Raw genomic sequence first — 461,373 nt, forward strand, 5'->3', positions numbered from 1 at the left:
CTAATATAGTAAATATTTAATAAAATTAGCTTCGAATTGTGTTTTAAGTGAGCTAATTAGCGGTTTCTTTGGCAATTCGTAAAATAGAAGTTGATTTTTAGCAATTCAGGTGCTAATAATGTCAAATTAAGTTGTTTGTTGTTTAAAAAACATTTAATTTAGCACGACCGAAAATCAATTTATAACGTGAAGAAAATCTTAATTACTGGTGGTGCGGGCTTCATTGGTTCCCATGTAGTTCGTCGTTTTGTTAATAACTATCCTCAATACGAAATTGTCAATTTAGATAAGCTTACTTACGCAGGTAATCTGGCTAATTTAACTGATATTGAAAATAAACCGAATTATAGATTTGTAAAGGAAGATATTGCTGATGCCAATGCAATGTTCGATCTATTTAAAGCGGAAAACTTTGATGCAGTAATTCATCTTGCAGCTGAAAGTCACGTAGACCGTTCTATTTCAGATCCAACGGCCTTTGTAATTACCAATGTAATCGGTACAGTAAATTTATTAAATGCTGCCCGCGAGTACTGGAAAGGTGATTACGATAAAAAACGTTTTTACCATGTAAGTACGGATGAGGTTTATGGTGCTTTAGGCGAAGAAGGCATGTTTACTGAAACTACAGCTTACGATCCGCATAGTCCATATTCGGCATCAAAGGCTAGCTCTGATCATTTTGTAAGGGCTTATCACGATACTTATGGCATCGATTGTGTAATTTCTAACTGCTCAAACAACTACGGATCTCATCATTTTCCTGAAAAGCTGATTCCATTAGCCATTAATAATATTAAAAATAACAAACCTGTGCCGGTTTATGGTAAGGGTGAAAATGTGCGCGATTGGTTATGGGTAGAAGATCATGCACGGGCAATCGATGTAATTTTCCACAACGCTAAAACTGGCGATACGTATAATATTGGTGGACATAACGAGTGGAAAAATATTGATCTGATCAACTTGCTTTGTACAATTATGGATCAAAAATTAGGTCGCGAAGCAGGTGAATCAGCTAAATTGATTACTTATGTAACTGATCGCGCTGGCCACGATTTACGTTATGCTATTGATTCTACCAAACTGCAAAAGGAATTAGATTGGGTGCCGAGCTTACAATTTGAAGAAGGCTTGGCAAAGACAGTAGACTGGTATCTTCAAAATGAAGAGTGGTTAAACAATGTTACTTCTGGTAACTATCAATCTTATTACGAACAACAGTACAGCGGTAAATAATGGAAATTGAACAAACAGGCTTAAAAGACTGTCTGATAATAAAACCAAGGGTATTTGAAGATGCCAGAGGTTATTTCTTTGAAAGCTTTAATCAAAATACCTTTGAAGAAAAAACTGGTTTGTCAGGAAGATTTGTTCAGGATAATCAATCCTATTCTTCTTATGGCGTTATACGGGGCTTACATGCACAAACCGGTGAATTCGCGCAAGCTAAATTGGTGCGTGTAACCAAGGGTGAAGTATTGGATGTTGCTGTAGATGTGCGTCCAGGTTCGCCAACCTACGGTAAGCACGTTGCTGTGCGTTTAAGCGCAGAAAACAAATTACAGTTGTACATTCCGAGAGGATTTGTACATGGTTTTTCAGTGTTGAGCGAAACCGCCGAATTTTTATATAAATGCGATAACTTTTTCAATAAGGCTTCAGAAACCGGCGTTATTTATAACGATTCTGTCCTGAATATCGATTGGTTAATTCCTGAGGAACATCAGGCTGTTTCTGATAAAGACTTACTTTTAAAACCATTTGCTGAACTTCAACATATATGAGCAAGATATTAGTAATTGGCGCGGGTGGACAGTTGGGCCAGTGTTTAAAGGTAGTTGCAGAGCGCAGAGGGATTACAGAAATTGTTTTTCCGGCAGAGCAAGATGCAAATATCTTAAATGAAAGTGGTTTAAATGACCTTTTAGCTAAAGAACAACCGGGCTTTGTAATTAATTGTGCAGCCTATACTGCTGTTGATAAAGCAGAAGATGAAGCTGATCTTTCCAAATCAATCAATGAAATGGGTGCTGCTTATTTAGCTTCAGGCTGCTTAGCAAATGGTGCCACATTAATCCATGTTTCTACAGATTTTGTTTTTGAAGGTAATGATGTTAAGTTGCTAAAGGAAGACGATGAGGCAAAACCGATCAATGTTTATGGTGTAACTAAATTAGATGGTGAAAAAGCGGTGGCCTCAATATTACCGGCCCATTTCATCATTCGTACCAGCTGGTTATATTCTGAATATGCAAATAACTTTGTGAAAACCATGCTTAAACTTGGTGCAGAACGTGATGAACTGAATATCATTGCCGATCAGGTGGGTACGCCGACCTATGCTATCGATCTGGCCAATGCAATATATGATATCATCGAATCCGGAGAAACCAGCTATGGCATTTACCATTACAGTAATGAAGGTGTAACATCATGGTTCGACTTTGCAAAGGCTATTTTTGATGTTAGCCAAACCCAGGTCAAAGTAAATCCTATTCCTGGTTCTGCTTATCCGACCAAAGCTTTGCGACCGGCATTTTCAGTTATGGATAAAACTAAAATTAAAGAAACTTTTAATATAGAGATTCCTTATTGGAGAGATAGTTTGGTAGCGTGTATAAAACAAATTAATAAATAAAGTAATACGGATATTGAGATCAGTGCTTTCATCTCAATCTAAATTCTTAAATCTCAAATCGAATACTAATGAAAGGTATAATCTTAGCTGGTGGTAGCGGAACGCGTTTGCATCCCTTAACTTTGGCTTGTAGTAAACAAATGATGCCGGTTTATGATAAACCGATGATTTATTATCCTCTATCTACACTGATGTTAGCAGGGATAAAAGAAATCTTAATCATTTCTACACCCCATGATCTCCCAAATTTTGAGAAATTATTAGGTGATGGTGCAAATTTAGGCTGTAAATTTAGTTATGCTGTGCAGGCAGAACCAAATGGTTTAGCTCAGGCTTTTGTTATTGGTGAAGAATTTATTGGTACAGATAAAGTGGCTTTGGTTTTAGGTGACAATATTTTTCATGGTGATGGGATGGCCAAATTATTACAGGCCAGTTCTGATCCGGATGGAGGAGTGGTGTTTGCTTATCAGGTATCAGACCCTGAACGCTATGGCGTAGTAGAGTTTGATGCAAATAAAAAGGCCATATCTATCGAAGAAAAACCTGTTCAACCTAAATCTGATTATGCCGTACCTGGCTTGTATTTTTATGATAATGAGGTAGTCCAAATTGCAAAGAATGTTAAGCCTTCTCCGCGTGGTGAATATGAAATTACCGATGTGAACAAAGTTTACCTGGAGCGAGGCAAATTAAAAGTTGGCGTATTGAGCCGTGGAACGGCCTGGTTAGATACCGGAACCTTTACTTCATTAATGCAGGCAGGGCAATTTGTACAAATTATCGAAGAACGCCAGGGCTTAAAAATCGGGTGTATCGAAGAAATTGCTTATCGTATGGGTTTCATCGATGCAGAACAGCTTAGAACCATTGCTACCCCACTGGTAAAAAGCGGTTACGGAAGCTATTTGCTTAAACAGATTAAGTAGTTTATTATCTTATTATTATAATTGATCGCTGATGAATTGGAAAGCATTCATCAGCGATTTTATTTTTACTCCCATATTATCCTGAATTTTTATCAGATCAGAAATAATGTATCCCGAGCTACTATAAATGGCGCTTTCTTCCTGATGTTTTTGTTGGTTCCCGATTTTCAGCATTAATTAAGCCGCAATTAAAGCTTTCGCGATTTATCTTATCTTTGTCCCGGTCACCAAAGAAAAAATGAATATAAAAAAGCGAATTGCGATTATAGGTTTAGGTTATGTTGGGCTCCCGCTGGCTATCGAATTTGCAAAGAAATATAAAGTAGTTGGTTTTGATATTAACGAAAGTCGTGTTGAAGATCTAAAGCAACTGAAAGACCACACTCACGAAGCAAATTTAGATGATCTGAAAGCTGTACTTTCCTCATCAGAATTTGGCTTAACATTAAGTGCATGCCTGGAAGATTTGACAGCTTGTACTGTTTTTATCGTCACTGTACCAACACCTATAGATCACCTCAAACGGCCGGATCTACAGCCATTACTTGGGGCCAGTAAAATGTTGGGTAAAATTCTCAAAGAAGGTGATATTGTCATTTATGAGTCTACCGTTTACCCAGGCTGCACCGAAGAAGACTGCGTACCGGTTTTAGAAGAGCAATCAGGATTAAAATTTAATATTAATTTTTTCTGTGGTTATTCGCCAGAGCGGATAAATCCCGGTGATAAAGTCAATACCCTTACGAAGATAAAAAAAGTTACCTCAGGTTCTACCCCGGCAATTGCTGCTGAAATTGATCAGCTTTACACTTCTATCATTACTGCCGGTACGCATCTTGCGCCTAGCATTAAGGTTGCAGAAGCTTCAAAAGCCATAGAAAATGCACAACGTGATGTCAATATTTCATTTGTCAATGAACTGGCCTTGATTTTCGACCGCATGGAGATTGATACGGCTGATGTATTGGCTGCTGCTGCTACCAAATGGAATTTTCTTAACTATAAACCAGGTTTAGTGGGCGGTCATTGTATTGGTGTTGATCCCTATTATTTGGTGCATAAGTCAGAAGCGTTGGGGTATAAGCCAGAAGTAATTCTGTCCGGGCGCAGAGTAAACGACAATATGGGCATGTTTGTTGCCAACAAAGTGATTAAAATGTTAGTGGCAAGAAATAAAGTAATTAACGCAGCCAAAGCCCTCATATTAGGTTTCGCTTTTAAAGAGAATTGCCCGGATACCAGAAATACAAGGGTAATTGACATTTATAAAGAACTCAGATCTTTTAGTATGGAGGTAGATGTATATGATCCATGGGCCAATGTAGCTGAAGTGAAGACTGAGTATAATATCCAGCTGATTCAATCTGATGATTTCAGTCACTATGATGCAATTATTTTAGCTGTGGCGCACCAACAATTCCTGCAGATTGATTATGCTGCTTTAAAGGCAAAAGGATCAATTATTTTCGATACCAAATCGTTTATCAGTCGCGATTTGGTTGATGGCAGATTATAATTTGTATTTGATTGGATTATTGCCGTATAAAATAGCAATATTCTCGTCAAAAGGTAATCAAATTTACTTCTCAAAGCAGAATTACTTCCATATTTTCCGATTAATTTGATGACTGAATATGTTAACGAATTAATAAATTAACGTCCTTTTCAAATTTTCATTCAGGAATCGGATATTCTTTTTGATCTATGTCAAAAAATGTGAAAAATCACGAAAAATGTATTTTTTCTTCTACAGGTTCTGGTTAGATTTGTTTTAATCTAGACTAACAACATGGAACTAAAGAAAATTTTGGTGATTGATACAGAAATTCACATGCTAAACCTTTTAGGGGTGATTTTAAAAGGTCGTTATGATCTTTCGATGCAGTCGGGACCTGTTGAAGCCATGCAATGGTTGCATAAGGGAAACATGCCAGATATCATTATCTCAGAAATCAATATGCCGTATATGAGCGGGTCCGAACTCATCAGTAATCTTAAGATCAGTGGGCTCTACAGGCATATACCGATTATCGTTCTTTCCGGAATCAAAGATCTCTCGACGCAAATAAGCGCCATACCTTTTAAAGTTGATGCATACTTTTCCAAGCCCTTCAATCCGCTCGATCTGGAAATGGCTATGAGTAATATACTAGCAAGCCATGCAGTCAACTGATGATAAAGGAAATGGGATAGTTGTTAATGATTACACGCGCATTATTTATGCTGGGAAGGAATTTCTCACCAAACTCCTTCCAGAATTGCAACGCCATTTTAAAGTGGAAACGCATAAAGATATTGCGACTCTTGGAGAGTATATTTCAAAGCAGACCCTGCTGAGTCTTCCGGATGCGATATTGATAGAAGTGGATGAGGACGGTGAATGTTTTAGGTTTGTAGAGAAACTAAAGCTAAATACCTTGCTTAGGGAGATCGTGATTATATTTTTATCGGCCTCAGCCAGTCCAAAGTTATCCCAGATTGCTTTGAGGCTCAATGTTGGTGATCTCTATATTGCGCCAATTCCGGTTAATGATCTTTGCAACAGGATTAAATTCCTGATCAGGTTGCGTGCTTTTCAGCCCCGGGTAAGCGATTCAGCTGCAATCAGAGTAACAGCGCAATTCCCAGTAAAAAAACGGATTTTCGACCTGTGTATATCATGCTTTGTTTTTCTATTGCTGATTCCTGTATTTAGCTTAATCGCGCTTCTAATCCGCATAGAATCCAAAGGACCGATCATATACAGGAGTAAACGCGTGGGGGCGGGTTATAAAATATTCGATTTTTTTAAATTCCGCTCTATGCGTCACGAAAGTAGTAACGATTTGGCCAACCTTTCAGCACTTAACCAGTACGTACCTACTGAGGGTACTTCGCCTACTTTTATTAAGATAAAGAACGATCCGAGGGTTACAAAGGTTGGGGCCTTTTTACGCAGATACAGTTTAGATGAGTTACCCCAGCTTTTCAATGTAATCAAAGGAGATATGTCTCTTGTAGGAAACAGGCCTTTGCCGCTTTACGAAGCAAAGTCGCTGACATCTGATGAATGGGCTTTACGTTTCCTGGCGCCGGCAGGGCTTACGGGGCTATGGCAGGTGAGCAGAAGGGGGAAAGGAGAAATGTCTGAACGGGAGCGTAAAAAACTCGATAATTTTTATGCCAGAAAATATTCTTTAAGACTAGATCTGGCTATCCTTATTGCAACATTCGCTGCGATGAAGCAAAAGGAAAATGTATAAGCCCTCCAAACCGGTCACAATTGTTGTTAAACTAAAAAAGCATATCATTTCTGATATACTTTTTTAACTAATTTAATATTTACAGGTAAGCAACCTGCCTCATTTCTATCTGTCCGAACAGTTCTCCCTGGTGATATTAACGCCATTTAGAATCACGTCAAATTCTGTCCGTCTGTTAAGTTGCTGGTCTTCCTCTGAACAGTTAACGCCATCGTAACAGCGATTAACTAACCGGGTTTTTCCATAGTATTCCACCTTGATCCGATCCGATTGGATACCACGCGCAACCAGGTATTGTTTGGCCGCTTCACCACGTCTCAATGACAGGTTTCTGTTGTATTCTTCTGATGCCCTGCTATCGCAATGGCTGGAAGTTATGATCGTAATTTCAGGGTATTTTCTCATCAGTTCTACCAGTTCGTTCAACGCGCCCTTAGCATCAGGCCTTATTTCTGATCTATCTAAATCATAATATATATTTTTTACGGAGAAAACTTTTTTCAATGAATCGCAATGGTTTAGCACATACTGTTGAGCGCTTTCTGCTCTGTTCAATCTGATGTCGAGATTGATTACAGAATCCTTTTGTATCCCTACTGACGTGGTAAACTGGATATTGTTGATATAGCCAAGTTTTTGAGCTGTAACCTCATAGTCTGTCTCTGCAGGTAACTCTCTTTTAAACCGTCCCTGGTTATCTGTTTTGATGGTATCAGTGCCATCAAGGTGGTGCATAAGGATCCGGCCTCCGGCCAGGGGAATCCGGGTTCTTGCATCTGTAAGGGTTCCTTGCAAAATAATTTTGTAAGTAGATCTTCTAAACTCGTAAATATTGTCGTTTCCTTCCCGGTTAGAGCTGAAATAGCCTTTCTTGCCGTCTGGAGTTAAAATAAGTGCGAAGTCATCTTTAGATGAGTTTATAGGAGCACCCATGTTAACCGGTGCGGTTGTCGGTTTCATTTCTTTAAGCGGTACCTGGAATAGGTCCAGTCCTCCAAAACCGGCAAGTCCGGTTGATGAGAAAATCAAATTCCCGTCATGATCAAAACTCGGGAACATTTCATTCCCTTCCGTATTGATCAGCTTACCCATGTTAATGGGGCTGGTCCATTCGCCACGGCCAGATTTTACACAGTAATATAAATCTGTACCCCCAAAGCCGCCTGGACGGTCAGAAGCAAAAACAAGAATATTCCCGTCAGGAGTTAATGCCGGGTGGCCGGTAGAATACTCATTGCTATTATAAGGAAATTCTTTGGTTGCACTAAGATTAGGTCCATAAGCTGTGTAAAGCTTCAGTTTGATGGTTCCATCACTGCTCTTGGAGGTTTTTCCGTTTAAATAGTTATTACCGGTAAAAATGATGGAACCGTCAGGAAACACAGCTGCTGCCGCAGTGTGATATTTGTTATTAAATACTCCACCTAGTTTTTTGACCATTTTATGCTGACCATAAATCAGGTTTAAGGTATCTCTTTCTATCGCACTGGTATAGGCAGACAAAACGTTGTTATCATTACTGGTTTCTGGCGTGTCATCATCATTATACCTGATTTTCTGTTTATCTGCAGAACTTTGCGAATTAATTAAACTGTCCTGGTTAATTACCTTTAAATCTGAAAGTTTATTAACATAATAGAGCTTGCTAAAAGGCGTATTGTCCCATTTAAAGATATGTTTTGAAAAATTTTCCGATTGCCTGTTACTGGTAAACATAAGTCCTTCTTTGTAGAAAGTCGGAGCATATTCGGAAGCCTGCGTATTAATATTTAAAAAACCTATCTTCCAGTGATTTGAATTTTTATTGATCTTGGCCAGGTTTGTAGATGCAAAAGCCGCTGCTCTTTTATCTGCCGGTACTAATGAGAGGTATTTTCTATACCACCGTTCTGATTCTTCATACTGTTGGTTGTTGGCTAGGCTTTCGGCATAATATAACGCCCACTCATTCTTCATAGCCGGTTGTGAGGTCAACTTCCGGTATGCTTTCAACGCTCCGGGGTAATTTTTAATCATTTTGTAGCTATAGGCCAGCATGTCCAGCGCCTCTAAATTGGTTGAGTCTTTTGCCAGTACCCTTTTAACCTTATTGATTGTAGATACATATTCAAGCCCATTAAAACTCTTGCGTGCCGCATTTAAATCATTCTGGATGTTTGGATTGTTTTGCGCATATGTGGAGGTACAGAGGGCGAGAGTAAGGCCTAGGTATATTAACAACGTTACTTTAAAATCAAATTTCATAACTTAGAAAAATCTTGGTGATAATATTTTGTTTTTTTCAAACCCAAATTCGTACCTCAACATAATCTCATGACTGCCTGAATTAAAGTTTTGCAGTTCAGTGGTGCTTCTGTCATAACTATAACCAATACGTATCTGAGGACTAACCTGCACTTCGAGCAGCGCACTGATGTCTGCATTTGTCCGGTAACCGGCTCCGATAGCCAGTGTATTTTTAATCCATAGTGACGCATTAAAATCAGCTTCCACAGGGGCACCTTTTACGCCTTTAACCAAAAATGAGGGTTTCAGCTTGAAGTCTTCAGCGAGAGGAAAGACATAACCTGCGGTAACGAAAAGATGCGGCACCTGCCTGGCTTGTAAGTTGTTCCCGTTAGCGTTGCTGTTAAGGCTATTGCCCAGTAAATCCTGCACAGCCAGGCCAAGATAGAATTTATCCGAATTGTAATATACTCCTGTTCCGAAGTTAAACAGCGTTTTACTCGCATCATTCATAAATGCAGGATCGTAGCCAGGATTTGAACTTAATGAAACACTGCTAAGTCGTGCAGTGTAATGGCTAATGGAACCTTGCAGACCAAAACTCAGGCTTCCTTTTTCCATTCTTATCCGATAGGCTGCGCTTGCAGAACCACCTGTGGTTTGGGTAACACCTAGTTTATCACTAAAAACCTGCAGGCCTACACCAAATCTCTTATTTAAGACAGGAGCATCGATAGTGAATGTTCCTGTTCTGGGTGCTCCTTCTATTCCTGTCCACTGGTTACGGTAAAGTGCAGTTGCCGATACCAGGTTCCTGCTCCCGGCATACGCAGGATTTATGGCAAGCGTATTGAACATGTATTGCGTATACATAGCGTCCTGCTGGCCCCAGCTTTTAGTAAAAAGCAGGCACATGGTTAAAATTATAATATATCTTTTCATCTTATCTGTTAATTGTAATATAGCCCACACGTCTGTCCGTTCCATCAATGGTCAAAATATAATAATAGGTTCCTGCCGGAACTTCTTCTCCCACATGGACACCTTCAGTCGTTTTTCCATTCCAGTCGTTCTGATAACTTTTCGATTGGTAAATCAGATTTCCCCAGCGGTTAAAAATGCTTAAGTTGATCTTTTTTCCGTTGGTATTGCCAACTACAAAATAATCGTTAATGCCATCATTGTTTGGAGAAAAACCTCCCGGGATGAAAAGATCTTCCTTGATCAGGTTAACTACGGTTGGTTGCGATGGACTGACGTCTCCTGGGGTGATCGGGTCTGGTTTAGTTCCATCCGTAGAAACGTCTGTAGTTTTGCTGTTGTCACTTACCGAAAAGCCTTCAGCAGTAGCCGAGTTGCTAAAACTACCGTCATACTTATCTAAAGATACCTTAACTTCGATATCAATCGTGCCGGAAGCAGATTTAGCTAATGTATTGCTCCCTGTAAGCATGTTTTTGTCAGCTAAACCATTGAAACCGTTATTTGCAGAAAGACCACCTGTTGCGCTGATTTTTAATACTTCAAAAGTGTTTCCTCTAAAAGTTGCAAACAGATCGTCAGTTACAGTAATATCTCTTATCGCTATTTGGCCAAAGTTGGTGAGTACGAATGAATAGCTAACCGTATAGCTTCCGTCCTGATTTCGAACCGGTGTTGATTTTAATCGTTTTGCCAATCCGATTTTGCCAGGAATAAGTACCGTAATCGTAACCTTACCCGGAGTAGAAGGGGTACCATCTTTATCTACAATGATATAGGTAAACTCATCAGGGCCTGAATAACCCGGGTTGGGTGTGTAAATCGGCTGACCAGTAGTGGGATCAAAAGTTATTGTACCATGTTTAGGCGGATCAGTTATCGTAACCTTTCCTCCGGAAGCAATTGGAACATTGATTAATTTCGGTCCATTTACCGGGGTTTCTACGCTGATATTTGGCGCATTGATCACAATCGGCGGGTTCACGGTTACAGTTACAGCAATTGGGTCTGAATCAATGCCGTCAACAGTTCTTAAGATGTAAGTAAAAACATCCTGGCCGCTAAAGCCTGCATTAGGCGTGTAAATAGGTAGTCCGGTGGTTGTGCTTACGCTTACATTGCCATTTTTAGGGGTTGTTACCCATACCACGCTGGTGCCACTTTTGCTGGGATCATTATCCTTTACCGGCATTTCAACTGAGCGGTTAAAAGGAGTGGTATAGGCATCTGCGGAACCTAAAGGTTTTACAGAAACCGTTACACTGATGGGATCTGACGAGAGTCCGTCAACAGTTTTAAGCGTATAGGTAAAATTATCTTTTCCCGAAAAGCCCGGATTTGGGGTGTAAATCGGGTTCCCTGAGGCATCAAAACTGATACTGCCATTTGTTGGCGGAGTCTGTATAGGCGTTGTGGTACCCGTTTTAGAGGGGTCATTTTCCTTTACCGCTATAGTGATGGGAGTTCCCGTAACAGTAGAGGCCGCATCAGGATTACCCAAGGGTTTCACATTTACCGTTACCGTGATCGGATCAGACTGTAACCCGTCTTTGTTCTGTAAGATGTAAGTAAAGCTGTCTTTTCCACTAAAGCCGACATTAGGTGAATAAGTGAAAGTTCCATCAGTATTGAGTACCACAGTACCTTTCAGGGGATCAGTTTTTTTGATGACAATTGATCCTGCTTTACCAGGGTCATTATCCATCACATGTATAACTACAGGCAAATCAGTTGCGGTATTAGCAATATCTGCCGTACCAACGGGTTTGATATTTACTGCTATAGTTACGATTGCGGTATTGGATTCGGCACCATAATTATCTTTTACGGTATATACAAATGAATCATAGCCGCTATAATTTGCCGCTGGCCTGTAGTTCACAATGCCACTCACCGGATCAACAACAAGTGTTCCATGTAAAGGCTGGCTTTTAATGCTGATGGATGAGGCATTGATCGTGTAATTGCCATCGGCATCAGTGTCATTGCTAAGTATGCTTATCGGTATATTCGTATCTTTACTTGTGGTTACCGTATCATTAACGGCTACAGGTATACGGTTAACAATCAGCTGAACTTCATCTGAACGTTGACATCCTCCGGGTGAAGTAAAGGTCCATTTGAATGTGTAAATGCCACCGGTTAAGTTGTTGATAATTGCATTTGGCTGTTGTGCATTTACCAGCGATGCCCCTGCTGGTCCTGAAGACTGCGTCCATAACCCACTGTTGATACCGCTACTATTACCCTGCAGTACATATGTTGTGGTAGGAGTAGAAATATTAAGCAGCTGGTCAACTCCGGCATCTGGCTGACTTGGTGCAGCAACATAGGTTAATGAAATGGTGGCCGGATTAGATGTTTTTCCGTACGAATCCTGCACCGTATAAGAGCCGGATACCGTACCAAAAAGATTTGGTTCAGGTATGAACTGGATACTACCCTGAGAATTTACCGAAAAAGTTCCTTTTCCGGAAACGGTATAGCTGTTTTGTATCCCATTCTGGTTAGGATCAAGGTCTATTGATGATTTATTTAATACAGCACCATTGTTCGTTGTGGTGTCGTTAGCGGTTACGTCTATCACGGCCTGATTACCCTGACATAGCGTTAAGGCATCATTTTTAGCCAGGGGATTTGTCAAGCCAACCTGATTATGCACATCGATACTTACCTGTCTGATCTCGTGAAAATTAGTCAGGTCGCCTGTAGATGATGCGAATCCATAACGGAGATTATCCGGAGCAGCTTCAGCGTAATAAAAGTTATCAATCACCGTTGTCGTAATCGGCTTAGCCCCTCCACGGGTAATTTTTACTGTAACATTAAAGCCTCCGGCAGGTTGCGGTGCCAGATCCATAGAAACCCTCCTATAACCCATATTGGTTGAATCAGGCTGGCGTTGTCCGCCGTCTCCTACAAGCGGGAAATTGAATTGTTTCATTTGGGCACTGGTCAGATAGCTGTAATTACCTGAGGTCAATGCAGCACCATTTCCACGGCCCCTAAGGGTTATTGAGCCGGGCTCAAATCCTATGCCTCCCTGTCTGCCTTCAGTTGGATTGGAAAAATTTCCGTATTCATCAAGTCCGATGGCCAGGTAGCCATTACTCACTCCGGGAGAGATCGGGGTAGTTGTCGTAATCTGTGCATATCCAAGAGAACCGCCGAATCCACCGATAACAAAGGGATTTGCATTTGCATCAAAAAGAAAGAAACTGATTCCATCGGCACCTGTCCCACCATAAATATAATATTCAAAGGTAACCGTCAGGCCGTTGGCTGAAGGGAAATTGGTGGTATTGATGACGTAGCCTTTCTGGTTCTGAACATTGTTCGTCAGCCTCAGGTATCCATCTCCATTTGCATCCAGGGGGGTACCTGTATGGCTTGAGGTAGCCGTATTGTATGCACTACCGGCAGCCGTTAAAAAAGCAGATGGGGCACCGCCAAAAATTATTCCTTTTGAGGTGGAGTTACGGAAACTTTCGACATAGGGGAACTGGGCAAAGGCATTTTTAAAGATACATAGAGATAACACGACGATTATCTGAAAACGTAACATTTTTATCATAAACTTGGATTAATAGTTTGTTGATTTTTAACTTGCAAAGTTAAAGGCTAATTTCCAAACTATTATATATTTAGCTCAAATTATTGATAATTCTCAAATTAATAACACCGGCAACCTCCTGGTTTTCGGTCAGCCAGGATTTAGCGCCATCACAATAGGGCTGATAGCTTAACTTATTCTGGACCATAACCCGGTTTCGGGATGGTATTTCTTGATCACTTTTGCCGGATTACCTGCTGCCACACAAAAATCCGGAACATCTTTGGTCACCACTGCACCTGCCGCAATTACCACATGTGCGCCTATTGTCACTCCGGCTGTTATAACCGCATTGGCTGCAATCCAGCTGCCATTACCAATTTTAACTGACGATGTAACTACGGGTTGTTTAGAGATGGGCAGATCAATGTCCTGGTAGGAATGATTAAGGCCGCTGATCACTACATTTTGGGCGATAATGACATCATCACCAACATGTACCGGTCCGATAATTACGTTACTCATTCCAATCAGTGTCCTGTTGCCAATATAGACCGCGCCAACCCCGTTGTTGATTGTACAAAAATCCTCTATTATGGAGTCATCGCCCATTTCAAAACTGTTAAAGGGTAAAACATCCAGCCTTGTTCTAGACCTGATGCGGCTATTCTTACCTTTTTTATGAAAGAAAGGATTTAAAAAAAGGCTTACCCATACTCTTGGGCGGGCCTCACCGGTAGGGATCATCATCCAGTGCACAATTTTTTTTAGCTTTTCATTACCCTTTACTACTTTTAAGAGTGATTTCATTACAGATCTTAATTATGGTTATCTTTACAATATTAGCATAATTTAAATCATAACCATATATTTGATCTTTACTGCAATCGTTTTATGATTAGAAACCAACTCAAGCCGTTAATGGTGTTTTTTATCTGCACCCTGCTTAAGTTAAACAGCGCTCTCGCTCAAGAAAGTATTTTAAGCGAAGTTTCTTATTTATATATGGAGAAACTTGTTGCGGCGGCTAAAGCCAACTATCCAAGGGTGGGTGCTCTTAATAACCAGATCAATATAGCCAAAAGCGACCTTTCCGGGGCGCGACTTTCGTGGCTGGAGCCTTTGTCCTTTCAGTACGTTGCCCGCTCAAACCAGGCAACAGCCAATACCGTGGTAGATCTGCAGACTGCTGATCTGCTTACAGGATATCAGTTTGGTATTTCCATCAACCCCGGCTCTTTGTTAACCAAACCGAGCCAGATTAAAAAAGCAAAAGAACAGTTAAGAATTGCCCAGTCTAACCAGGCAGAATATTTTCTTGAGCTGGAGGCACAGGTAAAATCCAGATATGTTACACTTCTTCAGTTTCAAAAATCGCTTGCACCGGTCAACGATATGTATCTCACGGCACAGAGTAATTTTGAAAACATGAAAATCAAGTATCAAAAAGCCGAGATAACCTTTGCAGAATACAACAGTGCGTCGAATTCCTTGAGCAATGCCCTGCAGGCCAAACTGCAGATGGAAGCCAGCTACCTCAATGCAAAAATTTCACTCGAAGAATTAACGGTTAAAAAGTTGGAAGAAATAAAATAATGGCTGAAGGATATAAATTTTTGAAACTTGTCAAACGCTACCGTCTGGCATTGATATTGGTCCCTTTGATTACCATTATCATCACTACATTTTTAGTGCGCAACCTGAAGAGTTCATATATATCCCAGGCCCAGATTTCAACCGGAATTGTGGATGAAACACAGCAACAGTCAGTAATTATTGAGGCGGTCCAGGGTGAACAGGTACGTCAGCAGTTTAGCAATCTCATTGAGATGATCCGTATGAAAAGGGTACTCAATCAGGTATCCTACTTGTTAATGATACACGATCTAACCACCAATAAACCTTTTAAACCCAAAAGTGACCTGGTTGAAACGCTGAATAAAGACGCTGTTGCCCATGCCATTGAGGTATATCGTAAAAAATACGAAAATAATGAGGAACTTGATATCAACGTTCCTGATGAGGAGGGGCTTACAAGGGTGCTCAAATCAATGAATTACGATGCCGATGCCCTTAAAAGCAAAATATCTGTATTCCGTTCGGGAGAAAGCGATTTCATTACCGTACAATCTGAAGCCGAAAGCCCGGAGCTGGCAGCGTATATTGTAAATACCCTGTCTTCAGAATTCATTAAAGGTTATACTTCGCTCACCAAAGCTTCGCAGGGTAAGGCAAACAATTTTTTGAGGAATATGCTCAGGGAAAAAACGGATACCCTTGCCGCACGAATGGCCAGACTGAAGAATTATAAAATCAAAAACAAGGTCTTAAATCTCACCGAACAGTCTAAGCAGTTGTATTCTTTAATCCTGGATTATGATACCAAAAAACAGGAAGCCATTGAGAAGACTGCTGCATACGCCGGTGCGCTTAATGAGATTGATGCAAAGTTCAATCCCAAAGAACGGAGCTATATCGAATCCAGGCTCTCTAAAGTAAACCAGGGATTGGTGGAAACTAAGGCAGAACTAAGCAGCCTTTACGACCTCTACCTTAAAAACGACCTTGACGAAAGGTATAAAAACAGTTATGATTCCCTTAGAAACAAGCTGACTGAACAGATTAACAAATCTTCTGATCAGTACATCAACAATCCCCTGAGTGCTAAACAGGAACTGGTCAGTCAAAAAATCAATCTGGAAATACAGATGGATATATCCCGGTACGGAATAAATTCTCTTGAAAATAAAATTAATTCACTGACCAGGGATTTTGAGAATTTAGTTCCACAGGAAGCAGAGGTACAGACCCTGGAAATGAGTGTGGATATCGCCAGCAAGGAGTATCTGGATATCCTGAACAAATATAATCAGAGTAACCTCGAATCCGGGGTTGAATCTAAGATGAATATTGTCCAGATGGGCGTTGGCGGACTTGCACAGCCTTCGAAGAAACTTCCGCTGATGGTGCTCAGTGGTTTTGTGAGTCTTGTTTTCTGTCTTTTGGCATTATTTATCATTTTCATTACCGATAACCGAATACTTGATGCGAAAACACTGGCCGCGAAAACGTCGGTGCCTGTACTCGGTACGATACCAAAACTCCCGGCTCCGCTTGAGTCGCTGAATAGCTCATGGGAGGATCCGGCCCATCATGATTTTTGGGCCAGCATACGTTCCATCCGATATGAGCTGGAGTCGGCCATGCAGGATAAGGTGATCGTGATTTCCAGCTTTGGGCCTTCTGAAGGGAAAAGCTTTTTTGCCAGATGCCTTGCAAGGTCATGGGAAAAAACAAATAGAAAGGTATTGTTGATAGATGGGAATTTTACACATCCCTCGCTAGGTCAGGCCCGGGCTGGACAATATGTGGAGGATTTTTTACAGGGAAGAGAACAAATTGGGCAGCAGGAACCGATAGAAATGATTTCGGTGTTAAGCAACCGTGGCAAAGAAGGATCTCTTTTGGAACTTTCCAGTGCTCAGCAGATCAATCAACAGCTGGACAGGGCAAAAACAATATACGACCTGATTATTATCGATGTTGCCGCGATCAATGATAGCAGCCTCGTGAGAGAATGGCTTTCCTTTACCCATAACGCCGTAGCGGTGTTCAAATCAGGAGAATCAATCAATGAAGATAAAAAGGCATATCTTGCTATGCTTAAAGAAACCGGGATTTTTAGGGGATGGATACTTAATATGGCCGAAACGGGTTCGGGCGAACTGGAGTTTTTTAAAACAAAAGGATAATGGATGCGTTTGTGATCTGGCATTGGATATTATACATTCTGGGAATCATTATTTGCTTCCATCTTCTTTTTCCGATGGTGCTGTTTTTATGCTGGAAGTTTTCCGCCAAACCAGTAAGATCTTTAAATACGGGTACAACCAACAGGGATTATGGAATTATTTTAACGGCTTATGAGCAGGTAGATTTTGTAGCCGATGCGGTCAAATCCCTTCTGGATATGGACTATTTAAATTTTCATATTTATGTGGTTGCGGATAACTGTAAACCATCTGAAGCGCTTATTTTTACCGATGATCGTGTTGACGTTTTGTTTCCCGAGAATGTTTTAGCCAGCAATACGGCCTCTCACTTTTATGCCATTGAGCATTTCAGGCGTCAACATCAAACAATATTGATCATGGATAGCGATAACCTCGCTCATCCGCAATTGATTAATGAGTTGAACAAGTATTTCGGGCTGGGGTTCCATGCTGTACAGGGACTCAGATCAGCTAAAAACCTTGAGACTACAATTGCCTGCCTGGACGCGGCAAGGGATATTTATTACCATTTTTATGACGGGAAAGTGATCTTTGAACTTGGATCATCTGCAACACTTGCGGGCTCGGGTATGGCGTTTGATTCGCAGCTCTACATACGAATGCTAAAAGATATTGATATCAAGGGCGCCGGATTTGATAAAGTGCTTCAGGCCCGTTTGATTGCTGTTGGCGAAAGAATTGCTTTTGCCCAGGACGCCATTGTTTATGATCAGAAAACCTCCGCTCCGAAGCAGTTGGTCAGCCAACGATCGCGTTGGATCGCTACCTGGTTTAAGTACTTCAAATTTGGGTTTGGAATTCTTTATCAAGGTGTGGCAGGCGCTAATCTTAATCAGCTTATCTTTGGTACAGTGCTGCTAAGGCCGCCACTGTTTATATTCTTATCACTGGCTGTTTTGTTAATGGTCATTAGCCTGTTTACCACCCAGCTATTGGCACTGGTCATTTTCCTTTCCCTGGTTATTTATGTAATTAGCTTTTTGATTCCGGTTTTAAGCAAAACAACCGATAAAAAAATTCGCAGGGCGCTGGTTTTTATTCCTAAATTTATATTTTATCAATTTGTATCCTTAGCCAAATCTGTCTTCTCCAGCAAGCCAAATGTGGCAACCAGGCACCGCCTCAAAAATAACAGCAGATGATGTGGTCCAACCTATCATATGAGATGAAAAAAAAGCTGGTAATTCTTATTGCTATGCTATCATTTGCTGTCGGCTCAGCTTTACTCACCGTTAAGCTCGAATATTATGCCGTTTTCCTGGCATTGCTTTTTGCAGGAGGCATTGTATTTACGATTGCATTATTTTCCAATCCAAAAGTTGGTTTTCTCGTTTATCTCGTATACTGTTTCTTTATTGCCGGCCTGCTGAAAAATACGGGATTGCCTTTTGGCCCCCTAATGGAAGTTCTGCTCGGCGCTACCTGGCTTTCGCTGCTGGTTAATTATAAGAAAATCGACTGGAAAGAGATCCATAATGATCATATTATCATCGCGCTCATCTGGTTTTCAATTAACATTCTGGAATTGGTTAATCCCGAAGGGGCCAGTTTGCTGGGTTGGCTAAATGAAGTACGTTTTACAGCTTTCAACTGGTTGCTAATCGCCCCTATTGGCTTCTTATTGTTTAAGAGTAAACGCGACCTTGATGTTTTTTTTATAATGATCATCTCACTGTCTGTTTTAGGTACGCTTTATGGAATCAAACAATATTATATAGGGGTTTCTGCCGGTGAGCAACGGTGGCTTGATGAAGGAGGGGCAACCACCCATATTATTGATGGCAGGCTCAGGGTATTTTCATTTTATACCGATGCAGGCCAGTTTGGTGCTTCTCAGGCCGCAATGTCGGCAATCACAATAGTGATGGCCTTAGGCCCTTTTAAAAGGTGGAAGAAGATCTTATTATGGATTTCCGGATTAATACTCTTTTACGGAATGCTAATTTCCGGCACCAGGGGAGCATTTTTTGCATTTGTGGTGGCCAGCATCTTTGCCATGTCACTGAGTAAAAATTTTAAGGTGCTCTTTGCGGGGCTTTTCTTCGTTGTTGCCATGTTTGGCTTTCTCAAATACACCACTATCGGAAGTGGGAATTACCAGATTGTTCGGCTACGTACCGCTGTTGACCCTGAAAACGATTCCTTTAATGCCAGGCTGATCAATCAGGCCACGCTGAAAGAATTGATGAAGAACAAACCCTTCGGTGCAGGGGTGGGAAGTATCGGATTGAACGGGATTAAATTTAATTCAGAAAAATATTTATCAAATATTCCGCCAGATAGTTATTGGGTTAAGATTTGGGTAATGTACGGACCTGTGGGGCTTGTGATATGGTTTTCACTGATTATGTATATGCTTGGAAAGTGTTGCGGAACGGTGTGGAACATTCAGGATAAGGGACTCAAAGTAAAATGCATTGCGCTAACATCCGGTACCGCCGGTCTGTTTTTTTGTAGTTATGGCAATGAAGTTATGAATGGTTTTCCATCAGTAATCATTCTATACATGTCATGGTCATTTGTACTCATGGCCAATAACCTGGATGGAAAAAATGTAGCAATCTCAAAAAATAACTAATTTCAATATGCCACTAGGACTCTTGGTCATACCTGCAGCTGTATTTTTTGTATTTGGTTTTATCAAAGGATATAAGAAAAGTAAGAATAATGTATAAATTTCTGCAATCCATACCCGATAAACTGGCCAGGGTCACCTCTGGAAGGAAGCTCATCAGCGAGATTGATGGACTTAGATTTTTTGCGATCCTTCCGGTGCTTATACAGCATTTGAACGAGCGTTTTGAGCGGAACACCACGATCGATTTTATCCATCCCAAAGCAGATACATTTGCCTATTTTCTGGCTTACAGGGGGTTCTTAGGTGTTTACATTTTTTTTGTAATCAGCGGGTTTATCCTGGCGCTCCCATTTGCTTCATACCATCTGGCCAGCGGAAAGAAAATAGGTATCAGGCAATATTTCTGGAGAAGGCTTACCCGGCTTGAACCACCTTATATTTTCTGGATCAGTATTTTCTTTCTGGTTTATGTATTTCAGCGCCATGTTTCTTTTTTTGAATATCTTCCGCATTATTTTGCCAATATCACATATACCCATGCTATTTTTTATGGTGTCTGGTCTCCCTTTAATCCCCCAACCTGGACCCTCGAAATTGAAATCCAATTTTATATTCTTGCGCCATTTCTTTCCTATTTTTTCTTTAAAATACCTAAAAAAGGTATCAGACGTGGTCTGAACATTGGCTTTATTCTGGTGCTGATGTTGCTCCAGCAATATTTTAAGTGGTACCTGCCACCGTTTAGTCTTTCAATTCTAGGTCATCTTCACTATTTTCTAATCGGCTTTATGCTGGCTGATCTTTATATCTGTGATTGGGCTTCAATTAAAAAAAGCAAATTTTATGATATTGTAGCCGTACTCGCTCTTGCAGGGCTTATTGGTTTATGGAGCTGGGGTTTTGAGTTCATTAACAGACTGGCGGTGGTAATTTGTCTTTTTGTCTTTTTTATTGCTGCATTTAAAGGAAACCTGATTAACCGGCTGATTACCAACAGGTGGGTGATGGCCATCGGTGGAATGTGTTATACCATATACCTTATTCATCTTCCTTTTGCCGAGTTTTTTATCCGGTTAAGCAAATATGTAACCTTCACTCGTGATTATACCATTAATCTGCTCTTGCAGCTGGCCCTGTTTCTTCCGGTTGTACTGGCCTTAAGTGCCGTATTTTTTCTATGTTTCGAAAAGCCTTTTATGGATAAAGACTGGCCTTCCAGGGTTGCAAAATGGGTTTCATCTATTTGGAAAAGGCAATAACTTTTGCGAAGAATACATACTATGGAACTAAAGGACAAGATAATCGTAATATTGGGTGCCACCAGGTTTGATTGGAAATTTGAATCCACCAGTTATCATACCGCCAAATTTCTGGCAGAAAACAACGACGTATATTATGTTGATTTTCCCTATACGCTTAAAGATTACTTCAAAAGAAATCAACAATCAGACATTGCTTTAAGAATTCCACATTTTAAGAAAGGCGCAAAAGGAATTCTTGATACAGGATTTCCGGGTTTAAAGATTTTAATCTTGCCATTGTTACTTTCTCTTAACTTTTTGCCCGAAGGGCGTATTTATCGTTGGTTATTGCGGTGGAACGAACGCATGATTTCGGCCAGGATTAACCGGGTTATGGCAGAGAGAGGCGTTGATGAATTTATTTTTATCAATTCGTTTAATTTCCACTATCCCGGTGTTTCTAAAATGCTTTCCGGGGCAATACTGACGATCTACCATTGTGTAGACCCTATTATTACGGGTTATGATGAGCGCCATGGATTTGTATCCGAAGATTTGCTCATCAAAAACAGCGATCTTGTAATCTGCACAAGCAAAGCACTTTATCGCGACAAAATTAAAAAGAAAAAGCAGACCTTTTTTATTCCTAATGCAGCCGATTTGACGGTTTCCTCACGGGCGCTGGATCCGAACCTGCTCATCCACCCTTCCGTATCTGATATCCCCAAACCGGTTATCGGTTACTTAGGTGCAATAGAACGCCGTATCGATTTTGATCTGTTGATAAAGGTTGCCACGATGAACCCGGATAAAAGCTTTGTACTGGTTGGGCCTACCGCCCGGGAATTCGTTCCTCAGGAGTTTGAAGAAATGCATAACGTTTATTTTCGCGAAAGTGTGCGCTATGATGAGATGCCGGCAGTGGTAAAAGGATTCGATATTGCAATGGTTCCGTTTAAAAAGGATGAAGTGAGTGCAACAATCTTTCCGCTTAAATTATTTGAGTACCTGGGAACTGGTAAACCAGTGGTGTCTACAGATTTTAATATGGATCTTTTGGAGTTTACCTTTGATTCTGTGCGCTATTGCCACAATACTGATGAGTTTTCTTCAGCCATTTCTTTTTATCTTGAAAATGATAACGGGGAAGCTAAAGCATTCAGGTTGTCAATTGCTGCCGATAATACCTGGGCAAGGCGTATGTCAGAACTGGGCAGTCTGATCGCTGAGTTTTATCCCGAAAAAAAAGGTAAAAATTAACTTTTTTTAAGACAACATTTCCTTGTACAGATTGATATGTTTACTGATGGGATCACTGCGTTGGTACCACTCAAGAAGGCGCGCTCTGCAGCTGTTTAAAGTTGCCGCTTTTTCTTTTTTTGAAATAATTGCTTGTCTGATCAGTTTCCGCAGTTCAGCTACATCACCCGGATCAAATAAATAACCACTTACGCCAGGCTCAATATAATCAATCATTCCTCCTGTTGCTGATGCAATCAGCGGTGTGCCACATAGTATAGCTTCGGTGCCGGTAAGCCCAAACGTTTCCTCCAGTGAGGGATTAATGAAAAAATCCATTGCACTGTAAATCAGTGAGTGAAATCTTTTATCGTGCACAGGTTCAAAGCGGATGATATTGATGGCGCGCTCATTGTTCGTGGTAACTTTTGCCCTGATTGCCCCAAAGGTTAAAATGGTAATGAACTTTTTCTCATCGGCTTCTAAACCCCCAATAGCCTCAAGTAAAAGCCAATAACCTTTTCTGTAATTTTCAAGATCATCAGCACCCGTTCCAAGTATCAGTGAGTCTGCAGGAATATTAAGGGCTTCCCTGGAAATAGCCTTGTCAATTCGTCTGAAACCGGCAATATCAAGCACACAGGGAATCTGATCGCATTTTACGCCAGGAAGATATTGTTGGATTTTTTGTAGCGTAAGCGTACTGCTCGCAATAAACCTGATGCCGGAAGAACGAATGCTTTCATGTTTTGTTCTCTGAAGCAAATCTTCTGCATTTTTGAAATTGGGATTACGTAACACATCCTGTTCATAATGAAAACCACCTAAAATCGGGTTTAGGTCGTGAGCGGTCCAAACCATCGGTTTTTTTATGGCTTTAAAAAAGGTCGGGACATCTACAAAGTCCGATATCCAGTGAAGGTGGATAAGGTCAGCACGTTTTACCCGGTCATCCTGTTCCAATCGGTAATGCGAAAAAGGAAAGCTAAAGATTTCATACTTTCCTGTTTGTCCTTCTGTAATTCTCGTATTTCTGTCTATGCCCAGTTTCCTGGTTACCCGGTTGGTAAACGGCCTTTTTTGATCGGTCTTGTATACACCAGGTAAAAGATTTTCATTGAGGGCATGCATACAAAGCACTTCAGATTCGATGCCCTGTTCCAAAAGCGCCTGATGAAGACGCATAACAGCAATTCCTGCCCCACCGGTAATATAAGCTGTAATATGAAGTATCCTCATCCGTTATGGTTAAAATTAGGGCTGATCAAAAACGTCGCACCATATAAATTTATCTGTCATCACCCTTTTTGGATGCTCCTTCCCAATGCGGAAACCTAACCAGTTTTTTGGTGCGTATACCGTATTGTTTTTATCTGAGAGATAAGCGGCCCACCACGCAAAACTACTGTTTGAAATAATGGCGATATCAGCATTTTTTATAATCTGAAAATCAGTTATCTCATTATTTGATGAGAATATATAGTTTGGCTGTTCACCAAAGTAGGCCTTTACATACTCAATATCATCACTCACAAAATAAACGATACAGTCTTTAGTATCGCCAAGGGCATCCAGTCTGGTTTTGAAATAAGACATCGGCAGGGAGATGTCTCTTTTGCCATAGTTCAGGTAATCCGTTCGCCGGATATGGACAACAATCGTTTTATTCGTCCGGAAAACAGGTCCGAATTCCGCTTCAAAAAGATCGGTGAATTGCTTTTTAAGCTTGATGTTGAATCCTCCTGGAATATTCCTGACATAAAAATCGGTTTGGAAGAAGCCCTTGTAGATGGTGCGTTCTTTCACTTCTACCGGCCGCGGAACCTGGATACTTTCAATGTAAATCTCGTTAAATTTCAATACTTTGGGCAACATGCGGGTATATACCGAATAGAGCTTTGAAGATAAGGTCAGGTTATCGAATGTCCCCAGGTCAAAATATTTGGTCAGGTAGGCATGATGCGGATTTACAAAAAAAAACGATTTTCCTTTGTTGTTTGCTTTTAAATACTGAAAGAAAGCATATTGGAAAATCTGGTTTCCAAGCCTCCCGATAAATTTAACTCCGATCATAAATCTGCCTTTTTTAAAATATATTTATTGATGAATTCAGGGTAAAAGCGATAGGCATATACAAATGCATTGAGTGCATTTACCTTGAGTTCTCTCCACAAAATAACCTGTGATATGCTAAAACCGAAAATGTTGGCAATAAGGGTAGCATATGCCGCACCGATTACCCCGTACCGGTGGATGAGGAAATAATTCAGCGTCAGAATTACGCAGGTATTAACAATTACAATGATAAAAGTAACCCTTGTTTTTCCGATGGAATCGATAATTACCCCAAATTGTCGCCCAAACGGACCGAATATGCAATAAAGTAAGGTGATGTTGAGTATAGGAACAGTATCGGCATACTTATCTCCCGCCAGAAGCTTAATAATCAGCCCATCAAACAGATAGATGAAAATAATTGCGGGGATTACCATGGCCAGGATGGTGCCAACCGACTTCTCATACAGGTATTTAATGGCTTCCTTTCCTTCGGTTTCTATGCGTTTAGAACTTTGCGGAAACACAATAGTGGCTACAGCATTGGTAGGGATATCGATCAGATTGCCAATTCTCACTGCAATATTGAATGAGCCGGAGGCAGCCGGGGAAATAATGCCTGCAAGCATCCACTGATCTATTGTACCAGAAAGAATGGAACTAACCGAGGTAGCAAATGCATACTTGCCATAATGGAATATCCGGCTGATCCAGTTTTTACTAAACCGGTAAGAGAAGCTGATGAAGTTTTTTACATAGGCCCAGGAGATGGCGATGCTAACCAGTACAGCTAAAATCTGTACATATACCAGTGTCATCAGATTAGTCTTGATGCCAAAAAAAAGGCATACGAACAAGAATAAGCACAACACGGACTGTCTTGCCAAACCGCTGAAAAGCACACCTGTATATTTAAAGTTGGCCTGCTCAATGCAATTGAACTGGGTCAGGATTCCGGAAAAAATAAATACAATATTATACAGGTGAAACATGGGTTCAAGTTCCGGTGCTTTGAGCAATCTGGAAAGATAACCTGCGAAAATCAGGTTCAATAAAATGCAAAGAACCGTAAGGCTTCCACTAATGGTAAGGGTTGCAGAAAAGATATCTGAATGTTCTTTTTTTTCAGACCCCGACATAAATTTGATCAATGCACTCTGAATAAGTCCGTTACGGATAATTTCAAGGATCGTTACCGTTTGCAAAAATATTCCCCAAACACCATAATCATTTTTTGTAAGAAGTCTTACCAGTACGAAGAATATCGCAAGGTTAATCAGCGTGCCGGAAAAGTTCTGCAGGATGTTGATGATCCCGGATTTAATCCAATAGTTATTTTTTGTTCCGCTCATTTAAGCCTGATTTGGGGATAATGGTTTTCTTTTCAGATGTGTTGCTGCCAGTTCCAGTACGTCCTGATCACTTTTGGCATGGTATATCGCTGCATTTGAGAATTTAGGGTAGAGTTTTGTAAAACAACCAAAATAGTGTTCCGGGCCTTTTTTAGATAAAAGGATATTTACGCCGCCAAAATAGCTGGCCAATGCACCTGTTCCCCCGTGTGTGGATATAAAATGTTCCGCATTGGCATATACCATCAGCTGGAAATGGTTAAAGTTTCTCGCTTTGCCCAGGTTTTGTTTAAACATGTTTTCCATTAACAGCACTTCAGGGTGCTGCTGCTCAATCCAGTCGTATTCATTTAAATCGTAAATATCGCTGTTGTCATTCGTAATATTTTCAGGTCTGGGTCTGTTGTAAATAATCTGGTATTCAGATTTATAGCTGTTGATCAGTTCGTCTAAAAGTGCAATGCTTAAAAAACTGATCGGCGGACCATCCCATTCCATATTATAGCGGTTGGCAATAATCAGGATAGGTTTGTTATAACGATAAATGTCATTGCCATACACCTCTTTTAAGGGAACTTGTGCCCACTTACGCATGTTGTAGTTTTGGCTGTAAAGAATCCGGGGTGTTTCAAAATTATAGTTTCCCGGCGTAGTTCTGGAATCAAATGTTTCAAGGTGTTCAGGCGAAAAAAAATACAGCTCGGAGGTATATTTTGCCCCTTCGGTTTGCAATAGGGTACCGTTTTTGAAATGCCAGTAGGCAAATGGCAGTGCGAAGGCCAGATCAGGAGTAAACTCTCCGCTAAAGGATATTTTTTTATAGGGTTTTTTAATTACATAATCGCTGATCAGGTATTTCCACTGAATGACCTGGCATAGATAGGTGTCCCTGAAAAAATAGCGGTAATTCGCAGGAACGTTATAATGCCTGATTTTTGTATATAAGCCTAAAATTTTAACAATTAATTTCCTTAGCATGTCACAGGTTATTTTGTAGCTATTTTCATTTTTTATGCTGATGCCAGCCAGGGGTTTTGTGGTAATTTAGTCGTAAAGTCGCGTTAATCAAAAGCTAAGCGCTGCGTAACTTTAAAAATAATAGTTCAGGTTAAATTTTATGTGCCTGTAAAGGTGCCTGGCCACCCTGATCATCATATTGGTGGGATGCCGCTTCCAGTTCCGTTTAAAGGTACTGGGTTCTTCACTCGAGTTTCTTTGATCAAAAAGACCCTGAAAGTCTTCATAAAACAATCCTTTACCCTTACGTTTAAGAAACGACATCATCATGCTGTATTCTGCCTTTTCTACATTAACCCCTTCCTTATAATCGCCAAACTTGATTAAAAAATCACTTCTCCTCAGGTGTGGATGGTCACTGTACAGGTAGAATTTATTATAGGTACTCAGAATATCTTTAGGGTTAAAATGCATTTCAGAGAAACCTTCAGCAAATGGTTTCAGAAAAGGAAAACGCTGATAGGCATAAAACCGAACGATATCCAGGGTAGGGTCATTCTGCATAAAACCGATGGATGCAGAAAGTTTCTCCGGAAACAGTTCGAGTGGAACAAAATCTTCCTGTACATAAAGCGTAAGGGGAAGTGTTGCGTTTCGCTGTCCTTTATTAATATTATTTCCTAGTCCGGCATTTTTTGGCGTAGTAATAAGCTTAAAACCAAATTCAGGCTGGAGTTTTTTAACCAGCACCAGGTTTTCGGCTGTACTGCAATCATCAGACACAACAATTTCACCAAATTTGCAACCCAGCGACGCGAAAGAGGAAAGTAATCTGGCTAGGGAGGCAGGCCTGTTAAAATGGGTAACCAGCAAGGTTACCTCTGGAAAATTGAACGCTTTTGACTGCATGTATTGATAAATTGTTAGCTGGAAAAGATTTCCACTGCTGGTCTTAACCTTTTGGGGTACAGCTTACAGAAGCGGATCTGAACATGTATAAATTTATTATTTTATTTCAAAGCAAAAATTTTTTTGACTGTTTTTTTTACTTTGTAAAACCCTTTTCTGAAAACCCTTACATAATTGGGTACAATTTTGAAGTCTGCCCAGGGGGTCATTTTAAGATACCGGAAAAACTCGTTTTTGTAAAACTGACTGCCATTATACGATGAATAGATCGGTTTAATATCAATAAAATGCATAATAAAGGGATCTTTTACATCTACCCCGGCCTTGCAGTTCCAACGGTGGTCGAGTTCTTTCCAGCTATTGGCAAAAACTACGTTAAGGGCATATTGATCTGCTAAAAGCAGCGAATCTTTATTCTCCTCTACGCAGGTCAGTATTTTTTGAGGTATATTTTCGTTTTTCCATTTTTCAATATCGATTACCAGCAAACCTGCATTGAAATATTTCGTCTCCGGATCAAGCCCAAGTTCACGGTAATTAGGTATTCCTGCCCATTCGCAACTTACCGTTGCCGAATGGTCCTGTACGCAACCCACGGTTCTACCGTCCAGTTCCACCGACCATAACTCCGATATATCCCTGTTCACAATCATGTCTACATCCAGATAAATGACCCGTTTTGCGGCATTACCTACAATATAAGGCGCAAACATTCGCATATAGGTAATCTGTGGCATCCCAGTACCGTCAATGGGGAGGTGCATATCCTTTGGCAGAACCGATTCCATCTCATGAAAGCTGAGGGTATAATCATTACCATCAACCATTGATCGTAGCTTCTGAATGTTCAGTTTGGAAATTCCATTATCAATAATCGCGAAGGCAATCTGCTCGCCGGTTTTATGATTGGCCTGTACCGATTTGATCAGGGGGGCCAGTAAAATGGCATAGTGGTTATCCGTTGCGATAACAATATGGATAGTTTCTCTTTGTTTGGACATTCGTTTGAAATAGAGGCTTTTTGTTTCGGTAGAACATACAAATTTAGGGAATTAAAATTATTATTCATCTTTTTAAACCTTATCGATCTAAATTTGAAGTTTTGACCCGCTTACCCATTCAAATATATTGCAAACCTTAAAATTATTGAAGTATTTATTTAATATTGTGTTTTAAAACATCAGTCATGTGGCCAATCAAAGTTCCTGAACATATTAAACAGTTTATCGATAAACGGTTCACCTCCGAAGAGTTGGGCGCTAAGGCCAGGGCCTCCTATAAAACGATCTCTAATGGTGTTCCGGAAGTATCTGTAGTGATGCCGGCATTCAACGAGCAGGATAATATCATACCTACCCTCGCCTCTTTGGCTGCCAATAAAACAAAAAGAGTAGTAGAAATTATTGTGGTAAACAACAATTCTACCGATCATACTGAAGCCCTTGTTAAAAGTACTGGTGTACCATGTATCCTGGAAAGCAGGCAGGGAATTACTTTTGCCCGTAACGCCGGCCTTGCGGTTGCCCGTGGTAAATACATATTAAATGCGGATGCTGATACCATTTATCCTGCAGACTGGATCGAACAGATGACTGTACCGCTGGAGAACCCAGGCATTGCCCTTACTTATGGTAGATTCGCTTTTTTGCCTATTGCAGAAACAGGTCGCGCAACCTATTTTTTTTACGAACACCTGGCAAGGCTTTCGCGGTGGATGAATAAGGTTTTTAAGGAGGAGGCCGTAAATGTATATGGATTCAATTCAGGCTTCAGGCGCGAGCAGGGAATCGCCGTAGATGGTTTTAACCATCCACCGGGAACCAATGAAGATGGCTGGCTCGCACTAAAATTGCGAAATAAGGGCTTTGGAAAACTCCATCTGGTTACCGCCATCAGCGCGCTGACCTGGACCACCGACAGAAGAATACAGCTTGACGGCGGATTAATAAAGGGCTCTCTAAAAAGAATAAAACGGGTACTGGGGGGATAATTCCCCTAAAATCTGAGTTTGATCATCATGAAAAAAATGCTGAAACAAGCTAACATCGACAGACTCCTAAAAAAAATCGTCTTCTCGACTGTAGCGAAGCGAAATGGAGAGATCTTTAAACTAAGTTCTTGAGATCTGGTTTAAAAGATTTCTCCCCGCATATATCTGGCGAATGGCTTTAAAAGCCACATTATTTATTGAACTCAAATTAAAAGGTTAATGGATGGAGCCGAAAGCTAACAAAGATGATTACCTTGCAAAAACCGGCATCATACGCCTGGTGAAATCTTCTGCACCCTTTTGGTTGATGTGGATTTCGTTATAAAAAAAGGTTGGGTCGTGCTGATAAATATCACCAAAATTTAAATATTCAACCCCTTTATCCCTTTTCATCTGCAGGGTAAATTCAGCTATGTTCTGTTTATACTGCTCATCAATTTTAATGTCGGCCACTGGCGCGGTGAATAAAATAAGTTCGATTTTATTGGCTTTACAAAGCGAAATGATGTCATTCAGGAATTTATATTTGCCTTTCAGATCAAAAGTCAGGTCTCTCAGTTTTGCAGGCCCTTTATAGGCCACATCAGGATAAAAGAAATCACCATAACTGTCGAAATCCTGGGGCAGTATATTAAATCCATCATTAATTACCTCGTGTATTCCCCATAGGGTGTTGTATTTGGCATACCGGTAAAAAGGTATATACCTGTATGCATACCACTCATATCCAAACTGTTTGAAGTGATCAAATACCACAGGCTCTTTAAGGTATGGAAAAAATTTAGGCACGGCAAAATCAAAAATTTCTTCTGTATTAGAAGAGAAGGGATCAATCTGCAGGTATAATTTTTTGATTTTATTATTTTTCAGTATAAACAGCTTCAGCATCAGGTACTGATCGGTAATCGAACTGCCGTCTACGGAGATGTTGATCCCTTTCTTTTTTGTTTGCTCCTCAATCATTTTTAGGTCCAGCGATGTATATGCCCTTGAATTTCCATGAACGGCAAAATCAAACTTCTGGTTACTAACCTTGTCCAGCCACTGGATTTTGGTATAATTTCCTTTCTGAAATACATAGGTAAAACCTTCATCCAGCAACCAGAACAGGAGATAACAGATCAGAAGTAGTTTAAATAGCTGAATAAAAAAATTCTTCATGGCTAGAATTGAAAATAAATGAAACTGCTTTGTGATACCAGTACTCCGAATAAGGCAATAAGTAGGATTAAGGTGAGGTAGCTTAAAAAACGTACCGATTGATAGGCATAGAAATAATATTGCACCCTTTGGTTGCCCCAAAAACCTTCAAAGATGAGCAATAACAAAATCAGTGGAAAGCCTACGGCGAAGTTGTAAAGATCAGCTCCTGTAGATTGCCTGATCTCAGCAATAAAGGAATGACCATAATCAAAAAGGTTTTTGATAATCGTAAAAGAATCATGGAGGTTATTAGCCCTGAAAAAAATCCATGCAAAACATACCGCTGAGAATGTCCAGAATGTACCCAGCCATCGCGGGAGTTTAAAATTGAAAAACTTTTTTCGCTGATTTAACGATTCAAGTGAGATCAACAAACCGTGAAGCGCTCCCCAGATAATAAAATTTACACTTGCCCCGTGCCATACCCCTGATACCAGGAAAGTAATGAATAAGTTAAATATCCAGCGGCCCATTCCCACCTTGTTTCCTCCAAGCGGAATATAAAGATAATCTCTGAACCAGGTAGACAGGGAAATGTGCCATTTGCTCCAGAATTCGCGTATTGATGATGAGAAGTAAGGCTTGTTGAAATTTCTCATCAGGTCAACTCCCATCATTTTAGCTACGCCTATGGCAATATCAGAATAGCCCGAAAAATCGCAGTAAATCTGAAAAGCAAAAAATATGGTGGCACAAAGAACAGATAAGCCATGGTATGATTCGGGATTGTTGTAAACCAGGTTCACAAAAAATGCCAGCCGGTCTGCCACCACTACTTTTTTAAACAGCCCCCATAATATTCGCCTGGCGCCGATAATCAGGTTGTCAGCCTCAAGCGGCTTTAAGTTATTAACCTGTGGAAGAAGTACCTGCGGGCGGTTGATGGGGCCTGCTACCAGTTGTGGGAAAAACGACACAAAGAGCGCAAACCTGCCAAAATTCTTTTCAGCAATCATATTTCCACGGTAAACCTCTACGGTATAGCTTATGCTCTGAAAGGTATAGAAAGAAATCCCGACAGGAAGAAGAATTTTTGCACTATGCAATAAGAGTGGTGATCCAAGCCATGCAGATGTGGTATTGATACTGTCGAGAAAAAAGTTAAAATACTTAAAGTAGAAGAGAAGCCCGAGATTGGTGATGATACTGATGCAAAGGAGCATTTTTTTTCGCCGTTGCGCTACCGTTTTCTCTATCTGCCTGGCTACGAAAAAATCTATGGTTGCAGGGAAAAAGAGCAGAAAGATGTATTCCCACTTCCAGCACATGTAAAAAAACAGGCTGGCAGCCAGCAACATCATCCACACATATTTTTTTGGCAAAAAATAATAAAGTAAGAGAACCGTAGAAAAAAACAGAAAGAAACTGAGGGAATTAAAGAGCATGCAGGTCTAAATTTCGAAACATCTAAGATATAAATAGAACCCTCATAAATGCAATTTTTTATTAAATAATCAGTCCTTTTCTTTAGAATGCTCAGTTGTAAAGCGGTGTTCAGAAATCCGATTTTATAGATAACAGGAATATAGATCAGCTGCATTTGCTTAATCTGATCAGCTTTTCCTTAAATTTTAAGCCTTATTTAGTGTTATTATTATAAATTTGATCACGCATAGCAGTAGCTGGAACCGGGCCGAAACTGGGTAAACGGTTAGCTGCTACCCAAAACCTGCAGATGAAAAGCATTAAAATGGACCCACAATTTTTTAAATCCGTAAGCAACCGATGATGAATCTGACTGAAAATCTGCAGGGCAAAAAAATTTCAGTGATCAGTGTAAATTATAATCAGCCAGCGGTAACCCAACAATTACTCGACTCCATTTTTACAACAAATACTTATCCCAACATCGAGATCATTATTGTGGATAACGGCAGCAAGGAGCATTTTATTCCTGTTTGGAAGGAGCGGTATCCTCAGGTTAAATTTATTCAATCGGAGCTCAATCTCGGGTTTGCAGGAGGAAATAACCTGGGGATCGCAGCAGCAGATGGCGATTACCTTTTTCTGGTAAATAATGATACCGAGTTTACTCCCGGCCTGTTGGAAACGCTTAGTGCAACTTTTCAGGATTTTCCTGATACCGGGGTGGTCTGCCCAAAGATCAGGTATTTTGAGCATCCGCGGAAGATCCAGTACGTTGGTTTTACAGAACTTACCCCGATTACGGCCAGAAACCACTGTTTGGGTCAGTTTGAAGATGATCAGGGGCAGTACGACAACAAAGTCTTTATTACCGCTTTTGCGCATGGTGCAGCAATGATGATTTCGCGGGAAGTTTGCGGGCAGGCAGGATTAATGGCAGAGAATTTTTTCCTCTATTATGAAGAGATGGATTGGAGCCTGAACATCCGAAAAGCAGGGTTTAAGATCCGGGTGAATACGTTTGCCCAGATTTACCATAAAGAATCCGTTTCGGTCGGGGCAGATAGTCCGCTTAAAGTTTATTACATGAACAGGAACAGGATATTGCTGGTGAGAAAGCATTACGCTTTTTATAAACGGGCGCTGTTCTGCCTTTATTTTGGCCTGATTGTATTTCCGAGAAACTTCCTGAAATTCCTGATCAGAGGTAAGCTTAAACATATTAATGCCTTGTTCAAAGCGGTCTATTGGAATCTCAGCCATAATACCCAGTCATTTTAACCCCAAAAACATATACCAATACATTATTTTATGCAAGTTTTCTTCATTATCGCTATTCTGCTGGTGTTTTATACGTATATCGGCTATGGGATTTTACTATACATCTTGATTTTGGTTAAACGTGTATTTGCTCCGGCAGTTCCGAAAGTTTTTGGTGATCAGGAGCTGCCAACCTGTACACTTATTGTAGCAGCTTTCAATGAGCAGGATTTTATTGAAGAGAAGATTAATAATACGCTGGCCCTTAATTATCCTGCCGGGAAGCTTCAGCTTATTTTTGTTACAGATGGCTCAACAGACCGTACGCCAGAAATTGTTTCGCGTTATCAGCAGATTCACCTCATGCATTCTGCAGATCGTAAAGGGAAAATCGCAGCCGTGCACCGCGCCATGGAAAGTGTTGATACCGATCTTGTTGTTTTTACTGATGCAAACACCTTTCTTAATGCAGATGCCCTGTTCCATCTCTGTAAACATTATGCAGATGAACGCGTGGGTGGGGTTGCAGGCGAGAAAAAAGTATATACTGATAAACACGCCGATGCAACTGCCGGAGAAGGGATTTACTGGAAGTATGAATCGAAGCTGAAGGAATGGGATTCAGAACTACATACTGTTGTAGGTGCGGCAGGCGAATTATATAGCATCAGGAGGTCACTTTATCAGCCCGTGCCGAAAAATAGTATCCTTGACGACTTTATGATCTCGATGCGGATTGCAGAAAAGGGTTACCGCATCAAATATGAGCCCGATGCTTTCGCCCAGGAAACTTCCTCTGCAAATATCAGTGAAGAGCTCAAACGGAAGGTCAGGATTGGAGCCGGAGGTATTCAGTCGGTTATCTGGTTAAAATCGCTGATGAACCCTTTCAGGGATCCCGTACTTACCTTTCAGTACATCAGCCACCGTGTGCTGAGGTGGACACTGACGCCACTGGCGCTCATTGCTGCCTACCTCACTAATGTGTTTATTATAGCACAGTACGGCGGCAATATATATTATACCCTGTTTTTACTGCAAACGCTGTTTTACCTGATGGCACTCTGCGGTTTCTGGCTGGAAAAGCGGAAAATCAGACTTAAGATTTTATTCATTCCCTATTATTTCTGTATGATGAATTATGCGGTAGTGGCAGGTACTTTACGGTTTTTTAAAGGAAAACAATCAGCGGTATGGGAAAAGGCAATCAGGAAATAAGCTTGCTGTTATTGGCATAATATTTTAAGTCGCAATTTAGAACAGAATTTATTTCTTTCCCCATCATTCTCTCGCAGGCTGGAGCCATAACTTGCTCCGCGAAGCTAATCTTAAAGCGCCCTGCAATAGCATTAGGATTCCCAATTAAATTGGGAATGACGACGTATCAAAATATAAGTTGTTTGATGGCAGTGTAAATCTTTTTGATACAACCTTATCTTTCAAGCTACAAGAAGGCACTTATTCAGAAAAAATATTAATTATCCAAACGAGAGGGTGCTAAAAGAGAAGATATGTACCTGTGCATCTGGCGCTATAAACTTGATTTGGATTTATATTGGAATCATAGTTCGCGTTTAGCCGCTTCACCTCATGCGATCGTCATGCTGAATTTAATTCAGCATCTTTCCTTATACCCTCCCTTACTATAAAGACCCCGAAACACCCGTCTGACTAGCCGAGCAGAAGTCCAGGGTGACGACCGTTCATTCAAGGCGCCAAATAACCTAAATTACAGCCCATTGATCGAAACCAAGTTAATAATCGAGGTGGATTTATAAATATCAGTGTCAGATTTTTCTCTGGATTTTTTGTTAAATCGCCCTTCAATTAAAGCTAATTTCTTCTGCTGATGTTAAACTGGATCCCTGCAGAGAAGAGGTTGAGCAGAAACTCTGATTTTTGATAGGTATTTACCGTCCTCGAAGTTCCGTTTGCATCTGTTAAATCCTGGCGTTCATACGAATAAAAATAATCAAGACTACTTTCTGCAAATAAATTCATGTAAGGGAGTAAATTGAGCTTCACACCAATTACGGGCGATACAACCAGTCCGTTTTTTGATGACTCCGCATACCTTGCGGTAGCCGCATACATCGTATTGCTCGGATAAGTATTTCCGCTAAAACGGTTAGAGCGGTAGCCCAGGTCTATTCCGAAATAGGGTTGGATGCGGGAATAAGTAAAATTCTTTTCAAAGCCAACTTTAAAGGCAAAATCGGTCACTGTACCCACAGCTGTTTCACAGTTTGCGCAGGTATTATTAAAGGTGATGTCTTTTCTGTAAAAATTCCCCCCAACCCGGTAGCTGATCTGGTTGTCATTGAACTTCATCAATAGCGCATTCGCGTAGGTATGGCTAAAATCCTGATAATTGGTCTGGTTAAGTATTTTGGGCAGTTGCATGATGCTGTAGGCTCTTAAACCTATGGAATAATTATAGTCTGCACTTGTTTGAGAAAAAATGAGTGATGATGGTGCAAGAAGGATTAAAAGGAGTACAATTTTTTTCATTTAAGTTGGGGATATCAACATCAAAAGTAAAGATATTTATCAGAAGTAGATTATTGATAAGCATTTATATTTTAAATGCCAACAGCTTAGAGGCTCGAGAGTAGAAAATATCACTTTTTTTACATTCTTATTAATTGAACTGAGCTTGTCTGTCATTTAGCTAAAAAAAATATGTATGTTTGCTCGCTTAAAAGGTTATCAAATAAAGTATATGAAAGTTGCGCTAATAACAGGTGTTACAGGCCAGGATGGGGCTTATCTTGCAGAGTTTCTGCTCAAAAAAGGATACAAGGTTCATGGTTTGAAGAGGCGGTCGTCGTTATTTAATACCGATCGGATCGATCACCTGTACCAGGATCAGCATGAAAGCAATGTTAATTTCAAACTTCATTTTGGTGACCTTACGGATTCCACAAACCTGATCAGGATTATCCAGGAGACACAACCTGACGAAATTTATAATCTGGCAGCCATGAGCCATGTGCACGTGAGCTTTGAGATGCCTGAATACACCGCTAATGCAGATGGAATAGGTACGCTTAGGCTTTTGGAAGCCATCAGGATACTCGGCTTAACCAAAACTAAGATCTATCAGGCCTCTACTTCAGAATTATATGGCCTGGTACAAGCGGTGCCACAAAGCGAAACCACACCTTTTTATCCGCGTTCGCCTTATGCTGTGGCGAAAATGTATGCTTATTGGATTACGGTAAATTACCGTGAAGCTTATGGCATGTACGCCTGCAACGGCATTCTCTTTAACCATGAAAGCCCCTTAAGAGGAGAAACTTTTGTAACCCGTAAAATCACCCGGGCTACGGCTAAAATTGCCCTTGGTTTACAGCAATGTCTTTTTTTGGGTAACCTCTCTGCCCAGCGGGATTGGGGACATGCAAAAGATTACATTGAAGCCATGTGGCTGATTTTGCAGCAGGAAAAACCCGAAGATTATGTAATTGCAACCGGGGTGACCACAACGGTTAGGGATTTTGTACGAATGAGTTTTGCCGAACTGGGAATAGAGGTAGAATTCAGCGGAAAAGATGAATATGAAAAAGGTGTCGTAATCGGTGTTGACGAAGAAAAGATGGCCGGTTTGGGACTAAATGCAGATACTTTAAAACCAGGCCAAACGGTGATCCAGGTTGATGCCAAATACTTCAGGCCAACGGAGGTTGATCTGCTGCTTGGCGATCCTACGAAATCAAAAACCCAGTTAGGTTGGGAGCCTAAATACGATCTTCCTGCGTTAGTAAAAGAAATGGTGCATTCAGATTTGCAAGTCATGAAAAAAGACCAGTATTTAAAAGAGGGCGGGTTCAACACGCTGAACTATTTCGAATAATCAATAATTAATAGTACTTCCTATACCTAATAAAGTTGAAAAACATATTTACAACCTTACTATTTCTGATCATGCTGACTGTTTTCCAGCAGTCAATGGCTCAGACCAATTATGCAAATGTAAAGGTCGACGACCTGAATGATACGCAGATCAGACAATTGATCCAGCGTGCAGAATCTATCGGTTATAATGATGCACAGTTGGAGCAGATGGCCGCTGCACAAGGGATGAAAGCTGAGGAAATCCAAAAACTGCGGATAAGGGTAGAGAAAATCCGGAAGCAGGATGGAACAACCAGTGGTGCCGTGCAAGGCACCAACACGTCGAATATTGGTGCAGCAGAAAGTGATGAGCGGTCAAGAACAGCAGTCAGAATTAATCGTGATTCAACCAAAAGTATACAGGGAAACAATAACAATATATTCGAAGGTTTAAAGCCTAAAATCTTCGGGAAAGAACTTTTTTCCAGCAGTGGCCTTACATTCGAGCCCAATCTTAGAATGGCTACCCCTAAGGGTTATGTCATTGGGCCGGATGATGAACTTTTGATCGATTTAAGTGGCGATAACGAAGCCAGTTATAAGCTGAAGGTTAGTCCTGATGGAATTATACGCGTACAGTATGTCGGAAACATTTCTGTTGGTGGCCTTACTATTGAACAGGCGATCAGTAAAATACGAAGCAGTCTCGGCTCCACATATCCTTCATTAAAAACAGGCAGGACAAGTGTGGCGGTAAACCTGGGCAATATCCGGACAATCAAAATCACCCTGGTTGGTGAAGTAGTAAAGCCAGGTTCCTACTCCCTGTCCTCGCTTTCAACCGTATTTAATGCTTTAAATGCTTCAGGTGGGCCAAATGAGAACGGATCATTCCGTAAAATTCAGGTCATCAGAGGAAACAAGGTCGTATCCACCATTGATGTGTACGACTTTCTGCTCAATGGTGTCCAGAAAGGAAATATTCGTTTGCAGGATCAGGATGTAATTAATATCCCGGTTTACGAAAAGCGCGTTGAAATGTCTGGTGAGGTCAAAAGACCTGCCTTGTTTGAAGTGGTATCTGGCGAAAGCCTGGCTGACGTGCTGCGTTTTGCCGGGGGCTTTTCAACCGAAGCTTACAGCGCCAATATTAAAGTATTGCAAAATACCAATAGAGAACGCAAAATTGTTGATGTTCCGAACACACAATTTAATAGCTATACGCCTCAGAATGGAGATAAATTTATTGTAGATGCCATTTTAGACCGTTTTGCCAATAAGGTGGAAATCAACGGGGCTGTTTTTCGTCCCGGGATGTATTCGCTGGAAGATGGTGCTACTTTAAAAAGCCTGATTACGAAAGCCGAAGGCTTAAAAGAAGATGCCTTTTTAAACAGAGGTTATATTAACCGTTTAAATTTCGACAATACTGCCAGTTTGATTTCTTTTGATGTGGCGAAGATCATGTCTGGTGCACAAGCCGACATACCGCTTCAGCGAGAGGATAAGGTAACGATATCGTCTTTGTTTGACCTGAGAGACGAATATAAGCTGAGTATCCAGGGAGAGGTAAGGCAGCCTGGCACATTCGATTATGCAGATAACACCAGTGTTCAGGATTTAATCCAAATGGCAGGTGGATTTAAAGAAGGTGCTACGCCCAGCCGGATTGAAATCTCCAGGAGGGTTAAAAGCGCAGACACTGTAGGTAAAACTTCCCGTACAGCAGAAATATTTACCCTTTCAGTTGACCGTAACCTGAAAATTGAGGGGCCGACTTTTGTTTTGCAACCTTTTGATATTGTATCGGTAAGAAATGCTGAGGGTTATTCTGTTCAGAAACAGGTCAAACTAGAGGGCGAGGTGCTTTATCCAGGCACTTATACCATTATCAATAAAAATGAGCGTATTTCTGATGTGATCAAAAGAGCCGGCGGGCTTACTTCTTATGCTTATGCTGAAGGGGCCAGTTTAAAACGTCCGGGTGCAGAAAAAGTAAATCCAGCAGATAAGAATGCCATAAACAATAAAGAAGAGGAAGACAAAAAATACCTGAACTTAAAACGTGCTCAGGAATCTGGTACAAAAGATACTTTATCGGCTGAGATTGAGCAGAAACTCATTCAAAGTGATTTGGTTGGCATTAATCTGGAACGCATCATTGAAAAACCATTAGGCAAATATGATTTGATTGTGGAAGACGGGGATGTGATCCGTATTCCGCGTACCTTACAAACGGTTAAGATTACAGGAGAAGTACTCAATCCAAATAGTATAGTTTATCTGCCAGGAAAAAGCCTGAGGCAATATATCAATGGTGCGGGTGGTTTTACTTCGAATGCGAGAAAAGGCGGTACCTATATTAAATATGCGAACGGATCCGCAGCAGCAGTGAGTAGGTTTTTGTTTTTTAATAATTATCCTGTTGTTAAGCCTGGTGCAGAGATATTGGTTCCGAAAAGAGCAGAAAGAGAACGGTTAAGTGCCCAGAGTTGGATTGGGATTGGCACGGCTGTTGCCTCTTTAGGAGCAATTTTAGTTAGCATACTTAGGTAATTGCTTTAAGGGTAAAATATCTATCATATTAAAATTACAATGGCAGTTAGCAATCTGAAAACCGATAATGAAGATAAAGTTACTATCACTGGGATTCTTCTCAGAATTGTTGAATGGTATCAATACTTAAAGTCCAAATGGTTATTAATATTTCTTTTCGGTTTTCTGGGAGCACTCATCGGTGTGGGCTACGCGTTTCTTAAAAAACCGGTCTACACGGCAACGACAACTTTTGTGCTTGAGGAGGGCGAAAAATCCGGTGGATTTGGGGGGCTGGGAGGACTTGCGTCAATGGCTGGGATCGATCTCGGTAGTGGAGGAGGTGGGATATTTCAAGGTGAGAACATACTGGCGCTCTACAAATCTAGAACTATGCTGGAAAAAACACTGTTGAGCCGGGTCAGCATAAGCGGAAAACCACAACTGTTAGTAGAAAGATATATAGAAGCCAATAAATTAAGGGAAACATGGAAAAAAAATCCCGGGCTTTTAGCTATAGACTTCAACAGGGTGGATACATTGAGGTCCGCTTCAGAGATCAGGCTCAAAGATAGTCTAATGAGTACTATCGTTGCAGATATAAACATGGCCTATTTGACTATATTCAAACCAGATAAAAAACTCAATACCTTACAAGTTGACGTTAAGGCGAAAGATGAGGTATTTGCGAAACTCTTTAATGAACGTCTGGTTAAAAATGTAAATGATTTCTACATATCAACCATTACAAAAAAATCAGTTAGAAATATCAGTATACTTCAGCATAAAACCGACTCAGTCAGGGCTGTAATGAACGGCGCAATATTTTCGTCGGCAGCTGTAGCAGACGCCACCCCTAATTTAAATCCTACAAGGCAGATCCGCAGAGTTGTTCCCATGCAGCAGTCACAGTTTACTGCAGAAACTAACAAAGCTGTGCTAAGCACGCTATTGCAGAATCTGGAACTTGCGAAGATGTCTTTGTTAAAAGAGCAGCCCTTGATACAGGTAATTGACGAACCAATTTACCCTCTTTATAAAAAACGGACGAGTAAAACGATATTTTTGGTATTGGGTGGGATTTTGGGTGCCTTAGCTACAACAATAGTTCTAATCGGTAAAAGAGTGATCCGTAATTTGACAGCAGACGCCTGATCAATATGAAGCTAATTAAAACTTCCATATTCTCTGGGATAATCACTTTTATAAAGATTGGCTCTGGCTTTGTAGCTTCCAAGGTTATCGCAATGATTACCGGCCCCACAGGTGTCGCTATCTTGGGTCAGTTTGTCAGTTTTCTTGCAGTCATCCTCACCGTAGCTAATGGGGCGATCAGTAATGGAGTAGTAAAATATACGGCGGAATATGAAAATGATCCAGAACGGCTCAAAATCATCTTCAGTACAGCATTTAAAATTTCAGTTTATTCTGCACTTTCCTGTGGGATTATTGTCGGATTGTTTGCCACATTTTTCTCTAAATGGATTCTTTATAGTGATGACTATGCTAATGTTTTTAGGGCTCTTGCGCTTACCTTGGTTTTTTTTTCGGTAAATACCCTCATCATTTCAATACTTAATGGTAAGAAAGAGATTAGGATATATACTTTTGTAAATACCGCAGGTGCATTGTTTGGGCTGCTTGTTACTGTCGTTTTCGTTTATTTTTTTAAAATAAGCGGTGCACTTTACGCAATGGTTGTAGGCCAGACACTAGTCTTTCTCTTAAGTATATTCTTCATCCGAAAAGTAGATTGGTTTAAATTATCCTTTTTTACCGCGAGCTTTGATATGTTCTTTGCAAAGAAGCTGGCTGGTTATGGACTGATTGCCTTGGTTTCAGCGCTTACCGTACCGGTTTCGCAAATTCTCCTCCGTAACATCATAATAGATAAGCTGGGAATTGCTAGTGCTGGTTATTGGCAGGGGATGATGAGGGTTTCTGATGGCTACCTATTAATGATTACCACCTCGATCAATATCTACTACCTTCCAAAACTCTCTTCTCTCAAGACAGATGCGGAAATCAGGAAGGAGATAAAATATGGCTTCAAGATCATTGTTCCTTTCACAATGCTTGGGTGTGCTATGATATATTTCCTGCGTTTTTTTATCATTAGAACGTTATATACTCCCGAGTTTTTAGCAATGGAGCATTTGTTTTTATTTCAGTTGCTTGGCGATGTAATGAAAGTCGCCTCCTTAATGCTCGGTTACCTCTTGATTGCTAAGTCAATGTTAAAGACAGCAATGTTCACTGAAACTATTTTTTCAATATTGTGGGTTGTATTAGGATACTTTTTTATAACTTATTTCGGATTGCAAGGGATATCGATTGCATTTTTTATCAACTACGTTATTTACTTTTTGATGATGGTTTTTCTATTTAGAAAACTCTTTTTTCCGTCCTCTTAATAATTTTATAATCGAAAATGAAAAACATTTTATTAATTTTTGGAACTCGGCCAGAGGCAATTAAGATGGCGCCCCTGGTCAAGGTTTTAAAAAGCGATGGTTTAAGTTTCTGCACCAAGGTCTGCGTAACGGCCCAGCATAGGGAGATGTTAGATCAGGTACTGGATTTCTTTGAGGTCGTGCCAGACTTCGATCTGAATCTTATGAGACCAGGACAAAATCTTTTCCAGTTAACCGCTGACCTGATAACGGGGTTAAAACCTGTAATGGAAAATTTCAAGCCAGATTATGTTTTGGTACATGGGGATACCACTACATCTATGGTCTCTGCTTTAGCTGCATTCTATAGTGGAGCTAAAGTATGTCACGTAGAGGCCGGCTTACGCACGCATGATAAATGGTCGCCTTTTCCCGAAGAGATAAATCGCCAGCTTACCGGCCGCTTAGCAGATATACATTTCGCGCCTACTGAGGTTTCCCAACAAAATTTGCTTGATGAAGGATGTAAAAAAGATTCAATAAAGGTTGTGGGAAATACTGTTATTGATGCGCTCCTTTGGGCCGTTGATAAATTAAAAGACTATACGGACAATGAAATAGATTCTCTTAAGAAAATTTTATCGGTAGAGAAAAAGGTGATTTTAGTAACAGGCCATAGGCGCGAAAATTTTGGGGAAGGATTTATTAATATCTGTAAGGCAATCAAAAAATTATCGTCAAGGCCTGATGTTCAGATCATTTATCCTGTGCATCTGAATCCAAATGTACAAGGGCCGGTACATGAAATCCTCAAAGACATTCCGAACGTCAAATTGATCAGTCCGCTTGGATATCCTGCATTTGTTTGGCTAATGGAAAAAAGCTATTTGATACTCACCGACAGTGGGGGGTTCAGGAGGAAGCACCCAGTTTGGGAAAGCCCGTACTGGTAATGAGAGATAATACTGAAAGGCCAGAAGCTTTGCAGGCAGGTACGGTTAAGTTGGTGGGAACCGTCAAGGAGCAGATTACCGGGGCTGCATTTCAGCTGCTTGATGATCAGCATGAGTATTCTTTGATGAGTAAGGCACATAATCCTTATGGTGACGGCAAAAGCTCAATACGGATTTTAGAAGTATTGAAGAATGGATAGGTCAATTCTATTTATGGCAGAATACCCAAATCAGGAAACTGCCAAAGAGGGGATGTCTCAGCGTATGATTGCTGTGGATCGACAGTTTGCCGATGATAAGCGCGCTTATCTTTTTGTCTCGCACCGGCTTTATGCGAAAAAAGAACAAAAGGAGATTTTCCCAGGTGTTATACAATATAGATGTAATCTTTTTGTCCACTTTTTCTTTATTTTACGTCTTTTCAGGAGCAGCAAACTAATCTATTTTCATTCAATCCAAAATGCCCTGCCGATCCTGCCAATACTATTGATTCTTACCCAGTCAAAGTACATTCTTGATGTTCATGGCATTGTGCCTGAGGAGCACCTCTTAGCCGGTTATGCAAGCAAGTCAAAATTGTATGCCTTAACAGAACGTGTGTTGTTTAAAAGGCTTTTTTTAGCCATTTCTGTTACGGAATCCATGGCAAATCATTTTAAGAAAAAGTATCTTGGTTTGAACTACAAGAATCTGATCTACCCAATTATGCCCAACAATATCCAAAATGGTGTCAATCAGCAACCTATTGAGGAGTCAGATATGATAAATGTAGTATATAGCGGCAATCTACAGAAATGGCAAAATGTTGATCTGATGTTGGATATAATCGCTGATAATTTAAGCCCAAAAATCACGTATACCCTGCTTACGGGCAGCCCTGAAGAAATGAAAGCCAAAGCTGCTTCCAAAGGATTAGATGAGAAAAAGAATGTTTTCATCTATTCCGTAGCACCCGAGGAGCTGGTCGGATATTATAACCGCGCTAATTACGGATTTATTCTAAGAGATGATATCCCTGTCAATAATGTAGCCTGCCCGACCAAGCTCGTTGAATATATGTACTACGGGATCGTACCGATAGTTAAATCGCCGAATATAGGCGATTTTGGAGCTTATGGTTTTGAATATCTTAAGGTAAATGATTTTTCATTAAATGCGCTTAAAGCGGTCAAAAGTAAAAAAAACAAGTCAATAATATCAGAAATGCTGGTCAATAACCAGGAGACTGATATTAGGGAGTATTTAGTTAGTTTAGAACAACTGTAGCAGATGTTGATATATTATATGATCTTTTCAGTAGCTTTTACTTGCACAATCTTCGATTATGTGCAGGGTAAGCTTCTCAAATCGATTATATTTTTGCTTTTTTGTTCGATAGTGATCTGCTTCCCTGCATTTCGTACAGTTGGTGTAGATAACGATAGTATTAACTATGTCGAAATATTTAATTCAACGATAAACTATTCCTTATCAGATATCCTTGCCGGTAACTACTGGGAGAATACTGAAAGAGGGTACATGTTGCTGAACAAAGTGATTTCGATGGCCGGTGGGGACATAAATTGGGTGTTTTTTATTATGGCCGTTGCTACAGGTCTTTTCACTTATTCTTTTATCTATAAAGTAAGCCCCTTGCCCTTCACTTCAGTTTTATTTTATCTGAGTTTCTTCTATCTATATCGGGATTTTACCCAAATAAGATATGCATTAAGTGCTTCTATAGCATTTTATGCGATATATTTTTTAGCAAATAGACGATTCATACTGTTTTTGTTAAGTTTCATATTTGCCATGCTGTTCCATAATGCATCAGTGGTAATTTTATTAATTGCCCCATTTGTATTTTTGGTTAAAAACAAATATGTTTACCTGATCATGCCTGTTTTTTGTACGATTGGATTGTTTGTGAATTTTTTCCCTTTGCTTCTTTCCCTCGCAGGTGTACCTCAATACATGTCCGTATATCTGGAGGAATCAGGGGGAGCTGGGTTGGTCGTTACGGTTTTTGGTTTAGCTATTATGGCGATCTATACGCTGTTTTACAAGCGTTTGCAGGACAATGATCTTGATCTCTCATTCTATTACAGGGTTTTTGCTCTGGGAGTGTCTCTGAATATGCTTTTTTTTCAGTCTCCTATATTTCAGCGGTTTACCTATCTGTTGTTTCAGTTCGGTGTGATACTTTTACCTACTATGCTTGCGCAATTACAGAAAGGGAAAGATAAGTACTATTTTGTCCTCTTGCATTTTTTGTTTCTTTGCTTCCTTTTATATTATTCATATAAGCTGATAGACCCTCATTTGATAAGACCTTATTTTGAAATATAATGAAGAGAGTAGATATCTTAATGGCCACCTATAACGGTGCAAAATATATTGAAGAACAAATTCTATCGTTGATAAACCAGTCCTATCAAGATTGGACCCTGCTTATCCATGATGACGGTTCCCAAGATGGGACAGTCGATATTCTTGAGATGTTTGTGCAGAAGGACAATCGTATAAATTTTATCCAGGATGGTATCAGATGCGGTGGAGCTGCAAATAATTTTATTCATCTTTTCAAATATTCTACCGCCGATATGATCATTTTCTGCGATCAAGATGACATTTGGCTAGAACTCAAACTTGAAAAACTGGTTGCTCTGATTGCAGACGAGGAAATGCCCTGTGCAGGCTATTGTAATGCGTTTGCTTATCGCGAAGGTAGAGTAACGGCTGAAAAAGTGAATCTGTTTGATAGGCATGATCTGAGGGATAGTTTGTTCTTAAATAGCGGTGCACAAGGTTCTTCTTTGATTTTCAATAGGGCTCTCTTAAACGAGATTATCGATCCTCCCCAGTATGTTTTCATGCATGATCATCTTGTTACCATTGCAGCAGTAACATTCGGGAAGCTTAAGTGCTTGGATGAATCGCTAATGTTGTACAGGCAACATGATAACAATGTCACTGGTAATGTTTCGGTCAAATATACCTCGAGAATCCGGACATTTTTGGATCGAAACAATCCGGTCCTGGATAGAAAACATTATCAGGCTAACTTATCTTTTTTTGATCATTATTCGGATAAAATGCCCAAAGAATCACATAGGCTGTTCAAAGCTTATCTGGAATTTCCAAAATTGGATTTGGCAGGTAGGATCATGACAATCATTCGTAACTCCTTTAGAATAGGATCGAATAGTTGGGTTCTTTTGACCAAGACGATAATTAGAAAACCAATTTAATTGATGGTAACAATATTTACTCCTACCTATAATCGGGCGAAACTTTTGCCGCGGCTCTTTGAAAGTTTGAAGAATCAGTCAGTTTCAACCTTTGAATGGATTGTTGTGGATGACGGGAGTACGGATGAAACTCAGGCATTTTTCGAGAGTATCCAATCATCAAAACTTCCTTTTAAATTGAAGTATGAGAAGCAGGAAAATGCCGGCAAACACATTGCGATCAACAGAGGTGTTCAGCTTGCGGAGACAGATATTTTTTTTATTGTGGATAGTGACGATTTTCTGGTACCTGACACGGTGGAGGTAATTAAAAAGGAATGGCTAAGGATTGATCGGGACGATTCCTTTGCAGGAATAGCGTTCAATAGATGTTTTCCCTCTGGTGAGGCTATAGGCGCTCCACAATATGAAGAGCTTAACTGCAGTCCGTTGGAATTCCGATATAAATACAAGGAGATTGGAGATAAAGCAGAAATTATACGGACCTCACTATTTAAAAAGTATCCATTTCCGCTCACGAAAGGTGAAAAGTTCTGCCCGGAAGCACTCTTTTTTAACCGTTTGAAAGATTTCAATTTGATGTATCTCAACATGAACAAATATGTATGCGATTATCAGCCAGATGGACTAACCGCTAAAATATTTTCAATAAGAATGAAAAGCCCTGTGAATACCTGCTTATGCTATGCTGAACTCGCCTCAATGCCAATCCCTCTTTTCCAAAAGTTTCGAGCACTGGTTAATTTTTACAGGTTTAAAAGGTATACTGGAAAAAGCTTAAGTTTAGACAAAACATTGCTTTTAATGAAACCTTTCGCAAAAGTGGCAGCTTCTGTGATCTATGAACTAAAAGATAAAAAATCTGTAAATGTTGAACTTTAATTTCAGCCGAAATAAAATATACCTGCTGTTATTCTTAATACTTTATATTAGTACCGGATGTGCACAACAATCAAGTACTAAGGTTCTCAATGTTAAAGATTATGGGGCCAAGGGAGATGGTAAAAGTGAAGATTATGCAGCTATACAGAAATGCCTAACAGAGGCTAAAAAATTTTCTAAAGTAAAGGTAATTGTTCCGTTTGGAACTTATAAGATTGGAAAAATGCTTGTGATGGATTTTCTTAGAGGAGACGTGAGCATCCTGGGACGGCAAAAGGGAGGGCTAAACCCAACCTTTTTATCACAATCGCAAGATCATATGTTTGTGGTGGTTGGATATCTATTTGATGAGTCTTCAGGAAATTTCCGGATTTCCAATTTAAACCTAGTCGGTAACAATACCCCGTTTAATGCACAGCACCCCAAGATTAATCAACTTAAATGGTCTGCTGGTTTAGCAATTTTCGATAAACGAGAAGCATATATTGACAATGTTACGATCAGGGATTTTTATGGCGAGGGAATTTACATCAGTACAACAAAACAGGAGGGCATTGCTGCAACTTCATGTTTTCAACGTGTGGAGATTTCCAATTCAAAGATTATCAACGTTTGGGGTTTCAATCCCAAAACTGATAATTATGGGGATGGTATTTATGTTTCCAATGCACGCTCAGGTATAATAAAAAACAATTTTGTAGAAAATAATACCCAAAAAACGCGTCAGCTTGGCCGTGCTGGCATTGTTATTGAGTATATGTGTCGCAGTTTAACTTTACAGAATAATAAGGTAATTGAGGGATATGATCGTGCATTACATGTTGAACAGACCGATGGTGGTCACAAAATATTTAATAATACATTCAATGGTAGCGATCTGGGGATGATACTTTCTGAAGATAATGCCCGGGGTGAGTACCAATCTGTATACATTGAAGGCAACTCATTCTCAAATAAAAATTTTAAAAAAAATGTGGGTCTTAGAAAAAGCTTTGCAAAGGATAGCCCTCAAGACAGGGCACTGATGTATATCACCACCAAAAATATATCCCCTACAAAAGGGATATTTATAAATGGTAATATATTCGAGATAGACGGAAATTTCACCTATGATTCTAATGCTATAATTAACAACCGCTCAGATAATTTAACACTCTCTAACAATATCATCAAAGTTATCAATACATCAAAAAAACTTTTTCTTAAGAATTTCTCAAACATTTCGAGGGGGAATGACTGGTCTAAACCTGATTATAGATAGTTTGCTTGTGAAACATATTCGTGAATTATATTCTTAGATGATAAATAGATTACCCTTATAATGATTCCGCAATGAAAGTGCTTCACATCATAAATTCACTCTATATCGGAGGGGCAGAAAAACTCATTGTGGATGCTTTGCCCATTTTTAAAGAAAAAGGCATTGAGATTTCCCTTTTAACTATTGGGTCGAGTAGAACATTTTTGGATGAGACGGTTAATCGCTATGGCATACCTTTCCATAGTTTAAATTCCCATAATGTTTACAACCCTTTAAATGCAATAAGACTGATGCGGTATCTCAAAGACTATGATCTTATCCATGTCCACCTATTCCCGGCACAATATTGGGTTGCCATGGCGTCCTTTCTCAAACAATCAAGTGTTCCTTTAGTTTTTACAGAACATAACACTGAAAACCGCAGGTGGAACAATAGCGTGTTCAAACTTCCGGAGAAATTTGTATATAATCGCTATAATACTATCGTCTGTATAACCGAACAGGTTAAGGCTGCTCTAATTAAACATTTGCCACAGCTAAAGGGGAAAGCGATTACCATAGAGAATGGCATTGATATTTCCGTCTATACTAATGCGGATACTGCTGACCGGAAACTTTTCCCTGGGATTGAACAAAGAGATTATCTTATCTTAATGGTTGCGGCCTTTCGAGCACAAAAGGATCATGATACATTAATAAGAGCTGCAAAGATGTTGCCTAACCATGTTAAAATACTTTTTGTAGGTACAGGAGAACGGCTGAGTTTGTGTAAAGATATGGTAAGAGCGGAAGGGTTGGGAAATAGAATTTTATTTCTAGGTAATCGGAGTGATGTTCCAAGTCTCTTAAAGATGGTCGATCTTTCAGTGTTGAGTTCCCATTGGGAGGGCTTTGGTTTGTTTGCCGCAGAAAGTATGGCTGCAGGCGTACCGGTTTTAGCGTCAAAAGTCGCAGGATTGGCTGAAGTAGTAGAAGATGACAGCCTTCTATTTGATCCTGGGAATGAAGAGGAGCTGAGCAGAAAGATTTTGCAATTAATCACAAACAAGTCTTTTTTTGAGCAGGTAAAGAACCGAGCAGCACTTCGGGTAAAGGTTTACGATATTTCAAGGATGGTTGACCGCGAAATTAAATTATATGAAGAGATATTAAATAGAAAAAAGATTGGCAATGCATAAAATAGTAAGAACCTCGACGATACCAGCATCGTTAGCCGTCCTACTTAACGGCCAGTTAAAATTTCTAAACGAACATTTTGAAGTCGTTGCTTTGTCAGGAGAAGGTGCTGACTTAGAAAAAGTGCGATCAAGAGAAGGTGTTCGTGTAGTCGCAGTTAACATGGAGCGAAAAATATCGCCTTTCAAAGATTTAGTTTCTCTAATTAATTTATATCGTGTTTTACGAAAAGAAAAACCTTTGATCGTACATTCAATAACACCTAAAGCCGGTCTTTTAACTATGGCAGCAGGGTATTTTGCAAAAATCCCTATTCGAATACATACATTTACTGGTCTTATCTTCCCAACGAAAAAAGGGAGCATGCAAAAACTTCTGATTACCATGGATCGAATCCTGTGCAAATTCGCAACTCACATCTATCCGGAAGGGCAAGGGGTAATGAATGATTTGCGCAGGTTCAATATTACGACCAAGCCTTTAAGTGTAATTGGAAACGGAAATGTTAATGGAATCGATGAGAATTATTTCGATCCAGCCATGATAGGCAATGCCCAAAAGGAAGCGTTGCGCTCTAAATTGGGCATTGGATCAGATGACTTTGTTTTTGTTTTTGTAGGCCGTCTGGTTGGTGATAAAGGTATAAATGAATTGATAATTGCGTTTCAGAATTTTTCCAAGGATACGCCCAATGCCAGGCTTTTGTTAGTTGGTGAACCCGAGCCTTTGCTCGATCCGCTGCGTAAGGAAACCATTCAGGAGATCGAGATGAATCACATGATAATCAGTGTAGGATTTCAAGATGACGTTCGACCCTATTATGCTATTTCTCAGGTACTAATTCTTCCGAGCTGGCGCGAGGGATTCCCCAATGTTGTACTTCAGGGCGGAGCAATGGGCCTTCCTTGCATTGTTACCGATATTAATGGTAGTAATGAAATTATCAGCAATAATGAGAATGGACTAATTGTGGAAGTAAATGATCCGATTGGCTTGAAGAGGGCAATGGACATGTTTATAAATGATCAGAATTTTTATCAAAAAGCAGCATCAAAGGCACGGATTAACATTGTTGAAAATTACCGACGAGATTTAGTTTGGAATGCTTTATTGAATGAATATAATTTATTGATTGAAAATGTATAAAACTATAATAAAAAGGGTGTTAGATTTTTTAATTTCAGTTGTAGCTTTCGCGCTTCTTTCGCCTATTTTTTTAATTGTAACGATACTCCTTCTTTTTGCTAACAATGGTAAGCCCTTCTTTTTTCAGGTAAGGCCAGGCAAAAACGAAAAGCTGTTCAGGATTATCAAATTCAAAACAATGAACGACAGGTTAGATATCAAGGGACAACTATTACCAGACCATTTACGGCTTACTGCCGTTGGCAGATTTGTTAGAAACAGTTCTCTTGATGAGCTGCCGCAATTGCTGAATGTGATCATAGGCGATATGAGCCTAATTGGTCCCAGACCCCTTTTACCGCAATATCTACCGCTTTATAGTGAGGACCAAAAAAAAAGACATGCTGTGCGTCCGGGTATAACAGGTTGGGCGCAGGTCAACGGAAGGAATGCGATCTCTTGGAAAGAAAAATTCTTACTTGATTGCTATTATGTAGATCACATCTCTTTCGGTTTAGATTTACATATTCTTTACCTTACTTTTGTCAAGGTTTTCAAAAGGGAGGGTGTGAATGCGTCCGAGAATACCACTATGGAAGCTTTTAACGGAAATAACTGATCAATGAGAAATATTATAATTTATGGTGCCGGGGGATTTGGGCGAGAGGTACACGTACTTTTGAAGCAAATTAATTTACATGAGCCGACTTTCAATATCCTGGGGTTTGTTGATGATAATCCAGCTTTGGGAGAAGGTGAGGTTAATGGTTTGCCTGTTTTAGGAAACATTGAGTATTTAAAAGGCTATGAAAGGCAGGTGGAAGTTGTCGTAGCATTGGTTCACCTGACCAAGAACCAGCTTGTTGACAAGCTAAAGTCAAACTCCAATCTCATTTTTCCAAATGTTATTCATCCTGGTATTTACTGGGATGATACCAATCAAATCGGAGAAGGCAATATATTATGTCATGGTATGAATCTAACCTGCAATATAAAGATCGGAAATTTTAATGTGTTCAATGGAAGAGTTGGTCTCGGTCACGATGTCTCCCTTGGAAGCTATAATCTGTTCGGCCCCAATTCATTCATTGCAGGTACCGTTACTATAGGAGATTTTAATATCTTTGCAATGAACTCTTCAGTTATACAGCAGAAAAAAGTTGGAGATTTTAACAAAATAAATTTAAATTCTGTCATAATCAGAAATACTGGAAACCATGGTGTATACTTTGGTGTTCCTGCAACAAAACAATCATTTTAATAAAAAATGCACTATGGATATTAACGATTTTATAAAAAACTTTGCAGACCAATTTGATGAAACGCCGTTAGAACAATTTTCATCATCTACCAACTTTAGAGATCTTGACGAATGGGATTCATTGACTTCATTATCTATTATTGCGATGGTAGATGAGGAATATGGTGTTAAACTGACAGGTGAGGACTTCAGGAATTCAAATACAATTGAAGACATTTTCAATTTAGTGAGTTCTAGGGTATAACTATTATGGCCTGTTTTACAATACCCAATGTTAAATTAGTCGGAATCTCAGCCTGCGTTCCTGAAAAGGTGATTTCCAATCTGGATCACCCCTATTTTTCAACTGAGCAGATGACTCCTTTTGTCAATAGTACCGGAGTGAATCAAAGGTATATTGCAACAGAAGAACAAACAACTGCCGATCTGTGCTACAAAGCTGCAGAAGATCTGATAGCAAAGTTAGGTTGGGAAAAGTCTGAAATTGATTTACTGATATTGGTCACCCAAACTGCCGACTATAAACTACCTGTTACATCCGCTATACTTCAGGATCGGTTAAATTTGCCAACAACTTGTCTAGCTATGGACATTCCCCTGGGGTGTTCTGGATATGTCTATGGTGTATCTACCATTGCATCTTTAATTAATGCTGGTGCGGCACGCAAAGGGTTGCTCCTTGTTGGCGAAACGAACTCAAAAGTAGTTTCTCCGTTTGATAAAAGTACTGAGCCACTTTTTGGTGATGCAGGAACAGCATCAGCATTTGAGTTTGATGCCAATGCTGTCCCAATACCTTTTTCTTTAGGTACTGATGGTAGTGGTTATAAGGCGATTATCATCCCTGCCGGAGGAGCAAGGACTAAAACTGATGAAACATCACTAAAATTTGAGCAAGTAGAAGATGGGATAAACAGGAACCAATGTTCGCTTGTAATGGATGGAATGGATGTGTTTTCTTTCGGAATTTCAAGAGCGCCATCGGCAGTCAGGGAATTATTGGAATATACGAATAAGGAAACCGAAGAGATTGATTATTTTGTTTTTCACCAGGCTAATCTTTTTATGAATAAAAAGATCGTAAAAAAACTGAAGATACCAGAAGAAAAGGTTCCGTATACTTTAGATAAGTATGGGAATACGAGCTCAGCAACCATTCCTCTTACAATTGTCTCTGAATTGAAGGATAAACTTTCTTCCGGAAGGCATCAGACGCTTTGCTGCGGTTTCGGAGTTGGGCTATCTTGGGGTACAATGGTATTGAATACAGAAAATCTTATTGTAACAGATATTACCCAAATTTAAATTGATATGCTGAAAAAGTCATATTATTATTCTGAGGATCATCTGCAGATAGAAAATGAAAAGATATTCTCCAATACTTGGATATTTGCATGTTTAACTGAGGAAATCAAAGTAAATAGCGATTTTGTAACCTTGGAGATTGGTGGCAATCCGATAGTAATTCAAAATTTCAAGGGCGAACTCAGGGCATTCCAGAATATTTGTACGCATCGTTTCAATAAGATTCAAACACAGGAGTTTGGCCGCAGGGCTTTAACATGCGGGTATCACTGCTGGTCTTTTGATAAGGAAGGCGCTCCATCGTTTATGCCTAAAAAGGAAACTTTTAGTGCCTTTAAGGGAATACAAGCAATTCCCAGTGAATTTTGTTTAAAAAAATACCAGGTTGAAGTGTGCGGGCATTTTGTGTTTGTCCTTCTCAATGAAAACCTGACTATTGATCTTAGGTCACACCTGGGTGAATTTTATAATAAGCTGGAAGAACTTTCCGCTAATATCGGCAGCCGTACCCACATAGCTGATCTACCGCACAAAGCGAACTGGAAAATGCTAATTGAAAACGTACTCGAATGTTACCATTGCTCGGTTGTTCATAAAGAAACTATATATGGAAAATTAGGTATAGGGGGGCTCGCAATTTCTGATATTGAGCACTATCAAGCTCATTCAAGTTGCCACTTTCCAAAGACGGTAAAAAAAATAGACGCTAAAAAAAACAAAATCCTTGCTTTTTTAGAGGATAGAGCATACAAACATCAGTCTTTCTATCACTTATTTATCTTTCCCAATCTGGTTATTTCTTCCACGGAGGGAGCCAGTTTTTACGTTGGCCAGTTATTTCCGTTAACAGCTACCGAAACCAATTTAAAAATCAGATTTTTAGAGCCGAACATCAGTTATGACAGTGTTAATCCGAGCCTGAGGGCTGCATTAGCTGATGAATCCGTAAGGCTGGGCATCGAAATTCTACAAGAGGATAGACAGATACTGGAAAATATCCAAAAAGGTATTAGCCATTCAAGTAGTCCAGGTATAATAAGTGATGAGGAAGTTAGAATACAATATTTTTTTGACGCATATAACAAAGCGATAGCAGAGTAATGGAAGATATTTTTTCTTTACAAGGTTTGAGGATTCTAGTGACCGGAGGGTCTTCTGGGATAGGTTATCAAACATGTAAAACAATTGCCCAAATGGGTGCCACAGTCATTGCCTCAGGCAGAAATGAGGATAATTTAAGGAAACTTATTGGTGAGCTTAAAGCGGGTGACCATAGTTATATCCGAGCTGATATCACACAGGCTTCAGACAGAAGCAAGATTCTGGACTCTATTCCTTCAATTGATGGGTTTGTACATTCTGCCGGAGTGGTGATGCTTGCACCATTGAAGTTTATCAAAGAGGAAACCATGGATACAATCTACAATGTAAATTATAAGTCGGTCGTATTGTTACTTCAAGGTATGGTGAAAGCCAAAAAGATTAACAAAGGTGCCTCTTTGGTATTGGTTTCTTCGGTGGCAGGATTATTTGGAATGAAGGGAAACGGAATGTATGCCGGAACGAAAGGCGCATTGATTTCTGCAACAAAGGTTTTTGCAAATGAGCTTGCGGCTCAAAAGATCAGAGTAAACTGCATTGCGCCGGGAATGGTGAGAACAGCGATCACAGAAGAGACGATCAATACCCTATCTGCAGAAGTTGTTGCTATGGACGAAGCTAAATATCCGCTAGGTTATGGTGAGCCAGAGGATGTGGCAAGCCCCATCGCGTTTCTGTTATCCCCGGCAAGTAAATGGATTACAGGTCAAACCATTGTTCTTGACGGTGGCAGAACAGCCATAATTTAATATGATGAAAGCATACTTGAAGGCCATTTCCTACTATTTGCCACCTCAGGGTTTAGGTAACGAAAAAATCAATGAAATGTTTCCTGAATGGTCGGCAGACAAGATATCATCTAAGACTGGAATATATAACAGATATATAGCAGATGAAACCACCTTTTCGTCTGATTTGGGTGTTTATGCAGCCAAGAAATTATTTGCAGAACACCAGATCTCACCGGGTGAGATAGATTATATACTATTCTGTACCCAGAGTCCCGACTATTTTTTGCCTACAACGGCGTGTCTTGTTCAGGAAAGACTAGGCATTCCGATCAGCGCTGGTGCACTTGATTTTAATTTGGGATGCTCCGGATACATATACGGTTTGAGTTTAGCGAAAGGTTTGATTTCCTCAGGAGATGCATCAAATGTATTGCTTATCACCGCAGAAACATATAGCAAGTTTATTCATCCAAGGGATAAGAGTAACAGGACTATTTTTGGTGATGCCGCATCTGCTACGTTAATTTCCGCTGCTGAAGGCTTAGCTGAAATTGGAAAAACTGTTGTTGGCACCGATGGCAGTGGAGCGGAAAATCTAATTGTTAAAAGAGGAGGAATGCGGTTTCCAAAGGATACAGACGAAAAAGTATCTGTGGATGAATACGGGAATTCCCGTAACGAGAATTACTTGCTGATGAATGGATCTGAAATCTTCAATTTCACCTCTGAAATGGTGCCTGGTCTGGTAGATAATACCATTTCGAAAAATCAGCTTACAAAAGATGAAGTTGATCTGTTTGTTTTTCATCAGGCGAATAAATTTATGCTGAATCACCTGAGAAAGAAAATTTCAATTCCAGAGGAGAAGTTCTTTTACTTTTTACAGCATTGTGGAAATACCGTTTCCTCAACCATTCCGATTGCGCTTTACCATGCAATTAAGGAAAACAAGTTTTTAGGAAATATTTTATTGGCTGGTTTCGGAGTAGGTTACTCTTGGGGCGCTACTGTTTTGACTGTTACTAAATGATCTAGATAAATTGAAAAATAAGATATGGTTATCCTCTCCACACATGGGGGGACGTGAACAAAGTTATATAAATGAGGCGTTCTCTGAAAATTGGATTGCTCCCCTAGGCCCGAATGTAGATGGATTTGAGGCAGACCTGCAAGCTTATGTAGGAGTAAAGTATGCTGCGGCATTAAGCTCAGGTACAGCCGCTATACATCTTGCTTTAATCCTGCTGGGAGTAGGATATGGCGATGAAGTTATTTGTCAAAGTCTAACTTTTTCGGCCTCAGCCAATCCAATTGTTTATTGTGGAGCAGATCCTGTATTTGTAGATAGCGAGCCAGAAACCTGGAACATGAGCCCTGAGTATTTGGAAGAAGCAATAAAAGATAGAGTCGCCAAAGGAAAAACAGTAAAAGCAATTATCGTCGTTCATCTCTATGGCATGCCAGCAAAGATGTCTGAGCTAACTAAGATTGCTGACAAATATAATATTGCTATTATTGAAGATGCAGCAGAAGGCTTAGGGTCTAAATATAATGGCAAACCTCTTGGCTCTTACGGGGATTTTGGCGTTCTTTCATTCAATGGAAACAAGATCATCACCACCAGTGGAGGTGGGGCATTATTGGGTAATAATGAAAATGCCATTAAAAAAGCAAGATTCCTTGCTACCCAGGCCAGAGATGATGCACCTCATTATGAACATAGTCAGATTGGTTACAACTATAGAATGAGTAATATCGCGGCAGGTATTGGAAGAGGACAGATGGAAGTACTTGATGATAGGATCAGTCAGCGCCGGGCTAACTTTAAATATTATGTTGATCATCTCAAAGATATTCCAGCAATAAGCTTTCTGGAAGAACCTTCCGGTTTTTATTCCAACAGGTGGTTAACCTGTATTTTGATTGATCCATCTCAAGGCGTTAGTCCGGAGATGATCAGGGTAGCATTAACCAATGAAAATATTGAGTGCCGTCCCCTTTGGAAACCGATGCATATGCAGCCGGTTTTTAGTAAATATTCTTTTTATGGCAACGGGACTGCGCAAGGTCTGTTTGAAAAAGGTCTGTGCCTTCCCTCCGGATCAAATCTTTCTAAAGCAGATCTTGATAGGGTGATTACATCCATTCGTGAAGCGTTTCAAGTATAAGAAAGTTTTTGAAATAATAGCATGTATCTACTAAATATCCGGCAAGGTATTCTCATGTGTTATTAAAAACTGCTTGTCGCTGTTTTTTAAGAGATTGTAATAGATGAAAGATATGGCCTGTTCTTGAAATAGTTGGATGTTTATGTAGATTTGTAAATGAGCATAGCCATTTCAATTGTATTGTATGATAACGGTGATGAACTTATTGAGTCCATCGAATCGGTACTTGCGATAGAGGCTGATTTTCAACTATATTTAATTGATAACTCTAAAACAAACGTACTCAAAAAATATGCTGTCGATCCGCGTATTACCTACATCTTTAATGCTACAAACCTTGGCTACGGCGCCGCGCATAATATTGCCTTGAGAAAATCCATTGAGCAACGCATCAAATATCATTTAATCATGAATCCCGATGTCAGTTTTGAGAAGGGAACAATGGAGAAAATAACGGGTTTTATGGATGATCATCCGGATATCGGGGCGCTGATGCCAAAAATCTACTATCCACAAGGGCATCTTCAGCGGCTTTGTAAGTTGCTGCCCACCCCTTTTGACCTGATCGGAAGAAGGTTTTTGAATAATACTCAATGGGCTGCACATCAGAATGCAAAATACGAACTTGATCAATTCGGTTATAATAAGATACTAAACACACCCGCTTTATCCGGGTGCTTTATGCTTTTAAGAACTGCTGCACTGGAGAAAACAGGTTTGTTTGATGAGCGTTTTTTTATGTATCTTGAGGACTATGACCTGGCAAGAAGGATCAATCGGTTTTACCGGACTGTTTTTTTTCCGGGTGTCAGCATTGTGCATGGTTTTAAGAAAGGTTCCTATCAGGATCCAAAATTATTAAGGTTTCATATACAGTCTGCCGTCCGCTACTTCAATAAATGGGGCTGGTTCTTTGACCAGGAAAGACAGCGGTTAAATGACTATGTTTTAAAACAGATTTCAGCACCATATTGAGAAAACAGGCGAGCTTTATATTTGGCATCCGTGTGGTCAGACTGGCTTTTGCCATTCTGAACCTTTCTTTTTCGGCCAGGTATTTTGGGGTCAGCCTCCAGCGCGATGTCTGGCTCTTGGCCTTAAATGCTATTGTTATACTGGATATTGCCGTTTGGGCCCCGTTGAATGATACGTTCAGGGCTAAGTTTTTATTCATTAAAGCAAAGGATGGGGAAGCGAAGGCATTATTGCATACCAAGTCATTATTGTTGGTTATTAGCCTGATTACCTGTGTACTTGTTGTGTTAATTATGCTTTTTCCTGGGGTAATAGGCCAGCTTCTTGCTCCGGATTATGGAGAGCATGAGCAAATCACTTTAAAGTTTATGATCCGCATAGTAGCGCCGTCTTTTCTGATTAATCAAATCACAAAAATCCTGATCAGTATTCTCAATACCTATAATTCATTTATCATTCCAGAGATTACCGGATTCATTACACAGGTATTTACGCTGGTGGTCATCATTACCCTGGCCCCATCAATAGGTATTATTTCTTTAGCCATTTCCTATTATGCTGGTTTAATCCTTTTACTCATCATGCTGCTTGTGCAGTTGAAAAAACGAAATATAAACCTGTTCGCAGGAATTTTTTCGGCAAATCTCCGTATAGCCTTGCCCTTTTTCGCCTTTTCCCTCCCTTTTTTCTTACCTCATTTTACTTCTCAGATTAATGTGATTGCAGAGAAATCCTTAGCTACATCTGCTGCTATCGGTTCAGTTTCCATTTTAGATTATGCCCGTAAGTTTTCCGATATTCCTCTGGATGTACTCATTGGTATTCTGGTTTCACTCCTGGTGCCTGTGCTTAGCCTTAAATTTTCCACCGGAATGATGAAGGATTTTTTTGAAGCCTTCAAAAAGATTTATCAGTTTGGCTTCCTCATTCTGGCCCTGATTATCGGGTTGTTTACAGGCTGTTCAGGTGCTATTGTAGATTTTTTGTATAAGAAAGGAAATATCAGTACACTGTCGCTATCCAAAATCAGCGAATTAACAATGGGCTATAGCTGGGCGGCTTTCGGAATTTTTTTGTACCATATTTATGGTTTGTCTCTCCTCTCCTCTGGCAAAGGAAAGCTATTTGCCCTTTACGGTACGATGGCTCAGCTGGTAATGATTGGCATGAATTTTTATTTTTTTAAAGATTACAGCCTCTATATTTTTCCTTTTTCACTGGGGAGTTCACACCTGATTGCGGCCATCGTTATGGCTTTTTACTTTCCGGTCAGAAACAGCGGTTTATTAATCATTACCGTTAAATATAGTTTCGTGGTTTTAGTAACTGGTTTTTTGATGTACCTCCTGCATATTTATCTAAGTGATTTCGGAACGCCAATCTTGGTCATCATTTTTAATGTTATCGCGTTAAAACTTATCTTAGTGGCTATGATATTTATTGCCCGGTTAGAGGAACGCACTATTATTCTAAAATATCTGAAAAAAATTGTTCCCTAGCCTGTTGAATGCCTTAAACTATGGATCTTTCCTTTATTATCGTCAATTACAACACAACGGCTCTTACTTTAGCTTGTATAGGATCGGTTTACCGGTTTACAAAAGATAATACATTTGAGGTTATACTTATTGATAATGCTTCTGCCGACCGATCGATTCTTGAGGTGAAGGCTTTATATCCGGATGTGATCTTTATGGAGTTATCAAAAAATGTTGGTTTTGGAGGTGCGAATAATCTGGGGATCGCACATGCGAACGGTAAATACCTTTTTTTGCTCAATTCTGATACCCTGCTCACCAGTGATGCCGCAAGTGTCTTTTTTAAATTTATGGAAGAAGAAAGGCATAAGCAGGTGGGCTGCTGTGGTGCTGCTTTAATTGATGGCGATGGCCATGACCAGATTTCGTATGGCAACTTTCCATCCTTAAAAGAAGCTTTTTCTGCTTTAGGCTTCTTGAGGTTGTATCCCGGTTATTATAGAACAAAACTGAGCAGTGGGGTAAAGAACCACTCTGAAGAGACCAGGACTGTGGATTACATCTGTGGTGCAGATATGTTCCTGCGAAAGGCTGTTTTGGAGACAACAGGTTGTTTTGATCCGGATTTTTTTCTTTATTTTGAAGAGGTTGAACTCTCGTTGAGAATAAAAAAAGCAGGCTATCTTTCCGTAATCTTACCAAAAGTGAAAATTATACACTATGAAAGTGCTTCCTTGGGAACTAGCGTGCTGAATATTCAAAAAGCAAAATACCTGGCCAGGAGCAGGTATCTTTATTTTAAAAAAAGCCGGGGTATGCTTTCCGCTATGTTGATTAACAAAGTATATGCCTTGCAGGCACTGGTATTTTTTATAGTAAAGAAAAAACTGTCGTATCTGAAAATAGCAGGCATTCTGTTTAGAGCTTAACAACGTTACCATGGAAAAAATACTATTGGTCTGTACGGTTCCGGCGCTTGAGTCTTATAATATAGGGATCGTGAGTGCAGCCCTTGCTGATAAAAATATGGATTTTTATGCGGTTGTTTTTTTAGATGGTCAGGATAAGCGGAGCAATGCAGAATTGATGGCAGACTATGCTGTTGCTATAGATCGGCGTAACAGGATAAAATTTTACCACCTGCATAAGAATAAGGTGATCAGAATTCTTTCTGGTGGTAGATACCTGGACCTTGTTGCGGAGTTTGCCTGCAGGGAGCTCATTTCCAAAATTCATTTTATATCACAGGATGTGATGCTTTCTGCTCATCTTGCTAAATTCAAAAACTTCGAATTGTACTATACCGTCCATGATTTTATAGCACATCCGGCAAAACTCAACCTGCTTCAGCGGGCCAAACACTATTATTTCAGGATCAGGAAAGACAAATTGTTAATTAAACAGATCAATAACCTGGTTACCAATAGCCGCTCCCAGCATCAGGCTTTGCTAGCGCATTATCCGGCAAAAAAAATATCATGGCACCGAATGCCGGGTATGGTCACCAGGAAAATCCTAAATGGAAATCAGGACATTCCCGAACTTAAGGATATGAAAGACTATGTCCTTTTTTTTGGAAGGATTGAGGTGTACAAAGGGGTCGAAACTTTATATCACCTATTTTTAACCCGATCTGAATTAGGCGGAACAAATCTCGTTATTGCCGGTAAGGGGGATGTTTATTTTAAACGCAACCCGGAAAAGGAAGATCATATTATATTCCTCAACCGGTTCATTGCCGAAGAAGAGGTAGCTGCTTTATTCAGAAAAGCAAAATTCCTGGTTCTCCCCTATCTGAGTGCCACGCAATCTGCAATCAGTTCGATCAGCTATCATTTTAGAAAACCGGTTATTGCCTCCTGCGTTGAAGGCCTTGCCGAAAGCGTGGATCATGAACGGACAGGGCTTTTATATTCGATTAAAGAACCTGATCAACTATTAGCTGCTATTTTGAGGTTATGTTCTGATGTGTCATTAATTGAAAATATCTCTGAAAATTTAAATAACGGCAATCAGCTATATGATGTATGTAAGTTGCAGGAGGAGCTGGCCCTGGTTTATCAAAATAATGCGTTATGAGAGTTGCGTTTATAATTACCTCACTTGCCAATAAGGGTCCGGTGATTATGTTGCGTGCATTGGTAGGGCATCTGGTGCAGCATGCAGGCTATCATTGCAAGGTTTATTATTTTGATGACCTGATCGATCTGGAATTTGATTGTGAGGTAAAACAAATCAGTTTTTTCGATCCCATTGAATTTCACTCTTTTGATATTATCCATTCCCACCTGTTCAGGCCCGATCTATATTGTTTGTTTCACCATCAAAAAATAAAAAAATCTAATGTAAAACTGGTGTCTACAATTCACACGGCCATTTATGATGATCTGGCATTTACCTATGGAAGATTTACAGCGAATCTTCTCATCCCTGCCTGGAAGTTGGCCTGGAAAAAAATGGATCATGTGGTGGTGTTGACCCAGGCTGCAAAAGATTACTACCGCAAAACTAAATTCAAGGCGCTGAGTGTAATCAGTAATGGAATAAATATTCCCTCGCCCGCAGAAAAAATTCCCGAAGCAGATCTTGCGGAACTGCTTGCGTTTAAAAGAAATCATATCCTTTTAGGTACGGTCTGTAGTATGGATAAGAGAAAAGGGCTGGAGCAAATAATCAAATTGCTGGCCATTAAACAGGAGTATGCTTTTCTTGTTATCGGTGATGGTATGGAAAGGGCAGGTTTAATGGAACTGGCCATAGCATATAAGGTTTCTGACCGGTTTAAAATCATGGGCTTTAGAGCAGACGGCTATCGTTACATCCCCCATTTTGATATGTATGTTTTACCTTCCAGATCAGAAGGAATGCCATTGGCATTGCTCGAAGTAATGGCTTTAAACGTTCCTTTGGTTTGTTCAGCTATTCCTTCGCTGGCAGAACAGTTTGGGGAAGATTTTTTTTATTATTTTAAACTTGATGATATCGCTGAGTTAAAACTTGCATGTGAATCAGCAGAAAAAGATGCAGGGTTTAGAAGCGGGATGGCGCTTAAATTTTATAGCATTAACTTCACAAGTGAAAAAATGGGTACAAATTATTCGAATTTATACAACTCTCTGCTTAATATACCTTAATTTGCAGATAAATAGTCTTTAATGCGTTGTTTTTTTATATTCCTGAGTAGTTTTTTGGTTGTATTTACCATTATTCCCCCGCTTATCAAGGTAACAGGCAGAAGCAGATTGTTTGATGCACCTTCCGAACTGAGAAAGATTCATACCAGTGCTGTACCAAATGCAGGTGGAATCGCCATTTTTATTGGGTTCTTGTTTTCCTGTTTGATATTTATACCATTAAATCTGTTGCCTCAGGCCAATGTTTTGATGGCCTCAGCTATGCTTATTTTTATAATGGGCCTAAAAGATGATATCGATAGCCTCGAACCTTATAAAAAGTTTGTGGCCCAGTTTGCGGCAGCGCTCATGATCGTGTTTTTGGCTGATATCCGGATTACCAGTCTATACGGAACATTTGGAATCAATGAATTGTCTTATCAGGTTAGTGCGGGATTAACTGTTTTTTCATTTGTGGGGGTGGTAAATGCCTATAACCTAATTGATGGTATTGATGGTCTTGCCAGTTCCTTAGGCATATTACTCTGTACACTGTATGCCTATCTTTTTTTTCAGGTAGAACAACTTGGCTATGCTTATCTTGCAGCCTCTTTTGCAGGTGCATTAATTGGCTTTCTCTTTTTTAATTTTTCGCCGGCAAAATTATTTCTGGGCGATTCCGGTTCTTTATTACTGGGTTTTATAGCCGCCATTCTTAGTATTAAAGTATTAAATACAGATCTTGCCGGGCGTTTTGTTTCAGTAGAACCGCATATAGCGTCTATCCCTGGTTTAGTGGCCGCGATATTAATTATCCCTGTTTTCGATACATTGAGGGTTTTTACGATACGTATCCGAAAGGGATTATCGCCGTTTACAGCAGACAGTAACCATTTACATCACCGCCTGCTTTCATTAGGACTTAATCATATGCAGGCCACTGCGATTTTACTGCTAATCAATCTGCTATTTATTATTTTAGCCTTTTTGCTACAGGAATTGGGGAACAACCTGCTTATCATCGTGATTGCTCTTATCATGCTGATCATCAACAGTCTGTTGTCACTAATGATTTATCGTGCAAAAAAAAATATTTAGTGCTATGGTTTCTTGTCTATCGGTAACAAAAAATAAGTTAAAAGAATATGGGTTTTTTAAATGCCAAAACAGATCTTTTGCAATGGGCAAAAGCAAATAAGGCTGCTTATCAGCGTGCCCTTCCTTTTCCAAATATCGTTTTTACTGATTTCTTTGATGAAGAAATGCTCAATCATGTATTGCGTGAATTTCCGGATCTGGCGAAAGCAAAAGAAGTTCAGCATTACGATAATCATAACGAGAAAAAATACCAGGCAAAAGGAGAAGCTGTATTCGGCGACACCATGAGGCAACTTATGCATTATTTGAATTCACAGCCCATGCTTGAATTTTTACAAGAGCTCACCGGGATCAAAGAGGTTTTATTACCAGACCCTTATTTTGTTGGCGGCGGATGTCATGAAATCAAACCCGGCGGGCTGTTAAAAGTACATGCAGATTTTAATAAACACGAGCTTACCGGATTGGACCGGAGGATTAATTTATTGATTTATTTAAATAAAGACTGGGAAGAATCTTTTGGGGGGCATTTTGAGTTATGGAACCAGGAGATGACACAGGCGGAAAAACGTGTTTTGCCGGTTTTTAATACCGTAGCAATTTTTTCTACAACTTCCTTTGCTTACCATGGCCATCCCAATCCCTTAACATGCCCGCCCGGGCGCAGCCGCAAATCACTTGCGCTGTATTACTATACAAATGGCCGGCCAGCGGAAGAGGTAAATCCGGATATTAAAGCGCATAGCACTATTTTTGTAGGCAGAAAGGATATCGCTGATGACGTAAAAAAAATAAAAAGACCCTTTAAAACCATTTTATTAGATTATATTCCTCCAATTGTTGTTAAATTGATAAAAAAAACACGGTAACTACCTATCAGCTACGTATATTTGCCGACAAAGTCGTGTATATATGAATAAAATTTTCCTCTTTTTATCGGTCGTACTCATTTCCGCAGGAGCAAAAACCTTTGCGCAAACACTACCTGTTGGTTTGTTAGACCATATTGAAGACAACCTGAGGAGGCAACAGCTGCTGGGCAACGATACTTCTAAAAGTTCATTTATGGCTCGGCCACTAAATATTTCATCCAGAAATAACTTTCTTCTTGATGCTGCCGATGGGATTTATTTAGATAACTTCCGCAAAAAGATACTTTCCACTCCGAATAACATTTTCGCGCTATATGTTTTGCCGGTAACATGGCAGCAGCAAATTAATACCGATCACCCCTATGGCTGGAATGACGGGTCAATGGTTCAGGCCAGAGGCTACCAGACTCAGGTTTCTGCAGGTTTTTTTGCAAAACTAGGTCCTTTAAGTATCCAGCTTAAGCCAGAATATGTATACGCGCAAAATAAAGCCTTTACTGAGCTCTATCAGGCAGATAATGGCCCTGATTTTTTAAAAAAATATGCCCAGATGGCGAATTGGATTGATAATCCAGACCGTTTTGGCACAGGAACTTACTCGAAACTTACATGGGGTCAGAGTAACGTTCGCTTAACATTTGATCCGGTTTCCATAGGCCTGTCAAATGAAAATTTATGGTGGGGGCCAGGCGTTAGAAACTCTCTTTTAATGAGCAATACCGCAAGTGGATTTAAACACCTTACGCTGAATACAAAACGGCCCGTAAATACCCCTATCGGCTCATTTGAAACTCAAATTATTGCAGGGAGATTAGAAAGTTCAAAAATAATTCCAAATAATCCTCTTTTTGTTTCCAAGCCTGATGACTGGCGATATTTATCCGGAATGGTCTTTACGTATCAACCCAAATGGATTCCTAACCTGTTCCTGGGTTTCGACCGGAGTTTTATCGTGTATAGAGAAGATATGGGAAATTCTTTTGGCGATTATTTTCCGCTTTTTGCACCTGTGGAAAAAGTTAGTGTCATAAATGGAGCAAACAATGAAGACAATAGGAAACGTGATCAGTACGCGTCCTTTTTTGCCAGGTGGGTAATGCCTGAAAGCCATTCAGAGGTTTATTTGCAATACGGTAGAAATGATCATCCCTATAATCTACGCGATGCCCTGCAAGAGCCCGAACATTCACGTGCATATATTGCCGGCTTCCGGAAACTCATTCCATTGAGAAAAGATGATGAATTTGTTCAGGTGGGTATAGAACTAACTCAATTGGAAGGTGCACGTACAGGAGTGGGGCGTGAACAACCAACATGGTATGTTCATCATCAGGTAAAAGATGGTTATACCAATATGGGGCAGGTTCTTGGCGCAGGAATTGGCCCGGGCAGTAACCTGCAGTCTTTAGATGTAAGCTGGGTAAAAGGCATGAAAAGAATAGGTTTACAAATTGAAAGGCTGGTGAATAACAACGATCTCTATTACGCTGCCATCACGACAGATAATAGAAGGAAATGGATTGACCTGTCTTTTTCGGGTAAGTTTGATTGGACTTATAAAAACTTTATACTGAATTCAGAACTGGGTTATATCCGTTCACATAATTATCAATATGTAATCAAGGGTGACTCATTTGAAAGGGATAAATTCTGGAATTGGGACCAACAGGATCGGGGAAACTTAAATTTGAAGGTTGGTTTGGCCTATATTTTTCAAAATTGATTGTTGTCGACTAAATTACCTTATACAGTGCAATTTTTATATCAGCACCAGTATACAGTAAATGCTCCCTTGTAGTTTAAAGGGAGCATTTTTATATTCAGGTCAATCATCGTTTTTTCATCAGCCGGTGGTAGCCTAATGTCAGGCAAAATACCACTCCCAGTCCGGTCCAAAAAAATAGTGACAGACTTTTTCTTGTTTTTTCGGTATACTGTACCTTCGTTTTTAATGCCGTACTTTTCACCCTGGTTTTTTGTTGTGCCAGCTGATGTCCTTTTTGCTGTTGCCCCTGCAGCATGCGCCTGTGGCTGGCCTTTCCTTTAAACACCAAATTTTCAGCCATCCCCTCAAAACCTTTTTCCGCACTGTAGAAAAATTTCCCCAATGGGGCAATTTGCACCACATATTCGCTGTTACTGGTATCAAGCAAAAGGGTATTGCTTTTTGCCCAGCTTTGCTCACTGCTGCTTTCCCGGCTGTCATGTTTTACCTCAAGGTCCTGTTCATGCAACACTTTTTTGCTTTTTAGCGTTGCACATGCCGAAAGCAAGAGCGTACAGGCCGCCAGGTATTTGATCAATTCAGTTTTCATCTTCCACTCCTTTCCTTTTCGCCCAGTCGGCAAAGTATTTAACGGCTTTTAAATGCCTGCGTTTACGGTACACCCCATCTCCTTCCCTGCTTCCTGCCGGGTTGGTATTACCCTCAATGGTAACCATCCAGTCACCGGCCTGCCGTTCAACCAGGCCACAATGGGCAATGCGTTTTAAGTGGCTAAAGTAAATGCCAAACACTACCGCAGGCCTGATCTCTTTGGTGCGCTTGCTTAGCGGGAATAAGGCAGGGCTCCAGGCGGTGCGCGGTACCGGGTAACCGGCCTGGCCAAAAACCCAGCTCACAAAAGCTGCACACCAGGCACTGCCCTCCGGTACATTTACATAACTGAGGTATCCGGCAACCCGCGGTCCATCGTTTTTGCCCGAACGTTCGCGCACGCCCAGTTCCTTTTCGGCCACCTGCAATAGCCTTTTCCTATCGGCAAGCGCGGGGTCTTGCTGCAGGTTTATACTATCGCCGCCAGGCAGGCTATCGCTGCCAGCAAGAGCAAGGCAAACGATGCCCAGAAAAAACTTAACTGTTGCCATGAGGTTAACTGTTTAAATAGTGAAACCATATCTGTTAATTTATACAGGCCAAGGCTTTGCCAAAAGCGTTGCAACAGCCACCACGATAGCTGCAACAGGGCAGCATAACAGAACAGGGCCAGCAAGATCAGCTGCCATATGCCTGCATCAAGCAGGGCCGCGGTAGGCTCAATGGTTCTTAACACTTTTGGGAGGGTATGCCAGCCCAGCACCAGTATTACGGCCAGCATCAGTTTTTCGAGGATCTGCTTTTTCGGCAACAGCGCCGTTAAAGCCGGTTTTAATGTTTTCATATCTTTTTAGTTTAATAGCCCAAACCTGGCATGGCTGGGTTTGGGCTGGTTCGTATTAGTTTAAGGAATGGTATAGGTACCCAGGTATTGGCTGTTTGCAACCGCAGTGGCATCGCGGTTTACCGCAAAGGCCCAGGCGTGGAAAACATCACCGCTAAAGTTTGTACCGATTACCGCCGTGTAGGTCAGCGCAGCGCGCTGGGCTTCCTCGTACACCATATACATGTTTTTGGTGGCATTAAACAGCACAACCGTCAGCACATCATCCGCAAAGGCATTATAGCGGTTTATAATGCTCTGCCAGTTCAACAGCAGATCTGACCCCTGCAGGCTTCCGTTCAGGCCGTGCATTACCGAAAGCGAACCCTTGCTCAGCACCACCTTCGAAAAATCGATCTCAAAATCAGGGTAGTCGCCGGTAACGGCCTGGTTTAAGAAAATTTTTACCGCGGCATTGTAACCGGTAATCTTGTTCAGCTGTTTATCCTTAAAGCCGATATTTAAAATATCCTTAATGGGGCTCAGGTACCGGGCCGCAAGGGCAAACCTGGTGCGCTGTGCCAATTGAGGTTCGGTACTGGCTTTACTGCTTTTTTTAGGGAGTCCCCTCAGGTAATCTACACTGCGCCAGCTGCTGCCGATTACACTGCCTACCTTGCCCGAGAATGCGCCGTTGGCGCCTTTTGAATACGTTGCCATAATTTTTGTTTTTTAAGTGAAAAAAATGTTTAATTCATCGGATTTCTGCTATACCGGTATGCTCAAATCCATGATCAAACCTAGGCGCTTTGAAGTAATGGCACCTCATTTTGGACTCAAATGAGCTAAATTGAGCTGATTATGGGTCATAATGAGCTAAAATGAGCCACGCTAATGCCGGCCATCCAGGCAAAGGAACAACCGTAAACAACCGGCCTGCCCCCGGGCAGCATGGCCATAACCCCCGTAAATGTTTACCCCGGAAAAACCCATTGTTTACCTTTTAGGTAAGCAATGGGTAACCAATAGGTAAGCAAAAGGTAACCAACAGGTAAGCAAAGGGTAAACAACAGGTGAGCAAAGGGCAAGCCAGGGGTAAGCCTGGTACCAGCAAAGGGTAAACAACAGGTAATGAAGGGGCAAAGGGTAAACAACAGGTAATAAAGGGGTAATTGTCCTATACCGGAATAAGTTTACAGTAAAAAGTCTTATTACTGATTGGTGTTTACTATCGAATTTGTTTTTACTGTATTGGGTTTACAATGTAATGTTTTCTTTCTGATACAGTAAAAATCAGATACGGCCTTTCCGCTGGCTCTCCAGGTAGGCAGCCAACAGGTCTTTCAGGTAAAAACGATCGCCGCCGGGTAGTTTGATGGGCTTTAAGGTACCATCTTTCACTTTACGTTTGTAGGTACTTTCGCTGATGTTGAGGTAATCTTTTACCTGCTGCCGGGTGAGCTGCGTTTCAGGGTCGCCGAAGAGATCGATAAAGGTAAATTTTAACTGTTCTTTGTTCAGTACAAGGTATATGTTGTACAAGATCTGTACCAGTGCATCAAGGTTATTCATAGGGCGTAGAGTTTAAAAACAAAAACATATTGCAGCATGCTGATGGGGCATGCTGCAACCATATCCGGAAAATGTTCCTGTGCCGTTATCAGGGCGGCTAACCGATGGTGCCGGAGCGACTAAAATTGGTTAGAAAAATTTGGGTCTATCTTAAAATTTTAGCGTCAAACAGCGCCAAAAGCTGTTCAACATTCCCAATAATATGGAGGTTAATTAATCGGTATGTAGATGATCATGAATGTACAGGGCACACAATGGCCAAAGCAATGGGTCGCCACGGCTGGGGCACACCAGCCTGGGGTTAAACAGGATACAAGCCATCCTTTGAGGGCAGGTTTGCCGTGCATGTGCGAGCGTTCCATGCACCGGGGTAAATACAAAAATGATTAGGGATGACAAAGCAAACAGGTAAGGTTTTTCCATCTTCTGTAAACTTAATCAGTAAATAAATTAGTATTATGGTTACATCTTATACCCTGTATAACGACGATTTATCTCAAATCGTATATCAATTAGCATGTGCTACCTTAACCAGCAGCTTTAAATCGCCTCAGCAAAGTAAGGTTGAAAACCTCCGCGCAGACAATAAAACCGCCTGTGCAGGCAGATAAAACAATTTAGCTAAAGCCTATGTATGTGCTTCAAAATGGTCTTTCAGCGCATGGATATTGCGTAAAAAAAATTTCAATCAGGCTCAACCGGCAGGCAAAACATTTATTTTTAATGAAATATAATGATCATCCGAAAAGTGCAATGGTCATGCGCATGCAGCATCATGCTCATCAGCCCTAGTCATCACCCTTCATGATTCGGTTTTTCTGCGCCTTAACTGTCTCAATAATCAGAATCAGGTTAATATTTTTTAACATTGGCTCACATTAGCTTAACTTTAAGCACTTCATACAAAATTATTTCGGTTAATGAATGAGAATTGTCAATATTTCCTGTTAAGAAATAATTAAAAAACAGACCGGTTTAAATATTTCTGCAAAAAAACTGTTAACTTGCGGCGGATTTATTCCTTGATTTATTATTTGCATGCTTCTAGCTTAATTGATGTTCAGCTTTTTCAAAAATAAAAAACCTATCGTTAGAGATTTGAAGTGGTTGGGAGTTGATATTCACTCACATCTTTTGCCGGGAATTGATGATGGGTCACCGGATGTTGACGAGTCGATATCGCTAATTACGAAACTTACTGCATTAGGTATTGATCAGTTTATTTGTACACCCCATATCTTTATGGAGTTATATCCCAATACTGCAGAAACGATAAACAGGGCTTTGGAACACACCAAAGCAGCGCTACAAAAGGCTAATCTGCAAGTGGGGATTGCTGCAGCTGCAGAGTATATGCTCGATGAAAACTTCGAAATTAGCGATGTGATGATGTCTTTGCCCAATAAGCATATCCTTGTGGAGATGTCTTACCTGAATGAAACACCAAACATCGAGCAGATTATTTTCAATCTCCAGATTAAAGGATACACGGTTATTTTAGCCCATCCCGAAAGATATAATTTTTATCATCAGGATCATGACCGCTTTCATCGCTTTCATGATATGGGGGTATTGCTGCAATTGAATCTGCTCTCCGTAACAGGCTATTATGGCAGGGAGGTAAAAACCACCTCCGAATACCTGCTCAAAAACCGGTTGTACAGGTTGGCTGGAACGGATCTACATCATCAAAAACACTACAATGCATTAAAGTATCATGTAGAAAACGGCTATTTATTTGATAAATTAGGAAATTATCCCTTTGAAAATAGCAGTTTTTTAAATTTAATATAAATATAGCCTGAACGTATATGTTTTCAATATTTAAAATGTTAAGTTTGGCCGACCGACAAACACAATTCTTCACTTTTAAAAATTTTCTCAATCGCTTATGAAAATGCCAATATGTAAGGTAAGGTTTGCTAAATTATGCTTTTTGATAGCCATCGTCTTTTTAACTTCCTGTGTAAGTACCAAAAATGTAGCTTACTTTCAGGATATCAGTGCATTGGGGCAATCAGAACTGGCCAATACGGCTAAATTTACTGATCCCGTTATTCAGGCAGATGATATATTATCAATATCTATCTTCACCATTGATCCAACCACAAATATGGTGGTGAACCAGGCAGCTAGCCAGGCCATCAGTACCAATGTAGGGTCGGTGGCAACATTGGGGGCTACCCCGCCAACGGCTGGTTTCCTGGTGGATAAAAACGGAGAGATTGATTTATCCGTGGTTGGAAAGGTTAAAGTACTGGGATTAACTACGTTTCAAGCCAGAGATCTGATCAAAGAAAAAGCAGCCATTGTGTACACCAACCCCAATGTACAGGTGCGCTTTGCTAATTTTAAGGTAACCATTTTAGGCGAAGTAAACAGGCCCGCATCATACGTGATTCCGAATGAGAAAGTAAGTGTATTGGATGCCTTGGGGCTAGCCGGTGACCTGACCATTTTTGGGAAGCGGGAAAATGTTACCCTGATCCGTGATAATGGCGGAAAGAAAGAGTTTGCCAGGCTTGACCTGAACTCAAAGGAGATATTCAATAGTCCTTATTATTATTTGAAACAAAATGACGTATTGTACATTGAGCCAAATAAAGGAAAGGCAGCTTCCCTAAATCAATCCAGAACGCAGACTTTCGCGCTTGTAGGCTCATTGGCTTCTGTACTTATTGTATTATTTACCAGACTTTAATTTTTTCTCTAAAAATGACTGAGAATCGCACAACAGAAGATAATTTTTTTGAACAGCAAGAGGAAAGTATAGATTTTAAAAAGATAGTTTACATTGTCATTTCTAAATGGTATTGGGTAGCTGTTTCTATATTAATATGTACTTTATTAGCTTTTTTATATTTAAGGTATAAAACGCCTAACTACAACATAGCGGCACGCGTGTTGGTGAATGATGAAAAAAAGGGCGGTGGAATGTTAGGCAGTGCGGATATGTTGGGAGACTTGGGAAGCTTGCTCGGTACTAAAAGCACGGTAGATAATGAGGCCGAAATTTTAAAGACCCGTTACCTTATGGAAAAGGTCGTTAGGCAGCTTGACTTAAACATTACCTATTATCGTGCAGGTAGAATAAAAAATATTGAGCTTTACCGTTCTCCGTTTAAAGTTGAAATCGTAAAAGGAGTTGACACCATTAAGGCAACCAATGTTGGGGTTAGCTTATTAAGTTCAAATGAACTGCTTGTGAGTACACCTACCTTCGAGAAAAAAGTTCCTTTCGGCGTCATTTTCAACATTCCGAAAGTTGGGGCCCTAAAAATTACACCAACACCTGGTGTGAAGCCTAACCAAAAGGATTACATTTTTAATATTACTTCTATTGATGCAAAGGTAGCTGATTTACAGCAAGCGTTAACCGTTGAGGTGAAGAATAAGCTGATCACCATTATCGATTTAAATTTCCAGTACCCAATCCCTAGAAAAGGTGAAGATATATTGCGTGAACTGCTTAAAAAATATGTAGAAGGTAATTTGAATGACAAAAACGAAGTGGCAGACAGCACCGTTAAATTTATTCAAAACCGCCTTGCCTATATTGGCGGTGAATTAGGTGATCTGGAAGGTAATATCCAGGGCTTTAAGCAGCGAAACAGCCTGGCAGATATGTCAGAACAGTCTAAGCAACTGGTACAGGTAACCAGCGATTATGTAAAACAGCTGGCACAGGTAGAGACACAGATCTCAATTATGGAAAGTTTACAGCAGTATTTGAAAGATGCTGATAATAAACGGATCTTACCAAGTTCTTTGATCCCCGCTGATTTAGTGTTTAGTGGCGCGATAGAAAAATACAACCAGTTAACTTTAGAGCGCGCAAGAAAACTCATTGGCATGACGGAGAACAATCCCAGTATCATTCTCATTGATAAAGAAATACAAAATGCCCGCGCAGATATAGAATCAAACTTAGCCACTACACTGGATGGTTTTCTAATTACCAAAAGGAAAATCAAAGCACAGATGCAACAGGCAGAAAACCAGGTTAAAGATGTGCCGAAAATTGAACGTAGTTATTTAAACCTGGCAAGGCAACAACAGATTAAACAGGAGTTGTATATCTTCCTGATGCAAAAGGCAGAGGAAACAGCCATTTCAAAGACTTCCAATATTGCCAATTCTAAAACCATTGATCCTCCAAAATCTGAGGTTACCCCATTTTCACCCAATAGAAAATCGATAATGGGTATAGGTTTTATTATTGGACTCATTATTCCTGTTGGATTAATTTATATAAAAGAGTTGTTAAATGATAAAATTCAGTCGCAAGAGGATATTACAAATGCTACCCAGGTACCGATAATTGGTGAGATCAGCCATAATGAGGAAAGTGATAATTTAGTGGTGGCCAATAGTTCCAGGTCCGCCATTTCTGAGCAATTCAGGGCCCTGAGAACAAATCTTTCCTTTTTCTTTAATGACCAGAGTAGCCGGGTATTATTAGTTACTTCAAGTATGTCTGGTGAGGGTAAATCCTTTACAGCCATTAACCTCGGAAATATTTTGGCACTGTCGAACAAGAAAGTGCTTTTAATGGAATTAGATTTGCGGAAGCCGGGTCTTTCCACCAAACTGGGAATGAGCAATAACAATGGTTTTACCAATTATATAGTGAACAGCAATTTGGCCATAAAGGACATTGTAAAGCCGCTTAAAATCAACGATAATTTGTCATTGCTAAGTTCCGGGCCGGTTCCCCCTAATCCTGCCGAAATGTTACTAAATGAAAGAACCGGTGAGCTGATTGAAAAACTGAAAACCGAATATGATTATATTATTATAGATGCGCCACCGGTAGGGCTTGTTACCGATGCACAGCTATTATCTGGTAATGCAGACATGTGTATGTACCTGGTGCGGCAAAATTACACCTTTAAAAAGCAATTGGCCATCCCTCAGGATCTACACGAAAATGGCAAAATGAAAAAAATAGGTATTGTAGTAAATGACATTCAGGCTTCCAACGGTTACGGTTACGGCTACGGTTATGGTTATGGTTACGGTTATGGCTATGGATCGTATGGCGAAACAGCGCAGGTTAAAAAAGATAAAAAGTGGTGGCCTTTTAGTTAGCCTAAGCATTTAATAATTCATAGCTATAAGTTGAGTTTATTAGTCTTTGTAGTATGATCCAAAGATTCGTTTACTTTGATTTTACAATAGCTAACGCAATTTTGTCAATAACAAAATGAGGCAGGCCTCGGCTCAGATATTATTTGGGATGGAACTCCCATTAAATTAATAAGATATTTAGACATGAGAACTCTTTTATTCTATTTAAAAGTACCTTTTTTTATACCTCATTATCTATTTTTTATATTAAATGAAAAGCCGATTTTGGGATATGAGCTTTTACGCTGGGGAGAGGTTTTAAGAATCAATAAAAGTTCAAAACATGCTTTATTTTTTGAGCTAATCTGTAATTTAAAAGAGTATAGAAGTCTCTTTTATCACAGGCTTGGAGGTAAAGCACTCTTGGTAAGTTGGTACGCTCCTGGGATCCCCAACCTTTACTTTGACGTGCCTTCCAGCGTAATTTCAAAAGGATTAGTCATCCAGCATGGCCATTCATCCCGATTTAATCCGGAATCATGTGGTGAAAATTGTCAAATCTGGCATAATTCTACTGTTGGCAAGGGTAAGCCTGGCGGTGCCAAACCAGTTTTGGGAAACAATGTTCTGGTGACCACAGGGGCATGTGTAATAGGAGATATTAAAATTGGAAACAACGTCGTTATCGGCGCAAACGCAGTGGTGGTTAAAGATGTTCCCGATGATAGCGTAGTTGTTGGAAATCCGTCAAGAATAGTTCGTTTAAAAGGTGAAAAAGTTAATATTATGTTGTAGCACTTGACCATGGACGGTAAACGAATAGCGAAAAATACTTTTTTTCTCTCCATCAGAATGCTGGTGACAATGGGGATCTCATTATACACAAGCAGAATTGTATTGGAGATTCTAGGGGTAACCGATTTTGGAATCTACAATGTGGTTGCTGGTATTGTAGTCGTATTAGGATTCTTAAGTGGTACTTTGAGTACATCATCTTCAAGGTTTATAACGGTTGCATTAGGATCAAACGATTTTAGGGAAATGAGGCAAACATTTTCCAGTATTTTGTTTGTCAACCTGTTATTGAGCCTGGCCGTCCTGCTTATTGGAGAAACCATCGGACTATGGTTTTTGTTTCATAAGATGCAGATCCCGGCCGAACGTCTGGATATTGCCTTTTGGGTATATCAGATTTCTCTGGCCACTACGGTGATAAATATCATTAGTGTACCTTACAACGCCGTGATTATTGCCCATGAGAAAATGAAAGCCTTTGCTTATATGTCATTGTTTGATGTAGGAACTAAGTTATTATTGGTTATTCTTTTACGATACACTGAACGTTTTGACAAATTGCTTTTATATGCGGTTTCCATCTTCATCGTCCAATTGTTGGATCGTGTAATTTATGGCTATTATTGCTCGAAGAACTTTAAAGAAAGTCATTTCTCCAGAGATTTTACTAAAGCCCAGGTCGTAAAAATTTTTGGCTTCATAACCTGGTCTGCTTATGGAAGCCTGGTTTCTGTAGGCTTTACACAGGGCCTGAACATTTTATTGAATATATTTTTTGGTCCTGTGGTGAACGCCGCCCGTGGAATATCTGTCCAGGTACAAAATGCGATCGTTCAGTTCACGACTAATTTTCAGACCGCAATAAATCCACAGATTATCAAATCTTACGTAAGCAACGATTTGAATAATACTCGTTCACTTATGACTACGAGTAGTAAACTGTCGTTTTTCTTGCTTTGTATTATTGGAGCTCCGATTATAATCGAGGCCAACTTCGTTTTAACAATCTGGTTAAAGAATGTTCCAGGGTACACAGTTCACTTTGTGCAGTTAATGATTGTGATTAGCATCTGGAGTTCCCTTGCTAACCCCCTTCGGATTATTAATCAGGCTCATGGTGATATCAAAAAGTTTCAGTTGTATGAGTGTTCCTTACTTTTGTCGATTGTGCCGATCGCCTATTTTACGTTAAAAGCGACAAATGTTGCGGAGTCTGTTTTTGTTGTACATTTTATGGTCGAGTTCATCGCACAATTTATCCGTATCAAAATTGTACTGCCGAAAATAAAAATGAGCTTCAAAGATTATTTCACGGAGGTTTACCTAAGAGTTATTCCTGTTTTTATATTGCCCATTGCGATTGGCTTCTTTGCGAGTTATCATTTTGCAGCTTTGCCGGTCAGGCCTCTGCTGATTCTGATTTTAACTGAGGTAATAACCTTTTTATTAATATATTATATTGGTATTAACAAGCAAGAACGTGCTTTCCTTACTGATAAAATAGGTTCAAAAATTAATGTCCTGAGAAAGAAATGAGCAAGGTTCTAGTTATAATAGTGACTTATAATTCCATGAAATGGATCGATAGATGTTTGGGTAGTTTGTCCAAATCCTCTGTCCCTGTTGACATATTTATAGTCGATAACAATTCTTCCGACGCCTCAGTGAATCATATTAAGGAAAACCACAGATATCTTAAACTGATCGAAAGCAAAGTAAATCTCGGATTTGGCAGAGCCAATAACCTTGGAATTGAATTTGCTGTCCATAATGGATATGACTATGTATATTTATTAAATCAAGATGCCTGGGTTTTCGAAGATACCTTACAAGCGCTAATTGATGCACATAAGAATAACGATACATTTGGTGTTTTGAGCCCGGTACAAATGAATGCTGGAAGCAAAAGATTAGATATAAACTTTCTGTTATGCTGTCCTAAAGAGATTTTATCAGATTTGTATTGTAACGAGATTGGGGAGGTGTACGAGACCAGTTTTGTAATGGCTGCACACTGGCTTGTTTCCCGTGAATGTTTTGAAAGGGTTGGGGGATTCTCCATTTCTTTCCCGCACTATGGTGAAGATCATAACTATCTTCATAGAGCTATTTATCATGGATTTAAAATCGGAATAGTTCTAAAAGCTAGAGCAATACATGATAGAGAATGGCGTCTTGATTCAAAAAAAATGCAGATCAAAAAACAGTATATTGCGTCCGTCGTAGAGATAAGTAACTTAAATAACAATATTATTCTCCATCTTGCATGGCAACCATTTAGATTGATATTAAAAAGCTTAAGACTAAAGTCATTAACTTGTTTTGCTAATTCTTTTAGGTTGGTTTTAAATTATCCGAAACTAATCAAAAATAGATATAGATCAAAAACAACCGCATTTGTCGATATGAATAACACTTTATGATAGCGTTTGTATATTTATATATCTATTTAGTTGTCAATACTTTTGTGGCATCTTCTGTTAAATTGATACAGAAAAGATTGTTTATCATAACAAGTATTATAATATTATTTTTTGTCGGATTAAGAGATGTATCAGTTGGTACTGATACTCATACGTATGTTAGTTTTTTCAAGAATTCTGATTTCTTATATGATGGAGAGAAAACTGATGTTGCATTTGAAATTTTGGCGAGATCAATTAAATTTTTATCTAATAGCGAATATTTTTTTCTCTTTGTAACATCACTATTTGGCCTTTTTGGCATTCTTTTCTTAATCTACAAATTATCCGAAAATAAGATGCTTTCTCTATTACTCTATATGATAATAGGAACATCTACTATATTTTTCTTTTATATTTTTTCGATGATTAGGCAGTCTTGCGCAATAACGTTATTTATATTCGCTGTATATTTATTATTTGAATATCGTGGGATAAGAGCTTACAGTATTGAGAGTAAAAAGGTAGCTAAAAAGAAGTATTTATATTGGGGTTTATTTTTTTACATGGTTTCGATACAAATCCACGGGTCATGTGCATTTACTATTCCATTTGTAATCTTTGCGTACATGTATGATTACAAAAGTAAGCTTTCCTTGTACTGGTTTATCATCATATCTTTCATAATAGGTTCATTTAAAATATTTAGTATTTCAAATTTTATGAATTTAATTTTTTTCTATTTTGGTGGCTTAGCAAGTCGAGATTATTCGTCTTATGGTGAAATATCATTTGGAGAAATTGAAAAGGTAGGTATAGTAAATATGTATTTAATACCTTTTACTCTTATTAGCATTTTTATTTTAAGGTGCGCAACCTTGAAGCAAATTAACATTTGGTATGTAAAGTTGTTTTTAATGTCAGTTGTTTTAAACAATTTATTTTATGATAATTTAATGTGGAGTAGACTTGTATTCTATTTATCCATATTTGCAATTGTTGCAATTCCTAATATTCTAAAAGGAGTTAAGAAAACTGTTAAATTATCGTTTTACATTGTCTTTTTCACTTATTTCTGTTATAAGACCATATCGCAATTTCAGGCACAAATGTTACCAGCTGCTACAGGAAATATTATCGTGCCGTATAAATCATGGCTGAATTTATAATAAGTTGCGGAGTTTTTATAAAATGATGAAGTAGATGAATGATTAGTATTGAAGTGTTCTTAATAAATGTAAAATTATTGGTCAATATTGTAATTGTACCTGACAAAGTGATGAGATGTGCTTGCGATTTAATTTTTTGTAAAGCAGTTAATTAAAGTAAACAAAGTGAGAATATTATACCTCTTTCATACCAGTTCATTTTATCAAGGCTCAAGCAAGTCGATGCTTAACACGATAGAAAATCTTAAACGGAAAGAGATTGTGCCATACGTTTTGCTACCGCGACAGAAAGATGACAGTTTATGTGAACAATTGGATTTGAGGGGAATTCCTTACAGTTTTGTTCCGCTGAGCTGGCCTGTCTATCCTGCTTTTAGTACGCTTGCTGATCGGGTTGTTTTTCTTCCCAAACTATTTAAAACATGGTTTAGCAAGATTTTTGCCACGCTACGTATACTTTGGTTTGTTAAGCGTGAGAAGATTGACATCATACATACCAATGTAGGTATTTTAAGTGAAGGATTTTGGGCGGCTCAGATTTGCAAGTTGCCACATGTATGGCATCTGCGCGAATTTCAGGATTTGGATTTCAAGCTTAATACCTTCTATTCCTTAGCTTCATTTAGGAAGCGACTTCGAAAACCGAACAACTTTCCTATCGCCATTAGCAGGGAAATTGCCCGTCATTTTAATTTAGGTGACGATAGCGTAATTTATAACGGTATACTAAGTAAAAATGCAATCAGGTTCAATCCGGATAAAGAAAAATATATCCTGTTTGTCGGACTGCTGAGTGACGGAAAAGGCGTAGAGTCCGTGATTAATGCTTTTTCACGCCTTTATGACCAATACCCCGATTATAGATTGAAGATCGTAGGCGATACTCACGACAATGCCTACAAATTAAAATTAACCGACTTAGTGGAAAGTCTGGGAATGACTAAACACGTTGACTTCGTAGGGCATGTATCAGATGTGTCTGCTGTAATGTACAAGGCAACCCTGTTAGTTGTCCCATCCCGATACGAAGCTTTCGGCCGGGTCACTGTTGAGGCGCTCTACAACGGCTGTTTTGTTTTGGGGAGAAATACTGGTGGCACTAAGGAAATATTGCAACAAACGGGGGGCGGTATGCTGTTTAATGATGACGACAAACTTTTCGATCAGTTGGTGGAAGTGTTTGAAAAAGGTCTTCCTTATTATTATTCGGCAATTAAAGAAGCCCAACAGAAAATTGGAATCCTTTACTCAACAGAAGGAAATGCAGACCAGATGTTTGAACGTTATCGTTCTATTTTAAAAGGCCAAATCAATCAATTCATTGATTGAAATGAATGAAAACTTAACAAAAAGCCGATGTTTATGATATCTTCAACCATATCACAATCAGGAAGCAAGCGCATAATTTACAAACTAATATTTAGAAAATGTCAGGAATATCAATCGTGTTAACCTATTACAAAGGCGAGAAGTTTATTGAAAACTGTATCAACTCACTAATCGATTCTTATGAGGCTTCTTCTAAGCTACTGGCCTATGAAATAGTGATGGTAATTGATTCCATGGAAGATGCGGATCGGATAGAATCTTTGCTGAGCAAAAAGTATAAAGATCACCATCTCATCATTATTAAAAATGAGAAAAACATTGGGGTTGCCGAATCCAGGAACAGGGGGTTAAAAACAATTAAAAACACATTTTATACCATCATTGATCAGGATGATTATGTTAAAAGCAATTATTTCTCTGTACTGGAAAAGGAGTTAGATACAGATAATCACATTCACTTAATAAATGGAGTAATTCGCTATCCGAATGAGAAAATAGAGGTGCCAATTTATTACTTTAGGCCGGAATTCGAATTTAAAAGCATTATATTAAAGACTACCTTTATTTATACCCCTGGTCTCGTCATTTTTAATTCAAACCATATTCCAGGTGATGAACTGTTTATCGATACATCTGAAACTTATAAAGGTTGTGACGATTGGGCAGCCTATTTGAATTTAATCTTGAAAGCGAAAGGATCATTAAAATACAAATATATTAATTCACCGCTATTTGTTTATTGTTTACATGGAAGTAATTACTCAAATAACAAGGAGGAAATGATCCGGTCTTCTACAGCGGTTCTCGAGTTTTTATCCCATCATCCCGATGTTACAATAAAGGAGCAACGATTGATCGCAAAGTCTTTTAGTATGCAGAAATTATATTTTTCAAAGGATGTCAACAACAGCAAGGCTATCCAGCTATTTTACAGGTTTCCCCGCCAGTTCTTATTCCATTATTTTTTATCACTATTCAATTTATCTAATACAAACAAACTGATCTCTAAATTAAGCTATGTATATAAAAGGCAACTTAAAATTTCTGATTGATGGAAAATAGCTGGATTTTTATTTCACTTTCCAACTCTAATTTTCAATTATCGTTTAACGCGCCTGTTGAAATATTATTAGCTTTTATTAAAATTTTATGAAATTCTATAACAAAAATGAAAATTCTATTAACGCATAAATTTTTTAAGTATACGGGTGGTGCAGATGTGTTTTTTTTAGAAGTTGGGAGGGTTCTTGAAGAAAATGGCCATGAGGTCGCGTACTTCTCTACTATAGATGACCAAACCTTACCAACCAAATATGCTAAATATTTTATCAAGGCTCCCGAATTCAACTCATCCAACCCACTTAAAAAGCTAGCATCGATCTTCGAAATACCATATAATTTCAAAGCCAGATCGAGCTTTTCTCAATTATTGGATGATTTTAAACCCGATCTTATACATGCTTTTGGAATAGTGACTCATATCTCTCCATCTATTTTTGATGCAGCAAAGAAAAGAAATGTTCCTATCGTGTGGTCGCTAAACGATTATAAACATATTTGTCCAAACTATAAATTATTTCACCATGGAAAGTTGTGTGAAGATTGTAAAGGAAATAGATTTTATAAATGTGTAACCAATAAATGTAGTCATGATTCCATCGCTTTTAGCGTGGCAAGTGCAATCGAGTCATATGTACATTATTCATTAGATATTTTTAAGAAAAATGTTGATTTGTTTTTATTTGCAAGTGATTTTATGGCTTATAAAACAGAGGAATTTTGGGGAGCAGGGACTTTTAACTGGGGAAAGTTACTTAACCCGTTCAAAATACCTGATCGGGAACCGTCAAATGAAATTGGAAATTTTGGCTTGTACTTTGGCAGATTGATCGATGAAAAAGGTGTTGATGTTTTGATTGAAGCACTTAAACTCCTGCCTTCATTGCCATTCAAAATTGTGGGTGATGGACCAGATCTCGGGATGTTAAAAGAAATGGTTGTTGCAAATAATTTAAAAAATATTGAATTTACAGGTCCGCTCTGGGGGGATGAACTCAATGAGTTACTATACGCATCCAGAATGGTCATCGTTCCCTCAATATGGCATGAGAATTTTCCTTACGTTGTTCTCCAGGCTTTCGCCGCCGGAAAACCAGTTATAGGCTCCAATAGAGGTGGGATAACCGAAATGGTTTCTCATAACGAAAGAGGCTTTATATATGAAGCACAGGATCCAAAGATGCTGGCAACATCAATAGACAGCCTTTGGCAGGATGTTGACAGCTTGAAAAGATTTGGAAAGAATGCCAGAAGTTATGTGTTGGAGAATTTTAACGACAAAAATTTTTACAATAGTTTAATCAGTAATTATAAAAAAGTTTTAAAATGAATGTCCTTATAATTGGTGGCAATGGGTTTATCGGCTCACATTTGGTAGACCATTTCCTTGAAAAAAAATATAAAGTCAGAGTATTTGATGTTTCTTACGAGAAGTTTAGAGCTCCTTTAGCAGAAGTGGATTATCGGATATCAAAATTAGATAATATACCTGATTTATACGAGGCGATGTTGGGTATTGATATCGTTTTCCATTTAGCGAGCGCTTCTGTTCCCTCAACTTCAAATGTAGATCAAATTGCGGATATTAATAATAACTTAATACCTACGCTGAATATTCTGAATTTGATGAATCGCCTGGGAATAAAAAAAATTGTTTATTTTTCATCTGGCGGAGCCGTATATGGAAATGCAGATCAGGCAAAAATTACTGAAGATGTCCCACTAAACCCGATATCATCTTATGGTATCGTCAAATCAACCATTGAACATTATATTTATCTATATAACAGGTTATATAATCTAAATTATTTAATTATTCGTCCTTCAAATCCTTATGGCCCCCGTCAAGGGCACTTCATAGCACAGGGCGTAATCTCAACTTTTTTAAGAAAAGTTTTAGATGGAGAAAGTCTTTCCGTATTTGGTGATGGTTCGGCTACTAAGGATTATATCTATATTAAAGATTTTGTTTCCATTCTATTCAAATTAGTTGAAAGAAATGGTGAAGGGGTTTTTAACATAGGCAGTGGTGAGGGAACTTCAATAAACTCAATTATCGAGGAGGTAAATTTAGCCACCGGGCTAACAACGTCAGTTAATTACACCCCTCAAAAATCTTATGATGTTAGCAATTTTGTATTAGACATTTCGAAGGTTACAAGCGTTGTGGGAGACATCGAAATTACTCCTGTACGAACAGGAATCGAAGAAACTTGGAAATGGATTAAAACTTTAAAAAACAAGTAATGGTAATTGCTATATTAGGAACTCGAGGAATTCCGAATCACTATGGTGGTTTTGAACAATGTGCCGAATACCTTGCGCTGGGCCTTGTTAAAAAAGGCTTTGAGGTTGTTGTGTACAATAGCCATAACCACCCCTATCAGGAAAGCGAATGGAATGGCGTTAAGATTGTACATTGTTATGATCCGGAAAACAAACTGGGTACTGCCGGCCAGTTCATCTACGATTTAAACTGCATCCTCAATTTAAAAAAACATAATTTTGATATCGTACTACAGTTAGGCTATACCAGCAGTTCTGTATGGGGCTTTTTGCTTCCTAAAAATACCATTGTAACCACCAACATGGATGGCCTGGAGTGGAAACGAACCAAATACTCGGCAAAGGTCCGGAACTTTTTGCTCTGGGCTGAAAAACTGGGCGTAAAATACAGCGATCACCTCATTGCTGACTCTATCGGGATTCAGGATTATTTAAGGGAAAAATACAATAAGGCGTCTGATTTTATTCCTTACGGTGCCGATCCCTTCCTTAATCCCGACGAATCTGTACTTCAGGAATACAACATCGAAAAGTACAACTATGATTTACTCATTGCCCGCCTGGAACCCGAAAACAGTATTGAGATTATATTGGATGGTGTTGCCTCAGCCAATCAAAACCGGCCATTTCTGGTCATTGGTAAACACGAGACACACTACGGGGAATACCTCAAAAACAAGTTCAAAAACGTGACCCAAATCCGTTTTATTGGGGGTATTTATAATATCGATAAACTAAATAACGTTAGGTATTACGCCAACGTATATTTTCACGGGCATACCGTTGGCGGCACAAACCCCTCTTTGTTAGAGGCCATGGCTTCGAACAGCTTGATCTGTGCGAATGATAATCCTTTTAACAGGTATATATTGGGTGCCGATGCGTTGTATTTTAATGAAGCTGGACAGGTGGCGGATGTGTTAACAAAGGCGTATAAATCAAGTGAAAGCCATCAACTCATGTTGAAGAACAACATGACAAAAATTGAAAAAGTATATACCTGGGATATTATTGTAGAGCAATACATCGAACACTTTAAAAGAATAAGTAAAACCAAGTCAACCAGATGATGAAATTTTTTCTATTAGTTTTAGCTTGTTTAATTTCGCGTAATCTTACTGCACAAACCACTTATTATTTAAGTAGTAAAGGAAACGACAATAATGATGGAAAAACGGTTGAAACAACATGGAGAACCATCAAATCGGTAGAACCCGGATGTACTTATCTGCTAAAAAGGGGAGATACCTTCCATTTTAACTTGTGGCCAATCAAAAATCCTGAGAAAAAGCCGATTAAGATTGCCGCTTATGGTAAAGGAAATAAGCCCGTGATTGATCTTTATAAGCGGATTGTTAAAGGTGCCTGGATACAGCATGCAGCCAATATATGGAAGGTTAATCTGAAAGATACTTTGAACTATACCGGGTATATGTCGCCTAAAGATACCAATGTTGGCTTTTTGAAGGTAAACGGTAAAATAAAAGGCAATAAATTAAAACAGCTTGATGAACTCAGGATGCCGTGGGACTTTTTTTCTGATGAAACGTATCTCTATGTATTTTCAGAGGCTGACCCTGGGGCAACCAACATGATTGATGTGGTGACGAATCGAGTCATCATTATTTTAAGTGACGGCATGACCTTATCTAATTTGACGCTAAAAGGGACAGGTGCTCATGCCATTCAAGGCAGTAATGCATCAGACATTAAGTTGTTAAATCTGGATATCAGTGAAATTGGAGGTTCTTTCCTGCCCAGGTACAAAGCGGGTACAACAAGATATGGTAATGGGATTGAACTCGGAAGCGGGGCAACCAACTGCCTGATTGAATATTGCAATGTTAGCGAGGTATACGATGTGGCATTTACCATGCAGAGTATAGGTCAGAACGTAGTGTTCGATAATGTGATATTCAGAAATAATAAGGCAGACCGGAACGAACAGTCATTCGAATTCTGGACATTAGGCCCTTCCTCAAAATTTGTGAATTGCAGCTTCATCAACAATTATTGTTCAAATGCTGGTTTTGGATGGAGCCATGAGGTTCGACCAGACAAAAAGGCGGCTGTTCACATATTGAACTATTATAATGCATATTCTACCAATGACATCACGATCAGCAACAATACATTTGTTAGGGGAAAAACCGGATACATCTACATTAACCCCAATGCTGATGCTGCAAGGATGTTTAAATCTTACAATAATAAAATTTTTTTAAATAAACTTGTTCCCATCCGGACAAATGATTCTACCTATAAGCTAAATAATACCGATCAATTTAGAAAGCATTTTGGTTTGGAAAAAGGATCTGTATTTAAGATGCTCAAAAACTAGCTGTATAGTTGTAATGGACATTGATTTTTCAATTCTGTTTGAACTTTATTTATAGTGTATATTTCACACTAAGTTTTTTTAAAAAAGTTTATTTAAGGTTAAAAAAGAATTTAACTTTACATATCTATTCCAATTCAATCTAATAAACCATTAAATGAGAAAAATTACAAACATTTGTTGCATCGGTGCAGGCTATGTTGGCGGCCCTACTATGGCTGTGGTAGCAAAACAGTGTCCGGATATTAAAGTGACGATTGTAGACCTGAACGAAGCACGTATTGCGGCCTGGAACGATCCTGATGTAAATAATATCCCGGTTTACGAACCCGGCTTAAGTGATGTTGTTGCCGAAGCCAGGGGAAGGAACCTCTTTTTTTCAACGGATGTAGATCAGGCCATTGCTGAAGCGGAAATGGTATTTATCTCGGTAAACACCCCAACCAAAACCTATGGTTCTGGTAAGGGAATGGGCGCTGATTTAAAATGGATAGAGCTTTGTGCCAGACAAATCGCAAGGGTATCTACTTCCGATAAAATTATTGTAGAAAAATCAACTTTACCTGTTCGTACGGCAGAAGCCGTACGTGATATTCTTCATAATACGGGCAGTGGCGTTAAATTCCAGGTTTTATCTAACCCTGAATTTTTAGCGGAAGGTACGGCAGTAGAAGACCTGTTGAGTCCTGATCGCGTATTAATCGGCGGTGATGATTCTGAAGAAGGCCAGGAGGCCATTGCTGCGCTTGTAGATGTTTACGCCAACTGGATCCCGAGAGAACGGATCCTCACCACCAATGTGTGGTCTTCAGAGCTTTCCAAGCTGGTGGCCAATGCGTTTTTAGCCCAGAGAATATCCTCTATCAATGCCATATCCGAACTTTGTGAAAAAACGGAGGCCAATATCAATGAAGTTTCAAGGGCGATTGGTACAGATAGCCGCATCGGGCCAAAATTCTTAAAGGCGTCTGTAGGTTTTGGCGGTTCGTGTTTTCAAAAGGATATCCTCAATTTAGTCTATATTTCCAGGTCTTTCGGTTTACAGGAAGTTGCCGACTACTGGGAGCAGGTGATTATTATGAACAATCACCAGCGAAAACGTTTTGCTTTAAACATTGTAAAGAGCCTGTACAATACCGTTTCTGGTAAAAAAATCGCTTTTTTGGGCTGGGCCTTTAAAAAAGATACCAACGATACAAGGGAATCTGCTGCAATATATGTAGCCGATGAACTGTTGAATGAACAGGCGTTTATCCAGGTGTATGATCCTAAGGTGCAAACAGAGCAGATCTACCATGATCTGGAATATCTGGAAACCCGGTCAGTTGAATCAAACCGGAATGGCGTAAGTGTATATCAGGATCCTTATGAGGCCTGTGATGGCGCACATGCGATAGCCGTTTTAACCGAGTGGGATGAGTTTAAAAACTACGATTGGCAAAAAATCTACGCTAAAATGCTGAAACCGGCGAAGATTTTTGATGGTAGAAATGTGCTGGATCATAAAGCGCTTAGGGAAATCGGTTTTCAGGTAAACGGAATTGGCGTGTAGCCATTCCGTTTACCTTGAGATCAAAAATAACAGCTGGTGGTTTTTACACATCAATTTCCAGTTGCAGCGTGTGCGATTATTTACATTACAAATATCAATTACTTTTTACTTCTAATCGCGCTTAGTCCTGAAGATTTGTTTAAATTTGAGTTTGTCTAATCCCATTCCTTAAGTATGACCCCAACGCGATACTTATACCTGCTAAAGTATATTTTGCCAGTTACTGACTTAATTATGCTTAACGTGGTGTACTTTGCTGCTTATCATGTTACGCCCTTATTAGGTAAAAATGTACACAATGAAATGGATAAACACCATGTGGTGGTTTATAATTTGATCTGGCTTTTCGGTTCTGCCATATTCGGGCTCTATTCTTCTTACGGGGCACGAAAACTGGAGCGCATTTACAGGGGTACTTACCGTACCTTAGCGCTGCATTTTGTGTTATACCTCTCCTACCTGTTATTTTCCGCAGAATATGAGTTTTCAAGGACCTTTTTAATTGTTTTTTATATCGGACTGGTTAGCGCATTTATTCTGAACCGGTTTATAGGCACGTTTATTCAATACGTGGTGATCAACAAATTTAATGCTGCCAAAAAAGTGGCCGTTATGGGGTCGAATGCAACGGCCATCAGGTTATCAGACTATATCCATAAGCAAAGAAGTTTAAATTTCTTTGGATTTGTGGGCGATGATGAGGATATATACGATTCGATGGATGGCAACGACAGGATATCGGCAAAAATACAAACAGCGGTAGAGTCTGGCGTAAAAGAGATTTATGTGGCTATCGCACCGCACCGGATGAATGATGTAAGCAGATTGGTGGCTGTGGCAGACCAGCAATGTGTACGGTTAAAGTTCGTACCCGATATAGGTGGCGCTTTGGCGGCACCTTATACCATATCGTATATGGGGGGAGAATTTCCGATGATTACCCTGAGGAATGAACCCCTGGAGATCATGGGCAACCGGTTTAAAAAGCGTGCTTTTGATGTGATATTCAGTACTTTTGTAATTGTATTTGTCATGAGCTGGTTATATCCGATCATAGCGATTTTAATTAAAATTCAAAGCCCCGGACCAGTGCTGTTCAAACAGCTGCGCAGTGGCAGAAACGATGAGCCTTTTTGGTGCTGGAAGTTCAGGAGCATGAAAGTAAACAAGGACAGTGACAAAAAACAGGCCACCAAAGATGATGACCGCATCACCAAAATCGGGCACTTCCTGCGTAAAACAAGCCTGGATGAAATGCCCCAGTTTTTTAATGTTTTTTTTGGTTCCATGAGTGTGGTTGGCCCCAGGCCGCACATGCTGAAACATACTGAAGAATATAAGAAGATCATTAACCAGTTTATGGTTCGCCACTTTTTAAAACCAGGAATAACCGGCTGGGCGCAGGTTAACGGGTTCAGGGGCGAAACCAAGGAGAATGATGCCATGGAAAACAGGGTAAAATTTGATATTTTTTACCTCGAAAACTGGACAGCCATGCTTGATGTGAAAATCATTTTTATGACCATTATCAATGTGTTCAGGGGTGAAGACAATGCTTATTAAATTTTCATTTAAAAGCTAAGGGCTCAGGATATTGCTTTTAAAGACGTGCAAAAATTAATTAGCCACAGAAACACAGAAATCACGGAGGAGATTAAAATTTTTACGTGTTTTTAGCGCTTCCGTGGCAAACATAACGCTTAGGCATATGCAGAAAGAGCTGGAAATAACAGAGAAAAGTTAAAAGCGATTTCCCTTGCTAAGGGCTAATCCTGCCCTCAAATTTCAATATTTTTTCGCTTACCGGTGTTCAGCAAATCTGCCCGGTAAGCCTTTCTTTAGATTTATTTTACTTCCGGTCATCAACTTGTGGTTTTTGAGTAAGGCTTGATGGCTACCTGCCTTACACATCACAGGCTGCTTAAAATCAATGATGAGGTGGATTCAGTATTTACCGTCCGTTTATCATTTCCCTGATCCGATATCCATCGGATTTATTCCAGGGAATGTTGCACGAAGTAAAACCGTTTAACTCACGTTGGATGATACTAAAAATTGGTATTTTATCCTTACCAGTATGAATGGATAACATTTTCACTTAAAAGCTAAGGGCTCGGGGATATTGCTTTTAAAGACGTTCAAAAATTAATTAACCACAGAAACACAGAAATCACGGAAGAGATTTAAAATTTTTCCGTGTTTTTCGTGCTTCCGTGGCAAACATAACGCTGAGGCATATGCAGAAAGAGCTGGAACCAACAGAGAAAAGTTAAAAGCGATTTCCCTTGCTAAGGGCTAATCCTGCCTCAAATTTCAATATTTTTTCGCTTACCAGTGTTCAGCAAATTTGCCCGGTGAGTCTTTCTTTAGATTTATTTTACTTCCGATCATCAACTTAAGGGTTTTGAGTAAGGCTTGATGGCTACCTGCCTTACGCATCACAGGCTGCTTAAAATAAATGATGAGGTGGATTCAGTATTAACGGTCCATTGATCGTTTCCCTGATCCGATATCCATCGGATTTATTTCAGGGAATGTTGCACGAGGTCAAACCGTTTAACTCACGCTGAATAATACTAAAAATTGGTATTTTATCTTTACCAGTACTAATGGATGACGCTTAGGGTTAATTGTATCAGTTTTTTTGGCAGCGACTGAGAGGAATGATTTGACGGATGAGCGATGCGGATTGCGGAACCGGGTAAAAATCGATTCGTTAGGCTGCAGTTATTGTTTAGGTTTTACTGAAACGTTTTAGTAAATTTTAGTCAATTGATGATGGGCATTTTGATCAGGGTTGCCCGGGATGAGGTTTAACTGGTAGTTAAATGATATGAATCCTAAAAAAGCGGTTTTTTAATTTTAAGAACCGATCCTATAAAATTTTCGCTTACACCGGTAACAGATGTAATGTTTAACGGGAATGAAAGGAAGTATTTTTTTAAAAATGAAATTTCTCGGAATTCGGTTCAGCTCGCTCTTGCACTTGGGACATTGGTGCTCTTTTTTAACCACTTCTGCTATTGCCATGATGATAAGAATAGTTTTGTTTGACAAACAATTGGTAACGACATAAATATACTGCGAAGATACCAAAATTAAAGGTCTTTTTCAGGGAAATTGAAGGTTAAATAATTGTGTTTTTTATGATTTTTAAGATTCTTGATGACTTTAGTCAAGTCTTCTTTTTGAATTTTATCGGGAAATGCTTTTAATATTAAATTATTGTTAATAATTTGTTTTTTTAATCGTTAATACAGAAGAATTGCATCTTTTTTAAAGATATAAGCCCTTAAATTTGTTTAATTTGTTATTTTTGCGTTATATTTTTAAAAAAAAAGCTAAATGAATAATCTCAACCCTTCTCTGGTCATTCTTGCAGCCGGCATGGCAAGTCGTTATGGTGGCGCTAAACAAACAGAATCTTTTGGTCCGTCAGGCGAAACCATTATGGAATATTCTATTTTCGATGCCATTAAGGCCGGATTTGATAAGGTTGTTTTTATCATCAGGGAAGAGTTTGCCGAATCCTTTAAAGCGGTAATGGAGCCGAAGCTTCAGGGTAAAGTGAAAACCGAATATGTATACCAGAGCCTGGACCAATTCAGGAACGGCCGGGCTTTGCCTGTAGGCCGGGTTAAGCCTTATGGAACGCAGCATGCCCTATTGTGTTGCAAAGATGTGCTCGATGCGCCCTTTGCCGTCATTAATGCTGATGATTTTTACGGCTTTGACGCATTTAAAAAGGCATATGAATTTTTAACTGAAGCCGTTCAGGATGGTAAATACGCCTGCCTGGGTTACCAGTTAAAAAATACACTCAGTGAACACGGCGCAGTTACACGTGGTGAAATAAAAGTAGATGAAGTGGGTTATATTACAGGGATTACCGAGCGGAAAGAGATCTTTAAACGTGATGGTAAGGCGTTTAGGGTAAGTGAAGGGGATGAGTTGGAGATGGATTTACTGACACCGGTGAGTATGAATTTTTTCTGTTTTACCCCCTCGTTTGTGAGATGGAGCGAAGGTGAATACGATAAATTCCTGGATCAGCATGACGGCGATTTGAAGTCGGAATTTCTGATCCCTGAAGTGGTGGATAAACTGATCGGTGCTGGTGAAGGCGTAGTAAGCCTGGTTAAAACCGAAGCCAGGTGGTTCGGCGTAACTTTTAAAGAAGATGCTGAAATTGTGCGGGCTGAACTTGAACAATTGACCTCAGGCGGGGAGTATCCAAAAAACCTTTGGGCATAAGTTGCAGATTAACCTTACTCAAGGCCTTAAACTTTTTTAGGTGCCTTGAGCCGGTACAAACACTTGTTGATAAATGGCAGGATTATTGCTGTTGGGTGTTTATCTTTAAAATGCACACTTAGCCTATAAAAAATTGTTTACACAAATTAATATCGTTCCCCGTTGGATTATTTTTAGTCTTGATCTGACTTGTTGTTCACTGGCAATGATTTTCGCCTATATGTTAAAGTTTAATTTAAACTTAACATCTGTGGATATCTACCAATTGTCAAGTAATTTACTGCTGTTGCTGTTGATTAATTCGATAGGGTTCCTGTGTACCAAAAGCTATTCCGGTATCATCAGGTATACAAGCGCACAAGACTCCATTCGTATATTATCATCAGTTCTGATCTCCACCGGCGCATTTTTCATATTCAATTTAGCCGCCATTAGTTTTTTAAAAAAGCCGCTGATCCCCAATACGGTATTGATTATCGGAGCCTTATTCAGTTTTCTTTTCCTGATTACCTACCGGGTTTTTATCAAGTACTTTTTTATGTACATCAAAAATCTGAAACTGGACAAAAAAAAGGTCATCATTTATGGTGCAGGTGAAGCGGGTATGGCGACCAAAAGAACTTTTGACCATGATGATAAGGTTAATAAGAATATCGTTGCCTTTGTAGATGACGATCAACGTAAAATTGGTAAGGCCATTGATGGTGTAGGTATCCTTGATGCCCGAAATCTTGGGAACTTAATTGCCAAACATGAGATAGATGAAATTATTTTCGCATCTTATACCATACCTGCCGAAAAAAGAGATGCGATTGTGGACCTGTGTTTAGAACATGATATCAAAGTATTAAACATCCCTCCTGCTGATGCCTGGACCAATGGAAAATTACAGCCGGCACAGATTCAAAAATTAAATATTGAGGATTTGCTGAACAGGAAACCGATCAGGATAGATATTGAAGGGATTGGAAAGATGCTGCACAAAAAACGCATTCTGATTACCGGGGCTGCGGGTTCCATCGGTAGTGAAATCGTCAGGCAGTTATCAAAATTTGATGTTGGTCTGATCATCTTATGCGATCAGTCTGAAACCGCGCTGCACGAACTTTACCTCGAACTGGATGAAAGCGACCGCACTAAAAATTACCAGGCTTTTGTAGGCGATGTACGGGATGAACAGCGCATGGACAAACTGTTTAACATGTACAGGCCGGATTACGTTTATCATGCGGCTGCGTACAAACATGTCCCTTTGATGGAGGATAATCCTGCAGAAGCAATAAAAGCAAATGTACTGGGTACAAAAACAGTTGCCGATAAAGCCGTTAAATACGGGGTTCAGAAGTTCGTCATGATCTCAACTGATAAAGCGGTAAATCCGACCAACATTATGGGCGCATCCAAAAGAATTGCGGAGATTTATGTTCAGTCACTCAATAACTCACTCGGACAGCGGGATTTTATTTTCAGTAACGGACTCAGTTATATTAACCGGCTTGAAAAAAGACCTGTAACCAAGTTCATCACCACCAGGTTTGGCAATGTGCTCGGATCTAACGGATCGGTGATTCCGCGTTTCAGGCAACAGATCGAAAAAGGTGGCCCGGTAACGGTTACCCATCCTGATATCACAAGGTATTTTATGACCATCCCGGAAGCCTGCCGATTGGTGCTTGAAGCCGGCTGTATGGGCAATGGCGGAGAAATATTTGTTTTTGATATGGGTAAATCTGTACGGATTTTTGACCTTGCCAAAAAAATGATCAAGCTGGCGGGACTTGAGCCGAACGTAGATGTTAAAATAGAGTTTTCAGGTCTTCGTCCCGGAGAAAAACTTTATGAGGAACTGCTAAACGACAACGAAAATACAATGCCTACCCATCATGAGAAGATTATGATTGGTAAGGTGAGGGAATATGTATTTGATGAAGTGGCCAGCAATATCGCCGAACTGATCAAATCTGCTAAGCAGGATGATGATATGCAGGTGGTAACCAATATGAAGAAAATGGTACCGGAGTTTAAGAGTATGAATTCGATATTCGAAGAACTGGACCATTTGATTAATGAATAAAATGAAGAAATTTTTTGTTCTGGCTGTAATGGCCTTTTCTGTGATGCATGCATGGGGTCAATCTACTCCAAACGTTAATATCCCTTATGATTACCAGTTTTACCAGAAATTAAATCAGCAGATTTATAGTCAGGATAATAAGTTCCATTCTTCGATCAAGGGGATTTATTCAGATGGAACTGAAATTGCCACACACTACGATTCGTTAATGAAAGTTGGTGTAGATACGCTAAACAGACGATCATGGGTACATAGAAAGCTGTTCAGTGAACATTTATTAGAATTTAATGGCGAAGATTATAAAGTTTACGCCGATTTCTTGCCCGATTTTCAAGTCGGTAGGGATTTTAGTGGTAAGCGAAGTACCTGGTTGAACACCAGGGGTTTCCAGGTTGGCGGGACAGTGGGTAAACAGTTCTCGTTTTATCTGAACGGATTTGAGAACCAGGGTAAATTTGTTGATTATGTCAATAGATACATCGTCGCCAATCAGGTTGTGCCGGGCCAGGGTTCCGGCAAATTAGGAACGGATAAACAAGATTGGTCGTATGTAACGGCGTTATTATCGTATACCCCTAACGCACACCTTAACTTATCACTCGGCTACGACAAAAACTTTATTGGTGATGGTTACCGTTCCATGCTCCTTTCGGATGTATCTTCCAATTATTCGTTTTTTAGAGTAAGAGCCACACTTGGTGCTGTGCAGTACCAAACCATTTTTGCCTATATGCTTGATCCAGGGGCACCAAAACTAACTACAGACCGCACACTGGGTGACCGGGGAAAATGGATGGCCGCACATTATGTAGACTGGAATGTGACCAGGAAATTCTCTGTAGGTTTTTTTCAGGCCGTTACCTGGGCAGATGCTGAAGTAGAAGGCAAACGCGGTTTTGATTTTAATTACGTACACCCTTTTATATTTTTAAGACCGGTAGAAAGCACCAATACCACCTCACCCGATAAAATGAGGTTAGGTTTTAATGTAAAATATGAAGTTTTAAAAAATACCGCTCTTTATGGGCAGTTTATGTTTGATGAGTTTACCGCAAAGGAATTTTTTGCAGGCAACGGATACTGGGCCAACAAATATGCCGTTCAGTTGGGATTGCGCGGTTCAGATCTTTTCAAGGTTAAACGGCTTAATTATCTGGCAGAATTTAATACTGCCCGTCCTTATACATACGCCCATTTTGACAGGTTATCAAATTATGCCAACTACAACCAACCGCTTGCACACCCTTATGGCGCTAATTTCAGGGAATTTTTAGGGATTTTGAACTACAGTTACAAGCGTTTTGATGTACAGGGAGAAGCACTTTACTCAAGGTATGGTAAAGATCCTGCCGGGCTAAATTATGGTGGCGATATTTTTAAAAGTTACAATACACGCGCTTTGGACTATGGCAGTAAAATTGGCCAGGGGATCAAAACCAATCTATATTATGCCCGTGCCCAGGTTTCTTACCTTCTTAATCCAAAATACAACCTGCGCCTGGAACTGGCCGGAACGCTCCGGAGGGAAAGTAATGTTACTGCTGTTGAGAATAGTAGTTTAGTCACGTTCGGCATCAGAAGCAGTTTTAGAAATATATACCACGATTTTTAACAGACAAAATTCCTATTTTAACCTGAGTTTTGGCTCTTCACTTTGTCATTGCGAACTGAAGAAAGGACTCCGCCCGGGAGTGAAGCAATCTTTTTGATAAACTGTATCATCATTTGTATATTAACGAATGGCCATCCTTTCGACGTTAACGCGGAATCTATGCAGGCTATTTCGACTAAATATCATTGTTATAGCGTTACGATGCAATCGTTAATTTATTGATGCACGCGTTAGAAACGCGCGCAAGCGTGGACTTCGTGGTTCCCGTTTATTCTACTGATAATACAGCCTCCTGAAGCATTAATCAACCGCGTACCTTTTCTTTAATAATGGAATAAGGATTTCAATTTCCTGTTTCAGGAGTTCCACTTTGGCTTTCAGCGCGACGTGATCGGAAATATCCGGTTCCTGCATTCCGGAGCTGATTGTTGCAAGGTTGTTCAGTCCGGCTGAAGAGGCCATCCCGTATACCTTGTGTGAAAGTGAGATCATGATTTCAGGGTCTAACTGTACAATCATTTCATCTACCTGAACCAATATCTGGTTCAGCTGATTGATGGTGATGCCAATTATTTTTTTTATTCTATCGAGATCATTGTCCAGGTAGGACTCTAGTTTCCTACTGTCAAAATGAACAGGTTTTATGGTTTCAATGGCAGCTGCATTATCCTTTTTACCCTGAAGCAGCCATTTTTTTAATATGGTTTCGATATTTTCTTCTAAAACCGGCTTGGTAATAAAATCATCCATGCCTGCCTCCAGGCTTTTTTCCCGCTCACCCATCACATTTGCCGCAGTAAGGGCAACGATAGGCGTTCTTTTTCCTTGCTCAATCAGCCTGATTTCTCGGGAACATTGATACCCGTTCATTTCCGGCATCTGAATGTCCATGAAAATGAGGTCCGGTGATTCTCTTTTAAATACCTCCAGCGCTTTAACACCGTTTTCAGCTTCGAGTATTACGCTTCCGGGATGAAGTTTTTCAATCAGCGCGCGGGCCAGGAATCTGTTTACTTCATTATCCTCAACCACCATGAATTTAAATTCATTTTCAATGGTTTCAGATAAAGCCGATTGATCCGTATCATCAAATGCAACTTCAGGCGCTTTAAGCCTTGATAATACCTGGTAAAGCTCATGCATTTTGATCGGTTTTACCAACCGGTGTTCGATCTTCAGGTCTCTGCAGGCTTTGATGATTTTTTCATCATCTGAAGAACTGTGAAGAAGAATCAGCGGAAGTCTGTCCTGTTCAAGTGTAAAGCTTTCCCTGATTTTTGCCGACGTTTCCAGTCCATCCATGTATGGCATGTGGTAATCCATCAGGATGGCATCGTATATTCTTCCTTCTGCCAGAAACTGTAATGCTTCAAAGCCACTCCTGGCCTGGTCAGCCTGGATATTTTTAAGAGAGAGCATATTCACCAATATCTCCCTGTTATTGTCATTGTCATCAACCACAAGTACATTTGCGATGCTCTCTATTCCTCTCCATTCAATTGGCTCACCCTGTTCACATTTAAGGTTTACTTCGAAGAAAAAGGTACTTCCTTCTCCCGGAATGCTTTTGAGTTCGAGATGGCTCCCCATCATGTTTAATAACTTGTTGGAGATGGTTAGGCCTAAGCCGGTTCCGCCATATTTTTTGGTGGTTGAGGAATCTTCCTGAGAAAAAGCACCAAAAATCTTTTCCTGTTTGCTTTTTTCGATCCCTATACCGGTATCCCTTACGCTAAACCGGAATGAACACTGATTTTCTGCCTTACCCAGCTGCTCTATTCTAAGCTCTATTTCTCCTTTGGTTGTAAACTTAGCGGCGTTTCCTAATAAATTTATTAAAACCTGTTTTAAGCGCAGCGCATCAGTCCATACAAATCTTGGCAGATCAGGAGGGAGGTTTAACAGCATCTCCAGGCTCCTGGACTGAATTTGGTAAGTGGTGATGTCACTTGCCTGCCAGGCAATATCATACAGGTCACATTTTTCGATGTCGAGCTCAAATTTACCGGCCTCGATTTTTGAGAAATCTAAAATATCATTGATAATACTTAATAAAGCGTTTGCAGATTGGTTGACAATGGTAAGGTATTGTTTCTGCGTATCGTTCAACTGCGTTTTTAACACCAGGTCGGTGAAACCGATCACCCCGTTTAACGGGGTTCTTATTTCATGGCTCATATTGGCCAGAAATTCGGATTTGGCCGAATTGGCATGGTCGGCACGTAACCGCGCAACAGTTATTTCCTGCCGGTGTTTTACTGATGCAGAGATGTCCTGTGTGCAAATCATCATTCCGCCAATCGAGGTGTCCAGATGATACCATGGACGCATTTCCCAGGAAATATGTTGTGGCATATTCGTGCGGACATCCACATAAACGTCTTCATCTTTTTTCAGCACCTCGCCGCGGAGTACTTTTTTATGGTTATTTACACGGTCTTCTGACAGGTGCGGGAATACATCATAATACCACAGTCCTTCTATATCGTTTGTAATCTGCGTGTAGTTCTCTTTCCATTTTCTGCTGGCCGCAAGAAAGCGCATGTCCTTATCAAGCATCGCTATCGAAGCAGGTGCATTTTCGATAAAGGCGAGCAAGATGGCTTTCTCACGGGCAAGTGCTTTTTCGGTTGCTTCCTTTTGCGTAACATCCGTAGATATGCCGAGGTATCCGATAATTTTATCTTCCGAATCTCTGATGGAGGTAATGGATAGCGACACCCTTAAGCGTTTTCCGGATTTGGTGATGAAGGTAAAAAGCCGTTCTTTTTGAGGGCTGTCTGCACATTGTTTAAAAACATCAAAGCCTTTAACCGCGTAGCCCAGTGTAGCAGAAACACTGGTACAAAGTTCTTCTACTTCTGTTTTGTCATGAAGGATTTCTGGTGTTTGCTTGCCAATCATTTCTTCGGCAGTATATTCCAGCAATAGTTCTGAAGCCCGGTTGAAGACGGTAATGATTCCGTTGGTATCAGTAGCGATAATACTCACCGCTGTGGACGCTGAGAGCACATCATCCAGTAATTTTTTGGATTCAATCAGGGCCAGTTGAGCCCGTTTCTGTTCATCAATATCCTGGAATGTTCCATAGATGCGCTGCTTGGCATTTTCCGGAGATTCGGCATCGCCTTTTGCCCTAACCCAGAGTTCTTTTCCGTTAAAATCCCTGATCTCAAGCTCAAGATCCCATCCTTTTCCGGTCTGCACACATTCCTGAATGGCGTGTTGTATTTTTTCTCTGCTCTCCCCTTCTTTATAAAAATTAATTCCATTTTCCAATGATGGGACAAAATCTTTTGGCACAGCATGTATTTCTCTCGTTGTAGCCGTCCAAACAACCTTTCGCTCGTTCAGGTTAAGTTCCCATCCGCCTATTTTAGCCAGTTTACTGGTCTCCTCTAAAAGGTTTCGGGTATGGATGAGTTCATTTTCAAGCTTTTTCTGATCGGTGATATCAACGGCATTGCCCACAATGTAAGGCTTGTTATCCAGGTCTGTTTGCATGATATTAGAATACAACCAGATGGCGTGTTCTCCAGACTTCTTTTGCACCAGCATATTGCCTTTTGAATATCCATGTTTCGCGATATCAGACAGATATCTGCGCAAATTATCATGCCTTTCAACAGGAACAATATCAAAAAGACTTTTATTTTTTAACTCAGATTTTTTAAAACCGAGTATTTTCGCACCGGCGGAGTTAATGGAGATAAAGTTTCCATCCAGATCATGGGTACACATTAACCCCTGAGAGCTTTCAAAGAAAGCTTTAAACTTTTGTTCGCTAACCTTCAATGCCCTGTTTTTTTCAAATTCAGCGGTTACATCACGTCCGATGGCAAAAAAGTTTCCGTTTGCTTTTTCAGCTGTTGCGGTCCATTGAATCGTTTTGTATTGGCCATCTTTGGTGATGACGGGGTGTGTAAGCTCACCAGATGGCTGACCATTTTTTAGATTCCCCCAAATTTCACGAACCGCTTTTAAGCTTTGTGAAGGAATAAAGTCGAAGATTGATTTTTGCTTCAACTCCGTTTCATCATATCCCAGCTGTTTATTAAAGCCGGGATTTACCTTTTTAAATTTTCCATCCGGTGCCAGAATACAGATCAGATCTTCTGAATCGTTAAATAGTGTACGGAAATTTTTATATTCTTCTTTTTTGCGGCGTTCTATGATGAGTGATATGGCCTCTTCAGCAAGTAAAGAAAGGATCCGTTGCTGGCTGGCTGTTAATTTTTTGGGCGCTAAATCGGCTACACATATAGAACCCAGTGTAAATCCATTAGGATCTATTAAAGGATATCCGGCATAAAACCTTACCCTCACGCCATCTTCAGATAGCGCATGGTGCCTGAAACGGTCATCTTCAAGTGTATCCTCTACAATAAATACCTCTTTGCCAAGCAGGGGATACTCACATATTGCAATGCCCCGGGGTACCTCATCTATATCGAGGCCGGTTGTGGATTTATACCAGATCCTGTCCTTTTCTGCGAAAGAAATCAATGATATTTCGCATTCGCAGATTAATGAAGCGATCTCAGTGAGTCTGTCAAATCCCCGCTCTTTTCCGGAGTTTATGATTTCGTAATTATAAAGTGCTTCCAGACGAGCATTTTCATTTTGTTGCATTTCAATCTTTTTGTCAGGCAGAGCGTTGTTAACTAACTGATAACTTGCAATAGACACAAATTATTTTAAAGCCTGCTTTTTTTATTTTTCCACCTTTACGTTAACTGTTAACCTTATTTTGCTATCTTTTAATATTACGATTAGTTGATGAATATCAAAAACAAAATTTTAAATATGTGATTTTTACGGAGTTTTTATTCATGGTTTCATCTGATAAGTATTTTAAAAGAATAGGTTTTCTACCCGTTCAATAGCGATTAAAACAGGAATAAAATTTTGGTGGTCGGGTGGAAAGGAGCTGATAAACTAAACGCTTTCTTTTTGAAACAGGGCAGGTATTGTTTTTAAAATAAGCTTAATATCGTTCGTAAAACTTTGGTTCTTCGCGTATTCATTGTCAAGTAGCAGGCGCTCTTCTTCACTCATTTCACCTTTCCCCCTTTTTTCAACCTGCCATAATCCGGTTATTCCTGCTGGCGCGGCAAACCGCAGTACATACCGGTCTGTAGTTAGTTTTTCTGCTTCATAAATAGGCAATGGCCGGTTCCCCACAATGCTCATGTCTCCTTTAATTACATTCCATAACTGGGGAAGTTCATCTATACTCGTATTTCTGATGAAATTGCCAACCCTGGTTATCCGTGGATCATTCGCGATCTTGAAAAAAGCAGAGCCACTATTCGTAGCAAAATAACCACCATCTTTTTCGCACCACTGCACACCATCTCCGTAAAGCGGATACTGGCATTTTCCGGCCGGTAAGCAATCCTGGCAAAGAACCGAATCGGGCGTTGTTGTTTTCTGTTCCTTCTTATCTATATCATACTGGTTGAGGTGTATCAGATCCTTAACTTTTTTATCTGCATCTACATACATCGAACGGAATTTATAAAATTTAAAAACTTTAAATCCTGTTCCTGCACGCAGCGAATAGTAAAAAACAGGGCCTTTGGATTCCATCCATATCGCCAAGGCAACAATTAACAGCAGTGGGAAAAGTATAAATAAGGCCGAGCTGGCAAAGAAAATATCAAAGGCTCTTTTTGCCAGGCCGATAGGGCGTATTACATTTGGCCTGATGGAAAGGCTTTTGGTTAGTGCCTCCCAGTTTTTAACGAAAAAAATAACCCGTTTCTCTACACGTTCTATCTGCATGGGCAGCCTGAATACATCTGATATGCCCGCGGTTAGGGCGAGTATCCTTAAATTTGGATTAAAGTATTTAACAACCAGAAAAAAAGGTACGCTTGGCATCTGTATATTTTTGAGCGTTTCAATAAGCGTAAGCCCGCCGTTAGACAGGATTTCGCTGTTTGATATGATGGCTACAATTTTAAGGTGCTGTTCTGTCCATGCCTGTGAAAGCTTTAGTCCATTGTCAAAATACACAAGCCGCAACCCTTCGAAATTACAGCTTTCGAAAAAGGTACGTTCTGTATAATTCTCGAAACCGACCATGGCAATAATACCTGGTTCAACGGAGCCGTTGATCTGTTTCTCTACCATTAAAAATTGCTTTTTCCGGCACGTCTTAATACCATTTTTATTCTGGCTTCCAGTTCGGCAGGATTGAAAGGTTTAACCATAAAATCATCAGCGCCGGCTTCCAGGCATTTTATGCGTTTATTAGAACTTTCTTCTCCGGATAGAATCATAATGGGCAGGGAGCTGAAAAAGTCGCTGGTTTTTAACTGTTCGATTAACTCAAGGCCACTCATATTAGGCGTATTCAAATCTGAAATAATCAGATCCGGAATATTTCCGTTCTGTAGAAACGTGAGCGCGTCTATGCCATCAGGCCTGATATCGATGCGGTATCTCGGCTGCAATATTTCCTTCAGTATTGCCTGCATAAATTCGTCATCTTCAACAAGCAGGATATGTATTTTAGGATTATTCTGTTGATTCATTGGCGAAGAAGCGTTGATTGGGGAACTTCAAAGTGATTTTTTGTGCAATCTTTATATGAAAGTAGCTGCCAAGTATTTGAATGTACAATTGATTTTTAATGTTTATTAGGTCTGTTTAGCCGTTAATAAATCCGAAATTATTTAGAATTTAACAATAATAATTTAATTTAGTCACGGTTACATTTTAGTACAATAATAACAAAAAAAAAGGCAACTTGTTCATTATTCTTATGAGGAGTGTAAAAAAAATCTCTTAATAAGCTGGTAGGATACGTGATTAATTTTTCGCTTCAGGCAGAACTTTGATTTCTTGTTTATTGTTTCTGAAAATAAGGCGTAACTTTAATATCGGATATTAATGAGCGGCAGTACCCTAATAAAATTATTATAGTATCAAAATGATAAGCAGAAACCTTTTGTCCCTTGACAGTGCACAGCTAAACAGGCTATTCCCATTCTTCGTTATTGCTGACGCAGATATGAATATTGTGGAACTGGGGGATAAACTGAAGGAAATTTGTGGTAACAAGGTTGGTGAATCCATTTTCGATTATTTTACTGACCTGCATTTTGATGAAGACATTGAGGATGGTGGTTTAAAGAACAGCTGGATCACCCTGAAACAGCAGCCTGTACGCTTAACCGGTAAATGGGAAAAGATTGCTGCACAAAACCTGCTTTTTTTTGCCGGATACGGGCAATCCTTACTTAATGAAATTCAATTAGCTGAAAATGAGGCAGGTGTAAATCGCGATGACAGTAATAACAATTCAACGCAAAGGCAGCTATTTTCGGTGACTGAATACAGTTATCACCAGGTGATCGAAAATATGAGGATCGGTTTGGTAGAGCTTGACCTGGCCGGGCATATTGTTTATGCAAATAGCAGTTTCTGTGAAATCTGCGGCTATGAGCTTATTGGTATTAAAGGCAGATTGCTGTCAGAACTGTGGGCCGGCAGGATATTTTCGGAGGATGGTGATGCCATAGGTTACGATAACATCACATCAAAGGTAAGCGAAATACAGTTTTTAGATACAAAAGGTGAAAGGAAATGGTGGTTGGCGTGTAGCAGCTTAAGTTTTAACCATGAGCATGAACAAATCGGTTCTCTGCTGATTAATTTTGAGATTACCTATCATAAAGAACAGAAACTGGAGCTGATGGCCGCTAAATCAGAAGCTGAAAAAGCTGTCAGCAGTAAGGATATGTTTTTGGCAAATATGAGTCATGAGATCAGAACGCCCATGAATGCCATTATCACGATGGCCAACCAGCTGGCTAAAACCAATCCAACGGTTGAGCAGGATTATTGCGTTCAAACCATACAGACCGCATCGAAAAACCTGTTGGTCATCATCAATGATATCCTGGACCTTTCTAAAATTGAGGCGGGCAAAGTGAATCTCGAATCTATTGGACTCGATATTTCAAAAGTACTCAGGGAAGTGATCCAGGTGATTAAACATAAGGCGGAAAAGAAAGGCCTGATTATTGATTATTTCCAGCCTCATCATGATGAGATTGCTCCGGTATTGATAGGCGACCCCTACCGGATTAGCCAGATCGTGTTGAACCTGCTGAGCAATGCTGTAAAATTTACCGACAAAGGATCTGTATCCCTTAAGCTGAGTCTTTTGGAAAATTTTGATGATGCCCAGGAAATTGAGATTACGGTGAAGGATACCGGGATAGGAATGCAGCCTGAATTTGTTAAACGTCTTTTTGACAACTTTAGCCAGGAATATGAATCTGTATCACGCAGGTATGGTGGAACGGGATTGGGTATGAGCATATCAAAAAAGCTTGTTGCCCAGATGGGGGGATATTTTAACATTAAAAGCGAAAAAGGAAAGGGCTCTGAAATTTCGTTTGTTATCCGGCTGATGAAAGGTGTTGGCGAGGATCTTCCGGTGGAGGAAAAACTGGTGCTGAGCGACGACCTGTTTTCGGGCAAAAGGATTCTTATTGTTGATGATAACGAAATGAACAGGCTCGTTGCTTCTACGGTATTATTGAACTACGGTTGCCAGATTATGATAGCTGAGAATGGCCAGATGGCCATTGATATGGTTGATAAGGATGATTTTGACCTGATTCTTATGGATATTCAGATGCCGGTTCTGAATGGTTATGATACTACAAAGCTGTTGCGTAAAGGCGGCTTTAAAGGCCCCATCATAGCGCTAACCGCTTCAGCAATAATAGGGGAAAGGGAAAAATGTATAGCCGCCGGCATGGATGATTATATTGCAAAGCCTATAAAAGAAGACCTTTTTATTACGGTAATTGATAAATGGATGGTAAAAGGCGCTGTTGAAACCGTTCAGCCAGAGGTTGAGGTCCCGCTTTACAGCCTGGATGGTCTTTACGTAATCAGCAAAGGGCGGGAGGATTTTGTGACTAAAATGATTCAGATGTTTTGTGATCAGATGCCTTCTGCCGTTAGCGACCTGAACCAGGCTTTAGAAAATACTGATCTTCCAAAAATATCAACGCTGGCCCACAAACTTAAATCAACCATTGATCACCTGGGCATTGTTTCCATTCAGCGTGTGATCAGGGATATAGAAAGCCTGAGTGACGAAAATGCGCCTGTTTCAGAACTGATTCCTTTGATTGCACAGGTTAACCGTGTGATTGATCAGGTAGTTTCAGACCTCCAAACCGAAATTAATAGAAGGAACCAGGATTTGGCTGATTAGTCTGCATCAAAGTAGCTGAAATGATTAAATAAGTCATTTTGGGCTGCTGGTAATGCTGACAGTTCGTTTTGCAGATTAAATATTTAAATGCAAATCGTTAGCCCCTAACCAGCAGGGATATTGCTTTTAAAACATTTGCAAAAATTAATTAGGCACTGAAACACAGAAATCACGGAGGAAATTAAAATTTTTCCATGTTTTTCGTGGTTCCGTGGCATACATAACGCTTAGGCATTCGCAGAAAGATCTACAACTATTTAAATGCAAATCGTTAGCCCCTAACCAGCAGGGATATTGCTTCTAAAACATTTGCAAAAATTAATTAGCCATTGAAACACAGAAATCACGGAGGAGATTAAAATTTTTCCGTGGTAGACATAAAGCTTAGGCATTCGTAGAAAGATCTAGAACTAACAGTGAAAAGTTAAAAGCGATTTCCTGCCCTAACCAGGCATGGTATTACCATTAATGCAAAATGGATTTAGCGGGATTATCCCGCCATTTTATCTGTAACACGTTTAACCGCAACATTTTTAACTGCTTTAACGATGGCGTCTTTATCATAACCGCATTCTGCCCAAAGTTCAGGTTGTTCTCCGTGGTCAATAAATTTATCCGGAATCCCGAGTCTGACCACCTGGGCATTATAATGATTATCGGTCATAAATTCTATTACCGCCGAACCGGCACCTCCTGGTAATGAGCCGTCTTCAACCGTAATGATGTGTTTGTATTTAGCAAATACCTCGTGTAATAAAGCTTCATCTAAAGGTTTTATGAAGCGTAGATCATAATGCGCCGGATAAAAACCCTCGCTATTTAATTCTATACATGCTTCAACAGCAAAATTACCAACGTGTCCGATGGTTAATAAGGCTACATCTTCACCATCGCAGATTTTACGTCCTTTGCCAATCTCCAATGCCTTAAAAGGTCTCTTCCAGTCAGGCATTACCCCATTGCCGCGCGGGTAACGGATAACAAAGGGTCCTATATTTTCTTGTTGAGCAGTAAACATCAGGTTGCGAAGCTCTTCTTCATTCATAGGAGAAGACACGACTAAATTCGGGATACAACGCATGTAGGCAATATCATAAGCGCCGTGGTGTGTTGCTCCATCAGCACCTGCTAAACCTGCACGGTCTAAACAGAATACTACGTTCAGCTTTTGGATGGCCACATCATGGATTACCTGATCGTAGGCCCGCTGCATAAAGCTTGAATAAATATTGCAGAAAGGAACCAAGCCCTGTACGGCCAGGCCTGCTGAGAAAGTTACCGCGTGCTGTTCTGCAATGCCCACATCAAATGCGCGCTTTGGCATTGCTTTCATCATGATATTTAATGATGAGCCTGAGGGCATGGCCGGAGTGATGCCTACAATTTTATCGTTAGCCTCGGCCAGTTCAACCATCGTATGCCCAAAAACATCCTGGTATTTGGGAGGCTGTGGTTTATCAGAAATGCTTTTTTTAATTTCGCCGGTAATCTTATCAAAAAGACCGGGTGCATGCCATTTGGTTTGGTCTTTTTCTGCCAAAGCAAAGCCTTTGCCTTTAACGGTAACGCAATGCAACAGTTTCGGGCCCGGAATGGCAGCAAGATCTTTAATAACCTGTGCCAGGCGTTTTACATCATGCCCGTCAACAGGGCCAAAATACCTGAAATTTAACGCTTCAAATAAATTGCTTTGTTTGAGTAAGGTGCCTTTAATGCTCTTCTCTATTTTCTTAACATACTTGTGTGCATTAGGGCCAAGTTTAGAGAGTCCGGTGAGTACATGAGAAATATCATCGCGGAAACGGTTATATGATTTCGAGATGGTGATGCTGGTTAAATATTCTTTCAGCGCCCCAACGTTCGGATCGATAGACATGCAGTTATCATTCAGGATCACCAATACATTGCTGTTTTCAATGCCGGCATGGTTTAATCCTTCAAAAGCTAATCCGGCTGTCATAGCGCCATCGCCGATAACGGCTACGTGCTGCCTGTCGGTTTCACCCTTTAATTGCGAAGCCACCGCCATGCCCAAAGCGGCCGAAATGGAAGTAGATGAGTGGCCTACACCAAAGGTATCGTATTCGCTTTCTGAAATCTTTGGGAATCCGCTGATGCCACCGTACACCCGGTTGGTATGGAATAAATCCCTTCGGCCGGTTAATATTTTATGTCCGTATGCCTGATGGCCTACATCCCAAACCAACTTATCGTAGGGCGTATTTAACGCATAATGTAAGGCAACTGTTAGTTCTACAACACCTAAACTGGCACCAAAATGGCCGCCATTTACACTTACTACGTCAATGATATATTGTCGTAATTCCTGGCTTATTTGTTCTAAGTCAGATTCGCTATATTGCTTTAAATCAGCAGGATAGTTGATTTTAGATAATAGGGGGCCAGCTTTTACTTGCATTCGTAATTTATAGTGAAAAACAAGATACAAAGTAAGTTAAATTTGTTCTAATATAGAAGAGAAAAATAGCGCTTTATTATAGCCGGGTAAGCGGCTGGCAGTGAACGCTTAGCGTGGAGCGTTTGGCAGAGAGCGGACCGAAGATTGCGCATAGCCTTTTAAGTTAGAAGACCTGAAAATTTTCATTATGTTTGTTGCTACACATGCAGGCAGAGAATTTTGAGATAAAGCTTCCGGTATTTGAAGGTCCCTTCGATTTGTTGCTGTTCTTTATTGAACGCGATGAACTTAATATTCAGGATGTGGAGATCTCGAAAATCACCAACGATTTTTTGGCCTATATCCACCAGCTCCTGGCGCTAAATGTAGAAGTGGCGAGCGAATTTATTTTGGTTGCGGCTACCTTGATGCGTATTAAATCTAAAATGTTGCTGCCCAGGATTGAGGTAGACGAAACGGGCAGCGAAATCAACTCTGAGCAGGATCTTATTGCCAGGCTGATTGCCTACAAACAGTTTAAATCTGCAGCAGAAGAGATGAAGCGGTATGAAGAAGAGCGGTTAAAACAAAATCATAGAGGTAATATTGTATACGATCTTGCACTGGCTGCGGCATCTTCTGCCCATCAGGATGAACTCTTATCCCTTGATCTGTATAAGCTTTTAACCGTTTATCACCGCACCATGCAAAGGTATGAGTTGCGTAGTGAAGAAGTAAAGCATACGGTTGTACAATATCCCTATACGATCGAACAGCAAAAACACTTTATCGCCAACTTGCTTGATATCAATAAACAGATTGATTTTGCCCTGGTGCTTAAAAATTCGGAAAACAAAGTGCACTTCGTTTATAACTTTCTGGCCATTTTGGAAATGCTGCAACAACAAATCGTTGAGATAACCATTGGGAGTGGCTTTAACAACTTTAATGTGAAAGCATTATCTTAAACAAGCGCGAATTAAATTTGAAATCCTTACTTTTGCCAAAAAAATACAAACCTAAATATACAATGACACGCGACAACCAGATTTTCGAACTTATCGATAAAGAGTTAAACCGCCAGGAACATGGTTTAGAGCTTATTGCATCAGAAAACTTTGTAAGCAAACAAGTGATGGAAGCTGCCGGATCGGTATTGACCAACAAATATGCAGAAGGCTTACCGGGAAAACGTTACTATGGCGGTTGCCAGGTGGTAGATGTGGTAGAGCAGATTGCGATCGATAGGGCAAAAGAATTGTTTGGAGCAGCGTGGGTAAATGTTCAACCGCATTCTGGTGCGCAGGCCAATGCCGCGGTAATGCTTGCTGTTTTGCAACCAGGTGATAAAATATTAGGATTTGACCTTTCTCATGGAGGACACTTAACACATGGTTCGCCGGTTAACTTCTCGGGTAAATTATATCAGCCTTTATTCTATGGCGTAGAAAAAGAAACCGGACTAATTGATTATAAAAAATTAGAGGAAGTTGCTTTGGCTGAAAAACCGAAACTGATTATCTGCGGTGCATCTGCTTATTCACGTGAGTGGGATTATGCTTTTATCCGTGCAGTAGCCGATAAAATCGGCGCTTTGGTTTTAGCTGATATTTCCCATCCGGCTGGTTTAATCGCTAAAGGATTGCTGGCCAACCCACTTCCACATTGCCATATTGTAACCACAACAACCCACAAAACTTTGCGCGGACCACGTGGCGGTATGATTATGATGGGACAGGATTTCGAAAACCCATGGGGATTAAAAACGCCAAAAGGCGAAACCCGTTTGATGAGCAATTTGCTTGATATGGCAGTTTTCCCAGGTACGCAGGGCGGTCCGTTAGAGCATATTATTGCAGCGAAGGCAATTGCTTTTGGCGAAGCTTTAAGCGAGGAATACGGAATATATATTAAACAGGTAGCGGCTAATGCACAGGCCATGGCGAAGGCATTTGTAGCAAAAGGATATGGCATCATTTCAGGGGGTACGGATAACCACCTGATGTTGATTGACCTGCGCAATAAAAACATCACAGGTAAGGTAGCCGAAAATGCTTTGGAAAAAGCAGAAATTACGGTAAATAAAAATATGGTTCCTTTTGATGATAAATCGCCGTTTGTAACTTCTGGTATCCGCGTAGGTACGGCTGCTGTTACAACACGCGGGTTAAAAGAAGCTGAAATGGAACAGATTGTTGAATTAATTGATCGGGTTTTAACCAATCCGGAAGACGAAACGAACCTAAATACGGTAAAAGCTGAAGTGATTAAATTGGTAAGCGCATTTCCACTTTATAAATAAGCTTAACTAATTCGATTTACTAATGATATAATGAAAGCAGCTACATTTTTGTAGCTGCCTTTTTGATTTAACTAAAACATCTTTAGCGCTTAATACCTGAAACAAACGTTTGTTTTATATATTTGGCAAATAAAATATAACTAGAATTTATGTGTGGAATAGTAGGCTATATTGGCTATAGAGAAGCCTGGCCAATTGTACTTAAAGGCCTTAAAAGATTGGAATACCGCGGTTATGACAGTGCTGGTATCGCAGTAATGAATGAAAGCGGTGAACATATTTATAAAAAAGCGGGTAAAGTAGCCGTATTAGAGGAGTTTGCTCAAGATCAGGATAAGTCTGGTACGATTGCAATGGGCCATACCCGTTGGGCTACCCATGGAGTTCCCTCTGACCGCAACTCCCATCCACATACTTCAAATAATGGTAAGTTATCAATTATTCATAATGGTATTATAGAAAACTATGCTACTTTAAAAGAGGAGTTGATTAGCAGAGGTCATGAATTTAAAAGCGATACCGACACGGAGGTATTAATTCATCTGGTAGAAGAAATCCAGAAAATCGAAAATATTGATCTTCTGGAGGCTGTTCGTTTAGCCTTGAAGGAAGTAATTGGTGCTTATGCTATAGTGATTATGGACCAGGATCATCCAGATCGGCTAATTGTGGCCAGAAAGGGCAGCCCGATGGTCATTGGTGTGGGCCAGGGAGAGTACTTTATTGCTTCTGATGCTACACCGATTGTTGAATACACCAAAAATGTAATCTATCTCAATGATAATGAAATTGCGTTAATCACCAAAGATGATCTGTTGGTTAAAAGGTTGGATAATGTAGTGCAAACGCCATTGATCCAGGAGCTGCAGTTAAAGCTGGAAATGCTGGAGAAAGGTGGTTTCGATCACTTTATGCTCAAAGAAATTTATGAGCAACCGCGTTCCATTAAAGATTGTATGCGTGGCCGTATCTACCCGGAAGAGGGTAAGGTGCAGCTTGGCGGCATTAAAGAGTTTGCAGAAAAATTAAAAAATATAGATCGCATCATCATTGTGGCCTGCGGAACATCCTGGCATGCAGGTTTGGTTGGCGAATACCTGATTGAAGAATATGCCCGCATTCCTGTTGAAGTTGAATATGCATCAGAATTCAGGTACAGAAATCCGATTATCACCGAAAAGGATGTGGTGATTGCCATTTCGCAGTCTGGAGAAACAGCTGATACTATGGCGGCTATTGAGATGGCTAAAGAACGTGGTGCAACCATTTTCGGCATCTGCAATGTAGCAGGCGCTTCTATTCCACGTTTAACACATGCTGGTGTTTACACCCATGCCGGACCTGAGATCGGTGTGGCATCAACAAAAGCATTTACGGCACAGGTAACCGTTTTAACTTTAATGGCTTTTTACATGGCCCAGCAAAAGGGAACCATTACCACTTCAAAGTTAATTGAACTTTTAACCGAGCTTGACCATATTCCTGAAAAAATTCAGGTTGCTTTAGAGTCGAACAACCTGATTAAAGAGGTAGCGGAAAAGATTAAAGATTCTACCAATTGTTTGTTTTTGGGTAGAGGAAGTGGCTTCCCGGTAGCTTTAGAGGGAGCCTTAAAACTGAAGGAAATTTCTTATATCCACGCAGAAGGATATCCTGCTGCGGAAATGAAACATGGTCCGATTGCCTTAATTGATGAGGAAATGCCTGTTGTGTTTATCGCAACGCAAAACTCATCTTACGAAAAAGTAATCAGTAACATACAAGAGGTAAAAGCCAGAAAAGGAAAAGTAATTGCCATTGTGACCGAAGGGGACACCGAAGTGAAAAAAATGGCCGATTACTGCATCGAAATCCCTGATGCCAATGAAGCTTTTTTACCGCTCCTGGCAACCATACCGCTTCAGTTATTATCGTATCATATTGCGGTAATGCGTGGCTGTAACGTAGATCAGCCAAGAAACCTGGCCAAATCGGTAACAGTTGAATAATTTTACAACAAAACAGATAAACAGAGCAGTTGCATTAATTTGTAGCTGCTTTTTTGTTTATCGGCGTATTTAGATACAGACTTTGTTAAATAAGACCGATCGGATAGGTATCGGATGTACGGATGCCCTTTCTTAACAACATTTTTTATATCGATAAATTTGAACGGCAGGAGGTAAAGCGGGGCGGGTGGCCGCCATTAGCACCAGTTTTCACTTTCTAAAAAGAATAAAAGTAAAACTGATCTTTAAGAAGGCCAAAAAAGTAAAGGGCCGATATTCTTCAGAAGAAATCGACCCTTACCATCTAAATTAACGCTCTCGGATATATAAACGCAACTTCATGCGATTTGGTTTTGAGAAAATATAAAAAAAACCTATTATTTCTCGTAACTACCTAAGGTTGAGGGATAAAATCTTTCATTTTCCATTATATCTTTGTTAAGATAAATACTGAAATAAGGATCGGCAGTTAAATCAGCACCTTTTTTTCTGGCTGAACTGTTTGCAGCGGGTTCAAAATTGTACTGTTCCTGGTGAATAAAGGAAGGGTCGATGTTTAAAATGTTGCCATTCCCGTTATAAGCATTGTTGGTGGATCGGATCAGGTTATGTGATAGATTGAGCTGCAAATTGGCAGCAGTTTTTTGTTGTATATCCAATTCGTTGACTAAACTTCCCCAAATGATATTATTGGTTAAATCGACCTGAAGTTTATGGTAAACATTTGCTGATAAATAATCTGTAAAGCTCAGTGAGGCTGTTTTGCGCGGAAAGTTTAAATTGTAGCCAGCAAAGGTGTTCTGTTTCAGGTTATAATTCCCTCCTCCAACAGCGTATATCAAATAATTTCCGCAATTATACATCAGATTATTAAAGGCTAACAGTTCTGAATGATAGCCAATATAGGCTGCCACCTGCATGTTTTTAATAATACTATTACTTAAAATTAATTTTGGGTTGCTGTTTAACGATAAAGAATCGGAGATAATGCCAACAGATGCGTTTTTAATGATCGCATTTTTAATCAGCCCTTGTCCGGTTCTTTTTAAGAAAATTCCCTTCCATTGTCCGGGCTCATCATTATAAATGCTTTCAAGCCGGTCGCTGCAAAACAGTACAGGTTCGTTTAAGCTGCCGTTAACGATCAGGTTTCCCTCGATGTTTAAACCGGCATCCTTATGGAAATAGATTTTAGTTCCCGGCTGGATGGTTAATACAGTACCGCTTTTCAGGGTTAACGATCCGTTAATAATATAGGGCAGCGCTTTTGTCCAGATGGTATTTGTGCTGATGGAAGATTCATTAATGAACACCGCATTTTGCCCGTAAGCTAAAAGCTGAATGACCTGTTTATTCCCGTTTGTTTTTAAAATGATCGAATCTTGCACCAGAAAGGGCAGGCTATTGGCATTGGGGTTGATCGAAACCTTAACAAAAAGATTTATTGAATCCCGACCGTTTATGACAAGATCATTTTTATAAGTTGTTTGTTCTCCGTTAATATTGATGCCAAAAGCAGAAGTGCGTCCGCCAGCTAATTTAATTTCCGATACTTTAACCGCATCATTATTGTTGTTAATGATTTTGACTATTCTGACGGTTGAGCCTATTGAAGTAAAAATGGTATCGAATAATATTTCTTTACTGGAAAAGCTGAGCCTGGCATCTGGGTTTGTGCTAATGTTTTCATTCTTCCGGCAAGCCGAAGCAATGAATAAGATGAGTAGCAATAAACCAGTATTTAAACGCATAAATCAAACTTAAAAAATGTTTGGCTACTTGCAAGGGTATTTGCAGCGCATTCAATCATTATTCTGCGAAGGCAAGTGCTGTTATGCTTACTTTTCCTGCCTCAGCGGCAAATAGTGCATCAGCGCAGGCTTCAAGCGTTGCACCGGTGGTAATTACATCGTCAACCAATAAAATATGTTTGCCCATGATATCTTCCTGAAATTCTACCTGGAATACATCCTTCATATTTTCATAACGGTTATACCTGCTTTTTTTGGTTTGGCTTTCAGTAGAAGTATTTCTAATAAGGTGGTCCCCGCTGATGCCGGTACCCATTTGTGCTGCAATTCCTTCTGCAATGAACATGCTTTGGTTATATCCCCTCATTTTGTATTTCTTGCGGTGTAAAGGAACCGGAATCACCAGGTCAATGTCCTGGTAAAGCGTTGCTGTTCTCAGCCTTTCTCCCAACATATTACCCATCAGGACTCCAACATCAGTTCTTCCGTTATATTTTAAATTGTGGATTAAGTTCTGAACTTTCGTTCCTTTTCTAAAATACAACATGGCCATTGCCGCATTAACTGGTAAGCGGCCCCAAAACTGCCTGGCAACCCTATTGTCTGCATATTCATGATAATCGGTAAAGGGGAGGTCGTACAGGCATTTCGTGCAGATTAAATACTCGCTATGGTATAATGCTACACCGCAGGCGTTGCAGAGGTTTGGAAATAGCAAACCAATTAAATCATTACACCATTGTTTAACCTGAAGCATAAACTAATTTATGAAATTTTTATGAGGAATACACATGTTGTGAGTTTTCGGGTTTGTTTTTCTTTTTAGCAAAGCAGGGTCAGAGGTACTATATAAGCATGTTCCCGCTATTTGCTCCAAATCCTCGCTGCGCTGCGGGTTTTTCGCTGCTATCGGGTTTAGGTGGGCAGTTTCTTCCGAATTTTCAAGTGGCCGGGCGCAGGGGAAACTTTGGAAGCTTTAATGGGCTTCTCCAGCCGATCCGTCATCCTGGCTACCGGAGCTTATCAGATCCTGGAACTGTTCAGGACGGTGCTAAACAGGCAAAATACATAATTGTTTTGGCTTGGCGAAAAATATTTCCCGTTGAAAACCATGAACTTACGCTGGGATGAACAACATTTAATAAATATCCTTTGGTGTTGTAGAGAATTTTCCTACTTTTGCATCCCGCTTCGGAGGAAGGGATTTGTTGACAAGATGGCTCAGAGAGATGGAGGGCAGGATTTATTTTAAAATAAATATTGCGTAAGAGAAAAAGATTGCTACCTTTGCAGCCCGGTTCGGAAGAGCGGAAGCTGGTGAACACCGGCATATTGAAATAGGGGGAAAGAAAAAAAAGAGAGGCTGAAAAATAAAAATTATTTTATTTGGAAGTTCAAAAAAGATTCCTACCTTTGCACTCCCAACGGAAACGAAGGGAAAACAAAAAAAAGATCAGGTAGCGGATGTTACAGCGATCAACAGAAAAGATTGAAACAGACGGAAACACGTTCAAGACAAACAAGACCTGAACGAGCTGAAATCTGGAGATATATAAAGACGGGCCGCGAGGCAACAACAGTCGATAAGTTCTTAAAAGAGATGTCAATGTAGCGCAGTGAGGTAATGAAGTACGTATTCAAGTACAGAATGCCTGACTGAATTTTAAAGTCAATGTCTGACAGACATAACAAAAAAAGAAGACTATTTTTAACGATAGTTAAAACTGGTCAGTATTGAACAACACATTTTACAATGGAGAGTTTGATCCTGGCTCAGGATGAACGCTAGCGGCAGGCCTAATACATGCAAGTCGAACGATACTTTCCAGCTTGCTGGAGAGGAAAGTGGCGCACGGGTGCGTAACGCGTATGCAACCTACCTTCATCAGGGGGATAGCCCGGAGAAATCCGGATTAATACCGCATAAAATCACAGGATGGCATTATCCAATGATCAAACATTTATGGGATGGAGATGGGCATGCGTGTCATTAGCTAGTTGGCGGGGTAACGGCCCACCAAGGCGACGATGACTAGGGGATCTGAGAGGATGGCCCCCCACACTGGTACTGAGACACGGACCAGACTCCTACGGGAGGCAGCAGTAAGGAATATTGGTCAATGGAGGCAACTCTGAACCAGCCATGCCGCGTGCAGGAAGACTGCCCTATGGGTTGTAAACTGCTTTTATCCGGGAATAAACCTAAATACGTGTATTTAGCTGAATGTACCGGAAGAATAAGGATCGGCTAACTCCGTGCCAGCAGCCGCGGTAATACGGAGGATCCAAGCGTTATCCGGATTTATTGGGTTTAAAGGGTGCGTAGGCGGCCTGTTAAGTCAGGGGTGAAAGACGGTAGCTCAACTATCGCAGTGCCCTTGATACTGATGGGCTTGAATGGACTAGAGGTAGGCGGAATGAGACAAGTAGCGGTGAAATGCATAGATATGTCTCAGAACACCGATTGCGAAGGCAGCTTACTATGGTCTTATTGACGCTGAGGCACGAAAGCGTGGGGATCAAACAGGATTAGATACCCTGGTAGTCCACGCCCTAAACGATGAACACTCGCTGTTGGCGATACACAGTCAGCGGCTAAGCGAAAGCGTTAAGTGTTCCACCTGGGGAGTACGCCCGCAAGGGTGAAACTCAAAGGAATTGACGGGGGCCCGCACAAGCGGAGGAGCATGTGGTTTAATTCGATGATACGCGAGGAACCTTACCCGGGCTTGAAAGTTAGTGAATGATTTAGAGATAGATCAGTCCGCAAGGACACGAAACTAGGTGCTGCATGGCTGTCGTCAGCTCGTGCCGTGAGGTGTTGGGTTAAGTCCCGCAACGAGCGCAACCCCTATGTTTAGTTGCCAGCATGTAATGGTGGGGACTCTAAACAGACTGCCTGTGCAAACAGAGAGGAAGGAGGGGACGACGTCAAGTCATCATGGCCCTTACGTCCGGGGCTACACACGTGCTACAATGGACGGTACAGAGGGCAGCTACATAGCAATATGATGCGAATCTCACAAAGCCGTTCACAGTTCGGATTGGGGTCTGCAACTCGACCCCATGAAGTTGGATTCGCTAGTAATCGCGTATCAGCAATGACGCGGTGAATACGTTCCCGGGCCTTGTACACACCGCCCGTCAAGCCATGGAAGCTGGGGGTACCTAAAGTATGTAACCGCAAGGAGCGTCCTAGGGTAAAACCGGTAACTGGGGCTAAGTCGTAACAAGGTAGCCGTACCGGAAGGTGCGGCTGGAATACCTCCTTTCTGGAGTAGCGTTGACTACTCACTGCGCAACATGATATTTCTAAATAAGGTAGAGGGTAAAGAGGTAGAAGGTATAGGGTTCAAGGACCATATCGTTCAAGCTGATACCATATACTTTATAACAAAGAGAAAAAAAAGAAACACCCAGAAGAAAACGGTGGGCATACTATAAGGGTAAGCTTAACGGATGAAGCTGAGGTTAGCAAAGGAAAAGCGGTAGCGGTAAGATACTATATACTGCATCAGATGCTGCCCAAAGCAAAGTCCCGTAGCTCAGCCTGGTTAGAGCACTACACTGATAATGTAGGGGTCTCCAGTTCAAATCTGGACGGGACTACCATTGAAGTTTACAATTGGCGGTTTGCAGTTGACAGTTACCATAACTGAAAACCTGGAACTGAAAACTGATAACTACACTCTGGGGGATTAGCTCAGCTGGCTAGAGCGCCTGCCTTGCACGCAGGAGGTCAACGGTTCGACTCCGTTATTCTCCACCATTAAAGGTTGAGGGCTGAAAGGTAGAAGGTTTAGGGTAAGACCCATGGCACTACCGGCCACGACAGAAAACAAAAAAACGAGTTTACCTGGATCGGTAACATACATTGACATAAAGAGAGAAAAGAAGAAAACGCCACGGGGCACATACATTACAAAAAGTATGAAACGGTTCGAGACCGCAGTTTTTCACTAACAAGGTTAAGCAGAGGCTTAGGCGCAGGACAATGAAACCCTCCACCTTTATACCCTCTACCTTTAACCTCGGTAAAGTTCTTTGACATATTGGAAGAAGTTAAAAAAGAAGAGCAAACAACAATAGGCGACTGTTGTGTTTGTGCTCACCAGGCGGAGTAGCAATACGATGTTAGGTATGAGACATCATAACAAGAGCAAAAAAGCATACCATGCGGCGCAAAAGGCGCATGAGTAGAAGAAAGTAAGAAAGAGTACACGGGGGATGCCTTGGCTCTCAGAGGCGAAGAAGGACGTGATAAGCTGCGATAAGCTCCGGGGATCTGCAAATAGGAACTAGATCCGGAGATTTCCGAATGGGGCAACCCGGCATGTTGAAGACATGTCACATATAATGAGCAAACCTGCCGAACTGAAACATCTAAGTAAGCAGAGGAAGAGAAAATAACAATGATTTCCTGAGTAGTGGCGAGCGAAAGGGAAAGAGCCCAAACCTACCTTGTTACGGCAAAGTGGGGGTTGTAGGACTGCAACGTGGCATTGGTAAACAGAAGTGGAACGGGATGGGAAGCCCGGCGATACATGGTGATAGCCCAGTACACGTATAGAATACCAGTCTAGCAGTATCCTGAGTACCGCGAGGTCGGAGACGCCTTGTGGGAATCAGCCGGCACCATCCGGTAAGGCTAAATACTCCTGAGAGACCGATAGTGAACCAGTACCGTGAGGGAAAGGTGAAAAGAACCCCGAACAGGGGAGTGAAATAGAACCTGAAACCGTGTACTTACAAGCGGTCGGAGCATCCAAGTGGTGTGACGGCGTGCCTTTTGCATAATGAGCCTACGAGTTACTCTTCTCTGGCAAGGTTAAGTGCTTCAGGCACGGATCCGAAGCGAAAGCGAGTCTGAACAGGGCGTATAGTCAGAGGAGGTAGACGCGAAACCTTGTGATCTACCCATGGACAGGTTGAAGGTGCGGTAACACGTACTGGAGGACCGAACCGATAAACGTTGAAAAGTTTCCGGATGATCTGTGGGTAGGGGTGAAAGGCTAATCAAACTGGGAAATAGCTCGTACTCCCCGAAATGTTTTTAGGAACAGCGTCGGCATCGAGTTACATAGAGGTAGAGCTACTGATTGGGTGCGGGGGAGTCAAATCCTACCAAATCCAGACAAACTCCGAATGCTATGTAATATGGCCGGCAGTGAGGCGCGGGGTGCTAAGGTCACGCGCCGAGAGGGAAAGAACCCAGACCATCAGCTAAGGTCCCCAAGTTACGGTTAAGTTGAACTAACGAGGTCCGATTGCACAGACAGCTAGGATGTTGGCTTGGAAGCAGCCATTCATTTAAAGAGTGCGTAACAGCTCACTAGTCGAGCGATCGGGCATGGATAATAAACGGGCATTAAACCGTACACCGAAGCTATGGGATTGAAATATATCGGTAGGGGAGCATTCTATGTGCAGTGAAGGTATCTGGTAATGGGTGCTGGAGCGCATAGAAAAGCAAATGTAGGCATAAGTAACGATAAGGCGGGCGAGAAACCCGCCCACCGAAAGGATAAGGTTTCCTGATCAACGCTAATCGGATCAGGGTCAGTCGGGACCTAAGGAGAACCCGAAGGGGAAATTCGATGGACAACTGGTTAATATTCCAGTACTTTTTATAACTGCGATGTGGGGACGGAGTAGTGACACTGCCGCGATCTGACGGAATAGATCGTTGAAGGCTGTAGGTATATCGAACATAGGCAAATCCGTGATCGATGCTGAGCGCTGATAGTACCAAGGACCTTCGGGCGATTGGATAGTGCAGGTAATCAGACTTCCAAGAAAAACCGCTAAGCTCCAGGTTATAAAAACCCGTACCGCAAACCGACACAGGTATCCGGGAAGAGGATTCTAAGGTGCTCGAGTGAATCATGGCTAAGGAACTCGGCAAAATGGCCCTGTAACTTCGGGAGAAGGGGCGCTGACAGCAATGTCAGCCGCAGTGAAAAGGCCCAGGCGACTGTTTAACAAAAACACATGGCTTTGCAAAATCGAAAGATGAGGTATAAGGCCTGACACCTGCCCGGTGCTGGAAGGTTAAGAGGGGATGTCATCGCAAGAGAAGCATTGAATCGAAGCCCCAGTAAACGGCGGCCGTAACTATAACGGTCCTAAGGTAGCGAAATTCCTTGTCGGGTAAGTTCCGACCTGCACGAATGGTGTAACGATCTGGGCGCTGTCTCAGCCATGAGCTCGGTGAAATTGTGGTCCCGGTGAAGACGCCGGGTACCCGCAACGGGACGGAAAGACCCCATGCACCTTCACTACAATTTAACATTGACATTGGGTACAGGATGTGTAGGATAGGTGGGAGGCTATGAATCGGTGTCGCCAGGCATCGTGGAGCCAACGTTGAAATACCACCCTTTCTGTATTCGGTGTCTAATCCCGCTAAGCGGGAGACATTGTTTGATGGGTAGTTTGACTGGGGTGGTCGCCTCCAAAAAGGTAACGGAGGCTTTCAAAGGTAAGCTCAGTACGCTTGGTAACCGTACGTGGAGTGCAATAGCATAAGCTTGCTTGACTGTGAGACATACAGGTCGATCAGGGTCGAAAGACGGATATAGTGATCCGGTGGTTCTGCATGGAAGGGCCATCGCTCAAAGGATAAAAGGTACGCTGGGGATAACAGGCTGATCTCCCCCAAGAGCTCATATCGACGGGGAGGTTTGGCACCTCGATGTCGGCTCGTCACATCCTGGGGCTGGAGAAGGTCCCAAGGGTTCGGCTGTTCGCCGATTAAAGTGGCACGCGAGCTGGGTTCAGAACGTCGCGAGACAGTTCGGTCCCTATCTGTTGTGGGCGTAGGAATTTTGAGTGGGGCTGACCTTAGTACGAGAGGACCGGGTTGGACCAGCCTCTAGTGAATCTGTTGTTCCGCCAGGGGCATTGCAGAGTAGCTACGCTGGGAATAGATAAGCGCTGAAAGCATCTAAGTGCGAAACTAGCCACGAGATGAGAATTCCATATAGGACCGTAGCAGACTACTACGTTGATAGGCTACAGATGTAAAGGTGGCGACACCACAGTCGAGTAGTACTAATCATCCGAAGCTTTCAAAGCAAACAGAACTGTTGTTTGTTCTTCATGCTAACTTCTTTCAATAATATGTCATTTGAGGCCGGAAGGCGGAAGGCATAAAGGCGGAAGGTTTACCCTCTACCTTAATACCCTCCCTCCCTCAACCTTAAATAAAAATATTCAGGTGCCTATATCGGTGGTGTCCACCTCTTCCCATTCCGAACAGAGAAGTTAAGCCCACCAGAGCCGATGGTACTGCGGTAACACGTGGGAGAGTAGGTCGGTGCCAGATCTTAAAGAGAAGCCCTTCAGCAGTAATGTTGAAGGGCTTTCTTGTTTTATCAGCAAAGGGCATAGGGCATAGCGCATAGCGGTTTCCCGCAGATTACGCTGATTCCCGCAGAGGCCATTCTATCATCCGTTTTACATCTTCCGTCTTTTATGTTATGTCCTGGCTAAAATAGCCCTGATGGTAGCGGCATCCCTTTTGGCTAAGAAAATTGTTTAAAAAATAAGGTTTCCCAAAAGGATAAAGCGTACAGTAGGACGGGACCTATCCCAAATGCTCGGGACACTGCGCTCCAAAAAAACAGATACTTTTCCAATAATCAGGAATCAGGAAAAGTTAAGGTTGTGCTCCCGCAGAAAACGCTGATCTTCGCAGATACCATTCCATTACCCGTGTTACATCTTCCATATTTACTCCTATATTTTCTGTCCCGGGTTAAATAGCCCTGATGGGAGCGGCATCCCTTTTGGCTAAGAAAAATTGTTGAAAAATAAGTTTTCCCAAAAGGATAGAGCGCACAGCAGGACGGAACCCAACCTACAAGTACAGGAAACTGCGCTCCAAGACGAAAAAATTTTTTAACAATTAAGGAGTTGAGAAAAATTAAGGTTGTACTCCCGCAGAAGACGCTGATTTCCGCAGATACCATTCCATCATCCGTTTTACATCTTCCAGCTTTACCCTCAAAAAGCGGAGTAGGACGGGACCAAACCTAAAAGCACAGTAAACTGCGCTCCAAAAATAAAAGAGATTTATTGAAAATATGGTATGATCTCGCTTAGGCCTTCGCTTCTTCCTTAACCGCCAATTGCCCACAGGCAGCATCGATATCTTTACCACGGCTACGGCGGATATTGGTATTGATCCCCTGGCTTTTTAAATAATTAGAAAAAGCATCAATCTTATCGCCTTCAGCGTTGGTGAAATCAGCGAAAGATATTGGATTATATTCAATCAGGTTTACTTTACAGGGAATATGTTTACAGAATTTAGCCAAATCCATCGCATCAGAAATTTCATCGTTAAAATGATTAAAAACGATGTACTCGTAGGTTACCGGATTTTTGGTTTTGGCAAAATAATATTTTAAAGCCTCGGCAAGCGATTTTAATGAGTTGGCCTCATTAATGGGCATGATCTCATTACGCTTTTTATCATCAGCGGCATGTAGCGACAAGGCAAGGTTGAATTTTGCGCCATCATCACCTAATTTTTTGATCATCTTGGCAATGCCAGCGGTAGAAACTGTAATCCGTTTGTAGCTCATGTTTAGTCCATCGGGTGCTGTAATGCGTTCGATAGACTTTAGTACATTGGCATAATTTAACAGCGGTTCTCCCATCCCCATGTACACAATATTGGTAAGGGGATTGTTATAATTCTGCCTGGCTTGCTTATCAATCAATACTACCTGGTCATAAATCTCGTCAGCATTTAAATTACGCTTACGTTCCATATAACCGGTTGCACAAAATTTACAGGTTAGGCTGCAGCCTACCTGCGAACTTACACAAGCAGTCATGCGATCTTCCAGCGGAATTAAAACACCCTCTACGATATTGCCATCTGCTAACTTAAACGTATTTTTGATGGTATGGTCGTTACTGAACTGAGAGTTGTTAACCTGAACGGCATTAATGGCAAAAGTTTCGTCCAATGCTTTACGAAGGTCTTTGGATAGATTACTCATCTGCTCAAAACTCGTTGCCGATTTTTCCCAAAGCCACTGGTAAATTTGCTTGGCCCTAAAAGCAGGCTGTTGCATTGCAGTAAGATGTTGTTGCAATTGTGGCAGATCTAACGCACGGATATCGGTTTTTTTTGCTGTTACCATTTGTTGCAAAGGTACTTAAAAAAGGCAGAAGGTAAAAAGCTGGAAGGTATAAGAACGATAATCAGGCCAAATTTTACAAATTTTTAGCTTTATCTTCCTCTGCCTCTTGTGTTTGAATTGCCTGAAGGTTTGCCTTTTGCAGGTCGCGAATTTCGGTTTCCGCTATTGGCCTTGCCAGCAGGTTTTGAACCTGGGTGTCCAGCTGTTTTCTTAGCCGATGATTTTTGATTGGATGGTTTGGGTTTGAATACTTTTTTTGTCGGTTCTTCTTTAAGTTCCGGAATCTCTTCCCGCACGTTTGCCTTTTTCCGGACGGTGCTTTTTGTTTTAGCCTTGGCTTCTGACGACGAATTTTCTACACTTTTGGTAATGGCCTTCATCTCTTCATCAGTAAGCTCCCTAAACTCTCCTGTCGGAATACCTTTAAGGCTGATATTCATGATGCGTGTGCGCTCCAGTTTGGTTACTTCGTAGCCAAAATGCTCGCACATCCTTCTAATCTGCCGGTTTAAACCTTGAATCAAGATGATATTGAAAACAAAGGTGCTGAGCTGTCTTACTTTGCATTTACGGGTGTTTACGCCCAGGATGGGGACACCGTTACTCATTTCAAAGATAAAATCTTCGGTAATGGGTTTATTAACAGTGACGACGTATTCCTTCTCGTGCTTGTTCCCTGCACGCAGGATTTTATTAACGATATCACCATTATTGGTGAGGAAGATCAGGCCAGATGAATCTTTGTCTAGCCGGCCGATGGGAAATATTCTTTCACTGTAATTAATATAATCTACAATATTATCACGTACGGTGCCTTCAGTGGTACTGGTAATGCCAACAGGCTTATTGAAAGCAAGCAGGATAAAATTACTTTCTTCTTTGGGTTCGATATGATGGCCGTTAACCATCACTTTATCTCCTGCAAAAACCTGATCGCCTATCCTGGCTCTTTTTCCATTGATGAAAACCGTTCCCTTTTCAATATATCGGTCTGCTTCACGACGTGAACATAATCCACTTTCACTAATGAATTTATTTAAACGGGTGGCAGCATTATTGTTCATACTGCAATTTTACGGAAATAAATCGTGTTATCCATTCTCAACTGCCGCAACAAATGCTTTAACGTTAGATTTAAGTCCGGTTAAAGTTTCCTGATCTATAATTTCTGCATCAGGATTGATCTTTGCTTTTGCAAAGGAAATAAGCTTTGAAGAGATATTGGCCTCAAGTACCGTTAAAATATCTATTATAGATTGATAGGCTTTTTCACCCTGTGTAGAAGCTACAAGTGCAAAAACAGGTTTCCCTGAAAATGAGGCTGAGCTTACCGTCCAATCGAGAAGGTTTTTAAGCGATCCTGGTAAACCCATGGCGTATTCAGGTGTAGAAATGATGATACCATCTGCTTCCTGGATGGTTTTACGAAGGTCATAAACAATGTTTGGTGGATCTGCTAAATCTAGATCTGGGTTGAAATGTGGAACAACTGCAACAGTTGGGAAGATATAGACCTCAAAATCTTTTCCTAGAAGCTGGCTAATAGCCGAAATATAAAGCCCATTGGTGGATGAAGTTTTGGTGCTTCCTGAAATGGCCAATATTTTTTTCATGGCTAAATCTAACAAAGTGGAAATAGAATATCAATATGGCCTTGTAATTCGGTAGTCATTTCCAAGAATGACCATCAAAACAAACCCGGTTTCGATGGCTCATTTGGATGTCTTGTGAGCTAAAAGTTTTGATCATCTGCACTTGGTCCGTAACTGCCTGGGATAGGAATATCCAGTAATCTTAAATAAACGCCGAGCTGTGCCCTGTGATGAGTAGTTTGGCTAAGGGAGTGGCGAATGGTTTCATATTTAGAATAATCGGCCAAAACTTGTTTGCCCATCCTTAATATCCAGCGTCCATTCAAATCCTCTTCTGTTGCTTTTTTCAGTTCTGTTTTCCCTTCGTTATAATTTTCTTCCAGAATTTTTACCAGATCACCAACATTTTCTATAGGTTTTTCTACATATGGTGCTGTTTCAAAATCCAGTCCATCGGTAGTTAAGGCTAACGAAACCCAGCTCGGCAGATCAGCAATATGAACCGCTAATGATTTCAATTTCATGCTTTTTTCGTGTGGCGCCCAGTCAAATTTTTCTGCCGGAACAATCGCGAGGAATTTTTTTGTGATATTAAATTCGGCTTCTAATTCTTTCAATAATGCATTAATAATTTCCATGTTTTTCTGTTTTGTTTTTTCTGCTGCGTGTAATTCCATAAGTAGTAAATCAGCGATGCTCATGATTTTGATGTTTGTTTAAACAAAGAAAACGCCCGCCACTGACAACCCTATGACAGCCTGGAAAAAATGTTTTTAATAATTTACGGGATTAGGTGCATGTAGTCAATTAGTGACATGTGCTGTGTTTTTTGAAAGGGAAGCGTAAATTCCTAAGACAGATGATCCCGGTATTCATGCTCTGGGATCTGATAACCGGTACGTACGCTCATATCGAACTTTCTTCAATTTTTTCTACCGTAATGTATTTTCTGGAATAAAGCAGGGTTAACATTCAGAAAGATAGTCGATACGGTTCATGGTTTGTTTTTTTGGAGGTGTTTAAAATTAAAGTTTTTCAATCAATTTTTCTTGTGGTACGTTATTTGCAAAGATAAATCCATATCAAATATTTAGGTTAAACCGTTATCATAATGGATAATCTAAACAATCTAAATCAATGGCGGCTGTTATTCAGAAAAGATTCTTCCGGGCAATCAAAAGTAAAGTGATCATAGGTTTTTTGTTTGCCTGTTTTGCGCTGCTTTTGGCATGGGGTATTAGTAAATTTGCCTTTACGCGGATGCTGGATACCGTTGAAGAAATTTCTGCACCAAACGATCGGTTGAGGATTGTTAACGACCTATCGCATAGGATAGCCAGGTTAGATCAGTTGCAGCGCGATGAGGCTTTTAACAAACAGGGTACCTATAGTTTTCTTAAAGAATCGCGGAGGTTAAGGTCGGGTTTAGATACCCTGCGTAAATTATACCGGGGTGATTCTGCGCAGTTGGCAAGGATAAAATCGATTAAAATTTTACTGTCAGAACGGGATAAACAATTTGTGAACTACCTTAAGGTGAGGGAAACACTGGTGAATACCAAATCTTTTTCGGAGGAGGTCAGGAAATTGAATGACCTGGTGGCTACACGTAGCAGGCAAGCTGACAGTGCGGTATTAACCACCGAAACGACCACATCAACCACTACGGTTGCACCTGAAGAAGAACAAAAATCGAGGGGTTTCCTGAGCAAACTTTTTGGCAAGAAAAAATCTGATGTTTATAAAATTATTAATGAGGAATTTAAAGTTAAGCGTGATACTTTAAATGCAAAGGCTGAAGATAGTATCATGAAAAGCATGACGGGTTCGTTAAAAAATATCGAACTGGAACAACGTCAGAAAAGCCAGAAATTTTTAAAGCGGGAAGCCGATTTGTCGAGTGCAAGCAATGCTTTAACCGCTAAAATACTACAGATTTTAAGAGAAGTTGAAGGGCAGGCTGTAGCCCAGGTCGATTTAAATGGTATCCAGGCTAAAGAAGTGGTTAATGATGGGATTACCCAGATTACAACCATTATCATTATCTTTTTTCTGTTAACGGTTATTCTGCTGTATTTAATTATGGCCGACATTACAAAAAGTAACAGATATAGAAAAGAATTGGAACTGGCTAAAGACGAGGCTGAATACCATGGTAAAGCGAAGCAACGGTTCCTGTCAAATATGAGCCATGAGATCAGAACGCCTTTGCAGTCCATTTTAGGTTATGCCGAACTGATTACCCAGCAGGATGTACCTAATAAGAAAGATGTTGATGCCATTTATCAATCTTCCATCCACCTACTTCAGATTGTTAACGAAGTTTTGGATTATAACAGGATTACGTCGGGTGAGTTTAGCTTCAACAACCAGGTATTCAATATCAGAAAAGCTTTGGACGAAGTGGTTTCGGTAATGCGGCCATTAGCAGAACAGAAGTTGCTCCGGTTAGATACGGCATTTGATCTTGCCGGTCTGGAGTTTGTAAAGGGAGATGTTTTCAGGCTAAAGCAAATTTTATTTAACTTATTGGGTAATGCAGTAAAATTTACTTTGAAAGGTGAAATTAAGCTGGCTGTATCTTACAAAAAGCAGGGAAATGATCTGCATTTCCATTTTACAGTAAAGGATACAGGGATCGGTTTTGAGGAAAAAGATATTCCGAAGATATTTAATGAATTTGAGCAGATCGAATCTCCTGAAAAATATTTGATTAATCCTGCAGGGACCGGTTTGGGCCTGCCTATTGTTAAATCTTTGATTGAAGCGCAGGGAGGAAGAATTTACGTGAAAAGTAAACCGGGCATGGGTACCACATTTAATATTTACATCAAATATGAAAATACCACAGAGCGTGTAAACGATGCCTTAGACTTAACGCATTATGCCATCGTAAATCCGGGAAAGGTTTGGGTAATCGACGATGATAAATTGATCCTGGATTTATGTGGGATGATTTTCGAGAGAAATAAAGTGCCTTACAGGAGTTTTACACAGGTGGCAGACATTCTTCATACCGAGCCTGAAGCTGATTTGAAGTATGTTTTGATAGATATGCGCATGCCTGAAATGACGGGTTTTGAACTCTGCCACTTATTGAAAAAGAAACTGCCGCAGAATGTTAAATTTTATGCCATTACCGCACAGGTTTTACCTGAAGAGCGCGAAATGGTTTTGAGTGAGGGGTTTGACGGATTAATTATGAAACCGTTTAGGGCGGTTGATATCCTGTCTATCTTTGATAAAACAGAGATGTTGGCGAATCAACCTGAATTTGATTTTTCCTCAATCGAGAAAATGACTTTTGGTGATCAGGAATTGTTGGAAAAAATCCTTACCCGCTTCAGGCAAGATTCGATTGACGATGCAGCCGAACTAAAAAAATACCTGGATGAAAACGATCAGGATAGGAGCAGGTTATTGGTTCACCGGCTTGCTGGACGCGTGGCCCAGATGGGCTCGAAGACATTAGCCAATGCTTTTAGAACCCTGGAAATGGAAATAGTGGAAAATGGATTAACCGAAAATATTAAATCTGAGCTGTTACTACAGCTCAGTGCGTTGGATAGTTTGATCGCCTTTATCGAGAAAATCGACTATATTACTGTAGAATAGTTATTCTATCCCGTAGCGCTCCATTTTAGCATACAACGTTTTGCGGTCGATATTCAAGATTTTTGCAGCTTTTGATTTGTTATATCTTACTTTGATCAGTGTTTCGGTAATCAATGCTTTTTCATTTTGTTCGTTAACGGCTTTCAGATCGGATGAATTGCCTGGAGCTGATTGCTGATGGACAGAAACCATCATTTCATCGGGTAATGCATTGATCTGGGCAACATCGCCCTGGCTCAATAAAACCATTCGTTTGATCACATTACTAAGCTCGCGGAGATTTCCCGGCCAGTCATAACTCAACAATAATGCTTTCGCTTCAGCAGAGATACTTTTCACATTACGGCCTAAATCGCGGTTGGATAAAGTGATAAAGTGGTTGATAAATAATTCTAAATCCCCACCCCTTTCGCGTAAAGGCGGAAGCTGGATTTTAAATTCATTTAAACGATGGTACAGATCTTCTCTGAATTCTCCCTGTTGCATGCTATTGGCCAGGTCATCATTGGTAGCCGTGATGATACGCACATTAACGGGAATCTGTTTGGTACTGCCCAAAGGTTGTATCACCCTTTCCTGTAAAGCCCTGAGCAACTTAATCTGCACCTCATAGCTTAGGTTGCCCACTTCATCTAAAAACAAAGTTCCTCCATCGGCAGCCTCAAACTGGCCTTTTTTATCATTTAGTGCCCCTGTAAACGCTCCTTTAACATGTCCGAATAATTCACTGGCGGCCAAATCTTTGGATAATGCACCACAATCGATAGCAACAAACGGTTGGTTGGCACGTTTACTTTGCTGATGCAGGGTTCTGGCAGCAAATTCTTTCCCTGTGCCACTTTCGCCCTGTATGATTACCGACATGTCTGTGGGCGCGACTAAATTAATATGCTCATAGAGTTTATCGGCAATGGCACTTTTGCCCTTAATAAAATCGCTGTTTACTTCTTTTGGTTCAACACTTTTTAAGTCCTTTTTGGTTAAAGAACTTTTGATCACCATTAAAAGCTCATCTGGATTAACCGGCTTGGTAATGTAATCAAATGCACCCAATTGAATTGATTTGACTGCAGTGCGGACATCGTTAAAACTGGTCATGATGATGACCGGAATAGAAAGCCCTAAATCGCGAAGGTGGGTAAGCACTTCAAATCCGGTTCCATCCGGCAGGCGGTAATCGATTAAAAGTAAATCGAATGTATTGGTTTCAACTTGCTTAAATGATTGCTTTACTTGTGTTACGAGGGTAACCTCATGACCATTTTTTGTTAAAAAACCATCGAGTATTTGAGCAAATGTGGTATCGTCTTCTAAAATCAGGATTCTCGCCATGTAACAAAAATAAGAAAAGCCAGACATAATCTGGCTTTCTTATCATAGGTAGATGTAATTATTTGGGTTTTATTGTACAGGCTTACCGTCTTTATCGATCTTAACAGATCCGGTTTCTGCTTCTTTTTTTACGTTAATTAAATAGTACTCTTTTGTACCTTCTTTTACCGACCAGGCTTCAGTAGCGGTCCAGCCTTTGTAAGCATCAGATTTTAAGGCGGTGGTTACTGGCTCAGGAAGTTCTTCCAGTTTTACCGGCGTTTTTACTGCGCTATCTTGAACTGCAACAATTGCAGTGTTTTTGATGGTATTTACTTCACTTGCCTGTACTGCTGTGAATCCTGCAAATGCTAAAGTGGCGGCTAAAATGATCTTTTTCATAATATGATGTTTTAAATATGGTTTGTAACTATCGTTACGTTAAATACTTGTTAATTCTTGAGCGCTAACTTATATTATTTATTGAACGGGTTTACCGTCTTTGTCAATTTTAACAGATCCGGTTTCTGCTTCTTTTTTAACATTAATTAAATAATACTCTTTTGTACCTTCTTTTACCGACCAAGCTTCAGTAGCGGTCCATCCTTTGTAAGCATCAGATTTTAATGCTGTAGTTACGGGCTCAGGAAGTTCTTCCAATTTAACCGGGGTTTTTACTGCACTGTCTTGAACTGCAACAATTGCAGCGTTTTTGATGGTATTTACTTCACTTGCTTGTACTGCTGTGAATCCTGCGAATGCTAAAGTAGCGGCTAAAATGATCTTTTTCATGATATAATGTTTTATATGTTTTGTAACTATCGTTACGTTAAATACTGGTTAATTCCGGAGCGCTAACTTATTTATTTATTGAACTGGTTTACCGTCTTTATCGATTTTAACAGATCCAGTTTCTGCTTCTTTTTTCACATTGATTAAATAATACTCTTTGGTACCTTCTTTCACCGACCAGGCTTCAGTAGCGGTCCATCCTTTGTAAGCATCAGATTTCAATGCTGTAGTTACGGGCTCAGGAAGTTCTTCCAATTTAACCGGAGTTTTTACTGCGCTATCTTGAACCGCAACAATTGCAGCGTTTTTCATTGTACTTACTTCACTTGCTTTTACTGTTGAGAATCCTGCTAATGCTAATACTGTAGCTGCTAAAACGAACTTTTTCATAGTATATATTTTTAAATTTAATTTGTGTAACAATACTTGCTTATGTTTCATAATGATGCCAAATGGATTAATTTAGTTAAGTGATTGGTTTTTAGGTAATTATTTTTATGCCAAACTTTTAAGGCTGTGGAGTTTGTCTACACTTTGAGGTGAAGCACTACAAGTTTTTGTTTGTTGGTTGCTGATGGCATGCCGGTTTTAACATTGGACTACTGACCAAATGGTATTTATAAATAAATATTCAGGATGACCAGAAGCTATTCACTACCTATAGTAGAAAAAATAATTTTCAATTTTTAAAAATGAAGATTTTTTTCTATCATTGCAGCCCGATTAAGCCTCCTTAGCTCAGCTGGTAGAGCAACTGACTTGTAATCAGTAGGTCATTGGTTCGATTCCGATAGGAGGCTCTTTTTTCTTATTCTCATCTTTAGGGCAGCAATTTCCAAACTCAATCATTACCAAAATAACGCAGACCAGGGAAATATTTTATTTGCTCCGATTATTCCATTAATTTGCGGTATGTTAAAATACTTTTCAGCTGATTGGGTCTTTCCTGTTTCTTCCCCGTCAATTAAAAACGGAGTAGTAGCCGTAAATCCTGATGGCGAAATAAAAGAGGTTTTAGCCGAAGAAGATTGGGTGAACCTTGATTTGGAGATCATTAAGTATAAGGGCGCCATTGTTCCGGGCTTTGTTAATACCCATTGTCATTTAGAGTTATCACACCTGTGGGGTCAAATTCCCCGGCAAACAGGTTTGGTAGAATTTGTACAGCATATTATTAAAAGCAGACAGGCCGATGCCGGTCAGATCGATTTAGCTATGCAAAAAGCCGATCGACAGATGTTCGATAATGGAATTGTTGCTGTTGGCGATATTTCCAACCAGATTTCTTCTAAAAAGGTAAAAGAAGGCAGTAAGATTTATTATTATACTTTTATAGAAGCCTTAGGTTTTAACCCGGAACGTGCGAGTGCTATAATGGATCATTTGAGGGAAATTAAGCGCGATTTTGAACCCCTGCCAGCAGCCATAGTTCCGCATTCACCTTATACCGTTTCACCTGAGCTATTTGAATTGATTAGGAAAGAAGCAGAAAAATCAAATGCATTTATCAGCGTGCATAACCAGGAAACCGTTGATGAAAATGCTTTTTTTGAAAGTAAAACAGGCGGTTTTTTAAAGCTTTATGAGTTTTTAGGAATGGATCTCTCTTTTTTTGTTCCAACAAATAAAACTTCATTAAAATCCTGGCTGCCTTATATAAAAAAGGAAAAAACATTACTGGTACACAATACGGTTACGAATAAAGCAGATATTGATTTTGCTAAGCAAAGCAATCCCAATTTATACTGGTGCCTTTGTCCGCAAGCTAACTTATATATCGAAAATGTTTTACCTGATGTTGATCTGTTAATGGAAAAAAAGGTAAAAATCACCTTAGGAACAGATAGTTTAGCCAGTAACCATCAGCTTAATATCCTATCAGAGATGCTCACCTTGCAGAAATATAAACAGGTTACTTTTGAAAAACTGCTGAGTTGGGCTACCATAAATGGAGCAGAGTTTTTAGGGCTTGATCAGCAAATGGGAACAATAGAGGTTGGTAAAAAACCTGGTTTAAACCTTATTCAGTTAGGGGAAAATTTTGAAATTGAAAATGATCTGGTGAGGCGGTTGATTTAAAGAATTATTCATTCTTCTAATAACCTTAAAAATCATTTATTTTAAAGCATCATTATATTTTGTTTTAAGTTTTAATGTCATATAAAATCTTGTGCATTAAAAATTCTGATTTTTAATGTGAAAGGAGTTTGTTACAATGATTTTAATGTGATTCCTTATTTTAACCTTAAAAATAGAGATTTTTAAGGTTAATTTTAAATTAGCCAACGGATGAGAATTCTTGAAAAAAGAAGTTTAGGCAAAGGCCACTATTTTCTTAATTTAGAATTATATAGAATTCTTTCAGAATAAATTGATACTCAATAATTCGCCTATCATTTATAAAGTAAATTTCCTTATGAACCCCATCTGTAAACTTTTTAATATCAAATACCCGATTATCCAGGCTGGAATGGTCTGGTGCAGTGGCTGGAAACTGGCTTCGGCGGTTTCAAATGCTGGAGGATTAGGCATTATTGGTGCAGGTTCGATGTACCCTGATGTTTTAAGATCACATATTCAAAAATGCAAATTGGCCACACATCAGCCTTTTGGCGTTAATATTCCATTGCTTTACCCTAATATTCAGCAAATTATAGATGTTGTAATTGAAGAGCAGGTGAAAATTGTATTTTCTTCTGCTGGTAATCCAGCAACATGGACCAGTTTTTTAAAAGAAAGGGGTGTTACAGTCGTTCATGTTATTGCAAATACAAAATTTGCGATAAAAGCACAGGAAGCTGGTGTTGATGCCATTGTTGCCGAAGGTTTTGAAGCCGGAGGGCATAACGGGAGAGAAGAAACCACTACCATGTGTTTAATCCCGATGATTAAAGAAAAGGTTAAAATTCCGGTTATCGCGGCTGGCGGTATTGGGAGTGGAAAAGCCATGCTGGCTGCATTTGCCTTAGGTGCAGATGCTGTTCAGATCGGTTCGGCCTTTGCAGTAGCCGAGGAATCATCTGCTCATGAAGCGTTTAAATATAAGATTATTGCTGCCAATGAAGGCGATACTAAACTAGCGATGAAAAAACTCGTTCCGGTAAGGTTATTGAAAAATGAATTTGCAGATACTATTGCCCATGCTGAAGCTACAGGTGCAAGCCCGAAAGAACTGGCTGAACTTTTGGGGCATGCCAGGGCAAAACTGGGGATGTTTGAAGGCGATGTAGAAAACGGTGAACTCGAAATCGGGCAGGTTTCGGCAATACTGAAAGAGATCAAACCTGCCAGGGTTATACTTGAAGAAATATGGCATGAATTTAAGAATAAATTAGCGCAGCTTGCGCAATTACAAAACGAATTGGATAGTTAGATCGACGTGTATCTCAGAGACGCGGAATTTACTTTCGTATTTTCGATTTTAGATAACCCCAGTCCTACATTTCAATCTATCAGATAATTCTTTTCACGCCTGGAATTATCAGCACAATGGAGCCCAATAAGAAACTTCCCATCACTACAAATGGCGCCAGGACTAAAAACTTGACTGCCGGATCTGCCAACCAGCATTTAAAAATAAGAGAAACGCCTGTGATGACCAGTGGATGGAAAATATAAGTGGCAAAAGTGCATCTAGATAATTTACTTAACAATGGCGATGATCTATTCCACGAATTTTTGCCCACGCTTAATAATGCAGTGAGAATTGAAATTCCTATACATTGTTCCCAAACGGCATATAATAGAGATTGCCAGTGAAAACCACCCGAATACCATTCAATGGGCATATTAAGCTTAGCCTTGATCAGAAAGAACAAAGGAAAGAATATTAGACCTAACCAGGCAACCCGCCTGAGGCTTTTACCAACTTTTAAAGGCAAGCTATCAAACCATTGATTTTTATAGGCCAACAAACCTATAATAAACAGAATGATATATTGCGGAAAGTGACCTAACTGAAAGCCAAACGGTTTAAGCACCCAACCCACCGGAAATAAAATCCTAACAAAAAAGGTAATTACACCTAACAAAACAGCAAAAAATAAAATCTTGGCGGTACCAGGTGCCGGAATAGGATTTTTAAATTTAATGGTAACGAAACGTTTCGCGCCAACATAAATCAGTGTAAATAGCAGTAAGGCTGCAACAAACCACAGTACGCCAAAATCAATCCAGCTATGGTAACCTGAAAGATATTGCAGATAAGTAATGTGATTGCGCTCTGCGAAATAATAAACAAGGTAACTTAGTAATGGCGATAAAACGAAGGAGTAAAATAACAGTGGGATACCAAGCCTGGTGAAACGGTCTCCCAAAAACTTCCAAGTCCCTTTTCTATGGTAAGATGGTGCTGTGAAGTATCCTGCCAGTAGGAAAAAAAAGCCCATAAAAAATGATTGATTTAGGCTTACAAAAATTGTTGATGGTATAATGGCAGCCATTTGAGTTGTTTTTTCGGTATAATACCATCCACCTGGGGCGCAATACACAATAATGGTATGGTGTACTACAACTAACATTGTTAGAAGGATCTTAAGATTATCAATATAAAATAGTTTATTGGCTTTGTTTGGAGTAATTTGTTGAAGTGATATTTTGGATGACATGGCAGATACGTTTTTAATTGTTAGGCTTGATTAAACCGATACTGCCGCAAACATAAAATGGAAATCCGGTTTTTTATTGCCAATGTTACCAGCAACAAATCTTTGTGATCAATAACTAGGTGATGAACTTGGGGTAAGAAGGAGTTCTTGATAAAGCGCATTGAATGCAACAAGCTGTGCCCTTGAAACGGGTACCTGATCAGCTGTGTGGTCAAATGAAAGCATAAGGCCCTGCGACTTTCCGGTTACGTTTTTGATATAACACATGTTTACCAGGAAGGCCCTGTGACAACGGAAGAAATTACGGTTGAAAAGTAACTGAGATTCAAATTGTGTTAGGGAGATTCTTTTTAGCTCGATGTTTAGCTGATTATTATTGCAGGTTGTTATCTCGATGTAATTCCCGTCTGCTTTGGCAAAAAGTAAATCGTTTGGATCTAAAGTGAAATCGTCTTGCTTGACCTGGGTTTTAACATAAATTAAGGTATTTCCGGAATTATTCTGTGATTTAAGATCAAGTGGAGTAAACTGGAAAATTAAGGAGGTGTCTTTTTTTGATTCAAAATAGAACATTGCCATCCTCATCAAAAAATACAAAAGTATCCCTGCTACAAAACAGTTTCTCACCTCTTCCCATAAATAGTGCCATGTCCAATTATCTTGATTGAAATAAATGAAATCGCGGATCAGGAAGCTAACTATACCTGTGAAAAGAAGTGAAATGCCAACATGCGCGTATTCCGATGGCAAAGACCAGCTTTGGTTTTCAGCATACTTAGCCCTGAAATAATTTAATAGCGTAAAGTAAAAATAGATGATTACTGCAGGTAACAAGGCATGGAGACAGCATATGAAAAAATAATTAACTTTCTGTTGCGATGTATTAACTTCAAAGGGCTTCAGGAGGATTAGAAATCCGAGAATAACACCAAAAATGATTGAAACGGTTTTAAAAAGATTTTTCTTGCGGTAACGATCTGGGTAATCAATTTCTTTAAATAAGTGTTTTCTGTTGAAATAAATCTTCATTGTTAAAGTCCGTTTTCAGACTCAACAAATTTATAGAATTTTATGTAAGTTAGATTTGAGGATGGATAAAGCTTAAATTGATGGAAGGTTTTTATCTCCCAAAATGTAAACCTCGATTTTAAGGGAAATTAATGATTGGTATTTTCATGAGTCATTTGAACGACTTTCAAAAACAATAACTTTCCACTTTCCAAATTAACGGTACTGGACTTTTTCAAGCAGAGAAACAGTATGCGAAAGGTTTTGGATCATTTTATCTTTAAGTTCGATCGTTTTGTTCTTCTCACTGAGCAGGCTTTTTAATCTTTTGATTTCTTCTGCTGATGCCTGTGTTTCCTTTTTACTGAACTCGGAAAATGCCTTGCCTTTTTCGTAATAACTAAAAAAATTGTAGCCGAGTACCTCACTCACATTGGCAAGTAGAGAAACATCTAAGGTAGGACTGTTAATAATTTCCTGCGCCTTGATTTTGCTAATGCCCAACTTTTTTGCAAATATGGAAATGGGAATCTCTTTGGTTTTCATTTCCTTCCAGATCATCAATCCTATATGTACGCTCATTATTATCTCCGTTTTTAAAATTCAAATTACCTAAATGTTAAGCTATTCCCGAAAAATTAGTGCTAATGATAACCAGTCTAATTATAGGTTTGTTTAATGGATCATAACCATTTTTTGTTGTGGTTTTAATTGTTTAATACTCCTGTCATAATTCAGCCTGAAGATTATCGTTAATCAGTTATATACCTTCGGTAACAGGTGCTGAAGAATTGTGATAATTCATTTACCTTTACAGCGATATTTCAACTTTACAACATTAAATGAAACACCTCAATATAAAAGTAACAGGTAAAGTGCAGGGCGTTGGTTTTAGAGAAACCACTAAAATGATTGCCAACCAGATGATGGTAAATGGTTTTGTAAGGAACGAAAAAGACGGATCGGTTTATATCGAAGCGGAAGGCGAAGATATTTTTCTGGAAGAATTTGTGAACTGGTGCCATGAAGGTCCTGACCGATCGCGTGTTGAAAATGTAGAGGTAAGCAATGGCGAAGTAAAAAACTATCGTAATTTTGAAGTGCTAAGAAAATAAATTGCTGAATTGTTGGATTGCTTTATGGTTCCCATCATGGAGCCTATCTCAATACGCAATACTCAAATCTCAATATTGATGTCTGTATATAAAAAATTTGCTGGGCAAACGCTGATTTACGGTTTAAGTACCATCTTTTCACGTTTATTCAATTTCATCTTGACTCCAATTTACACCAGGGTTTATCCAACAAGTGTATATGGGATATTTACTAAGATGTTTAGCTACGCATCCACCATCAACCCGATTTTGGCATTTGGAATGGAAACCACATTTTTCCGTTATCTAAATAAACATGAGGATAAAAAACAGGAAGTATACAATAATAGCTTTTTAGTTATTGCTTTTATTTCTACGCTCTTTCTGATCAACGGATTGGTTTTTTCAGATTATTTAGCCAGGTTTACCTTAAACGGAAGTATCTCTGAACTGGCTAATCAGAAATTATATGTGAAATACTTTGTATGGATTTTATTTGTAGACGCAATTAGCGTAATTCCCTTTGCAAAACTTAGGGCAGATGGTAAGCCATTTCGTTATAGCCTAATTAAGTTTTTAAATATTGGCATCTTTGTAGGCTTTAACCTCTTGTTTATTTTTGTTGTTCCGTGGTTAATTAAAAATGATGGCTTTCTAAGTAATTGGCTAGCCACCTGGTATAAAAGCCAATGGATTGGTTATGTTTTTGTTTCTAACTTAATTGCAAGTATCATTACGTTTGTAATGTTATTTCCGCAGTTTTTGGAAATCCAGTTTAAGTTTAATAGCGCATTATTTAATAAGATGTTTGGTTACAGCTGGCCCGTACTTGTAGCTAATCTATCGTTTATAATTAACGAAACACTCGACAAAATTTTATTGAGTAAATATCTGCCAACTAATATTGCCGACCATGACATTGGTATATATGGGGCCGTGAGTAAACTGGCCATTTTTATCAGCATTTTTAATACTGCATTCAGGCTAGGTGCAGAACCTTTCTTTTTTAGTCATGCTAAAAATGCTAACGCCAAGCAAACCTATGCTACCATTTTATATTATTTTGTATTAGCATTATCAATACTTTTTGTTGGCTTAACCGCGAATATCGAGCTTATAAAACATTTTATTTCACCGCCTTATTGGGTAGGGCTTAGTGCCGTTCCATACTTATTGTTTGGGTATGTCTGCCTTGGTATTTATATGAACTTATCGGTTTGGTACCGTTTATCAGATCAAACTCGCTTCGGTTTATACATCTCTTCTGTTGGCGCTATTTTTACTATTGTCATGAATATCATTTTAATACCAAAATACAGTTATATGGGGTCGGCATGGGTATCCATGTTTGCATATCTTATTATTATGGTTATTTCTTACGTATTGGGGCAAAAACATTACCCAATTCCTTACAATTTAAAACGTATGATTGCTTATTTACTCGTTTCTATATTTTTCGTATATCTTTCTTTCTGGATATTTGAACGTAATATTTATATCGGAAATGGCATTTTAGCGCTATTCCTCTTAGGGGTTTTCTATTTTGAAAAGAATAATGTAGTAAAGATATTAAAGAAGTAAATCGTTAGAATCAGTCATCTAAAATCTCACGTCTCCAATCTCATATCTAAAAAATGGAAATAAAAATCATCAATACATCCGGGCATCTACTTCCACAATATGAAACTGCGCATGCGGCAGGAATGGATTTAAGAGCGGCAATAACCGAAGACATTATTTTAAAACCTTTACAACGGTTGCTGGTACCAACGGGCCTGTTTGTTGAGCTACCGGTTGGTTACGAAGCACAAATCAGACCAAGAAGTGGCCTGGCTTACAAACATGGCATCAGTATCGTAAATTCACCCGGTACTATCGATGCCGATTATCGTGGCGAAATAAAAGTTTTATTGGTAAATTTATCAGATACTGATTTTAAGATCGTTAATGGCGACAGGATTGCACAAATGGTAGTGGCCAAACACGAAACGGTGAGCTGGCAGCCGGTTACAGCACTGGGCGAAACGGCTCGCGGCGAAGGTGGTTACGGGCATACGGGAAAATAGTTTGGCGTTCTCAGTTGAGAGTTTGGAGTTAATTTTTGGATGATATGAAGTATAAGGTGCACTTTCTTATTGGGGCTACTTTGGCCGGCTTCCAGGCTTTTGGGCAGGGGACAGTTGCGCCTGCTACCAATCGCGATAGCAATATGGTAAAGCAATTGTTCTTTGCCGGTCTTCGGGAGAAAATGTCTGAAAATTATGTTCAGGCCGCTACCAATTTCAATAAAATCGTCGGGTTAGATCCTAATAACCATGCTGCTTATTTCGAACTGGCCAACGCAGACCTGCGTTTAGATAAGCTTTTGGAAGCTGAACAGCATATTAAACAGGCCATTAAAATAAATAACGGAAATTTATGGTACTGGCGTTTGTTGGGAGAGGTATATAAACGCAGCAATAATATGCCCGAACTGATCGGGGTATTTAACCAGCTCATCCGTCTCGATCCTGAAAACGATGCCTATTATTTTGATAAGGCCAATGCACAGTTTTTGGCCAATCAGCTGGATGCCGCCAAAAAGACCTATGAAGAAATTGAGAATAAATTTGGTAATTCAAGAGATTTGGCAAATGCCAGAAAGCGCCTGCAATCTAACGGAAATGCCACAGAAAGTGATATTGTGAAGTTGTTGGAAGGTAACCAGGCGGATGTAAAGAATTGTTTATACGCTGCAGGTTTGCTTTTACAAAAAGGGAACGACCCAGAAGCCTTGAAGGTGTTAACCAAAGCACAGCAACTTGAACCCAATAATTTTGAAGTAAACCTGGCTTTGGCCGATATCTACCGTAAGCAAAAAAATGATGAAGCAGCCTTTTCATCCTTAAAACTGGCTTTTCAAAGCAATGAAATGCCGCTTGCAGAAAAGGTAAAGATCATTGCCGCACTTTTTCCTAAACTTAACCAGCCTATTGTAGCTAAAAATGCAGCTGAACTGAGTAAGCTGGTTGCAGAGAAAAACCCTACAGAAGCCAAAGCATTGGCCCTTTACGGCGATGTACTCTATCAGCAGAATAACTTGAAAGAAGCATTGCTACAATATCAGGCTGCGTTGCGACTTAACGAACAGATTTACATCGTATGGGAACAGGTGATTAATATCCAAACGTTGCTTGGACATTACGATGAAGCCCTAAAAGTTGGCGAAGAAGCTTTAAGCATTTATCCTAACCAGGCCAGTTTATATTATTATATGGCTTATGCAGCTTTTAAAACCGGTAAATATGAAGCTGCCCAAAGCAATTTAAAAACCTCGTCGCAATTGGATGTAGAGAACAAAAGCCTCCAGGCGCAGATTTATGCACTTCAGGGCGATGTTTACCTCAACCAGAATAATTTTGCACAGGCTAAAACGGCTTTCGAAAAAGCGATTGCAACAGAGCCAGATAATTATCTGATCATGAATAATTATGCCTATTATTTGGCATTGAGAAATGATGACTTGACAAAGGCGGCTAAATATGCTGAAACAGCTGCACATGCCATGCCAAATAATTCTTCTGTTGCAGATACTTATGCCTTCATTCTCTTCAGACAGCAAAAATACGATCTGGCGAAGATATGGATTGAAAAGGCTTTACAAAACAATAGCAGTAAAAACGGTGTTTACCTGGAGCGATATGGAGATATACTTTTTATGAAAGGTGAAAAAGATGCTGCATTAATCCAATGGCAAAAAGCAAAAGAGGCCGGAAACGGATCAGAAGTATTAATTAAGAAGATCAATGAAAAAAAATATTTTAAATAGTGTATTCCTTTTAGGAGCGGTAATCTTTGTTTCAGCTTGTAAACCTAAAAAAGAAATTGTAGTGGCTCCTCCTACCAAAACGGAAACCAAAACAGATAATACCAAAGCAGAAGCCTTAACCCTGTTGAATAGCAAACAGCTTAAATTTAATACGCTTTCACTTAAAGCAAAAGCAACTTTGGATATTGCCGGTAATGCGAATGATGTAACCATGAATTTCAAAATGAAAGATAAGGAGACCATTTGGGTAAGCATTACGGCATTGGGTGGAATGGCAGAGGTGGCAAGAGCGTTAATTACGCCTGATAGCATCAAGATTATGAACCGGATGAAAAACGAGTACCTCAAAAAACCGTTCAGTTATGTTTACAATTTCACCAACAAACAGGTTAATTTTAACACCCTTCAGGCCATTTTAACGGGTAATGCCGTGGGCGAGTTTTTAGTTCCGGAATCGGATGTTAAACAGGAGAACGGAGTTTGGGTTGTTTCCGGAAGTAAATCTGAGCTAGATTACAGGTTGCTCTTTAATACACTTTTCAAAGTATCTGAAACCAATTTAAATGATGCTAAAAATGGGCAGGCATTGAAAGTTACGTATTCAGATTATCAAAAATTAAACGAATTTTTATTTCCTGGTGCGCTGAAGATCAAAACGCTATCTAAAGCGAAAACAATAAATATCGACCTTCAATATGTAAAAATTGACGGCAATGTTCCGGTCGATTTTCCGTTTAATGTACCAAAGAGGTTTACGGTTGTAAAATAATAGTAATTACAGTTAATTTAATAGTTTGCCAAAAAACCTGCTGCCTGCATCAGGCAATTTGGCAATCTTTATATTGGATGAAGAATATATGAAGAGGGTTCTGTAATAAGTAATTATGACGTTAGTATCTCAATTTTAGTGTTTTTTACTGTAAAAATTTTATACTTTTGGCTTAATGAAGCTACAGAAACTCCTATTTATCCTTTTTTTAAGCGTGTTAACGACCTCTGCGGTTGCACAAACGGAAAGCCAGCTCAGAAGGAAAAAAGAAGCTATACAACGTGAAATAGAACAGCTTCAAAAGAACTTGAATAAAACTGCCAATGGTAAAAAGCTTACCATACAGCAGATTAATACCATAAATGCCCAGATTAGGTTGCGCCAGGATAAAATTGGTACCATTAACTCCGAAATAAAAAATCTGGATAATCAAATCTCTCAGAACACAAATACCGTACATACGTTACAAGGTCAGTTAGGCGATCTTAAAAAGGAGTATGCAGGTATGATTCGCTTTGCGCAGCGAAATAGAAATTCGTATGATAAAATGATGTTCATTTTTGCATCAAAGGATTTTAACCAGGCTTATAAACGGATTAAATACTTGCAGCAATTCAGTCAATACCGTAAAAAACAGGCCGGATATATTGAGAGCACAAAACAAGACCTGGACGGAAAGATTAAGGTACTGGATAAAACGCTTAGGGAGAAAAGTGATCTTTTAAAAGAGCAGGAAAAAGAGCGTGAACGTTTAAGTAAAGATAAAAGTAAACAAGCTGTTGAATTAAATAAACTGAGCAAAGACGAAAAGCAGTTCAGACAGGATATTAGCAGCCGCAAAAAACAGCAGGCACAGATAGATCGGGCCATTAGTGCTGCGATTCAACGGGCAATTGAAGAGGCGAGAAGAAAGGCGGCTGAAGAGGCAAGAAGGAAGGCAGCAGAGGAAGCAAGGATTGCTGCAGCTAAAGCTAAAGCAGAAAATAAACCTGCTCCAGCAACGCCCCCTACACCAACCGCTAAAGCCAAATCGACCAGTGAACTGTTAACGGCAACTCCTGAAACGGCCAGACTATCGGCAGGCTTTGAAAATAACCGTGGAAGGTTACCATGGCCTGTAGCAACAGGAACAATAACCGAAAGATTTGGGCTACATAAGTTAGATCAGGCCAGTTATACCAACGACGGTGTGGATATTACCACAACTGATGGTGCGGCTGTCAGAGCGGTATTTGCTGGTAAGGTTGCAGCTGTACAGGTAATGATGGGCAGAACGGTGGTTCTGATCAACCATGGTGAATATTTTACCGTATATCAGAACCTAAAATCGGTTAGTGTGAGTGTAGGTAATTCTGTTGATACCAAACAAACCATAGGAGTGGTGGCTAATACCGGTGATGATGCTGTTCTAAAGTTTCAGATCAGAAGGGGGCAGGCGGCTTTGAATCCGGAAGCCTGGATCAGTAAATAAAAGAATAGTTTTTAAAATGTCTATATTTGTATAAATTATATTAGTGATGTATCAAGGCACGTTATTAGAGTTTTTAAACATGGGTGGATCGGAGATCGTGCTCATTTTGGTAGTAGTTCTGTTGTTGTTCGGTGGTAAAAAATTACCTGAACTGGCAAGAGGGCTTGGGAAAGGGATCAGGGAGTTTAAAGATGCCTCTGACGGTGTAAAGCGTGAGATTCATAGAAATATCAATGCGATGGATCTGGATAAAGAGGAAGCAGAAGAAACAGCACAAAATCACAACCAGCGCCATCATCCTACAGAAGAATCGCCTGTTGATGAGACGGTAACCCCTGGCACAGCGCATACTGAAGCCACTAAGCCAGCTGAGGAGAAAATAACAACAGACAAAGAAAAAGTTTAAACAAAAAGTTATGTTAAATACAACAATAGCAGCAATGCTTGGAACGCCAGAAATTATCATTATTGCGGTAGTGGTATTGTTATTATTTGGTGGTAAAAAAATTCCTGAACTGATGAGGGGTTTAGGTAAAGGTGTTAAAGAATTTAAAGATGGTAAAGATGGTGTTGATGGAGATCAGGTAGATCCATCTAACCGTGATAAAACTGTTTAATTGCAATAATTTTTAGTTTTGAAGAAATACAGCTCTCTGAAGGAGATTCAGACACTCATTTCGCAAAAGCAATTAACTTTACCCGATTTATTGGCTTATTATTTTAAGCAAATTAAAAATAATGAACACCTCAATGCATTTAATGAGGTGTTTTTTTTATCGGCCGAAGTTCAGGCGAAAGCGGTACAGCAAAAGATAGAAAATGGAACTGCAGGTAAACTTGCAGGGATGGTAATTGGCATTAAAGATAATATCTGTTATGAAGGCCATATCGTTACGGCATCATCAAAAATGCTTGAAGGCTTTGTATCTCCATATTCTTCTACCGTTGTGCAACGTTTATTACAGGAAGATGCCGTTATTATAGGCCGTTTAAACTGCGATGAATTTGCGATGGGCGGTTCTAATGAAACATCCTACTTTGGACCGGCTAAAAATGCAGCAAACCCCGAGCTTGTTCCGGGTGGATCTTCAGGCGGTTCGGCGGTAGCCGTTCAGGCTGATATGTGTTTAGCTGCACTGGGTACCGATACGGGTGGCTCTGTAAGACAGCCGGCTGCATTTTGCGGACAGATTGGGCTTAAACCTACATATGGCCGTATTTCGAGATATGGGGTGATTGCTTACGCTTCTTCCTTTGATCAGGTTGGCCCTATTACCTCTTCAGTAGAAGATGCAGCATTGCTTTTACAGGTTTTAGCAGGTGCAGATGATTACGATTACGATTCAACAGTTTCTCTTTTTACCGTGCCTGATTATCCTGTTTTGTTAAATGAACAGAAAAAACATAAGATAGCGGTATTAAAGGAAACGATAGAAAGCGAAGCGCTTGATCCCGAAATCAAATCGGCCATTTTAAAATCAATTGAGCAGCTCAAAGCTGATGGACATACTGTAACGTATGTTTCTTTTGATCTGCTGGATTATCTGGTGCCGGCATATTATATTTTAACAACTGCCGAAGCTTCATCAAATCTTTCGCGTTACGACGGCGTTCATTACGGACACCGTAACATGGAAGCAAAATCCCTAAATGAACTTTATAAATTATCCCGGGCCGAAGGCTTTGGCGAAGAAGTTAAACGTCGTATCCTTTTAGGTACTTTTGTTTTAAGTGCAGGGTATTACGATGCTTATTATCAAAAAGCACAGCAGGTACGTCGGCTGATCAGAGAAAAAATGGATGTTTTATTTCAGGATTATGACCTGATTCTATCTCCTGTGGCTCCAACAGCAGCTTTTAAAATAGGTGATCATCTACAGGATGCACTGGTGATGTACATGGCTGATATTTTTACAGTGCTACCATCTTTAAGCGGAAATCCGGCGATTGCTTTGCCAATAGGCAATAATGAGGCAGGTTTACCGTTAAGTATACAATTTACAGCCAAACATTTTGAGGAAGATAAGCTTCTGGCTTTTTCTCAGGCATTTTTATCATAGTTTTATTGTCATTGAAATTACGCACAATTTTTAATGCAAACAGCATTATAATCAAGTATGGCAATGACATTTTATTAACTGCTTTCCAGGTATAGTCTGGAAAGTTTGCAGTTTTCTCTTAATCTTTTTTATTGGAAAGAAGAAAGAATCTGCATAAAGGTTTTGTAGGAATGCAAGCCATGGTTAATGAAAATTTGAACCAATAGCCCATGATTAAAAAATTACTTTTTGCTTCAATTTGTGCTTGTTTAGGAATTATTTCTTCCTCTTCTGCGCAGCAAACGCTCAAGCTGGATAGCCTGCCAAAGATTCGTAACAATATCTTTATCAATACTGATACCGTAGCCGTACCGGCTGTTTCCGAAAACCCCTTGACTATGGGGCAGAACTTTATTTATAAGCTCCGGCTAGATTCTATTGCCAAAACAGTACCCCTTCCCTATAACGAATACGTTCAGCAATATATTGATATTTATGCCAAACGTAAAGACATGTTTGGTAAAATGATGGGTTTATCGAGTTACTACTTCCCCATTTTTGATAAAGCATTAAAGGATTACAATATTCCGCAGGAAATAAAATACCTTACCATAGTAGAATCGCAGATGAATCCGCACGCGATTTCGAGAGTGGGCGCTACAGGTATCTGGCAGTTTATGTTCGGCACAGGCAAGGCTTACGGCTTAAAGATGGATAATTTTGTTGATGAACGGAAAGATCCAATACAGGCCAGTTATGCTGCGGCAGCTTATTTTAGAGATGCTTTTGAGGAACTTGGCGATTGGCTGCTGGCCATTGCTGCCTATAACTGTGGAAAGGGAAATGTGAACCGGGCCATTGATAAAGCAGGATCAAGGGATTTTTGGGTAATCAGACAGTTTTTGCCCAAAGAAACCAGAAATTATGTGCCAGCCTTTATTGCTGCGGTTTATGTAATGAACTATTCTCACAAACACCAGATTACGGCACAGGCCTCGAATATGTTCCTCAAAACCGATACCGTACAAACTACCCGGTTTGTATCTCTGGCTACCTTAGCCAGGGTGCTTAATATTGAAGAATCGGCTATGATGGCTTTAAATCCATCGTATAAGAAGAAGATTGTTAACGGCACCGATGATGAACCAAAGCGTATTGTAATGCCAAAGTTGAGGGATATCGATTATGCAGGTATTTATGATGTGCTGAACAACCAGGAAGTAGAGGTTGACATGAAAGTGGTGGCTGCCGGTACCGATGATGTAAGGGATTTAAGAAAGCAAAAGAATAAAAGCGTAACTGCATCAGCTGTAGTTTTTCATAAAGTTGCCTCAGGACAAAGTTTAACCACAATTGCTGATAAATTTGGTGTAGAAGTACAAGATTTAAGGGTTTGGAATGGTTTAAAAAGCAAAACACTCGTGCCTGGCCAAAGGTTGAAGATTTATGCCAAAAACCATAGACCATTAAAAGCGCCATCATCGTTTTTCAGTTATAAAGTGAAAATGGGCGATACCTTATCGGAAATTGCAGAGCGATTTGACGGGGCAACTGTACAAAGTATCAGAAGAGATAATAATTTGTCAAAAGCAGGTTTACAAGCTGGGATGATCCTGAAAATCAGCAAAGGATAATTCACAGCCTATCTGGAATCTGATATTTATATCTAAAGGAATAGCGGTGAAATTTCTTTGGGGCAATATTGCTGTCATAACGGCGTCCATCGGTAAACGAAGTCAGGCCGCTTGCTTTTCCCATTTAATTCAGCAACTAAACTTCAATCTCTTTCCTGCCATTTACTTTTTTTGAACGGCTTTTTATTTTAAGCCTCATAAAAAGAATTGTACCTTTGCGCCGTCACTAATAAGTTACTTAATGAGTAATACGAATAGAAAGCAAGATGCGTTGGATTACCACTCGCAAGGCCGTCCGGGAAAGATACAAGTAGTACCTACTAAGCCAACAACATCACAAAGGGATTTAACCCTGGCATACTCTCCAGGAGTTGCAGAACCTTGTTTAAAGATAGCAAACAATACAGAGGATGTTTACAAATATACCGCTAAAGGTAATTTAGTTGCAGTAATCAGTAACGGAACAGCTGTTTTAGGGCTGGGCAATATCGGCCCCGAAGCGGGTAAGCCGGTAATGGAAGGCAAAGGTCTTTTATTTAAAATATTCTCCGACATTGATGTGTTTGATTTGGAGCTGGATACTGAAAATGTAGATGATTTTGTAAAAATCGTTAAAGCTTTGGAGCCAACCTTTGGAGGGATTAATCTGGAAGATATCAAGGCGCCTGAATGTTTCGAGATTGAGCGACGTTTAAAACAGGAGATGAATATCCCTGTAATGCATGATGATCAGCATGGAACGGCGATTATTTCTGGTGCAGCATTATTGAATGCCTGCGAAATCCAGAAAAAGAAAATAGATAAAATTAAGGTTGTGGTAAGTGGCGCAGGTGCTGCCGCAGTTTCCTGCTCTAAAATGTACCTGAGCTTGGGGGTTAAAAAAGAGAACCTGGTGATGTTCGATATCAATGGGTTGATTGATATCCACCGTACCGACCTGGATGATATCCGGATGGGCTTCGCTACCACAAGGAAGGATATCGCCAATATTGGAGAAGCCATGAAAGGGGCAGATGTTTTTATCGGACTTTCGGCAGCAAACGTTATATCTCCGGACATGTTGATGGGGATGGCCAAAAACCCGATCGTTTTCGCAATGGCGAATCCAAATCCTGAGATTGCCTACGATCTGGCCATCAAAACCCGTAAAGATCTGATCATGGCTACAGGCCGTTCTGATTATCCGAACCAGGTAAATAACGTGCTGGGTTTCCCTTATATTTTCCGCGGGGCGCTTGATGTTCGCGCAACCAGCATTAATGAAGCCATGAAAATTGCTGCGGTTAAGGCAATTGCCGAATTGGCTAAAAAATCAGTTCCTGAAGCCGTTAACCTGGCTTACAATGCACGAAACTTAAAATTCGGGCGCGATTATATTATTCCAAAACCTGTTGATTTTAGGTTGATTACCGAAGTATCAACGGCTGTGGCAAAAGCTGCAATTGAAAGCGGCGTAGCCAGAAAAATTATTACCGATTGGGATGCCTATAATGAAGAACTCAGGAAACGTTTAGGTTTGGATGACGCCATTATGAGGGCGGTTACAACCAAAGCGAAAATGGATCCTAAACGGGTGGTGTTTGCAGAGGCTGATAATTATAAAATTTTAAAAGCTGCCCAGATCGTCAAAGATGAAAATATTGCCATTCCGATCCTATTGGGTAACCGCGAAAAAATACAGGCGATTATTGATGAGCATGCTCTAGAACTCGGGGGCGTAGAGATCATCGATCAGATGCAGAATCCTGAAAAAACCAAACAATATGCAGAAGCACTTTTCAAAAAACGCCAGCGCAAGGGGGTTTCTTCTATGCGCGACGCGACAAAGCTATTAAGAGACCGTAACTACTATGGTGCTTCGATGGTTGAATTTGGAGAGGCTGATGCGATGATTTCGGGTTTAACTAAAAATTATGGCGCTACCATTAAACCGGCCCTTCAGGTAATCGGTGTGGAACCAGGTGTTAAACGCGTTGCCGGTATGTACATGATGATGACCAAAAAAGGTCCTGTGTTTTTTGGCGATACAACTGTAAACGTAGATCCAACGGCAGAGGAATTAGTAGATATCACTTTGCTGATCGATAAATCGGTTAAACAGTTTAACATTAAACCGCGCATTGCTTTATTATCGTATTCAAATTTTGGTTCTAACGATGGGATAACCCCCAATAAAGTTAGGGAAACCGTAAAGCTTCTTCATAAAAACTATCCCGAAATTGTAGTGGATGGAGAAATGCAAGGGAATTTTGCCATCAACAATGAATTGCTGCAGGATAATTTTCCATTTAGCACTTTGGCAGATGCCCCGGCCAATACTTTAGTGTTCCCAAATCTGGAATCCGGAAACATTGCATACAAATTGTTACAAGAGCTTGGCGGTGCCGAAGCAGTGGGTCCAATCCTGTTAGGACTGAATAAACCTGTTCATATTGTTCAATTAGGTAGTTCTGTACGCGAAATTGTTAATATGGTTACCATAGCTGTTGTAGATGTGCAGGGAAAAGAAGAAATTGCAACATCGAAACGAAAAGGTATATTTGGGAAAACAACTAAAAAGTAATATTACATGTACGCCTATATTGATGGTAGATTGACATTCAAAAACCCGGCTTATGTTGTGGTTGAGGCCGGAGGTATAGGCTATCATATAAATATCTCATTAAACACATACAGCGCTTTGGGCGATGCAGAAAGGTGCAAATTATATACCTGGCTGCATGTAAAAGAAGATGCACATACATTATACGGCTTCGCTGATGAGGGCGAACGCCGTTTATTTTTACATTTAATTTCGGTATCGGGCATCGGTCCAAACACCGGGAGGATGATTTTGTCCTCCATCACACCAATAGAGATTCAAACTGCAATTGTTAAAGCAGACTTGCCACTGATACAGCGGATAAAAGGCCTGGGTGCAAAAACCGCACAACGCCTGGTTTTAGAACTACAGGATAAATTAAAAAAAGAAGGGGCAGATTCATTAATTTCTATGCCTCAACACAATACTGTTAAAGATGAAGCGTTATCAGCATTGGTAATGCTCGGATTCGCCAAACAAACTGCCGAAAAAACTATAGACCAAATATTAAAAGTGACGGAAGGAAGTCTTTCGGTAGAGCAACTAATTAAACAAGCTTTGAAAACTTTATAGATTAACGCCTTTGAAGAGAATATCTACATTTCTTTTTCTCATTTCTCTCTTTTTAACTGCTTCTCAAACTACTTATTCTCAAGTTGTTGCAGGCAAAACGGATACGGTTAAGCCTAAAAATAACTTCAGCCTGCGTGAAAAAGAACAATTAGGGATTGGTTCGGCAGTTCATCCATTTTATCCATCTCCAAGTAATTTAAAACGGGTTGTAGAATACGACGCGAAGAATAAACGTTATGTGGTTAAGGAACTGATAGGAGAAAAATTTGTCCTTAATACCCAGTATTTAACCATTGATGAGTACCAGCGCCTGGTAAACAGCGAAATCAAAAGGGGGAACTGGCGTAGTATTTCCAATGCTGAAGTAAGCGATTATAGGACTACGGGCATAATTCCAAAAATCCAGGTAAACAGTAAAGCTTTTGAAAAACTATTTGGAGGTACAACAATTGATATTCAGCCTCGTGGCGAGGCCGAACTTACTTTTTTGGGCAGGATAAATAAAAACGAAAACCCACTTTTTAACGAAAGGCAAAGGGTACAGACCAATTTCGATTTTAACCAGAGGATCCAGATGGACCTTGTTGGAAATATCGGTACCAAGCTGAAAATTAAAAGTAATTACAATACCGAAGCACAGTTTGATTTTGAAAATCAGATCAAACTGGATTATACAGGAGGCGTAGATGATATTATTCAGAAAATAGAAGCGGGTAACGTAAGTTTGCCTTTAAATACCTCATTGATTACCGGAACACAGGCGCTTTTTGGTATAAAAACGCAACTTAAATTTGGACGTTTAAACGTAACCAGTGTTTATACTCAACAAAAATCGCAATCGAGAGAGATTAAAATTACTAATGGCGCACAGCAAAATACCACGACATTAAGCATTGATAGCTACGAAGCCAATAAACACTATTTCCTATCACAATATTTCAGAAATAACTATAACAGGAACCTGGCCAACGCACCTATTATCACTTCACCTATCCAGATTACTAAAATTGAAGTTTGGATTACCAATAAGGCAGGGAGTACAACCGACTCGAGGGATGTATTGGGCTTAATGGACCTGGGTGAAAATGTTCCTTTCAACAATGTATTAATTACAGGTGGAACTTCAGGCTTACCGGCAGGAACTACCGCTACTGGTTTTGCACAACAATCAAACAACCTGATCTCGCAGTTAAACGCTTATCAGGGCGGAGCAATCAGGCAAACAAATTCTAATGCAGCCCTTTCTTTCTTCCAAACAACCCCAGCTAACAGTAGCAATACCGATAACTTTGCCAAACTGGTTTACGCCAGAAAGTTAACAGAGCGGGAATTTACCTTTCAGCCACAGTTGGGGTATTTATCATTAAACAACCCGCTAAATGCCGATGAGGTTTTAGCTGTTGCCTACCGCTATACCTATAATGGTGTAGAATATCAGGTGGGTGAGTTTTCTACCGATGTTCCTTTTGATGCGGCTAATCCAAAAATGCTTTATGCTAAGTTGTTAAAGAACGAAACGACCAAGATACAGCTGCCAACCTGGGATCTGATGATGAAAAATATTTACTCCATTGGTGGCTACCAGATCAGCAGTCAAAATTTTAGACTTGATATTTACCGTATTGATAATGAAACAGGGGTGGATAATCCGGTCATGACCGAAGGTCAGAATACGGCTAACAAGCAGTGGATTAACCTAACTGAATTTGATCGTCTGAATCAACAGAACGAACGGAAACCTGATGGAGTTTTCGATTTTGTGGCAGCAAACAATGCTTTTGGATCTTATTCTACAGCAAGCAATGCCAATCAGGCCAGTATGTTCGGTGTAGGCAGCAACGGACAAACCTCATTGGTTACCAATACCAATGCAGGTTATATTACCATCGATCCGGCAAATGGAAGAATTATTTTTCCGGTAATTGAACCCTTTGGTAAAGATCTGGCTGCAAAGTTTTTGCCGAGTGAACAGGCGTTGATTAATAAATATACATTTACGGCATTATACGATTCAACACAAACCATTGCGAGACAACTATTCCAAAACCAGAACAGGTATACCATCAGGGTAAATTACCAATCTGACATTTCTTCTGAATTCAGCTTGAATGCCATCAACGTTCCCGAAGGCTCGGTAAAGGTTTTTGCAGGAACGATGCCACTAACAGAGGGCGTAGATTTTACAGTCGATTATCAGGGTGGCCGGGTAAGCATCATCAATCAGGCACTTCTGGTATCTGGTCAACCCATCAGGATTACCACAGAAAACAGTGAAACCTTTGGTTTGCAGCAACGGTCGCTTTTCGGAACCCGTTTAGATTATCGTGTAAATAATAAATTAAATCTCGGCGGTACAATAATGAACCTGACCGAAAAACCTTTAACCCAGAAGGTAAACATTGGAGAAGAGCCTATTTCCAATACCATTTGGGGAGCAGATATTAATTACAGTTCACCGTCAAGATTTTTAACAAAACTGGTTGATAAACTGCCGTTCATTTCAACCAAAGCACCATCAAGTGTAACATTTTATGGTGAATTCGCGCAACTGATTCCCGGTCATCCACGAGCGCTGAATTTTGCAGGCAGTAAAAACGGGGTAAGTTATCTGGATGATTTCGAAGCTTCAAGATCGGTAATCGATTTAAAGAGTGCTATTGCCTGGCAACTATCCGGTACACCACAGCTTTTTCCGGAATTTAATAAATCCAACGATTTATCATACGGTTATAACCGGGCGAGGATCGCGTTTTACAATATCGATCCAACTTTTTACAATTCAGCTGCTTCTACTACACCTGCCAATATCAGGGGCAACCGCACCGAACTTTCCAATCACTACGTAAGAGAGGTAATTGAACAGGAGGTTTTTCCATTTAAGGAAACCGCAACAGGGCAGGCTTTAAACATTACCACTTTGGATGTGGCCTTTTATCCAACTGTTAGGGGGCCATATAATTTTCGTACTACTGATTTCAGGCCAGATGGAAGTTTGTTGCAGCCCAGGAACAGTTGGGGCGGTTTTCAGCGAAAAATCGAAACCAATGATTTTGAAGCCTTAAATGTTGGCTTTATCGAATTTTGGGTAATGGATCCATTTATTTATAAACCGAATTCGGCGGGAGGTGATATTTATTTCAACCTCGGAAACATATCAGAGGATATTCTGAAAGATGGTAGAAAATCTTTGGAAAATGGTTTGCCTGCTACAAACGATCCGAGCAAATATGATGAAACCGTTTGGGGGCGTGTGCCGAAACTACAACCCGTAGTGCAGGCTTTCGATAATGATCCAAATTCGCGTAGGGCTCAGGATGTAGGTTTGGACGGATTATCAGATGCTGATGAGAAAGTAAAATTTGCTGCGGCAATTACGCAGATCAAATCGCAACTGAATGCAACAGCTTCGGCAGCAATTGATGCCGATCCATCATCAGATAACTACACCTATTTCAGGGGACCGGCATTAGATCAGATCAATGCAGGTATTCTTAAGCGTTATGAAAAATACAACGGAACAGAAGGAAACTCTAAAACATCACAGCAGTCGCAGGAAGAATTAGGCCTTGAAAATTCAGCATCCACTTCGTTACCGGACGGGGAAGACATCAACCGCGATAATAACATGACGCAAAGCGATGAGTATTTTCAATATAAGGTTTCGATGCGTCCGGGTGATTTAAATGTTGGACAGAACTTTATTACTGATAAAGTCACCTCGCAGGTGAGACTGGCCAATGGAAATACGCAGGCCGTTTCATGGTATCAATTCAGAATCCCGATCAGCCAGTATCAAGATCGTGTGGGCGGTATCCAGGATTTTAAATCTATCCGTTTCTTTAGAATGTTTATGACCAATTTTGCTGATACTGCCGTAATGCGTTTCGCGAAGTTGCAATTGATCCGTGGGGAGTGGAGGGAGTTTAATGCTGCTAACCAGGCTTCGCAAGTAATTGTAGATCCATCATTACCCGCACTTACTCCTGATAATTCTACCATTGAAGTTTCGACGGTAAACATTGAAGAGAACGGCAAACGTTCACCAATTCCGTATGTAACGCCGCCTGGTATTCTTCGCGAGCGAGACTATAGCAATTATCGTGGCGATACACGTTTAAATGAACAATCGTTATCGGTTACCGTAAAATCGTTAAGAGATGGTTACGGTAGAGCAGCATTTAAAACAGCTTACAGTGATTTTAGGTCTTATAAACATTTGGAAATGTTTATTCATGCTGAAGCGGTTAATAACCAGGTTTTGAATGATAATGATGTTGCAGCGTTCTTGCGGATTGGTACCGACAATCAAGATAACTATTATGAATATGTAATTCCGTTAAAGGTTACTAACCCTGGTACAAGAGATGCCGATGCCATTTGGCCTGAAGCCAATAGAATGGATATTAACTTAACGCTTTTTCAGAATGCTAAGTTAGCCCGTAACGTTGCCAAACAAGCGAACGGGCAGCCATGGCCTGCAAATGTTCCCTTTACCTATACCGACGGAACAAGGACAATCATTGTTAAAGGGCAGCCTGATATGAGCAAGGTTCGGGTATATATGGTGGGTGTTAAAAATCCGCTCCGCGCCGCCAATGATGAGCAGAATGATGATGGTCTTGATAAAAATGCACTGGTTTGGTTTAACGAATTAAGGTTAACCGAATTTGATGAAAGAGGCGGTTGGGCAGCCACAGGAAGACTGAACCTGAAACTGGCCGATTTTGCAGATGTAAATATTTCAGGAAGTAAATCGACCATTGGTTTTGGATCTATTGATTCGAAAGTGAGCGAGCGGAACCGTGCAGACAATGTATTACTTGATGTTTCTTCAGCTATGGAATTGGGCAAGTTCCTGCCACAGAAATCGGGTGTGAAAATACCGATGTTCGTGAATTACTCTAAACAGGTCTCTACGCCGCAATTCAATCCAAGGACACCAGATATTGAGCTCAAAAATGCATTATCACAATCTACCAAGGAGCAAAAAGATTCGATTTTAAATTTCGCACAGGATTATACCATTAGGAGGGGCATCAACTTCACCAATGTTAGGAAGGAACGTACCAATACCAGTAAACCTGCCCAACTCTGGGATATTGAAAATTTTGCTGCAAGTTATGCTTATACCCAATATAATCATCGTGATTTTATTAATCAAAACAGCATTCAGAATACCTACAGGGCATCGTTACAGTACAGTTATTCAAAAGAAGCCAAAACAATAGCCCCTTTTGAAAAGATTATAAAATCGAACATGCTGGCTTTGTTAAGGGATTTTAACTTTAGTATTTTTCCTAGTGCCATTAATTTCAGAATCGATGTAGACCGTTTATATTCAGAAAACACCTTACGGAATAACGATCCAAACAATACCATTGGGCTTTACCAGAGCGGATACGGCACTACCTTTAATAAAAACTTTACCATGAGCCGTGTTTATGGTATTGCGTGGAACCTTACACGTTCATTACAGCTGGATTTTAATGCCACAAATTATTCGATTATAGATGAACCGGATGGCAGAATTGATGGCATTAAACGTGATACCGTTTGGCAGAACCTAAAGCGCTTAGGCCGTACAACTGATTATAACCACAACTTAAACGTTACCTATAATTTACCGATTGATAAAATACCAGGACTAAACTGGGTGACCGTAAAAACCCGTTATGGAACCAACTTTAACTGGCAAACGGAGCCGCTATCTACCTTACGCGATCCGAATATAAATTTAGGTAATACGGTACAAAACAGCAGAACCGTTCAGGTGAACCCAACGTTAAACCTGACTGCCCTATACAACAAATTTGGCTTTATCAGAAATGCCGGGAATGATCAGGATGGGAGCAAAGCGAAGAACTTTTTTATCAATATCTTAACCAGCTTAAAAAATGTTAATGCCAGTTTTGTGCAGACAAAAGGTATTTTTCTTCCAGGTTATATGCCAACAACACAGTTTTTTGGTATCGACAGGGCTACAGGAGCGCCTGGTTTGGGGTTCGTTTTTGGTAGTCAGCGCGATATCCGCGAGATGGCGCTTGGCAATGGCTGGTTAACAACCGATACCTTACAGAACCAGTTATATGTTAATACACTGCGCGAAGATTTTCAGTTTACAGGCTTGGTTGAACCGTTTAAAGATTTACGGATTACTTTAAAAGCCAATAAAGCGCAAACCAGAAATTTCAGTACCAATTTCAGGTATGTGGCCAGTGCATCATCATTTGAGAATCTGAGTGCAATTACTACAGGCGATTATAGTGTATCATACATCGCTTTGGGTACGGCATTTAAAGAAAGCAACTCCACTATTGTCTCTGAATTATTCAATCAGTTTATGGCTAACCGGATAATTATTTCGAGAAGGCTGGGCGCGCAAAACCCAAATTCGGCTGGCATTAGTGGAGGGTACGCAGATGGATACGGCAAGGAAAGCCAGGATGTAATCATCTCTGCTTTTATGGCTGCTTATTCTGGCAAGGATGCCGGCAGAACAAAAATGAATGCTTTCCCTAAAATACCACTTCCAAACTGGACCCTGACGTATAGTGGTTTAACCCGTATTGCGTTTATTGCAGATCAGTTTTCATCTGTCGATATCCGTCATGGCTATCGCTCAGCTTATAATATTAATGGATTTAATACCTTGTTGCGTTATCAGGAAACGAACGGCGCCGTTAGCAGTAGAGATGTGAATAATAATTTTTTGCCTGAATACCAGTTTGCTCAGGTAACCATTTCCGAGTACTTTTCTCCATTGGTTGGTGTGGATACCAGATTTAAAAATAACCTCACTGCTTCTTTCGAATTAAACCGGTCGCGTTTGCTGGGGCTTAGCCTGGCGAACAGTCAATTGGCACAGCTGTCTGAAAATAATATGGTATTGGGTCTCGGCTATCGCACCAATAAATTCCGCTTTCCGTTCGGATGGTTTAAAAGCCTCAAAATGGATAACAATATGGATTTTAAATTGGATGTGGCCATCCGTGATAACAAAACAGTTATCTATCGTGCCGATGTCACTGAAGCCGAAGTATCTTCGGGAGCCAAGAATATTACCCTAAGGCCGAGTGTAGATTATGTGTTAAATCAGAAATTTAATATCAAGTTATTTTACGATTCGAATATTACAAAACCTTATACTTCGCAAACCTTTAATACCTCTTTCAGTAATTTTGGTTTTAGCTTAAGGTTTACATTGAATTAATGATGTTTGATATTATTAAGCAGTAAAATTCTATATCATTACCTGATGCTGGGTTTGCATCTCCTTTAAACTGCGCTGTTATACACAGATTTCTGCAAGCATTGTTGTTTTTTACAAGTTGGATGATCGCAAAGACATATTTTTTTACACACACGGTTGACTAACCCGTTTTGTATATCAACCTGAGTTCGATTAATAATATTACCTATCGGTAGCTTATATTGACTTTTTTAATTAATCGCCCGTCACCCTGAATTCATTTCAGGGTCTTTCCTGCTAAAAAGATGCTGAAACAAGTTCAGCATGACGAGTTGGTCAGGGATGGGGCGCTTATAAGACAGTATTTTAACTAAATAATTATCAGGTTCAGGTTATCAGTCAGCCTAAGGATATTAGTCTGTAATTTCTCTCCTTCTTTGTTAGGGGGCAACAGAGGATGAATAGGGGGGAGTTGCTTAGCTGGAGCGGAAATTTAAGCCGTTTCGGCATAGGAAACCCATATTCCTGAAAAGGTTTCCTATGGCTAAAGCTTTATTCTATGCTTTTTGCATATCTGGTATTCAGCCAAAATACAATGCTGGTTAATACAATAAAAACAGCCAGGATTATGGGCTTTACGATCAGCAGAACTGCCCAAAATAAGGTGAAAAAAATAATTGCAACAATAATTAGCTTACTCATAATTAGTTTTTGGTTAGGTATTGTGTATGGTTAGATTTACATAGATACGTAATTTTTCATTTAAAAGATTTGAATTCCAACAGAAAAGATATTCCTAATATGTTTGTATATATTACGGTATTTCTTAATCTGTTAGCAATCAAATAATTAATATTTTTACGGTGTGATGTTTTCTGTATGTATAAATAGGCAGGATTGGAAAAAAAATACTTATTTGCAGGATCAAGTATCTTCTTATGGTTTGAATTGTAGCGACTTTATCCTCCGGTTATAAGCCAAATGCTCTTAACTGATCATATTTTTCCTGTATAGGGCTTAGTATCGACCCTAATCTGGCGATGCGGATTTGCTGAACTACGTTTATTTTTTTTCATAAATTTGCATGTCTTTAAATAATCAGATAATGAAAAAGCAATTCACAATTGACTGGATGTTAATCTTATTATTACTTTGTGCCTTAGTGGTGATTTTAGTCGGTAAGGCAAGCCAGAGCAGGCAATTCCATAAAAATAGTCATGCCTTTAACGGTGTCTATAGCAGGTAATTTAATCGGATTGCTTGAATAATATACCGCTTCACGCTAAATAGCATTAATGCATTTTATTATCTAAAGATGCGTTTGTTCGTTAATCATAACCATAAATATGCATTATTGCGTTACACTAAGTTTTTTACTATGTTTGCATTCTAACCAAGTATTTTTTATGAGAGACCGTCCAACGGTGGACTGGCTATTGATCACTTTATTGATTTTGGCATTTATGCTAATGGTAGTCGATTTTCAGTGTCAGAAGAAACGCAATCAATTTAGGAAGAAGCAGATCATGATACTACATCGTAACTAATGGTGTAATTATTGAATGTGTTGTTATGTCCCTGAAATTTTAGTTAAGCGGGCAAACTTCCGATTGAAACCAGTATAGTCATCTTTGAAAGATTAAAATTATACTGTTGCTACTGGTATAAGTTCTGAATGTTATCTTTTTACATGTTCTCAGCGTGAATAAAACAAGCTTACCCGAGCCCCATTCGTAATTGTGTTCGTTTTGAGTTTCTAAAAACTTTTAATACAAAATAAGAGGATAAATATAGTGTAAAGCGGCCTGCTTATCTGGTAATGAGGTGTTGGAAGCAATTAATTGACCGCTTCGGAAATGTCTACAATTTAATAAACGTGTAGATTGTGATCGTAAAATGAAAAGATGAGGAAACCATTTGATAAAACATTTCGTATGTGAATATTATTAACCAAATGTTATGAGCAAATTTGACATAATCGGATCCATATTTACGCTATTATTTATTATATCATTACTGGTGTGGATAATGACTTTAGATTAAAGTACTATATGAGGAGCGTATGATTTTGAACTATTCATTATCAATTATTGATGGGTTGAATCGAATATCATAATTTAAGGTTGACTGGTTATAGTAGCAGCCACCATCATGCCATATACCTGATGTTTAATTGTTTCTATTTATTCACTGCAATTGCTGCCGTAGTATAGAATCACAAGCCGGCGTTTTAATACCCGCGCATAACATCGTCGAAACAGCAGCCTAGCAAAATAGATGTTTGTTCAATTGATAAATGTTGCAATATATTAGCGTAGTGCTGATAAATTAATATCTAAGTTAATGGATTAGGCATTGCGATATGTGAAAGTAAATTGTATTTTTGGAGTGTAAATGTCAGGAAGCTTTAAAATGTTTGCAAGCCCTGACAGAGCAACAACTTAGATAACTTATTTTCAAAATATAAAATAATGAATTTTCCATCAGAATTAAAGTACACCAAAGACCACGAGTGGGTTAGAGTTGAAGGTAATGAAGCTTATATCGGCGTAACCGATTTTGCACAACGTGAATTGGGTGATATCGTTTATGTTGATATTAACACTGTAGGTAGTGAGGTTGCTAAAGAAGAAGTTTTCGGTACCGTAGAAGCAGTTAAAACTGTATCTGATTTGTATATGCCTGTTACCGGAACGGTGTTGGAAGTTAATGCTGAATTAAATGATAATCCGGAATTGGTTAATTCTGATCCTTATGGACAAGGCTGGATGGTTAAAGTATCATTGGCGGATGCAGCTGAATTAGATAGTTTATTAACAGCAGAGGCTTACCAGGAACTGGTAGGAGCTTAATTTCTGATATTTTGTACAAAGCACTAAAACAGCAAAAATGGGCCCTTCTCTGGACGCTTGTTGTTTTGGTGTTTTGTAATATGCACATTTCCGATTCAGTTGGAAAAAGCGACTTTTTCTTTGAAGGTTTTGACAAAATGACCCATATGGGCTTCTTTTTTGTCTTATCTGTCTTGCTCTTTTTTGGTAAAATTAAATATCAGCATACCTACGCTTTCAGAACATTTACCATCTTTAAGATTTTGCTCATCAATGCCATTATCGGTGGTGGAATAGAATTGCTGCAATGGAAGGTTTTCACCTACCGCTCTGCAGAATGGTGGGATTTTGGCTGTGATATGTTAGGCGCATCAATGGCCGTTTTTAGTTATGTATTGCTCCATAAATTAAATTTCAATGAGAAGGAAAGTTAGCATTCTATGTGTAATCGTAGTGGTATGTTTAAGCGGCTGTAGTATCTTTAAAAAAGACTGTAACTGCCCAAAAGTATATTACCAGAGTTATCCTTCATCTCAAAAATAACCTTCCTTCAGACCGCTTTTTCTTCTGGCCTGAATATCTCCCCTAGGCTGTATTTAAAATGTTACCAAGCTTTTAACACACCTTAACAAACCTTTGGACTTTTCTTTAGTCTGATAGCTTAGTTTTATAATATAATACCTAACTTTTTAATGAAAAGAAACGTTCAGCGGGCAATATTCATTATGCTCCTATTTTGTGGATATCTGGCCCAGGCTCAAAATACTGGCTCAATAAGCGGTAAAGTGGTTAACGCGAAAGATAAAAAACCGGTTGACTTTGCTACCATAGCAGTTAAAAACCTGAAAGACTCGAGTGTGGTGGCTTCCGGTCAAACCAATCCTGACGGAAGTTTTACCTTTAAAGCTATAGCGCCGGGTAAGTATAGGATTTATGCTGCCTTTTTGGGTTTAAAAACAACAACCAAGGATATAGAAGTGGCCAATGCAGCGGTAAACGCGGGCGAAATAGCGATGAGCGATGATGGTGTTGATTTGAAAACCGTTAATGTTACCGCTACCATTCCTATTGTGGTGAAAAAGGACACCCTGGAGTTTGATGCCAAATCAATTAAAGTACGTGAAAACGCCGTGGTAGAAGATCTCCTGAAAAAGGTTCCGGGGGTGGAGGTAGCAAAAGACGGGAGTGTAAAGGCTCAGGGTGAAACCATTACCAAAGTAAAGGTTGATGGTAAAGAATTTTTTGGTAATGATCCCTTACTGGCAACCAAAAACCTTCCTGCCGACATGGTAGATAAGATTCAGGTAATCGACGAACTATCTGAACAGGCACAATTTACCGGCATTGATGATGGAACAAGAAACAAGATTTTGAACATCACTACAAAAAATGGTATGAAACACGGTTACTTCGGTAACAGTACAGTCGGTTATGGTTCAAACGACCGTTATGATGCGAGCCTTAACGTAAACAAATTTGACGATGACAGGCAGATTAGTTTTATCGGTCAGTTTAACAATGTAAACAAGCAGAATTTTGGACAGGGCGGAGGTGTAGGCAATGGTTTTGGGGGCTTCGGTGGCGGACGTGGTGGTTTTGGTGGCGGAAGTAATGGCGGCGGAAGCGGCGGAATTACCACTACAAACGCAGCAGGTTTAAACTTTGCCGATACCTATAAAGATGGGACCCAGTTTCAGGCCAGTTATTTCTTTAATAAGGCAAATTCAGAACTTATCCAAAACTCCAATACCCAGAACCTCGCCGGCGGTACCAACAACATTGATGAAGCGATAAATAATACCTCTGACAGGATTAACCACCGTTTCAATTTTATGGTCGATACCAAAATTAACCCATCTTTATCTGTTAAAATTCAGCCCAACCTCGCTTATACCGAAACCGATGGTAACAATTTAAACAGCTATACCAGAATACTTGATGATGGCTCTACAATCGGTTCGCAGCAGAATACTACAACTACAGCAACACCTAGCATTGGTAACAATTTATTGATCCGCAAGAGCTTTAAACGGAGAGGCCGCACGTTATCCTTAAATGTAAATACCAGCATTAACGATAATGACGGGACGAACCTTAACTATAGAAATGACAAAATTACAAAAGGAACAGTAGCAAGAGATACCATTACCAATCAGTTAAACAATACCAGCAGTCATTCCATAAACAATACCACAAGAGTGGTTTATACTGAACCGTTAAACAAGACTTTAAGTGTGGAGGTTAATTATCAGAACGGTTATTCAAATAGCGATTCGCAAAGAGATGTATTTAATTACAATCCATTAACGCTACAATTTGACCTTGTAGATAATACATTTTCCAATATCTATAATAACCGTACTTTAACCAATGCGGCAGGGTTAAGTTTAACTACAACCGAGAAAAAATACAACTGGAATATCGGCGTAGCTGCGCAACAGACCAATAGGGTAAATACCAATTTAACAACAGGTTTAAGGCGGACCCAGAATTTTATCAATATTACACCGTCAGCACAGTTCAGGTATAATTTTAGTAACCGCAAGCGTTTATTCATCAATTACCGTGGCTCAACCAATCAGCCAACTATTGATCAGATCCAACCGATACCTGACAATACAAACGCTCAAACCATTTATTTGGGTAATCCTGAATTAAAACCTGCGTTTAATAACCAGTTGAGAATTAACTTTAACAATTTTAATATTGAAACTGGTCGTTTTTTCTTTGCTGGTTTAAATCTTACGCAAACGTTTAACGCCATCGGAAACACGGTTGTACCTTTGTCAGGAGGTGTTCAGCAGGTAAGTTATATTAATGTTGACGGCGTTTATGCAGGTAATGCCAATGCCACCTGGTCTCTGCCCTTGATGGCAGAGCGTAAGCTAACGCTGAATATTTCCGGTAACGGCTCTTATAACAGAAATGTGAATTTTATTGCAGATCAGGTGAGCAACGCGCTGGTAAAGAATGTAACCAATAGTTACACCATTTCAAACGGTTATAAATTGGTTACCAATGTAGATAAATTTGATTTAACAGGAGGTATAACCGGAAGTTATACGAACTCTACATTTTCTGCCAGGCCATCATCCAATACACAGTATTATACCATCAATCCTAGTTTTGATGTCAGTTATGTATTGCCAGCTAGTATCCGGTTAGCCATTGATATCGATTACTATAGGAATTTTGGTGGCGGTGATTTGTTTAACCAGGAATACACCATTCTTAATCCTTACATCAGCCGTCAGTTTTTTAAAAATAGGGGAACATTCAAGTTTTCTATAAATGATGCACTTAACCAGAACACCGGTGTGAGCAGAACCGCTACGGGAACTTCAATTGTTGATTTAACTTCTAATGTATTAAGACGTTATTATATGTTCTCCTTCACCTACTCATTAACGCGCATTGGGGGTAGAAACATGAGCGGCGATATGCAGATGCCAGGTCAGCGTGGCGGTGGCGGTAGTGGAGGCCGCATGAGGATGTAATTAAACCTTAGCAACCATTGCCTATAAAATACAATCGTGTTGATATTAGTTGGTTTTTAAACACAAATAAAAGTTCCGGTCTGATTCGGGACTTTTATATTTTAAGAGATCTGACCATATTAAATGTACAATTGACATTTTATGTATTTCAATTGTTACTCAAAACAAAATAAACCTTTATAACAGCCCGCTGTCTTTATGCTATAAGCCAAAGTAACCGAATGAAACAAATTTTTACCCTTCTACTTATTTTATCATCTTTTTATGTATACGCCCAGAAAACGGGTTCTGTTAGCGGAAGGATTATCCAATCGACAGATAAAAAGCCAATTGATTATGCTTCTTTAGCGCTTAAAAATCTGGCAGACTCAAGTACGGTAGGTGCTGCAAATACCACAGAAGATGGGAAGTTTGTTTTTAAAAATTTAAATCCGGGTAAATACAGATTATATGCAGCGTATTTGGGTTTAAAAAATGCCACTAAAGATTTTACAATTACTGCAGATCAAGCAGATATAACCCTCGCTGATATTGTTTTGGAAGGAGGGGCGATTGATCTTCAAACGGTTGATATTAAAGCCGAAATCCCACCAATTGTAGTAAAAAAGGATACGCTTGAGTTTAATGCAAGCTCGTTTAAAGTGGTTGAGAATGCTGTAGTAGAAGATCTGTTAAAGAAATTGCCAGGATTAGAGGTCGATAAAGCCGGAACAGTGAAGGCCCAGGGCGAAACCATTACCAAGGTAAGAGTTGATGGTAAAGAATTTTTTGGCAATGATCCATTGCTGGCCACTAAAAACCTTCCCGCCGATATGATCGATAAAATTCAGATTATTGATGAACTTTCAGATCAGGCACAGTTTACCGGAATTGATGATGGTTCAAGAACCAAAATCATTAATATTACTACAAAGAAGGAGAAAAAAAATGGCTATTTCGGGAATAGCACCGGTGGTTATGGTTCTGATGACCGTTACGATGTGAATGCGAATATCAACCATTTCGATCAGGATAAGCGATTGAGTGTAGTGGCTCAGTTTAACAATGTGAACAGGCAAAATTTTGGTGGTGGCCTGGGTGGCGGGGGTGGCAATGGCGGACGTAGTGGTATTACCGATACCAAAGCCGGTGGGGTCAACTTTTCGGATGTGTATGCCGATCAAACTGAAATTAATTTTAGTTATTTCGTTAATAAATCTGATAACCTGATTTTAAGGAACAGTGTTACCCAAAATCTTTTGGGTAATGTAACCACAGTTTTCAACAACAACCAAAATAATACTGCAGACCGTTTGAACCACCGTTTAAATTTTATGGTCGATACCAAACTAGATTCGCTCACTTCCTTGCGCATACAGCCAAATTTAAGCTATACCAATAATGAAAGCGTGAACAGCAGTACTTATACCCGTGATTTTGGTACCTATACTACAGATGGCGCTCAGCGGTTAACTAACCATAATACATCGCCAGCTGTCAGCAACAATATTTTATTGCGAAAAAAGTTTATGCGCCGCGGCAGGACGTTATCGCTGAATCTTAATACCAATATCAACAATAACGACGCCGATAATTATAATTACAATCCTGAAACGCGCGAAAAAGATAATGTTAAAACAGAGAAGATTATTAACCAGCTTAATGATCAGGAAAGCGAATCTATTAACCAAAATACCCGGTTGGTATACACAGAGCCATTAAATAAAACATTAAGCATTGAGTTTAACTACCAGAACGGCTATAATCACAATACCTCTGAGCGCTTTACCTACGATTTTAATCCGGCTACACTAAATTATGATTTGCTGAATGATTCGTTAAGTAACGTTTATGAAAACACGATTTTAACTAATACGGCTGGTTTCAGTTTTAATAAAATGGCTAAAAAATACAACTGGAATGTAGGGATGGCCGTTCAGAATACCGATCGGAAAAACGATAATATTACCAGAGGATTTATACTAAAACAGAACGTATTTAACTATACCCCTTCTGCCATGTTTCGGTATAATTTCAGCAACAGCAAGCGATTGGTTTTTAATTACAGGGGCAGCACCAGTCAGCCCTCCATACAGCAATTGCAGCCTATTCCAAACAATACCAATACGCAAAGTATACCATTGGGAAACCCTGATTTGAAACCTGAGTTCAACAATACGTTGCGCATTGCCTATAACACATTTACGCCCGGTAAAAACAGATCGTTATTTATAAATATAAACCTTACCCAAACCTCGAACAAAATTGCCAATAGCAGCAGTCTGATCGAGAGTGGGGCTAACCAGGGCAAATTTGCTGTTTTGCCTGTAAACGTAAATGGCGTTTATTCAGGTTCATTATCTTCTTCATTAAGTTTACCCATCATGACAGAAAATAAACTTAATTTCCATATCAACATTAGTGGCAACTACGGCAGGGATGTAAACTTTACCAATACGTTAAAGAACATCACCAATAGCTGGTCGATTAATAATGGTTACCGTTTAGTTTCCAACTTGGATAAACTTGATCTGACCGCAGGTGTTAACGGTTCAATAAACAGGGCTACCTATTCCGTTCAATCCGGTTCCAATACACGATATTATACTTTTAGCCCCAATATTAGTGTAAGCTATTTGTTTCCAGGTGATATCCGCTGGTCAGTTGATGCAGACTATAACCAAAATACAGGCAGGGGAGAGGGTTTTGATACCCGTTTTACTTTAGTAAATTCTTACATAAGCAAGCAATTTTTCAAAAACAGGGGTACTTTAAAAGCGGCAGTGAATGATTTGCTAAATGAAAATCAAGGCGTAAGCCGCACAGCCAATAATAATACCATACGTGATGAGAGCTACAATGTATTGCGGCGTTATTTCATGTTTTCATTTACCTATTCCTTAAATCGCATGGGAGGAAAAAACATGATTAGGGCAGGCGGAGATGGTGGTAGAGGCCGTGGTAGCAATGGTGGAGGTGGCTTTGGAGGAGGAAGGCAGCGGGATTAAATCATTTTACGGTAAAGCTGTATAATTTATCGTCCCCACCGCATTATCTTATTTGGAATAAATCTAAAGAAAGGCTAACTTGCGACAAATTTAGCACATGAAACTGTCGCACCTAAAAGTTGGAGAAAAGGGAACAATCGTAGCCTTTACAGATTTGGATATGTCTGTAAAGTTAATGGAGATGGGCTGCTTACCGGGTGAGGTAGTAGAGGTGGAACGTTTTGCTCCTCTGGGCGATCCTATGGCGATCCGTGTGGCTGGTTATCAGCTTTGTTTGCGTAAAAGTGAAGCTGATGTTATTATTATTCAATAAAAAAGCTGGGTTTGGATATTAAAGTTGCATTAGTTGGTAATCCCAATACAGGTAAATCTACTTTATTTAATCGTTTAACAGGGTTAAATCAAAAAATTGGAAACTTTCCGGGTATCACTGTTGATAAGAAAACGGGTTTTACAAAACTCGAAAACGGCAAAGAAGCTGAGGTTATTGATTTACCGGGAACATATAGCTTATATCCGAAGAGTACTGATGAAAGTATCGTTTTTCAGGTACTTGCCGATAAAAAAAACAATAGTCATCCTGATGTGATTGTACTTATTGCCGATGCCTCGAATTTAAAGCGTAACATGCTTTTATATTCCCAAGTGGCAGATTTGGGTATCCCAATCATTTTGGCGCTTAACATGATCGATCTTTCCGCCAGGCAGGGGATTGAAATCAATCTGGATAAACTATCCGAAAAATTGGGTATCCAGGTAGTTTCCATTTCGGCAAGAAACAATATCGGGATTGACAGGCTGAAACAGGCTATTGCCAATACCAATAAAATTGCCACGCAGTACCAGGATATAGACGTGAACTTCCTTGCTCCGGAGGCAATAAATGCCATAAAGACGAAGCTGAATTCAGACAACGATTATTATGCACTGCAGGTGTTACATCAGCATGAACATTTAACCTTCTTCACCGAAAAAGAACAGGAAGAAATTGAACATATTGAACAGTCTCACCATTTCGAATCTTCTAAAATTCAGGCTGCAGAAACCATTGCCAGATATAAATATCTCGGCACTGTTTTATCTGATGTGGTTATTGATAAAGGCACCGAAAAGAAATTTTCTTTTAGTGATAAGCTAGACGCTGTTTTAACCCATAAAGTCTGGGGATTTGCCATTTTTATGCTCATCCTTTTTGTAATTTTCAATGCAATTTTTGCCTGGTCATCTTATCCGATGGAGTGGATCGAAACTGGTTTTGGTTTTATAACCAGCATAGGGCATGAATATTTGCCGGCAGGCATGCTTACCGATTTGTTGCTGGATGGTGTAATTGCCGGTTTGGGTGGCATTTTTGTTTTCATTCCACAAATTGCCATTCTTTTCGCATTCATATCTGTTCTGGAAGATACGGGTTATATGGCTCGTGTTACCTTTATGATGGATAAAGTTATGAGCAAGGTTGGGCTCAACGGTAAATCGGTTGTACCGATGATTGGCGGTTTAGCCTGTGCTGTACCCTCTATTATGGCTGCCCGAAATATTGAAAATTGGAAAGATAGAATGATTACCATCATGGTTACGCCACTGGTAAGTTGTTCGGCAAGACTTCCGGTATATATTTTAATCATTTCATTAATTATCCCATCTAAAACCGTTCTTGGCATTTTTAACCTGCAAGGTTTGGCGCTGATGGTTATGTATCTTGTAGGGATTATTGCTGCGGTATTGGTAGCATGGGTAATGAAATTTATCATTAAAACGAAAGAAAGGTCTTATTTTATCATGGAGCTGCCGGTTTACCGTATGCCAAGATGGAAAAACGTGTTTTACACCATGTATGAAAAATCAAAAACCTTTGTGTTCGAGGCCGGTAAGGTAATCATCGCCATTTCCATTATCCTTTGGGTAATGGCTTCTTTCGGACCGGGCAACCGCTTTGAAAACATTGATAAAAAATACGAATCGGCCCTGGCTGATACGACAAAAAATACCGATCACATTAAAACCCTGCTGGCAACCGAAAAACTGGAAAACTCCTATGTAGGTATTCTTGGACACTGGATAGAGCCTGTTATCCGTCCGTTGGGTTATGACTGGAAAATTGGCATAGGTTTAATTACTTCATTTGCCGCCCGTGAAGCGTTTGTTGGTACAATGGCTACCATTTATAGCGTTGATGGTGGTGATGAAGATACCTCAACGATAAGGGAGCGCATGTCTGCCTCGGTTAATAGCCGCACGGGCTTGCCAATTTATACTTTTGCCACTGGTATTTCGCTGATGCTTTTTTATGCTTTTGCCATGCAGTGCATGAGCACAGTTGCTATTGTTTACCGCGAAACCAAGGGTTGGAAGTGGCCGGTAATTCAGCTGGCGTATATGACGGCGATGGCATATATTGCTGCCCTGGTTGCTTACCAATTGCTGAAATAAATAAGTCCGTCCTTTCGAGCGATGATTTGTTGTGTATAAAACTTAATATAGATAATAGGAGAATTGATCGTTACAGATCTCCTGAATAAATTGTCAATATAAGAAGGCTTTTCAGTCGACGTAGCAAGCTTTATAGTAAGGTTCGTTTGCCGGGAAAGATTACTTCGTCGTTCCTTCTCTCAATGACGATATTTTTTAGTGATCTGTTTTTGATAGAGCGCAGTCAAAGGGCATTATCAAAAAAATATGATCATTATTCGGATTTGGAGAGCAGGCGCTGTGCAATTATTAAATTTTTTCCCCGCTTTTCGTTTTTTCCCGATGAAAAAATCGGGCTATTCACTCCAATCGGGTCCAGGCGGTACCTTAAGTAGTGCTATTTTGGGCTGGGTTCTTATCTGCACAAATCTTTGTTCCTAAACCCGGTAGTAGCGGCAGCTCCCGATTTTTTCATCGGGACTATAGCGGATAACGGGACTGCCGTTTCCGAAGCCATACTAAGCGTTAATTTCCAATAAGCATCAGGAAAACCCAAAGCATTACTACCATTTAAGATAGATAAGGTCTAAAGTATGTTGTTCTTAATGAAACATTTTTACTTTAGTCTATCCGCTTACCCCAATTCGATCTGCCGCTTAATACTTTCTTCCAATGATATTAAAGTTTCTGTACGTTGTATGCCGTTTACTGCCTGTATTTCTTCATTTAAAACGTGGCGTAAGTGATTGGTGTCTCTGCAGATAATTTTGGCGAACATACTATAAGCCCCGGTAGTGTAATGTAATTCTACCACCTCCTTAATTTTGCTCAGCTGTGCAACTGCATCTTTATACTGGATTCCTTTTTCGAGATAAATACCCAGAAATGCACAAATATCATACCCTGCCTTTTGCGGATCAATAATGAGATGGGAACCTTTTATAATGCCCATTTCTTGCAGTTTCTTCATCCTAACATGGATCGTTCCGCCGGAAACAATAAGATCTTTGGCAATTTCTGTATACGGTTTAGTGGCATCCTGCATCAATTGCTTCAATATATCGATATCGAGGTTGTCAATTTCTAAATTGGAATTGTCTTTTTTAAGCATATTTTTGAATTATGATAAGCGAAATTACAAATATTTATTAATATTATAAAAATAAAATTAAATGTTTAAAATATTTGCAAGGTATTGGTTGTTCCTTTACATTTGTATCAAGCAATTAGCAAAAAGGAAACGTTCTTTCAGAATTGTTAAACATAATGTAGGGTGGTGAAACAGGCAGACACACCTCCTTGTCTCGGTGGCGGAGAATAATGGGAATATACCAATTTTGGTACTAACCACTCCTTGAAGGTTCGATTCCTTCCCCTACAGCTGCTGTAGTCCTAAGTCAATAGTTTATAGTCTTTAGTGGACTTACGACTGCAGGCTTTGGACTACAGACTAAAATGTTGGGTGGTGAAATTGGCAGACACGCCTCCTTGTCTCGGTGGTGGGGAATAATGGGACAAACGCAGTTTATTGGGTTGACCACAAATTAATTTTTTGAACTGTAGCTAACTACCCCTTGAAGGTTCGACTCCTTCCCCAACAGCATTTTTTATGAATAATAAGTTAGTTAATCGAGCAATCCTGGATAGGTTGCTCTTTTTTATTTTTAGGCGATTTCATCATATCATTCTATATTTATATGATATATTGTTATATTAACCATCAAATTTTATTCGTTTTAGGCCTGTGATAAAGAAACGCATTTCAATTAAAGACATTGCTAAACAGTTAAATATCTCCATCACCACTGTTTCTTTTGTGATTAATGGGAAAGCAAGGGAAAAAAACATCAGTGAATCGCTTACTAAAAAGGTCTTAGACCTGGTGGCCGAACTAAATTATCATCCCAATGCCCTCGCAACAAGCTTAAGAACAGGCAAAACGAAAATTATAGGTTTCCTGGTTGATGATATTTCTGAACCTTTTTTTGCCGGGATAGCACGCAGGATTGATGAAATTGCTTCGAGCCTGGGATATAAAATTTTATTTAGCAGTACCAGAAACGATACTGAAAAAGCAATTGAACTGCTCCATATTTTTAAAGACAGACATGTTGACGGCTACATTATGGCTTTACCTGAAGGCTTGGAAGAAGAAGTGAAAAAACTGATCCAGACAGATGCTCCGGTAGTGTTGTTTGATCGGTATGTACAGGATGTTAAAACCGATTATGTCATTATTGATAACCAGAACAGCACCTACAATGCCATTGAACACCTTATTAAAAACGACTATAAAAAGATCGGTTTTGTAACCATTGATACCGTTCAGCAACAGATGGTTGATCGTTTGGCTGGTTACGAAAAGGCTGTAGAGAAATACAACCTGCCTGCAATTGTTAAGAAGATTAATTATGTAAACTCTGCCGAATCGATTAAGGAAATGATCGATTTTTTTAAGGCCGAGAAGCAACTTGACGCCGTGTTATTTGCCGCTAACTATATTTGCCTGGATGGTTTGAGAACGTTTAGGAAACTAGGTATTCAGATTCATCAGGACATTGCTGTTGTTTCCTTTGATGATTTTGAAATTTTGGAATTTTGTGAACCCCCGGTTACAGCGATCGCCCAACCTCTTGAAGCCATTGCAGAAAACGTAATGAAGATTCTATTGAAAAAACTTAAAAAGGGCAGTAAGTCTGCCGAAAAGATAACGCAGGTTTCATTGCCCACCATATTAAATGTTAGGGGTTCCAGCGCTAAAAAATAGGGGCATAAAAAAAGGGAATAGTTTAAGTCTATTCCCAATTCTTTATTTTTGTAAAGATTAAACGGTCATTACATCTTTTTCTTTAGCTTCGGCATGTTTATCAACTTTGATGATGTAGGCATCAGTTAATTTTTGTACCTCTCCCTCACCTGTTTTAATTTCGTCATCAGATACGCCTTCACCCTTTAATTTCTGAATTTTGGTATTGGCATCTTTGCGGATATTGCGAACGGTAATACGACCTCTTTCGGCTTCTTCTTTCACCTTTTTTACCAATTCTTTTCTGCGCTCTTCAGTTAACGGTGGAACAACCAGGCGGATCACGATACCATCATTTTGCGGGTTGATGCCAATGTTGGCTACCTGGATAGCTTTTTCAATTGCTGTTAAAAGCGATTTTTCCCATGGTTGGATGACGATGGTCCTGGCATCAGGCGTATTGATACTCGCTACCTGTGACAATGCTGTAGCTGCACCATAATAATCTACGAAAATACCGTCCAACATTCCAGCTGATGCTTTACCAGCCCTGATTTTAGTTAATTCAGATTCACAATGATCGATGGCCCTTTCCATTGCAGATTGAGCATCCATTAATTGTAATTGTATGAGGTCGTTCATAATTGTGTCTATTTCTACGAAAATAATAATTTTTATACCTTATTTAACCAGTGTTCCAATCGGTTCGCCACTAGCGATTTTCATAAAATTGCCATGTTTGTTCATATCAAACACAATAATTGGCAATTGGTTTTCTTCGCAAAGGGTGAAAGCTGTCATATCCATAACATTAAGGCCTTTATTGTAAACTTCTCTAAAAGAAATTTCTTCGTATTTAGTAGCCAATGGATCTTTTTCAGGATCTGCAGTATAAATACCGTCTACACGTGTTCCTTTTAGCACAACATCAGCTTTGATTTCTATAGCACGTAAAGCCGCAGCAGAATCTGTTGTAAAGTATGGGTTGCCGGTTCCTGCACCAAAAATAACCACACGGCCTTTCTCTAAATGCCGAACAGCTCTTCTGCGGATAAATGGTTCGCAAATCTGTTCCATTTTAATGGCAGTAAGTAAACGTGTCTTGATGCCAACTTTCTCTAAAGCATCTTGCAAGGCCATAGAGTTGATTACCGTAGCCAACATGCCCATATAATCTGCCTGTGCCCTGTCCATCCCACTTTTTTCGGCGCTTAGGCCTCGAAAAATATTTCCTCCTCCAATAACGATTGCGATTTCTAAGCCTTTATCGTGTACAGCCTTGATATCTTCAGCATATTGTTTAACGCGTTCATTATCAATTCCATATTGTTTTGTGCCCATTAGTGATTCTCCACTAAGCTTAAGTAGGATGCGTTTATATTTCATGGCCCCAAAAATATTAACATTTTTTTAATACCTGGCTATGGTTTTTAATAATTGATGTAAATATTTAAATAGAAATATTGATTTTAAAAGAAAAGGGCAATACCTTGAAATAGTGCCCCTGTTTTAATTGATTTTTAAACGCCTCCCTTGCTCGGGAAAAATTAATTTTAAGCCTTTTACATTCTCCAAAATCAATTGCTGTTTTACTTTTTCTGCAGATTGAAGTGGCGGTTTAGTATGCGTTACAATAAACGAAACTTTCTTGAATGCTTTTTCATGGGTTAGGGCTTCCAGTTTAGAAAGTTCACTAAAGAAAAGTCTCGGTGTAAGGTGCCCGAACAATTGTTTATCCGGTTGTTCATTCGGGAAAGAAACCTCCAGGAATATAGCTTTTAACTGTCTTGAGTTGACTAAGGGTGCTACTGCCTGCCACAATTTAAAGAGTTTATCCGATTGCTCAATTTCATCGGCACCGGTGTCTCCCAGATAAAGTACATAGCTATCATCGTGGCTGATGAGAAAAGCAGTACTTTTATAAGGATTACCATGGCTCAGTTCAAAAGCTTTTACCTTCATTTCGGTGCCGGCCAGCGAGTAAGTAATGCCTTCAATAAGTGGGAAATAAGTATATTTTTTTAACTGTGGTTTTTCGCCTTCGTTGGCAAAATTGGCCCAGGCATCCCAGGTAAAATATTTATCCCTTAAAATATTAAGCACTGAAGGAATGCCATAGATGTTTTTTGCGGTATCAGCTGGCGAGTTGATTATTAAACCGGCCACATGATCTAAATGTGCATGCGAAATCAAATACCCTTTAATCAGTTTACGCTGAGTTTCTTCGCTGGTGCCGTTAAGTGACCTAAGATTAATTGCCTTTTGAATACCTGCATTGATGGTGCCTGCATCAAGGCAGACATAGTTATTGCTGCCTTCTGGCGCAATCATATAGCTGGATAAATTGCTCTCATCATCGCCACCCTTTACGCCAAGCGGTATTATGGAAAAAGCGGTATTTATTTTTTGCCCCCAGGAATTAACGGCGCAAATTGACAAGAATAATAATGCCGCGGCAATTTTTTTGACCATATTGAATGCTTTATACCGTTTTACCCTGAAATATGACCTCTTTTAAATTAAAATGATCATCAATGAGTAGTAGGTTTGCCTGTTGCCCAATACTTATACATGAGGTGAGTTTGTCAATGCCAATTAATTTCGCAGGATACAGGGTTCCCATTTTTATTGCCTCATTTAAACTGATATCGCAATGTGATACACAATTTTTAACGGCTTCTAACATGGTTAGCGACGAACCCGATAATGTGCCATCGGGCATCACAAATTTGTTCCCTTTTTCGACGTGTTGATATGGTCCGGTAGAACAGGCTGTAACGGCATCGGTGATAAGAAATAAACGTTCTTTTAATATTTTCTGCACAAATTTAATCACTTCGAAATCTACGTGTTGTCCATCGGCAATAATACTGGCCATAGCCTTATCATGACTGAACACTGCTGTTGGTATGCCGGGTTCGCGATGATGGATGGGACTCATGGCATTAAACAGGTGGGTTGTGGTTTGGATGCCTTTATTATAAGCGGCTGTAGCTTCTTCAAATGTCGCGTTGCTATGCCCAAGTGAAACCACCACTCCATGATCTAGCAGGCATTGAATTACCTCATCATCCTGCAGTTCTGGTGCAATGGTCATCATTTTAATCACGCCATCCCCAAAATCGATTAATTTTTTAATCTCATCAATCGAGGCTTTCCTGACAAACGCAGGTACATGTGCACCTAAACGTTTTGGATTCAAAAATGGTCCTTCCAGATGTAACCCTAGGCAATTTTTTGCTGTTGATCGATGTGCTTTGGCTGCTTTGATGCACTCATTAAAAACTTCCTGAGAATTTGTTGCCATACAGGCTAAGAAACCGGTTGTACCTTTTTTAAGCAGGTCATCTTCCATTATGGTTAATGATTCGACAGTTGGATCGGCAGAGAATAACCTATCTCCTGCACCATAAATCTGTAAGTCAATAAAACCAGGCACAGCCAGCGAAGATTCGTTTTTTTCATTGCTGCTTTCGCTAAGGCCTGAAATGATCGTGCCATCAATTATGATGTCCTGGTTTTTTATTAAAATGTCGTCCTGAAAATAAGAGGTATTGGATATTACTTTAGGCATATTAAAATGTTTAAGTAGGTTAAGCTTATAGATTCAAAGTTAAATATTGTAGCTATATTGTGATACTTAATTGCAATGCATAAAAAAAGCCTCAATTTCTTGAGGCTTCTAAATATATTTTTATAAATGCTTATGCACCTAATTGTACGCGTTTGAAAGCAGATACGGTTAAACCTTTAGCAGTGTTATCTAAAAATTTACGCACATCCATAGAGCTATCTTTAACAAACTCCTGGTTTAATAAAGTGCTGTCTTTGTAGAATTTGTTCAATTTACCGGCAGCAATTTTTTCTACCATTTCTTCTGGTTTGCCTTCCTGACGGATAACATCTTTCGCAATCTCGATTTCGCGTTCGATAGTAGCCGGATCAACACCGTCCTTGTCAACAGCAACTGGGTTCATTGCAGCAATTTGCATCGCAACATCTTTACCAGCTTCAGTAATATCTGCGCCATTAGCACCTTCAAATACTACTAAAACACCCATTTTACCGTTAGAGTGGATATAAGAAACGATTTTTTCGCCAGAGATATTTGCATATTCCTGAATAACAATTTTCTCTCCGATTTTACCGGTTAATTCAGTAATGGTTTCAGCAACTGTACGTCCATCTTCCAAAGTAATTGCTGATAATTCTTCAGTAGTAGCAGGATTGTTTTCAACTGCGGCAGCTAAAACAGCCTGAGCTAAATTACGGAAATCTTCAACTTTAGAAACTGGTTCAGTTTCACAAGCCAAAGCAACTAATTTACCATTAGTACCATCTGCTGAAACAGCAATTGACACCAAGCCTTCAGAAGTAGCATTACCAGAACGGGCAGCAGATACTTTTTGACCTTTTTTACGTAATAAATCAACAGCAGCTTCGAAATCGCCATTAGCTTCTAATAAAGCTTTTTTGCAATCCATCATACCAGCACCAGTTTGTTGGCGTAGTTTATTTACATCTGCGGCAGTAATTTGTACTGTAGACATTTTATTTCCTCTTTTAAATTTTACAATCTTGTTATAACAATTACAGGTTACAAGTTACAAGCGCCAAGTTAAACTCATGTTAAGCCAACTTAAAACCTGAAACCAGTAACCTGCAATTAAAAAATATTACTATTCTTCTGTTTTAGTTTCTTCTGATGCTGACGCTTCAACTTCTGCCTCAGCAGCTTTTTTACGTCTAGGCTCTTTTGATTCAGGAGCATCAGCTGCTGCTTTAGCGGCTACTGCTTCTTTTTCTGCCTCATCATCTTTTTCGCGTTTACGCTCTTCCAAACCTTCTTCAATCGCTTTAATGATTACATCAGTAATTAAAGAGATAGATTTTGTAGCATCATCATTCGCCGGAATCGGGAAATCGATGTTAGAAGGGTCAGAGTTAGTATCAACCATCGCAAAAGTAGGGATGTTTAATTTTAACGCTTCAGTTACCGCGATGTGCTCTTTCTTAACGTCGATTAAGAATAAAGCTGCAGGTAAACGGTTTAAATCAGCAATACCACCTAAAAGTGATTCTAATTTAATACGCTCACGTTGAATCATTAAACGCTCTTTTTTAGATAAGATCGAATAAGTACCGTCTTTAGTCATTTTATCGATGTTAGACATCTTTTTGATTGACTTGCGAACAGTAGCAAAGTTAGTTAACATACCACCTAACCAACGCTCGGTTACGAAAGGCATGTTTACTTTTTTAGCTTGTTCAGCTACGATTCCTTTTGCTTGTTTTTTTGTTGAAACAAATAATACTTTACGTCCTGATTTTACGATTTGTTTGATCGCAGCCGCAGCCTCTTCAGTTTTAGTTAAAGTTTTATTTAAATCTATAATGTGAATGCCATTACGCTCCATGAAAATGTAAGGAGCCATTTTTGGATTCCATTTACGGGTAAGGTGACCAAAGTGTACACCTGCATCCAATAAGTCTTGATAAGTTGTTCTTGCCATTGTTGTTGCCTCCTGTGATTAACGTTTACTGAATTGGAATTTCTTACGGGCTTTAGCACGTCCTGGTTTTTTACGCTCAACCATACGCATATCACGCGTCATCAGGCCTTTAGCACGTAATGCAGGTTTTTTCTCCGCATCTAGTTCAACAATCGCTTTAGCAATAGCTAAACGAACAGCTTCTGCTTGTCCTTTTACTCCACCACCTTGTACGTTTACAGTAATATCATAACGGCCAGCAAGTTCAGCAACTTCTAAACTTTGGTTTACGATATATTGTAAAGGTAAAGTAGGGAAATATTCTTTGTGATCTTTACCGTTAACGGTAATTGCGCCAGCACCATCTTTTAAGTAGATACGTGCAACAGCTGTTTTTCTTCTTCCTGAAGTGTTAGTAACTGACATTTCTTAAAGTTTAATGGTTTTTGGAGATTGAGCCGCATGAGGGTGGTTTGCACCAGCATACACAAAAAGATTGGTGTATAATTTTTTACCCAATTTAGTTTTCGGTAACATACCACGTACCGCTTTCTCGATTACACGTTGAGGGTGTTTCGCCATTAATTCCTTAGGAGAAATAAAACGTTGACCACCTGGATAACCAGTGTAAGAAACATATTGCTTTTCGCTGAATTTGTTTCCTGTCAATTTAACCTTGTCTGCATTAATAACAATAACGTTATCACCGCAGTCTACGTGTGGGGTGTACTCAGGCTTGTTTTTACCACGGATGATCATAGCGATCTTCGATGACAAGCGCCCCAAAATCTCGCCTTCCGCATCAACAACAATCCACTGTTTGTTTACAGTTTTAGCATTGGCCGAGACAGTTTTGTAACTTAACGTATTCACTTGCTTGTATTTAATTTATTAAACAATTTATTATTCCCATTAAATTTGGGACTGCAAAGATAGATAGAATACTTTTATTATCAAATAGTTGGAAGGAAAATTTTTGATATAAAATATCTTTACTGTGAACAAAGCGGCGATATAAAAATGCAATAGTTGTTCCGCTAAAGTAAAACCACAGCCCTTCTGGTTGCTTCCATCGGGTTTACGCCAATCTTAATTTGCTGTCTGCTGAGGTTTAAAACAACTGTTCATCATTTACTGATGCTTCGTGTCTCCGAATGACATCGTGAATAAGCTAATGCAAATTACCAGGATATCGTTGCAATCGCAGTAAGCAAATATTACCGGATTATATGCCGCTATTACAGATCATCAGGCATATATCCAATTCTTTTCCTTGGCTCGATTTTCTTATCAATGAGTTTATCCAGATAGGTAAAAACCAGTTCGATGTTTTTATCCTGATTGCTTACTTTTTGCTTAATTTCTTCGATTTCAAGTTTAAGTTCACCGCTGTCAATAATAAATTGCCGTATTCGGGAGAAAATCCTGACAATCTGGATATTTACTTGGATAGCCTGCTTGCTGTTTAATACGCTTGACAGCATCAGAATGCCATGTTCGGTAAAAACAAAAGGAAGTTTTCTTCTACCGCCCCAACTTGAAGTCGCAAATTGCGACTTCAAGTTTAACCACTCTTCATCAGTCAGTTGAAACATGAAATCTTCTGGAAACCGATCAGGATTTCTACCAACCTGCTCATTGACACGTTTAGTCTCTACGCCATACAACTCCGCCAGATCACTATCCAGCATCACTTTTAGGCCTCTTAACCCGTAAATTTTATTAACTACTATATTATCAGGGATGATAGGAAGCATCTGTTTCGCTGTCATATCATTTAGGATTTAAGTTAAAGATAAAAAAATGTTTTGTAAGTCGAAGTCAGATCTATAAATCTTCAGTATTCGATATTGTTTTACTGTAACCCTTGTATTCCTTAATCCAGTTCCATAAGGCAAAGCCTGCAATAATGGTAAAGATGAAATATTCAATTCCCATAAATTTAATCCCTTTTAGGAAATAGAGATAGGTGGCAACAATATCAATTATCAGCCAGATGATCCAACATTCTACTCTTTTTTGGATCATTAGGAAAGTGGTGATTACACTCATTACAAAAATAAATGAATCAACAAAAGGGTAAGCACTGGGCAAATTAAATAATAGAGGCAGCCAATTGTGGAGCTGACCAGCCAAAGTGCCTATTAATAATGTGCCAAAAATGCCAACGGCCAATAAATACATAAATTGCCTTAGGGGCATAAAGCTGATTTTAAGCTCTTTGTTTCTATCTTCTTCTTCAGGTTTTGGATTTGTCCATCGCCACCAGCCCATTATGTTGGTTACAAAAAAGAAAACCATTAGAAACATATCAGGATAAAGCTGACTTTGATAATATAAAAAGGCGGATAAAAATACATTTATAATACCTACGGGCCAGCTCCAGACACTGGCTTTTGCTGACAGAACAACAGAAACGATTCCAGTAATTACAGCGAAAAATTCCAGATAGCTCAATTTATAGCCAAAAACTGTGAAAAATATACTGTGGGCATCAAAGAAATCCATGTTTATCTTTTGAGGATGTATAAAATGCTAATGTAGATAATTTATTTGCGGCTAATGGTTTTGTATTGACAAACAATCCAAAAATCTGGCTGTTATAAACAATGTCAAATGGCTTACCGCCACATTTATTAACCAGCAAATTTCGTTTATGCAGTATCTCGACCAGCTTTTCGGTTTCCCTATTCCTTTGTTTTTCAAGAACCTCATTATTGGTTTTATAGCGGTATTTCTTGGTATTTTAATCAGGTTTATTATTCATAAAACTTTTATCCTGCTTTCTCGCTGGTGGGATTTTATTATTATTAAATCTACAGTAAAGCATTTGAAGAGGCCTATTGCTTTTTTTATTCCTTTACTGTTCCTCAATTTTTCCTTAACGCTGATGGAGATGTCGCCAGCCTACCGCCTTCCAATAAGCAAGGCATTGGAAATCGCCCTCACAATTATTTTTGCGCTGATTTTGGTGCGGGCCATTAACGTTTTAGAAGACTATTTTTACCTGAAATATGATCTAAACAAAGAAAATAATTTAAAAGAGCGTAAGATAAGAACACAGTTGCAGTTTGTGCGAAAGTTTATTGTTTCGCTTATTGTTTTGGTTACTATTGCTATTATTCTGTTGAGTTTTGAAAGCATGCGAAAAATCGGGGCGGGGCTGCTTACAGGCGTTGGTATAGGAGGGATTATCATCGGTTTTGCAGCACAGAAATCGCTTGGTAATTTATTGGCCGGTTTTCAGATTGCCTTTACCCAGCCGATAAGAATTGATGATGTGTTGATTGTGGAAGGGGAGTGGGGTAAGGTAGAAGAAATTACATTAACCTATGTAGTCGTTAATATCTGGGACCAAAGACGTTTAATCCTGCCAATTACCTATTTTATCGAAAAGCCATTCCAAAACTGGACACGTGTTTCGGCTGATCTGCTCGGAACAGTTTTTTTATACCTTGATTATACAATTCCGATTGAACCAATGCGACAGGAATTAACAAGATTGTTGAATGAAAATCCTTTGTGGGATAAAAGGGTAAATGTTGTACAGGTTACCGACAGTATTAAAGACGGAACCATCGAGGTTCGTTTTTTGATGAGTGCTTCGAATTCGTCGAGGGCTTTTGATTTAAGGTGCTATGTAAGGGAAGCAATGATTGCTTTTATTCAGCAAAACTATCCTGATAGTTTACCTAAAAAAAGATTAGAGCTTCGGGATAAGTTTGCGGGGTTGTAGTTTCAAAATCAAACAGAACGGGTAATTATTCAATTTGCATGGCAGATTTAAACCTTTTAGCAGCTGTTGAGCATGGGTTAGTAATTGTAAATCCGTTTTTCGCAGCTGTAATTTTAGGACATTGTATGTCATAACAAACATTAAATAATAAGATATTATCGAAAAACTACCTAAAAACAGGTAGTTCCGTTTACCGGGAACATAGTATTTTATTTATAGTTATTAGTCTTGGCACTTAATTGGCACAAATGCTAAGAAAAAGACTAAAAACCTATGAAAAAAATTTCAACATTATTATCTCTTGCTCTTGTTTTTTCGCTACTGTTTTCTTGTAAAAAGGATTCAGAAACAACTCCTTCAAAAAGTGGTAAAACTGCAAAATTTACCATTACTGCAAACGGTGTGAATGCAACAGACGATTACGTTTCTTTTGTAATTGTAGGCGGTGATACTAAAGGCACTAAAACCATCTGGAAGGTAAATGGCGTAACCAGAAACAATGAGGCTGCTATTTCTTTAGGTAAAGACGATTTTACGGGAAGTACCAAAACCTATGTAATAGAGACCATATTGCCAGTTGATGTGATTAGTGCAAGTGCGCAGTGTATTAACTTTAATGCCAGTTATCAGATCAGTTATAAAGCGGAGATTGATGGCAAAGTGGTTACCAATGATGATGGGGTTACCGTTGATGTTAATAAAGATTATACCCACCAGTTCGATTATTAATTGCGCTCCAGTAATTCTCTAACTGAAGCGGCACAAGCTTACCTGTGCCGCTCAGTAACTAATTATTTGAACATCCCTTTCAGTTTTGCCAATTTTTCCTGTAAATCGCCATTAGCATCTTTTGGTTCATTACGCGGCTTGAAGTTTGGTTTGTTATTATTATTTGATTTGAAATTCTGCTTAGGCTTCTGCTCCTTCGGCTCCCGATTCCGGGCTTCTGACTTCGGATTAGCTTCAGTCTTCATTGACAACGAAATCCTTTTACGGGCTACATCAACTTCCATCACCGTAACTTCGACTTTTTGGTGCACCTTTACTACGTCATTTGGATTAGCGACAAAACGGTTTGCCAGCTGACTGGTGTGTACCAAGCCATCCTGGTGTACGCCAATATCAACAAAAGCTCCAAAATTGGTAATGTTGGTTACAATGCCTGGAAGTTTCATTCCTACTCTCAAATCAGAAATTTCATTCACCCCATCGGTAAAGTTAAAAGCCTCAAACTGTTCGCGTGGATCACGGCCGGGCTTTGCCAATTCTTTTAAAATATCTGTTAATGTTGGTAAACCGATTTCCGTTGTAACATATTGCTGTAGTTTAATCTGTTTTTGCAATTGCGTATCTTTCATTAAAGCAGACACCGTAGTGCCAAGGTCTTTAGCCATTTGATCTACTACTGCATAACGTTCAGGGTGTACGCCGCTGGTATCCAAAACATTTTCGCCATTGCGGATACGTAAGAAACCCGCTGCCTGCTCATAAGCTTTATCACCTAACCGCGGTACCTTTTTTAAACTTTCGCGGTTTTTAAAAGCACCATGGGTATTCCTATAGTCAACAATGTTTTTTGCTAAAGTTGGCCCTAAGCCGGAAACGTATGCTAAGATCTGTTTTGAAGCGGTATTTAATTCTACTCCCACCGCATTTACCGCACTGATTACGGTATCATCTAAACTTGCCTGCAATTTATTCTGATCAACATCGTGCTGATATTGGCCAACGCCGATGGATTTTGGATCAATTTTAACCAGTTCGGCCAAAGGATCCATTAAACGGCGACCAATTGAAACGGCTCCACGCACGGTGATGTCATGCGTAGGGAACTCTTCTCTGGCCACTTCTGATGCCGAATAAATTGAAGCACCACTTTCGTTAACCATCACTATGGTAATATTAGGTAGATTTAATGTTCTAACAAAAGCTTCAGTTTCCCTTCCGGCAGTGCCGTTACCAATCGCGATAGCTTCAATATTATGCTTTTCGCAAAGTTGCCGGATAGTAAATTCGGCGTTTTTCACATTTCCCTGTCCGGTATGCGGATAAATTGCTGTATTCTCTAACAACTGGCCTTGTTTATCTAAGCAAACCACCTTACAACCGGTACGGAATCCTGGATCGATAGCCATGACATTTTTTTGTCCCATCGGAGCTGCCAATAACAATTGGCGTGCATTTTCGGCAAAAACGCGGATGGCTTCCTCATCTGCTTTTTGTTTGGTAAAAACACGCAATTCTGTTTCCATGGCAGGCTCAAGTAAGCGCTTGTATCCATCTTCTAAAGCTTGCTGTACCTGTTTGGAAGCCGCATTATTGCCTGCAATAAACTGGTTTTCGAGGATAGAGATGGCCTCTTCAACCGGTGGAAGTGCATCTAGTCTTAAAATCAGCTCTTTTTCGCCCCGGCGCATGGCCAAAACACGGTGGGATGCGGCTGTTTTAACCGGCTCACTCCATTCAAAATAATCCTTATATTTAATACCCTCCTCTTCTTTACCTTTGATTACTTCTGATTTAAAAACAGCCTTTTCCTGGAAATAAGTCCGCATTTTGTTGCGAGCCTCTGCATTCTCGGCGATCATCTCGGCAATAATATCTCTTGCGCCAGCTAAAGCTTCATCAAGCGAATTCACTGCTTTTTCGGGATCGACAAATTTATTGGCTTCAGCAGCAAGGTCAAAGTTGCGCTGTTCGAGAATTTGTAAAGCCAAAGGTTCTAATCCTTTTTCTTTTGCAACCGATGCACGTGTCTTACGTTTCGGCTTATAAGGCAGGTAAATGTCTTCAAGAAGCGAAATGGTTTCCGCCTGGTTAATCTGTTCCTCAAGTTCGGGTGTTAACTTGCCTAGCTCGGTCATCGATTTTAAAATCGCTTCGCGGCGTTTGCCCAAATCACGTAATTGCAAAACCCGATCGCGGATTGCGGCCACCTCGACCTCATCTAAGCTGCCGGTCGCCTCTTTACGGTAACGGGAAATAAACGGAACAGTTGCGCCTTCATCTAATAGATTTATGGTTGCAGTTATTTGTTTTTCTGCAACTTTTAATTCGGCTGCAATTATTTTATGGTGAGTTAACATATCCTAAATTAAGGTAGCAAAGCTAATCAGGATTTGCGGGATTTTTGAGACCAATTTTTCCACGAACAGTAGTGGAAAAGTTCAGTTGTATAAAAACAGTTGAGATAGATACGATAAAGGTCCTTTAACGTGATTCAACTATTGGCACAGTATTTGTTTTTCTAAATCGGGCTAACCGAATATATAACTTTAAAAATTGATGTCTAATTTATATCCCCGATGTTGGAAATGCAACACACCATATCACTATCAAATACCTAGGCCTTGGTTAATAAAAAATTTACTTTTTTTCCTTCCTATTAAAAAATACTTTTGCCCTCATTGCGTGACTGCCAGGTATGCCTGGATAAAGGCGGAAACAGGAAAAGATTATTTAGATACTGAAAATGCTGTGAAGACTAACGAGAAGAAAAATAGGCGAAAAAAATAAAAGATATTTTTCGAGTAATCAATATTGCAATATCATGTTATGGTTGCAACGGAATATGTTAAGAATAATAATCTTAATGTGATTAATATTCTATCATGAGATCGTCATCCTGTATATATTTCAGCGCTTTAAACATTGTACCATCGTGCTAGCAGGCCGCTATCCAATTTGCTAATAAGGTAGCCTATCATTTGATGATTTTATTTTTTTACTTTTTCCAAATCTTTTTCCGCTTTAAATTTTGTGATTCTGGTAATTAAGTCTAAAGGTAAAGGCTCATTCAAAGGAAACTGAACAGCACCTTTACTCCATTTAAAGTCGGAAAATTCAGCTTTAAAGGCCTCGATTCCATCGCCGGTGGGATAAAAGCCAATATGTTTTTCATAAGCAGCGAAATATACCAAAACCTTATTTTGCTTAAAGGCAGGCATTTTGTAGCTGATTAGTTCCACGGCATCCGGTGCTGCATTTTGTATGCTTTTTCTAATCTGCTGCAACATTTCCTGCGTTTTTATTGGAAATAGCGCAATATATTCGTCGATGGTTTTTGGTTCTGTTTTCTCCATCATCCTGTAGGCGATTTTATTTAAACCCTGTTCAATTTAAAGATATGGTATCCATTTTTTATATAAATCTTCACAAACTTTAATAGCGTTCGGAGTTGGGGTTGGAGAAAAAGATTGCGTACTGTGATTTTTATCGGTCCATTCCCAATCAAATTTTGCGCGCTTTTTGTCGAAACTCGCCATGTCGGGTTCATTTCCTGATTTAATAGTCTTTCTTAATTCATCGAAAAATAGTTCCCACCTTGGTTTATAGTAAGTGGCTATTAAACCTGACCAATCTTTTGCAGCATAATCTGTAATTCCATTCCCTTCGCCACCCCAGGTTGTAATGAGTACCCTTGCACTTTTTTCGTAGTAATTTTTCTCTTCATCAGTTTTTCCAAAACCCCTGGCATCGTCTATCCATTTTCCAAGCATTAATTCGCTTTGCGTTGCCGTTAAGCTATTCACATCATCACATAGTGATAAAAAATGTTGTGTGTATTGGTTAAATAATTTTTCGTCTTTTGCATAGTATGCCTTTGCAATGGTATCTCTAAATGATAATGCTAAATTTACAAGTACCTGTTTTTCTAACATAACTAAATCACGTTCAAAGCGAGCGTTCCTATTCGACTCTTCATTCGCTTTTAGGAAAACTGGTAAAATTGAGGCTAGTGCTGAATAATCATAACTGCTTAAAGAAGAGTATGATCCATTTCTTTTTAACATCGGTTTTGATTGGATGATATTGCCCAGACCAACTCCAGATACCTGGCTGTTGTAAATCAATGGAAGTAATTTAGCCCATCCTGCTTCAATAATTTCATCTTTATTTCCGGTGCGGCTGTTTGCGTAATCTTTAATCCACTTTGTTGTATTTTCTGCATCAGCATTCCATGCATAGTCAAATAACCATTCAAACATAAAATCGTTCACTCCGAAACCTTCAAGTGTTGTTCCAATACCTGTCATCTGTCTTTTGTTTGGATCTTTTTCGGCAGCTGGAAGAAGCTTTGATACTTTCAATAATGGAGCTGCTAACTGAGTATTTCCGCCAAAATTTCCCAGATAACACCAAATATAAGGAGCATCAAAAAAGGCATCTGTTGTTCTCCATAACTCTGCTTTCTCTCCAAAATATTCTAAAATTATCATTTTGTTCTTCGGTACCGCCTTTATCATGGCTTCTAAAGTAGGGTTGTTCCAATGCTTTCGGTCATAATAAAAAGTCCAACCCATTTGGATCCAAACCGCATCTTTATCAACCGCTTTCATTCCACTATAAATGGTTCTTGCAACATTTGCTAAATAGCCTGGTTTCCAGCTTGGCGGATCCATCTCATTAAACGGATCAGCACCGTAAAAGTGGTCAGTTCCAAATAACTTCTGTTGTTCTGTCAGGTATGCTTTCTGTATCTTAATAAACAACGGATCCATCGGATCTAGAAAATAAGCATCATTTTGTTTCCCTGTATCGTACGAACCCAGGTTTGTTAACTTGATATTAGGGAACTTTTGTTTTAAGTCAAATGGAACATGGCCCGCGAAAGCAGGAAGAACTGGTTTCATTCCGAAGCTACGCTCTCTTTTCAAGATCTGTTTCTGAAGCTCAAATTGATTATTGATAAAACTTTGTGGCAATGGGCCTAACCACCTGTCCAGGTTGCCCATTCTTTGCCATGCCAAGTGAGATGGACCAGTAAAAAATGCCCTGCTTTGGGCCTCCGTCATGCCAAATTTCTTCCATACCTTCTGCCAGACATATTCTTGGCCGGTTATCGCAAGGGGCATGTTTATACCGTTCAGTGCCATCCAGTCAATTAGTCTCTCCCAATCTCTCCATTTCCACCATAAAGTAGTATAGCCGAATGTGCAATAATTTAAGAAAAACCGATTTTCGAATCTACAAACTTCGGCAACCGGACTTGAAACTATTGGGAATTGTTTTGGAATTTCGATTTTATCATTCGCATACCATGTTATTGATGTATGACAATATGTTTTAAGATAATGGTTTAAGCCCTTAGCTATCGATAAAGCATTAGTTCCTTTAATTAAAATTTTATCATCCTGACTAGCTAAATAGAAACTATCAACCCCTTTCTTATCAGCAATAGTTTCGATTAGGAAGGAGTTCGAATTACCAGGCAAAATACGTTCTATAAGGGCATAGACTTCAGAAGTTTGCGTATTGGAAAAACGATTTACTAATTTGTTATCAGCAAATAGATTTTCATTGATAGTTAGGATGAATAGGCAAAGTGCAACATAAATTTTAATAGTTTTCATTAGCGCTTTTTTGGTTACACAAATAAATCATTTTTTTTTAAACGCAAAGAATTATTCCTTAAACTGGTTAATAAGTTGGGATGATTTGATATTTTAATGTTACTGTAAAAAAAAAATCCCCCAAGTTGCTTGGAGGATTTATATCTAAATAGGTTCTTCGTTATGCTCAGAACCAATAAACTATCGGATGATATTCTACTTTTTAACGTACATTACTTCTTTTACCGCTTTAACAACACGTTCTGCATTTGGTAGACTCGCTGCAATTAAAGTTGGTGAATATGGAAGTGGAACATCTGCACAGGTAATACGTAAAACCGGAGCATCTAAATAATCGAATGCATGTTTTTGTACCATGAAGGCAATCTCGCCGGAAAGCGACGCTAATGGCCAAGCCTCTTCTACCACAACCAAACGGTTTGTTTTTTTAACCGATTCGATAATGGTTGCATAATCAATAGGACGTACCGTACGTAAATCAATCACTTCAACGTTAATTCCTTCTTTGGCTAACTCTTCTACAGCAGGATTTACCACACGTGTTAACATTTTACCAAAAGTTACAATGGTTACATCTGTGCCTTCTTTGGTTACTTTAGCTTTACCAAGTTCGATATAGTATTCTTCTGCAGGAACATCGCCTTTATCGCCATACATCACTTCCGATTCCATAAAAATAACCGGATCCGGATCAAGGATTGATTGTTTTAATAAACCTTTCGCATCGTAAGGAGTAGCCGGAACCACCACTTTTAAACCTGGTGTGTTAGCATACCAGTTCTCGAAATTTTGAGAGTGTTGCGCACCTAACTGACCTGCGTTACCGGTTGGACCACGGAAAACCATAGGGCATGAAAACTGACCACCGCTCATTGATAAGATTTTAGCCGCTCCGTTGATGATCTGATCGATCGCAACTAAAGAGAAGTTAAATGTCATGAACTCTACAATTGGAATAAGGCCAGCTGTAGCTGCACCAGTTGCAATACCTGCGAAACCTAATTCGGCAATCGGGGTATCGATAATTCGTTTTGCGCCAAATTCATCAAGCATACCCTGACTTACTTTGTATGCACCGTTATATTCTGCTACTTCTTCACCTAATAAAAAAACGCGGTCATCTTTACGCATTTCTTCGCTCATGGCTTCGCGAAGTGCTTCTCTAAATTGGATTTCTCTCATTGTAAATTTTAATAACGGTGGCAAATATAATTATTAATCGCTTTGAAACCAAAGGCTAAAATGCCTATGTTTTGTAATAATTATAAGTGTTTTGTCTAATTAGTTGATGTTTTTTTAACCGATTTTTTTACTAATTCCTGTAATGAGGAAATATTATTGGGCAATTCCGTTTTTGTTGGGCTTTTTTGTATTAATATTGGTGTTTTTTACGAAATAACTACCTCTTGCACTGCAGTTATTTGGAGCGGATTGCAATGAGGTAGCGAACCTATGAAGTGGGCAGCAAAGCTAAAGTTATTTAGCGTCCTTCATTTCAGCCATGATGACGACTACATTTATTTAGCATTAGTGGTTTGGATTCAATAATCCATAAATTTCACTATCAAGAAACCGGCCTCTGAAATAATAATCTTGTTTAAAATGTGCTTCCTTTTTAAAGCCATGTTTGATCAGCATCTGTCTGGAAGCATCGTTTTCTACATTAATATTTGCACTGATGGTGTGCAGGTTAACTTCATTAAATCCAAAATCGATGGTTCGTTTCAAGGCTTCAGAGATAATTCCCTGCCGCCAATAATCAGGATGTAGCATATAACCAATCTCTGCCCTATGGTTGGCGAAGTCGGTACGCCAATATCCGATAGAACCAATCATTTGCCCCGGCTCATCTTTTAAGGCTATTACCCAGGCCAGGTTATCCCCATTTTCGTAGCCATTTCTAAAACGGGAAATAAAATCTTTAATTTCAAAAATATCTTTTGGTCTTTCCCTGTCGATATATTTCATTACCGTTTCGTTTGTACGCATGGCAAAAAGTGCTTCGGCGTCAGCAAGATCATGTTCGCGGAGGATTAGTCGTTCGGTTTCGAGTATGGGGAAATTTGTAAAATTTAAGGTTAGCATTTTCAAATTTAAGAGATTTAACCGCAAAGCACGCAAAAGTTTTAGCAAAGTATGCAAAGTTTGTTTTACCACAGAGAACACAGAAATCATTAAGCTAATATTTCAATGCAACACGGTGTACGCTGTGCTTTTTCCTCAGTGTGCTCGATGGTTATTTTACTTTGGATTTAGCGCTCTTTGCGGTTTACTTCATTTCTTTGCGGTTGCAACTATTTCCAAAATAAAGTTTTATAAATAGAATATTTGTAGTTTTCCTCAACTTTGCTGGCCACAAAATAGGGAGCTTCGAAGAGTTCGGTCAGCTTTTTTCTTAATTCATCAAGAAATTCCGGTTTAATCTCTTCCAAATAAGCTCCTGATAGCGTTTGCCTGCCCGATTTAAACCATACGCCGTCTACACTCATGGTTTTTACCACATACAGATTTGGTTCTACAAAACTTTTGCCCGAGAACTGTTCGTAAGCATAGGTGTATAATAAGGTTTGGATCAGTGCTTTATTGATATGTTTGCCATCAGAGTTGAACAACTCGGGAATATCTTTAAACGTGAGTTTGTCGCTGCCAGTTTTATAGTCTATAATTTTCGTCACGCCATCTTTAACATCCACACGATCAATAAAGCCAAAGATTTTGATACTGGCTTCTTTTCCTCGTAACGGGAAACTGATCTCGGCCTCTACCTTTTGTTCAAGACTAATGATCATAAATGGGGTTTGTGCTTCGTCCTGATTTAAAATGATATTTACATAAGCCTCTACGATAGATAAAATAACCTTTTGCATGCCTTTGTATTCCATGATCATGTCAGGGTTTTTGAACATGACAGCATTGAATGCTTTTTGGATCAATGCTGGCACCTGTTTACGTTTCTCTTTGATATGCGCTGCAGTAATTTCAGCAGACCTTAGATCCTCGTAAAAATACTCCATCACTTTGTGCAGAATGGAACCGATTTCGTTGGCTTCTACCACTGCACTGATCTCTTTAGGTTCTTTAATACCCGCAATGTAATTGAAAAAGAAATCTATGGGATTAGAAATGTATTGGGTAAGTGCAGAAGGGGATAGCACCTTCTTTTTATCCAGGTATTTTTGAAGTGTTTCCTGAATAAAGGCGTTATTGGTTTTCTCGATTTTTACTTCCTTAAAAGGCTCGGTTTTTACTTCCAGATTAAGTTCATTATAGGTAAAATCGAAACCACTTTCGTACTCCAGTTGCTTTAAAATTCTGCTGGCTTCACCTGAAGTAGATTCGTCGGTTAAACTATTATAGACAAAATTGATATTCTTTGCGCGTTGTAATAGACGATAGACCATATAGGCTGAAATAGCATCAAGATTTTCAAGAACCGGCAGGCCATAAACACGACGTATAGAATCTGGAATAAAGCTATTGCCAATGGATGACTTAGGAATAATACCTTCATTGAAACCCAAAATCACCACCTTATCGAAATTCAGGTTCCTGGTTTCAAGCAGTCCCATTACTTGGATGCCATTTAAAGGATCGCCTGAAAGTGGTACTGCGATAGCCTGTAGTGATTTTTGTACTAGGTAAATTACAAAAGGAATTTCTTCTTTACCGATGTGGCTGCTAAAAGTATCATGCAGCCTGTTTAATTCTTGTATAGTTTTTACAAATAATTCCGCATCGATTTTTTTGAGTGTTTTTGCGTTTGATAACCGGGTTAACACATAATCCAGTACATCTAACAAATTGGTGACCACGTGCTGTGGATCATCGATTTTCTTATAAAAAGCTTCGAACAGCCCACTTTGACGTAAAAGGCGTTTATGATCGATCTCTACCTGATTTTCTTCCAATAATGCGGTTAAAATTTTATCGCGCATTTTTTGGCTAAGGCCCGTTAGTGGATGTGTTAAAAAAGCTTCTACATTTTTGTAACTTACTTTATCCCGCTGTAAAATTTCCAGCTGACTCATCAACCACAAATCAACCAAACCAAAAATACTTGAAGTTGATAACGCAAAACCCATAGTTACGTTAAGGTCAATCGCTTTTCCATTCAGGTTAGTAGGGATCGTTTGCAGTGTGGGGATCAACAGGCCTTCATCTGCTAAAACCACTACTGTTTTTCCAACCGTTTCCGCGCTGGTATAATCTTCTTCTAAAATATTATTTAGTATTTTGGCCTGCGCAGATTGCCCCTGAACCTTAAAAACATTTACCTGGTGCGGAGCAGATTTCATTAAACTTTCCTGATTGGCAAACTCATTCTTCAAGCCAAGTTGATTGATGTTTTTACGAAGAAACAAGCCTGCTTCCTGCGAAATATCATCTAAATAATACGTATCAGCATCGAAATAAAATAGCGCTTTACCTGCTTCCTGTAACTGGGTAAATATTTTAGCTTCGGCACTGCTCAAAGCGTTAAATCCAATAAAAATGATCTTGCCTTTATCGAAATTCGAGATGAATTCCTGATGACGGGTAATGTCATCAGCCAGATACCTGTAAACAGAACCATTGGTTAAATAACCTTGCTCTTTAAGTGTTGCGTGGTATTTATGGTAAAGTTTCGGCATCCTGCGCCACATCTTGATAAACAGTTCCTGCTGCTTTTTATGTTTTCCTTCGGAATAAGAAGTCCAGAATTGGGCAAGAAACTCATATTGCTCCGGGCTTAAATAATCGAAATCTTTATTGATAACTGATATATCTTCCAGATCGCGGTATAATTTTGCTGCATCAACCAAATCGGCATCAATCTGATTAAAATCGCTTAAGATAATTTTTGCCAACGGAAAAAACTTATGACTGGAAATAGTTTCCAGTTTTTCTTCTGCAAGTAGTTGATTATAGATGCGGTGTAGCGTAAAAAACTGCAGGTAAAAATCGGCTATTTTATAACTCGTAGAACTGGCAAAGAACTCCTGTATGGTAAAAAAAGACGGACTAAAAAATGGTTTGCCGATAATATCTGCAAAGTGCTTCTGCAAATAGGCCGATGGCCGTTTATTGTTGAAAACGATGGCGCAGTTCTCCAGTTGGTTTCCAAACCGGGCAACTAAATCTTCGGCAACTTCCTGTAAAAATGGTTTAATCTGCATATTATACTAATTTCAATTTGCCCTTAACTGCATAGAAAAGATAGGTTTTGATATTCTGGTAACCCATTTCAGTCAATAAAACCCTGTAATTATTTACTTGTTCGATGTGTTTGTCGCTTTCTTCAATAGTAAATTTATAATCAAGGATAATCACCTCGTCGTTGTTGATCAAAACCCGGTCAGGGCGGTGCAGTTTCCCATTGGTATCGATAATGTTTTTTTCTACAATGCTTTCGCTTGCATTACCCAAGATCTCTTTGAGCTCAGGGTGTTCCAATACTTCAAGTGCGGATGAGATTAATTTCTGTTTTTCTTCTTCTTTGATAATTCCCTGCAAAACAAGGTTGGCGGTATAATCATCAACTTCTTTCTGCGTGTTGGCACTGGCCAGGATATCGTGCAGCAAAGAACCTTTTCTTCCTGATTTTTCAATATTTACCAAATGCTTTAAGTGTTTGTCTTCAGATGGGATATAAAGTTCTGATAGGCGCGTTGTGGTTGGATAACTATTTAGGTTGATGAAATTAGCGTCTTTCATCTTATTTTCAACAACTACAGGCTCTACAATTTCGTACACGCCGTTTTCATCAAACTGCTCATCAAAAGTGAAATTGATGGCATCGCCCATATTGGATAATTTCAATTCCTTTTTAGCCATCGTAGCAATGTAAAGATAATCTTTGGATCGTGTAGTGGCTACATAAAGCATATTCAACGCATCCATGTTGTTGTAAAGCAGCTCTTCGTAATAGGCTTTCGCAATTGCCGAATCAGCCAGCGCTTCATTGTATTTTAGTGGAATGCCTTTTAGGTCCTTGTAAACCGTTTCTTCTGAAGATACCCAGAAATTGCCATTGGCTTTGCCCTTGATTTCCCAATTGCAAAAAGGTACAAAAACCGCCCTAAAAGCCAGGCCTTTCGATTTGTGGATGGTAATGATCTGTATGGCATCAGCTCCATCCGGAGAAGGCAATGATTTTTTAATGCCATCTTCTTCCCACCAGGTTAAAAATGAAAGAATACCTTTTTCACCGAGTTTTGCGGCTGAGGCGGTTAAATCTCTAAACGCAAGTAGGTAAGGTAGGTTGGTGGTGAGATTTTTTAATCCATAACTTTCAATTAAAATCTCTACCAATTCAGGCAGGGGTAGCTGTAACCAGCTTTGCCAGTTTTCGCATAAAGCAACCGGTAAAACCGTGGTAAGCGTACTTAAAGGTTTGTTGGTAAGGTTGAGGTAGTAACTGGCATCAATCTCTTTTTCATGTAGGGCATGGTAAAGTGCTATACAATTGGCTTTGTATAATGCTGTTTGTGCTTCTAAACCAATTAATACTTTTAGTGTATTGATAATGAGCTGTATGGCCGAATTGTTGGAAATCAATAAGGCATCTCCTGACAAAACAGGTAAGTTATGCTCCATTAATTTTTTAACAGTAAGTAGTGCTTCGCTGTTAGATCGAACTAAAATGGCAATATCTTTTAATGCATATTGCTGTTGGTTTTTGAGATCATTTATTTCTTCAACAATATCGTTTAATGCAATATCCCTAAAAATGGTTTCTGTGAAACGCGATTCATTCGGTGCATGGTCTTTGCCAAACTTTTTAATCTTAATTGTTCCACCTTTTAAGGTATTCGTAGCAAAGTTCTGGGTAGAGCCACTATAAATATCGGTTATAATCTGCTGGTAATTTTGTTCTTGCCACCAGTTGGGAATGCTTTCAGGTTTGGTGGCCAGATTTTCATTCAGTTCATTCTGCAGGGTTATGGGAATGGCCTTGTAAAGGAAGTTGTTAAATGTGATGATATTTTCGGCACTCCGGTAATTTTCAGCTAAACTTTCTTCCAATACATTTTCTGCACCAACATCTAATTTAGCATGTTTGTGCAAGATGTTCCAATCGCCGTTGCGCCAGCGGTAAATAGATTGTTTGGTGTCGCCAACTATCAGGTGATCGATCAGATCCTGGCTCGGTGTAGCCATAGCATTTGTCAGCAGGGATTTAAAGCTTCCCCACTGACTGGTAGAAGTATCCTGAAATTCATCAAACAAAAAATTGCGGTAGCGGTTGCCTACTTTTTCCCAGATAAAGGATGGGTTATCCCCTGCATCTTCTGTAATTCCAGAAATCAGTTTTTGCGCGTCGCTGATCAGCAGGTTATCATTTTCGGCCCTGTATTCTTTTAAAAGCATGGCAATTTCCTGCATTAACCTTAAATAATAAAGATTTTTATTAAAGGCAATCGCCAGACTGTAGTTTGGTAAATGGGTTAAATAATGCGTTTTTAACTTTTTTAGTATCGGATTTACCGTATCATAGGCTTCAGGGAAGTTTGCATTTTTCTGAAACCATTCGTCAGGCTCATCAATGAGGTTAAAAAGTGGCTCGATCTTCGAAAAATCGCCCCTGACAATAAGAATAATTTTAGCCAGCGGACTTCTCGATTTTCCCTTCAGGTGCTCAGTTTCCACCCCGATTACGTTCAGAGCTTCGTTTGCCTCTGTTGCCAGCGAAACCAATTCTTCTTCAAAGTTCTTTATCTCTGCCTTGGTAATGCTGATGTATTTTTTAAATAATTCATCAATGTTTTCCAGACCAAGCGTGTTTACCGCATCTTCAAAAATCTGGAAACGTTCGGAGAAAATTTCGCCAATCAGATTGTAAAGTTCGAATTTATAGTTCCAGCTCTTGTTATCGCTAATGCGCTCAATGGCGAGGTCGATAATCCATTGTAACAGCTGTTTGTTATGATCTAAAGCTTCATCCAGTTTGTTTACCAGGTCATCTTTTACCTTGTCATAATTCATTTCTAAATTATAATCGGCATTTAAGCCCAGCTCAAAAGCAAAACCCCTGATTACTTTTTGAACAAAACCATCAATGGTACTTACCGAGAAACGGCTATAGTCATGCAGGATTTTACGGTATATTTTATCTGCCTTGATCTGTAACTCTTGCGGACTTAATATCGGATAGGCTTGTAAAATAAGTTTCCGATAGTCATCAGTTTTTTTTGATGAGTCGCCTTTTGCCAGTCCAAGTAGCACTTCCAGTATCCTGGTTTTCATTTCTTCTGTAGCCTTATTGGTGAAGGTTACGGCCAAAATTTCCCGATATTTATTCTCGCTGCTAAAAAGCAGGGTAAGATAATGCGCGGTTAAACTGAACGTTTTACCTGAACCTGCAGAGGCTTGAAGAATTTTGAGGGGCTGGGGCATAATGTTGTATTTATTCCCCTCCTTTGGAGGGGTGCCCGAAGGGCGGGGTGGTTTAATCTCTTTTATTTAATAGTTTAGGATAGTTGAGTTCCATATTCTTTAATAATGTACTCTTCCAAACCCATCATTACAAAATTCATTTGTTTCATTACATCATCAACCGTAATCCGGTAAATCTTTAATCCTAATGAAGTTAAATATGCTTCTCTCCGTTTATCATAAACCTGTTTATCATCATGACTGCTGCCATCAATTTCAATTACTAAACCAAGATGCTTGATGTAAAAGTCGACGATGTAATTTCCAATTATACGCTGCCTGTCGAAATCTATTTTATGAAATTGCTTTTTGGTTACCTGCATCCAAAATAATACTTCAGGTAAATTTCCAGCTTGCCTAAGTGCTTTTGCCCTTTCTTTTAGTCGAGGTTGATAAGGCAACCTGGTTATTGATACTGGCTTTAGCGTTGTTCCATTAATTATAATATCTTTTTGTAACGTCTCTTTCAACACCCCGTCCTGCGGACACCCCTCTGGTAGAGGGGAATGTTGGGGGCCTAAATCGGAAGGAGTATTGTTGATATCATTCATGTTTTTGCTTCGGGTTGTTACACTATCCTAAACTACAACAATTTAAAATTTTTCCGAAATCATGATATCAACAATGTGTCCATTTACGGTTTTTTCTTCTTTTTGGCTAATGTTTTATGGCTGATCCTTGCAGGCCGTTCGGCCATTTCAATTGGGAGGCCAAGCAAATCGCGGATTACTACCGAAGCACATGCACCACCAAATGCTGCAGGCAGGTAAGAAACTGTACCATAAGCAGAGCGTTTAAAATTGCTCCCGTCAGTCATAATCATAGAATTTTTATCCATTTCTTCGGTAGAGAAAACAGCTTTTATTTTTGCCGCGTTTGCAAGTTTATTCAGGCGTTTCCGCAAATAACTGGCAAAAACACATTGATAAGTATCCGGAAGCAGTGTAATTCTTAAATGGGTAGGATCCATTTTGCCACCAGCACCCATTGAACTTACAATGGGAATATTTTTCTCCAAAGCGGTTCCTAACAATGTAATTTTAGGCATCACACTATCAATACAATCCATAATGTAATCGAAATCGGCTTCTAAAATTTCCCTGCATTTCTCTGGCGTAAGAAAGGTATTAACTACATGCAGTTTTAATTCAGGATTTATGGACAATAAACGTTCCTGCATAATGGCAGCTTTGCTTACTCCATGATTGGTAGCCAGAGCAGGTAATTGCCTGTTTCGGTTGGTGGGGTCAACCACATCACCATCAACAATCGTCATTTCTCCAATTCCGGAACGGCAGATAAATTCGGCGGCAAAAGAACCCACCCCACCTAAGCCGATTACCAGAACATGTTTTGATTGAAGTTTATCTATCCCATCATTACCTAAAAGCAAGGCAGAGCGCGAAAGCCAGCTAACATCAGACATATTTGTGTATTTAGCTGTATTCTTCGACAGGCTCAGAATGACAGCGCTATATTAAATTTAGTTTATTCCAGTCTGTAAAAATACGAGCTTTGAGTTCATCTACAGTACATTTTTTTAAAATGGCTGCTGCCCGGTAAATTTCCTCAATCGAAATATCAGCATCATCCGTTTCCAGGAAAAAATTATTGGTGGTTTGAATCAGTTTCGCTGCACCGGAGTTTTCTTTCAAGATAGTCAAACCAAAAGAAAGTATAAATCCTTTATCCAGCAGTTGCTTGCCAAGTTCCTCGTTTTTATTAAAGCCATGGATAATCATAGGTACTTTAACCTTTAAGCGGTCTGTAATCGCTATTAATTCAGCGAAACATTTAACACAATGCAAAATCAAAGGTTTTCTGATCTTTTCTGCCAATTCGATCTGTTTTTCCAGAATTATGATCTGATTCTCCAGGTTTTCGCCCCTTAATCGATCCAAACCACACTCACCAATCTGTTTTACATTGGCTTGATTGGCTACGACACTTAAGTATTTCATCTGCTGGTCAAGATGTTCAATTTTAGCAAACCATGGATGTAAACCAACCGAAATAGGTTTCGTTTTCGGCATGGCTAAAAAGAGATCGTGGGTTAATGACAGGCTTTGAATGCTGGTTATCCCGGTTTGAGTGGCAACTTTATGGGTATGTATATCTAGGAAATCCATTTCTAATGCAAAGATAGTTAAATGTAAAGTGGACGATGTAAAAGGATTAATAGAAAAATGCGAATGGTTTTAAACCTTTCCGCAACACCAGGTTCTGTTAATGACCAATGACCAATGACCAATGACCAATGACCAATGACCAATGACCAATAATGTTGCTTCTCTGTAAAGAATTTGCGAATAATCTATTAAAATATAGACTTTATTATCTTTGCTTATTATTCTAAAAATCATGAAAAAATTAGTTATTTTATTAACGACGATATTGATTTCGACCGCGGCTTTTAGCCAGGCAAAAAAGGAAAGTGTTCACATCTATAACCCGCAGGCAAATGCTAAAGCGGATATTGCTGCTGCGGTTGCAAAAGCAGCCAAAGAAAATAAACATGTTTTGTTACAGGTTGGCGGTAACTGGTGCAGCTGGTGTATCGCATTTCATAACCTGATTGATAGCACTGCAACGCTAAAAAAATACATCAACGATAATTTCGAGACGGTGCTGGTTAACTATAGTCCTGAAAATAAAAACGAAAGTGTTTTGGCTGGTTTAGGCTATCCTCAACGTTTTGGTTTTCCGGTATTCGTAATTCTTGATAGTAAAGGCAAAGTATTACACATTGAAAATTCATCTTATCTAGAAACGGAAGAAGTTGGCGCTAACGGTAAAAAGAAAGTGGGACATGATGTAAAGAAAATTACCTCATTTTTGAAAGGGTGGACAAGAGCAGCAGTCGATCCTGAAACTTATAAAGCTAAGTAGTGGTTTCAGGTTAAGGCTGAACCATAACATCGGGCCTGAATATTTAAAAAGCCTTTCGGATTTTCGCATCTGAAAGGCTTTTTGTTAAGCTTCTAGTTCATCTTCATCCACCTCATCATCTAGGTTCAACTCATAAGAGGCTCTTGAAGCTTCATCGGCTTGTTCCAGCAAATCTTTATCGTGTTCAATGCTGGTATCATCACCGCTAATTTCATTGATGTTTTCTACATCATCCTCTCTGCGTAAAGCATCGTTAGGATCGTTCGAATAATTATCGTTTTCTGGGTCTATCATAACTTTAAGATTTTATATAAGATAATCGTTTTGATAGTGAAATTGTTTTATGGAAAGTCTTAAAGAACAACAAAAACGTATTCCGTAAGTTTGCCTTTCCCTGATTAGCCTGGCGATCCTTTTTTAGATTTTTCGCTGTGGAAATCTTAAAGCGCCTGCATTAAGATTATTGATGAGTGGTTTTTTATTCAGGGGCATTCATGAGCTATTTGTGGTTCCCAATCAAGTTGGGAATGACGATCGATCGAAGGATACTACCAAATAAAATTTATCTGTCACTTATTTGATTTTTATAAAATATATTCTTTTTAAGAATAACAAAGTTTTAATCCTTTTTCTTAGGCTCTTCCAGATATCCATTAAAATAGATGGGCTGTTTATTTATACTGCTGGCCGTTAATGAAGCGTATCCGTTGGTAGAAATATTGATCGTAAACCGATAATTCTCTCTTATCACATCTTTTGTTTCAATTTGAATGGTGTACATGCCTTTTTTATTTTTGGATTCTTTATAGGTGAAATTTTTTGAAGTAAATTTAATTCCGCCTTGTGTAGGATCCATCGGAGCAGAAAAAGACCTGCCAAAATAAGGTAGATAAGCCACAATACTGTCTTTGGTAACCTTAACATCGTATTGAGATCCGGTTAGGTTTATTGAAGAACCTGCCTGACTGCCTGGCATTGCTGCCAATATTCTGTTAATGTCATTGTTGGCCATTGGAGTGGCTGTGTTAGCTATAAAGTTGTAATTTTTATCTGCTACAATTTTAATTGTGGTTTCTTTGTCGGTTTGGGCGAAAGATTGAAATCCGATCGAAAGAAATGCAAAGCTTAATATTAAATTTAAACGTTTCATCATGTGTGTTTTAAATGTGTCACAATTTAAAGATGCACAGATTTGAAAGATTCCATAATAGTGCCAAAAATAGAACGAAACTTAAATCAAATGGTTTTAGTTTTTAACTAAGGATTTATCTTTTCCGAATGATTTGATTTATATAAGGGATTATTTTTTTCGGTTTCGGAAGCCCCCATGGCCGTGAATTTATAGGTGCCTGCAGGCAGGTTATTCAGTTCTATTTCGCCATTTTCGTTTGTAATTAGGGTGATTAAATTTCCGCCAGGATTTTTACCGCCTTTAACAATAATACCGCCAATTGGTGATCCGGCTACCCGCGATCTGGGATTATTTGAAGGAACCATAATAATAAATTTATAATTCCCTGTGATGGCGTTGTTAAATTCTATTTCTCCATTTTGATTAGTTACAAGGTTAGTTGCCTCACCTGCCGGGATATTAACTGCTTTTACCACTATGCCACCAATAGGTTGCCCGGCTACAAAACTGATTTCTCCGCTTGTTACATCCAATTTGCCTTTAATGGATTTCATGATGCATGGGAAGTGCGATTCAGGATAACTCAGTTTGCAATAATCACAATAATGCCCTTCGGGTGCCTGCGCCTTTAATTGTTGTGTATTTGTTGCTTTGATTGCAGGTGATATGGCGGTTTTTTTAATTTGAGCCAGAGCAATTAATGATATAAATAGCAGAAATACCGCTAGAGCAGCTCCTTTTTTCATAAAATTTGATTAGAAAGGTAAAATTAATCAAAAAATACGGCTTAATATAAATTAGTTGTCTTGGTAAATCTTTAGGCTTTAGACTCATTATTTCTTTTTAGACGCTTTTGCAAAGGGGTTAAAATCGAGGGCAAGTTGAACCCAGAAATCAAGTTCATCATTTCTAACTAAAACATTTTCTGATACCGAAATATAACCCTTCATCGGTCTGCCACCCATTACCATTTGTTCCCAGCCATCTTTATGTGATAAGTTTTCTAAAGCATTTGGATCGATCCGGACCATCATGCCGGCTTTGGAAACACCGATGCACATTTCGCCATTTACCATAAACACTAATCCTGAAAACATCAGTTTTTCTTCTATATCAGGTATATGCATCAGTCTTTCAGCCACACGGAGGGCAAGGGTTTCGTTGTAACCTCTCATTATTCATCTGTATAGCTTCTGGAAACAAATTTGATTCCAGTTGAGGTAAAGAAATTTTTTAGCATGTTAATTTTTTCAGTACATTTTTCGCCAATATGTATTTTATTCGAGCTGAATTGCATACGCAGGTAATCGAAGCAGATTTCAATATAAGCGATTACTTTCCTCTTGTCGTTAAAGAACAAATAGCATTGTGTGGGTCGTAGCAGGACATTCTATGTTCGATCACTCCATATTTTTTAGATCTATAACCATAGTTAAACAGTAAATCAGTTAGTTTGTTGATATCTTGCTTGGACAATCTGATTTCCTCTTTTACCATTCCAGTATCTAAAACTCCTTTTTTTACCAGCAGATAGCTTGAAAATTCTGATATCGTATCTATAAAGGATATTAAAGACACAAATTCTGTCCGGTTGAAAGGATAAAACATTTTCCTTTGTGCAGAACTATATTTATCGAAGTGCATGCAATGGGAATTTTCTTACATTAATGAATCTTGCTCTTCAATTGATAAGTTCTCTAATTCTTTTGTCTGTGCAGATAATAAACTACACATGAAAACAAGGTAGATGGTATTCAAGATTTTTAACATCTCATGAGTTTGTTGTGTTCAAAACTAAATTACATCTTTATAAACCATTTTTCAATAATCGGACGTTATTCTTTAAATTTGCAACATGTTGTTAAACTGCTATCAGGAAGAATTATTAGAGGCCGGGTGTGATGAAGCGGGAAGAGGTTGCCTTGCAGGCCCTGTTTTTGCGGCTGCGGTGATATTGCCTAAGGGTTTTGTGCTGGAGGGTTTAAACGACTCCAAACAGCTGTCTCATGAACAAAGGGCGCTGTTAAGGCCAATTATCGAACAGGAAGCGCTGGCATGGGCAGTAGCCTCTTGCGATCATGAAGAAATAGACCGCATCAATATTTTAAATGCATCATTTCTGGCCATGCACAGGGCCATTGAAAAATTGCAAACGCCACCACAATACCTGGTTATTGATGGAAACCGTTTTAAGACCTATCCTCAGATTCCTCATAGCTGTATTGTTAAAGGCGATGGTAAATACCTCAATATTGCAGCGGCCTCCATATTGGCCAAAACACATCGGGATGAATATATGACCAACCTGCATGTAGGTTATCCTCATTATAATTGGCAGCAAAATAAAGGTTATCCAACCATTGCACACCGTAAAGCTGTACTCGAAATGGGCTTATCGCCTTTTCATCGCAAAACTTTTAATGTAAGCGCCCCTCAGTTGGAACTGTTTTCAAAAAACGCCTGAAATTTCGTATTTTCACCACGTTGTGAAAATTTTGTTGATTACTAAGCGGATTCCCTTTCCGCCAAACAGTGGTTATCCGATTGTGGTATACAATACCATACAAGGTTTGCTGCAACTTGGCGCAGATATTACATTGTTTAGCCTTAACCCAACAAAAGGGCGTATTGATATTGAAGATATTTATGACCCTGTTTTTGAAGAGATTAAATACCATACCTGCGATTTAGATACAGATGTAAATGTATGGTCTGCTTTTTTTAATATTTTCACTAACGAATCTTATAATGTTTCCCGGTACTACAGTGAAGACGCTGCCCGGCAGCTGGAAAATCTTTTAAGGGAAAATGCATTCGATATCATCCAGTTCGAAGGTCTCTTTGTGGTTCCCTATCTGGATGTGGTTAAGGCAAATAGTAATGCTAAGCTGATTTACCGGGCGCATAATATCGAGTTTACGTTATGGGAACGCCTTTCGCATTCAGAAAAGTTTCTTATTCGACGCAAATACCTGGCTTTCCTGGCACAACGGCTTAAAGCTTATGAAACTGATCAGATTAATCGCTTTCACCACATTTTTGCTATTTCCGAACCCGATCGCCAAAGCATATTGAGGTTTGGTTGCGAAGTCCCGATGTCGGTTTTTCCGGTAGCCATCGATTTGGAAAAATATAAGGCAGACAAGACCAAAACCAGTTTTCCTACGCTGTTTCATTTAGGGGCAATGGATTGGCGGCCCAATCAGGAAGGATTAGAGTGGTTTTTAGACGATATTTGGCCAGATATTGAGAAGTTGAATAAGGATCTCCGGTTTTACATCGCCGGGAAAAACATGCAGAAACATTTTTTTGAATACGATTCTGAGAACCTGATTGTAGAGGGGGAGGTGTTTGATGCCGTAGAGTTTATGAACTCCAAAGCCATTATGATCGTGCCACTAATTTCTGGTACCGGCATGCGGGTTAAGATTATTGAAGGTATGGCAATGAAAAAATGCATCATTGCCACAACCACGGCAGCTGAAGGAATTAACTGCAGGCACGGACATGATATCTTAATTGCTGATTCTGCGGATGAATTTTACCGTTCCATCTTGCAATGTGTCATCAATCCTAAACGGTGGGTAGAAATAGGAGAGAATGCACGGAAAACAGTTGAAAATGATCATGGCGTTCAATTAATTTCCGGTAAAATGTTAAAAATTTATGAGGAATTGGTTAGTGCATAACAAGATTTGTATCCCTTAGGTTGTTTTTTATACTGAGCAACTGAAACCATTCTATCGAATAGCTTTGATCGGATTAAGTGGTGTCTGCTTATAAATCCTGCAACCTTAAAAATGAAACGCTGTATTGGGTTTCCAGCCCCGGTTGAAGCGTTACCCTGCAGCAACGAGGTACGAGGAAGCGTAAAAGCGAAAAACGGGATGAAATTTATGGCTTTACACGGACTTTGCGCTTCAAATCAAATTTTGTATTTCTCCGCCCTTAAGCATAGCTGCACTTCGTTTGCTTATACTACATTTTATTTGTTATTATTGTCAATTGCTCTTCAGTGAAGTAATATAATTTTGTAAGCCTGAAGTTCCTCATCAAATCAGTTTTCAGTCTAAAAAACGCCTATAAAATTTACCTCAAAATTTTGTCTTTTTCTTAGTAGTTTTGCCCCGCGAAGAATAAGCATAAAATCGCCATAATTGGGGTTAAAATTGTAATCGCTTCATTATTCATAAAAAATAAAATTTACGGATGAAAAATACCGCATTAACAGAAAAACACATCGCTTTAGGCGCTAAAATGGTTCCATTTGCAGGTTATAATATGCCTGTTACTTATGAAGGTATTAATGCCGAACATGCAACAGTTCGTAATGGAGTAGGTGTTTTTGATGTGAGCCACATGGGTGAATTTATTCTTAAAGGTGAAAATGCATTAGACCTTATTCAAAGAGTAACCAGTAACGATGCCGCTAAGTTATATGACGGAAAAGTGCAGTACTCTTGCTTGCCCAATAAAGATGGTGGTATTGTTGATGATCTTTTGGTTTACAAGATAGATAATAAAACCTATATGTTGGTGGTAAATGCATCGAACATTGAAAAAGATTGGAACTGGATACAACAATTCAATACAGAAGGCGTAGAAATGCATAATATTTCTGATCAAACTTCTCTGTTAGCCATTCAAGGACCAAAGGCAGCTGATGCGTTACAAAGTTTAACCGAAGTTGATTTAGCATCAATGGAATATTATACTTTCGTAAAAGGCACTTTTGCAGGAGTTGAAAATGTGGTAATTTCTGCAACAGGCTATACCGGTGCAGGTGGATTCGAAATTTATTTCGAAAATCAATACGCGGATCAGATCTGGGATGCCATTTTTGAAGCGGGTGCGGCATACAATATTAAGCCAATTGGTTTAGGTGCCCGTGATACTTTACGTTTAGAAATGGGTTTTTGTTTATACGGAAATGATATTGATGATACAACTTCGCCAATTGAAGCCGGTTTAGGTTGGATTACTAAATTTTCTAAATCTTTCACCAATTCAGAAGCATTATTGGCGCAAAAAGAAGCTGGCGTTCAAAAGAAATTAGTTGGTTTTGAAATGATCGACCGTGGTATTCCGCGCCATGATTATCAAATTGCTGATGCTGAAGGAAATGTCATTGGTAAAGTAACTTCTGGTACCCAGGCACCTTCTTTGCAAAAGGCAATCGGTATGGGTTACGTTGCAAAAGATTTCGCTAAAGAAGGAACTGAAATTTTTATTTTGATCCGCAATACACCGATTAAAGCTAAAGTAGTTAAGTTTCCTTTTTATAAATAGGATTTGAGACAATAGATATGAGATTTGAGACGGTGTGTCGTCTCATGTCTCATGTCTCATGTCTCATGTCTCATATCTCCTCAAATGTCAAAAAAAATAGAAGTTTGTTTAACGCCGGCCTTGATCGATTTATACGATATTGAGCAGAGCATTGTGGTGGTGATCGATATTTTGAGGGCTACCTCTTCCATTACCTACGGAATAGATAACGGAGCTGAAGCAATTATTCCCGTAGCTCAGGTAGAGGATTGTTTAAATTATCGTGATAGTGGATTTTTATTGGCAGCCGAACGAAATGGAGAGGTTGTAGCAGGTTATGATTTCGGCAACTCGCCATTTTCTTATACGCGAGAAAAAGTAAATGGAAAAACGGTTGTGCTAACCACTACAAATGGCACCAAGGCTTTACATTTGGCACAGAAAAGAGCCTATCAGGTTTTAATAGGATCTTTCTTAAACTTAGATTCAATTTGTCATTATCTGAAAAGTCAGGATAAAAATGTGCTTTTGCTTTGCGCAGGTTGGAAAGATCAGTTCAATTTAGAGGATACGCTTTTTGCAGGTGCTGTAGTAAGCAATCTGCGTCAGAATTTTGAACATTTTGACGATTCCAGTGTGGCAGCTGAAGATCTGTATGCCTTAGCTAAAGGAGATTTAAGGAAATATCTCCACAAATCATCACATAGCCATCGCTTGGCCCAGTTGAATATAGAAGAAGATGTTGTTTTTTGTTTGCAGTTGAATCTGTGCAAAACAATCCCGGTACTAGTGGGCGAACGTTTAGTAGCCTTAAAAACTAATTAATATAATCCTCGTTTTCAATGAGGATTGTGGGGTATCATATTGGTAATGTGATTGCATCAGTCACAGAGAAATGTTTCCTCCCCGGCGATACAATCGCCATTCTCTTTTATCCTCATTGCAAACGAGGACAATGAGGGGATTTATCGGGTATTATAATAAATAGGCTTTATCTACACAGGGGTAAGTCTTGATATTGTTTATTCCACAGCCAATTTCTAAACCGGAAAGTTTATATAATGGGACTGCCAGATTAATATCTTCAGCTAATAACAAGGAATTTTCCTGAATAATAAATTATAGTCAGACATGAGTTATATTACTTTTTCTTAAAAATATTTATAAGATCAGTTTCTTATTTTGTAATTAATTCGGAAATCGTCGGACTGTTTTTAATGGTAATTAAGGCTTCTTCATGCGCCAGCCAATAAATGTCTTCTGCACGTTTCATGTCGAATGTGCTAATGGCTCCCAGACCTTTAGGTTCGATCAGTACATTGCAAAATTTAGCTTTTCTTTCCATATCATGATTGATTGACATGATTCCTGCGCGGCCCATCAAATTGGTAATACCGGTAATTTTATCAACTGGTTTAAGGTGGTTACAGGATGAGCCTATAATAAAATCGCAGTCATCCATTAAAGGTTCAACCGGAAAATTGTTTAAAATGCCACCATCTACATACATTTGGCCATCAATCATGATGGGTTTAAAAATACCGGGTATACAGCTTGAGGCATGGACAGCCCTGATAAGTGGCCCTTTAGTAAAGTAAACCAACCGGCCTTCACTAAAGTTTACGGCAGCAATGGTTAAAGGTATCTTTAGCTTTTCTATAGAATCTTCAGGAAAATATTCCTTCAGAATCAAAGCAGTATTTTCAATATTAATCAATCCTAGCGAACCTACCGCCGGACGTACAAAGCGCCAAAGCTTTGTTTTAAGGAAAATATTTAACCCTTCTTCTGGGTCTATGCCGGCAGCAAAAAAAGATCCCGCTATGGCGCCTGCACTTGTTCCGCTAATGTGGCTAAAAGTAATCCCTAAATTACTGAAGGCCTTCAAAACACCTAAATGCGCGATTCCCCTAATACCTCCGCCCGATAATACAATGCCGACTTTCATTTTTTCCTTAGGTTAATATTTGAACTGATTTTGATATAACTGGTTACTGCTAACGGTAAACTACCTCTGTTGCTTTGGTTTATACTTCGATTGATTTAAGATTTTCTGTACATCGTTATCAACCATTAACTGTTGCAAAGTAACATCTGGATGCGTACTCATATATTTCCTCACAATCTGCCAGCCTATCCATACGCCCAATTTTGGTGCCGATTCTCTATTTTCGCCTAAACCTGGCGTAAAAGGTCCTTCTGATAAAAATACCTGGATTTTTTGATAGTCGGTTTCGAAAAGATAATTATTCTCCAGAAAATATGCCCAAATGTCCCCTTCAAAGTTTTGCGCCCAGTCTAATTGCTGTTGGGTATATCCGATTTTGGTCGAATCACCTACATTTTCGGGTAAAACCTGATCAAGAAAGTATAAAATCTTTCCCTGAAAAATCATTTTAGATAATAAAGTCCTGTTATCATCAGGCTCCGCAAAAAGTTCTTCATGGGTATAAGTTTCGGCTACACGTGGCACAATATATTCAGGCGTGAACCTCCTCGAAAGGTAAAGAGGTACACTTTGCACAATGGCCCTGTAAAATTTGCTGTCTTTACCCAGAAACATGTCTAAACCGATGCCCAGATAATTATCTCCAACAGGCATCTGGTAAGCAAAACCTGAGACAAAAGAAATGAATTTGGGAATCTTCGCTTTTGGATAATAATATTTAATGTATTTAAAAGTCTGGTTTAATCCCTCTTCCTGTGCTTTTAAATCTGGAAAAACACTATCCACTTCCTTGCTTAAATCGGTATAGGCCTCATCATGGTATAAATTGGTCAACGATTCGGTGTTGGAAAATTTACTGTCTAAAATCCGATGGATAAAATCGTCATAAAACACCCCATACTTTGAAGCAAGTTGGTTATTTACTTCAAGTACATTTTTGTTTTTTCCATTAAAAAGTTCCTGATCAAATCTTTCAATTTTGATGTTTACCTCTATATTACTAACATCAGGCCGGTTGCTATGTTTGCAGGAAATAAATATGATGGCAAAAAGAAAAATTAGATAAATTTGCCAGTGTTTTACGTTATACATCATGTAACACAAATATATAAACACCTATAGCATGAAAAAAATATCAACCATTTTAATTTTATCTGTTTTAAGTTTCGGCGTCTGGGCACAAAATTCGCCCTTAACCAGTTACGGTTTTAGGTTAGGATTAACCGCGAGTCCAACTTTTGGCTGGATTAAACCTGAGCAGGGAAAAACTGAAGGAGTAGCCCTGGGCTTTTCATATGGATTGATTGGTGACTTTAATTTTGCTCCAAATTATAGTTTTTCTACGGCCTTAACTATTACTTCTGTTAATGGTAAAAGCACAGAGGCCAACGTTTCACCTTATTATGCAGCAAGTGGCAGTGCAGCACCAAAAGCTTACGATTTAAAATATAAGCTACAATACGTAGAGCTGCCTTTAACTGTTAAGCTTAAGACCGTGAAAACTGATGGAAAACGCTGGTATGGTCAGTTTGGATTGTCTAATTCAATTAATATTAGTGCAAAACAAAATGCGGTTACCGATGGTATGGTTGTTGGCGATAATTTAAATGTGTCTGATCACATCAAATTTTATCGCGCCGGATTAATTATTGGTGGTGGTGGGGAATTTGATATTTCGGGCAATACCAGTATAGTAGCCGGGTTAACTTTTAATAACGGTTTCACTAATATTGTAACCGATAAAACCAGAGATGTTAGAAATCACTATTTAGCACTTAATTTCGGCGTATTCTTTTAATTTGGATATCTGTCTTGATACTTGATACTTACTACTTGATACATCAACCATGAAAATAGCACTAGCACAACTTAATTACCACATCGGGAACTTTGAGGCCAACACCAGAAAAATAACTGAAAATATTCAATTGGCGAAAGACAAAGGAGCTGATCTGGTGGTTTTTGCCGAATTGGCTATTTGTGGTTACCCGCCGAGAGATTTTCTGGAGTTTGATGAATTTATTGGGTTGTGTGAAACCGCGGCTCATGAAATAGCAAAGTCCTGTACCGATATTGCATGTATTGTTGGGCTCCCTATTAAAAATGAGCTATTGCAGGGGAAAGACCTTTATAACGCAGCTTATTTCATTGAGGGTGGAAAAGTTAAGGCTGTGGCGAAAAAAGCATTGTTGCCAACTTATGATGTGTTTGATGAATATCGCTATTTTGAACCGGCCACACAATTTAACTGTATCGATTTTAAAGGTAAAAAAATTGCCTTGACCATTTGTGAAGACCTTTGGAATATTAACGATAATCCATTGTATATATCAAATCCAATGGATGAGTTGATTAAAGAGCAGCCAGATGTAATGATTAATATCGCAGCATCACCTTTCTCTTATACCCATGATGATGAACGCATTAAAGTACTGGCCGATAATGCAAAAAAGTACAGCCTGCCAGTTTTCTATGTAAACCAGGTTGGGGCGCAGACGGAGATTATTTTTGATGGCGGTTCTTTGGTTTTTGATGCTGATGGAGCCATGAAAGCAGAGATGAAATATTTTGAAGAGGATCTTCAGGTATTTGATCTTGAAGAGGTTGAAAATGTACGCAATAAGTATCCGCAATCGGAAAGATTAACAGATATTGAACAGATTCATGATGCACTGGTTTTAGGCATAAAAGATTATTTTGGGAAGTCTGGATTTAGTAAAGCCGTTTTAGGTTTGTCTGGCGGAATTGATTCGGCGGTGGTTTGTGCCCTGGCTTGTCGCGCATTAGGCCCCGGGAATGTAATGGCCGTTTTAATGCCTTCTAAATATTCATCCGACCATTCTGTTCAGGACGCTTTGGATTTGGTGAACAATATTGGTTGTATGCACGAAATTGTGCCTATTAAAGACGTTACAGAAGCTTTTGACAACATATTGGCGCCAGCGTTTAAAGGTTTGCCTTTTAACCTTACTGAAGAGAATATCCAGGCGCGGATCCGCGGCATTATCAACATGGCAATGAGCAATAAATTTGGCTATATTTTATTAAATACCTCAAACAAAAGCGAATGTGCAGTAGGTTATGGTACCTTGTATGGCGATATGTGCGGTGCAATTGGTGTGATTGGTGATGTATATAAAATGCAAGTTTTTGAACTCGCGAAGTACATCAATAAGGAAAGGGAAATTATACCGGTTAACACCATTGTTAAACCACCGTCAGCAGAATTGAGGCCTGATCAGAAAGATTCTGATTCTTTACCGGAATATGAAATCCTTGATAAAATATTATACCAGCATATTGAAAGGAAACAAGGCTCAAAAGCCATTATTGCTCAGGGCTTTGATGAGGCATTGGTTTTACGTATCTTAAAGATGGTTAATATTGCCGAATTTAAACGTTACCAAACGCCACCTATTTTAAGGGTATCGCCCAAAGCCTTCGGCATGGGCAGAAGAATGCCAATTGTAGGGAAATATATGGTTTAGGTTGTTTAATTTGTGAATTGCTGAGATTGTTAAACTGTGGATTACAAACTGAAAACTGGTAGTTGTTGAAACGGTGAATGGTAGAAAGGTCGTCTCGAGTGAAGCGTAGCGGAATGGAGAGATCTTTTGAATAGATTTCTCGACTACGTTGCACTCCGCTCGAAATGACGATTAGGGGTTCACCGTTACGTTTTAAGCTAAAGTAGCATCAACTGTGATGGTTGTATTCAATAATTTAGAGATCGGGCAGTTTTTTTCTGCATCTGCAACCAATTCATCGAATTTTTCTTTTGTTAAATCAGGAACAGAAGCTGTTAAAGTTAAATGCGATTCTACAATTTCACCTTTTGACGGATCAAGGTTGATTTCACATTTTGTTTCCAGTTTATCGGCTGTAAACCCTGCTTCAGTTAAGTTAGCAGATAGTTTCATGGTGAAACAGCCTGCATGTGCAGCAGCAATTAATTCCTCTGGATTTGTACCCACACCATCTGCAAAACGGGTATTGAAAGAGTATTGAGTGTTATTTAAAGTAGTGCTTTGTGTAGTGATGTTACCACTGCCTTCTTTGATAGAACCTTGCCATACGGCTGTTGCATTTCTTTTCATAATCGGATTTTATTTTTAGATTGTTTAACACCTAAAGATAAAAATATGTTTGTGTAAAGCTGGCAATTCTTTGTTAAGAAATCATGTGATTATCCGGCCTTATCCATTGGTTCTTCCTGAACCATCTTACCTCTTAACGATTGAAAAAGCAATATACTTATACCTATCATAATCGAAATATCGGCAAAATTAAAAACACCTGTTTGGAAGAGGTAAAAATCCATGTGCATAAAATCGGTAACCGATCCATGCAAAATCCGATCATATAAATTGCCTACACCACCGCCGATCAGAAAACACAAAGCAATTTGCATGGTCATCGGCAAGTTACGTTTGGTAAATAGAAAATATAAACCGTAGAGCAAAAATAATAGGGGTAAACCTGTTAAAATAATGAGCCTGAAAATGTAGGGCATGTTATCGCCCAGGCTCAAAAATGCCCCGGTGTTTTCTACTCTGGTTAACGTGAAATGGTCTTTTATAATGCTGATGTTTTCGTAATCGCTGATCTCGTTACGAACAATTCTTTTAGAAAACTGATCGCAGCTAAAATTTAGGGTTAATAATAAGAGTAATATCGACCAGCGGAGGTTTTCTATTTTTTGCATAATTTTATCTGATAATATCGGCATCTACCGGTGTATAGCCCAAATGCCTGCTTAGCGACATGATTTGTCCCTTGTGATGAAACTCATGCGTAATGACATGGGTGAACAACTGTAAAGGATTTACCATTAAAATCGCTCCGTTTTTGTCCAATTCCATTTTATGCAACTCATTTCCTTTAAATTTTTCTGTAAATAAAGCAATATATTCATCTGCCTGTTCAAAATAAGTTTGGCAGTTGTGTAAAGTCTGGTACCTTTCGAAAGGTAAAACTCCTGTTCAATGCCTAAGGCCCTTTCGCCAATCCATGCGCAATAGGTCTGGCAAATATGAACCAACAAATTTCTGATGGAGCCTCTGCCGAACGAACTGTTATTGGTTAAAAAATCATGTTCTGAAATTTGACCTACATAAGTTAAAAGGGTATTCCTGGAGGATAAAACGAAATCGTATTGTTGTTTAAGCATGGCCCGTTTTCCTGATCCATTTTCTATACGGAATAATCAAAGCTAAAAGAACGGCGGTAATGCTCAGTAATTTTGCAATAATATCTCCGCTTTTTACATAAAAGGTAATCTCGTCATTCAGGTTGATATTGGCCTTTAATGCAGCTCTGGTCCACCATTTGGTCTTTTGGGTTACATCGCCGCGTTGATTGATAAAGCAGGATATTCCGGTATTGGCTGAGCGTGCTACATCACGATGGGTTTCAATTGCCCTGAGTTTGGCATACATCATGTGCTGGTCTTTCCCTGAAGTATTTCCCCACCAGCCATCATTAGTGATAATCGCGATAAATTGTGCGCCATCTTTAACCTGTTCACCAATCCAATCGCCCCACAAACTTTCATAACAAACCACAGGCGCAACACCAATGCCGCTTTGCGCATATAACACACTCGGCTTATCTTGCCAGCCCCATCCGCCAACAGTCCCGCCCAACTGAGCAAAAACGCCGTCTAAAAACGAAAATACTTTTGGGAAGGGCATTTTTTCTACCCCGGGAACCAGTTTGGATTTATGGTAAAACTGAACATTGGCAGAATTTTCTACCTGCATGGCGGTGTTAAAATTATCAAAATAAATACCCCGTTGGTTATCAAATTTTGAGGTTATTGTTCTTTTATCCTGATAAATTTTAATGCTTTCTATCCCTGTAATCAATGTTCCGTTTTTATACTTTGATAAAAAGTTTTGCAGCGTGATGAAATCGTTATTGCTCCTGATCCGATCTTCATCTGCATAATTTGGAATGGCCGTTTCCGGCCAGATAAAATACTCGGTATTGGTTTGTCCGATGGAATCTGACAAGTGGGTTAATATATTGATTTGTTCGGCTGGTGGTATATTTTCCAGTTTTTGGTAAGGATCGATATTTGGCTGAACCACTACTACATTACTTGGTGTTCCTTTTTGTGTGGCAGTAAAGTATTTGGTTAATGAAATGCTGATGGGAATAATCACCACCAACGCCCAGATACCCGCTGCTCTGAACCTTAAATAGCCTGTTTGTGATCTGAATTTCTGATAAGCTTCAAAAGCCAGGATATTGCTCAATAAAATCCACAGTGAACCACCATAAACACCGGTATAATCATACCATTGGGCCAATTGGTGCATGCCTGCCAAGCCATTACCCAAGGTCATCCAGGGGAAGGCTAAATCCCAGGTTTGCTGCAGATATTCTAAGGCGATGTAAAAGGAAATCAAGCCCAGATAAGCCATCTTTTTATTTACATATTTACTTAATCTATAGTATAACCAAAAAGTAAAAGTCATTAACAATGCACCTAATCCAAATGGAATTAATGAGACCGGTAGGGCTACAAGCGGGCCATTATAAGCACTGATCGCATTATAAACCCAATAAATTGATGCTGTATTCCAGACCAAAAAAGTTAAACCTGCCGTCAGGAAAATTCTTTTACCCTGTTTCTTTCCGGAATCGCTTGAATTGGCATTTAGTGCAATGAACAATGGCACCAGACCAATTAATAACAGCGGTGTGGTAAAAGGCATTGGTGGCCAGGCCAGCCAAAGTAAGCATGCACTTAAGAGGGCTAGGAGATAGGTTTGTTTAGATTTCATATGAAAATACTTGTCATTCTGACGCAGGAAGAATCTCTATGCGATAGAAAACTGACTTTGTTTTTGCTAACGTAGTACATTAGGGGTATGTTAAAGATGCTTCGTGCCTCATCATGACAGCAGTTTTTCATCTACAAACTATCTAAAATATTTGCTTTTTTAGCCTCATATTCTTCCTGGGTAATCAGGTGTTTATCGTATAAAGTTTTTAGCTTCCGCAACTTTAACGTGGTTTCGTCTTCCGGCTCTTCTACCACCTCAGCAATTTGGATTACAGGTTGTGCAGGTTCTGGCGCGGGTTCATAAGCAGGTATTTCGGCAATAGGCTGGGCAGTTAAATTAATGGGGGAGGCTGTTGCACGGTTTTCTTCCAGTTTTTGCTGGCGCAGCATTTCTTTATACTCCTCTAGTTGCTGATTGGCAGCCTGATGTAATTTACGTGCCTGCACTTTCGGGATAAATTCGGTTACGATATTTTCGCCATGTTGCGGAACACATATAAATTTAGAACCAAAAAATTCTTCTTTAAACGAAACTTCTTTAATGCTTTTCCACGAAATATCTTTGAAATTCATCGTTAAGCCCAAATTACCAGGCTCGCAATAGAAAATCCGCTTATTGGAGATCGCAATGCTATCTGGTAACAAGTTTACCGCTGGTTTTTTCTGTACGGCTAAATATAAAAGTTCTTCGCCTGTGGTTAGCAGGTCGTTTAATTTTCCAATAACTTTTTCAACCGCTTTTGGGTCTTGTTCGTCACTCAGAAATCTATCTATACTCATCATGATATTTTTAAAATTGTATTGTGGTTTAGATTTTTGATGCTAATCTTCAGCATCTTCATATTTGTTTTTGCTTTTAATATGGGGTTTCCCCGCTATGCAAATTACAAATTCTCCTTTTAAAGTATTGTTTTCAAAGTGTGATTTTATTTCCAGCAAGGTTCCGCGAACAGTTTCTTCGAACATCTTCGTCAGCTCTCTACTTACGGATGCCTGCCTGTCGGCACCCAAATACTGCGCAAACTCCTCTAAAGTTTTTAATAAACGGTGCGGACTTTCATAAAGTATAATGGTACGTTCTTCTTCGGCCAATTTTTTAAATTTGGTTTGCCTGCCTTTTTTAACCGGCAAAAAACCTTCGAAACAAAAAGCATCAGCAGGTAAACCTGAGTTAACCAGGGCAGGAACAAAAGCTGTTGCACCTGGTAAACATTCTACCGCGATATCATTTTTCAGGGCCTCGCGTACCAGAAAAAAACCAGGATCTGAAATGGCGGGCGTACCGGCATCAGAGATAAGGGCAATTTTTTGACCTTCGTTTAGAAATCTGATGATTTCTGAAGTGGCTTTGTGTTCATTGTGCTGGTGGTGTGAGAAAACTCTTTTATCAATCCCAAAATGTTTGAGCATCGGGGCACTGGTACGGGTATCTTCAGCGAGGATCAGGTCGCATTCTTTTAATATACGGATTGCCCTAAAGGTCATATCCTCCAGATTGCCTATGGGCGTTGGTACGAGAAAGAGTTTGCCATCCATATTTTTCTGTGTTCGTCATTATAAGAAGGAACGACGAAGCAATCTTTTTGTGTAGAGATTGCCGCACTGCGTTCGCAATGACGACTTAATTATTATCTTTGCTTAAAAAATTAAATAATGCTGCAAGTTAACTATATCCGCGAAAATAGAGAGAAAGTTTTAGAACGTTTAAGTATCCGTAATTTTAAACAACCAGAACTGGTAGACGAAATCATTAAAATTGATGAAGAACGTCGTTCCACTCAAACTTCGTTGGATAGCATTTCTGCTGAAGCTAACGCAGCTGCCAAGCAGATCGGCGATTTAATGCGTACGGGTAAAAAAGAAGAAGCGGAGGCTATTAAGATACAAACGGCTTCTCACAAGGAAAATATTAAAAACCTGAGTGATCAATTGAATGAGTTGGAAACTGCTCAGCACAATTTGATTGTTCAATTGCCTAATTTACCCTATCACCTGGTAAAAAAGGGGTCTACTGCAGAAGAAAACGAGGTTGTTTTAACACATGGCGAGCCTGCTCAGTTACCAAGCAAAGCGTTACCACATTGGGAGCTTGCTGCGAAATATGATATCATCGATTTCGAATTAGGCGTAAAAATCACTGGTGCTGGTTTTCCTGTTTATAAAGGAAAAGGGGCGAGGTTACAGCGGGCGCTGATCAATTTCTTTCTAGATCATGCAACTGCTGCAGGTTACAAAGAAATGCAGGTACCGCATTTGGTTAATGCAGCTTCAGGCTTTGGTACTGGCCAGTTACCCGATAAGGAAGGGCAAATGTACCATTCAACTGTTGATGATTTATATTTAATCCCGACAGCAGAAGTTCCGGTAACCAATTTGTACCGTGATGTAATTCTTAAAGAAGAAGATTTACCGATTAAAAATACAGCTTATACGCCTTGCTTCCGTAGGGAAGCAGGCTCATACGGTGCTCATGTACGTGGTTTAAACCGTTTACACCAGTTTGATAAGGTTGAGGTGGTTCAGGTTACCCATCCGGATAAATCTTATGAAACTTTAGAAGAAATGAGCCAATATGTGCAATCTTTATTGAAAGAACTGGGATTACACTACCGCGTTTTGCGTTTATGTGGTGGTGATATGGGCTTTACTTCTGCCATGACCTACGATATGGAGGTATGGAGTGCTGCCCAGGAACGCTGGCTGGAAGTTTCTTCTGTATCAAACTTTGAAACCTACCAGAGTAACCGTTTGAAATTACGTTTTAAAGGCAAAGAGGGAAAAGCGCAGTTGGCCCACTCATTAAACGGAAGCGCACTGGCCTTGCCTCGCATCGTGGCGTCTATTTTAGAAAATTATCAAACTGAAAATGGAATTAAAATTCCGGAAGCTTTAGTGAAGTATACCGGCTTTGATAGGATTGATTAGTTTTCGATGAATCGTCACAGCAATGACGATATTTCTAATAAAAAAAGCTTTGCAACGTTGCAAAGCTTTTTGTTTTTATAGATAGATATGTTTCTTGAGATTATAAAATCAGGATCAATAACAAAATAATGATGATGATTGCGCCAACTGAAAGGTAAACACCACCAGAAATGGCCCGGGCCTGACCTTTTAATTCTTTTAACTCGCTACGTAAAGCCTTACGCTCTGCTCTGGTTAAGTTCGATTTGTCCATGTCTCTGATTTCTTCAACACGGGTTTTAATTTTTTCCAGTTTCACTGCTTGTTCTGCAGATAATTCTGTTGGGTTTTTCGCAGGTTTGTCAGCTGCCTGAGCTGAATTAAAGCTAATGCCTAAAGCAAATACCAGCGCAAGTGTGTAGATGAATTTTTTCATAATATCTAATTTTTTAGTGTTCAATCTCTAGGTAACAAAAAACCTACCAAAATGTTCTGGTAGGTTTTAAAAGCATTAATTTATTATTGAAATTCTTATTTGATCTCGAAAACCGCATTTACTGTAAAATTCAGTTTAATTTTCTTGAAATCAATTTCAGGTGCACTGGAAGCGTCGGCCATTTCAGCTTTCATTGCATAATTTCTGTAAACAGGTTGCATTACATTGTCCCCGCCATCTTGTATTTCGATCACACTACCTAATTTATCGCCTAGTGCCTCTACCATATATGCTGCTTTCTCTTTTGCGGCCAATAAGGCTTTAACTTTAAGCTCTTTTTTTAAGTTTTCGATTTTAGAATAATCGTAACTTTCAATATTCGTATTGGCAATTCCTTTAGCATCTAAAGATTCTAATATAAGGTTGAATTTGTTTAGATCGCTGACTTTTAAACGGTACTGTTTACTGGCCAGGAAATCAGGGTTTTTTTTCTTTTCCGTAGCATAATTCCAGCTGCTTAAGTTGCTAATGGTTAGATTCTCTTTTGCAATACCTGCTTTTTGTACTGCGGCATACAATTGTTTTTCTAACTCTGTAATATCAACTTTTTTCTTCCCGTTTAAATATTCTTTAAGTGAAATACCGATGTAGATGATATCGGGGGTAACTTCTGTTTCTGAGGTACCGCTTACGCTTATTTTTCTACGTAAATCTACTTGTTGGGCCATTGCTGAGGATAAACCTAAAAATGCAACCAGGGCTAGTGCTATTAACTTTTTCATAATTTGTAGTGTTTTTTAACTGTTATGAAGCTTGCATAAGCTTTTTTATATTTAGCTTTTCTGCTTATGCAGGTTTCATATCTATTTTTCTTTGTGTGTACTGTAATGATGTAAATCATGTACAAATTCCACACCGAGATTTTATTTTTTTATGATTTTTTATTGAATTAGCTATGAATATTCAGATACTGAGTTAGTAGGAGTGCCTTGGCTTGTTAATTTAATTAAAATTATTTTATTAAATTAATATTATGAAATATCAGATTCCAAATGATCAAAATGAAGTATTGCCCAATAAATTAGGATTAACAAGTTTAACAGATATCAATCTGTCAGAATTTGAAGGTTTTTTAAAGGCAGAGATTATACTGTCAGAAAGATTAACACCGAGTACAAAATTCAGCGTCTCCTATATTCTTGGTATTCATAAACTAGCATTATCTCATTTGTATAGTTTTGCAGGTAAATATCGTGACGTTAATATTTCAAAAGGAGGTTTTCCATTTGCCGCGGCGAGGTTTTTGAATGAAACAATGAAACAATTTGAACAGGAAATATTAAAAGAACTACCCAAAAAATATATAGATAGGAAACAGTTAATATCCAATATAGCAAAAGTACATGCAGAACTCCTGTTAATCCATCCATTTAGAGAAGGAAATGGCAGGACAGCAAGGATTTTAGCTAACTTAATGTGCCGAAAAGCTGGTTTCAGTTCGCTAAAATTTGAGAAGATTGGTGAAGATGAATTTAAAAATTATGTATTAGCCATACAAGTGGCTACAGACGGTGAATATCGATTGATGGAAAAGATGATAGATTCTATTTTTCCAGACTAACTTCAATTTTTTTTAAAGCAGCGGTTGCAGATTCACTAGAAATGGAAATACCTTCAATTTTGAATGATGCAAGCATTGATTGCATGATTTCAATTCTCAATGGATTAACTTTTTTTCTTTTATGATCTTGATTAAATTTCATACTCAAATATAGTTAAAATGAGTGTATGAAAAAAATTATGCGCAAGGTTTTATGCTTAAATAGACGGAATTATAAAGTGGTTATAAAACCTGGCGCAGCAGAGTTTTCTGCAAAATTTTAATCATGTTTTTGCAATTAGGAGTTGCAAAGCGAATAGCGTGTTAGCGGTTAAACTTTTGATACTTTAACTGCCGTTGGTCCTTTTTGGCCCATTTCTACTTCAAACGTAACTTTATCACCTTCTTTAATCTGGGTGATTAAACCGTTTGCATGAACGAAAATACTGTCTTGTGTTTCAGTGTTTTTAATAAAACCGTAGCCTTTGCTGTCGTTAAAGAAAGTGACTGTTCCCTTTTTTACCGGGTTTTCATCAACGATGTCTTCTTGTCTTGAAATGCCAATCTGAATATCTTCTGTATTAATAACTTTCTTTTTCTTCGGATCTGGCGGAGTAGAAGAGATGTTCCCGTTTTCATCAACGTATGCCATCATATCTTCAAGCGTTAAGCCTTTTTTAGCATTAGCCTGACGTTCTTCTTTTTTTTCTTGTTTGTCTTTTTGTTTTTTTAATCGTTTTTTTTCGTTCTCTTTTTTACTGTATGTTGCCTGAGATTTAGCCATATTTTATTTAATTGTTTTGTTTTTGAAGGGTGAGTGGAAAGGAGAATTATACAAAGATAACAATACTAAAGTACAAACACGATTTTATTCGGTGTTGCGCTCTATTTAGAGTTAACAACACAAGATTAGAGCAAGATGTTTTGCCGAACTGGCGTGAGGGTAAGTATCGTTAACTGCAGTTTCTTTTATATATTAAACGCTATGGCTAAAATATTATTGCAACGTCTCCCAGTATAGCTTGTCGATCTGGTATACGTAATTCCATTTTAGTGGCTCGCCATAATAGGCTACCTCTATTTCATCGATTTTTACACCTCCTAATTTTTCAATTGATTTTTGCGAACGAAAGTTAGTCGCACCGATATGTAATACTACTTTATCTATAAATTGAAAAGCATGATTGAACATTAAAGTTTTTAAAGCCTTATTATGTCCCTTGCCCCAAAACTCACGCGCAATAAAAGTGTAACCAACGGCAACTGAATGGTCATTTTCATCTAAATCGTAGTACCTGGAACTGCCCACAATTTTATCCGTTCCGTTTTCATAAATGATAAAGGCACCTTTTGATGCTATAGCCCCTTTAAAGAAATTTTCGAATACCGCTCTTTTGTACCGGTCTTTATTGGGGTGCTGCTCCCAAATTAAAGGATCCGAAGCTACAGCAAAAAGCGCTTCAAAATCAGATTCCTTTAATGGAACTACCTTGATCAAATCGTGTTCTAGCGTGGGCTGTAAATCGAAACTCATTTTATTTGTAATGAAAACGGCCGGCTTTTCGGCCAGCCATTTGTGATTGTGTTTTTAAAATTCGTCATTTCCATGCACCTGGAATCTTAAAGCCTAGCATTACGATTCCCAATTAGGTTGGGAATGACACATCTCTTATGAATTAGTAATTTAATTTACCAAACCTTCAATTTCTACTACTTCCTGGGCATCTTTTTGATAATCAACCTGATCAATTTCGAAACCAAATAAACTTAAGAAATCAGATCTGTAACCAGGTAAATCGCCTATTGCAGGCAAGGTTTCAGTAGTAGCTTCTTCCCAAAGTTTAGCCACTTTAGCCTGAATATCCTCACGCATTTCCCAATCGTCTATTCTGATTCTTCCTTTTTCATCGACAGGAACGGCGTTGCCTGTGTATAACCGGTCAGCATATAATCGTTGGATCTGCTCAATTGTACCTTCGTGAACGCCTTCTGCTTTCATCACTTTGTACAACAATGAAATATATAACGGAATAACCGGAATTGCAGAACTTGCCTGTGTTACCAATGCTTTATTAACCGATACATAGGCTTTGCCCTCAATATCTTTTAATTTATCAGCTATTTTAAATGCAGTTGCTTCTAAATCATCTTTGGCTCTTCCAATTGTCCCTTTTCGGTATACCGGTTCAGTTAAAGCAGGACCTATATATGAATAAGCTACGGTGGTTGCACCTTCGGCAAGCAGGTTTTCTGCTTTTAAGGCATCAATCCACATGGCCCAATCCTCGCCGCCCATTACGGCAACGGTATTGGCAATATCTTCTTCCGTAGCGGGCTCAATGGATATCTCGCTCACCTTACCGGTGTGGAAATCGACAGTCTTATTGGTATAGGTACCACCGATAGGTTTTAAGGTAGAGCGGTGTAATACTTCGGTATCAGGGTGTTTTCTTACAGGCGAAGCCAGGCTATAAATAACAAGATCCACCTGACCAAGGTCAGCTTTGATGAGCTCGATGGTTTTGTCTTTAATTTCTTTAGAGAAAGCATCGCCATTGATACTTTTGGCATACAAATCTGCAGCATGAGCTTCTTTTTCGAAGGCTGCAGTATTATACCAGCCTGGTGATGCTGTTTTACCTTCTGAAGGTGCTTTTTCAAAAAATACGCCAATGGTAGAAGCGCCAGAGCCATAAGCAGCAGTAATACGCGATGCTAAACCGAAACCAGTTGATGCGCCGATAACCAATACTTTTTTCGGGCCGTTGATCGCGCCTTTAGATTTTACATATTCAATTTGATTCTTTACGTTTTGCGCGCAACCTTCAGGATGTGCGGTTAAACAGATAAAGCCCCTCATTCTAGGTTCAATAATCATTTTTGTTCTTTTTTACGTTTTGTAATGTTAAAATAAGCGCAGTTTTAAGGTGATGTAAAATGCCTTAATGCCCAAATCTTTAACGAAGATATATTTTTAATTGTTTAACATTAAATGAATTTTAAATTAAGGCGATCAGACATCTGACGCCAGTCCCCTGACTTTCGACTTTTTTAACCGCAAAGTGAGCGGAGTTTTTCGCGAAGAACGCCAAGCTTGAGGTGTAGTTTAGGCGATTGGACTTCTGACCCCGGCCCCTTGACTTCCGACTTTCATCCCCCTTACTTCGGACTCTCATATATTTCTACTAATTTAGCGGCACACAGGTAAAACCGGTTTATCTATTATGAAAAAAATACTATTATCTGCCGTGATGGTACTCATCATGGCTTCAGGAAAGCTATATGCGCAAACCCAATATCAAAATTCTGGTTGGTTTATGTTTTTAAATAACACCAGGTTTAATGATAAATGGGGATTGCAATTTGACTTTCAGGCCCGTTCAGCCGATGATTGGGGCTATGTGCGGAATACTTTGGTAAGGCCTGCGTTGCAATATTTCATCAATAACAAAAGTAACGTTGCATTAGGATATCTGTGGCAGACCACCACAACAGAAATGACTGGAAGTGCCGATCTTACCCTTCACGAACACCGTATTTTTGAACAATACATTTACAATCATAAACTCAGTTCGGTATTTGCAAGTCATAGGTTTAGGGTTGAGCAACGTTTTATCGGCAGAACCGGAGAGGATGTATTTTCGCAGCGGTTCCGTTATTTTGTGAGGTTGATTCAACCCCTACAGAAAACGCAGCCTGCTTTTACCAAGGGGGCTTTTGTAGCTTTACAAAACGAAGTTTTTTTAAATCTTCAGAACAAAAGGAAAATCAATAACAGTGTGTTTGATCAGAACAGGTTATACCTTGCCGCAGGTTATCGTTTTTCGAAGCAACTCGATCTGGAAGCTGGTTATATGAACCAGGCTACACATGGCCTTTCAAACAATACGGTCAATAACATTATTCAGTTGGCCATATACACCAGGTTTTAATGTTTTAAAGTCATTTTTTACCTGACAAGCCCCGGCGAAGTGTTAAACCTATTGTAAATGATTCGTCTTTTTGCTCAATTTGCCACGTGAAAAAAATAACCATTCTTTTTTTGGCATTCTTGTTTGGCAAGCGGATGCAGGCACAAGAAATTCAAAGCGTTACAACAGACCGTATATCAACTTCTAAAAGTTTATTTAACCCTATGCATAGAAGAAATTTTTCGCGTAAAGGCGATTTCTTTTTCAACTGGGGTTATAATAGCTCCTGGTACGGCAAGAGCGATATCAGGTTTCAGGGGCCTAATTATGATTTTACTTTAAAAGATGTTGTTGCACACGATCGACAATCGAAATTGAGCTGGAGTTATTTAAATCCGGGTTTAATTACTGTGCCACAGTATGATATACGCGTTGGGTATTTTCTAAAAGATAATTACAGCATTTCAATAGGTTGGGATCACATGAAATATGTGATGGATATTCCGCAAACCGTTACGATTGATGGTCATATTGGTTCCAATATTTCGCCTACAAACACGCCCACCGGAAGCTTGGCTGGCGATTATAACGGGCAAAATATTAACGTGAAAGAGAATATGCTCACTTATGAGCATACTGATGGCTTTAACTATGCTAATATTGAAATTGAGCGTTATGATGATATCTGGGTTGCACCCGGAGGCAATACTTCCTTGACTTTGGAGACAGGTTTGGGTGGTGGATTAATGGTGCCACGATCAGATGTACGCCTTTTTGGCCAGGGTAGAAATAACCATTTCAGCATTTCAGGTTATGGCGTTTCGGCAAAAGTTGGACTTAAATTTTATATCTGGAGAAATGTTTACCTGCAGAATACCACAAAATTTGGTGCCACTAATTTAACGAACGTACACACCACAGGTTGGGATGAATATGACCATGCGAGTCAGAAGATTAATTATATTGAAAATATTTGGCTGTTCGGGGTCCAGTTTTAAAGATGTTTCAAATCATAAACAATAGCTAATTTTAGTTATCAAAGGCAGGGTCTGTCTAAATTAAAATTGGTATCTTAACCTAAAACTGATTATCAGTACTGAATCTCCCATTCGATTTGTTTAAAATTTAAAATGTTTTATACCGTTAGAATCTAAAATAAATGAAGCATATTGGATACTTAATGTCGTATCTGTATTTGAGTTATTTATTAATTCTGAACCATTTCCCTTAACAGTTATTACATTAGGACTAGCATCAATTTTAACCACTTTAGTAGTATAACCAATATCAATAGCTGCAGGTAGTAGTGTCAAAGTAAATGGAGCTCCAGCAGCATCTAGATATATTGTAGCCACTCCATTCGCTCCGTAATCTGATAGTTGCATTGTATAATTACTGACCTTATTAACGACAGACCCTTTAACCTCTTTAATATCCTGCCAGGATCCCAATACGGAATCAAATCTTTGAATCCTGTTCAAGGATAAGTTTTCAATCATAAGTCCCTGTGAGGGATTAACTATCGCATCCCTTTGAGTAGTATTCATCCTCGGGAAAGGTAATGATCCTTTGGTTACAGAATTAACAGAAAAAATAGATGGTAATATATCATTAGCAACATCTCCTATATGCCAATTCAGTGTTGCTCTGTAAATTCTGCTAACTATACCCAAGAGACCTCCTGCGTCATTTCTAGCTATTAGTTCATAATCGCTACCTGAGTTATTCCCGGATTCGGATGTAGAATTGACTCTTTCGATCCATCTAGGAACTCCAGATGTTCGAAAAATAAAATCTCTACTACTGCCTGATGGACCACTAACGGATAGACTATTTGGAGTAGCTGTTGCTGGAATAGTTTTACTCACCTCATACCACTTATCTGTTCTTTTCTGTAAAGTCATAGTAGTATATCTATTTATTACAGTATTTGCGTTGAACGCTAATTGGATATTGGCATTATTTTCAATGCTAATATTCAGTTCATTTCTATTATAAAGCATTACGACATCGCCAACTCTTGCGTTTATTATATCAGTTATAACTGGCACACCTGTAGCTATATCAAGTATAATATTGTTTTTGCCATTAGTATTAATCCGACCTGAATCTAGCGCCGTTATTGTATTGGATTGACTTTCGAATTGTCCTCCATTCCCTGCATTATTATAGTGTATCAGTAGTTCCCGATTTGGAATGGCTAAAGATTCATCAAAACCAAATAGGAATCCTGCGTTATCATCAGTATTATCGTGTATCGAACACCATCTTATATTAGGATGTGTCTCGATACAATAATGCGTGACTGAACTTACTAATGGCGTATTGTTTGGATCGCCTGCGGGTAATCCATTTGGGTAAGTACTTGTTCCATAGTAAAAACTTCCATTTCCTGTTGCGGTTCCTTTAATTCCATGAACAATAACTCTTTGACAACCTTCATCTAATTTAATTACTGTACCTGGGCACCTATCACATATTATTTCGGAAATTACACTCGTAGTATAATTGACATCAGTATAACCTTTTCCGGTTAATCTTATTCCGTAAGCATAGTTAACATCTCTTTGTCCGGGCCATGCTATCTGCAAACCGGTGGCTACGATATTTCTACATCTTTCAAATAAAATGCTTTCCAAGCCTGACTCAAATAAACTTTCTCCGATAATCCTGATAAAATTACATCCCACTAATCGTATGTTTTGATTTTTTATCTGACTTCTATAAAAATTAGAAGTCATAAAGTGTGTGTTTCCAGATGATAAAATACCATCTATTCCAAATCCTAAAATATTGCAAATTTTACATTCTAACGCAAAATTCCCTGTTATTTCGATATCTCCCAGAGTCATTTTTATACCCGCGTATGGAGCGACATTTATTGGATTATCTGCAAATAAAAGATAATCTGCAAAACCACTCGAAGCTTTTATACTACACCTGTTAACATGTTGAATTTTATCTAGCGGTTGTATGTACGCTATGGCTTTAGAGCCGGTATTCCATGAACCTATGGTTTTTATTTTTTCTAAGGAAAAATTTTGACAGTTTACAAATTCAAAGCAATTTTTTTTGTCTAAAGTATGATCAAAAATTAACCCTTCTGCGCTGAAGCTATAAGGGAAAACTGGTGCCGATAAATTTGAATTTCCAATAATAATTGTACCGGTGAAAATAGTACCACCTCCAATCAGGCTAATGAATTTTTTTTCTATTAAAAATGCTGTGTCAAACTTACATATACCATTATCAAAAAGTATTGAAGAGTTATCCTCTATTGTTTGAAACATATAATTGAAAGCATCCGTGTCATCGGTTATGCCGTCAAGTTTTAAACCATACCATCTTGGGTCAATGTATCCTTCATAGTCCCTCCTAGCGTATCCACTACCTAGATCGGACGATACTTTGAAGTAAATAACACTATCTACCTTTGAATCATCCATAGCGGTACCATCATACCACGTGTTTATCTTAGTCGCATTAAATGGAACTCCTGTGAATCTATCATAGTAATTTAAAATTTTTGTTCCGTCGGGTGATAATTGTGCCATGATTTAATTAAAGATGTTTGGTTAACTTTGATGGAATAATATTTTCTATTGTTAAAATTTGATCATACAACGATCCTCTAAAAGTGTGAAGATATTAGTTTTTTGGCGTGATCATATTATATGAGTGGAATTCAACTCCCACCAGGATGAATCCCACCTTGAATTGCAATGTAAAGAATTCAATTTTAAGTTATTGTTAATATATCAAATGGTTTAACCTTGTTATTTTATGAAAGAATGACGCTGTTAGCTCTGTTTTAAAATATAAATAGATTATTTTTTCTATCTCTGTCAGCATCCTTCAAAAATCTTTTAACTTATCATCAGGATCGCTGTGATTCAGGTTAGGCTGCTTATAGCTCACAACTGCTTCAATTACCTATCCAACAGCCTCCGATGGTAATTAATTTGCCCCAGGTGATAAGTTAAATGTGTGCTGAGGTGAACGAGAAAAAATTCGGTTGAGGTTTTTTCCTCTAATACTTTTGTCGGATACTCGTTATCCATCTGCGCCTGGCTTACCCGATCTAAAGTTTTGCTCACCACGGTGATGGTTGCTTCGATCATGCTGATTAATTCCTGCTTTGGCAAATCTTTTAATGAAAATTCCAGTTCGCGGTTCCTGACATAATCGGTGCCACCTAAAGTAGCGCCGATGTAAGTATTCAGGTTGCCCACGAGGTGGAGGCAGAGGTTCCCCGCGGAATTTGCAATTCCATGGCTTATCCGCCAAAGATTTTTCTCGCTTTGGTAAGCTTCAATTTCGGATTTCAGCTTGCTAAGATCCCGGTTAAAAAGTTTTTTTAGTGTTTCGGTAAGCATTTATTGCAATAAAGGGTTGATTTTTTTTGCTGGTTGAGATAATATTTCTTTTCCCGCCTTTGTAATAACTAATTGTGCGGGAGGAGTACCTTTTTCGCCCATTATAATGATAAAGCAGGTGTATATATAGTCGCCGCTTTTAAATTGGTAATTGTGGTTGCCGCCACTGCCGTCAGGCTTAAATTTCCCATTGGTTAAAATTAATTTAGGCTTATCGCTCATTTTACTTTTTATTGGCCATGAGGCATATCGGTAGTTGTCGTTGCCCAGATCATCAATCCTGATCCGGTACTGAGCAGTTTCGAAAACAAGTACCGGTTGTTCAAAATTGCCAATTGATGGATGAACACTGTTTTTCTCGACATTGATCAACCTGGCTTTCTCTTTTGATTCCAACCTCGATTGGTGATTAACCGCAATTAATTTTCCATCGGTATCAAGCCATAAATCACCACGCAGTAACATAATGCCGCGCCAACCAACATCACTCCAATCTGTTTCAGCTTTACTGGTAATTATCTTTTTGATTAAGTTGTCATCAAATACTTCTTTGTAACGCTTAATAAATTCCTGTTTGTTTTTAATCGGCGGAATAGGGTAAGCTCTGTTTAAGGGATACTTAATTTTGCTGCTCAGTTTCTCTACATCCCCACTTTTAACAGCGTTGATGAAAGAGATAACTACAGGGCGGTATTTTTTATTGAGCGTTTCTTCCTGCGAATAGGCAAGGTAAGTTATGCTGACAAATAAAAGCGCTAATGATATTTTTTTCATAGTAAGGAAGTGATAAGCGAATATAATTTTTTGAATTGAATACCACTTTGTATCAGGTGTTTTTGCATCATGATAAATGTTTTTGGTATGCCGTACCGACATTTGATTTTGTTGAAAATACAATTTTGGAAAGCATGTTCCTGTGTACATCGGTTCCGAAAGTCCTGCCATCCACTTTACTTCTCTGCGTTCGTGCCCGCTCCTGTCAGGTTTAAGTTACTTGGGCAGACCTTTCTATCCTAAACCCGACAGCAGCGGCAGCCCCTGATTCTTTACCGATGAATCGGCACTAAAGTAGCATCAGGGCTAAAGCAAATGGCTGGACTGCTGTAACCCAAGGGCTTCTGTATTTGCTTTCCACAAGAAAAAAATCTGTAAAGAATAAAAAACGCCCCAAATTTCTCCGGGGCGTTCCTTCTATGATGAATCTGATCCTATACTTTTCTTACGCTACCCGAGCCAATAACTGTTTTGTCTACAGTGGGATTACCTGTATAGTTAACGCTTCCTGATCCGCTAATGACAGCCCTGATGCTTTCGCTAACTGCAATGTTCACCGTTCCTGAGCCGCTAATGGTACTGGTTAATGTTTTTGTAGAAAAAGATTTACCAGCAAAAGTGCCAGAACTGCTGATGACTACTTTTGAGTGGTCTGCACCACCTGTAATATTGATTGATCCTGAGCCGCTGATTACACCACTATAATTATCTACATCTGCTGTTGCCTTAATATTTCCAGAACCACTAACGGTTGTTGTTAAGCTTCCTGTGCTAATTTTTCCATTTACGACTAAACTTCCATCACCGCTAACCGTTAGGCTTGCTAATTCTTTTGCTGATACATAAGCCGTTATTTTTTTTCCTTCGTATTTTCTAGACCAACTGGTGATGCTGGTTTGCGGACGGATAACTAAAATATTGCTTTTAACTTCGGTAACAATTGTGGCCAGTGCTTCCGCATCACCTTCCAAACGGCAGCTTTCGTTGTTCCCGAAAGTTACAATTACATTGATAGGGCCTGCTACAGCAACACCATTAAAATTTTTCACAACTCTTTCGTCGCTGTTATTTTTGGAAGCGTTGATGCTGATCCGATCTTTTGCAATGGCATTAAGGCTAAAGCTTAATGTTAAAGAAGCTAATAATATGGCGAATACTTTTTTCATGGTTATAGATTTTGTTTTTTTAGATAAATAATGAGCTTTTTCTATAAGACGTTGGTTTTTTCAAAAAGTTGCGTAACACGGAATTTAATTCTCTTTATCAGTAATTTCTATTGTGCCTTAAGGAAGAAGTCAAGTTTCATTTTGGAACTTGACTTCTTTGAGATTTAACCCGATTTTTTTGTATTGATATAAAACAATGGATCGTGTTTAAAATTATCTGCATTTATGCCGGCATCTACTTTAATGGTTTGCCAATCATTGGTTGGTTTAATTAAAGTATACGCACCTGCTTTTAAGGTTACATGTACGGGCATATCGAAGCCCTTAACATCAGTTAACCAACGATAGGACAGGACACCATTACTGATTTTATATTCCAGAACAGGTGGCTTGGTATGGCGAAGATACTGATCGAAAATTTTATCTAATTTTAAGCCGCTCTGTTTGGCAATGTAATTTTCAACCTGCGCAGTAGTTACTGTCTGATGATAAAAGGTTTTGTTCAACCCGCGGAGAATCTGTCTGAATTTTTCATCATTATTAATAAGCTGGCGGATGATACTTACCAGATTTGCACCTTTCGGATACATATCGCCTGAACCTTCTTTGTTTACATTATAAGGACCGATTAAAGGTATATCATTCTGAATAATTTTCTGTAGCCCGATTACATATTCGTTAGCTGCAGTTTTACTTTCGGTACATTCTGTAAACAATACTTCCGAATAATTGGTAAAACCTTCGTGGATCCACATATCGGCGATATCTTTTGCAGTAATGTTATTCCCGAACCACTCGTGGCCGCTCTCATGAATGGTGATAAAATCCCATTTCAGGCCGTGTCCGGTTCCGCTTAAATCTTTACCTAAATAACCTGGTTTAAACTGATTGCCGTAAGCAACCGCACTTTGATGTTCCATGCCTAAATGCGGTGCCTGAACCAGTTTGTAGCCATCTTTATACCATGGATAGGGACCAAACCAATATTCGAAACATTTAAGCATCGGTTTAACATCGGCGTTCCAATGAGGGCGTGCTTTGGCGCTGTCTGTTTGTAGCGCCCAATAGTCAATGCTGAGTTTCCCATTTTCGCCATCATAACTATCCTGCCAGTGGGCATATTTACCAATGTAAAACGTAACATCGTAGTTATTGATGGGGTTGGAAACAAACCAATTGTATTGTTTGTGACCATCGGGTAGATTTACCGTATTTCTTAATCTTCCGTTGGATATTTCCTGTAAAGTTTTAGGAACAGTAATGCTGATGAGCATACTGTCTACCTCATCACTCTGGTGGTCTTTATTGGGCCACCATACGCTTGCGCCTAAACCCTGGCAGGCTACAGAAACGAAAGGATTGCCAGCAGCATCTTTTTTAAAGATAAAACCACCATCCCAGGGCGGCGTTTTTGCTACTAATGGATTACCGGAATAGAAAACGGTAAATTTATCTTTGCTTCCTTTCTTTACCGGTTTAGGAAAGGTTACAAAAACAGCATTGTATTCTCGGGTAAAAGGTAAATCAGCACCCTCATACACTACTTTGTCTACTTTGAGGTTATCAAAAAGATCAAACTGCAGTTTAGTGAAATCCTGTGTAGCGGTAAATGCAAATTCGTTGCTTCCGACAATTGATTTCTGATCGATATCGATTTTTACGTCCAGGTGGTAATAGTTGATATCGTAACAAGTGCGTAAAGAAGTAAGTGTTCCACGCAGACTATCGGCCCTTGAATTGACTTGATTTTTGCCCAGCATTTGTGCCTGCACAACCGGAATGCTGAATGCCACTGCAAAAAAGATAAATAGTTTTTTCATTATTGTTGTTTGACTAATGCTTTAGGCACGTAGCGATACGAACCGAAGCAGGAAAGATTTTATTAATCGTTAAAAACGAATGGTTATTACACGCTCGTCAGAGACGAGCGTGAGCTTATTTAATGACGTCAACTTCGATAAAACTGTCGTTAAAAACAGTTTGCGTGGCTTTAATATAATCTGCTTCAGTAGCCTTATAAGGATTCTCTACAAATTTTTGCGGATTACGGGCAAATAACGGAAAAGCGGTACTTTGTACCTGAACCATAATTCTATGTCCCTTTTTAAAGGTGTGTAATACGTCCTGCAATTTAAAATTTACGTCAGTTTTTTGATTGGCCACCAAGGCTTCTGGTTTTTCAAAGCTGTTGCGGAAACGGGCGGGCATCACTTCCGAACGTACCATTTGCCAATAATTGCTCAGGGTGATATTTTTATTTGGCATATAATGATTGTTCGGCTCATCGGCCGGATATACATCGATCAGTTTTACGATAAAATCTGCATCGGTACCAGTAGTGGCTATTTTAAGGTGCGACATGATTTCGCCACCCAAAGTAATGTCGTTATCTAATATATCGGTTTGGTAAACCAGTACATCCGGTCTCCTGCCTGCGAAACGCTGGTCTTCACTCATGTAATTATGCGGCGTAAAACCTAGGGTAGTGGTTAAATCTTCCGTGTAAGGAACCGGTTTTAAAGGATCGCTGATGTAATTTACTGAGCCGGGCGATTGGGGAGCGGTCATGCTTAATTTTCCATCTGCACCTAAGTATAATTTTTGTTTGCTTGCTTTTTCTGTTGGCCATTGATCAAAGGTTTCCCATTGTTTTTTACCGGTATCGAACATATAAGCTTCTGGTAAACCGCTGTTTTTATCACCATTGCCTTTTAAGAAGTGGTTAAAAAATTTGGCTTCAATTTCTTTCTGGTAAAAAGTAGCAATGCTATCGCCAAAATATACGTTGCTATGCATGGTGTGGCCAGTTTCGCGGCTCCATCTGCCATGTCCGAATGGCCCCATCACGATGGTATTATAAGCATTTGGGTTTTTCTTTTCGATGGTTTTATATATGTTCAGAGGGCCTGATAAATCTTCCGCATCGTACCAGCCGCCCACTACCATTACTGCCGGTTTAATGGTGCCATAATGTTTTAGCAGACCACGTTTTTGCCAAAATTCATCATAGTTTGGATGGTTAACGGTTTCCTGCCAGAAGAAATTGTTTTTATAATACTTATCGGCATTAGTTAATGGGCCGAGATCCAGCGCAAATTGATAGCCATCTTTGGTTTTTGGTAAAATCATCTCGTTATTGTACCAAGGTTTTGAGGTTGTATCCGTTTTCTGTACACCAAATACTGGGAAAGTAAAGAAGTAGCTTTGTAAAAATGATCCATTATGGTGAAAATCATCAAAAAAGAAATCGGAAATGGGCGCCTGTGGTGATGATGCCTTTAACGCAGGGTGATTACTTAAAATCCCCGCTGCGGTATAAAAGCCAGGATAAGAAATACCCCATTGGCCCACTTTACCATTATTATTAGCCACATTTTTAACCAACCAATCAATGGTATCATAAGTATCAGAACCTTCATCCACATCTTTCTTCGATTTTTTATTGTCGATAACCGGCGTCATATTGGTCCAGGTGCCTTCACTTTTCCAGCGGCCGCGTACATCCTGCATCACTACAATATAACCTTCTTTCATCATCAGATCGGACGGCCCTAAACGTGCCGGGAATTTATCTTCGCCATAAGGGGCAACACTATAGCAGGTACGCTGCATAATCATCGGATACTTTTTATCCTTTGATGCATCTTTTGGCGTATAAATGGCTGTAAAAAGTTTAGTGCCATCGCGCATAGGGATATACACCTCTTTTTTGGTATAGTTTGTTTTTGGGTATCCTGTATCGCTTTGTGCGAAAGCTGTGGATGCCGAAAGCAGGATAAGGATTAGTTTTAAGTATTTCATTTTTTAAGGATAAGTAAGTTGTTTTGTGTTTCGTTTCATGGCGCACGAACCAAGGCAATGGTGATACGTAACGGCTTTATTTTAATACAGAAACGGTAAGGAAAGAACTGTTATGTACATCGTGATAAATTCTATGTGTTGCTTTTTGAAAGTCCTGTGGTTCGGCCTGATAAATATCCATAAATTTCTGCGGATTCCGATCGGCCAGAGGAAACCATGAATTTTGGATCTGGATCATAATTTTATGTCCTTTTTTAAAGGTATGCGCGATATCTGGCAGTGGATAATTTACTTTTGTAATCTGGCCGGGAACAAATGCTTCAGGTTTTTCGAAACTGTTTCGGTATTTTCCGCGCATAATTTCTCCGCGCACCAACATTTCGTAACCGCCCATAATTAAGTTTTTGGGATTCGGTACCGGGTTTGGTGCATCTTCAGGATAAACATCAATCAATTTAACAACATAGTCCGCATCGGTACCGGTAGTAGAAACCACCAGATTGGCCAGCACGGGGCCGGTTAGGGTAATATCTGCTGCTAAGGCATCAGTCTGGTAAGTTTTAACATCTGGGCGGCGGGCTGCAAAACGCTGATCGTCTATCATGTACTCCCGGGTACGTCTGGCCTGAATACCATCCTGGTAAGGAACAGGATGATTTGGATCGCTCACATATTCATCCCAGCTATCGGTTCTGCCTACTTTATCGAAACTGAGCTTTCCGTTGGGCTGTAAATACAGATTCCTGCTTTCTACTTCTTGTGGCGGCCAGGTGCTGAATTTTTTCCATTCGTTACTGCCGGTTACAAAAATATTGGCTTCTGCCGCATTAAAATCTCCCCCGCCTTTTAAATAATGTTTAAAAAAAGGTAATTCATACTGTTGTTGATAATCAATACTGGTGGCTTTGCCAAAGTTGATATCGCCCAAAAAGGAGCCATCACTACGTACCCAGCCACCATGGAACCAAGGCCCCGCGACAAGGATATTATTGGCGCCTGGGTTTTGTTTTTCAATAGCTTTGTAAGTGTCAAAAGTGCCATAAGCATCTTCGGCATCGAAAAAGCCCCCCACCACCATTACTGCAGGTTTAACCTGAGTTAAGTGAGGTGTAATTAAACGTGCTTTCCAGAAGGTATCTAAATTTGGATGTTTAAATAAATCGTTCCAGAATCTGATACTATCTGCAAAATAACGTTCTTTTAAATTTTTGACAGATCCGGCTTCTAAATAAAAGCGATAATTATCCTGAATGGGAAACTGAAAACCTTTGGGGCCTTTATCTGGTGTAATGGGTTTAGGCCTCGGCACACCAAAACCGCTCATAAAACTGAATGCATCCATCAAAAACAACGTGCCGCGGTGGTGGAAATCATCACCTATAAACCAATCGGTAACCGGTGCCTGTGGAGAAACGGCCTTTAATGCCGGATGAGCATTTGGCAATGAGGCGGTAGAATAAAAGCCAGGATACGAAATGCCGTAGATGCCAGCTTTTCCATTATTTCCTTTTACATTTTTAATCAACCAATCTATAGTATCGTAAGTGTCCGTACTCTCATCAATTGCGGTTTTAGATTTTTTACCTGTTAGTTGTGGACGGATGTCGGCAAAAGTACCCTCACTCATCCAGCGGCCCCGCACATCCTGGTAAACAAAAATAAATCCTTCGCGCATCATGGCCGGAAAATTCCCCAGGCTAAGCTTATATTTATCTTCGCCATATGGGGCAACAGTATAAGGTGTACGGTTGATCAGAAATGGGTATTTTTTGGATTGGTTTTTCGGTATGTATATGGAGGTGAATAGCTTTATCCCATCGCGCATAGGGATCTGGCGTTCTATTTTGATATAGTTTTCTCTCACGTAAGCCGAATCGGTTTGTTGAGCCGTTAATTCACTGGAAATAAACAGGCAAAATAAAAGGCTGAAAACTTTGGTAAGGTTCATTTGAGCTGGCTTTTAGGAATAAAATTTAAATATAGGTGATTAACGATTGATAAGAAAAATATAGTGCGTAAAAGGTTTGTTAGCATGGGAGAGGGAATGAGGTATGATGGAAAATGGAAGAGTCCGAAAGTAGGAAGACCAGGGGCAGAGGTATGGTATGCAAGAGAGTTTTGCATTTTTATGGTCGATAGTCTAAAATGGATGAGGCATTCTTTTGTATTGCGTATTTTTTATAGCTTAACCTTCTATTCGTCATTACTTTATCAAAATTTAGTTAAATGTGCTTCAAGGATAATCTTTTATGCGTTTTTACCGTCATATAGTTCATTGACTTAAACACAAAAAAATGAATGGGTTATTCAATAAAGTATTGGTTGTTTTCGCTGCAGCAGCGATGATAACAACCTGGAGTATCGAAAGTGTTTCTGCACAGCGGCCAAGCAGGAGCGGAGGCGGTGCTTCTTTCGGCGGCGGCAGATCCGGCTCAGTTGGCTCATCACGAGGTGGTGGATTTTCCCATCAGCCAACTTTGCGCGGACCAGGCAGAGGTGGTTTTTCTACCAGTGTCCGCTCTGGCAGATCAAGTTATAGTTATTACAGACCAGGTTATCGGATGGGCTATGGAAGGCCATATTATGGTTACAGAGTAGGTTTCGGGAGACCTTATTGCAGACCATACTACAATTATTACAGTTTTTACAGACCGTTTTTAGGTGTGAGGATTAATGTATTACCCTATGGTTATTATCCTTTCTGGTATGGGCCAACCCAATTCTATTATTCCGGTGGATTGTTTTATCAACAAAATAATGATCAATACGAAGTGGTCACACCACCAGTTGGTGCCGAAGTTCCAAATTTACCTTCGGATGCAAACCGGGTAACCATTAACGGAGTTGATTATTACGAATACAAAGGAGTTTATTACACCCAAAAGGAAAATGCTGAAGGTAAAACCGTATATGTGGTGGCTGGCAAAGATGGCGTTTTAAATACCGCAAATGGCCTGGCTAATACGCATAATATTGGCGATATTATTGACCAATTGCCTGAAGGGTGCAGAGAGGTGACCATTAAAAATGAAAAATATTTTGTCTCGCCTGATGATGTGTATTATGAAGAGGTAGTTGATGGAAATAACATTACTTACCGCGTAATCGGTAAGTTGTTTTAGCAGTTCAGAGTTGTCAACTTTCCGTCCGTCCGGATATTAAAGTTGACAACTCTTTGGTTTTGCAAGTATTTAATGTGCAGTCGGATGTTACCATCCGATTGTTTTGTTTTGAAAAGATGGCTTAATTGCAAGTTTCTATCAGTATATTGAGGTGTATCAGCTGATAACAGCTAACACCACAAAATAGATTATTCCGTACCCATCTTAGCCTCCGTGGCAAAAATTATAAATTGTTGCATCTAAAAAACATATTTTTGCAACCTAAACATTTCGATTTGAAATTCATACAGCCATACTTCATCATCTATGCTCTTTTTGCTATTATTCTCTCTTCCTGTTCGGTAACTAAGCATGTTAAAATTAAACAGGATGAGGCTAATATTTCAGCTATAAAGTTTTTGGATGAATATGTCATGCCCTTAAACCCTATTTTTCAAAATACGGTTGTTGGTGGTTTATCGGGGATTGATTATGATGTAAAACAAAACCAATATTATATGATCAGTGATGATCCGTCGCAATTTAGTCCAGCGAGGATTTACACCGCAAAGATCGATCTCAAAGAAAATAAAATCGATACCATCCGGATTACGGGAGTTAATTTTCTTTTACAGGAAAATGGGAGCCAATACCCTAAATACGGCACAGATAAAAGCGTGAAGCCAGATGGAGAAGCTGTTCGTTATAATCCGGTTGCGAAACAATTGATCTGGAGCAGTGAAGGCGAAAGATTGTTTAAAAATGGTGATACGACCATTGTTCAGCCCGGTTTAACTTTTATTTCTACAGCGGGTAAATTTTTGGATACCCTTCCATTGCCGGAAGGTTTTCATTTTACAGAAACGCAGAGTGGCCCACGGAAAAATGCTTTGTTTGAAGGCCTGACTTATGCGGATGATTACAGAACTTTATATGCCAGTTTAGAAGAACCACTTTACCAGGATGGTCCTCAGGCCGCTTTTGAGTATGATAAGGCTTTAACAAGGATTTTAAAGTTTGATATGGCGACTAAAAAGAATGTCGCGCAATATGCCTACAACCTTGGCGCTGTACCTGTTAAGCCTACTGTAGATAATGATTGGAATGTGAACGGGATTTCCGAAATACTGGCCGTTAACCATCACACGCTTCTGGTATTAGAGAGGGCCTGGGCAAAAGGCCATGACGATCATACTTTTTTAAAACTTTACCTGGTTGATCTGAATGGTGCAGAAAATGAAATTGATAATCCATCTTTCGCAAAAAATCCACCAAAGCCGCTCAGCAAAAAACTACTTTTCGATTTTGATACCTTAAATATGCACATTGATAATGTTGAAGGGGTAACTTTTGGACCGAAACTTGCAAACGGACACCGTTCTTTGATATTTTGTGTAGATGATAATTTCAGTAAAACGCAGTTGCAACAGTTTTTCCTTTTCGAGATTATCCCATAAACCAATTCAGTTAAAAATTTATAATGAGTAAAATAAAAGCCCTGCTTTTCGATTTAGATGGTACATTGATTGATTCCGAAAAGTTTCATTTTGATTGCTGGAATACCTTTTTAGAACCCTATAATGTACATATCGAATTTAAAGATTGGCTTAGTAATTATGCTGGGATTCCGCTGCCGAAAAATGCAAAAACGATTATAGATCGCTATAAAATTGATGAAGATTTAGCCAGCTTTATTGAAAGAAGAGAAAAGATAACCTTTGATGGTTTTAGAACAACCGATATAGCCTTAATGCCTTATGCATTAGAGTTTGTGCAATTTGCTTTCGATAAAAGACTTACGCTTGCAGTGGTTACGGCCAGTCCGAAGATTGATGTGGAAGCTGTTTTCGAGCGCAATGGTATGGCCAGATATTTTAGTCTGTTTATCACCCGAACAGATGTAAGCAAATCTAAACCCGATCCCGAAAGTTATAACCTTTGTGTGGAACGCCTGGGCTTAGCTAAAGAAGAATGCATCGTTTTTGAAGATACTTTAAATGGGGTTAAATCGGCCATGGCTGCCGGTATTACCTGTTATGCTATACAAAATAATGTGCGTGCACATCAAAAACTAAAAATAGCCGATGAGCTTTTTCTCAGTTTTGCGAATGCCAAAGCATTTATGTTACATAAGGAACTAATCTAGTTCTCCAAAATTAACTAGCTTAGTAATAAGCAACGGGATTTAATATGGTTAAAAAAGGGTTATGGATTTTATTTGCAACTTTCGCATTACTGATAGGATTCTATCCAACGATTTACTTCTTGATTGATAGGAAGTTTGGCCTTTTGAATTCAAAGTCTGCCGAGTTATTAAGTAATACTTTCTGGAACATTGGTTTTTATACGCATATTATTTTAGGAGGAGTAGCTTTATTGATCGGCTGGACGCAATTTAGTCCGAAAATGAGAAACAGGCGAATGGTATTGCACCGGAAATTGGGTAAAGCTTACGTGGTTTCGGTGCTGCTTAGCGCCTTGGCAGGCATTTATATAGGCTTTTTTGCAACAGGCGGGTGGGTTTCTTCCGCAGGATTTATCTGTTTAGGCGTCGTTTGGTTTTATACTACGTTAAAAGCTTATTTATATATTAAAAATAGCGAAATCGTGAAACATCAAAAAATGATGGTTTTTAGTTATGCTGTGTGTTTTGCAGCGGTAACCTTAAGGATCTGGTTGCCAATTTTGACCATTATGTTTGGTGATTTTTTTAAAGCCTACCTGGTTGTTGCCTGGTTATGCTGGATTCCGAATTTAATCGTTGCTTATCTAATCACCAATAAAGCCACTAATCCATAAATTGTCTGGTTGCTCCATCTGTTCAAATAAGTGAATTTCATATGATATCAGCTCAGGAAATTTTATCTGGCGTCGGCTCATTTTCATCCTATGATCTGCTTCTTTTTGAAGAAAAAGCCACGCGAAAGATATTCAGGAAAAACGATATGGTCTTGCGCCAAGGTGAGATTTGCCAGTCTGTTTATTTCATCCTGTCCGGATCTTTTGTTCAGTTTCAATCTGATCATGAAACCGAAACGATCATCGAGCTTCATCTACCCAAAGAATGGATGTACAATCACGCAAGTTTAATAGGTCAGAAGCCATCAGATACAACAATTAAAGCATTTGAGGATGCTGAAGTGATTGAATTGAGTTTATACCACCTGCATGAACTGATTGCCAGATCACAATCCTTTTTAAACTTCGGTCGGATTTTTGACCAGGCTAACCACAGGACTTATCTATTCGATAATGCGTTAAGTCCAGCAGAAAAGTACCAATACATTAAAAAGTCCAAGCCACTTATTGTACAGGTTTTTCCGGTTAAACTCATCGCCTCATATCTTAAGATAACGCCCGAAACCTTAAGCAGGGTTAGGGCAAACTGTTGAATTTCCTGATTTCGATCAAGTGCTGCTTTTCAGAAAATTCCTCATTTTTGAAATAAAAAAAATATGCTGACAGCAATCAATCCGAAACTTCCAATGCGTGATAAAGAAATCACCAGAGATTTTTATGTGAATAAATTAGGCTTTAAAGATATTGGGGCCGACAATTTTAAGGATTACCTTATGGTGCAAAAAGATCATGTTCAGATTCACTTTTTTTTATTTGAAGCACTTGATCCCAAAGAAAACTATGGTCAGGTTTATCTGCGCACAGATGATATCGAAGCTTTGTACCAATGGATGCTGGATACTAATCAAAGCATTCACCCTAATGGCCATTTGCAAACAAAACCTTGGGGGCAAAAGGAATTTTCTATGCTTGATCCGGATAACAATCTGCTTACTTTCGGACAAGGGGCTTAAGGTTTATTGGTCAATGGCTTATTAGTCAATAGTCCATTGGTCAATAGTTTATTAGTAAATGGTTTACTAGTGAACGGTTCATTTGTTTGTTCGTCAATAGTTCGTTGGTTATTAGGTCATAATTTAGTATTGATCTCCTGATTTTTGAATTTGTGTATAATATCTCTGGTTCATAACTGAGCCAATCAAATATTTTATAGTCTTAAAGTAAAATATTTATATGCTTATCACATTTGGATATTTGAACTTTTTGGGATTATCGTCTAATGGTCTCAGCAATGAACCTGGATTTATGATTATGGGTTGCTTAACCTATATGTTGAGGATTGTAAGTGGAAGACAATTGCCCTATTCTACTTTTAGCTTTCCGCCTTTTTTCCATACATTTGGCTAATTAAAATACTCAAGAAATTATGCAATACGATGTCGTTGTTATCGGTTCAGGGCCGGGCGGTTATGTAGGCGCAATCCGTTGTGCTCAGTTAGGTTTAAAAACTGCAGTAGTAGAAAAATATAAAACTTTTGGAGGAACTTGCTTAAACGTTGGTTGTATTCCATCTAAGGCTTTGTTAGACTCATCGGAGCATTATCACAATGCTGCTCATACATTTACTACTCACGGTATCGATTTGAAAAGCCTAAAAGTAAATATGCCGCAAATGATCGCACGTAAAGACGATGTTGTTGCGCAAAATACGGCCGGTATCACGTATCTGTTCAAAAAAAACAAAATCGATTCTTTCGAAGGTGTAGGCTCTTTTGTAGATAAAAATACCGTCCTGGTAACAAAAGCTGATGGTACTACGGAAACCCTGACTGCAAAAAATGTAATCATTGCTACGGGTTCTAAACCTACAGCTCTACCATTTTTACCGATCGATAAAAAACGGATCATCACTTCAACAGAGGCTTTAAATATTAAAGAAGTTCCAAAGTCGATGGTTGTAATTGGTGGCGGAGTGATCGGTTTGGAGTTAGGTTCTGTTTACGCCCGTTTAGGTACAAAAGTTTCAGTAATTGAGTTTTTGCCATCTATCATTGCAACAATGGATGCAAGTTTAGGTAAAGAACTTCAACGCGTATTAAAGAAAAACCTGGGCATGGAATTCTTTATGAATCATAAAGTTACCGGTGCTACAAATAATGGTAAAACAGTAACGGTTACTGCAGAAAATGCAAAGGGCGAAGCCGTAAATTTTGATGCTGATTATTGCATCGTGGCTGTTGGCCGTACTGCTTACAGCGAAGGTTTAGGTTTGGATAAAATTGGGATTACCGTTGAAGAAAGAGGTAAAAAAATTCCGGTTAATGAGCATTTAGAAACTTCGGTTGCGGGTGTTTATGCCATTGGAGATGTAATTACAGGCGCAATGTTGGCACATAAAGCGGAGGATGAAGGGATTTATGTGGCCGAAACCATTGCCGGTCAGAAACCACATATTAATTACAACTTAATTCCTGGAGTAGTTTATACCTGGCCGGAAGTGGCTTCTGTAGGTTTAACCGAAGAGCAGTTAAAGGAAAAAGGTATAAAATATAAAGCAGGTTCGTTCCCTTTCAAAGCCAGCGGACGTGCAAAAGCCAGCATGGATACCGACGGTTTCATCAAGGTTTTAGCCGATGCGGCAACTGATGAGGTTTTAGGCGTACACATGATTGGCCCACGTGCCGCAGATATGATTGCTGAAGCGGTTATCGCGATGGAATTCCGCGCATCTGCTGAGGATATTGCACGTACCTGCCATGCGCACCCAACTTATACAGAGGCATTAAAAGAGGCGGCACTTGCTGCAACTGAGAACAGAGCGATACATATTTAATTATTTATCGGTCGTCATACTGAACTTGTTTCAGTATCTGTTTTTAAAATGATTAGTAATCCCGGTATTTTTGCCGGGATTTTTTTTTTTTTTTTTTTGAGCGCTATTTCGAGCGGAGTGCAGCGATCTAGCTAGAAAATGCCTTTGATCCAGAACATTAAGTTTTGAATTTTCTACCTCCTTCACATTTTCTTAACTAAATCATAATATAGGTGGCTTAAGAAACAGCATGATTCGAATTTATTTTTGCGGTTCAGATATTAAACAAACCATGAACTGTAAAAAACTATTTGGTGCAATTTTTATTGCTTCGCTGGCATTTGCTGCCTGTAAAAAAGATTCAAAAGATGATCCGATTGTAGATCCTCCGGTAGAAGCTGTTGTTCCAGAAAAAATAGACAGCTTTAAAGAAACTGCAGCTATTGATTTAGGCGGTGAATTCGCTTCAGAAATTTCTGCCTATGATCCTTTAACCAAAAAGCTGTTTGTAGCCAGTAATGATGGAGGTGCCAAAGTTGACGTTGTGGATATGAGTAAATACCCAACAGTTACAAAAGTGCAAACCTTAACTTATGCAGCTAACGCCGGGATTAATAGCGTTGCCGTAAATAACGGTTTATTGGCAATTGCTCTAGATGGCGCCGATAAGCAGGGAAATGGCGAAGTTGTTGTACTTAAGACTTTAGATTTATCTGAAGTTAAAAAAATTACGGTGGGCGCTATGCCAGATATGGTAACTTTTAGTCCGGATGGAAATTATATTTTATCGGCAAACGAAGGCGAGCCCAATCAGGCCTACACGGTAGATCCAAAAGGAACCATTTCAATTATCAGTATCAAAGATAATTATTCGATAAGAACAATAGATTTTTCAGCTTTTGAATCGCAGAAAGCTGCATTGCTTGCTGATGGTTTTAGAATTTATGGTTACAATGCCAGTTTTACCCAGGATATTGAGCCGGAATACATTGCAGTAAGCAGTGATTCTCAAAAGGCCTATGTTACGCTTCAGGAAAATAACGGTGTTGCCGAAGTAGATATTTTAGCCGGAACCATTACGAAGATTATTCCGTTGGGTACAAGAGATATCAGCCTAACCGAAAATGCTTTTGATGTTAGTGATAAAGATGGTAAAAAAATATTGGGTACATGGCCAATAAAAGCTTATTACCTGCCAGATGCCATATCTTATTTTACATCTAACGGTGCGCCTTATTTAGCCTTGGCCAATGAAGGTGATACCCGTCAGGATTATACTCCAAAAGAATCAAAAGAAGAGGTGCGTGTAAAAGATCTTATTTTAGATCCGGTTAAATTTCCTAATGCTGCAACCTTGCAGTTAGATGCAAATCTCGGACGGCTTACCGTAACCAATACCGCTGGTTTTACCATGGTTGGTACAAATAAGGTATACCAGGAATTGTTTTCAACCGGGGGCAGAAGTGTGAGTATCCTGAATGCAAATACGGGAGCTTTGGTTGCCAACATTGGTAAAGATCTTGAGCAGCATGTAATTGATGCCGGAAAATACGACGACGTTCGTTCAGATAATAAAGGCGTAGAAGTAGAAAGTGTAACGGTTGCTCAGGTAAACGGACAAATCCTGGCATTTATCGGTATGGAACGTGCAGATGCAATTGCTATTTATGATGTGACCAATCCGGCAGCACCAAAATTTGTTCAGTTATTCTCTACCGGCGATGCGCCCGAAGGTTTGATGTTTGTTAAACCAAAAGATAGCCCCAATGGCAGAAGTTTATTAATCGTTTCAAATGAGGGGGATGGTACCGTTAGATTCTATCAACCCGATAAAATGTAGTCGCTCAATCTATTTATTAATGATGATTTTTAATCCCGGTACTGATATCGGGATTTTTGCTTTCAGAGTTGTCAACTTTAATAGGTATTTCGCTATTAAGTTGACAACTCTTCTTAACCTTCGATTAGCACAGGAAAAAGGAGGCTGAAACTAATCAAAATGCATAATATTAATCGAATCGGTTCTTATTTAATTCATTTCTATAAACAAAGAATTAAAATTAAGCCTTATATTGCATCACAAAAAAACTTTAGGGGTGCCTTCAAATAAGTTGGCTGAGAATATACCCTTTTTGAGGTTAAAGGTTGAAAGTAAAAAGGTAGAGGGTAATTTCCTTCAACCTTAAAACCCTCCAGCCATCAACCCCGAATGGACCTGATCCGGATCATGCCGGCGTAGGAAATTAGTTTGTCTGCAATATTTGCATAAAAATGCCTTCGGCATTTGAAGACTCCTGAAGTTGTACAACAAAACGAAGTCTTTAGCAATGAACTATATTCAGGTGTTAACAATAGCTGGCTCAGATAGCGGCGGTGGTGCAGGCATTCAGGCAGATTTGAAGACCTTTTCGGCCCTGGGTTGTTTTGGCACCTCTGTAATTACTGCCGTTACCGCGCAGAATACATTAGGAGTGCGTTCCGTTCACGGTATTCCCGCCACGATAATTAAAGATCAGTTACAGGCAGTACTGGATGATATCAAACCCGTGGCTATTAAAATCGGCATGATCAACCGGGCAGAAGTAGTTTATGTAATTGAAACAGAGCTTAAAAATTACGCTGCGGATGTACCTGTTATTTTAGATCCGGTAATGGTAGCTACCAGTGGACATAAATTGATCGCACCTAATACTATTGAGCAGCTGATAGGCAAATTGTTCCCATTGGTAAGCCTGGTTACCCCCAATATTGATGAAGCCGTTATTCTCGCTGATCAGCCCATTCATGATCTTGATGATATGGTTGCCGCAGGCAGGAAAATTATCGAAAAAGGTGCAAAAGCCGTTTTAATTAAAGGCGGGCATTTAATAGGCCCGGTAATTTACGATGTTTTTATTGGTGCAAGCGATGCACCGGTTATACTCGAAAGTACTTTTATTGCCTCTAAAAATCTGCATGGAACCGGTTGTACACTTTCATCAGCTATAGCCGCCGAAATGGCTAAAGGCAAAATGATGCTTGATGCCATTAGAACTGCAAAAACTTACATCAGGCAGGCTTTACAAGCTGGTAGTGAAGTAAAAACAGGAGAAGGCAACGGACCTTTAAACCACTTTTTTGAACCTTTAAAAATGATTATCCAATGAAGTGGAGCGAACAGGCATGGGAAAAGGTTGAACCCATCTATAACAAAATTTTAGCGATGCCCTTTAATACAGAGCTGAGCAATGGCACCTTACCAAAAGAAAAATTTATTTTCTATTTAGCACAGGATGCCTATTATCTTTTAGCATTCGGGCGGACGTTAAGCGCGATTAGCGCACGAATGCAAAATGCAGATTTAGTGATGGCTTTTGCCGGCTTTTCTACAGGCGCTATATTCGCCGAGCGCAGTTTGCATGAAAGTTATTTTGTAGAATTTGGTTTACCCAGCGAAGTTAAGCCCTCGCCATCTACGCTTTTATATACCAGTTATATCCTTAGCCAGGCGGCCTATGCCAATGTAGAAATGGCCGTAGCAGCTGTTTTGCCATGTTTTTGGATTTATAAGGCAGTAGGAGATCACATTTTCGCCCGGCAAAAAGGAGAAGAAAATCCTTACAAAAGGTGGGTCGATATGTATGCGGGCGTAGAATTTGCTGCTGCAGTAGAAAAGGCAATTGATATTACAGATGAACTGGCCGCACAGGCGAATGCTGCAACTCGGCAGAATATGCTGGATGCTTTTGAAATGGCAACCCGTTTAGAATGGATGTTCTGGGAAAGCGCTTATGAAACGGAAAAATGGGGAATTTAATATTCTAACCTGATAAACAGCAAAATTTTTTGATAAAATGTTAAAAACATGTCGGTATTTCCAATAGATTTAAAGAACTTTGTTGTTTTATAATTTTAGGACATTACATTGGAAGAGCGCACGCAAGAACAGGAAATTTTAATTAAACAAAATGATAAACCTGCATTAAAGCAAAGCTCTCCAAAGCAAGTACGTTTAGCCATATCTGCCTTTTACTTTATGCAAGGGGTTTGTTTTGCCAGTTGGGCCAGTAGAATTCCAACTTTTAAATCCTCCATGGGTTTAAATGATGCAGAATTGGGTTCTATACTTTTTGCATTACCTGCCGGACAGATTATAACCATGTTTTTTTCTGCAAAACTGACCACGCATTTTGGCAGTAAGAAAATGTTAAGGGCAACAGCACCGCTTTATGCCATTGCCTTAACTTTTTTAGCATTGGCTACTACTGGCTGGCAATTGGCTGCTTTTTTGGTTTTATTCGGCATTACGGGCAACCTGTGTAATATTGCCTTAAATACACAGGGTGTTGCTGGCGAAAACTATTACGGCAAACCGATTATGAGTTCTTTCCATGGCGCCTGGAGTATCGGGAATTTAACCGGTGCATTAATTGCGCTTGGATTAGTGAACTTAAAATTGGGTATGTACACCCATTTTTGGATGATTGCCTTAATATCTTTAACCAATGTATTATTTAACGCTAAAAAACTACTCAATTATAATAAGCCCGATACTGTAGTGGAAAAAACGAAGTTTTTTACCATGCCTCAAGGTATTTTGGTGTTGTTGGGTGTTATTGCGTTTTGCAGCATGGCCACCGAAGGTACGATGTTCGATTGGAGCGCTATTTATTTTGAGGATGTGGTGAAATTACCCCATAATAAAGCTATTATCGGTTATGCATCGTTCATGTTTATGATGGCCAGCGGAAGATTTATGGGCGTATATTTAATCGGTAAATTCGGGCGGAAAAATCTCTTGCAAATCAGCGGAGCCATTATATCACTAGGTATGGCACTTGCCGTCATATTTCCTTATTTAATTACTGCCATTTTTGGTTTTATGCTCATTGGTCTGGGAGTTTCAAGTATTGTACCCATGGTGTATAGCATAGCTGGAAATAATAAAAAAGTACCCGCTGGTAAAGCCATCACCATGGTTTCAAGTATCGGTTATTTTGCTTTTTTGTTTGGTCCGCCGTTAATAGGTTATGTTTCGCAGCTATCCAGCTTACGCTATTCTTTCGGAATTATTTCTGTATTTGGTTTACTGATTATTTTTTTGGTAACGAAGATTAGAGAGATCAATTAGGCTTTCCATTTCGTAAAAAAAATATATCGATTATTGAGCGCAGTGCCTGAGCGTAAAATAGCGTTTCTTCCCGCTTTTTGCTTTTACGCTTCGCTTCCTCGTACCTCGTTGCTGCAGGGTACCGCTTCAATCGGGGCTAACTGGCCAAAACAGTGTTTCTTTTTTCGGGTTGCAGGGTGCGCCGACCATTCTTCGTAAACCCGGTTCGATAGACATAGGATGCAATGAAAAGCCCGGGTCATAGCAAGGACTTGTAATGAGTGGGACTAAGAACTGCCAGGAACTGCTGAATGCTCATTTCCCCGTGTTCAACCATATGAGGAATTTAAGATGCACATAAACTTATATTTACTAAAAGATCTTATATGGTAAAATGAACTAATTTTTGTCGAAACACCTTTTTACCTGGACTGGATAAATATTTAATTAAAATAATGCGTTATAAACGACCCATCCTAACCAGTTCGTCATGCTGGACTTATTTTGTAAGTATAAAAAATATTTTACTGGCCTTTCAGCTCCTTCGTGGTTAGCATCTTTTTAGCAAGAAAGACCCTTAAATAAATTACCTTCGGTGAACTCGGTACAAGCGTGACGATGACTACAGTAAGTCTCTGTCGAATCTGCTATGCTACTCTTTCTTTATTAATCCGTGTTCTTTTAAGGCTGCTACTGCAAGCTCAATTAACCTGAAGTTTTCTTCCAGGTGTCCATGCTGTACTTCTACATTGATATAGGGGATATTATTTTGCATGGCATAAACCGAAAGCGAACCATCGTTGGTTGCGAATTTAGATTGAAGGATAACATTCACATTGGCCTTTTTTAAACTGCTGAACAACCTCGCCTCGGTAACATAAATCAGATCGTCGCCATCCATCTGGAAGTTGATGTAAACAGAATCTGCAGTACTGGATAAATCGTAACCTGGTAAATAAGAAGAGATGCCAAAACCACCATCAGCATTGTTATGAAGGGTTAAAAAATAACCCGTAGTTTTTGGATCATAAAAATCTACAATCTGTTTACCTGTGCTTAGTATAGCTTTTTCAACTTCGTTAGAGCTAAACTGGTTTTTCTTTAACCGGGTATTCACCCCCACTTCAGTATATATCGCATTGGGGTCTATGCGGTACTGGTCGTCCATATACGTGAAATAGTAATCCCTCACCGCTCCGTACTGGCTGTCTATGAGTTCGCCCCCATACCAGCGGATATAATCAAAACCAGCCTTTACCCCGGTGTCTTCATTATCATGTACCACTAGAAACTTTACGCCGTTGGGTTTATAGCTATATTTTACCAATGTGATATCCAGATCGTACAGCTTAACAAAGTTTGAATCGGTACGCATTGCAGCAAAAACAGGTGGATGTTGAGCTTTTACGAGGAGTGTAGAACAGATTAGCAACAGGCTAAAAAAGATTTTGAACATAATCAATAATATACAATGCTGATTAATATTTGTTTGGCCGCAGTATTGTAGAATGACTTAAAAACACCGTTTCGAAAAAAAAGGAACTACAGGAAGGCATTCGCGTAATTATGAAATACAGTTCATGGGTTTTTAAGATCGGATAAACTAAATGTCCCATTTTTTTAAAAAAAAATCAAAACCAAGTGTCCCATTTTAAATAGGCTTTAAAACTGATTTAAATATTTATTTTTGAAAATGGAAAACGCGAAAAACGAATTTTTAGAAGAAATTAGGCTATCCTGTGATAGCCTAATTTCTTTTTGTTTTGCCGTCTATATAATCTCATTCTCAAGGTTAACCAATATCCCATTTTTATAGGTGCTTCTAGTCCATTTATCTAATATAGAAGTCGGAGTAGGTGCATTAATCTTTACCGATACCTGCCCATTAGATGCCCTAATGGTTGTAATCGTACCGCTCCAACCTGTTTTAATTTCACCACCGTCTTTTACCTTAACAGTGTCTAATACAGTGTCCCCACTAACTTCCAATCCGTTATTAGCATTAACTTTACCGCCGTCTGCCTCCACTTCAAATTGAACCGCTCCAGTTGCCTGGTTAATCTTCCTATAAAAGCCATTAGTCAATACTCCTTTTCTTCCCATACTGGAAGCACCTGCAACTGTCGAGAAGTCACCAACCTTTACACCTGGTCCATAGTTATATTTTATCGTTGGTGGTAATGGCGGATCATTGGGCTTAAAACTGATGCTTTCTACTGCACTATCATCATCGGCATCAATCAAAACAGCATTATTGGCATCCAATACCCTAATATTATTTAATTCGCCGTTTATCTCAACGCGTTTAGTTCCTGGTGCATCAGTCGCCAAATACCTAACGCCTAAATTTTCGATATATGCCAATTGCGCCAATAACAAACCAGTTGCAACGCTTTCGAATTGACCACCGAAGGGATTGAAGTAGTCCGTGTTCGTAGGCAATCTACCTACAGGGATATTGCCAGCATCCACCCGCGTAACGTACCAATCGCCCAGGTACTGCACCGCTTCAATTCTCTTTGCATTACCAACATAGATTTTATTGTTATCGTAATTACCTCGATTAGTAAGATATGGTGCATCTTTTCCGTTCGTTCCATTACTTCCGTCAACAGCTGTGAACCTGACAGGAGTAGACCACGAACCAATTAAATTTCCAGTTCCTGACTTTAAGCCCTGAACCATCCAAAGGTATTGAGCAACCATTAAAGATGGTTGTTCCGTTGACCAACCTAATGGATCATTTATATTTTGCGGTGAATTGGGCGCTTCAGATGGGCTTCCGTTTTTTGCAAATCTAAATTCTGTATAATTTCCATCTATACCATTTGTACCATTCGTGCCGTTTGCACCTTTGATTAATGCCCATTTGTAATCCCCAACATTGGTGCTGTCTGCTAAGATAAAGTCAACGTATTGGCCAATATGGGTGCCTACATCTTCACCAGCATTAGCTGTAAAGGTTAAGCCGCCATCATTTGAGTACTTGATATGCAGATAAGATGTTTTGCCATCAATACCGTTGCTGCCCGGTATACCATCCGTTCCATCTATACCGTCAGCACCCTTTAAAAGCACCCATTTGTATTTAGCCGGATCATTCGAATTTGACTGCGTAAAATCAACGTACGTACCAATATACTTTCCTGAATTTTGATTAAAATTTAATGTGCCATCCACTGAATCAGAGTAAGCCACATGGAAAAATGTTGATGTTCCGGCAGCGCCTGGTAAACCGTCATTACCGTTTTGCCCAGCTTTGGCTACTACAGTCCAGTAAGCATTTTCAGCAGGTGTCTGGCCGTTTTTCGGCACAGAATTAATGTATGACCAGGTTGAACCTAAATAAGTAACTGTATCGCCTTGATAATATGTCGAAGCGGCATTATAAGCCCCTCTAAAAACAGGGATAGGCGCTTCGATGCCTCCAGCATTTTGGCTGACCGCGCCCCTAATGGTTAACGTATTAGGTTTTGAAACATTCCAGTCTATGCCTTTAGTGGCATTACCTGCATACAGTTTATTTTCGTTAAGGTCAAAATAAGCTTCACCGTTATTACTTTTAACGATGCCAGTCGTGATCTGTCCTCCGTTAATGTCAGTAGCCCCAGCTGTTGAGGTAATAACCCTATAACCGCCGACAACGCTATTCAATACACCAACCCAAAAATGATAGTAACCCGCAACATCTTCAACCTTTATCTGCGCTTCTGTGATTACCAGCGTACCAAACAAAGAAGCCTTATCGCACTTTGCGTAGATGTAATATGCTTTTGAAGCGGTTAGACCATTTACCGAACCAGCCGCAATAGTCCATACACCGCCATTAGCTTCAATCAGGTAATGGATCAATCGGCCTGTAGTCCAATCTATACGATTTACATCAAGTCTTGCATTGGGTTTTAGTATGTTCGTTAATTTAAAGTCCTGTGATTTCGTACCAATCGAAAGCGCCTGCGCGGTGATACTTCCAGCCTCAATAGTTTCAGGGTAAAGCTTTCCGGTTTCAGGGTTAAACATCATGTTTAACGTCTCCTTTGTAGACTTTCTATTGTTACGAGCCTTAACTATATCAGATAGCTTATTGATCTGTACAGCGCGTTCTATTGCCCTTTGCTGGCTATCAGCTATAACAGCTGGGTGAAACTGCAAAAAAGAGGAAACCTGAACGGTAGGATATTCGTAAGGGTTTTGCAGGTCGCGGGTATATCCAACGATACGGATATCATTGTCAACGTTAAATTCGGTTGACTTCAAACGGATGTATTTGCCTAAAGATAGATTTGTTGATGTTCTCGCGAAATGGAATGGATCAGTTGTCAAAAGATAGTTGAACCTACTTCCATTGACTTCATTTAATTGTTTAAGCCCCGCAGCGAGAAGTTCATTTTCAGCGTTGAATATGTAAGAATCAGGCATTTTAATGTCTAGCAAAACCCATTCATCACCAACAGATGGCCGCAAAACGTCTGAAGGCACAGTAAAAGCCTTTTCGTCTTTGTTTGCCAGGATTGTTATTGTTTTGGTTGTATGATTATAACCACCATTGGCAATTTCAAACTGATATCCCGCTAATTGACCTGTCAAAAATTTAACCTTTGCCGATGTACCAGGAATAAGCTGCAAATTAATATCAAAATCTAATGCCGTATCTGTAAAGTTGTTAATTGCGGTTGTATTCGTAACCTTACCTTTTCGGCGCGGAAAAATATCTTCGTTTATATAGGTATCCTCACGCTCACGGTATAAATCTACGTTCTTTTCAAGGTAATAGTTAGGGGCAACCGATAACGGCAATTTAAGCCTTTTAGAGCCATTCCTATAAGTTGACGGCAGGTTTTGTTCAGAACCAAATACATATAGCCTTGTTATTGGCGATTTGTTATCTAACGGCACGCGTTCAATCTTCCGCAAACCCTTTCCTTTACCTTGCTCCAACGTTGTATTTAACACTTCACCTCGCTTGGTCAAATGGATCGTTTGGCCGTCAAACCAGTATTCCGTTTGAAATTCTTCAGCTAATCTGGAAAGCACGGCCATGCAATTTTCAGAGTTAAACGAAAGCGTTTTTACATCGGTGGGATCAACATTGCCCTTTACCCAGCCTACCTGAAACCTTGACAGGTTGGTGATTATCAAGTCTAAAAATGTCTCCATATCTCCAGTAAGATCAAAAACAGGTTCTTTTAACTGGTTTTGATCATCATACATGAAAAATATGGTCCGAATTAAATCAAATGGAATAGCTTGCAAAGGAAGCGTGTAAACCCAACGTATAGACGATTCTTCTTTTACACTAGCATCAACGTTAAGCCAGTAGCGTTCGCCGTAAACATCAACATAGTCACCGATAAAAAAGTCAACGTATGAATTTAGTTCAAAATTCATATCAACTTTATTCTGTGCCATGATTAATTTATCCTGAACACCTTTAGGCGTAACGGTCGCGACTGTTACGCCTGCTCGTTTTATTTCGTAATTCATAGTATTTTAACTGATAGGGTATTCAATGAAGCTGCAAATCTTTAGGCCATTGCTTACCGTTGTGGCATCACCGTTCTGCATCCTGTAGTACATCTTAGTACCTGCCGATGTCGGATTAGCTAAATCTATGCTCCAGTTTGTGCCGGAACCGCTGATGCCTGTAACCGTATTGTTTTGAACGCTCCAGGCACCGGCTATGCTTTGGGTAATTGCGCTTTCAAAAACAAGCGCTATCGAATTTCCGGCAGCTGTAGCGCTAAGTAGTTTTGCTGGCCGTGCATCAAGTTCAGGGGTTAGAAAAACCGTTTTTTTCTTCCTTACATTAATCAGACCTGTAGCGCCATTAAACGAATAGCCATCGGCGCCAGTTACGTTGACACTGGCTATTGATCCACCGTTAATAATCAGAGATAAATCCCTGAACTGATTGAGTACCGGAATTGCATTTTGATTGATGGTGATCTTTAACGTATTTCCGGTTACCAATTCAGTTTTAACCGATTTCTTTTTAGTTTCCAGATAGTCCCAAAATTCGTGTACTGAAGGCACCCAAAGACAGTCGTTATTATCAGGGCGATTGCTCACGTATTGCGTAAACTGTTTAAAGTAATTATACTGCGATTCGATAATACCAGGGCCGTGACTAAATACAGTTATAGCCGCCTTTTGCTGACCTTTAAAACCGAAAAGTCTGTTCATTGCTAAAGGAATAGCATAATCTTGCATAGCCTGTACCCATTCATCGCCCAGATGCTCACGAACCATCATCAACCTATCGACATTGAAATTTGTAATGTTGAATTGTTTATCGTTCTGGCCATCATCGCTATTCAATCCGAACGCGCTGCCAACAGTCTTATAACCCATTGAGAACGCACTGGAGGTAAAGCCTTCCTGGGTATCTGGAATTACCAGGTGCCGTGTGCGGCAATAAACTCCGTACTGAATAAGTTCGTTAAAAAATTTAATCTCATTCATTTTTATCGTGGCCTCACGATCTTCATATTTAGTATCTGCATCTTCGCCGTAAGCATGGTTTAATAACGTCCATCCTTTTTCGTGTGCTTCCGCGTATTGCGCCCATGTAGTATAAGTCGGGTTAACGCCATTGTGCATATCATCACCATTCTGGCCAATGGTCGGCACGGCAAAAGAAGCTTTCCATTTTACCGGATTGCCACAACCATCAGTATATGTGGGCGCTGTACCTTGCGAACCGTTAAAGTTTTCGCCTTTCTCCAACCAACGGAACAAAGTTTTATAGTCCCCATCACCACCGTCATCTTTCTCCAGGATTAGGGCTAAATCTTTGTTATACTTAAAATCCGCAATCTGCGCACCAGGGGTGCCGTTAATACCGTTGAGCATTACGGTAATTACAATTTCACCGTCGTTGCCTGGTTGTTCACCGCCACCGCCATTTGCGACAACGATGAACCTTCTACCTCTTATATCGATCATTATGAGAAACCGTATTGTTTTAAGTTGCGGATTTGACTATCTACTAAACCATCGTTTGGTAATCCTGCACCAGGTTCACCATTTCGTTGTGTGAAATAAGAACCTTTGATTCTTAGCGTACCTTCATGCGGCGCGGCAGATACCTGCTGCCAAGAGGTTGTAAACGCCTCCATATAAACAGTAGCACCATCTGTTCTGAAACGAATTTTAGAAATGGTAGATACATTTAAGGATTGAACAAAAGACCCGGCCATTCTACCACCTACGCTATTTTGACCAGTAGCATAATTTACCGACAACTGAACGGACATACCAGGACTACCGATATTTGTACCCGTTGGCGGGTTTGTAGTGCCGGACTGAAGTATCAAAAATCCTGATGGTATGCCGTATTGTACATCCATTTGAACATAACCTTCCGAACCTTCCGCAATCGTGTAGCCAGCTACCATACTGGTATAATCAAAACCTGATTTTTGTTGTGTCCAGTTATCATAACCTGGTACTAATTCCGTATTGGTTAAAAAAATGTAATTGGTTACCGCTGTTGATAAATCAGGCTCACTAGATACAAACGGAACTGTGTTAAATAAGATATCCGAAGCCTGGTTAACGTTGGTTATCGCTTTGATCCTTACACCTACCTGGCCAATACCTAAATCAACATCGCCGATCACGATAGGCTTAGCAGTTACATTTTTCCAGGTTGCACCAGCATCGGTAGTATATTGATAACTAGATGTTGTACCATAACCAGCGGTATTAGTCCAATTGAATGTATTGGCCACATCATCGGTTACTGGTACGGTTGGTGCAGCTGGCTTAGGCAATACAGTTACAGTGAATGCAGGTGAATTAACAACAGGGCTTTCATTTCTTCCCGTAGCTGATTTAATTTTGAACTTCCAGTAACCCGCTGGCCTATCTACATCACCAACAGAAATAGTTCCAGGATAAGCAATGTAAGCCGCGCCGTTGACACTCATTACAATTTCAGACGCCCCCAAAGCATGCGAGGCTGATAAAGTATTATTGGTATCATTCGCTGCCAATGTTGGTGCAACTGGCGTTACGTTACCAGGTACATCGGTTGTTTTGTTATCAACGTCATAATCACTGCTTGCGAAACCGGATGCGCTTACACGCAACCGATAAAAATACTGGGTGCTGGCCGTTAATCCTATATCGGTAACAGCCGTATTGCCGCCACTGTAAACATTAACAGGATTAGCAAATGCTATTGAAGTGTCACGTTGAAGGGTATAAGTTACACCAAATGGTATAGCATCCCAACTGATCGGGATAGCATCTGAAGCAGCTGTGCCAAAAACAATATTAGGGGTTGCTAGTTTCTGCTGATTTCCCGATGCTGGCGGATCGATCCACTCTAAATTACCCTGTAATATACGATCAGCCGCCCAATTTGGCAATGACTGAAAGTACTGTGTTAATTGTTCGGCAGACAAACCGCCAGCCGATACCACATAAGGATCGGATTGCGTTCCGCTTCCTGTAAGGCCAGTAAAATAAACAGGTGGCAATTCACCTGTCGGCACCATGCCGTTTACTTTACTGGCTTTACCTGTCAGAGCGGCAGCAACGTTCGTTAATTCATCCGCATTATTGTCTATGGTGTTTTTTACCGCGTTAAACTCACTAGCAGTGAATTCACCGTTAGTGGCCTTATTTGCTATGTTTGTTTTTTGAATTGCCATATTTATGATAAATTAAATGGGAATGTGTAAGGAAATTTATTGTTTTCGACAAAGGCGATAACCGTTAACACCCTTGTTTTATCGGTTGCAGGGTTATAAGTATCGTTGCCCAGCTGCTGTGCTGTGATGACCGTAGTACCAATCCCTGTGATATGTATTGTCTTTCCATTTATAATTGTGGCAACAGATGGATTGCTACTAAACAGATTGACTGAAAGACCTGACGAAGCACTTACAGCAGGCTCAAAATCTGCATCATTTTCGGTTTTCGTTGCTATGACAGGAAATGTGATGACTTGCGATAGCTTGCCACCAGGAATAACATATTCCAACGGCATTACCGTTAACGGAAATTCCATCCTAACAACTATGTCGCTTGAACTCATTTGCGTAAACTTAACTGCGCTCGAAGCCCCTTTGTAAAAGGCATCAAATGTTTGCTCTAGTTCGGCAGAATAGAGTTTTCTAAGTCCTGGTGATTTAAGTTTTGTAAGTAACGAAGTATATTTTTGCCAAAATTCAACTTTGTTCTTGCAATGAAAATAACCGCGCAACAAAACATCTTTGTCGTTTGCAAATCTTTGATCCAAAAAATACTCTTTGCCGTCCTGGTCTTCCCAATCGTATTCGGGCGGATTTTTCAATCCGGCATCTTTTATTAGTTCGTCTGAAGCTGATTCGACAACATAGCTATATGTGTCAAACAAATCCAAACCATCAATTTTATATTGTCCTGAAGCGCTCATATTGTTGTTCTACCGTTTGCGGCTAATGCGTCGGCACTTTTGCCCATTTTCCTGTCAATACTTAATAATGCAGTTTCTATTCCTGGAAGTTTTTCGCTGTTGTTTGCCATACGCAACGTATTGGCCGCAATCTCGGACTGAATTAAAACCTGTGCCTTTAAACTATATAGTTGTTCAGCAGCTGATAAATTGATTGTTCTAAGGATCGAATTGCCTTCCAACACGCCAATACGAACACCATTCAAGGCACCAGCCACAACAGTTCCGGTAGCCTCTGTGATCTGCTGACCTACAGAACCAGACATACTATTTGCTGTATTGGAACCTTTAAGATCAGAGCCTGTTATTTTCTTTAAGTCCTCATATTTGCTTTTGGCCTGATCGGTCAGGTTCGTAAAAAGTTTTTGCAGGTCGGCAAATTCAGTATCTGTTAACTCATCACCGCTTTGCGCTTTCTTCGCGAACTCGTCATAAAACTTGTTCATCATTTCGGCCAGCACATTGTTCTTAAAAATGCTCAAAGCAGCATTATCCATTGTTTCTTTAAAGAAATCAGCAAAATCCTGCACACCTGTTTTACCTTCTTTAAACATGTTCAACAGACCGTCCGTTAAGCTGCCAGAACTTGTGCCTGTAAACAGTTCAGTTAATTCTTTGACCGCGCTGGCGTAGGCGCTGGCCACATCGTAACCCTTTTGTTCAAGTTCTTTCAACCGCTCTACCAACGCCTTTGCATCACCCTCAAGCTTACCTTGAGATAAAAGGCTGCTCAACTCTTCAAAAGTTTTCCCCTCCAGGCTTCCGTAGCTTTTGTCAACCTTTGCTTTTCTGAACCAGGTGCCATGAGTGTAACTTTCACTTTTAATGAAAGATTGTCCCTGAAGCTTAGCCATGATTTCTGCGCTTTCCTTCGCATACTCATCAAAGAGTTTCTTGCGCAATGCAAGTTCATCCCTCAACCCGTTCAGATTAGTCTTACCGTCGCGTATATTTGCTAACCGTCTTTCGTTTAACATGTCCTGGTAAGCGCGTTCGCCAGCAATTGCACTGGTATAAAAATCCTCAACCTCCTTACGAGCGGCTGCATTCATTTCCTTAACCTTTTTACCTATTGAAAAAAGGCCAGCAACCGCGCTGATAGCTTTAGTAACTCCACCAACGATATCGCCGCTTGCAAAACTTGCAAATGCACCAGCCGCATCAGAACCGACCGCCGCCAGCTTACCCAATGTATCAAGGGTATAACCCGCTTCAGTGCCTACACCGCCTACAGCTTCAGAAAGCTGGCTGAACGATCCTGATACCGCTCCTAAATCTTTTGATACACCAGCCGAAACGGTTGCAGCATCACCCTTTAAATATCCGAAGTTTTTAGCAACCTTATCGCCCCAGCTGGCCACACCATTGCCGTTAAAATCAATGCCTTTGATTTTAGCCTGAATAGTGGCAATCTCTTTTAATATGCGTTTCGTTTGTTCTGGAGATACTATATTATTTCCAGCTTCAGATTCATTTAATGCTGCAAAAAGCGTTTTTAATTTAGATTTTAAACTTTCTAAGTTCGCCGCATCAACACCAATTTTTAGAGCAAACTCAAGGCTATTTATGTCCTTTTGAATTTTATTTTTTAGATCACCTGTAATCGATCCGTCAGCAAGCAACTTTTTAAGTACCTCAATCTGATCTTTAGCGTCCTTTTTTGTGATTTCTAAAGTTTCTTCAGCCATTTTTTTATAGATGGCTGTTTTCGCTAAGGCTTCATCCTTTGCGGCATTTATCGCGTTATCTCTTTGCTCGTTTAAAGCCTTTTTTTGATCGTCTGTAATGGAGTTGCGTAAGTCAGCAGCTTTAGCCCGATATTCTTCGTTTATCCGATCAACTTTTTGATTGTATGTTAAGGCAGAATTGTAAGCATCCTGATAGCGCTTATCTTCAATGGCCCTTAGTTCTTTTATCTGTTTTTCTTGAGCATCCAAACGAGCCTGTTCGCCGCCAATTAACCCACCGCCAACAGTTCCTTTTAAAGCCAACCGTACATAATCCGCCTGTTTTTGCTTCAGTAGATCGGCACTACTTTTAACCTCCGTTCCGAAACGCTTATCAGCGGCCTGTTTACCAAAATTGGATTTGTAGTTTTCGTAATCTTCAAACAGCTGCTTTTGCTTTTCGTATGCTATCGTAGCTTTTTCAGTATCAATTTTATAACGCAAATCTCCAATTGCCTGCTGCATTATGTTCGCGGTTTCAGATTTAGGCTTTTTTCCCTTTTTTGGCCTATCTTCTTTAATTTCAAAATCTTCTAATTCTTTATTCGCCTCCTTTATCTTTACTTCCAAAGCGGCCTTTTTCGTTTTGAAATCCGCATTAGAATTATCCAGATTGTCTAATTGAAATTGTGCATCATCAACAATATTCTGATAAAATCCTTTATCTTTTCGGCCTGATTTAACGGGCTTTTTACTAAAGTTCTCATATTGCTTTTTAGCAAAAGCATCTAAATCATCTATTTGCTTAAGGATGGATTTATCTTTGCCGAATTGCTTCTGTAAAGCATCTTTAGCCTCTCTGTATTTTGCCTCTACAGCAGTTTCTTCATTTGATGCTTTATTTTTGAACCGCTGGTTTTTAACCTGGTCAGCTAGGTTATTAACTTTCTCGATGGCATCTTCATAATCCTGTTTAAGATCAATACGAGACTTAACCAAATCCTGCCTTTTTTCGGATATAGCCTTTTCAACAGATTGCCTTTTCAATGCATCTACATACAAATTGATAGCCGCTGTAGCTTCCTTTGTTTTAATCGTTTCTAAGGTGATATTACCTAAATGCTCTGGAGATATCCTGTTTATTTTATTAAGTGCTTCAGCCCTTAAATCTTTGGATACATTTTCATTTCTAGCAACATCCAAAAGAACCTGCAAATTGCTTTGCTCGGTATATAAAGCTTCAGATGATTTTTTTCTTACCTCATTAAGATTTTCAGCGGAAATCTTTAAAGTATCCAGCGCATCTTTACCCTCCCACAAAGCAGAAAGGTAATCCATGATAGGATCGATGGCGAATGCTAACAAACCCGAAACCCCAATGCCTGGCAATATATTTTCGATATATTTTAAAGCCGGAAAAACTTTGGTTAATAGATTACCTCCACTTTCAGCGATTGAATTACCAAATTTATCGAAAACGGATTTACCAACATTTGCTGTTTTTTCTATTTCTGCACGGATTTCTTCTAGTTGTTTATTATAGCTGGTAATTTCAGATAAGACATTTGAACCATTAGCTTTAGAAGCATAGCTTTTAGGAAGTTCCTGAAGGGTTTCTTTACTGCCTAAAGTTTCCGGTGTAGAACCGCCTGAAGCATCAATGCTAGTACCTAAACCTTCAAGCTGTTTTATCTTTTCAGTGGTTTGTTCAATTTTTGCATTATACTTCGCCAACAATTGCGGATTGAATGTTTCGCCGGCATATTTTTGATATATCATTAAGGCTTCTTTTGCCCTGTTAAGTTCGTTTGTAGACTGCTCAAATGATTTGGTTATATTTCTGCCCAAATCATCAAAACCAGCTTTACCTATGTTTGTTAAACGGACGATTTCCTCTTGAAATTCTTGTATTTGTGCGTTCGCAAGTTCAATGCTTTTTACGCTTGTGGCTTTGTCTGATTTTTCCTGATATTCAGCCAGCTTAATATTTAGCCCCTCAATTAAATCAATTTGGTCCTTAGTCGGTACTGCAAGTTTACTAACGCTGCTTTTAAATTTAGCGGCGGCACCATCAGCAGATTTGCCAATACTGTTAATACTGGTTTCTATACGTTTAACTTCCGCTAAGGCTTCGGGCGTGTTAAAAACAAAATCAATACCTAAATCCGAATTATTCATTTTATATCCCTAATATTTTAGCAAGTTCATCGCCTGTTACTTCTGTTGTTTTTTTCTTTTTACTCATGCCGGGGGCATCGGCTAACATCATGCGCAGGTTAACCCAGCTTATACCCCACATAATGTAATCATCACTCCAGCTAGTTTTTTCGGCTATCATGTATTTTATTCCCCAAAGGCTATTTAGGCCAGTTGCCTTTAACTCCTCTGTTCCATCGGACTCAGATTGGGCTTCATCATGTTCAGATGCGCTGTCAATCTGATAGTACTCATAAAATCATTTACACCATTAGCAATCAACACATTCATGATGTTGAGTAATGTTTTTTCGGATGTTCCGTTTACAAGCCAATAGGCGACCAAATGACTAAATAACCAACTGAAAAGCTTACCGCGCAAAATGTACATAGCCACTGATCTGGCGATTAAAAAAGCTGTTTTCTCCCGTACCTTTAAAGCTTCTGTCATGTTTTCGGCGTCAACGCCTAACTTTTGCGCTTTTAAATAAAGGCTGGCGGCTCGGATAGATGTGCCCATGTATGGGTTTTTAAGCGTAAAACGTATTGTTTTAATAAAGAATAACCTAAAAAACATAGGCGCTCTAACCACAAATGGAACGCCTATGTCTAATAAGGTTTCAGCCGCTTTCAATTCCGTGCTGAAACCTTTCATTATACTACAACAGCTGGTTTACCATAGGTAAAAGATGAAACACCAGTTTTAGCAGGTTTAAGAACCTTGCATTTAACGCGTACAACATTGACGTCACTAGTCGTAAATACACCAACTAAAGCCGCTTGCACCTTAACACGAGGATATAACCAATCCTTACCCTGAGTATCAGTAGCTTTCAAAGTTTTTTCCACATTAGTATTACCTAATGGTTCGTTATATAGCATGTTTTCACCATCACCAGTTACAGTACCGCCAGTTAAATCGGCCAATACTTCGGGGTCGAAAGTTAAAAGGTCGAATGTAATTTCCTTGATGCCTCGTTTTGAAATGGTAATAGCTGGCGCGCTATCATCGCCTTCTTCAAAAAATTCGGTATCGGTATTTTCAGCTGGAGTAATACGCAATGTATTTTCTCTCACTTTGCCAGGTGAAGTTAGAACTGTACCAGCCCCACCGTCTACAGCAATAGCACCCATTACTAAGCCGTTAATTTTTAGTCCGTATGAAAATGATTGTGACATTTTTTAAAATTTTAAATGGTTTTTAAATAATTGATTGTTTTAAATATTTGATTGTTTTAAATTATTCGCCAGTATCAGCCGTTTTTTCGGCTATTTTGTCTGAATGGCTTATTTCAGCTTGGGAATATCAAGCATGTTGTTTGGCTTTTTATCGTACAATTCGATATAGCGCTTAACCAATTCGGCTTTTTCATGCGATTCTGATAATTCAGACTTTGTCGCTATTGGAATAATCTGGATTTGAACTTCAGTATCTCCACTTAAACCAGTAGCTGCTTTGTTGGCTAAGGCTTTTGTAATGGTCTCTGATCTCAGGATCGAAGCCCTTGTTACTGGCGTTAAAGTCTTATCAGATAAGCCAACCGCCCAGTTTGAAGCGTAGTGTTCTGCCTTAAACATATTACCATCACTGGTTAAATAAACCGCTTTTGTTTCGGTGTTTTTTTCGAAAAACTCTTTGACTCTCTCTAAATTTTTTGTTTTCATGTAAACTTTTTGTAAGCCCAATAAACCAATAAAATGATTGCTACTATAGATAGTAAGGTTAGCCTCTTTGTCCATTGGGAAGACTCAACTGTTTCCTTGTTTTGTTGATTAAAACTTGATTCTGCGTTCTTTTTAGCCGCTGTTGTATTGCTATCTACCACCGTCAATTCTGATCGTGCCACCGGCTTTGCTTTGGCCGCAAAAATCAAAACCTTGCCTTTGCCTCTTTTTTTGAAAGTCAGTTTTATTCCGGTACTCTCGAAAACAGCGCTATCGCAACCCAGACTATCAGGGTTGTAAGCACCTTGAAGCACATCACCGTAAAAGCTGGTAACAAGCTTTGTTTTTTTGTAGTGCTGGCTTAGGCTGTCTATAACAACATTGTTTAATATTTGGGTATTCAGGCCTTTTTCCCGAACCCTGCAACTGGATAGCATCAATAATCCTAAGACAAGAAAGACTAATAATTTCCAGCATTTAACCTGTATATTTTTCATCGCCTTACACTTCAAATGGGTAGATATATCCAACGACATTTAAACCATCGGCCTTAAAACCGCGGGTAATTGTCCTTAATTTAATCGCCACCGTATCGCCTTCACGACTGCCAGTAGAATTGGTATTACCTTCTACCGTTTGCATGGTATTGCTGGCATAAACTGAATTAACTATAATGCCATGATGACCACGCGATGTATCACCCATCCTAAATACAACAATAGCGCCGTTTTTGGGCGTTGTTCCTGTTGCAAATGTGCCATTGGCTTTCACGCGGTTAAAGGTGTCGACAGCGCCGCCAGTGAAGCAATTTCTAATTACAGCAACGAAAGCTTTGTTATCGGAATATGCTTGCAGGTAAGCGTTTTTAGTGAAAAATGCACACCATGCAGCACCAACATACCAGCCAACCGCAATCATTAACTTTTCAAACGCCGCATTCCAAAAACCTTTGTTGCCTGTTTTTTCTTTTATGCCAACGTAGCTTTTAGCTATCGTGATTATTTTTTCTGTTCTGTTCATGATATTAGATTGTTGAATTTTTGCTGAATTTTTGCGATCCAGTGCGTTTTATCCTTACCGCTGATCACGGCTAGGTTTTCAAGTATACTTACTACGTTTTCAAGAATGATTTGGGCCAGTAAGAATAAATGCAGCCAATCGAACATGAAAGCAGCAGCCGCTTTTCCGTGCAATTTGAAGCTTTCAGCCATCACATATGGCAATGAGATTAGCACCAGGTAGTAAAACACCTTAAATGAAAATCGACTTAGCTTCATGCTGCTAATTGCTTCCTTACAAATACTGGCAGCAATAAGGCCGCTCGTCAACTCAGCAATAAAAACTAAGATTAAGACAGCGAACGCATAAGCATCTAACCCAAAAACCCTATCTACGAATGGGAATATTGATAGGCTAAAACCAGCACTTAGCACCGTCCACCCGTATTTTGACGATGGCAACAAACTTTGCCCAAATTCTGCCCAGCTATGATAATCGAACTTAGCAAGCATCTTATTTAAAAACTTCATTGGATTTTTTACTTAAAGCTAAAATTGTAGTTTCCGCGTCATTGGAAAATGCTCGGATGTGCATCCAAAGCATTAATGGATTTTTATCGTATTGCGTTAAATCAATTCCATCAGTTAATACACGAAAGCCGTATCGGTTAATATTTTCACCAGTAAGAATAATACGCTTGCTTGCTCTTTTCATTTGCCGCTTTTTCCTTTTGTTGGCACAAACATACTCCTTCAAAAACAGCCAAAAAAATTGGTTTGCAGTATCACAGCAGCATGTTTACGTTATTCCGGCAATAAGTGCCGTGATAGCGCAACCCAGTTTTTTTAGTCTATATATAGCATGCATTTTTGAAGTGTTATGGCAAAAAAACGACTTACAAAAGAGGAACTGGAATGCTAAAGTCCTGTACCTGCATAAAAACATTACCAACCAAAAAGCCCTGGCTGAACGCGTTGGAACTAGCGGCAACACGATCAGCAAATGGTTTGTAGAAGGGAAATGGGCGAACCTTAAAAAGAAAACTGGTTTTTAGGTTCAAATAGCTATGATAATGCAGTAAGACTTTAAGGCCGTAAATCAATTTTAGAAAACAATTCCCGTTTAATTGCTGATTACGTAATACAGAAAAGTTATGGCAACTGGAGTGAAGGCAAATTTATCACCCTTAAAGGTGTAGACTTTACGAGCCATCGGCTCGGGGCAAAGCCCCAGAGGTAGCCGTAATGACGAGGTAAGACCTGACGGGATTATTGTTGATGATTTTGACACGGATGAAGATTGCTGAAACCCTGACACGATTACAAAAAAATATGACTGGTTTGAAAAGGTTTTAATTCAAGCACGATCAATTTCTTACCAGTAATATTCAAACCATTAACGCAAGCCGTAAAGGCAGCAGAAAAATTTAACAACATGGATTTTATAACCAAACAAGATTTTTTAACGCACATGTACGAAAGTAGTATAGATGCGATCAGCGACAACGATGATGAAATATTAAACCATGCCATTGCCACCGCAATGGCTGAAGCTTCAGGCTACCTAAGCCGCTTCAACACAGATATAATTTTCGTTAGTTAGGATAAAATTAAGTACGCCAACCTCCGCATATACATTAAAGATATGTCTAAATGGCATTTTATCAATATCTGTAATGTCAACGTTGATATTGAGATAGCCCAAAAAACACTATAAGGCTGCTCTTGCTGAATTAGGCAAAATACAAAGTGGTAGAACCGTTCCTAAAGCATGGCCGTTAGCCGACGAAGATTTACTGGAGGATTTTCGGCCTTGGTATCATTGATGCCACCTGGGATGGTTTGATGAAAACCATCGCCTAGAAGTGGCTAAGACATTTCAGGAAATGGGCGGGGCCGGTGTGATCATTCGCTCTGATGGAACAAAATTACAAATCCATCAAAATACAGGTAAGATTAAGCTTAAAAGGATGAATTTGAGTTGTATTTTAAAATGGCAAAAGAATTGAAAATTCCTTTTGATGCTAATTTCTTTTATGAGAAATACGGGATGCCACGCCAAAAAAGAAATAGGAGCAGTTAAAAAAAGCCATTTGGGGTAGTGCAAATGCGCTTTTTGAAGATAAAGAGGAAGAAGAAAAAGCCGATACCCCTACACCTTTAAAAGGAAAGAAAGCCAAAACCCCATGAAACAACAAGGAAGAAATAGGCGTTAGCCCTACCTTTTGGAAAAGTATGTTAGTAAATGTTTCCAATCCGCCCCGATAGTGATGATCGGGGCGAAAACTTGCCAGTGTGGCGAAACCTATGCAATTAATTTAAACTTTAAACCTAAAGATTTCGATGTAAAAGCTTAGCTGAAGCAATAGGTAAAGCACAAGGCAAAGGCTATCTGTATAGCGATTTGTTTACTGGAATGCTGAAAACGTATGAATGGGTTTGAAGAAGGCTGGAAAAACAAAGAAGGCGTTAACCTTACTGATATTGGTTTTGACTATGGCGTTACTGACCCTAAAATGCATATAGCATTGAAATGAACCTGTTCGTTTCTCTGCTGGCAAGCATCTTATTACTCTATTGAAGTAAATAAAATATACAGAAACAGCAAAAGTTTTGATGATTTTATACAGTTAGCATTAATAGAAACATAAAATCACTTAAAAACAAGTTAAATGAAAAAGATATATTTAAAAACATTGGAGCGTTTCAAGGAAATGCCATCAATAAAATTTGTAGATAAAGACAGGGCACAAATAGACACCGGCGAAAGCCCCGTCGTCCAGTTTCCATGCGCATTGATTTCTATATCACTACCAAAGCGCAAAAACCTTACAGAAACTTTACAGCTATGCGAATGCAATATTACCATTCGAATAGCACAAGAACGCTTTGCTGATAGCAGCAGTTTAAGCGACACACAGCAACTTAATTTAGCGCTGCAATATTATGACACCATTGAAGAAGTAGAGGCGTTATTTCAAGGCTTTGGAGATAGCGAAATGAACCGTTGGGAATGCATTAGCAGCATTGAAGAACAACGTACAGATTTAGATGTAATGGTATTTGTGTTTAAAACAGGGTTTACTAAACAGATTGATTAATTAAAATTAAAAAGCCCCGAATGTTCGAGGCTTTTGTTTTTATCTAATTCCAGTTAAAGTGTGGGTAGCGTTGCTTTAATTGCTTACGGCTCGGTGCGTTTAGGGCTATATCTTTTAGCAGTTCGTTATTTTCGGTCAATCTATCAGCAATCGTACGGCCACTTATAAAAAATTCCTTTTCCATATCTAAGATCGCATCATCAAATCTTTTACGCTCCAGATGGTAATAATAGTAAAAACGGTAACTCATACATGTATCCCGATCTAATGCATATACGTTTCTTTTGCCCTTGTTTTTGGCTTCGGGTGCAGGCGGGAAAATTGAGGTCAGTGTTTGTGAGCCGCGTATCATGAATTGTGCTTAGTTGCACAAAAATAATATCTAGTCATTCGTTTTGCAAAATGGATTTTGAACATAAAAAAAGCACCAATTTGGGCCTTAAATTAAAAATCATTTTCGGGCTTTTTGTTGATCCGGTAGGCTATATCTTTTATCAATGATATTGCTAATTGCCTTGCTGCTTTATTCTGTTCAGGATCGAAATTCTTATTAGCAACTCTCAACTGACTTTTTGAAAGACTTAAACCCGGAATAGGCTTATCATACTCTAAAGCTGAAAGAACTACCTTAAACTTGTTATCCTTATTATACACCTTACATTTGAAATACAAATTAGTAATGTCAGATTCAATTACGCCATTAAAAGAGACTTCGCCTAAATCAGCATCTTTCATTTCGATCACAGAACGGGAATCTTTAAAAGACGTGGTTAGGTAATTGAGCGTATTACTATATAACTGCTGTTTTGTCAAACTCGAAACAATAACTGTATCTAAAGTATGTGCTGGCTGATCTGTGTAAGCACTTTCAATACTATCATCTGACTTAAAAGTTTGCGAGAAACTTATCAAAGGAATTGAGATCAAAAATAAAGTAAGCTTTTTCATGCCGTAAAGATATTAAATTGCGTTCAAGTGCTTTGCATACATTTTTTCGAATTGGGTTAAGTAAAATTAAAAGGCCCTAATGTCCGGGGCTTTTAATTTTATCTAATTCCAGTTAAAGTGTGGGTAGCGTTGCTTTAATTGCTTATGGCTTGGTGCGTTTAGGGCTATGTCTTTTAGCAGTTCGTTATTTTCGGTCAATCTATCAGCAATCTTACGGCCACTTATAAAAAATTCCCTTTCCATCAACATTATTGCATCATCAAATCTGGCGCGCTCCAAATGGTAATAATAGTAGAAACGGTAACTCATACAGGCATCACGATCCAGGGCGTAAACATTCCTTTTGCCTTTTTTTTGGCTTCGAATGCTTGCGGAAAAATAGAGGTTAGTGTGTGCGAGCCGCGTATCATTAATATTGCTTGGTTGCAAAAAAATAACAATGGTTTCAACCTTTTACAAATTGGGTTTTCAACATAAAAAAAGCCCCAAATTTGGGGCTTAAATTAAAAATCATTTTCGGGTTTTTTGTTGATCCTATAGGCAATATCCCTTATCAAACCTAAAGCAGTTTCTTTAGCTACTTGATTGTTTGGTTTATAGAATTCCTTTCTTAATGTAGATTGTAATTCATCCTGTGAGAAATAGAAAGAAGGGGTTTTCAACCTTGATAGAACAATCTTAAACTTACCTTCCTTAACATATATCTTACACTTAAACGAAAGAAAAGAATTACGTTCAATTGCACTTTTAATGGTTTCTTTTTTTGTTGTCTTAACCGCTACAGTATCTATATATACAAAAGGAACTATACCGTTAAAAGAAACTTCACCTAACTCAAAATCCTTCATTTCTAGAACGTTTCTACTGTCTTTAAAAGACTTTGTTAGATAACTTAACACATTGCTATATAGCTGCTGCTTAGTATTTAATGATACGCTAACCGTATCCAATAAGTAAGCTGGCTGATCAGTAAAGGTGCTTTCTGTATCATAATCAGGCTTAAACGTCTGTGATAATCCAATAAAAGGAATAAATACCAAAATCACAATAAGCTTTTTCATGCTGTGAAGATACTAAATTGCGTTCAGATGTTTTGCGTACATTTTTTCAAATTGGGTAACCAATGCAGGCAATTCGGCTACAGTATAATCATTAAACGGCTTATGAACTGGAACGCCGTATTTCATGCACCAGCCATTCACCTTAGCCATGTTTATTTTGCCGCCTGGCAATTTCCATCCCTTTTCATGGGCCATGCTCAATATTTTACGTTGCATTTTTTCTTTTGGTGTAGGCTCTTTACCTTCATCATCTAATGCTTAATCAGCAGCCAGGCTTCATGGCCGTACATTTCTCTAACACTGGTAGTACGGCCATCGCTATGATTTAGCTAATTCAGGATGAACTCTATTAATCCCTGCTGATTCATTAATATTTTAATCTTGATTAGTTGGGGGGCGTTATCTTTTCCATCGTCCATTTTGTGATGAGTTACTTCTTTTGCTTTAAACATCTTAGCTATCAGCCCTGCTGATTTTGGCCTTCTGATTTGTTATAATATGCATTTTACTTTTCTCTATGCCATTCAACGTTAAAATATTCTTTCTTTAGATAGTTTTCGGGATGTGCTTTACCAATCCCCGTGCGCTGTATATAGCTATCGTAAGGCTTTATATTCATTATCGCCGCCATCCGTTCAGCATCGCTCATTTTCCTCCACATTGGTTCTGTACGCTTTCGGTTTATCTTCTTATCGTACTTATCCCAGAAGGTTTCAAAACTTAAATCTGCTGGCACTTCTTTTAAATTACCTTCAATAAGCTTGCTAATTTCCTTTAGACTACCATCGCCTAAAGGCAATTTTCTAAGTAACCATTCTTTTTGAATGGGTGTCATTTCCGTTTCATTTAAAAAATAAACAAGGAAACCGCCACCATCATAGCCAAAAGTTACACTTCCTGTAAACTTAGGACTGGTCAAAATGTACTTTAACATGCCGCTAAAGGGTTTTTTGATACTTTTAGCCCATCTACTTTAACGGGCTGTTTGGCTTTTACCCCTATACTTTCAATAGGGGGTATTGCCGAATTACCCCTATCTTTAGGGATGGGTATAGCTTCAGCGCCCCCCGCTAATGGCAGGGCTGTTTGTCCTTTTAGTCTCATACTAAAGAATGCCGGATTACGTTCCCTAGCCTTTTGTTCATAAACGATATACGGCTCACCCCCCCCGTATCTATTCTTTTCTGCTTCAGCAATGAAATCTTTTACGCGGATACCCATGCCACCATCAAACAAAACATCTCGGCTAACAGACTTTTTAAGATTGCCAGACTTATCAGCGTGTGCAATGAATATGAAAGTCTTTTTACCGTCAAAGCGTTCTTTCAATAGTTTGTAATCATCAAATGAAAAACCCGTATAATCCAGACTATCGATAAAAATGTATTCTGGACTTCCTTTCTTTGACAAGTAATTATATAAATCCTCTAACAAGCTCACACCTTTTTCAAGATTGGCCAAAGGATCAATAGGAATGAAGTTGCCGCTTTCTTCCTCCATTTTGTTTCGTTTTGTAGCGGTCTGTAAATCGAAGCCGTGGCGTTGCTCATAACTTAACCAGGCTACCCGCCCGTGTTTAGCCAATTCTTTAGCCAGCTGCACACAAAATTCGGTTTTACCGTTTCCGCTATAGCCGTAAATTACGCATATGAAGTGTCGGGTAACATTGCCCAAGACCCCTGCAAACTTGCTACCTTTTAAATCTAAAAGGGTAAATGTTTTTTGATGAAATTGTTTTATTCCCAATGGTTTCATTTGTAATCGTCTTTTATAATGGGTTACTATTAAATTCTTTTTCTGAAATCCATGTAATAGAGCCAGCTTCGTTAAACGCTTCCCTCAAACGGTCTAATGCTTCCATTTCAGTTATAGCATAAAGAAAACCTATACTATTGCAGTCGTCCTTCCAAAACCATTTTCTAGCGTTCTTACTAGGCAAACTATATCTGCTTTTAATCTCCAACTCCTTGTTAATGAATAACATTATTAATTGCTTTGACATATTATCGTGTATTTATCCGATATTCTAAATTATCGGGTTATTAGCCGATATGGCGCAGAAATACCACGGCTGTATTACTTTTTACTTCTTCAGGGAACTTACTCCCATGTTTACACGCCGTAATGCTGTACGTTGCATAAGCAGTTTGTTTCGCTTCACCCTCTATCCGCTCAAAAACCTTTTTGGTTTTATCGCTGGCTTTATAGAAAGTATCGCCAATAGCTAAAGTGCCTGCTGTAGTTAACTCATTCCTTTTTATTTCATTATCAGCTTATCTTTTATAGATAGATACACACTATTTTCAGCGCATTTACAATCATAAGGGGTAATCACTTCTTTCTTGCAACCAACCACAATCTTAATTTGACTTGAAATAATTTTGCCATGTCCTTAAAGTTTAGCAAAGTCCAAAACGATAGATAACCAGGCATCATCAACGCTATCACGGTAGTAAAATTGAGCGTAATATTTAGTATGTGCTGGCACGATGCTTTCTAAATAAAGATCAATTCCCTTATGCCAATTTGAATTAGCAAAGTCATCTTTCATTCCAGCCAAAAGCAATACATTGTCTTTATCTACTCTACCCTTTTTACGCTCGAGCAACTTTTTAATTAATTTGTTGCGTGGATCAGATTCGCTGTCATCACTAAATTCATCTGTCAAAAACTCCAGAATGTATTTTTCTGCCTGTGTAGCACGTTCATCGAACATCGTTGCATCATGTCTTTTAAATTGCACTTTCATTGTGCTTTCACTGTTTTCAATAGTAAAAGTACCTTTGCCTTTCTCATGGCGTGAGCTGTGTTCCTGAAGCAGCTTATACATCGCTTCAAGGTCATTGTAAGCATTGGTTTTAAAAGCCTTTAAAGCGCCATTAAAGTGCATCGCACTGCCTACCAATTCATTAACAGTACCATCCCTAAGCACTTCGTAATCTTTACGTTTTTGAATACGTTCGTTTTGTTCTTCGCTTTCTTTGTCAGCCAATAGGGCTTTTAATTCTGCTGCTGATAATTCGTTTGCTGGTTTACTTAATGTTACTGTGTTCATATTCTGCTGTTTTTAACTGTTCTTTTAATTCTGTTATCTTATCGTGACGGGCTATCCAGTCTGTATACGGGTGATTCCGTAACCAGGCCTCTGTTTGGGCTATTTTTTGCTTTAATTCTGCCATAAATTTTATCTATTTCGTTAAATATCTTTCTTAACTGGTGCGCTTCGTAGTGATAGTTTACCTCATCCATATAGGTATTTTTGAAAAAAATATGGATGCATTTCGCTTCAATTGCATTAAGGGAAAAAGCCCAGCTATTGTTATTGCAGTATATTTGCAGCGATTTAGCCTGTAGCTTGATAAAAACCTTATTTACAATTTCTTCAAAAACTTCCTCTTCAATCGTTTCAGCCGGAAAGCTATCCAGCATCATGCCCAGCATTTTTACCACGGCTTCCAATTGATCTTTATTTGCTTTAAATCGCATCTTCTAATTCAGTTATTTTGGCCACACAAGCCAAATAGTTCTTTTTAAAATATTTATCGTTTCCTAGCAGCTTATCTGCATTTTTCAAAGCTTGCCCTGTACCTGTCCTATTGCGGTTAAATAGTTCCGCTATCCTGCCTGCACTCCAGCCTTCTTCATGCAATAAAAGGGTTAAAATATAGCGCGGTTTAAGTACTTCGTCCTTACGGGTAGCCTTCATTTGCGCCAGTGTAAAACCCGTTTGTTTCTCTACAATAGCAATGATATCCCCGCCTTTCATATCTGTACTGATTCTTTATTTACATCACCAATCATGTATGCATAGCTTTGTTTCGTGATGATTTTATGAGGCCAGAACGTAAAGCCATCCACCGCATTTAAATCAGTGTATTTGCGGCGTAACCAATCTAAAGGCCAGTTACTCGCATCGGCCACAAATTCGGCATCCCGTGCGTTCCAATGGTTAACCCACCACTTCCAAAAAAGCGGGGCTTTAGCTACGTTGTTCACGCTCCACAAATCGCAACAAACCACTTCGCTTAAATACTCCAGCCCTTTATTTTCTTGGTATTGTGTATAGTCATCTAATGACCACCCCAACAGCTGGCAAACTCTCTGTTTGTTAGCTTCAGTTATAAATTTTTGTGCGCTCATGAGTTTTTGATTGAGGTTATTTTGCCAGCATAATTTTGTTTAAAATGGCTTCTTATGTCTTTCTTGTTTTGAGCCTGAACGAATACATAAAACCTGTCTCCGTTCCAATTTTTAAAGTAAACCTTATACTTTTTCATTATGCAGCCTCCTTTCTTAAATAAGCTTTAACAAGGCGTTTTATCCTGCGTATATCGCCCTCGCTTTGGTTAGTGATCCTGATTATTTCGCTTTCTTCTTTCATGCCGTTAGCCTTGATGATTTCGGCTAAATCTCTATCAGTATTGTTTGGCAACTCAACGAAATTCCTACCGAAACGGCTATAGATTTCTTTATATCCTTTGCGGTTAGCGCTAACACCTCTAGTGATTCTTTTTTTGAAGAAATCCGTAGCCTGTAGAACGATACCGCATTTATCTTCAGTAGTATTGTAAATGCTGATAAAGAAGTATAATACCTGATCATTAAGCTTATCAACTTCATCCAGGATGATTAGCGGCTTATCGGCTTTTAGAATAAAGTTTAACACCTCATTCATTAATTCATGAATAGTGTAGCCGCTACCGTCTTTACCCATCGCGGTAAGCAATTCAACTAAGAAAGTTTTACGGCTAAAATGTTCTTTACATACCACACGGTAAACGTTTGGGTGTTCAGTAAATAGCGTAGCAGGTTGAGATTTACCGCTACCAGCAGGTGCAACCACACAAAATACTTCGCTAAAATCTTTGGCATCAGAATAAAGCTGGTGCAACTGCTTTACCCTGCGAACGTTAGAAACAACCTGCCAGCCATCTAAAGAAACAGTAACTTGCTTTTGGATAGATAGCCACATCGTTTCACCGATATTATCCCATTTATCAGATAAAATATTACTGATAGTAGCGTTGGAAACATTGGTAAGCCTTTTGCTGGCTGCATTCTGACTCCCGATTTTAGCCACGTAATTGGCCAATTCATTTTTAATTTGTTCTTTTGATACCGTATTCATAATATATATTGTTAAAAGTTTAGCTGCCACACCCACCGTGGCGGCTTTTTTTTATTAATAAAAATCTCTTATATCTACATCTTCCGCTTCAGCAATCGCTAAAACTTTCCTCGATGCTTTAATTTTTTTCTTAGCTTCAGGCAGTGCCACTGTTGGTGATTCGATTTCTTTCGGCTGGTAAAGGTTTTCTAAGTATTTGCGTTCCGCTTCATTTTTCAAATCCTTAAGCAATACACCCCCTTGCATTAAGCCTTCTACATTGATGTTTGGTAAAGATTTTAAGCGGTTTTGAATGGTTTCTGCCATCAGCCGGTTAATGCTTTTCTTTTCATCAAATAGCCCTTGTATTCTATCATAATCGCCCTCTTTATAATCTGCGAAATTGGATGGCACGAAGTCGTATTTTGGAGCGATAAAGCTTAAACCTTTACCATCCGTTACCATCATTTCGTTGAGGTTTTGAGGATCATAGATGATATCAACCTTTTTACCGTTGTTTTGCCAGATTACTTCAGGTGGAATGTTTAAAGTGATCTTTTCGCCTCCTATAACTGGTTTTAAGCCACTTTTGGTAATTGTCGCATCGTGTTCGTACTTTTTACCGAATAATTGAAGTTTTAAGCTAACATCAATAGCTTTTTGTTTGCTTTTTTCCGATGCATGGAAGGCGTTTAGCCATTCAGATTGGCGGCTAACCCCCGTTTTTGGGTTGGCTTTCATGCGCATTACGTTAATAAAACTGGCAACAACTTCCGGCATTCTGTCAATGCTAGGATAGTTTTTACTTGCTTCTATGATGTATTCAGCGCTTAACCTTTCTTTTGCCGTAATATTTTGGCCAGCATAGTTGTTGGTCGGCATTACCTTTAACACCTGGTGCCATTCTACGCCAAATGACCTTTCAATATATTTACCTTGCGGAACGCCATGAGATTGAGGCGTAAAACGGGCAACTTTTTTATAAAACTGGCCTAATTCGTTTTTATGTTTTACATCTAATCCCCATCTATCCGTTTGTAGTTGATGCGGCAGATAATATCCGCCAGTAAGTTCCGCGATATGGTTGATTGCATTTCTGAAGGCTGAATAAACGAGTTCATGGGTAACAGTATCGCCAACGGCATAACCTAAAATGTAGTCATTGTAAGTATCAATGATCACGTATAACATCGGGCGGTAATGTTTGCTTTTTTGTACTTTACCGTCAGCCTTTAGCCTTTCAACCTCAAAGAATAAATCTAAACAGTTGTCATCGGCATTAATAAATAACAGTGGTGCGGTCGCACGTTTACGCTGTATATCTTTGGTATAGGTATTAGCAGCTTTCTTTAAACCATCCCTTAAAGGCGCAATAATATGTTCATTATTACGGGCGAAATAGCCAACAGCCCCAACGCTTATCGTTGGTTTATCTGCTTTCTTAGCCCAAAGGTTGTAGGCAGCAGCAATAACAGTATTATCTTGCTTACGTGGATCGCTAAGCATTTTTAGCAGTAGCGCTTCGCTTTCTTCATCTTTAATTTTAGTAGAATGGCTATTGCCGAACTTGCTTAAATCCACCAATGAGGCGTAACGGTCGTTAGTATCAGCAATAGCTTTATATTCTTTAACCTTTTCTTTAAGTCTTTTTGGCGCACTAGGAAGTTTAACACCTTCCTTTAAAATCAGTTCCCTAACGGTGTCCCAAAAATCCATTACCGATAAATTTAACAGCTGTTTTAAGGCCCTTTTATCAGTCGTTAAGCGGTCAATCATATTTAACCAGCTGGCGGCTTTAGTATAGCGTTCAACGTAGTTTATTTGTTCTTTACCCTTCGCATTAACCTTGGTATTTGGTAGTTTGTCACCGTTTGGAAGCACATAATCAGAGTAAAAAGATTGGGCCATATAATCCCAATCAATTAGGTCTAATATTGGCTGTTTTGCTATGTATTCGTAGGGGCTACCTATCTTTTTTACTATAACTTCCTTACGCTTTGGTTGCAAGCTTTCAAACTCAATAAACACCTTACGCCCATTGCCTCCAATGCCGTGAACGGTCATTAGGTTGCGTTTTTTATCGCTTTTGTAGCACTCTAGCCCAAAGTAACCGATATATTCATCGTAACTCAAACAAAGGATATTTGTGTTTAAATAATGCATTACCCTAACTTTACAATTTCTTTAATGTGTTGAATCAGTGCGGTTGTACCAGTATTCAATAAATCATCAACAACAGCCACCTTTGCGCTAGCGCCTTTGTTTGCGCTACGGTGACCAGTCCTAACCTGCTTTACTAAACTTTCGCTACAACCAACGATTTCAGCCGTAACGGAGGCCGGTATATTGATTTCGGCCTTTTTTTGTTTTTGGTACATTTCGTTTTGATTTTTCATATCTTCGTTTGCAAAAGTGTTTCTATGTGACACAAATATTAGACAATATTCTATATAAAGCAAATATTTTTATACAAAAATCTATTAAAACACTGTGATGGCTCAAAACCGCCCTATTGATAGGCTATTAGAATACCTCAAATACCACAACATTTCCGCAAGCAAGGCCGAAAAGTCGTTAGGTGTGGCCAATGCTTATATACAAAATTCTAATAATAGGAAAGGGGAAATAGGAAGTTCAATACTTCAGAGGCTTGCAACCGAATATTTAGACTTAAATATAATTTGGCTAATTACGGGAAATGGGGATATGCTGGTAACCCCAAATAATAATGATATTGAAAATGCTAATACCCCTAACGATAACAAAGGATTATTGGCTCTTTCAGATACAAATTCGGTGCAAGATGCCCCCCCAACTTTAGCGAAAATTGCCCCCCCAACTGCCCCCCCAACTCAAAATTTTGGCATGCCAAAGGTTATAGCCATTAATGAAAACAATGAAGATTTAGTAACGCTTGTAGGAGCAAAAGCAGCTGCCGGATATCTGAACGGTTACGGCGATACAGAGTTTATAGAAAACCTCCCTACAATAAGGTTACCAACGCTTAAAGGCGGTACGCATAGAGCGTTTGAAGTAAGCGGGCATAGTATGCAGCCAACTATACAAAATGGCTCTATCGCAGTCGGCAGATGGGTTGAAGAATTAGACGAAATACGTGATAGGCGTATTTACATATTAGTCACCAAAACGGATGGAATCGTTATTAAAAGGGTTTTAAACAAAGTTAAAGAAACAGGAAACCTAATTTTAATATCTGACAACCCTAATAAAAACGATTATTATACTTATCCTTTGGAAGCTTCGAACATTATAGAAGCCTGGTACTTAAGAGGTGCTTTTATTTTTAATTTCCAGGAGCCTGGAGAACTATACAACCGCTTTAATGATTTAGAAGCAAAGGTAACTTTAATGGCAGATCAGCTGCAAAAATTAGCGAAATAACAATCAGTTTTAAGTACTGTACAAGATAACTTTAATAATCTTTTAAAACCTATTTAAAGGTTACAAGATAAATACAAGTAAAAACAAGATAACGGTACAACTAGTTTTATTTCGCTTTTTGTCTAAATTTGCGTTTCTACGCTCCAATCGCACAAATTTTGCACTTTTTTATATATTGATAATGGGGCATGTAGTTTTAACCCCCTTATTTTGAAACCATAAAAAAGCCCCGATTTGGGGTCGGGGCTAATTGATTGTTAATTTGGAGGTATAATTAATGTCCGTGATCTAGATCGTATTCATTTACATCTTTATGGTCATACGGTTCAACCATTAATTCATCGATGGTTTTTCCTTTTTTATTGAAGCCAAAGCGCTCTAACATCCTGTCGAATATTAAGTATACTACTGGTACCACGATTAAAGTTAGGAACAATGAGCTGGTTAATCCACCAACAATTACCCATGCCAGGCCATTTTTCCACTCAGCACCCGCGCCGCTGGCCAATGCAATTGGTAGCATACCGAATACCATGGCGATGGTTGTCATTAAGATTGGTCGTAAACGTGCATGGTTGGCCAATACAAGCGCTTCTTTGGTTTCTTTACCTTCAGCTTTTAAGTGGTTGGTGAAATCGACCAGGATAATCGCATTTTTTGCTACCAGACCCATCAACATAATTAATCCTAAAATGGTGAAGATACCGATTGAGTTATTGGTTAAAGCCAGCGCTAATAATGCTCCGATTACCGCTAAAGGAAGTGAAAACATTACTACCAGGGGATAGATAAAACTATCATAAAGTGCAACCATAATCAGGTAAACCAAAATAATTGAAGCCAATAAAGCAATACCTAAAGTTCCAAAACCTTCGCTCTGGTTTTCCTGATCTCCTGCCCAGCTATAACTTACACCAACCGGTGCCTTAAGCTTGCCATTTTCCTGCAGCTCTTCCAGTTTAGCCTGAAACTCTGCAACTACGGTACCTGTTGGTCTACCAATCGATTGTGCTTTAACCGATACTGAAGTCGATTTATTCAAACGCTCCAGCTGACTTGGACCCGAACCCTCTGTAATGGTTGCAAACTGTGATAACTTAATCTGTTTACCCTCATTATTTACAAAAATAAGGTTACGTACATCGTCAATGTTCTGGCGGTTAAAGTTCTGATACTGGATGTTAATGTCGTATTCGTACTCTCCTTTACGGTATTTACCATCGGTGTTACCGGCGAAAGCAGTCTGCATAGTTGATCCTACGGTTTGCAAGGTCAAGCCCACAGCCGACATTTTATCACGGTCAACCTGAACGTTAATTTCTGGTGTTCCTTTCTCTACCGATAATTTAATCTCAGTAGCACCAGGAATAGAGGCAAGAACCTTTTGTGCGCCTTCAGCATATTTCAAGGCGCTGTCTAAATCAGAACCCATTACCACCAACTGGATGGGTGCGTTTTCTGCGATACCCAAAATACTGATCGGCACAGTTTTTACTTTTGCGCCTACCAGTTCTTTAGCCAATGCACGGCTCATTTTTGTGGCGAAGATATCTGAAGAAACACCTTTACGCTGATCGCGTTCAACCAGTTTTACGTTAATTTCCGATTTATAGGCTGTAGCTTGTGTACCACCGAAATCACCTGTTGATTGTCCCACAGTAGTAATCAGCTGCGTAATTTCAGGTTGTTTATCTAAGAATGCTTCTGCTTTTTGAGTAAGGAAGTTGGTTTGCTCTAAAGAAGCATCTTTTGGCAATTCCAATTGCACCAGGAATTCACCTTTATCTGATTTAGGGAAAAATTCTGACCCGATAAAACCGCCAGCCAATAATCCGCATGAACTTAAGAACATCACCACCACGGCAACTAAAGTTAACGCTTTATGATTTAAAGACCATGTTAAAATGCTGGTGATCCAAAGTGTAAATTTCTTCAATTGTTTTTCGAACCAGAGAATAAAACGGCCAAATATATTTTTGCCTTCTATGTGTTCTAACTTACCGAAACGGGAGAAGATAAGTGGTACAATGGTAAATGAAGCTAACAATGATAGTAATGTTGCAATAATTACCACGATACAGAACTGACGTAAAATATTAGATACTAAACCGGTACTTACTGCGATCGGGAAGAACACCACCACAATTACGAAAGTAATGGATACAACCGTAAAACCAATCTCTCTTGTTGCATCAGAGGCTGCCCTTACTTTGTTTTTGCCCATCTCCATGTGTCGCTGGATATTCTCCAATACCACAATCGCATCATCCACCAGGATACCTACCACGAGTGATAGTCCGAGCAGTGACATTAAGTTTAAGGTAAAGCCAAATAAGCTGATACCGATAAAGGTAGCGATCAGCGAAACCGGAATTGATACCATTACAATTAACGCATTACGTAAACTGTGCAGGAAGAAAAGCATCACGAAGGCTACCAGGATAACCGCTAAGATTAAATCGTGGATTACCGCATCAGCAGACTCTAAAGTAAAGATTGAACTATCGTTTACAATCCTCATGTCTAATTTATTGGCTGCATATTCTGCTTTAAGTTTGGCAATAATGGCGTGTACACCTTTACTTACCTCCACAGCATTCGCATCACTTTGTTTAATGATCTGGATAGCGATAGATGCTTTGCGGTCAATACGTGCCAGTTTCTCTGTTTCTTTCTGCGAATCCTGAACATCTGCCACGTCACCTAAACGGATTTGTGCACCATCTTTGCCTGTAGTTAATACCAGGTTTCTCAATTCATCAATACTTCTGTATTTACCCGATAAACGGATCAATACGTCCTGGTTCTGCGTTTTAACACTTCCTGTAGGGAAATCCAGGTTTGAAGAAAGGATCATTTGTTGTACCTGTGGAACTGCAAGGCCATAGCCCTGTAGTTTGTTGGCGTCAAGTGAAACCTGAATTTCACGTTCAGAACCACCCACTAAATTTACCTGTGCAATACCATTTACCCTCGAAATTACCGGGGCAATCCGTTTGTCAATTAAATCGTAAAAACTTACGTCGTCCATATTGGCAGAAGCCGTCATGGTAATTACCGGTAAATCATCAAGCGAGAACTTACTCAATGATGGTGTTTTTACATCTTCCGGTAATTGAGAAAGAATGGCATTAACCTTTCTTTGCGCATCATTTAACGAGATATCGATATTTGCTGCATCTGTCAGCGTAATGGTTACGGTTGATAAACTCTCAAACGATACCGAATTGATTTTTTTGATGTTTTCCATCGATGATACCGCATCCTCAATTTTTTTGGTTACGGTATTTTCAACCTCATTCGGCGAAGCACCAGGGTAGATGGTTGAAATAGATACTACGTTGTTAGAGAATTTTGGAAGTAATTCATAACCCAACGAAAAGTAACTTAATAAGCCAAGTAAGGTAAGTGCGGTAAATACCACAATAACCAGCGAAGGCCTTTTTATAGATATGTCTGTTATCTTCATTTTAATTCGTGTTGCGTTGTGCGATTGGCATATCGCGTTTTTAAAAGCTGAAAATTCCGCTAACTTACTTTACGATACTAACGGGAGTACCTTCGGTTAAGTTAATCTGTCCACTGGTAATTACAGTTTCACCTTCTTTTAGGCCATCCAGAATTTCAACGTTATCCCCTAAGATACGACCAGCTACCACATTACGCGTTTTAGCTGTATTGCTGGCTTTATCCAATACAAAAACCTGGTTGCTGCTCACACTGCCCACAAAAGATGTACGCGGGATAAGAATGCTTGGCGCCTGTTTAGGGAACTTAAATACTGCAGTGCCGTACATACCGGCCTTTAAAGTGTTTTTATGGCTGTTCTCCACTTCAATTTCAACTGGAAAATTCAGCGTTGCATCGGCCTTAGCAGCGATAAAAGTTACTTTTCCGGAGAAGCTATCCGTTGGGAAAACAGAAGATTTGATCTCGATCTGATCACCTATTTTAAGGTTGGCCACCTGCGATTCGTTCACATTAACTTTCAGTTTTAACTTAGAAACATCCACCAGTTCGAATAACTGTGTGCCTTGAGCTGTTACAAACGCACCAACTTCAATGTACCTTTTGTTTACAATACCGTTAATCGGCGATTTAATGTTTGCATCGCTTAACCTTCTTTGTGAAGCCTGTAAACGTAATTTTGCATTTTTTGTGGCCAGTTTAGCCTGATCTAACTGTTGTTGGGTAACGCCACCAGTTTGGAATGAGCTTTGGTATCTGGCTTCATCTCTTTTTGCATTCTCGTAAGTAGCTTCAGCAGTTTCCCTGTCTGTGTTGATGATTTCTGCATCAACACGGGCCAAAACCTGTCCTTTGCTTACCCTGTCGCCTTCATCTACGTAAATAGCTTTAACCCGGCCCGCATTTTCTGATAAGAAGTTAAGTTCCTGTTTAGGAATAAAATTTCCGTTTGCGCTGAAATCTAAATCTACAGCTTTTTTCTCTACTTGAGCAACCCGAACGGCAACCGCGCCACCACCTTTAGCAATGAAAGCAGTTTTTTCTTCGTTCTTCTTTTTATTGTTGCTTAAAACATAAGCTATTGCACCGAGGGCAACAACAACTACGATGATTATGGTAATTACTCTTTTCATTTCTATTGTACTAGCGATTTAATGTTTCCGTTTGATTTGATTAATTGTATTTCGGCTATCTTATAATTTAATAAAGCCTGTGTATAACTGTTTTGTGCCGAAGTAAGTGCATTTTCGGTATCCAAAAGATCGGTTAGTGAAGCTAAGCCGTTATTATAGTTATTTTGGGTACTTCTATAAATCTCTTGAGCTAAATCGGCATTTTTACGTTGCGATTTAATGGTATTTAAGTTGTTGCGCAACTGTATTTTTGCATTTTCGTAAGCCAGATTTAAGGCGTTATTGGTTTCTCTTCTGCTTTCCCTGGCTTTTTTGATATCCACATCTGCCTGGCGGATTTTAGAGCGGGTTAAGAAGCCGTTAAAAATCGGCACCCTAAGTGTTAAACCAATTGCCGATGAACCAAAACCGATGGCCGAAGCGTTGGAGTTAAGGAAATCGAAGCTATTGCTCTGGCTCGAATAGGTGTAATTTCCAGTTAAAGATAAGCTGGGATAATATTCGGCCACATAGGCTTTCCGTTGCAAGGATAGCAGTTTGTCCTGGTTATTTAAAAGTTTAACTTCAGTTCTGTTGGCCAGATCGATAGAATCTGTAAACACAGGTAATGTAGTTACTTCTGTTAATTCGGTAGGGGGTAGGCTGATTGGGGTTGCAACCGCCATTCCCATCGAAAATTTTAACTGGTTTTCCAATTGGGTAATCGCATTAATGACTTGCTCGCGTTGTGTGTTCAGATTGGTTAAGTTTACGCTGATCCGGTCTACATCAATCTTTCTGGCCAAACCATTTTTATACTGCGTGCCCACAATTTTTTCAACTATCTTAACATTTTTAATGTTGGTGTCGATGACGTTAAGCTGTTGCCTGTTTACTAAAACCTGATAGTAATTGTTGGCTACCAGTTCGATAATTTGTTCTTCGGTTAACTGCGAGGTAAGCGCGTAATATTCTTCACTTGATCGTGCAGCCTGCAGGCCGGTAAAAACCTGTTGGTTAAACAATTGCTGTGAAAGCTGAACCCCTGCGGTTGAATTCCAGTTCTGGCCTAATTTAAACGATTGTGTTGCGCCGCCAATATTTGCAACCAGCTGACCGATAATTGGATTGTAAGTTAAACCCACATTTCCGGAGATTTGTGGCAGAGCTTGTGCCCTAACTTCCTGCACCTTATATTTTCCACCTTCAATATCTAACCTGGCATTGCGCACTTTAGTATTGTTTTGGAGCGCAAAGGTAAGCGCATCTTTTAAGGTAATTTGCTGCTGTGCAATTGCCAGCTGCGGTAAAACCGAGCCGATAATAACAATGAGCATTAATCTTACCGCATTGATTCTAAGCATAATCTATTGTTTTTTTGTTTTTGGGTTCTTCTCTTTTATTCAGCCTTTAAGTTGAGGCTATTTGTTTCTGCCAATGTTAAGTTTAATCCGCACATCTTAAGCCTCTTACAAATATGGTGGTCAGGTTTTTTTGTTTTAAGGTCATTCTATTTAATGACTTTTTATCAGGAAAAAGATCTTTTCCGGTTTCCATAATACACATGGTGGAAAGGCCCATTAAACTTTCAAGATACAATTCGGCAACATGTTCAGTGTCTTCATGTTCAATTTCTCCTTTTGCTTTGGCCTGACCAAAAATCTCTGCGAAAAAATCCTTTTCAGATTCTTTTAATGTACGCAGCTTGCCTTTAATTACATCATCATTCAGTAAATCCGGGATGCCCTCCGTAATGCGGAGCATATAATACTTCTGGAAAAATGTATTTCGTACATCAACGATGTTAAAAAGAATTTCCTGTAGTGGTAAATCAGGATTATGTTTCTTTTTGATCAGTTCAAAGAAATCGTTAAATACCCTTTCTATTACTCCTAAAATTAAATGTTTTTTATCGGGAAAATAATAATAAAGAGATGGTTTTGATACGGACAGATCTTCGGCAATATCATTCATGGTGGTTTTACCAATGCCAAAATGGATAAAGCGTTTTATCGCACCATCAATAATCTGTTCTCTCTTTTTATCAGCTACAATCATTTTACTTTTCTACTTTCTGACTTTTTTAATATTTTAGTCAAAAATAGTGCTAAAAAATGATTTGTCATGAAAATTGATTTCAAACCGAATTAAGCTTACAATCTTATGACATAATTTTAATTGTTCTACTGTTTATATATCTTTACAAACCAATTATTTAGAAAAATTGTCAGTTTTGATCAACATCCTCACCGTACTTTTTACCATCATTTCGATGGAGTGTATTTCATGGTTTATACACAAGTACCTGTTTCATGGGCCGCTTTGGTTTATGCATCGAAGTCACCACGAGAAATCGAAATCATTTTTCGAATGGAATGATTTGTTTGCAGTGTTGTTTGCCGCCACATCTTTGTATTTAATGTATATTGATCAGGATAACTTAGGTTATCGGTTTTTTGTGGGGCTGGGTATTACTTTGTACGGATTGATTTATTTTGTGATACACGATTGGTTTGTACACCAACGTTTTAAAACTTTTAAAAGCAATAATGCTTATTTGCAGGCGGTACGGAAAGCACATAAAATCCACCATAAAAACAGGGGGAAAGAAAAGGGAAAAGCTTTTGGTTTGTTGTTTGTGCGGAAAGCAGTATTAAAAAGCTAAATTATATCAAATGAAATCTTATCACCTGTCCTTTTTGATTGGAATTGTTTTTTTAAGCTTGTATTCGTGTGGCAAAAAAACTAATAAAGACCGCGCCATCGCGCTCGTAGAATCAAAATATGAAAAAACTAATCAGGATTTGAATTTCGATGAGGCAAAACTGGATAGCTTATATAATATTTCTCCTCAGGCTTATGCCGATAGTTTAAAAAAGGGAGATGAATTGGATGTTATGCTGGCCGAATTAGAGAGCCAGATTGAACACCTGGGACAGGCAGAATCGGACAGTGTAGGGTTAATTAGTGCTAAACTCACAAAAGAAAGATACCGCCTGTTGGATCTAAAGAAAATCAAACCACAATTTATCGGCTGGAAACTTTCAGGTGTATCCATAGCGGGTAATAAGCAAAAAGCTGTAAGCTTTAATTTTGATAAGGAAATTACCAAAATCGTTCCTTAACTGTTTTTTATTTTACTTTTGCAGCATCATACAAAATCACCATGCTTCAAATTCAGGAAAATATTTCACTAAAAACATACAATTCCTTTCGTATAGATGCCAAGGCAAAGTTCTTTGCCGAAATTTTTTCTGAAGACGAGTTGCGGTCGTTGTTTCAGGATGAACTGGTAAAAACGCAAAAACTGCTTGTTATGGGGGGCGGCAGCAACGTGCTTTTTACGCATGATTATGATGGTTTGGTGATTAAAATCAGTATCAAAGGCATTCAATCTGAAGTTATTGATGATAAGGTTATGGTAACCGCTGGCGCAGGCGAGGTTTGGAACGATTTTGTAAACTACTGTGTTGAACACCGTTTTGCCGGTGTAGAAAATTTAAGCCTGATTCCGGGAACGGTGGGTGCATCACCAATACAGAATATTGGTGCGTATGGGGTAGAGTTGAAAGACGTTTTCGAAAGCTGTACGGCATTTGAAATCAAAACCGGCGAAATTAAAACCTTTACTTATCATGATTGTCATTTTGGCTACCGCGAAAGTGTTTTCAAAGGCGTATTAAAAGGGCAGTACATTATCACTTCTGTTACTTTCCGGCTATCGGCTGTGCCAAAAATAAATACTTCTTATGGTGCTATTGAAACTGAATTGCAAAGCAGAGGGATAGTACAACCTACCATTGCAGATGTTTCCGCCGCTGTATCTCATATACGGGTGAGCAAACTGCCCGACCCATCTACCATCGGAAATGCCGGTAGTTTTTTCAAAAACCCGGTGATTGAAAAACATGAATTTGCAGATATTGTGGCAAAACACCCCGATGTGGTGCATTACCCTACGGCTGATGATAAAATTAAACTGGCAGCGGGCTGGTTAATTGAGCAATGCGGCTGGAAAGGTAAAGTGGTTGGACAAACCGGTACCTGGAAAAACCAGGCGTTGGTTTTGGTTAATCATGGGCAGGCAACAGGAGCAGAAGTGTATCATTTTTCTGAACAAATAATAGACAGTGTAAAGTCTACTTTTGGAGTCACTTTGGAAAGAGAAGTAAATATTCTGTGACGAACATTGATTGTTAGGTAGTTAGACATTGTAGATAGCTTTCCTGAAAATTTTGGTATTAAGTTTGTTTGAGTTAAAGAGAATGAACAATAATTGATTTGTTTTTAATCTCCTAAAGCTAAATATCATGACAAAATTTGAATTCAACCATCTAGTTAATCATCACTCGGTATCACTTAGATCTTATGCTTTAAATTTTACAAAAGACGCAGAAGACGCAAATGATTTGGTTCAGGATACGATGCTTAAAGCGATTACTTATTATAATAAGTTTAAAGAAGGTACTAATTTAAAAGGATGGCTATTTACCATCATGAAAAATACGTTCATTAACAATTATCGTCGATTGGTTAAAACGAATACTTTAATTACGCAGAGCGAGGATATTTCTTCTGCAAATCTATCATATAGTGCTACCAAAAATAATGCAGAGAGTAAATTTGTGTTAGGCGATATTGATAAAGCATTAGCACAATTACCTGAAGAATATTATGTGCCTTTTATCCGCTACTTTGAAGGTTATAAATATCATGAAATTGCTGATATGTTAGAGATTCCAATCGGAACTGTTAAAACACGCATCCATGTGGCAAGGGGGATTTTGAAAAAATACCTTAAAACATATTCAAAAGAAATTGCCACAGCAGAATTAGCTTAAGGTACATCTATTATGGAATTAAAGGCTCAGATTAATCTGGGCCTTTTTTGCTAGGGTCAACTTTTTAAGTTGTTTGTTATCCAAGGGGGATGGATAGTTTTAATGTATCGCCATTTCGAGAATGTTAGCGAGATCTTTTAAATTCGATGTGTAAAGCTTGTTTCAAGATCTCTGCTCAATATTTAATATTAGACAGCATATTTGTCATTCTGACAAATTGCAAGGAAATGCCCATCGATAATTCCGCTTGATTCCTTTTTTTTCTGTTAGGGCAAACCAAATGTTTTGCTTGGTCCACAGGTTTTGGTTCTGATCCGTTTTTCCTCTATAGACTAACCAATTATTTGCTTAAAGCATTTATCCCACAACTTTTGGTATTGATCCAAAATAATTTTTTGTCCAAAATAGACCTTAAACAAAAAACCCACAACTTTCGTTGCGGGTTTTGCTCCTTCTGCTGGGCTCGAACCAGCGACCCTCTGATTAATCCCGCACGTGCGGGACTCTAACCAGCTGAGCCAAAATTCCAGTCAGCATTTCTCCTTTAACCATACGCTCAATCAACTTCCGGCTTTTCTGGCTTTTGATAAATCTTTCCAGACGCATTGCTTCAGCCTCTACATGCCCACAAGAGAACACAGCTTTCAAATGCCAGGGCCTGTGCTTTGAGGTAAATGTGCTAACAGCTAAGTTGTTGTGCTCCTCAAGTCGACGGACATAATCACTGGTGTATCCAACATAGTAAAGATTAGCCGCTTTAGAATATAAAATATACAGGTAGTATGTCATAAGTACAAAACAAATGAGTTGCGCTACCTAGAATGAGTATTACTTGTAAACGATCAAAATAGTCTTTTGTCCAAAATAGACCTTAAACAAAAAACCCACAACTTTCGTTGCGGGTTTTGCTCCTTCTGCTGGGCTCGAACCAGCGACCCTCTGATTAATCCCGCACGTGCGGGACTCTAACCAGCTGAGCCAAAATTCCAGTCAGCATTTCTCCTTTAACCATACGCTCAATCAACTTCCGGCTTTTCTGGCTTTTGATAAATCTTTCCTTAGCTACTTTAGAATATAAAATATATAGATAGTATGTCATAAGTATAAAAAACAAATGAGTTTGGGCTACCTAGAATGAGTATTACTCGTAAACGATCAAAATAATCTTTCGTACAAAATAGACTATAAACAAAAAACCTACAACTTTCGTTGCAGGTTTTGCTCCTTCTGCTGGGCTCGAACCAGCGACCCTCTGATTAACAGTCAGATGCTCTAACCGGCTGAGCTAAGAAGGAATCCGGCTATCCAAAAAAACAGAGGATTTTAACCTTTCAGAAAACATCCGCTTGTTCGTTTTGGGAATGCAATATTAGGGCTTTTAAATTATTTATGCAATATTTGCAGTGAAAAAATTTTAAAAAAATTTAATACATATATATGAGCCTGATAATCATAGGTACTGTAGCTTTTGATGCTATTGAAACTCCTTTCGGAAAAACAGATAAAATTGTTGGTGGTGCAGCAACTTACGCAAGTTTGGCCGCTTCTTACTTTTATAATAAAGCAAAAATTGTGGCCGTGGTGGGCGATGACTTTCATCAATCAGACATTGACACCTTCACCAACCACGGTATTGATACAGAAGGGTTACAGATTAAAGCTGGTGAGAAATCATTTTTCTGGTCGGGCAAATACCATAACGATATGAACAGCCGCGATACTTTGATTACGGAATTGAATGTATTGGAAAATTTCGATCCGATTATCCCGGAGAGCTATCAGGACTGCGAATACCTGATGTTAGGCAACCTAACGCCCCAAGTACAGCAAACGGTCATTAAACGTCTTAAAAACCGACCTAAACTAATTGTAATGGACACCATGAACTTTTGGATGGATATTATGATGGATGATTTACTAGAAACCATTAAAATGGTAGATGTATTAACAATTAACGATGCCGAAGCACGCCAGCTATCAGGAGAGTACTCATTGGTGAAAGCTGCGAAGAAAATCCTAACAATGGGTCCGAAATATTTGATCATTAAAAAAGGGGAGCATGGGGCACTGTTGTTTCACGAAGATCAGATTTTCTCGGCTCCAGCCTTACCATTGGCAGAGGTATTCGATCCGACAGGCGCTGGCGATACATTTGCAGGCGGATTTATCGGTTATTTGGCGAAAGTGGGTACTATCAACTTCAATAACATGAAAAATGCAATTATTTATGGCTCTGCCCTGGCTTCCTTTTGTGTAGAAAAATTTGGAACGGAAAAGTTGTTGAATTTAACTGATGAAGAAGTTGCAGCGAGAATTCAGGAATTTGTAAGCTTAAGTTCTTTCACGATAGAAGCGTAATCAGTTAACAGTTTTCAATAGCCAGTTATCAGTTATATCATGCAGATAAATTGAGCCGTATATTTTAAGTGTAATGCTTAAATAATGCGGCTTTTTTATTGGGTAAATGGTTATCGAAACCTGGAGGCTACCAAAATTAATTCGGTTGTACAAGTATGGCTATTGGCACAAATTTTTCAAAAACCGCTTCAGTATGTGGTGCATCTGCAAGTTCATCAGTCAGATCCTGCCCCGCCCAATGCTCATAATGTTTACCATTTTTCCATAATCTGCTATCTGTCATATCATAGATCAGACCTTTATAAGCCACCCATATTTGAGGCTTATCCTGTCCGTTACGCAACGCAAGCTGTTGTTTGGTATAGCCTGGTAAATCCATTTAAATTAATTTCGGGTTGAAGATAATCAAAAGGTTTTAACCATATAAGAAATATAATGGCTTACAAACTGATATATTCTTGTGCCTGTAGACTAATTAGTTATTATTTTTTAAGCAAACACAAGCGCAAAGCCTTCATTATAAGTGAATTTGAAAACCTTTACCTCAATATTTATAAATCGATCTTCATATTTTAGAGCGCAATACTTGTACAAATCAATAAGTGTGTTCCCGTTTTACACTTATACGCTTCGCTGCCTCGTACCTCGTTGCTGCAGGGTATCGCTTCAACCGGGGCTAGCTGGCCGCGACAGCATTTCATTTTTGGGGTTGCAGAGTGCAGAAACTGCTGTTCCTAAACCCGGATTGAAGCGAACACGAAGTGCAACGGAGTAAAGCGCAAAGCGGGGCTAAAGATGCCAAGTGCCACTGCACCTACATTTCCTAAAAAAACGGCGTTGGCTATTACAATCTTATGAGATCGCTTTACCGGCCCTGCTTTTAAAAAGCTCATACAGGAAAACATTCATTAACAACAAACTCATTAAATAAAAATGATCTTCGAAAGGTATTGTACCTACCCTAAAACCTATATTTTCTTTATTATTATACATCACCACCGGAATAGCCGTTAAAAAACCATTTACGATATAAAAAGGAATAAGCGAAACCAGGTAAGCCCTGTAGAACCTGTACATAAACCTGAGTTTTACATTCACATATTCTACGTAAGCCAGCACGATTAACAAAAAGCCAAAATTAATCAACGTATACCACCTGTTATAAGCAAAAAACAAAATGGCCACACTAAGTCCCAGAAATAGGTTACTTAAGGCGAGACTATACTTTTGAAGCTTGTTTTTGGGAAAATAGACGTTTAAACACTCGTAAATAAATACGCAGGCATAAGGCACAGTTAAAAAAAACAAAATCTCTTCCAAGGGTAAGCCGAAAAGATTTATCCCTACGATGTAATCCGGATTAAAAGACCAGACATTAAGCTTGGTAAATAAAATGTCCCAAATTAAAAAGATAACTCCTGTAAGGAGTATGGCTGGAAATATAAACTTCCACTTGCTAAAAAAGTGGACCTTTTTATCAAACGATAAAACCAGCGGAAAAAAAATTACGGCTATATTGATAATTAAATATATATAATTCATTCTAAAGGTATTTGGTTAAGATTTTAACTTCAGCGGCAGTACATTTTTTACTATCAATCATAAATTTAGATACGTTTTTAACCAGCTCCGCATCAGCAAGACCAAAATTTCCATTTTGGTAATGTTTAACAATCTCTTTTTTGTCTACCGCTAAATCTTTACTAAAACCAAGAAAGGATGGCGTATAAAATTCGATTGAAAAACGCATAAAACGGATTTCCATATTTTCTCCATCCATATCAATTGCTTTCTGCATGGTTTTTAGTGATCGGCCTACATATTTAATCTTGTTATATGGATTCCAGGAATGTTTAGCTTTGAGTGCTTCCAAAGTGCCTAAGTAACCGGTAACCAACGCGGTTTTATTGGGCAGTTTATTCAGCCTGTCAAACAGCGAATCAGTAAGTTTAGCATTTTCTACTGCTTTAACCATGTTGGCTTTCAATGTCGCAATTTCCTGTGTAGAGAGTTGTGCGTAAGTAGCGTTGCCTATGGCAAACAGCAAGAAAAATAAAATACGTAATTTAATCATGAGATGGTGGCAAATGTAACAAAAGCTTAGCGTATTTGTTTGCGCTGTTGTAATAAGCTAAGGAAAGGATTTTTAATAAAAATCCCGTCAATGTCATCCTGAGGGATAATTTATGATATAAAAATCAATATGATTGACGTTTTTTCCTTCGCACAATTCTTGCCTCGGCTCACCGCCGCCGAAGGGCTCTTACTTTTTGGCATCAAAAAGTAACAAAAAATGCCGGCTGAAAATTTTTCTTTCAAAGCCAGTGTTATGGCTAGAACAGTGCAGTCCGAAAAATTTATTAGGCCGGTTTTAAGTAGAACGGTGATACGGTGCTATGGCCTAGCTATACGGAAATGCATGATGCCGCATTCTGCTCATTAATAGGTAATTACAAAATAACGTCAATGGTAGCGCAGCGAAGGATCTTCAACTGATGAAATACTGAACTCCAGATCAATGGATTCAAAACTAACTGATTAAAATTTAATAAATAAAAAAAGATTCTTCATTGCATTCAGAATGACAGACCTCTTATCCATGGTGTCATCCTAGCGAAGCGAAGGATCTTTAAACAAGGAAACATTATGATCGAATTAAACTTCCATCAAGATTATTATCAAAGCTAAAGATTCTTCATTGCATTCAGAATGATAGACACAGAATGATAAAAAACCAAAACAAAACGCGATAAAATTCCTTTATTTACACCATGGAAAAAAGAACCTCGGTTACCATTATCGGTGCCGGTTTTGCAGGCATGGCTGCAGCAGCTTTATTGGGTAAAGATGGCTTTGATGTTACCGTAATTGAAAAAAACGAAATGGCGGGTGGTAGGGCCAGAACCTGGCAAAAAGACGGCTTCCTTTTTGATATGGGGCCTAGCTGGTACTGGATGCCCGATGTATTTGAAAATTATTACAACCTATTTGGCAAAACTACTTCCGATTTTTATACACTGAAAAGACTTAGTCCATCTTACCGTATCTATTTTGGTCAAAACGATATTATTGATGTTCCTGCCACATTAGACGATTTATATGCCTTATTTGAAAAACTTGAGCCGGGCAGCAGCAGCAACCTCAAATATTTTCTTGATCAGGCTAAATATAAATATGATGTAGGCATGAACGAATATGTTTTTAAGCCCTCACATAGCGTAATGGAATATTTTGATCCCAGGCTAGCCATCAGCGGAATTAAACTACAGCTTTTGGGAAATATGCGCAAGCATGTGCATAAACTGTTTAAAAATGAGCGACTGCAAAAACTTCTTGAATTTCCTGTATTATTTTTAGGTGCTACGCCACAAAATACTCCCGCATTATACAGTCTGATGAACTATGCTGATCTTGTTTTAGGTACCTGGTACCCAATGGGCGGCATGCATCAAATTGTAGCTGCCATGCAAAACATTGCGGAGGCACAGGGCGTTAAATTCATGTTCAATACAGAAGTAACCAAAATTGAGGTAAAAAACAATCTGGCAGAGCACGTAATCACAAATCAGGGAAATTTTAAAAGCGAATTTGTGGTCGGTAATGCAGATTATCACCATATCGACCAATATCTCTTTGATCAACCTTATCGTAATTACGACAAAAATTACTGGGATAAACGAACAATGGCGCCGTCTTGTCTTTTATTTTACATAGGTTTAAATAAAAAACTAACAAATGTATTACACCACAACTTATTCTTTGATGAGAATTTTGATGAACACGCCAAAGAAATCTACAGCGACCCACAATGGCCATCAAAGCCCCTGTTCTATGCCTGTTGCCCTTCTATTACTGATAAAAGCGTAGCACCGGAAGGTTGTGAAAATCTTTTCTTTTTAATTCCGCTTGCACCGGATCTGGAAGATAGCGAAAGCAAAAGAGAAGAATATTTCAATGTATTGATCGATCGCTTTAAAAAAATGACCGGAAACGATATAAGCGAAGGCATTTTATTTAAACGCAGTTATGCCATGAAAGATTTTGTAGAAGATTATCATGCCTTTAAAGGGAATGCATACGGATTAGCAAACACTTTGAAACAGACCGCTTTTCTAAAACCCAAAATGAAAAGTAAAGTAACAAATTTTTTATATACCGGCCAATTAACTGTTCCGGGGCCTGGGGTGCCGCCTGCCATCATTTCTGGACAAGTGGTCGCAAAAGAAATAAAAAAAAAGTTAAAAAAAGCTTGACAAATTTAAAATTTCCCTTATCTTTATAACCACAAAACAAAAACACTGCAATAATTCTGTAAAACACATAATTGTTTGAGGTTTGCATTTGTTTCGAAATAAGAGAGAAGGCGAATTGTTGAAAGAAAACATAAGAATCAACTAACCAAATATATGATAAGCAAAAAGGCCTGGATTTTCCGGGCCTTTTGCTTTTTAATGCGTTTTTACAAATGCGATCGTCTTGGATCGTGGATCAAATAAAAATTTTGGGGTTGGTTTCAATTTTGATCTCAGCGGTTTAGCATTTAAACCCGGAAACCGGGATACTTAAACGCTTGTTATCGCCAGTCTCCATTAATCAATAAGTAATATTTATATTTAATAAAGCTGTTTAGCTTATATCTTTGAGCGTGTTATCCAGAAACATTTCGTTCTTGACATCTGAAGACAGTTCGATAAATCTTTCGTATTGCTTTAAAACGTCCGCTATGATTTCTCTCTCACTAAAGTATTCGATATTGTAGCCGGGCCTGTTATCGCCAAAATAGGTGATTGGAACAAAAGTGCTGTTTTTTCTGATGCCTGGTAGGTTTATTTCATCAACCAGGAATTCAGATATTAATTTTGACTGACATTTAACGCCATACTTAAAATCTTCGATCACTTTATGTTTAATCGTAATCTCCGCTGCATAAGGATTTTGAGAAATCGTTACCGATGCGCCGATTTGTTTTTCCTGAAATGCTGCCGCCAGCTCTTCCAGCGCTGGTTTAACTTTACAAGCGATGAAATCGTTCACGGCATCCTTGTTCTTGTACGAGAGAATATGGTTGAGTCGTTCTTTCCAAAATTCTCCTGACCAGTTAGTTGCCGCTGGTGAGTAGCCTTTTTTATAATAAGAATAGTCTATCCGGAGGCCTATAATTAAACAATAACAGAACATGCACATGATTAATGAAAATGGTAATGCCGTAATCAGGGTCATGGTTTGAAGGGACTGGAGTCCACCGGCATTAAGCAATACCAGCGATAATAAGCCTAATAGGATGCCCCAGAAAACCAATTGCCACTTAGGCGAATTTTTAGCGTTATTAGATGCGATGTTATCCATCACAAATATTCCCGAATCAGCCGAGGTGATAAAGAAAATAAATATAATAAATATTGCGAGAAAGCTTGTGATGGAAGAGATTGGGAATTGTCCGAGAAATTCAAACAATAGTTTATCGGTATTGCCTGCTATACTGCTCAGAACACCATTCCTTGTGCGATCAAGCCAGGTTGCACTATTACCGAAGACTGTCATCCACAACAGATTGAAAAAAGTTGGTATGATCAGTACCGCCCCGATAAACTCACGTATTGTCCTTCCGCGGGATATCCTGGCGATAAAAAGCCCGACATATGGGGACCACGAGATCCACCAGGCCCAATAAAGAATTGTCCAATTAAAAAACCACGACTGTGTGTTCTCTTCATACGCATGCGTATTGAACGTAAGATTGAAAAACTGCGTTAAGTAGTTGCCAATCCCTTCAGAGAAAGAGCCGAGCAGGAAAACCGTTGGTCCGAGGATCAAGATAAAAATCATCAGGGTGATCGCGGCTACAATATTAAGCTGACTCAGGTATTTAACCCCTTTATTTACTCCCGAAGTGGCGGATAATACAGAGATGAGCATAATAACGAGTACAATTACAGCCTGGTACCAAAAACCTGTATCTTTCAAAATACCAACCTCAACCAGCCCCGCGTTAAGCTGTACTACGCCAAAGCCCAGGGTGGTGGTAATGCCGAAAAACGTGCTACAAAGGGCGAAAGTATCAATCGCATCACCTGCAGCGCCTTTGATCCTGTTTTTTAATACCGGATAAAAACAACTCCGCAGAGAAAGTGGCAATTTGAACCTGAAGGTAAAATATGCCAGGGACAATCCTACAATTCCATATACTGCCCAGGCATGAATTCCCCAATGGAAAAAGGTATATAATTGCGCATTTCTAGCGCGTTCTACCTGATGCAGGCCGGAAAAAGCCTTTTCTGTATAGTGCGACATGGGTTCTGCCACTCCGAAGTACATGAGTCCGATTCCCATTCCTGCAGCAAAAAGCATCGATATCCAGGAGAAAAAGGAATGTTCCGGTTTTTCGTCATCATCGCCCAAACGGATAGTACCATATTTACTGAAGGTGAGAACCAGCAGAAAAATTACAAATATGGTGACAGACCAAACATAAATCCAATTCAGGTTCACAAAGATCCAGTTTTTTATCACATTCAGTATGGCGCCGGTTTGTGTAGGAAAGAAGCTTGATACTACCGTTACCGTTATGATAAATATCAAACTGGGTATCATGATTCCAGCTTTGAAAGTAGAGTTTTTTAATGCTCGTTGAAGAATATTCATGTTCGGTTTTCGATATAAGACAAAGCAGGCCCTTTTTTGTTTGCCGATTGGAAGTAAGCACCATGACCAGAAGTAAGCTAACTAACCTTTCATTTACTTTTTCATTTGATGACCGCAATTGGAACAAAACCTGTCTTTTTCATTATGCAGTCCTGCGTAACAGTTCGGGCATTTGGTTTTTGCTGCCTCGGTCGCCTTTGACATCTCAACAGATACAATACCTGTCGGAACAGCTATTATGCCATAACCGATCACCATTAATATGCTGGCAAGGATTTGGCCAAGCGGGCTTTGAGGGGAGATATCGCCATAACCCACCGTTGTAATGGTTACGATTGCCCAATATATAGACATAGGAATGCTTGTAAAGCCACTTTTTTCTCCTTCTATAATATACATTAGTGTGCCGATTATAGTAACCAGAGTAATTACACTTGATAGGAACATAACGATTTTATAAAGGCTTGCCCTAAGTGCACTTTTAAGGATGTTGCCTTCATAAAGAAACCGTGTGAGCTTAAGGATCCTGAATACGCGTAGTAAGCGAAAAGCGCGAACAACGATCAGGTATTGGGTTCCGATAAAAAAAAGACTTAAATAGGTAGGCATAAAAGCAATAAGATCTACAATCCCATAAAAACTGAAAATGTATCGAAGCGGTTTGTGGCTGGCATAGATCCGGAGCAAATACTCAAACGTAAATAAAAAGGTAAATACCCATTCCAGTATATGGATTATATGATAATATTTTTCCCTTACCGAGCCTACACTTTCCAGAAATACAGAAAGAATGCTCAGCAGAATCAATATTAGCAACAATACATCAAAACTTTTTCCTGCTTTCGTATCGGAACGGAAGATGATGATATATAGTTTTTTCCGTAATTTGTCGTTCGCTCTGATCATTTTCGCGGTACCGGTTTTCTGCAAAATAGCATAATAACTTCACAATAGCAGACATGGGTTCTATTAAAAAGTTATATTTGGGATTTTGAAAGACATGGAAAAAACAACTATAGAAAAAATCATGGCTCCGGTGAGCCGCTTTATTCACTTGGAATACACCAGTGGAATAGTGCTGCTAATCAGTGTGGTTATTGCCATTGCCTGGGCTAATTCCTCTTTTCACGATTTCTATGAACATCTCTGGCATATCAATTTTTCTGTAGGGTTTGATAAGTTTTTACTCAGCCAGCCGCTTCATATTTGGATCAATGATGGTTTGATGGCCATATTTTTCTTTGTAATCGGTCTTGAGCTTAAGCGTGAATTCATGGAAGGAGAGCTTTCTTCGCTGCAAAAGGCTTCACTACCAATGACCGCAGCGCTAGGCGGAATGTTAGTTCCTGCAGCTATTTATTTTTTTATTAATCGCGGCACCAACGCATCGCATGGCTGGGGAATTCCTATGGCTACAGATATAGCTTTCGCACTTGCGCTGCTTTCTATGGCCAGCAGGCACATACCGGTCTCGGTAAAGGTTTTTCTGTCTGCCCTGGCGGTGGCCGATGACCTTGGCGCAGTATTGGTTATCGCATTTTTCTATACCAAAGAAATCAACTTTATGCCATTGGCAGTTGCTGGAGGATTTTTGGTATTGCTGATGATCGGAAACAAAGTGGGAATAAGAAGTGCTATGTTTTACCTTTTGCTCGGCATTTGTGTGTGGATCGGCTTTTTACTATCGGGTGTGCATGCTACAATTGCCGGGGTTTTGGTTGCCTTTACTATTCCGGCTGTTACCAGAATTGACGAACAAATTTATTCCAGTAACCTCAGAAAACTTTCATACGATTTCGAGGCCGACATACCTGAGCGGGGGAGCTTAATTACGCCCTTGCAAAACAAAACCATCCAAAAGGTAAAAACCCTCAGCATGGCAGCCGAAACTCCTTTACAAACAATTGAGCATGCACTACACCCATGGGTGGCCTTTGGGATTATGCCGCTGTTTGCACTGGCCAATGCCGGCATTGTCATCACAGCTGATTTTTTTGATTCAATCATAAATCCTGTATCCGTAGGTGTGGCTGGCGGATTGATTATCGGCAAGTTTACCGGGATTCTTTTATTTTGCTGGATTATGGTGAAGTTTCGCATATCAAAGCTTCCGGAGGGCGCCAACTGGAAACATATTGCCGGGGTTGCATTATTGGCTGGGATAGGTTTTACCATGTCGCTTTTTATCAGTGGACTGGCTTTCGATAATCCTCTATTTATTGATCAGGCCAAATATGGGATTCTGGTTGCCTCTATCGTGGCCGGGTTGTTGGGCACCATCGTACTCAAGCGCATTGGGAAATCAGAAGGCAGCGAACAGATAGAAGAGGGTTAAACAATAACCAAAGGAAAAAATTGGATACAGGTATGGGGAGAAAAAATGACGATGTACGGGGCGCTGTTAAAGCTTTTATTTCAAAGCGCTTCAATCTACAGATTGATAAGGCAGATGAAAGTGAAGTGGTGGATTCCATTTCCAGAAATTCGATATTTGTTGGCGGCCCGTTATGGACGCTTATCTTTGCAATCGTTATAGCCTCGGTTGGTCTTAACGTAAATTCAACAGCTGTAATTATCGGCGCAATGCTCATTTCGCCGTTAATGGGGCCGATTATGGGGATCGGGCTGGGCATTGGTACCAATGATTTTGAACTGGTTAAAAAAGGTGGCAGAAACCTGCTTATCGCCACATTTATCAGTATCGTAACTTCTTCTATATACTTTTACATTACGCCACTGCATGAAGCACAGAGCGAGCTTCTTGCCCGTACTACACCATCTATATGGGATGTATTCATCGCGTTTACGGGTGGACTAGCCGGAATTATTGCAGCTACCAGAAGGGAGAAAAGTAATGTTATTCCAGGCGTGGCCATTGCCACGGCTTTAATGCCGCCATTATGTACCGCAGGTTATGGATTGGCCATGGCTAACTGGCCTTTTTTCTTTGGCGCATTGTATCTGTTTTTCATCAACAGTCTTTTCATATGCATCTCCACGTATCTGATTGTACGTTTTTTAAAATTTGATAAAAAACATTTCGAAGATCCGGGTGTTGAAAAAAAAGTGTCCAGATATATTCTTTTCACTGTACTTATTACCATTATCCCCAGCATATACTTTGCTTATGATATTGTACAGAAAAGTATTTTTGAAAACAATGCACAGAAATTTATCCGTGAGCAGTTCGATTTCACCACAACCCAGGTCATCAACCGAAACCTGCGTTACTCGAAAGATGAAAAAGAGATCGATCTGCTTTTAATTGGCGCCCAATTAGATGATAACATTATAAATGCCATAAAGGCGAAACTTAAAGACTATAAGCTGGATGGAACAACTTTGAGGATAAGGCAGGGGCTTAATGCAAGGCAGGAGGTCGATTTTTCACAGATAAAGGCCAGTATTATGGAAGATGTGTTTAAAAAAGGAAACCAACAGGTCAATTCTAATAAAATCAATAAGCTTTCCCAGCCGCTACCTGATATTAGGTCAGAATTAATTGCCCTATTTCCTGAAATCAAAAGCTACTCGCTTTCCAATATTGTGATAAACAGGTTGGATACCCAAAGCAGGGATACGCTCACGCTTTTCAGTGCAGAAGTATCAAAAGTACCGCTTCAGGCAAACCAGGCCAGGATCCGTTACTGGTTGAAAGGCCGATTAAAGGTTGATACGGTTAGGACGGTTTACATTCCGGAATAGGTATTCAATGGCTTAAATAAAAAGGTTAATCATGGCTGGCTGGTTACTGATGCAGGAGGTTTACGCAGGTTTTTATTCCCGTTTCTGAAGCAGTTTCTTTCGTATTGTTGCTGCTGATCATGTTATAAACCTGCTCTACTTATTCAAGACCTGTACAAAGGAAAATTGTTCAAAGTACTATATATGATGAATCCTAAAGTTGATTTTTATTTTAATAAAGCAAGCAAGTGGCAGGAATCGTTAAACCTGTTAAGAACGCTTGCGCTTGATTGTGAGCTTACTGAGGAATTGAAATGGGGGCATCCCTGTTACACTTACAATGGAAACAATATTGTTTTAATTCATGATTTTAAAGAATATTGTGCCTTTTTGTTGTTTAAAGGTGTTTTATTAAAAGATCATGATCATATATTGATCCAGCAAACGGAGCATGTGCAATCAGCAAGGCAGATCCGTTTTGTCAGTGCATTGCAGATTGTAGAAATGAAAGCCATTTTAAAGGCATACATTTTGCAGGCCATTGAGGTTGAAAAAGCCGGATTGAAGGTTGAACTGAAAAAAACAACTGAATACATTGTCACCGCCGAATTTCAAAGTAAATTAGATCGCATCCCGGACTTGAAGGCTGCTTTCAAAGCTTTAACTCCAGGCCGTCAAAGAGCTTATTTACTACATTTTTCTGCACCTAAACAAGCAAAAACCCGTGAAACAAGGGTTGAGAAATGCATACCGCAGATTTTAAGCGGTAAAGGATTGAACGATTAGTTCAGGGCCATTGCCACCACGAGCGGTCTAGCGTTTAGGTTGGTGATTTCAGGTGTTTCCATCTGACAATATGGTCGTTTTTTGTGTTTGTTTACCTGTAGGATTTAATTTTAAAATTTGCATTTTATACTACATTATCCTTCTATAGGCTTTGGGTTACAGTATCTTTTGGTAACAAAAGAAACGCAATCCAGGACGCTTGGCTAAGCCGATTTCGCCACTAAAATGATAGCCAAGCTTAGGGAAAAGTGCCTGGGTGGCCAAGTTTTCGCTATTGGTATCTACCCGTAAGATAGAAATACCCGAATCTTTTGCTACCTGTTCGGCCTGGTTCATTAAAGCTTTGGCAATGCCTTTGCCCTGGCAATCCGGATCGACGGCCAAGCGGTGCGTAACAATGGCTTTTTCGGTAATGTCCCAGCCGGCATCGGCATATTCGGGATCCTGATCTGTGGTAATAGCCGAAACACCCACAATTTCTTTTTCCAGTTCAGCTACCCATAGCTGTCCAATGGCAATATCGCTGGAAAATACTTCAGGATTCGGATAATCATCTCCCCATTGGAAATTTCCGGCGGCACGCATTAAAGGCACAACTTTGCGAACCAGTTGCATAATAGATGGTATATCTTCTGTAACGGCTAATCTTATTATCATGAGTGCAAAGATAGGGAATGGGTTTCTTAGTTCAGTTGTCAATAGTTCATTGGCTGGCGTGAGGTCTGGCTGTAAAGTAGTTAATTGATAACTATCACTAAGTCTTAACCGCCCAAGACTAAGTCAATCAGTGGATGTTGCCAACTGAAACAGAATTAGGAAATGACTGTATTGTGATTCTGGGCAGCTTGCAGTCCTGCTTTGACTATAGTCCTCGCTATGCTCCGGGTTATTCCGGTAAATAAGGTTCAGAGACAGCAGTATGTGTTCCCGACAGCCTTTAAAGTGAACAGATGGTTTGGTCATTAGCCAAGGCTGAATGCTATCCAGTACACTAAAAATTGTTAACTGGTTAATTATTACTAAACCAACCACCCAGGTTCAACTTTTCAAATCGGTTAATAGACTCCGGACTTCCGACTGTGGACTTCGGACTCATGACCGCAATCTTCATTAAATCTTCATCTTCATCTCTGATATTTGAGCATATTGCTCTTCATCACATTCCGGCTTCAAAATGGCTGTTAAGGAATTGTATTCTTATTGTTTTTCTCTGATTTTCATATTGTTAAATTAAGGTTAAACTTAATTTAGTGTTAATATTTAATTAACATTAAGACTGTTGTTTTGTGCCAAAATAAAACAACAAAAAATGAAATCACGTATACTATCTCTGATCAGTATTCTTGTCCTCCTGTTCACTTTTGCTCAGGCACAGGTTACAACATCAAGTATTAATGGAAAGATTAAGGATAACAAAGGTATCATCCCTGGGGCAACCATTGTTATGGTACACGTTCCTACGGGAACAGTATCCAAAGGTTCTTCAAATGAATCTGGACTTTACCGCATCGGCAACTTAAATCCTGGTGGGCCATACAAAATCACCGTAACCTTTGTAGGTTATAGCCCGGTAGTAAAAGAAAATATTTATTTAACCCTTGGTTCAGATTTAAAACTTGACCTTGATCTTCAGGAGCAGGGCAATCAGTTGGCCGAGGTAAGTGTTAAAGGCCAAAAAGGCGGTACAAAATCTGGTGCGGGCACCAGTATTGGCGAAGGGCAGATTAAAACCCTGCCAACTATGAACCGCAGTTTACAGGATGTTACCCGCGTAACACCGCAGGGTAGTAAAGACAATACTTTTGGTGGTACCAATTTCAGGTATAACAACGTAACCATTGATGGTGCAATTAATAACGATGCAATTGGTTTTAGTCCTTCATTGGGTGGACAGAGCGGAAGTTCTGGTATGCCGGGAAGCAGTACACGTACCAACCCGGTATCGCTTGATGCGATCCAGGATGTTACCGTTCTACTTTCGCCCTACGATGTTAAAGTGGGTAACTTTTTAGGTGGTAGTATTAATGCCGTAACGCGTGGTGGTACCAATGAGGTAGTAGGATCAGTTTATGGTTATGGCCGTAATGCCTCGTTAATCGGTAGAAATAAGATCGGTGATAACAGCAAAGAGCCTTCAGCGTTTCACGATTATCAAACCGGTTTCCGTGTGGGTTTCCCGATTATAAAAGATAAATTATTCTTCTTTACCAATGAGGAGATTACCCGCCGCCAGGATCCGGTAATTTTAGGTGCCGGATCATCTGATATGAAATTGCTTACGGCAACGGATGCTCAACAGATTTCTGATTACATGAAAACCGCTTATGGTGTTGATGCAGGTTCGTTCGGCAATTACAATATCTATTCACAATCTAATAAATTCTTTAACCGTTTGGATTGGAATATCAGCGAAAGCACTCAATTAACCATCAGAAATAATACCATTATTTCTAAAGCGACAAACTTGGAAAGAGACCAGCTTAACTTCAGGTTTGGTGGCATCGATTTCAGGCAGAACAATAACCAGACTTCAACGGTTGCCGATCTGAAAACCCGCTTTGGTAATTCGGCTACCAATAACTTAATTGTTGGTTATTCTACGGTGCACGATTACCGCAATCCGCTTTCTAACCCGGCTTTACCACAGATCGAGATTGCTTCGAACGGAGGGACATTGTTTTTAGGTACAGATCGTGAGGCGAGTATCTTCAATATGAAACAGAATACTTTCGAGTTTACCGATAACTATACTTACAATTCTGGTATCCATACCTTTACCGTTGGCACGCACAACGAATTTTACAACATCAATTATGGTTTTGTAAACGCATGGAACGGTCGTGTGGCTTACAGCAGTATTGCCGATTTCCTGGCAAACAGGCCAAACAGGGTACGTGCAAGTTATAATTATGATGACAATACCCGTGATAACATCATTAATAACCCAACGGCTGAGTTTAATGTAAATATGTACAGTATTTATGGTCAGGACGAAATCCGTATAGGTGACCGTTTTAAATTAACACCGGGTTTACGTTTTGATATGGCAGATTTACCTACTATGCCATCTTTAAGTTCAAAAACCACCAATTCTCCTATTGATCCCAATTATGGTACAACATATACTTATACGCAGCCATCATCAATTACCGGAAAATTCTTAAACAAAATCCAGATTTCACCACGTATTGGCTTTAACTTCGATGTATTGGGTAACCAAAGCCTGGTGATGCGCGGCGGTACTGGTTTATTTACCAGTCGTGTGCCTTTTGCCTGGATCGGTTATGCCTATTATAATAATGGTGTAAACTATGGTGCTTTTGATAAATCTTACGTTTATTCAAATGCAGATCCGAGCAAAATCACTACACCGGCAGCAGGCTCAGATCCGGTCAGAGATGCTTTAACCGGTAATGGCGAGGCGGGTTATGTAACTAAACAAGGGGTAAATGTGAAAGACGCCAGTGGTGCTACACAGGTAGATTTGGTTGACAACAATTTTAAAATGCCTAAAGCCTGGAGAAGTAATCTGGCTTTCGATTATAAAACAGATGATCAATGGAAATTTACCTTAGAAGGTATTTTTAGCCAGGTAATTAAGGATGTGCAGTTCCAACAGATTAACTATGTAGATAATCCAAAATACATGGTTTATGATACCCAAAAGCAACAGCCTATTTATTCAGGTGCTAAAATCAACCCGTTGTATACCAATGCCTATTTATTATCGAATACCGATAAAGGATACAAATATAGCGTAACTGCACAGGTAAGTAAATCACTTCCTTTCGGTTTAGATATGATGGTTGCCTATACCTACGGAAGATCGAAAGATATTGCCAATGGAATCCGTAACTCAATGGAATCTAACTGGCAGTTAAACCAGGCGCTTAGCCCAAATAACCCGGGATTGGCTTATTCAAACTTTGATATCCGCAACAGGATCATTTCAACCATAAACTATAGATTGGACTGGGCTAAAAACGGCAAATATGTGTCTAACTTTTCATTATTCTTCAGCGGTCAGTCGGGTTCTCCATACTCATTGGGGTTAGTAAATACCAGGATCAACGGAACAGGACAAACAGTAAGTTTAATGTATGTACCTGCAGTGGGCGAAACACAGAAATTCTTTGCCAACACAGCCGACGGGATTGCACAGGCAGCTGCGTTTGATAACTATATCAACGGAGATAAATACTTAAGCAGTCGTCGTGGCGATTTTACAGAACGCAACGGTGCGCGTACCCCTTGGAACGTACAGGCTGACTTCCGTTTCGCTCAGGATCTACAAGTAGCCAAAGGAAAACACCCCCATGTACTTACATTAACCTATGATATTATTAACCTGACCAATTTGGTGAATAAAAACTGGGGAATTCAGTATTTCTCTCCTAATACTTATAACTCAATGGCCAGTATGGGTATTAAAGTTGCAACCGCAGGAACGCCAACTACTTATCCGGTTTATACTTTCGCACAAAAAGATGTAACTTCTTATTCAAAAGATTTCTTTGCCTCGCGTTACCAGATGCAATTGGGATTAAGATATAGTTTCTAATCTTTTTTAAATAAATGTTTATAACGGTCTGGCCTGAACAAGGTCAGGCCGTTTTTTTTGTTTAACTGAGTGAATATATAACCGAGCGGAATATTAATCACCATGGATTGTTGTTCTGATTTTTAATATACTGATAACCAGTGTTAAATAAGTAAAACGCTTCTTTGTTTTAAACAGAAGAGCTCTTTTGTAAATAATAATTGAATAATTTTTTGGATAAATAATTTAAAACCGCTAATATTGCACTCCCAAAACGAACGAGCAAATATTTACTGAAAAGTTAAAATCCTCTGTTTTTTTGGATAGCCGGATTCCTTCTTAGCTCAGCCGGTTAGAGCATCTGACTGTTAATCAGAGGGTCGCTGGTTCGAGCCCAGCAGAAGGAGCAAAACCCGCAACGAAAGTTGTGGGTTTTTTGTTTAAAGTCTATTTTGAATAAAAGATTATTTTGATCTTTTACAAGTAATGCTCATTCTAGGTAGCGCAACCTCATTTGTTTTTTGTACTTATGACATACTATCTGGATATTTTATATTCTAAAGTGGCTAACCTTTACTATGTTGGATACAGCAGTGATTATGTCCGCAGACTTGAGGAGCATAACAACTTAGCTGTTAGTACATTTACCCCAAAGCACAGGCTCTGGCATTTGAAAGCTGTGTTCTCTTGTGGGCATGTATAGGCTGAAGCAATGCGTCTGGAACGATTTATCAAAAGCCAGAAAAGCCGGAAGTTGATTGAGCGTATGGTTAAAGGAGAAATGCTGACTGGAATTTTGGCTCAGCTGGTTAGAGTCCCGCACGTGCGGGATTAATCAGAGGGTCGCTGGTTCGAGCTCAGTAATGATCAAGAAAATGGTTGGTGTCCAAATCTTTTCTTATCCCAGGCTAGCAGTGGCTTTAATATCTCTATTCAAACTTCTAATTACCCCAAAAACCTCATAGTATCACCCGAAGTACTGTCGGTAAAAAGAACCTTTCTTTTGAAGATATGTGATAAATTTTATCAAAACCATAGTAGCTATAAATTTATCGCCCAATTTCTATTTATCTGGGCTGTCAAACACATATTAAATTATTAAACCAAAACGAACTAATTTTTTCAGCAACTTATTCCCAGGGGAATTTTCATTGCGAAATAGGCAATCTAAAAATGCCAACAGACAACTGTAGTATTCAAATTTTCTATTACATTTACTGCTTATTTATATCCTTAAAGATCCAATTCAATTGCTGTAATAATTCAATTTTTTTAATGCGTGAGTAGGCAGGACATTAGCCTCACTCCATTGTCTATTGTGAAAATACTATTTACCTTATCGCTTTTATTGCTTTGCTTATTAAAAGCTAAAGCCCAATACCAATTTCGCGAAGATAATTTACCTGAAGAACTATCGATACTAAATCATGCCAGAATACTCAATACCGGCTCAAAAACGGTAACATTAAATGAAATCGTTAGTAACAGCGGAAAGCTTCCTTTCAAAAAGTTAAGCGGAAAATTAGGTAATCTGGGTTTCACAAGTTGTAATTACTGGCTAATATTTCAATTAAAAAACACAACCAAAACGCCCTTAACCTATTACCTACAAATAGCAGAACCGTCAACAAATCAGGTAAATCTTTATTTAATTGATGCCCATAACAAAATTGAATCTCAAAAAAGTGGTGATGATTTACCCTTTTCAAGCAGAAGTGTGAAAAGCAGGCAAACAATTTTTAAGATATTCCTTGAACCGGGCGAAACAAAGAGGGCATTTGCAGACATTAGAAATGATGGACAGGAAAACAGTCTGCCATTGTTGCTGATCAGCCAGCAAAGCTTGCTCGAACGCACGGCTGGTGAATATTTGATAATGGGTATTTTTTATGGCATACTTACCGTAATTGCTACTACTTACCTCTTTTTCTACTTGGCCATGAAGGAATCGTCCTTCCTGTATTATGCGCTTTATGTGGTTTCTGTAGGCCTTTGCCAATTTGCTCTGGATGGTTTTTATCATCAATACATCGGTACCGGAAATTCCTGGCTCAGCCTTCATGCAGTCATTATTTCTGGTATACTTTGTAGCTTTTTTTTCGCAAAATACAGTCAGGAATTTTTGGAAATCAAGCGAAAAAATCAAAGAATTAACAAAGTTTTTACCCCGCTTTATATTTCATTAGCACTTTTGCTTATTGGTATTATTTTATGCCCGGTTCTATTAAAATATGGCTATCTGCTTATCAATATCATAATATTACTTGGGCTGCTTATCATTTTTCTATCCATTAGTGTAATCCTTTACAAAAGACAGCCTATTGATCTATTCTATACTACAGGTATTGTAATTCTGGCCTTAACCATTATTACGGGAATAATAACAAGATTCGGTATTTTAGCCGACGACCTTTCTATTAACAATATAACCAAAATTGGAATTGGCTTAGAAATCGTTGCCTTATCCCTCTCCATGGCAAACCGAATTCGAATGCTCCGAAATAAAAAGGAAGAGCTTAAAATCCTCGCACTACAGAAATCAGAAGAAATGAGCGATATGAAATCTTACTTTCTTTCCAATATGAGCCATGAACTGAGAACGCCTTTGAATGCAATTCTCGGGCTTGCTTCAATCATGGAAAAAGATAGTACCGACCCGAGGGTAATCGCAAATTGTGAGATCATCAAATATGCTTCACATGGTTTAATTTCCTCAGTAAATGATATTATTGATTTCTCAAAGGTTGAAAAAGGTGAGCTAAAGCTCGAAAAAGTAAATTTTAATCCGGTTAATATTTTAAATAAACTTTCATTAAGCGCAGAGAAACAGTGTAACGATAAAGGCCTGAAATTTAGCTTTATAAAGTCGCTGGACGAGAACATTATGCTGCTCGGCGATCCGGTCAGGCTTGAGCAAATTATTCACAATGTACTTGGCAATGCCGTTAAATTCACTTCCCAGGGAAATGTCACAATGCAAGTCAAATCAGCCATAGAACAAAACATATTGACCCTGCAGATTACTATTAAAGATACAGGGATCGGTATTCCTAAAGAAAAGCTTGGAATTATTTTTAGTTTATTTTCTCAAAACAGGTCTGACAATAAAAGAAAACACGGTGGTTTTGGCATAGGCTTAAGTATCGTTAAAGTTTTAATTGATTTGCATCAGGGTAAAATAAATATTGATAGCGCAGCGGATAGGGGCACTACCTGTGAAATTCTGCTCACTTATCCTGTTCAGGAAACCATCAAAACAATTAATCTGTATCCAGACGATGAGCATGATCTTTTAGGAAAACATATTTTGGTTGTTGAAGATAACCCAATGAATCAAATGATCATTCAGATGATGCTTGAAGACTGGAAAAATACAAAGGTAAGTATCTGCGATAATGGAGTGGAGTGCCTGAAGATGCTGAAGAGTGATGACACCATTGACTTAATTTTAATGGACTTGCAAATGCCTGTTATGGATGGTTACGAGGCCATTTCTGCCATCAGAAATAACTTAACCGGTATAAACAAAACAACGATTCCAATTATTGTAATTACTGCTGATACAACCACAAGTACTAAAGACCGGGTTTTTGGCCTCGGAGCCGATGACTATATGAATAAGCCGGTTGACGAAGAACTGATGTATCAAAAAGTGACCGGCGTTTTATCGCGCAGGAGGAATTAAAGCATAATACACGCGTTCGCAAGCCAGCACCTGCTTTGCTCCCTCAAGTAACCGCCTTCATTTTTTAGCAGCAAATAATCTACAGATTCGGATAATCAGCCGCTATTTTGGCATCATTGGTAAATTTGGTTCACCTGCCCGTTCTAACTAAAAAAGCAAGCAAAGGATTTTGCCCTGCTTGCTTTACTTAAAGTCATATCTAATTAACCCAGATGTTCCGGCATGCCATTTGGGTCCATCCATACATATTCCCAGTGGTGTCCATCAAGATCATCAAAACTATGCTGGTACATAAAACCATAATCAGTAGCCGGATTGGGTATGGTGGCACCGGCAGCGACTGCTTTATCTACCATTTCGTTAACCGCTTCCTTACTTTCTGCGGATATTGCAATGGAGGTCTCTATGGCTTTACGGGCATCTACAATTTCTTTTTCGGTAAAGGTTTGAAAAAATGTTCTGGTGAGCAGCATCACATAAATGGTATCGCTGATGACCATGCAGGTTGCTTTTTCGTTGGTAAATTGCGGGTTAAAAGTATAACCCAGTTTAGTAAAGAATGTTACAGATCGGTCAAGATCTTGAACTGCCAGGTTTACAAAAATTCGAGTTGCCATATTGGTTTTCTTATTTAGTTATTCAAAGATACCTGCATCGCCTATAGCTGTTTGAGTACAAAAAAGACAAGTTTAGGGGTAAAATGCGACTTTATGATACCTATTCACTTAACAATCCAGGGGGTATAGGTGCCGTTTCAAATTTTAAATGGATGGAATATGACAAAGCTTGATGATTCTTTTTATCTTTATTCTTTCAACCCATTCACTGCTCATGAAACGAATACTGCCTGTTTTAACCCTCTTGATTCCCTTTTCTGTCTTTGCTCAAAACAAACTACAAGTTATAAAGGCAAGTGCTGGCCAGGCAAAAATTTACGAAGAGCCTCATGCAATTTCACGCTGGTATATCAATCCCAAAGTTAAACTTGATGTCTATACTATGGGTAAGTTTACAAAATCCAAAAGGATAAAATTCAAAACGGATGTTGATTCGATCGTTTTTAATATTAGTCCAGGGCAAAAAAAGGAATTTATTGTTTTATTGAATGGAAAAGATTCGTGCCTGACGCAAATCACCGCTCCAGTGCTAAAAAACTTTAGTAAGGTATCGCCTGAAATTCATGACGCTGTACCCTTTTTTGTAAATAAATACAATACGAATTTTCTGCCGATCATTTTTAATGGCACGGATTCGCTAATAATGAATTTTGATTCGGGTGCAAATGACATCGATCTTACCAATGCTGCACTGGCAACAAAAGTGAAATCGAAGCCCAAGCTTTACCACACCGATTATGATATCAAAATTGGAAACCATACCTACAAAAGCAAAATTTATGACATTGAGTTGGCCGGGAACGAAACTGACGGTTTGTTAGGGTGGGATATATTTGATGGGATGATTGTAGCTTTGGATTATGATCAAAATAAAATGATGGTGCATTCGACGATGCCCAAAGAGATTTTACAGGATAAGCAATACACTAGGTTTAAGATCACTTATATCAAAAATAAACCTTTTATAGAAAGTGAAATTTCTCAGAACGGAACTAAAAATAAAAGCCTGTTTTTCTTTGATTTAGGATACCAGCGTACCGTTATGCTTGATCGTGACCTGCTGCGGGAAATGAAGTTTCCTGCCGAAAAGATGGAGGTGATAAAAAAGGTAATGATGCGTGGGGTAAACGGCAATGAAGTGCCGGTAACTACGGTAAAACTTCAAAGCCTGAAAATCGGTAATTTTGAACTGAAAAACGTTCCGGCGCAGGTGATGGAACAGAATAAACCCATGCCAGGCACTAACGTTCACTACCTCGGAAACGATATTCTGAAAAGGTTCAATACGGTTTTCGACTTTCAAAACAATGTCATCTACTTAAAGCCTAATCATCTCTATGATGTTGCCTATGCAGATCAAAAAAGTTAATATTTCTGTTTTGTGCCGCCCAGATCACGAAGCAAAGCCGCAAAGCAAACAGCCTTAGGGACTTCATCTCTACTGAAGTGGAACGAAATAGAGAGATTTCAACTTAGGGCTTTAATTCCATTAGATTGAGGCATTACGTCCATCTTACATCATCCATCTTAAATTATCAATTTTACTTCAGTCCGATTTTTAGTTAATTCACAAACTGTATCTGTTGTACCATATAGGCTTTCCCAAATTGCTGTGGATCGTGTACTACCGTAGCTTTAATGGCTTTCCATTTCGGGCGTTGTCCTTTTACTGAGTTTGCACGGATTTCCTGTACGTTTAACCAGATTTCTTCCAGCTCGTTTTGAATGCTACTGTTTGCATAAGTGAGCTGTAATTTGCCTGGAATCAGGTAATATTCATTTCCTGTTTTGCTCAGCTTTATTACCGGTCCTCCAGGTACATATGAAGTAATCAGTTGTACCGTAAAAGATTCATTTCCTTTATACTGCTCCTTGCTCAATATCTTTTCGAAAACAAAATAGTACTCAGGGCCATCCTGCAAAGGTACTTCATCGCGGTTGAACCTCGCTTTAACCCGGTAAGTATAGCCAGGTTCACGCTGATCAAAACCCGAAAGTGAAGCGCCGGCATCTACATTGCCAGGCAATTTCAACAGCAGGTCGTTATCTGAACCATAACGATGGCTGACCAGTAATTCCACTTCCTGTCCGTTTTTTAAGTTCAGCGGACCATATCTTTCTGATTTTTTACAGGAAACAAATGTGAAAACAGTAAGTAATAACAATAACATGTTTTTCATAGCAGTGTGACGATTTAGATGAATTGTCTCTCTAAAACGTAACGCTGTTGGCATACGCTACACTAGGGTTAGTCATTTTATGGATCTTTTTCCGGGATTCGAAGTTCTGTTGCAGGGCTAAAGTGATTTCTGTCTATTTTATAATAGAGGCAATGTTCCGATAAAGTTTAGATATTTGCAGCTTATTAATAATTTTTACAGATGAAGCCTTACCTGCAACTTTTCGATTTTTCTAAGAAAATAAATTACAGAACTGAAATTCTTGCAGGTTTAACGGTGGCTATGACCATGATTCCCGAATCGCTATCATTTGCTATTCTTGCAGGTTTCCCTCCCTTAACTGGTTTGTACGCTGCTTTTATTATGGGGCTGGTTACTGCTGTTTTGGGTGGTAGACCGGGTTTGGTTTCGGGTGGGGCAGGTGCAACGGTAATTGTACTTATTGCGTTAATGAAAAGCCACGGCATAGAATATGTTTTTGCTGCAGTGGCTTTGGCAGGGCTGATTCAGATTATGGTGGGTTTGTTTAAATTGGGCAAATTTGTGAGACTGGTTCCGCAGCCTGTTATGTTTGGTTTTGTTAACGGTTTGGCGGTTATCATTTTTATGTCGCAGTTGACGCAGTTTAAAACCCTTATTAATGGCAAGGTAGAATGGCTGAGTGGTATGCCTTTGTATACCATGTTGGCTTTGGTATTACTAACGGTGGCTATAGTGCTTCTTTTACCCAAGATTACCAAAGCCGTTCCATCTTCGCTGGTGGCGATTATTGTGGTGTTTCTTGTTGTATTTTGTTTTGGGATTGATACTAAACTGGTTAAGGATATTGCTTCAGTAAGCGGTGGTTTTCCGCCCTTTCACATTCCTGGAGTACCGCTAAACCTGGATATGCTCAAGATCATTTTCCCTTATTCGCTTATTATGGCCGGTGTGGGCTTAACAGAAGGTTTGCTCACGCTAAACCTGGTTGATGAAATGACGGCAACCAAAGGTAATGGGAACAGGGAGAGTATTGCACAAGGCATTGCGAATATTGCAAATGGTTTTTTTACGGGCATGGGCGGTTGCCCGATGATTGCCCAAACTTTGGTAAACCTCTCGGCAGGTGCCAGAGCAAGGTTATCGGGTATTATTGCAGCATTAACCGTTCTGTTGATCATTTTGGTGGGTGCCCCGGTAATCGATCGTGTACCTATGGCTGCGCTGGTTGGTGTAATGATGATGGTTGCCATTGGTACTTTTGAATGGATGAGCTTTAAAGTAATCAATAAAATGCCTGCGCAGGATATTATCATTGGTATCCTGGTGGCCGTTATTACCATTTGGCTGCATAACCTGGCACTCGCCGTACTCATTGGTGTAATTATTTCGGCACTTGTTTTTGCCTGGGAAAGCGCTAAACGGATACGGTCCAATGAACATACCGATGGAAGTGGTGTAAAAATTTATGAGATATACGGACCTTTGTTTTTTGGATCGGTAACTCATTTTAATGAATTGTTTGATGTAGGCAACGATCCGCAACAGATTATAATCGATTTTAAGCACAGCCGTGTTTTTGATATGTCGGGTATTGATGCGCTGAATAAACTAACTGAACGTTACCGCTTAGTAGATAAAAAACTTCAGTTGAAACATTTGAGCAGCGACTGTAAACGCCTGCTAAAAAATGCTGATCAGATTATAACGGTAAATATTATAGAAGATCCCATCTATATGGTAGCAACAGAAAAATAGAATGAAGTAGTTTCGTCTTATGGCCCAGGCTAAGCTTGATTTAAGATGCTGTTTGAGCCATCATAAAGATAAGGATGTACTGGTGTCTAAATCAAGGCGAATCCAAATTTCCTGTTTCAACTTAAACGTTTAAGTATTTCGGTTAAATCGCAACAAAAAAATGTTTAATTTATTGTATCCGTGGCTAAAAAAATCTTTACGCGCTGTTTTTTAGTGTGTTACTTTGATAAGAAATATTAGCAATATTTATTTTTTTATCTGTCTGGTTGACATTTATTTTGTCATAATTCAATATTATCCCTCTATTTAATAAAAATTTCATAAAAATGATAATTTGTTATTAAAACGTTTTAGCATATTATATATTTGAATTAACCAAATAACTAAATTATGAGAATCCCTAACCACTACCGCCAGAGTACTTGTCCTTTTAACTTCAGACATGTCTCGCCGTTTCCGAAAAAATAAGTTTTAGTAATCATTTTTTTACCAATTAAAAGATCCATTAACTATGCGATACTTATGGGCGTGCCTTGCTTTTTTTGCAGCGTTTACGTTAAACGTTTTACCAAATTATGCTGCAAGCAAAAAAAAGTATAAAGGCCTTACAATTAACTATTTGATCTTTCAGGATACAACTAAAATAAAGATCGTATCGCCTAAAGACTCTTTGCGGAAGGATAGTCTTGAACAGATCAGGAAAAAAACACTTTACAACAAATTGTCTGGAGGTGTACAAAAAGATACCAGGGATTTAGCACTCTTTCCGGCTATTTCATTGCAACAGAATTTAAAGGGCAATTTTGCCGGTCTTTACGTTCAGGAACCTTCCGGTGAACCTGGTTCTATGCAGAATATGTTTATCAGAGGGGCTGCAATGCCATTATTATCCAAAAAGGATTTGTACGATGCCCAGCCATTGGTGGTGCTCGATGGTATTCCTTTGGTAAGAGAGCATCCTTTTGCCTTTGATATCCAACAGTTCGATTTCAATAGGATTGGTCCGGCTACCAACCTGCTGGCGGGCATCGATATGAATAATATTGCATCGGTAGAAGTGCTTAAAGATCTGGGTTCAACCTCTATTTATGGACCAAGGGGTGTTAATGGTGTGATTGTGTTAACCTCAAAAACAGCCGTTGGCAAATACCGCGCGATATCTTTCAATTCTTACATCGGTATGGTGCAAAAGCCATTCGTAAATACCATCAATGGTAAATATGAAAATGACTTCAGGCAACGCTTTTATGGCGTATACACCACAAATGGCAGGTATTCTGACGATGAAGAGTATCCGGTATATCTAAGCGATTCACTAAACAATGTATATAGTGGTAAATCAGACTGGACCGATTTATACTATAAAAATGCATTGGTGTATGGTGTTAATTTCTCGCTTGCAGGTGGTACAGATCGGGCTAACTTCAGGTTTGCATTGGGTAATACCAAAAGTGAAGGAGTAGCCGATGAAACGGGTATCGACCGGTATAGCGCTACTTTTAATATCAACATGAAGCCAACCAAGTGGTTGCTGTTTTCAACGATGATTAATGCAAACCGTTTGAACCGCGATAGAAATAAAACCTTGCGCGACCGCTTTGCACAACTTAATTATTTCCCTGATTTGAGTGCGCCGCTGCCACCAAACAAAGATTTCTATGGTTCATATCTCCAGCAATACAAGAAAGGTTTTGATGATAACAAAACAAATTCCATTCAAGGTTATGCCAAATTAGAAGGAACTTTCGGACAGTTTAAGGTAACGTCATCGTTTAACGCAGATTACAGTGAAGGCTACAGGGATGTTTTTTATGCCCGAACGCTTTTGCAGGGAAACAGTTATGCATCCAATTACTATGGCTTTAGCCAAAGGTTAATGATGGATAACAAGGTAACCTATGATCTGAACCTGAATAAAATCCACGATTTTCATTTTGCGTTAGGGCAAACCATGCAATGGGATATTTATAAATACAGTAATGCCTACGCTTATAAAGGTGTTAACGATTATATCAAAATCAACTTACTTGATTCTAAACCTAAAAACGATGATGGTTCAGACAATGGAGGTTATTTAACGCCGGTAGCTTTTCCAAGAGAGTTAACGTATCGGTTTTTAGATAAAACTGAAGATAACTTATTGTCTTTCTATGGAAAAGCTGATTATTCATTCGCCGATAAATATTTCTTATCAGCCATATTACGTTTAGACGGCTCTTCAAATGCACAGCCTACAAGCCGGTGGTTTTATTCGCCAACTATTTCTGCCGCCTGGAGTCTTAAAAACGAATTCTTGAAAGGGAACAGCTCGGTTGATGATCTGGTATTGCGTGCAAGTGCGGGCAGAATGGGGCGTACCTTCAGTTACGATAACTATACCCAGGGCCCACAATATACCGCCTCAGTTGGTTACACCGGTAACTTAACGGTACCGGGTTATAATGCATTCGGGGTATTAACCCGTCCTTACCAGTTTGGTTGGGTAGGTTACGGCGTTCCCTGGTCGTATTCAGATCAACTCAATATTGGTGCTGATGTAGCGATGTTGAAAAACCGTTTGCACGTTTCAGTTGATCTTTATAGCAAAACTGATAAAAACCAATTAATTGGTATCCCCGCTTATGCAGAGTATGGTTATAAACAAGCCATCGAAAGTGGCATGTCTGTAAACAACATGGGTGTCGATTTTACCTTAAGTGCCCAGGTGATTGCAAAAAGTAAATTCTCGTGGAGTTCAGCTTTAAATTTTAACCACAATGCTAACAAATTAAAAGCATTGCCCAGAGGACTGGATCAGTTGGTGGTGGGTAACAGGTTCCTGAAAGTTGGCCAGCCCGTAGATCAGTATTGGTTATTGGAAAACAATGGTATTTATACGGCAGATGCCGACGTGCCGGCGGTTAACGGGCAAAAACTAAAATACAAGGGAATTGTGTTAAAGGCAGGTGATCCACGCTGGAAAGATCAAAATGGAGATAACACCATTGATGATAACGACAAAGTATTAAAGGGCCACGCTCTACCAACCCTTTCAGGAGGTTTTGATAACAACTTTAAGTATGGCAACTGGAGTTTGGGTACGAGCTTCTACTTTAATTTAGGCAGAAAGCTCATCAACCAGGAAATGGCCAACCGTTTTGATTTTGTTAACCGCGAGGGGAATACCGATATCAGTTCTGTTAAAGAAATTACTTTCTGGGAGAAACGTGGCGATTACTCAAAATATCCACTTTACAATCCTTGGAGTACCGTAATCCCATATCGCGCAGATCAGGACCTCTTCCTGGAAAATGCGTCATTCTTAAAATTAAGGCAGGTTTCATTGGGTTACGAACTGGGTAATCTATTAAGTAAGAAGAACATCAAAATCAACAAATTCTTCGTGTACGGTGCAGTAAGCAATATTTTCACCATCACGCCTTACACCGGCCAGGATCCCGAACTGGTGAATTATGATGGTATTGATACCGGTTATGGTCAGCCCATTCCGAGAACATATACCCTGGGTGTTAAAATGGATTTATAAGATGAAAACAAGAACGAACAAAACATCAGGTAAGATGAAAAATATATTTTACGTACTACTGCTTTCTGTAATAGCCTTTTCAAGCTGTAATAAAGCTTTAGAAACAGATTCTACCAGGGTTGTTGGCGAAAAAAATGCCTGGAATACAGTAGAAGATGCCCGATCCGGAATTTTAGGCGTGTATGCTTTAACACGTGCTGCATTGTCAGATAACAATGGTCATTGGATTTATGGTGATGTAAGAACCGGAGAGTTTTTAAGCCCGAAAAGACAGGATTTGAAGGCTGTGATCGGCAATAATTTAAATGCGGCATATCCTGTAATGGAAGCCTTATCTGATTGGACAAGGTTTTACGCTATTGTAAACGGTGCCAATGTTTTCCTGGAAAATATTGCGCATGTAAGAGAAACAGATAAACGCTATACGGGCAATAACATGACGGTTGATATTGCGCAGGCCAGGTTCTTAAGGGCTTTTGCTTATTTCTACATGGTAAGAATATGGGGCGATGTCCCATTCATTACCTCATCAGACGAAGGTAAATTTACCAATAAACCTCGCGAAAGCCAGGCCAGGATTTTAGCGTGGGCCGAACAGGAAATGCTTAAAGCAGCTGCTGATCTGCCCTTTATTTATAGTGGCGGCGACGTGCAGCAGCCGACTGATTATTACAATGAAACTTCGGGAAGATGGGGCGGTGCCTTGGCTACAAAAGTTACGGCATATGCCGTTTTAGCTCATTTGGCAGCATGGAATGGCGATTATACCAACGTTTCTAAATATGCCAAATTCGTGGAAGATAATTATGGCAGAAGTGCCGGCGGTTTTACCGGAAGTGCCGATTTGTCTAACTCCAACGGGTTTTTCTATAATAAAAATACCAGGCAGATGTTCGGTTTCAACTCCGATTATGGCCACGTGGATGGTTCATCAACCGGGCATATTGAAGAGTTGACTTTGGCTGAACCGGTGATGACCAAGTCGGTTCCGGATATTTACCTTCCAAAAGATTCGATCCTGAAATATTTCAATCTCCCAAAAGATCAAAGGTTTGCGGTTGATACCTTGGGGCAGGCCAAATACGATGGACGATATTTTACCAACCTCAATGGTAAGTATCCCATTTTCAGCAAAATCAAAGTTATACAGGGAGGCGGAACAGATCCAAACTTCAGGTATTTTACCAGTGCTTTGGTTTTTACCCGCCTGGAGGATATTATTTTGCTGCGTGCCGAGGCCTTATCCGTATTGGGCGATCAAAATGGCGCTTTAAATGAGTTGCTCGTTGTGCAAAGCAGAAGATACGATGATGTTACGGCTTTGATTGATGCGATCAACGGTGGTGATGTGATTAAATTAATCTTCGAAGAACGCCACCGCGAATTGTTGGGCGAAGGATCCAGGTGGTATGATCTGATCCGTTATAACAAAATCAAACAAAACGATGCCAAATTTATGAACCTCATTAACTCTGGTGGCATCTACTGGCCAATATCCAGAAAACTGCTTTCTCAAAATAGTTTATTAACCCAAAATGCTTACTGGCGCTAATGATCACAGATATGAAAAACTCAATAAAATATATAGGTGCATTGGCAATCTTATCATTGCTAACACTCATCAATTCTGCCTGCAAAAAGAACGGGGGATTTTATGATGCACCAGATCAGAATGTAACTTTTTCTGGAAATACTTACGATTATTTGAAAAGTAAACCGGGGGTTTTTGATTCGCTGATTGTAGCGATAGACAGGATGGGTTTGAAAAAGACCTTAACCGATAGCAATGTTACCTTATTTGCAGTAAGTAACCCTAGCTTTCAGCTGGCTTTACGGAACTTAAATACACTACGGAGGCTATCAGATAAAGACCCGCTTTTTTTGGCAAACATTGATGCTGTTCAATTAGATACGATGACCTCTTATTACATTGTACGGGGCAAAAAAACAACCGATTCTTTAAAACTTCAGGATGGTTTAGACTTAAAAAGTGTTCGCATCGGTTACCCCATGCATGCAAGTGTAACCAAAATGTCTGCTTCTGGACAAGTAGGCGCCGGACCGGAGGTTATCAATTTCGATAATACCAAAAAAAGCAAATTCGTTCGTAACTGGGCAACCAGTACCACATCGTCAAATAACATCCGGACCAAAAATGGTATTGTGCATGTCATCAGTGCCGATCACGTATTTGGTTTTAATGAATTTGTTACCCGGTTAACTTTTGTGCCGCCACCACCAAACCTTTACCTCGAAATTGGTGGAATATTTTCATCCAACCGCGAAAATGGTGGAGGGATAACCAGTGGAGAAAATTCGAGAAAGGTAATTGATGGTGATGACCATACTAAATTCCTGGCCGACTTACAGGGCGAACTATGGATGAGGTTTGAACTTAAAACGCCGGCAGTTTCATCAGTATATACCTTAACATCTGCAAATGATGCCAATGAGCGGGATCCAAAAGCCTGGACTTACGAAGGCTCAATGGATGGCTCGAACTGGGTAGAGTTGGATAGAAGATCTAATTTCTTCTTTGAAGAAAGGTATCAGCAAAAGGTATTTAGGTGTACCAATACAGTGGCTTACAAATTTTACCGCATTGTGATCACCGAGCTTAGAAACAGCGGCACATTCCAGCTGGCTGAGTTTACCATAAACAAAACGAAATAAGTGATGCGAAATAGAAAAATTAAACCAAATAGTCCGATGAAATCGATCATATATAAATATTTTGCGCTCCTGTTACTTGCTGCAATTCTTTTTAGCGGCTGTAAAAAGATATTTGATCTACCTGATGAGAAAGATTATATCAGCAACAATGTAAATTTTAGCAATAAAATTCTGGAGCCGATCATCGGAAGAACCAACCTTATCGGAGGCTTTAACAGCGATAACTCTACCAATCCAATTACGTTTGAAATTGTAAATGTGAGGTTTGGTGATGGAAAGCCGGTGAACGATCTTTTTACACCTGCGCCAACTTATGTGTGGACAGCTCCTTATACCGGTCTGGAAAAAAGCCTTGCCGAAATTGAGGCCAAAAGAAAAATTGAAACACATCCCATATTCGAGATACGTTCATCAGGTGAATTTATTTTATGGCCATCGGCAACTAATCAGATATTAAAACCTCGCCCAACAGATAGTACCAACTTTTCTCAGGATACCCGCTTTTTTGATGTAAAGGTTAAAAATTCGGGTGGCGAGCGTCTGATCAGGGATTTTCAGATCAGGCCGTTCAGAGAGCGCCCTTACGAACCTTCGAATGATTTTAATGCCTACACGGGTTTGCCTGCGCCTGATCCAAAGTTTCCGTTAGACAAAAAACTGAGGGATTACATCCGCCCTTATCTGAATAATGTAATCGGTGCTACCTCAAATTTAAATCTGGTGAGCAACAATGATAAAAAGGATGCGGTAGTGTACATCCGCCCGTTTACATCTGGCGGTAATGGACATTCCCTGCGTATTGTGGTTTTGGGTAAAGATTCTTTACCGATCGATCCCAAGTTTTTTAATGAGACGGTTTGGGATAAGATGATCCATGGATTCAATATCCAAAAAACCGACAAATATGTGCAATATGATGTTGCTTATCCAATTCCATTGGTTGAAATCCCTACATCTTACGCCAGAGGCGGATCAAGGGCAAAAGCAGAACTGAGCTACTCCCGGATTGGTTTTGGGGGTACACGTACAGTAGGCAGTTTCGGTGTCGATTTCGCTATTTACAAGGCCGGCGACTGGGAAATCGTTTTTCATTTCAAAAATGAGAACCCAAAATTTGCTAACGAATAGTTGATCCATAAAGTTAATTACGATGAAAAGAAATATACTTTTATATACATTACTTATAGTATGTATAATATGTTGTACGAATGCCTATTCGCAAGAAAAAAACATTATTGTAAATGGTAGGGTACTCGATAAAGACACCAAACAAGGGGTGCCAGGCGTATCCGTTATTTTGCAAAGCACAAATAAAGGTTTAACGCAAACCAATGGTGATGGAAAATTTTCGGTTAACGTACCTGTTGGCGAAACGTTGCTTTTTAAATTTTTAGGTTACAATACGGCATCAGCCAAAATTACCGGTCAAACCAATATTACGGTTACCATTAGCGAAAACCGTAAAGATCTGAATGATGTAATTATCGTAGCTTACCAGAACAGACCAAAAGAAACAACCGCCGGATCGGTGCAAGTACTTGGTGCAAAGGATGTTGCTGATGTTCCTGTATCAAACATTGAAACGCTTTTACAGGGTAAGGTTCCGGGTTTAAATATCCAGAATAATACCGGTGCCCCTGGTTTTAGGGGATCGGTACAGCTTCGTGGTTTATCCAGCTTAAGTATTTCGGGTAGCGGTAACGATTCTTTTTTACAGCCTACTTCGCCATTATACATCATCGATGGTGTGCCATTAGATGCAGATAAGGCAGCGGAGTTTGGTTTTCAAACACAGGGGCCTGGCGTGAGTCCGCTCTCTTTGATCCCACAGGAGGATATTGAAAATATCCAGATCCTGAAAGATGCGCAGGCCACTTCCATGTACGGGTCAAGAGGGGCCTACGGGGTAATCATCATCACTACTAAAAGAGGTAACTCTAAAGTGCCACGGATTAGATATGTATCGAACTTTTTCGTAAATGCTCCTCCTAAACTACGCGAAACATTAGGCGGTAATTCTGAACGTCAGTTAAAGATCCAGCAGATTATTTTAAATGCCGAAACGATTAATCAAATCAGGGGAATCAGCAATACACCTTTCCTTGCCGATAGTTTAAATGCCTATTACAATAACTCTACCGATTGGCAGGATGTATTTTATCAAACCACCTTTAACCAAAGCCATAACCTGGCCTTAGATGGTGGCGACCAAAAGTTTAATTACAAAGCTAACATGGGCTACTATGCAGAAAAAGGTGTAATTAAAAATACGGGTTATAACAGGTATAATTTAAACATGAACATGGAGTTTAAACCGAACGATAAATTTAGGTTTTTCGGTTTTGTTAATGGCTCGGTGGGTAAACAGAATAAAGGTAACGGCGCAGGCTTACTTCAATCGGGTGTAGCTGTAAACGGCCAGGCTTCAACGCTTTTACCGCCTCCTTCTTTTTATCAGGCCTCTGGAGGAGTGTTGTCTGCTTTGCAAACGCTGAATGATAATAACTCCAGAAACTTAAGGGCAAATATCGATGCCCGTTACGAATTTATACCAGGTTTGGCAGCATCGTCTACCTTAAGTTACGATTATACATCAGATACAGAAACTACATTTACACCTGCTGCGGCCAATGGATCATTTGCCAAACTTTATGATTACAATGGCAGAAATTTTCAGTTGTACAACAGAAATGCAATTACCTATGCTAAAACATTAGGCGAAAAGCACAATATCTTCATCAATACTTTTAACGAAATTTATAAACTGGGGGCCCAATCATCCATCAGCAGGCAGGAAAGAATTCCGAATGATCAGCTTCAGGGACCACTCGGTTACGATGGTTATTACTCAAGAGGTGGCGGGGTGTTAAGTAGTTATAAAAACGCCACAATTGCTTCTTTTGCAGGATCGCTATCTTACGATTACGACAAAAAATATGTGGCCGAGTTTTCCTACCGTTTAGACGGTACCTCATCCAGTGGTTTGGAAAATCCATATTCTAAAAACTCTTCAGTAGGTTTAAGATGGAATTTTAACAAAGAAAACTGGTTAATTGATCAAAAATGGTTGGACTATGGTAGTTTAAGGTTAACATGGGGCCAAAATATTGTTCCTACAGGTAATCTTCAAAGTATTTATGGTATCTACAACCTAAATGGAAATTACAACAACACGCAAACCATCGGTATCAACTACGATTTAATTCCGAATCCGGCATTAAAACCAACCACTACAAGCCAGTACAACATTGGTTTCGATATTGGTTTTCTAAACAGATTCTCGATCGTTGTAGATAGTTATTTCAAAAAGGTAGATAACTTATTGTTCGATCGTGTTTTATCAAATACTACAGGTTTTAATAAACTGGCGAGTAACGATTTGGGGATCGCTAACTATGGTACCGAGGTAAACTTAATCGTAAAAGCCATTACCAGCAAGGATTTTGATTTATCTTTTTCCATAAATGGCGCGTATAACCGCGATGTGCTGTTAAAATTGCCAGCAGAATATAACGGACAGTATATCCGTTTCGATGGTTCTGGTTACCTGCAGCATAATGTTTTCCGTGTAGGCAGAAATACCCTGTCAAACTACCTGCGGATTAACCAGGGGGTTTATAAAACAGATGCTGATGTACCCGTAGATCCGGTTACCGGAAAAAGGTACCAAACAAACAATACTTTCTTTTATGGCGGCGACCCGATTTTGAAAGATGTAAACGGCGATTATATTCTGGATGGCCGCGATTATGAAATTACCGGAAACTCTCAACCTTTGTTAACAGGTGGTTTATCCTTAACCATGAGGTATAAAAAATGGGGTTTAAACGTATATGCCAGTTACACCGCTGACAGAACAATCTTAAATAATGCCCTGGCAGATCGTATTGCCATTATGAGAGATCCTTATGCATTGAACGCGGTAGTCCCGTTGGGCGATTTAAATATCTGGCAGCGCCCCGGTGATGTAGCTAAATATCCATATCCTTATGATTTTGCACGTTATGGAAGCATTCAACCATTAAGGGCCGATCAAACTTTATGGCAGGAAAGTGGTACCTATCTGAAAATTAATAATTTAACGCTTTCCTATATGTTCGATAAGAAGATGATCCAAAGATATGGGCTGGCCAATTTAAGAATATTTGCTTCAACCAATAACTTAATTACATTTTCTAAGTATAGTGGCCCCAATCCGGAAAACGTAACCTCATTAGGTCGCGATATTTCTAACGGTTATCCTGTGCCACGTACCTATAACATTGGTTTAAACTTAGAACTTAATACAGGCAACTAAAATATTTATTATGAGAAAAGTTATTATTTACACTTTGGTTATTGCAGCATGTTTTTGCCTGCCTTCATGTAAAAAGTTTTTAAACGTACAGCCTTTGGATAAATTAACAGGAAACAACTATTTCCAGTCTAAAGATGATGTGGTTGCTAATATTTATGACCTGTCGAGGATTGTTTTTAGCAAAATAAACGAAACGCATTATGTTGGCGCAGTGGGAGAATACCGATCGGGCGAAGTATTGCACGAAAGCCAGTCTGATAATGCCCCTTCACGGGAATATGTGGAGTATTTAGGTAGGAACGATCTGTTAAACCTGATCAGAAGAGGGCAGCCCTGGGATTATTACAATTTTGACAGAATAACAGATTGGACCGGTTATTACAGGGCAATCCAGGGCGCCAATATCCTGATCGCGAAATTGGATGAGGGTGTTCCGGGCATTACGGATACAGAAAAAGGACAGTTTAAAGCCGAAGCCGCATTTATCCGCTCGCTTTGTTACTTTACTATGGTGCGGTTATTTGGCGATGTAGTATATTATACCGATGCATTTCACTCTACATCATTACCACGCGAAAATTTTGTTTCCGTATTAAATAAATGTATTGCCGATTTAAATAGTTACAAAAACCAGATACCATTTACCTATAGCGACCCTGCTCTAAAAGGCGTTCGCGCAAGCAGAGGAAGTATCATTGCCTTAATGATGGAGATGAACATGTGGAATGCAGGTTTCGACGGCGCAAATGCAAAAAAATATTACCAGGCTACTGCAGATTTAGGGAAAGAACTGGTTGCAAGTAATGCCTATCGGTTATTACCACTTTCAGATTGGTCAACAGTAATCAAAGGCCGTTCGGATGAAAGCTTATTCGAATTTTATCAAAGTATAAATTATGGTGATGCCGTACTGAACGTAGCACCTATAGCCGATATGTTTTTGCATTATCCATACAAAAGGCCTGAGTATACCCACCGCGTAAGTTTTGCTTATTACCGGGGCGAGTACATGCAAAAACTTTTCCAGGACGGTGGTGATAAAAGGATTACCACCTGGTTTAATGAAGATATTTTTGCCGACAATGGTAAGTTCATGATGTTAAAATATGCCAAAAACTCTTTTATCGTAGGGGAGGAAGATGCCAATCCGGATAATACCTTTATGATTTTTAGATATGGGGGTGAACTTTTGCTTGCAGCAGAGGCGCTGGCCAATATCGATGAGGATGCCGAAGCCATAAAACTCGTAAATATGGTTAGGAACCGTGCTGGTGCATCTCCCTATACCTCTTCAAACGGAGATCTTAAAGAATTTATCTTTTACGAACGTTCAAGAGAACTGATTGGCGAGGGACACCATTATTTTGATCTCGTTAGAACTAAGAGAATCTTGAACAGTCAGTATTCTTACAACGTACTTACATCCGATAAATTTAGTCGTGGTGCTTGGACCTGGCCAATTAACCAAAATGCGCTAAACAACAACCCATTTATGAAATTGAATGATTACTGGGTTAATGGTGGTAATTAATTATAATAAAAGACATATGAAAAAGCTAATTTTTGCTTGTGCTGCTTTACTGATTGTGTTAAATGCTTGTAAAAGAGATGAATATTATCGGGATGGAGGTCTGGCCAATCCTAATTTTAACGGGAACATGCTTCAATATTTACAGGCTAAAAAAGTACCATTTGATACCATAGCCCAGATTGTAAAACTGGCGGGTATGGAAAGCACCTTTTCTAATGAGGACTTTACATTTTTTGCCCCTGATGATGAGGTAATTAAGAAAACAATTGGTACAGTTAAAACCGGTGGATTGAATAATTTTCTGTTTTATTCAGGAAAAGATACTGTTAAAACGCTGGATCAGATTAGTCCGGTAATCTGGAAGAGATATTTGCAACGCTATATGTTTAAGGGTGTGAATAAATTAAAGGACTATCAACAGATCGATTTTGATGTTAAAAGTGTTTATCCAGGCGGTTTGTATTATTCTCTCGGGGGTAATATCTCAAATATCGGGGTAACCTATGGCACCGCAAATAATATCAAGTATATCGGGTACCGCCAGTTAAATCTGACCTATATCCCTGATGCTTCAAAACCTAATGATAACTGGTACATCAATAAGGTAGCGTCATCTGATATAAAACCTACCAATGGCGTTGTGCACACTTTGGCCTATAATGAAACAAGAGGTGGCGCTTATTTCGGTTTCAACGAGAGTGATTTTTTTAGCGATGTATATTTTAGCGGTTTAACGCCTTCTGATTCCTCCAAATAAGTCATAATTGGTTTCTACCTCAAAAAATTAAATGATGAAAAAGATTAAATTTATATTCACAATAATCACTTTGATTGCTTTAGGCTTTCAAGGATGTAAAAAGGCAGATGATGTCATCCCCGATCCTTATGCTGATGCCAAATCACCTTTAGGGGTGGCCATCTCACAAACTGATGTACCTGTTCCTGCTGTTGGTAATGTTGGTACATCCGTGGTGATCAAAGCTTCTGGCTTTGATAAATATAAAGATCAGTTAACCTTTATGTTCAACGGCGAAAAGGCCGAGGTAGTTAGTGTAACCCCCACAGAAATTACGGTTAAAGTTCCGGAAAGCGGAAGTACAGGCGTAACCTCCATCGCCGTTGGCGATCAGTTATTTATTGGCCCAACTTTTACCGTTAAGGGTCTGATCCAGATTGATCCTACTTTTAAAGCTACAGCGGGTACCAATGGTTATGTAAGTCAGGTATACGAAATGCCTGATGGAAGGAATATCGTAGTTGGTAATTTTACCAATTTTGATAATAAAGGCGGTGTGGTTCCAATCAATCGAATCGCCAGAACATCTACTGACGGGGAATATGACCGTACTTTTCGTACTGGAAAAGGGGCGAATGGTTCATTGTTCAGGGTTTTGGAAATTGGCGGTCGCTTTATTGTTGCCGGCAGCTTTAGCGGATTTAACCAGCGTACCGAAAACATCAGTAACATTACCAGCCTGTTTACCAGCGGAGCAATCGACACCATAAAAATCCAAACAAAAAGAAAGCCAACGGTTACCGATACTGTTACGCAAAAATGGTTTCCGAGATTTAATGGGGGAACGAATGGTTACATCAACCGTTTATACGCCCATCAGGGAAAAATTTTGGCGACGGGTAATTTCAGATTTTACGTAAAAAGAACTTATGATAAGTTTAACTACGACTTATCAAGAGATACGGTAATATTGGATAGTACAGATATTCGCCAGGTTTTGCGCTTTAATTTAGATGGCAGCCTTGATAAAACATTCCGTTTCAATACCGCTACTAATAAAGGGAAAGAGAGTGGAAATGGAAATATTGATAGTTATATGCATACCGATGCAGAGAAATTGGAAAAATTGGTGGTATTTGGTAGTTTCAATACGTTTGATGGTCAACCTGCCAATCGTATCGTTCGTTTAAACCCTGACGGAAACATCGATCCTTCTTTTACACCCGGCTCGGGGGCAGATAATACCATCAGTTCATGTACTTATAATGCTACTACAAAAAAATATATAATCACTGGAATCTTTAGCAAATACAATGGTAAACCAGCAGTTGGTATAGCGGTTTTAAATGATAATGGAACCTTAGATGAGACATTTGCTTCCAGAACATTTGAAGGCGGTTTCCCTGGTTTTGCCAAGCAGCTCAATAATGGATTAATTTTAACAAGTGGGAACTTTATTAAATATAATAATGTGACTAGAAATGGTTTTATGGTATTAACGTCAACGGGAGCATTGGCAAAGGGATACAATTCTACCGGTCCTTTTAACGGCGGCTTATCTGATGTAATTGAAACCAAATCTGCAGATGGTAAAAAAGCACTACTGTTAATTGGCGAGTTTTACCGTTTTGATAATTTACCATTATACAATATGATTAGAGTAACCATCGAATAACAGATTAAGCTAACCAGATATAAATTAAGATGAGTATGATGAAAAAATATAGATTATTGATTGGCTTAATCGCAGCAATAACCGCCACAGCCATATTTTCTTGCAATAAAGAATTCGAGAGAACTATTGGGGATAAAAATGCAAGTGATACTACAACCGTTAAATACGGAAACCGCAAGGTTCTTTATTTAATAGTTGATGGCGCTAGGGGGCAATCGGTTTTAGATGCCAATACGCCAAATATCGATGCCATTTTACCGCACGCAATCTACACCTGGGTTGGTTTAAGTGATCCTGATGCAACGGCAAATGCAACTAATTGGGCAAATATGTTAACCGGGGTTAAAAAGGAGAAGCATAAGGTTGACAGTGATGCATTAACGAACAACAATCTTCAGAATTACCCGATAATCTTCAACAGGATCAAAGAGGCAAGTGCAAAATCGAAAATTGTTACCTATACGCCTTCGGCGGTTTTTAAATCGTTAAACACGGGGGCTGATGCCAGTAATCTGGTGGCAGATGATGATGCAGTTAAAGCAGGTTTGATCAGCAATATCGGAAGTGATACCGCATCAATTATTGTAGGCCATTTTACAGGAGTTAATGCAGCAGGGGCAGCCTCTGGATATGATGTTTCTTTTCCGGCATATAAAGCAGCGATAGAAAAATTTGATACCGGTGTAGGTGAAATTCTTGCAGCATTAAAAAAACGCCCAAATTATAATAATGAACAATGGTTGGTGGTTATTGCCTCGAGTGCTGGTGGGCAGTATACCTTACCTGCAAATGCCGATGACCAGACCATTTTTAGCCAACCCAAAGTAAATGCATTTGTAATTTATTATGCACCAACCTACAACAAACGAATTTTAACAAAGCCGTTTACGGGTAACCGGTATTTGGGCAAAACCATCCGTTTTAAGGGCGAGAACGTGAGGGCACAGGTTGACGCTGCTGATGCCAATGTTTATAATATTGACGATACAACAAAGGTGACCATTGAGCTAAAGGTTAAAAAGAATGAAGACAGATTTTTCTGGCCAAGTGTGCTCGGCAAGCGTAACGAATGGTCAAGTGGCCATCCAAGCGTAGGTTGGGTAATCTATTTAGAAGAAGACTATTGGTATTTTGAGTGGAGGGGTACTAAAGATGGAGATTATCACCAATGCAGGGGCGGAAGTTTTGCTAAAGGAAAATGGACAAACCTGACTGCAAAAATAGAAGTGCGTAACGGACAACGTTTTGTACGCACCTATACCAATGGTACCTTTAACAATGAACTCGAAATTACCGGTTCAGGTTCATTGGCAAATTCCAATCCTTTAAAACTGGGGTTTTTGAACGGAAATGGCCACGGCTCGCCTGATGTATATGTCAGCGACATCCGCTTTTTTAAATTCTCTGTTCCTGATGGAATGATTGGTAACTATGCCTGTCAAACTTCAATAGATCAAAGTCATCCATACTTTAATTTTCTGGTAGGGTACTGGCCTGCAACAGATGGTAATGGCAATATCATGGCAGATATCAGTTCGCAGGCACATGATTTTAAATTTCAGGGAACGTATGACTGGGAGAGTTTTAATGATCTGATCTGCCCGCCAGCTCCGGAAACACTGGCCGTATTTGTTCCGCAAACAGCAGATATCCCGGCGCAGATTATAAACTGGTTAAAAATTGCCAATAAACAAACCTGGAAACTTGATGGCCGCGTTTGGTTAGATCAATAACAGATTTGCTGACCATTTAAAATAGCATAAAATGAAAAAAACTATATATATCGCATTGATAAGTTTAGCCATCATTGGCGTTTATTCTTGTCGCAAATCAAAAATTGAAGACTTAACATTGCCCGATCCCAATACCCGTAGTATAACAGGGGAAGGTATTGTTGCCGGAAAGGTTTCCATAGATAACGAATACGTTAAGGTGCCTTTTAAAATTTCTTTAACCGGCGTTGCAGAAGAGGCCTTCCAGGTGGGTTTAACTTTAAATAATGATACCGTTGCCCAGTTAATTAATAATGGAACCATCACCAACGCGGTACTCATGCCATCTACAGCAGTTGAGTATCCAAATGTAATCAATGTGGCTTATGGTACCGATAACAGTGAAGGTATTGCCATTGTCCGGCGGTCCGTATTGGAGCGCAATTATGGTAAAAAAGTTGTTTTTGCATTAAAGCTTTCAGCTCCGGGTAAAGGAAACAAAATTGCTGCCGATAAATCTACCATCATGGTAATCATCAATACTTCTGATCTGCTGAAATCTACCGATTTACATTACTTAACATTCAAAAACGCAGGTATCTACAATGTGGTATATCAGGGAGATTATATAGTGGGACCTGCAGGGGTAACCATTCCGCTCATTGTAAATCTAGAAAATCAGCCATCAACAGCTTTCAATATTAAAATCAAAGAAAATATTGATACCGTTAGTACGCTGGTAGGTAACGGAACGTTGCCTGCTGATGCCATACACCTGGCTGCCAAAGATTATAGTGTTGATACTTTGGTTCGCTTTGCCACAGGCGCTTCCAGTGCAGTGGTGCGGCTTCAGATCCCATGGCCGGTTTTTGATGCCAACATTGTTGCCAATAAGAAATTTGCATTCGCCTTCAGTATTAGCGAGGCAAACAATCATGTAATTCACCCTACAAAAAGTAAGTTAATTGTGGTGGTGGATCCTAACGTAAATTTGGATAATAACTCTTACATTACTGGAAACGGTACCGGTTTAACCGCGAGATATTATACCAACACCCAGTTAGACCCGGATGATGGACGCGCACCATTTGTAACAAGGATAGATGAGACCATTAACTTTAGTGGCGATGGATGGCCAGATAATGTAAAAAATGCCTCGGGGACACAATTAAGCCGGGATAATTTTGCCAGCAAATGGAAAGGCGAGTTTTTGGCGCCCGTACGTGGTACCTACACTTTTTATCAAACCCGTTGGGATGATGGTTCCAGACTGTATGTAAATGGTGTTGCTTTGGTTGATGACTATACCACTCAATGGGATAAAGACTCACGTAAAGGTACCATATTTTTAGAACGCGGAAAACGTTACACCATTGAGGCACATCACCGTGAAAATGTGGGCGGTCAGCAAGCTTATTTAGAAATTGAAGTGCCGAATATTTTATCCAAAAGGGTAATACCAAAATCTCAGTTATTTCCAACGCCTTAAATATTAATCAGATATGAAAAATAACATGAAAAGATTATTTAGTCTCCTATCTCTTTTAATACTTATTGTAATTACCACAGTAAAGTGTAAGAAAGATGCGGAAGAGGTTGTGCCTGTAGTGGACGAACCTAAACCAACAGCAGGTTTTACGTATGTAAGGCCTGATACGGTAAAGTTTTTAGAGTATCAGTTCACCGGTACCTCTACAAATTACAAAACTTTATTGTGGCAGTTTGGAGATGACAGTACTTCGGTTTTAGTTAATCCAAAACATACCTACCGTTTCCCGGGTAAATATAAAGTAACATTAACCACCAGAAATGGCCAGGGTTATTCTGCCGCCAAAGAAGTGATTTTGAATATTGTTGATCCCAATTTCGACCCTACCAAAATCGGAGAAAATTATATGCGCACTATTGGAGGCATATTTTCGGTAAACTTAGAAGCTGGTGCCGGACCCGATTCTAATGAAGGATCGAAAAAACTGGTGGATGGCGACATTACAACCAAGTTTTTACAGGCAGGTTTTGATGGTACGCAAAGATGTACATTTGAACTCACAACGCCGCAGGTAGTTGGCGCGTACACTTTAACTTCAGGCAACGATGCTGAAGACAGGGACCCACGGTATTGGATTTTACAGGGGTCAATAGATGGTATTCAGTATACCGACTTACATACGGTAACCTCTTGCCCCTGGGCCAATTCAGGTGAAAGACGCGTAACCAAAAGGTATTATTTCGACAATTTTGTAGCCTATAAATTTTACCGCCTTTATATCAAAGCCAATAGAGGAAGCCGTTTATTCCAGTTATCAGAGTGGACCATCAATAAAAAACAGCCTTAATAAATAGCGCTCCACAAATCTGAAAAATACATGAAGCCTGAAAACTTCATGTATTTTTTTAGACTATTATTTTAATTGTCGATTAGACAATTAAAATAGACTTCTTTTCATAAAGCAAATTATATTTTATACTTTAGTAAAACGTTTAACTAAATATTAATCTAACCATATATATTACCGGATTTCAACACACACACAATGAACAGAACAAAAATATTAAAAGCCATAGGCATACTCGGCTGTATGTTTGCAGGTAGTTCGCTAAAGGCGCAGGAACGGAAAGCCCCGGCCTATCCATTAATTACACACAATACCTATTTCAGCATTTGGTCTACCACCGATAAATTAAATGAGTCTGCTACTCAACACTGGACAGGTGCCGATCATTCGCTTTTAGGAATGATCAATGTTGACGGTAGTATTTATCGCTTTTTAGGTAAAGAAAGTACCAGCTATAAAACCGTTGTACCGGCATCCGATGAAAAATTGTATGAGGTAAAATATACTGAAACTGAGCCTCAGGGAGATTGGAAGGCTGCTAGCTACGCGGCCAGCAACTGGCAAACGGGTAATGCACCTATAGGCGACGATGCCAAAAATGTAAAAACATTATGGAAATCAAACGATATATGGGTAAGGAGAACTTTCAATGTCGCCAACCCTACGTCAATAAACGAGCTGTTTTTAAAAATTAATCACGACGATAATATCGAGGTTTACCTGAATGGAAAAAGAATCTATACAAAAGAAGGCTGGACCAATGATTTCAAATATATTGCATTAAGCAATAGCGATAAAAGTGCTTTAAAAGCAGGATCAAATGTAATGGCCATCCACCTTAAAAATACTGCCGGCGGTCGGTTCCTTGATTTTGGTCTGGTAGATAAATTAAAGGATAATGCCGGGAAAGTTCAGATCGCTAAGCAAAAAAGTGTAGAAATTAATGCTACGCAAACCATCTATAACTTTACTTGTGGTAAAATAGATCTTAAATTAACTTTCACTTCACCCTTATTGATGAATGATTTGGGTTTGTTTGCTCGCCCGGTTTCTTATGTTTCGTACCAGGTAAAGGCAAATGATAGCAAAACACATCAGGTAAAGGTATATCTGAGCGCAGCGTCAAACATTGCTGTTTATCGCCCTACGCAGGAAGTTACAGCCACTAAATACAGCACAGCCAAATTATCGGTATTGAAAACAGGTACGGTAGAGCAGCCAATCCTTCAAAAAGCAAGTGATGATATGCGTATTGATTGGGGTTACTTTTATGTAGCTGCGCCAAAAACCAGTAATGCCATCCAGTTTGTAACAACTGAAAAAAATGCAGCTGATGCATTTAGACAAGGTAATTCCGCTTCAACTGCCAAACAAGGTAAAATGCTTGCCTTAAATACCATTATCCCTTTCGGCACTGTAGGCAAAACTGCCGTTGAGAAATATGTTGAACTGGGTTATGATGAAATTTACAGTATTCAGTATTTCAATAAAAATTTAAGGCCCTGGTGGAATACCTCAGGTAAAGAAACCATTGAGGCACAATTAACTGCTGCGGCGGGCGAATATAAAAAAGTAGTAGAGAAATGTGAAGCTTTTAATAAGGCTTTGTATGCCGATGCCTTAAAATCTGGGGGTAAGGAATATGCCGATTTATGTGTTCTGGGTTATCGCCAGAGCATTGCCGCACACACCCTGGTAAAGAGTCCGCAGGGCGAAATTTTATGGTTATCAAAAGAAAATAACAGTGGTGGTTTTATCAACACGGTAGATGTAACTTATCCATCGGCACCCTTATACCTGATATATAATCCAGAATTATTAAAAGGGATGTTAAATGGTATTTTCTATTTCAGCGAAAGCGGAAAGTATCCTCATCCCTGGGCAGCACACGATCTTGGTACTTATCCATTGGCCAACGGGCAAACATATGGCGAGCCAATGCCTGTTGAAGAATCAGGTAACATGATCATTTTAACTGCTGCAATTGCCAAAGCACAGGGAAATGCCGATTATGCCAAAGCACACTGGAAAACCTTAACTACATGGGTTGATTATTTGACCAAAGAAGGTTTAGATCCAAAAACACAATTATGTACCGATGACTTTGCCGGTCACCTGGCTCGCAACGCTAATTTATCGGTAAAAGCAATTGTAGGTATAGCTTGTTATGCCCAGATGGCCCAAACATTGGGATACGATGATATCGCTAAAAAATATAGGGCGATTGCCGAAAGTATGGTGCCAAAATGGATGGAAATGGCCGATGCAGGCGATCATTATGCGCTAACGTTCGATAATAAGAATACATGGAGCCAGAAATATAACCTTGTTTGGGATAAGGTCTTAAATTTAAATTTATTCCCTCAGAAAATATATGATACCGAAACCAAATATTACCTGACGAAACAAAATAAATACGGTATTCCATTAGATAGCAGAAAGGCCTATACTAAAAATGACTGGATTTTGTGGACCGCTGCTTTTGCACCAACACAAAAGGAATTCGAGGCGCTGGTTCATCCGGTTTACAAGCATGCTATCGAAACTGAATCGAGAGTGCCTTTAAATGATTTTTATGATTCAAATACCGGCATCCGCGATAATTTCAAAGCCAGAAGTGTGGTGGGCGGTTTTTACATGAAACTGCTTGCCGATAAATTAAACAGTAAATAATAACGCACCTCCCCATCAAATTAACCACTTAAGGTTCTGCATTAATTTGCAGAACCTTTTTTATTAATGCCATGTTAAGTATCATTAAAACACATCGGCATTTGTTTGCTGGTGTCCGTCATCAAATAAGCCAGGTATACATTCTTAATAGTCAGCAAGCAGCATAATTTGCAAATATCGGTCTGTAGTGTTTAACAGTTTGCCGTTGCTATCACAGTCATTGCTTTTACTTCGCTGCAGGCTTAACATCTTATCCAATGGCTATTGAATCAGGTTAATGGATGGAAATACTGAGTGTTAGGTTTAGGATGTTCAGAAATACTAATTTGTTGTTTGCAGTTAGCTGAACAGCCCAAGAATTATGCAATCAGTCACCTGCGTTTTCTTGCAAAATCATGATTATTTTCATCTAATTTCTCCTTTCCTTTGCAGCATAATATTAAACATCATGGTTAATTACAGCGAAATTTTCAGCGGGCAGGGAATGGATTATCAAACCTATCGCGCCTTGATTGATCAACTTCTATTGGAGGGAAAAGCTACTGGTGATGTAGCTTACGATCTGCACTACACTAAAATGAATGTTCAGCGTATGAACCGTGTAGATAAAACAATTAGCCTAAATGATGAGCTGGTATCAACAATCGATCATCTTAAAGAAAATTATAAATTTTTAGTTATTACCGAAGGCTGGTGTGGTGATGCTGCGCAGATTGTCCCACTGTTCAATAAAATCGCAACGGCATCGTTAGGTAAAATTGAACTGAGATTTGTACTTAGAGATAAAAATCTTCCATTAATTGATGCTCATTTAACCAATGGGGGAAGAGCAATTCCGGTTTTAATTGTGTTAAACGAATCGGCCGACCAGGTTTTGGCAACCTGAGGCCCAAGGCCACAGGTTTTGCAGGAACTATTAAAAGAATGGAGGGCGGAAACTTCCGAAATGCCGCTTTTAGCAGAAAAACTTCACGGTTGGTATGCTAAAGATAAAACACATACTACACAGGCTGGCTTATTAACACTTATAAAAGGATTGGAGGGGTAATTTTATTGTCTCTTTTTACACGGTCGTCACCCTGAACCGAGCCTTAGCGAACTCACCGAAGGTAATTTATTTCAGGGTCTTCTCTTAAGTAGCTGCTGACCACGAAGTAGCTACAAGGCAATTGAAAATACTATTTCTCATTGTAAAACAAGTTTAGCAAGACGATTCGCTAGAAAATGCCCTAATCAACAGAAACTGTCAGGCCTTCTTGCTGCAGAATTTTGCGGTATACTTCCATTTCGGTAAAAGATCCTTCTAAAACAGGACATTTACCTTCATTATGCACTTTCCATGCAATTTTTTCCGCCTGCGATTCGTTATAATCAAGGTATTTCATCATGCAATAAATCACGTGGTCGAATGTATTGATATCATCATTCCACAAAATAAGGCGATGTACGGTTTTTAAGGAAGTTAAGATTTCTTCGAGCGTAAAGGTCTCTTCTTTGGTTTCTGTAGACATGGTGCAAAAATAACTATTTTTTATGTAAGATGTAATAGGTTAAATAGAAGATAGTTGTGATTATTTTAGGCAATAGAAGTAGATTTTTTAGCCTTTGTATTACATTTTTTATCTTACCTCATACATCTTACATCCCTTTTAATACATTTGTTAACCAAATAATATACGAGCATGCACCAGTCTAAAATTGCAGGAATAGGTTACTACGTTCCGAAAAACGTGTATACCAACGATGACTTAAGCCGGTTTATGGATACCAATGATGCCTGGATCCAGGAACGTACGGGTATTAAAGAACGCCGTTTTGCCGATCGTAATGAAGAAACCACCACTACCATGGGTATTGAGGCGGCAAAAATCGCCATCGAAAGAGCCGGTATTACCGCGAAAGATATCGATTTTATCGTTTTTGCTACGTTAAGTCCTGATTACTATTTTCCGGGATGTGGGGTATTGTTGCAGCGGGAAATGGGTATGGGCGAAATCGGTGCTTTGGATATCAGGAATCAATGTTCAGGCTTTGTGTACGCACTTTCGGTAGCAGATCAGTTTGTGAAAACCGGCATGTATAAAAATGTGCTGGTGGTAGGAAGCGAGAAACATTCTTTCGCTATGGATTTTGAGACCCGTAGCCGCAATGTTTCGGTAATTTTTGGCGATGGAGCAGGTGCTGTTGTATTACAGCCTACGGATGAAACCGGAAAAGGAATTTTAAGTACGCATTTACATAGTGATGGTGCCGATGCAGAAATTCTGGCGATGTATTACCCAGGTTCGCATGCCAATAAATGGCTAAATGATAAACCAGCCTATCCGGAACAGGAATTAGGCGGATTGTTTATGACACCCGAAATTTTAGAAAGTGGCGCCGCCTTACCTTATATGGATGGACCTGCTGTTTTCAAAAAAGCGGTAGTAAAATTTCCGGAGGTGATAAAAGAGGCTTTGGCCGCTAATCAGTTAACTGAGAAAGATATCGATCTATTGGTGCCGCACCAGGCAAACCTGCGTATTAGTCAGTATGTGCAGCAGTTATTGGGCTTAAATGATGATCAGGTATTCAACAACATTCAAAAATACGGAAATACCACAGCTGCTTCTGTTCCCATTGCCTTATGCGAAGCCTGGGAGGCGGGAAAAATCAAAGATGGCGATCTGGTTTGCCTTGCTGCATTTGGATCTGGCTTTACCTGGGCCAGTGCGCTGATCAGGTGGTAGCTGTAGATTCGTCATTTCTAGCGAAGTGCAACGAAGTCGAGAAATCTGCTAGATAGATCTCTCTCAGCCTGTACGGGCAGGCATTTCGCTGCGCTTCAGTCGAAATGAAGCTACTTATTGCGTTTTTGGCCTAACAAAATCTCCCAGATAACTGCATTCGCCTGCTGCAACAGCATAAAAAGGAGTTTTATTGTAGTTAAATCTTAATTCTTTTAAATAAGGGTTATTATAATTGGCCTTGATGAAATTTCTCCATTTTATGTCCTTTTTATCATAATAGTAAAATGATAGCGGATTGGCATTCATAATGATCTGCTTTTGCAGACATTTAGCCAGCATAAAGGTGCATTTTGCCTTAAAATCAGCATTGGTACTTAATGCCCTCGCTTTCAAATACCATGCTTTTGCAGTCTGTGCTTTTTTATAATCGCCGTCATACACATATTTTGCAGGGTTGCTGTTATCATACGATGACCAGTCATAACTGATCAGAAACCAGCTGTTACCAAAATAACCTGTTTGGTAAACTGCATTCGCCATTTTGTAATAATAGAGCGCGGCATTCTTTTTATCGCTAACTGTTAATTTCTGTAACCGGAGCATTTCTGCAGCAAAAGTTTTTTTAGTAATAGATGCTTTGGCCGTCACGTATTTTTTTGGAAAATCGTTGATGGTTTCGATAAATGGATTGGCGTAAAGTTTAGTGTTTTCCCCATCTCCGTACCAGTTTTCAGGAGCAAAATAGTGATAACCCGTCGAAACCTTTGCAAACATCTGAACTGCTTTGTCGTATTGATGTGTACGCAAATAAGTGGTGCCGTAAAGCTCATAAAAGTCGTCGTTTTTCAATTGGTTTAAAGCCGAAGCCAACAGGGCGGTAACATCATTGCCCATCGCTTTTGTTTTATAAACCGCTAAACCCTGCATACTTTTCGGGCTTAGGTATTTTTGCCAAAAATTAATGCTCTCGTAGCTCATGTTCTGGAAAAGGGAATTTTCTTTCAGCGTTTTGCGGTTCAGATCACCTTTAACCATTGCCAGTGCTGCTTTAGCGGTGTCGCCCATTTTTAAATAAGCAGGCGCTAATATTTGCTGATAAAAATTCCTGGTCGTTCTGCTAAACCGTTTATCGGCATTATCATAATATTGTTCGTAAGGTTGGTTTTTGTTTTCTGCAAAACGCTTTTCGTCCAGCCATTTTAATGTTGGTAGTAAACCGTTTTCGTTAAATGTATTGCCTTTTTTAATGTTTTTAGCTTTGATCAACAGGTCGATAATGCGGTATTGATCACGCAATCTTTCCGATAGCTGTTCTGGTTTTAAAGTAGCCAGGTAATTTAATGCCAGAGGATCGTTATTCTCCATCCATGATAAATAGGCCGCAGTTAAAGTACCCAGTTCAGGTTGCGGGTATTTCTTTTCCGCAGCCAGTTTCAAGGCGAAATTTCTGATTTCGTTTAGGTGTTTTAGATTAACATTTTTTAAACTGTCTTTATACTTAGGATTGTCGTTATCCGAAAAATAATAATTATAACCAATTTTCGCTATGTCATTTGCCTGAATAAGATTTTGTTCCAGCTTATTTACCTCGCGTACCAATAATGTGCCGTTTAGCAGGCTTTTGGGTTCATAGCCGTAAACTTTGTTCATGCTTTCTATCCCTGAATCTGCATTGCCAAAACCATTAATTGCCCAGATATTGGCTTTTTCATCATTGCTGCTGGCGTATTTTAAAGCCCCTTGAACAGGAGAACTGGTATAATAATAGTTTTTGTAGGCCTGTATCCTCCGTTCGGGGTTGCTGGCAAAAACTTTTGAGAATAAAAAAGCTGCTTCATCCGGATTTCCTAACCTGCGGATTGATCCTGCATATAAAGCCAATGCCCAACCTTTAACGGCACTGTTAATTTTACTGGTTTTAATATGCGTTTCGTAAGTTGATTTACTCTCCGCATGCATTCCAGCGAAATGAAACATCCGTTCCGTTTGGTATGCATAACGTAGTTTCAGAAAGTCGTCTTTTTCAGCAGTTGTTAATTTTAATCCTTCCTGGGCTTTTGCAGCCATAGCAGTGGTATCACGTGGTGTTGCATCCCAAAGGTTAAATGTCACATTGGCCAATGGTTCACAGCTTTTAGCGAACTGATAATATTTTAAAGGCGCTTTGCGTTTGCCCAGTGCCTGGATAAAACTATTCTCTTGCAGGCTATCAGGTAACTGTGAAATATTGCCATCAAAATTGACCAGTTTTACATTGGTTGCACTGTCTGTTTTGTACATCACCTTTAATACATCCTCATTTTTAACATGCAGGAATCGGGCCCATTCGCGACTGTTGATATCCGGCTCGCTTGCTACATCCGTTTCGCTGTTAAGATAAACCATTTGGTTATAGGCAAATGGCGAATATTCATCTCCTTCAATATTGTTATGAAAATAAGAAATATAATAATCATAAGGATCAATCTCACCGCCACAGGCAAGATTTACAGCAATTTCGCCGAAAAAAGTAATCAGGAATGCACTAAAAATCAGCAATGACTTTTTGAAGGTCTTCATTGGTAAAATGTTTTAAAAGGTCGATGTCTAAATGGTAAAAAACGATGTTTCGTTCTTTGGGGCTTAAATATCGGGATAAAAATTTAGAGCTTAAAAGTAAATCATCAGCACAAACCTGTTCCCATCTTATTACATCGCCTTTTTTCAATCCAGCGGCAGGGTAATCAGTCAGCAAGTCGTACAAAATGGAATTTTCGCGCTGTTTGAAAAGCTTTTTATCCTCGATCTGTATTTTGCCGATCCGCTTCGAAATACCTGCATATTGTTGATTTCTGAATACTACTGCCCATTCAAATAGGGGTAGCGCCACGTCGAGTTGTAAGGGGTATTCCTGCAGAAAATCTTTAAGATACTGATCCATTTCATGCAGGTCCAATATTGAGTTTTGATCGCCATATTTACGTAGATTGCCCATGTTATAACACATCAAAATCCCTTTATTTACTGGCGGAACTCCACTTGACACGATATTTTTAACCTGATGCAAGCGCAAGGTTACCGAAATGGTTTTGCCCTTTAACAATCGGTTGGCACTTAACTGCTCTAAAAATTTAAAATACCTGTTTCTGGTGGTTTTGGTCCAATCACAATCAATCTGTAATTCGGTATAGTCTGCCTTTCCGGCCTGCTTTACCTTTTCAGCCACAAACTTAGCAATGCGATTGGCCATTACGGCAGTCTGCATGGTATCAATCTTATTAAATACCTGATTAACGATAAATACCACTGGGACGATGTTAACCTGTTTAGGTATGGGGTCTGAAAATTTAATAGGCGAAATGGGTACGGGCATTTGCAGATCTGGGTTAAAATCTACATCCATTATCCGCACATACAAAGATTTTGATTTAAATCGATCAAGATAATCAGTTTCTGCTTTTTTATTCTGGTAATCCGTTCTCCAATAGTAAAAAGCAGGGTGGACAACCGGTTTTTGTTTGCAGCCAAAAAAGAGAAATACAGAGATGACTAAAATACTTATCTTGCGCATAGAATTGATTTAAGCAAAAATAGTATAAAATGCGCGCAGTTTTACAAAGGGTTACAGCGGCCAGTTGTACCGTTGATGGTGACATAACTGGGGCCATCGAAAGCGGATTTCTGGTATTGTTGGGTATCGAAGATGCAGATACTGTAGAAGATTTAGAGTGGTTGGCGCAGAAAATTATCGGTATGCGTGTGTTTAGTGATGAAAGCGGATTGATGAACAAGGCGCTTGCTGATGTGGGTGGAGATATCTTATTGATCAGCCAGTTTACCTTGTTTGCTTCTACTAAAAAAGGAAACCGTCCGGGCTTTACAAGGGCAGCACGACCGGATGTTGCGATTCCCTTATATGAGAAAATGATTGATAAACTTTCGGCTTTATTGGGGAAAAAAGTAAAAACCGGAATTTTTGGTGCCGATATGAAAATAGCTTTATTAAACGACGGACCGGTTACGATCATAATTGACACCAAAAATAAGGAATGATTAAAATTTAAATAGCCATCGTGTAACTAATCAAGCAACTGACTGTCAAAAATCAGTATTGTTTATCGCGAAAAACCTGGACTTAAGTAAATATGGGGGAACCAAATCCTAAAAGGCTGGCAGAATACACTTGTCTTGTGTTTTTTCTGATTCTAAAGGTGTTGCTATCCTTTGTATTGGTTAATTCAGTTTATGAATTACACCGCGACGAATTTTTGCATTTAGATCAGGCCAATCATCTTGCGGCAGGTTTCACCTCTGTTCCTCCATTAACTTCGCTTTTTTCCTGGCTGATCAAAGCTTTGGGCAATAGTGTTTTTATGGTAAAGATTGTTCCTGCCTTAATAGGTGCTTTAACACTACTGTACTGCTGGAAAACTGTCGGGTTTTTAAAAGGTAACCTCCTGGCTAAATGCCTGGTTGCCGTAGCCTTTTTATGTTCTGCTCTGCTGAGGTTAAATACCCTTTACCAGCCTAACTCTTTTGATGTTTTAGCCTGGACAGCCATATTTTATTATTTGCTGAAATATTTTGATAAGAATGAAGCCAGGTATTTATATGCTTTTGCTATCGCTGTGGCTTTGGGCTTTTTGAATAAGTATAATGTTCTTTTCCTGATCATTGGTCTGTTGCCTGCCATCATTATTACTTCAAATCGAAAAATATTTATCGATAAGCATCTTTATTCAGCCATTTTACTTGCATTTTTAATTATCTCGCCAAATGTAATCTGGCAAATTACACATCACTTCCCTGTACTCACCCACATGAAACTTTTGCAGGCCACACAACTGGTGCATGTAAACCGGATTGATTTTTTCATCACGCAGTTTCTCTTTTTTATCAGTTCGATATTTATTCTCCTGGCTGGGATTGGTAGTTTGGTTTCTTATAAAGACTTCAGGAAACACAGCTGGATTATTCTTACTTATTTCATTACGCTAATTGTATTTAGCTATTTTAAAGCAAAAGATTATTATGCTTTGGGTTTATATCCGGTTTTACTGGCCTTTGGTGCGGTTTATTTAAGCAGGGTTTTAGCAAAGAAATATATATTAACGGGCTTGCTTTTTGCTTTTAATATTTGTTCATTTATTTACCTGTTGCCCCTTTTGATGCCGGTTTATAGTCCTGCGCAAATTATTGCCCATCATAAAAGGTTCGAGCGGGTAGGGGCTTTACGTTGGGAAGACGGGGAAAATCATGCGCTGCCTCAGGATTATGCAGATATGCAGGGCTGGAAAGAACTGGCCGCACTGGTTGATGTTGCTTACGAAAAAGTTAAAGACAAATCTACCCTACTACTACGTGCCGATAATTACGGGCAGGCTGGTGCGATTAACTACTACTCAAAATATAAAAATATCAATGCGGTCTCGTACAACGCCGATTATCTTTATTGGTTTAAAATGGATAAACCGATTAAAACGTTTATTATGATTACTGGTGCCAACGATGAAGATCCCGACCGTAAGAGAGAGCAGCCCTATTTTGAGCAGATTACCAAAATCGGTGAAATAAAAACGCCCTATGCGAGAGAAAGAGGGGCAGGGGTATTTTTACTCGAACGAGCAAAACCCGAAGTAACCCCTATCATAAAAGCAGAAATAAAAGAAGAAAAAAATGACTATTAACGAAGCACAGGAAACGGTAGACCGTTGGATTAACACCACGGGTATCCGTTATTTTAACGAACTAACCAATACGGCCATTTTAATGGAAGAGGTAGGGGAGGTGGCCCGGATTATGGCCCGTAAATATGGCGAACAATCGTTCAAAAAAAGTGATGAGGCCGTAAACCTGGCTGATGAAATGGCCGATGTAATGTTTGTTTTAATCTGTTTGGCCAATCAAACCGGTATAAATTTAACGGAAGCTTTAGAAAAGAACCTGGAGAAAAAAAGCATCCGCGATGCCGACAGGCATAAGAATAATGAGAAGCTTAAATAAGTCGGAAGTCCTCAGTCCGGAGTCCGGAGCCTAAGCTACGAATTCCATTAAACTTCTATACGCAACGAAACGGTTTTTGTATTTTTCGTTTAACTCCGCCTGCAAAGCTGGTGCAAAGGTTTCCTGGTATTTATTGTAGTGATCTAATGTTTCTACAACATATTGCGAACAGTAAGTTACACCTTCATTAGGCGAATCAACAACCTTTAATAAACGGTTAGAAACAAACATACCCGTTGCCATAACCTGTGGAATATGAACATCCTGCATCCATTGTAACCATTCTTCGGCTACTGCATCTTCAAGGATGAGCGTAACATTATATAAAAACATGGCGCAAAGGTAACTAATATATAAACGTTAAAAAATTAACGTTGTAGATTTTATTCTTTAAATGATTTAGATATTAACCAATTAACCATAAGGTAGCTTACGGTTCCCAATCTGCAGTTACCAATGGAACCAATGACCAATAAACTAATGACTAATGAACTAATAACCAATGAACTAACGAAATGAACCATTGACTCACTAAACCCCATCTCCCCGTAGGTTCCTAAATCTTTTTCTGGCCTCAGCGCTGAACATACTGCCGGGATAATCGGTAATCAGTTTTTGGAAATACACTTTCGCTTGTGTGATATCATTCAGTTTCTTTTCGTATAAATCACCTAAGGTAAATAAGGCATCATCTGTCCAGATCCCGTCTTTATATTCTTCCGTTACTTTTTTAAGGATATCAGCAGCTTTTTGGAAATCGTTTGCTTTAATAAAAATCCTTGCTTTACTCATCATAATGGCATCTGATAAGCTGTTTTGAGGATAGGCAATGGCAATGCTGTCCATTTTTTTTATCGCTTTTTCAGGTAGGTTTCTAAATAAAAGCATTTCTGCGTCCGCATACATTTTCAGGGCATTGCTATCGGCTGGTGTCTGGATGTTATCACTGATCAATAAACTTAAATTCAATGCATCATTGGCAATCAGTTGCGAGGTAGCAGCTTTTAAAACCAAACATTGGCTATTGCTGTATTCGAAATTGCCCTGATAAAAAGAAAGTTTAGCACTCCTGAAGCGGGCTTCATTTCCTATGGATTGTCCTTCAAACCTTTTGCTTACTTGCTCGTATACTAAAAATGCTTCCCAGGGTTGGTTCGTTAAAATATAAATGTCGCCCAAATCAAGTTTTAACTGGCCTAAGTCCTGGTCGTTTATGCCTGGCATTTTTATTGCATTTTCCAATTCTTTTTCTGCATTAGCCGGTTTATTTAAATAGTAAGCCTGCAGGTTGGCCAGTTTTTTTATTGCAAAAAGGGTATTCCTGTTTTTGCCGTTTTCTTCAAGCAAGGATTCATAGTCTTTTGCAAGCAGATCGAGGTCTGCAAGTGAATATTTTCCGCTGGTCCGCAGGTTGTACCTGGTATTCAGCATCTCTATTTTTGAAGGAAGATAATACTGGTTATCTTTTCCTTTGGTAAGCAGGTAATCGTAAGCTTTAATCGCTGTTTCGTAGGCACCATTGTCAACAAAGGTATAAATGGCATTAAACAAAGTACCGCCATCTGCTTTAGTCCGTTTATCATAGGCAATAAGCTGGCGCAGGGCCATTTCAAATTCCTGTTGCTGAATGTAATTCCAGGTGAGCAACTGAATGTAAACTTCGGCATCAGGTGCTTTTTGTACTTTTTTTAAAATAGCCGCCTGAAAGGTTTGATAATCGTTTTTATCTTCAAAAATAGAAGCGAGTACAGTTTCTGCCTGCGGTAATAACTGGGGCATTGTTGCAAGTGCATCCAGGTACTCCTGCATGAGCATGGCCTTATCTTTTTTAAAACGGTAGATGTTTAATAATTCAAAGACAAACATCTGATCGTCTCCAAATAGTTTTCTGCCCTGTTTAAAGGTTTGTACTGCGTAATCGTAGTTTTCGAACCGATAAAAGTTATTGGCAAGATTTCTGATCCTGAATTCTTCTTTTGGCAGTTTCGAAATGACCTCATTAAAGATTTTATTAGCAGCCTGCACATCGCCTTTCTCCTGATAAAGTTTGCCCAATGCGATTGGGTAAACGTCGCTCTTTGGATCTTTTTTGATTTCTTTCTTAACCGTTTTCTCCGCTACATCATAGCGTTTTAATTTTAGCAGGGTATTAAAGTAAATATCAAAATAAACTTCGTTATTCGGGCTAGAATAAAGTTTTTCCAGTAACACAACGGCCTTGTCATATGCGCCATCCTGATAATACTGAATAGCCAGACTGCTTTCATCAGGTGCAATCTGCTGATTGGGGCGGAAGATTTGTGCATTGGCTCCAAACGACAGCAATACGGATATGATGAAAAAAAAACGGTTCATAAACCCTAAATTATAAGTTTTAAATGTAATATTTTGATACATCTTTAGCCAAACCGGCACTTGAAATTAAACGTATTTTAAATGTTACCTGTATTTTATTTTGTAGATATTTTATAAATACTAAATTGAACCACTACTTATTATTGATCGCATGAGTAACATTGTTGGTGTATATCGCTGTTAAAATTGTTGCGATCCTTATTTTTGTTATCCCGTAAAGGATTTATTTATGCTTAAAAAAATTTTCCTACTGTTAATGGTTGCATCGGTTTGGGCTTGTAAAGGCGCAAAACATGATACTATTCCTGTAGATGAATTTTTTAAAACGCAAGATAAGGCCTACTATCGCATTTCTCCAGATGGAAAAAGTCTTTCTTATTTAAAGCTTCATGATAAAAAACTGGACCTTTTTGCTGAAGATATTGCCACGGGTAATATTGTCCAGTTGACCCATTTGAACGGAAAGAACATCAGTTTTCATTTCTGGACCAGCAATAATGAACTAATTTATTATACCGAAGATGGATCTAAAGAGCGTAGATCCGATATTTTTGTGATCAATAAAGATGGGAGCAAGCAGGTGCAGTTGAGTGCCAATGAGAAAAACAGGTTGAGGGTAATTGAAGACCAATTGATTGATGATAAATATATTATTGTGGCTTCAAATAAGCGAGATTCGACGGTTTTCGACGTGTACCGATTAAACGTTCGGGATGGAAAAATGGAGATTGCTGCGAAAAACCCGGGCAATATTACCAGATGGATGACGGATAGTAAAGGTGTACTTAAAATTGCTGTTGCCAGTGATGGGGTGAACGAAACCTTAATGTACCGCGAAAATGAAAATGAATCTTTTGCGCCTGTAATTACCAATAATTTTGAAACTACTTTTCAGCCCATTGCATTTTCTGAAGACCAGCCTAATGTACTTTATGCCATTTCGAGCATTAACCGCGACAAAAACGCACTGGTAGCGGTTGATTTAAAAAAAGGGAAAGAAAAAGAGGTTCTTTTTGCAAATGATACTTTAAACGTGGTGGATGCAACCTACTCCCGTTTCAGAAAAAAAATGCTTTTTGCAACCTGCGAGACCTGGAAAAGAGAAAAATTTTACCTCGATGACAGCGTAAAAGTAGCTTACTCCAGGATTGATAAACTTTTGCCCGGTACTGAATGGATCATTATGGACAGGGATAAGACAGACCAGGTGTTTGTGATCCGTACCTTTACCGATAAAAATCCAGGTTCTTATTATTTGTATACCGCAATTGATCAAAAGCTTAAAAAGCTTACTGATGTAAGTCCTTCCATTAAACCGGAAGATATGAATGCCATGAAACCGATCAGTTTCAAAAGCCGCGATGGCCTAACCATTAATGGTTATTTAACTTTGCCAAAAAATAAGAAAGCAGCTGGCTTACCTGTGGTTGTCCTGCCACATAATGGTCCTAAAGCAAGAAATAGTTGGGGCTACAATGCAGAGGTACAATTTTTGGCCAACCGTGGCTATGCCGTTCTGCAAGTAAATTACCGGGGTTCTACCGGTTATGGAAAATCATTTTATGCTGCGGGTTTTAAGCAATGGAGCGATAAGATACAGAATGATGTTAACGATGGCGTAAAATGGCTGATTAAGGAGAAAATTGCCAATCCTAAAAAAATTGCCATTTACGGCAATGGTTTTGGAGGCTACATTGCTTTAAATTGTTTATATAAAAATCCCGATCTTTACAAATGTGGCGGATCAAATTCAGGTGTAATTAACCTGTTTAGCTATCTGAAAACCTTTCCGCCATTTTTAAAGGCCAAATTGCAGATGTATTATGAAATTTTAGGTAATCCGATAACCGATACGGATTATATGCGATTTGCTTCGCCTGTTTTTCATGCAGACCGGTTTAAATCGCCCGTTTTTATCGCTCAGAATCCCAAAGATCCAAGCGTTAACGTAGCAGAAGGTGTACAGTTTATCAAAGAACTTAAAAAAAGGAACGTTCAGGTCACTTATATTGAAAAAGAGGAAGGTCCAGATCCTTTGGTACGTCAGCAGAGCAGGACAGCTTTGTACAAGGCCTTGGAAGAGTTTTTAAAAGAAAACTTAGGTAAAAGATAGGTATGGCCTTAGAAAAGCAAAGCAACTACCGTAAAAACTTTACCTTAGGTGTAACCTTTATTACACTCATTTCTATACTTTTTATCCTTTCGCTTTTCCTTGCGTTTAACTATAGCAAAAAAACGATAGAGAATGATTTTGTTTCAGAGAAGGTAAATGTCCTGGAACAGAGTATTAAGCCTTACAATGATTTTTTTCAGAACAAAATGCCTGAGATTTCTTATTATAATGGCTATCTGGACTCTTCTACTGCAGCGAAGTTTGTAGATACTGTGATGTTAAAATATCCCTTTATCTCAAAGGTTACTTTTTACGATACAGAAGTGAAGAACGTGCCGGTTAAAGATGGGATTAATGCAAATCATTTGGGTATCGGTCCAAAATCTATTTTCCAATTCGGGAAAGGAATAAAGCCTGATTCGGTAAAGTTGTATTCGGAGGATGATACAAAATCTTTTACCGTAGGCAGTGATTTTAATGCTATTGCCATTAAACTTGCCACTTTTGTTGAGGATCTTGATACCGCATCGGTGCCCACACAAGAAGAGCTGTTTACCAACTTTTCTATTGTGAATTCCAACGAAAATAAAATTACTTACTTAAATATTCCCCGCCGTGAAGATTTAAGGATATATAAAGATATGATCAGGCGGAAGTTAAGCCCGGCACCTGTATATCAACAGGATATAATGGTTTTTAATCTCGATGCACATAAAATCAAGATTATCAATACCAGGCCGTTGCTGTACCAAACCATCAGGATTGAACCACTGACTTATGATCCGATTGATACTTCAGATGAAAATATCAATACTGAAATTGCCCTTCCTGGTGCATTTTCTGACTTTAAATTATACCTCATTTCCTCAAAATCTTATATCAAGAAAGAAATTTTTATTTATTTCATGCCAATCGCATTGGTGTTATTGCTGGTATACGGTGTGCTTTTACTGGTTGCATTTTTGATTTACCGTAACCTGAATATCAACAGTAAAATGTTTAAGTTGCAGTACGATTTTGTAAACAACTTGACGCATGAGTTTAAAACCCCTGTTAGTGTAATTAAAATTGCTGGGAACAATATTAAAAGCGCGCCGGCATTAAGTCAGAAAGAGCAGCAGCTTTATGGCAAGATACTGGATGAAGAAGCCGATAAACTGAATGGTTTGATGAACAAATTACTGGCCTTTACACAAATTGAAAATAAAGCCATTAAACTAAACCAGGAAGAGGTTAATATTGTTGATTTTATAGAAAGTACAATTGAATCGCATACCTTAAAACATCCTGATTTTAAAATTACTTATGAGGTATTGGGATTTAAAACTTTTATTACCGATCCGGTACTATTGGGTAGCTTGTTCGATAATCTGGCAGAGAACGCTTACAAGTATTCAAAACCAGAGCAGAAAAAACTGCACATTAGTGCAAAGCTGATAAAAGGAGTACTGGTTTTCCGTTTTGCTGATAAAGGAATTGGCATCCCGGCGTCCGAATTAAACAATATATTTAAGAAGTTTTTCAGGATCCAGAATGAATATAACCAAATGGGCAGTGTAGGCCTGGGTTTGGCATTTTGCAAAGAACTGGTTAACTTTATGGATGGAGAAATTTCCGTAAAAAGTAAAGTAGGGAGTGGTACAGAATTTAAAATCGTGCTGCCTTATAATAGTTAAGTTAAGGAATTGGAAAGTTAAAGGTTGGAAGGCTGTAATGTTAAATTAACCTTCAAACATTGCAACGTTTCAACATTACAATGTAACACACACATAATGTCTAAAGAAGTAAAAATATTAATTGTAGAAGATGATGAGAATCTTCGTTTTCTGGTTGCTCACCGGTTAAAGGCCGAAGGTTATACCGTGTTGGAAGCCAACGATGGTGAAGCGGGTGAAAGGATGATTTTGGCTGATCAGCCTGATATTGTGTTATTAGACTGGATGATGCCAGGTAAGCAGGGTGCTGAGGTTTGCGAGAATGTACGTAAACAGGGTTTCGAAAACCTGGTGATTATGATGACGGCAAAGGCGCAGGACGTAGATAAAATAGATGCCTATAATTTTGGTGCATCTGATTATATCACCAAACCGTTTAATATGGATGTACTGGTGGCCATGTTGGAGAGCAAGGTGAAATTTATCGTTAATAAAGATTCGGCCGAGATTCATCGTTTTGGAAATATGGAGCACCATCCAAATATTCATACCCTATTCAGAGACGGAAGGAAAATCGAGTTGACGATATTGGAAAACCGTATTCTCCTTTATTTCTTGCGTAACCCTGGTAAAGTAATTAACCGTGATGAACTAATGCTGGTGGTGTGGGGCTACAACTCTGACGTGAACACCAGAACGCTTGATATGCATATTGTACGCCTACGTAAAAAGATAGAATTGAATCCTGATAACCCGCAGTTGCTGCAGACGGTTAGGGGCGTAGGTTATCGCTTTAATGCAGGATAAAGATTATTTATGCCGTCAGATGTCGTCATCTGATGGTTTTAAGTTATTCAGATAGGTGTCAGATGGTAACATCAGACACCACTAAGCCTTCTTCAAAGTAAAGATATTTATGCCGTCAGGTGTTGCCATCTGGCGGTTTTAAGTTATTCAAATAAGTGTCAGATGGTAACGTCAGACAACACTAAGCCCTTTTCAAAGTAAATATTGTAATCTCCGGTAAGATACCAACCCTGCCCGGATAACCTAAAAAGCCGTATCCCACGTTAACATACAGCTGTTGTTTTTGCTCCTGGTATAAGCCTGCCCACTCTTTATAAATGTATTGCACCGGACTCCATTGCATTTCCTTTAAACGAACGCCAAACTGCATGCCGTGTGTGTGTCCGCTAAACATGGCATCGATTTGTGGATATTTCTGTAAAACTTCTCCACGCCAATGCGAAGGGTCGTGACTAAGTAAAAGTTTAACCGGCAAATCATCTGTATTTTGAACTGCCAGTTCCATTTTTCCATATTTAGGAAAACGGCCCATTCCCCAGTTTTCAATGCCTAAAATCCCGATTTCTTCCCCATCTACCTTTAATCTCCGGTTTTCATTCATCAAAAGATCGTAGCCCATTATTTTATGCACGTCAACCATATCTTTCAGGTTTTTAACTTTGGCCGGAGATGATTCCTTCCCAAAATAATAATCACCGTAATCGTGATTGCCCAATGAAGAATATACGCCTAGCGGCGCTTTTACTTTCGAAAATATATCCTGATAATCCTTTACTTCGTTAGTGAGGTTATTCACCAAATCGCCTGTGAAAAAGATAAAATCGGGTTTCTCACCCAATAACATTTTTACACCGCCTTTCACAGCGGTTTTGTTATAAAAACTGCCAGAGTGAATATCAGAAATCTGTCCCAAGGTAATGCCGTCAAAAGCTTTGGGAAGGTTAGGAAGGATCAAATTAACACGCCTCACCTGGTAATCATAAGCGCCTGAAATAATACCCCAACTCAATGATGTTAGTGGAACTGCAGCCGCTACCAATCCGGCTTTTACCAGAAATTCTGATCGTGAAATATGGTCACCAGTAGTAGATTGTTCGTTTTGTGGTATGGTTGAAGCTTCGGCTGTTTTATTTTTTCTGAAAATTTTAATGAACAACCTGCGTAAATCATCTAACACTAAAAAAGGCAACATCGCCATTTTACAGGCTACAGTTAAAAAGAAAGCCACTAAAATAATAGCCCTTAGGGTTAGGAAAAGATTGAGGTAAATGCCACAAAAAACACCGATGATCAGTAAGGTGCTATAGGTCCAATAAGCAATGGTAAATACCTTTTTAGTATTCGGTTTCCATTTTTTAAATACGGCGATGATGGCTTTAAAGCAGTAAATATCAAATGCAATAATGAAAATGCAGGCGGCAATAATGAAAGGTAATCTTCCCATATGATCGGGTTATTCGATTTAAGTATAAATAAATTGATTTAATCCGCCTAAATTAAGTATTTGAAGTAAATATATCATTCAATATTCGTTGCGGATGATCTAAAAATGCCTTGTAGACCCTGTAAACCTCCGATTCCTCATATTTAACCCTCACTATTTTATTTTCGGTCATTTCATATATCCAGGCTTTCGGGTAGGATAATAAAATCGGCGAGTGTGTGGCGATGATCAATTGCGAATTATCGTTAACCAAATTATTGATTTTGGATAACATTGCGATTTGTTTTGTAGCAGAAAGCGCAGATTCGGGCTCATCAAATATATAAACGCCATGGCTGCCAAAACGGTTCATAAAAAGCGACCAAAACGACTCTCCATGCGATTGCTCATGTAAAGATACGCCGCCATAAGAATTTATAATTTTTGGTCCGCCAGGTTCCTCATCCAGTTTATCAATCTCGCTCGCAACATTGTAGAAACTCTCTCCCCTTAAAAAATAACCGTCTTTAATTTGTTTAAATCCTTTTGTTATCATAAGGTGGTTATGCAAAGCAGAATGTGTTGCAGTACTTTTAAAGTTAAAATTTTTGCCACCACCCTCCGCGTTAAAGCCCAGATAAACTGCTATAGCTTCGATAAGGGTTGACTTTCCAACTCCATTTTCACCGGTTAGGAAAGTAACATTAGGGTGGAAGTCTAGCTTTTCAAAAGATTTTAAACAAGGTATATTAAACGGATATCCATTAGGAAGGTTCTCTTGTTTTAACCTTAGCGATAAGAGATATCCGTTAAATTCCATTTGCTTATCTGAAGTCGTCTTCATCTTCTTCTTCATCAAATTCGGCATTAAATAAACTGCCAAACATATCAGAGAAGCCGAAGCCGCCATTTAAAAAGTTTTTGCTCAGCTGTGAATATTCAGCTAAACCATGTAATACGAATTCCATTAAAAGTAAAGTTTGGTTCTCACTTAGCTTAGGATGAAACTTTTTTACCAGATCGTATAAACCTGGTACAAGCATCAGCGCTTTTTTGTATTGCACATTTGTTAAAGCATCGGTAACATCAATATTATTACCATCAGTAAACCATTCGGTTACTTCGGTATATGGATTAGCCGTTTTTGTTTTCTTTGCTTTTTCGGGGTCAGGGAAATACCGTGCAAATAAGGTTTTGACAGCTTTGCCGATTAATGTTGTGGCTACATGTGCTGGCCCTTCTAATTCACCTTCATAAACCAATTCTATCTTACCGGTTATGGCCGGGATAACTCCTGCAAAGTCAGATAAACGTACAAATGTGTTTTTATCGCCGGAAATCAGCATTCTTCTTTCAGCGGTGCTGATTAAATTTTCATAAGCGGAGATGGTCAACCTGGCCGATACACCCGATTTTTGGTCGATATATTCACTTTTACGGGCTTCAAAAGCAATTTGCTCTATCAGGTCTTTCACCAATCCATCGGCTTCTATGCTGGTCCGTTGATCAGTCGTTAATTTTGCTTCCTGGAAAGTAATCTTGCGTGAAATTTCGACCGTTTTTGGATAATGAGTTAAAATCTGGCTTTCGATCCTGTCCTTTAACGGTGTAACAATACTTCCGCGGTTGGTATAATCTTCCGGATTTGCTGTAAAAACAAACTGGATATCCAGCGGTAAACGCAATTTAAAGCCACGGATCTGGATATCTTTTTCCTGCAGCATGTTGAACAATGCCACCTGGATACGTGCCTGTAAATCGGGTAGTTCGTTAATCACAAATATACTGCGGTGTGCACGCGGAATCAATCCAAAGTGGATTACGCGCTCATCGTTATAAGTCAACTTCAAGGTCGCCGCCTTAATGGGGTCAACATCGCCGATTAAATCTGCAACGGTAACGTCGGGTGTGGCCAGTTTTTCGGTATATCTTTCACTTCGGTGCAACCAGGCAATTTCGGTATCATCACCCTTAGTGGCAATCTCATTTTTTGCATACCAGGAAATTGGATTTAATGGGTCATCGAAAATCTCGCTTCCTGCTACGTAGGGCACGTATTCATCCAGCAAGTTTACCATTAAACGTGCAATACGTGTTTTTGCCTGTCCGCGTAAACCTAAAAGTAAAATGTTATGACGCGATAAAATGGCCGTTTGCAGCTCAGGAATTACTGTTTCATCATAGCCGATAATGCCCTCAAACTCCGCTTTTTTGTCGCGTAAAACTTTGATCAGATTTTCCCTGAGTTCTTCTTTTACTGATCGTGATGTATATCCTGTAGTTTTTAACTGGCCTAATGTTGTGTTTTGCATCTTTTTAATTGGGTTTAGGGCATAGGGTTTAAGTTATAAGGTTTGCAAATGCACAAGCCTCTTACATATATCTATCTTCCTTTTTAATGTTTTATGGTTGATCTGGGCAGGAACTGGCAATGGGTTTTACCTTAAGCCTTATGCCTTATGCGTTATGCCTTTTACCTTCAACCTTACTTAACTGTTTTTCTTCTGTTTTTAATGTAATCTTCAAAAATGTATTCGCCCAAACCATTTAGAGAGCTATAAAAAGCCCTGCCGCCATTAATTTCGGTAAACTGCCGAACAAACTGTTGCAGGTAAGGATCTTTGGCAATCATAAATGTTGTAATCGGGATCTTCAGCCGCTTACATTGGGCTGCCATGTTTAAGGTTTTATTGATGACCTTCCTATCCAAGCCCATGCTGTTTTTATAGTATCTGCCATTTTCCTTCAGGCAGGTTGGTTTTCCGTCGGTAATCATAAAAATCTGTTTATTATGCGTTTTCCTCCGGCGGAGTAAATCCGCAGCCAATTCCAATCCTGCATACGTATTGGTATGGTAAGGTCCAACCTGCAGATAAGGCAAGTCTTTAACGCTGATGGGCCAGGCATCATTTCCGAAAACCACGATATCTAAAGTATCCTTCGGGTATTTCGTTTTAATCAGCTCGGCTAAAGCCATGGCAACTTTTTTTGCAGGTGTTATCCGGTCTTCACCATATAAAATCATGGAGTGAGAAATATCGATCATCAATACCGTAGAAGTTAAGGTTTTGAAATCCTTTTCCTCTACTTCCAGATCACGGTCAGTTAAAGTGAAATCGCCAATGCCATGGTTAATCTGTGCATTTTGTATCGAAGCGGTCATGTCGATCTGATCCAGGCTGTCACCAAAATTATATTCCCGTCTGTCGGCATTTTTTTCCTCACCAATTCCAGATTGATTACTGTTGTGGTTACCGCGACCAGATTTTTTGAGCTTGCCGAAAATCTCGTCTAAGGCCGATTTTCGGATGGTCTGTTCTGTTTTAGCAGTAATTTTAAATGCTCCGGATTGATTGTCTTCCGTCAGGTAACCTTTATCTTTCAGGTCGTCGATAAAATTACCGATACCGTAATCGTTATTGGTTAGTTTGTATTGTTTGTCGAGTTCGTTCAGCCAGCTTAATGCCTCTGCTGCATCTCCCGCTGTATAATTCAGCAGTTCGCTAAATAATTTCAGCAACTCATCAAACCCGCCCTTCGGCGCATCGCCCGGCTTATAATCAGAAAAACGAAAACCTCTCATGTGTTTGTATTAACGATTTATCGAAGATAAAAGTTTCGCTTTGTTTTAATTTAAGCGCGGTGTCATATTTGGGAGCGAGCGAAAAGTTAAAAGCTGAGAGGCTAAAGCACAATCAAATTAAAAATTCCAACAGTTAATGTAAACTGCAAACAGTAAAATGCAAACTCATTTGGGCGTTTCACCAAGCTGCGCAAGGGTCGGGCTTTCCAGGGCTACGCTTCGCTTCGGTACCGGTAAAGAACCGGCACTGAACCCTTACAATCCCTAACGCAAATGCCATCGGTATAATAGAAAGGTGAACTGGAATCTGAAGACTGTCAACTGAAGACTGAAAACTGTCAACTGAAAACTGTCAACTGGAAGCAGAATGTTTATTCGAGCGACATATGGTAAATTTTCTTATTATACTCAGGATTTGCCCCAGGCTGTGAAGCTACAAAAGCACCAACCTTACAGGCATTGTCCAAAGTGGTTTCCATCGGATAACCTTGCAGATAACAGGCAATAAAGGTGGCTAAAAAAGCGTCACCAGCGCCAACTGTATCAGCTACCTGCACTTTATAACCTGTATGTTTGAATAATTTGCCTTCCTTTAATACACAAGCACCCTTATCGCCAAGTGTAAGGCAAATGATTCCGATATCAAACTGAGTTGAAAGCTGTTTTAATAATTGTTCGTCAGTATTGCCTGTTAAACCAAACGATTCTTGTACCCAAACCAGCTCATCTTCATTTATTTTCAGGATATCTGCTTTTGCCAAAAGCGCTCCGATTAATTCTTTCGAATAAAATGGCGCCCGGAGGTTGATATCGAATATTTTAATCTTGGCATTTTCTAAAAGTGCCAGGATGGCTTCTCTTGATTTTTCTTCCCTGCAGGTTAAGCTGCAATATACTAATGCATCAGCCTGTTTTACAGCTTTGGTGTTATCATCAGTAACTTTGATATCATCCCATGCTACAGGCTTTTTTATGGTGTAAGTAGCCTGATGGTTTTCATCTAGTTGCACCACAACCGTACTGGTGGGTAACTCGTTGTGAACTTGGATCAGATCAGTTTCAAAGTGGTTGCCGGTTAGAAAACTAAGAAGTGCTCTGCCATTTTCGTCATTGCCCACAGCGCTGATAAATTGGCTCTCCATACCTTGCTTGTGCAAATTGAGCGCAACATTCATGCTCGAGCCGCCAGCTTTTTTCCCTTCTGGGAAAACATCCCAGAGTATTTCACCAATTGTAATTACTTTATTTTGCATAGTAGATTTATAGAGCTGTAAATAAAGAATTTTTACCCATGGAACAAAATAATTTGTTTCATATCTTTAATTTTTACGTTAACTTCAATAATCATGAAAAAAATACTTTTAATTGCATTAATTTTTACCTCTCTTGGCGCTTTTGCTCAAAATTCGAAAGATAAGCAGGCCATACTTAATCTTCTTGAAAGGCAGCGTACCGATTGGAACAAAGGCGATGTTGAAGCCTTTATGCAAGGTTATGAAAAATCGGATAGTCTGCTTTTTGTTGGTAAAAGTGGACCGACTTACGGCTGGCAGAAAACATTGGATAATTATAAAAAGGGTTATCCTGATAAATCTGCCATGGGGTTTTTGGTGTTTGGCATCAAAAAGGTCGATTTTTTAAGGTCTGATCTGGCTTTTGTACTCGGCAGCTGGAATGTAAAACGTGAAAAGGATGAACTTAAGGGTTATTTTACCTTATTGATTAAAAAAATTAAGGGCGAATGGAAAGTAATTGTTGATCATAGTAGCTAAGGGCGAAGATGTGAGATGTAAAATGGAAGAGGGAGGCCAAATTGCGTTGGTAATAAAAATTTCCCAGAGGTCGTCATTTTGAGCGTAGTGCAATCGAGAATCCAGATGCTCTTTACAGGAGCTGAATCATAAGTGAAATTATCATCACTATAGTCCCCGTTTGTAACGGGAATTCGGGAGATTAGCACTTTCAAATGCGAAAGGGAGTAATTTTTAAGGCGATACAATCGCTATTCTCGAGCATCCCGATTGCAAATCCTACCGTGTGGACACAAATATTTTTAGTTTTGTAGATGTTATTATCAAATGGGTATAGAGATTGTTTTCCAGACAAGCGTTTAAATAACCGTTGTGTCGAGGTTATAAATAATTTGTTTACCAAAGGTGTCCATTCCATACGCCAACTGTCCGATAGCCTTTCACAGGCAAAAGGTTTTTATAGATTCCTGAAGAATGAGCGGGTTGAAGAAGATAGCATCATTTCCGATATATCCTCCCGTTGTGGAGTAAGTTGCAAGGGAAAAACAGTCTTATGCATCCAGGATAGTACAGAAATCAATATGTACAAACATAGAAACCGATTGCAAAAAGATGGTAGTTTAGGTACTACCAATGCAAAATTCCAAGGTTTGGGCTATTTACTCCATCCATCCCTGGTTGTGGATGCCCAAAGCTGTGTTCCCTATGGCTTTTCCTATATCAAAATTTGGAATAGGCCCGAGGTTCGGGTCAATAAACATGTGCGTAAATACAGCACGCTTCCCATACAGGAAAAGGAGTCATATAAATGGATAGAATCGTCCAAGAAGAGCAAAGAGGCTTTGAAAGAAGCTGAATCCATCATTATTGTACAGGATAGGGAAGGCGATATTTATGAACAGTTTTCCTGCATACCCGATGAAAGAACGGATTTGCTGGTGCGGGCAAGCACCAACCGTACCCTTACGGATAAAACAAAGCTTTTCGACGTGTTTGATGGTCACCCTGCCCAGGGCAGTTATCAGATTAAGGTTGAGGGCGATAAGAGAAAGAAGAGATCTACCCGAATAGCCGATATAGAAGTAAGGTATAAAGAGGTTGAGATCAAAAGAACCGGCACAAGTTCAAAAGAAAGCCCCGATACGGTTAAGCTATTCTATATCGAGGCAAAGGAGAAAGTATCAAAAGGCTGCAACAACCCTGTTTGTTGGAGGATCTTAACGACAATACCTTTAGAAAATATTGATATGGCGTTATGTTGTATAGAGTGGTACAGCTGGCGTTGGACTATAGAAGAAGTTTTTAGGATATTAAAAAAAGAAGGATTCAATATTGAGGCCAGCGAACTCGAATATGGTCAGAGTATTAGGAAATTAAGCCTTCTAATGTTGGATGTGATACTAAAGCTTTTTATGATGCAGCTCTCATATGCTGTTCCAGAGGAAGAAGGCCTCTGTGCCGAAAGCTGCTTTTCCAAACAGGAACAGGAGTGCAGCGAAGATCTTATCAAAATATTGGAGGGAAAAACTGAAAAACAAAAAAATCTATATAAAAAGCAGAGCCTAAAAAGACATGTTTGGACAATAGCCAGACTGGGGGGCTGGAAAGGCTATGCAAGCGAAAGACCGCCTGGAATAACAACATTATGGATTGGTCTACAAAAATTCGCTGAAATAAATATTGGATGGAGAATCAAAAATATCCCTGAAACTTAGCAAAAGATGTGTCAACACGGTAGGATTGCAAATCGGGACGATTCTTTATTCACCTAACTTAAAATCCTTGTAATAATAATCTTTATCTGCATCTGTTAGCTGGCGGATTACCCTGCATGGGTTTCCCGCAGCAAAAACGTTATCCGGAATATCTCTGGTAACAATACTTCCAGATCCGATTACTACATTAGACCCTATTTTAACGCCCGGATTAATGACTACATTTCCGCCGATCCAAACACTATTACCAATGGTAATTTCTTGTGCCCATTCGTATTCCTGATCACGTAAATGAGCATGGATTGGATGCCCGGCAGTATATATGGCTACATTTGGTGCAATAAAAACGTTGTTGCCAATACTTACCTTGGCACAATCTAAAATAACGAGGTTAAAATTGGCGTAAAAATTATCTCCGATTTCAATGTTATAACCATAATCGCATCTGAAGGGTGGTTCTACATAAAACATCCTTTCGGTTTTGCCGAATAGCCTTTTTAGTAATTCTTTGCGCTGTTTAACGAATTTGGGAGCCAGGTGATTAAACTCATAAACCAGTTCCCGGGCTTTTAATCTTTCTTTTGCAAGTTCGGCATCACCCGCTTGATAAGCTTGGCCACCCAGCATTTTTTGTTTTTCAGTAAGTTTATTGGTGTTCATTGCTAATCTGATTTTTATTCCGCTAAAGTGTTTTCGCAATAATAATAAAAAACGGGACTATCGTTTACCGATGTCCCGTTGTATTTTAATTTTTTTCAATTTTACGGCTTGCCTTTCGCCAAAGCTTTCTCTGCTATTTTAACCGCTCTTTTCTCTCTCCAATGGGCATATTTTTCTTTGAAAGTCATTTTAATCAGACTGTCAATGGCACCATGGGTAAATAAACTCCAAACACTGGCAATTTTACGTGTAATGGATTGATCCCAGGCTCTTAAGCTTAGCGAAAATGAACCGTCCACATATTTCATCCAGTGCCACATTCCGGTTGGCATAAATAAGGTATCGCCGTGTTCTAAAAACACTTCATAACCTTCAACACCATTTAGCGCCGGGAATTTCTTAAAATCCGGGTTGGCCACATCGTAATCTTCCAAAGCATAAGTTGCATTTGGCAGGCAATACAACCTGTCTTTCCATTTATAATCGAATAAGATGATGTGCTTTCTGCCGCCAAAGTGTGTGTGGAAAATATGCGGTAAATCGATATCGTAATGCAAAAAGGTTACCGAGTTAGAACCGCCGAAAAACATTGCAGGCATGCTTTCTATAAAGCCACCCATTAAATCTTTGGGGATTTTAACATCATTAATTAAACTGGGTACTTTTTTAAACAGATTAAAAAAGAATATGCGCAGCTCAGTTGGTTCCCGTTTGATCAGGTCAAGGTAATCGCCAAATTTCATGTGTGCGGTTGCCGCATTAATCGGCTTTGACGGATCTGCCTTAGAGTTATCGTAAAGCGGCACCTCGAGTTCTCCACCAATTTCTTTTAAATATTCAGTCGTCCATTTCTCTCTGGCAGGCCAATCTTTGGTTAGGCCTCTGATTACTAACGGACGTTTAGTTTTTAGATAATTTTTCTTAAAATCTTCGGGAGTGATGCTCTCAACGATATCAACAGGTTTTAAAATGAAACTCATGCTTTTAAAAATCGGTTATTTGTGCCGAACAACAAATGTGTAAATTTTATTTTATAAAATTGTTGTTAACAGCTAAATGTGACTAAAATCACGTAATCTAAAATTAGTAAATACTTAACAATTTAATAATTAAGCCTCCACTTTATTTTTGATCATTTCGGCATAGGCAGCGTCCCACAGTTCGATCCTTTTTTGTAGCGCAATTTTTGCAGTTTCTTCGGCTTCTGTCCAAAATGATTCATCTTTTTCACAAAGCTTCTCCGTCATGGAGAGTGCTAAATGGCTGTGGTGGTCACCATCTACTTCTATATGGCGCTCCAGGTAATATTTAAAGATCGAAACCTGTTCAGGCTGGGTACTATTCAGGTCATTTACCAAGCTAAAAAACATGTTTGGTATTAAATCCTCACGGCCAAAAGTGAAACTTGCTGCCTGTAAATGGGGTTTTCCACTATTAATGGTTTCGAAAGTTGCATTCACAAAATCCCTTGCACTTGCTGGTGCCCCGGCGATTTCAAAAGCCTCATCGAAGCTTTTCCCGTTTTTCAGTTCTGCCAAAAAGATCTGGATAGGTTTAGTATTTGCATTACATTGTTCCATGGCATCCAGATAGAGTTCAAAGTGGCTTTTTATGTTTCCATCAGCATCCACATCCGATTCTTCTCCCGCAACAATTTCATTGATCAGTTGCCGGGTAACCGGATCGCCTACCGGGAACCAGGGTAAGTTTGTGCAGGTTAAATTTATCTGTAAGGATTTAAGCAGCGACATAAAATCCCAAACTGCAAAAATATGGTGTTCCATAAAAATGCGGAGATCTTCCACCTCATTAATTGCCGAGTATACTTTATGGTTGATAATCTCTTGCCTAAGCGGCTCAATTTCTTTTTGGATTTTTAGAATATTGGAATGCATATGTTGGATAGGTGAATGACTGAATTATTTGAAACTTTAAGATAAATTGATTCAGTCATTATTATTTCGGTAAATTTTTCTCAAGCGCTCTGCCCGCTCTTTTAACTGCAAGATTTTCTTTCCATTGCATGTACTTCTCGCGGTAGTTTGCTTTCATAAAGTCGTCAAATTTACGCTGTAAAGTTAAGTTATACAAGCTTTTTGCTTTCACCATCCAGCTTTTATCCCATGCCCTTAAGCTGATCGAAAATGATCCGTCCAGGTATTTCATCCAGTGCCAGTAACCTGTAGGCATAAATAAAGTATCGCCATGCTCTAAAAATGCTTCAATACCCTGAACACCTTTTAATGCGGGAAATTTATCAAAATCGGGATTCTCTACATCATAATCTTCCAGGGCATAAGTGGCATATGGAATTTGATACAAACGTTCTTTCCATTTATAATCAAATAAGATTACATGCTTCCGTCCGTTAAAGTGGGTGTGGAAAATGTGTGCTAAATCAATGTCGTAATGCAAAAAGGTTACTGAGCCTTTACCGCCGAAGAACATATTAGGGTAACTATCTAAAAAACCACCCATTAAATCTTTTGGTGCAATGTAATCTTCCAGCAGCTCAGGTGCAAACTTTATCGGATCAAATAAAAAGATGCGCAGGTCAGTCGGAGTTTCCTTAATCAGGTCTATGTAATCGCCAAATTTCATTTCGGCAGCAGATGCATTGATAGGTTTGGAAGGATCAGCTTTGGAACTGTCGTAGAGTGGAACAGTTTTATCCCCAACTACTTCTTTCATGTATTCCATCGTCCATTTTTGGTAAGCTGGCCATTTTTTGGCCATGTTTTTTATTACCAAAGGTTTGCGTGGTTTAAGATAGTTCAGTTCGAAATCTGATTTGGAAATATCTTCAACTATATCGATAGGAGATAAAAGGAATTTCATGTTAAGAAACTATTAATGGGGCAAAATTAAATAGTTAAGAACACTAAGCATGACAAATACAAAAACTTGAAAAAAAACTGACAATTCATCAAAAAAAGTCAGATGGTATAAGGTTGTGTTAAATTAATAATTATGGTTATGACTGGTGCGTAGATATAAACTGTGTAAAAAACAAAAACGTTCCGACTTTCGACAGAACGTTTTTGCTAATAATAAGGATGTATTTTAATGTTATTTAGGCATTAATACGGTATCTACTACGTGGATCACACCATTTTTTTGATAAACGTCTGCAATCGTAACTGTACTCATTCCGCCTTTTTCATCTTTTAGCATCAGTTTTTTGCCTTCCATCCAGGCCCAAAGTTTACCACCTTCTACGGTTGTTAATTCTGCTTTGCCACCACCAGCTTTTATTGCTTTTGCAATTGCTTTACTGTCCATTTTGCCTGCAACAACATGGTAAGTTAAAATTTTGGTAAGGGTTGCTTTGTTTTCTGGTTTAACCAGGTTATCTACGGTTCCGGCAGGAAGTTTATCGAAGGCAGCATTGGTTGGTGCAAAAACTGTAAAAGGACCAGCACCTTTTAATGTTTCTACCAAACCTGCCGCTTTAACTGCTGCCACCAATGTAGTGTGGTCTTTTGAATTTACCGCGTTATCAACAATATCCTTGGTTGCGTACATGGCAGCGCCGCCAACCATTGGATTTTTTTGAGCGTAAACCTGACTAGTGAATGCCATGGTAATGATGGCAAATGCGGATAAGATTAAATTTTTCATTATTTCTAATTTTAAGTTTCTGTTATTTGATTCCATTTACGACAGCTTACAGATACTTGGTTTTTAGAAATTGAAAATTATCTATTAAGTTTTTGATTATTAGGTGTTTAAAATTTTATTTTTAAATTTTGAAAAGATGTTTTTGGCGATTTATATGAAAGTATTTTAACGTTTTCGTTAATCCGATAAAAAAAATGGAGTCGCCTGATTAGGCCTATTTATGAAAAGATAGGTGCTTACAAAACTTGTGATCTGTGCGCTTCTCAAATCGCTGAACACCCTTAAGGCCCGACGCCAGACGCTTATCAATTCACCTTGGCCGTTCTCACTTTTTTTGAAAAAATCTTTGGAAAAAACCGTTTCAATAATACTGCCCTGGTTTCTTTTCCGCCGATATAAACCTCTTCTTTTTTGCTGCCGGCAGCTTGCACAATTTGTTTAGCGCATTCGGCAGCTGTCATGGCATTTTCATGCGCATCACTCATTATATTAAGTGGGTTGCCATCTCCTGTAAGCGCATTGTAGGTTACATTGGTTTTGATAAAACCTGGACAGATAATCGTGATATCAATATTTTTATCGTAAACCTCCGATCGGAGCGAATCGAAATAGCCATGAAGCGCATGTTTGGAGGCCGCATAAGTAGAGCGGAACTTCGTACCGAATTTCCCAACAAGACTGCTAATTACTACGATCTGGCCACCACCTTTGGCGATCATTGAGGGTAAAACCGCTTTACTAAGCCCTACCGTACCCCAAAAATTAGTATCCATAATTTGCTGTTCAGTATGTAGATTGGTTGCCAGGGCCAGGCTTCGCTGGCTTACACCTCCGCAATTGATCAATAAATCGATCTTGCCAAAAATACGAATGGCATCAGCAGCCTTATTTTCGAGTGAAGCCGTTTCGCTTAAATCGAATGGCAAAACGTGAACATTAAAGGAATTTTGGCAGTTTCCTTTAACGCGGAATAATTCATCGCGGTTTCTTCCTGAAATAATCAGTTTATCTCCTGCTTTAAAATATTCATATACTAAGGCTTCTCCGATACCAGATGATGCGCCTGTGATCCATACAATTTTTGACATATTTTTGCTAATTATTGAATGAGTGAGTTTTGAATGCGTGAATGTCGTTTTGATCGCTACTCAGTTATTCTTTAAATCAATCGTTCTCAATTTACTCATTCATCTCCTAATATAAATAATTCCGAAGCAATATGATCGGCAAATAATTTTCCGTTCTGACTTAAATAAATATGATCACCATCAATCACCAGCCAGTCTTTATCCTCAAAATTTTTAAGGTTATATTTTGTTTCTTCTAAAAAATCCCTTCCGAAATCGCTATTTATTTTTTGTAAATCAGTTCCCCACATCGTCCGCAGCGAAGTCATGATATATTCATTAAATCTATCATGCAAACTTAATTCTTCAACCATTTCGGGAAGTTTATTCTGGTTTAAAGCTTCCAGGTAAGAGGCATTATTCGCAGGGTTTATATACCGGTTTTGGCCGTTAAAACCATGTGCAGATGGACCAATGCCAATATAATCTATGCCTTTCCAATAATTGGTATTATGCACGGCATAATGGCCTGTTTTGGCCAAATTCGAAATTTCGTAGTGTTCAAATCCGGCATTTACCAGTTTATCCATCAAAATTACAAACTGCGCAGCGCTTTGATTATCGCTTACGGGCGTTTGTTTTTTGTTTTTTATGGCATGGGCCAAAGCCGTTCTGGGCTCAATAGTAAGTGCGTAGGCAGAAATATGCGGAACTTCAAGTTCAATGGCCTTTTCGATATTGCTCAGCCATTTTTGATCTGTAAGCAAAGGATAACCATAAATTAAATCGAGGGTTAAGTTTTCAAAACCGGCATCCTGACTTCTTCTGATGCAATCCTCGGCTTCCTGGGCCTGGTGCGCCCTGTTCATCCAGATCAGATCCTCATCATAAAACGATTGGACTCCAACACTAAAGCGGTTAACCGGCAATTGTTTCAGCTCCTTTAATTTCCGGGCCGTTAAATCATCGGGATTGGTTTCGATGGTAATTTCCGCATTTGCATCCACCGAAAAGGTTTGGTTAATCGTATCAAAAATCTTTTGCAGCGCATTTTCAGATAGGATAGAAGGTGTACCTCCGCCTAAATAGATACTCCCAACCTGTCCGTGAATCCGGTCTTTTTTCATTTTTATTTCCTTACAAATGGCTTCTACCATTTCATCGGCATGTTTTAAGGAAGTGCTGAAATGAAAATCGCAATAGTGGCAGGCCTTTTTACAAAAAGGAATATGAATATAGATACCAGACATTGCTGCAAAGATAGCGAAGTTAATTTTTCTTTATTGTCATAATATACAAGCCTCATCAGCATATAATTCCAAATCTAAGTAAAGTAACAGCTTTACTATTCGTTTGGTAATGTTAAGTAATAGCTTTCTGTGCATATTCGCCAATCAATTTATTTTCTTTAGGTAAACCCTGATTATTCAACTACTTTTGCATCTTGAAGTTTTGATTTACCGCATGCCAAAATTTATTTTCTTTTTGTTCGCGTTTGTATGGTCTGCTAATTTTTTGGCGGCACAGGAAACTCCTGTTCAAACAGATAGCGTAGCCGTGAAGCAATACCAATATCGAAGATACCGGCCCGATTCGGCAACATTGGCCAGGCAGCGGTATGTTACCGATTCGTTAATTCATCATACCTGGGTACTTCCCGATCGTTTAATTAATAAAAACGCGCTTCTGGATACTATTGAAAAGGAATATCTTTCTCCGAAGCTGGATTTGTGGGCATGGCACAAAAAGTATCAGCATTTAAAGAAGAAAGCAAATCCTTACCAGTTGGGTACCAAAATTCCGAAGGGAAACGTAGGCTTATTAGGCTTTATTTTTGGTATGCTTATTATCTTTGCCATTTTAAAAAATGCTTTTTCTAAGCAATTATCGGCAATCGTTCAGGCCTTTTTCAGTAACAGGATTTTGAACAATATTAACAAAGAAGATAACCTGTTTAGTTCATGGCCGTTTTTGTTGCTTTTTGTGCAATTTGGTTTCGTTTTTGGAATGTTCTTTTTTTTGGTTGCCCAGTGGAATGATATGTATCAAGCTAAAGACGGCTTTAAGTTTTTCTTTAGTATTTCCATCACGATTATTGTTTTTTATGCCCTCAAACTAATCATCTTACGATTTTTAGGTTATCTGTTTAATGTGCAGAAACCAGTAGGGGAATATATTTCAATTTTGTATCTCAGTTACTTCAATGCGTCACTGCTATTCATTCCCTTAGTGGTTGCTTTTGCCCTGTCGCCGCTAAAATACGGTTCGGTTTATATTGTGTTGGCTTTCTTGTTGTTAGGCGTCATTTTTACCTTTCAGCTCCTGAGGGCAGGTGTAACGATACTTTCTAACAATAAGTTTTCTAAAATGCATTTATTTTTGTACTTTTGCGCGCTTGAAATATGTCCCGTCCTCATACTAATTAAAACGATAGGACTGTAGCAGGAAAAGGAAAAATGCAAGAAAAGAACGACTCTAGAATCCGCAAAGTAAAAAGTATTTTGGTTACTTTACCAAAACCTGAAACAGAAAAATCTCCTTATTATGATTTGGCCAAAAAACACAACTTAAAAGTTGATTTTAGGTCTTTTATCCACGTTGAAGGTGTACCCGCAAGAGACTTTAGAAAGGATAAGATTAATCTGGCCGATTTTACGGCTGTGATTTTTACCAGCCGAAATGCAGCAGATCATTTTTTTAGAATCTGCGAAGAAATGCGTTATGAAGTACCGGCAGAATTAAAATATTTCTGCCTGTCTGAAACCATTGCTTTATATCTGCAGAAATATATCCAGTATCGTAAGCGTAAGATCTTTTTTGGTAAACAAACTGCAGCCGATTTGGCTGAAGTGTTAAAGAAACATGCAAACGAGAAATTTTTATACCCTTGTTCTGATGTGGCAACCGAAGATACGATGAAGTTTTTGGAAAAAAGCGGATACAATTTTACACCGGCGGTTTTATTTAGGACTGTAGTGAGCGATCTATCTGATTTAGCCGAGGTATTCTATGATGTTATCGCATTTTTTAGTCCTTCAAGTATTCAATCTTTATTTAAAAATTTCCCTGATTTTAAACAAAACAATACCCGTATTGCGGCTTTTGGAACCAATACCAGTAAAGCCTGTACGGATATGGATCTGATCGTAGATATTGCCGCGCCAACTCCAGGTGTTCCATCAATGACCATGGCGATTGAGAATTACATCAAAATATCTAATAAATAGCAATAAAAAATATTTTTTCAAGTCAGCACAACAAAAGCATAACTTTCCTGTTAATAAGAGAGTTATGTCTTTTGTTGAAAACGCATATCGGCGGATGATTAATTGTTAATCTTTCTTTAACCGGGTTTAGATAATGATTTCATGTAAAATATTTGCTTTTGTAGATAATTTCAGTGATTTTTGATAAAATTGCTCCTAATCGTGCTGTGCACAACCTTGAAAATATGAAGAAAATCTACCTTCTAGCTATTGTAGGGATAACTGTAATGCTAGCAAGCTGTGGCCATGGCGGCCAGGGTGAGCTGGTTGGCGCTTATAACCGAAAATTTAAAAACGATAGAATCCCATTAGGAATGGTTTATATTCCACCAGGGCATACACCACTGGGGGGATCTGATGAAGATATCACCTTTTCTCAGAACGGACCAAGTAGAATGACCACGATCAGTGCGTTCTTTATGGATCAAACCGAGATTTCAAATGCCGAATATCGCCAGTTTACCAACTGGGTACGCGATTCTATTGCGATTGTGATGATGGGAAATCCACAACAGTTTATGATTACCCCAAAAGGAAATGCGGCAACGGCTCTTGGCGGAGAGAAATACATCGATTGGAAAAAGGTAGGCCCAAACGGGGTTAATATTTGGCGTAATAAGGGCAGGGGGGCAGCGGCCGCCCAGGCAAGCCAGCTAGACGGTATGTATTATTCAGGCTTAGATGCCCTTCCAGGGAAGAAAGAACTGGATGTTCGCAAATTCGAATATTCATATGCCGAATTAAATATGGAGAAAGCCGCTATTGGCCATAAAGATCCAAACAGCAAACGCCAGGATTATATCGATCGTTACACGGTTGCCATCTATCCTGATACAATGGTTTGGAAAACAGATTATTCCTATTCACAAAACGATCCGATGGTGCGTGGTTATTACAACCACCCTTCTTATGACGACTATCCTGTTGTTGGTGTAAGTTGGGAGCAGGCAAAAGCTTTTGCCCACTGGAGAACGAGATTGTACGATGGTGTTGCGACAGCAAGGAAACTGCCTGCTGGATCAAGATCAGACTACAGGTTGCCGGCTGAAACAGAATTTGAATATGCTGCAAGAGGCGGTAATACCAAAACCAAATATCCTTGGGGAGGACCTTACATCAGGAATACAAAAGGATGTTTACAAGCTAACTTTAAACCCGGCCGCGGCGATTATTCGAGCGATGGTGGAATTTATACGGTAGGCGTCAGATCTTATTTTCCTAACGATTATGGCCTGTACAATATGGCCGGAAACGTATCTGAATGGACTATCACTGCTTATAATAAAGGTGCCAGCCCGCTATTACACGATCTAAACCCCAACTTTACTTATGATGCTGGTGCAGGCGACAGCAAATACAAAAAGCGTAAAGTGGTAAAAGGAGGTTCTTGGAAAGATACAGGCTATTTTTTACAAAATGCTGTGGCTACATACGAATATCAGGATACACAGAGGTCATATATTGGTTTCAGATGCGTTTCATCTTACCCGGGTACTGATTTAAGACGTTAAACCTACTAACAACTAAAACTAAAGAAAAACATCAAATTTATGGCAGCAAAAAAACAACCAGGCTGGTTACATGTGGCAATTTCATGGGGAGCAAGTATTGTAATTATCGGAGCGTTATTTAAAATTACGCATCTTGGTGGATCATGGGCAAATTTAATTATAGGCGTTGGTTTAGGGGTAGAGGCTTTATTATTCTTCTTAACAGGTTTCTTTCCACCAGAGCCGGAACCAGCATGGGAAAGAGTTTATCCTGAGTTACAAGCAGATTTTAAAGGAGAATTACCAACAGCTTCGGCCAGACCTGTTGCTACAGTGGCCCCGTCTAATACAGCAGCTTTGGATAAAATGTTATCAGATGCTAAAATTGGTCCGGAGTTAATTGAAAGCTTAGGTACCGGTTTGCGCACGTTTGGCGATAAAGTAGCTGCAATTTCAAATGTTGCAGATGCATCTACAGCAACAAACGAATTAACCGGTAAGATTAAAAACGCATCAGCCGGTTTTGATAACTTGAGCGCATCTTTTGAAAAAGCAACGGCCAATTTAAAAGCAATGGGCGAAAGCAATGTAGATTCTCAGGCATACCACGAACAGGTTAACAATTTAGCTAAGAACTTATCGGCTTTAAATGCAGTTTATGAATTGGAATTACAAGATTCCAGCGCGCATTTAAAATCGATGAATAAATTCTATTCAAACTTATCATTAACCATGCAAAACTTTAACGAATCGATGGAAGATTCGAAACAGTTTAAGGAAGAGGTGAATAAGCTGGCTAAAAACCTGTCATCGCTAAATGCAATTTATGGCAATATGTTATCGGCCATGAACGGCCCACGTGTATAATTTGTTTAGTTTTTAATTTTAAAGGAAAGGCTACTCAAACATGGCAGGCGGAAAAGAAACAACAAGGCAGCGGATGATCAATATCATGTATTTGGTATTGTTGGCCATGCTTGCCTTAAACGTATCAGATACCATTTTAGATGCATTCAAAAATATCAACGATAGTTTGGATACTTCTAAAAACAATGTAAATACAAGTATTAATCAGTTGTTTTCTGCTTTCGAGAATTCGAAGTTGAAAGAAGAGCCGGCACGTGCTCAGCCTATTTACGACAAGGCTAAGCAAGCGCAGAAGGCGGCTGACGATTTAAATAATTACATCGAAAGCATTAAAAAAGAATTTACTCAGGCTGGCGACGGGATCGACCCTGAAACGGAAGATCTGGTGAATAGATCCAATCAGGATATTGCACAGAATATCATGATTAATCAAAAAAAAGCGGATGAATTAAAGAAGAGAATCAATGCCACCAGAGAGAAATTAATCTCTTTATTAGATCCGGCCGATCGGGCGAACGTTTCGTTCTCTCTTGAAGCCAAAGACCCGGTAAGCAAAAGAAAAGGAAATTGGCAGGAAACTTACTTTGGTGAGGGAACACCACTTACCGCGGCCATGACCATTTTAACCAAACTACAAACAGATACTAAAAATGCTGAGGCAGAAGTAGTGAAGAGATTGTTCGGAAATATGGATAAAGCCCAGGTTAACCTGGATCAGTTTGCGGCGGTTGCAGTTGCACCTACTTCTTACGTAATTCAAGGGCAGCCTTATACTGCCGAAGTATTTTTAACAGCCAGCGATTCGAGATCAACGCCCGATATTACGGTTAACGGAAATAAATTATCCGTTAAAGATGGTAAAGGAACTTATACCGGTGGTACCAGTAGTGTTGGACAGTTTACCTGGGTAGGTACGATCAGGGTTCGCCAGACTGATGGCCAGGTGAAGGAATACAAAACTCAGCCACAAACTTATCAGGTAGCGAAACCTTCAGCATCTGTTTCTTCAACAAAATTGAATGTAATTTATGCAGGTATTGCTAATCCCTTTACCGTGTCAGCGGCAGGCTTTCCATTAGAAAGTGTTCGTGCTTCCATTTCAGGAGGTTCAATGTCTGGTAGTAACGGGAATTACAATGTGAACGTTCCGGGCAGCATGGTAGGCCAGGAAGTATCCATTAATGTATCAGCAAACAATGCAGGCAAAACCGTTAGTCTTGGTTCACAAAAGTTCAGGGTGAAAGCCATTCCGGCGCCTGTAGCAAAAGTTGGCGGACGTGCGGGAGGCGATATTGCTTCGGTGCAGTTAAAAAGCGAAACCGAGATTGAAGCAGATCTGGATGATTTTCCTTTTGATGTTAAGTTTAAAATACAACGTTATAAATTAACCATTATCAAACCACGTTCAGATGCAGTTACCATTGCAGGTAGCGGTGGAAGTTTTGCAGGTGCGGTTAAAGGTGCCATGAACTCAATTACGCCTGGTACGAGGGTGTTTTTTGAAGATATTGTTTCTATAGGGCCGGATGGGCGTCAAAGGATATTGCCTTCATTAGCGTTTAGTGTAAAATAAAAGAAATGAAAAGGATTTTAAGTATTGCCATTTTAGTTTTATTAACCGCGTTTGCTTATGCACAAAAAAAGCCAACGAAGTTAGCACCGAAAAAAGCTGCACCGGTGGCTGCTGCTCCTGCAGCAGATACGGTGAAAGCTCCTGTTAAAACGGTTAAGAAGAAACTCAAAGTACCACCTAAAGATGGTTTTTATGCCCGCAAGGACATTGACAGTACTGAAATGGTTCCTTTGGCCGATGTAAGGGAAGAGGATGTTTTCTATGCAAAAAGGATCTGGAGAGAAATTGATTTACGTGATACGGTTAACTCGGCTTTAAGATCGCCTAAATCAAGATTAATTGATGTATTGATTGCAGCAATTAAAAAAGATGAACTAACCGCATATTCCCCAATTGATAGTGCCTTAAATGAAGATGATGCTTTTAATAATCCAATGTCTGCAGATTCTGCTGCGAAATCAGCTTTAGGTACAGCGGAGGTTTCGAACAATAAAACCGGAACTGTTACTACAGTTGTTAATGATTTTAATCCTGAATTATTTTTGAAGTTCAGAATAAAGGAAGATTGGATTTTCGACACAAAACGTTCTATTTTTGAACCACGTATTGTGGGCATCGCACCATTAAAGTACAATGAGGTTTCAAAACAATGGCAGCCTGTATTTTGGGTGTACTATCCTGAAGCGAGGGAAATTTTGACAAAGAAACGTCTGATTAATACCAATAATGATGCTTCATCATTAAGTTTCGATGATTTCTTTATCCGCCGCTTGTTTAGCAGTTATATTGTAAAAGAATCGAATCCTGGTGATAATAAAATCAGAGATATTATTGCAGATCCTAAAGAGCGGTTGTATGAATCAGAAAGGATTAAAAAATCTGTTCTGGATTACGAACAAGGTCTTTGGGAATATTAATCTCATAAAAAAGGCTTCGATTTTCATCGGAGCCTTTTTGTTTACAATGAATCCCTTTCTCTTTGCCGTCATTTCGAGCGGAGTCGAGAAATCTACCTCGATATAGATCGCTTTTCCCAATATTCGCGACTGCGCTTTATCCGAAATGACTACCTTCTTTTGAATTGATAAAATGGGCAGAAGAATATAAGTTTGTCCTTTGCAATTCATTTCATCGGGTATCTATCTGATCACGATAAATGATACATATGGATTGCATGAAATAAAAAAGCGGTAATCCAAATCGATGGATTACCGCTTTAAATTTGACTAATTAGCCTACTGGTTATCAGTAGCAGCTTCTATTACATTTTGAATTGATGTAGGTACATTCGATAAAAGATCATATCCTGTGGCAGATTCAATTGAATTAACCGAGGTGCGGAATGTTTTCCAGTTGGTATTTAAACCATTTGTATTGGGCATGTTTACTGCAATTACTCTCGTAGAAGATGTAATCCTGCTTAAATCATTATTTCCGTTTAATAATACCACAATAACTTTCCATGTATTTGAGGGTACGTTAATACGGCCATTATCAATGGTATAGGTAACACCTCCATTGCTTCCTGTACCACCAGAACCATAAGAACCACAAATGATATAAACTTCGTTACCTGCTGTAACCAATGATCGCGTGTAATTTTCCAGGTCGGCCCAAGGACCCTGGTTATTGTTAGGTGCCTGCGGCATCATGTTGCTCATTAAGAATGTGGACGAGTTAGAAGTTACGGAAGCAGTCCGATCAGCAGATGGGCAGTTATGGCCACGATCGAAACCTGAACCCGAATAGCTGCTATTCGATACCTCGTACCAACCTGAAGGTAAAGCAGTATCGGCTCTGAAATCATTCTGACGTGAATTTGAGCCTAAATCAGACGATCCAATATGCCAGCTGACCCAGTTTGGTGTAGCCCTGCTTCTACTGTAAGAACTTGTATAGTAAGTGTGATCCATCAGGTAATTTTCAGGAGAAGATGTGCTGGCAACAGCATTACTCGGATTACCCAATAAAAGGTTACTATCATCGCCAGAAGTGGTTGGTGGAGGAGTTGTTCCACCGTCGCCGGTTGAAATACTAAAATCGTCGATATTGATGCGGGCAGTACCTCCACTTATTTTACGGATTTGGAAACGAACATTTCCGGAAATGGATACATTGAATGTTGCGGTAGTTAAAGTTGTTGAGCTGGTGCTAATGGTGCTACCGGTTTGTTGCCAGCTCGAACCGCTATCGGTAGAGTACCAAAGCTGCCAGGTACTATTGGCATCGCTACCATATTTGGCGTGGGCAACCGTTACCACATCGGCTCCAGCGACGTTGAAATTCATGCTCAGTGTGCCCGTGTTACGGATACGTACTGATTGACTGCCATTCTTAGCATCTCCAGCGAGATTTCCAATTAAGGCATCGTCAAGGCTCCAGCTTCCGCTACTTAAAGTTACTGACCCAACTGCGTAACTTCCTTTGCCGCCAGATTCGAATGTTTCGGGGAAACCGGCAACTACAGCCTGGGTACCAGCGGTAGCTGCTTTACTGTTTAACTTTTGCTCAAATTGGCTGTTGCCCGGCTGCGTTGGGTTGTCTTTTTTACAGGCAGCAAGGCCAAGGCATAATACAGCCAATAAGCTTAATTTTTTTAATGCTTTCATTTTTTTAGGATTATTTAAAGGATGTAAGGGGTTTTAGGTTTCGATAGCAAAAGTTTCAATCATGATACAGGTACCATCTGGTAAATAACCAGCAATAAGCACAGGAATCCGGCTGGCGCCTTCTACTCTGACTACTGTAATATTGGATAGTTTTTGCTTTAAAAAGGTGTACAAAGTGGCGATTTTGCCTGCATTTTCAACCATTGGTGCATCTGCTTTATCGACGTTTGATATTAAACTATCAAAAAATGCAGCTTGATCGATTTGTTTTAAATCGGAAGGATCAGCATGATATTGGATAGCAATTTTCTGCAATAGTGCTGAAGGTGTAATTTTGCCCCAATCTGCTGCTTTAAAAGGGCTTTCAGACTCGGTAAAATACCATACGCCCAACAAAAGTTTGCTTATGGTAGCCAAGATTTCATTATTCATGTAAGTAGGGATGTTTTTACGAGCGTATGAACAGCCCTAAGTTATAGGAAAAGGATTTGAATATAGTACAATCTGGATTAACAAAATGTTAACATTTTTACAACTGTACCTGTTATTAATTTAATGGATTTATACTTCGTTAAAATGGGTAAGTAAGGCAACTACCTGCTTTTTATTAAGTACTGCTGAAAGTTCTTTTTCTGTAGCTTCTTTAATCTTTTTAACCGATTTAAAATGCGTGAGCAGTTTATCTGCGGTCGTTTTTCCAATACCCTCAATCTGTTCAAGCTCGGTTTTAAGTGTGCCCTGGTCGCGTTTCTTGCGGTGAAAGGTTATTCCGAAACGGTGGGCCTCATCACGCAGTTGCTGTATCACTTTTAAGGTTTCAGATTTCTTATCTAAATATAATGGAAAGGAATCGCCGGGATAAAACAGTTCTTCTAACCGCTTGGCTATGCCGATAACAGTTACTTTGTTCTCTATGCCCAATAATTTTAAGCTCTTCACCGCTGATGAAAGCTGTCCTTTACCACCATCAATAATGATGAGCTGAGGTAAAGACTGGTTCTCATCCAACATTCTCCTGTAGCGACGGAAAACGGCCTCTTCCATGGTGGCAAAATCGTTGGGGCCTTCAACCGTTTTCACATTAAAATGGCGGTAATCTTTTTTAGAAGGTTTGGCATCTCTAAAAACCACAATTGCAGAAACCGGATATTTTCCCTGAAAGTTAGAGTTATCAAAACATTCGATGTGTTTCGGAAGCTGCGTTAAGCGCAGATCTTTTTGCATAGTGGTTAAAATCCGATCAGTGCGTAAATCGGGATTTAGTTTTTCGTATTGGTTAAGCTTCTCTTTTTTGAAGAATAGTACATTCTTTTGCGAGAGCTCTAAAAGCTTCTTCTTTTCGCCCAGTTTGGGGACTGTAAATTTTAAACTTTCGTCTTCCAATGAAAGTTCGAAAGGAACAATAATTTCTTTAGAGGTACTATTGAACTTGGTTCTGAACTCTAACATCGCCAGGGTCAAAATCTCGTCATCACTTTCATCCAGTTGCTTTTTAACCTCAATGGTCTGGGTTTGGATAATGGTTCCGTTCATCACTTTTAAGTAGTTTACAAAAGCGTAACGTTCATCTGAAGCAATGCTCACCACATCCACATTGGTAATGGCACTGTTTACCACAGTCGATTTGCTCTGGTATTTTTCCAGTACTTCCAATCGCCTTGCATATTGATGTGCAAGTTCGAAATTGAGGTTTTCTGACGCGTATTTAATGACTGCTTTAACATCGCGGATGACATTTCCGATTTTACCATTCAGGATTTCCTTGATCTCGCCAATATTTTTATTGTAATCAGCTTCGGTCTGGTAGTTCTGGCAGGGGCCTTTGCAGTTACCGATCTGATATTCGAGGCAAACTTTAAATTTACCTTCATCTATGTTTTTTTCCGTTAAGGGTAAATTACAGGTGCGTAAAGGATAAGTTTCTTTGATCAGATCCAAAATGGTGTGCATCATGCCTATAGAACCATAGGGGCCGAAATAGGTAGAGCCATCCTTAATCACTTTGCGTGTCCAGTAGATCCGCGGGAAATTTTCATTTTTTACGATAATCCATGGGTAGGTTTTATCGTCCTTTAAGTTGATATTGAATTTTGGCTGATGTTTTTTGATCAGGCTGTTTTCCAATAGCCAGGCATCAATCTCCGTATCAACAATGGTAAAAGTGATTTTCCTGATCTTGGATACCAATACCCTTGTTTTGCCATTAAACTGGTTCCTGTCACTGTTAAAATACGAACCTACACGGTTGCGCAGGTCTTTCGCTTTACCAATATACATGAGCTTTCCATCAGCATCCCAATACTGGTATACTCCGGGTTTATGTGGAATTGTGGTTAATGCTGTTTTATGGTCGAAACTGCTCATAAGGGATTAATGGAGCAAAATTAAAGTGATTTTAGTAGAGCATAATATTGGGCATAAAATCGAAGTCTTTTTTGTTATAAGTAAACAATTCTATTTCGTTAACAATTGCGGTTGCTCCAATAATTGCATCTGGAATTTGAAGATGATGACTTAACTTAAAACCTTCGATAAGTTCTATAGATTTCTGCGATATATGGCTATTAAAATGAATAATGTCGTAATACTTAATCTTTTTCTTCATCTGTGCTAGCTCTGCTTTATTTCCCATGCCTTGCAATAACTCCATCGTTGTAATTGACGAAAGTACAATGTTTGCAAAGCCTATTTCTTCTAAAGCTTTTATGGTATTCACATTACCATTAAATGCATGAATTAGAATATTAGTATCGCACAAAACCATGACTGTTATTTACGATCCCAGGCTTTAGTTCTTATGTCTTCTATATTTTTTGGTGCATCTTTCCAAATGCCAAAAAGATCTTTTGGATTGATTGTTTTGTTCCCTTTCAAGATATTAGGCTTAGCCTCATTCTTAGGAGAAATAATTTTAATACTCTCTAATTTCATGGTCTGAAATAAAGAAAGAAGCTTTTTCATCTCATCAAAATCCGATATTTCCAGTGTAACTCTCATATATTTCAATTTTCTATTACAAATTTAATGTTTATCTCCTAAAATTTAGGTGGAAACTTTTGGAGTAAATAGTTTCTAAAAACCCAACTTTTCATCCAATTCGGTTGCTCCTTCTTCCTGTTGCTGGTATTGATTACAATCGTAAGTAATCGAAACGCCAGATTTTGGTGCATCAAAATCAGCATGACTGATTTTTAAAGCCGGATTGGCATATACTCTTTTAATAAAGCCTGCAAAAATAGGGAGGGCTGTATTGGCCCCTTCTCCCTGGTTGGTACTGATGAAGTGGAAAGCCCTGTCTTCACAACCCGTCCAGATACCGGTTACCAACTGTGGAGTAATGGCCATAAACCAACCATCGGAGTTGTTTTGAGTAGTACCTGTTTTCGCTCCGATTGGTGCATTCACTTTATATTTATAGTTTAATCGCGATCCGGTTCCGTTGGTTACCACACCTTTAAGCATCCGTGTCATTACATATGCCACTTCTTCGCTCATAATGGGCTTTGGTATTTCCTTTTGAGAAAATAATACCACACCGTTTTTATCTTCAATTCTTAATAAATAAATGGGTTTGGTATAAATTCCTTTATTGGCAAAAGCTCCATAAGCACCCACCATATTATAAACAGAAGAATCGAATGTGCCCAAACAAATCGACGGAAACGCTGGAACATTTGGAATACCCATTTTTGTAGCCAGGGTAGATACAGCCACAGGACCAACCTGTTTCATTAAATAGGCGGTAACAAAGTTTTGTGAGTAGGCCAGTGCTTTTTGTAAGGTAATACTACCTGGCAGGGGTTTGCCCGAATTTCTGGGTGTCCACGGCTCACCATAACCTTCAATCGTTACCGGAACGTTGGGTACGGTATAACAAGGCGAATAACCATTTTCTATGGCTACAGCGTAAGTAAATGGTTTTGCTGTTGAACCCACCTGGCGGGTTCCCATCTTAACCTGGTCGTACTTAAAGTGCTCGTAATTAATTCCGCCCACCCATGCTTTCACATGTCCGTTGGTCGGGTCCATGGTCATCATGGCATTCCTGAGCAGCATTTTATAGTAACGTACCGAATCAATCGGTTTCATTACCGTATCGATATTACCTTTCCAGGTAAAAATGGTCATTTCTGTTTTGGTGTTGAAATCATCTTTGATTTCTTCATCCGATTTTCCTTCCAGTTTTAAGGCTTTATAACGATCAGAGCGTTTTATTCCCTGTTCAATCTGTAAAGCTTTATCCTTAAACGGGTTTCTGCCCTTCCAACTCGCGATAAACTGTGCCTGTAGCACTTTCATATATTCCTTTTGCGCTTCCTCGGCATATACCTGCATATCATAATTCAAGGTGGTATAAATTTTTAAACCATCACGGTCCAGATCGTATGGCGTACCGTCAGGTTTGGTAATGGATTGCTCCTGAAAAATATTTTTGATATCGTTCTTCAATACCGAACGGAAATACGGTGCAATTCCATCATTAACGGTTGCGGCATTGAAATGCAGGTTTAGAGGTTTTTCCTTTTGCTGATCAAATTCTGACTGGCTTAAGAGATCAGCTTTGACCATGAGGGCCATAACGGTATTTCTGCGTTCTCTGGAACGCTCAGGATGGCGGGTGGGCGAATACATGGTAATCCCTTTTTGCATACCCACAAGGGTTGCAGCCTGTGTTAAATTCAACTTATCGGGAGTGGTATTGAAATAAACCCTTGCCGCAGATTTAATCCCATAAGCCTGGTTACCAAAATCAACCGTATTTAAATACATCGTTATAATTTCTTCTTTGGTATAGTTACGCTCCAGTTTAACGGCAACAATCCACTCCTTAAATTTGGTTAATACCAACGAGAAGAAATTAAGGTTCGATTCGCGTGGGAAAAGATTTTTGGCCAGTTGCTGGGTAATGGTACTGGCCCCCTGTTTTTTACCGATCAAATTATAACCGATGATAGAAAATGTACGTTTAAAATCGATACCTGAATGTTCTTTAAAGCGGGTGTCTTCTGTCGCAATTAAACCATTGATTACATTTTCAGAAATATCCTTATAAGTAACATTCGATCTGTTCTGAACAAAATAGGTACCTAAAGGGCGGCCATCCTCGGCAATAATTTCGGATGCCTGATTGCTTTTCGGGTGTTCAATATCTCTGAAAGAGGGTAGGGCACCGAATAGCCCAAATCCGATCATGGAGATGAAAATAGCAAATAGGGCAATTCCACCAATCAATAATTTCCAGATGAGTAAACTGTATCTTTTTGTATCCTGTGGAGAAAGGGATTTGTTCATTTTGTGTTGTTATTTTCCAAACCACCAGGATAGGTGATTTTGGATGCAAATTTATTAATTTTTTATAGAATCAAATTTAAGCTTAGCTATTTATGCTTTTCGCATTAGTCTTTAAGCTTTATGCTTTTACCTTCGCTTACTTGTAATTGTCTTTTAAAAACTCCAGGTATTCATTAATCCTTGTTCTGTCTGTCAGTTTTTCAAAATTTTCTTTACTGATGATAAAGCCTTTATACAGGTTGGCCGGAACTTTCATAATATTCTTTAACTGACCAACAATGCTCGATTCGTAAAGTTTGGCATCCTCTAAATCGATAAAACTGGTAATGTAAATCAACTGATCGTTATCCAACTCTACCAATTTATGTTCCAGATCGTTGTCCGGATAATTTCCGCGGTTAAACTGGCCAATGCCGAAGCGTGATGAACTTAAGGTTAAAGTGGCGTCAGCTACGTCTATTACGTAATAATATTCTTCTGATTTTGCCGTACTGAAAATACTGGCAGGTTTAGTTGGATCAACTGGCTTAACCTCAACTGGTTTGGCTACAGGAGTTGGTTCAGCTATTTTTGCTACAGGATTTTCAACCACCAGCGGTTTTTTTGGGACTGAAACTGTGGCGGCCTGGCTTACAAAACGCGGCGTATTTGCGTCAAAATCAACAAGGGCTACAGGACGCTGTTTAAATTCGTCAAGATTGGCTTCAATATACTTCAAGTGATCGCGTACCAAAGGCGTAATAATTTTGTCGTTCGGATAGCGATTGGTGATGAGGTTAAATTCGGTGAGTAGCGGATCAACCTTTGCTGTACGTCCAACAGCAATGGCTTTTAAATAGGCATATTGCGGCGCCAGATCATTTTCAGGGAAAGTTGAGATATTATAATCAGCCTGTTTTACCACGGTAGCATAATCTTTTTTTATATAAGCATCGAAAGTTGAGTTGTAATTGTTAATGGCCATATTTTCCATCTGTGTTTGCTTGGCCGAGTACGATGGATCTAAAATATTCTTCGCGAAGTTTGATTCCGGGAATTTGGTCAGCACCAATTGCTTATACTGCTCAGATTTTACTTCATCAATGCCTTTATAATTGAGATATAAACTATAGTAAATGGCAACTAAATGATTATTTTCCGGATATCGTTTAATCAGTTCCAGATATATTTTATTTGCTTCCTGCTTATCATTCAGTTCTTGTTGATAAAAACTGGCAATTTCGAAATAGGCATCAATAATTTTTTGATCCGATGATGCCAATAGTGCTGGTGTGGTGGGTAAAGCATCCAAAAACTGTTTTTCCAGCGAGGTTTGATCTGCTGCCGTTTGGTTGGTTTGGCCATTTGCTGGTATAATTTCGGTAGCTACCTTTCCTCCCGCTAAAACCTGATTGGTTTCCTGTGCTGATGACCGGATGCTTTGGCGCCAGTTATCTTCCAGCTGTCTTGTTCCCCACCTTTTTCTAAAATCGGCAAAACCATTACTAATTGCTGCATTATTATTGAAATAAAAAGTGTTGCCAACGGTATTGTTTGTCGTATTTAAGCTTCTGTTTAGAAAATCCGGATCATTTAAAAGTTGGTTGCTCATTACCCCTTCTGTACCGCGCACTTCAACCTTTGGCGTTAAATAAGCTTTTACTTTAGCCTCCCGCTCAGCAGCTGGAAGTTTGGCAAAAGCCTGGGCAGTATCTTCTTTGGCGATAATGGTATACCGGTCTGTTAAATATTGCAGGTTATCTGCCTTTTTAACAATATTATCGTAATCAGGAAAGTTTTTAGGTAAAATCATCACAGTACTATCGTAGTACAGTTTTGCTTTAACATAGTTGTTAAATTCTTTAAAGTTTAAATCTGCAATTCTTAAGTAAGATAGCGCCTTTTGCGTTTGGTTTCTGGTACTTTTTAAAACCGACTTATGGTAGTTTTCTTCTGCCTTTAAAAAATTTCCCTCTGCCGAGAAAAGCTCTCCAACCTGATAATAAATCTGATCGGTATAATCAGTATTTTTATCGTCTTTCAATAAAGCTAAAAGTTGCTGTTCCTTATTAAGTTTTTCTCCATTTAATAGTGCTTTCAGTTTAATCCGGTTTAAATTGGCATGGAAATACATCTCAAAAGGTGCATTGCTTTTTTCAACTTTGGTGAAATTGGCATAAGCATCCTGAATATTTTTCTCTTTTTCCTGTAACTGCGCCAATATAAATCGCCAGCGGATCCGTAACTGTTTTTCTGCAGGTAAAGCGATGGCCGATTCTAGTAACAAGATGGCTTCTTTATTCCGTTTTTGATAGATACGCATTTGGGCCGCCGTAGCAAGGGGTTCGGCCAGGTCCTTTTTTAACTCATCAGACGCGCGTAGCATGGTATCAATAATTTTATCGGCCAGTACCATATTATTAAGTTCCATTTGGCTACGTGCTTTCCAGTTCATAGCCATGATAAATGTCTTCAGGTCGCTATTGTAAGTTTTCGCCGTGTAATCAAAATACTCTGATGCGATAAAATAATTCCCTTTAAGGTAATTTGCCTTGCCCAAAAGCATGTAGGCATCGTCAATATAGTTACTGAAACTTTTATCGTTGATAATGGTTTGTCCTTTGGCAATCACATCATCAAGCTGTTTATTGGCAGCCCCGGGTGTGAGTACTAAATTTATCTGTGGCTCAGGATCAAGGTAGACGGGTAGGGTCTTTTCGTAATTATCCGCATAACTTTGCAGCAAACCCTCATTGTATTCGCTTAGTAAAACATTGGCGTTATAGATATAATTGTACTTTGCAGTTAAATTCTGAAACCTACGGTCAACTGCAGTATCTTTATTTGCAACACAGCCATAAATAAAAATACTGATGAGAATAATGAAGGGATTTAAGTTTTTGTTCGCGTAATTTTTCAAGTATGATCAATCTCTTAGGTAACGTATAATAAACAATATAGATAGAAAAATATTTTAATTGGTAACAAATTTTAATTATTCAAAGTTAATTTAATTATTGCATTAAAAAATGGAAAATCAGCGAGGAGAAGATACAAAGAAAAAGGTAAATGCAGCAGCAAAGTATTCTGCCATTGGTTTCCAGATGATCGCTACCATAGGCCTGCTTACTTTTATAGGTTATAAAATTGATGAACACCGAAACAGCAAAACCAATTTAATTACTGCAGCTTTTGCCCTGGCCGGCGTAGGGATCGCACTTTATCAGGCGATCAGACAGGTTACCAGGGGTTAGTTGGCAGTTTTCAGTTTTCAATTTGCAGTTAGCAGTTTTCAGTTAACCGATTAACCAGTTAAAAGGTTAAATAACAAAGCACTTTTGCAATATTTCTTATGTTACTACTTACTTGATACTAAAAACCTTATCTTTGCAAAAAGTTTTATCTGCTAAGAAATTATACATTGACCCTAGCCAAATTTACCAGTATCTATTTTATTTTCGTAGGCCTGTTAATAGGTGTTATCGCCGTTCTACCCCTTGTGTTTCCGGACAGGCAGCTTTATGTAAACAATTTTTGGGTAATGTTCGGCTTTTTGGCTGGTATTACTTATATCGCTTACATGTTGGTTGATATCGGTGTAAAACGCGATCCTGAAGTGGGGGTGATGGCTATTATGGGATCAATTGCTGTGAAAATGATTTTTTGTATGGCTTTCGTGTTGATTTACAGTATAAAAGCAAAGGGAATTGGGCCTGTGTTTCTGCTTAATTTTTTTTCTTTATATTTATTGTTTACGGTCTTTGAAGTTTACTGTTTGTTACGTAACTTGCGCCACCAAAATTTAAAGTAAAAAACTGCCAATAAATGGATTGTAACCGAGTTTTTGTGTCTAAAGTTAAAAGGCTAACTATTGTTTTTACGCTTTTAATCGCGTTTTTATCTATCAAAATTGATACTTTCGCTCAAGTTGATAGCGCTGTTGTACCTGTTGATAGTGCTGTTGCGGAATCTGCTCATGCTGTTTCAGGAGAACACGGAGCTGAGGCCAATCATGGTAAAGAAAAATTCGAGCCTACCAAAGTAATTATGGAACACATTGCCGACTCGCACATGTGGCATCTTTGGGGACATACTTCGTTGCCTCTTCCGGTAATTTTATATACGCCTAATGGTTTAGAGGTTTTCTCATCAGGTAATTTTCATCACGGTGAACACGATTATAATGGTAAATACAATAACTATCGTTTAGAAGAGGATCATATTAAAGTGGTTGGTGCTGATGGTAAAGTGGATGAGGAAGCAAGTAAAGCTGTTTTAGATTTCTCGATCACTAAAAACGTTGCAGCGATGTTTGTGGCCATTCTGGTTATCCTTATTGTATTTATTTCGGTTGCCGGAGCTTATAAAAAACGTGCTGGTAAAGCACCAAGAGGTTTGCAATCTTTTATTGAACCTGTTGTTCTTTTTGTAAGAGATGATATTGCTAAGCCCAACATTGGTCATAAATACGCGAAATTTATGCCTTATTTGTTGACTACTTTTTTCTTTATCCTATTTAATAACTTATTCGGTTTGATTCCGATTTTTCCGGGTGGTGCCAACGTTACCGGTAATATTGCCTTAACTTTTGTAATGGCTTTAGGTACTTTGATTATCGTTAACATCAATGGTAACAAATATTATTGGAAACACATTTTCAAACCGGATGTTCCTTTTTGGTTATATCCGATTATGATTCCTGTGGAATTGATTGGTATCATTTCTAAGCCTTTCGCTTTGATGGTGCGTTTGTTTGCAAACATTACAGCTGGTCACATTATCGTATTAAGTTTAATATCCTTAATCTTTATTTTCGAAACACTGGCTATTGCCCCGGTTTCAGTTGCGTTCGTATTGTTTATGGATGTGTTGGAATTATTGGTGGCGTTTTTACAGGCCTTTATTTTTACCTTATTAACTGCCCTGTTTATTGGCATGGCAGTAGAAGAACATCATTAACAGAAAACTATTTTTTACAAATTAATATAAATTAAATTAGTTATGGTAGGTTCAATCGCGGCAATCGGTGCCGGTTTAGCAGTAATCGGTGCAGGTATCGGTATCGGTCAAGTAGGTGGTAAAGCAATGGAAGGTATTGCTCGTCAACCGGAAGCTGCATCAAAAATTCAGACTGCAATGATTATCGCTGCTGCCCTTATTGAGGGTGCTGCTTTATTCGGTGTGGTAGTTGCATTATTAGGCTTAAACGGTTAATAAGCACTGAAAAACTCTGGCAGGGTATTTAACGATTGGTTATTTACCCCGCCTTATTAAAGTATTAAGAATAAAAAATTAGATAAAATGGAATTAGTAACCCCAAGCATAGGTTTGGTTTTTTGGACATCGCTAGCATTCATCTGCTTATTGATCTTACTTAGAAAATTCGCATGGAAACCTATTTTAGGTGCAATTCACGAGCGTGAGCAAAGCATTGATGAGGCTTTAAACAAAGCTGAATTGGCTAAACAGGAGATGGCCCGTTTAACCAGCCAGAATCAGGATTTAATGCAACAGGCCCGTGCGGAGCGCGATGAGATTTTAAAGGAAGCTAAAACCTTAAAAGATAGTATCTTAAATGAGGCTAAAAAACAGGCTCAGGTTGAAGGTGCTAAATTGATCGAGAAAGCTAAAATCGAGATTGAAAACCAAAAGAAAGCTGCTTTAGCTGAAGTTAAAGACCAGGTTTCTACTTTATCATTAGAAATTGCTGAACGTGTACTACGTACGCAGTTAGATGATAAAACCAAACAGGAAGCTTTAGTGGCTAATTTGTTAAAAGACGTTGAATTAAACTAGTTTGAGAAAATAGATAGGAGATACTAGATTTGAGACATTAGATATGAGAGAGGAGATTACTCTGAATACTCAATCTCACATCTCACATCTCACATCTTCCATCTCACACCTAAATATATGTCAGAAATTAAAGTTGCAGGCAGATATGCCAAATCATTAATAGACCTAGCCGTTGAAAACAACGCGTTAGAATCAGCTTATAATGATATGGTTTTGTTTGAGAAAGTGGTTGATGAAACCCCTGAACTAGAAGCAATATTAAAAAACCCGATTGTACCTTTAGATAAGAAAACTGGTATTTTAAACGGAATTTTTACGGATAAGGTAAGCAAACTAACCATCTCTTTTTTCAATGTTGTGGTAAGCAAAGGTCGTTCTGCGATTTTATTTGCAACAGCAAAACAGTTTATACAACAATATAATTTAATTATAGGTATTGTTACTGCTGATGTAACTACTGCAGCTGCTTTAAGTCCTGAGGCCAAAGAGCAGATTATAACGATTGTAAAAAAAGAATTAGGCGCCAACCAGGTTATCGTTAACGAAAAAATTAACGAGAAACTGATTGGTGGTTTTATATTAAAAGTTGGAGATAAGCAATTTGATGCCAGTATTGCCAGCGGTTTAAGTAAACTTAAAAAAGAATTTGCGCAGTAAGCGCCAAGCGGTAAGCGAATAGCGTTAAAACGCCAAACGCAAACCTCCAAACACAAAGAATATTGCGATAAGCGTATGGCACGGAAAACGCCAAGCGCCATGCGCTAAGCACTAAACATTTATAAAAAGATATAAAGTAAAATTATGGTAGAGGTAAGACCAGACGAAGTATCGGCAATTATCAGACAGCAATTGGCGGGCTTCAAATCAGAAACCGAACTGGAAGAAGTTGGTACCGTGTTGCAAGTGGGCGACGGTATTGCCCGTGTTTACGGTTTAACTAAAGTTCAATCGGGAGAGTTGGTTGAATTTGCAAACGGCCTGCAAGGTATTGTATTAAACCTTGAAGAAGATAACGTTGGTGTGGTACTTTTGGGTGCTTCTGACGAGATCAAAGAAGGTGATACCATTAAACGTACCAAGAAAATTGCCTCTATTAAAGTTGGTGAAGGTATGCTTGGCCGCGTAGTAAACACTTTAGGTGAGCCTTTAGATGGTAAAGGTCCGATCCTGGGTGAAACTTACGAAATGCCTTTAGAGCGTAAAGCACCAGGTGTAATTTATCGTCAGCCGGTAAACGAGCCTTTACAAACTGGTATTAAAGCAATCGATGCAATGATTCCAATCGGTCGTGGTCAACGTGAGTTGGTTATTGGTGACCGTCAGATTGGTAAAACTGCCGTTTGTATTGATACCATTATCAACCAAAAAGAATTTTATGAAGCAGGCCAGCCTGTGTTCTGTATTTATGTAGCTATTGGTCAGAAAAATTCTACTGTAGCCAACATTGTACGTACACTGGAAGAAAATGGCGCTTTACCATATACTGTTGTCGTTGCTGCTTCGGCTGCAGATCCTGCTCCAATGCAGTTCTATGCTCCGTTTGCAGGTGCTGCAATTGGCGAGTTTTTCCGTGATACAGGTAAACCAGCATTAATTGTTTATGATGATTTATCTAAACAAGCGGTAGCTTACCGTGAGGTATCTCTATTACTTCGTCGTCCACCGGGTCGTGAGGCTTATCCAGGTGACGTTTTCTACTTACACAGCCGTTTGTTAGAAAGAGCTGCGAAAATCAACGCTAACGATGATATCGCTAAAAACATGAACGATTTGCCAGAATCGATTAAACACATCGTTAAAGGTGGTGGTTCATTAACAGCTTTGCCAATTATAGAAACACAGGCGGGAGACGTTTCTGCATATATTCCAACCAACGTAATTTCGATTACTGATGGCCAGATTTTCTTAGAGTCGAACTTATTCAACTCTGGTATCCGTCCTGCAATTAACGTAGGTATCTCGGTATCACGTGTAGGTGGTAACGCGCAGATCAAATCGATGAAAAAAGTAGCAGGTACGTTGAAATTAGACCAGGCTCAATACCGCGAGTTAGAGGCTTTCTCTAAATTCGGATCTGACTTGGATGCTGCAACTAAATCGGTACTTGATAAAGGTGCTCGTAACGTAGAAATGTTGAAACAAGCGCAGTTCTCTCCGTTTACTGTTGAGAAGCAAGTTGCAATTGTTTACGCAGGTACCAAAAACTTAATGCGTAATGTTCCGATAGATAAAGTAAAAGAATTTGAAACTGAATTCTTAAACCAGCTGGAATTGCGTCATCCTGAAACTCTATCAGCTTTAAAAGCTGGTAAATTTGATGATAACATTACCGGTGTTTTAGATACAGTAGCAAAAGAAATTTCAAGTAAATATTAATAAGATTTGAGACATGAGATTTGAGATTTTAGATGGGGACTTATATCTCACATCTCAAATCTCACATCTCACATCTAAATAGAGAATGGCTAATTTAAAAGAAGTAAGAAACCGGATTGCGTCGGTACAGTCAACACAGCAGATTACCAAGGCTATGAAAATGGTTTCGGCAGCTAAGTTAAAACGTGCCACTAATGCAATTATCGCTTTACGTCCTTATGCAACTAAACTGAAGGAGATTTTAGGTAATCTGTCTGCAAGTTTAGAAGGCTCTTCATCACCTTTTATTCAGGAGCGTGAGCCCAATAAGGTTTTAATCGTTACTGTTTCATCAAACCGTGGTTTGGCTGGAGCTTTTAACATGAACGTAATTAAAGCGGCCAATAATTTAATTGCTGAGAAGTATAGCGAACAGTTGAAAAACGGTAATGTGAGCATTATTTCTATCGGTAAGAAAACACAGGATTTTTACGAGAAGCGCAAGTACAACGTTATCGGTAACAATAACGAAATATTTTCAGATTTAACTTTTGAAAATGTAACCAAAATTACCGATGCCATTATGGCTGGTTTCGTTAAAGGCGAGTTTGATAAAGTAGAGGTGGTGTACAACCGTTTCAGAAACGCAGCTGTACAGTTTATTACTACAGAACAGTTATTGCCTTTGCCAAAAGCTGAACCTGTAACTGAAACAAAAGTAGATAAGAAAACAACTAACGTTGATTATATCTTAGAGCCTTCTCAAGAAGAAATTGTAGAACAATTGATTCCTAAATCTATTAAAATCCAGTTGTACAAAGCGGTATTGGATTCACATGCTTCTGAACATGGTGCACGTATGACATCAATGGATAAGGCAACTGAAAATGCAGGTGAGTTATTAAAAGCTTTAAAACTTTCATACAACCAGGCACGTCAGGCAGCAATTACGACTGAGTTAACCGAGATTGTAAGCGGTGCAGCAGCATTAAACGGATAACAATTTACAGTTTTCTATTTTGTGTTAGCAGTACACAATTAAATAAAATATAGGCCTATTTCTTAACTGAGATGGGCTTTTTTATGTTTAGTCATTTATAAATCCAAAATTATTATGTTATTTATGGATTTAAATCCAAAATTATTATATTTTTTCTGGATTTAAATCCAGAATTATTATATTTTTGGGAAATACTTTTAACTTATGATTGTTAGGAAACAGTTGGCTTATGCGCTGGAAAGGCTTTTTAAAGGTAAGGCCTTTATTGTATATGGACCCAGACAAACCGGCAAAACTACCTTTGTAGAACTGTTATTGGCAAAAGTTGATAAAAGAACATTATATCTAAGCGGAGACGATGCAGACGTTAGGGAAACTTTGGCCAAACCGAATGCCGCACAAATTCAACAGATGCTCGCCGGCTACGAAGTACTTTTTATTGATGAGGCTCAACGGATCAATGATGTCGGTTTGCTGATCAAAATTATTGTAGATCGTTTTAAGTCTGTTCAGGTGATTGCTACAGGTTCATCAGCATTTGAACTATCGGGTAAAATAAACGAGCCGCTGACCGGTAGAAAGTACGAGATGATGCTTTTGCCTTTTTCGTATGCGGAGCTGGTAAGTGACACAGATTTTATAACTGAAGAACGATCCTTGGAACAACGTTTAATTTATGGTTCTTATCCCGAAATTATTAATGCCCCACAAAATGCAGAAGAACATTTAAAGTTACTTGCAGATAGTTACCTGTATAAGGATCTTTTTACTTTAGAAGATGTTAAAAAGCCACTCCTTTTCGAAAAAATTGTAAAAGCTTTAGCGCTGCAGGTAGGCAGTGAAGTGAACTTTTCTGAGCTGGCGCAGCTGGTAAAGGCCGATCAGAAAACAGTTGATAAGTACATCAGTCTGCTTGAAAAAGCGTTTGTGGTGTTTAGTTTACCTGCCTTTGCTGGCAATGTGCGCAATGAGATTAAAAAAAATAAGAAAATCTATTTTTATGATACGGGTATTGTGAATGCCATTACCCGAAATTTCAATCCCTTAGCCAATAGGAATGACGTTGGCGCACTGTTTGAAAATTATATGATTGCTGAAAGGATGAAGTTTCTGCATCAGAACCAGATAGAGGCTGAATGCTTCTTCTGGCGTACCACACAACAGCAGGAAATAGATTACGTAGAAAAAACAAAAGAGAAATTTTTGGCTGTTGAATTTAAATGGAGCGAAAGGGGAAAAAATAAAATCCCGCTTACCTTTACACATGCTTACCCTGATGCAGAGACATTATTGATATCAAAAACCGATAGGGTAAGTTTTTTGAATAGTTAAACTTATCTTTACATTTTATTTAAATCATGAAAAAATACATCCTCCTCATCTTATTCACTGCTCCATTTTTTGTTAAAGCTCAAAACCCGGCAAGGGATTATACCAATGCCGTGCTTTGGCAGCAAACTTCGGGCGAATACAGAGCTTTATGTTTCCAGGCTTACAACTTTGCTCGTTTATCATTAAAAGAAGCACTATGGGCGGATACAAGTAAAAAGCCAAACTGTGTGATTGTTGATATTGATGAAACCGTTTTAGACAATTCCGCTTTTCAGGGCCATGAAATTAAAAAGGGACTAAGTTATGTGCCTGCAGACTGGACCGAATGGACCAACCTGGCACAGGCCGATACGGTTCCGGGTGCATTGGCTTTTCTAAAATTTGCTGCATCAAAAAACATTGAAACTTTTTATGTGAGTAACCGCGATGAAAAGGATTATGCAGCTACTTTAAAAAATCTGCAACATTTTGGTTTCCCTTATGCTGATGATGCGCATTTAGTGGTTTCGAAAGGAACTTCAAATAAAGAACCAAGGCGCCAACAGATTAGCGAAACACACCATATTTTATTGTTATGTGGCGACAATTTAAGTGATTTCAGCAACATTTTTTATCGCGAAAATAAAAATACCTTCGATCAGGTAAACGCCAGCCAGAACCTATTTGGAACAAAATATATTATGTTGCCGAACCCTATGTACGGGGATTGGGAAAAGCCTTTGTATCAGGGAGAAAAACTAAGCGATAAGGATAAAGCAAAGCAAAGATTAGAACGATTAAAAAGTTACTAAGTTCTATAAATATTCAGCAATAAGTATTACTTTTGCTGCATCATAAAAATAAACATTATGGAGAACAACGAATTAAAGCATAATACAGAAAGTATGAAAACGGCTAACCAGCCAGGAATTTATAAATTAATGATTTTTGGTGTACTGGTTTGCATAGTGGGTACTTACGCACGTTTCGCTTATGATTCGTGGCAAGTGTCTTTAGCATCCTGGATTGTTTTGTTCATCGGTGCAATTATTGCCATTAAAGGTGTATTCAAAATATTAGACGCATAAGCGATCTGCTATCAAAATATAAAGCCGGTTATGTTCATGCATAATCGGCTTTTTTGTTGTTAAATAAAGTATTGTTCTTTTTTTGAAAAGCAGGTTCCTGTGGCTATCGGTTGCGAAAGCCCTGCCATCCGCTTTACTTCACTGCGTTCGTGCCCGCTCCTGTCAGGTTTAAATTATTTAGTCGCCCCTTAAAAACAATTTAAATATTTGATTGTCAATAATTTGTTGATAAATTTCAGTATTATAAATTGCGGGTTTTGGTTATATTTATATCAAAAGCTTGCAGATATTTATGCTTAAACAACCAAAAAACACAACACAACTAAGTTTTTTACAGCCGGGTTTAAAGGAACAATTGTCGAACAAACATCCCTTGTACATTTTAGCGGAGTATGTTAACTGGCAATTGTTCGAGGACAGTTTTAAGAAGCATTACAAGGAGAATTTTGGCCGCCCGGCCAAGCCGATCCGCCTGATGGTAGCGCTGTTGATGCTCAAGCACATCCGCAACCTGAGCGACGAAAGTGTTGTAGAACAGTGGGCAGAGAATGCTTATTACCAATATTTCAGCGGAGAGCGGGTATTTGCGGCAAAAGCCCCTTGTGAGGCATCAGAGCTTGTTCACTTTCGTAACCGTATCGGTGCCGAAGGTGTGGAACTGATCTTCAGGGAAAGTATCCGTATCAATGGAAAAGGTGGCAAGGAAGATAAGGCCAGCATAGACACTACTGTACAGGAGAAGAACATTACTTATCCTACCGATAGCAAACTGCACCGGAAGATCATCAAAAAATGTATCGGGATAGCTGACAAAGCAGGACTCGTGCTTCGTCAGCGTTATACCCGCACTTTAAAGAAGCTGAGTGTTGAACAGCGTTTCCGCAACCATCCTAAGAACGGAGCCAAAGCGCGGAAAGCAGACAAAAAAGTAAAAACAATAGCGGGCAGACTGGTACGGGAACTACAAAGGGAATTACCGGCAGAAAACTACAAAACCGACCTGGAGCTGTTTGAGCGTGTACTCCTCCAAAAACGGCAGGACAAAAACAAGGTGTATAGCCTGCATGAGCCGGATGTAGTATGCATCAGCAAAGGCAAAGAGCATAAAAAATACGAGTTTGGCAGTAAAGTATCCATCACAGTCACCCAGAACAGCGGTGTGATCATCGGTGCAATCAATATCCAGGGGAATGACTACGACGGACATACACTGGATGCAGCTCTGGAACAACAGCAAAGGTTAACCGGTCATACGCTTAAAGAGGTCTTTGTAGACCGGGGTTACCGAGGGAGAAAAGAGGTGCTCGGAACTACTATCCATACCCCAAAAACTTTCAGCAGTAAACTAACGAACTACCGAAAGACCAAACTAAAGGCAGGCTTTACCAAAAGAGCGGCCATCGAACCTAAGATCGGGCATCTGAAAACAGACCATCGCTTAAGCCGCAATTTTTACAAAGGAATAAAAGGCGATAACATCAATGTAATGTTAGCTGCCGCCGCGATGAACTTCAAAAGGATGATGAATATCTGGAAAGATCATCTTTGGGCGCTTTTTTTAAGCTTTGTTCAGCTCGTAAAAACATTCATGAAACAACCAAAATATGATACAATCTTTGTTCAATGACTTTTTAAGGAACGACTATTTAGGTAAACCTTTTTATCCTAAACCCGACTGCAGCGGCAGCCCCTGATTCTTTACCAATGAATCGGCACTAAAATAGCATCAGGGCTAAAGCAAAAGGCGGGACTGCTATAACCCAACTGCTTCTGCATTTGCTTTCCAAAAAATAACGCATAGTTTCAGGCATCAACAGTAAGTTACTGAAATACAATCTTCTTTTTTGAAAAGCAGGTTCCTGTGGCTATCAGTTCCGAAAGCCCTGCCATCCGCTTTACTTCACTGCGTTCGTGCCCGCTCCTGTAAGGTTTAAATTACTTAGGTAAACCTTTCTATCTTAAACCCGGCGGCAGCGGCAGCCCCTGATTTTTCATCAGGGCTAAAGCAAAAGGCGGGACTGCGATAACCCAACTGCTTCTGCATTTGCTTTCCAAAAAATAACGCATAGTTTCAGTCATCAACAGTAAGGTTATTGAAATACAATCTTCTTTTTTGAAAAGCAGGTTCCTGTGGCTATCGGTTCCGAAAGCCCTGCCATCCGCTTTACTTCACTGCGTTCGTGCCGGTTCCTGTTAGGTTCAAAGTATCTTTGCAGACCTTTCTGTATTCAAAAAAATACCCTTGTAAATTTCTGATTATAAGGTAATTAATTTTTTCGTTTTTTTACTTTATGGAAATGCAGGTTATGTAACATCGTTATATAAACATTTTGTTTTTTGGGTTACCTAAAGCAGATTATAGTATTAAATGAAAAAGAGGGTTACAAACCAACCCAAAACACAAAACTTCTGATGGCCATTTGAAGCAAATATTTAAAATGATTATTTATTTAGAACCACACAATCATGAAAAGGAATATTATTGCTATAGCCATAGTTTTAACAATTTTTGGCTGCCAAAAATCGAACGAAAAGTATGCTAGCGCTGACGTTATCGATGCAAATGAATTAAGAGTACCTACAGATAGCATTACGGCTGAAAAAATCATCAAAACTGCAGATATGCGGTTTAGGGTTAAGGATGTTCAGCATACCAAAGAGCAGCTGAGCAAAACCATTAAAGCAGAAGGCGGAACGGTTGCTGAGTTTTCTATAGAAAGCACTATTCAGGAAACTGATAAGATTAAACAATCTACCGATTCGTTAAAAGAAATCACTTCTTATCGCACTCAGGGTTATCTGGTTGCGAAGGTGCCATCTGAAAAGCTGGATGAATTTACCAATACGATTGCAAAAATCGCCGTCTTTGTTGATCATCAGTCGATGAAAATGGACGATCAGAGTATTACTTATTTAGCCAATAAACTAAAGGCGCAGAATAGAGTTGATGCGATTGAAAAAATCAATAAAGTAGCATCTAAGAAAAGTGCCAACGTAGAATCATCGCTTTACATCAAAGATGATTATGTGGATAAAAGAATCGATAATATGCAGATTGATAACCGGGTTAAATTCAGTACCATTACCCTTAATTTTTATCAGGATAACACGGTAAAAACCATGATTGTGGCGAATGATAACCTGTATGATTACCGTCCGGCATTTATAAACAGGCTTTGGTTAGGAATTGTAAATGGCTGGACAATTTTTAAAGAGATTATTATTGCTGTATCTAACCTTTGGATGTTGATAATAGTAGGTGTTTTAATATTTGTTGTGATAAAACATTTTATCAGAAAGGACAAAATGGCCAGGGAAATGGCCACAAAAAATCTAATTAGAAATAATCAGATTTAAATTGTTTCATGGTTCGTGTCGGCACGAACCATGTTATCGTTTTTCTACCCAGAAATATTGCTTCACGCTTTATTTCCATAAGCCAGCGCTTCGGTTCGCAATGACGATTGAGTCGCTATGGTTAACCTTTTAGCTTAGTATTTACTTTTTTTATTCCGGTCACTTTTGTTTTATTATCGCTTACAAAAGATTCCCAGCCCGAATAGGTTTTAGATTTACCCCCTGCGGTAATTTTTTGAAAGGAATGGCAAACAGCAACGGCTAAGCCATCGGTAGCATCTAAAAACTCAGGTGTTTCCTTAAAGTTGAGCAAACGTTGCAGCATGGCCGCCACCTGTTCTTTGGTGGCGTTTCCGCTGCCCGTAATGGATTGTTTGATTTTGCGTGGAGAATATTCGGTTACTGGCACATTTCGAGATAACGCGGCTGCAATGGCAATTCCCTGAGCACGGCCAAGTTTTAACAGCACCTGGATATTTTTACCATAAAATGGCGCTTCTATGGCCAATACATCAGGTTTATATTGCTCCATCAATACTACCGTTTTTTCGAATATTCGCTGAAGCTTTAGAAAAGGATCGTCTAAATGAGTCATTTTAACCACGCCCAAACTGATCAGTTCCGTTTTATTACCCTTCTCCAGAATTACGCCATAACCCATCACCGCAGTGCCCGGATCGATGCCCATAATTACCCGTTCCTTTTTTTCGTTCAACATTACGGCAATATTAAGCATATTTGCAAATAAAAACAGAATCTTGACTGGCAGGCAAAAAAAAATAGTATCACTTCTTATCAAAGTTGCAATTGTAATATTTGCCTTTTGGTTTATTTACCATAAACTCGTTGCAAATAAAAATCTTCATGATTTTAGTACCTTATTAGAGGGAATCCCCCAGGCAGAAATGATCATGGTAATCGGAATAGTGGTACTGCTGATGTTTGTGAACTGGTTTCTAGAAGCTGGCAAATGGAAATACCTGATGAGCCATATTGAGCCCATTAGTTTTTACAGAGCCGTCGAATCTGTTTTTTGTGGGTTAACATTGGCGATTTTTACGCCAAATAGGCTAGGCGAATATGGTGGTCGCGTATTTTTTCTTTCTCCCCGAAGAAGAATTGTTGGAATAGTGGCCATGAGCGTAGGGAGCATTGGTCAATTGGTGTTAACCAACGTTTTTGGGGCTATTGCAACCTGCTTTTTCGTATATCGATTTATACCGATTGATCGGGTACTGTTTATCGTTTTGGTTTTCTTTGCTTTAATTTTTTGTCTGTTTTTTCTGGTCTTTTACTTTAATATCCGTTGGTTGAACGGGATTTTATTGTCTTTCAAATTCACCCGGAAATACAAAAAATTTTATAGCATTTTAGCCCGCTACAGAAAAAAAGAACTCTTTAAAATTATAACGTATTGTTTTGCCCGTTACCTGATATTCAGTTCGCAGTACTTTATTCTTTTTGTTTGGCTGGTGCCGGGACTGCAATATGCTGATATTGTAATGATGACCTGCTTGCTATTTTTGGTACAGTCGGCATTACCTTCGCTTGATCTTTTTGACGTGGGCATCAGAAGTGTTACTGCGGTTGAGCTTTTTAAACATGTAACCGATCAGCACGCGGCTGTTATTGCATGTACCGCCAGCATTTGGCTCATTAATATTATAATTCCTGCTATCTTAGGCACTTATTTCGTTTTTAAACTCAATTTTTTTGGAAATCTTAAATCTAACTAGTTTATTTTCTGCTGCGCTAACCTTAATTTATGGTTTTTTGGTGCTCAACTTCATCAGGGGGTGGCATAACCTCACATATTTTAGCCCACAAAAATCTGATCCTCGAACCAAGGTTTCTATTATTGTTGCTGCACGAGATGAAGAGGAGAATATCAATAAAACGATTGATGATCTGATTGCTCAGGAATATCCAAAAGCTTTAACGGAAATTATTATTATTGATGACCATTCTACTGACAGGACCGCAGAAATTGTGCTGAGTTATGCCGATCGTAATGTAAAACTAATTAAGTTGAATGAGGATCGGGCATTAAATTCTTACAAGAAAAAAGCCATCCAAACCGCTATTGGTACCTGCTCAGGCGATTTAATTATTACCACCGATGCCGATTGCCGGATGGGGCCCAATTGGTTGACCACGATTGTAAAGTTGTATGAAGAGAAAAACTATAAAATGATTTCTTCTCCCGTTGCTTATTTTCAGGAGAAAAGTTTTTTTGAGCGGTTACAGTCTTTAGAATTTCTCTATCTTATAGGGTTAGGCGCTTCCACCATTGGAAATAAACAGCCTTCAACTTGTAACGGCGCAAATCTGGCCTATGAAAAAACAACTTTTTATGAAGTTGGCGGCTTTCAGGGTATAGATGATCTGGCATCAGGCGATGATGAATTACTACTGCATAAAATTGCTGCCAAATATCCAGATCAAATCGGTTTCCTTAAAAACAGAGAGGCCATCGTGTATACCCATGCAAAAGAAAACCTGGGAGCATTTATCCAGCAACGTAAACGCTGGGCCTCTAAAAGTACCCGTTATAAAAATAAGGCGATTATTGTTTTGGGCGTGCTGATTTGGATCTTTAATCTTTCTATTCTTGCAAATTTTATAACCGGACTTTTTATTCCTGGCTTTTTGGTTATTACATTTTATCAATTATTGGTTAAAATGGTTTTAGAAACCCTATTTTTATGGGATGTAACGGGTTTTGCAAAGCGGCGCAATTTACTCATTTTAATACCTGTTTTAAATGTGCTCCATGTAATTTACATGGTGTATATCGGCATTGCCGGAAATAGTGGAAAATACAATTGGAAAGGCAGAATGGTTAGGTAATGGATAATAGCCCATCAAAAAAAGTTTGGTTAAAGTTTAAGCGGAATAAGCTGGCCTTTGGCGGGCTGATCTTTATCTTACTCTTGATGCTGATGGGCATTTTGGGCTATCTGATTATGCCTGATGATTCTCCAAATGCGAATGTGCAAACACTCCAGTTAAACAAAAAGAAGCCGGGCAGTACCTTTACATTCTTAATTACCAGTCGAAATCCAAAAGTAGAAAAGGTTAACCTTTTAGAGCGGATGTTCTATGGGCAAGCACCTGCTTTTAAAGGTATTCCGATCACGTCATATAAGATAGAAGGTGATGCGGTTTATGTTCAGGAGTACATTGGAGATGATGAAAAAGCAAAAGAAACGATATACAAGCTTAAAGATTTATGTCCAAGGTGTATTTTGCCTTCGAAAATAGGACCGCCAGAAGCAGTTTTTGAAAAAAATAACATCTACACTCGCACCTATATTTTAGGAACTGATATTTATGGCCGCGATTTGTTAAGCCGATTGATTTTGGGCATTCGTGTGTCGTTATCCGTAGGTTTGATGGCGGTGCTGATTTCACTTTTTATTGGGGTAAGTTTAGGTGCCATTGCAGGGTATTTTGGAGGCCGGGTAGATGCCTCCATCAGCTGGTTTATGAATGTGGTTTGGTCGCTGCCATCACTTCTGCTCGTTATTGCCATATCATTTGCTTTAGGGAAAGGATTCTGGCAGATATTTATCGCTGTAGGTTTATCAACCTGGGTAGATGTGGCCAGACTAGTGCGAGGGCAGGTGATGGCTTTAAAAGAAGTAGAATTTGTAGAAGCGGCAAGGGCCCTGGGTTTTAGCACAGCCAGAACCATTATCAAACATATATTGCCTAATATTGCCGGACCTATACTGGTTGTGGCCTCTTCTAATTTTGCATCGGCCATATTGCTCGAAACCGGATTGAGCTTTTTAGGCTTTGGTGCACAGCCACCTATGCCAAGCTGGGGAAGCATGATTAAAGAACATTATGGCTATATTATTATGGATGCTGCTTACCTTGCCGTTTTACCAGGTTTAGCCATTATGTTTACGGTTTATGCCTTTAACGTACTTGCAATAGGTTTGCGTGATGCCTTTGATGTTAAAGGACAAAATGTAACGGTCTAAACGTTCTTCCATAAAAAAGAGACTTGCTCATAAATATAGAATTGTCATCCCTGAGCTTGTCGAAGCACCTATTTTAAATATTTTATAAGGCGTTTCGACAGGCTCAACGTGACAAATTCAATTAATTACAATTTATGATACAACCCTTTTCCCTTAAAACCAATTAAGCTGTTGCGGTCAGCTTATTTCCTGAAACAGTAAGCGGATAAACTTTTAAAGCGCTGGTGGTTCCACCGCCAATCGGTTGGGCTAAAACGCTGCCTGACGTGGTATACCTCGAACTGTGTAAACCACATTGAATATAATTACTGTCCTGAATAAATGTTAATGCTCCTCCCTGGTGAGGACAAACCGCTTGTGTAGCCACAAATGAAGTACTGGTATTTCCTGTTGCAGTACGGATAAATAATATGCTGTTTACCGTGACAGATGCACCAACAGTTAATAACTGCGTGCTCAGGTCAACACTTGCTGTAGTGCCCGAAGGAACACCACCACCATTTGGCTGGTTGGGTTCTGGTGCATCACTTTTTTTTCCGCAAGCAGAAAAGCAAGCTCCGGTACAAACCATGGCAACACCCAGTCCCAATGATTTGATAAATTCGTTACGTTCCATAATGGTTTAGTTTTGTTTAATTTGGTCTATTTTGATTTTTTCTTATCAAATGAAAATCTTCGCGCTATACTGAAGCCCCAGCGGTATTGACCTTTCAGCCACGAAGTATTGGTATCGGTAATAAACTGCGATTCCTGAATGGCGGTTGCATTGGTGAAATTAAGGTGAAAAATATGTCCACCGGTTTCGAATTCCAGTCCGGCACCAAGCGTTTTGTAGTATTTGGTCCCCAATGTGCTTTCAAGATATGCTTCTTTATTTTTATCCCTGAATGGAATGGTGTAATCTGCCACAAAAGCCATGCGTTTGGTAATTTTGATGCGTCCGCCAACGGATAGAGCAAGCATATCGTTCTGGTCGCCAAAAACGGTAAAATTGCGGTGTACATACGATGGCATCACCAGCATTGAAAAGTTTGAGTTAAACTTGCGTGCAATTACCGCCTGCACCACATAAGTCAAGCGGTCTTTAAATCCGTCAAATGCATTTGCAGCCGTAGGATCTGTTGAAGTTTTCGCTGCTGAAACGGTAGTACTCCCGAATAAAGTTACCGCCACCGGTATTTTATCATCAGCGGTTTGCTCCAGCAAGCGGTATTTTAAGTTTCCTTCGTAAAGCTGCGTAACTACACCAGCTCCTTTAGCCCTTGCCAAGCCTACAGAAAGCTTATCGCTGATCCCGTATTCAAAACCAATGCGGATATCTGTCGATTGATCCAGTCCGAAAAAGTTTTTGGTACCACCTGCACTACCCGCAATATCGCCAAAACGGTGATCTACCCTAAAATCAAGCTCATTTTTATAAATGGTTTCATTGGTTTGTATGTTAATGAGTTTGGGCGCTTTAAAAGTTGCCTTTACATTACTTTTTTCGGTAGGTAGCTCTAATGCTTTCTCAAGCGAATCTTGTGCAGAAGCCAAAGCAGGCAGAAGAATAACGGATAGATATAAAAGAGATTTTAGACGAAATTTCATAAATTTTATTTTTTGGGTTGATAAATGGCGGTTACTTTTACCTGGATAGTTTCTGCAATCTGTTTAAAAACGATCGTTGGGATTTTGATATCATGATCGGCCAGTTTTACATTAAATGCAGAAGTAGCTTTCACCTCGTCGGCGGTAATGACGATTAATCCTTTTGTGGTATATGCTTTGGTTACACCATGGAGCTGCAGGTTACCCTTAACCGTTACCGGATAAGTGCCAGGTTTTGAAAAATCGATCTGTTCTACAATTTTTCCTTTGAAATCAGAAGTCGGATACTTATCACTTTCTATATAATTTTCATTAAAATGCTCCTGCATCAGTTTTTTCTTGAACTGAAAAGAGGTATTGTTGATTTTGAAAATGATATCGTTGGTTTTGGTGTTGATTGCCGAGGCACCTGTTTTGCTCTGGGCATCGATATCTTCTACAGGTGTTGAAGAAAAAAACGAAGAATTAACGCTTTTACTTACCAGAATCTGCGCCTTTATACCTGTGCATAATACCAGGGCTATTAATGTGAAAAATAATTTTTGCATCTGTAATATGTTTAATTGCTAATAAAAACCGGAGTTATTCGATGAATTATTCTGGCATACCCTTATCAACCCAGGCTTGTAATAATGCTCTTTCACTGGCGGTTATTGATCCACCTTTTGGCATTGTTTTGGTAACCAGAACAGCATTCGCTACGCGCGCATCATTTTTAATCGAGGCTATGCCGTTGAATAACCAAACTGATGCAATTGCCCCGTTTGAACCATGGCAGCTACTACATTTGGTTTGAAAAAGTGCGCCTGCAAAATTACTATAGGTTACATTGGCTGTCGTTACCGGGGTTGGATCCGTTGGTGTTGCTGGTTTTAATTCTTCCGCTTGTTTTTTAGAACAGGCAAAAAGAAGGGCCGTAATTGCGGCTAACGAAAAGATTACATTTTGTTTTTTCATAGTTAATCGATTAGTAAAACTAGTGATGGATTCATTTTTCTATCCTGATGTTTGATTTTGGTACAATTGAAATATTAACCGTTACGTGGCTTTATCCAGAATGGTTGCCCGTAATAAAAAAATAAAAAAAGCCGTTCTGATTTTACATCAGAACGGCTTTCAGGATAAATATTTAATTAAAAGCTTATCTCCAGGCCTTATACTGGTTAATTAAGCCATTGGTAGAACTATCGTGACTCGAAACTTCTTCGTTGCCCGCCAGTTCTGGAAGAATCTTTTTGGCCAGTTGTTTACCCAGTTCCACTCCCCATTGATCGAAACTAAAAATGTTCCATATAATACCCTGAACAAATATTTTATGTTCGTAAATGGCTACTAAACTCCCTAATGTATAAGGAGTTATTTTCTTTAATAATATGGAGTTTGTCGGACGGTTTCCTTCGAAAACCTTAAATGGTGCGATTTTTTCAATTTCTGCATCAGATTTACCTTCTTTCTTTAACTCGGAAGTTACTTCTTCTGCGGTCTTGCCGTTCATTAGCGCTTCAGTTTGTGCAAAGAAATTCGATAATAAGATAGGGTGATGATCGCCCAGTGGATTTAAACTTTGTGCCGGTGCAATAAAGTCAGCAGGAATAATCCGGGTGCCTTGGTGAATTAATTGATAAAAAGCATGTTGGCCATTTGTCCCTGGCTCGCCCCAGATAATCGGTCCGGTTTCATAATCAACCTCATTACCGTTTCTATCCACATGTTTACCATTACTTTCCATATCGCCTTGCTGAAAATATGCCGCAAAACGGTGCATGTATTGGTCGTAAGGCAAGATCACCTGCGTTTCTGCATTATAGAAATTAATGTACCAAACGCCTAGTAAACCTAATATTACAGGGAGATTACTTTCAAATTCTGTAGTTTTAAAGTGGTTATCAATAGCATGGGCACCGGCTAGTAGTTGCTTAAAATTGTCGAAACCTATACTTAACGAGATAGACAAGCCGATAGCGCTCCATAATGAGTATCGACCGCCCACCCAGTCCCAAAATTCGAACATGTTTTCGGTATCGATACCAAAAGCAGAAACGTCTTTAGCATTGGTAGATAATGCGGCGAAGTGTTTGGCAATATCGTTTTCTTTACCACCATTTTCTAAAAACCAGGTACGGGCAGAGTGCGCGTTCGTCATGGTTTCCTGTGTGGTAAAAGTTTTTGATGCTACCAGGAATAAAGTGGTTTCAGCATTCACGTTGGCCAAAGTTTCAGCAATGTGCGTACCGTCGATATTCGAAACGAAGTGAATATTTAAATGGTTTTTATAGTGTTTTAAAGCTTCGGTAACCATTACTGGGCCTAAGTCTGATCCACCAATACCTATATTTACCACATCAGTAATGGCTTTACCGGTATAACCTTTCCATTCACCGCTGATGATACTGTTGCTAAACTTCTCCATTTTAGCCAGTACAGCATTTACTTCTGGCATCACATCCTTTCCGTCAACTAAAATCGGGGTATTGCTCAAATTACGTAAAGCGATATGAAGTACTGAGCGGTCTTCGGTTTCATTGATCTTGTCTCCGTTGTACATCGACTTTATGGCCTCATCTAATTTACACTCACGTGCCAACTGAATCAGGAGGGCTAATGTTTCGTCGCTGATGCGGTTTTTGCTATAATCCAGAAGGATATCTTCAAAAAAAACAGAGAACTTATTGAAACGATCTGCATCTTCAGCAAAAAGATCTTCAATGCTCTTTTGATTAATATCTATAAAATGGTCGGCTAAATATCTGTAGGCCTCAGTTTCTGTAAAATTTATTTTAGGTAACATAATCTTTGTTTTTTGTAAAAGTAATAAAGCAAAAATTTAAAATGATCTTTTTAATGTGTTAAATCATTAAGAATTTTTTAATTTATGATAAACTAAAAAAAATGCCGGCGGTTCATCAATTTCGCAATGTATATGTCAACTAATGTGGATGATGTAACTGGGAGATTCAGTACGAGAAATCCTTAGAGGTTTGTCGACTAGTTTTTTTAAAAAAAATCAGATGCCTACTTTTACGTGCTTTGAAATAAGTACCTTTGTAAAAAAATATAAAAGTATGTTTAGATCGCTCTCTCTTTTGGCCGCCTGCTGGCTGTTTTTTTCTTGTTTCTTTTTCTCCTCATGCGAAAAAGAAGGGATAACTAAAATAGATACTTTACGAATTATTGATACCCTTGATGTTGATCGCCCGATAAATTTAAAAGCAACAAAAGGTGTTTATGGCTCGCGTATTACGGTGTCGTGGACACCAATGCCCTTAGCTCAAAAATATCAATTATTTAAGTTTGATGTTACTTCTCAGAAATATATTTTACTTAAAGAGTTAGCTGATACGACTTTTGATGATTTGACTATTAGCAAATCCTTAACCAAGAATTTTTATAAGGTAAGAACCTTCAACGGTATAAAGTCGTTTAGTAGATTTAGTGATGCAGATTTTGGTTATACTTCTGCGTATAACTATTATAAAGCGCTTACTTTTGGCTCTGAAGGATATGGTGCTTCACAATTTAAATTTAATATGCACATTGAGGTTGATAAAACCGGAAATGTTTATGTAAGTGATGAAGAACTGAATAGGGTTCTTAAATTTAGTGCTACTGGAAGTTTCATAGAGCAGTTTTATACTGGATCTGCGGCTAGAGCCATAGCATTTTTTGATAATGGAAACTATGTTGCTACCCGAACACAGAGCAGTAGTTATGTTCAGATATTTAACTCAAATAAGCAATTAATCAGAGAATGGGGTACTTACGGAACAGGAGATAGTAACTTTGGGAATATCGAATGTTTAACCATTGATGATGAACAAAATATTTGGATTGTTGATGGTGTGAATCATCGGATTAAAAAATATGATCAGAATGGGAATTTATTGCTGAAATTTGGTAAGCAGGGAAAAGCAGAAGGAGACTTTGATGCCCCGTTTGGTATCTGCTATTTCAAAAACAAAATTTATGTTTCAGATACAAGGAATAATCGTATCGAAGTTTTTGACAAGAGTGGTAAATTCTTAAAAGTTTTTGCTGTAAAGGGTTACCTCTTTGGCCTACGTGCTTTTGGCGATAATATTTATATCGCCAATTCTGGCGAAAGTGTTATTATCAAAACCGATGAGAATGGAGATATTCAAGAAAAAATAGGTGCTGGTTCATTTTTGAATTTAGTAGATGTAACCGTTGCGCCAAATGGAGATGTTCTTGCCTGCGATGTTTATGGCAGAAGGATAATTGTATTTAAAAAGGGTTAACATCTTAGATTTCTAAATTTATTAAAAAGCCATTCTACATCAGAATGGCTTTTGTTCATTTACGCAATTCTATCTCTCCATAAAATTGTTTAGCTTAGAACACCTAAACCAAACTACCATTTTATGAAGAAGATATACCTGATCGGTTTTTCATTCCTGGCATTAAATGCTTTCGCTCAAAAATCAGATTTAAGGCGATTAGTCTCGAATAAAGCAGATGCCATAGAACAAAAAGTAATTACCTGGAGACGTGATTTTCACCAACATCCCGAATTGGGAAATACTGAAGTAAGAACAGCTGGTATTATTGCGAAACATTTAGAATCTTTAGGTATACAAGTGAAAACAGGTATTGCAAAGACCGGAGTAGTTGGCATATTAAAAGGAGGGAAGCCAGGACCTGTTGTTGCACTTCGAGCTGATATGGATGGTTTGCCCGTTACCGAGCGGGTTGATGTCCCTTTTGCCTCTAAAGTGAGAACACAATACAACGGTCAGGAAGTTGGGGTAATGCACGCCTGTGGACACGATAGTCATGTGGCTATTTTAATGGGCGTAGCAGAAGTGTTGGCCGCCATACAAAAAGATATCCCAGGTACGGTTAAATTTATTTTTCAGCCTGCTGAAGAAGGAGTGCCCGAGGGAGAGGAAGGCGGAGCAGCCTTAATGATCAAAGAAGGCGTACTCGAAAATCCAAAAGTGGATGTCATTTTCGGTCTGCATATCAATTCACAAACTGAGGTTGGCGATATAACTTACCGTCCTGGTGGTACCATGGCCGCTGTAAACGATATGAAGATTACCGTTACCGGCAGGCAGGCTCATGGCGCATATCCCTGGAGCAGTATTGATCCTGTGGTGGTTTCTGCCCAGATTATCAATAACCTGCAAACCATTGTTAGCCGTAATTTAAATGTAACCGAGAATCCAGGGGTAGTTACCATCGGTGCCATTAACGGTGGTGTTCGGTCGAATATTATACCTGAAAAAGTAGAAATGCTGGGTACCGTTCGCAATTTCAGCAAAGAAGATGAAGCCATGTTTATTGAACGGATCAAAACCATCGCTACCAAAACTGCAGAGGCAGGGGGCGCAACCGCGGTAGTGAAAATTCCATACAGCAACCATTACCCGGTTACTTTCAATAATATTGCACTTACCGAAAAAATGCTTCCCAGTATGCAGTTAACGGCAGGGAAAGAACATGTAAAGTTAAAACCGCCAGTTACCGGCGCAGAAGATTTCTCTTTCTTTCAGGAAAAAGTACCAGGCTTATTTGTTTTTTTAGGTGGTATGCCTAAAGGTAAAGATCCTTTAAAGGCGCCCTCACATCATACCCCTGATTTTTACCTTGATGAAAGTGGTTTCGTATTAGGCGTTAAATTACTTTCCAATCTTACGCTGGATTATATGACCATGAAGAGATAAGCGTTAGTTCATTTGTTAGATGCATAATTGATCAGGGAAAATCAACTAGTCCGTTAGCTGTCGGCGGATAGTTTTAATTGAAATCGCTTTCCCCCATGCGCTATGCTCAAAGCGATTTCCTATATTTGTTTCATGACGAAAGAACAGATTCAGGATTTAAGAGACAGGGTAACGTCTCTGAGGAGGTATCTTTGACGTTGATGAGCTACTTTACGCCATTCGCGAAGAAGAAAAATTAACCATGGCGCCCGATTTCTGGGACGATCCGAAAAAAGCAGAAAAAATTCTGGCAGAAATTAGTTCAAAGAAAAAGTGGACTGATGGTTTTAACCAAACTGATAACGCAGTTGAGGATGCAGCTGTGATGTTCGATTTTTTTCAGTCCGGAGATGCTTCGGAAACTGAAATGAAAGAGCAGTACGAAATCGGTAAACAAGCTGTAGAAGATCTTGAGCTTAAAAATATGCTGCGCAGTAAAGAAGACCAGCTTTCAGCCGTCATGCAGATTACCGCCGGTGCCGGTGGTACCGAGAGTTGCGACTGGGCTTATATGCTGATGCGTATGTATTTGATGTGGGGTGAAAAAAATGGCTACAAAATTACTGAACAGGATAGCCAGGAAGGGGAAATTGCAGGTATTAAATCGGTAACCCTCCAGTTTGATGGCGATTTTTCTTACGGCTACCTCAAAGGTGAAAATGGCGTTCACCGTTTGGTTAGGATATCACCATTTGATTCAAATGCCCGGCGGCATACTTCTTTTGCCTCCGTATATGTTTATCCTTTGGTTGATGATACCATTCAGATCGATATTAATCCTGCCGATATTGAATTTGAAACATTCAGGGCTGGTGGTGCCGGTGGACAAAATGTAAATAAAGTTGAAACGGCAGTACGTTTATATCACAAACCATCTGGCATTATCATCAAAAACCAGGAGTCGCGGTCGCAGTTGCAGAATAAAGAAAATGCCATTCGTTTGCTTAAATCTCAGTTATTTGAAATAGAAGAAAGAAAGCGCAATGAAGCCATTGCTGCAGTAGAAGGATCGAAGAAAAAGATAGAGTGGGGCTCGCAGATCAGGAGTTATGTGCTGGATGACCGACGCGTGAAAGACCATCGTACCAATTATCAGACTTCTAATCCTGATGCCGTGTTAAACGGCGATATTAACGACTTTTTAAAGGCATATTTAATGGAGTTTTAATCTAAAACAAATGGGAAAATCATCCACTCTTATAATGCTATTACTCATGGCAATAAACTATTCGAATGCCCAAGAAGTAATCCCGTTGTACACTGGCGACATTCCAGGTGCAAAACCTACTCCGGCAACCTACGTGGAGCATACCGAAGTGCGTAACAATGGTACGCTAATCATTACCAAAGTATCGGTACCAACGATCACGGTTTTTGTTGCGCCAAAGGAAATTGCCACCGGAACGGCAGTAATTATTTGCCCTGGCGGTGGTTATAGTGGTTTAGCATTTAGCCATGAAGGAACAGATGTAGCTAAACGCTTCAATGCCATTGGCGTTACTGCATTTGTATTAAAATACCGTTTGCCGAGCGATGAAATTATGGTTGATAAAACTTATGGTCCGCTGCAGGATGCACAGCAGGCCATTTACTTAGTGAGAAAAAATGCAAAGCAATATGGAATTAAGGCCAATAAGATTGGAATTATGGGTTTTTCTGCCGGTGGGCATTTTGCCTCAACTTTAGTGGCGCATTATAAAGATCTTAAAATTTCTAATCCCGAAAAGATTAATCTGAGACCAAACTTTGCCGCATTAATTTATCCTGTAATCAGTTTCGAAGAATCGGTACATACCGGTACCATGAAGAATTTATTGAGTCCAAATCCTGCCGATAGTTTAAAACGTTATTTCTCGGCCAATGAAAATATAACTAAAAAAACACCTCCTGTTTTTTTTGTACATGCTAAAGATGATAAAACTGTTCCTTACGAAAACAGTATACTGATGAATGAGGCATTAAAGCAACACGATATTGATACCGATATTTATTTATACGAAAACGGTGGGCATGGATTTGGTTTGATTAATAAAACTTCTGATGTGGATTGGTTTAACTTGCTGATCAGCTGGTTAAAAAAGGAGAAGTTTTAATATCTTTGCGGATATTTTAACCTCTTAACCGGAATTTAAATGCAAAAAACAATCAAGTATGTAATGGTAGCCCTGGTTGCTATTATTGCTGCGGCAGGCTGTAAAAAAGAAATTAATTGGAATGCCAGGCTTAATCCTAACGGGAATGGCTGTCAGCTGGCGAGCTTAAAGGCTGATATCGATTTATTGGGAAGCTATACGATTACCTTTAACTATGATGCTCAAGGTCGTGTTTCAAAGCTAAACAGTGGAGCAGAGACCAATACCTACGTTTATGCCGCAAATAAAATTACGGCTACTGATGAAACAGGTCGCGTAGCAGAAATTGTGCTTGAGAATGGCCGGGCAATTTCCAGCGGTGCTGAAGGTATCGTTACAGTAGGGGGTATTTCTTATGCTTATTCCCGAAAATATACTTATAATGCCGAAGGATATTTAATTCAGGTAAAGAATTATTTGAATAACGAATTAAGCACAACTGATAACCTGACCTATGCAAATGGTAATCTGGTAAGTGCAGTTTCACTGGCGGCACATGGAGGTTATAAGGAAACCACAACCTACAGCTACTCGAATGAAATTGCAATGAACGTGTACGAAATCTCCGACCCTCTTTCTTATCATGTTGATTATTTTCCCGGAGGATATTTTGGCAGACAATCTAAAAATGTATTAATTAAAAGCGTTTCTAAAACTGTAGATCAGGATGGTAGCCCTTTTAGCAATGAAACCATGGCCTATACTTACCAATATGATGCCAAAGGAAATGCCACCTCTTTAAACTACGTCAATACTTCTACTTTTTATCCGTCAGGTGGACCTGCTGAAACAGAAAGCTACGCCGGAGAATTCTTATTAACATACAACTGCAGATAGCCTTAACTTGAGTAAGAGCCTGATCATGATTTTTGGTCAGGCTTTTTTTGAATAAAATGTTTTTTGATTCTTCAAACCAAAATCTGTAAATCCCATTTTACCACTCTATTTTTACGATTTCGCCCCTTATTTTTTAGAAATGATGTGTATATATTTGATTACATCGATGTGATTTTATTCTAGTACAATGTAGATGATCTAATAAGACTAAACCTGTAAATTGCAAATGGGCTTAATTTTTAGCTGTACATGCATTAGTATTTCAGGTTTTTTAAGGTTAGGCATGTATAAACTTAAATAATTAACCAAATATTTACCTAATTAAAAAAAATGAGAACAGAAACAATGAAACTGTGGCTGCTATTGGTATGCCTGTTTACCAGCCTCTTATCTTGTAAAAAAGATCAAGCTAAAATTAAATCTGAAAATGGTCAGGTTAAGGCCTGGGAAACATTAATTGACGGCAACTCTTTTGCAAGTTATGCTAATTTTGAGGCGCAATGGAATTACAATTATCCATGGGGTACCGATCATAATGGCTCGGCACGTATGGTAGGGAGCTCTTCTAACCATAATCAAATCTCCTTAAGCGGAGGTGTATTAACCATTAAAGCTACCCGTTTGGCTTCATCGCCCGGAAACAGTACCGCTAATGGTTTTACCAATGTGGCCATTTGGTATAACTCTGGTGCTTGCCATGCCAAGCAGCAGGTGGTCATTAACGATCAGTTCCCTAGTTATACCATCTCAGGAGATTTTGCCGTGCCAACAAGTAAAGGTACCTGGCCTGCCTTCTGGATTACAGGTGTTAATTCCTGGCCTCCGGAAAGCGATATTATGGAATTTAAAGGCAACAGCACCAATTGGCAAAACACTTATGATGGTGGTTGGGAAAATAAACTTACAACAGTTTCCAATGCAGGTTCTTACCATAATTACAAATGCTGGTATAACAAAGTAAATGCAACTGATGTAGATTGCCATTATTATATCGATAATGTTTGGGTAGCCAAACATACCATGAGCAATTCGGTAAATAAACCGATGTGGTTAATCATCAATATGCAGATGGAAGGCGACAGCGGCTCTCCTGGTCCATCTGGCAATACAATTTATACTGGTAGAAACATTTATCTGGGCAGAGAACGGGCGTTTTAGTCAATTAAACAACAACTAATTTGGAGGCAGCTGTAAAGCTGCCTCCGTTGTAGCATATCATATATGAACAGATATTCGACCATGTTTGCCGTTGTATTACTCTGCGTTTTATTTGTGCAGTGCAAAAAAGATGGAATAACAGGCCCGGTAAATAGTCTTGCCTCATTGGTTAATAAAATTAATCTCATAAGACAGCGCGGATGTAATTGTGGTGTTGAATATATGCCTCCGGTAGCTGATTTATCGGTGAATAATCAGCTGCAAAATGCGGCAATCATACATGCAACAGATATGGCTGAGCAAAACTATTTTGATCATTTGTCTCCAGATGGCGGTACTCCCGCCGAACGAGCAACAAGCGCAGGTTACAAAGGCGATTTTAGGGCAGAAAACTTAGCCAAAGGATATGGTGAGGCAGATCAGGTTATTAATGCATGGAAAAATAGTGTAAGCCATTGTAAAGCCATGATGGATGCCAAAAGTAAAGAGGTAGGGGTAGGTACGGCAAAAAATTATTGGGTAGTAACTTTCGGGAGTCCTAAATAATCTTTTATCGTCTGGTCAATTACATCTAACAGGCCATTATTATATTTATCGTCAGTTAACTCCCAAAACATGATGCCATTTAATTTCTGATCAATTGCATATTTGGTTTTTAACGAAACTGATTTAGGGTCATCAAAAGTAGCAAAATACCGGGTTTGTGGGTTATAATAATAGGGCGCTTCGGCAGTCCCGTCCCAAAAATACGTATAGCCATTTTCGGTTGAAAATTGCTTGCCGAAATCTTTAAAAGAGACGCCTTTTAAAAACTTGGTTGGCTGATATAATCCATGGTCGGCATCTGTAGTGTTTTCAAAAATACGGGCATAAAATGCTGCGCCTAAAGCAATTTTCCGTGCAGGTACACCTAAACCGATTAAAGCTTTTACCGCATAATCTCCGGATAGTGTTTGTTGCGGAGTAGAATATAAAGGAGTATGGTGGCCACTTTGTGTTGCATATCCACTTACCAGGTCGTAACTCATTACATTAACGCGGTTTACCAGAGGCATTACCAGGTCCCATTCGAAGCAAGAATCAATGCAGTTTTGAGTACCGCCCGCCGCGAAACTGATCTCTGCTTTTTTACCGAGTTTATTTCTCAGTTCTTTAACCAATAAAGTAAAGTTATGCTTGTCAGCTGGCATATACCGATGCCCGGGATAACCCAACACTGCCGGATATTCCCAATCGAGGTCTATCCCATCCGCCTTAAAGAAATCTAAAAGCGCTTTGGTTGTTTTGGCAAATGTCTTTCGCCCTTTATTTCTGGCAAATACTTCCGAACAAGTAGCGCACCCACTCCAGCCACCCATGGCAATCATTACCTTTAAGTCGGGGTTCCGTTTTTTCAGCTCCACCATTTTCGAAATCAAAGCCGAATCTTTGGCTGCCCTGATGTTCAAACTATCGCCCTTTAAGTGTCCGAAACTATAGATCAGGTGACTGATCTTTTCAATCGGAAAACTATCTATAACTGACCCCTGGCCTGTATAGTATGCAATAACATTTGGCTTAACTGTTTTTTGTGCCTGTAAATTGCCCGCGAAAAGTGAGAAGGCTGTTAAAAGACAGATTAAGAATAGATTTCCAATTTTTTTAAACACAGGTGGCGGTATTTACGGACTATTTTTCTGCTAAAATGTCTTGAAGTTCGTTTAATTCGGCTACTTTTTCAGTGGCTCCGGCATTTTCATAAGCCGAAATCAGGTTTCTGATTACCCGGCGGATAATATCAGTATTGCTGCACGGTTTATAATATTCGGGCAAAGCTTCTAAATTAAGCTGACGCAAAAACTGATCTACATCGTGTTTGCCAAAAATGTTGCCCCGGTTAAAAGCATTGATGTAAAAGAGTACACCATACTCGGTACCCTCTTGCTTACTGTCATCAATATAACCCAAAATAAAGTGCTGCGGCAAATTTATCCCGTACACGGGCAGGTCTAGCTTTTGGGCCAGGGTAGAATAAATAATGGCTAGAGAGATCTGGTTCCCTTTTTTGCTTTCTAAAACCTGGTTTAAGTAGGAGTTTTGCGGATCATGATGGTTTTTGGTATTGCCGCTAAAGCCATACTGCTGGTATAAAACGTGGTTGATCAGTTTTACTTTCTCAACTGAACTCATTTCGTATTGCAGGCCCAGCCAGATATCCCTTTTAATCTCTTCAATCTGATTAATTACCTTTTGTTCGTCTAGGTCAGGATATTGGTAGCGGTTTATGATCAAAGCGCCCTGCAATAAATCAAAAGCACCACTTAAATACCAAAGGTTTAGATCTTCTTTAACCGTTTTAAACTGGATTTGATGAACAATGTTTTCAATGCGTTCCTGCATCAGTCCATCAAAGGATTGTTCCCATGCATTTTCTAAGTAATGGATAACTTCACCACCATATTCAAGCAGTTTTTTCTCCACATGTTGATACACTTCCTCGTCGGGATCGTCCAATAATTTAACTAAAGCACTTATCTCTGCGATATTTTCCATAAAACATACATACGTTTGCGGTGTTTAATTACTTTTGCAATATTATGTTATTTCAATTTATTACAGATTACCTTAAACACCGTTTAACAGCTAAGAGCCGGCACGGAACGCATTCGCCATTTGTGTATAAGCTCGCTGATGAGGTAATTTACGATTTTAACGATAAATCTGAATATAAAAATATAGAGGAGCAGCGAAAAAAACTTTTTAATGACGATTCCGTCATCACTGTTACCGACCTCGGTGCAGGGTCTCACCTCAATAAGAACCGAACAAAGAAGGTAAGTCAGATTGCCAAAAATGCGTTAAAAAGCCCAAGATTGGCCAAACTCATTTATCGGCTGGCTAAAAATATCAAAGCAAAAAGTGCGATCGAATTGGGTACTTGTTTGGGAATTACGACTGCTTATTTAGCAAAAACAGATGCCCAAACCGAGGTAATTACAATAGAAGGATGTCCACAAACCGCAGAGGTTGCCAGAAAAAACTTCCAGGACCTGAATTTAGAAAATATCGAGCTTCATGTGGGGAACTTTGATTTGATTTTGCCAGATATTATCGCCCGGCAGCCCAGTCTGGATTTTGTTTACATTGATGGGAACCACCGTAAAGATGCTACCTTAAATTATTTTAAATGGTGCCTGCCAAAAGTAACGGAAAATTCGTTGCTGATTTTTGATGATATTTACTGGAGCGAAGGCATGAAAGAAGCCTGGACCGAAATTAAGAATCACCCTGATGTTACCGTGACGATCGATTTGTTTTGGATTGGGTTAGTGTATTTCAAAAAGGGGCAGGCTAAAGAGCATTTTAAACTTAAGTTTTAACTATCCATGCAGGAACCAAAACTGGCAGGTATTCAAAAACGATCGGCATTATTTGTTTTGCTGATTAGCCTTTTCTCTGGCCTTGCGGCCTACTTGCTTTCGTTTCTTAGTAAAATGGACGCCCTTACGCATATTATGCTTGGGTGGGATATTTTTTGCCTTGTACTCAATACTCTGCATTGGTACATGTTTTTTCATACTTCTGCTGCTGAAACGCATTTAAAAGCAAAAATGCAGGATGAAACCCGAGGAGAAATTTTCGCTATTGTGGTGGTGTCTACCTTTGCTGGTTTACTGGCCGTAGTTTTACTGCTTATTAATAAAGATGTTGAGCCTCTTGATCTGGTTATCGCCATACTGGGTATGTTTTTATCTTGGTTTTTGGTGCATACTACTTTTACGATGCGTTATGCCCATTTATATTACGGTGACAAACGGAAAAAAAAATCGGAAAAGAGTGGTTCAGGATTGGAGTTCCCGGGCAGTGATGAACCTGATTTTATCGATTTTGCTTATTTTTCTTTTGTATTGGGCATGACTTTTCAGGTTTCGGACGTTGAAATTTCGGATAGAGAAATCAGACGGCTGTCTCTTTTACATAGTTTAATTGCGTTCATATTTAATACCGTAATTGTAGCATTAACGATTAATGCGCTGGCGGGTTTAAGCAAATAATTCTTTTTTAAAGACTTACGAAATTTGATTTGGTCTTGGCAGATTCTTTTGTAGATAGCAGTTTTTAGGAAATGAACGGTCTATCTCTTTTGGCAGTCTTTGGTCTCGATCCCGCTTCTGCCGATGAAGAATCGGCATCCCGCTTTGATCAGGTTTAGGTACGAAGGATAGATACCTTTCGTTAAGAAATACATTTATTATTCTATTTGTCTGATAGGCAGTGTTTTATATGTATAAACTGATTTTTCAGTAATATAACTTATTTTTTAGTTGTTTAACTAAAAAATAAGTTATAGATTTGGATATGGAAGAATTAACCAAAGCTGAAGAACGCATTATGCAGGTTTTATGGAAACTGCAGAAGGCATTCGTGAAAGACATGATAGATGAATTGGAAGAGGATCCTAAACCGCCTTATAATACCATTTCGTCTATTGTGCGTTTGCTCGAAAAGAAAGGTTACGTAAACTATAAAGCTTACGGTAAAACCTATGAATATTTTCCGGCCATTTCTAAGGATGAGTATGCTAAAACTACCTTTTCCAAATTGTTTTCAGGTTATTTTGATAATTCTCCAACCAGCTTGTTATCATTTATGGTAAAAGAGGAAAAACTAAGTGAAAAAGATATAGAAGAAATTAAGAAAATTATTAACCAGAATACAAAACCATGATTTTATTCTATCTGCTCAAAGTTACGGCCTGCACTATATTATTCTTCGGATTTTATGTATTGGTTTTACAAAAACTTACCTTCTTCAAAATCAATCGTTTTTATCTGCTGGTCACTTTACTACTGAGTTTTGTAATTCCAGCTTTGCAATTTGAGATTAAGCACGAATTGGTGACAGTGGATACAGATCCTGTGGCCAACCTGCCTGAAGTGAAAATGGCTGAAAAACCATCACAGCTTATTCAACCCTTAGCGGTCGGACTTCAACCAGAAACAAAGCCCGAAATAGATTGGTTAAATTTAGTTCCTTTTGCTTATGGCGCCATAACTTTGTTTTTGCTGCTTATTTGCATTTGGCGGTTGTTCGGCTTGATTAAATATACTGGAAACTATACTGAAAGTGATGAGGGTTTAAAACTGATCAACAAAACTGCTGGCTTTACCAATTGCTCTTTCTTTAATTATGTTTTTATTGATGGGGATAAATTAGGTGATGCTGATTTAGCTGTTTTACTTAAACATGAGCTGGTGCATGCTAGGCAATACCATTCGATAGATAAAATTATTTTAATGGTTTTTAAATCCGTTTTATGGTTTAATCCTATAGTTTACCTGTATGATAAAGCTTTAGAGCAGGTGCATGAATATGAGGCAGATGAATTTACTTCAGCAGCTTATGGAAGTGAGGCTTATGCCAGTCTGTTATTGAAACTGGCCATTGCCAAAAGTGATATGCCCTTGATCCATAATTTTGTGAAAAGCCCGATTAAAGCCCGCATTAAAATGTTGTTTAGTTTAAAATCTGAAAATAAGGAAAAAAATGCCTATTTCCTGGTTTTACCTATGACATTGATTCTATTGTGGATATTTGCCATAAAGTTTGTGTATGCAGGTAAACAGATTTCTCCTGAAAATAAATTTCAGAAAGCTCAAAAAGGTTTTATCAATCGTGGGCAATCATTATTAGATGATACCATTAATGTGGTAAAAGATTTAAGAGCAAGATATGCCGAAAATATTAGAAAAGGTGACGAAATGCTTGGTAAAAAACTTAATGTTAAATTTATTGGCTTTCGGGACTCAAAAAATGGAGTTTTGGGAGATATTAGCTACCATAATAAAATTTACTCCTTTGAGTCAATTATAAATTTAGGAAAGCTCTCTACTGTCAAAATCGGTGACAGTTTAAAAATAGAAGTCAATGGATTTTCGGTACCAGAGCCCTATAAAGAAGTGAGATTGTGGACGAATAAAATTTCTACATCCAAAGGACATGTGCTTTATGAAAGATCATTAAATCAACAGCCATTTTTATACGGCATGAACGGACTTAGATTTACTTTTTCGAGAATAGCAGCCATTGATCGGGATGCAAATCATATCCAAAGAATTACATTAAAACATCATAATTATAGGATAATACTCAATGTTGCAGAAGAAAAATTTTCGAGTAGTAGTATCCAAATAGGTGATGAAATCAGTGTAGAGTTTACAGGTGAAAAGTTGATTGCACCAGATACCTACTTTTCTAATCAGATAGTCGAGCTACATTCGCGCCAAAATAAATATATTTTTAAAGCTAAAAAGCGATATGCTAAATATCACAGCAGTGCTGATGCTCTAACTGGAATAACCACTTCTATAAAGAAAATAGGTAGTCCTATTAAACCCAAAATCATCTCCTTTAATAAAATGACCGGAGATGTCGACAAGAAAATCTCTTACATAGAGAATGCCGTAATTGATATTGTTGACAGCAGGTTAACAGCAAAGTTTGTAGAATTTGATCAGCTGAATAATAAAATGACAGCTAAAAACGCCGTTTTGAAAGCCAAAGATGGAAATTCATTAACAGCATCGGTTATTGTTTTTGATTTGAAAAATGGAAATTTTAAAGCGACATCTGGTAACGGAAAAGCAGCGGATCCAAAGAAACCTGGCTTAGAGCGGCAGTTAAAAAATGCCCTTTTAGTTCAGCCATTTAACGAAGCCGACGCGAAGGTAGAATATCGTGCTAAAGATTCTGTTAAGATGAGTAAGGATAAAAGCATCATTTATTTATTTGGTGATGCGATGGTTATTTATAATGGTGTTAAACTTAGTGGTTCAAAAATCACCTATAACAAAACAAATAATACGATTTCAGCTAATAAGGCTATGGTCTCTTCAAATAAAATTGATGGGCTGATTAAAGCAGACAGTATTTACCTCAATCTGAAAACTTCGGAAACTACATTATTCGGTGAAAATTTTTAAACTTTTATTGGATTTTCATTTTCCGTGCCTTCTGTGTTTCCGTGGCGATAAACCATCTTTGAGGGTTAGTCGCTAAAAAATCCTTCGACTCCATCCAGGATGGACACTAGGCTAAGGCCATTATGCCATCAACTCTTTTCCATCTTACCTCATCCATCCCCTAAAACGCTTCCGCTAAACTGATATAAAATCCTGCCTGGCGTTTTTCATTTGGCAGTTTTTCGCCAATACCGTAATCAAGGCGCACACTCAAACCTTTTGCCGGATCGAAAAAATAGCGGCCGCCAAGGCCATAATTGGGCTTTAGTCCATCGGCACTGAACTGGCCATTGCTAAATACCTTACCGGTACCTGCAAAAGCTACAATACCAAAGCGGTTCATGAAACGGTAGCGGATTTCAGCCTGTGCTGCCATTAAATTCTCATCGCGGTAGCGGCCGCTGTAATAGCCCCGCATCATTTGGTCGTTTCCTAATTGTTGCACCAAATAAAATGGCGTGTTTTTACTTTGGATGGTATAATAAATTCCCTGGACGCCCAAAACCACTTTTGGGGCTATGCTAAAGAAACCGCGGAGATCGATTTTGACCTGTGAGCCATTGAAATTTTCTCCTCCAAAAAAATCCGGGGCATATTGATAGGTTGCCCTTCCGAAAAAACCTTTGGTAGGATAGTTGTTGCTATTGCGGGTATCATAACTTTGCGATGCACCGATCCAGGCAACATAACCACCATCTCTATCTAAAATTTTTGGATCAGTAGCATAAATACCTCCTGGCTGCCGGTCTGTAAAATGATGATTTTCAAAACCCATTGAAACACCGGTATAAGCCTTTGGTAAAGTATTCATTTCGGCATCGAAAAGTGTTTTAAAAATCCGCTGATCCAATTTGTTTTCATCTGATTTTGTCGTGTAGTTGCCAATGCCATAAAAATTAAAAGGCTGGTTTTTAAAACGGATGTCGCCAATAAAATGGTATTTGTTCCCTTTTGTCCACATATCGCCTTTTAGCATCAAGTTTGCGGTCTTTTTGGTGGAATAAGTCGTGTTCAGTGCGAAATTGGAACTGCGGTTCATTGTATCCTTACGGTCTACATAAAAGGAATAAATTGCGCCAACACCAAATTCAAACCCGGTTTCCTGACTATATCCAAAAGCTGGCAAAGGTAAAAAGCTGGCTTTACGTGTAGTGTCCTTTTCGTTCGAGAGCATCTTCCTGATCAATTTCATTTGTGCAAAAGAACTTCCTGAGACAAGCGCAAGTAAGATAACCAGATAATATTTTTTCATCACCGCAAAGAAAAGGAAATTTAATTAGAGTTCATTAGTTCAATAGTCATTCGTTCATTGGTTATATTTGAATGCAAATTGCTGAAAAGTATAAGTTTTTGGAAAGCAGATACTGTAGCATTTGGGTTTGTGTAGTCCCGCCCCCGCTTCTGCTCCAATTGAAGAAATCGGAGCATCTCGCTACGGTCGGGTTTAGGTGGCCTGGCATATGCAATAATTTGGGGTTGCAGCGCGCATAATGAGGCTGTTTATTAGAATGGAATAGGGGAAGTTTTAATAGCAGTATAATATAGCTCACTTAAACCGGATACCATTTAATAATGGCTACCGTCATTGCTTTTCCAAATGAAAGATCCTTCGACTCCTTCCAGGATGACGGTCGCTGGGAATTAATGCAATAACCACCGCCAGCTAAACCGGATTGGAGGGGAAAGCCCGCAGGTGAGGCACGAGCCGAGGACTTGTACCGGAAAGCCGGGCTGACTTTAACAATAGCTACTGTCATTGCTTTCCAAAAAAGATGTGATCATTTATCTGAATGAAAGATCCTGAAACAAGTTCAGGATGACGCTTGCGGGAAGAATGTTGCATTTGTATGCTGACATTACTTTCTAAATGATAGACTGTTCGACGCTGTTCAGGATGATGGTCGCGAGGGAAATTGTTGCATTTTTATACTGCTATTGCCTTTTAATAAACGAGTTCTTCGATTCTGTTCTGGATGACGATCGCTGGGAATTAATGCAATGACCGCCGCCACCTAAACCGGATTGGAGGGGAAAGCCCGCAGGTGAGGCACGAGCCGAGGACTTGTACCGGAAAGCCGGGCTAACTTTAAAAATAGTTACTGTCATTGCTTTCCAAAAAAAAGATGTGATCATTTATCTGCATGAAAGATCCTGAAAACAAGTTCAGGATGACGCTTGCGAGGAGAATATTGCATTGTATGCTGACATTACTTTCTAAATGATAGACTGTTCGACGCTGTTCTGGATGACAATTGCGGGGAATCGGTTAATTGGCAACATGCACTATGCCCCAAACGTCACACTCCAAACGCTATACGCTTTTAATGTTTTCACTTTCGACCTAAATACCTATTTTTGCGGCAAACAATACAAAACGAAATGAGCAATACAAGAGGACCGATATCTCAGTTTATGGAGCGTAATTACCTCCATTTTAATGCTGCTGCAATGATGGATGCGGCTAAAGGATATGAAACGCATTTAGATGAAGGTGGTAAAATGATGATCACACTTGCTGGTGCTATGAGTACTGCAGAATTGGGCATTTCACTTGCAGAAATGATCCGCCAGGATAAAGTGGCCATTATTTCTTGTACAGGTGCAAACCTTGAAGAAGATATTATGAATCTGGTAGCACATTCTCATTATAAACGTGTACCAAATTATCGTGATTTAAGTCCGCAGGATGAATGGGATCTTTTAGAGAACCATTATAACCGCGTTACCGATACCTGTATTCCGGAAGAAGAAGCTTTCCGCCGTTTACAAAAACATATCCACAAAATCTGGAAAGATGCAGATGATGCAGGTGAAAGATATTTCCCACATGAGTTTATGTATAAGATGTTGCTAAGTGGTGATCTGGAGCAATATTATGAAATCGATCCTAAAAACTCGTGGATGCTTGCTGCGGCAGAAAAGAATCTGCCAATCGTGGTACCCGGATGGGAAGACTCAACCATGGGTAACATTTTCGCTTCTTATGTAATCAAAAATGAGTTCAAAGCAACCACAATGAAAAGCGGGATTGAATACATGGGCTGGCTGGCCGATTGGTATGTTAAAAACTCAGAGGGAAAGGGAATTGGTTTCTTTCAGATTGGTGGCGGTATTGCCGGCGATTTCCCGATCTGTGTAGTGCCGATGCTTTATCAGGATATGGAAATGGAAAATATTCCTTTCTGGAGTTATTTCTGCCAGATTTCTGATTCGACCACTTCTTACGGTTCATATTCTGGTGCCGTACCAAACGAAAAGATTACCTGGGGTAAACTGGATATCCACACACCTAAATTTATTGTAGAAAGCGATGCTACTATTGTAGCGCCATTAATGTTTGCCTGGATATTAAAACAATAATCAGAAAAATTAAATAAACCAAATTGGTTTGTACTATGCCCATTGAAGATTCTTTATCAAAATGGGCATTTTTATTGCCAGAATGGCTCGAAACGGCATTTGTTTAGAATGATTATAAATTGTATTTCAAGTCACTATTATGTCATGGGATTTATTAATAAGTTATACTTTTGTTCAAGTTTTGGTGGGGCTACCCCTAGTTCAGCATCAATTTCACAACAAAAAGTAAATTAAATAAGTATAAAGTGTTCATTATGAGAGATATCTCGATGATTTTAAAAAGCGTTTGGAAGTCGTTATTCGTATTTTCAGCAATTTCCGTAATAGCGGCTTCTACCGTAAATGCGCAGGATGCTAAAGAAGGAAGAACGCTTTTCAAAGCAAAATGTTCTTCGTGCCACGCATTAGATGCTAAATTAGTTGGTCCGGCCTTAAAGGGTGTAAGTGATCGCCACTCGGAAGAGTTCCTTTTAAAATGGATTCCAAATTCGCAAGGCCTCGTAGCTTCTGGTAACCCTGAAGCTGTTAAACTTTTTAACGAAAATGGAAAAGTGCCAATGACGTCTTTTCCTGAGTTAGACGAAACCAAGGTAAAAGATATCTTAGCTTACATTAAAGAGGGGGAGCCAAAAGCAGCTACCCCAGCAGGTGGTGCCGTTGCAGCGAAAGACGAGTCTACTTCAGGTTTATCAATTGCAGGTATCGTAGCTATCGTAGTTTTAGCCATCGTTATTTTAGTGATCTTAGGTCGTGCTTCTAAATTATTAGAGCGTTTGATTCTACAGAAACAAGGTATCGAGATTGAGGAAGATGTGCCATTAAAGGTTGGTGTGCGCAAGATGTTCAAAAACAAGAAATTTGTGATGTTCTTTATCTTGTGTTTAATCATCTGTTTAGGTTCATTCGGTTGGATGGGCATGTGGAACACAGGTGTTCATACTGGTTATCAACCGGTTCAGCCAATTAAATTTTCACATGAGCTGCATGCGGGTATCAATCAGATCGATTGTCAGTATTGCCACTCGGGTGCATTTAAATCTAAAAATGCATCTATACCATCATTAAATGTTTGTATGAACTGCCATAAAGCAGTACAGGCAAGAGATAAATATGATGGTGAAGTTTCTCCTGAGATCAAGAAAATCTATAATGCTTTGGGTTACGATCCTGAAACACAGAAATATGATGAGAGTAAAGCTAAACCAATGGAGTGGGTACGTGTACACAATCTTCCTGATTTTGCTTACTTCAACCACTCTCAGCACGTAGTTGTTGCCGAAGATGCCATCCGCAAAGCAAAAGGATTACAACCAACAGAGCCTGTATGTTTCGCCTGTCACGGCCCGGTTAATACGATGGAAGAAATTTATCAGTATTCTCCGTTAACCATGAAATGGTGTATCAACTGTCATAAAGAAACAGATATTTCTGGTCAGAAAAATAATGCTTTCTACGCTAAGGTGATCGAAGCGCATGAGAAGATTAAAAAAGGCGAGAAAATTACACCAGCGTTATTGGGTGGTTTAGAGTGTGGTAAATGCCACTATTAATAGATTAGAGTTTAGTAAGAACGTTCGAATAAACAGTAATATAGCTTAAATGGAAAGCAACAAAAAATACTGGAAAGGCTTAGAGGAGTATAACAATACACCCGATTTTGTTAAAAATAACAAAAACGAATTCGCCGAGCCACTTCCAATAGAAGATGTTTTAAATGAAGCAGGGTTAAGTACCGTTACCCCACGCCGCGACTTTTTAAAGGCGTTAGGTTTTGGTTTAGGTGCTGTAACTTTAGCAGCCTGTCAAACTGCTCCTGTTCATAAATCTATTCCTTACCTGGTAAAACCTGAAGAGGTTACTCCAGGTATTCCTAACTATTATACTTCGAGCTTTAATGGCCAGAGTATTTTAGTTAAAACCAGAGAGGGCCGCCCAATTAAAATTGAACCAAACCCAAATGCAGGTCAATTTTTCCGTGGTACAGATGCGAGAGCGCAGGCGTCGGTTTTAGATTTATATGATGTATCTAAACTAAAAGCACCAGCTTTAGTAAAAGATGGAAGAGTTGAAGAAACGACCTGGGCAAAAATCGACAGTTTTGTAAAAGGCGAGTTGGCAAAAGCACAGGCTGGTGGCAAAAAAATCCGTTTGGTATCATCAACCGTAAACAGCCCGTCGACCAATGCGGTGATTGCACAGTTTATTGCAAAATACCCTGCAACTAAACTGGTACAGTATGATGCTGTATCTTATACCGGTATGATCCAGGCCAACCAGAATAGTTTCGGTAAAGCAGTTTTACCTAAGTATAATTTTGATAAGGCTGATTTAATTGTAAGTTTCGGTGCAGATTTCTTGGGTACCTGGATTAGCGGAGAGGAGTTTACTGCTCAATATACGGCTAACCGTAACTACAAATCGTTAGAAAATAAAAAAATGAGCCGCCACATTCAGTTCGAAAGTGGAATGAGCTTAACAGGTACCAATGCAGATACCCGTGTTCCGGTTAAATTATCGGAAGAAGGACCTGCTTTGATTGCTTTATATAATGCAATTACAGGTAATGCTTTACCAGGCGGAACATTGGGTAACAATGCTACTGCTGATAAAGTAATTAAACTGGTAGCTAAAGAATTGGTACAAGCTAAAGGTAAAGGCCTTGTGGTTTGTGGTTCGAACGATGTTTCTACTCAGATATTAGTAAATGCCATTAACGCCGCTATCGGAAGTTATGGTACTACCATTGATTTAGATAACCCTTGTTATTTATATGCAGGTAACGATGCCGAATTTAGTGGCCTGGTTGCTGAAATGAACCGCGGCGAAGTTGGAGCTGTGTTATTCTTAAACACTAATCCGGTTTATGATGCTCCAAATGCAAAAGCATTTACTGATGCGTTAGCTAAGGTTCCTGCTAAAATTTCATTCTCAGATCGTGCAGATGAAACGGCTACGGCTTGTGATGCTATTGCCATTAACCATAACTATTTAGAATCATGGGGTGATGCAAATGCTTACGAAGGATATTATTCTATCGTTCAGCCAACAATCAACCCTGTTTTCAACAGCCGCCAGGCTGAAGAAAGTTTATTAACCTGGGCTGATGCTCCTGTTAAAGACTACTATCAGTTTGTACGCAGCAACTGGGAAGCTAAAATGTTACCAGCTGTTGGTTTGAAATGGGAAGAGGTTTTAGAAAAAGGTGTGGTTACTTCAGCCGCTAAACCTGCTGGTGCTTATTCATTCACACAATCTTTAGCTCAGGTTGCTACTTCAATTGCGAATAGCAGCAAAGCCTTTAAAGGTGGTGACCAGATTGAGTTACAGGTTTACGAAAATGTACCGATGCGCGATGGTAAAAATGCCAATAACGCATTTTTACAAGAATTGCCAGATCCGGTATCTAAAGTAACCTGGGATAACTTTGTTGCCTTGGCACCTAAAACTGCAGAGAAATTAAAAGTTAAAGAGTTTGACGTAGTTTCTGTTAAAGGAAGTAACGGATATTCTGTAGATCTTCCGGTATTGATCCAGCCAGGACAAGCACAGGGAACTGCATCTATCGCATTAGGTTACGGCCGTACCAAAGCAGGTAAAGCTGGTAACGATGTTGGTAAAAATGCTTTCCCATTTGTATCTTTTGTAAATGGAACTATGCAATATGCTACAAACGTAACCATTACCCCAACAGGTGGTTACTACGAGCTTGCACAAACCCAAACTCACCACTCTTTCGAAGGCCGTGCGGTAATTAAAGAAGCTACTTTTGCAGCATACTTAAAAAATGCCGGTGCGGGTAACGAAAAAGGCGAGCATAAAAATTACGATCTTTGGGATCAATACGAAAAGCCAGGTAACAACTGGGTAATGGCAATCGATTTGAATGCTTGTACAGGTTGTGGTTCTTGTATTGTTGCCTGTAACGTAGAAAACAACATCCCTGTTGTAGGGCGTGATGAGGTTCGCCGTCGTCGTGAAATGCACTGGATCCGTATCGATCGTTATTACAGTTATGAAACCAAGAATGGTGATGTAACCAAAGAGAAAGAGATTGCTAAGTTAGAAGACTTAGATCATGTTTCGGTGGTTCACCAACCAATGTTGTGCCAACACTGTGATCATGCACCTTGCGAAACGGTTTGTCCGGTATTAGCTACTGTACACTCAAGTGATGGTTTAAACCATATGGCTTATAACCGTTGCGTAGGTACACGTTACTGTGCAAATAACTGTCCATACAAAGTACGTCGTTTCAACTGGTTTAACTACTGGAACGATTCACGTTTCGATAACTATTTAAATAACGAGTTTACCCAATTGGTTTTAAACCCTGATGTAACTACACGTTCAAGAGGGGTAATGGAAAAATGCTCAATGTGTATTCAACGTATACAAGGTGGCAAATTGCAAGCTAAACTGGAGAAACGTCCATTAAAAGATGGCGATATTAAAATGGCTTGTCAGGAAGCTTGTTCAGCAAATGCGATTGTATTTGGAGATGCAAACGATCCAAATTCAGAGGTTTCAAAAGCATTACGTTCTGAGCGTATCTACTACGTATTGGAAGAGATCAATGTGAAACCGGGTATCGGCTACATGACAAAAATTAGAAATACAGATACAACAGTACAAGCGTAAGCTTTAGTATATAGAAAATACAAATTATGTCAGGACATAACGAATCAATACTTAGAGAACCATTAATTACCGGCGATAATATCACGTACGCAAAAATTACGGATGATATTTTGATGCCGGTAGAAAATAAGCCAAATAAGGCTTGGTGGATTGGTTTCATCGTTTCAGCATTGGGTGCTTTACTTTGGGTGGTAGCTGTTAGTTACACCTTTTGGAATGGTATCGGTGCATGGGGCTTAAATAAAACAGTTGGTTGGGCATGGGATATCACCGGTTTCGTATGGTGGGTAGGTATCGGTCACGCCGGAACACTAATTTCAGCAGTACTTTTACTTTTCCGTCAGAACTGGCGTAACTCCATCAACCGTTCGGCAGAGGCGATGACTATTTTCGCCGTAATCTGTGCCGCAACTTATGTCGTGTCTCACATGGGCCGTCCTTGGTTAGCTTATTGGGTTTTACCTTTACCAAATCAATTTGGATCACTTTGGGTAAACTTTAACTCACCACTGGTATGGGATATGTTTGCGATCTCGACATACTTCTCTGTATCATTATTATTCTGGTACACCGGTTTATTACCAGATATCGCAACCATCCGCGACCGTGCCGTTGGTACCCGTAGAAAAATCTATTCTATCTTTTCTTTTGGATGGAGTGGAAGTGTTAAAACCTGGCAACGTTTTGAAGCGGTGTCTTTAATCTTAGCCGGTATTTCTACACCACTTGTGCTTTCAGTACACACCATTGTATCAATGGACTTTGCAACATCCGTAATACCAGGATGGCACACCACCATCTTCCCTCCATACTTCGTGGCAGGTGCGATTTTCTCCGGATTCGCGATGGTATTAACCCTATTATTGGTTGCACGTAAAGTGCTGGGCTTAGAGAATTACATCACCATGTTCCACATCGAGTCGATGAATAAAATCATCATCTTAACCGGATCAATTGTAGGTGTAGCTTATTTAACCGAGTTCTTTATCGCATGGTATTCAGGTTCAGAGTACGAGCAATATGCATTTATCAACAGATCTACCGGTCCTTACTGGTGGTCGTACTGGATGATGATGACTTGTAACGTAATCTCTCCACAATTATTATGGTTCAAGAAAATCCGCTTAAGCATCAAAGCAACCTGGATTTTATCGATCGTGGTAAACGTAGGTATGTGGTTTGAGCGTTTTGTAATTATCGTTACTTCCCTACACCGCGATTATATTCCGTCAAGCTGGGCCATGTTCTATCCAACCTGGGTTGATATCAGTGTATTCGTTGGTTCAATTGGATTATTCTTCACCTTATTCTTATTGTTCTTAAGGGTATTGCCGTCAATCGCTATTGCAGAGGTTAAATTATTATTAAAATCTGCGAGTGAGCAAGCTAAAATGAAACAGATTAAAGAAGGGCATGAGAATAAAGAATATGTAGCAGAGTACATAGAGTCTTTAGAAAAATTTGATAGTGTTAAACAAGAAGATTACGCAAAAATATAACAATGAGTGATATCAAATATATTTTAGGCAGCTTTGGCGATCCTGACGAAATGATGCATGGCATCGAAAAGCTTCAGGAGAATAACATCAGTATTTATGATGTATATACACCGATGCCTATACACGGAATAGAAGCCAAATTAGGAATTAAAAGATCTAGAATCGATATCGCGGCATTTTGCTTTGGTATTACCGGTACCTGCTGTGCATTTGCTTTGATTTATTTCTGCGCGGTAATCGACTGGAGAGTAAACATAGGTGGTAAACCATCATTCGCGTTACCGGATTTTATTCCGATAATGTTCGAGCTTACAGTATTATTCTGTGCTTTCGGTATGGTGTTAACTTATTATGCATCTACTCACTTATTTCCAGGAAGAGCACCAAGAGTGATGGATCTACGTGCTACTGATGATCGCTTTGTTATTGCAGTTGATGCAAAAGATAATGCAGCGCATACTGTAATTGATGGATTATTAAAAGATGCAGGTGCTTTAGAAATAAAGTATAATGAAAGGAAGTACATTAGCTATGAATAAGAATAAATTTGTTTACACAGCGTTTTTAGCTATCGCTTTTGCAGCTACCTTTTCTGCTTGTAAAGATAAACGCAGTACTGGCTTAGAATATGCCAGAAACATGTATGATCCGATTGCTTACAATCCGGATCAGCCAAACAAAAATTTTAAGGATGGTAAAACAGCTCAGTTACCACCTGCACATACCAAGCCGGTAGGTTTTACTGAATATGATGAGTATCCTAATACTAAAGAAGGATATGAAGCAGCAGGAGTGAGTATGGTAAATCCTTTACCAGTTGATACTGTTAATTTGGCCCAGGGTAAACACTTATTTACCGTTTTCTGTAGCCCTTGCCACGGAGATAAAGGTGATGGACAGGGACACCTGGTTAAAATTGAGAAATTTAGTGGTGTACCTGCTTATCAAACCGGTTCATCATCCAGAGGTGGTAACATGGTTGATCTTACCGCAGGTAAAATTTATCATACCATCACATACGGTGTAAATAACATGGGCTCGCATGCTTCGCAAATCTCACCAACAGATCGTTGGAAAGTGGTGATGTATGTTCAACAATTACAAAAAGGACAATAGTAAAGCAAATATAAATGGGAACTCACAATATTAATTTTAGTGAACAGTTTGAGTTTACAGGGAAAGTAAAAACGTTAAGCATTGTTGGTATCGTTATCGGTATTGCGGCTGTATTGTTCGGTTTTTTGGCGGGCGATAAAGTAATGCATGAGCGTACTTTTGCTAACCTGTTGCTTATGGCATATTACTTTGCATGCGTTTGTATGTCTGGTACGTTTTTCCTGGCTGTTCAATATGTAGCGCAGGCAGGATGGTCTGCATCAATTTTACGTGTACCACAAGCTATGGCCAAAACTTTGCCTATAGCGGCTGTAATACTTGTAGTGGTTATTTCGGCAGGATTATACTCGCACAATTTATATCACCACTGGCATGCTGAAGGTTTAACCGATCAGAACAGCCCTAATTATGATGCTATTATTGCAGGTAAATCGGTATTCTTAAATGTGCCTTTTTTCTTAGGCCGCCAAGTGGTATTCTTAGGTGTTTACAGTATATTTTCGATCATGTTTGTTAAGTTTTCTTACAATGAAGACTTGGCAGGCGGTTTAAATTCATACAGAAAAAGCTTCAAAAATGCTTGTATCTTCCTGGTAATTTACGGTTTTACTACCCCGGTATTTGCTTTTGATAGCATTATGTCTTTAGAGGCACACTGGTTCTCTACCATGTTTGGCTGGTATAACTTCGCTGCAATGTGGGTAAGTAGTTTGGCAACTATTGCTGTTATCCTGATCTTATTAAGAAGAGCTGGTTATATGCAATGGGTTAACAATAGCCACTTGCATAACTTAGGCCAGTTTATTTTTGGCTTCTCTATCTTCTGGACTTATGTATGGTTTGCTCAATTCCTATTGATTTACTATGCAAATATGCCTGAGGAGACTGTATATTTCTATAAACGTTTTGAATATTATAAGTTCTGGTTTTTCTTAAACCTGGCCATGAATTTCTTAGCGCCTGTATTATTATTAATGGATAGAGATAACAAAAGAACAGATGCCAAATTATTATTCGTTTCTATCGTGGTATTGTTAGGTCATTGGGTAGATTATTACCAGATGATTATGCCAGGTGCGGTTGAAGATGGTCATAATGGTTTTGGAATTGTAGAAATCGGTATTGCATTAGGTTTCGTAGGATTGTTTACCTTTACGGTTTTATCATCATTAAGCAAAAAGCCTTTAATTGCGAAGAATCACCCATTATTACAAGAAAGTTTGCATCATCAGCTTTAGTGATGATAAGATAGAGCAAATATTTAATTATTATTATAATTAGCAGTACAGCGTACTACTTTTAAGAAAATGAGTTTAAGAAAGTTTATAACGAATAAAACGACCGCAGCTTTGGCAGTATTGATTACTGCTTTTGCAAACACTAGCGTATTTGCGCAAGATGCAGCAGCAGGTGCTGCCGCGGCACCGAAAGTTGATATGGGCGAGGTTTATAAATCGGTAATATTTTATATTCTGGTTTTCCTTGCGGTATGCTTATTCATTGCTATTATTGGTAAAGCAATAAAAGTATATGAGTTAAGCCGCGAAGCACAAGGTAAACCTGTTGGTATCAACTGGAACAGGGTACATGCAAGTTTGTTTGCATTATTTCTTGTGATCGGTTTATATGGGGTATATTGGGAATATACGGTACATGGATCAATGTTACTTCCTGATGCTGCATCTGAGCATGGAAAGAAAATTGACAGAATGTTTAATTTAACATTAATCATTACCACAATCGTTTTCATAGCAACACACATCCTGTTGTTCGGATTTTCTTACATCTATAAATATTCTGCAAAGAGAAAAGCTTACTACTATCCACACAATAATACCATCGAAAAAATCTGGACCATTGTTCCGGCTTTAGTATTAACTGTTTTGGTTTTAATGGGTTTCTTAACCTGGAGATCTATTTTCTTCAAAGTTGAGGATCCAAATAACAAGCCATTGCAGATTGAGGTTACTTCTGAGCAGTTCAAATGGTCTATCCGCTATCCTGGGGCTGACGGAATTGTAGGTAAAAAGAATTATAAGTTAACTACAGCAACCAATACATTGGGTATTGATTTTAAAGATGTTAATTCTCGTGATGATGAAATGGCAGATGAGATGGTGCTTCCTGTGGGCAAATCAGTTAAACTTATTTTGACGAGTAAAGATGTAATTCACAGTTTTTATATGCCACACTTCAGGGTACAGTTAAATACCGTACCGGGTATGAGAACGGTTTTTGAATTTACGCCTACAAAAACGACTGCAGAAATGCAGCAGGAAACCAACGATCCGAATTTTAATTACCTTTTCTTATGTGCAAAAATCTGTGGATCTGGTCATTATAACATGCAAAAAGTTGTTCGTGTAGTATCAGAGGCTGAATACAAAACCTGGATTGCAGAACAGAAAACATACTTAAATGACGATTTAAGAAAACAATTTAATTTGCCAGTGGCACCTGCACCTGTAAAATCAGAAGCAGATTCAGCAGCTAAAGATTCAGCAGCTGTAAAAACTAACCAAATGGCTTTAAATAAATAATATTAAGCAGGAGCGAACGAATTATGTCAACAATAGCATTACACGACGAACACAATCACGATCACGCTGATCATGGGCATCATAAAGAGACTTTGATTTCAAAGTATATCTTTAGTATGGATCATAAAATGATTGCCAAGCAATTTTTGATTACCGGTATTATCATGGCGGTAATTGCAATGGGCTTATCAATCCTATTCCGTATCCAATTGGCATGGCCAGATCAAAACTTCCCTTTCTTAGAAACTTTCTTAGGCAAATGGGCTGAAGGCGGTCGTATAAAGCCCGACTTTTATCTGGCTTTGGTTACCATTCATGGGACCATTATGGTATTTTTTGTACTTACAGCTGGTTTAAGTGGAACGTTTAGTAACTTATTAATCCCACTTCAGATAGGTGCAAGAGATATGGCCTCACCATTCTTGAACATGTTGTCTTACTGGTTCTTCTTTATGGCTTGTGTGATCATGATGTCATCATTCTTCATTCAAACGGGACCAGCATCAGGTGGTTGGACGGTTTATCCGCCATTATCTGTTGTAGCTAAGGCTATGCCAGGTTCAGGCTTGGGTATGACTTTGTGGTTAATTAGTATGGTGCTTTTCGTAGCTTCATCTTTAATGGGTGGTATTAACTACGTAAGTACGATTTTAAATATGCGTACTAAAGGGATGGATCTTTGGAAAATGCCATTACCGATCTGGGCTTTCTTCTTAACCGCAATTTTAGGTATCCTATCTTTCCCGGTTCTTGTAGCTGGTGTAGTGTTAATGGTATTTGATCGCAGCTTCGGTACCAGTTTCTATTTATCAGATATCGTAATGGGTACTGATATTTTACCAAATGAAGGTGGTTCACCAATCTTATGGCAACACTTATTCTGGTTTTTAGGTCACCCTGAGGTTTATATCGTAATTATGCCGGCATTGGGTATCTCATCTGAAGTGATTTCAGTAAATGCACGTAAGCCAATTTTTGGTTACCATGCAATGGTTTACTCACTAATCGGTATTACCGTATTATCATTCATCGTTTGGGGTCACCACATGTTTGTAACGGGTATGAATCCATTATTGGGAGGTGTATTTATGATTACTACGTTAATCATTGCGGTACCATCTGCAGTAAAAACATTTAACTATCTGGCTACATTATGGAGAGGTAATATCCGTTTTACGCCGGCCATGTTATTCGCTATTGGTTTAGTTTCATTCTTTATCTCTGGTGGTTTAACAGGTATCTTCTTAGGAAATGCTTCTTTGGATATTAACTTACACGATACTTATTTTGTTGTTGCCCACTTCCACCTGGTAATGGGATCTGCAGCAATTTTTGGTATGCTTGCAGGTGTTTATCACTGGTTTCCTAGAATGTTCGGTAGAATGATGAATGCTAAATTGGGATACTTACATTTCTGGTTAACTTTCATTGCAGCTTACCTGGTGTTCTTTCCACTTCACTTCTTAGGTTTAGATGGGGTACCACGTCGTTACTATGCGTTTACCGAGTTTGAATTTATGAAGAAATGGTTAACTGTTAACGTATTTGTAACCTGGGCAGCTATTATGGCGGCTCTGGCTCAGGTAGCGTTCCTATTTAACTTCTTTTACTCCATCTTTAAAGGAAAAGTAGCCCCTCAAAATCCTTGGGAAGCGAATACTTTAGAATGGACTGCACCTGTTGAACACTTACATGGTAACTGGCCAGGTGAAATCCCAACGGTTTACAGATGGCCATATGATTATAGCAAACCAGGACATGACGCAGATTTTATTCCACAAACTGTTCCTTTCTCTCAAACGATGAGCTCTAACTTACCTCATGATTTTGAAGGAAATGAGGAAGCGGAAAAAATTCAGCAAGATTGGGAATTAGCTAATCCTGTTACAGAAAACAAGGGATAGTTTAAGCTTTAAATAAAATTTCAAAGGGGTATCTGATTAAGTTTCTGCTTATCCGGATACCCTTTTCATCTTATAGATATATGGTCAGCAGATCAGAACAGCGTTTCATTAACATTAATCTTATAACCATTATAGTCACGCTATTGGTTGTACTTGCCGGAGGTATTGTACGTAGTACCGGATCTGGCATGGGGTGTCCGGATTGGCCAAAATGTTTCGACCGTTACATTCCGCCAACTGATGTATCTCAACTTCCTGCCAATTATAAGGAGAAATATGTAGCTGGCCGCTTGAAGAAGAATGAAAAATTCGCTAAATACCTGGAAAGTATAGGCAAAGTTGCCCTTGCTGATAGCATCAGGAATGATAAAAGTATAACTATACCAGAAGAATTTAATCCAGCCAAAACGTGGACAGAGTACCTGAACCGCTTAGTAGGCGTAGCTGCAGGCATCTTTCTATTGCTTACTGCTATTTATTCTTTTACCTATCGGAAAACGGCTAAACGCATCATTGTACTGAGTGTACTCAATATTTTTGTTGTGGGCTATCAGGCCTGGCTGGGATCTATTGTAGTATCAACCAATCTGGCACAATGGGTGGTAACCGTACACATGCTTTTAGCATTGGTGATATTGGCCATCTCAATATATACGTATAATTACGCAAAACAGCTCAATAAAGCACCTTCGGTAATTATGTATAAAATATTATGGCTTAAAGGCTTTTTGTTCTTCACACTTGCAGTGAGCATTGTTCAGATTATTTTGGGCACCGATGTAAGGGAGGCAATAGATGTAATCGCGAAATCTTTAGGCTATAGTGAGAAGGCAACATGGATTTCGAAGGTGGGACATATTTTTTCTTATCATCGTGATTTGGCCATTTTGGTGGTAATTACCAACGGTGTGGTTTATAAAATGGTTATTGACCGTTTTAGTGGTAAAGCGGCTCCATTGCTAACGGCCAAGTTTATTTTAGTTACGCTCTTTGTTCAATTATTATGTGGTTTAGCTTTAGCATATATTGCTTTTCCACCAGCAGCGCAGGCACTGCACATTTTGTTCTCTACGCTGTTGTTTAGTTTACAGTTTTATTTGTACTTACTGGTTTACAGAACAAGTACATATAAACAATAATATTTAAGAAAATTGAAGCAATATCTTTCAGATTTTTCTAAACTTATCAAATTCAGGCTATCGTTTACGGTGGTGTTTTCGGCATCGATTTCTTTTTTGATCGGGCAGAAAATGCAGGTAGGCAGAGGCCATATCCCGAGTATTGATTGGGGCAACTGGTTAATATTAATTGCTGGTGGTTTTTTGGTAACCGCTGCTGCAAATTGCTTTAACGAGATTATTGAAAAAGATCTGGATAAATTAATGTTTAGAACCAAAGACCGCCCGATGCCGGCAGGCAGAATGACCACCGGACAGGGATTGATTTTGGGCGTTTTTATGGCATTTTCAGGTACCTGGCTATTGGGGCACTTAAATCTGGAAACAGGCTTGTTGTCGGTATTTTCAATTTTGTTATATGCTTTTGCGTATACGCCATTGAAGAGAAAATCGCCAGTTGCTGTTTTTGTGGGCGCTATTCCAGGGGCTTTACCGCCACTTATTGGTTATCTTGCTGCATTTGGGAGCCTAAAGGCTGAAATGTTTCATGAAATTGACTATTACATTGCTGTTATTTTGTTTTTGATACAGTTTGTATGGCAGTTCCCTCACTTCTGGGCAATTGCCTGGGTTTTGGATGATGATTACAAGAAAGCGGGTTTCAGGCTATTACCTACTAAAAAAAGAGATAAATTAACAGCACTTTTAACTTTTTTAAGTACGCTGATTTTAATTCCGGTAAGTTTATTGCCAACCATTTATGGTTTTGGCGGTTATTACATTGCTGGTTTATCCCTGATTGCCGGACTCATTTTTAGCTGGTTGGCTTTTAAACTTTTAAGGAGCAGAGAACTGGCAGATGCCAGGAAAGTAATGTTCTGTTCTTTTTTTTACATCCCGGCGGTACAGTTGGGTTTATTATTAAATTTTATAGCAAAATAATTTATGGTGCTAACAATGGAAAAGATGCAGGATACGTTTGACCCAAAACCAAGAAAATTTATCGTTTGGTTATTTGTCGTATCATCAACAATTATGTTTGGTGGTTTTACCAGTTATTACCTGGTATTTGCCGCCTCAAAAGGCAAGGGACACGGTTTGATATTGCCTGACGCCTTTATTTATTCGAGTTTGGTTATTGTAGCCAGCAGTATTGCCTTGGTGCTCGCCTCCAGGGCTTTAAAGAAACTGAATTTCAGCTTACAGCGTAACATGCTTTGGATTACCGTAATATTAGCTGTTGCTTTTGGTGTGATGCAGTTCAATGCCTGGGGAAGTATGGTGAGAACCGGAGCAACTTTGGTAGGAAACAATGCCGCAATATCATTTATTTATGTCGTATCTGGAATGCACCTTTTGCACATTATTGCAGGTGTTGGCCTTATTATAAGTGCTTTAGCCGGTAGCTATAAAAGCCTGCCTGTTGCCAAAGTTCAGTATAGAATGGAAATCGCTTCTATTTTTTGGCATTTTATAGATATATTATGGATATATCTGTATGTTTTTTTACTTTTGAACCGTTAAATTTGTTAACAAACTATTATACTATTTCCAAATGAATGCAGTATCACAATTAGATCAAGTTAAAACCGGGCCATGGAATGGTGGTCGTTCTCCGTGGTCGGTAGAATATGGTAAAATCATGATGTGGTTTTTCCTTTTATCAGATGCTTTTACTTTTTCATCTTTATTGATCTACTACGGCGCTCAGCGTTTTTCTAAATTAACATGGCCAGATCCTGATTTGGTTTTCCAGTCTATACCTGGTATTAAAGATACAGGTGCTCCATTAGTATTCGTGGGTATCATGACTTTTATCCTGATCTTAAGTTCTGTAACCATGGTTATGGCAGTTGAGGCTGGACACCGTCGCGTAAAAAAAGAAGTAATTGGATGGCTTGTAGCTACCATTATCTTTGGTTTCATGTTCCTGGGCTGCCAGGCTTTAGAATGGAGTCACCTGCACCATGAAGGTTTCTGGTGGGGAACTATTCCATCGGCTGAAGAATTGAAACATTTATTTGATGGGCCTGTTTCCTTGGTTGCTGCTCAGCAGTTTGCAAACTTATTCTTTACCATTACCGGTTTCCACGGTTTCCACGTATTTAGTGGGGTTATGATTAATGTGATCATTTTGATTATGACGATTAACGGAACTTTCGAAAAAAGAGGCCATTATTTAATGGTTGAAAAAGTGGGTTTATACTGGCACTTTGTAGATTTAGTATGGGTGTTTGTATTTACATTCTTCTATTTGGTTTAATTTTAATTTATAAAAATATTTAACATGTCACAACATTCGCATTTAGAAGAAGGACACGAGCATGGCGGACATGCTGGAATGGATAAAGCAAAAATCTGGAAAGTAGCAGGTATTTTAACTTTAATTACCGCAATCGAATTTATCATTGCACTATGGGCAATTCCTGGCGGACATATTCCGCAACATATAGGTAACTATATCTATATCGCATTAACTTTGGTAAAAGCATTTTATATTGTGGCCTATTTCATGCACTTAAAATATGAAAAATTAGGCTTACAGTTAGCCCTAACAGTATCGTTCATTTTCATTATTTACTTTATTGTTTTGATGTTAATTGAAGGTGGATTCTTAAACATCCACATGATGAGCCATTAATGAAAAGAAGCCCTATAAAAAAGGTATTAATCCTGGTAAGCATTTTAGCTATACCGGGATTTTTGTTTTTTTACTTATTGCCACACTTTGCAAAAAATAGGTATAAGAGTTTACCCATCTTCGGCAAAAAGACGGTAGCTACTACCTTTCACAGCGTAAAAGGAAAGAAAATTCCGGATACCATTTATCATCTGGTTCCCGATTTTAAACTTATCAACCAGCATGACGATACCGTCAGCTGGAAATCATTTGAGAATAAAATTGTAGTACTCAACTTATTCTATGCCGGGGCCAGAAGCCAGCAGGCGAATAAGTACATCAAGCAACTATCTGACGGCTATGAGCAAAAACCTCTGGTTAAATTTATAAGTCTGTCTGTCGATCCTGCCGATGTAAATAAGCTGAAAGATTTTGCTGCAAATTTTAAGGCCAAAGAAGGTAAATGGGATCTTTTGGCAGGAGATACCGCGCAAATTTATCCATTGATCAGGCAAGGTTTATTGCTCGATGTGGTAGCCAATGAGTACAAAGGAGAAAACAGCTTCATATTTAGTAATAAAATAGTTTTAATCGATAACCTGCATCGAATACGTGGCATTTACGATACTGATAGTGCTGAGGCAAATGCCAAATTAGAAGATGAAATAAAAGTGCTTATTGCCGAGTACTTAAGAAATGTTAAAGATGGCAGATAGTAAGGTTGGCGATTAGTATTTAGCACTTAGCGTTCGAACGCTCTACACAAAGCAAAATAATAATTATAAAAGATTTAATATTCATGGAAAATAGTCCGATCGAGAAAAAATATAGCAAGTGGATCATTATCCTTTCTATTTTTATACCGGTAGCCGTAGCTTTTCTATTTGTGGTAAAGCTCAAAGATCTTGGTATTGATGCGCCTACCCTGCCTTTTTTGCCACCAATATATGCTACTATTAACGGAATTACCGCGGTAGTGTTAGTGATTGCCGTTTGGGCGATAAAAAATGGAAAGGTACAATTACACCAAAATTTAATGAAAACAGCCATAGGCTGCTCTTTATTATTTTTGGTGATGTATATTGCCTATCACATGACTACACCCTCAACTAAATTTGGAGGTGAGGGAACGATAAAATATCTTTACTTTTTTATTTTGTTAACCCATATATTATTGTCAATTGCTATCATTCCTTTGGTTTTGGTTACTTATGTAAGGGCTTTGGCCGAGCGTTTCGATCGTCATAGAAAAATTGCACGGGTTACATTTCCACTATGGCTTTATGTTGCTATAACTGGTGTGGTGGTTTATTTGATGATTTCGCCTTATTACCAATACTAATCGCTTTAGGAGCCTTTCAAACTCCAAGTGAAGCCTTACTGTAAAAAGTAAGGCTTTTATTTTTTTAATACATTTTTTAGTGCACAAAATTTACTAATCTGTATATTTGGTTATAAAGTTGTATTGTGGTTAAGCTAAATCAATTTAGTTTTCCATATCTATTCATCTATCAGTTAAGTCTTGTGGTATAATTACGGGGCAGTTAACAAACAAATTTATGGCGGTAAGTAATGTGGATAAAGAGCGCGCCCTGATTGATAAAATCGTGGAAGGAGACGAGCAAGCATTTTCTGTTTTGTTCTTCAAATACCTTCCTGTACTTCACATTTTTGCCTCTAAATTTACAAAATCAGATGATGCTGCAGAAGAAATTATTCAGGATGCATTTTTAAGGGTCTGGCTAAATCGCGATAAATTGGCGGAAGTAGAGAATGTAAAGGCCTATCTGTATAAATATGTTTCTAACGAATGTTTAAGTTACCTGCGTAAAAAATTAAAAGAAGATCGGGTTGTTGATGCATTTACAGCCAAACAATTAAACAGTCATAACAATACGGTAGAAACCATCAATTTAAATGAGGTAACGAGGATTGTTGCAGTTGCTATAGATAAATTACCTGAGCAAAGGAAAAATATATACCAGTTGAGCAGACGCGACGGTAAAACTATCCCTGAAATAGCGGAAATACTTAATATTTCTCCCAATACAGTTAAAAATGCCCTTGTAATCGCATTAAAATCTATACGTACCCACCTAGAGCAGCATGGTATAGTATTTTTTTATCCAATTGTTTTTTTCTTTTTAAAAATAAAATAGAAAAAAAATAATATTCCGATAGTCCTAATTTTCTTTTGCTGCTTCTTAGTATCAGCATCTTTATGGAAGAACGTATACATTATCTATTACAACAGTTTACTGCTAAGACCTTAAGTCAGACCGAAAAGGAGGAACTTTTAGTTTTAGTAGAAAACGACACGTCATTAATTTCTGACGAAATCGTGAAAATGATTATCTCAGAGGAAGAACATGCCGTTAATGTTGATGATGAAAAATGGAATCCGGTTCTCGATAAAATTCTGAAAGTAGATAAGCCAATGCGGTCGACTAAGCGGATTTTAATGAGTAGTTTAAAATGGGCTGCTGCTGCCGTGGTATTTGTTGTATTTTCTTTAACGGCCTACATATCTCTGCATAAAAAGAAAGAACATGTTTTTACCACGGATATAGCCCCTGGAAAAAATAAAGCTATTCTTACTTTGGCTGATGGCAGGAAAATCTCCCTTTCAGATGCAATAAAGGGAGATATCGTAAAAGAAGCCGGTTTCTCCATCACCAAAACGGACGATGGCCAGCTGGTTTATAATATTGCCGAATCTGAAAATACAAACGATGATCGGTTAAATACCATTTCTACGCCAAACGGAGGTGAGTGGCAAATCAAATTACCGGATGGTTCTACAGTTTGGCTAAATGCGGCCTCTTCACTGCAATACCCATTAAACATTGGTACCGCAAAACAGCGTGTAGTGAAATTGGATGGTGAAGCTTATTTCGAAGTAGCTAAAAATGCAACACATCCTTTTATTGTAGAAACCGATAAACAGACTGTTGAGGTGTTGGGTACTCATTTTAACATCAATAGCTATAGAGATGAAAGCGTTACCAAAACTACTTTATTGGAAGGTAGTGTGCGGGTTTCTCATAAAAATACCAATGAAAGTGAGGTGCTTAAGCCTGGAGAGCAATCGCTTGTAACCCTTTCCGGAATGGATGTAAAAGAAGTAGATGTTGATGAAGCAGTTGCCTGGAAAAAGGGCTATTTCATGTTTAACAACGAAAAGCAGGTAAGCATTTTACGCAAGGTGGCCCGCTGGTATAATGTAGAAATAGAATATGTTGATCCTGAAGCTAAGAATGTAATGTATTACGGTACAGTAAACCGTTTCGAAAAAATATCAAAGATGTTGACCAAGTTTGAGCAAACAGGAGAAGTGCGATTTGATATTAAAGGCAATAAATTATTTGTATATAAAGAATGACGATAAGAAGATTAAGGCATAACTAACCTTGATCTCAAAAAATAAATCAACTAATAAATTAATCAACCTAACCTAACAATTAATGAATAAACTTCGACAAACCTCCTGACATGCTGGCTGAATAAAAAAAGGAGTGCTTCTAACACCCCTTTATATCTGTTTAGCTATTCCGTAAAACGGAACTGACTCAAAATTAAATTATTTCTTGGATAACCGCGAATCGCTCTTTAGCGTCCAAACTTCATTGCGCTTCGCCCAAACAGACTATTAAATGTACAAAATTTATATTAAAATTTTATGTACGCATCGACGCTACATACCTAAATTGCTACTCATGATGAAGTTAATTACGGTTGTTCTGCTGGCCTCGTTAATGCAGGTAAGTGCAGCTTCATTCGGCCAGCTGGTTACATTGAAAGAAAAAAATGTAACATTAGAAAAAATGTTCAGGGAAATCAGACAGCAGTCTGGTTACGATGTATTATTATCTACAAATAAGATAAAAAGTACCACAACAATTAACGCCAACTTCAATAATGCAACTATTGAAGAAGTAATGGGTAAAATTATTTCAGGAATGGATCTTACTTATACAATAGAAGATAAAACTATCCTGATTACACCTGTACAGAAGTCGTTATTTAGTAAGGTTGTTGATTATTTCTCTCAAGTTAGGGTAACGGGTAAAGTAAGGGACAAAAATGGTAATGAACTGCCTGGTGTAAGTGTAAAAGAGAAGGGGGCAACAAATGGTGTCTCAACTAATTCAGCAGGCGAATATAGTATTAATGTAGGTGACCGTGCAACTTTGGTTTTTAGCTACATTGGCTACCAAACCATTGAGGTAGCACTAAATGGCAGAACCAATATCAATGTTACATTGGAAGAAGATGCAGCTCAGTTAAATGAAGTTGTAGTAACAGGTATGGGAACTACTGTAGATAAAAGAACATTTACAGGTGCTACTTCAAATGTTAAAGTATCGGATGCTGAAATAGGTGGTTTGCCTGATCCGAGCAGGATGCTTGATGGACGTGTTGCTGGTGTAACCGTTCAAAATACAACAGGTACATTCGGTACCGCTCCAAAAATTAGAATTCGTGGAGCAAGTTCTATTTATGGAAGTTCAAAACCACTTTGGGTTGTAGATGGAGTAATCCTGGAAGATGTTGCCGATATCAGTTCTGATGATTTATCATCTGGAGATGCACTGACACTGATTAGCTCTGCTGTTGGCGGCTTAAACTCAAATGATATTGAAAGTTTCCAGATCTTAAAAGATGGTGCAGCAACATCAATTTATGGCGCTAAAGGAAAAGGCGGTGTGATTGTAATTACCACTAAAAGAGGTAGGGTCGGCGTAAATAGCTTTAATTATGTATCAGAACTGACCACTCGCTCTAAGTTCTCTTATGATAACTTTAACATCATGAACTCTCAGGAACAAATGGGGGTTTATCAGATGCTGGAGCAAAGAGGTTGGTTAAATAACTCAAGCGTATCCAACGCGTCAAACAGTGGAGTGTATGGTAAAATGTACCAGCTCATCAACTCTGGTCAACTTCAAAATACCGAAGCTGCCAAAAATGCTTATCTACGAGAGGCAGAATATAGAAATACGGATTGGTTTGATTTGCTATTTAATAATAGCGTGATGCAAAATCACTCCATCAGCATGTCATCAGGAACAGAAAAGGCACAATACTATTCATCTCTAAGTGCAGTTTACGATCCTGGCTGGACTAAGCAAAGCAAGGTGAAAAGATATACTGCAAATTTTAATGCTACATATAACCTGCGTAATAATCTAAAATTAACGCTCTTGTCAAACGGATCATATAGAGATCAGAGAGCTCCGGGAACCTTAGGCCAATCTACCGATGTGGTTTTTGGAACCGTAGGTCGTCAGTTCGATATTAACCCATATTCTTACGCTTTAAATACGTCAAGAACATTGGATCCGAATACTTTCTATACCAGAAACTATGCTCCATTTAACATCTTGCATGAATTGGAAAATAATTATATGGATGTTAATGTAGCTGATGTTAAGTTTCAAGGAGAATTGAGCTGGAAAGCACTAAAAACTTTAAACTTTAGTTTTCTTGCTTCAACAAGGTACAACCAAACATCACAACAACATTATATTAAAGATAGCTCAAACCAGGCATCGGCCTACCGGGCAATGGGGACTACTATCATTAGGGACAACAATCCGTATTTGTATACGGATCCAAGTATCTTATATGCTGTGCCTGTCTCAATCCTACCTTCAGGAGGTATTTACAACCGTGTAGATAATAAGCTTACCAGTAACGATTTCCGTTTTATTACTCAGTATAATGAAACTTTTGCCGATAAGCATAATATCGATATCGTTGGTGGATCTACTATAAGTGAAATTTATAGAAATAATAATTTCTTTAGAGGTTGGGGATTACAATATGATTTAGGTGAAATTCCTTTTACAGATTATCGTGTATTTAAACGAGCTTCAGAAGAAAATACCAATTACTATACTGTAGGTAATACGAGAAGTAAGGAGGTGGCTTTCTTCGGTGAGGCGGCCTATACTTACGATAGAAAGTATACTGTTAAAGCAACGGGAAGATACGAAGGAAGTAACAGATTAGGTAGGTCAACTTCAGCAAGATGGTTGCCAACCTGGAGTGTATCCGGATTGTGGAACGTTATGGAAGAAAAATTCTTTCAAAATTTAAATACACCGTTTTCGAGTTTATCATTCAAAGGTTCATATGGTTTATCAGCTGATAGGGGTCCGAGTTATGTAACGAACTCAAAAGCCATTTACAGTAGTTACAATCCTTGGAGACCAACTGCTGCTGATAGGGAAACAGGTTTAGAAATCAATACTTTAGAAAACTCTGAACTTACCTTTGAGAAAAAACATGAGTTAAACCTTGGTACCAGTTTCAGCCTGTTTAAAAATAGATTAGCAGTTGATGTAGACTGGTACAAAAGAAATAACTTTGACTTGATCGGTATTATCAATACACAAGGATTGGGCGGTGAGATTACAAAGTATGGTAACGTAGCTGATATGAAATCGAGCGGTATTGAGGTAAGTGTAGCTGGTACAATACTTAAAAAGAACGATTTCTCTTGGACCGCGAATTTTATCTATACACACAACCAGAATGAAGTAACTAATTCTGAAAACAACGCTCGTGTTATTGACTTGATTACCGGTACGGGTTATGGTTTACAAGGCTATCCAGCCCGTTCTTTATTCTCCATACCTTTTGTGAGATTACAAAATGATGGATTGCCAATTTTTACCAATAGTGATGGCAGTGAGACCGTGACAGGAGTATATCTTCAAAATAGAGATAATGTAGGTTTCTTAAAATACGAAGGAACTACCGAACCTACCCATTTAGGAAGTTTGGGGAACATCTTCGGCTACAAAGCATTTAAATTAAACGTTTTTGTCACCTACTCTTATGGGAATGTAGTGCGCTTAAATCCGGCTTTCAAAACGGGTTATACTGATCTTGATGCCAGTACAAGAGAATTTTATGATGCATGGACTGTGCCTGGAGATGAGTTAAAAACAAATGTTCCTGTTATTTTGGATACCAGATATATCAGAAATAACAGTAATTATGGCATTGCTTATAACTCTTATAATTATTCATCTGCAAATATTGCAAAGGGAGATTTCATTCGTTTAAAAGACATATCACTTTCTTATGATTTTAATAAGAAAATGTTGTCGAGAATCGGTCTAAATGCCGCTTCATTACGTTTAAATGCTACTAATCTATGGTTAATCTATGCGGATAAAAACCTGAATGGCCAAGATCCTGAGTTCGTAAATGCAGGTGGTGTAGCACTGCCTCTAGCAAAACAGTATACTTTAACTTTAAGGGTTGGATTTTAATAAAAGAAACTTACAATGAAAAATAAATATTTATTTCTCGCATTTAGTGCAATTATTATTTCAGGTTTTTCTTCTTGTAAGAAATATCTGGATGAATTGCCAGATAACAGGGCAGAGCTGAATAATACAGAAAAAATAGCTAAAATGCTGGTGTCAGCATATCCAACAAATTCTTACGTGTTGGTGTCTGAATTATCTTCAGATAATGTTGACGATTATGGAGAATCAAACCCATACTACGATCGGTTTTCTACTCAGGCATTTAACTGGCAAGATATCACTGAAACAAATAATGATGGTATTGACAGGTTATGGAGTGGTTGCTATGGCGCAATAGCCAGTGCCAATGCCGCCCTAAATGCCATTAATGAGCAAGGTAACCCTGCAAGTTTGGCTGCACAAAGGGGAGAGGCCTTAGTGGCAAGGGCATACGGTCATTTTATATTGGTCAATATGTTTGCGCAACATTATTCACCATCGAAATCGGCAACAGATTTAGGCATAACTTATATGACTAAACCAGAATCTACCCTTGATCCTAAATATCAACGCAATACCGTGGCTGAAGTTTATGACTTTATGGTTAAAGATCTGGAAGAGGGGATTCCATTGATTAATGATGCTTCTTATTCAAACTCCAATGTTGCTAAATATCATTTTAACAAATCGGCAGCAAATGCTTTTGCGGCAAGGTTGTTTCTTTATAAAGGCGATTGGGCTAAAGCGGTAAACTATGCTACGGCTTCATTCAACAATTCTCCATCTACTTACTTACGCGACTATACTTACATTTCTACCTTTAGTGCAACCTTCGCTAATATCACGAGAGAATATAACTCAAGTGGCATAAAGGCGAATTTTCTGATCAGCACACCTGTTTCATCTGCAGCATTAAATTTTGGTAATTATTATACTGGTAGTAGGTACTCTCATGGCGCCTATATTGCGGGTAATGAATCAATTTTAATAAAGAATACACCTCATGGTAATTATACAGGTACTCCGGGTTACCGCATTCGAAGCTATAGTTATGCTGGTGCAAATTTAGATAAAGTGTTATTGCCGCATGTTTCCTATCAATTTGAATATACCGATCCGGTTGCTGGTATTGGCTATACGCATAGTGTTTTTGCACCTTTTACTTTAGAAGAAGCTTTGCTTACCCGCGCCGAAGCTTATATTCAATTGAAAAATTATACTGCAGCTTTAGCTGATATTAATCTTTTTGTAGGCAATACTTTTACCTCATCTCTACCTGTAACACAGGAAAGGATTGATGCATGGGCTACATCATTTGCCTATTCCACACCTACAGCTTCGACACCTAGAAAAAAATTCAATGCTGAATTTACCATTGAAGCTGGTACCCAGGAAAATATGCTTCAGGCTGTATTGTATTATAGAAGAATAGAGACCTTACTTACTGGTTTACGCTGGTTTGATGTTAAACGTTATGGTATAGAAGTTACCAGACGTACAATTGTTGCCGGTGTACCTGGTCCAATAAGCAACAATAAGTTAGTAGTAAGAGATAATAGAAGAGCAATACAATTGCCTCAAGATGTAATCACTTCTGGTTTAACCTCTAATCCAAGATAGACATGAAATTTAATAAAATTTATTTATTTCTTTTGGCAGGAACGTTAGTAGCTAACGGCTGTAAAAAGGAAAAGTTGGATCCAAATAGTGTTTTTGTTGATTCGACGATCGAAAAAAATGCATTGGACAATTATATCTACGGTAATTTAGTATTAGATTATAATATTGATGTTTTGTATAAATATGTAGATAAAGAATCTGACCAGAATTATAACTTGGTTCCGGCTAGTTATGAAAGCTCAATCAGAATGACCAAGTTGTTAAAATATTTAGGTTTTGAACCTTATGATGCTGTGACAGGTGGAAAATCTTTTATCAAGGGTTATTTTCCTAAACTGATCAACTATATCGGTGAAGCTGCCTATAGAAATAATGGCACTAAAATATTGGGTACAGCTGAAGGCGCCAGAAAAATTACACTTTATGAGGTGAACAGATTGAATGCTACTACCGGCGTTAATGCAAACTTTTTAACTGATAGTTATTTTCACACTATTCATCATGAGTTTCAGCATATCCTAAACCAAACTACCGATTTCCCAAGCAGTTTTAGAACAATTTCCGGAACTTCGTATGTTGATGATGTTTGGGTAACGGCCTGGGCTAATGATGGCGCAGCAATTGCAGCAGGTTTCATTTCACCTTACGCAAGTAGTTCTGACAAAGAAGATTTTGCGGAGTTGTATTCGTTTTACGTAACCTTATCGGCTGCTCAATGGGATGCCAGGTTAAACGCAACAGGCAGTACCGCTGCTGGCAGAACAATCATTAACAATAAGTTGATATTGGTGAAAAATTACATGCTAACAGTATGGAAAATTGACATGGATGTATTAAGGGCAAATATCCAGGCTCGTATAGCCGATCTGCCTAATTTTAATCAAACTTCATTATAATCGAGATATTATGAAAAGAAACTATTATCTGTTAACTATTATCTGTTTTCTGTTTTTAGCGGCATGCGACAAGAAAAAAGACAGGGTTTTCGACGAAAGCCCAACCGTACGGTTGAATCAGTCAGTGGCTAATGCGCAAACTATTTTAAGAAGTAAACCCAACGGATGGATTTTTCAATATTTTCCAGGCGCTAGTGCTCCGTACGGAGGCGTTAATTTATTTGTGAATTTTACCTCTGCTATAGATGTAAATATTCAGGCTGATTATATAGAAGGGAATGTGACCAGTTCTTATAAGGTATATCCTGGTGCCGGGCCGATATTAACTTTTGATACCTATAATTCTGTTTTGGATTACTTTGCTTTACCAGGCGCACGGAATGGCAATCAAGGCCCTTCTGATGTTGGCTTAGGAGGTGATATAGAATTTCTGGTGGTAAAAGCTAATGCTGATTCTGTTATCTTAAAAGGCAGAAAAAGAAACACCACCCTGGTTATGGTGCCTGTACCTGGAAATGCGGCAACTATACCTGCCTTAATAAGCAATTACAGAACATCATTTAATCGCTTCTACAATGCAAATTCCTTCCGTTTTGTCACAGCAGGTAAAACTACCGCGGTAACCTGGGGAGTATTTAACGGTTTATTGGCAGGAAGCAACAACTATTCGTTCAGGCCAACGGATACCGGACTTGACGGTTTTAAGGAATATACAGTGGATGGCATTACCTTTAAACAATTAACCTATAAAGAGGCAACAGCTAATTACCCAAATGGTTATTATGCCAATGCTGATGAAAGCTTGAAATTGGTTATTTTATAATAAATTAACCTCTATAGCAAAGCCTCCGGAATTATCGGAGGCTTTTTTTGTAAGTTAGAAATACTCTTATCATACCAAGAGTTAATTTTGATTAAGAATTAAACATACTGATTACTGTTGAACCTTTTCCCCAGATATTTTTCGGGGGCACTATTCTTTCTATAAGACAGCTCCCTGCAATCCTTATTTTATTAGTTTATTCCTTCTATTGTCGTCAACTCGTTAATCCTTACTGTTCTTTATATCCCTAATAGGTTTTGCACCCTTGTTATAATAGATCAAAATCTTTAGCATAGTAAATGTAAGAGTTTCATTTATACCGCTCTGTAAAACAGGTTTTCAGGATAATGAGCAGCAATATGATTATGCTAAGCAAAGTTTGACAAGCTATTGCAAAATAGTTTTTGAGAATTTATATTATATTTTTAACCGTAGAGAATACAGCAATGCTTGGGTATCTAAAATCACTCATTTGAAGAGACAATAATGGGTGGTAAATTCGTCAACTTCAAAGTACATAGTTGTGGCTTCCATAAATCTAATTTTCTATAATCCAAATAATTCAGAAAGTGAATCAGGTTTACAAAATACTTTATTTAAGTTAAAATATGGATTAAAAGTGAGGCTGTCTCAAAAATAAAAACAAGACAGCCTTCTCGGAATTTAATTTGGCAGAATACCAAAAATGGCCAAACTCGAATGTAAAAAGGGCAATTTTCAATTTGGAGAATTGCCCTTTTTTATCCTATTAAAGATTTGAGGCAAATTTTATTTTGCACAATTTTTGAAAAAGGGACTTGTGAGACAGCCTCACGAATGTCTATGATGTCTATAGTTTATAATATTATTTATTCCGTGAAACTTGGGTATTTATTACCCCAATTTGAATTAATACTTATCTTAAGCAGGTTAAAGCTAATTGAATAACTACACTTGTAACTGTTCCAGATAAAAACCCAGAAGCAAAACCTCCCATAAATCCACTTACTCCGCCAGTTACAGTACCAATAACTGGAATAGCAACCGTTCCTGCAGTTGCTCCCGTGTAACCAGCTGCAACCCCTGCTCTAAGGCCCGTAACAACGCCTGTCATCAGAGCTTTTCTTGTGTCAACCTTACAATGTAATCTCCCACCTGACATGAATTTGTTAATTGGGGAGATAGACATAATTGGAGAACCTTTTGCTAATCCTAATGTAGGCACTGGTTCCAATATGGGCTCTGGTGCATATAAGTTAATCCAGTAATCAGGGTCTTGTTCTAATGAAGTAGCATATGCTTTAAGCCACTCAATTTCATTTAGAATTTGTATCTTCTCAGCTTCAGAATTATATAGATCATAAGTAAGCCCGAGTGCAATCCCATCCAATTGTGTGAGGTAAGAACTTAATTCCGTATAATTTTCGGTTGCAGCCCAATATTGGGCCCTATACCCTTCAGCTAGTAACGCCATAGCTGGATCAGTTTCTGGTGGTGTCGGATCAGACGGTCCTACAGGGGAATTAGATAATCGCTTACTAATTTTTAATGACGTTATTAATTCGCTAGTGTTTTTTGGTATTTCTATTTTAGTTCTTTTATTTAACTCTTTAGATACATTTAATATTTTATTTGTTTGAGCATCATCAAAGATCACAACACCATCTTTATTTTGGAGTGATTGTTTCAAAACCCCTTTTAGCGCACTAAATTCGGTTTTTATTTTTGCGGAAATTTCTGCTCTTTTCCCACTCCAAAAAGCTGAGTGAGTTCGTGAGTCATCTGTTTTCTTGCAAGATATTAGGCATAATAAGACGAAAAAGATGGAGAACGCGTGTTTTTTTTTCATAAAATTCATTGATTAGTTATTTAGACATAGACATCGTAAAGTTATGCATAAATGACTGATATTTTTTATAAATAGTACTTATTTATTGTATGCCTTATAGCTTCTTTATGAGTGTTTTTTATTTCTACTACGAATACTTATTTTTGCTTTTTCGAAAGACATTTGATTTCTATCCTTGGAAAATTGGTACTTGTTGCGTTAATAGATTCATTCATTGGACGTTGAAAATTAATTTTTATTAAAAGTTAAATAATCTCAACCCTATTTACTTTTATGACATAATTTTTAAACCCCTCCATGCGTTTATTCCTATATTTGTAAACCATGAAGAAGAAAGCAATTTTTATCCTGTTTGTATTGGTAATTACGTTTGCTGTAAGTGCCAATGTTGATGCTCAATGTTCCATGTGTACCATTAATGCCGAGCAGGGTGTAAAAAATGGCAATACACAAACTGCCGGCTTAAATACAGGTGTATTGTATCTTTTATCTCTTCCTTATTTAATGGCTGTTATTGTTGGTGTGGTGTGGTACAAAAAATACCGTAAAAAGAATATACAGCTGAACATGAAAAAAGAACCTTTTAATTTAAATTAAAAGCATGTCTGATCAAACGACCTCAAAACTTTACGCCATTGTACATTGTAAATGCCCGCATTGCCGCAGGGGAGATATTTTCACGGGCAGTATGTATGGCTGGAACATTCAGCACACCAAAGAAATCTGCGGACATTGCGCACAGCGGATAGAAATTGAACCTGGTTACTTTTATGCAGCTATGTATGTAAGCTATGCCATGAATGTGATTGAAATGCTGATCGCCAGTTTTCTTACCTATTTAATTTTTGGTCCGCTTACCGATGAAACTTTCTGGCCATACCTGATTGTTATTTTTACCGGTTGTTTTGTACTGTATCCCTTTAATTACCGTTATTCCAGGATCATATTGCTTCACGTTTTATCGCCAAATATTAAGTACAAGCCGTATTACGATAAGTAATATGGGTTAATCGTTTAAATCGTATAAACTGTTTAATTGTTGGTTTAGCGGTTAGTGATAAGCGTTTGGCGATGATTTAACAACATGAATGTAGGGGCCATTTAAACCAATGGCTACTGAACTGATGACCAATGAATCCTAAACAATGCTAAAAAAGGAAACTCTTCAATTTATAAAAAATGTAGCGGAAAATAACAACCGCGAATGGTTCGCTGCTAATAAAGATGTGTACGAAGCAGCCAAAGCTGATGTTTTGGCATTGGTAGGTAAGCTTATTCCCGAATTGGCTAAGGTAGATCCATTGCTTTCAGCAGAGGCTGATCCTAAAAAAAGCCTGCTGCGCATTTACCGCGATGTGCGTTTTAGTAAAAATAAATATCCCTATAAAAATAACTTCGGTATCTGGTTTTCGGCAAAAACTAAAGGGGGAAATGAGCCGGGCTATTATCTGCATATCCAGCCAGGAAAGAGTTTTCTTGCCGGCGGCTACTGGATGCCTGATGCACCGCATTTAAAATTGATCAGACAGGAGATTGATTACAATATAGGCGATTTTAAAGAAATTATAAACGAAAAGGATTTTAAGAAAAATTTTAAACTGGGATTTGATAATACCCTTAAAAATGCACCTAAAGGTTATGATCCTGCAGATCCGAACATCGAATTTTTGAAGCTGAAAAGTTTCGAAGCTACACAGAAAATCGATGACGAAGAATTTTTAAAACCAAACCTCGTTAATAAGTTGATAAGTTCTTTCAAAACAATACAACCATTAGTTGCATTTTTACGGAATGCGATAGAGCAGTAATAGTTAGCAGTTGTCAATAACCAAAAACTAATTGCCAGTCTTGCTACTTGCTACTAAATACTTGCTACTAAATACTTGCTACTTAATACCCGCTACTTGCTACTAAAAACTAAACTCTTGAAACTTTAAACATGAAAAATACCTTTTTTGCTTTTGCCGTTCTCCTTTTTATTTCTTCATTAACTTCTTGCGTAGTGTTATCCCCTAAAAAGTATAAAGCTTTACTAGGGACTAAAGATTCGCTTTACACCGCTTTTAATGAAGGTTTTATCAAAATAGAAAATCTTGAAAAAGAAGTGGCAGGATTAAAAAAGGATACCACATTGATGGCTGAGGAGCTTCGCGACCTTCAAAATAGCTACAATACCGTTGATGCGAACTACAAAAAGCTTAAAAGTAATTCCTCCAGCGAAATCACCAAATTATCAGGCGATCTGGCTGCCCGCGAAAAGCGTTTAAAAGAGGTGGAAGAGGTGCTGCGCAAACGCGATGAAGCCACCAACTCGCTCAAAGAAAAATTGCAGCAGGCCCTGTTGGGCTTCACCAAAAGCGGTTTAACTGTAGAGATTAAAAATGGTAAAGTATATGTTTCACTAACCGATAAGCTTTTATTTCCTTCAGGAAGTATTATTATTGATGAAAAAGGTAAGCAGGCTTTAACACAATTGGCCAATGTATTAAAACAGCAGCCAGAAATTAATATTGCAGTTGAAGGCCATACCGATAACCAGAAAATAAATAACCTGGGGCAGATTAAAGATAATTGGGATTTAAGTGTATTAAGAGCTACTTCTGTAGTGCGTTATTTAACAGAGAACGAGAAGGTAGAAAGTGTAAGGATGACGGCTACAGGTAAAGGCGAGTTTCAGCCCCTGGGCTCCAACGCAAGTGCAGATGGAAGAAGCAAAAACAGAAGGATAGAGATTGTACTTTCGCCTAAGCTGGATGAGCTTTACAATTTAATAAAATAATAGTACGGAATTAATGGAAGGGACTAAAAGGTTCCTGGTTTTCAAATTAAAGATCAATTTTAGGATCAGGAAATGATAAGCGGAAAACTAGGGCAATCCCGGTGTTTTGCCATGTGTGTGCGTTTCATCAAAAAATAATTTTGTTTTAGGGTTCGGAAACGATAGGTCTGTGGTTCTTGGCGGCCTGCAGTCCCGCCATGCGCTATAGCTCCGATGAAAAATCTGAGGCTGCCGCTACTGTCGGGTTTAGGAATAAAGGTTGGCGCCCTGCAAACGCTCAAAATGAAATACTGCCCTTGCCATTTAGCCCCGGTTGGAGCGGTTACCCTGCAGCAACGAGGTACGAGGCAGCGAAGCTTAAAAGCGAAAAACGGTACGGAGTTTAGTATTGAGTACAGGCCTTGCGCTCCAGATAAAAAAATAATTTTGTTTTAAGGTTCGGAAACGATAGGTCTGTGATTCTTGGCGGCCTGCAGTCCCGCCATGCGCTATAGCTCCGATGAAAAATCGGAGGCTGCCGCTACTGTCGGGTTTAGGAACAAAGGTTGGCGCCCTGCAAACGCTCAAAATGAAATACTGCCCTTGCCACTTAGCCCCGGTTGAAGCGGTTACCCTGCAGCAACGAGGTACGAGGTAGCGAAGCGTAAAAGCGAAAAACGGGAGGGAGTTTAGTATTGAGTACAGGCCTTGCGCTCCCTTATAAAAAGATGTGAAACAAATGCCTAAATACCTATATTATAGATTTTGGTGTCGGCGATAAGATTTTAAGATCTTAAAAGTATGCTCAAATTCGTGGCTGCTAAAGTTAGCATAATCGGGCATAGAGCGTTTATGGGCTGTTAAAAAGTTAAGCAGTTCTTTAATTACATTTGAAACTTCTTCCGATTCATCGGTATGTTTCAGGGTGTCGATTTTACTTAACAGTAAGGTTATTTCATACATCTTAAAATTATTCTTTTTAGTAACAGCCAAGCCTGTATTGGCTTCTATAAGCGCTTGTTCATAATGATGTGTAGCATTGTAAAAGTTTGCTTTAAAAACATTAAAGCTGGCCAATATAAAATTGGTATAATAGGTATAATCGCTGCTTATAATTTTATCTACGAAATGTATAATACGCTGTGCTTTCTTAAAATAATTTAACTTAACATAGGTTTGACCTAAATGAAGCAACAAAAAAGGAGAGAATACTGAATATCTGACGTAAAAAATATTGGGATATTTATGCAGTATAGCCATAATAAAACGGTGGCATTCTGCATAACTTTTTTGAGAAAACAAAACCATTAACACTAACCGATAAGAAAGTATTTCGGCTGAAGTGATTTCTTCATTTTTCTTTGGTTTACTCTGATCTATCTGCTGGCAAAGTTTTATGATTTTATCTTCCAGGCTTTTGCTCTCATTAGGTTTGTTAATCAGGTTATTATGAAAATAAAGTATTAAATCGTAAGGATTGATCGGAAAAAGTTCGTTTAACCTTTTATAATTCCTTTTCAATAACTGCATTGAATTGGCAAGGGCCAATTTATCAACATCAATAATATTAACATTGGATTCTATTACATGCAGGATAATCTGAATGTCCTCGTTCAGCACGTTTTTCGATATTGTTCTGATGGTTTCTTTGTACAGGTTGCCCATCGTGCGCCCTGTAGTCATAATATCAATAAAATCGGTATCTACACTCAGTTTATTGAAGTTAGCATTGGGTTTGCTTAACTCATATTTTGATACATAACAAATAAAATCGAAAGCATTATTCTTCTCGCGGTTAGAGAACGGCAGCCTGAAGATGTTTTTTAAAGCAGCAATTTCGTTGCGGTTGATACAAAATCTGATCGACCAGTTCAGAATATGGTCTCTTTGAGCGCTTTGACAACGGAAACTCTTGAGTATGTACTCAAAAAAAGGTTTATCAGGTTTATATTCAAATTTATCAGTAATCTGTATAAACATAAAATAGGTATAAATATCGTCACTCAGAAAGCGAACGATCTCTGTAGGGATGGTTGTACTCAACCTTTTCTCTTCAATGATAATACCAGCGTTTAACAGTTCTTCATACGTATCAGGATAACAATTAATGTAGCTCAAGATTTTTTCTTTGGAAACTCTTAACTTCTTATTTCCCTCTGAAATGCAATCACTTATTTTTTTAAGCAAGAATATTTTTTCGGTGCTTTTTTTTGCCAGAAATACACGCTTTTCCAGAAAATAATTAATTAGTTCGTAACATAATAATGGATTGTTCAGCTCAAGCTGCTGATTTTCGTCTTTGAGTTTGAAATAAACCTGTAACCAAAAAGGCGTTTTAAACTGCGTTAAAAGTGACGGACTTACGTCAGCACGATTGATAATTTTATTTTCTAAATGGCTTAACGTGTAGAGTATCTCATCAACATTTAACGATGGTACATTACTTAGCGTTTCCTCATCGTAAAATAAACCCGTGTACCAGGCTTTTGTTAAAGATGCCGAACTGTAAATGGCCGGCTGAATATTAATCCAGGTATCTGTCCGCATACCAAATACCAGCTTAACAAAATTGTTTTCTTCTATGCTATATAGAAAATCGATAAATATTTTAAAATAATTGTTTTTGGCCAGATGCTCGTCAATACCATCAACAATAATAACAAAACGACCTTCGCGCTTTTCGGGATTTTTTTTGAAAAAACTGATTAACTCACTAAGGCTTCCGAATTTAAATTCTTTTAAAAACCACTCTTTTAATGTATCGCTGTTTTGGATAATGGTATTGAGACTGGTAGAATTAATCAATAAAACGATATCGTTTTTGTAAAGGGCATTTTCTGAAAAGAAAAAATACTCGACCATATGGGCAAGAAGTATTGATTTTCCTTGCCCCGGCTGTGCACTTATCGTCGTAAACTGGTAGTTGTTCTTTAAGAAATAATCAAAGTCCGGATAAAAAAAACTCCTGTTGGCGGTGGTCGTAAATGGAACCCCGGAATTATTTTTCTTGGCAATTAATGACACTTCTGTAATGGCATGTGCCTTTAACTTTAAATCCTGCCAGATACTTTGAGCCGAACTGGTGTGGTTTTCCTTATCCTTACAGAATGCATCCCAATCGTTATAACCTACATACTGCGAAAGGCTGTTTAAAGTGAACAAAGAAAATTTATGTAAGGTGTTTGCAAAGCCAAAAAAACGTTTGATCGTTGTTTCACTTACATAATTCTTAGTTTCCTGATATACATACTCAGAAATTATCTTACAATGGGCCGGGTCGATATTTCTCAAACCAGATTTTAGAAGAACAAACTTCCGGAGTTCGATAAGGAGATCGTTAGCATTCATGAACTATCTTATAGGATGACTTTTGCTAATGTCATCATAATTTCACAATTGAAGAAATCTATTCACGAAGAAAGCCCTGTATGAATAAAATGAATAAGTGATGCATAATAAAAATGAATAGCAATGGATAAGGGAGGTAGCTATTCTAAAATTAGATTTGTCATGATTATATAATGCACTTGGGAAAAACAACCACACAAGGGCATTGAGCACATAGTAAGTCTCCTAAATAACGCCTGATATGATGAAAACTTTTACTTTCTCGTCCCGCTTAGGGATATTCCGCAATGTATATATTGCAGTCATCATTGTATTAACGCTCTTCTCTACTCAATCGTATGCGCAGACTAAAATTTTTGCAAATACCGTATCTGCTCAAAGCAGGGTAGATAATGCAATCAATGCAACTTTAGACAATAACACTTTCGCTACTGTTAACTCATATGGTGGAATTGCGGTTGGAATTGGCTCATATAGTGGCGAGTTGGAATTAAAATATCCGGCTGCTGTTGCTGCGGGAATTACATCTTATATCAGGATAGATTTTGATGCAGATGTGCTGAACAGGTTGTTGGGCGGTAGTTTAGGAACCTTGCTGGCTAACGTAGGCGGAACGGTGGTTTTGGGAAACCATTCTTTCCAGGTAGGTGCCAGAAACGGTGCTACGGCAGTTCCTCCGACAGGCGGTAACAGTGTTGACGGATTTTCTTCAGAAAATCTGCGGTTGGTGAAAGATGCAAATGGTTTCTTTTACATTGCGATAACGCCTACACAGGCTTATGATCGGGTATTTGTTAAAGATGTAACCAATGCACTTCTGGTTTCGGTGGCTAATAATACAAAGGTTTACTATGCTTTTTATACCTCAGGTACCGATCCCTGTACACAGGCATTTGCTACAGGATTTGAAGGAACCGGAATTACACTAGATGCCTTACAGTTAGGCAGCTCAGGCGTAACCAATAGCGAAAGGGCAATTGATTCAGATCCAGATAATTTTTCTCAACTGAGTTTAGGGGTACTTGGCGTGGGATCATCCATTAGCCAAAATTTCTATTTTGCAACACCGTCAAATCCTGGCGATGATATTAACCTGAGGATCAGTGCTTCACCTGCATTGTTAACGGCGGGGCTGCTACAAAATATTTCTATAACAGCCTACAATGGCGGTACTCAGGTATATACCGGTTCGGCCGCAAGTTTATTAAACCTTGATTTATTGGGCTTACTCAATAGTGGGCAGCCAGTATCAATACCTTTTTCTCCAGGTGCAAATGTAGTTTACGATAGGGTGAAGGTTACGCTCGGTTCAGTAGTTGCTTTAAACCTTACACAAACCATCAATTTATATGGTGTAATCCGCTCTGCAGGCAGGCCAACGCCAGTAAGCACAGCGATTGCTGCATGCTACAACAATACTGTGGCATTAAATGCTACTACGGCCAATACTAACGAATTGAGGTGGTATGAAACAATAGAAGGCGGAACCGCATTACAAACGGTTGCTTTTAATGGCACTTTTACTACACCTGCGCTGAACGCTAATAAAACCTATTATGTCGCTGCCAGAAGGGTAGGCTGTACAGCCGAATCGGCAAGGATACCGGTTGTGATTACCGTAAATCCACAAATTATTTTCAATGGCGCTACGTTAACCAATGCCACGCCAGGTTTCGCCTATTCTAAACAATTGGATGCCGCCACAGGTGGAACTGCAGGCTATACTTATGCCTTGGCGCCAGGCAGTACGTTGCCGGCAGGTTTAAGTTTATCATCGGCTGGCGCAATTACCGGAACCCCAACGGTAGCGAATACCTATAGTTTTTCTGTAGTTGCTACTGATGCCAAAGGCTGTAAAGCAACTGCAACTTATAATTTAACAGTTACCGCTGCATTGGTTCTTACCCCAGGTGCATTGCCTGATGGTTTAACAGGAACAGTCTATCCAACACAAACCATTCCCGCTGCAACCGGTGGAACGGGACCGTATATTTATACCGCAGCAGGGGTTCCTCCAGGCTTAACTTTTAATCCAGCAACAAGAGAAATTACCGGAACACCAACCCAGCCCGGAACATATACGATACCAGTTGCGGTTGTTGATGCAAACGGTAATACACTAACATCTAATTATACCGTAAAAATAACCGATCCATTATTACTACCGGCAGCAATTTTAGCTGATGGTACTACCGGAACAGTTTATACTACGCAGATTATACCAGGCGCAACAGGTGGAACCACGCCTTATACTTATTCAGCAACCGGTGTCCCTCCGGGTTTAACTTTCAATTCATCAACCAGGGCCATTACCGGTACGCCAACAACTGTTGGTTCTTATACTGTACCAGTTACGGTAACTGATGCTGACGGAAAAACGGTTACCACCAATTATACAATTAACATTAACAATCCGCTTCTTTTGCCTGTCGCAACCCTGCCAGATGGAACAGAGGGCGCAGTTTATGCTACGCAAACTTTACCTGCCGCCACCGGTGGTGTGGGACCTTATACTTATGCTGGTACTAATCTTCCTCCCGGACTATCTTTTAACGCAAACACAAGGGAGGTTACAGGTACACCAACACAGGCAGGTAATTATGTTATTGCTGTTACCGTTACTGATAGCCAGGGTAAAACAGCTAGTAACAATTATCCTGTTAAAGTAAACGGTACCTTAACCTTACCAACCAAAACTTTACCTAACGGTATTGTCGGTACTTCTTACCTAACGCAAACTTTACCGTCTGTAACGGGTGGAACCTCTCCATATACCTATGCGGCAACAAACCTTCCGCCGGGACTGTCGTTTAATTCAACTACAAGAGAGATTACCGGCACACCAACATTGGGTGGAATCTATAATATTTCTTTAACGGCTACAGATGCTGACAACAATAAGGCAACTACCACTTACGCCTTAACTGTAACGGTAAATGCGCCGGTTGTGGCTTCAGCTACCGTATGTACCGGAAGCGCAGCTACTTTAACGGTAAGTAACCTGCAGGCAGGCGTAACTTATAACTGGTATGCATCAACAGGAGGTGCACCATTGGCAACTGGCAATAATGGTACTTATGTAACACCGGAAGTAAACTCATCGACTGTATTTTATGTTGAAGCCGTTTCTGGAACAGCAATTAGCAGCAGGACATCGGTTACCGTTTCAGTTAACCCACCGGCAACGTTAGCAACCGTTACCACTAATAACCAGGTCATCAACTCCGGACAAACTACCACTTTAACCGCTACTGCTGATACTGGAAATACCATCGCCTGGTTTGATGCTCCATCAGCAGGTACACAGGTTGGAACGGGAACTTTATTCACAACGCCAGCTTTAACGGCAACGAAAACCTATTACATAGAAACCACAAGCAGCAATGGCTGTAAAAGTGCAGGCCGTGTTCCCGTTACTGTAACGGTAATTAACGGTGGTGGCGCAACAGCTTGTAATGCAGCAAATAGTCAGAATACGGGTATTAAGGGGATCTGTTTATTATGTGCTGTAAATGGTGCAGGTAATTCTACTGATGCTGATGCCAATAACTTCACCAGAATTTCTCTTGCTGTGGGGGTTACGGCAACAGGTTATCAACAATTAATTTTCCCATCTGTCGGGGTTGCTGCGGATAGTATCCGTTTAGACCTGGCTTTACCAACAGGTTTAGCTGATGTTGGTCTTTTAAATAATATAACCGTTACCATATTAAATGGGAACACGGTTGTAAAAACAGTTCAATTAAATGGTGCATTGCTGAGTCTTCAACTGTTATCAGGTAACCGTTTTACGGCAACTGTTTTAGCAGGCAGGGCTTACGATAGGGTTCAGGTAAGCTTTGGTGCACTTGCATCCGCTTTAACCAGCCTGGATATTTATGGAGCGACAGTAGTTTATCCCGATCCAACATTTATAGCCGGTGCACAATCTATTTGTGCAGGCAGTGCGGCAACAATTAGCGCAACTGCAAATGGTGGCACTACTTTAGCCTGGTTTGATGCTGCGACAGGCGGTAACCAGGTGGGTACAGGCGCAAACTTCACCACGCCTGCATTAACCGCTACAACAACTTATTATGTTCAGGTCAGTAAGGGAAATTGTTCAAATACCACAAGGGTTCCGGTGGTTATTACTGTTAATCCGGCAATTGTATTTACTGGAATTGCTTTAACCAATGCAACCATTGCCTCGCCCTATAGTAAACAACTTCCGATAGCTACCGGTGGAACACCAGGTTATACTTATGCTTTGGCTGCAGGTAGTTCTTTACCAGCAGGTTTAACTTTATCAGCTAATGGTCTGTTAAGCGGTACGCCAACTGCAACAGGTAACCCAACATTCGATGTTGTAGTAACAGATACAAAAGGCTGTAGCACAACAGCAACATTTACGCTAACCGTAACCCCAGCATTGGCATTAGCTCCGGGTGCATTGCCTAACGGCGTAACAGGTACAGCTTATACCACCAATGGGATTCCTGCTGCAACCGGAGGAACAGGTCCTTATACTTATTCCGCTACCGGTGTTCCGCCAGGATTAACCTTTAATCCTGCAACAAGAGAAATTACAGGTACGCCAACCCAGATCGGAACTTTTACCATTCCGGTTACGGTAACTGATGCCAATGTCAATACGGTTACGGCGAGCTACACACTTAAAATAACCGACCCATTGGTTTTACCTGCGGCAACTTTAGCCAATGGAACTACCGGTACCGTTTACCCTACTCAAACTATTCCATCTGCAACAGGCGGAACTGGTCCTTATATTTATGTGGCAACTGGTCTTCCTCCGGGATTAACTTTTAACCCCGCTACAAGAGAAATTACCGGGACACCAACACAAGCAGGAACTTTTACGGTAGCCGTAACGGTAACCGATGCTGATGGAAAAACAGTAACCACTAATTATGCAATAGTAGTAGCTGATCCGCTATTATTGCCAGCAGCAAATTTGCCTGATGGAACTGAAGGAACAGTTTATGCTACGCAAACCTTGCCATCTGCAACTGGTGGTGTTGGTCCGTACACTTATGTAGCAAACAATCTGCCCGCTGGATTAACTTTTAATCCGGCAACAAGAGCAATTTCCGGAACACCTGCACAGGCTGGAAATTATTCGATCGCTGTAACCGCAACAGATAGTGAGGGCAGAACAGCAGGTAATAATTATGCACTTAAAGTAATAGGTGTATTATCGTTACCAGGTGCAACTTTACCAAACGGTATTGTGGGTACACCTTACCCAACACAAACTTTGCCAGCAGTAACAGGTGGAACAGCGCCATATACTTACCTGGCTACGAACCTTCCTCCGGGCTTAAGTTTTAATACTGCAACAAGGGAAATCACAGGAACGCCGGCTTTAGGCGGAACTTTTACCATCTCTTTAACGGCAACAGATGCTAACGGAAACAAAGCTACAACTGCATACAGTTTAACCGTAACGGTTGATGCTCCTGTAGTTGCTGCAGCAACAGTTTGTGCCGGAAGTTCAGCGACGTTAAGCGTTGGTAACTTGCAGGCCGGCGTAAGTTATAATTGGTATGCTTCTACCGGAAGTACACCATTGGTTACCAATAATACAGGTGTTTTTGTAACGCCTACAGTAAACGCCGCAACTGTATTTTATGCTGAAGCAGTGTCTGGAACTGCAGTAAGTTCGAGAACTGCCGTTAATGTTTCGGTCAACCCACCGGCAACTGCGGCTACGGTAACCACCAACAGCCAGGTAATTAATGCCGGGCAGTCTACTGTATTGTTAGCAACAGCTGATGCTGGAAATACCATTCAATGGTATGATGCTGCTACAGGTGGAACGCAGGTGGGTGCGGGTTCGTCATTTACCACACCAACACTGTCTGCTACTACGACCTATTATGTAGAAACGACAAATGCCAGCGGTTGTAAAAGTGTAAGCCGTGTGCCGGTAACGGTTACGGTGTTAAATAATGGCGGCGGTACTGCATGTAACGCCGCCAATGCGCAAAACACCGGAATTAATGGAATCTGTTTATTATGCGGTATAACCGGTGCAGGAAACTCTACTGATGCAGACCCTAATAATTTCACCAGGATATCGCTTGCAGCAGGTGTAGGCGGATCGGGTTACCAGCAATTGATTTTCCCTACCGCCGGAACAGCTACAGATAGTATTCGTTTAGATTTAGCCTTGCCTACCGGTTTGGCAGACGTAGGTTTGTTAAATAACGTAACTGTTACCGTATTAAATGGTAGTACAGTTGTAAAAACAGCACAGTTAAATGGTGGATTGTTAAGTCTTCGACTTCTATCAGGTAACCGTTTTGCAGCAACGATATTAGCAGGTGGGACATATGATCGGGTACAGGTTAGTTTCGGTGCATTGGCTACTGTTTTAACCAGCCTGGATGTTTATGGTGCTAACGTAATTTATCCTGGTCCGACAGTAACCGCCGGTGCTCAAACTATTTGTTCGGGAAGTACGGCAACATTAACTGCAACGGCAAACGGCGGTACAACATTGGCCTGGTACGATGCAGCAACTGGTGGGACACAACTGGCCACTGGCGAAACATTTACCACGCCAGCGTTAACAGCTACTACAACTTATTATATCCAGGTAAGCAAAGCCGGTTGTCCTAATGCAGCCAGAATCCCGGTAACGGTAACCGTTACACCAGCATTACCAACGCCGGTGCTGGCAACTATTGCAGATGTTTGTGAGGGTTCGTCAGCAACCTTAGTGGTTGCTAATCCAGATGCTTCAATAACCTACAGATGGTATGACGCTGCAACAGGAGGAAACCTGATTTTTACAGGTGCAGTATTTTCAACACCGGCATTAACAGCTGCTACTACTTATTATTTAGAGGCTGCGCAAGGGAACTGTACAAGTGCCGCACGTGCTGCCGCAGCTGTATCGGTTAATCCTCGCCCGGCTTTACCTGGTGTAACCGTAAGTTCATCAACAGTAAGCGCAGGACAAACTGCGATTTTAACAGCCAGTTCTGCAGATCCTACCCATACTTTCAATTGGTATACTTCAAATGCCTCAACTACACCTGTTTATGTAGGTGCTACTTATGTAACACCACCTTTATTGGCTAATACAACTTACTATGTAGAATCGGTTTCTACTAACGGGTGTACTTCAGCAAGCCGTGTTCAGGTTACCATTACCGTTGATGGAAACGGATCTCCAAACCCTGTACCATGCGAGGCCGCAACAACACAGGTTGGCGGGGTTACAGGTGTAGCTTTGTTATCAGGTGTGTTTAACCCAACATTGGCTATTGATAACGATACGCAAACCGCTTCTTCTTTGGTGATGCCTGTTGGAGCACTTGGTGCCTCTGTTTATCAAAGAGTTGGTTTTGGGTCATTATCCAAAGTTGGAGATACGGTACGCGTTTTGGTCTCATCACCAGGAAAACTGTTATCACTTTCGCTCTTAGGAAACGCTTCAATTACTTCTTATGTCGGCGCCAACAGCAATGGCGATTCAAAATTGTTAAATGATAACCTGCTCAATATTCAATTGTTGAGTGGTAATGCCCAGGCCTTAATCACTTTTGTTCCAACAAATGTTTTCGATGGGGTAGAAGTTAGGTTAAACTCAGGTGTATTGGGTGCCTTAACATCTATTAACTTAAATTATGCACAGCGAATTCTTGTCGCGCCTGCTGTAGCATCAGCAAATGTTACCGCTTGCGTTGGCCAGACTGCGCAGCTTGAAGTAAGTAACCCGTCGGCAAGTTTAACTTACAGATGGTACGATGCTTCGGGTACCTATTTAACCGGTAAAGATGGTATCATATTCACCACACCGGTATTAACAGGCGATACGAAGTTTTACGTTGCCGCGGTTTCTGCTACCGGTTGTATAAGCTACAAAACTTTTATTAATGTAACCACAAACCCGGCACCGGTAGCGCCAGATTTACTTTCAGCATCTGTTAATACCTGTCCGAATACATCGGTTACGCTTCAGGTTAAAAATCCAATTGCAGGCACAACCTATAACTGGTACGATACCGCAACCTCAACAACCATCTTATTTACTGGCGACAATTTTACAACGCCATTAATTGCAGCTGATAGAAGTTATTTTGTTGCCACGCTAAATGCCTGCGGCAGTTCATCAGCAAGAACTGAAGCCAAAATTATTTTGGGAACCATTGATGTTCCGGTAATTACACCTCCATCAATTACCATTAGTGAAGGGGCTGTAGCCGTATTAAAGGCAACATCAAGTACAGCAGGAGCAACCATTAACTGGTATACTACATCAAACGGAACAGTTCCGGTATTTACTGGCGAAACCTATGTAACACCACAACTAAGCACAACCACTACCTATTATGTAGAAGCAACTATTCCGGGTGGCTGTACTGCGACCAGCAGGGCAACTGTAACGGTTACGGTAATTCCTAACGGTAACCCGATAACTACTCCTTGTGGGGTAGCTACAACAACAGTTGCAACTGGTGTAACAGGTGTAGCCGTATCGGCGGGAGTTTTCAACCCAACCTTTGCGGTCGATAACGACATCAATACCGGATCCAGTCTGGTTATTCCAGCGGGATTCTTAGGTGCTTCTGTTTATCATCAGGTTGGTTTTACAGGATTGTCGAATGTAGGCGATACATTGAGGTTGAAAATTACCACTCCTGGTACATTACTTTCGGCAGGTGTGCTATCTAATTTAACGGTAACCACTTTCCAGGGTTCAGCCAGTAATAATGATGCGGTTTCAATAACTAGCCCATTAATCAACTTACAATTATTATCTGGCGGAACATCGGCGATATTAACTTTCGTACCAACCAGCAGATTTGACGGCATGGAACTGAGGTTAAACTCCGGACTTCTTGGTGCGTTAACTTCTGTTAATCTAGATTACGCCCAAAGGGTAATTACTGCGCCAACCATCACAGCAGCTACTGCTAGTGCTTGTCAAGGATCATCAGCAACTTTAAGTGTGCAGAACCCGCAGGCAGGTGTGGTGTATAAATGGTACCTGGGAACCACTTATCAGGCAGGCAAAGATGGTGCAATTTTTACAACAGACCCTGCTTTGGCTGCGGGAACTTATGTTTATTCAGTAACTGCTACGGCTAATGGTTGTGAAACCCCTGGAACCAAAGTAACTGTAACCATTTTAACGCCACCGGCACCACCACTTCCATCAACTACCAATCCAACCTCAACTTGCATCGGTTCATCTGCTACTTTAAGCGTACAGGCCGTTGCAGGGGTAACTTATAACTGGTACGATGCGTCGGTAGCTGGAAATTTGCTGGTAACTAACAACAGTAGTTTTACTACATCTGCATCTCTTGCAGCAGGAACATATGATTATTATGTTGAAGCGGTAAGTGGAACAGGTTGTTCAAACGCAACGCGTACAAAAGTTTCCATTACGGTTAATCCATCCGCATTAGCTACTGATGTAACCGTAACCGGAACGACATCACTATGTGCTGCTGGTACTGCAGTGCTTACGGCTACCAGTACAACTGTAACCAATCCGGTATTTACATGGTATTCTGATGCGGCATTAACACAGGTTGCTTATGTAGGGCAGGTATTCAATACGCCAGCGCTTACCACAACCACTAAATACTATGTTACGGTTAGCGGAACAAATAAATGTGCAAACGCTGCAGGTAACGCAAAAGAGGTTACGATAACCGTAAACCCTGCAGCTACCCAAACTGACATTAACCTGGCTGGAACAGGTACCGTTTGCGGTGGAGCTTCAGTTACCTTAAATGCAACAAGTCCAACAGTAATCAACCCGGTATTTACCTGGTACAGTGATGCAGCTTTAACTACAGTAGCATTTACCGGTGCTAATTTCATTACTCCGGTACTTACAGCAACAACCACCTATTATGTAACGGTTAAAGGAGATAATAAATGTGA

Annotated in this window: 373 protein-coding genes, 6 tRNA genes, 3 rRNA genes and 1 pseudogene (1 of these 383 running past the window's edge); 222 read left to right on the forward strand and 161 right to left on the reverse strand. The window is 39.2% G+C overall.

Going from position 1 to position 461,373, the window contains the following annotated elements; genetic code table 11:
- Nucleotides 1-186 precede the first annotated feature (186 nt).
- The 7 genes from rfbB (at nt 187) to DV942_RS14795 (ending at nt 6,812) form a co-directional block, all read left to right on the forward strand.
- Nucleotides 187-1,239, forward strand: a complete 1,053-nt coding sequence (gene rfbB / locus DV942_RS14765) for a dTDP-glucose 4,6-dehydratase (RefSeq protein ID WP_090980840.1) — start codon at nt 187-189, stop codon at nt 1,237-1,239.
- On the forward strand, nt 1,239-1,787 hold the full coding sequence (gene rfbC, locus DV942_RS14770) for a dTDP-4-dehydrorhamnose 3,5-epimerase (protein WP_090980838.1): 549 nt from the start codon (nt 1,239-1,241) through the stop codon (nt 1,785-1,787). Before rfbB ends, rfbC begins: the two co-directional genes overlap by 1 nt.
- Nucleotides 1,784-2,641 carry a dTDP-4-dehydrorhamnose reductase gene (gene rfbD, locus DV942_RS14775; RefSeq protein WP_145858684.1) on the forward strand — a complete coding sequence of 286 codons (858 nt, stop codon included), beginning with the start codon at nt 1,784-1,786 and terminating at the stop codon, nt 2,639-2,641. Before rfbC ends, rfbD begins: the two co-directional genes overlap by 4 nt.
- A gap of 68 nt (nt 2,642-2,709) precedes the next feature.
- The gene (gene rfbA, locus DV942_RS14780; RefSeq protein ID WP_145858687.1) at nt 2,710-3,570 is read left to right on the forward strand and encodes a glucose-1-phosphate thymidylyltransferase RfbA; all 861 of its coding nucleotides are present in this window, start codon (nt 2,710-2,712) and stop codon (nt 3,568-3,570) included.
- A gap of 238 nt (nt 3,571-3,808) precedes the next feature.
- Nucleotides 3,809-5,086 (forward strand): nucleotide sugar dehydrogenase, encoded by a 1,278-nt coding sequence (locus DV942_RS14785; protein ID WP_090980832.1) that lies wholly within the window; start codon nt 3,809-3,811, stop codon nt 5,084-5,086.
- Between the two features lie 273 nt (nt 5,087-5,359).
- Nucleotides 5,360-5,743, forward strand: a complete 384-nt coding sequence (locus DV942_RS14790) for a response regulator (protein WP_090980831.1) — start codon at nt 5,360-5,362, stop codon at nt 5,741-5,743.
- Complete coding sequence (locus tag DV942_RS14795) at nt 5,730-6,812, forward strand: sugar transferase (protein WP_145858689.1); 1,083 nt, start codon at nt 5,730-5,732, stop codon at nt 6,810-6,812. Before DV942_RS14790 ends, DV942_RS14795 begins: the two co-directional genes overlap by 14 nt.
- Before the next feature lie 105 nt (nt 6,813-6,917).
- On the opposite strand, the gene DV942_RS14800 is transcribed toward DV942_RS14795, so the two are convergent.
- The 4 genes from DV942_RS14800 to DV942_RS24020 all read right to left on the reverse strand — a co-directional run bounded on the left by DV942_RS14800 (nt 6,918) and on the right by DV942_RS24020 (nt 14,382).
- On the reverse strand, nt 6,918-9,056 hold the full coding sequence (locus DV942_RS14800) for an OmpA family protein (RefSeq protein ID WP_134204572.1): 2,139 nt from the start codon (nt 9,054-9,056) through the stop codon (nt 6,918-6,920).
- Between the two features lie 3 nt (nt 9,057-9,059).
- On the reverse strand, nt 9,060-9,980 hold the full coding sequence (locus DV942_RS14805) for a PorP/SprF family type IX secretion system membrane protein (protein ID WP_090980825.1): 921 nt from the start codon (nt 9,978-9,980) through the stop codon (nt 9,060-9,062).
- A gap of 1 nt (nt 9,981) precedes the next feature.
- Nucleotides 9,982-13,593 (reverse strand): Ig-like domain-containing protein, encoded by a 3,612-nt coding sequence (locus tag DV942_RS14810; RefSeq protein ID WP_145858691.1) that lies wholly within the window; start codon nt 13,591-13,593, stop codon nt 9,982-9,984.
- A gap of 168 nt (nt 13,594-13,761) precedes the next feature.
- Nucleotides 13,762-14,382, reverse strand: a complete 621-nt coding sequence (locus DV942_RS24020) for an acyltransferase (RefSeq protein ID WP_145858693.1) — start codon at nt 14,380-14,382, stop codon at nt 13,762-13,764.
- An 84-nt stretch (nt 14,383-14,466) separates the two neighbouring features.
- On the opposite strand from DV942_RS24020, the gene DV942_RS14820 reads away from it, so the two are divergent.
- From DV942_RS14820 to DV942_RS14845, 6 genes are all read left to right on the forward strand, one after another.
- Nucleotides 14,467-15,168: a TolC family protein gene (locus DV942_RS14820; RefSeq protein ID WP_145858695.1), complete on the forward strand. Its 702-nt coding sequence runs from the start codon at nt 14,467-14,469 to the stop codon at nt 15,166-15,168.
- Nucleotides 15,168-17,324, forward strand: a complete 2,157-nt coding sequence (locus DV942_RS14825) for a GumC family protein (RefSeq protein ID WP_145858697.1) — start codon at nt 15,168-15,170, stop codon at nt 17,322-17,324. Before DV942_RS14820 ends, DV942_RS14825 begins: the two co-directional genes overlap by 1 nt.
- Nucleotides 17,324-18,508 carry a glycosyltransferase gene (locus tag DV942_RS14830; RefSeq protein ID WP_145858700.1) on the forward strand — a complete coding sequence of 395 codons (1,185 nt, stop codon included), beginning with the start codon at nt 17,324-17,326 and terminating at the stop codon, nt 18,506-18,508. Before DV942_RS14825 ends, DV942_RS14830 begins: the two co-directional genes overlap by 1 nt.
- A 23-nt stretch (nt 18,509-18,531) precedes the next feature.
- The gene (locus DV942_RS14835) at nt 18,532-19,944 is read left to right on the forward strand and encodes an O-antigen ligase family protein (RefSeq protein WP_186462314.1); all 1,413 of its coding nucleotides are present in this window, start codon (nt 18,532-18,534) and stop codon (nt 19,942-19,944) included.
- 89 nt (nt 19,945-20,033) lie between these two features.
- Complete coding sequence (locus tag DV942_RS14840) at nt 20,034-21,203, forward strand: acyltransferase family protein (protein WP_145858706.1); 1,170 nt, start codon at nt 20,034-20,036, stop codon at nt 21,201-21,203.
- Between the two features lie 21 nt (nt 21,204-21,224).
- Nucleotides 21,225-22,445 (forward strand): glycosyltransferase family protein, encoded by a 1,221-nt coding sequence (locus DV942_RS14845; RefSeq protein ID WP_145858709.1) that lies wholly within the window; start codon nt 21,225-21,227, stop codon nt 22,443-22,445.
- Nucleotides 22,446-22,451: 6 nt separating this feature from the next.
- Here the strand turns inward: DV942_RS14845 and DV942_RS14850 are convergent, their stop codons facing one another.
- From DV942_RS14850 to DV942_RS14875, 6 genes are all read right to left on the reverse strand, one after another.
- A complete protein-coding gene (locus DV942_RS14850; RefSeq protein WP_145858712.1) occupies nt 22,452-23,663 on the reverse strand; it encodes a glycosyltransferase in 1,212 nt (403 codons plus the stop codon).
- 15 nt (nt 23,664-23,678) lie between these two features.
- On the reverse strand, nt 23,679-24,497 hold the full coding sequence (locus DV942_RS14855) for an alpha-1,2-fucosyltransferase (RefSeq protein WP_145858714.1): 819 nt from the start codon (nt 24,495-24,497) through the stop codon (nt 23,679-23,681).
- On the reverse strand, nt 24,494-25,831 hold the full coding sequence (locus DV942_RS14860; protein WP_090980803.1) for a flippase: 1,338 nt from the start codon (nt 25,829-25,831) through the stop codon (nt 24,494-24,496). The genes DV942_RS14855 and DV942_RS14860 overlap by 4 nt, the downstream gene beginning before the upstream one ends.
- On the reverse strand, nt 25,832-26,809 hold the full coding sequence (locus DV942_RS14865; RefSeq protein ID WP_145858717.1) for a hypothetical protein: 978 nt from the start codon (nt 26,807-26,809) through the stop codon (nt 25,832-25,834).
- A gap of 111 nt (nt 26,810-26,920) precedes the next feature.
- Complete coding sequence (locus tag DV942_RS14870) at nt 26,921-27,697, reverse strand: glycosyltransferase (protein WP_145858719.1); 777 nt, start codon at nt 27,695-27,697, stop codon at nt 26,921-26,923.
- A 101-nt stretch (nt 27,698-27,798) separates the two neighbouring features.
- Entirely contained in the window at nt 27,799-28,698 is a 900-nt protein-coding gene (locus tag DV942_RS14875) for a glycosyltransferase family 8 protein (RefSeq protein ID WP_145858721.1), read from the reverse strand.
- A 185-nt stretch (nt 28,699-28,883) separates the two neighbouring features.
- On the opposite strand from DV942_RS14875, the gene DV942_RS14880 reads away from it, so the two are divergent.
- Nucleotides 28,884-29,687, forward strand: a complete 804-nt coding sequence (locus DV942_RS14880) for a glycosyltransferase family 2 protein (RefSeq protein WP_145858723.1) — start codon at nt 28,884-28,886, stop codon at nt 29,685-29,687.
- Nucleotides 29,688-29,936: 249 nt separating this feature from the next.
- Here DV942_RS14880 and DV942_RS14885 read toward each other — a convergent pair whose 3' ends face one another.
- Nucleotides 29,937-30,848 carry a hypothetical protein gene (locus DV942_RS14885; RefSeq protein WP_145858727.1) on the reverse strand — a complete coding sequence of 304 codons (912 nt, stop codon included), beginning with the start codon at nt 30,846-30,848 and terminating at the stop codon, nt 29,937-29,939.
- Between the two features lie 2 nt (nt 30,849-30,850).
- Nucleotides 30,851-32,212, reverse strand: coding sequence for an MBOAT family O-acyltransferase (locus DV942_RS14890; RefSeq protein ID WP_244950705.1), 1,362 nt, complete (start codon nt 32,210-32,212; stop codon nt 30,851-30,853).
- Between the two features lie 403 nt (nt 32,213-32,615).
- On the opposite strand from DV942_RS14890, the gene DV942_RS14895 reads away from it, so the two are divergent.
- Together DV942_RS14895 and DV942_RS14900 are read left to right on the forward strand one after the other, a co-directional pair.
- The gene (locus tag DV942_RS14895; RefSeq protein ID WP_244950706.1) at nt 32,616-33,536 is read left to right on the forward strand and encodes a glycosyltransferase family 2 protein; all 921 of its coding nucleotides are present in this window, start codon (nt 32,616-32,618) and stop codon (nt 33,534-33,536) included.
- Nucleotides 33,537-33,566: 30 nt separating this feature from the next.
- Entirely contained in the window at nt 33,567-34,733 is a 1,167-nt protein-coding gene (locus DV942_RS14900; protein ID WP_145858733.1) for a glycosyltransferase family 2 protein, read from the forward strand.
- A gap of 615 nt (nt 34,734-35,348) precedes the next feature.
- On the opposite strand, the gene DV942_RS14905 is transcribed toward DV942_RS14900, so the two are convergent.
- Nucleotides 35,349-36,026, reverse strand: a complete 678-nt coding sequence (locus DV942_RS14905) for a hypothetical protein (RefSeq protein ID WP_145858736.1) — start codon at nt 36,024-36,026, stop codon at nt 35,349-35,351.
- 211 nt (nt 36,027-36,237) lie between these two features.
- On the opposite strand from DV942_RS14905, the gene gmd reads away from it, so the two are divergent.
- From gmd to DV942_RS15045, 28 genes and pseudogenes are all read left to right on the forward strand, one after another.
- Nucleotides 36,238-37,371, forward strand: a complete 1,134-nt coding sequence (gene gmd, locus DV942_RS14910; protein WP_134204607.1) for a GDP-mannose 4,6-dehydratase — start codon at nt 36,238-36,240, stop codon at nt 37,369-37,371.
- A gap of 29 nt (nt 37,372-37,400) precedes the next feature.
- Nucleotides 37,401-39,908 carry an SLBB domain-containing protein gene (locus tag DV942_RS14915; protein ID WP_403001977.1) on the forward strand — a complete coding sequence of 836 codons (2,508 nt, stop codon included), beginning with the start codon at nt 37,401-37,403 and terminating at the stop codon, nt 39,906-39,908.
- A gap of 39 nt (nt 39,909-39,947) precedes the next feature.
- Entirely contained in the window at nt 39,948-41,042 is a 1,095-nt protein-coding gene (locus DV942_RS14920) for a Wzz/FepE/Etk N-terminal domain-containing protein (protein ID WP_145858738.1), read from the forward strand.
- Nucleotides 41,043-41,047: 5 nt separating this feature from the next.
- Nucleotides 41,048-42,301 carry an O-antigen translocase gene (locus DV942_RS14925; RefSeq protein ID WP_145858740.1) on the forward strand — a complete coding sequence of 418 codons (1,254 nt, stop codon included), beginning with the start codon at nt 41,048-41,050 and terminating at the stop codon, nt 42,299-42,301.
- A gap of 65 nt (nt 42,302-42,366) precedes the next feature.
- Nucleotides 42,367-43,433, forward strand: a pseudogene (gene wecB, locus DV942_RS14930) (non-hydrolyzing UDP-N-acetylglucosamine 2-epimerase).
- Nucleotides 43,426-44,499, forward strand: coding sequence for a glycosyltransferase family protein (locus tag DV942_RS14935; RefSeq protein WP_145858742.1), 1,074 nt, complete (start codon nt 43,426-43,428; stop codon nt 44,497-44,499). The pseudogene wecB and the gene DV942_RS14935 overlap by 8 nt, the downstream one beginning before the upstream one ends.
- Before the next feature lie 18 nt (nt 44,500-44,517).
- Entirely contained in the window at nt 44,518-45,561 is a 1,044-nt protein-coding gene (locus DV942_RS14940; RefSeq protein WP_186462315.1) for an EpsG family protein, read from the forward strand.
- On the forward strand, nt 45,561-46,463 hold the full coding sequence (locus DV942_RS14945) for a glycosyltransferase family 2 protein (protein WP_145858749.1): 903 nt from the start codon (nt 45,561-45,563) through the stop codon (nt 46,461-46,463). The genes DV942_RS14940 and DV942_RS14945 overlap by 1 nt, the downstream gene beginning before the upstream one ends.
- A 66-nt stretch (nt 46,464-46,529) precedes the next feature.
- A complete protein-coding gene (locus tag DV942_RS14950) occupies nt 46,530-47,345 on the forward strand; it encodes a glycosyltransferase family A protein (RefSeq protein ID WP_342354885.1) in 816 nt (271 codons plus the stop codon).
- Nucleotides 47,332-48,606, forward strand: coding sequence for a right-handed parallel beta-helix repeat-containing protein (locus DV942_RS14955; RefSeq protein WP_145858755.1), 1,275 nt, complete (start codon nt 47,332-47,334; stop codon nt 48,604-48,606). Before DV942_RS14950 ends, DV942_RS14955 begins: the two co-directional genes overlap by 14 nt.
- Before the next feature lie 71 nt (nt 48,607-48,677).
- A complete protein-coding gene (locus DV942_RS14960; protein ID WP_145858757.1) occupies nt 48,678-49,784 on the forward strand; it encodes a glycosyltransferase family 4 protein in 1,107 nt (368 codons plus the stop codon).
- Complete coding sequence (locus tag DV942_RS14965; RefSeq protein WP_145858759.1) at nt 49,777-50,928, forward strand: glycosyltransferase family 4 protein; 1,152 nt, start codon at nt 49,777-49,779, stop codon at nt 50,926-50,928. Before DV942_RS14960 ends, DV942_RS14965 begins: the two co-directional genes overlap by 8 nt.
- The gene (locus DV942_RS14970; protein ID WP_145858762.1) at nt 50,921-51,526 is read left to right on the forward strand and encodes a sugar transferase; all 606 of its coding nucleotides are present in this window, start codon (nt 50,921-50,923) and stop codon (nt 51,524-51,526) included. The genes DV942_RS14965 and DV942_RS14970 overlap by 8 nt, the downstream gene beginning before the upstream one ends.
- A gap of 3 nt (nt 51,527-51,529) precedes the next feature.
- Entirely contained in the window at nt 51,530-52,168 is a 639-nt protein-coding gene (locus DV942_RS14975) for a PglD-related sugar-binding protein (RefSeq protein ID WP_145858764.1), read from the forward strand.
- 13 nt (nt 52,169-52,181) lie between these two features.
- On the forward strand, nt 52,182-52,412 hold the full coding sequence (locus tag DV942_RS14980; RefSeq protein ID WP_145858768.1) for an acyl carrier protein: 231 nt from the start codon (nt 52,182-52,184) through the stop codon (nt 52,410-52,412).
- A gap of 68 nt (nt 52,413-52,480) precedes the next feature.
- Complete coding sequence (locus DV942_RS14985) at nt 52,481-53,473, forward strand: ketoacyl-ACP synthase III (RefSeq protein WP_222431113.1); 993 nt, start codon at nt 52,481-52,483, stop codon at nt 53,471-53,473.
- A 6-nt stretch (nt 53,474-53,479) separates the two neighbouring features.
- Nucleotides 53,480-54,574: an aromatic ring-hydroxylating oxygenase subunit alpha gene (locus tag DV942_RS14990; protein ID WP_145858775.1), complete on the forward strand. Its 1,095-nt coding sequence runs from the start codon at nt 53,480-53,482 to the stop codon at nt 54,572-54,574.
- Between the two features lie 92 nt (nt 54,575-54,666).
- The gene (locus tag DV942_RS14995) at nt 54,667-55,323 is read left to right on the forward strand and encodes an SDR family NAD(P)-dependent oxidoreductase (RefSeq protein WP_244950708.1); all 657 of its coding nucleotides are present in this window, start codon (nt 54,667-54,669) and stop codon (nt 55,321-55,323) included.
- 1 nt (nt 55,324) lies between these two features.
- Nucleotides 55,325-56,335: a ketoacyl-ACP synthase III gene (locus DV942_RS15000; RefSeq protein WP_244950709.1), complete on the forward strand. Its 1,011-nt coding sequence runs from the start codon at nt 55,325-55,327 to the stop codon at nt 56,333-56,335.
- A 10-nt stretch (nt 56,336-56,345) separates the two neighbouring features.
- Complete coding sequence (locus DV942_RS15005; protein ID WP_145858779.1) at nt 56,346-57,473, forward strand: DegT/DnrJ/EryC1/StrS family aminotransferase; 1,128 nt, start codon at nt 56,346-56,348, stop codon at nt 57,471-57,473.
- A 156-nt stretch (nt 57,474-57,629) separates the two neighbouring features.
- On the forward strand, nt 57,630-58,448 hold the full coding sequence (locus DV942_RS15010; protein ID WP_145858782.1) for a glycosyltransferase family 2 protein: 819 nt from the start codon (nt 57,630-57,632) through the stop codon (nt 58,446-58,448).
- Nucleotides 58,445-59,947: a lipid II flippase MurJ gene (locus DV942_RS15015; protein ID WP_186462316.1), complete on the forward strand. Its 1,503-nt coding sequence runs from the start codon at nt 58,445-58,447 to the stop codon at nt 59,945-59,947. Before DV942_RS15010 ends, DV942_RS15015 begins: the two co-directional genes overlap by 4 nt.
- A 20-nt stretch (nt 59,948-59,967) precedes the next feature.
- Nucleotides 59,968-60,855, forward strand: coding sequence for a glycosyltransferase family 2 protein (locus DV942_RS15020; protein ID WP_145858786.1), 888 nt, complete (start codon nt 59,968-59,970; stop codon nt 60,853-60,855).
- 10 nt (nt 60,856-60,865) lie between these two features.
- Complete coding sequence (locus DV942_RS15025; RefSeq protein WP_145858788.1) at nt 60,866-62,005, forward strand: glycosyltransferase family 4 protein; 1,140 nt, start codon at nt 60,866-60,868, stop codon at nt 62,003-62,005.
- Nucleotides 62,002-63,060, forward strand: a complete 1,059-nt coding sequence (locus DV942_RS15030; RefSeq protein WP_145858791.1) for a glycosyltransferase — start codon at nt 62,002-62,004, stop codon at nt 63,058-63,060. The genes DV942_RS15025 and DV942_RS15030 overlap by 4 nt, the downstream gene beginning before the upstream one ends.
- 21 nt (nt 63,061-63,081) lie before the next feature.
- Entirely contained in the window at nt 63,082-64,137 is a 1,056-nt protein-coding gene (locus DV942_RS15035; protein ID WP_145858793.1) for an MraY family glycosyltransferase, read from the forward strand.
- 47 nt (nt 64,138-64,184) lie between these two features.
- On the forward strand, nt 64,185-65,006 hold the full coding sequence (locus tag DV942_RS15040) for a 2OG-Fe(II) oxygenase (protein WP_145858796.1): 822 nt from the start codon (nt 64,185-64,187) through the stop codon (nt 65,004-65,006).
- Between the two features lie 43 nt (nt 65,007-65,049).
- Entirely contained in the window at nt 65,050-66,732 is a 1,683-nt protein-coding gene (locus tag DV942_RS15045; RefSeq protein ID WP_145858798.1) for a capsule assembly Wzi family protein, read from the forward strand.
- A gap of 106 nt (nt 66,733-66,838) precedes the next feature.
- On the opposite strand, the gene DV942_RS15050 is transcribed toward DV942_RS15045, so the two are convergent.
- From DV942_RS15050 to DV942_RS15070, 5 genes are all read right to left on the reverse strand, one after another.
- Nucleotides 66,839-67,324 (reverse strand): hypothetical protein, encoded by a 486-nt coding sequence (locus DV942_RS15050; RefSeq protein WP_145858800.1) that lies wholly within the window; start codon nt 67,322-67,324, stop codon nt 66,839-66,841.
- Nucleotides 67,314-67,877, reverse strand: coding sequence for a C40 family peptidase (locus DV942_RS15055; RefSeq protein WP_244950710.1), 564 nt, complete (start codon nt 67,875-67,877; stop codon nt 67,314-67,316). Before DV942_RS15055 ends, DV942_RS15050 begins: the two co-directional genes overlap by 11 nt.
- Nucleotides 67,796-68,170 carry a hypothetical protein gene (locus tag DV942_RS15060; RefSeq protein WP_145858804.1) on the reverse strand — a complete coding sequence of 125 codons (375 nt, stop codon included), beginning with the start codon at nt 68,168-68,170 and terminating at the stop codon, nt 67,796-67,798. The genes DV942_RS15055 and DV942_RS15060 overlap by 82 nt, the downstream gene beginning before the upstream one ends.
- Before the next feature lie 60 nt (nt 68,171-68,230).
- Nucleotides 68,231-68,869, reverse strand: a complete 639-nt coding sequence (locus DV942_RS15065) for a DUF6266 family protein (protein ID WP_145856834.1) — start codon at nt 68,867-68,869, stop codon at nt 68,231-68,233.
- Nucleotides 68,870-69,442: 573 nt separating this feature from the next.
- A complete protein-coding gene (locus DV942_RS15070; RefSeq protein WP_134203701.1) occupies nt 69,443-69,721 on the reverse strand; it encodes a helix-turn-helix domain-containing protein in 279 nt (92 codons plus the stop codon).
- A gap of 1,056 nt (nt 69,722-70,777) precedes the next feature.
- On the opposite strand from DV942_RS15070, the gene DV942_RS15075 reads away from it, so the two are divergent.
- The 18 genes from DV942_RS15075 (at nt 70,778) to DV942_RS15160 (ending at nt 95,661) form a co-directional block, all read left to right on the forward strand.
- Nucleotides 70,778-71,515 (forward strand): tyrosine-protein phosphatase, encoded by a 738-nt coding sequence (locus DV942_RS15075; RefSeq protein ID WP_145858806.1) that lies wholly within the window; start codon nt 70,778-70,780, stop codon nt 71,513-71,515.
- A gap of 142 nt (nt 71,516-71,657) precedes the next feature.
- The gene (locus tag DV942_RS15080) at nt 71,658-72,422 is read left to right on the forward strand and encodes a polysaccharide biosynthesis/export family protein (RefSeq protein ID WP_244950711.1); all 765 of its coding nucleotides are present in this window, start codon (nt 71,658-71,660) and stop codon (nt 72,420-72,422) included.
- 14 nt (nt 72,423-72,436) lie between these two features.
- Nucleotides 72,437-74,812, forward strand: a complete 2,376-nt coding sequence (locus DV942_RS15085; RefSeq protein WP_145858811.1) for a GumC family protein — start codon at nt 72,437-72,439, stop codon at nt 74,810-74,812.
- 183 nt (nt 74,813-74,995) lie between these two features.
- Entirely contained in the window at nt 74,996-75,586 is a 591-nt protein-coding gene (locus DV942_RS15090; RefSeq protein WP_145858813.1) for a serine O-acetyltransferase, read from the forward strand.
- 9 nt (nt 75,587-75,595) lie between these two features.
- A complete protein-coding gene (locus DV942_RS15095) occupies nt 75,596-77,122 on the forward strand; it encodes an MATE family efflux transporter (RefSeq protein WP_145858815.1) in 1,527 nt (508 codons plus the stop codon).
- Nucleotides 77,123-77,157: 35 nt separating this feature from the next.
- Entirely contained in the window at nt 77,158-78,009 is an 852-nt protein-coding gene (locus tag DV942_RS15100) for a glycosyltransferase family 2 protein (RefSeq protein ID WP_186462317.1), read from the forward strand.
- The gene (locus tag DV942_RS15105; protein ID WP_145858820.1) at nt 78,006-79,157 is read left to right on the forward strand and encodes an EpsG family protein; all 1,152 of its coding nucleotides are present in this window, start codon (nt 78,006-78,008) and stop codon (nt 79,155-79,157) included. Before DV942_RS15100 ends, DV942_RS15105 begins: the two co-directional genes overlap by 4 nt.
- Nucleotides 79,158-79,322: 165 nt before the next feature.
- Nucleotides 79,323-80,486 carry a glycosyltransferase family 4 protein gene (locus DV942_RS15110; RefSeq protein WP_145858823.1) on the forward strand — a complete coding sequence of 388 codons (1,164 nt, stop codon included), beginning with the start codon at nt 79,323-79,325 and terminating at the stop codon, nt 80,484-80,486.
- A gap of 98 nt (nt 80,487-80,584) precedes the next feature.
- Nucleotides 80,585-81,538 (forward strand): glycosyltransferase family 2 protein, encoded by a 954-nt coding sequence (locus DV942_RS15115; RefSeq protein ID WP_145858826.1) that lies wholly within the window; start codon nt 80,585-80,587, stop codon nt 81,536-81,538.
- A gap of 116 nt (nt 81,539-81,654) precedes the next feature.
- On the forward strand, nt 81,655-82,875 hold the full coding sequence (locus tag DV942_RS15120) for a glycosyltransferase (protein WP_145858829.1): 1,221 nt from the start codon (nt 81,655-81,657) through the stop codon (nt 82,873-82,875).
- A complete protein-coding gene (locus DV942_RS15125) occupies nt 82,872-83,792 on the forward strand; it encodes an NAD-dependent epimerase/dehydratase family protein (protein ID WP_145858830.1) in 921 nt (306 codons plus the stop codon). The genes DV942_RS15120 and DV942_RS15125 overlap by 4 nt, the downstream gene beginning before the upstream one ends.
- Nucleotides 83,792-84,901 carry a DUF1972 domain-containing protein gene (locus DV942_RS15130; protein ID WP_145858833.1) on the forward strand — a complete coding sequence of 370 codons (1,110 nt, stop codon included), beginning with the start codon at nt 83,792-83,794 and terminating at the stop codon, nt 84,899-84,901. The genes DV942_RS15125 and DV942_RS15130 overlap by 1 nt, the downstream gene beginning before the upstream one ends.
- Nucleotides 84,898-86,172: a right-handed parallel beta-helix repeat-containing protein gene (locus tag DV942_RS15135; protein WP_145858835.1), complete on the forward strand. Its 1,275-nt coding sequence runs from the start codon at nt 84,898-84,900 to the stop codon at nt 86,170-86,172. The genes DV942_RS15130 and DV942_RS15135 overlap by 4 nt, the downstream gene beginning before the upstream one ends.
- 154 nt (nt 86,173-86,326) lie before the next feature.
- Nucleotides 86,327-87,721, forward strand: a complete 1,395-nt coding sequence (locus tag DV942_RS15140) for a UDP-glucose 6-dehydrogenase (protein ID WP_145858838.1) — start codon at nt 86,327-86,329, stop codon at nt 87,719-87,721.
- Between the two features lie 174 nt (nt 87,722-87,895).
- On the forward strand, nt 87,896-89,284 hold the full coding sequence (locus DV942_RS15145) for an undecaprenyl-phosphate glucose phosphotransferase (protein WP_244950712.1): 1,389 nt from the start codon (nt 87,896-87,898) through the stop codon (nt 89,282-89,284).
- A 1,782-nt stretch (nt 89,285-91,066) separates the two neighbouring features.
- Nucleotides 91,067-91,975 (forward strand): sugar phosphate nucleotidyltransferase, encoded by a 909-nt coding sequence (locus tag DV942_RS15150; RefSeq protein ID WP_145858840.1) that lies wholly within the window; start codon nt 91,067-91,069, stop codon nt 91,973-91,975.
- A gap of 133 nt (nt 91,976-92,108) precedes the next feature.
- Nucleotides 92,109-94,049 (forward strand): polysaccharide biosynthesis protein, encoded by a 1,941-nt coding sequence (locus DV942_RS15155; protein ID WP_186462318.1) that lies wholly within the window; start codon nt 92,109-92,111, stop codon nt 94,047-94,049.
- Between the two features lies 1 nt (nt 94,050).
- Nucleotides 94,051-95,661 carry a capsule assembly Wzi family protein gene (locus DV942_RS15160; RefSeq protein ID WP_145858843.1) on the forward strand — a complete coding sequence of 537 codons (1,611 nt, stop codon included), beginning with the start codon at nt 94,051-94,053 and terminating at the stop codon, nt 95,659-95,661.
- A 300-nt stretch (nt 95,662-95,961) separates the two neighbouring features.
- Here DV942_RS15160 and DV942_RS15165 read toward each other — a convergent pair whose 3' ends face one another.
- The 3 genes from DV942_RS15165 to DV942_RS15175 all read right to left on the reverse strand — a co-directional run bounded on the left by DV942_RS15165 (nt 95,962) and on the right by DV942_RS15175 (nt 102,203).
- The gene (locus DV942_RS15165) at nt 95,962-100,293 is read right to left on the reverse strand and encodes a PAS domain S-box protein (RefSeq protein ID WP_145858846.1); all 4,332 of its coding nucleotides are present in this window, start codon (nt 100,291-100,293) and stop codon (nt 95,962-95,964) included.
- 306 nt (nt 100,294-100,599) lie between these two features.
- On the reverse strand, nt 100,600-101,799 hold the full coding sequence (locus DV942_RS15170; RefSeq protein ID WP_222431114.1) for a sugar transferase: 1,200 nt from the start codon (nt 101,797-101,799) through the stop codon (nt 100,600-100,602).
- A complete protein-coding gene (locus DV942_RS15175) occupies nt 101,799-102,203 on the reverse strand; it encodes a response regulator (protein WP_090988332.1) in 405 nt (134 codons plus the stop codon). Before DV942_RS15175 ends, DV942_RS15170 begins: the two co-directional genes overlap by 1 nt.
- Nucleotides 102,204-102,601: 398 nt before the next feature.
- Between DV942_RS15175 and DV942_RS15180 the strand changes: the two genes are divergently transcribed.
- Nucleotides 102,602-104,908 carry a PAS domain-containing hybrid sensor histidine kinase/response regulator gene (locus DV942_RS15180; RefSeq protein ID WP_145858849.1) on the forward strand — a complete coding sequence of 769 codons (2,307 nt, stop codon included), beginning with the start codon at nt 102,602-102,604 and terminating at the stop codon, nt 104,906-104,908.
- 490 nt (nt 104,909-105,398) lie between these two features.
- Here DV942_RS15180 and dxs read toward each other — a convergent pair whose 3' ends face one another.
- On the reverse strand, nt 105,399-107,327 hold the full coding sequence (dxs, locus tag DV942_RS15185) for a 1-deoxy-D-xylulose-5-phosphate synthase (RefSeq protein WP_145858851.1): 1,929 nt from the start codon (nt 107,325-107,327) through the stop codon (nt 105,399-105,401).
- Between the two features lie 203 nt (nt 107,328-107,530).
- On the opposite strand from dxs, the gene DV942_RS15190 reads away from it, so the two are divergent.
- The 3 genes from DV942_RS15190 to glmS all read left to right on the forward strand — a co-directional run bounded on the left by DV942_RS15190 (nt 107,531) and on the right by glmS (nt 111,596).
- A complete protein-coding gene (locus tag DV942_RS15190; protein ID WP_145858854.1) occupies nt 107,531-108,274 on the forward strand; it encodes a segregation and condensation protein A in 744 nt (247 codons plus the stop codon).
- 62 nt (nt 108,275-108,336) lie between these two features.
- Nucleotides 108,337-109,608 (forward strand): serine hydroxymethyltransferase, encoded by a 1,272-nt coding sequence (gene glyA / locus DV942_RS15195; protein WP_145858856.1) that lies wholly within the window; start codon nt 108,337-108,339, stop codon nt 109,606-109,608.
- A 149-nt stretch (nt 109,609-109,757) separates the two neighbouring features.
- Entirely contained in the window at nt 109,758-111,596 is a 1,839-nt protein-coding gene (glmS, locus tag DV942_RS15200; RefSeq protein ID WP_090988342.1) for a glutamine--fructose-6-phosphate transaminase (isomerizing), read from the forward strand.
- Between the two features lie 377 nt (nt 111,597-111,973).
- On the opposite strand, the gene DV942_RS15205 is transcribed toward glmS, so the two are convergent.
- Nucleotides 111,974-113,347 carry a hypothetical protein gene (locus DV942_RS15205; RefSeq protein WP_145858858.1) on the reverse strand — a complete coding sequence of 458 codons (1,374 nt, stop codon included), beginning with the start codon at nt 113,345-113,347 and terminating at the stop codon, nt 111,974-111,976.
- 58 nt (nt 113,348-113,405) lie between these two features.
- Nucleotides 113,406-114,104 (reverse strand): ComF family protein, encoded by a 699-nt coding sequence (locus tag DV942_RS15210; protein ID WP_145858860.1) that lies wholly within the window; start codon nt 114,102-114,104, stop codon nt 113,406-113,408.
- Between the two features lie 993 nt (nt 114,105-115,097).
- On the opposite strand from DV942_RS15210, the gene DV942_RS15215 reads away from it, so the two are divergent.
- From DV942_RS15215 to rrf, 5 genes are all read left to right on the forward strand, one after another.
- A 16S ribosomal RNA gene (locus DV942_RS15215) occupies nt 115,098-116,619 on the forward strand.
- A 262-nt stretch (nt 116,620-116,881) separates the two neighbouring features.
- A tRNA-Ile gene (locus tag DV942_RS15220) sits at nt 116,882-116,959 on the forward strand.
- Nucleotides 116,960-117,039: 80 nt separating this feature from the next.
- Nucleotides 117,040-117,116: transfer RNA gene (locus DV942_RS15225), tRNA-Ala, on the forward strand.
- A gap of 431 nt (nt 117,117-117,547) precedes the next feature.
- Nucleotides 117,548-120,423 (forward strand): 23S ribosomal RNA (locus DV942_RS15230).
- A gap of 139 nt (nt 120,424-120,562) precedes the next feature.
- Nucleotides 120,563-120,674 (forward strand): 5S ribosomal RNA (gene rrf, locus DV942_RS15235).
- Together the 16S, 23S and 5S rRNA genes with 2 tRNA genes alongside form the textbook arrangement of a ribosomal RNA operon.
- 775 nt (nt 120,675-121,449) lie before the next feature.
- Here rrf and rlmN read toward each other — a convergent pair.
- The 4 genes from rlmN to DV942_RS15255 all read right to left on the reverse strand — a co-directional run bounded on the left by rlmN (nt 121,450) and on the right by DV942_RS15255 (nt 124,798).
- The gene (rlmN, locus tag DV942_RS15240; protein WP_145858863.1) at nt 121,450-122,505 is read right to left on the reverse strand and encodes a 23S rRNA (adenine(2503)-C(2))-methyltransferase RlmN; all 1,056 of its coding nucleotides are present in this window, start codon (nt 122,503-122,505) and stop codon (nt 121,450-121,452) included.
- A gap of 89 nt (nt 122,506-122,594) precedes the next feature.
- Nucleotides 122,595-123,569 carry a 23S rRNA pseudouridine(2604) synthase RluF gene (gene rluF, locus DV942_RS15245; protein ID WP_145858865.1) on the reverse strand — a complete coding sequence of 325 codons (975 nt, stop codon included), beginning with the start codon at nt 123,567-123,569 and terminating at the stop codon, nt 122,595-122,597.
- Nucleotides 123,570-123,596: 27 nt separating this feature from the next.
- Nucleotides 123,597-124,118 carry an NADPH-dependent FMN reductase gene (locus DV942_RS15250; RefSeq protein ID WP_145858867.1) on the reverse strand — a complete coding sequence of 174 codons (522 nt, stop codon included), beginning with the start codon at nt 124,116-124,118 and terminating at the stop codon, nt 123,597-123,599.
- A gap of 119 nt (nt 124,119-124,237) precedes the next feature.
- Nucleotides 124,238-124,798 carry a DinB family protein gene (locus DV942_RS15255; RefSeq protein WP_145858869.1) on the reverse strand — a complete coding sequence of 187 codons (561 nt, stop codon included), beginning with the start codon at nt 124,796-124,798 and terminating at the stop codon, nt 124,238-124,240.
- Nucleotides 124,799-125,234: 436 nt separating this feature from the next.
- Here DV942_RS15255 and DV942_RS15260 point away from each other — a divergent pair, with 436 nt between their 5' ends.
- Nucleotides 125,235-127,712, forward strand: a complete 2,478-nt coding sequence (locus DV942_RS15260) for an ATP-binding protein (protein WP_145858871.1) — start codon at nt 125,235-125,237, stop codon at nt 127,710-127,712.
- Here the strand turns inward: DV942_RS15260 and DV942_RS15265 are convergent, their stop codons facing one another.
- From DV942_RS15265 to DV942_RS15280, 4 genes are all read right to left on the reverse strand, one after another.
- Nucleotides 127,713-129,044, reverse strand: a complete 1,332-nt coding sequence (locus DV942_RS15265) for a sigma-54-dependent transcriptional regulator (protein ID WP_145858872.1) — start codon at nt 129,042-129,044, stop codon at nt 127,713-127,715.
- A gap of 69 nt (nt 129,045-129,113) precedes the next feature.
- Nucleotides 129,114-129,425, reverse strand: a complete 312-nt coding sequence (locus DV942_RS15270; protein ID WP_090982907.1) for a hypothetical protein — start codon at nt 129,423-129,425, stop codon at nt 129,114-129,116.
- 78 nt (nt 129,426-129,503) lie between these two features.
- Nucleotides 129,504-129,815, reverse strand: a complete 312-nt coding sequence (locus DV942_RS15275; RefSeq protein WP_090982910.1) for a hypothetical protein — start codon at nt 129,813-129,815, stop codon at nt 129,504-129,506.
- Nucleotides 129,816-129,890: 75 nt separating this feature from the next.
- Nucleotides 129,891-130,205 carry a GDYXXLXY domain-containing protein gene (locus tag DV942_RS15280; protein ID WP_145858874.1) on the reverse strand — a complete coding sequence of 105 codons (315 nt, stop codon included), beginning with the start codon at nt 130,203-130,205 and terminating at the stop codon, nt 129,891-129,893.
- 337 nt (nt 130,206-130,542) lie between these two features.
- Here DV942_RS15280 and DV942_RS15285 point away from each other — a divergent pair.
- The 3 genes from DV942_RS15285 to DV942_RS15295 all read left to right on the forward strand — a co-directional run bounded on the left by DV942_RS15285 (nt 130,543) and on the right by DV942_RS15295 (nt 133,188).
- Nucleotides 130,543-130,615 (forward strand) — tRNA-Thr (locus DV942_RS15285).
- 112 nt (nt 130,616-130,727) lie between these two features.
- Complete coding sequence (locus tag DV942_RS15290) at nt 130,728-131,894, forward strand: amidohydrolase family protein (RefSeq protein WP_145858877.1); 1,167 nt, start codon at nt 130,728-130,730, stop codon at nt 131,892-131,894.
- Nucleotides 131,895-132,231: 337 nt separating this feature from the next.
- Nucleotides 132,232-133,188, forward strand: a complete 957-nt coding sequence (locus tag DV942_RS15295; protein ID WP_145858879.1) for an NAD(P)H-dependent flavin oxidoreductase — start codon at nt 132,232-132,234, stop codon at nt 133,186-133,188.
- Nucleotides 133,189-133,267: 79 nt separating this feature from the next.
- Here the strand turns inward: DV942_RS15295 and DV942_RS15300 are convergent, their stop codons facing one another.
- The 3 genes from DV942_RS15300 to DV942_RS15310 form a co-directional block, all read right to left on the reverse strand.
- Complete coding sequence (locus DV942_RS15300) at nt 133,268-134,335, reverse strand: acyltransferase family protein (RefSeq protein ID WP_186462319.1); 1,068 nt, start codon at nt 134,333-134,335, stop codon at nt 133,268-133,270.
- Nucleotides 134,336-134,530: 195 nt separating this feature from the next.
- On the reverse strand, nt 134,531-135,451 hold the full coding sequence (locus DV942_RS15305) for a LytTR family DNA-binding domain-containing protein (protein ID WP_145858883.1): 921 nt from the start codon (nt 135,449-135,451) through the stop codon (nt 134,531-134,533).
- 195 nt (nt 135,452-135,646) lie between these two features.
- Nucleotides 135,647-136,012: a hypothetical protein gene (locus DV942_RS15310; protein ID WP_134204659.1), complete on the reverse strand. Its 366-nt coding sequence runs from the start codon at nt 136,010-136,012 to the stop codon at nt 135,647-135,649.
- A gap of 260 nt (nt 136,013-136,272) precedes the next feature.
- On the opposite strand from DV942_RS15310, the gene DV942_RS15315 reads away from it, so the two are divergent.
- The 13 genes from DV942_RS15315 to sov all read left to right on the forward strand — a co-directional run bounded on the left by DV942_RS15315 (nt 136,273) and on the right by sov (nt 156,609).
- Nucleotides 136,273-136,545 carry an acylphosphatase gene (locus DV942_RS15315; protein WP_145858886.1) on the forward strand — a complete coding sequence of 91 codons (273 nt, stop codon included), beginning with the start codon at nt 136,273-136,275 and terminating at the stop codon, nt 136,543-136,545.
- 78 nt (nt 136,546-136,623) lie between these two features.
- A complete protein-coding gene (locus DV942_RS15320; RefSeq protein ID WP_145858888.1) occupies nt 136,624-138,105 on the forward strand; it encodes a lipopolysaccharide biosynthesis protein in 1,482 nt (493 codons plus the stop codon).
- Nucleotides 138,106-138,158: 53 nt separating this feature from the next.
- Nucleotides 138,159-138,590 carry a dUTP diphosphatase gene (gene dut / locus DV942_RS15325; protein WP_145858890.1) on the forward strand — a complete coding sequence of 144 codons (432 nt, stop codon included), beginning with the start codon at nt 138,159-138,161 and terminating at the stop codon, nt 138,588-138,590.
- Nucleotides 138,591-138,634: 44 nt separating this feature from the next.
- Nucleotides 138,635-140,332, forward strand: coding sequence for a tetratricopeptide repeat protein (locus tag DV942_RS15330; protein WP_145858892.1), 1,698 nt, complete (start codon nt 138,635-138,637; stop codon nt 140,330-140,332).
- Complete coding sequence (locus tag DV942_RS15335; RefSeq protein WP_134204664.1) at nt 140,310-141,101, forward strand: DUF4292 domain-containing protein; 792 nt, start codon at nt 140,310-140,312, stop codon at nt 141,099-141,101. Before DV942_RS15330 ends, DV942_RS15335 begins: the two co-directional genes overlap by 23 nt.
- 175 nt (nt 141,102-141,276) lie before the next feature.
- A complete protein-coding gene (locus tag DV942_RS15340) occupies nt 141,277-142,572 on the forward strand; it encodes a murein hydrolase activator EnvC family protein (RefSeq protein ID WP_090982930.1) in 1,296 nt (431 codons plus the stop codon).
- 46 nt (nt 142,573-142,618) lie between these two features.
- Entirely contained in the window at nt 142,619-142,978 is a 360-nt protein-coding gene (locus DV942_RS24025; RefSeq protein WP_280525534.1) for a Sec-independent protein translocase subunit TatA/TatB, read from the forward strand.
- A 10-nt stretch (nt 142,979-142,988) separates the two neighbouring features.
- Nucleotides 142,989-143,189, forward strand: a complete 201-nt coding sequence (locus tag DV942_RS15350) for a Sec-independent protein translocase subunit TatA/TatB (protein ID WP_029986031.1) — start codon at nt 142,989-142,991, stop codon at nt 143,187-143,189.
- An 18-nt stretch (nt 143,190-143,207) separates the two neighbouring features.
- The gene (gatA, locus tag DV942_RS15355) at nt 143,208-144,632 is read left to right on the forward strand and encodes an Asp-tRNA(Asn)/Glu-tRNA(Gln) amidotransferase subunit GatA (RefSeq protein ID WP_145858895.1); all 1,425 of its coding nucleotides are present in this window, start codon (nt 143,208-143,210) and stop codon (nt 144,630-144,632) included.
- Between the two features lie 209 nt (nt 144,633-144,841).
- Nucleotides 144,842-146,245 carry a lytic transglycosylase domain-containing protein gene (locus DV942_RS15360; protein WP_145858899.1) on the forward strand — a complete coding sequence of 468 codons (1,404 nt, stop codon included), beginning with the start codon at nt 144,842-144,844 and terminating at the stop codon, nt 146,243-146,245.
- Nucleotides 146,246-146,486: 241 nt separating this feature from the next.
- Complete coding sequence (locus tag DV942_RS15365; protein WP_090982935.1) at nt 146,487-148,808, forward strand: NADP-dependent malic enzyme; 2,322 nt, start codon at nt 146,487-146,489, stop codon at nt 148,806-148,808.
- A gap of 6 nt (nt 148,809-148,814) precedes the next feature.
- A complete protein-coding gene (gene ruvA, locus DV942_RS15370; protein WP_090982937.1) occupies nt 148,815-149,399 on the forward strand; it encodes a Holliday junction branch migration protein RuvA in 585 nt (194 codons plus the stop codon).
- 10 nt (nt 149,400-149,409) lie between these two features.
- Nucleotides 149,410-156,609, forward strand: a complete 7,200-nt coding sequence (sov, locus tag DV942_RS15375; protein ID WP_145858902.1) for a T9SS outer membrane translocon Sov/SprA — start codon at nt 149,410-149,412, stop codon at nt 156,607-156,609.
- Between the two features lie 531 nt (nt 156,610-157,140).
- On the opposite strand, the gene DV942_RS23510 is transcribed toward sov, so the two are convergent.
- The gene (locus DV942_RS23510; protein ID WP_186462320.1) at nt 157,141-157,290 is read right to left on the reverse strand and encodes a hypothetical protein; all 150 of its coding nucleotides are present in this window, start codon (nt 157,288-157,290) and stop codon (nt 157,141-157,143) included.
- 403 nt (nt 157,291-157,693) lie between these two features.
- Between DV942_RS23510 and DV942_RS23515 the strand changes: the two genes are divergently transcribed.
- From DV942_RS23515 to feoB, 7 genes are all read left to right on the forward strand, one after another.
- The gene (locus DV942_RS23515; RefSeq protein WP_159435222.1) at nt 157,694-157,834 is read left to right on the forward strand and encodes a hypothetical protein; all 141 of its coding nucleotides are present in this window, start codon (nt 157,694-157,696) and stop codon (nt 157,832-157,834) included.
- Between the two features lie 1,225 nt (nt 157,835-159,059).
- The gene (gcvH, locus tag DV942_RS15380) at nt 159,060-159,440 is read left to right on the forward strand and encodes a glycine cleavage system protein GcvH (protein WP_090982942.1); all 381 of its coding nucleotides are present in this window, start codon (nt 159,060-159,062) and stop codon (nt 159,438-159,440) included.
- 11 nt (nt 159,441-159,451) lie between these two features.
- Complete coding sequence (locus tag DV942_RS15385; protein ID WP_145858904.1) at nt 159,452-159,853, forward strand: VanZ family protein; 402 nt, start codon at nt 159,452-159,454, stop codon at nt 159,851-159,853.
- Nucleotides 159,854-160,111: 258 nt separating this feature from the next.
- Complete coding sequence (locus tag DV942_RS15390; RefSeq protein ID WP_145858907.1) at nt 160,112-162,916, forward strand: outer membrane beta-barrel family protein; 2,805 nt, start codon at nt 160,112-160,114, stop codon at nt 162,914-162,916.
- Nucleotides 162,917-163,137: 221 nt separating this feature from the next.
- Complete coding sequence (locus DV942_RS15395) at nt 163,138-165,903, forward strand: outer membrane beta-barrel family protein (RefSeq protein ID WP_145858911.1); 2,766 nt, start codon at nt 163,138-163,140, stop codon at nt 165,901-165,903.
- Nucleotides 165,904-166,000: 97 nt separating this feature from the next.
- A complete protein-coding gene (locus tag DV942_RS15400) occupies nt 166,001-166,216 on the forward strand; it encodes a FeoA family protein (RefSeq protein ID WP_055913318.1) in 216 nt (71 codons plus the stop codon).
- 11 nt (nt 166,217-166,227) lie between these two features.
- Nucleotides 166,228-168,336 carry a ferrous iron transport protein B gene (gene feoB / locus DV942_RS15405; protein ID WP_145858914.1) on the forward strand — a complete coding sequence of 703 codons (2,109 nt, stop codon included), beginning with the start codon at nt 166,228-166,230 and terminating at the stop codon, nt 168,334-168,336.
- A 613-nt stretch (nt 168,337-168,949) separates the two neighbouring features.
- On the opposite strand, the gene DV942_RS15410 is transcribed toward feoB, so the two are convergent.
- Nucleotides 168,950-169,426, reverse strand: coding sequence for an Lrp/AsnC ligand binding domain-containing protein (locus DV942_RS15410; protein ID WP_025145395.1), 477 nt, complete (start codon nt 169,424-169,426; stop codon nt 168,950-168,952).
- 345 nt (nt 169,427-169,771) lie between these two features.
- On the opposite strand from DV942_RS15410, the gene DV942_RS23520 reads away from it, so the two are divergent.
- Together DV942_RS23520 and DV942_RS15415 are read left to right on the forward strand one after the other, a co-directional pair.
- Nucleotides 169,772-169,916 (forward strand) — tRNA-Asp (locus DV942_RS23520).
- A 143-nt stretch (nt 169,917-170,059) separates the two neighbouring features.
- Nucleotides 170,060-171,082, forward strand: coding sequence for a LacI family DNA-binding transcriptional regulator (locus tag DV942_RS15415; protein WP_244950713.1), 1,023 nt, complete (start codon nt 170,060-170,062; stop codon nt 171,080-171,082).
- Nucleotides 171,083-171,139: 57 nt separating this feature from the next.
- On the opposite strand, the gene frr is transcribed toward DV942_RS15415, so the two are convergent.
- From frr to pnuC, 10 genes are all read right to left on the reverse strand, one after another.
- Nucleotides 171,140-171,703: a ribosome recycling factor gene (frr, locus tag DV942_RS15420; RefSeq protein ID WP_090982952.1), complete on the reverse strand. Its 564-nt coding sequence runs from the start codon at nt 171,701-171,703 to the stop codon at nt 171,140-171,142.
- 39 nt (nt 171,704-171,742) lie between these two features.
- Complete coding sequence (pyrH, locus tag DV942_RS15425) at nt 171,743-172,447, reverse strand: UMP kinase (RefSeq protein ID WP_090982955.1); 705 nt, start codon at nt 172,445-172,447, stop codon at nt 171,743-171,745.
- A gap of 123 nt (nt 172,448-172,570) precedes the next feature.
- Entirely contained in the window at nt 172,571-173,533 is a 963-nt protein-coding gene (locus tag DV942_RS15430) for an MBL fold metallo-hydrolase (protein WP_145858917.1), read from the reverse strand.
- 10 nt (nt 173,534-173,543) lie between these two features.
- Complete coding sequence (nagA, locus tag DV942_RS15435) at nt 173,544-174,635, reverse strand: N-acetylglucosamine-6-phosphate deacetylase (RefSeq protein WP_145858919.1); 1,092 nt, start codon at nt 174,633-174,635, stop codon at nt 173,544-173,546.
- A 130-nt stretch (nt 174,636-174,765) separates the two neighbouring features.
- Complete coding sequence (gene tsf, locus DV942_RS15440; protein ID WP_145858921.1) at nt 174,766-175,611, reverse strand: translation elongation factor Ts; 846 nt, start codon at nt 175,609-175,611, stop codon at nt 174,766-174,768.
- Between the two features lie 129 nt (nt 175,612-175,740).
- Nucleotides 175,741-176,574, reverse strand: a complete 834-nt coding sequence (rpsB, locus tag DV942_RS15445) for a 30S ribosomal protein S2 (protein ID WP_090982964.1) — start codon at nt 176,572-176,574, stop codon at nt 175,741-175,743.
- An 18-nt stretch (nt 176,575-176,592) separates the two neighbouring features.
- The gene (gene rpsI, locus DV942_RS15450; RefSeq protein ID WP_039481187.1) at nt 176,593-176,979 is read right to left on the reverse strand and encodes a 30S ribosomal protein S9; all 387 of its coding nucleotides are present in this window, start codon (nt 176,977-176,979) and stop codon (nt 176,593-176,595) included.
- 3 nt (nt 176,980-176,982) lie between these two features.
- Nucleotides 176,983-177,426: a 50S ribosomal protein L13 gene (gene rplM / locus DV942_RS15455; protein WP_039481184.1), complete on the reverse strand. Its 444-nt coding sequence runs from the start codon at nt 177,424-177,426 to the stop codon at nt 176,983-176,985.
- Nucleotides 177,427-177,791: 365 nt separating this feature from the next.
- Entirely contained in the window at nt 177,792-178,325 is a 534-nt protein-coding gene (locus DV942_RS15460) for an ORF6N domain-containing protein (protein WP_222431115.1), read from the reverse strand.
- Nucleotides 178,326-178,380: 55 nt separating this feature from the next.
- Nucleotides 178,381-179,061: a nicotinamide riboside transporter PnuC gene (pnuC, locus tag DV942_RS15465; RefSeq protein ID WP_145858923.1), complete on the reverse strand. Its 681-nt coding sequence runs from the start codon at nt 179,059-179,061 to the stop codon at nt 178,381-178,383.
- 148 nt (nt 179,062-179,209) lie between these two features.
- Here pnuC and DV942_RS15470 point away from each other — a divergent pair, with 148 nt between their 5' ends.
- Nucleotides 179,210-180,289 carry a mechanosensitive ion channel family protein gene (locus DV942_RS15470; RefSeq protein ID WP_145858925.1) on the forward strand — a complete coding sequence of 360 codons (1,080 nt, stop codon included), beginning with the start codon at nt 179,210-179,212 and terminating at the stop codon, nt 180,287-180,289.
- 273 nt (nt 180,290-180,562) lie between these two features.
- On the forward strand, nt 180,563-181,018 hold the full coding sequence (locus DV942_RS15475; protein WP_090982971.1) for a hypothetical protein: 456 nt from the start codon (nt 180,563-180,565) through the stop codon (nt 181,016-181,018).
- Between the two features lie 62 nt (nt 181,019-181,080).
- On the opposite strand, the gene DV942_RS15480 is transcribed toward DV942_RS15475, so the two are convergent.
- The 10 genes from DV942_RS15480 to DV942_RS15525 all read right to left on the reverse strand — a co-directional run bounded on the left by DV942_RS15480 (nt 181,081) and on the right by DV942_RS15525 (nt 197,186).
- Nucleotides 181,081-183,375, reverse strand: coding sequence for a Tex family protein (locus DV942_RS15480; protein ID WP_145858929.1), 2,295 nt, complete (start codon nt 183,373-183,375; stop codon nt 181,081-181,083).
- Between the two features lie 630 nt (nt 183,376-184,005).
- Complete coding sequence (locus tag DV942_RS15485) at nt 184,006-184,374, reverse strand: iron chaperone (protein WP_244950714.1); 369 nt, start codon at nt 184,372-184,374, stop codon at nt 184,006-184,008.
- Between the two features lie 33 nt (nt 184,375-184,407).
- Nucleotides 184,408-186,642 carry an alpha-N-acetylglucosaminidase gene (locus tag DV942_RS15490; RefSeq protein WP_145858933.1) on the reverse strand — a complete coding sequence of 745 codons (2,235 nt, stop codon included), beginning with the start codon at nt 186,640-186,642 and terminating at the stop codon, nt 184,408-184,410.
- Nucleotides 186,643-186,837: 195 nt separating this feature from the next.
- Entirely contained in the window at nt 186,838-187,824 is a 987-nt protein-coding gene (locus DV942_RS15495) for a pyruvate dehydrogenase complex E1 component subunit beta (protein WP_090982977.1), read from the reverse strand.
- 345 nt (nt 187,825-188,169) lie between these two features.
- A complete protein-coding gene (locus tag DV942_RS15500) occupies nt 188,170-188,727 on the reverse strand; it encodes a GNAT family N-acetyltransferase (RefSeq protein ID WP_145858936.1) in 558 nt (185 codons plus the stop codon).
- Nucleotides 188,728-188,936: 209 nt separating this feature from the next.
- Nucleotides 188,937-191,798 (reverse strand): PD-(D/E)XK nuclease family protein, encoded by a 2,862-nt coding sequence (locus DV942_RS15505; RefSeq protein WP_186462321.1) that lies wholly within the window; start codon nt 191,796-191,798, stop codon nt 188,937-188,939.
- A gap of 1 nt (nt 191,799) precedes the next feature.
- Nucleotides 191,800-195,018, reverse strand: coding sequence for a UvrD-helicase domain-containing protein (locus DV942_RS15510; protein ID WP_145858938.1), 3,219 nt, complete (start codon nt 195,016-195,018; stop codon nt 191,800-191,802).
- 74 nt (nt 195,019-195,092) lie between these two features.
- The gene (locus DV942_RS15515; RefSeq protein WP_145858940.1) at nt 195,093-195,608 is read right to left on the reverse strand and encodes an endonuclease domain-containing protein; all 516 of its coding nucleotides are present in this window, start codon (nt 195,606-195,608) and stop codon (nt 195,093-195,095) included.
- 83 nt (nt 195,609-195,691) lie between these two features.
- Nucleotides 195,692-196,483, reverse strand: a complete 792-nt coding sequence (locus DV942_RS15520) for a tRNA threonylcarbamoyladenosine dehydratase (RefSeq protein WP_145858942.1) — start codon at nt 196,481-196,483, stop codon at nt 195,692-195,694.
- Nucleotides 196,484-196,529: 46 nt separating this feature from the next.
- Entirely contained in the window at nt 196,530-197,186 is a 657-nt protein-coding gene (locus DV942_RS15525) for a TatD family hydrolase (RefSeq protein ID WP_145858944.1), read from the reverse strand.
- 232 nt (nt 197,187-197,418) lie between these two features.
- Between DV942_RS15525 and DV942_RS15530 the strand changes: the two genes are divergently transcribed.
- Entirely contained in the window at nt 197,419-197,946 is a 528-nt protein-coding gene (locus tag DV942_RS15530) for a thioredoxin family protein (RefSeq protein ID WP_145858946.1), read from the forward strand.
- Nucleotides 197,947-198,030: 84 nt separating this feature from the next.
- Here DV942_RS15530 and DV942_RS15535 read toward each other — a convergent pair whose 3' ends face one another.
- The 4 genes from DV942_RS15535 to DV942_RS15550 all read right to left on the reverse strand — a co-directional run bounded on the left by DV942_RS15535 (nt 198,031) and on the right by DV942_RS15550 (nt 200,253).
- A complete protein-coding gene (locus DV942_RS15535) occupies nt 198,031-198,240 on the reverse strand; it encodes a hypothetical protein (protein ID WP_145858948.1) in 210 nt (69 codons plus the stop codon).
- Between the two features lie 325 nt (nt 198,241-198,565).
- Nucleotides 198,566-199,099, reverse strand: a complete 534-nt coding sequence (locus DV942_RS15540) for a DUF4251 domain-containing protein (RefSeq protein ID WP_244950715.1) — start codon at nt 199,097-199,099, stop codon at nt 198,566-198,568.
- A 104-nt stretch (nt 199,100-199,203) separates the two neighbouring features.
- The gene (locus tag DV942_RS15545) at nt 199,204-199,824 is read right to left on the reverse strand and encodes a carboxypeptidase regulatory-like domain-containing protein (protein WP_145858950.1); all 621 of its coding nucleotides are present in this window, start codon (nt 199,822-199,824) and stop codon (nt 199,204-199,206) included.
- A gap of 87 nt (nt 199,825-199,911) precedes the next feature.
- Nucleotides 199,912-200,253, reverse strand: coding sequence for a TfoX/Sxy family protein (locus tag DV942_RS15550; protein ID WP_145858953.1), 342 nt, complete (start codon nt 200,251-200,253; stop codon nt 199,912-199,914).
- A 680-nt stretch (nt 200,254-200,933) separates the two neighbouring features.
- Between DV942_RS15550 and DV942_RS15555 the strand changes: the two genes are divergently transcribed.
- The 4 genes from DV942_RS15555 to DV942_RS15570 all read left to right on the forward strand — a co-directional run bounded on the left by DV942_RS15555 (nt 200,934) and on the right by DV942_RS15570 (nt 205,171).
- A complete protein-coding gene (locus DV942_RS15555) occupies nt 200,934-201,542 on the forward strand; it encodes a ribonuclease HII (protein WP_090983001.1) in 609 nt (202 codons plus the stop codon).
- Between the two features lie 22 nt (nt 201,543-201,564).
- Nucleotides 201,565-202,767 carry a glycosyltransferase gene (locus tag DV942_RS15560; RefSeq protein ID WP_145858956.1) on the forward strand — a complete coding sequence of 401 codons (1,203 nt, stop codon included), beginning with the start codon at nt 201,565-201,567 and terminating at the stop codon, nt 202,765-202,767.
- A 520-nt stretch (nt 202,768-203,287) separates the two neighbouring features.
- Complete coding sequence (gcvT, locus tag DV942_RS15565) at nt 203,288-204,367, forward strand: glycine cleavage system aminomethyltransferase GcvT (protein WP_145858959.1); 1,080 nt, start codon at nt 203,288-203,290, stop codon at nt 204,365-204,367.
- 84 nt (nt 204,368-204,451) lie between these two features.
- The gene (locus DV942_RS15570; protein ID WP_145858962.1) at nt 204,452-205,171 is read left to right on the forward strand and encodes a 2-phosphosulfolactate phosphatase; all 720 of its coding nucleotides are present in this window, start codon (nt 204,452-204,454) and stop codon (nt 205,169-205,171) included.
- A 352-nt stretch (nt 205,172-205,523) separates the two neighbouring features.
- On the opposite strand, the gene DV942_RS15575 is transcribed toward DV942_RS15570, so the two are convergent.
- Entirely contained in the window at nt 205,524-206,294 is a 771-nt protein-coding gene (locus DV942_RS15575; RefSeq protein WP_090983009.1) for a patatin-like phospholipase family protein, read from the reverse strand.
- A gap of 60 nt (nt 206,295-206,354) precedes the next feature.
- Complete coding sequence (gene gldB / locus DV942_RS15580) at nt 206,355-207,389, reverse strand: gliding motility lipoprotein GldB (protein ID WP_145858964.1); 1,035 nt, start codon at nt 207,387-207,389, stop codon at nt 206,355-206,357.
- Between the two features lie 28 nt (nt 207,390-207,417).
- Between gldB and DV942_RS15585 the strand changes: the two genes are divergently transcribed.
- Together DV942_RS15585 and DV942_RS15590 are read left to right on the forward strand one after the other, a co-directional pair.
- On the forward strand, nt 207,418-208,092 hold the full coding sequence (locus tag DV942_RS15585) for a porin family protein (protein WP_090983013.1): 675 nt from the start codon (nt 207,418-207,420) through the stop codon (nt 208,090-208,092).
- 49 nt (nt 208,093-208,141) lie between these two features.
- On the forward strand, nt 208,142-209,782 hold the full coding sequence (locus tag DV942_RS15590; RefSeq protein WP_145858966.1) for an NAD+ synthase: 1,641 nt from the start codon (nt 208,142-208,144) through the stop codon (nt 209,780-209,782).
- A 192-nt stretch (nt 209,783-209,974) separates the two neighbouring features.
- On the opposite strand, the gene DV942_RS15595 is transcribed toward DV942_RS15590, so the two are convergent.
- The 7 genes from DV942_RS15595 to rsmI form a co-directional block, all read right to left on the reverse strand.
- The gene (locus DV942_RS15595) at nt 209,975-210,391 is read right to left on the reverse strand and encodes an OsmC family protein (protein WP_145858968.1); all 417 of its coding nucleotides are present in this window, start codon (nt 210,389-210,391) and stop codon (nt 209,975-209,977) included.
- A gap of 89 nt (nt 210,392-210,480) precedes the next feature.
- The gene (lspA, locus tag DV942_RS15600; RefSeq protein ID WP_222431116.1) at nt 210,481-210,999 is read right to left on the reverse strand and encodes a signal peptidase II; all 519 of its coding nucleotides are present in this window, start codon (nt 210,997-210,999) and stop codon (nt 210,481-210,483) included.
- A 4-nt stretch (nt 211,000-211,003) separates the two neighbouring features.
- Complete coding sequence (locus DV942_RS23715) at nt 211,004-211,201, reverse strand: DinB family protein (RefSeq protein ID WP_244950894.1); 198 nt, start codon at nt 211,199-211,201, stop codon at nt 211,004-211,006.
- Nucleotides 211,126-211,464, reverse strand: a complete 339-nt coding sequence (locus tag DV942_RS23860) for a hypothetical protein (RefSeq protein WP_145858972.1) — start codon at nt 211,462-211,464, stop codon at nt 211,126-211,128. The genes DV942_RS23715 and DV942_RS23860 overlap by 76 nt, the downstream gene beginning before the upstream one ends.
- Nucleotides 211,457-213,085, reverse strand: coding sequence for an apolipoprotein N-acyltransferase (gene lnt, locus DV942_RS15615; protein ID WP_145858974.1), 1,629 nt, complete (start codon nt 213,083-213,085; stop codon nt 211,457-211,459). Before lnt ends, DV942_RS23860 begins: the two co-directional genes overlap by 8 nt.
- Before the next feature lie 131 nt (nt 213,086-213,216).
- Nucleotides 213,217-213,870, reverse strand: a complete 654-nt coding sequence (locus DV942_RS15620; RefSeq protein ID WP_090983025.1) for a PH domain-containing protein — start codon at nt 213,868-213,870, stop codon at nt 213,217-213,219.
- Nucleotides 213,871-213,909: 39 nt separating this feature from the next.
- On the reverse strand, nt 213,910-214,623 hold the full coding sequence (gene rsmI, locus DV942_RS15625) for a 16S rRNA (cytidine(1402)-2'-O)-methyltransferase (protein WP_090983027.1): 714 nt from the start codon (nt 214,621-214,623) through the stop codon (nt 213,910-213,912).
- A 117-nt stretch (nt 214,624-214,740) separates the two neighbouring features.
- On the opposite strand from rsmI, the gene serS reads away from it, so the two are divergent.
- The gene (gene serS / locus DV942_RS15630) at nt 214,741-216,012 is read left to right on the forward strand and encodes a serine--tRNA ligase (RefSeq protein WP_145858978.1); all 1,272 of its coding nucleotides are present in this window, start codon (nt 214,741-214,743) and stop codon (nt 216,010-216,012) included.
- 100 nt (nt 216,013-216,112) lie between these two features.
- On the opposite strand, the gene DV942_RS15635 is transcribed toward serS, so the two are convergent.
- Entirely contained in the window at nt 216,113-216,427 is a 315-nt protein-coding gene (locus tag DV942_RS15635) for a hypothetical protein (RefSeq protein ID WP_090983032.1), read from the reverse strand.
- Nucleotides 216,428-216,522: 95 nt separating this feature from the next.
- Nucleotides 216,523-217,209 (reverse strand): SIMPL domain-containing protein, encoded by a 687-nt coding sequence (locus DV942_RS15640; RefSeq protein WP_145858982.1) that lies wholly within the window; start codon nt 217,207-217,209, stop codon nt 216,523-216,525.
- A 251-nt stretch (nt 217,210-217,460) separates the two neighbouring features.
- Here DV942_RS15640 and DV942_RS15645 point away from each other — a divergent pair, with 251 nt between their 5' ends.
- A complete protein-coding gene (locus DV942_RS15645; protein WP_145858985.1) occupies nt 217,461-218,048 on the forward strand; it encodes a Fic/DOC family protein in 588 nt (195 codons plus the stop codon).
- Here DV942_RS15645 and DV942_RS23525 read toward each other — a convergent pair.
- The 4 genes from DV942_RS23525 to fabV all read right to left on the reverse strand — a co-directional run bounded on the left by DV942_RS23525 (nt 218,032) and on the right by fabV (nt 220,905).
- Nucleotides 218,032-218,190 (reverse strand): hypothetical protein, encoded by a 159-nt coding sequence (locus DV942_RS23525; protein ID WP_159435225.1) that lies wholly within the window; start codon nt 218,188-218,190, stop codon nt 218,032-218,034. The two genes, DV942_RS15645 and DV942_RS23525, sit on opposite strands and share 17 nt — an antisense overlap.
- A gap of 168 nt (nt 218,191-218,358) precedes the next feature.
- Complete coding sequence (locus DV942_RS15650; protein ID WP_090983040.1) at nt 218,359-218,811, reverse strand: cold-shock protein; 453 nt, start codon at nt 218,809-218,811, stop codon at nt 218,359-218,361.
- Between the two features lie 213 nt (nt 218,812-219,024).
- Nucleotides 219,025-219,561 carry a GNAT family N-acetyltransferase gene (locus DV942_RS15655; RefSeq protein ID WP_145858987.1) on the reverse strand — a complete coding sequence of 179 codons (537 nt, stop codon included), beginning with the start codon at nt 219,559-219,561 and terminating at the stop codon, nt 219,025-219,027.
- A gap of 150 nt (nt 219,562-219,711) precedes the next feature.
- Nucleotides 219,712-220,905, reverse strand: coding sequence for an enoyl-ACP reductase FabV (gene fabV, locus DV942_RS15660; protein ID WP_145858989.1), 1,194 nt, complete (start codon nt 220,903-220,905; stop codon nt 219,712-219,714).
- Between the two features lie 346 nt (nt 220,906-221,251).
- Here fabV and DV942_RS15665 point away from each other — a divergent pair, with 346 nt between their 5' ends.
- Together DV942_RS15665 and DV942_RS15670 are read left to right on the forward strand one after the other, a co-directional pair.
- Complete coding sequence (locus DV942_RS15665) at nt 221,252-221,959, forward strand: DUF2490 domain-containing protein (RefSeq protein WP_145858991.1); 708 nt, start codon at nt 221,252-221,254, stop codon at nt 221,957-221,959.
- A 203-nt stretch (nt 221,960-222,162) separates the two neighbouring features.
- A complete protein-coding gene (locus DV942_RS15670) occupies nt 222,163-222,936 on the forward strand; it encodes a hypothetical protein (protein WP_244950716.1) in 774 nt (257 codons plus the stop codon).
- A 120-nt stretch (nt 222,937-223,056) separates the two neighbouring features.
- Here the strand turns inward: DV942_RS15670 and DV942_RS15675 are convergent, their stop codons facing one another.
- The 7 genes from DV942_RS15675 to DV942_RS15705 all read right to left on the reverse strand — a co-directional run bounded on the left by DV942_RS15675 (nt 223,057) and on the right by DV942_RS15705 (nt 234,003).
- Nucleotides 223,057-225,492: a hypothetical protein gene (locus DV942_RS15675; RefSeq protein WP_145858993.1), complete on the reverse strand. Its 2,436-nt coding sequence runs from the start codon at nt 225,490-225,492 to the stop codon at nt 223,057-223,059.
- 375 nt (nt 225,493-225,867) lie between these two features.
- Entirely contained in the window at nt 225,868-226,314 is a 447-nt protein-coding gene (locus DV942_RS15680) for a DinB family protein (RefSeq protein WP_145858996.1), read from the reverse strand.
- Nucleotides 226,315-227,088 carry a hypothetical protein gene (locus DV942_RS15685; protein ID WP_145858999.1) on the reverse strand — a complete coding sequence of 258 codons (774 nt, stop codon included), beginning with the start codon at nt 227,086-227,088 and terminating at the stop codon, nt 226,315-226,317.
- A 434-nt stretch (nt 227,089-227,522) separates the two neighbouring features.
- Nucleotides 227,523-228,254, reverse strand: coding sequence for a head GIN domain-containing protein (locus DV942_RS15690; RefSeq protein WP_145859001.1), 732 nt, complete (start codon nt 228,252-228,254; stop codon nt 227,523-227,525).
- Between the two features lie 164 nt (nt 228,255-228,418).
- Nucleotides 228,419-230,074, reverse strand: a complete 1,656-nt coding sequence (locus DV942_RS15695) for a M1 family metallopeptidase (RefSeq protein ID WP_145859004.1) — start codon at nt 230,072-230,074, stop codon at nt 228,419-228,421.
- A 115-nt stretch (nt 230,075-230,189) separates the two neighbouring features.
- Nucleotides 230,190-232,055 (reverse strand): CocE/NonD family hydrolase, encoded by a 1,866-nt coding sequence (locus DV942_RS15700; protein ID WP_145859007.1) that lies wholly within the window; start codon nt 232,053-232,055, stop codon nt 230,190-230,192.
- A 76-nt stretch (nt 232,056-232,131) separates the two neighbouring features.
- The gene (locus DV942_RS15705) at nt 232,132-234,003 is read right to left on the reverse strand and encodes a CocE/NonD family hydrolase (RefSeq protein WP_145859010.1); all 1,872 of its coding nucleotides are present in this window, start codon (nt 234,001-234,003) and stop codon (nt 232,132-232,134) included.
- A gap of 346 nt (nt 234,004-234,349) precedes the next feature.
- Between DV942_RS15705 and DV942_RS15710 the strand changes: the two genes are divergently transcribed.
- The 11 genes from DV942_RS15710 to DV942_RS15760 all read left to right on the forward strand — a co-directional run bounded on the left by DV942_RS15710 (nt 234,350) and on the right by DV942_RS15760 (nt 245,877).
- A complete protein-coding gene (locus tag DV942_RS15710) occupies nt 234,350-235,177 on the forward strand; it encodes a DUF6515 family protein (RefSeq protein ID WP_145859013.1) in 828 nt (275 codons plus the stop codon).
- Nucleotides 235,178-235,452: 275 nt separating this feature from the next.
- Nucleotides 235,453-236,613 carry an esterase-like activity of phytase family protein gene (locus DV942_RS15715; protein WP_145859016.1) on the forward strand — a complete coding sequence of 387 codons (1,161 nt, stop codon included), beginning with the start codon at nt 235,453-235,455 and terminating at the stop codon, nt 236,611-236,613.
- Nucleotides 236,614-236,636: 23 nt separating this feature from the next.
- Entirely contained in the window at nt 236,637-237,302 is a 666-nt protein-coding gene (locus DV942_RS15720) for an HAD family hydrolase (protein WP_145859019.1), read from the forward strand.
- Between the two features lie 44 nt (nt 237,303-237,346).
- The gene (locus DV942_RS15725; RefSeq protein ID WP_145859021.1) at nt 237,347-237,955 is read left to right on the forward strand and encodes a DUF2306 domain-containing protein; all 609 of its coding nucleotides are present in this window, start codon (nt 237,347-237,349) and stop codon (nt 237,953-237,955) included.
- A gap of 41 nt (nt 237,956-237,996) precedes the next feature.
- A complete protein-coding gene (locus DV942_RS15730) occupies nt 237,997-238,548 on the forward strand; it encodes a Crp/Fnr family transcriptional regulator (protein WP_145859023.1) in 552 nt (183 codons plus the stop codon).
- Between the two features lie 63 nt (nt 238,549-238,611).
- Nucleotides 238,612-238,968: a bleomycin resistance protein gene (locus tag DV942_RS15735; protein ID WP_090983071.1), complete on the forward strand. Its 357-nt coding sequence runs from the start codon at nt 238,612-238,614 to the stop codon at nt 238,966-238,968.
- A 413-nt stretch (nt 238,969-239,381) separates the two neighbouring features.
- The gene (gene lpdA / locus DV942_RS15740; protein WP_145859025.1) at nt 239,382-240,788 is read left to right on the forward strand and encodes a dihydrolipoyl dehydrogenase; all 1,407 of its coding nucleotides are present in this window, start codon (nt 239,382-239,384) and stop codon (nt 240,786-240,788) included.
- Between the two features lie 271 nt (nt 240,789-241,059).
- On the forward strand, nt 241,060-242,607 hold the full coding sequence (locus tag DV942_RS15745; protein ID WP_145859028.1) for a choice-of-anchor I family protein: 1,548 nt from the start codon (nt 241,060-241,062) through the stop codon (nt 242,605-242,607).
- Between the two features lie 487 nt (nt 242,608-243,094).
- Nucleotides 243,095-243,913 (forward strand): bifunctional hydroxymethylpyrimidine kinase/phosphomethylpyrimidine kinase, encoded by an 819-nt coding sequence (thiD, locus tag DV942_RS15750; protein WP_145859030.1) that lies wholly within the window; start codon nt 243,095-243,097, stop codon nt 243,911-243,913.
- Nucleotides 243,910-244,563, forward strand: coding sequence for a TenA family protein (locus DV942_RS15755; protein ID WP_145859032.1), 654 nt, complete (start codon nt 243,910-243,912; stop codon nt 244,561-244,563). Before thiD ends, DV942_RS15755 begins: the two co-directional genes overlap by 4 nt.
- A gap of 108 nt (nt 244,564-244,671) precedes the next feature.
- Nucleotides 244,672-245,877 carry an MFS transporter gene (locus DV942_RS15760; protein ID WP_244950717.1) on the forward strand — a complete coding sequence of 402 codons (1,206 nt, stop codon included), beginning with the start codon at nt 244,672-244,674 and terminating at the stop codon, nt 245,875-245,877.
- A gap of 631 nt (nt 245,878-246,508) precedes the next feature.
- Here the strand turns inward: DV942_RS15760 and DV942_RS15765 are convergent.
- From DV942_RS15765 to DV942_RS15820, 13 genes are all read right to left on the reverse strand, one after another.
- Nucleotides 246,509-247,312: a hypothetical protein gene (locus DV942_RS15765; protein WP_145859034.1), complete on the reverse strand. Its 804-nt coding sequence runs from the start codon at nt 247,310-247,312 to the stop codon at nt 246,509-246,511.
- Nucleotides 247,313-247,626: 314 nt separating this feature from the next.
- On the reverse strand, nt 247,627-251,340 hold the full coding sequence (locus DV942_RS15770; RefSeq protein WP_145859036.1) for a phage tail protein: 3,714 nt from the start codon (nt 251,338-251,340) through the stop codon (nt 247,627-247,629).
- A gap of 6 nt (nt 251,341-251,346) precedes the next feature.
- Nucleotides 251,347-252,801 (reverse strand): hypothetical protein, encoded by a 1,455-nt coding sequence (locus DV942_RS15775; RefSeq protein WP_145859038.1) that lies wholly within the window; start codon nt 252,799-252,801, stop codon nt 251,347-251,349.
- A complete protein-coding gene (locus DV942_RS15780; protein WP_145859040.1) occupies nt 252,801-254,516 on the reverse strand; it encodes a hypothetical protein in 1,716 nt (571 codons plus the stop codon). The genes DV942_RS15775 and DV942_RS15780 overlap by 1 nt, the downstream gene beginning before the upstream one ends.
- Before the next feature lie 2 nt (nt 254,517-254,518).
- Nucleotides 254,519-255,229: a hypothetical protein gene (locus DV942_RS15785; protein WP_145859043.1), complete on the reverse strand. Its 711-nt coding sequence runs from the start codon at nt 255,227-255,229 to the stop codon at nt 254,519-254,521.
- A gap of 29 nt (nt 255,230-255,258) precedes the next feature.
- Nucleotides 255,259-259,146 (reverse strand): hypothetical protein, encoded by a 3,888-nt coding sequence (locus DV942_RS15790; RefSeq protein WP_145859045.1) that lies wholly within the window; start codon nt 259,144-259,146, stop codon nt 255,259-255,261.
- Between the two features lies 1 nt (nt 259,147).
- A complete protein-coding gene (locus DV942_RS23530; RefSeq protein WP_186462322.1) occupies nt 259,148-259,306 on the reverse strand; it encodes a hypothetical protein in 159 nt (52 codons plus the stop codon).
- A gap of 38 nt (nt 259,307-259,344) precedes the next feature.
- A complete protein-coding gene (locus DV942_RS15795; RefSeq protein ID WP_186462323.1) occupies nt 259,345-259,683 on the reverse strand; it encodes a hypothetical protein in 339 nt (112 codons plus the stop codon).
- Nucleotides 259,684-259,817: 134 nt separating this feature from the next.
- Nucleotides 259,818-260,342, reverse strand: a complete 525-nt coding sequence (locus DV942_RS15800; protein ID WP_145859049.1) for a hypothetical protein — start codon at nt 260,340-260,342, stop codon at nt 259,818-259,820.
- A 108-nt stretch (nt 260,343-260,450) separates the two neighbouring features.
- Entirely contained in the window at nt 260,451-260,828 is a 378-nt protein-coding gene (locus tag DV942_RS15805) for a hypothetical protein (RefSeq protein WP_145859051.1), read from the reverse strand.
- Nucleotides 260,825-261,325 (reverse strand): hypothetical protein, encoded by a 501-nt coding sequence (locus DV942_RS15810; protein WP_145859054.1) that lies wholly within the window; start codon nt 261,323-261,325, stop codon nt 260,825-260,827. Before DV942_RS15810 ends, DV942_RS15805 begins: the two co-directional genes overlap by 4 nt.
- 4 nt (nt 261,326-261,329) lie before the next feature.
- A complete protein-coding gene (locus tag DV942_RS15815; RefSeq protein ID WP_145859057.1) occupies nt 261,330-261,848 on the reverse strand; it encodes a CHAP domain-containing protein in 519 nt (172 codons plus the stop codon).
- Nucleotides 261,845-262,357: a phage holin family protein gene (locus DV942_RS15820; protein ID WP_145859059.1), complete on the reverse strand. Its 513-nt coding sequence runs from the start codon at nt 262,355-262,357 to the stop codon at nt 261,845-261,847. The genes DV942_RS15815 and DV942_RS15820 overlap by 4 nt, the downstream gene beginning before the upstream one ends.
- Here DV942_RS15820 and DV942_RS23535 point away from each other — a divergent pair.
- From DV942_RS23535 to DV942_RS15830, 3 genes are all read left to right on the forward strand, one after another.
- The gene (locus DV942_RS23535) at nt 262,357-262,881 is read left to right on the forward strand and encodes a hypothetical protein (protein ID WP_186462324.1); all 525 of its coding nucleotides are present in this window, start codon (nt 262,357-262,359) and stop codon (nt 262,879-262,881) included. The two genes, DV942_RS15820 and DV942_RS23535, sit on opposite strands and share 1 nt — an antisense overlap.
- A gap of 380 nt (nt 262,882-263,261) precedes the next feature.
- Entirely contained in the window at nt 263,262-263,429 is a 168-nt protein-coding gene (locus tag DV942_RS23540) for a hypothetical protein (RefSeq protein WP_186462325.1), read from the forward strand.
- 1,069 nt (nt 263,430-264,498) lie between these two features.
- Nucleotides 264,499-264,927 (forward strand): hypothetical protein, encoded by a 429-nt coding sequence (locus DV942_RS15830; protein ID WP_145859063.1) that lies wholly within the window; start codon nt 264,499-264,501, stop codon nt 264,925-264,927.
- A 43-nt stretch (nt 264,928-264,970) separates the two neighbouring features.
- Here the strand turns inward: DV942_RS15830 and DV942_RS15835 are convergent, their stop codons facing one another.
- The 15 genes from DV942_RS15835 to DV942_RS15905 form a co-directional block, all read right to left on the reverse strand.
- On the reverse strand, nt 264,971-265,279 hold the full coding sequence (locus DV942_RS15835; protein WP_145859065.1) for a hypothetical protein: 309 nt from the start codon (nt 265,277-265,279) through the stop codon (nt 264,971-264,973).
- A gap of 92 nt (nt 265,280-265,371) precedes the next feature.
- Entirely contained in the window at nt 265,372-265,875 is a 504-nt protein-coding gene (locus DV942_RS15840) for a DUF4468 domain-containing protein (protein ID WP_145859067.1), read from the reverse strand.
- A 102-nt stretch (nt 265,876-265,977) separates the two neighbouring features.
- Entirely contained in the window at nt 265,978-266,304 is a 327-nt protein-coding gene (locus DV942_RS15845) for a hypothetical protein (protein WP_145859070.1), read from the reverse strand.
- 74 nt (nt 266,305-266,378) lie between these two features.
- Nucleotides 266,379-266,936: a DUF4468 domain-containing protein gene (locus DV942_RS15850; RefSeq protein ID WP_145859073.1), complete on the reverse strand. Its 558-nt coding sequence runs from the start codon at nt 266,934-266,936 to the stop codon at nt 266,379-266,381.
- A gap of 12 nt (nt 266,937-266,948) precedes the next feature.
- Nucleotides 266,949-267,152 (reverse strand): hypothetical protein, encoded by a 204-nt coding sequence (locus tag DV942_RS15855; RefSeq protein ID WP_145859076.1) that lies wholly within the window; start codon nt 267,150-267,152, stop codon nt 266,949-266,951.
- Nucleotides 267,153-267,441: 289 nt separating this feature from the next.
- Nucleotides 267,442-267,870 carry a hypothetical protein gene (locus DV942_RS15860; protein WP_145859078.1) on the reverse strand — a complete coding sequence of 143 codons (429 nt, stop codon included), beginning with the start codon at nt 267,868-267,870 and terminating at the stop codon, nt 267,442-267,444.
- Nucleotides 267,864-268,691 (reverse strand): P-loop NTPase family protein, encoded by an 828-nt coding sequence (locus DV942_RS15865; RefSeq protein ID WP_145859080.1) that lies wholly within the window; start codon nt 268,689-268,691, stop codon nt 267,864-267,866. Before DV942_RS15865 ends, DV942_RS15860 begins: the two co-directional genes overlap by 7 nt.
- A 13-nt stretch (nt 268,692-268,704) precedes the next feature.
- Nucleotides 268,705-268,938 (reverse strand): hypothetical protein, encoded by a 234-nt coding sequence (locus tag DV942_RS15870; protein WP_145859083.1) that lies wholly within the window; start codon nt 268,936-268,938, stop codon nt 268,705-268,707.
- A 390-nt stretch (nt 268,939-269,328) separates the two neighbouring features.
- Complete coding sequence (locus tag DV942_RS15875) at nt 269,329-269,991, reverse strand: DUF3164 family protein (protein ID WP_145859085.1); 663 nt, start codon at nt 269,989-269,991, stop codon at nt 269,329-269,331.
- A 38-nt stretch (nt 269,992-270,029) separates the two neighbouring features.
- The gene (locus tag DV942_RS15880; protein WP_145859088.1) at nt 270,030-270,422 is read right to left on the reverse strand and encodes a hypothetical protein; all 393 of its coding nucleotides are present in this window, start codon (nt 270,420-270,422) and stop codon (nt 270,030-270,032) included.
- Complete coding sequence (locus DV942_RS15885) at nt 270,412-270,702, reverse strand: hypothetical protein (RefSeq protein WP_145859090.1); 291 nt, start codon at nt 270,700-270,702, stop codon at nt 270,412-270,414. Before DV942_RS15885 ends, DV942_RS15880 begins: the two co-directional genes overlap by 11 nt.
- Nucleotides 270,699-271,076, reverse strand: coding sequence for a hypothetical protein (locus tag DV942_RS15890; protein WP_145859093.1), 378 nt, complete (start codon nt 271,074-271,076; stop codon nt 270,699-270,701). The genes DV942_RS15885 and DV942_RS15890 overlap by 4 nt, the downstream gene beginning before the upstream one ends.
- A 136-nt stretch (nt 271,077-271,212) precedes the next feature.
- Nucleotides 271,213-272,064 (reverse strand): AAA family ATPase, encoded by an 852-nt coding sequence (locus DV942_RS15895; protein WP_145859094.1) that lies wholly within the window; start codon nt 272,062-272,064, stop codon nt 271,213-271,215.
- Between the two features lie 54 nt (nt 272,065-272,118).
- Nucleotides 272,119-274,206, reverse strand: a complete 2,088-nt coding sequence (locus DV942_RS15900) for a hypothetical protein (protein WP_145859096.1) — start codon at nt 274,204-274,206, stop codon at nt 272,119-272,121.
- Nucleotides 274,206-274,439: a hypothetical protein gene (locus DV942_RS15905; protein ID WP_145859098.1), complete on the reverse strand. Its 234-nt coding sequence runs from the start codon at nt 274,437-274,439 to the stop codon at nt 274,206-274,208. Before DV942_RS15905 ends, DV942_RS15900 begins: the two co-directional genes overlap by 1 nt.
- Before the next feature lie 184 nt (nt 274,440-274,623).
- Here DV942_RS15905 and DV942_RS15910 point away from each other — a divergent pair, with 184 nt between their 5' ends.
- Nucleotides 274,624-275,445, forward strand: a complete 822-nt coding sequence (locus tag DV942_RS15910; protein ID WP_186462326.1) for a S24 family peptidase — start codon at nt 274,624-274,626, stop codon at nt 275,443-275,445.
- A 274-nt stretch (nt 275,446-275,719) separates the two neighbouring features.
- Here DV942_RS15910 and DV942_RS15915 read toward each other — a convergent pair whose 3' ends face one another.
- From DV942_RS15915 to DV942_RS15930, 4 genes are all read right to left on the reverse strand, one after another.
- Complete coding sequence (locus DV942_RS15915; protein ID WP_145859102.1) at nt 275,720-278,914, reverse strand: efflux RND transporter permease subunit; 3,195 nt, start codon at nt 278,912-278,914, stop codon at nt 275,720-275,722.
- Nucleotides 278,915-278,978: 64 nt separating this feature from the next.
- Entirely contained in the window at nt 278,979-280,046 is a 1,068-nt protein-coding gene (locus DV942_RS15920; RefSeq protein ID WP_090983084.1) for an efflux RND transporter periplasmic adaptor subunit, read from the reverse strand.
- A gap of 2 nt (nt 280,047-280,048) precedes the next feature.
- On the reverse strand, nt 280,049-281,389 hold the full coding sequence (locus DV942_RS15925) for a TolC family protein (protein ID WP_145859105.1): 1,341 nt from the start codon (nt 281,387-281,389) through the stop codon (nt 280,049-280,051).
- A gap of 82 nt (nt 281,390-281,471) precedes the next feature.
- Nucleotides 281,472-282,083: a TetR/AcrR family transcriptional regulator gene (locus tag DV942_RS15930; protein WP_090983088.1), complete on the reverse strand. Its 612-nt coding sequence runs from the start codon at nt 282,081-282,083 to the stop codon at nt 281,472-281,474.
- A gap of 175 nt (nt 282,084-282,258) precedes the next feature.
- On the opposite strand from DV942_RS15930, the gene DV942_RS15935 reads away from it, so the two are divergent.
- The 4 genes from DV942_RS15935 (at nt 282,259) to DV942_RS15950 (ending at nt 284,866) form a co-directional block, all read left to right on the forward strand.
- Nucleotides 282,259-282,690: a sterol desaturase family protein gene (locus DV942_RS15935; protein WP_244950718.1), complete on the forward strand. Its 432-nt coding sequence runs from the start codon at nt 282,259-282,261 to the stop codon at nt 282,688-282,690.
- Nucleotides 282,691-282,700: 10 nt separating this feature from the next.
- The gene (locus tag DV942_RS15940) at nt 282,701-283,150 is read left to right on the forward strand and encodes a hypothetical protein (protein WP_145859112.1); all 450 of its coding nucleotides are present in this window, start codon (nt 282,701-282,703) and stop codon (nt 283,148-283,150) included.
- A gap of 41 nt (nt 283,151-283,191) precedes the next feature.
- A complete protein-coding gene (murB, locus tag DV942_RS15945) occupies nt 283,192-284,208 on the forward strand; it encodes a UDP-N-acetylmuramate dehydrogenase (protein WP_145859115.1) in 1,017 nt (338 codons plus the stop codon).
- Nucleotides 284,209-284,335: 127 nt separating this feature from the next.
- Nucleotides 284,336-284,866: an RNA polymerase sigma factor gene (locus DV942_RS15950; RefSeq protein ID WP_090983094.1), complete on the forward strand. Its 531-nt coding sequence runs from the start codon at nt 284,336-284,338 to the stop codon at nt 284,864-284,866.
- 483 nt (nt 284,867-285,349) lie between these two features.
- On the opposite strand, the gene DV942_RS15955 is transcribed toward DV942_RS15950, so the two are convergent.
- The 3 genes from DV942_RS15955 to DV942_RS15960 form a co-directional block, all read right to left on the reverse strand.
- Nucleotides 285,350-285,655 (reverse strand): GIY-YIG nuclease family protein, encoded by a 306-nt coding sequence (locus tag DV942_RS15955; protein WP_145859117.1) that lies wholly within the window; start codon nt 285,653-285,655, stop codon nt 285,350-285,352.
- Between the two features lie 154 nt (nt 285,656-285,809).
- On the reverse strand, nt 285,810-285,965 hold the full coding sequence (locus DV942_RS23545) for a hypothetical protein (RefSeq protein ID WP_186462327.1): 156 nt from the start codon (nt 285,963-285,965) through the stop codon (nt 285,810-285,812).
- 122 nt (nt 285,966-286,087) lie between these two features.
- A tRNA-Asn gene (locus DV942_RS15960) sits at nt 286,088-286,161 on the reverse strand.
- A gap of 142 nt (nt 286,162-286,303) precedes the next feature.
- On the opposite strand from DV942_RS15960, the gene DV942_RS15965 reads away from it, so the two are divergent.
- Nucleotides 286,304-287,224, forward strand: a complete 921-nt coding sequence (locus DV942_RS15965) for a PfkB family carbohydrate kinase (RefSeq protein WP_090983103.1) — start codon at nt 286,304-286,306, stop codon at nt 287,222-287,224.
- 136 nt (nt 287,225-287,360) lie between these two features.
- Here DV942_RS15965 and DV942_RS15970 read toward each other — a convergent pair whose 3' ends face one another.
- The 3 genes from DV942_RS15970 to DV942_RS15980 form a co-directional block, all read right to left on the reverse strand.
- Nucleotides 287,361-287,603: a cytochrome b5 domain-containing protein gene (locus DV942_RS15970; RefSeq protein ID WP_090983105.1), complete on the reverse strand. Its 243-nt coding sequence runs from the start codon at nt 287,601-287,603 to the stop codon at nt 287,361-287,363.
- A 473-nt stretch (nt 287,604-288,076) separates the two neighbouring features.
- Nucleotides 288,077-288,766: a lycopene cyclase domain-containing protein gene (locus DV942_RS15975; RefSeq protein WP_145859120.1), complete on the reverse strand. Its 690-nt coding sequence runs from the start codon at nt 288,764-288,766 to the stop codon at nt 288,077-288,079.
- Nucleotide 288,767: 1 nt separating this feature from the next.
- Nucleotides 288,768-289,298 carry a hypothetical protein gene (locus tag DV942_RS15980; RefSeq protein WP_145859123.1) on the reverse strand — a complete coding sequence of 177 codons (531 nt, stop codon included), beginning with the start codon at nt 289,296-289,298 and terminating at the stop codon, nt 288,768-288,770.
- A 697-nt stretch (nt 289,299-289,995) separates the two neighbouring features.
- On the opposite strand from DV942_RS15980, the gene DV942_RS15985 reads away from it, so the two are divergent.
- Nucleotides 289,996-291,477 carry a phytoene desaturase family protein gene (locus DV942_RS15985; protein ID WP_145859126.1) on the forward strand — a complete coding sequence of 494 codons (1,482 nt, stop codon included), beginning with the start codon at nt 289,996-289,998 and terminating at the stop codon, nt 291,475-291,477.
- 373 nt (nt 291,478-291,850) lie between these two features.
- Here DV942_RS15985 and DV942_RS15990 read toward each other — a convergent pair whose 3' ends face one another.
- Together DV942_RS15990 and DV942_RS15995 are read right to left on the reverse strand one after the other, a co-directional pair.
- The gene (locus tag DV942_RS15990) at nt 291,851-293,815 is read right to left on the reverse strand and encodes a BCCT family transporter (protein WP_244950719.1); all 1,965 of its coding nucleotides are present in this window, start codon (nt 293,813-293,815) and stop codon (nt 291,851-291,853) included.
- 144 nt (nt 293,816-293,959) lie between these two features.
- Nucleotides 293,960-294,772, reverse strand: a complete 813-nt coding sequence (locus DV942_RS15995) for an ion transporter (RefSeq protein WP_145859131.1) — start codon at nt 294,770-294,772, stop codon at nt 293,960-293,962.
- Nucleotides 294,773-294,866: 94 nt separating this feature from the next.
- On the opposite strand from DV942_RS15995, the gene nhaA reads away from it, so the two are divergent.
- The 3 genes from nhaA (at nt 294,867) to DV942_RS16010 (ending at nt 298,336) form a co-directional block, all read left to right on the forward strand.
- A complete protein-coding gene (gene nhaA, locus DV942_RS16000; protein ID WP_244950720.1) occupies nt 294,867-296,201 on the forward strand; it encodes a Na+/H+ antiporter NhaA in 1,335 nt (444 codons plus the stop codon).
- Between the two features lie 32 nt (nt 296,202-296,233).
- Complete coding sequence (locus tag DV942_RS16005) at nt 296,234-297,571, forward strand: TIGR00341 family protein (protein WP_145859134.1); 1,338 nt, start codon at nt 296,234-296,236, stop codon at nt 297,569-297,571.
- Nucleotides 297,572-297,754: 183 nt separating this feature from the next.
- Nucleotides 297,755-298,336, forward strand: a complete 582-nt coding sequence (locus DV942_RS16010) for a YdeI/OmpD-associated family protein (RefSeq protein WP_342354886.1) — start codon at nt 297,755-297,757, stop codon at nt 298,334-298,336.
- Nucleotides 298,337-298,492: 156 nt separating this feature from the next.
- Here the strand turns inward: DV942_RS16010 and DV942_RS16015 are convergent, their stop codons facing one another.
- On the reverse strand, nt 298,493-298,993 hold the full coding sequence (locus DV942_RS16015) for a GNAT family N-acetyltransferase (RefSeq protein ID WP_145859137.1): 501 nt from the start codon (nt 298,991-298,993) through the stop codon (nt 298,493-298,495).
- A 652-nt stretch (nt 298,994-299,645) separates the two neighbouring features.
- Here DV942_RS16015 and DV942_RS16020 point away from each other — a divergent pair.
- The 4 genes from DV942_RS16020 (at nt 299,646) to DV942_RS16035 (ending at nt 306,561) form a co-directional block, all read left to right on the forward strand.
- Nucleotides 299,646-302,897, forward strand: a complete 3,252-nt coding sequence (locus DV942_RS16020; protein ID WP_145859140.1) for a TonB-dependent receptor — start codon at nt 299,646-299,648, stop codon at nt 302,895-302,897.
- Between the two features lie 312 nt (nt 302,898-303,209).
- Nucleotides 303,210-303,283: transfer RNA gene (locus DV942_RS16025), tRNA-Asn, on the forward strand.
- Between the two features lie 122 nt (nt 303,284-303,405).
- Nucleotides 303,406-303,579: a GIY-YIG nuclease family protein gene (locus tag DV942_RS24170; RefSeq protein WP_145859142.1), complete on the forward strand. Its 174-nt coding sequence runs from the start codon at nt 303,406-303,408 to the stop codon at nt 303,577-303,579.
- Between the two features lie 615 nt (nt 303,580-304,194).
- Nucleotides 304,195-306,561 carry a hybrid sensor histidine kinase/response regulator gene (locus DV942_RS16035; RefSeq protein ID WP_186462328.1) on the forward strand — a complete coding sequence of 789 codons (2,367 nt, stop codon included), beginning with the start codon at nt 304,195-304,197 and terminating at the stop codon, nt 306,559-306,561.
- Between the two features lie 203 nt (nt 306,562-306,764).
- Here DV942_RS16035 and DV942_RS16040 read toward each other — a convergent pair whose 3' ends face one another.
- On the reverse strand, nt 306,765-307,178 hold the full coding sequence (locus DV942_RS16040) for a VOC family protein (RefSeq protein WP_145859147.1): 414 nt from the start codon (nt 307,176-307,178) through the stop codon (nt 306,765-306,767).
- Nucleotides 307,179-307,392: 214 nt separating this feature from the next.
- Between DV942_RS16040 and DV942_RS16045 the strand changes: the two genes are divergently transcribed.
- A complete protein-coding gene (locus DV942_RS16045) occupies nt 307,393-308,547 on the forward strand; it encodes a retropepsin-like aspartic protease (protein ID WP_145859149.1) in 1,155 nt (384 codons plus the stop codon).
- A gap of 193 nt (nt 308,548-308,740) precedes the next feature.
- Here DV942_RS16045 and DV942_RS16050 read toward each other — a convergent pair whose 3' ends face one another.
- Entirely contained in the window at nt 308,741-309,358 is a 618-nt protein-coding gene (locus DV942_RS16050; protein ID WP_145859150.1) for a hypothetical protein, read from the reverse strand.
- 201 nt (nt 309,359-309,559) lie between these two features.
- Here DV942_RS16050 and DV942_RS16055 point away from each other — a divergent pair, with 201 nt between their 5' ends.
- The 14 genes from DV942_RS16055 (at nt 309,560) to DV942_RS16120 (ending at nt 333,140) form a co-directional block, all read left to right on the forward strand.
- Entirely contained in the window at nt 309,560-311,095 is a 1,536-nt protein-coding gene (locus tag DV942_RS16055) for a SulP family inorganic anion transporter (RefSeq protein WP_145859154.1), read from the forward strand.
- Between the two features lie 511 nt (nt 311,096-311,606).
- Entirely contained in the window at nt 311,607-314,621 is a 3,015-nt protein-coding gene (locus tag DV942_RS16060) for a SusC/RagA family TonB-linked outer membrane protein (RefSeq protein ID WP_145859157.1), read from the forward strand.
- Nucleotides 314,622-314,655: 34 nt separating this feature from the next.
- Nucleotides 314,656-316,173 carry a RagB/SusD family nutrient uptake outer membrane protein gene (locus DV942_RS16065; protein ID WP_090983344.1) on the forward strand — a complete coding sequence of 506 codons (1,518 nt, stop codon included), beginning with the start codon at nt 314,656-314,658 and terminating at the stop codon, nt 316,171-316,173.
- An 11-nt stretch (nt 316,174-316,184) separates the two neighbouring features.
- Nucleotides 316,185-317,294, forward strand: a complete 1,110-nt coding sequence (locus tag DV942_RS16070; protein ID WP_145859159.1) for a discoidin domain-containing protein — start codon at nt 316,185-316,187, stop codon at nt 317,292-317,294.
- A 36-nt stretch (nt 317,295-317,330) separates the two neighbouring features.
- A complete protein-coding gene (locus DV942_RS16075) occupies nt 317,331-318,422 on the forward strand; it encodes a DUF5007 domain-containing protein (protein ID WP_134204919.1) in 1,092 nt (363 codons plus the stop codon).
- Nucleotides 318,423-318,444: 22 nt separating this feature from the next.
- Nucleotides 318,445-321,591: a SusC/RagA family TonB-linked outer membrane protein gene (locus tag DV942_RS16080; RefSeq protein ID WP_134204698.1), complete on the forward strand. Its 3,147-nt coding sequence runs from the start codon at nt 318,445-318,447 to the stop codon at nt 321,589-321,591.
- 10 nt (nt 321,592-321,601) lie between these two features.
- The gene (locus DV942_RS16085) at nt 321,602-323,122 is read left to right on the forward strand and encodes a RagB/SusD family nutrient uptake outer membrane protein (RefSeq protein ID WP_090983155.1); all 1,521 of its coding nucleotides are present in this window, start codon (nt 321,602-321,604) and stop codon (nt 323,120-323,122) included.
- 16 nt (nt 323,123-323,138) lie between these two features.
- Nucleotides 323,139-323,879: a fasciclin domain-containing protein gene (locus tag DV942_RS16090; protein ID WP_166672357.1), complete on the forward strand. Its 741-nt coding sequence runs from the start codon at nt 323,139-323,141 to the stop codon at nt 323,877-323,879.
- A 31-nt stretch (nt 323,880-323,910) separates the two neighbouring features.
- Complete coding sequence (locus tag DV942_RS16095) at nt 323,911-325,533, forward strand: DUF5008 domain-containing protein (protein WP_134204700.1); 1,623 nt, start codon at nt 323,911-323,913, stop codon at nt 325,531-325,533.
- A 35-nt stretch (nt 325,534-325,568) separates the two neighbouring features.
- Nucleotides 325,569-327,266, forward strand: a complete 1,698-nt coding sequence (locus DV942_RS16100) for a DUF4983 domain-containing protein (protein WP_166672359.1) — start codon at nt 325,569-325,571, stop codon at nt 327,264-327,266.
- A gap of 31 nt (nt 327,267-327,297) precedes the next feature.
- Complete coding sequence (locus tag DV942_RS16105) at nt 327,298-328,734, forward strand: PA14 domain-containing protein (protein ID WP_145859161.1); 1,437 nt, start codon at nt 327,298-327,300, stop codon at nt 328,732-328,734.
- A 25-nt stretch (nt 328,735-328,759) separates the two neighbouring features.
- A complete protein-coding gene (locus DV942_RS16110; protein WP_186462329.1) occupies nt 328,760-329,581 on the forward strand; it encodes a PKD domain-containing protein in 822 nt (273 codons plus the stop codon).
- Between the two features lie 243 nt (nt 329,582-329,824).
- The gene (locus tag DV942_RS16115) at nt 329,825-332,254 is read left to right on the forward strand and encodes a glutaminase family protein (RefSeq protein ID WP_403001980.1); all 2,430 of its coding nucleotides are present in this window, start codon (nt 329,825-329,827) and stop codon (nt 332,252-332,254) included.
- 448 nt (nt 332,255-332,702) lie between these two features.
- A complete protein-coding gene (locus DV942_RS16120) occupies nt 332,703-333,140 on the forward strand; it encodes a thioredoxin family protein (protein ID WP_244950721.1) in 438 nt (145 codons plus the stop codon).
- A 343-nt stretch (nt 333,141-333,483) separates the two neighbouring features.
- Here the strand turns inward: DV942_RS16120 and DV942_RS16125 are convergent, their stop codons facing one another.
- A complete protein-coding gene (locus DV942_RS16125) occupies nt 333,484-333,765 on the reverse strand; it encodes an ATP-dependent Clp protease adaptor ClpS (protein WP_025143968.1) in 282 nt (93 codons plus the stop codon).
- 171 nt (nt 333,766-333,936) lie between these two features.
- Between DV942_RS16125 and DV942_RS16130 the strand changes: the two genes are divergently transcribed.
- Nucleotides 333,937-334,983, forward strand: a complete 1,047-nt coding sequence (locus tag DV942_RS16130; RefSeq protein WP_145859165.1) for a 3-oxoacyl-ACP synthase III family protein — start codon at nt 333,937-333,939, stop codon at nt 334,981-334,983.
- Nucleotides 334,984-335,097: 114 nt separating this feature from the next.
- Here the strand turns inward: DV942_RS16130 and DV942_RS16135 are convergent, their stop codons facing one another.
- Both DV942_RS16135 and DV942_RS16140 read right to left on the reverse strand, forming a co-directional pair.
- Nucleotides 335,098-337,542 carry a hypothetical protein gene (locus tag DV942_RS16135; protein WP_145859167.1) on the reverse strand — a complete coding sequence of 815 codons (2,445 nt, stop codon included), beginning with the start codon at nt 337,540-337,542 and terminating at the stop codon, nt 335,098-335,100.
- Nucleotides 337,508-338,533 (reverse strand): hypothetical protein, encoded by a 1,026-nt coding sequence (locus tag DV942_RS16140; RefSeq protein WP_145859171.1) that lies wholly within the window; start codon nt 338,531-338,533, stop codon nt 337,508-337,510. The genes DV942_RS16135 and DV942_RS16140 overlap by 35 nt, the downstream gene beginning before the upstream one ends.
- Before the next feature lie 29 nt (nt 338,534-338,562).
- On the opposite strand from DV942_RS16140, the gene dtd reads away from it, so the two are divergent.
- From dtd to DV942_RS16155, 3 genes are all read left to right on the forward strand, one after another.
- Nucleotides 338,563-339,015, forward strand: a complete 453-nt coding sequence (gene dtd / locus DV942_RS16145) for a D-aminoacyl-tRNA deacylase (protein ID WP_145859175.1) — start codon at nt 338,563-338,565, stop codon at nt 339,013-339,015.
- Between the two features lie 92 nt (nt 339,016-339,107).
- Nucleotides 339,108-340,649 (forward strand): glycosyltransferase family 39 protein, encoded by a 1,542-nt coding sequence (locus DV942_RS16150; RefSeq protein WP_145859178.1) that lies wholly within the window; start codon nt 339,108-339,110, stop codon nt 340,647-340,649.
- Entirely contained in the window at nt 340,639-340,965 is a 327-nt protein-coding gene (locus DV942_RS16155; RefSeq protein ID WP_090983182.1) for a nucleotide pyrophosphohydrolase, read from the forward strand. The genes DV942_RS16150 and DV942_RS16155 overlap by 11 nt, the downstream gene beginning before the upstream one ends.
- Before the next feature lie 30 nt (nt 340,966-340,995).
- Here the strand turns inward: DV942_RS16155 and DV942_RS16160 are convergent, their stop codons facing one another.
- Entirely contained in the window at nt 340,996-341,298 is a 303-nt protein-coding gene (locus DV942_RS16160; protein WP_145859181.1) for a DUF4286 family protein, read from the reverse strand.
- 198 nt (nt 341,299-341,496) lie between these two features.
- Entirely contained in the window at nt 341,497-343,320 is a 1,824-nt protein-coding gene (locus tag DV942_RS16165) for a tetratricopeptide repeat protein (protein WP_145859183.1), read from the reverse strand.
- Between the two features lie 229 nt (nt 343,321-343,549).
- Between DV942_RS16165 and DV942_RS16170 the strand changes: the two genes are divergently transcribed.
- From DV942_RS16170 to DV942_RS16180, 3 genes are all read left to right on the forward strand, one after another.
- Nucleotides 343,550-345,433, forward strand: coding sequence for a S9 family peptidase (locus DV942_RS16170; protein ID WP_145859185.1), 1,884 nt, complete (start codon nt 343,550-343,552; stop codon nt 345,431-345,433).
- Nucleotides 345,434-345,435: 2 nt separating this feature from the next.
- Nucleotides 345,436-347,109, forward strand: coding sequence for a sensor histidine kinase (locus tag DV942_RS16175; protein ID WP_145859187.1), 1,674 nt, complete (start codon nt 345,436-345,438; stop codon nt 347,107-347,109).
- 96 nt (nt 347,110-347,205) lie between these two features.
- Nucleotides 347,206-347,895: a response regulator transcription factor gene (locus DV942_RS16180; protein WP_090983192.1), complete on the forward strand. Its 690-nt coding sequence runs from the start codon at nt 347,206-347,208 to the stop codon at nt 347,893-347,895.
- Nucleotides 347,896-348,076: 181 nt separating this feature from the next.
- On the opposite strand, the gene DV942_RS16185 is transcribed toward DV942_RS16180, so the two are convergent.
- From DV942_RS16185 to DV942_RS16205, 5 genes are all read right to left on the reverse strand, one after another.
- Nucleotides 348,077-349,339, reverse strand: coding sequence for a metallophosphoesterase (locus DV942_RS16185; protein ID WP_145859190.1), 1,263 nt, complete (start codon nt 349,337-349,339; stop codon nt 348,077-348,079).
- 52 nt (nt 349,340-349,391) lie between these two features.
- Nucleotides 349,392-350,174, reverse strand: coding sequence for an AAA family ATPase (locus DV942_RS16190; protein ID WP_244950722.1), 783 nt, complete (start codon nt 350,172-350,174; stop codon nt 349,392-349,394).
- Nucleotides 350,143-351,630 (reverse strand): P-loop NTPase family protein, encoded by a 1,488-nt coding sequence (locus DV942_RS16195; RefSeq protein WP_145859193.1) that lies wholly within the window; start codon nt 351,628-351,630, stop codon nt 350,143-350,145. Before DV942_RS16195 ends, DV942_RS16190 begins: the two co-directional genes overlap by 32 nt.
- A gap of 173 nt (nt 351,631-351,803) precedes the next feature.
- Nucleotides 351,804-352,901 carry a vWA domain-containing protein gene (locus tag DV942_RS16200; RefSeq protein ID WP_145859195.1) on the reverse strand — a complete coding sequence of 366 codons (1,098 nt, stop codon included), beginning with the start codon at nt 352,899-352,901 and terminating at the stop codon, nt 351,804-351,806.
- Nucleotides 352,902-353,272: 371 nt separating this feature from the next.
- Complete coding sequence (locus DV942_RS16205) at nt 353,273-354,154, reverse strand: carbohydrate kinase family protein (RefSeq protein ID WP_145859197.1); 882 nt, start codon at nt 354,152-354,154, stop codon at nt 353,273-353,275.
- Between the two features lie 93 nt (nt 354,155-354,247).
- Between DV942_RS16205 and DV942_RS16210 the strand changes: the two genes are divergently transcribed.
- Nucleotides 354,248-354,673 (forward strand): YybH family protein, encoded by a 426-nt coding sequence (locus DV942_RS16210; protein ID WP_145859199.1) that lies wholly within the window; start codon nt 354,248-354,250, stop codon nt 354,671-354,673.
- 293 nt (nt 354,674-354,966) lie between these two features.
- Nucleotides 354,967-356,367: an IS4 family transposase gene (locus DV942_RS16215; protein ID WP_145855910.1), complete on the forward strand. Its 1,401-nt coding sequence runs from the start codon at nt 354,967-354,969 to the stop codon at nt 356,365-356,367.
- Nucleotides 356,368-356,412: 45 nt separating this feature from the next.
- Here DV942_RS16215 and DV942_RS16220 read toward each other — a convergent pair whose 3' ends face one another.
- The 7 genes from DV942_RS16220 to hemW all read right to left on the reverse strand — a co-directional run bounded on the left by DV942_RS16220 (nt 356,413) and on the right by hemW (nt 362,965).
- Nucleotides 356,413-357,027 (reverse strand): sugar O-acetyltransferase, encoded by a 615-nt coding sequence (locus tag DV942_RS16220; RefSeq protein WP_145859201.1) that lies wholly within the window; start codon nt 357,025-357,027, stop codon nt 356,413-356,415.
- Nucleotides 357,028-357,128: 101 nt separating this feature from the next.
- Nucleotides 357,129-358,007, reverse strand: coding sequence for a cupin-like domain-containing protein (locus tag DV942_RS16225; RefSeq protein ID WP_090983207.1), 879 nt, complete (start codon nt 358,005-358,007; stop codon nt 357,129-357,131).
- A 129-nt stretch (nt 358,008-358,136) separates the two neighbouring features.
- Nucleotides 358,137-358,922 carry a DUF3050 domain-containing protein gene (locus DV942_RS16230; RefSeq protein WP_145859204.1) on the reverse strand — a complete coding sequence of 262 codons (786 nt, stop codon included), beginning with the start codon at nt 358,920-358,922 and terminating at the stop codon, nt 358,137-358,139.
- Between the two features lie 61 nt (nt 358,923-358,983).
- Entirely contained in the window at nt 358,984-359,865 is an 882-nt protein-coding gene (locus DV942_RS16235) for a cupin-like domain-containing protein (protein ID WP_145859207.1), read from the reverse strand.
- Between the two features lie 231 nt (nt 359,866-360,096).
- On the reverse strand, nt 360,097-360,648 hold the full coding sequence (locus tag DV942_RS16240) for a fasciclin domain-containing protein (protein WP_145859211.1): 552 nt from the start codon (nt 360,646-360,648) through the stop codon (nt 360,097-360,099).
- A 305-nt stretch (nt 360,649-360,953) separates the two neighbouring features.
- Nucleotides 360,954-361,736 carry an SDR family oxidoreductase gene (locus tag DV942_RS16245; protein WP_145859213.1) on the reverse strand — a complete coding sequence of 261 codons (783 nt, stop codon included), beginning with the start codon at nt 361,734-361,736 and terminating at the stop codon, nt 360,954-360,956.
- Between the two features lie 95 nt (nt 361,737-361,831).
- Nucleotides 361,832-362,965 carry a radical SAM family heme chaperone HemW gene (gene hemW, locus DV942_RS16250; protein ID WP_145859216.1) on the reverse strand — a complete coding sequence of 378 codons (1,134 nt, stop codon included), beginning with the start codon at nt 362,963-362,965 and terminating at the stop codon, nt 361,832-361,834.
- Between the two features lie 214 nt (nt 362,966-363,179).
- On the opposite strand from hemW, the gene DV942_RS16255 reads away from it, so the two are divergent.
- The 6 genes from DV942_RS16255 to porN all read left to right on the forward strand — a co-directional run bounded on the left by DV942_RS16255 (nt 363,180) and on the right by porN (nt 369,828).
- The gene (locus DV942_RS16255; RefSeq protein WP_145859218.1) at nt 363,180-364,157 is read left to right on the forward strand and encodes a DUF4271 domain-containing protein; all 978 of its coding nucleotides are present in this window, start codon (nt 363,180-363,182) and stop codon (nt 364,155-364,157) included.
- A 14-nt stretch (nt 364,158-364,171) separates the two neighbouring features.
- The gene (locus DV942_RS16260) at nt 364,172-364,942 is read left to right on the forward strand and encodes a uroporphyrinogen-III synthase (protein ID WP_090983220.1); all 771 of its coding nucleotides are present in this window, start codon (nt 364,172-364,174) and stop codon (nt 364,940-364,942) included.
- Nucleotides 364,943-365,166: 224 nt separating this feature from the next.
- Complete coding sequence (gene porK / locus DV942_RS16265) at nt 365,167-366,492, forward strand: T9SS ring complex lipoprotein PorK/GldK (protein WP_090983354.1); 1,326 nt, start codon at nt 365,167-365,169, stop codon at nt 366,490-366,492.
- A 39-nt stretch (nt 366,493-366,531) separates the two neighbouring features.
- Complete coding sequence (gene porL / locus DV942_RS16270; RefSeq protein WP_145859221.1) at nt 366,532-367,338, forward strand: type IX secretion system motor protein PorL/GldL; 807 nt, start codon at nt 366,532-366,534, stop codon at nt 367,336-367,338.
- A gap of 40 nt (nt 367,339-367,378) precedes the next feature.
- Complete coding sequence (gene porM / locus DV942_RS16275; protein ID WP_145859224.1) at nt 367,379-368,911, forward strand: type IX secretion system motor protein PorM/GldM; 1,533 nt, start codon at nt 367,379-367,381, stop codon at nt 368,909-368,911.
- Between the two features lie 5 nt (nt 368,912-368,916).
- Complete coding sequence (gene porN, locus DV942_RS16280; RefSeq protein WP_090983226.1) at nt 368,917-369,828, forward strand: type IX secretion system ring subunit PorN/GldN; 912 nt, start codon at nt 368,917-368,919, stop codon at nt 369,826-369,828.
- A gap of 318 nt (nt 369,829-370,146) precedes the next feature.
- Here porN and DV942_RS16285 read toward each other — a convergent pair whose 3' ends face one another.
- From DV942_RS16285 to porW, 7 genes are all read right to left on the reverse strand, one after another.
- Nucleotides 370,147-371,520 (reverse strand): DNA/RNA non-specific endonuclease, encoded by a 1,374-nt coding sequence (locus tag DV942_RS16285; protein ID WP_145859227.1) that lies wholly within the window; start codon nt 371,518-371,520, stop codon nt 370,147-370,149.
- A 33-nt stretch (nt 371,521-371,553) separates the two neighbouring features.
- Nucleotides 371,554-371,952, reverse strand: a complete 399-nt coding sequence (locus DV942_RS16290; protein WP_145859230.1) for a nuclease A inhibitor family protein — start codon at nt 371,950-371,952, stop codon at nt 371,554-371,556.
- Between the two features lie 129 nt (nt 371,953-372,081).
- Nucleotides 372,082-373,884 (reverse strand): excinuclease ABC subunit UvrC, encoded by a 1,803-nt coding sequence (gene uvrC, locus DV942_RS16295; protein WP_145859233.1) that lies wholly within the window; start codon nt 373,882-373,884, stop codon nt 372,082-372,084.
- Between the two features lie 31 nt (nt 373,885-373,915).
- On the reverse strand, nt 373,916-374,278 hold the full coding sequence (locus DV942_RS16300; protein WP_208864377.1) for a type II toxin-antitoxin system VapC family toxin: 363 nt from the start codon (nt 374,276-374,278) through the stop codon (nt 373,916-373,918).
- 11 nt (nt 374,279-374,289) lie between these two features.
- Nucleotides 374,290-374,517, reverse strand: a complete 228-nt coding sequence (locus tag DV942_RS16305; protein ID WP_090983237.1) for a hypothetical protein — start codon at nt 374,515-374,517, stop codon at nt 374,290-374,292.
- A gap of 75 nt (nt 374,518-374,592) precedes the next feature.
- On the reverse strand, nt 374,593-376,812 hold the full coding sequence (locus DV942_RS16310; protein WP_090983239.1) for a transglycosylase domain-containing protein: 2,220 nt from the start codon (nt 376,810-376,812) through the stop codon (nt 374,593-374,595).
- Nucleotides 376,813-376,948: 136 nt separating this feature from the next.
- The gene (gene porW, locus DV942_RS16315) at nt 376,949-379,711 is read right to left on the reverse strand and encodes a type IX secretion system periplasmic lipoprotein PorW/SprE (RefSeq protein ID WP_145859236.1); all 2,763 of its coding nucleotides are present in this window, start codon (nt 379,709-379,711) and stop codon (nt 376,949-376,951) included.
- Between the two features lie 109 nt (nt 379,712-379,820).
- On the opposite strand from porW, the gene DV942_RS16320 reads away from it, so the two are divergent.
- From DV942_RS16320 to DV942_RS16380, 13 genes are all read left to right on the forward strand, one after another.
- Nucleotides 379,821-380,045 (forward strand): AtpZ/AtpI family protein, encoded by a 225-nt coding sequence (locus DV942_RS16320; protein WP_090983244.1) that lies wholly within the window; start codon nt 379,821-379,823, stop codon nt 380,043-380,045.
- Nucleotides 380,046-380,332: 287 nt separating this feature from the next.
- Nucleotides 380,333-380,602 (forward strand): hypothetical protein, encoded by a 270-nt coding sequence (locus DV942_RS16325; RefSeq protein ID WP_244950723.1) that lies wholly within the window; start codon nt 380,333-380,335, stop codon nt 380,600-380,602.
- A 14-nt stretch (nt 380,603-380,616) separates the two neighbouring features.
- Nucleotides 380,617-381,750, forward strand: a complete 1,134-nt coding sequence (gene atpB, locus DV942_RS16330) for a F0F1 ATP synthase subunit A (RefSeq protein ID WP_145859239.1) — start codon at nt 380,617-380,619, stop codon at nt 381,748-381,750.
- 42 nt (nt 381,751-381,792) lie between these two features.
- Entirely contained in the window at nt 381,793-382,005 is a 213-nt protein-coding gene (atpE, locus tag DV942_RS16335) for an ATP synthase F0 subunit C (RefSeq protein WP_025144011.1), read from the forward strand.
- Between the two features lie 87 nt (nt 382,006-382,092).
- Nucleotides 382,093-382,587, forward strand: coding sequence for a F0F1 ATP synthase subunit B (locus DV942_RS16340; RefSeq protein WP_090983248.1), 495 nt, complete (start codon nt 382,093-382,095; stop codon nt 382,585-382,587).
- Nucleotides 382,588-382,704: 117 nt separating this feature from the next.
- Nucleotides 382,705-383,244, forward strand: a complete 540-nt coding sequence (atpH, locus tag DV942_RS16345; protein ID WP_145859242.1) for an ATP synthase F1 subunit delta — start codon at nt 382,705-382,707, stop codon at nt 383,242-383,244.
- 144 nt (nt 383,245-383,388) lie between these two features.
- Nucleotides 383,389-384,963 carry a F0F1 ATP synthase subunit alpha gene (gene atpA / locus DV942_RS16350; protein ID WP_090983252.1) on the forward strand — a complete coding sequence of 525 codons (1,575 nt, stop codon included), beginning with the start codon at nt 383,389-383,391 and terminating at the stop codon, nt 384,961-384,963.
- A gap of 85 nt (nt 384,964-385,048) precedes the next feature.
- Complete coding sequence (gene atpG / locus DV942_RS16355; RefSeq protein ID WP_145859245.1) at nt 385,049-385,942, forward strand: ATP synthase F1 subunit gamma; 894 nt, start codon at nt 385,049-385,051, stop codon at nt 385,940-385,942.
- A 204-nt stretch (nt 385,943-386,146) separates the two neighbouring features.
- Nucleotides 386,147-387,274: an ATP-binding protein gene (locus tag DV942_RS16360; RefSeq protein ID WP_145859248.1), complete on the forward strand. Its 1,128-nt coding sequence runs from the start codon at nt 386,147-386,149 to the stop codon at nt 387,272-387,274.
- A 26-nt stretch (nt 387,275-387,300) separates the two neighbouring features.
- Nucleotides 387,301-388,065 (forward strand): 5'-nucleotidase, lipoprotein e(P4) family, encoded by a 765-nt coding sequence (locus DV942_RS16365; RefSeq protein ID WP_145859250.1) that lies wholly within the window; start codon nt 387,301-387,303, stop codon nt 388,063-388,065.
- Nucleotides 388,066-388,122: 57 nt separating this feature from the next.
- On the forward strand, nt 388,123-388,341 hold the full coding sequence (locus tag DV942_RS16370) for a hypothetical protein (RefSeq protein WP_090983263.1): 219 nt from the start codon (nt 388,123-388,125) through the stop codon (nt 388,339-388,341).
- A gap of 292 nt (nt 388,342-388,633) precedes the next feature.
- Nucleotides 388,634-389,968 (forward strand): IS5 family transposase, encoded by a 1,335-nt coding sequence (locus DV942_RS16375; protein WP_222431112.1) that lies wholly within the window; start codon nt 388,634-388,636, stop codon nt 389,966-389,968.
- Between the two features lie 839 nt (nt 389,969-390,807).
- Complete coding sequence (locus DV942_RS16380; protein ID WP_145859253.1) at nt 390,808-391,698, forward strand: DUF4349 domain-containing protein; 891 nt, start codon at nt 390,808-390,810, stop codon at nt 391,696-391,698.
- 121 nt (nt 391,699-391,819) lie between these two features.
- On the opposite strand, the gene ruvC is transcribed toward DV942_RS16380, so the two are convergent.
- Nucleotides 391,820-392,416, reverse strand: coding sequence for a crossover junction endodeoxyribonuclease RuvC (gene ruvC / locus DV942_RS16385; protein ID WP_090983357.1), 597 nt, complete (start codon nt 392,414-392,416; stop codon nt 391,820-391,822).
- Between the two features lie 40 nt (nt 392,417-392,456).
- Here ruvC and DV942_RS16390 point away from each other — a divergent pair, with 40 nt between their 5' ends.
- The 3 genes from DV942_RS16390 to DV942_RS16400 are packed head-to-tail and all read left to right on the forward strand — an operon-like array spanning nt 392,457 to nt 395,690.
- Entirely contained in the window at nt 392,457-393,434 is a 978-nt protein-coding gene (locus DV942_RS16390) for a lysylphosphatidylglycerol synthase domain-containing protein (protein WP_145859256.1), read from the forward strand.
- A complete protein-coding gene (locus tag DV942_RS16395) occupies nt 393,412-394,548 on the forward strand; it encodes a glycosyltransferase family 2 protein (RefSeq protein WP_145859258.1) in 1,137 nt (378 codons plus the stop codon). Before DV942_RS16390 ends, DV942_RS16395 begins: the two co-directional genes overlap by 23 nt.
- A complete protein-coding gene (locus DV942_RS16400) occupies nt 394,548-395,690 on the forward strand; it encodes an ABC transporter permease (protein ID WP_145859260.1) in 1,143 nt (380 codons plus the stop codon). The genes DV942_RS16395 and DV942_RS16400 overlap by 1 nt, the downstream gene beginning before the upstream one ends.
- A gap of 163 nt (nt 395,691-395,853) precedes the next feature.
- Here the strand turns inward: DV942_RS16400 and DV942_RS16405 are convergent, their stop codons facing one another.
- The 5 genes from DV942_RS16405 to pgi form a co-directional block, all read right to left on the reverse strand.
- Nucleotides 395,854-396,306 (reverse strand): QcrA and Rieske domain-containing protein, encoded by a 453-nt coding sequence (locus tag DV942_RS16405; protein WP_145859263.1) that lies wholly within the window; start codon nt 396,304-396,306, stop codon nt 395,854-395,856.
- Nucleotides 396,307-396,332: 26 nt separating this feature from the next.
- Nucleotides 396,333-397,280 (reverse strand): DUF5777 family beta-barrel protein, encoded by a 948-nt coding sequence (locus DV942_RS16410; protein WP_145859265.1) that lies wholly within the window; start codon nt 397,278-397,280, stop codon nt 396,333-396,335.
- 5 nt (nt 397,281-397,285) lie between these two features.
- Nucleotides 397,286-397,828, reverse strand: coding sequence for a YceI family protein (locus DV942_RS16415; protein ID WP_145859267.1), 543 nt, complete (start codon nt 397,826-397,828; stop codon nt 397,286-397,288).
- A gap of 46 nt (nt 397,829-397,874) precedes the next feature.
- Nucleotides 397,875-398,237, reverse strand: a complete 363-nt coding sequence (locus tag DV942_RS16420) for a hypothetical protein (protein ID WP_145859276.1) — start codon at nt 398,235-398,237, stop codon at nt 397,875-397,877.
- 184 nt (nt 398,238-398,421) lie between these two features.
- Nucleotides 398,422-400,068, reverse strand: a complete 1,647-nt coding sequence (gene pgi / locus DV942_RS16425) for a glucose-6-phosphate isomerase (protein ID WP_145859279.1) — start codon at nt 400,066-400,068, stop codon at nt 398,422-398,424.
- Between the two features lie 469 nt (nt 400,069-400,537).
- On the opposite strand from pgi, the gene DV942_RS16430 reads away from it, so the two are divergent.
- The 7 genes from DV942_RS16430 to DV942_RS16460 all read left to right on the forward strand — a co-directional run bounded on the left by DV942_RS16430 (nt 400,538) and on the right by DV942_RS16460 (nt 407,676).
- Nucleotides 400,538-401,536 (forward strand): NHL repeat-containing protein, encoded by a 999-nt coding sequence (locus tag DV942_RS16430; RefSeq protein WP_145859281.1) that lies wholly within the window; start codon nt 400,538-400,540, stop codon nt 401,534-401,536.
- Between the two features lie 123 nt (nt 401,537-401,659).
- The gene (locus DV942_RS16435; protein WP_145859284.1) at nt 401,660-402,964 is read left to right on the forward strand and encodes an amidohydrolase; all 1,305 of its coding nucleotides are present in this window, start codon (nt 401,660-401,662) and stop codon (nt 402,962-402,964) included.
- Between the two features lie 132 nt (nt 402,965-403,096).
- Nucleotides 403,097-404,171 (forward strand): peptide chain release factor 2 gene (prfB, locus tag DV942_RS16440; RefSeq protein ID WP_145859287.1). Its coding sequence is split into 2 segments (ribosomal slippage): nt 403,097-403,156 and nt 403,158-404,171, totalling 1,074 coding nucleotides; the frame shifts between segments, so codons are not numbered across the junction.
- A gap of 46 nt (nt 404,172-404,217) precedes the next feature.
- Entirely contained in the window at nt 404,218-405,096 is an 879-nt protein-coding gene (locus tag DV942_RS16445; protein ID WP_244950724.1) for an alpha/beta hydrolase, read from the forward strand.
- Nucleotides 405,097-405,135: 39 nt separating this feature from the next.
- Entirely contained in the window at nt 405,136-405,972 is an 837-nt protein-coding gene (locus DV942_RS16450; RefSeq protein WP_145859293.1) for a DUF4595 domain-containing protein, read from the forward strand.
- A 330-nt stretch (nt 405,973-406,302) separates the two neighbouring features.
- Entirely contained in the window at nt 406,303-407,130 is an 828-nt protein-coding gene (locus DV942_RS16455) for a glycoside hydrolase family 16 protein (protein WP_145859295.1), read from the forward strand.
- A gap of 63 nt (nt 407,131-407,193) precedes the next feature.
- Nucleotides 407,194-407,676: a CAP domain-containing protein gene (locus DV942_RS16460; protein ID WP_145859298.1), complete on the forward strand. Its 483-nt coding sequence runs from the start codon at nt 407,194-407,196 to the stop codon at nt 407,674-407,676.
- Here the strand turns inward: DV942_RS16460 and DV942_RS16465 are convergent.
- The gene (locus DV942_RS16465) at nt 407,643-408,779 is read right to left on the reverse strand and encodes a glycoside hydrolase family 18 protein (protein WP_244950725.1); all 1,137 of its coding nucleotides are present in this window, start codon (nt 408,777-408,779) and stop codon (nt 407,643-407,645) included. The two genes, DV942_RS16460 and DV942_RS16465, sit on opposite strands and share 34 nt — an antisense overlap.
- A gap of 19 nt (nt 408,780-408,798) precedes the next feature.
- The gene (locus DV942_RS16470) at nt 408,799-409,662 is read right to left on the reverse strand and encodes a transglutaminase-like domain-containing protein (RefSeq protein ID WP_145859305.1); all 864 of its coding nucleotides are present in this window, start codon (nt 409,660-409,662) and stop codon (nt 408,799-408,801) included.
- Between the two features lie 44 nt (nt 409,663-409,706).
- On the opposite strand from DV942_RS16470, the gene DV942_RS16475 reads away from it, so the two are divergent.
- The 4 genes from DV942_RS16475 to DV942_RS16490 all read left to right on the forward strand — a co-directional run bounded on the left by DV942_RS16475 (nt 409,707) and on the right by DV942_RS16490 (nt 414,092).
- Nucleotides 409,707-410,489 (forward strand): O-methyltransferase, encoded by a 783-nt coding sequence (locus tag DV942_RS16475; protein ID WP_145859308.1) that lies wholly within the window; start codon nt 409,707-409,709, stop codon nt 410,487-410,489.
- A 6-nt stretch (nt 410,490-410,495) separates the two neighbouring features.
- Entirely contained in the window at nt 410,496-411,164 is a 669-nt protein-coding gene (locus DV942_RS16480) for a DUF1345 domain-containing protein (protein WP_145859309.1), read from the forward strand.
- 304 nt (nt 411,165-411,468) lie between these two features.
- Complete coding sequence (locus DV942_RS16485) at nt 411,469-411,837, forward strand: BlaI/MecI/CopY family transcriptional regulator (protein ID WP_145859312.1); 369 nt, start codon at nt 411,469-411,471, stop codon at nt 411,835-411,837.
- On the forward strand, nt 411,834-414,092 hold the full coding sequence (locus DV942_RS16490) for a M56 family metallopeptidase (protein WP_145859314.1): 2,259 nt from the start codon (nt 411,834-411,836) through the stop codon (nt 414,090-414,092). Before DV942_RS16485 ends, DV942_RS16490 begins: the two co-directional genes overlap by 4 nt.
- 160 nt (nt 414,093-414,252) lie before the next feature.
- On the opposite strand, the gene DV942_RS16495 is transcribed toward DV942_RS16490, so the two are convergent.
- The gene (locus tag DV942_RS16495) at nt 414,253-415,383 is read right to left on the reverse strand and encodes a BamA/TamA family outer membrane protein (protein WP_145859316.1); all 1,131 of its coding nucleotides are present in this window, start codon (nt 415,381-415,383) and stop codon (nt 414,253-414,255) included.
- 1,127 nt (nt 415,384-416,510) lie between these two features.
- Between DV942_RS16495 and DV942_RS16500 the strand changes: the two genes are divergently transcribed.
- The 22 genes from DV942_RS16500 (at nt 416,511) to DV942_RS16605 (ending at nt 443,530) form a co-directional block, all read left to right on the forward strand.
- Entirely contained in the window at nt 416,511-417,491 is a 981-nt protein-coding gene (locus DV942_RS16500) for a deoxyhypusine synthase family protein (RefSeq protein ID WP_090986771.1), read from the forward strand.
- 254 nt (nt 417,492-417,745) lie between these two features.
- A complete protein-coding gene (locus DV942_RS16505; RefSeq protein WP_145859317.1) occupies nt 417,746-419,041 on the forward strand; it encodes a c-type cytochrome in 1,296 nt (431 codons plus the stop codon).
- A 49-nt stretch (nt 419,042-419,090) separates the two neighbouring features.
- Nucleotides 419,091-422,129: a TAT-variant-translocated molybdopterin oxidoreductase gene (locus tag DV942_RS16510; protein WP_145859320.1), complete on the forward strand. Its 3,039-nt coding sequence runs from the start codon at nt 419,091-419,093 to the stop codon at nt 422,127-422,129.
- A gap of 26 nt (nt 422,130-422,155) precedes the next feature.
- Complete coding sequence (nrfD, locus tag DV942_RS16515) at nt 422,156-423,628, forward strand: NrfD/PsrC family molybdoenzyme membrane anchor subunit (protein ID WP_090765459.1); 1,473 nt, start codon at nt 422,156-422,158, stop codon at nt 423,626-423,628.
- A gap of 2 nt (nt 423,629-423,630) precedes the next feature.
- Entirely contained in the window at nt 423,631-424,167 is a 537-nt protein-coding gene (locus tag DV942_RS16520; RefSeq protein ID WP_145859325.1) for a DUF3341 domain-containing protein, read from the forward strand.
- Nucleotides 424,139-424,744, forward strand: a complete 606-nt coding sequence (locus tag DV942_RS16525; protein ID WP_090986762.1) for a c-type cytochrome — start codon at nt 424,139-424,141, stop codon at nt 424,742-424,744. The genes DV942_RS16520 and DV942_RS16525 overlap by 29 nt, the downstream gene beginning before the upstream one ends.
- 14 nt (nt 424,745-424,758) lie before the next feature.
- On the forward strand, nt 424,759-425,982 hold the full coding sequence (locus DV942_RS16530; RefSeq protein ID WP_145859329.1) for a quinol:cytochrome C oxidoreductase: 1,224 nt from the start codon (nt 424,759-424,761) through the stop codon (nt 425,980-425,982).
- Nucleotides 425,983-426,051: 69 nt separating this feature from the next.
- A complete protein-coding gene (locus DV942_RS16535) occupies nt 426,052-427,284 on the forward strand; it encodes a cytochrome c oxidase subunit II (protein ID WP_145859332.1) in 1,233 nt (410 codons plus the stop codon).
- Between the two features lie 23 nt (nt 427,285-427,307).
- Nucleotides 427,308-429,188, forward strand: a complete 1,881-nt coding sequence (locus tag DV942_RS16540) for a cytochrome c oxidase subunit I (protein WP_186462331.1) — start codon at nt 427,308-427,310, stop codon at nt 429,186-429,188.
- 80 nt (nt 429,189-429,268) lie between these two features.
- On the forward strand, nt 429,269-430,327 hold the full coding sequence (locus DV942_RS16545; RefSeq protein ID WP_145859333.1) for a COX15/CtaA family protein: 1,059 nt from the start codon (nt 429,269-429,271) through the stop codon (nt 430,325-430,327).
- 12 nt (nt 430,328-430,339) lie between these two features.
- Nucleotides 430,340-431,248, forward strand: coding sequence for a heme o synthase (gene cyoE / locus DV942_RS16550; RefSeq protein WP_145859335.1), 909 nt, complete (start codon nt 430,340-430,342; stop codon nt 431,246-431,248).
- A 15-nt stretch (nt 431,249-431,263) separates the two neighbouring features.
- Nucleotides 431,264-431,830, forward strand: coding sequence for a cytochrome c oxidase subunit 3 (locus tag DV942_RS16555; RefSeq protein WP_145859337.1), 567 nt, complete (start codon nt 431,264-431,266; stop codon nt 431,828-431,830).
- Between the two features lie 31 nt (nt 431,831-431,861).
- The gene (locus DV942_RS16560) at nt 431,862-432,569 is read left to right on the forward strand and encodes a cytochrome c oxidase subunit 3 (RefSeq protein WP_145859339.1); all 708 of its coding nucleotides are present in this window, start codon (nt 431,862-431,864) and stop codon (nt 432,567-432,569) included.
- A gap of 24 nt (nt 432,570-432,593) precedes the next feature.
- Nucleotides 432,594-432,947: a cytochrome C oxidase subunit IV family protein gene (locus DV942_RS16565; protein ID WP_145859341.1), complete on the forward strand. Its 354-nt coding sequence runs from the start codon at nt 432,594-432,596 to the stop codon at nt 432,945-432,947.
- Nucleotides 432,947-433,642, forward strand: coding sequence for an SCO family protein (locus DV942_RS16570; RefSeq protein ID WP_145859345.1), 696 nt, complete (start codon nt 432,947-432,949; stop codon nt 433,640-433,642). The genes DV942_RS16565 and DV942_RS16570 overlap by 1 nt, the downstream gene beginning before the upstream one ends.
- An 83-nt stretch (nt 433,643-433,725) precedes the next feature.
- A complete protein-coding gene (locus DV942_RS16575) occupies nt 433,726-434,268 on the forward strand; it encodes a DUF420 domain-containing protein (protein WP_145859349.1) in 543 nt (180 codons plus the stop codon).
- Nucleotides 434,269-434,485: 217 nt separating this feature from the next.
- Nucleotides 434,486-435,085, forward strand: a complete 600-nt coding sequence (locus DV942_RS16580; RefSeq protein ID WP_145859352.1) for an RNA polymerase sigma factor — start codon at nt 434,486-434,488, stop codon at nt 435,083-435,085.
- A 62-nt stretch (nt 435,086-435,147) separates the two neighbouring features.
- Nucleotides 435,148-436,308 (forward strand): FecR family protein, encoded by a 1,161-nt coding sequence (locus tag DV942_RS16585; protein WP_145859355.1) that lies wholly within the window; start codon nt 435,148-435,150, stop codon nt 436,306-436,308.
- A gap of 334 nt (nt 436,309-436,642) precedes the next feature.
- Entirely contained in the window at nt 436,643-440,212 is a 3,570-nt protein-coding gene (locus DV942_RS16590) for a SusC/RagA family TonB-linked outer membrane protein (RefSeq protein ID WP_145859356.1), read from the forward strand.
- Nucleotides 440,213-440,227: 15 nt separating this feature from the next.
- The gene (locus tag DV942_RS16595) at nt 440,228-441,811 is read left to right on the forward strand and encodes a RagB/SusD family nutrient uptake outer membrane protein (protein ID WP_145859358.1); all 1,584 of its coding nucleotides are present in this window, start codon (nt 440,228-440,230) and stop codon (nt 441,809-441,811) included.
- A 2-nt stretch (nt 441,812-441,813) separates the two neighbouring features.
- Nucleotides 441,814-442,707 carry a zinc-binding metallopeptidase gene (locus tag DV942_RS16600; RefSeq protein ID WP_145859360.1) on the forward strand — a complete coding sequence of 298 codons (894 nt, stop codon included), beginning with the start codon at nt 441,814-441,816 and terminating at the stop codon, nt 442,705-442,707.
- Nucleotides 442,708-442,717: 10 nt separating this feature from the next.
- Nucleotides 442,718-443,530, forward strand: coding sequence for a DUF4302 domain-containing protein (locus DV942_RS16605; protein WP_145859363.1), 813 nt, complete (start codon nt 442,718-442,720; stop codon nt 443,528-443,530).
- 895 nt (nt 443,531-444,425) lie between these two features.
- Here DV942_RS16605 and DV942_RS16610 read toward each other — a convergent pair.
- Nucleotides 444,426-445,358, reverse strand: a complete 933-nt coding sequence (locus tag DV942_RS16610; RefSeq protein ID WP_145859365.1) for a hypothetical protein — start codon at nt 445,356-445,358, stop codon at nt 444,426-444,428.
- A gap of 324 nt (nt 445,359-445,682) precedes the next feature.
- Here DV942_RS16610 and DV942_RS16615 point away from each other — a divergent pair, with 324 nt between their 5' ends.
- The 4 genes from DV942_RS16615 to DV942_RS16630 all read left to right on the forward strand — a co-directional run bounded on the left by DV942_RS16615 (nt 445,683) and on the right by DV942_RS16630 (nt 448,137).
- Nucleotides 445,683-445,955, forward strand: a complete 273-nt coding sequence (locus tag DV942_RS16615) for a hypothetical protein (RefSeq protein WP_145859367.1) — start codon at nt 445,683-445,685, stop codon at nt 445,953-445,955.
- A 4-nt stretch (nt 445,956-445,959) separates the two neighbouring features.
- Nucleotides 445,960-446,358, forward strand: a complete 399-nt coding sequence (locus DV942_RS23550) for a DUF983 domain-containing protein (RefSeq protein ID WP_090986732.1) — start codon at nt 445,960-445,962, stop codon at nt 446,356-446,358.
- Nucleotides 446,359-446,503: 145 nt separating this feature from the next.
- Entirely contained in the window at nt 446,504-447,166 is a 663-nt protein-coding gene (locus DV942_RS16625) for a DUF2461 domain-containing protein (RefSeq protein ID WP_145859369.1), read from the forward strand.
- A 131-nt stretch (nt 447,167-447,297) separates the two neighbouring features.
- A complete protein-coding gene (locus DV942_RS16630; protein WP_145859372.1) occupies nt 447,298-448,137 on the forward strand; it encodes an OmpA/MotB family protein in 840 nt (279 codons plus the stop codon).
- Between the two features lie 735 nt (nt 448,138-448,872).
- Here the strand turns inward: DV942_RS16630 and DV942_RS16635 are convergent.
- Nucleotides 448,873-451,464 carry an NACHT domain-containing protein gene (locus DV942_RS16635; protein WP_145859374.1) on the reverse strand — a complete coding sequence of 864 codons (2,592 nt, stop codon included), beginning with the start codon at nt 451,462-451,464 and terminating at the stop codon, nt 448,873-448,875.
- Nucleotides 451,465-451,705: 241 nt separating this feature from the next.
- Here DV942_RS16635 and DV942_RS16640 point away from each other — a divergent pair, with 241 nt between their 5' ends.
- Nucleotides 451,706-461,373: the 5' portion of an Ig-like domain-containing protein gene (locus DV942_RS16640; RefSeq protein ID WP_145859377.1), read on the forward strand. 2,986 nt of this gene lie beyond the right edge of the window; the window shows 9,668 of its 12,654 coding nt (coding positions 1-9,668); its start codon is at nt 451,706-451,708; the stop codon falls past the right edge of the window.

Source organism: Pedobacter suwonensis, from assembly GCF_007833675.1.
In the GTDB taxonomy this organism is placed as follows: Bacteria; Bacteroidota; Bacteroidia; order Sphingobacteriales; family Sphingobacteriaceae; genus Pedobacter; species Pedobacter suwonensis.

Coding starts and splice junctions, on each gene's coding strand:
- DV942_RS16605 (WP_145859363.1), top strand. CDS start 442,718: ATGAAAAGAAACTATTATCTGTTAACTATTATCTGTTTTCTGTTTTTA.
- DV942_RS15665 (WP_145858991.1), top strand. CDS start 221,252: ATGAAAAAAATACTATTATCTGCCGTGATGGTACTCATCATGGCTTCA.
- pyrH (WP_090982955.1), bottom strand. CDS start 172,447: ATGAAATATAAACGCATCCTACTTAAGCTTAGTGGAGAATCACTAATG.
- uvrC (WP_145859233.1), bottom strand. CDS start 373,884: ATGAGCAGTTTCGACCATAAAACAGCATTAACCACAATTCCACATAAA.
- DV942_RS14855 (WP_145858714.1), bottom strand. CDS start 24,497: ATGATCGGAGTTAAATTTATCGGGAGGCTTGGAAACCAGATTTTCCAA.
- DV942_RS16005 (WP_145859134.1), top strand. CDS start 296,234: ATGGGGAGAAAAAATGACGATGTACGGGGCGCTGTTAAAGCTTTTATT.
- DV942_RS15180 (WP_145858849.1), top strand. CDS start 102,602: ATGATAAGCAGAAACCTTTTGTCCCTTGACAGTGCACAGCTAAACAGG.
- DV942_RS16130 (WP_145859165.1), top strand. CDS start 333,937: ATGCACCAGTCTAAAATTGCAGGAATAGGTTACTACGTTCCGAAAAAC.
- DV942_RS16170 (WP_145859185.1), top strand. CDS start 343,550: ATGCTTAAAAAAATTTTCCTACTGTTAATGGTTGCATCGGTTTGGGCT.
- DV942_RS15765 (WP_145859034.1), bottom strand. CDS start 247,312: ATGTTCAAAATCTTTTTTAGCCTGTTGCTAATCTGTTCTACACTCCTC.
- DV942_RS16140 (WP_145859171.1), bottom strand. CDS start 338,533: ATGCGCAAGATAAGTATTTTAGTCATCTCTGTATTTCTCTTTTTTGGC.
- serS (WP_145858978.1), top strand. CDS start 214,741: ATGCTGCAAGTTAACTATATCCGCGAAAATAGAGAGAAAGTTTTAGAA.
- DV942_RS15525 (WP_145858944.1), bottom strand. CDS start 197,186: ATGGATTTCCTAGATATACATACCCATAAAGTTGCCACTCAAACCGGG.
- DV942_RS15430 (WP_145858917.1), bottom strand. CDS start 173,533: ATGGTCAAAAAAATTGCCGCGGCATTATTATTCTTGTCAATTTGCGCC.
- DV942_RS16635 (WP_145859374.1), bottom strand. CDS start 451,464: ATGAATGCTAACGATCTCCTTATCGAACTCCGGAAGTTTGTTCTTCTA.
- DV942_RS15480 (WP_145858929.1), bottom strand. CDS start 183,375: ATGTTAACTCACCATAAAATAATTGCAGCCGAATTAAAAGTTGCAGAA.
- rsmI (WP_090983027.1), bottom strand. CDS start 214,623: ATGGATGGCAAACTCTTTCTCGTACCAACGCCCATAGGCAATCTGGAG.
- DV942_RS16210 (WP_145859199.1), top strand. CDS start 354,248: ATGAAAAAAATACTTTTAATTGCATTAATTTTTACCTCTCTTGGCGCT.
- DV942_RS14870 (WP_145858719.1), bottom strand. CDS start 27,697: ATGCAGTCAAAAGCGTTCAATTTTCCAGAGGTAACCTTGCTGGTTACC.
- DV942_RS15965 (WP_090983103.1), top strand. CDS start 286,304: ATGAGCCTGATAATCATAGGTACTGTAGCTTTTGATGCTATTGAAACT.
- DV942_RS15130 (WP_145858833.1), top strand. CDS start 83,792: ATGGTAATTGCTATATTAGGAACTCGAGGAATTCCGAATCACTATGGT.
- glmS (WP_090988342.1), top strand. CDS start 109,758: ATGTGTGGAATAGTAGGCTATATTGGCTATAGAGAAGCCTGGCCAATT.
- DV942_RS16285 (WP_145859227.1), bottom strand. CDS start 371,520: ATGAAAGCATTAAAAAAATTAAGCTTATTGGCTGTATTATGCCTTGGC.
- DV942_RS15755 (WP_145859032.1), top strand. CDS start 243,910: ATGAAGTGGAGCGAACAGGCATGGGAAAAGGTTGAACCCATCTATAAC.
- DV942_RS15875 (WP_145859085.1), bottom strand. CDS start 269,991: ATGAACACAGTAACATTAAGTAAACCAGCAAACGAATTATCAGCAGCA.
- DV942_RS14850 (WP_145858712.1), bottom strand. CDS start 23,663: ATGAGGATACTTCATATTACAGCTTATATTACCGGTGGGGCAGGAATT.
- DV942_RS15490 (WP_145858933.1), bottom strand. CDS start 186,642: ATGAAAACTATTAAAATTTATGTTGCACTTTGCCTATTCATCCTAACT.
- DV942_RS16380 (WP_145859253.1), top strand. CDS start 390,808: ATGAAAAGGAATATTATTGCTATAGCCATAGTTTTAACAATTTTTGGC.
- DV942_RS15705 (WP_145859010.1), bottom strand. CDS start 234,003: ATGAACCTTACCAAAGTTTTCAGCCTTTTATTTTGCCTGTTTATTTCC.
- DV942_RS15320 (WP_145858888.1), top strand. CDS start 136,624: ATGTCTGTATATAAAAAATTTGCTGGGCAAACGCTGATTTACGGTTTA.
- rpsI (WP_039481187.1), bottom strand. CDS start 176,979: ATGTCAGTTACTAACACTTCAGGAAGAAGAAAAACAGCTGTTGCACGT.
- DV942_RS15655 (WP_145858987.1), bottom strand. CDS start 219,561: ATGAGTTTCGATTTACAGCCCACGCTAGAACACGATTTGATCAAGGTA.
- DV942_RS14800 (WP_134204572.1), bottom strand. CDS start 9,056: ATGAAATTTGATTTTAAAGTAACGTTGTTAATATACCTAGGCCTTACT.
- DV942_RS15725 (WP_145859021.1), top strand. CDS start 237,347: ATGGTTAAAAAAGGGTTATGGATTTTATTTGCAACTTTCGCATTACTG.
- DV942_RS15720 (WP_145859019.1), top strand. CDS start 236,637: ATGAGTAAAATAAAAGCCCTGCTTTTCGATTTAGATGGTACATTGATT.
- DV942_RS16400 (WP_145859260.1), top strand. CDS start 394,548: ATGGATAATAGCCCATCAAAAAAAGTTTGGTTAAAGTTTAAGCGGAAT.
- DV942_RS16575 (WP_145859349.1), top strand. CDS start 433,726: ATGGAAAATAGTCCGATCGAGAAAAAATATAGCAAGTGGATCATTATC.
- DV942_RS16590 (WP_145859356.1), top strand. CDS start 436,643: ATGATGAAGTTAATTACGGTTGTTCTGCTGGCCTCGTTAATGCAGGTA.
- DV942_RS15790 (WP_145859045.1), bottom strand. CDS start 259,146: ATGAATAATTCGGATTTAGGTATTGATTTTGTTTTTAACACGCCCGAA.
- DV942_RS15780 (WP_145859040.1), bottom strand. CDS start 254,516: ATGGCAATTCAAAAAACAAACATAGCAAATAAGGCCACTAACGGTGAA.
- DV942_RS15930 (WP_090983088.1), bottom strand. CDS start 282,083: ATGATTGTAGCTGATAAAAAGAGAGAACAGATTATTGATGGTGCGATA.
- DV942_RS16305 (WP_090983237.1), bottom strand. CDS start 374,517: ATGAGAGTTACACTGGAAATATCGGATTTTGATGAGATGAAAAAGCTT.
- DV942_RS15570 (WP_145858962.1), top strand. CDS start 204,452: ATGTCAAAAAAAATAGAAGTTTGTTTAACGCCGGCCTTGATCGATTTA.
- DV942_RS14885 (WP_145858727.1), bottom strand. CDS start 30,848: ATGAAGAATTTTTTTATTCAGCTATTTAAACTACTTCTGATCTGTTAT.
- DV942_RS15350 (WP_029986031.1), top strand. CDS start 142,989: ATGTTAAATACAACAATAGCAGCAATGCTTGGAACGCCAGAAATTATC.
- DV942_RS14905 (WP_145858736.1), bottom strand. CDS start 36,026: ATGAAAAAAATTGTACTCCTTTTAATCCTTCTTGCACCATCATCACTC.
- DV942_RS15545 (WP_145858950.1), bottom strand. CDS start 199,824: ATGAAAAAAGGAGCTGCTCTAGCGGTATTTCTGCTATTTATATCATTA.
- DV942_RS15650 (WP_090983040.1), bottom strand. CDS start 218,811: ATGGCTAAATCTCAGGCAACATACAGTAAAAAAGAGAACGAAAAAAAA.
- DV942_RS15150 (WP_145858840.1), top strand. CDS start 91,067: ATGAATAATCTCAACCCTTCTCTGGTCATTCTTGCAGCCGGCATGGCA.
- DV942_RS14970 (WP_145858762.1), top strand. CDS start 50,921: ATGTATAAAACTATAATAAAAAGGGTGTTAGATTTTTTAATTTCAGTT.
- DV942_RS15675 (WP_145858993.1), bottom strand. CDS start 225,492: ATGGCACAATTATCACCCGACGGAACAAAAATTTTAAATTACTATGAT.
- DV942_RS16020 (WP_145859140.1), top strand. CDS start 299,646: ATGAAATCACGTATACTATCTCTGATCAGTATTCTTGTCCTCCTGTTC.
- DV942_RS14820 (WP_145858695.1), top strand. CDS start 14,467: ATGATTAGAAACCAACTCAAGCCGTTAATGGTGTTTTTTATCTGCACC.
- atpG (WP_145859245.1), top strand. CDS start 385,049: ATGGCTAATTTAAAAGAAGTAAGAAACCGGATTGCGTCGGTACAGTCA.
- DV942_RS15290 (WP_145858877.1), top strand. CDS start 130,728: ATGTTAAAATACTTTTCAGCTGATTGGGTCTTTCCTGTTTCTTCCCCG.
- DV942_RS15970 (WP_090983105.1), bottom strand. CDS start 287,603: ATGGATTTACCAGGCTATACCAAACAACAGCTTGCGTTGCGTAACGGA.
- DV942_RS15900 (WP_145859096.1), bottom strand. CDS start 274,206: ATGCATTATTTAAACACAAATATCCTTTGTTTGAGTTACGATGAATAT.
- porL (WP_145859221.1), top strand. CDS start 366,532: ATGGCAGCAAAAAAACAACCAGGCTGGTTACATGTGGCAATTTCATGG.
- DV942_RS15210 (WP_145858860.1), bottom strand. CDS start 114,104: ATGCTTCAGGTTAAACAATGGTGTAATGATTTAATTGGTTTGCTATTT.
- DV942_RS16625 (WP_145859369.1), top strand. CDS start 446,504: ATGCTAAAAAAGGAAACTCTTCAATTTATAAAAAATGTAGCGGAAAAT.
- DV942_RS15880 (WP_145859088.1), bottom strand. CDS start 270,422: ATGCGATTTAAAGCAAATAAAGATCAATTGGAAGCCGTGGTAAAAATG.
- DV942_RS14840 (WP_145858706.1), top strand. CDS start 20,034: ATGTATAAATTTCTGCAATCCATACCCGATAAACTGGCCAGGGTCACC.
- DV942_RS15100 (WP_186462317.1), top strand. CDS start 77,158: ATGAAATGGATCGATAGATGTTTGGGTAGTTTGTCCAAATCCTCTGTC.
- DV942_RS24020 (WP_145858693.1), bottom strand. CDS start 14,382: ATGAAATCACTCTTAAAAGTAGTAAAGGGTAATGAAAAGCTAAAAAAA.
- DV942_RS15160 (WP_145858843.1), top strand. CDS start 94,051: ATGAAGAAATTTTTTGTTCTGGCTGTAATGGCCTTTTCTGTGATGCAT.
- DV942_RS14860 (WP_090980803.1), bottom strand. CDS start 25,831: ATGAGCGGAACAAAAAATAACTATTGGATTAAATCCGGGATCATCAAC.
- DV942_RS16450 (WP_145859293.1), top strand. CDS start 405,136: ATGCAAAAAACAATCAAGTATGTAATGGTAGCCCTGGTTGCTATTATT.
- DV942_RS16110 (WP_186462329.1), top strand. CDS start 328,760: ATGAAAAGATTATTTAGTCTCCTATCTCTTTTAATACTTATTGTAATT.
- DV942_RS16525 (WP_090986762.1), top strand. CDS start 424,139: ATGAAAGGAAGTACATTAGCTATGAATAAGAATAAATTTGTTTACACA.
- rlmN (WP_145858863.1), bottom strand. CDS start 122,505: ATGGTAACAGCAAAAAAAACCGATATCCGTGCGTTAGATCTGCCACAA.
- DV942_RS15175 (WP_090988332.1), bottom strand. CDS start 102,203: ATGAATCAACAGAATAATCCTAAAATACATATCCTGCTTGTTGAAGAT.
- DV942_RS15995 (WP_145859131.1), bottom strand. CDS start 294,772: ATGATCAGAGCGAACGACAAATTACGGAAAAAACTATATATCATCATC.
- DV942_RS16240 (WP_145859211.1), bottom strand. CDS start 360,648: ATGAAAAATTTAATCTTATCCGCATTTGCCATCATTACCATGGCATTC.
- DV942_RS14925 (WP_145858740.1), top strand. CDS start 41,048: ATGAAGCTAATTAAAACTTCCATATTCTCTGGGATAATCACTTTTATA.
- DV942_RS15850 (WP_145859073.1), bottom strand. CDS start 266,936: ATGAAAAAGCTTATTGTGATTTTGGTATTTATTCCTTTTATTGGATTA.
- DV942_RS14955 (WP_145858755.1), top strand. CDS start 47,332: ATGTTGAACTTTAATTTCAGCCGAAATAAAATATACCTGCTGTTATTC.
- DV942_RS15885 (WP_145859090.1), bottom strand. CDS start 270,702: ATGAAAGGCGGGGATATCATTGCTATTGTAGAGAAACAAACGGGTTTT.
- DV942_RS14865 (WP_145858717.1), bottom strand. CDS start 26,809: ATGCTAAGGAAATTAATTGTTAAAATTTTAGGCTTATATACAAAAATC.
- DV942_RS16075 (WP_134204919.1), top strand. CDS start 317,331: ATGAAATCGATCATATATAAATATTTTGCGCTCCTGTTACTTGCTGCA.
- DV942_RS15775 (WP_145859038.1), bottom strand. CDS start 252,801: ATGATCGATATAAGAGGTAGAAGGTTCATCGTTGTCGCAAATGGCGGT.
- DV942_RS23510 (WP_186462320.1), bottom strand. CDS start 157,290: ATGAGTAAGCTAATTATTGTTGCAATTATTTTTTTCACCTTATTTTGG.
- DV942_RS15990 (WP_244950719.1), bottom strand. CDS start 293,815: ATGATACCCAGTTTGATATTTATCATAACGGTAACGGTAGTATCAAGC.
- DV942_RS16535 (WP_145859332.1), top strand. CDS start 426,052: ATGAGTTTAAGAAAGTTTATAACGAATAAAACGACCGCAGCTTTGGCA.
- DV942_RS15035 (WP_145858793.1), top strand. CDS start 63,082: ATGCGTTGTTTTTTTATATTCCTGAGTAGTTTTTTGGTTGTATTTACC.
- DV942_RS16445 (WP_244950724.1), top strand. CDS start 404,218: ATGGCAATAAACTATTCGAATGCCCAAGAAGTAATCCCGTTGTACACT.
- dtd (WP_145859175.1), top strand. CDS start 338,563: ATGCGCGCAGTTTTACAAAGGGTTACAGCGGCCAGTTGTACCGTTGAT.
- DV942_RS23550 (WP_090986732.1), top strand. CDS start 445,960: ATGTCTGATCAAACGACCTCAAAACTTTACGCCATTGTACATTGTAAA.
- DV942_RS14960 (WP_145858757.1), top strand. CDS start 48,678: ATGAAAGTGCTTCACATCATAAATTCACTCTATATCGGAGGGGCAGAA.
- DV942_RS15205 (WP_145858858.1), bottom strand. CDS start 113,347: ATGCGTTTAAATACTGGTTTATTGCTACTCATCTTATTCATTGCTTCG.
- DV942_RS14995 (WP_244950708.1), top strand. CDS start 54,667: ATGGGTGCCACAGTCATTGCCTCAGGCAGAAATGAGGATAATTTAAGG.
- dut (WP_145858890.1), top strand. CDS start 138,159: ATGGAAATAAAAATCATCAATACATCCGGGCATCTACTTCCACAATAT.
- DV942_RS15400 (WP_055913318.1), top strand. CDS start 166,001: ATGAAACTGTCGCACCTAAAAGTTGGAGAAAAGGGAACAATCGTAGCC.
- DV942_RS15800 (WP_145859049.1), bottom strand. CDS start 260,342: ATGTCACAATCATTTTCATACGGACTAAAAATTAACGGCTTAGTAATG.
- DV942_RS15855 (WP_145859076.1), bottom strand. CDS start 267,152: ATGCAACGTAAAATATTGAGCATGGCCCATGAAAAGGGATGGAAATTG.
- DV942_RS15840 (WP_145859067.1), bottom strand. CDS start 265,875: ATGAAAAAGCTTACTTTATTTTTGATCTCAATTCCTTTGATAAGTTTC.
- DV942_RS16070 (WP_145859159.1), top strand. CDS start 316,185: ATGAAAAACTCAATAAAATATATAGGTGCATTGGCAATCTTATCATTG.
- DV942_RS15090 (WP_145858813.1), top strand. CDS start 74,996: ATGAGAACTCTTTTATTCTATTTAAAAGTACCTTTTTTTATACCTCAT.
- murB (WP_145859115.1), top strand. CDS start 283,192: ATGCTTCAAATTCAGGAAAATATTTCACTAAAAACATACAATTCCTTT.
- DV942_RS15640 (WP_145858982.1), bottom strand. CDS start 217,209: ATGAAAAAGTTAATAGCACTAGCCCTGGTTGCATTTTTAGGTTTATCC.
- DV942_RS16105 (WP_145859161.1), top strand. CDS start 327,298: ATGAAAAAAACTATATATATCGCATTGATAAGTTTAGCCATCATTGGC.
- DV942_RS16085 (WP_090983155.1), top strand. CDS start 321,602: ATGAGAAAAGTTATTATTTACACTTTGGTTATTGCAGCATGTTTTTGC.
- DV942_RS15460 (WP_222431115.1), bottom strand. CDS start 178,325: ATGACAGCGAAACAGATGCTTCCTATCATCCCTGATAATATAGTAGTT.
- DV942_RS15300 (WP_186462319.1), bottom strand. CDS start 134,335: ATGTTAGTTGTAGTACACCATACCATTATTGTGTATTGCGCCCCAGGT.
- DV942_RS15595 (WP_145858968.1), bottom strand. CDS start 210,391: ATGAAAAGAAATGCAACAGCCGTATGGCAAGGTTCTATCAAAGAAGGC.
- DV942_RS15040 (WP_145858796.1), top strand. CDS start 64,185: ATGGGTTTTTTAAATGCCAAAACAGATCTTTTGCAATGGGCAAAAGCA.
- porM (WP_145859224.1), top strand. CDS start 367,379: ATGGCAGGCGGAAAAGAAACAACAAGGCAGCGGATGATCAATATCATG.
- DV942_RS15125 (WP_145858830.1), top strand. CDS start 82,872: ATGAATGTCCTTATAATTGGTGGCAATGGGTTTATCGGCTCACATTTG.
- DV942_RS15340 (WP_090982930.1), top strand. CDS start 141,277: ATGAAGCTACAGAAACTCCTATTTATCCTTTTTTTAAGCGTGTTAACG.
- DV942_RS24025 (WP_280525534.1), top strand. CDS start 142,619: ATGTATCAAGGCACGTTATTAGAGTTTTTAAACATGGGTGGATCGGAG.
- DV942_RS15735 (WP_090983071.1), top strand. CDS start 238,612: ATGCTGACAGCAATCAATCCGAAACTTCCAATGCGTGATAAAGAAATC.
- DV942_RS15830 (WP_145859063.1), top strand. CDS start 264,499: ATGAAAAAGATATATTTAAAAACATTGGAGCGTTTCAAGGAAATGCCA.
- DV942_RS15475 (WP_090982971.1), top strand. CDS start 180,563: ATGAAAAAAATTTCAACATTATTATCTCTTGCTCTTGTTTTTTCGCTA.
- DV942_RS15095 (WP_145858815.1), top strand. CDS start 75,596: ATGGACGGTAAACGAATAGCGAAAAATACTTTTTTTCTCTCCATCAGA.
- DV942_RS16160 (WP_145859181.1), bottom strand. CDS start 341,298: ATGTTTTTATATAATGTTACGCTCATCCTTGAAGATGCAGTAGCCGAA.
- DV942_RS16260 (WP_090983220.1), top strand. CDS start 364,172: ATGCAAGAAAAGAACGACTCTAGAATCCGCAAAGTAAAAAGTATTTTG.
- DV942_RS15915 (WP_145859102.1), bottom strand. CDS start 278,914: ATGAAGATAACAGACATATCTATAAAAAGGCCTTCGCTGGTTATTGTG.
- DV942_RS16320 (WP_090983244.1), top strand. CDS start 379,821: ATGGAAAATCAGCGAGGAGAAGATACAAAGAAAAAGGTAAATGCAGCA.
- DV942_RS16290 (WP_145859230.1), bottom strand. CDS start 371,952: ATGAATAATGAAATCTTGGCTACCATAAGCAAACTTTTGTTGGGCGTA.
- DV942_RS23525 (WP_159435225.1), bottom strand. CDS start 218,190: ATGAAATTTAATCAAGATCATAAAAGAAAAAAAGTTAATCCATTGAGA.
- DV942_RS15145 (WP_244950712.1), top strand. CDS start 87,896: ATGACCCCAACGCGATACTTATACCTGCTAAAGTATATTTTGCCAGTT.
- frr (WP_090982952.1), bottom strand. CDS start 171,703: ATGAACGACCTCATACAATTACAATTAATGGATGCTCAATCTGCAATG.
- DV942_RS16115 (WP_403001980.1), top strand. CDS start 329,825: ATGTTTGCAGGTAGTTCGCTAAAGGCGCAGGAACGGAAAGCCCCGGCC.
- gmd (WP_134204607.1), top strand. CDS start 36,238: ATGAAAGTTGCGCTAATAACAGGTGTTACAGGCCAGGATGGGGCTTAT.
- DV942_RS15890 (WP_145859093.1), bottom strand. CDS start 271,076: ATGAGCGCACAAAAATTTATAACTGAAGCTAACAAACAGAGAGTTTGC.
- DV942_RS16090 (WP_166672357.1), top strand. CDS start 323,139: ATGAAAAAGCTAATTTTTGCTTGTGCTGCTTTACTGATTGTGTTAAAT.
- DV942_RS15865 (WP_145859080.1), bottom strand. CDS start 268,691: ATGAAACCATTGGGAATAAAACAATTTCATCAAAAAACATTTACCCTT.
- DV942_RS15500 (WP_145858936.1), bottom strand. CDS start 188,727: ATGCTAACCTTAAATTTTACAAATTTCCCCATACTCGAAACCGAACGA.
- DV942_RS16415 (WP_145859267.1), bottom strand. CDS start 397,828: ATGCAAAAATTATTTTTCACATTAATAGCCCTGGTATTATGCACAGGT.
- DV942_RS16215 (WP_145855910.1), top strand. CDS start 354,967: ATGTTATTATCAAATGGGTATAGAGATTGTTTTCCAGACAAGCGTTTA.
- DV942_RS15950 (WP_090983094.1), top strand. CDS start 284,336: ATGACAAAATTTGAATTCAACCATCTAGTTAATCATCACTCGGTATCA.
- ruvA (WP_090982937.1), top strand. CDS start 148,815: ATGTACGCCTATATTGATGGTAGATTGACATTCAAAAACCCGGCTTAT.
- DV942_RS15815 (WP_145859057.1), bottom strand. CDS start 261,848: ATGAACAGAACAGAAAAAATAATCACGATAGCTAAAAGCTACGTTGGC.
- DV942_RS16580 (WP_145859352.1), top strand. CDS start 434,486: ATGGCGGTAAGTAATGTGGATAAAGAGCGCGCCCTGATTGATAAAATC.
- DV942_RS14845 (WP_145858709.1), top strand. CDS start 21,225: ATGGAACTAAAGGACAAGATAATCGTAATATTGGGTGCCACCAGGTTT.
- DV942_RS16310 (WP_090983239.1), bottom strand. CDS start 376,812: ATGAACAAATCCCTTTCTCCACAGGATACAAAAAGATACAGTTTACTC.
- DV942_RS15485 (WP_244950714.1), bottom strand. CDS start 184,374: ATGATGGAGAAAACAGAACCAAAAACCATCGACGAATATATTGCGCTA.
- DV942_RS15895 (WP_145859094.1), bottom strand. CDS start 272,064: ATGAATACGGTATCAAAAGAACAAATTAAAAATGAATTGGCCAATTAC.
- DV942_RS16120 (WP_244950721.1), top strand. CDS start 332,703: ATGGTTAATTACAGCGAAATTTTCAGCGGGCAGGGAATGGATTATCAA.
- DV942_RS15980 (WP_145859123.1), bottom strand. CDS start 289,298: ATGATTAAATTACGTATTTTATTTTTCTTGCTGTTTGCCATAGGCAAC.
- DV942_RS16560 (WP_145859339.1), top strand. CDS start 431,862: ATGAATGCAGTATCACAATTAGATCAAGTTAAAACCGGGCCATGGAAT.
- DV942_RS16365 (WP_145859250.1), top strand. CDS start 387,301: ATGAAAAAATACATCCTCCTCATCTTATTCACTGCTCCATTTTTTGTT.
- DV942_RS14805 (WP_090980825.1), bottom strand. CDS start 9,980: ATGAAAAGATATATTATAATTTTAACCATGTGCCTGCTTTTTACTAAA.
- DV942_RS15925 (WP_145859105.1), bottom strand. CDS start 281,389: ATGCTTAGAATCAATGCGGTAAGATTAATGCTCATTGTTATTATCGGC.
- DV942_RS15260 (WP_145858871.1), top strand. CDS start 125,235: ATGGCGGCTGTTATTCAGAAAAGATTCTTCCGGGCAATCAAAAGTAAA.
- DV942_RS16230 (WP_145859204.1), bottom strand. CDS start 358,922: ATGCATTCCAATATTCTAAAAATCCAAAAAGAAATTGAGCCGCTTAGG.
- DV942_RS15620 (WP_090983025.1), bottom strand. CDS start 213,870: ATGATGAGTATAGATAGATTTCTGAGTGACGAACAAGACCCAAAAGCG.
- tsf (WP_145858921.1), bottom strand. CDS start 175,611: ATGTCTACAGTACAAATTACTGCCGCAGATGTAAATAAACTACGCCAA.
- DV942_RS16055 (WP_145859154.1), top strand. CDS start 309,560: ATGAAGCCTTACCTGCAACTTTTCGATTTTTCTAAGAAAATAAATTAC.
- DV942_RS16220 (WP_145859201.1), bottom strand. CDS start 357,027: ATGAACACCAATAAACTTACTGAAAAACAAAAAATGCTGGGTGGCCAA.
- DV942_RS16420 (WP_145859276.1), bottom strand. CDS start 398,237: ATGAAAAAACAAAATGTAATCTTTTCGTTAGCCGCAATTACGGCCCTT.
- DV942_RS16150 (WP_145859178.1), top strand. CDS start 339,108: ATGGGGGAACCAAATCCTAAAAGGCTGGCAGAATACACTTGTCTTGTG.
- DV942_RS16460 (WP_145859298.1), top strand. CDS start 407,194: ATGAACAGATATTCGACCATGTTTGCCGTTGTATTACTCTGCGTTTTA.
- DV942_RS16370 (WP_090983263.1), top strand. CDS start 388,123: ATGGAGAACAACGAATTAAAGCATAATACAGAAAGTATGAAAACGGCT.
- rfbC (WP_090980838.1), top strand. CDS start 1,239: ATGGAAATTGAACAAACAGGCTTAAAAGACTGTCTGATAATAAAACCA.
- rpsB (WP_090982964.1), bottom strand. CDS start 176,574: ATGGCAAGAACAACTTATCAAGACTTATTGGATGCAGGTGTACACTTT.
- DV942_RS16520 (WP_145859325.1), top strand. CDS start 423,631: ATGAGTGATATCAAATATATTTTAGGCAGCTTTGGCGATCCTGACGAA.
- DV942_RS16080 (WP_134204698.1), top strand. CDS start 318,445: ATGAAAAGAAATATACTTTTATATACATTACTTATAGTATGTATAATA.
- DV942_RS15335 (WP_134204664.1), top strand. CDS start 140,310: ATGAAAAAAAATATTTTAAATAGTGTATTCCTTTTAGGAGCGGTAATC.
- DV942_RS16410 (WP_145859265.1), bottom strand. CDS start 397,280: ATGAAATTTCGTCTAAAATCTCTTTTATATCTATCCGTTATTCTTCTG.
- DV942_RS16165 (WP_145859183.1), bottom strand. CDS start 343,320: ATGAACCGTTTTTTTTTCATCATATCCGTATTGCTGTCGTTTGGAGCC.
- gcvT (WP_145858959.1), top strand. CDS start 203,288: ATGAAAAATACCGCATTAACAGAAAAACACATCGCTTTAGGCGCTAAA.
- DV942_RS15505 (WP_186462321.1), bottom strand. CDS start 191,798: ATGCAGATTAAACCATTTTTACAGGAAGTTGCCGAAGATTTAGTTGCC.
- DV942_RS15515 (WP_145858940.1), bottom strand. CDS start 195,608: ATGAATGATATCAACAATACTCCTTCCGATTTAGGCCCCCAACATTCC.
- DV942_RS15135 (WP_145858835.1), top strand. CDS start 84,898: ATGATGAAATTTTTTCTATTAGTTTTAGCTTGTTTAATTTCGCGTAAT.
- DV942_RS16060 (WP_145859157.1), top strand. CDS start 311,607: ATGCGATACTTATGGGCGTGCCTTGCTTTTTTTGCAGCGTTTACGTTA.
- DV942_RS16180 (WP_090983192.1), top strand. CDS start 347,206: ATGTCTAAAGAAGTAAAAATATTAATTGTAGAAGATGATGAGAATCTT.
- DV942_RS14935 (WP_145858742.1), top strand. CDS start 43,426: ATGGATAGGTCAATTCTATTTATGGCAGAATACCCAAATCAGGAAACT.
- DV942_RS16155 (WP_090983182.1), top strand. CDS start 340,639: ATGACTATTAACGAAGCACAGGAAACGGTAGACCGTTGGATTAACACC.
- DV942_RS15940 (WP_145859112.1), top strand. CDS start 282,701: ATGAAATCTTATCACCTGTCCTTTTTGATTGGAATTGTTTTTTTAAGC.
- DV942_RS16340 (WP_090983248.1), top strand. CDS start 382,093: ATGGAATTAGTAACCCCAAGCATAGGTTTGGTTTTTTGGACATCGCTA.
- DV942_RS16100 (WP_166672359.1), top strand. CDS start 325,569: ATGATGAAAAAATATAGATTATTGATTGGCTTAATCGCAGCAATAACC.
- DV942_RS16475 (WP_145859308.1), top strand. CDS start 409,707: ATGTTATTTCAATTTATTACAGATTACCTTAAACACCGTTTAACAGCT.
- DV942_RS15070 (WP_134203701.1), bottom strand. CDS start 69,721: ATGAATAACCTTGATGCACTGGTACAGATCTTGTACAACATATACCTT.
- DV942_RS14795 (WP_145858689.1), top strand. CDS start 5,730: ATGCAGTCAACTGATGATAAAGGAAATGGGATAGTTGTTAATGATTAC.
- DV942_RS16255 (WP_145859218.1), top strand. CDS start 363,180: ATGCCAAAATTTATTTTCTTTTTGTTCGCGTTTGTATGGTCTGCTAAT.
- DV942_RS16505 (WP_145859317.1), top strand. CDS start 417,746: ATGAGAGATATCTCGATGATTTTAAAAAGCGTTTGGAAGTCGTTATTC.
- DV942_RS15550 (WP_145858953.1), bottom strand. CDS start 200,253: ATGAGAGGTTACAACGAAACCCTTGCCCTCCGTGTGGCTGAAAGACTG.
- DV942_RS16325 (WP_244950723.1), top strand. CDS start 380,333: ATGTTCGGCTTTTTGGCTGGTATTACTTATATCGCTTACATGTTGGTT.
- DV942_RS14945 (WP_145858749.1), top strand. CDS start 45,561: ATGAAGAGAGTAGATATCTTAATGGCCACCTATAACGGTGCAAAATAT.
- DV942_RS15270 (WP_090982907.1), bottom strand. CDS start 129,425: ATGAAAAAGATCATTTTAGCCGCCACTTTAGCATTTGCAGGATTCACA.
- DV942_RS16050 (WP_145859150.1), bottom strand. CDS start 309,358: ATGAAAAACATGTTATTGTTATTACTTACTGTTTTCACATTTGTTTCC.
- DV942_RS15265 (WP_145858872.1), bottom strand. CDS start 129,044: ATGGCGAGAATCCTGATTTTAGAAGACGATACCACATTTGCTCAAATA.
- DV942_RS15330 (WP_145858892.1), top strand. CDS start 138,635: ATGAAGTATAAGGTGCACTTTCTTATTGGGGCTACTTTGGCCGGCTTC.
- porK (WP_090983354.1), top strand. CDS start 365,167: ATGAAGAAAATCTACCTTCTAGCTATTGTAGGGATAACTGTAATGCTA.
- DV942_RS14965 (WP_145858759.1), top strand. CDS start 49,777: ATGCATAAAATAGTAAGAACCTCGACGATACCAGCATCGTTAGCCGTC.
- DV942_RS14810 (WP_145858691.1), bottom strand. CDS start 13,593: ATGATAAAAATGTTACGTTTTCAGATAATCGTCGTGTTATCTCTATGT.
- lnt (WP_145858974.1), bottom strand. CDS start 213,085: ATGAAATCTAAACAAACCTATCTCCTAGCCCTCTTAAGTGCATGCTTA.
- DV942_RS15685 (WP_145858999.1), bottom strand. CDS start 227,088: ATGAAAAAAATATCATTAGCGCTTTTATTTGTCAGCATAACTTACCTT.
- DV942_RS16185 (WP_145859190.1), bottom strand. CDS start 349,339: ATGGGAAGATTACCTTTCATTATTGCCGCCTGCATTTTCATTATTGCA.
- lpdA (WP_145859025.1), top strand. CDS start 239,382: ATGCAATACGATGTCGTTGTTATCGGTTCAGGGCCGGGCGGTTATGTA.
- DV942_RS15410 (WP_025145395.1), bottom strand. CDS start 169,426: ATGCTTAAAAAAGACAATTCCAATTTAGAAATTGACAACCTCGATATC.
- DV942_RS14895 (WP_244950706.1), top strand. CDS start 32,616: ATGATGAATCTGACTGAAAATCTGCAGGGCAAAAAAATTTCAGTGATC.
- DV942_RS15140 (WP_145858838.1), top strand. CDS start 86,327: ATGAGAAAAATTACAAACATTTGTTGCATCGGTGCAGGCTATGTTGGC.
- DV942_RS14830 (WP_145858700.1), top strand. CDS start 17,324: ATGGATGCGTTTGTGATCTGGCATTGGATATTATACATTCTGGGAATC.
- DV942_RS15000 (WP_244950709.1), top strand. CDS start 55,325: ATGATGAAAGCATACTTGAAGGCCATTTCCTACTATTTGCCACCTCAG.
- DV942_RS16205 (WP_145859197.1), bottom strand. CDS start 354,154: ATGCAAAATAAAGTAATTACAATTGGTGAAATACTCTGGGATGTTTTC.
- DV942_RS15060 (WP_145858804.1), bottom strand. CDS start 68,170: ATGAAAACATTAAAACCGGCTTTAACGGCGCTGTTGCCGAAAAAGCAG.
- nrfD (WP_090765459.1), top strand. CDS start 422,156: ATGTCAGGACATAACGAATCAATACTTAGAGAACCATTAATTACCGGC.
- lspA (WP_222431116.1), bottom strand. CDS start 210,999: ATGCAAAAAATAGAAAACCTCCGCTGGTCGATATTACTCTTATTATTA.
- DV942_RS16545 (WP_145859333.1), top strand. CDS start 429,269: ATGGTCAGCAGATCAGAACAGCGTTTCATTAACATTAATCTTATAACC.
- DV942_RS15120 (WP_145858829.1), top strand. CDS start 81,655: ATGAAAATTCTATTAACGCATAAATTTTTTAAGTATACGGGTGGTGCA.
- DV942_RS16555 (WP_145859337.1), top strand. CDS start 431,264: ATGGAAAAGATGCAGGATACGTTTGACCCAAAACCAAGAAAATTTATC.
- DV942_RS15360 (WP_145858899.1), top strand. CDS start 144,842: ATGATTAAAAAATTACTTTTTGCTTCAATTTGTGCTTGTTTAGGAATT.
- DV942_RS23540 (WP_186462325.1), top strand. CDS start 263,262: ATGGATTTTATAACCAAACAAGATTTTTTAACGCACATGTACGAAAGT.
- pnuC (WP_145858923.1), bottom strand. CDS start 179,061: ATGGATTTCTTTGATGCCCACAGTATATTTTTCACAGTTTTTGGCTAT.
- DV942_RS16375 (WP_222431112.1), top strand. CDS start 388,634: ATGCTTAAACAACCAAAAAACACAACACAACTAAGTTTTTTACAGCCG.
- DV942_RS16135 (WP_145859167.1), bottom strand. CDS start 337,542: ATGAAGACCTTCAAAAAGTCATTGCTGATTTTTAGTGCATTCCTGATT.
- ruvC (WP_090983357.1), bottom strand. CDS start 392,416: ATGTTGAACGAAAAAAAGGAACGGGTAATTATGGGCATCGATCCGGGC.
- DV942_RS15115 (WP_145858826.1), top strand. CDS start 80,585: ATGTCAGGAATATCAATCGTGTTAACCTATTACAAAGGCGAGAAGTTT.
- DV942_RS15105 (WP_145858820.1), top strand. CDS start 78,006: ATGATAGCGTTTGTATATTTATATATCTATTTAGTTGTCAATACTTTT.
- fabV (WP_145858989.1), bottom strand. CDS start 220,905: ATGATTATTGAACCTAGAATGAGGGGCTTTATCTGTTTAACCGCACAT.
- DV942_RS16175 (WP_145859187.1), top strand. CDS start 345,436: ATGGCCTTAGAAAAGCAAAGCAACTACCGTAAAAACTTTACCTTAGGT.
- DV942_RS15810 (WP_145859054.1), bottom strand. CDS start 261,325: ATGAAAAATATACAGGTTAAATGCTGGAAATTATTAGTCTTTCTTGTC.
- DV942_RS16565 (WP_145859341.1), top strand. CDS start 432,594: ATGTCACAACATTCGCATTTAGAAGAAGGACACGAGCATGGCGGACAT.
- DV942_RS16015 (WP_145859137.1), bottom strand. CDS start 298,993: ATGATAATAAGATTAGCCGTTACAGAAGATATACCATCTATTATGCAA.
- DV942_RS14835 (WP_186462314.1), top strand. CDS start 18,532: ATGAAAAAAAAGCTGGTAATTCTTATTGCTATGCTATCATTTGCTGTC.
- dxs (WP_145858851.1), bottom strand. CDS start 107,327: ATGCAAGTAAAAGCTGGCCCCCTATTATCTAAAATCAACTATCCTGCT.
- DV942_RS15310 (WP_134204659.1), bottom strand. CDS start 136,012: ATGAGCGTACATATAGGATTGATGATCTGGAAGGAAATGAAAACCAAA.
- atpB (WP_145859239.1), top strand. CDS start 380,617: ATGGATTGTAACCGAGTTTTTGTGTCTAAAGTTAAAAGGCTAACTATT.
- DV942_RS16615 (WP_145859367.1), top strand. CDS start 445,683: ATGAAGAAGAAAGCAATTTTTATCCTGTTTGTATTGGTAATTACGTTT.
- DV942_RS14790 (WP_090980831.1), top strand. CDS start 5,360: ATGGAACTAAAGAAAATTTTGGTGATTGATACAGAAATTCACATGCTA.
- DV942_RS14940 (WP_186462315.1), top strand. CDS start 44,518: ATGATCTTTTCAGTAGCTTTTACTTGCACAATCTTCGATTATGTGCAG.
- DV942_RS15700 (WP_145859007.1), bottom strand. CDS start 232,055: ATGAAATACTTAAAACTAATCCTTATCCTGCTTTCGGCATCCACAGCT.
- DV942_RS15315 (WP_145858886.1), top strand. CDS start 136,273: ATGAAACACCTCAATATAAAAGTAACAGGTAAAGTGCAGGGCGTTGGT.
- DV942_RS15165 (WP_145858846.1), bottom strand. CDS start 100,293: ATGCAACAAAATGAAAATGCTCGTCTGGAAGCACTTTATAATTACGAA.
- DV942_RS15170 (WP_222431114.1), bottom strand. CDS start 101,799: ATGGTAGAGAAACAGATCAACGGCTCCGTTGAACCAGGTATTATTGCC.
- DV942_RS23545 (WP_186462327.1), bottom strand. CDS start 285,965: ATGACATACTATCTATATATTTTATATTCTAAAGTAGCTAAGGAAAGA.
- DV942_RS16190 (WP_244950722.1), bottom strand. CDS start 350,174: ATGAAGAAGAAGATGAAGACGACTTCAGATAAGCAAATGGAATTTAAC.
- DV942_RS16500 (WP_090986771.1), top strand. CDS start 416,511: ATGAGCAATACAAGAGGACCGATATCTCAGTTTATGGAGCGTAATTAC.
- pgi (WP_145859279.1), bottom strand. CDS start 400,068: ATGTTACCTAAAATAAATTTTACAGAAACTGAGGCCTACAGATATTTA.
- DV942_RS15075 (WP_145858806.1), top strand. CDS start 70,778: ATGTTCAGCTTTTTCAAAAATAAAAAACCTATCGTTAGAGATTTGAAG.
- DV942_RS14825 (WP_145858697.1), top strand. CDS start 15,168: ATGGCTGAAGGATATAAATTTTTGAAACTTGTCAAACGCTACCGTCTG.
- DV942_RS15255 (WP_145858869.1), bottom strand. CDS start 124,798: ATGAGCATCGCTGATTTACTACTTATGGAATTACACGCAGCAGAAAAA.
- DV942_RS23860 (WP_145858972.1), bottom strand. CDS start 211,464: ATGCTTAAACAACAATACGATTTCGTTTTATCCTCCAGGAATACCCTT.
- DV942_RS14980 (WP_145858768.1), top strand. CDS start 52,182: ATGGATATTAACGATTTTATAAAAAACTTTGCAGACCAATTTGATGAA.
- DV942_RS15045 (WP_145858798.1), top strand. CDS start 65,050: ATGAATAAAATTTTCCTCTTTTTATCGGTCGTACTCATTTCCGCAGGA.
- DV942_RS16585 (WP_145859355.1), top strand. CDS start 435,148: ATGGAAGAACGTATACATTATCTATTACAACAGTTTACTGCTAAGACC.
- DV942_RS15575 (WP_090983009.1), bottom strand. CDS start 206,294: ATGAAAGTCGGCATTGTATTATCGGGCGGAGGTATTAGGGGAATCGCG.
- DV942_RS16430 (WP_145859281.1), top strand. CDS start 400,538: ATGCCCTTAGCTCAAAAATATCAATTATTTAAGTTTGATGTTACTTCT.
- DV942_RS15540 (WP_244950715.1), bottom strand. CDS start 199,099: ATGATGAAACGTTTAAATTTAATATTAAGCTTTGCATTTCTTTCGATC.
- DV942_RS15190 (WP_145858854.1), top strand. CDS start 107,531: ATGCAGGCAGAGAATTTTGAGATAAAGCTTCCGGTATTTGAAGGTCCC.
- DV942_RS15495 (WP_090982977.1), bottom strand. CDS start 187,824: ATGAGAGAAATCCAATTTAGAGAAGCACTTCGCGAAGCCATGAGCGAA.
- DV942_RS15870 (WP_145859083.1), bottom strand. CDS start 268,938: ATGTCAAAGCAATTAATAATGTTATTCATTAACAAGGAGTTGGAGATT.
- DV942_RS16045 (WP_145859149.1), top strand. CDS start 307,393: ATGAAACGAATACTGCCTGTTTTAACCCTCTTGATTCCCTTTTCTGTC.
- DV942_RS15275 (WP_090982910.1), bottom strand. CDS start 129,815: ATGAAAAAGATCATTTTAGCCGCTACTTTAGCATTCGCAGGATTCACA.
- rfbA (WP_145858687.1), top strand. CDS start 2,710: ATGAAAGGTATAATCTTAGCTGGTGGTAGCGGAACGCGTTTGCATCCC.
- DV942_RS16405 (WP_145859263.1), bottom strand. CDS start 396,306: ATGGAACGTAACGAATTTATCAAATCATTGGGACTGGGTGTTGCCATG.
- DV942_RS16610 (WP_145859365.1), bottom strand. CDS start 445,358: ATGAAAAAAAAACACGCGTTCTCCATCTTTTTCGTCTTATTATGCCTA.
- DV942_RS16200 (WP_145859195.1), bottom strand. CDS start 352,901: ATGAGAGGTTTTCGTTTTTCTGATTATAAGCCGGGCGATGCGCCGAAG.
- DV942_RS14880 (WP_145858723.1), top strand. CDS start 28,884: ATGTGGCCAATCAAAGTTCCTGAACATATTAAACAGTTTATCGATAAA.
- DV942_RS15955 (WP_145859117.1), bottom strand. CDS start 285,655: ATGACATACTACCTGTATATTTTATATTCTAAAGCGGCTAATCTTTAC.
- DV942_RS15050 (WP_145858800.1), bottom strand. CDS start 67,324: ATGAAAACTGAATTGATCAAATACCTGGCGGCCTGTACGCTCTTGCTT.
- DV942_RS15710 (WP_145859013.1), top strand. CDS start 234,350: ATGAATGGGTTATTCAATAAAGTATTGGTTGTTTTCGCTGCAGCAGCG.
- DV942_RS16630 (WP_145859372.1), top strand. CDS start 447,298: ATGAAAAATACCTTTTTTGCTTTTGCCGTTCTCCTTTTTATTTCTTCA.
- DV942_RS15010 (WP_145858782.1), top strand. CDS start 57,630: ATGAGCATAGCCATTTCAATTGTATTGTATGATAACGGTGATGAACTT.
- DV942_RS14875 (WP_145858721.1), bottom strand. CDS start 28,698: ATGTCCAAACAAAGAGAAACTATCCATATTGTTATCGCAACGGATAAC.
- DV942_RS15055 (WP_244950710.1), bottom strand. CDS start 67,877: ATGGCAACAGTTAAGTTTTTTCTGGGCATCGTTTGCCTTGCTCTTGCT.
- DV942_RS15670 (WP_244950716.1), top strand. CDS start 222,163: ATGCATAGAAGAAATTTTTCGCGTAAAGGCGATTTCTTTTTCAACTGG.
- DV942_RS15745 (WP_145859028.1), top strand. CDS start 241,060: ATGAACTGTAAAAAACTATTTGGTGCAATTTTTATTGCTTCGCTGGCA.
- DV942_RS15645 (WP_145858985.1), top strand. CDS start 217,461: ATGAAATATCAGATTCCAAATGATCAAAATGAAGTATTGCCCAATAAA.
- gldB (WP_145858964.1), bottom strand. CDS start 207,389: ATGATGTATAACGTAAAACACTGGCAAATTTATCTAATTTTTCTTTTT.
- DV942_RS15820 (WP_145859059.1), bottom strand. CDS start 262,357: ATGAAGTTTTTAAATAAGATGCTTGCTAAGTTCGATTATCATAGCTGG.
- DV942_RS16245 (WP_145859213.1), bottom strand. CDS start 361,736: ATGTCAAAAATTGTATGGATCACAGGCGCATCATCTGGTATCGGAGAA.
- DV942_RS15365 (WP_090982935.1), top strand. CDS start 146,487: ATGAGTAATACGAATAGAAAGCAAGATGCGTTGGATTACCACTCGCAA.
- DV942_RS15585 (WP_090983013.1), top strand. CDS start 207,418: ATGAAAAAAATATCAACCATTTTAATTTTATCTGTTTTAAGTTTCGGC.
- DV942_RS16360 (WP_145859248.1), top strand. CDS start 386,147: ATGATTGTTAGGAAACAGTTGGCTTATGCGCTGGAAAGGCTTTTTAAA.
- DV942_RS15920 (WP_090983084.1), bottom strand. CDS start 280,046: ATGAAAAGAGTAATTACCATAATCATCGTAGTTGTTGTTGCCCTCGGT.
- DV942_RS15730 (WP_145859023.1), top strand. CDS start 237,997: ATGATATCAGCTCAGGAAATTTTATCTGGCGTCGGCTCATTTTCATCC.
- DV942_RS15065 (WP_145856834.1), bottom strand. CDS start 68,869: ATGGCAACGTATTCAAAAGGCGCCAACGGCGCATTCTCGGGCAAGGTA.
- DV942_RS16125 (WP_025143968.1), bottom strand. CDS start 333,765: ATGTCTACAGAAACCAAAGAAGAGACCTTTACGCTCGAAGAAATCTTA.
- DV942_RS15025 (WP_145858788.1), top strand. CDS start 60,866: ATGGAAAAAATACTATTGGTCTGTACGGTTCCGGCGCTTGAGTCTTAT.
- DV942_RS16530 (WP_145859329.1), top strand. CDS start 424,759: ATGGGAACTCACAATATTAATTTTAGTGAACAGTTTGAGTTTACAGGG.
- DV942_RS15535 (WP_145858948.1), bottom strand. CDS start 198,240: ATGATAGACCCAGAAAACGATAATTATTCGAACGATCCTAACGATGCT.
- DV942_RS15530 (WP_145858946.1), top strand. CDS start 197,419: ATGAAAAAATTAGTTATTTTATTAACGACGATATTGATTTCGACCGCG.
- DV942_RS15860 (WP_145859078.1), bottom strand. CDS start 267,870: ATGTTAAAGTACATTTTGACCAGTCCTAAGTTTACAGGAAGTGTAACT.
- DV942_RS16095 (WP_134204700.1), top strand. CDS start 323,911: ATGATGAAAAAGATTAAATTTATATTCACAATAATCACTTTGATTGCT.
- DV942_RS24170 (WP_145859142.1), top strand. CDS start 303,406: ATGACATACTATCTGGATATTTTATATTCTAAAGTGGCTAACCTTTAC.
- DV942_RS15680 (WP_145858996.1), bottom strand. CDS start 226,314: ATGCTTACCGAAACACTAAAAAAACTTTTTAACCGGGATCTTAGCAAG.
- glyA (WP_145858856.1), top strand. CDS start 108,337: ATGACACGCGACAACCAGATTTTCGAACTTATCGATAAAGAGTTAAAC.
- DV942_RS16540 (WP_186462331.1), top strand. CDS start 427,308: ATGTCAACAATAGCATTACACGACGAACACAATCACGATCACGCTGAT.
- DV942_RS15470 (WP_145858925.1), top strand. CDS start 179,210: ATGCAGTATCTCGACCAGCTTTTCGGTTTCCCTATTCCTTTGTTTTTC.
- DV942_RS16470 (WP_145859305.1), bottom strand. CDS start 409,662: ATGGAAAATATCGCAGAGATAAGTGCTTTAGTTAAATTATTGGACGAT.
- DV942_RS23515 (WP_159435222.1), top strand. CDS start 157,694: ATGAAAAAGCAATTCACAATTGACTGGATGTTAATCTTATTATTACTT.
- DV942_RS15390 (WP_145858907.1), top strand. CDS start 160,112: ATGAAAAGAAACGTTCAGCGGGCAATATTCATTATGCTCCTATTTTGT.
- DV942_RS15305 (WP_145858883.1), bottom strand. CDS start 135,451: ATGAAGATTTATTTCAACAGAAAACACTTATTTAAAGAAATTGATTAC.
- DV942_RS15085 (WP_145858811.1), top strand. CDS start 72,437: ATGACTGAGAATCGCACAACAGAAGATAATTTTTTTGAACAGCAAGAG.
- DV942_RS15395 (WP_145858911.1), top strand. CDS start 163,138: ATGAAACAAATTTTTACCCTTCTACTTATTTTATCATCTTTTTATGTA.
- nagA (WP_145858919.1), bottom strand. CDS start 174,635: ATGCCTAAAGTAATATCCAATACCTCTTATTTTCAGGACGACATTTTA.
- gcvH (WP_090982942.1), top strand. CDS start 159,060: ATGAATTTTCCATCAGAATTAAAGTACACCAAAGACCACGAGTGGGTT.
- DV942_RS16195 (WP_145859193.1), bottom strand. CDS start 351,630: ATGCAAAACACAACATTAGGCCAGTTAAAAACTACAGGATATACATCA.
- DV942_RS14975 (WP_145858764.1), top strand. CDS start 51,530: ATGAGAAATATTATAATTTATGGTGCCGGGGGATTTGGGCGAGAGGTA.
- DV942_RS14900 (WP_145858733.1), top strand. CDS start 33,567: ATGCAAGTTTTCTTCATTATCGCTATTCTGCTGGTGTTTTATACGTAT.
- rfbD (WP_145858684.1), top strand. CDS start 1,784: ATGAGCAAGATATTAGTAATTGGCGCGGGTGGACAGTTGGGCCAGTGT.
- DV942_RS16495 (WP_145859316.1), bottom strand. CDS start 415,383: ATGAAAAAATATTATCTGGTTATCTTACTTGCGCTTGTCTCAGGAAGT.
- DV942_RS15280 (WP_145858874.1), bottom strand. CDS start 130,205: ATGAAAAAGTTCGTTTTAGCAGCTACAGTATTAGCATTAGCAGGATTC.
- thiD (WP_145859030.1), top strand. CDS start 243,095: ATGAACTATATTCAGGTGTTAACAATAGCTGGCTCAGATAGCGGCGGT.
- DV942_RS16455 (WP_145859295.1), top strand. CDS start 406,303: ATGAGAACAGAAACAATGAAACTGTGGCTGCTATTGGTATGCCTGTTT.
- DV942_RS16570 (WP_145859345.1), top strand. CDS start 432,947: ATGAAAAGAAGCCCTATAAAAAAGGTATTAATCCTGGTAAGCATTTTA.
- rluF (WP_145858865.1), bottom strand. CDS start 123,569: ATGAACAATAATGCTGCCACCCGTTTAAATAAATTCATTAGTGAAAGT.
- DV942_RS15795 (WP_186462323.1), bottom strand. CDS start 259,683: ATGGGCACATCTATCCGAGCCGCCAGCCTTTATTTAAAAGCGCAAAAG.
- porN (WP_090983226.1), top strand. CDS start 368,917: ATGAAAAGGATTTTAAGTATTGCCATTTTAGTTTTATTAACCGCGTTT.
- DV942_RS14990 (WP_145858775.1), top strand. CDS start 53,480: ATGCTGAAAAAGTCATATTATTATTCTGAGGATCATCTGCAGATAGAA.
- DV942_RS15030 (WP_145858791.1), top strand. CDS start 62,002: ATGAGAGTTGCGTTTATAATTACCTCACTTGCCAATAAGGGTCCGGTG.
- DV942_RS15690 (WP_145859001.1), bottom strand. CDS start 228,254: ATGAAAAAAGTATTCGCCATATTATTAGCTTCTTTAACATTAAGCTTT.
- DV942_RS15975 (WP_145859120.1), bottom strand. CDS start 288,766: ATGAATTATATATATTTAATTATCAATATAGCCGTAATTTTTTTTCCG.
- DV942_RS16480 (WP_145859309.1), top strand. CDS start 410,496: ATGCAGGAACCAAAACTGGCAGGTATTCAAAAACGATCGGCATTATTT.
- DV942_RS16225 (WP_090983207.1), bottom strand. CDS start 358,007: ATGAGTTTCATTTTAAAACCTGTTGATATCGTTGAGAGCATCACTCCC.
- DV942_RS15805 (WP_145859051.1), bottom strand. CDS start 260,828: ATGAAAACAAAAAATTTAGAGAGAGTCAAAGAGTTTTTCGAAAAAAAC.
- atpA (WP_090983252.1), top strand. CDS start 383,389: ATGGTAGAGGTAAGACCAGACGAAGTATCGGCAATTATCAGACAGCAA.
- DV942_RS15635 (WP_090983032.1), bottom strand. CDS start 216,427: ATGAAAAAATTCATCTACACACTTGCGCTGGTATTTGCTTTAGGCATT.
- DV942_RS16040 (WP_145859147.1), bottom strand. CDS start 307,178: ATGGCAACTCGAATTTTTGTAAACCTGGCAGTTCAAGATCTTGACCGA.
- DV942_RS23530 (WP_186462322.1), bottom strand. CDS start 259,306: ATGATAGCCGAAAAAACTAGCTGGAGTGATGATTACATTATGTGGGGT.
- atpE (WP_025144011.1), top strand. CDS start 381,793: ATGGTAGGTTCAATCGCGGCAATCGGTGCCGGTTTAGCAGTAATCGGT.
- hemW (WP_145859216.1), bottom strand. CDS start 362,965: ATGTCTGGTATCTATATTCATATTCCTTTTTGTAAAAAGGCCTGCCAC.
- atpH (WP_145859242.1), top strand. CDS start 382,705: ATGTCAGAAATTAAAGTTGCAGGCAGATATGCCAAATCATTAATAGAC.
- DV942_RS15905 (WP_145859098.1), bottom strand. CDS start 274,439: ATGAAAAATCAAAACGAAATGTACCAAAAACAAAAAAAGGCCGAAATC.
- DV942_RS15295 (WP_145858879.1), top strand. CDS start 132,232: ATGAACCCCATCTGTAAACTTTTTAATATCAAATACCCGATTATCCAG.
- nhaA (WP_244950720.1), top strand. CDS start 294,867: ATGGAAAAAACAACTATAGAAAAAATCATGGCTCCGGTGAGCCGCTTT.
- DV942_RS15985 (WP_145859126.1), top strand. CDS start 289,996: ATGGAAAAAAGAACCTCGGTTACCATTATCGGTGCCGGTTTTGCAGGC.
- DV942_RS15835 (WP_145859065.1), bottom strand. CDS start 265,279: ATGATACGCGGCTCACAAACACTGACCTCAATTTTCCCGCCTGCACCC.
- DV942_RS15520 (WP_145858942.1), bottom strand. CDS start 196,483: ATGTCTGATGTTAGCTGGCTTTCGCGCTCTGCCTTGCTTTTAGGTAAT.
- DV942_RS15770 (WP_145859036.1), bottom strand. CDS start 251,340: ATGAATTACGAAATAAAACGAGCAGGCGTAACAGTCGCGACCGTTACG.
- DV942_RS14920 (WP_145858738.1), top strand. CDS start 39,948: ATGGCAGTTAGCAATCTGAAAACCGATAATGAAGATAAAGTTACTATC.
- DV942_RS15510 (WP_145858938.1), bottom strand. CDS start 195,018: ATGCCCCAGCCCCTCAAAATTCTTCAAGCCTCTGCAGGTTCAGGTAAA.
- DV942_RS16065 (WP_090983344.1), top strand. CDS start 314,656: ATGAAAAATATATTTTACGTACTACTGCTTTCTGTAATAGCCTTTTCA.
- DV942_RS15250 (WP_145858867.1), bottom strand. CDS start 124,118: ATGAAAAAAATATTGGCCATTTCAGGAAGCACCAAAACTTCATCCACC.
- DV942_RS16595 (WP_145859358.1), top strand. CDS start 440,228: ATGAAAAATAAATATTTATTTCTCGCATTTAGTGCAATTATTATTTCA.
- DV942_RS16435 (WP_145859284.1), top strand. CDS start 401,660: ATGAAGAAGATATACCTGATCGGTTTTTCATTCCTGGCATTAAATGCT.
- DV942_RS15590 (WP_145858966.1), top strand. CDS start 208,142: ATGAAAATAGCACTAGCACAACTTAATTACCACATCGGGAACTTTGAG.
- DV942_RS16490 (WP_145859314.1), top strand. CDS start 411,834: ATGATTTTATTCTATCTGCTCAAAGTTACGGCCTGCACTATATTATTC.
- DV942_RS15695 (WP_145859004.1), bottom strand. CDS start 230,074: ATGAAAAAACTATTTATCTTTTTTGCAGTGGCATTCAGCATTCCGGTT.
- DV942_RS16010 (WP_342354886.1), top strand. CDS start 297,755: ATGATGAATCCTAAAGTTGATTTTTATTTTAATAAAGCAAGCAAGTGG.
- DV942_RS14785 (WP_090980832.1), top strand. CDS start 3,809: ATGAATATAAAAAAGCGAATTGCGATTATAGGTTTAGGTTATGTTGGG.
- DV942_RS16235 (WP_145859207.1), bottom strand. CDS start 359,865: ATGAAATTCCTTTTATCTCCTATCGATATAGTTGAAGATATTTCCAAA.
- DV942_RS15020 (WP_145858786.1), top strand. CDS start 59,968: ATGGATCTTTCCTTTATTATCGTCAATTACAACACAACGGCTCTTACT.
- DV942_RS15555 (WP_090983001.1), top strand. CDS start 200,934: ATGTTGTTAAACTGCTATCAGGAAGAATTATTAGAGGCCGGGTGTGAT.
- DV942_RS16600 (WP_145859360.1), top strand. CDS start 441,814: ATGAAATTTAATAAAATTTATTTATTTCTTTTGGCAGGAACGTTAGTA.
- DV942_RS16510 (WP_145859320.1), top strand. CDS start 419,091: ATGGAAAGCAACAAAAAATACTGGAAAGGCTTAGAGGAGTATAACAAT.
- DV942_RS16485 (WP_145859312.1), top strand. CDS start 411,469: ATGGAAGAATTAACCAAAGCTGAAGAACGCATTATGCAGGTTTTATGG.